General features: G+C 57.5%; 357 protein-coding genes, 2 tRNA genes and 2 riboswitches (1 of these 361 only partly in view). Of the genes, 199 read left to right on the plus strand and 160 right to left on the minus strand.

The genetic code is table 11. The annotated features are described in order from the left end of the window. Nucleotides 1-25: the 5' portion of an SPOR domain-containing protein gene (locus ACR0IY_RS03895; RefSeq protein ID WP_480670524.1), read on the minus strand. The gene continues 1,040 nt to the left of window position 1, outside the view; only the first 25 of its 1,065 coding nucleotides appear in the window; the start codon lies at nucleotides 23-25; its stop codon lies beyond the left edge, outside the window. Between the two features lie 88 nt (nucleotides 26-113). Beyond that, the gene (gene argS, locus ACR0IY_RS03900) at nucleotides 114-1,859 is read right to left on the minus strand and encodes an arginine--tRNA ligase (protein WP_480670525.1); all 1,746 of its coding nucleotides are present in this window, start codon (nucleotides 1,857-1,859) and stop codon (nucleotides 114-116) included. A gap of 130 nt (nucleotides 1,860-1,989) precedes the next feature. Here argS and ACR0IY_RS03905 point away from each other — a divergent pair, with 130 nt between their 5' ends. Then, a complete protein-coding gene (locus ACR0IY_RS03905; protein WP_480670526.1) occupies nucleotides 1,990-2,541 on the plus strand; it encodes a putative pterin-binding protein in 552 nt (183 codons plus the stop codon). Here ACR0IY_RS03905 and ACR0IY_RS03910 read toward each other — a convergent pair whose 3' ends face one another. Next, nucleotides 2,542-3,684, minus strand: coding sequence for a deoxyguanosinetriphosphate triphosphohydrolase (locus ACR0IY_RS03910; protein WP_480670527.1), 1,143 nt, complete (start codon nucleotides 3,682-3,684; stop codon nucleotides 2,542-2,544). It lies immediately after the preceding gene. Nucleotides 3,685-3,760: 76 nt separating this feature from the next. Between ACR0IY_RS03910 and ACR0IY_RS03915 the strand changes: the two genes are divergently transcribed. Together ACR0IY_RS03915 and xth are read left to right on the plus strand one after the other, a co-directional pair. Further along, a complete protein-coding gene (locus ACR0IY_RS03915; protein ID WP_480670528.1) occupies nucleotides 3,761-4,084 on the plus strand; it encodes a HesB/IscA family protein in 324 nt (107 codons plus the stop codon). Between the two features lie 95 nt (nucleotides 4,085-4,179). Further along, nucleotides 4,180-4,959 carry an exodeoxyribonuclease III gene (gene xth / locus ACR0IY_RS03920; protein ID WP_480670529.1) on the plus strand — a complete coding sequence of 260 codons (780 nt, stop codon included), beginning with the start codon at nucleotides 4,180-4,182 and terminating at the stop codon, nucleotides 4,957-4,959. Nucleotides 4,960-4,963: 4 nt separating this feature from the next. Here the strand turns inward: xth and ACR0IY_RS03925 are convergent, their stop codons facing one another. Together ACR0IY_RS03925 and dksA are read right to left on the minus strand one after the other, a co-directional pair. Beyond that, nucleotides 4,964-6,115 (minus strand): FAD-dependent monooxygenase, encoded by a 1,152-nt coding sequence (locus tag ACR0IY_RS03925; RefSeq protein ID WP_480670530.1) that lies wholly within the window; start codon nucleotides 6,113-6,115, stop codon nucleotides 4,964-4,966. Nucleotides 6,116-6,186: 71 nt separating this feature from the next. Further along, nucleotides 6,187-6,609: an RNA polymerase-binding protein DksA gene (gene dksA / locus ACR0IY_RS03930; protein WP_480671133.1), complete on the minus strand. Its 423-nt coding sequence runs from the start codon at nucleotides 6,607-6,609 to the stop codon at nucleotides 6,187-6,189. Nucleotides 6,610-6,979: 370 nt separating this feature from the next. Here dksA and ACR0IY_RS03935 point away from each other — a divergent pair, with 370 nt between their 5' ends. The 5 genes from ACR0IY_RS03935 to ACR0IY_RS03955 all read left to right on the plus strand — a co-directional run bounded on the left by ACR0IY_RS03935 (nucleotide 6,980) and on the right by ACR0IY_RS03955 (nucleotide 11,115). Further along, a complete protein-coding gene (locus ACR0IY_RS03935; RefSeq protein ID WP_480670531.1) occupies nucleotides 6,980-7,825 on the plus strand; it encodes an AAA family ATPase in 846 nt (281 codons plus the stop codon). Nucleotides 7,826-7,942: 117 nt separating this feature from the next. Next, nucleotides 7,943-8,392: an N-acetyltransferase family protein gene (locus ACR0IY_RS03940; RefSeq protein WP_480670532.1), complete on the plus strand. Its 450-nt coding sequence runs from the start codon at nucleotides 7,943-7,945 to the stop codon at nucleotides 8,390-8,392. Beyond that, entirely contained in the window at nucleotides 8,389-9,753 is a 1,365-nt protein-coding gene (locus ACR0IY_RS03945; RefSeq protein WP_480670533.1) for a DUF2927 domain-containing protein, read from the plus strand. Before ACR0IY_RS03940 ends, ACR0IY_RS03945 begins: the two co-directional genes overlap by 4 nt. Nucleotides 9,754-9,756: 3 nt before the next feature. Next, a complete protein-coding gene (locus ACR0IY_RS03950) occupies nucleotides 9,757-9,927 on the plus strand; it encodes a hypothetical protein (protein WP_480670534.1) in 171 nt (56 codons plus the stop codon). A gap of 3 nt (nucleotides 9,928-9,930) precedes the next feature. After that, on the plus strand, nucleotides 9,931-11,115 hold the full coding sequence (locus ACR0IY_RS03955; protein ID WP_480670535.1) for a vWA domain-containing protein: 1,185 nt from the start codon (nucleotides 9,931-9,933) through the stop codon (nucleotides 11,113-11,115). A 21-nt stretch (nucleotides 11,116-11,136) separates the two neighbouring features. Here the strand turns inward: ACR0IY_RS03955 and ACR0IY_RS03960 are convergent, their stop codons facing one another. Further along, nucleotides 11,137-12,621, minus strand: coding sequence for an inorganic phosphate transporter (locus ACR0IY_RS03960; RefSeq protein ID WP_480670536.1), 1,485 nt, complete (start codon nucleotides 12,619-12,621; stop codon nucleotides 11,137-11,139). A 176-nt stretch (nucleotides 12,622-12,797) separates the two neighbouring features. Here ACR0IY_RS03960 and ACR0IY_RS03965 point away from each other — a divergent pair, with 176 nt between their 5' ends. Further along, nucleotides 12,798-13,487: a M48 family metallopeptidase gene (locus ACR0IY_RS03965; protein ID WP_480670537.1), complete on the plus strand. Its 690-nt coding sequence runs from the start codon at nucleotides 12,798-12,800 to the stop codon at nucleotides 13,485-13,487. 70 nt (nucleotides 13,488-13,557) lie between these two features. On the opposite strand, the gene ACR0IY_RS03970 is transcribed toward ACR0IY_RS03965, so the two are convergent. The 8 genes from ACR0IY_RS03970 to ACR0IY_RS04005 form a co-directional block, all read right to left on the minus strand. Continuing rightward, the gene (locus tag ACR0IY_RS03970) at nucleotides 13,558-14,100 is read right to left on the minus strand and encodes an RSP_2648 family PIN domain-containing protein (RefSeq protein ID WP_480670538.1); all 543 of its coding nucleotides are present in this window, start codon (nucleotides 14,098-14,100) and stop codon (nucleotides 13,558-13,560) included. Continuing rightward, nucleotides 14,097-15,299 (minus strand): RSP_2647 family RNA methyltransferase, encoded by a 1,203-nt coding sequence (locus tag ACR0IY_RS03975; RefSeq protein WP_480670539.1) that lies wholly within the window; start codon nucleotides 15,297-15,299, stop codon nucleotides 14,097-14,099. The genes ACR0IY_RS03970 and ACR0IY_RS03975 overlap by 4 nt, the downstream gene beginning before the upstream one ends. Nucleotides 15,300-15,337: 38 nt before the next feature. After that, on the minus strand, nucleotides 15,338-15,610 hold the full coding sequence (locus ACR0IY_RS03980; RefSeq protein ID WP_480670540.1) for a hypothetical protein: 273 nt from the start codon (nucleotides 15,608-15,610) through the stop codon (nucleotides 15,338-15,340). Continuing rightward, nucleotides 15,597-18,386, minus strand: a complete 2,790-nt coding sequence (locus ACR0IY_RS03985; RefSeq protein WP_480670541.1) for a [protein-PII] uridylyltransferase family protein — start codon at nucleotides 18,384-18,386, stop codon at nucleotides 15,597-15,599. Before ACR0IY_RS03985 ends, ACR0IY_RS03980 begins: the two co-directional genes overlap by 14 nt. After that, nucleotides 18,383-18,772 carry a DUF4440 domain-containing protein gene (locus ACR0IY_RS03990; protein WP_480670542.1) on the minus strand — a complete coding sequence of 130 codons (390 nt, stop codon included), beginning with the start codon at nucleotides 18,770-18,772 and terminating at the stop codon, nucleotides 18,383-18,385. The genes ACR0IY_RS03985 and ACR0IY_RS03990 overlap by 4 nt, the downstream gene beginning before the upstream one ends. A 418-nt stretch (nucleotides 18,773-19,190) precedes the next feature. Next, a complete protein-coding gene (locus tag ACR0IY_RS03995; RefSeq protein WP_480670543.1) occupies nucleotides 19,191-19,862 on the minus strand; it encodes an acyl-homoserine-lactone synthase in 672 nt (223 codons plus the stop codon). A gap of 60 nt (nucleotides 19,863-19,922) precedes the next feature. Next, nucleotides 19,923-20,663 carry a helix-turn-helix transcriptional regulator gene (locus ACR0IY_RS04000; protein WP_480670544.1) on the minus strand — a complete coding sequence of 247 codons (741 nt, stop codon included), beginning with the start codon at nucleotides 20,661-20,663 and terminating at the stop codon, nucleotides 19,923-19,925. 82 nt (nucleotides 20,664-20,745) lie between these two features. Further along, nucleotides 20,746-21,081 carry a helix-turn-helix domain-containing protein gene (locus ACR0IY_RS04005; RefSeq protein ID WP_480670545.1) on the minus strand — a complete coding sequence of 112 codons (336 nt, stop codon included), beginning with the start codon at nucleotides 21,079-21,081 and terminating at the stop codon, nucleotides 20,746-20,748. A 160-nt stretch (nucleotides 21,082-21,241) separates the two neighbouring features. On the opposite strand from ACR0IY_RS04005, the gene ACR0IY_RS04010 reads away from it, so the two are divergent. The 56 genes from ACR0IY_RS04010 (at nucleotide 21,242) to ACR0IY_RS04285 (ending at nucleotide 58,975) form a co-directional block, all read left to right on the plus strand. Continuing rightward, on the plus strand, nucleotides 21,242-21,556 hold the full coding sequence (locus tag ACR0IY_RS04010) for a hypothetical protein (protein ID WP_480670546.1): 315 nt from the start codon (nucleotides 21,242-21,244) through the stop codon (nucleotides 21,554-21,556). Between the two features lie 295 nt (nucleotides 21,557-21,851). Then, nucleotides 21,852-22,172 (plus strand): hypothetical protein, encoded by a 321-nt coding sequence (locus ACR0IY_RS04015; protein WP_480670547.1) that lies wholly within the window; start codon nucleotides 21,852-21,854, stop codon nucleotides 22,170-22,172. A 119-nt stretch (nucleotides 22,173-22,291) separates the two neighbouring features. Next, nucleotides 22,292-23,185, plus strand: a complete 894-nt coding sequence (locus tag ACR0IY_RS04020; RefSeq protein WP_480670548.1) for a ParB/RepB/Spo0J family partition protein — start codon at nucleotides 22,292-22,294, stop codon at nucleotides 23,183-23,185. Then, entirely contained in the window at nucleotides 23,182-25,344 is a 2,163-nt protein-coding gene (locus tag ACR0IY_RS04025) for a transposase domain-containing protein (RefSeq protein WP_480670549.1), read from the plus strand. The genes ACR0IY_RS04020 and ACR0IY_RS04025 overlap by 4 nt, the downstream gene beginning before the upstream one ends. 59 nt (nucleotides 25,345-25,403) lie before the next feature. Beyond that, entirely contained in the window at nucleotides 25,404-26,147 is a 744-nt protein-coding gene (locus tag ACR0IY_RS04030) for an AAA family ATPase (RefSeq protein ID WP_480670550.1), read from the plus strand. Further along, a complete protein-coding gene (locus ACR0IY_RS04035) occupies nucleotides 26,144-27,013 on the plus strand; it encodes a hypothetical protein (RefSeq protein WP_480670551.1) in 870 nt (289 codons plus the stop codon). The genes ACR0IY_RS04030 and ACR0IY_RS04035 overlap by 4 nt, the downstream gene beginning before the upstream one ends. Beyond that, nucleotides 27,010-27,378, plus strand: a complete 369-nt coding sequence (locus ACR0IY_RS04040) for a helix-turn-helix domain-containing protein (RefSeq protein ID WP_480670552.1) — start codon at nucleotides 27,010-27,012, stop codon at nucleotides 27,376-27,378. Before ACR0IY_RS04035 ends, ACR0IY_RS04040 begins: the two co-directional genes overlap by 4 nt. 166 nt (nucleotides 27,379-27,544) lie before the next feature. Next, nucleotides 27,545-28,198: a DUF3164 family protein gene (locus ACR0IY_RS04045; RefSeq protein ID WP_480670553.1), complete on the plus strand. Its 654-nt coding sequence runs from the start codon at nucleotides 27,545-27,547 to the stop codon at nucleotides 28,196-28,198. Between the two features lie 12 nt (nucleotides 28,199-28,210). Beyond that, on the plus strand, nucleotides 28,211-28,507 hold the full coding sequence (locus ACR0IY_RS04050) for a hypothetical protein (RefSeq protein ID WP_480670554.1): 297 nt from the start codon (nucleotides 28,211-28,213) through the stop codon (nucleotides 28,505-28,507). Beyond that, the gene (locus ACR0IY_RS04055; RefSeq protein ID WP_480670555.1) at nucleotides 28,504-28,947 is read left to right on the plus strand and encodes a gp16 family protein; all 444 of its coding nucleotides are present in this window, start codon (nucleotides 28,504-28,506) and stop codon (nucleotides 28,945-28,947) included. The genes ACR0IY_RS04050 and ACR0IY_RS04055 overlap by 4 nt, the downstream gene beginning before the upstream one ends. Beyond that, nucleotides 28,944-29,330 carry a helix-turn-helix domain-containing protein gene (locus ACR0IY_RS04060; RefSeq protein WP_480670556.1) on the plus strand — a complete coding sequence of 129 codons (387 nt, stop codon included), beginning with the start codon at nucleotides 28,944-28,946 and terminating at the stop codon, nucleotides 29,328-29,330. Before ACR0IY_RS04055 ends, ACR0IY_RS04060 begins: the two co-directional genes overlap by 4 nt. A gap of 87 nt (nucleotides 29,331-29,417) precedes the next feature. Continuing rightward, entirely contained in the window at nucleotides 29,418-29,852 is a 435-nt protein-coding gene (locus ACR0IY_RS04065) for an N-acetylmuramoyl-L-alanine amidase (RefSeq protein WP_480670557.1), read from the plus strand. After that, complete coding sequence (locus ACR0IY_RS04070) at nucleotides 29,849-30,379, plus strand: hypothetical protein (RefSeq protein ID WP_480670558.1); 531 nt, start codon at nucleotides 29,849-29,851, stop codon at nucleotides 30,377-30,379. The genes ACR0IY_RS04065 and ACR0IY_RS04070 overlap by 4 nt, the downstream gene beginning before the upstream one ends. Next, on the plus strand, nucleotides 30,376-30,723 hold the full coding sequence (locus ACR0IY_RS04075) for a DUF2730 family protein (RefSeq protein WP_480670559.1): 348 nt from the start codon (nucleotides 30,376-30,378) through the stop codon (nucleotides 30,721-30,723). Before ACR0IY_RS04070 ends, ACR0IY_RS04075 begins: the two co-directional genes overlap by 4 nt. Beyond that, entirely contained in the window at nucleotides 30,724-31,023 is a 300-nt protein-coding gene (locus ACR0IY_RS04080; RefSeq protein ID WP_480670560.1) for a VpaChn25_0724 family phage protein, read from the plus strand. It abuts the gene before it with no gap. 2 nt (nucleotides 31,024-31,025) lie between these two features. Beyond that, nucleotides 31,026-31,562: a phage protein Gp27 family protein gene (locus ACR0IY_RS04085; RefSeq protein WP_480670561.1), complete on the plus strand. Its 537-nt coding sequence runs from the start codon at nucleotides 31,026-31,028 to the stop codon at nucleotides 31,560-31,562. After that, nucleotides 31,562-31,750 (plus strand): hypothetical protein, encoded by a 189-nt coding sequence (locus ACR0IY_RS04090; protein ID WP_480670562.1) that lies wholly within the window; start codon nucleotides 31,562-31,564, stop codon nucleotides 31,748-31,750. The genes ACR0IY_RS04085 and ACR0IY_RS04090 overlap by 1 nt, the downstream gene beginning before the upstream one ends. Further along, nucleotides 31,747-33,180, plus strand: coding sequence for a terminase large subunit domain-containing protein (locus ACR0IY_RS04095; protein WP_480670563.1), 1,434 nt, complete (start codon nucleotides 31,747-31,749; stop codon nucleotides 33,178-33,180). The genes ACR0IY_RS04090 and ACR0IY_RS04095 overlap by 4 nt, the downstream gene beginning before the upstream one ends. Next, nucleotides 33,180-34,709 (plus strand): DUF935 domain-containing protein, encoded by a 1,530-nt coding sequence (locus tag ACR0IY_RS04100; RefSeq protein WP_480670564.1) that lies wholly within the window; start codon nucleotides 33,180-33,182, stop codon nucleotides 34,707-34,709. Before ACR0IY_RS04095 ends, ACR0IY_RS04100 begins: the two co-directional genes overlap by 1 nt. Further along, nucleotides 34,709-35,419, plus strand: coding sequence for a DNA cytosine methyltransferase (locus tag ACR0IY_RS04105; RefSeq protein ID WP_480670565.1), 711 nt, complete (start codon nucleotides 34,709-34,711; stop codon nucleotides 35,417-35,419). Before ACR0IY_RS04100 ends, ACR0IY_RS04105 begins: the two co-directional genes overlap by 1 nt. Further along, nucleotides 35,416-36,624 carry a phage head morphogenesis protein gene (locus ACR0IY_RS04110; RefSeq protein WP_480670566.1) on the plus strand — a complete coding sequence of 403 codons (1,209 nt, stop codon included), beginning with the start codon at nucleotides 35,416-35,418 and terminating at the stop codon, nucleotides 36,622-36,624. Before ACR0IY_RS04105 ends, ACR0IY_RS04110 begins: the two co-directional genes overlap by 4 nt. 117 nt (nucleotides 36,625-36,741) lie before the next feature. Further along, nucleotides 36,742-37,611 carry a hypothetical protein gene (locus ACR0IY_RS04115; protein ID WP_480670567.1) on the plus strand — a complete coding sequence of 290 codons (870 nt, stop codon included), beginning with the start codon at nucleotides 36,742-36,744 and terminating at the stop codon, nucleotides 37,609-37,611. Between the two features lie 219 nt (nucleotides 37,612-37,830). After that, entirely contained in the window at nucleotides 37,831-38,814 is a 984-nt protein-coding gene (locus ACR0IY_RS04120) for a phage protease (protein WP_480670568.1), read from the plus strand. Between the two features lie 6 nt (nucleotides 38,815-38,820). Beyond that, nucleotides 38,821-39,732, plus strand: a complete 912-nt coding sequence (locus tag ACR0IY_RS04125; RefSeq protein WP_480670569.1) for a Mu-like prophage major head subunit gpT family protein — start codon at nucleotides 38,821-38,823, stop codon at nucleotides 39,730-39,732. 7 nt (nucleotides 39,733-39,739) lie between these two features. Further along, nucleotides 39,740-39,814: transfer RNA gene (locus tag ACR0IY_RS04130), tRNA-Met, on the plus strand. 42 nt (nucleotides 39,815-39,856) lie between these two features. Then, complete coding sequence (locus tag ACR0IY_RS04135) at nucleotides 39,857-40,243, plus strand: hypothetical protein (protein WP_480670570.1); 387 nt, start codon at nucleotides 39,857-39,859, stop codon at nucleotides 40,241-40,243. 188 nt (nucleotides 40,244-40,431) lie between these two features. After that, nucleotides 40,432-40,875, plus strand: a complete 444-nt coding sequence (locus tag ACR0IY_RS04140) for a gp436 family protein (protein ID WP_480670571.1) — start codon at nucleotides 40,432-40,434, stop codon at nucleotides 40,873-40,875. Between the two features lie 3 nt (nucleotides 40,876-40,878). After that, nucleotides 40,879-41,325 carry a phage virion morphogenesis protein gene (locus ACR0IY_RS04145; protein ID WP_480670572.1) on the plus strand — a complete coding sequence of 149 codons (447 nt, stop codon included), beginning with the start codon at nucleotides 40,879-40,881 and terminating at the stop codon, nucleotides 41,323-41,325. Then, nucleotides 41,322-41,840, plus strand: a complete 519-nt coding sequence (locus ACR0IY_RS04150; protein ID WP_480670573.1) for a hypothetical protein — start codon at nucleotides 41,322-41,324, stop codon at nucleotides 41,838-41,840. The genes ACR0IY_RS04145 and ACR0IY_RS04150 overlap by 4 nt, the downstream gene beginning before the upstream one ends. A 3-nt stretch (nucleotides 41,841-41,843) precedes the next feature. Continuing rightward, nucleotides 41,844-42,350, plus strand: coding sequence for a phage baseplate assembly protein V (locus ACR0IY_RS04155; protein ID WP_480670574.1), 507 nt, complete (start codon nucleotides 41,844-41,846; stop codon nucleotides 42,348-42,350). Next, entirely contained in the window at nucleotides 42,347-42,592 is a 246-nt protein-coding gene (locus ACR0IY_RS04160; protein ID WP_480670575.1) for a hypothetical protein, read from the plus strand. Before ACR0IY_RS04155 ends, ACR0IY_RS04160 begins: the two co-directional genes overlap by 4 nt. A gap of 5 nt (nucleotides 42,593-42,597) precedes the next feature. Beyond that, nucleotides 42,598-42,930, plus strand: coding sequence for a GPW/gp25 family protein (locus tag ACR0IY_RS04165; protein ID WP_480670576.1), 333 nt, complete (start codon nucleotides 42,598-42,600; stop codon nucleotides 42,928-42,930). Then, nucleotides 42,927-43,835: a baseplate assembly protein gene (locus ACR0IY_RS04170; RefSeq protein WP_480670577.1), complete on the plus strand. Its 909-nt coding sequence runs from the start codon at nucleotides 42,927-42,929 to the stop codon at nucleotides 43,833-43,835. Before ACR0IY_RS04165 ends, ACR0IY_RS04170 begins: the two co-directional genes overlap by 4 nt. Further along, complete coding sequence (locus ACR0IY_RS04175; RefSeq protein ID WP_480670578.1) at nucleotides 43,828-44,397, plus strand: phage tail protein I; 570 nt, start codon at nucleotides 43,828-43,830, stop codon at nucleotides 44,395-44,397. Before ACR0IY_RS04170 ends, ACR0IY_RS04175 begins: the two co-directional genes overlap by 8 nt. After that, nucleotides 44,397-45,209, plus strand: coding sequence for a gp53-like domain-containing protein (locus ACR0IY_RS04180; RefSeq protein WP_480670579.1), 813 nt, complete (start codon nucleotides 44,397-44,399; stop codon nucleotides 45,207-45,209). Before ACR0IY_RS04175 ends, ACR0IY_RS04180 begins: the two co-directional genes overlap by 1 nt. A gap of 2 nt (nucleotides 45,210-45,211) precedes the next feature. Continuing rightward, nucleotides 45,212-45,856, plus strand: a complete 645-nt coding sequence (locus ACR0IY_RS04185; RefSeq protein ID WP_480670580.1) for a hypothetical protein — start codon at nucleotides 45,212-45,214, stop codon at nucleotides 45,854-45,856. A gap of 34 nt (nucleotides 45,857-45,890) precedes the next feature. Beyond that, entirely contained in the window at nucleotides 45,891-47,075 is a 1,185-nt protein-coding gene (locus tag ACR0IY_RS04190) for a phage tail sheath subtilisin-like domain-containing protein (protein ID WP_480670581.1), read from the plus strand. Nucleotides 47,076-47,225: 150 nt separating this feature from the next. Continuing rightward, nucleotides 47,226-47,723 carry a phage major tail tube protein gene (locus ACR0IY_RS04195; RefSeq protein ID WP_480670582.1) on the plus strand — a complete coding sequence of 166 codons (498 nt, stop codon included), beginning with the start codon at nucleotides 47,226-47,228 and terminating at the stop codon, nucleotides 47,721-47,723. A gap of 72 nt (nucleotides 47,724-47,795) precedes the next feature. Further along, the gene (locus ACR0IY_RS04200; RefSeq protein ID WP_480670583.1) at nucleotides 47,796-48,095 is read left to right on the plus strand and encodes a phage tail assembly protein; all 300 of its coding nucleotides are present in this window, start codon (nucleotides 47,796-47,798) and stop codon (nucleotides 48,093-48,095) included. A 26-nt stretch (nucleotides 48,096-48,121) separates the two neighbouring features. Continuing rightward, nucleotides 48,122-48,280: a GpE family phage tail protein gene (locus ACR0IY_RS04205; protein WP_480670584.1), complete on the plus strand. Its 159-nt coding sequence runs from the start codon at nucleotides 48,122-48,124 to the stop codon at nucleotides 48,278-48,280. Further along, the gene (locus ACR0IY_RS04210; protein WP_480670585.1) at nucleotides 48,267-50,585 is read left to right on the plus strand and encodes a phage tail tape measure protein; all 2,319 of its coding nucleotides are present in this window, start codon (nucleotides 48,267-48,269) and stop codon (nucleotides 50,583-50,585) included. The genes ACR0IY_RS04205 and ACR0IY_RS04210 overlap by 14 nt, the downstream gene beginning before the upstream one ends. After that, nucleotides 50,582-51,013, plus strand: coding sequence for a phage tail protein (locus tag ACR0IY_RS04215; protein ID WP_480670586.1), 432 nt, complete (start codon nucleotides 50,582-50,584; stop codon nucleotides 51,011-51,013). Before ACR0IY_RS04210 ends, ACR0IY_RS04215 begins: the two co-directional genes overlap by 4 nt. Beyond that, nucleotides 51,010-51,213: a tail protein X gene (locus ACR0IY_RS04220; protein ID WP_480670587.1), complete on the plus strand. Its 204-nt coding sequence runs from the start codon at nucleotides 51,010-51,012 to the stop codon at nucleotides 51,211-51,213. Before ACR0IY_RS04215 ends, ACR0IY_RS04220 begins: the two co-directional genes overlap by 4 nt. Before the next feature lie 3 nt (nucleotides 51,214-51,216). Then, entirely contained in the window at nucleotides 51,217-52,197 is a 981-nt protein-coding gene (locus ACR0IY_RS04225) for a phage late control D family protein (RefSeq protein WP_480670588.1), read from the plus strand. Further along, a complete protein-coding gene (locus ACR0IY_RS04230) occupies nucleotides 52,194-52,592 on the plus strand; it encodes a hypothetical protein (RefSeq protein ID WP_480670589.1) in 399 nt (132 codons plus the stop codon). Before ACR0IY_RS04225 ends, ACR0IY_RS04230 begins: the two co-directional genes overlap by 4 nt. 2 nt (nucleotides 52,593-52,594) lie before the next feature. Further along, nucleotides 52,595-52,822 carry a hypothetical protein gene (locus ACR0IY_RS04235; protein ID WP_480670590.1) on the plus strand — a complete coding sequence of 76 codons (228 nt, stop codon included), beginning with the start codon at nucleotides 52,595-52,597 and terminating at the stop codon, nucleotides 52,820-52,822. Continuing rightward, on the plus strand, nucleotides 52,823-53,104 hold the full coding sequence (locus ACR0IY_RS04240) for a hypothetical protein (protein ID WP_480670591.1): 282 nt from the start codon (nucleotides 52,823-52,825) through the stop codon (nucleotides 53,102-53,104). Nucleotides 53,105-53,107: 3 nt separating this feature from the next. Continuing rightward, nucleotides 53,108-53,296 carry a hypothetical protein gene (locus tag ACR0IY_RS04245; RefSeq protein WP_480670592.1) on the plus strand — a complete coding sequence of 63 codons (189 nt, stop codon included), beginning with the start codon at nucleotides 53,108-53,110 and terminating at the stop codon, nucleotides 53,294-53,296. Between the two features lie 137 nt (nucleotides 53,297-53,433). Next, nucleotides 53,434-54,252, plus strand: coding sequence for a DNA adenine methylase (locus ACR0IY_RS04250; protein WP_480671135.1), 819 nt, complete (start codon nucleotides 53,434-53,436; stop codon nucleotides 54,250-54,252). A gap of 21 nt (nucleotides 54,253-54,273) precedes the next feature. Then, complete coding sequence (locus ACR0IY_RS04255; protein WP_480670593.1) at nucleotides 54,274-54,609, plus strand: hypothetical protein; 336 nt, start codon at nucleotides 54,274-54,276, stop codon at nucleotides 54,607-54,609. Nucleotides 54,610-54,644: 35 nt separating this feature from the next. Continuing rightward, a complete protein-coding gene (locus tag ACR0IY_RS04260) occupies nucleotides 54,645-54,935 on the plus strand; it encodes a hypothetical protein (protein WP_480670594.1) in 291 nt (96 codons plus the stop codon). Between the two features lie 217 nt (nucleotides 54,936-55,152). Next, nucleotides 55,153-55,575 (plus strand): DUF2852 domain-containing protein, encoded by a 423-nt coding sequence (locus tag ACR0IY_RS04265; RefSeq protein WP_480670595.1) that lies wholly within the window; start codon nucleotides 55,153-55,155, stop codon nucleotides 55,573-55,575. A gap of 66 nt (nucleotides 55,576-55,641) precedes the next feature. Then, complete coding sequence (locus tag ACR0IY_RS04270) at nucleotides 55,642-56,073, plus strand: RDD family protein (protein WP_480670596.1); 432 nt, start codon at nucleotides 55,642-55,644, stop codon at nucleotides 56,071-56,073. 75 nt (nucleotides 56,074-56,148) lie between these two features. Further along, nucleotides 56,149-56,973, plus strand: a complete 825-nt coding sequence (locus tag ACR0IY_RS04275) for an arginyltransferase (RefSeq protein ID WP_480670597.1) — start codon at nucleotides 56,149-56,151, stop codon at nucleotides 56,971-56,973. Nucleotides 56,974-56,979: 6 nt separating this feature from the next. Next, nucleotides 56,980-57,372: a VOC family protein gene (locus ACR0IY_RS04280; protein ID WP_480670598.1), complete on the plus strand. Its 393-nt coding sequence runs from the start codon at nucleotides 56,980-56,982 to the stop codon at nucleotides 57,370-57,372. Nucleotides 57,373-57,616: 244 nt separating this feature from the next. Continuing rightward, nucleotides 57,617-58,975 carry a dicarboxylate/amino acid:cation symporter gene (locus tag ACR0IY_RS04285; protein ID WP_480670599.1) on the plus strand — a complete coding sequence of 453 codons (1,359 nt, stop codon included), beginning with the start codon at nucleotides 57,617-57,619 and terminating at the stop codon, nucleotides 58,973-58,975. Nucleotides 58,976-59,033: 58 nt separating this feature from the next. On the opposite strand, the gene ACR0IY_RS04290 is transcribed toward ACR0IY_RS04285, so the two are convergent. From ACR0IY_RS04290 to ACR0IY_RS04300, 3 genes are all read right to left on the minus strand, one after another. After that, a complete protein-coding gene (locus ACR0IY_RS04290; protein ID WP_480670600.1) occupies nucleotides 59,034-61,388 on the minus strand; it encodes a TRAP transporter large permease in 2,355 nt (784 codons plus the stop codon). 17 nt (nucleotides 61,389-61,405) lie between these two features. Further along, the gene (locus ACR0IY_RS04295) at nucleotides 61,406-62,341 is read right to left on the minus strand and encodes a TRAP transporter small permease subunit (RefSeq protein ID WP_480670601.1); all 936 of its coding nucleotides are present in this window, start codon (nucleotides 62,339-62,341) and stop codon (nucleotides 61,406-61,408) included. A gap of 121 nt (nucleotides 62,342-62,462) precedes the next feature. Then, nucleotides 62,463-63,548 carry a TRAP transporter substrate-binding protein gene (locus tag ACR0IY_RS04300; protein WP_480670602.1) on the minus strand — a complete coding sequence of 362 codons (1,086 nt, stop codon included), beginning with the start codon at nucleotides 63,546-63,548 and terminating at the stop codon, nucleotides 62,463-62,465. 246 nt (nucleotides 63,549-63,794) lie between these two features. Between ACR0IY_RS04300 and ACR0IY_RS04305 the strand changes: the two genes are divergently transcribed. Together ACR0IY_RS04305 and ACR0IY_RS04310 are read left to right on the plus strand one after the other, a co-directional pair. Continuing rightward, entirely contained in the window at nucleotides 63,795-65,228 is a 1,434-nt protein-coding gene (locus ACR0IY_RS04305; RefSeq protein ID WP_480670603.1) for a cache domain-containing protein, read from the plus strand. Next, nucleotides 65,225-65,872: a response regulator transcription factor gene (locus tag ACR0IY_RS04310; protein ID WP_480670604.1), complete on the plus strand. Its 648-nt coding sequence runs from the start codon at nucleotides 65,225-65,227 to the stop codon at nucleotides 65,870-65,872. The genes ACR0IY_RS04305 and ACR0IY_RS04310 overlap by 4 nt, the downstream gene beginning before the upstream one ends. Nucleotides 65,873-65,947: 75 nt before the next feature. Here ACR0IY_RS04310 and ACR0IY_RS04315 read toward each other — a convergent pair whose 3' ends face one another. Together ACR0IY_RS04315 and ACR0IY_RS04320 are read right to left on the minus strand one after the other, a co-directional pair. Further along, nucleotides 65,948-66,331, minus strand: coding sequence for a bleomycin resistance protein (locus ACR0IY_RS04315; RefSeq protein ID WP_480670605.1), 384 nt, complete (start codon nucleotides 66,329-66,331; stop codon nucleotides 65,948-65,950). A gap of 45 nt (nucleotides 66,332-66,376) precedes the next feature. Continuing rightward, entirely contained in the window at nucleotides 66,377-67,222 is an 846-nt protein-coding gene (locus ACR0IY_RS04320) for a HalD/BesD family halogenase (RefSeq protein ID WP_480670606.1), read from the minus strand. 425 nt (nucleotides 67,223-67,647) lie between these two features. On the opposite strand from ACR0IY_RS04320, the gene ACR0IY_RS04325 reads away from it, so the two are divergent. The 3 genes from ACR0IY_RS04325 (at nucleotide 67,648) to ACR0IY_RS04335 (ending at nucleotide 71,071) form a co-directional block, all read left to right on the plus strand. Then, nucleotides 67,648-69,399, plus strand: coding sequence for an acetolactate synthase 3 large subunit (locus ACR0IY_RS04325; protein WP_480670607.1), 1,752 nt, complete (start codon nucleotides 67,648-67,650; stop codon nucleotides 69,397-69,399). A 64-nt stretch (nucleotides 69,400-69,463) separates the two neighbouring features. After that, entirely contained in the window at nucleotides 69,464-70,024 is a 561-nt protein-coding gene (gene ilvN, locus ACR0IY_RS04330) for an acetolactate synthase small subunit (RefSeq protein WP_170325247.1), read from the plus strand. A gap of 294 nt (nucleotides 70,025-70,318) precedes the next feature. Further along, on the plus strand, nucleotides 70,319-71,071 hold the full coding sequence (locus ACR0IY_RS04335) for a helix-turn-helix domain-containing protein (protein ID WP_480670608.1): 753 nt from the start codon (nucleotides 70,319-70,321) through the stop codon (nucleotides 71,069-71,071). Here the strand turns inward: ACR0IY_RS04335 and ACR0IY_RS04340 are convergent. The 7 genes from ACR0IY_RS04340 to ACR0IY_RS04370 form a co-directional block, all read right to left on the minus strand. Beyond that, a complete protein-coding gene (locus ACR0IY_RS04340; protein ID WP_480670609.1) occupies nucleotides 71,068-71,865 on the minus strand; it encodes a DUF2189 domain-containing protein in 798 nt (265 codons plus the stop codon). The genes ACR0IY_RS04335 and ACR0IY_RS04340 overlap by 4 nt on opposite strands. A gap of 31 nt (nucleotides 71,866-71,896) precedes the next feature. After that, a complete protein-coding gene (locus ACR0IY_RS04345) occupies nucleotides 71,897-73,291 on the minus strand; it encodes an amidase (protein ID WP_480670610.1) in 1,395 nt (464 codons plus the stop codon). Nucleotides 73,292-73,387: 96 nt separating this feature from the next. Then, nucleotides 73,388-74,071, minus strand: coding sequence for a M50 family metallopeptidase (locus ACR0IY_RS04350; protein WP_480670611.1), 684 nt, complete (start codon nucleotides 74,069-74,071; stop codon nucleotides 73,388-73,390). 24 nt (nucleotides 74,072-74,095) lie between these two features. Beyond that, complete coding sequence (gene prfB, locus ACR0IY_RS04355) at nucleotides 74,096-75,223, minus strand: peptide chain release factor 2 (RefSeq protein ID WP_480670612.1); 1,128 nt, start codon at nucleotides 75,221-75,223, stop codon at nucleotides 74,096-74,098. A gap of 90 nt (nucleotides 75,224-75,313) precedes the next feature. Then, nucleotides 75,314-77,800 (minus strand): penicillin-binding protein 1A, encoded by a 2,487-nt coding sequence (locus ACR0IY_RS04360; protein WP_480670614.1) that lies wholly within the window; start codon nucleotides 77,798-77,800, stop codon nucleotides 75,314-75,316. 95 nt (nucleotides 77,801-77,895) lie between these two features. Beyond that, complete coding sequence (locus ACR0IY_RS04365; protein WP_480670616.1) at nucleotides 77,896-79,116, minus strand: N-acetylmuramoyl-L-alanine amidase; 1,221 nt, start codon at nucleotides 79,114-79,116, stop codon at nucleotides 77,896-77,898. Between the two features lie 66 nt (nucleotides 79,117-79,182). After that, on the minus strand, nucleotides 79,183-80,346 hold the full coding sequence (locus ACR0IY_RS04370; protein WP_480670618.1) for a pyridoxal phosphate-dependent aminotransferase: 1,164 nt from the start codon (nucleotides 80,344-80,346) through the stop codon (nucleotides 79,183-79,185). On the opposite strand from ACR0IY_RS04370, the gene ACR0IY_RS04375 reads away from it, so the two are divergent. The 5 genes from ACR0IY_RS04375 to ACR0IY_RS04395 all read left to right on the plus strand — a co-directional run bounded on the left by ACR0IY_RS04375 (nucleotide 80,345) and on the right by ACR0IY_RS04395 (nucleotide 84,317). Further along, complete coding sequence (locus ACR0IY_RS04375; RefSeq protein WP_480670620.1) at nucleotides 80,345-81,724, plus strand: M48 family metalloprotease; 1,380 nt, start codon at nucleotides 80,345-80,347, stop codon at nucleotides 81,722-81,724. The genes ACR0IY_RS04370 and ACR0IY_RS04375 overlap by 2 nt on opposite strands. Beyond that, nucleotides 81,724-82,482 carry a DsbA family protein gene (locus ACR0IY_RS04380; protein WP_480670622.1) on the plus strand — a complete coding sequence of 253 codons (759 nt, stop codon included), beginning with the start codon at nucleotides 81,724-81,726 and terminating at the stop codon, nucleotides 82,480-82,482. The genes ACR0IY_RS04375 and ACR0IY_RS04380 overlap by 1 nt, the downstream gene beginning before the upstream one ends. A gap of 162 nt (nucleotides 82,483-82,644) precedes the next feature. Further along, nucleotides 82,645-83,301 (plus strand): nitrile hydratase subunit alpha, encoded by a 657-nt coding sequence (gene nthA / locus ACR0IY_RS04385; protein WP_480670624.1) that lies wholly within the window; start codon nucleotides 82,645-82,647, stop codon nucleotides 83,299-83,301. After that, a complete protein-coding gene (gene nthB, locus ACR0IY_RS04390) occupies nucleotides 83,294-83,956 on the plus strand; it encodes a nitrile hydratase subunit beta (protein ID WP_480670626.1) in 663 nt (220 codons plus the stop codon). The genes nthA and nthB overlap by 8 nt, the downstream gene beginning before the upstream one ends. Then, entirely contained in the window at nucleotides 83,943-84,317 is a 375-nt protein-coding gene (locus tag ACR0IY_RS04395) for a hypothetical protein (protein WP_480670628.1), read from the plus strand. Before nthB ends, ACR0IY_RS04395 begins: the two co-directional genes overlap by 14 nt. An 87-nt stretch (nucleotides 84,318-84,404) precedes the next feature. On the opposite strand, the gene ispG is transcribed toward ACR0IY_RS04395, so the two are convergent. The 3 genes from ispG to hemA form a co-directional block, all read right to left on the minus strand. Then, a complete protein-coding gene (ispG, locus tag ACR0IY_RS04400; RefSeq protein WP_480670629.1) occupies nucleotides 84,405-85,526 on the minus strand; it encodes a flavodoxin-dependent (E)-4-hydroxy-3-methylbut-2-enyl-diphosphate synthase in 1,122 nt (373 codons plus the stop codon). A gap of 71 nt (nucleotides 85,527-85,597) precedes the next feature. After that, the gene (locus ACR0IY_RS04405) at nucleotides 85,598-86,809 is read right to left on the minus strand and encodes a helix-turn-helix domain-containing protein (protein ID WP_480670631.1); all 1,212 of its coding nucleotides are present in this window, start codon (nucleotides 86,807-86,809) and stop codon (nucleotides 85,598-85,600) included. A gap of 127 nt (nucleotides 86,810-86,936) precedes the next feature. Then, nucleotides 86,937-88,160, minus strand: a complete 1,224-nt coding sequence (hemA, locus tag ACR0IY_RS04410; RefSeq protein ID WP_480670633.1) for a 5-aminolevulinate synthase — start codon at nucleotides 88,158-88,160, stop codon at nucleotides 86,937-86,939. Between the two features lie 329 nt (nucleotides 88,161-88,489). Here hemA and ACR0IY_RS04415 point away from each other — a divergent pair, with 329 nt between their 5' ends. Further along, complete coding sequence (locus ACR0IY_RS04415) at nucleotides 88,490-89,875, plus strand: M20/M25/M40 family metallo-hydrolase (RefSeq protein ID WP_480670635.1); 1,386 nt, start codon at nucleotides 88,490-88,492, stop codon at nucleotides 89,873-89,875. A 144-nt stretch (nucleotides 89,876-90,019) separates the two neighbouring features. On the opposite strand, the gene lpdA is transcribed toward ACR0IY_RS04415, so the two are convergent. Then, the gene (lpdA, locus tag ACR0IY_RS04420; RefSeq protein WP_480670636.1) at nucleotides 90,020-91,414 is read right to left on the minus strand and encodes a dihydrolipoyl dehydrogenase; all 1,395 of its coding nucleotides are present in this window, start codon (nucleotides 91,412-91,414) and stop codon (nucleotides 90,020-90,022) included. 215 nt (nucleotides 91,415-91,629) lie between these two features. Between lpdA and ACR0IY_RS04425 the strand changes: the two genes are divergently transcribed. Then, entirely contained in the window at nucleotides 91,630-92,064 is a 435-nt protein-coding gene (locus ACR0IY_RS04425) for a hypothetical protein (protein WP_480670638.1), read from the plus strand. Here ACR0IY_RS04425 and ACR0IY_RS04430 read toward each other — a convergent pair. The 4 genes from ACR0IY_RS04430 to ACR0IY_RS04445 all read right to left on the minus strand — a co-directional run bounded on the left by ACR0IY_RS04430 (nucleotide 92,061) and on the right by ACR0IY_RS04445 (nucleotide 98,602). Then, complete coding sequence (locus ACR0IY_RS04430) at nucleotides 92,061-92,639, minus strand: DUF924 family protein (RefSeq protein ID WP_480670640.1); 579 nt, start codon at nucleotides 92,637-92,639, stop codon at nucleotides 92,061-92,063. The two genes, ACR0IY_RS04425 and ACR0IY_RS04430, sit on opposite strands and share 4 nt — an antisense overlap. Before the next feature lie 110 nt (nucleotides 92,640-92,749). Continuing rightward, nucleotides 92,750-94,021, minus strand: a complete 1,272-nt coding sequence (locus ACR0IY_RS04435) for an MFS transporter (protein ID WP_480670642.1) — start codon at nucleotides 94,019-94,021, stop codon at nucleotides 92,750-92,752. A 112-nt stretch (nucleotides 94,022-94,133) separates the two neighbouring features. After that, nucleotides 94,134-95,180 carry a tRNA preQ1(34) S-adenosylmethionine ribosyltransferase-isomerase QueA gene (gene queA, locus ACR0IY_RS04440; protein WP_480671137.1) on the minus strand — a complete coding sequence of 349 codons (1,047 nt, stop codon included), beginning with the start codon at nucleotides 95,178-95,180 and terminating at the stop codon, nucleotides 94,134-94,136. Between the two features lie 44 nt (nucleotides 95,181-95,224). Further along, nucleotides 95,225-98,602 (minus strand): YhdP family protein, encoded by a 3,378-nt coding sequence (locus ACR0IY_RS04445; RefSeq protein WP_480670644.1) that lies wholly within the window; start codon nucleotides 98,600-98,602, stop codon nucleotides 95,225-95,227. A 68-nt stretch (nucleotides 98,603-98,670) separates the two neighbouring features. Here ACR0IY_RS04445 and ACR0IY_RS04450 point away from each other — a divergent pair, with 68 nt between their 5' ends. From ACR0IY_RS04450 to aqpZ, 6 genes are all read left to right on the plus strand, one after another. Beyond that, nucleotides 98,671-99,132 carry a peroxiredoxin gene (locus ACR0IY_RS04450; protein ID WP_480670646.1) on the plus strand — a complete coding sequence of 154 codons (462 nt, stop codon included), beginning with the start codon at nucleotides 98,671-98,673 and terminating at the stop codon, nucleotides 99,130-99,132. 85 nt (nucleotides 99,133-99,217) lie between these two features. Further along, on the plus strand, nucleotides 99,218-100,033 hold the full coding sequence (locus ACR0IY_RS04455) for a ferritin-like domain-containing protein (protein WP_480671139.1): 816 nt from the start codon (nucleotides 99,218-99,220) through the stop codon (nucleotides 100,031-100,033). A 180-nt stretch (nucleotides 100,034-100,213) separates the two neighbouring features. Next, nucleotides 100,214-101,539, plus strand: coding sequence for a DUF5930 domain-containing protein (locus ACR0IY_RS04460; protein ID WP_480670648.1), 1,326 nt, complete (start codon nucleotides 100,214-100,216; stop codon nucleotides 101,537-101,539). Then, entirely contained in the window at nucleotides 101,529-102,029 is a 501-nt protein-coding gene (locus ACR0IY_RS04465) for a bactofilin family protein (protein WP_480670650.1), read from the plus strand. The genes ACR0IY_RS04460 and ACR0IY_RS04465 overlap by 11 nt, the downstream gene beginning before the upstream one ends. Nucleotides 102,030-102,127: 98 nt before the next feature. Next, nucleotides 102,128-102,937, plus strand: coding sequence for a M90 family metallopeptidase (locus ACR0IY_RS04470; RefSeq protein ID WP_480670652.1), 810 nt, complete (start codon nucleotides 102,128-102,130; stop codon nucleotides 102,935-102,937). Nucleotides 102,938-103,028: 91 nt separating this feature from the next. After that, a complete protein-coding gene (aqpZ, locus tag ACR0IY_RS04475) occupies nucleotides 103,029-103,715 on the plus strand; it encodes an aquaporin Z (RefSeq protein ID WP_480670654.1) in 687 nt (228 codons plus the stop codon). 53 nt (nucleotides 103,716-103,768) lie between these two features. Here aqpZ and ACR0IY_RS04480 read toward each other — a convergent pair whose 3' ends face one another. Then, on the minus strand, nucleotides 103,769-104,317 hold the full coding sequence (locus ACR0IY_RS04480; protein WP_480670656.1) for a peptidylprolyl isomerase: 549 nt from the start codon (nucleotides 104,315-104,317) through the stop codon (nucleotides 103,769-103,771). After that, nucleotides 104,310-104,816, minus strand: a complete 507-nt coding sequence (locus tag ACR0IY_RS04485) for a peptidylprolyl isomerase (protein WP_480670657.1) — start codon at nucleotides 104,814-104,816, stop codon at nucleotides 104,310-104,312. Before ACR0IY_RS04485 ends, ACR0IY_RS04480 begins: the two co-directional genes overlap by 8 nt. Nucleotides 104,817-104,951: 135 nt before the next feature. Between ACR0IY_RS04485 and ACR0IY_RS04490 the strand changes: the two genes are divergently transcribed. The 6 genes from ACR0IY_RS04490 (at nucleotide 104,952) to ACR0IY_RS04515 (ending at nucleotide 110,840) form a co-directional block, all read left to right on the plus strand. Further along, the gene (locus ACR0IY_RS04490; protein ID WP_480671141.1) at nucleotides 104,952-106,142 is read left to right on the plus strand and encodes a phosphoglycerate kinase; all 1,191 of its coding nucleotides are present in this window, start codon (nucleotides 104,952-104,954) and stop codon (nucleotides 106,140-106,142) included. A gap of 70 nt (nucleotides 106,143-106,212) precedes the next feature. After that, nucleotides 106,213-106,557 carry a lysozyme inhibitor LprI family protein gene (locus ACR0IY_RS04495; RefSeq protein ID WP_480670659.1) on the plus strand — a complete coding sequence of 115 codons (345 nt, stop codon included), beginning with the start codon at nucleotides 106,213-106,215 and terminating at the stop codon, nucleotides 106,555-106,557. A gap of 134 nt (nucleotides 106,558-106,691) precedes the next feature. Continuing rightward, nucleotides 106,692-106,991 (plus strand): FtsB family cell division protein, encoded by a 300-nt coding sequence (locus ACR0IY_RS04500; RefSeq protein WP_480670661.1) that lies wholly within the window; start codon nucleotides 106,692-106,694, stop codon nucleotides 106,989-106,991. Between the two features lie 147 nt (nucleotides 106,992-107,138). After that, nucleotides 107,139-108,128 (plus strand): pyruvate dehydrogenase (acetyl-transferring) E1 component subunit alpha, encoded by a 990-nt coding sequence (pdhA, locus tag ACR0IY_RS04505; RefSeq protein WP_480670663.1) that lies wholly within the window; start codon nucleotides 107,139-107,141, stop codon nucleotides 108,126-108,128. A 15-nt stretch (nucleotides 108,129-108,143) separates the two neighbouring features. After that, entirely contained in the window at nucleotides 108,144-109,514 is a 1,371-nt protein-coding gene (locus ACR0IY_RS04510) for a pyruvate dehydrogenase complex E1 component subunit beta (protein WP_480670665.1), read from the plus strand. 12 nt (nucleotides 109,515-109,526) lie between these two features. Next, nucleotides 109,527-110,840, plus strand: coding sequence for a pyruvate dehydrogenase complex dihydrolipoamide acetyltransferase (locus ACR0IY_RS04515; RefSeq protein ID WP_480670667.1), 1,314 nt, complete (start codon nucleotides 109,527-109,529; stop codon nucleotides 110,838-110,840). 74 nt (nucleotides 110,841-110,914) lie between these two features. Here the strand turns inward: ACR0IY_RS04515 and cysE are convergent, their stop codons facing one another. Next, nucleotides 110,915-111,724 (minus strand): serine O-acetyltransferase, encoded by an 810-nt coding sequence (gene cysE / locus ACR0IY_RS04520; RefSeq protein WP_480670669.1) that lies wholly within the window; start codon nucleotides 111,722-111,724, stop codon nucleotides 110,915-110,917. Between the two features lie 63 nt (nucleotides 111,725-111,787). On the opposite strand from cysE, the gene ACR0IY_RS04525 reads away from it, so the two are divergent. Next, nucleotides 111,788-112,147, plus strand: a complete 360-nt coding sequence (locus tag ACR0IY_RS04525; protein ID WP_480670671.1) for a TraR/DksA family transcriptional regulator — start codon at nucleotides 111,788-111,790, stop codon at nucleotides 112,145-112,147. Here ACR0IY_RS04525 and ACR0IY_RS04530 read toward each other — a convergent pair. From ACR0IY_RS04530 to ACR0IY_RS04615, 18 genes are all read right to left on the minus strand, one after another. Next, the gene (locus ACR0IY_RS04530) at nucleotides 112,128-112,424 is read right to left on the minus strand and encodes a DUF7742 family protein (RefSeq protein ID WP_480670673.1); all 297 of its coding nucleotides are present in this window, start codon (nucleotides 112,422-112,424) and stop codon (nucleotides 112,128-112,130) included. The genes ACR0IY_RS04525 and ACR0IY_RS04530 overlap by 20 nt on opposite strands. Then, nucleotides 112,425-116,393 (minus strand): baseplate multidomain protein megatron, encoded by a 3,969-nt coding sequence (locus ACR0IY_RS04535; RefSeq protein WP_480670675.1) that lies wholly within the window; start codon nucleotides 116,391-116,393, stop codon nucleotides 112,425-112,427. Beyond that, nucleotides 116,394-116,840 carry a C40 family peptidase gene (locus ACR0IY_RS04540; protein ID WP_480670676.1) on the minus strand — a complete coding sequence of 149 codons (447 nt, stop codon included), beginning with the start codon at nucleotides 116,838-116,840 and terminating at the stop codon, nucleotides 116,394-116,396. Then, nucleotides 116,837-117,724, minus strand: coding sequence for a DUF2163 domain-containing protein (locus tag ACR0IY_RS04545; RefSeq protein ID WP_480670678.1), 888 nt, complete (start codon nucleotides 117,722-117,724; stop codon nucleotides 116,837-116,839). Before ACR0IY_RS04545 ends, ACR0IY_RS04540 begins: the two co-directional genes overlap by 4 nt. After that, nucleotides 117,724-118,356, minus strand: coding sequence for a phage distal tail protein, Rcc01695 family (locus ACR0IY_RS04550; protein WP_480670680.1), 633 nt, complete (start codon nucleotides 118,354-118,356; stop codon nucleotides 117,724-117,726). The genes ACR0IY_RS04545 and ACR0IY_RS04550 overlap by 1 nt, the downstream gene beginning before the upstream one ends. A 15-nt stretch (nucleotides 118,357-118,371) precedes the next feature. Further along, nucleotides 118,372-119,034, minus strand: coding sequence for a phage tail tape measure protein (locus ACR0IY_RS04555; protein WP_480670682.1), 663 nt, complete (start codon nucleotides 119,032-119,034; stop codon nucleotides 118,372-118,374). Further along, nucleotides 119,021-119,230, minus strand: coding sequence for a rcc01693 family protein (locus tag ACR0IY_RS04560; protein ID WP_480670684.1), 210 nt, complete (start codon nucleotides 119,228-119,230; stop codon nucleotides 119,021-119,023). The genes ACR0IY_RS04555 and ACR0IY_RS04560 overlap by 14 nt, the downstream gene beginning before the upstream one ends. Then, entirely contained in the window at nucleotides 119,227-119,547 is a 321-nt protein-coding gene (locus tag ACR0IY_RS04565) for a gene transfer agent family protein (protein WP_480670686.1), read from the minus strand. Before ACR0IY_RS04565 ends, ACR0IY_RS04560 begins: the two co-directional genes overlap by 4 nt. Nucleotides 119,548-119,551: 4 nt before the next feature. After that, on the minus strand, nucleotides 119,552-119,965 hold the full coding sequence (locus ACR0IY_RS04570; protein ID WP_480670688.1) for a phage major tail protein, TP901-1 family: 414 nt from the start codon (nucleotides 119,963-119,965) through the stop codon (nucleotides 119,552-119,554). A 20-nt stretch (nucleotides 119,966-119,985) separates the two neighbouring features. Then, entirely contained in the window at nucleotides 119,986-120,399 is a 414-nt protein-coding gene (locus tag ACR0IY_RS04575; RefSeq protein WP_480670690.1) for a DUF3168 domain-containing protein, read from the minus strand. Next, nucleotides 120,396-120,734, minus strand: coding sequence for a phage head closure protein (locus tag ACR0IY_RS04580; protein ID WP_480670692.1), 339 nt, complete (start codon nucleotides 120,732-120,734; stop codon nucleotides 120,396-120,398). Before ACR0IY_RS04580 ends, ACR0IY_RS04575 begins: the two co-directional genes overlap by 4 nt. Beyond that, a complete protein-coding gene (locus tag ACR0IY_RS04585) occupies nucleotides 120,731-121,330 on the minus strand; it encodes a head-tail connector protein (RefSeq protein WP_480670694.1) in 600 nt (199 codons plus the stop codon). The genes ACR0IY_RS04580 and ACR0IY_RS04585 overlap by 4 nt, the downstream gene beginning before the upstream one ends. A gap of 171 nt (nucleotides 121,331-121,501) precedes the next feature. Further along, on the minus strand, nucleotides 121,502-122,680 hold the full coding sequence (locus ACR0IY_RS04590) for a phage major capsid protein (protein ID WP_480670695.1): 1,179 nt from the start codon (nucleotides 122,678-122,680) through the stop codon (nucleotides 121,502-121,504). A 34-nt stretch (nucleotides 122,681-122,714) separates the two neighbouring features. Next, nucleotides 122,715-123,260 carry an HK97 family phage prohead protease gene (locus ACR0IY_RS04595; RefSeq protein WP_480670697.1) on the minus strand — a complete coding sequence of 182 codons (546 nt, stop codon included), beginning with the start codon at nucleotides 123,258-123,260 and terminating at the stop codon, nucleotides 122,715-122,717. A 26-nt stretch (nucleotides 123,261-123,286) separates the two neighbouring features. Next, nucleotides 123,287-123,505 carry a GTA head formation protein, RCAP_rcc01685 family gene (locus ACR0IY_RS04600; RefSeq protein WP_170489631.1) on the minus strand — a complete coding sequence of 73 codons (219 nt, stop codon included), beginning with the start codon at nucleotides 123,503-123,505 and terminating at the stop codon, nucleotides 123,287-123,289. After that, nucleotides 123,498-124,658 carry a phage portal protein gene (locus tag ACR0IY_RS04605; protein WP_480670699.1) on the minus strand — a complete coding sequence of 387 codons (1,161 nt, stop codon included), beginning with the start codon at nucleotides 124,656-124,658 and terminating at the stop codon, nucleotides 123,498-123,500. Before ACR0IY_RS04605 ends, ACR0IY_RS04600 begins: the two co-directional genes overlap by 8 nt. A 154-nt stretch (nucleotides 124,659-124,812) precedes the next feature. Then, nucleotides 124,813-125,346, minus strand: coding sequence for a luciferase domain-containing protein (locus ACR0IY_RS04610; protein WP_480670701.1), 534 nt, complete (start codon nucleotides 125,344-125,346; stop codon nucleotides 124,813-124,815). Between the two features lie 125 nt (nucleotides 125,347-125,471). Then, on the minus strand, nucleotides 125,472-126,842 hold the full coding sequence (locus tag ACR0IY_RS04615) for a DNA-packaging protein (protein WP_480671143.1): 1,371 nt from the start codon (nucleotides 126,840-126,842) through the stop codon (nucleotides 125,472-125,474). Nucleotides 126,843-127,542: 700 nt separating this feature from the next. On the opposite strand from ACR0IY_RS04615, the gene ACR0IY_RS04620 reads away from it, so the two are divergent. Then, nucleotides 127,543-128,805: a DEAD/DEAH box helicase gene (locus tag ACR0IY_RS04620; protein WP_480670703.1), complete on the plus strand. Its 1,263-nt coding sequence runs from the start codon at nucleotides 127,543-127,545 to the stop codon at nucleotides 128,803-128,805. A 41-nt stretch (nucleotides 128,806-128,846) separates the two neighbouring features. Here ACR0IY_RS04620 and mltG read toward each other — a convergent pair whose 3' ends face one another. The 7 genes from mltG to fabD form a co-directional block, all read right to left on the minus strand. Then, the gene (gene mltG / locus ACR0IY_RS04625) at nucleotides 128,847-130,007 is read right to left on the minus strand and encodes an endolytic transglycosylase MltG (protein WP_480670705.1); all 1,161 of its coding nucleotides are present in this window, start codon (nucleotides 130,005-130,007) and stop codon (nucleotides 128,847-128,849) included. Then, complete coding sequence (fabF, locus tag ACR0IY_RS04630) at nucleotides 130,008-131,273, minus strand: beta-ketoacyl-ACP synthase II (protein ID WP_480670707.1); 1,266 nt, start codon at nucleotides 131,271-131,273, stop codon at nucleotides 130,008-130,010. 203 nt (nucleotides 131,274-131,476) lie between these two features. Continuing rightward, nucleotides 131,477-132,220 (minus strand): 1-(5-phosphoribosyl)-5-[(5-phosphoribosylamino)methylideneamino]imidazole-4-carboxamide isomerase, encoded by a 744-nt coding sequence (locus ACR0IY_RS04635; RefSeq protein WP_480670709.1) that lies wholly within the window; start codon nucleotides 132,218-132,220, stop codon nucleotides 131,477-131,479. A gap of 119 nt (nucleotides 132,221-132,339) precedes the next feature. Next, the gene (locus ACR0IY_RS04640; protein ID WP_480670711.1) at nucleotides 132,340-132,879 is read right to left on the minus strand and encodes a GNAT family N-acetyltransferase; all 540 of its coding nucleotides are present in this window, start codon (nucleotides 132,877-132,879) and stop codon (nucleotides 132,340-132,342) included. Between the two features lie 139 nt (nucleotides 132,880-133,018). Next, the gene (locus ACR0IY_RS04645; protein WP_008756330.1) at nucleotides 133,019-133,252 is read right to left on the minus strand and encodes an acyl carrier protein; all 234 of its coding nucleotides are present in this window, start codon (nucleotides 133,250-133,252) and stop codon (nucleotides 133,019-133,021) included. 209 nt (nucleotides 133,253-133,461) lie between these two features. Beyond that, the gene (fabG, locus tag ACR0IY_RS04650; protein WP_480670713.1) at nucleotides 133,462-134,199 is read right to left on the minus strand and encodes a 3-oxoacyl-[acyl-carrier-protein] reductase; all 738 of its coding nucleotides are present in this window, start codon (nucleotides 134,197-134,199) and stop codon (nucleotides 133,462-133,464) included. Between the two features lie 42 nt (nucleotides 134,200-134,241). Beyond that, complete coding sequence (gene fabD, locus ACR0IY_RS04655) at nucleotides 134,242-135,180, minus strand: ACP S-malonyltransferase (protein ID WP_480670715.1); 939 nt, start codon at nucleotides 135,178-135,180, stop codon at nucleotides 134,242-134,244. Between the two features lie 169 nt (nucleotides 135,181-135,349). Here fabD and ACR0IY_RS04660 point away from each other — a divergent pair, with 169 nt between their 5' ends. Further along, complete coding sequence (locus ACR0IY_RS04660; protein WP_480670716.1) at nucleotides 135,350-136,576, plus strand: cytochrome b/b6 domain-containing protein; 1,227 nt, start codon at nucleotides 135,350-135,352, stop codon at nucleotides 136,574-136,576. A gap of 57 nt (nucleotides 136,577-136,633) precedes the next feature. Here ACR0IY_RS04660 and ACR0IY_RS04665 read toward each other — a convergent pair whose 3' ends face one another. After that, on the minus strand, nucleotides 136,634-137,206 hold the full coding sequence (locus ACR0IY_RS04665; protein ID WP_480670718.1) for a YceI family protein: 573 nt from the start codon (nucleotides 137,204-137,206) through the stop codon (nucleotides 136,634-136,636). Nucleotides 137,207-137,332: 126 nt separating this feature from the next. Then, a complete protein-coding gene (locus tag ACR0IY_RS04670; protein ID WP_480670720.1) occupies nucleotides 137,333-137,851 on the minus strand; it encodes a hypothetical protein in 519 nt (172 codons plus the stop codon). Between the two features lie 284 nt (nucleotides 137,852-138,135). Here ACR0IY_RS04670 and rpsF point away from each other — a divergent pair, with 284 nt between their 5' ends. The 6 genes from rpsF to ACR0IY_RS04700 all read left to right on the plus strand — a co-directional run bounded on the left by rpsF (nucleotide 138,136) and on the right by ACR0IY_RS04700 (nucleotide 141,903). Then, a complete protein-coding gene (gene rpsF / locus ACR0IY_RS04675; protein WP_170349078.1) occupies nucleotides 138,136-138,489 on the plus strand; it encodes a 30S ribosomal protein S6 in 354 nt (117 codons plus the stop codon). A gap of 27 nt (nucleotides 138,490-138,516) precedes the next feature. Further along, entirely contained in the window at nucleotides 138,517-138,744 is a 228-nt protein-coding gene (rpsR, locus tag ACR0IY_RS04680) for a 30S ribosomal protein S18 (protein ID WP_005608650.1), read from the plus strand. 12 nt (nucleotides 138,745-138,756) lie between these two features. Beyond that, entirely contained in the window at nucleotides 138,757-139,377 is a 621-nt protein-coding gene (rplI, locus tag ACR0IY_RS04685; RefSeq protein WP_480670721.1) for a 50S ribosomal protein L9, read from the plus strand. 151 nt (nucleotides 139,378-139,528) lie between these two features. Continuing rightward, nucleotides 139,529-140,008 carry a transglycosylase SLT domain-containing protein gene (locus tag ACR0IY_RS04690; RefSeq protein ID WP_480670723.1) on the plus strand — a complete coding sequence of 160 codons (480 nt, stop codon included), beginning with the start codon at nucleotides 139,529-139,531 and terminating at the stop codon, nucleotides 140,006-140,008. Between the two features lie 230 nt (nucleotides 140,009-140,238). Beyond that, nucleotides 140,239-140,940, plus strand: a complete 702-nt coding sequence (locus ACR0IY_RS04695) for a LuxR family transcriptional regulator (protein ID WP_480670725.1) — start codon at nucleotides 140,239-140,241, stop codon at nucleotides 140,938-140,940. Nucleotides 140,941-141,048: 108 nt separating this feature from the next. Then, nucleotides 141,049-141,903, plus strand: coding sequence for an acyl-homoserine-lactone synthase (locus ACR0IY_RS04700; protein WP_480670727.1), 855 nt, complete (start codon nucleotides 141,049-141,051; stop codon nucleotides 141,901-141,903). A gap of 99 nt (nucleotides 141,904-142,002) precedes the next feature. Here ACR0IY_RS04700 and tig read toward each other — a convergent pair whose 3' ends face one another. The 3 genes from tig to ACR0IY_RS04715 all read right to left on the minus strand — a co-directional run bounded on the left by tig (nucleotide 142,003) and on the right by ACR0IY_RS04715 (nucleotide 146,548). After that, entirely contained in the window at nucleotides 142,003-143,334 is a 1,332-nt protein-coding gene (gene tig, locus ACR0IY_RS04705; protein WP_480670729.1) for a trigger factor, read from the minus strand. Between the two features lie 184 nt (nucleotides 143,335-143,518). Next, on the minus strand, nucleotides 143,519-144,643 hold the full coding sequence (locus tag ACR0IY_RS04710) for a porin (RefSeq protein ID WP_480670731.1): 1,125 nt from the start codon (nucleotides 144,641-144,643) through the stop codon (nucleotides 143,519-143,521). Nucleotides 144,644-144,946: 303 nt separating this feature from the next. Then, a complete protein-coding gene (locus ACR0IY_RS04715; RefSeq protein ID WP_480670733.1) occupies nucleotides 144,947-146,548 on the minus strand; it encodes an NAD(P)H-hydrate dehydratase in 1,602 nt (533 codons plus the stop codon). Nucleotides 146,549-146,717: 169 nt separating this feature from the next. Between ACR0IY_RS04715 and ACR0IY_RS04720 the strand changes: the two genes are divergently transcribed. The 5 genes from ACR0IY_RS04720 to ACR0IY_RS04740 all read left to right on the plus strand — a co-directional run bounded on the left by ACR0IY_RS04720 (nucleotide 146,718) and on the right by ACR0IY_RS04740 (nucleotide 151,208). Continuing rightward, on the plus strand, nucleotides 146,718-147,056 hold the full coding sequence (locus ACR0IY_RS04720; protein WP_170325301.1) for a P-II family nitrogen regulator: 339 nt from the start codon (nucleotides 146,718-146,720) through the stop codon (nucleotides 147,054-147,056). A gap of 35 nt (nucleotides 147,057-147,091) precedes the next feature. Next, the gene (gene glnA, locus ACR0IY_RS04725) at nucleotides 147,092-148,498 is read left to right on the plus strand and encodes a type I glutamate--ammonia ligase (protein ID WP_480670735.1); all 1,407 of its coding nucleotides are present in this window, start codon (nucleotides 147,092-147,094) and stop codon (nucleotides 148,496-148,498) included. Between the two features lie 100 nt (nucleotides 148,499-148,598). Continuing rightward, nucleotides 148,599-149,243 carry an MSMEG_1061 family FMN-dependent PPOX-type flavoprotein gene (locus tag ACR0IY_RS04730; RefSeq protein ID WP_480670736.1) on the plus strand — a complete coding sequence of 215 codons (645 nt, stop codon included), beginning with the start codon at nucleotides 148,599-148,601 and terminating at the stop codon, nucleotides 149,241-149,243. Between the two features lie 65 nt (nucleotides 149,244-149,308). Then, nucleotides 149,309-150,097 carry a lytic murein transglycosylase gene (locus ACR0IY_RS04735; protein WP_480670738.1) on the plus strand — a complete coding sequence of 263 codons (789 nt, stop codon included), beginning with the start codon at nucleotides 149,309-149,311 and terminating at the stop codon, nucleotides 150,095-150,097. Nucleotides 150,098-150,296: 199 nt separating this feature from the next. Then, nucleotides 150,297-151,208, plus strand: a complete 912-nt coding sequence (locus ACR0IY_RS04740) for a hypothetical protein (protein WP_480670740.1) — start codon at nucleotides 150,297-150,299, stop codon at nucleotides 151,206-151,208. Nucleotides 151,209-151,244: 36 nt separating this feature from the next. Here ACR0IY_RS04740 and ACR0IY_RS04745 read toward each other — a convergent pair whose 3' ends face one another. Beyond that, the gene (locus ACR0IY_RS04745) at nucleotides 151,245-151,988 is read right to left on the minus strand and encodes a heme-dependent oxidative N-demethylase family protein (RefSeq protein WP_480670742.1); all 744 of its coding nucleotides are present in this window, start codon (nucleotides 151,986-151,988) and stop codon (nucleotides 151,245-151,247) included. 121 nt (nucleotides 151,989-152,109) lie between these two features. Between ACR0IY_RS04745 and dddP the strand changes: the two genes are divergently transcribed. Next, complete coding sequence (gene dddP, locus ACR0IY_RS04750) at nucleotides 152,110-153,453, plus strand: dimethylsulfonioproprionate lyase DddP (protein WP_480670744.1); 1,344 nt, start codon at nucleotides 152,110-152,112, stop codon at nucleotides 153,451-153,453. Between the two features lie 4 nt (nucleotides 153,454-153,457). On the opposite strand, the gene ACR0IY_RS04755 is transcribed toward dddP, so the two are convergent. Then, entirely contained in the window at nucleotides 153,458-153,652 is a 195-nt protein-coding gene (locus ACR0IY_RS04755) for a hypothetical protein (protein WP_480670745.1), read from the minus strand. Nucleotides 153,653-153,895: 243 nt separating this feature from the next. Between ACR0IY_RS04755 and ACR0IY_RS04760 the strand changes: the two genes are divergently transcribed. Then, nucleotides 153,896-155,113 (plus strand): bifunctional alpha/beta hydrolase/OsmC family protein, encoded by a 1,218-nt coding sequence (locus ACR0IY_RS04760; RefSeq protein WP_480670747.1) that lies wholly within the window; start codon nucleotides 153,896-153,898, stop codon nucleotides 155,111-155,113. Between the two features lie 67 nt (nucleotides 155,114-155,180). Then, the gene (locus ACR0IY_RS04765) at nucleotides 155,181-156,002 is read left to right on the plus strand and encodes a glycosyl transferase (protein WP_480670749.1); all 822 of its coding nucleotides are present in this window, start codon (nucleotides 155,181-155,183) and stop codon (nucleotides 156,000-156,002) included. A gap of 396 nt (nucleotides 156,003-156,398) precedes the next feature. Here ACR0IY_RS04765 and ACR0IY_RS04770 read toward each other — a convergent pair whose 3' ends face one another. Next, entirely contained in the window at nucleotides 156,399-156,959 is a 561-nt protein-coding gene (locus tag ACR0IY_RS04770) for a hypothetical protein (protein ID WP_480670751.1), read from the minus strand. 240 nt (nucleotides 156,960-157,199) lie between these two features. On the opposite strand from ACR0IY_RS04770, the gene purB reads away from it, so the two are divergent. From purB to ACR0IY_RS04795, 5 genes are all read left to right on the plus strand, one after another. After that, entirely contained in the window at nucleotides 157,200-158,504 is a 1,305-nt protein-coding gene (purB, locus tag ACR0IY_RS04775; protein ID WP_480670753.1) for an adenylosuccinate lyase, read from the plus strand. A 122-nt stretch (nucleotides 158,505-158,626) separates the two neighbouring features. After that, entirely contained in the window at nucleotides 158,627-158,779 is a 153-nt protein-coding gene (locus ACR0IY_RS04780) for a chitin-binding domain-containing protein (RefSeq protein WP_480670755.1), read from the plus strand. A gap of 102 nt (nucleotides 158,780-158,881) precedes the next feature. After that, on the plus strand, nucleotides 158,882-159,424 hold the full coding sequence (locus ACR0IY_RS04785) for a tetratricopeptide repeat protein (RefSeq protein ID WP_480670757.1): 543 nt from the start codon (nucleotides 158,882-158,884) through the stop codon (nucleotides 159,422-159,424). Between the two features lie 68 nt (nucleotides 159,425-159,492). Next, nucleotides 159,493-160,572, plus strand: coding sequence for a flagellar motor switch protein FliG (locus ACR0IY_RS04790; protein WP_480670759.1), 1,080 nt, complete (start codon nucleotides 159,493-159,495; stop codon nucleotides 160,570-160,572). Nucleotides 160,573-160,681: 109 nt separating this feature from the next. Further along, nucleotides 160,682-161,605 carry a lysophospholipid acyltransferase family protein gene (locus tag ACR0IY_RS04795; protein ID WP_480670761.1) on the plus strand — a complete coding sequence of 308 codons (924 nt, stop codon included), beginning with the start codon at nucleotides 160,682-160,684 and terminating at the stop codon, nucleotides 161,603-161,605. On the opposite strand, the gene ACR0IY_RS04800 is transcribed toward ACR0IY_RS04795, so the two are convergent. Continuing rightward, entirely contained in the window at nucleotides 161,606-162,307 is a 702-nt protein-coding gene (locus ACR0IY_RS04800; RefSeq protein WP_480670763.1) for a DUF1223 domain-containing protein, read from the minus strand. Nucleotides 162,308-162,551: 244 nt separating this feature from the next. Here ACR0IY_RS04800 and acnA point away from each other — a divergent pair, with 244 nt between their 5' ends. Beyond that, the gene (gene acnA, locus ACR0IY_RS04805) at nucleotides 162,552-165,242 is read left to right on the plus strand and encodes an aconitate hydratase AcnA (RefSeq protein ID WP_480670765.1); all 2,691 of its coding nucleotides are present in this window, start codon (nucleotides 162,552-162,554) and stop codon (nucleotides 165,240-165,242) included. Between the two features lie 124 nt (nucleotides 165,243-165,366). Next, on the plus strand, nucleotides 165,367-165,702 hold the full coding sequence (locus ACR0IY_RS04810; protein ID WP_480670768.1) for a TM2 domain-containing protein: 336 nt from the start codon (nucleotides 165,367-165,369) through the stop codon (nucleotides 165,700-165,702). Between the two features lie 18 nt (nucleotides 165,703-165,720). Here the strand turns inward: ACR0IY_RS04810 and ACR0IY_RS04815 are convergent, their stop codons facing one another. The 10 genes from ACR0IY_RS04815 to yajC all read right to left on the minus strand — a co-directional run bounded on the left by ACR0IY_RS04815 (nucleotide 165,721) and on the right by yajC (nucleotide 172,634). Continuing rightward, nucleotides 165,721-166,260, minus strand: coding sequence for a DsbE family thiol:disulfide interchange protein (locus ACR0IY_RS04815; protein WP_480670770.1), 540 nt, complete (start codon nucleotides 166,258-166,260; stop codon nucleotides 165,721-165,723). Continuing rightward, nucleotides 166,253-166,411 carry a heme exporter protein CcmD gene (ccmD, locus tag ACR0IY_RS04820; RefSeq protein ID WP_480670772.1) on the minus strand — a complete coding sequence of 53 codons (159 nt, stop codon included), beginning with the start codon at nucleotides 166,409-166,411 and terminating at the stop codon, nucleotides 166,253-166,255. Before ccmD ends, ACR0IY_RS04815 begins: the two co-directional genes overlap by 8 nt. Continuing rightward, complete coding sequence (locus ACR0IY_RS04825) at nucleotides 166,408-167,181, minus strand: heme ABC transporter permease (protein ID WP_480670774.1); 774 nt, start codon at nucleotides 167,179-167,181, stop codon at nucleotides 166,408-166,410. Before ACR0IY_RS04825 ends, ccmD begins: the two co-directional genes overlap by 4 nt. A 61-nt stretch (nucleotides 167,182-167,242) precedes the next feature. After that, nucleotides 167,243-167,899, minus strand: coding sequence for a heme exporter protein CcmB (ccmB, locus tag ACR0IY_RS04830; RefSeq protein WP_480670776.1), 657 nt, complete (start codon nucleotides 167,897-167,899; stop codon nucleotides 167,243-167,245). Beyond that, complete coding sequence (gene ccmA / locus ACR0IY_RS04835) at nucleotides 167,896-168,510, minus strand: heme ABC exporter ATP-binding protein CcmA (protein ID WP_480670778.1); 615 nt, start codon at nucleotides 168,508-168,510, stop codon at nucleotides 167,896-167,898. Before ccmA ends, ccmB begins: the two co-directional genes overlap by 4 nt. Nucleotides 168,511-168,576: 66 nt before the next feature. Next, nucleotides 168,577-168,930: an Mth938-like domain-containing protein gene (locus ACR0IY_RS04840; protein WP_480670780.1), complete on the minus strand. Its 354-nt coding sequence runs from the start codon at nucleotides 168,928-168,930 to the stop codon at nucleotides 168,577-168,579. A gap of 9 nt (nucleotides 168,931-168,939) precedes the next feature. Further along, nucleotides 168,940-169,698 carry a TSUP family transporter gene (locus ACR0IY_RS04845; protein WP_480670782.1) on the minus strand — a complete coding sequence of 253 codons (759 nt, stop codon included), beginning with the start codon at nucleotides 169,696-169,698 and terminating at the stop codon, nucleotides 168,940-168,942. Then, nucleotides 169,679-170,647, minus strand: a complete 969-nt coding sequence (gene secF / locus ACR0IY_RS04850; protein ID WP_480670784.1) for a protein translocase subunit SecF — start codon at nucleotides 170,645-170,647, stop codon at nucleotides 169,679-169,681. Before secF ends, ACR0IY_RS04845 begins: the two co-directional genes overlap by 20 nt. A 1-nt stretch (nucleotide 170,648) precedes the next feature. Next, the gene (gene secD / locus ACR0IY_RS04855; RefSeq protein ID WP_480670786.1) at nucleotides 170,649-172,313 is read right to left on the minus strand and encodes a protein translocase subunit SecD; all 1,665 of its coding nucleotides are present in this window, start codon (nucleotides 172,311-172,313) and stop codon (nucleotides 170,649-170,651) included. 33 nt (nucleotides 172,314-172,346) lie between these two features. Further along, a complete protein-coding gene (yajC, locus tag ACR0IY_RS04860) occupies nucleotides 172,347-172,634 on the minus strand; it encodes a preprotein translocase subunit YajC (RefSeq protein WP_480670788.1) in 288 nt (95 codons plus the stop codon). 201 nt (nucleotides 172,635-172,835) lie between these two features. On the opposite strand from yajC, the gene ACR0IY_RS04865 reads away from it, so the two are divergent. Together ACR0IY_RS04865 and serS are read left to right on the plus strand one after the other, a co-directional pair. Continuing rightward, on the plus strand, nucleotides 172,836-174,497 hold the full coding sequence (locus tag ACR0IY_RS04865; protein WP_480670790.1) for a mechanosensitive ion channel family protein: 1,662 nt from the start codon (nucleotides 172,836-172,838) through the stop codon (nucleotides 174,495-174,497). 85 nt (nucleotides 174,498-174,582) lie between these two features. After that, nucleotides 174,583-175,875: a serine--tRNA ligase gene (gene serS, locus ACR0IY_RS04870; protein ID WP_480670792.1), complete on the plus strand. Its 1,293-nt coding sequence runs from the start codon at nucleotides 174,583-174,585 to the stop codon at nucleotides 175,873-175,875. Between the two features lie 55 nt (nucleotides 175,876-175,930). Here serS and ACR0IY_RS04875 read toward each other — a convergent pair whose 3' ends face one another. From ACR0IY_RS04875 to ACR0IY_RS04895, 5 genes are all read right to left on the minus strand, one after another. Further along, nucleotides 175,931-176,518 (minus strand): helix-hairpin-helix domain-containing protein, encoded by a 588-nt coding sequence (locus tag ACR0IY_RS04875; RefSeq protein WP_480670794.1) that lies wholly within the window; start codon nucleotides 176,516-176,518, stop codon nucleotides 175,931-175,933. Between the two features lie 92 nt (nucleotides 176,519-176,610). Then, the gene (locus ACR0IY_RS04880; protein WP_480670796.1) at nucleotides 176,611-177,597 is read right to left on the minus strand and encodes a fatty acid desaturase; all 987 of its coding nucleotides are present in this window, start codon (nucleotides 177,595-177,597) and stop codon (nucleotides 176,611-176,613) included. Nucleotides 177,598-177,761: 164 nt separating this feature from the next. Beyond that, a complete protein-coding gene (der, locus tag ACR0IY_RS04885; RefSeq protein ID WP_480670797.1) occupies nucleotides 177,762-179,225 on the minus strand; it encodes a ribosome biogenesis GTPase Der in 1,464 nt (487 codons plus the stop codon). Between the two features lie 48 nt (nucleotides 179,226-179,273). Continuing rightward, nucleotides 179,274-180,596 (minus strand): PQQ-like beta-propeller repeat protein, encoded by a 1,323-nt coding sequence (locus tag ACR0IY_RS04890; protein ID WP_480670799.1) that lies wholly within the window; start codon nucleotides 180,594-180,596, stop codon nucleotides 179,274-179,276. A gap of 39 nt (nucleotides 180,597-180,635) precedes the next feature. Beyond that, the gene (locus ACR0IY_RS04895; protein WP_480670801.1) at nucleotides 180,636-181,307 is read right to left on the minus strand and encodes a hypothetical protein; all 672 of its coding nucleotides are present in this window, start codon (nucleotides 181,305-181,307) and stop codon (nucleotides 180,636-180,638) included. A 224-nt stretch (nucleotides 181,308-181,531) separates the two neighbouring features. On the opposite strand from ACR0IY_RS04895, the gene ACR0IY_RS04900 reads away from it, so the two are divergent. Then, the gene (locus ACR0IY_RS04900; protein WP_480670803.1) at nucleotides 181,532-182,764 is read left to right on the plus strand and encodes an efflux RND transporter periplasmic adaptor subunit; all 1,233 of its coding nucleotides are present in this window, start codon (nucleotides 181,532-181,534) and stop codon (nucleotides 182,762-182,764) included. Then, nucleotides 182,761-186,543: an efflux RND transporter permease subunit gene (locus ACR0IY_RS04905; RefSeq protein WP_480670805.1), complete on the plus strand. Its 3,783-nt coding sequence runs from the start codon at nucleotides 182,761-182,763 to the stop codon at nucleotides 186,541-186,543. Before ACR0IY_RS04900 ends, ACR0IY_RS04905 begins: the two co-directional genes overlap by 4 nt. 47 nt (nucleotides 186,544-186,590) lie before the next feature. Here ACR0IY_RS04905 and ACR0IY_RS04910 read toward each other — a convergent pair whose 3' ends face one another. The 4 genes from ACR0IY_RS04910 to ACR0IY_RS04925 all read right to left on the minus strand — a co-directional run bounded on the left by ACR0IY_RS04910 (nucleotide 186,591) and on the right by ACR0IY_RS04925 (nucleotide 190,788). Then, the gene (locus ACR0IY_RS04910; protein ID WP_480670807.1) at nucleotides 186,591-186,914 is read right to left on the minus strand and encodes a hypothetical protein; all 324 of its coding nucleotides are present in this window, start codon (nucleotides 186,912-186,914) and stop codon (nucleotides 186,591-186,593) included. Between the two features lie 152 nt (nucleotides 186,915-187,066). Further along, a complete protein-coding gene (locus ACR0IY_RS04915; protein ID WP_480670809.1) occupies nucleotides 187,067-187,477 on the minus strand; it encodes a DUF2147 domain-containing protein in 411 nt (136 codons plus the stop codon). A gap of 124 nt (nucleotides 187,478-187,601) precedes the next feature. After that, entirely contained in the window at nucleotides 187,602-189,407 is a 1,806-nt protein-coding gene (locus tag ACR0IY_RS04920) for an ABCB family ABC transporter ATP-binding protein/permease (RefSeq protein WP_480670811.1), read from the minus strand. A gap of 79 nt (nucleotides 189,408-189,486) precedes the next feature. Beyond that, nucleotides 189,487-190,788 (minus strand): LysM peptidoglycan-binding domain-containing protein, encoded by a 1,302-nt coding sequence (locus ACR0IY_RS04925; RefSeq protein WP_480670813.1) that lies wholly within the window; start codon nucleotides 190,786-190,788, stop codon nucleotides 189,487-189,489. Nucleotides 190,789-190,914: 126 nt separating this feature from the next. Between ACR0IY_RS04925 and ACR0IY_RS04930 the strand changes: the two genes are divergently transcribed. Further along, nucleotides 190,915-191,466, plus strand: a complete 552-nt coding sequence (locus ACR0IY_RS04930) for an LOG family protein (protein ID WP_480670815.1) — start codon at nucleotides 190,915-190,917, stop codon at nucleotides 191,464-191,466. A 46-nt stretch (nucleotides 191,467-191,512) separates the two neighbouring features. Here ACR0IY_RS04930 and ACR0IY_RS04935 read toward each other — a convergent pair whose 3' ends face one another. The 3 genes from ACR0IY_RS04935 to ACR0IY_RS04945 all read right to left on the minus strand — a co-directional run bounded on the left by ACR0IY_RS04935 (nucleotide 191,513) and on the right by ACR0IY_RS04945 (nucleotide 193,651). Then, entirely contained in the window at nucleotides 191,513-191,962 is a 450-nt protein-coding gene (locus ACR0IY_RS04935) for a baeRF12 domain-containing protein (protein WP_480670816.1), read from the minus strand. 207 nt (nucleotides 191,963-192,169) lie between these two features. Continuing rightward, complete coding sequence (locus ACR0IY_RS04940; RefSeq protein ID WP_480670818.1) at nucleotides 192,170-193,048, minus strand: metallophosphoesterase; 879 nt, start codon at nucleotides 193,046-193,048, stop codon at nucleotides 192,170-192,172. A 3-nt stretch (nucleotides 193,049-193,051) separates the two neighbouring features. Continuing rightward, nucleotides 193,052-193,651 carry a superoxide dismutase gene (locus ACR0IY_RS04945; protein WP_480670820.1) on the minus strand — a complete coding sequence of 200 codons (600 nt, stop codon included), beginning with the start codon at nucleotides 193,649-193,651 and terminating at the stop codon, nucleotides 193,052-193,054. Between the two features lie 101 nt (nucleotides 193,652-193,752). On the opposite strand from ACR0IY_RS04945, the gene ACR0IY_RS04950 reads away from it, so the two are divergent. Next, nucleotides 193,753-194,514, plus strand: coding sequence for an FkbM family methyltransferase (locus ACR0IY_RS04950; RefSeq protein ID WP_480670822.1), 762 nt, complete (start codon nucleotides 193,753-193,755; stop codon nucleotides 194,512-194,514). 36 nt (nucleotides 194,515-194,550) lie between these two features. Here ACR0IY_RS04950 and ACR0IY_RS04955 read toward each other — a convergent pair whose 3' ends face one another. The 6 genes from ACR0IY_RS04955 to ACR0IY_RS04980 all read right to left on the minus strand — a co-directional run bounded on the left by ACR0IY_RS04955 (nucleotide 194,551) and on the right by ACR0IY_RS04980 (nucleotide 201,026). Continuing rightward, nucleotides 194,551-195,042 (minus strand): hypothetical protein, encoded by a 492-nt coding sequence (locus tag ACR0IY_RS04955; protein ID WP_480670824.1) that lies wholly within the window; start codon nucleotides 195,040-195,042, stop codon nucleotides 194,551-194,553. Continuing rightward, nucleotides 195,012-195,494: a hypothetical protein gene (locus ACR0IY_RS04960; RefSeq protein ID WP_480670826.1), complete on the minus strand. Its 483-nt coding sequence runs from the start codon at nucleotides 195,492-195,494 to the stop codon at nucleotides 195,012-195,014. Before ACR0IY_RS04960 ends, ACR0IY_RS04955 begins: the two co-directional genes overlap by 31 nt. Before the next feature lie 239 nt (nucleotides 195,495-195,733). Next, nucleotides 195,734-196,300, minus strand: a complete 567-nt coding sequence (locus tag ACR0IY_RS04965) for a sarcosine oxidase subunit gamma (RefSeq protein WP_480670828.1) — start codon at nucleotides 196,298-196,300, stop codon at nucleotides 195,734-195,736. Next, nucleotides 196,293-199,307, minus strand: a complete 3,015-nt coding sequence (locus ACR0IY_RS04970; protein ID WP_480670830.1) for a sarcosine oxidase subunit alpha family protein — start codon at nucleotides 199,305-199,307, stop codon at nucleotides 196,293-196,295. The genes ACR0IY_RS04965 and ACR0IY_RS04970 overlap by 8 nt, the downstream gene beginning before the upstream one ends. A 64-nt stretch (nucleotides 199,308-199,371) precedes the next feature. After that, nucleotides 199,372-199,704, minus strand: a complete 333-nt coding sequence (locus ACR0IY_RS04975; protein WP_480670832.1) for a sarcosine oxidase subunit delta — start codon at nucleotides 199,702-199,704, stop codon at nucleotides 199,372-199,374. Nucleotides 199,705-199,781: 77 nt separating this feature from the next. After that, on the minus strand, nucleotides 199,782-201,026 hold the full coding sequence (locus ACR0IY_RS04980) for a sarcosine oxidase subunit beta family protein (RefSeq protein ID WP_480670834.1): 1,245 nt from the start codon (nucleotides 201,024-201,026) through the stop codon (nucleotides 199,782-199,784). 195 nt (nucleotides 201,027-201,221) lie between these two features. On the opposite strand from ACR0IY_RS04980, the gene ccmI reads away from it, so the two are divergent. The 3 genes from ccmI to ACR0IY_RS04995 are packed head-to-tail and all read left to right on the plus strand — an operon-like array spanning nucleotide 201,222 to nucleotide 203,158. Further along, a complete protein-coding gene (gene ccmI, locus ACR0IY_RS04985) occupies nucleotides 201,222-202,445 on the plus strand; it encodes a c-type cytochrome biogenesis protein CcmI (RefSeq protein WP_480670836.1) in 1,224 nt (407 codons plus the stop codon). Beyond that, complete coding sequence (ruvX, locus tag ACR0IY_RS04990; protein WP_480670838.1) at nucleotides 202,442-202,906, plus strand: Holliday junction resolvase RuvX; 465 nt, start codon at nucleotides 202,442-202,444, stop codon at nucleotides 202,904-202,906. Before ccmI ends, ruvX begins: the two co-directional genes overlap by 4 nt. Nucleotides 202,907-202,924: 18 nt before the next feature. Continuing rightward, entirely contained in the window at nucleotides 202,925-203,158 is a 234-nt protein-coding gene (locus ACR0IY_RS04995) for a DUF1289 domain-containing protein (protein WP_480670840.1), read from the plus strand. Nucleotides 203,159-203,405: 247 nt separating this feature from the next. Here ACR0IY_RS04995 and ACR0IY_RS05000 read toward each other — a convergent pair whose 3' ends face one another. The 5 genes from ACR0IY_RS05000 to ACR0IY_RS05020 all read right to left on the minus strand — a co-directional run bounded on the left by ACR0IY_RS05000 (nucleotide 203,406) and on the right by ACR0IY_RS05020 (nucleotide 207,520). After that, nucleotides 203,406-204,134 carry a SpoIIAA family protein gene (locus tag ACR0IY_RS05000; RefSeq protein WP_480670842.1) on the minus strand — a complete coding sequence of 243 codons (729 nt, stop codon included), beginning with the start codon at nucleotides 204,132-204,134 and terminating at the stop codon, nucleotides 203,406-203,408. Between the two features lie 34 nt (nucleotides 204,135-204,168). Next, nucleotides 204,169-204,951, minus strand: coding sequence for a hypothetical protein (locus tag ACR0IY_RS05005; RefSeq protein WP_480670844.1), 783 nt, complete (start codon nucleotides 204,949-204,951; stop codon nucleotides 204,169-204,171). Then, nucleotides 204,948-205,772: a sulfite exporter TauE/SafE family protein gene (locus ACR0IY_RS05010; RefSeq protein WP_480670846.1), complete on the minus strand. Its 825-nt coding sequence runs from the start codon at nucleotides 205,770-205,772 to the stop codon at nucleotides 204,948-204,950. The genes ACR0IY_RS05005 and ACR0IY_RS05010 overlap by 4 nt, the downstream gene beginning before the upstream one ends. 30 nt (nucleotides 205,773-205,802) lie before the next feature. Continuing rightward, nucleotides 205,803-206,798 (minus strand): tRNA dihydrouridine(20/20a) synthase DusA, encoded by a 996-nt coding sequence (gene dusA / locus ACR0IY_RS05015; protein ID WP_480670847.1) that lies wholly within the window; start codon nucleotides 206,796-206,798, stop codon nucleotides 205,803-205,805. Between the two features lie 107 nt (nucleotides 206,799-206,905). Then, nucleotides 206,906-207,520 carry a TetR/AcrR family transcriptional regulator gene (locus tag ACR0IY_RS05020; protein WP_480670849.1) on the minus strand — a complete coding sequence of 205 codons (615 nt, stop codon included), beginning with the start codon at nucleotides 207,518-207,520 and terminating at the stop codon, nucleotides 206,906-206,908. A gap of 134 nt (nucleotides 207,521-207,654) precedes the next feature. Here ACR0IY_RS05020 and ACR0IY_RS05025 point away from each other — a divergent pair, with 134 nt between their 5' ends. The 7 genes from ACR0IY_RS05025 to ACR0IY_RS05055 all read left to right on the plus strand — a co-directional run bounded on the left by ACR0IY_RS05025 (nucleotide 207,655) and on the right by ACR0IY_RS05055 (nucleotide 216,555). Next, nucleotides 207,655-208,119, plus strand: coding sequence for a (2Fe-2S)-binding protein (locus tag ACR0IY_RS05025; RefSeq protein WP_480670851.1), 465 nt, complete (start codon nucleotides 207,655-207,657; stop codon nucleotides 208,117-208,119). A 3-nt stretch (nucleotides 208,120-208,122) separates the two neighbouring features. After that, nucleotides 208,123-210,309 (plus strand): xanthine dehydrogenase family protein molybdopterin-binding subunit, encoded by a 2,187-nt coding sequence (locus ACR0IY_RS05030; protein WP_480670853.1) that lies wholly within the window; start codon nucleotides 208,123-208,125, stop codon nucleotides 210,307-210,309. A gap of 138 nt (nucleotides 210,310-210,447) precedes the next feature. Continuing rightward, entirely contained in the window at nucleotides 210,448-211,767 is a 1,320-nt protein-coding gene (locus ACR0IY_RS05035) for a glutamine synthetase family protein (RefSeq protein WP_480671145.1), read from the plus strand. Nucleotides 211,768-211,828: 61 nt separating this feature from the next. Beyond that, on the plus strand, nucleotides 211,829-212,509 hold the full coding sequence (locus ACR0IY_RS05040) for a type 1 glutamine amidotransferase (protein ID WP_480670855.1): 681 nt from the start codon (nucleotides 211,829-211,831) through the stop codon (nucleotides 212,507-212,509). After that, nucleotides 212,509-213,867, plus strand: a complete 1,359-nt coding sequence (locus tag ACR0IY_RS05045) for a glutamine synthetase family protein (protein WP_480670857.1) — start codon at nucleotides 212,509-212,511, stop codon at nucleotides 213,865-213,867. The genes ACR0IY_RS05040 and ACR0IY_RS05045 overlap by 1 nt, the downstream gene beginning before the upstream one ends. Nucleotides 213,868-213,922: 55 nt before the next feature. Continuing rightward, nucleotides 213,923-215,227, plus strand: coding sequence for an NAD(P)/FAD-dependent oxidoreductase (locus tag ACR0IY_RS05050; RefSeq protein WP_480670859.1), 1,305 nt, complete (start codon nucleotides 213,923-213,925; stop codon nucleotides 215,225-215,227). A 113-nt stretch (nucleotides 215,228-215,340) separates the two neighbouring features. Then, the gene (locus ACR0IY_RS05055) at nucleotides 215,341-216,555 is read left to right on the plus strand and encodes a DegT/DnrJ/EryC1/StrS family aminotransferase (protein ID WP_480670861.1); all 1,215 of its coding nucleotides are present in this window, start codon (nucleotides 215,341-215,343) and stop codon (nucleotides 216,553-216,555) included. Here the strand turns inward: ACR0IY_RS05055 and ACR0IY_RS05060 are convergent, their stop codons facing one another. From ACR0IY_RS05060 to ACR0IY_RS05075, 4 genes are all read right to left on the minus strand, one after another. Further along, nucleotides 216,556-217,320 (minus strand): trypsin-like serine peptidase, encoded by a 765-nt coding sequence (locus tag ACR0IY_RS05060; RefSeq protein WP_480670863.1) that lies wholly within the window; start codon nucleotides 217,318-217,320, stop codon nucleotides 216,556-216,558. Between the two features lie 11 nt (nucleotides 217,321-217,331). Next, the gene (phaR, locus tag ACR0IY_RS05065; RefSeq protein WP_480670865.1) at nucleotides 217,332-217,886 is read right to left on the minus strand and encodes a polyhydroxyalkanoate synthesis repressor PhaR; all 555 of its coding nucleotides are present in this window, start codon (nucleotides 217,884-217,886) and stop codon (nucleotides 217,332-217,334) included. A gap of 135 nt (nucleotides 217,887-218,021) precedes the next feature. After that, the gene (locus tag ACR0IY_RS05070; RefSeq protein ID WP_480670867.1) at nucleotides 218,022-218,465 is read right to left on the minus strand and encodes a phasin family protein; all 444 of its coding nucleotides are present in this window, start codon (nucleotides 218,463-218,465) and stop codon (nucleotides 218,022-218,024) included. A 130-nt stretch (nucleotides 218,466-218,595) separates the two neighbouring features. Beyond that, entirely contained in the window at nucleotides 218,596-220,398 is a 1,803-nt protein-coding gene (locus ACR0IY_RS05075) for a PHA/PHB synthase family protein (protein WP_480670868.1), read from the minus strand. Between the two features lie 113 nt (nucleotides 220,399-220,511). Between ACR0IY_RS05075 and phaZ the strand changes: the two genes are divergently transcribed. Then, entirely contained in the window at nucleotides 220,512-221,783 is a 1,272-nt protein-coding gene (gene phaZ / locus ACR0IY_RS05080; RefSeq protein WP_480670870.1) for a polyhydroxyalkanoate depolymerase, read from the plus strand. Nucleotides 221,784-221,788: 5 nt separating this feature from the next. Further along, complete coding sequence (locus tag ACR0IY_RS05085; protein WP_480670871.1) at nucleotides 221,789-222,373, plus strand: DUF6151 family protein; 585 nt, start codon at nucleotides 221,789-221,791, stop codon at nucleotides 222,371-222,373. Here ACR0IY_RS05085 and ACR0IY_RS05090 read toward each other — a convergent pair. The 4 genes from ACR0IY_RS05090 to ACR0IY_RS05105 form a co-directional block, all read right to left on the minus strand. Then, nucleotides 222,364-223,080 carry an alpha/beta fold hydrolase gene (locus tag ACR0IY_RS05090; RefSeq protein ID WP_480670873.1) on the minus strand — a complete coding sequence of 239 codons (717 nt, stop codon included), beginning with the start codon at nucleotides 223,078-223,080 and terminating at the stop codon, nucleotides 222,364-222,366. The two genes, ACR0IY_RS05085 and ACR0IY_RS05090, sit on opposite strands and share 10 nt — an antisense overlap. Nucleotides 223,081-223,163: 83 nt before the next feature. Then, complete coding sequence (locus ACR0IY_RS05095) at nucleotides 223,164-223,778, minus strand: hypothetical protein (RefSeq protein ID WP_480671147.1); 615 nt, start codon at nucleotides 223,776-223,778, stop codon at nucleotides 223,164-223,166. A 20-nt stretch (nucleotides 223,779-223,798) separates the two neighbouring features. Further along, nucleotides 223,799-224,791 (minus strand): alpha/beta hydrolase, encoded by a 993-nt coding sequence (locus tag ACR0IY_RS05100; RefSeq protein ID WP_480670875.1) that lies wholly within the window; start codon nucleotides 224,789-224,791, stop codon nucleotides 223,799-223,801. Next, a complete protein-coding gene (locus tag ACR0IY_RS05105; protein ID WP_480671149.1) occupies nucleotides 224,791-225,540 on the minus strand; it encodes an alpha/beta hydrolase in 750 nt (249 codons plus the stop codon). Before ACR0IY_RS05105 ends, ACR0IY_RS05100 begins: the two co-directional genes overlap by 1 nt. A gap of 194 nt (nucleotides 225,541-225,734) precedes the next feature. Here ACR0IY_RS05105 and thrS point away from each other — a divergent pair, with 194 nt between their 5' ends. The 5 genes from thrS to ACR0IY_RS05130 all read left to right on the plus strand — a co-directional run bounded on the left by thrS (nucleotide 225,735) and on the right by ACR0IY_RS05130 (nucleotide 230,414). Continuing rightward, a complete protein-coding gene (gene thrS, locus ACR0IY_RS05110) occupies nucleotides 225,735-227,693 on the plus strand; it encodes a threonine--tRNA ligase (protein WP_480670876.1) in 1,959 nt (652 codons plus the stop codon). Between the two features lie 222 nt (nucleotides 227,694-227,915). After that, nucleotides 227,916-228,203 carry a BufA1 family periplasmic bufferin-type metallophore gene (locus tag ACR0IY_RS05115; protein ID WP_480670878.1) on the plus strand — a complete coding sequence of 96 codons (288 nt, stop codon included), beginning with the start codon at nucleotides 227,916-227,918 and terminating at the stop codon, nucleotides 228,201-228,203. Between the two features lie 71 nt (nucleotides 228,204-228,274). Further along, nucleotides 228,275-229,132, plus strand: a complete 858-nt coding sequence (bufB, locus tag ACR0IY_RS05120; protein WP_480670880.1) for an MNIO family bufferin maturase — start codon at nucleotides 228,275-228,277, stop codon at nucleotides 229,130-229,132. Beyond that, nucleotides 229,129-229,890 carry an HvfC/BufC family peptide modification chaperone gene (locus tag ACR0IY_RS05125; RefSeq protein ID WP_480670882.1) on the plus strand — a complete coding sequence of 254 codons (762 nt, stop codon included), beginning with the start codon at nucleotides 229,129-229,131 and terminating at the stop codon, nucleotides 229,888-229,890. Before bufB ends, ACR0IY_RS05125 begins: the two co-directional genes overlap by 4 nt. After that, complete coding sequence (locus tag ACR0IY_RS05130; protein ID WP_480670883.1) at nucleotides 229,887-230,414, plus strand: DoxX family protein; 528 nt, start codon at nucleotides 229,887-229,889, stop codon at nucleotides 230,412-230,414. The genes ACR0IY_RS05125 and ACR0IY_RS05130 overlap by 4 nt, the downstream gene beginning before the upstream one ends. 1 nt (nucleotide 230,415) lies before the next feature. On the opposite strand, the gene ACR0IY_RS05135 is transcribed toward ACR0IY_RS05130, so the two are convergent. The 3 genes from ACR0IY_RS05135 to ACR0IY_RS05145 are packed head-to-tail and all read right to left on the minus strand — an operon-like array spanning nucleotide 230,416 to nucleotide 231,308. Further along, entirely contained in the window at nucleotides 230,416-230,784 is a 369-nt protein-coding gene (locus ACR0IY_RS05135; RefSeq protein ID WP_480670885.1) for a hypothetical protein, read from the minus strand. Nucleotides 230,785-230,825: 41 nt separating this feature from the next. Beyond that, entirely contained in the window at nucleotides 230,826-231,143 is a 318-nt protein-coding gene (locus ACR0IY_RS05140; RefSeq protein ID WP_480670887.1) for an ArsC/Spx/MgsR family protein, read from the minus strand. Between the two features lie 24 nt (nucleotides 231,144-231,167). Beyond that, nucleotides 231,168-231,308: a hypothetical protein gene (locus ACR0IY_RS05145; protein ID WP_480670889.1), complete on the minus strand. Its 141-nt coding sequence runs from the start codon at nucleotides 231,306-231,308 to the stop codon at nucleotides 231,168-231,170. Nucleotides 231,309-231,359: 51 nt separating this feature from the next. Here ACR0IY_RS05145 and ACR0IY_RS05150 point away from each other — a divergent pair, with 51 nt between their 5' ends. Then, nucleotides 231,360-231,566 (plus strand): cold-shock protein, encoded by a 207-nt coding sequence (locus ACR0IY_RS05150; RefSeq protein ID WP_138839651.1) that lies wholly within the window; start codon nucleotides 231,360-231,362, stop codon nucleotides 231,564-231,566. Between the two features lie 241 nt (nucleotides 231,567-231,807). On the opposite strand, the gene thyX is transcribed toward ACR0IY_RS05150, so the two are convergent. Next, complete coding sequence (gene thyX / locus ACR0IY_RS05155; RefSeq protein ID WP_480670891.1) at nucleotides 231,808-232,719, minus strand: FAD-dependent thymidylate synthase; 912 nt, start codon at nucleotides 232,717-232,719, stop codon at nucleotides 231,808-231,810. Nucleotides 232,720-232,894: 175 nt separating this feature from the next. Between thyX and ACR0IY_RS05160 the strand changes: the two genes are divergently transcribed. Genes ACR0IY_RS05160 through ACR0IY_RS05170 form a run of 3 tightly spaced genes read left to right on the plus strand, consistent with a single transcriptional unit; the run spans nucleotide 232,895 to nucleotide 234,797 of the window. Then, the gene (locus ACR0IY_RS05160) at nucleotides 232,895-233,323 is read left to right on the plus strand and encodes a VOC family protein (protein ID WP_480670893.1); all 429 of its coding nucleotides are present in this window, start codon (nucleotides 232,895-232,897) and stop codon (nucleotides 233,321-233,323) included. Then, the gene (locus ACR0IY_RS05165; protein ID WP_480670895.1) at nucleotides 233,320-234,024 is read left to right on the plus strand and encodes a DUF1194 domain-containing protein; all 705 of its coding nucleotides are present in this window, start codon (nucleotides 233,320-233,322) and stop codon (nucleotides 234,022-234,024) included. The genes ACR0IY_RS05160 and ACR0IY_RS05165 overlap by 4 nt, the downstream gene beginning before the upstream one ends. Next, nucleotides 234,021-234,797 (plus strand): DUF1194 domain-containing protein, encoded by a 777-nt coding sequence (locus tag ACR0IY_RS05170; protein ID WP_480670897.1) that lies wholly within the window; start codon nucleotides 234,021-234,023, stop codon nucleotides 234,795-234,797. The genes ACR0IY_RS05165 and ACR0IY_RS05170 overlap by 4 nt, the downstream gene beginning before the upstream one ends. On the opposite strand, the gene ACR0IY_RS05175 is transcribed toward ACR0IY_RS05170, so the two are convergent. The 3 genes from ACR0IY_RS05175 to ACR0IY_RS05185 all read right to left on the minus strand — a co-directional run bounded on the left by ACR0IY_RS05175 (nucleotide 234,744) and on the right by ACR0IY_RS05185 (nucleotide 235,965). Continuing rightward, complete coding sequence (locus ACR0IY_RS05175; RefSeq protein WP_480670899.1) at nucleotides 234,744-235,241, minus strand: MarR family winged helix-turn-helix transcriptional regulator; 498 nt, start codon at nucleotides 235,239-235,241, stop codon at nucleotides 234,744-234,746. The two genes, ACR0IY_RS05170 and ACR0IY_RS05175, sit on opposite strands and share 54 nt — an antisense overlap. Nucleotides 235,242-235,318: 77 nt before the next feature. Then, the gene (locus ACR0IY_RS05180) at nucleotides 235,319-235,576 is read right to left on the minus strand and encodes a succinate dehydrogenase assembly factor 2 (RefSeq protein WP_480670901.1); all 258 of its coding nucleotides are present in this window, start codon (nucleotides 235,574-235,576) and stop codon (nucleotides 235,319-235,321) included. Continuing rightward, the gene (locus ACR0IY_RS05185) at nucleotides 235,573-235,965 is read right to left on the minus strand and encodes a helix-turn-helix domain-containing protein (RefSeq protein ID WP_480670903.1); all 393 of its coding nucleotides are present in this window, start codon (nucleotides 235,963-235,965) and stop codon (nucleotides 235,573-235,575) included. Before ACR0IY_RS05185 ends, ACR0IY_RS05180 begins: the two co-directional genes overlap by 4 nt. A 91-nt stretch (nucleotides 235,966-236,056) precedes the next feature. On the opposite strand from ACR0IY_RS05185, the gene ACR0IY_RS05190 reads away from it, so the two are divergent. Next, nucleotides 236,057-237,259, plus strand: coding sequence for a pyridoxal phosphate-dependent aminotransferase (locus tag ACR0IY_RS05190; RefSeq protein ID WP_480670904.1), 1,203 nt, complete (start codon nucleotides 236,057-236,059; stop codon nucleotides 237,257-237,259). A gap of 11 nt (nucleotides 237,260-237,270) precedes the next feature. Next, complete coding sequence (locus ACR0IY_RS05195; protein WP_480670906.1) at nucleotides 237,271-237,672, plus strand: hypothetical protein; 402 nt, start codon at nucleotides 237,271-237,273, stop codon at nucleotides 237,670-237,672. 8 nt (nucleotides 237,673-237,680) lie between these two features. Here ACR0IY_RS05195 and ACR0IY_RS05200 read toward each other — a convergent pair whose 3' ends face one another. Next, nucleotides 237,681-239,033 (minus strand): MATE family efflux transporter, encoded by a 1,353-nt coding sequence (locus ACR0IY_RS05200; RefSeq protein WP_480670908.1) that lies wholly within the window; start codon nucleotides 239,031-239,033, stop codon nucleotides 237,681-237,683. A gap of 117 nt (nucleotides 239,034-239,150) precedes the next feature. Next, entirely contained in the window at nucleotides 239,151-240,074 is a 924-nt protein-coding gene (ppk2, locus tag ACR0IY_RS05205; RefSeq protein ID WP_480670910.1) for a polyphosphate kinase 2, read from the minus strand. A gap of 136 nt (nucleotides 240,075-240,210) precedes the next feature. Here ppk2 and ACR0IY_RS05210 point away from each other — a divergent pair, with 136 nt between their 5' ends. Then, complete coding sequence (locus ACR0IY_RS05210; RefSeq protein WP_480670912.1) at nucleotides 240,211-241,086, plus strand: alpha/beta fold hydrolase; 876 nt, start codon at nucleotides 240,211-240,213, stop codon at nucleotides 241,084-241,086. 3 nt (nucleotides 241,087-241,089) lie between these two features. Here ACR0IY_RS05210 and ACR0IY_RS05215 read toward each other — a convergent pair whose 3' ends face one another. Beyond that, nucleotides 241,090-241,698 carry a carboxymuconolactone decarboxylase family protein gene (locus ACR0IY_RS05215; RefSeq protein WP_480670914.1) on the minus strand — a complete coding sequence of 203 codons (609 nt, stop codon included), beginning with the start codon at nucleotides 241,696-241,698 and terminating at the stop codon, nucleotides 241,090-241,092. 129 nt (nucleotides 241,699-241,827) lie between these two features. Here ACR0IY_RS05215 and ACR0IY_RS05220 point away from each other — a divergent pair, with 129 nt between their 5' ends. Together ACR0IY_RS05220 and parE are read left to right on the plus strand one after the other, a co-directional pair. Then, nucleotides 241,828-242,667, plus strand: a complete 840-nt coding sequence (locus tag ACR0IY_RS05220; protein WP_480670916.1) for a class I SAM-dependent methyltransferase — start codon at nucleotides 241,828-241,830, stop codon at nucleotides 242,665-242,667. 140 nt (nucleotides 242,668-242,807) lie between these two features. After that, nucleotides 242,808-244,766, plus strand: a complete 1,959-nt coding sequence (gene parE / locus ACR0IY_RS05225) for a DNA topoisomerase IV subunit B (RefSeq protein WP_480670917.1) — start codon at nucleotides 242,808-242,810, stop codon at nucleotides 244,764-244,766. A gap of 121 nt (nucleotides 244,767-244,887) precedes the next feature. Here parE and ACR0IY_RS05230 read toward each other — a convergent pair whose 3' ends face one another. Next, nucleotides 244,888-245,856, minus strand: a complete 969-nt coding sequence (locus tag ACR0IY_RS05230) for a formylglycine-generating enzyme family protein (protein WP_480670919.1) — start codon at nucleotides 245,854-245,856, stop codon at nucleotides 244,888-244,890. Between the two features lie 318 nt (nucleotides 245,857-246,174). Here ACR0IY_RS05230 and ACR0IY_RS05235 point away from each other — a divergent pair, with 318 nt between their 5' ends. Next, nucleotides 246,175-246,456: a DUF1496 domain-containing protein gene (locus ACR0IY_RS05235; RefSeq protein WP_480670921.1), complete on the plus strand. Its 282-nt coding sequence runs from the start codon at nucleotides 246,175-246,177 to the stop codon at nucleotides 246,454-246,456. A gap of 16 nt (nucleotides 246,457-246,472) precedes the next feature. On the opposite strand, the gene ACR0IY_RS05240 is transcribed toward ACR0IY_RS05235, so the two are convergent. From ACR0IY_RS05240 to ACR0IY_RS05285, 10 genes are all read right to left on the minus strand, one after another. Continuing rightward, nucleotides 246,473-247,243 carry an alpha/beta hydrolase gene (locus tag ACR0IY_RS05240; RefSeq protein WP_480670923.1) on the minus strand — a complete coding sequence of 257 codons (771 nt, stop codon included), beginning with the start codon at nucleotides 247,241-247,243 and terminating at the stop codon, nucleotides 246,473-246,475. A 70-nt stretch (nucleotides 247,244-247,313) separates the two neighbouring features. Then, nucleotides 247,314-248,153 carry an EamA family transporter gene (locus ACR0IY_RS05245; RefSeq protein ID WP_480670925.1) on the minus strand — a complete coding sequence of 280 codons (840 nt, stop codon included), beginning with the start codon at nucleotides 248,151-248,153 and terminating at the stop codon, nucleotides 247,314-247,316. Nucleotides 248,154-248,223: 70 nt separating this feature from the next. After that, nucleotides 248,224-249,369: an iron-containing alcohol dehydrogenase gene (locus ACR0IY_RS05250; protein ID WP_480670927.1), complete on the minus strand. Its 1,146-nt coding sequence runs from the start codon at nucleotides 249,367-249,369 to the stop codon at nucleotides 248,224-248,226. A 65-nt stretch (nucleotides 249,370-249,434) separates the two neighbouring features. After that, nucleotides 249,435-250,817 (minus strand): aldehyde dehydrogenase family protein, encoded by a 1,383-nt coding sequence (locus tag ACR0IY_RS05255; protein ID WP_480670929.1) that lies wholly within the window; start codon nucleotides 250,815-250,817, stop codon nucleotides 249,435-249,437. Nucleotides 250,818-250,946: 129 nt separating this feature from the next. Beyond that, on the minus strand, nucleotides 250,947-252,308 hold the full coding sequence (locus tag ACR0IY_RS05260; protein WP_480670931.1) for a glutamine synthetase family protein: 1,362 nt from the start codon (nucleotides 252,306-252,308) through the stop codon (nucleotides 250,947-250,949). Between the two features lie 57 nt (nucleotides 252,309-252,365). Then, nucleotides 252,366-254,051 (minus strand): Na/Pi cotransporter family protein, encoded by a 1,686-nt coding sequence (locus ACR0IY_RS05265; protein WP_480670933.1) that lies wholly within the window; start codon nucleotides 254,049-254,051, stop codon nucleotides 252,366-252,368. A 148-nt stretch (nucleotides 254,052-254,199) separates the two neighbouring features. Continuing rightward, nucleotides 254,200-255,234 carry a TRAP transporter substrate-binding protein gene (locus ACR0IY_RS05270; RefSeq protein ID WP_480670935.1) on the minus strand — a complete coding sequence of 345 codons (1,035 nt, stop codon included), beginning with the start codon at nucleotides 255,232-255,234 and terminating at the stop codon, nucleotides 254,200-254,202. A gap of 51 nt (nucleotides 255,235-255,285) precedes the next feature. After that, nucleotides 255,286-256,605: a TRAP transporter large permease gene (locus ACR0IY_RS05275; protein ID WP_480670937.1), complete on the minus strand. Its 1,320-nt coding sequence runs from the start codon at nucleotides 256,603-256,605 to the stop codon at nucleotides 255,286-255,288. Next, nucleotides 256,602-257,174 (minus strand): TRAP transporter small permease subunit, encoded by a 573-nt coding sequence (locus ACR0IY_RS05280; RefSeq protein ID WP_480671151.1) that lies wholly within the window; start codon nucleotides 257,172-257,174, stop codon nucleotides 256,602-256,604. The genes ACR0IY_RS05275 and ACR0IY_RS05280 overlap by 4 nt, the downstream gene beginning before the upstream one ends. 8 nt (nucleotides 257,175-257,182) lie before the next feature. Continuing rightward, nucleotides 257,183-257,938 carry an N-formylglutamate amidohydrolase gene (locus tag ACR0IY_RS05285; protein ID WP_480670938.1) on the minus strand — a complete coding sequence of 252 codons (756 nt, stop codon included), beginning with the start codon at nucleotides 257,936-257,938 and terminating at the stop codon, nucleotides 257,183-257,185. Between the two features lie 156 nt (nucleotides 257,939-258,094). On the opposite strand from ACR0IY_RS05285, the gene ACR0IY_RS05290 reads away from it, so the two are divergent. After that, nucleotides 258,095-258,964, plus strand: a complete 870-nt coding sequence (locus ACR0IY_RS05290) for a MurR/RpiR family transcriptional regulator (protein ID WP_480670940.1) — start codon at nucleotides 258,095-258,097, stop codon at nucleotides 258,962-258,964. 831 nt (nucleotides 258,965-259,795) lie between these two features. On the opposite strand, the gene ACR0IY_RS05295 is transcribed toward ACR0IY_RS05290, so the two are convergent. Next, nucleotides 259,796-260,470, minus strand: coding sequence for a TIGR04283 family arsenosugar biosynthesis glycosyltransferase (locus tag ACR0IY_RS05295; protein ID WP_480670942.1), 675 nt, complete (start codon nucleotides 260,468-260,470; stop codon nucleotides 259,796-259,798). Between the two features lie 73 nt (nucleotides 260,471-260,543). On the opposite strand from ACR0IY_RS05295, the gene ygfZ reads away from it, so the two are divergent. Both ygfZ and ACR0IY_RS05305 read left to right on the plus strand, forming a co-directional pair. Then, nucleotides 260,544-261,281: a CAF17-like 4Fe-4S cluster assembly/insertion protein YgfZ gene (gene ygfZ, locus ACR0IY_RS05300; RefSeq protein ID WP_480670944.1), complete on the plus strand. Its 738-nt coding sequence runs from the start codon at nucleotides 260,544-260,546 to the stop codon at nucleotides 261,279-261,281. Between the two features lie 104 nt (nucleotides 261,282-261,385). Further along, nucleotides 261,386-262,330, plus strand: a complete 945-nt coding sequence (locus tag ACR0IY_RS05305; protein ID WP_480670946.1) for an ABC transporter transmembrane domain-containing protein — start codon at nucleotides 261,386-261,388, stop codon at nucleotides 262,328-262,330. 57 nt (nucleotides 262,331-262,387) lie between these two features. On the opposite strand, the gene efp is transcribed toward ACR0IY_RS05305, so the two are convergent. Continuing rightward, nucleotides 262,388-262,951: an elongation factor P gene (efp, locus tag ACR0IY_RS05310; protein ID WP_170349189.1), complete on the minus strand. Its 564-nt coding sequence runs from the start codon at nucleotides 262,949-262,951 to the stop codon at nucleotides 262,388-262,390. A 218-nt stretch (nucleotides 262,952-263,169) separates the two neighbouring features. On the opposite strand from efp, the gene ACR0IY_RS05315 reads away from it, so the two are divergent. Further along, the gene (locus ACR0IY_RS05315; RefSeq protein ID WP_008757056.1) at nucleotides 263,170-263,490 is read left to right on the plus strand and encodes a DUF6280 family protein; all 321 of its coding nucleotides are present in this window, start codon (nucleotides 263,170-263,172) and stop codon (nucleotides 263,488-263,490) included. Between the two features lie 66 nt (nucleotides 263,491-263,556). Here ACR0IY_RS05315 and ACR0IY_RS05320 read toward each other — a convergent pair whose 3' ends face one another. Then, the gene (locus tag ACR0IY_RS05320; RefSeq protein ID WP_480670948.1) at nucleotides 263,557-264,126 is read right to left on the minus strand and encodes a cobalamin biosynthesis protein CobQ; all 570 of its coding nucleotides are present in this window, start codon (nucleotides 264,124-264,126) and stop codon (nucleotides 263,557-263,559) included. A 61-nt stretch (nucleotides 264,127-264,187) separates the two neighbouring features. Between ACR0IY_RS05320 and ACR0IY_RS05325 the strand changes: the two genes are divergently transcribed. Beyond that, nucleotides 264,188-265,645, plus strand: a complete 1,458-nt coding sequence (locus ACR0IY_RS05325) for a cobyric acid synthase (protein ID WP_480670950.1) — start codon at nucleotides 264,188-264,190, stop codon at nucleotides 265,643-265,645. Between the two features lie 3 nt (nucleotides 265,646-265,648). Here the strand turns inward: ACR0IY_RS05325 and ACR0IY_RS05330 are convergent, their stop codons facing one another. From ACR0IY_RS05330 to ACR0IY_RS05340, 3 genes are all read right to left on the minus strand, one after another. After that, nucleotides 265,649-266,392, minus strand: a complete 744-nt coding sequence (locus ACR0IY_RS05330; protein WP_480670952.1) for a hypothetical protein — start codon at nucleotides 266,390-266,392, stop codon at nucleotides 265,649-265,651. 74 nt (nucleotides 266,393-266,466) lie between these two features. Next, entirely contained in the window at nucleotides 266,467-267,897 is a 1,431-nt protein-coding gene (locus tag ACR0IY_RS05335) for a TolC family outer membrane protein (protein WP_480670953.1), read from the minus strand. 96 nt (nucleotides 267,898-267,993) lie between these two features. Continuing rightward, nucleotides 267,994-268,647, minus strand: coding sequence for a protein-L-isoaspartate O-methyltransferase family protein (locus ACR0IY_RS05340; protein WP_480670955.1), 654 nt, complete (start codon nucleotides 268,645-268,647; stop codon nucleotides 267,994-267,996). 228 nt (nucleotides 268,648-268,875) lie between these two features. On the opposite strand from ACR0IY_RS05340, the gene ACR0IY_RS05345 reads away from it, so the two are divergent. Continuing rightward, nucleotides 268,876-268,949, plus strand: a tRNA-Cys gene (locus ACR0IY_RS05345). Nucleotides 268,950-268,992: 43 nt separating this feature from the next. Here ACR0IY_RS05345 and ACR0IY_RS05350 read toward each other — a convergent pair. Next, nucleotides 268,993-269,949: an NAD(P)-dependent oxidoreductase gene (locus tag ACR0IY_RS05350; protein ID WP_480670957.1), complete on the minus strand. Its 957-nt coding sequence runs from the start codon at nucleotides 269,947-269,949 to the stop codon at nucleotides 268,993-268,995. Between the two features lie 102 nt (nucleotides 269,950-270,051). On the opposite strand from ACR0IY_RS05350, the gene ACR0IY_RS05355 reads away from it, so the two are divergent. The 8 genes from ACR0IY_RS05355 to cobJ all read left to right on the plus strand — a co-directional run bounded on the left by ACR0IY_RS05355 (nucleotide 270,052) and on the right by cobJ (nucleotide 279,268). Continuing rightward, nucleotides 270,052-270,936 (plus strand): LysR substrate-binding domain-containing protein, encoded by an 885-nt coding sequence (locus ACR0IY_RS05355; protein WP_480670959.1) that lies wholly within the window; start codon nucleotides 270,052-270,054, stop codon nucleotides 270,934-270,936. A gap of 70 nt (nucleotides 270,937-271,006) precedes the next feature. Next, nucleotides 271,007-271,217: riboswitch (cobalamin riboswitch) on the plus strand. A 94-nt stretch (nucleotides 271,218-271,311) separates the two neighbouring features. After that, nucleotides 271,312-271,692 (plus strand): DUF1636 family protein, encoded by a 381-nt coding sequence (locus tag ACR0IY_RS05360; RefSeq protein ID WP_480670961.1) that lies wholly within the window; start codon nucleotides 271,312-271,314, stop codon nucleotides 271,690-271,692. Beyond that, entirely contained in the window at nucleotides 271,689-272,744 is a 1,056-nt protein-coding gene (gene cobW, locus ACR0IY_RS05365; RefSeq protein ID WP_480670963.1) for a cobalamin biosynthesis protein CobW, read from the plus strand. Before ACR0IY_RS05360 ends, cobW begins: the two co-directional genes overlap by 4 nt. Nucleotides 272,745-272,747: 3 nt before the next feature. After that, nucleotides 272,748-276,041, plus strand: coding sequence for a cobaltochelatase subunit CobN (gene cobN / locus ACR0IY_RS05370; protein ID WP_480670965.1), 3,294 nt, complete (start codon nucleotides 272,748-272,750; stop codon nucleotides 276,039-276,041). Beyond that, nucleotides 276,038-277,165 (plus strand): precorrin-3B synthase, encoded by a 1,128-nt coding sequence (cobG, locus tag ACR0IY_RS05375; RefSeq protein WP_480670967.1) that lies wholly within the window; start codon nucleotides 276,038-276,040, stop codon nucleotides 277,163-277,165. Before cobN ends, cobG begins: the two co-directional genes overlap by 4 nt. Next, the gene (locus ACR0IY_RS05380; protein WP_480670969.1) at nucleotides 277,165-277,794 is read left to right on the plus strand and encodes a precorrin-8X methylmutase; all 630 of its coding nucleotides are present in this window, start codon (nucleotides 277,165-277,167) and stop codon (nucleotides 277,792-277,794) included. The genes cobG and ACR0IY_RS05380 overlap by 1 nt, the downstream gene beginning before the upstream one ends. After that, nucleotides 277,791-278,519 (plus strand): precorrin-2 C(20)-methyltransferase, encoded by a 729-nt coding sequence (locus ACR0IY_RS05385; RefSeq protein ID WP_480670971.1) that lies wholly within the window; start codon nucleotides 277,791-277,793, stop codon nucleotides 278,517-278,519. The genes ACR0IY_RS05380 and ACR0IY_RS05385 overlap by 4 nt, the downstream gene beginning before the upstream one ends. Continuing rightward, nucleotides 278,516-279,268 carry a precorrin-3B C(17)-methyltransferase gene (cobJ, locus tag ACR0IY_RS05390; protein WP_480670973.1) on the plus strand — a complete coding sequence of 251 codons (753 nt, stop codon included), beginning with the start codon at nucleotides 278,516-278,518 and terminating at the stop codon, nucleotides 279,266-279,268. Before ACR0IY_RS05385 ends, cobJ begins: the two co-directional genes overlap by 4 nt. On the opposite strand, the gene ACR0IY_RS05395 is transcribed toward cobJ, so the two are convergent. Continuing rightward, on the minus strand, nucleotides 279,241-279,990 hold the full coding sequence (locus ACR0IY_RS05395; protein WP_480670975.1) for a cobalt-precorrin-6A reductase: 750 nt from the start codon (nucleotides 279,988-279,990) through the stop codon (nucleotides 279,241-279,243). The two genes, cobJ and ACR0IY_RS05395, sit on opposite strands and share 28 nt — an antisense overlap. Between ACR0IY_RS05395 and cbiE the strand changes: the two genes are divergently transcribed. The 9 genes from cbiE to ACR0IY_RS05440 all read left to right on the plus strand — a co-directional run bounded on the left by cbiE (nucleotide 279,989) and on the right by ACR0IY_RS05440 (nucleotide 286,832). Further along, nucleotides 279,989-281,188, plus strand: coding sequence for a precorrin-6y C5,15-methyltransferase (decarboxylating) subunit CbiE (gene cbiE, locus ACR0IY_RS05400; RefSeq protein ID WP_480670977.1), 1,200 nt, complete (start codon nucleotides 279,989-279,991; stop codon nucleotides 281,186-281,188). The genes ACR0IY_RS05395 and cbiE overlap by 2 nt on opposite strands. Next, on the plus strand, nucleotides 281,185-281,553 hold the full coding sequence (locus tag ACR0IY_RS05405) for a cobalamin biosynthesis protein (RefSeq protein WP_480671153.1): 369 nt from the start codon (nucleotides 281,185-281,187) through the stop codon (nucleotides 281,551-281,553). Before cbiE ends, ACR0IY_RS05405 begins: the two co-directional genes overlap by 4 nt. Then, the gene (gene cobM / locus ACR0IY_RS05410) at nucleotides 281,550-282,344 is read left to right on the plus strand and encodes a precorrin-4 C(11)-methyltransferase (protein ID WP_480670978.1); all 795 of its coding nucleotides are present in this window, start codon (nucleotides 281,550-281,552) and stop codon (nucleotides 282,342-282,344) included. Before ACR0IY_RS05405 ends, cobM begins: the two co-directional genes overlap by 4 nt. Further along, a complete protein-coding gene (locus ACR0IY_RS05415) occupies nucleotides 282,337-283,653 on the plus strand; it encodes a cobyrinic acid a,c-diamide synthase CobB (protein ID WP_480670980.1) in 1,317 nt (438 codons plus the stop codon). Before cobM ends, ACR0IY_RS05415 begins: the two co-directional genes overlap by 8 nt. Further along, a complete protein-coding gene (cobA, locus tag ACR0IY_RS05420) occupies nucleotides 283,650-284,378 on the plus strand; it encodes a uroporphyrinogen-III C-methyltransferase (RefSeq protein WP_480670982.1) in 729 nt (242 codons plus the stop codon). Before ACR0IY_RS05415 ends, cobA begins: the two co-directional genes overlap by 4 nt. Next, nucleotides 284,371-285,114, plus strand: a complete 744-nt coding sequence (gene cobF / locus ACR0IY_RS05425) for a precorrin-6A synthase (deacetylating) (RefSeq protein ID WP_480670984.1) — start codon at nucleotides 284,371-284,373, stop codon at nucleotides 285,112-285,114. Before cobA ends, cobF begins: the two co-directional genes overlap by 8 nt. Nucleotides 285,115-285,157: 43 nt before the next feature. Further along, nucleotides 285,158-285,364, plus strand: a riboswitch (cobalamin riboswitch). A 36-nt stretch (nucleotides 285,365-285,400) separates the two neighbouring features. Beyond that, the gene (locus ACR0IY_RS05430; protein ID WP_480670986.1) at nucleotides 285,401-285,571 is read left to right on the plus strand and encodes a CbtB domain-containing protein; all 171 of its coding nucleotides are present in this window, start codon (nucleotides 285,401-285,403) and stop codon (nucleotides 285,569-285,571) included. Nucleotides 285,572-285,575: 4 nt separating this feature from the next. Beyond that, nucleotides 285,576-286,274: a CbtA family protein gene (locus tag ACR0IY_RS05435; RefSeq protein ID WP_480670988.1), complete on the plus strand. Its 699-nt coding sequence runs from the start codon at nucleotides 285,576-285,578 to the stop codon at nucleotides 286,272-286,274. Between the two features lie 63 nt (nucleotides 286,275-286,337). Continuing rightward, nucleotides 286,338-286,832: a hypothetical protein gene (locus ACR0IY_RS05440; protein WP_480670990.1), complete on the plus strand. Its 495-nt coding sequence runs from the start codon at nucleotides 286,338-286,340 to the stop codon at nucleotides 286,830-286,832. Here the strand turns inward: ACR0IY_RS05440 and ACR0IY_RS05445 are convergent. Further along, entirely contained in the window at nucleotides 286,829-287,173 is a 345-nt protein-coding gene (locus ACR0IY_RS05445) for a DUF1636 family protein (RefSeq protein ID WP_480670991.1), read from the minus strand. The genes ACR0IY_RS05440 and ACR0IY_RS05445 overlap by 4 nt on opposite strands. Nucleotides 287,174-287,313: 140 nt before the next feature. Here ACR0IY_RS05445 and ACR0IY_RS05450 point away from each other — a divergent pair, with 140 nt between their 5' ends. The 7 genes from ACR0IY_RS05450 to mdoH all read left to right on the plus strand — a co-directional run bounded on the left by ACR0IY_RS05450 (nucleotide 287,314) and on the right by mdoH (nucleotide 296,806). After that, nucleotides 287,314-287,772 carry a DUF302 domain-containing protein gene (locus ACR0IY_RS05450; protein ID WP_480670993.1) on the plus strand — a complete coding sequence of 153 codons (459 nt, stop codon included), beginning with the start codon at nucleotides 287,314-287,316 and terminating at the stop codon, nucleotides 287,770-287,772. A gap of 79 nt (nucleotides 287,773-287,851) precedes the next feature. Next, nucleotides 287,852-289,471: a thiamine pyrophosphate-binding protein gene (locus ACR0IY_RS05455; protein WP_480670995.1), complete on the plus strand. Its 1,620-nt coding sequence runs from the start codon at nucleotides 287,852-287,854 to the stop codon at nucleotides 289,469-289,471. Beyond that, nucleotides 289,458-290,642, plus strand: coding sequence for a CaiB/BaiF CoA transferase family protein (locus tag ACR0IY_RS05460; RefSeq protein WP_480670997.1), 1,185 nt, complete (start codon nucleotides 289,458-289,460; stop codon nucleotides 290,640-290,642). The genes ACR0IY_RS05455 and ACR0IY_RS05460 overlap by 14 nt, the downstream gene beginning before the upstream one ends. A 181-nt stretch (nucleotides 290,643-290,823) precedes the next feature. Further along, nucleotides 290,824-292,194 (plus strand): tetratricopeptide repeat protein, encoded by a 1,371-nt coding sequence (locus ACR0IY_RS05465; RefSeq protein WP_480670999.1) that lies wholly within the window; start codon nucleotides 290,824-290,826, stop codon nucleotides 292,192-292,194. Nucleotides 292,195-292,227: 33 nt separating this feature from the next. After that, entirely contained in the window at nucleotides 292,228-293,445 is a 1,218-nt protein-coding gene (locus ACR0IY_RS05470) for an OpgC family protein (RefSeq protein ID WP_480671001.1), read from the plus strand. Further along, nucleotides 293,442-294,941, plus strand: coding sequence for an OpgD/OpgG family glucan biosynthesis protein (locus tag ACR0IY_RS05475; RefSeq protein ID WP_480671003.1), 1,500 nt, complete (start codon nucleotides 293,442-293,444; stop codon nucleotides 294,939-294,941). The genes ACR0IY_RS05470 and ACR0IY_RS05475 overlap by 4 nt, the downstream gene beginning before the upstream one ends. After that, a complete protein-coding gene (gene mdoH, locus ACR0IY_RS05480) occupies nucleotides 294,938-296,806 on the plus strand; it encodes a glucans biosynthesis glucosyltransferase MdoH (RefSeq protein WP_480671005.1) in 1,869 nt (622 codons plus the stop codon). The genes ACR0IY_RS05475 and mdoH overlap by 4 nt, the downstream gene beginning before the upstream one ends. Here the strand turns inward: mdoH and ACR0IY_RS05485 are convergent, their stop codons facing one another. After that, on the minus strand, nucleotides 296,807-297,622 hold the full coding sequence (locus ACR0IY_RS05485) for a CE1 family esterase (protein WP_480671007.1): 816 nt from the start codon (nucleotides 297,620-297,622) through the stop codon (nucleotides 296,807-296,809). Beyond that, nucleotides 297,619-298,092: a rhodanese-like domain-containing protein gene (locus ACR0IY_RS05490; RefSeq protein WP_480671008.1), complete on the minus strand. Its 474-nt coding sequence runs from the start codon at nucleotides 298,090-298,092 to the stop codon at nucleotides 297,619-297,621. The genes ACR0IY_RS05485 and ACR0IY_RS05490 overlap by 4 nt, the downstream gene beginning before the upstream one ends. A gap of 224 nt (nucleotides 298,093-298,316) precedes the next feature. Here ACR0IY_RS05490 and ACR0IY_RS05495 point away from each other — a divergent pair, with 224 nt between their 5' ends. The 7 genes from ACR0IY_RS05495 to selD are packed head-to-tail and all read left to right on the plus strand — an operon-like array spanning nucleotide 298,317 to nucleotide 306,410. Beyond that, nucleotides 298,317-301,187, plus strand: coding sequence for a monovalent cation/H+ antiporter subunit A (locus ACR0IY_RS05495; protein WP_480671010.1), 2,871 nt, complete (start codon nucleotides 298,317-298,319; stop codon nucleotides 301,185-301,187). Next, on the plus strand, nucleotides 301,187-301,546 hold the full coding sequence (locus ACR0IY_RS05500) for a Na+/H+ antiporter subunit C (RefSeq protein WP_480671012.1): 360 nt from the start codon (nucleotides 301,187-301,189) through the stop codon (nucleotides 301,544-301,546). Before ACR0IY_RS05495 ends, ACR0IY_RS05500 begins: the two co-directional genes overlap by 1 nt. Then, the gene (locus ACR0IY_RS05505; RefSeq protein WP_480671014.1) at nucleotides 301,543-303,087 is read left to right on the plus strand and encodes a monovalent cation/H+ antiporter subunit D; all 1,545 of its coding nucleotides are present in this window, start codon (nucleotides 301,543-301,545) and stop codon (nucleotides 303,085-303,087) included. Before ACR0IY_RS05500 ends, ACR0IY_RS05505 begins: the two co-directional genes overlap by 4 nt. Beyond that, nucleotides 303,088-303,585 carry a Na+/H+ antiporter subunit E gene (locus tag ACR0IY_RS05510; protein ID WP_480671016.1) on the plus strand — a complete coding sequence of 166 codons (498 nt, stop codon included), beginning with the start codon at nucleotides 303,088-303,090 and terminating at the stop codon, nucleotides 303,583-303,585. Next, complete coding sequence (locus ACR0IY_RS05515) at nucleotides 303,582-303,851, plus strand: K+/H+ antiporter subunit F (protein ID WP_480671018.1); 270 nt, start codon at nucleotides 303,582-303,584, stop codon at nucleotides 303,849-303,851. The genes ACR0IY_RS05510 and ACR0IY_RS05515 overlap by 4 nt, the downstream gene beginning before the upstream one ends. Nucleotides 303,852-303,858: 7 nt before the next feature. Next, a complete protein-coding gene (locus ACR0IY_RS05520; protein ID WP_480671019.1) occupies nucleotides 303,859-304,245 on the plus strand; it encodes a Na+/H+ antiporter subunit G in 387 nt (128 codons plus the stop codon). Nucleotides 304,246-304,250: 5 nt separating this feature from the next. Continuing rightward, nucleotides 304,251-306,410, plus strand: a complete 2,160-nt coding sequence (selD, locus tag ACR0IY_RS05525) for a selenide, water dikinase SelD (RefSeq protein ID WP_480671021.1) — start codon at nucleotides 304,251-304,253, stop codon at nucleotides 306,408-306,410. Here the strand turns inward: selD and mnmH are convergent. Beyond that, nucleotides 306,401-307,453: a tRNA 2-selenouridine(34) synthase MnmH gene (gene mnmH, locus ACR0IY_RS05530; RefSeq protein ID WP_480671023.1), complete on the minus strand. Its 1,053-nt coding sequence runs from the start codon at nucleotides 307,451-307,453 to the stop codon at nucleotides 306,401-306,403. The two genes, selD and mnmH, sit on opposite strands and share 10 nt — an antisense overlap. Nucleotides 307,454-307,497: 44 nt before the next feature. Next, nucleotides 307,498-308,163, minus strand: coding sequence for an SOS response-associated peptidase (locus ACR0IY_RS05535; protein WP_480671025.1), 666 nt, complete (start codon nucleotides 308,161-308,163; stop codon nucleotides 307,498-307,500). A gap of 55 nt (nucleotides 308,164-308,218) precedes the next feature. Between ACR0IY_RS05535 and ACR0IY_RS05540 the strand changes: the two genes are divergently transcribed. Beyond that, a complete protein-coding gene (locus ACR0IY_RS05540; protein ID WP_480671027.1) occupies nucleotides 308,219-309,871 on the plus strand; it encodes a tetratricopeptide repeat-containing sulfotransferase family protein in 1,653 nt (550 codons plus the stop codon). A gap of 63 nt (nucleotides 309,872-309,934) precedes the next feature. On the opposite strand, the gene ACR0IY_RS05545 is transcribed toward ACR0IY_RS05540, so the two are convergent. Further along, nucleotides 309,935-311,512, minus strand: a complete 1,578-nt coding sequence (locus tag ACR0IY_RS05545; RefSeq protein WP_480671029.1) for a bifunctional metallophosphatase/5'-nucleotidase — start codon at nucleotides 311,510-311,512, stop codon at nucleotides 309,935-309,937. A gap of 108 nt (nucleotides 311,513-311,620) precedes the next feature. On the opposite strand from ACR0IY_RS05545, the gene ACR0IY_RS05550 reads away from it, so the two are divergent. From ACR0IY_RS05550 to arsC, 4 genes are read left to right on the plus strand one after another with little or no spacing between them, the layout of a single operon-like run. Next, entirely contained in the window at nucleotides 311,621-311,959 is a 339-nt protein-coding gene (locus ACR0IY_RS05550; RefSeq protein WP_480671031.1) for a DUF952 domain-containing protein, read from the plus strand. Next, nucleotides 311,956-312,387: a DUF1330 domain-containing protein gene (locus ACR0IY_RS05555; RefSeq protein WP_480671033.1), complete on the plus strand. Its 432-nt coding sequence runs from the start codon at nucleotides 311,956-311,958 to the stop codon at nucleotides 312,385-312,387. The genes ACR0IY_RS05550 and ACR0IY_RS05555 overlap by 4 nt, the downstream gene beginning before the upstream one ends. Continuing rightward, the gene (locus ACR0IY_RS05560) at nucleotides 312,384-313,442 is read left to right on the plus strand and encodes a quinone-dependent dihydroorotate dehydrogenase (protein ID WP_480671035.1); all 1,059 of its coding nucleotides are present in this window, start codon (nucleotides 312,384-312,386) and stop codon (nucleotides 313,440-313,442) included. Before ACR0IY_RS05555 ends, ACR0IY_RS05560 begins: the two co-directional genes overlap by 4 nt. Next, a complete protein-coding gene (gene arsC / locus ACR0IY_RS05565) occupies nucleotides 313,439-313,780 on the plus strand; it encodes an arsenate reductase (glutaredoxin) (protein WP_480671037.1) in 342 nt (113 codons plus the stop codon). Before ACR0IY_RS05560 ends, arsC begins: the two co-directional genes overlap by 4 nt. On the opposite strand, the gene ACR0IY_RS05570 is transcribed toward arsC, so the two are convergent. From ACR0IY_RS05570 to ACR0IY_RS05580, 3 genes are read right to left on the minus strand one after another with little or no spacing between them, the layout of a single operon-like run. Then, complete coding sequence (locus ACR0IY_RS05570; RefSeq protein ID WP_480671039.1) at nucleotides 313,777-315,093, minus strand: MATE family efflux transporter; 1,317 nt, start codon at nucleotides 315,091-315,093, stop codon at nucleotides 313,777-313,779. The genes arsC and ACR0IY_RS05570 overlap by 4 nt on opposite strands. A gap of 6 nt (nucleotides 315,094-315,099) precedes the next feature. Then, on the minus strand, nucleotides 315,100-315,618 hold the full coding sequence (locus tag ACR0IY_RS05575) for a PaaI family thioesterase (RefSeq protein ID WP_480671041.1): 519 nt from the start codon (nucleotides 315,616-315,618) through the stop codon (nucleotides 315,100-315,102). Continuing rightward, nucleotides 315,618-316,037 (minus strand): PaaI family thioesterase, encoded by a 420-nt coding sequence (locus ACR0IY_RS05580; protein ID WP_480671043.1) that lies wholly within the window; start codon nucleotides 316,035-316,037, stop codon nucleotides 315,618-315,620. Before ACR0IY_RS05580 ends, ACR0IY_RS05575 begins: the two co-directional genes overlap by 1 nt. Nucleotides 316,038-316,150: 113 nt before the next feature. Here ACR0IY_RS05580 and ACR0IY_RS05585 point away from each other — a divergent pair, with 113 nt between their 5' ends. From ACR0IY_RS05585 to ACR0IY_RS05615, 7 genes are all read left to right on the plus strand, one after another. Continuing rightward, nucleotides 316,151-316,519: a MerR family transcriptional regulator gene (locus tag ACR0IY_RS05585; protein ID WP_480671045.1), complete on the plus strand. Its 369-nt coding sequence runs from the start codon at nucleotides 316,151-316,153 to the stop codon at nucleotides 316,517-316,519. A gap of 283 nt (nucleotides 316,520-316,802) precedes the next feature. After that, on the plus strand, nucleotides 316,803-317,204 hold the full coding sequence (locus ACR0IY_RS05590; RefSeq protein ID WP_480671047.1) for a MerR family transcriptional regulator: 402 nt from the start codon (nucleotides 316,803-316,805) through the stop codon (nucleotides 317,202-317,204). Nucleotides 317,205-317,250: 46 nt separating this feature from the next. Continuing rightward, entirely contained in the window at nucleotides 317,251-319,032 is a 1,782-nt protein-coding gene (locus ACR0IY_RS05595) for an acyl-CoA dehydrogenase C-terminal domain-containing protein (protein ID WP_480671049.1), read from the plus strand. A 54-nt stretch (nucleotides 319,033-319,086) separates the two neighbouring features. After that, entirely contained in the window at nucleotides 319,087-319,299 is a 213-nt protein-coding gene (locus ACR0IY_RS05600) for a hypothetical protein (RefSeq protein WP_005981899.1), read from the plus strand. Between the two features lie 145 nt (nucleotides 319,300-319,444). Beyond that, a complete protein-coding gene (locus tag ACR0IY_RS05605; protein WP_480671051.1) occupies nucleotides 319,445-320,083 on the plus strand; it encodes a glutathione S-transferase family protein in 639 nt (212 codons plus the stop codon). A 10-nt stretch (nucleotides 320,084-320,093) separates the two neighbouring features. Continuing rightward, nucleotides 320,094-321,305: an acetyl-CoA C-acetyltransferase gene (locus tag ACR0IY_RS05610; protein WP_480671053.1), complete on the plus strand. Its 1,212-nt coding sequence runs from the start codon at nucleotides 320,094-320,096 to the stop codon at nucleotides 321,303-321,305. A 23-nt stretch (nucleotides 321,306-321,328) separates the two neighbouring features. Next, nucleotides 321,329-323,530, plus strand: a complete 2,202-nt coding sequence (locus ACR0IY_RS05615) for a 3-hydroxyacyl-CoA dehydrogenase NAD-binding domain-containing protein (protein ID WP_480671054.1) — start codon at nucleotides 321,329-321,331, stop codon at nucleotides 323,528-323,530. Between the two features lie 70 nt (nucleotides 323,531-323,600). Here the strand turns inward: ACR0IY_RS05615 and ACR0IY_RS05620 are convergent, their stop codons facing one another. The 3 genes from ACR0IY_RS05620 to ACR0IY_RS05630 form a co-directional block, all read right to left on the minus strand. Further along, entirely contained in the window at nucleotides 323,601-324,281 is a 681-nt protein-coding gene (locus ACR0IY_RS05620; protein ID WP_480671155.1) for a Hint domain-containing protein, read from the minus strand. A gap of 247 nt (nucleotides 324,282-324,528) precedes the next feature. Continuing rightward, a complete protein-coding gene (locus ACR0IY_RS05625; RefSeq protein ID WP_480671056.1) occupies nucleotides 324,529-325,191 on the minus strand; it encodes a sulfotransferase family 2 domain-containing protein in 663 nt (220 codons plus the stop codon). After that, nucleotides 325,188-326,111, minus strand: coding sequence for a DMT family transporter (locus ACR0IY_RS05630; protein ID WP_480671058.1), 924 nt, complete (start codon nucleotides 326,109-326,111; stop codon nucleotides 325,188-325,190). Before ACR0IY_RS05630 ends, ACR0IY_RS05625 begins: the two co-directional genes overlap by 4 nt. Before the next feature lie 150 nt (nucleotides 326,112-326,261). Here ACR0IY_RS05630 and ACR0IY_RS05635 point away from each other — a divergent pair, with 150 nt between their 5' ends. Next, nucleotides 326,262-327,278 (plus strand): hypothetical protein, encoded by a 1,017-nt coding sequence (locus tag ACR0IY_RS05635; protein WP_480671061.1) that lies wholly within the window; start codon nucleotides 326,262-326,264, stop codon nucleotides 327,276-327,278. Nucleotide 327,279: 1 nt separating this feature from the next. Here the strand turns inward: ACR0IY_RS05635 and upp are convergent, their stop codons facing one another. From upp to ACR0IY_RS05665, 6 genes are all read right to left on the minus strand, one after another. Beyond that, a complete protein-coding gene (gene upp / locus ACR0IY_RS05640; RefSeq protein WP_480671063.1) occupies nucleotides 327,280-327,912 on the minus strand; it encodes a uracil phosphoribosyltransferase in 633 nt (210 codons plus the stop codon). Then, nucleotides 327,909-328,895, minus strand: a complete 987-nt coding sequence (locus tag ACR0IY_RS05645; RefSeq protein ID WP_480671065.1) for an adenosine deaminase — start codon at nucleotides 328,893-328,895, stop codon at nucleotides 327,909-327,911. The genes upp and ACR0IY_RS05645 overlap by 4 nt, the downstream gene beginning before the upstream one ends. Further along, nucleotides 328,892-330,103, minus strand: coding sequence for a phosphopentomutase (locus ACR0IY_RS05650; RefSeq protein ID WP_480671067.1), 1,212 nt, complete (start codon nucleotides 330,101-330,103; stop codon nucleotides 328,892-328,894). The genes ACR0IY_RS05645 and ACR0IY_RS05650 overlap by 4 nt, the downstream gene beginning before the upstream one ends. Then, complete coding sequence (locus ACR0IY_RS05655; RefSeq protein WP_480671069.1) at nucleotides 330,100-331,407, minus strand: thymidine phosphorylase; 1,308 nt, start codon at nucleotides 331,405-331,407, stop codon at nucleotides 330,100-330,102. Before ACR0IY_RS05655 ends, ACR0IY_RS05650 begins: the two co-directional genes overlap by 4 nt. 4 nt (nucleotides 331,408-331,411) lie before the next feature. Continuing rightward, a complete protein-coding gene (locus tag ACR0IY_RS05660; protein WP_480671071.1) occupies nucleotides 331,412-331,804 on the minus strand; it encodes a cytidine deaminase in 393 nt (130 codons plus the stop codon). A gap of 103 nt (nucleotides 331,805-331,907) precedes the next feature. Further along, nucleotides 331,908-333,005 carry a cupin domain-containing protein gene (locus ACR0IY_RS05665; protein WP_480671073.1) on the minus strand — a complete coding sequence of 366 codons (1,098 nt, stop codon included), beginning with the start codon at nucleotides 333,003-333,005 and terminating at the stop codon, nucleotides 331,908-331,910. A 234-nt stretch (nucleotides 333,006-333,239) separates the two neighbouring features. Between ACR0IY_RS05665 and ACR0IY_RS05670 the strand changes: the two genes are divergently transcribed. The 3 genes from ACR0IY_RS05670 to ACR0IY_RS05680 all read left to right on the plus strand — a co-directional run bounded on the left by ACR0IY_RS05670 (nucleotide 333,240) and on the right by ACR0IY_RS05680 (nucleotide 339,199). Continuing rightward, on the plus strand, nucleotides 333,240-335,513 hold the full coding sequence (locus ACR0IY_RS05670; protein ID WP_480671075.1) for an NADP-dependent malic enzyme: 2,274 nt from the start codon (nucleotides 333,240-333,242) through the stop codon (nucleotides 335,511-335,513). Nucleotides 335,514-335,781: 268 nt separating this feature from the next. Beyond that, nucleotides 335,782-337,671, plus strand: coding sequence for a propionate-CoA ligase PrpE (gene prpE / locus ACR0IY_RS05675; protein WP_480671076.1), 1,890 nt, complete (start codon nucleotides 335,782-335,784; stop codon nucleotides 337,669-337,671). 94 nt (nucleotides 337,672-337,765) lie between these two features. Next, a complete protein-coding gene (locus ACR0IY_RS05680; RefSeq protein WP_480671078.1) occupies nucleotides 337,766-339,199 on the plus strand; it encodes an amidase family protein in 1,434 nt (477 codons plus the stop codon). A 255-nt stretch (nucleotides 339,200-339,454) separates the two neighbouring features. On the opposite strand, the gene ACR0IY_RS05685 is transcribed toward ACR0IY_RS05680, so the two are convergent. After that, entirely contained in the window at nucleotides 339,455-340,261 is an 807-nt protein-coding gene (locus tag ACR0IY_RS05685; protein ID WP_480671080.1) for an NAD kinase, read from the minus strand. Between the last annotated feature and the right edge of the window lie 236 nt (nucleotides 340,262-340,497).

A 340,497-nucleotide genomic window follows, 5' to 3' on the forward strand; every position in this document is an offset into this window, starting at 1 on the left:
GCCCCGAGTAATCGTAATTTGCCATGTCCGCCTCACCGCCCGATTCACGCCAGAAAATAAGGCGCGCGGGTCATTTCTTGCCTACCTCGTACCGGCGCGTCGGGCAGTATTTGTTACCGCATCTCCTGCGCAGGGGTGACGCCAAGAATACCCAAGCCCGCTGAAATCACAACAGAAACAGCCCGGGCCAGTGCGATTTTTGACTGGCTTGTGGCAACATCGCCATCCTGAATAAAGCGCAACTGCGTTTCGTCGTTGCCCTTGTTCCACAGCGCGTGGAAATCACCGGCGAGCTCATAGAGGTAAAAGGCAACCCGGTGTGGCTCGTTGGTACGCGCTGCGATTTCCACCAGTCGCGGCCATTCAGACAGCTTCTTGGCAACGGTTAGTTCCGAGGCATGGTCAATCATGCCCAGATCGGCACCGGAAAGGGTTGCATCGTCTGCAGCAATCCCGGCCTCAGCCGCGCGGCGCAGCACGCTCATGACGCGGGCATGGGCGTATTGCACGTAAAACACGGGGTTCTCGCGGCTTTGCTCCAGCACCTTGTCAAAGTCGAAATCCAGCGGTGCGTCGTTCTTGCGGGTCAGCATCACGAAACGGGTCACATCCGGACCCACCTGATCGACCACATCGCGCAGGGTGACAAAGTTCCCTGCCCGCTTGGACATCTTGAACGGCTCGCCATTCTTCCACAGTTTCACCAGCTGAGTCAGCTTGATATCCAGAGGCACCTTGCCATCGGACAGCGCAGATACCGCTGCCTTCATCCGTTTGACATAGCCGCCGTGGTCCGCACCAAATACGTCGATCAGCGCGTCAAAGCCACGGGTGACTTTGTCGTAATGATAGGCGATATCAGGGGCGAAATAGGTCCAGCTGCCATCCGATTTCTTGACGGGTCGATCCACATCATCACCATGCTCGGTCGACTTGAACAAAGTCTGCTCGCGCGGCTCCCAATCCTCGGGCTTCTTGCCCTTGGGCGGCTCCAACACGCCTTCGTAGACCAGGCCCTTGTCGGTCAGCGACTGCAACGCCGCCTCGATCCGGCCGGTGCCATAGAGCGACTTTTCAGAGAAGAACACGTCCATCTCAACGCCCAGCGCCTTCAGGTCTGCGCGGATCAGGTCCATCATCGCGTCGGTGGCGAAGTTGCGCAGATCCTCAAGCCATTCGCTTTCCGGCTTGTCGATCAGGCTGTCGCCGTATTTCTCTTTCAGCGCCTCACCGATCGGGATCAGGTAGTCGCCGGGATACAGCCCTTCGGCTATCTCAGGGCTCAGCCCGTTGGCCTCGCGATACCGTTCGTACGCCGAACGCGCCAGCACATCCACCTGCGCGCCGCCGTCGTTGATATAGTATTCGCGCGTCACGTCATGGCCGGAATAGGCCAGCAAACTTGCCAGCGCGTCGCCGAACACGGCGCCCCGCGTATGGCCGACATGCAGCGGGCCGGTCGGGTTGGCCGAGACGTATTCCACGTTGACCTTCTGCCCCTGCCCCATAGTCGAACGGCCATAGTCAGTGCCCTTCTCAAGAACCGCTGCCAGCACACCCTGCCAGACGGACGGCGCAAGACGCAGGTTCAGGAACCCCGGCCCGGCCACTTCGGCACTGGTGATGCGGTCATCCGCCGCCAGTTTCCCGGCCAGCACATCGGCAATGTCGCGCGGCTTCATCTTGGCAAATTTCGCCAGCACCATTGCGGCGTTGGTCGCCATGTCACCATGGGCCGCATCGCGCGGAGGCTCAACCGCCACGTTGTCAAAGCTCAGCCCTTCGGGCAGCGCGCCTTCGGACTGCATCTGCGCCAGCGCGTCCAATACCAGATCGCGAATCTCGGAAAACAGGTTCATTTCGAATGTCCTTTTGCTTGCCGGGCGGTTTACCACGCAAAGCGGCAAGGTCAATGCAAGCGATCAGTTTAGGCTTGGAATGACCATAAACCGGGCTAATGTCGGTGAAAATCCAACCGGAGGACCTTCCATGCGCCTTGCCCTGCCCCTCACCTTTGCTTTGACATTCTCGTTGCCGGTTTGGGCCGACATGCCCGCCCCACAGGACCATGTCCTGCTGACGTTGGGCGGAGCGGTTGCCGAAACGAACCTGCCCGCCAGGGGTGAGAATGACGGCGGACTTTTGGGATATCTGGAGGTCCAGCACGATGGTGCCGCCGGTTTTGATGCGTCAATGCTAGACGGGTTGGAGCAGGTCGAAATCTCAATTCCCTATGGGCCGGAAGGCAATCAGCGCATGGTCGCGTTTTCCGGCCCGCGGCTGTCGGACGTGATGGTCATGGCAGGAGCTGAAGGAAAAACAGCGAAACCTATGGCAATGGATGGCTATCAGGCTGAAATCCTCTGGGACAGCATCTCGGCCTATCAACCGATTGTAGCGACCCATGCAGATGGTACCCCTATGGGTATTGGAGGGTACGGCCCAACCATGATTGTCTTCCCGCCTACGGACAACGCCGAATTGGCACAAAAGCAGGCCGGGCAGCAGGTTTGGGCTCTGGCCTATATCGGGATTGAATAATCAGGCGACCGTAAGTCTGGCATGATCCTGCAAAGCGAACCGATCGGTCATCCCCGCGATATAATCCGACACAATCCGCGCCAGTGCCGTTTCATCAGGCGCAGCATCGATATCGTCGTGCCAGCGCGCGGGCATCTGCTTTGGGTCGTTCAGGTAAATCGGGAATAGGTCCTGAACGACCTGGCTGACTTCAGCCCGAACTTTCATAACGCTGGGCGCACGATACATCCGAGTAAACAGGAACGCCCGAATTTCCTTCAGCTGCGCCCAAAGATCCGCCGAGAACTGGATCACCGGGTACCCCAGATGCCGGACATCTTCGACAGACTTAGCCCCTGAACTGGCAAGCAACGCCCGAGATGTGTCGATCACATCCGAAACCATGACACCAAAAACCCGCCGCAACGCTTCGTGCCTGCGTCGGTACGAAGCCAGACCGGGATATTTTCGATCCACTTCGGCATAGCACGCGCCCACGATAGGCAGTTGCTGAATCTCCTCATCCGTAAACAGGTTCGCGCGCAGACCATCCAATAGGTCATGGTTGTTATAAGCAATGTCATCAGACAGTGCTGCCACCTGCGCCTCGGCACTGGCATGAGTGTGTAGCTCAAGATCAAAGCCCTCGTTACACTCAGCTAGCGCCCAAGGCAGTTCTTCGGTTACCGGCCCGTTGTGCTTGGCAATCCCTTCTAGGCATTCCCAAGTCAGGTTGCAGCCGTCGAACTCTGCATAGTGACGCTCCAGTTTAGTCACGATCCGAATGGCCTGAGCGTTGTGATCAAACCCGCCATAGGGTTCCATAAGCGCGTGCAGCGCATCTTCACCGGTATGGCCGAACGGTGTGTGCCCCAAGTCATGCGCAAGGGCGACTGCCTCAGTCAGTTCCGGATTCAGCCCCAATGCACCAGCAATTGTCCGGGCAACCTGCGCCACTTCGATGGAATGAGTCAGGCGCGTGCGATAACTGTCACCCTCGTGTTCAACGAACACTTGGGTCTTGTGTTTTAGGCGCCGAAACGCACTGGCGTGAATGATCCGGTCCCGATCGCGCTGAAAGCATGACCGAAAACTGCTTTCCTCCTCTGGCACAAGCCGCCCTTTTGCGCAGCTTGGATCCGAGGCAAAACCCGCTCTGTTCAAAGGTCTTGTCCTTGTCGCCTGTCCTCAGATTTCATATATTGTACTGCGGTTAGGAAATAAACCTTTGGAGTTCGGCATGAATCTGCCCCCAACAGTCACAGAACGCGCCTTTAAACGTCTCGCCGAAATCGGTGCAGCGGATCAGGGTCAGGCCCTGCGCGTCGCGGTAGAGGGCGGTGGATGTTCCGGATTTCAATACGAAATCGCGCTGGACGAGCCAAAAGAGGACGACCTTATCCTAAAAGGCCAAGGCCAAATGGTCATCGTCGACTCGGTTTCGCTGCCATTCCTGGAAAACGCCGTGATCGATTTTACACAGGAACTGATCGGTGCGCGGTTTGTGATCGAGAACCCAAACGCCACTTCTTCATGCGGCTGCGGAACTTCGTTCTCAATGTAGCACTACGTGGGGGATTTGCCTCGCAACCGCCTTCGCTCTCTTGCCGCTGGATTGTATCTGAGCGATAGGTAGCCTTAGGCTTCGGAGGATTGCGCATGAAAATCGCCACGTTCAACATCAATGGCATCAAAGCGCGAGCCGAGGCTCTACCCCGCTGGCTGGATGACGCACAACCTGACGTCGTCCTGCTGCAAGAGATCAAATCGATTGACGAAAATTTCCCGCGCGAACTGTTCGAAGAACGCGGGTATAACGTCGAAACCCACGGGCAAAAAAGTTTCAACGGCGTGGCGATCCTGTCGAAATTTCCGCTAGAGGACGTGTCCCGAGGGCTGCCAGGCGACAGCGATGACGAACAGGCACGTTGGATCGAGGCTACTGTTATCGGGGAAAAGGCCTTGCGTATCTGTGGTTTGTACCTGCCCAATGGCAACCCGGTTCCCGGTCCGAAATACAACTACAAGTTGGCCTGGATGGAACGGCTTTACGACCGCGCACGCGAGCTAATGGCCGGCGAAGAACCTGCTTTAATGGCGGGTGACTACAACACCATTCCCCAGGCCGAGGATGCTGCCCGCCCCGAAGCATGGCGCGAAGATGCCTTGTTCCGCCCCGAAAGCCGCGCTGCGTTCCGTAAAATCCTGAACCTCGGCTTCACAGAGGCCTTTCGGGCACGCACCCAAAGCCCAGGCCATTATTCCTTTTGGGACTATCAGGCCGGCGCATGGAACAAGAATGACGGTATTCGCATCGACCATTTTCTATTGACGCCGCAAGCTGCGGATCTGATGCGGGATTGCCAGATTGACGCAGCCGTGAGAGGGCACGAAAAACCTTCGGATCATGTACCAGTCTGGGTTGATCTCGATGTGTAGAACATTACGCGGTCGCGTCGTATTCGTAAATCCACTCGTATCTTTTTGCCAACCGTGAACCTGCAGCCATGAGCGCCATCTGAGCCGCCAGTCGCATCGGGCCGCTCAAGTGGAAATTGCGTGCGTTAGCTCCGGCTGCAGCTACCACCCGCGCCGCTCTGGAGCGGCGGCGGGATTCATAATCGGCCAGAGCTTGTTTCACCCCAGACTGATCCTGAAATGATCGGATCAGAACCCACGCATCCTCAAGCGCAAGGCAAGCGCCTTGCGCCATGAACGGTAGTGTGGGATGCGCCGCATCGCCCAGCAATGCCAAGCGTCCGTTTTGCCAGCTTTGGGCCACTGGGCGCAGAAATAATGCCCAGAGATGCGCCTCAGTCACTTTGGCCAGAATATCGCCCACGGGCCCGCCGAAATCGGCGAAACGTGTACGTAGATCGTCCGGGTCGCCCTGCAACCTCCAGCCTTCTTCTTGCCAGTCCGAACGCTCTTCGATCGCCACCACATTCATCAGTTCTTGGTCGCGCAACGGATAGGTGACTACGTGGCGCCCCGGCCCCATGGTTAGCGAAGCGCACGGCGTCTCGTCCCGCTTCGACCAGGGAACGACGGCGCGCCACGCAATCTGGCGGGTAAACTGTGGAGTCTCTGTTCCGTTCAGGATCGGTCGGATCGCGCTGCGCCCGCCATCCGCGGCAATTGCACATTCCATTCGCAGGCGTTCGCCGCTGTCCAGCACCACTTCGGCTTCACCCGGATGTTTGATGACCTGAACCACCCGCGCGCCCAGCCGAAATTCAACGCCTGCTTTCAGCGCAGCCTGATAAAGCAGATCCAGCAAATCCGCGCGGTGATAATAATAGGTCGGGCCGGCCGAGGGACCGGGTAAGCGGCTGATGATGCGGCCTTTGTGGAAATCGCGCAGGATGGTGCCGTGTGATCTCTGCCCGGCTTGCGGCACTTCACCGACCACGTTCAGTGCCCGCAGAACCGCCATCCCGTTGGCGCTGATCTGCAAACCCGCGCCAACCTCGGTCAGGGCAGGTGCCTGTTCAAGAACCGTGACCTGCGCGCCACGGCTTTGCAGCGCCAGTGCGGCAGCTAGCCCCCCTATTCCGCCACCGACAACGAAAAATTTTAGACCCTCGATATTCATAGCACCGGCTTAACGCAAAAACGCCGGAGCAACATGCCCCGGCGTTGGTGTTTTCCCGAATTCCCCAGCGATCAATCGTCGCGGTGAACCTTCTCGCGGCGCTCGTGACGCTCCTGCGCTTCCAGTGTCATGGTAGCGATCGGGCGTGCGTCCAGCCGTTTCAGCGAGATCGGATCACCCGTCCTCTCGCAATAGCCGTACTCGCCCTCGTCGATCCGGCGCAGGGCCGAGTCGATCTTGGCCACCAGCTTGCGCTGACGGTCGCGGGTCCGCAGTTCCAGCGCGCGGTCAGTTTCCTCACTTGCGCGGTCGGCTACGTCCGGAATGTTTCGGGTGTTGTCCTGCAGCCCCTCGATCGTATCGCGGCTGCCCGCCAATAGTTCGTTCTTCCAATCCAGCAGCTTGCGACGGAAATACTCAAGCTGTTGATCATTCATGAAAGGCTCATCTTCGGCCGGACGGTAATCCTCCGGCAGAAAAACTTCCTGCTTCATTTTTGCTCCCTCGGTATGGCCAGAAACGTCGGTCGCGGTTGTTTCACCTGACATTTGGCACCCCCTTCTGCGGAGCGTTTATCTGACGCGCACTGGAATGTCACTACACAAACGTCGCGTTTGCACGTCGCGGCCCCGACTTGTCTAAATATGAGACATACAACAACAAAACCTTGTTTTTCTGTGGAAATTATCAGACGTTTTTTGGGCGACCCACAACCGGGGCGGCATCAATTATCGCCCGAATCACGTGAAAGAGACTGGAGTCGCTGAAAAATTCACGCTGAGCGACGCCGCGGCCTGCTTGTCAAAATCATCGCCTCTCTGTAACCGGAACACCACAATTTGCGCGCAACCACATGAGGGGCCCATGACCGCACGTTTCCAAGGCACTGCAGAATACGTTGCCACCGACGACCTGACCATTGCGGTGAACGCGGCCGTAACACTGGAACGCCCCCTTTTGGTGAAAGGTGAACCGGGTACCGGAAAGACCGAACTGGCCAAACAGGTGGCCGGTGCGCTGGGTCTGAAGATGATAGAGTGGAACGTCAAGTCTACCACCCGCGCGCAACAGGGCCTATACGAATATGATGCGGTCAGCCGTCTGCGTGACAGCCAATTGGGCGATGAGCGCGTCCACGACGTTTCGAACTATATCCGCAAGGGAAAGTTGTGGCAGGCGTTCGACGCCGACGAAAAGGTCGTTCTGTTGATCGACGAGATCGACAAAGCGGATATCGAGTTTCCCAACGACCTGCTTCAGGAACTCGATAAGATGGAGTTTCATGTCTACGAGACTGGCGAGACCATCCGCGCTAGGCACCGCCCCATCGTCATCATCACATCGAACAATGAAAAGGAGCTGCCCGACGCCTTCCTTCGCCGTTGCTTCTTTCACTATATCCGCTTCCCTGATGAAGCGACCATGCGCAGGATCGTCGAAGTCCACCACCCTGGCATCAAGGATGCCCTGCTGACCACTGCCCTGACCCAGTTTTACGAAATCCGCGATACACAGGGGCTGAAGAAAAAACCTTCGACCTCGGAGGTGCTGGACTGGCTAAAGCTGCTGCTGGCCGAGGATCTGACCGCCGAAGACCTGAAACGCGATGGTGCCAACGCCCTGCCCAAGCTGCATGGTGCATTGTTGAAAAATGAGCAAGACGTGCATTTGTTTGAACGTCTGGCCTTCATGGCACGCAGCAAAAGGTGAGATTGTTAAACATCCGGTGATCCCCGCTTGCCTTAGGCATAACCGGATGTCAGCATTCAACGGTGGTCGCTTGGTTTTTCCGAGCGACGTTGGATTTTGGAAGACGGGGCACTTAGATTGGCTGACACTTTTACAATTCGCGCACTGCGGCCGGATGATCGCGCTGAATGGGCCGACATGTGGCAGGACTATCTGGCCTTTTATGAAACGTCGGTCCCGGACGAGACCTATGACAGCACCTTTGCCCGTCTTCTGGGTGATGATCCGCACGACTTTTCCTGCTTTGTCGCAGAGAGTGACGGCACACTGCTTGGTCTGACCCACTACCTGTTTCACCGCCACGCTTGGAAAGTCGAATCCGTGTGCTACCTTCAAGACCTTTACGCCCGCCCCAAATCTCGTGGCACCGGCGTTGGACGGGCTTTGATCCAGGCGGTATATGACGAGGCCGACCGCCAAGGCGCGCCATCGGTCTATTGGCTGACGCAAGAATTCAATCACACGGCCCGCAAACTGTACGACCGTATCGGCAAAGAGACGCCTTTCATTCGGTACCAACGTCCATGATACGATGGGCCATGATCCTTGCTGGTCTGGCACTGGCAGGCTGCGCGTCGGTTGAACCGCCCGAGGTTCCTACTCGGGTCAAGGTGATTGAAGAAACCCTGCCGCCGCCCAAAGCGTTCACTCGGGCCTATCCGACGCCTCCGATACGGTCGAATGCGAATATCGCGGCGGATTTCATCTCGTTGCACTTCGCGCTGGAAGGCGGGGCAAAACTGCCGGTGTTTACACGGTTTGAAACCCCGGTCACCGTCCGACTGACCGGCACGCCCACACAATCAATGGAACGCGACCTCTCGCGCTTGTTAAGTCGGCTGCGAAGCGAAGCCCGTATCGACATCCGTCAAATCCAGGACGGTCAGGCAAACATAACGATCGAGGCCGTCAGTCAGGAACAAATCCACGCCATTTTGCCACAAGCCGCGTGTTTCGTGGTTCCGAATTCCTCAAGCCTTGAAGAATACCGACGTGACCGGCGCAAGCAGAAAAGCAGCTGGACCCGGCTGCGCAACCGCGAGCGTCTGGGCATTTTCATCCCCTATGATGCCAGCCCACAGGAAACGCGCGACTGCCTGCATGAAGAAATCGCACAAGCTCTTGGGCCGCTGAACGATCTGTATCACCTGCCGGACTCGGTGTTCAACGATGACAATATCCACACCGTTCTTACCGGATTCGACATGTTGATCCTGCGCACGGCCTATTCGCCCGAACTGCGCAGCGGCATGACCCGCGAACAGGTCGAGGCGGCACTGCCCCGTGTTCTCAGCCGCCTGAACCCGCGCGGAGACTCGGTACCCGCGGAACCGGATTCCGAGACGCCACGCGACTGGATCAACGCGATTCAGAAGTCCCTGCGACCACAATGGGGCGTTCAAAGGCGCCTGCGGTCGGCTGAAAAGGCTGCGCGCATCGGACAGGAGCAGGGCTGGACCGATCAACGCCGCGCTTATCCCTATTACGTGATGGGGCGCATGGGACAGTTCGACAACCCCCAGGAAGCGCTGCGCAATTACCAGCTTGCGATGCAATTTCTGCGTGCCACACCGGGTACCGAGGTCCATCAGGCCTACGTGACGACCCAAACAGCCGCTTACGCTTTGGCTCAGGGCAAGGGCCCCCAAATTCTGCCCGAGTTGGACAAGGCAATCGACGTGATGACCCGGGCTGAAAACGCCTCGCAACTGGCGACTTTGCTGTTGCTGAAATCCGAAGCCCTCAGCCAAGCGGGCAAGTTTGATCAGGCACGTTCCGTCAGACTGGACAGTCTGGGGTGGGCGCGATACGGCTTCGGCTCGGAAACGGTGGTCCGGTCGCTGATGCAGGAAGTTGCAGAAGGCCCGTCCAACAACAGAGGTGGGTAAGGCATGGTCGTAGTACTGGGAATGGCAATACTGGGGGCAATCCTTGGGGCGTTGACCGCCCGCAAGCGCAATGGCAGCGGTGCGGATATAGCCCAGTATGCCGCCGGTTACGGCATCGCCTTCGCACTGGTCGGGCTTATCCTGTCGCTGATCCTTGTGCGCTTTGTGGCTTAACCCATGTTTCTGCCCTTTTTCGAAAACCTCCGTAAAGCAGGCATTCCCGTTTCTCTGCGTGAGTATCTGACCTTTCTTGAGGGGATGAAAAAAGGGCTGGCCACCTATGATGTCGAGGCGTTTTACTACCTGGCCCGCGTGTCGATGGTGAAGGACGAGCGCAACATCGACAAGTTCGACCGCGCCTTTGCCGCCAGTTTCGAAGGGCTGGATGAGATCAAGTTCGAACAGGTGCTTGAGGCAGTCGATATTCCCGGCGACTGGCTGGCCAAAATGGCCGAAAAACACCTATCCGAAGAGGAAAAGGCCGAGATCGAGGCCCTTGGAGGCTTTGATAAGCTGATGGAAAAGCTGCGCGAGCGGCTTGAGGAACAGAAAGGCCGTCATCAGGGCGGCAACAAGTGGATCGGCACCGCAGGGACGTCTCCGTTCGGAGCCTATGGCTATAACCCCGAAGGTGTCCGCATCGGCCAGAAAGAAAGCCGCCATCAGCGGGCGGTCAAAGTCTGGGATAAACGCGAATTCAGGAACCTGGACGACACGGTTGAACTGGGCACCCGCAACATCAAAGTGGCCTTGAAACGCCTGCGCCGATGGGCACGCGAGGGCGCGGCAGACGAGCTGGATCTGGACGGAACCATCCGTGCCACTGCCGAGCACGGCTATCTGGACGTCAAAACCCGCCCCGAGCGTCACAACGCGGTCAAAGTGCTGCTGTTTCTGGACGTCGGCGGTTCAATGGACCCGCATATCAAGGTGGTCGAGGAACTGTTTTCGGCGGCGCGGACCGAGTTCAAGCATCTGGAATACTACTATTTCCACAATTGTCTGTACGAAGGTGTATGGCGCGACAACCGCCGCCGCTGGGACCAGCAGACCCCTACCCACGAGGTGCTGCGCACATATGGGTCGGATTACAAATGCATCTTCGTTGGCGATGCCTCAATGAGCCCATACGAGATCGCCTATCCCGGCGGCGCGAACGAACACTGGAATCAGGAAGCCGGGCAAATCTGGCTGCAACGCGCACGCGAACAGTGGGCATCTAATTTGTGGATCAATCCGGTGCCCGAGAAATATTGGGAATACACCCACTCTATCGGCATGATCCGCGAGATATTCGAGGATCGGATGGTGCCGATGACACTGGCCGGACTGGAACAGGGAATGCGGGAACTGACGCGGTAAAGCCAGTTCCCGGCGTTCGTATCACCCGGCTATCATCTGAATACCAAGAAACAGACCTGCTGCCAGCAGCGCCGCCGCAGGAACCGTAATCACCCACGCTGCAATGATAGTCAGGAAATGCGACCGGCGGACCAGCTTACGGCGACGGCGCTCCTCGGGGGCGACACGCGGACGCTCCGGAACGGCCATGCTGGCGCGTCTCAGTCGCCGCTCTGCATCCCATTCGCGGAAAAAACCCACTCCGAAAACGGCACCGACGGCGATATGGGTCGAGCTGACCGGCAGGCCGAGCCAGCTGGCGACGATTACCGTGATTGCCGCAGACAGCGCCACGCAATAGGCCCGCATGGGGTTAAGCTTGGTGATCTGGCTGCCAACCATTCGGATCAGTTTCGGACCGAACAGAAACAGGCCAAACGAGATGCCAAACGCCCCAATGATCATGACCCAGTAAGGGATACTGACAGCATGGGTGAAATCACCCGAGGCCGAGGCTTGAACGATTGCCGCCAGCGGCCCCACCGCGTTGGCCACATCGTTTGCCCCATGCGCAAAGCTCAGCAATGCAGCAGAAACGATCAGTGGAATCCCAAAGAGGGTTTTGAGGGATTTATTGCGGTTCTCCAGCCCTTCGGATTGGCGCCGGATTACCGGGATCATGGCCGCCCAGACCAGTCCGCCGCATGCCGCACCAATCAACAATGCGGTTCCGATGTCGATCTTGATGACCTTCTTGAGGCCTTTGAGCGCCAGATAGGACGCAAAGGCACCTGCCATGATCCCGACCAGCATCGGCACCCATTTACGTGCGGCGGCGATCTTGTCGTCCTGGTAGATGATTCGAGCCTTGATGAACCAGAGGAATCCGGCAGCGACGACCCCGCCGAGAACCGGAGAAATCACCCAGCTGGCGGCAATCTTGCTCATGGTGCCCCAGCTCACCGCTCCGAATCCGGCAGCGGCGATACCTGCGCCCATGACGCCGCCCACAACCGAATGCGTGGTTGAAACAGGCGCACCTATCCATGTCGCGAGGTTGACCCAAAGCGCAGAAGACAAAAGCGCTGCCATCATCGCCCAGATGAAGACATTCGCGGTGCCCATGCTTTCGGGCGCGATGATACCCTTTGCGATGGTCGATACCACATCACCACCGGCGATCAGCGCACCGGCGCTTTCAAATATCGCTGCGATCGCAATGGCACCACCCATGGTCAGCGCATTGGCCCCGACCGCCGGCCCCATGTTGTTGGCCACATCGTTGGCGCCAATGTTCAACGCCATATAGGCCCCGAACATGGCCGCGATCACGACAATGAGCATATTGCTGTCCTGTCCGAACAGGAAAGCCGCCACGAGACCCGCGATGACGATGAAGGCAAAGGCGATGCCGGATCCTACAACCGGGCGTCCGACCTGAGCGGTCGCCACTTCGAGGCGTGAAAAGCGTCGTAGATCTCGGTCGAGTGTTTCCAGGTGGCGGGCTTCGTAGTCTTTATCGGCCATGGGTTCCTCATTTATAGCGCCCCGTGGGTTAAGTTGGATCGACCTATTAATCAACAGTTCAGTCGCGGAAAGGCTGACTTACCGGGCGGCCCGAGGAGGTTCTCTTGTGGCAATTGCTGAACGGGTGCCCACGCTCTTTGCTTGCGCAATGCCTGCATTCGACCCATATCTAACCTATGCTCCGATTTACCCCGATCCTGCTGGCGATCGCTTATGCCATTGTGATGTACCGGATTTCCGTCTGGCGCACGCATCGCGAACTGGATGCCAAATCAACCGAGCTGGCCGATCCTGCCCTCAAACGAATGACCGATAGGTTGGCGGCCGCTTTGGAAATCGACCGGGTGCCCGTTTATATCTACGAGATCGATCCGGTGAACGGGTTGGCTGCCCCGGACGGACGGATTTTCATAACTCGGGGATTTTATCGTAAGTTTCGCAACGGCGAGGTTTCGGCCGAGGAGATGGCAAGTGTCATTGCCCATGAGCTGGGTCACGTAGCGCTTGGACATGCGCGGCGTCGTATGATCGATTTTTCCGGGCAAAACGCGTTGCGGGCGGCGTTGATGATGTTGCTGAACCGGTTCATTCCCTTCATTGGCGCATGGATTGCCAATATGTTGACGCATCTCTTGGCGTCGCGCCTGTCGCGTGGGGATGAGTATGAGGCAGATGAATACGCCGCCGCGCTTCTGACTAAGGCAGGAATTGGCATCGGGCCGCAGAAATCGCTGTTTCACAAACTCGAGGACCTGACGCAGCAGCGGGCGGGAGTGACTCCGGCGTGGTTAATGAGCCACCCGAAAACTGATGAGCGGATCGCGGCACTAGAAGCGCTGGAACAACGCTGGGGTGCGGGTGGATAAATTTGGGAAGTGAGGTGCCAGCCCCTCGCGCCTCTCGAAGTATTTTTAGCGCGATGTAGAAGAATTCGATCTAGGTGGTAAGCGCCTTACCCAGCCGTGGGAGACGGGCTTTTTTCATCAGAGCGCGTAAGCTCCATTGATCCCCGGACAGGCGGTTGGCCACGGCAAGGGTGCGATTGGCCGTGTCGGCCATGCCGTCAGGATCAGAGAGCCAGAAACCGTGCAGAAGTGAGTCTGGGTCTCGGCGCTGAAGCCCCTCTTCGGCCAAAATGTTTCGCGGAAAGTCTTTGGCATTGACCGTTACGATTACGTCTGCCGAGGCGGCTATCGCAGTTGCCAATACGTGTATGTCGGCACTGTCAGGCAGCCAAAGACGTTGCTCGAGCCCCGATATTGCCGGACGTTCCGCGCCAGGCCATTGAGCTTGTGTCAGAGCGATTTCAGCGCGCGCCTGAGCCTCGCCCTGCGGGCCCAACTTGCGCGCGGCGCGGGCCCATTCTTCGAGAATACGGGGGGACCAAATTGGGGTAAAATGGCCCAGCCTGGCGGCCCCCAGCAGCATTTCTCGCATCACCGTGGGATAGATGACACAGGTATCCAGAACCGCTTTCACAGCCGATAGAACACGGCTTTGAGGTAGCCGCTTTCAGCCAGTTGCGGCAATTGCGGATGGTCTGGCCCGGCGAAACCGGTGTGGATCAGCTGTGCCTGCCGCCCTGCCCGGCCAATCCCGCGCGAGGACGCGTCGCGGAACCGGCCCAGATCAGCGGCGTGCGAACAAGAGCAAAGGCCCAGATAACCACCGGGCTTAACTAGCGGTGCGGCCAGTCGCGCCACTCGTTCGTAGGCGCGCAAGCCTGCGTCCAGCGCCTGTTTCGATGGGGCAAACGCGGGCGGATCGCAGATGACCACATCAAATTGCGCACCTTCCGCTCCCAGTTGTGTCAGCACATCGAATGCGTCACCTTGCCGGGTTTGAAAGCGGTCGGCAAAACCAGACGCCCCGGCCCCCTGTGCAGCCAGTTCGAGCGCCGGGGTCGAGCCATCTACGGACAGTGCCTGTGCGGCCCCTCCGGCCAGCATCGCCAGACCAAATCCTCCGACATGGCTGAACACGTCCAGCACTTGCGCACCCGGCTGCACCAACTGTGCGGCAAAGGCGTGGTTGGGACGTTGGTCGTAGAAAAGGCCAGTTTTCTGACCTCCGGTCAGGTCGGCCATATAAGTCGCACCGTTCATTGGAACCGGCAACGGCGCGTCAGGTGCCGTGCCGCGAAGTGTCTGGTTCACGTCGTCCAACCCCTCGAGCCCGCGGGTACGGCCCGAGGCGTTTTTCAAAACCGTTGTAACACCGGTGACGGCGATCAGCGCGTCGGTCAGGGTCTCCAGATGCGCTTCGGCCCAGGCGGCGTTAGGCTGGATTACACAGGTATCACCGAAACGGTCGATGATGACACCGGGAAACCCATCGGCTTCGGCGTGGATCAACCGATAATAGGGCGCATTAAACAGACGTTCACGCATCTCTAACGCTCGGCGCAGCCGAGTTTCGAACCACTCCGCGTTCAGGTCCGCTTCGAGGTTGCGATCCAGTACGCGGCACATGATCTTTGAGTCAGGGTTCACCGCGACCAGCGCGACAGGTGCCCTCTTTTCGTCCTCGAGCACCGCCAATGCACCCGCCGGTATCTTGCGGGTGCGCCGGTCGGTGACGATGTCATTGGCGTAGACCCACGGGAAGCCGTGGCGCAGACCGCGCGCGTTGGCTTTGGGCTTTAGACGGATACGGGGGCGATCAACAGCTTGGGTCATGAGGCCCTCATAGTGAGGAACACGACGGGGGAAAAGCCCTAACGGGAGCGAGACCGCCAGCCACCGCGCCGTTTCGGAGACTGGGCAGATTTCAGCCCTTCAGCCAGCACCTGCGTCATTGGGTGATCTGCATCCTGCTCAACGTAGGAGGCATGCAATGAGGCCAGGGCCTGATTTTGATCTCGGTCGTCGGGCAGGCTGAGCGCCCAGTCAAGGAAGATACTGCGGCACTCGGGCAAAGTGATGCCCTCAATGCGGTAAGCCTCGCGGATCAGGCCCTTATGATCGTTTGGATCGTCACTGCGTGGCATCTTCCCCCTCCCCAATCACGTGGCCGATAATTTCAGCCGCGCTGGAATATGCATCTTGTACTGCGGCTTGCAACTGCGCGACATGTTCGAACCCGGTTGCCCGGCACAGGAAGGCGGAGCCTCCCTCGCCAATCTTGTCGGCCTCGATGGTCTTTCCGGACAGCAGACGCGCCGCGCATTGCACGGACCAACATAGATCGTAGCTATCCTTGAGCGTTTGCGCCTGAGCGACATCCAGCAAGTCGGCAGCGACAGCGCCATCCAGACCCGCGTGGACATCGCGTTGCGAAATGCCAGATAACAGCGCCCCCGTTTCAGCCATCAACTCGATGTCCATTAACCGTCCGGGGCCATTTTTAGCGTCCCATATCCCCGCCGGAGTTTTGGCGGCGGCCAGACGGGCACGCATTTCGGCAACGTCTCGCAGTACTTTCGTGCGGTCTTCGGGCTGAGCTAGGAAATCCGAGCGAAACGTTTCAATATCCTGTGCCAGTTCCGCGTTGCCCGCGACAATGCGGGCGCGTGTCAGGGCAAGGTGTTCCCAGACCCACGCCTCTTTTTGTTGATAGTTGGTGAAACTGGCCCAACTGGTGGCGACTGGTCCCTGATTGCCTGATGGGCGCAGGCGCATGTCGACCTCATAGAGCCGCCCCTGAGACATCGGGGCGGACAGCGCAGTGATCAACGCCTGTGTGAAACGGGCGTAATATGTACGCGTCGCCAAAGGGCGCGGACCGTCTGACATATCCTGATCAAGCGGATCGTAGATCACGATCATGTCCAGATCGGATTGCGAGTTGATCCGGCCCGCACCCAGCGACCCCATGCCCAATACCGCCGCACCGCGCCCAGGTGCCGGTCCGTGTTTGCTGGTGAAATGATCCGTCACACAGGGTAGAATCGCGGCAATTACAGACCCTGCCAGCTCAGCATATTGCTGCCCGGCTTGTGCGCCGTCGATCAATCCCCGAAGGTGATGAACGCCGATGCGGAAGTGCCATTCCTTGCACCAACGGCGGGCAAAATCGAGTTGCGTCTCATAATCTGCTTCGTGCGAAAGCGCCCGCTCCAACTCGGCCTGCAAGGCGGCCTGCCCCGGCCATTCGCTAAAGAAGCTGCCGCCGATCACGGCATCAAAAACCGAGGCATTCCGTGACAAATGCGCGGCCAGAGCGTGCGAAGTACCTACGATATCCACCAGCAAGTCGATCAGGTGCGGATTGGCCTCGAACAGAGAAAACAGCTGCACTCCGGCGGGAAGCCCGGACAGAAAGCCATCCAGCGCTTGAAGCGCCTCGTCGGGTTTTGCGGTTTTCGATAAACGGGACAACAGTTCAGGCTTTAACCGCTCGAATATCCGCGCACCCCGTTGTGAGCGCAGCGCCGGATATGTAGTCCACCGGGCCAGAACGCTCTGGTCGAAATGCGTTTCCCCAAAAGGCGTTGGCGTCGAAGATCCCGGAGCGAAAAACCCTTCGGTCAGCTCATGTACTTCAGTCAACCGACGGGTCAGGTCGGCCGTCAGTTCAGCGCTGTCGATACCCATCAGACAGGCCACACGTTCGATCCCATCGGGCGAATTCGGCACTTTATGGGTCTGGGCGTCGTGCACCATCTGAATGCGATGTTCGACTTCGCGGTGTGCACGGTAGTGATCGGTCAGCTTGTCGGCCACGTCCTGCGGAACCCAGTCCTTCTTCGCTAACGCCGCAAGTCCGGATACTGTGCCCCGCACTCGCAGATCGGCGTCCCGCCCCCCGGCAATCAATTGACGTGTCTGGGTGAAAAACTCAATCTCGCGAATTCCGCCCTGCCCCAGTTTCATGTCATGGCCAGGTATGGTCAGCGCGCCACCGGTGCCTTTGTTCTCACGAATGCGCAGCCGCATATCGTGGGCGTCCTGAATGGCCGCAAAATCCAGATGTCTACGCCAGACGAAAGGGCGCAACGCATCCAGAAAGCCTTGCCCCGCTGCCATATCCCCAGCGCAGGGTCGCGCTTTGATATAGGCAGCGCGCTCCCATGTTCGGCCAAGGCTTTCATAGTACCGCTCGGCTGCTTCGGTGGCCAAACAGACCGGTGTCACCGCCGGGTCGGGGCGCAAACGCAGATCGGTGCGGAATACATAGCCGTCAGCGGTCTTGTCGCTGAGCGTGGCGCAAAAGTTACGCGTCGCACGCACCATACCCTGCCGCGCTTCGAAGAAATCATCCAGGTCAAAACGAGTTTCGTCGAACAGAACGATCAGGTCGATATCCGAACTGTAGTTCAGCTCGTGTGCACCCATCTTGCCCATAGCCAGAATGATCATCCCGGCGGCCGTATCGACGTCATCTGACGTCATTCCCGGCAGCTTTCCGCGCCGGATTAAAGCGGCAATTTCAGCCTTGGCCGCCACATCCGCGGCCAACGCGCCAAAATCCGTTAAAACCGCTGTCACCTTTTCCAACGGCCATGCCCCGGCCAGATCGGCCAGCGCTGTCAACAACGCCAACCGTCGCTTGGCCTGTCGCAGCCCCGGCTTCAATTGATCCGGCGGCAAAGCCAGCGCCTCCGCCATCACATCGTCCAACGCCTGATCCGGGTGGTTCAATGCCTGCGGCACCCACTCTTTTTCCCTGTCGATCAGGCTTTTGAGGTACGGGCTTGACCCAGCAGCACCGGCAACCAACTCCCCCAGCTCGGGCGGTACGCCAGACACAGTCGAACGTGCTTCCTCGCCCAGCGACGGATCAAAAGCGCGCGGCACACGATGAACTGAGAGAGGCCCGGTCATTTGCCCTCCAGCGGCGTGTCCTGGCTGAAACTGTTGACCCAGACGTCGTGGCGGCGTTCCCATAACGATGAAATCAGCATTGCCTCCCACGTCTCGGCTTCGGGGCGCTGGTAATCCGCACGATAGGTAAGCAGAACGATATCCGGCGTTAAAATACGGAGTTTCGTTTCGCTTAGGTCGTACCGGGCCATCGTGGGGGCGTCAGCAAATTGCCCCACATGATCATCCCGGTTTGCAAATCCCGTGGGATACACCCCCAGAAAATCCGCGCTCAGCAACGCACGGTCGGCTGAGGCATTTCCCTCGACCAACGCAGCCCAGACCTGCTGTTCCAGCGCCAGAATGTCGTCAAGAGTCGGGGGGGGCGTTTTTTCTGTGTTCTGCATGGGTGTAGTTTGACACATCTATTTACAGTAACCCGGAACATGCCGAATTACCCCGGAAGAACACGGACAGGCGTTTAAAATAAAGGGTCATAAGTACCTCCAGCGATTCCAATGGGTTTCAACCTATTGCCTTTCAAACCCCGTTAAAACCGGCCTTTTACGGGCAATCATGAAATCTGCGACATCAATGTTTGCAAATGCCGTCAGCTTGGCAATGCGTCATGTAAAAAAGGTGTGTGTTGGCAAAGCGGGTTCAAATCCCACCAGGAAAACGCCTTCAAAGATCGATCTGAACCGGGAAAAATGCCGCCCAGTTATGGCTAGGATTCCCAGAAACGCAATTTTCGTTTTGTTTTCAATATTTTGACGAGCGCCCAGCTATTTGAGCGCCCGTCTATTCTGGGAAAGGATTTTGCGTCTAAGCTGCTGTGGCCATCAAGCGGTCTAAAAGCTCTGGTCGGTTTTGTTCATCAATCAGCATAGGCGCGCAAAGCGTTCGGTTGACAGATGGGTCGCAGCTCATCTGGAAAGGTCTGTACGATCGCCCATCCTCAACACCAGAAAATCGAGCGCCGCACGGTTTTGCATCATAGCCAATCGATCGCAACAAGCGGCCAAAGCTGGCGGGTGATAAAGAAATTAGAGACTGGCCACCATTCTTCCTGCTGATCCGGCAAAGCCCATAGACCACTGCCTTTAGTGCGGTTGCGCGTTCGTTGGCGCTCAATTCGCTCTCATCTAGCACCAACCGAGTGCATTCCCAAGTATCATGGGCTTCTGGATAATCAGACATCAGGTCGCCAGGAATAAAGCTCAGTTTGCTTTGATGGGCATCCTTGAGCATGTAGGTCCACCCCATCCAACTACTGGAACAGGGTAGCGCTCGCCCTCCGGCAACGGCTTTTCCTCCCATTGTCACAATCGAATAAGCGGCCTTTGGGTGATCGTATTGATCCATCTCGTAGGTGCCGTCGTGAGCCAGAGACCAGCCCAGTCCGTCTACAAACGCTCGCTTTCTGAGAGATAGATAGCTGGCGAAGCAATCGCCATGTTTGTGCAGGTTGGTGAATAAGAAAGTATGTAGTTCCATGTGAGCCTCCTAGATGGCCGCATGGAACTCCAACATTTAGTTTAAGTCATAGACAAAACGCTAAAACCAACCGTTTGTTATCGCAAATGATACTAGGGACGCAGACGAGAGGGTGCCGGTTTTTTCAAAACTCGTCCTTCTTCTCTTTCTGACAGTGGGAACGCTAATGTCCAGTTGTTCAGCGATTTCCTTGTCTCTTAACCCTGACGCCATCATTCGCACGACTTCAAGCTCGCCCGCACTTAAGACATTCGGGCATGTGTCCGGTGCGAATAGATGATGAATTGCACTAGCGGCAGCCTTCGCTTGGCGAACTTCCTGCGACCCCCACTTCTCGCCAGAACAGCTAACTATGGTGCTGACCCCTCCGAGTTTTAGGGAAAGCGTGTTACCTTCAACTAATCCAAACCTACGAGCTGCAGGAAATACTGGGTTGTCCGGGTAAAGCCTGTCCAACTCGGTCCAGGTGAAATGACCAACGTATTTTTGCCCATGAATGATTGTCGGATCATGAAGCAAGAAAGCCTGATCGACGTATGTGTCCTGCCAATCCTTCCGGTACGAGGAGTGGACATAGATTGGCTTGTTAGCATCAAACCCAACGCCAATGGAAAACCCCGCCGATGACAGTCGTGTGAGTACAGACAGAAAAGTAAATTCGGTATCACTTATCATATTGGCAATGCCCGTTATACGTGTATCGTACAGGACGCATATCGTACCCAGAAAAGTATCACAAGTGATAAAGTCTAAACAGAGCGCAAGTAAAGAACGGGCTTCTACTGAAACCCTTTTGGACATAGCAAAACACCTTGAACGCCTAGACCGAATAGGCCCAGACGTCATGGAAACGGAATTTGAGAAAGCAGTATCGACCCTAGAATCACTTCGGTCTGGCGCTGGCTAACAACTTACTAAGGAGCGAGGCGTCCTCTTCATTCAGATCCATCGCCTCGCTCAATTTGTCCGCAGCACGCTTGCTGGCATCTTCACTCATAAACAAATAGCTGGCTTCGATCCCCGCCACCTCACAGATCTTTATGATCTTGTCGACGGTCGGATTGATCCTGCCATTCAGCATCTTGCTGACATATTCCTCATTGAAGCCAGCTGCGCTTGATACCGCTTTATAATTGAGGTTTCGCGCATCCAAAGCCTCGCGCAGTCTAATGCGCCAGGGCTCCAATTCGCCTTGTTTATTATTGGCAGTCTTACTCATGCGGCAAACATCTCACGGAAATATATTTCGCGCAAATGGAAATGACAGCTTTTGCGAAATTTTGACTTCTACTGATTAGAAAAATATTTCTACTAAGTGTTGATTATAGGTTGCGTACTTAGACATATATTTCTATCCTCTGGAACTAACGGAGGTCAGCATGTCACGTAAACCAACCATCAAAGCCCCAATGAGTGGCCTCGAATTCCAAAAGTTCCTCAAGGAGGAGATCGAGCGACGCAACAGCGGTCTTGAAAGGCTCTACTTATCCGATCTCGGGAAACTGTGCGGTTGTTCTGGGCGCTATATCGGCCACTTGCTGGCTGATGATGATCCAAATCCAACAACCCGAATGATGCGGTGCATCCTCTTTACTTTGGGATACGCGATCGAAAAGCCGGAGGAGGATGTGATCCCCTTCCTGAAATCCAAAAGCGTCTACGACCCTGAAATACACGGCGTGGAGCGCAAGTAATCATGACCAAACATACCAAGATTACTCCCACCCAAGGTATCCACGGTGCGCCTATCCGAACACTGCCTACCTTGGGCAACTACCCTGACGGCGACGGGTTACCGCCGTCAGGGTCTTTTCCTGACACTGAATGCCGGCCACTCACGCCGCCAGCCTCCGGTCGCTCCGCAATTTCGGGTTGTGACCGGAGGCACCAACCTGGCCGAAAGATCTCTGACTGGCTCGGGGATATTGTCGGGGCGATTTGTGTTTTTGCTATCCCCTACCTTTTTCTTCTAATTGCGAGTGCCTTCCAATGAGCGCTGACGGCAAACTGATCGAATTTACAGCGTCTCCTTTGACGGATGCACAGAGGATGAAGGCCCTAATGGACGCAGTCGCTGCCCTGTCCACTTTGGAGGGTCAATCTTCGATCATCCGTTTGCAGCGCAAGACGGCAATGTCAGAGGGAAACTACGCTCTATCTGATGCTCTTGCCGAGCGTGAAACTGTGGCCGTCGAAGAAGAGGTGACGGCGATGTATGTCGTGGTCGCTCAGGTCAAAATCCTTTCTGGAACTGGCATTCTGGAACGGTGCTGCGATCACCTGAACGGGGAGGTCGCAGGACAAATCTGATGCACGAACAACAGGCCCTTCAGAACCCAACCTTTGTTCCCCTCAAATCGGCGCAAAAAGACGCTGAGGGAGGGCCTGTCGAACTCTCTAACCACTATCCAAATCTTTGGAGTAACCCAATGCGTGAAGCAAAACTGATCGAAACACGAAACATCCCGATCGCAGATATCGAAGTCTCAGACCGGCTTAGACCAGTCTCTGAATCTGCTGTTGAAAGCCTGAAACAGTCGATCGAGACTGTCGGGCTGCACAATGAAATTCATGTGCGGCGAGTCAAGAAAAGCGGAGCGCTGCGCCTTATTGCTGGCGGTCACCGAATTGCCGTCTTCGTTAGGCTCGGCCGAGACGAAATACCGGCCAAGGTCTGGGATTGCACAGATGAATGGGCTGAGCTTGCAGAGATAGACGATAACTTGGCCCACGCGGAGCTGAGTACCCTTGAACTCTGCGTCTTTCTGGCTCGGCGCAAGGACGTTTATGAACGGGCTTTCCCTCAAACCAAAGCAGCGGTTGGTGCGGAGCTGGCGAAGAAGCGCTGGCATGCGGAGGACAACGTGTCCGTCGCATCTTTTGTTGTGTCCACCGCTGAGAAGATGGGTGTCTCGACCCGTAATATAGGCCGTCTTGTCTCGGCCGGTCAGAAGCTGACAGCAAAGGAAGTGCGGGATCTCGAGAAAGCACCGAAACCCGTCACGCTCAAAGATCTTCAGGTGATCTCGAAGTGCGGCAACCCGACAGAACGTCAGGATATTGTACAGGCGCTGAGCGCGGGGGAAGCAAAATCCGCAAATGAAGTGTTGTCAAAGAAGAAACAGCCCGGCGCAGCCGTAGTCAGCCCCGTTGAAGCGGCCCAGAACAAGATTGCTGACGCGTGGGCGCGGGCTCCGAAAGAGGCGCGCAGGCGCTTTGTATCGACGCATCTGGCCGAGCTGCGCGAGTTGATTGACGACAATGACGCTGAAACTAGCGAAGTCGTTCAATTCCGGTCCCATGACAGGGAGGCACGCGCATGAGTGCTATTGAACCTCGCAAACTATGGTGGAGTGCCGATGAGTTGGCTGCATCGAACCTGCCCGAGCTTCCGGGCACAAAGCGCGGCATCAATGCTCTGGCTGAGCAACTGAGTTGGCGGAATGCGCCGGGTTGCACACGCAAGAAGCCGGGTCGCGGCGGTGGTTGGCTGTATCATTGGTCAGTGTTGCCACTGGCGGCACGCCAGGCACTGCTTAAGGACGCAATGCGGCCGGACGCCGAACCTGAAAAACAGCGCCTAGAACGCGGCGATGCGTGGGCTGCCTTTGACAGTTTGCCAGCTAAGACAAAGGAAACAGCGGCAAACCGGTTAAAAGCGATTCAACTTGTAGACACGCTTTACGGCACCGGTTTGAAACATGTTCAAGCGGTGGAAGCCGCTGCTAATGAACAAGGTGTTTCGGCCCGATCGATCTACAATTGGATTGAAATGATCGAAGGTGTCGCTGATGAGGATCGGCTTGCATACCTCGCACCACGCAACCGAATGGCCAAGCGTGAAAAGGTCAAGGCTACATGCTCCCCTGAGTTTTTGGAGCATTTAAAGGGGCTTTATCTGCGCCTCGAAAAGCCGACTTTCAAACAGTGCTACCGGGTCGCGGTCAAAATGGCTGAGAAGCGAGGCTGGGATATCCTCAAAGAGCGCACGGCCCTGCGGCGCATCGAGACCGAAGTACCACGAATTACCCAAGTCTTTGCCCGCGAAGGTGAGGCTGGCCTGATGCGGTGCTTTCCTGCCCAGATCCGTGATCGATCGACGATGACGGCCATGGAAGGAGTTAATGCGGACTGTCACAAGATCGACGTGTTTGTGCGCTGGCCCGATGGCACCATCAATCGGCCTCAGATCGTTGGCTTTCAGGATATCTACTCGGGGAAAGTCTTGTCCTGGCGCGTTGATCATGACCCGAACAAGGTCATGGTTATGGCTGCATTTGGTGAGATGGTCGAAGCTTACGGCATCCCCAAACACTGCCTATTCGACAACGGCCACGAGTTTGCAAACAAATGGATGACGGCCGGAAGCCCGACCCGTTTCCGATTTAAAGTCCGTGAGGATGATCCACTCGGCGTGCTGCCCCTCCTGGGGATCAAAGTGCATTGGGCGCAACCGGCGCACGGTCAGGCAAAGCCGATCGAGCGGGCGTTCCGCGACCTAGCCAGTGACGTGGCGAAAGACCCACGTTTCAGCGGCGCGTATGTCGGAAATCGCCCCGATGCCAAGCCGGAAAACTACGGTAGCCGAGCCATCCCGGCTGAGACATTTCTTGCGGTCCTGGCCGAGGGAATCAAGGAACACAACTCCCGCGATGGACGTATTTCACACACCACCGAAGGGCGCAGCTTCGATCAGACGTTTGCGGATAGCTACGAGACTGCTCCCATCTGCAAAGCAACCGAAGAACAGCGGCGCTTATGGCTTATGGGCCAGCACATTGGGATGCTGAACCGTCGCAACGGTCAACTGACAATCCACGGCAACCAGTACTATTCGGAATGGATGAGCGAAGCGGCTGGTCAGCAAGTGATTGCTCGATTTAACCCTGAAGATCTGCACGCGGGTGTCTATGTCTACGACGCCAAGGGTGGCTTTCTGGGGTTTGCCGAATGCCGCCAGAAAGTTGGGTTCTTCGACCTGTCTGGAGCCAAGGAAGAAGCCCGCCGCCGTCGCCGGATCAAGAAAGCTGAAAGGGAGCTTCTGAAAGCTCATCGCCCGGTTTCGATCGAAGAGATCGCCGCATCGATGGAGCCTGAAGCGCCTGAGCAACCCGAACTGGAAGCCAAAGTCGTTGCCCCAATGTTTGGCAAACGACTGGGTCCATCGCCTGCCCGCCCCGTTTACGACAGTGTTGATGATGCTGAACTGGACGCGGCGCAGAATGCTCTGATTTTGAGCATGCAGGGCCGTCAGGACGAAGAACCTGAGCCCGAAGAACCAGCGGAGTTTCAGGTGTCCGAGGATGCCGACGCCCGCTTTGTGCAAGCCCAGGACATTATTCGCCGGTCAGATGCCGGGGAACCTGTCGGACGCGCCGAGGCGCGTTGGGTGGCTAGTTATACGAGTACTGCGGAATACGAAACGCACCTTTTAATGCGCGAGCATTTTGACCTTGGCGGAGCCGGAAAGGGCCGAGCCTGAAATCGCCGCCGTCCGAACTCCACTCCGAGACGGCGGCCTGAGCAGAAACAGGAGACAAGATGTCAGATAACATGGCATTGGGCAACATCATCCAGCCGCTGCGCAACGTCGCTTCGCTGGTGAAGCTGATCAAAGAGGTGCAAACGCGCCAGTTTGGTTTGCCCGGCATCGGAGTGTTTTTCGGGTATCCGGGATACGGAAAGACTTATGCGGCGATCCATTGCACAGCCGCATTAGACGCGATCCACATTTCGGTTCAAAAACTTTGGACTAAGAAAACCCTACTGGATCAAATCCTGCGGGAGCTGGGCGTGTCGCCCAAAAAGACGCTGGCAGAAATGATGATGCAAGCGTGCGAACATCTGGCGATTGCCGGTCGGCCATTGCTGATTGACGAAGCGGATTATGCGGTCTCACGTGGGCTGATCGAGGTTATCCGTGACCTGCACGACGGCTCGGATGTGCCGGTGATCCTGATCGGTATGGAGGAGTTGCCGCAAAAGCTGCGGAATTGGGAGCTGATCGACAGCCGCATCATGGGGTATGTTCCAGCAGAGCCCGCCACCTTGAAAGACGCACAGTTTCTGGCTCGTATTTACGCGCCGGACGTTCAGATTGGCGATGACCTGCTTGCCCATATCATCGAGCGCAACACAGGTAACGTGCGGCGCACTGTGACCGATCTGGCGTATGTACAGCGCCGCAGCGCGACGATGGATCTTCAGGAAATCTCTCTTGATGACTGGGGTAACGCCCCCTTTCTGCGAAGTGACGCGCCCACACCCCGGAGGGGATTGCTGTGACGTTTCAAGACCCCGAACACAAGGTTATCTGGGACTTTCTGCACAGTCGTCAGCGCGTGACCTACAAAGAGATCGCGGCCGAATGCCCCGGTTCTGCCTGGAAGCGCGAAAACTATCTGCTGCGCTTGCGCAAAAGCGGTGTGTTGAAATTTTGCGGCCGCGAGGGATACGTCCAGTATTTTACCGTTTTTGATGTTGATAAAGTGAATGCCGAAGCGGCTAAATCCGCAACCATTGAAACAGACCAACAGTGGTCGGCCACCCGCCTGGACGCCAAACTGAAGGAGATGGCCGAAAAGGCGGAAGAAGCCCCCGAGGTTAGCTTTGAGCCTGCTGACAAGGATGAGGAGGCATTCTGGACTTTTGCCCGCAGTGTCGCCCGTTTCAACGCTGAGGATGTTTCAAAAGCCTGCGGTTTCTCGGAAAGCAAGCGCAATGGCATCCTGCGCAAAATGCTTCAATCGAAACACATCTGGGAATGGGGGCGGGAAAAAAGGGTTCTTTTTTATACGGCCCTTTCCCTGAAGGAACAGCACTCCCGCTCGAAGGATCTGCGCCGCACCAAAGTTGGCGACATCTGGACTGCGATCAGAATCCGTCGCGTGTTCTATCCAGAGGATATTCTGGCGTCCTTGGCGGCAAACGTGATTCCGATCAAGCTGCGGGACGTGGTTGATTACTGCAAAATGCTGGAGCAAGCCGGATACCTTAAGGAAATCCGCCAAACCAAATCCAAGCAAACGAACAAGCGATACCGCCTCGTCAAAAACACTGGTCCCCTTCCGCCAGTCAAAAAGCGTGTAGCCGTCGTCATAGATGGCAACGAAGACCGGATCGTTCACGCGGCAGGAGGTCGCCTCGGATGAGCGATCGGATGGACGCTGCACAGGCTGGATGGGGTGAGGTACCGGATTGGGTCGCCGCGCTGGTTCAGGCTTGTGACAACACCTCTCAGAACAAGGTAGCTGAACGGTTGGGTGTTTCCTCGTCAACCGTCAGTCAGACGATCCGCAACATCTACCCTGGGCGCACAGAAACCGTCGCAGACCGGGTGCGCGCAGTCTTTATGAATGACACGGTCAATTGCCCCGCGTTGGGAGAAATGGCCGCAGAGGCGTGCCTTAACTGGCGCGATCGGTCCAAATCCCTCGCATCGGCCAGCCCTATCCGCGTGAGGATGTTTAACGCCTGCAGACGTTGCCCTCGTAACAATCAGGAGGACGGCAAGTGACACAAGAACCTCTCCTCTCGTCTTTGGGAATTAGCGATTGGTGGGCCTTGGTTGTCCTAGGCGGAATTTATGCCTGGCTGTTCTGGACACTCTTTCCACCCTTTCGACCAGTCCTACAGCGGCTGGCAAGCTTTCACTTTCAACGCAGCAACCGGAGAAACTCCAAATGAGCGCACATTTTAAACCCCATCCGATTCCTGACGGGACAGTCCTGGTCGGCGGCAAAGAGTACATGCCGAACAGCAAAGGCGGGTTGGTTCCAGTGGAATTGGTGAAGCCGCAGGACAAACTGCAGGACGAAACCGTGCGCAAGATCATCGGATACGGCAAAGCCCTGTCCGATCAGGTCAGCCGGTTCAAGGCGCACACCTTTGGCGACATCAGCGACTTTGAAGCGATCTTGGCGCAGGAATATGAAACAACGATCGGCGGCAAGAAAGGCAACAAAACACTGATGACCCATGACGGGTTGTTCAAAGTTTCCGTCCAGGTCGCTGACAATATCGACTTTGGCCCCGAGCTTCAGATCGCAAAGGGACTGGTGGACGAGTGCCTGAACGAATGGGCTGCCGATTCTCGCCCCGAAATCCGCGCGATCGTGACGAAAGCCTTCAACACCGACAAGGAAGGCCAAATCAATCACTCGGAAATCTACATGCTGCTGCGGCTTGAGATCGAGGACGAGCGCTGGCAGCGCGCCATGAAAGCGACCCGAGATGCGATGCGTGTTGTCGGCTCAAAGACCTATGTTCGCTGCTATGAGCGCGCGGCACCTGATGCGCCTTGGCAGGCGATCACCATCGATCTGGCGAAGGCTTGAGAGGGCTGCGGAATGAGCCGGGAATTTTCATTTGACGAACGTGGAACCATGGCACGCGGTGCATCCCTTGTGATGCTCAACAACAGCCACGGCGACAACGATCAACCTGTATCTGGCGGGCATGGTGCGGTTCTCAAGCGCGGTGCACGGGTCGCGGCGCGGGATCTGGATCGCCAATTGCTGGGCGCTGGCGACGATACCGTGGCGGCGCTGGCCGAGTTGCACGGCAAGAGTGTTTTGGAGCTTCAGGGCCGTCAGCGGATCATTGACGAAGTCATTCAGCGCCAGTTTCTGGAGACTGGGTCATGAGCCGCGCACTACAACAGAAAATCCATGTCGGGTGCCGTGAACTTGGCCTCGATGCTGACGAACGTCGTGACCTCCAACTGGCAGTGACCGGCAAAGCGTCCATGCGGGACATGGATGAAAGTGACCTGAAGCTTGTCTTGAACCGGCTTAAAAATGACGGGTTTAAAGCCTCTTCAAAACATGGCTCCAAGGTCCAAAAGAAGGCACCTCGCGCGGATCTGCGCCTTGTCCACGTCCTCTGGCGCAAGCTAGGCGAGGCTGACAAACTGCGTGACCCGAGCCGGGCTGGACTGAACGCATTCGTGCGCACGCGGTTCGAAGGCACATGGAAATCGGTCCCGATAGACATCGACGCTTTGCGCGATGCCGGTCAGATCAGCCAGTTGATCAACGCGCTCAAAGACTGGTGCCGTCGTGAAGGTGTGACCCTGGACAAATGAACCTGCCCTTCAAGCCATATCTGCCGGGCGTACTTGCCCTGATCGCTGAGGAAATCAGTGAAGAGGTCGCCGTGCGCCTGGCAGAAGAACGTGGCGGTCGGGAAATCTATATCCCTCAGAGCGCTAAAGCCGGATCGGAGCTGGTGCGGATCTTCGGCGCAGACGATGCCGCCGAGCTGATCAAACTTCTGGGCCATGGCAAACTTGTCGTGCCCTGCGGCAACATTGGCGGTGAAGCCGGACGTCGCGCCCGCATCGTCGCCCTGCTTGGGCAAGGTCTATCACACTCGCAAATCGCCGCAGAGGTTGACGTACATGTCAGAACTGTGGAACGTACAGCGGCGAGCCTTCGTGATGACCGCGCTCCCAAACTCCCCTTTTAACTCCAAAATCTGACTAACCCCGACAGTTGTCCGGGCGCTAATGGTGCGGGCGTTTGCGTAGCTTCGTCGTGAACGACGGAGCAAGCAATGCGACCTATTTCCAAAATCATTATTCATTGCGCGGCGACAAAGCCGACGCAGCTTATCGGTGCCGCCGAAATCAAGTCCTGGCACACTGATCCAAAACCATACGGCAACGGCTGGTCGGATATCGGCTATCACGCAGTCATCCGCCGTTCTGGCGAAATCGAGTTCGGCCGACCAATTAGTCGAGCTGGCGCGCATGTAATTGGTCACAACACGGGCTCGATCGGGATCTGCCTTGTTGGCGGGCACGGTAGTTCGGCTAACGACAAGTTTCATGATCACTTCACAGAGGCCCAGCTCAAAGCGCTGATTGGATTTCTGCAAGGTGTGAAGCTGATGCTACCGAACGCAACAATCCACGGTCACAACGAGTTTGCGGCCAAAGCCTGTCCTGGCTTCCACGTCAAGAATTGGCTGCAGGAGGTCGGGCTGTGAAAACCAAAGTCAAACTAAAGGAAATCTTGGCCGCAGTCGCGCCCACCCTCGCCACCGCGCTGGGTGGGCCGCTGGCTGGTGTGGCAACCAAGGCCATCGCGGGCAAGCTGCTGGGTAAAGATGACGCCAGCTACGCAGAGGTCGAGGCCGCTGTTGCTTCGGCTTCTGGTGCTGATCTGGTGAAACTAAAGGCGCTTGAAATCGAGTTTAAACAGCACCTGAAAGACGCCGATATCCAGCTTGAACGCATCGCGGCCGATGACCGCAACAGCGCCCGGCAACGGCAGGTACAGATCAAGGACTGGACCCCAACCATTCTGGGGCTGGCAATCATCCTCGGGTTCTTCGGGGTGCTGGCTTATATCTTCCGCTTTGGCCTGCCTGACAACGGCGGCGAAGTGCTGCTGATCATGCTGGGTTCACTGGGTGCCATGACCACTCAGGTCGGCAATTACTTCTTCGGATCGTCCACTGGGTCCAAATCTAAGGACGCGATGATCGCGGAGCTGAAGGGTGCCGCGAAGTGACGATCGATTTTGACACCGGGCTAAAAGTTATCACCTTGCTCTTGTCCGTCGGGGCAATGATCTACAGCTTTTTGGCTAACCGGAAGAAAGACACCGACATCCGGTTCAAAGAAGGGTCCAAACGCATGGATGCGCTGGATCTAGAAATTGCGACATTGAAACACACGGTCGCCACCCTCCCCGGCAAAGACGACATTCATTCTCTGCAAGTCGAACTGGTACGCGTCACCGGAACGCTCGGTGAAATGCGGGCAATGATGGACGGTAATGCCAAGATAATGGCCCGACTGGAAAGCGTTGTCGGCCGTCACGAAGATCACCTTATTGATGGAGCCAAGAAATAGATGGGCGACTATGTAAGCACCCTCTCCAAACACCGCCGCCTCACGATCCTGAAGTTTCTGAAGGACAGCCCTGAATACACGTCCAACGCCTCGATCCTTGTTGAGGTCTGCAACGGATTCGGTGTGACTTCGACCCGCGATCAGGTTGCCGGTGACATCGCCTGGATGCGTGAGAACGGCATGGTGACCTATGAAGACCGCAGCGACTTCATCGTCGTCACCGCCACCGCGCGCGGCGTTGAGATCGCAGAGGGCAAGGCGCGGCATGACGGCGTTCAGCGCCCCCGGCCGGGGGCGTAAACATGCCGCCACGCCGCAAGATTGACCTATTACCCGCAGAGCTGCGCCGTTGGCTTCAGGAAGAGCTGAAGGAATGCGGATTTTCCGGCTACGAGGATCTGACCGAAAGGTTGAACTTCCGGCTTGAAGAGGAAGGGTTTGAACTGCGCATCGGCAAGACGGCCGTGCATGCCTATGGGCAGGAGTTTCAGGAATACGCCGTCATGCAGGAGCAGGCGCAGGACGAGATCCGCACGTTTCTGGAAGAAGCCAGCCTGAAAGACGAGGTCGATGTGACCTCGGCCCTGTTCCAGCAGCTCACCACGATCCAGTGGCGGCTGCAGATGATGATGGCCGATCCCGACAATCTGCCAGATCCGCGCGGCATAAAAGACCTGACCACAGCGCTGAACAACCTGATCCGGTCGACCAGCCTGCGGGACGGAATTCTGAAAGCCGAACAGGCCAAACAGAACGAGCGGTTAGAGCAAGCGGTCGAGGCTGGCGAAATCGACAAAGAAGCCGCCGAAAAGGCGCGCGTGATTATGGGGTTCGGCTAATGAACAACATGGCGATCGGCACGGTTGTCCTGGTCGGGGACTACAATTGGCGCAAAGGGCCGTTCTGGCCTTCCATTTGGGCGGTCCTATTCGGAAAGCGGCAGCGTTTTGAGCATCTGGGGATGCGCTGCACTGTGGCGTGGCGAAAGGACCAACCGTATCTGATCGGCATGCGGGAGATCGCATGACCGAACAAGTCATCAATTTCCTGCCGTACCAGAAGGCGTGGATCAACGACGATACGCGTTTCAAGATTGGTATGATGACCCGTCGTGGCGGCAAGACATTCGCCACGGGCGGCGAAGCAGTCAACGATTGCATCAAAGCCGAGATCGACCGGCGAAAGAGCAGATGGACGATCCTTAGCCGTTCAGAGGCGACAGCCAAAGAGGCGATCGATGAAGCTGTTCGTCCAATGACCCAAGCCTATTACGAAGTCTATTCGACACTCGCCAAACATGGTCGGCCGGAATTCACCGAAGAGGACTTCGTTGTCCCCGCCCATACCAAGCAACTGGTCCAAATGGGTCAGGTGTATGAGGTCCATGTCGAAGAGGCCACGTACAAGGCGCAGGAGGTTCGCTTTCCGGGTGGATCGCGGATCACGGCAATCTCGGCCTCACCTGACGCCGCGCGGGGTTTTGGCGGCAATCTGATCCTAGACGAGTTTGCCTTTCACAACGACAGCCGCAGGATCTGGGCATCGGCCTTTCCTGTTGCCGCGCGAGGCAATCACAAGATCCGCATCATTTCGACGCCGAACGGCAAAGGGAACAAGTTCTACGAGATCATGACCACAGCCGACAACGGCTGGTCAAAGCATCATGTGGACATTTACGAGGCCGTTGAACAGGGCCTTGAAGTCGATCCCGAAGAGCTGCGCAAGGCCCTGAACGACGAAGATGCCTGGTCGCAAGAATTCCTGCTGAAATGGATGGAAGCCGCCAGTGCGTGGCTGACTTATGAGCTGATCTCGTCCTGTGAGGATCTCCGCGCCGGTCATCCGGCCGCTTACACAGGCGGCCCCTGCTTTGTCGGTGTTGATATTGCTGCCCGGAACGACCTGTTCGTCATCTGGGTGCTTGAGCTGGTCGATGGCCAGTTGATCACGCGCGAGATCATCGAAGAGCGCCGGATCAAGTTTTCCCGTCAGGATGCTCTGCTTGCTGACGTGTTTCGCCGCTATCGCGTCGTGCGTTGCGCCATGGACCAGACAGGCATGGGCGAGAAGCCGGTCGAGGATGCAAAGGCAACTCACGGTGAAAGCCGCGTCGAAGGCGTCCTGTTCGGCGTAGCCTCAAAACTCGAACTGGCGATCGCGCTAAAGGAAAGCATGGAAGAGCGCGGTACGTTGATCCCGGAAGGCAACCCGTTGTTGCGCGCGGATCTGCATGCCGTCAAATCCGTGACTGGTGCAACGGGTGTTCGCCGCCTGGTCACTGAAGGCGACACGGACGGCCACGCCGACCGCTTCTGGGCAGCCGCACTGGCGGTGTCGGCCTCACAAACCGAATACCAGGCATTTGAATATCGCTCGGTGCCTCCGGGTGGCGGGGTTGACGCCGAAAGGATGATCAAGCTGACAGCCGGGTTTCGGGCCAAGGAAGGACTGTTTTAATGGCAAAGCTGCTGGATCAATTCGGGCGTACAGTCCGAACCCAAACCCTCGTCAAACGTGTGGCCGAACCGGGTATCACCGGCATCCGGCAAGCGTGGGCCCCAACGGTCGCCTCGGGCCTGACGCCTGTTCGCCTGGCTGGCATTCTGGCAAGCGCCGCCGAGGGCAACTTGCACGATTATCTTGTTCTGGCCGAAGAGATGGAAGAACGGGACATGCACTATCAATCGGTGCTGGGCATCCGCAAACGCGCGGTGTCCGGTGTAGCTCCGATCGTCAAGCCCGCCTCTGACAGCGCGCTAGACAAGAAGATCGCAAATGACGTGCAGGAGAACATTGCCGAGCATGACGGGTTTGCAGATCTGATCGAGGATCTGCTGGACGCACTCGGCAAAGGGTTCAGTCAGGTCGAGATTGACTGGCAGCGCGGCAAGCGGAGCTGGTCGGTTCGCGAGTTTATCCACCGTGATCCCCGGTTCTTCATGTTCGATCGAGAAACCGGCCGCGAAGTGCGCTTGGTCGATGAGGCTGACATGGTGGACGGTGTACCGTTGGCCCCGTTCAAGTGGATCGGACACAAGACCAAGCTGAAGTCTGGCCTGCCTGTACGGGGTGGGCTCGCCCGCCTGGTCGCATTCGGCTTTTGTTGCAAGGGATATACGATCAAAGACTGGATGGCCTTTGTGGAAACCTATGGCCTTCCCCTGCGCCTCGGTCGCTACGGTCCAAGTGCCACACCCGAAGACGTTCAAATCCTGTTTAATGCGGTTGCGAATATCGGCACCGATGCCGCCGCCGTTCTGCCGGAAAGCATGCGGATCGACTTCGAACAGATCGCGGCCGGTCCCGGCAATGACATTTTTGAGAACTTCGCGCGCTGGACAGACGAACAGATTTCAAAGGCGGTGCTAGGCCAAACAATGACATCGGACAACGGTTCGTCCGAGTCACAGGCCAACGTACACAACGAGGTGCGCCATGACATCGCCCAGGCGGATGCGCGATCGGTCACCGGCACCCTGAACCGCGACCTGGTCAAACCATACGTCGACCTCAACTATGGCATTCAAGCCAGGTATCCGAAGCTGGAGATCATTGTCGAAGAGGCCGAAGACCTCGACATGATCATGCAGAACGTGGATCGAATGGCGCAACGTGGCGTGAAGTTCAAACAGACCGAGATCCGGCAACGCCTCGGGTTTTCTGAACCGGACGCTGACGATGAGGTCATTGGCGGTACCGAAAAGAAAGCTGACGGCGGCACGGCCGAAGCCCGAAACCGCGCGACCGAGCCTGATCCTTACGAGGACGTTTCCGACATCGAGGACGGTTTGAATGCCGATTGGGAAGATGTGCTTGCCAATGCGCTCAACCCGGCGCTGGACCTTCTGCAGACCGCCACCAGCTATGAAGAGGCAATTCAGCTCGTCAAAGAAGCATTCCCCGGTATGGGCAGCGAAAAGCTGATTGAAGCGCTGGTTAAAGCGGCCGTTAAATCCCGAGCTGAAGGGGAAGGAGAACCGATCTGATGCTTCGGCTGATGGACCTGTTCAGCGGGATAGGTGGTATGAGCCTCGGGTTGGAAAAGACGGGCGGCTTCAAAACGGTCGCATTCTGCGAAAACGCCAAGCACCCGAGGCGGGTGTTGCAGAAGAACTGGCCGGGCGTTCCGGTCTTCGACGATGTGAGGACAATCGAGTATGACGGCCCAATCGACATCATTACTTCCGGCGACCCCTGCCAGCGGGAAAGCCGTGCCAATGCAAGGCGTGACGGGAGGAGTATGTGGCCCTGGACTCTGCGTTGCGTCCGGCGACACCGACCTATTTACGTGCTTCGAGAAAACGTTCTTGGAAATATCGACACGGGAACCCTTGAACAGGTTGAAAGTGACCTTGAAGCCGAGGGCTATGTCGTCCGGTCGTATGATATACCAGCTCGCTCCGTCGGTGCCGGTCACGATCGACCCCGGACGTGGACGCTGGCCTACTCCGACAGCTTCCGACGCGAAAAATGCCACGATGCCCCCAAGCCAGGCACACCGGAACAATGGAACTATCCCGTGCTTACTGGCCCGGATGGGCTTTGTTGGCTGGGTTCTGAACCCCCGGTTTTACGAAGAGCTGATGATGTACCCTATCGGGTGGACCGAATTAGAGAACTAGGGAACAGCCTACCTCACCGCATCCCCTACCTATTCGGTCTTTCGATACTCCGACACTTAGAGGCTACGAAATGAACGGTTTCACCGACAAACCCGGCTATGCCTTCACTCCCGGCCCACCGCCCGAGGTGTCCAGCTACTTCCGCAACAAATCATTGCGCCCCAGCTTCAGTTGGCAGGACGTAGAGCCCGAGGAACACGCCGTCGCCTTTACCGTTGCCAAGGCCATGAACATGGACGTCCTGGAAGCGATACAGGACGCAATGCAAAAGGCGATCGATGAGGGCATCCCATACGAACAGTTTGCCAAAGAGCTGAAGCCGCGCCTGCGCAAGCTGGGCTGGTGGGGCGTAAAAGAGCAAGTTGATCCGCTGACAAAAGAGGTGCGTCCGGTTCGATTGGGAAGTCCGCGCCGACTGAAAACGATCTATCGCGCCAATATCCGATCAGCTCGCGCGGCTGGGCAATGGGATCGCATCCAGCGTACCAAACGCGCCCTGCCCTATCTGCTCTACCTTTTGGGACCGAGTGAGCGCCACCGACCGCACCACCAAGCAAAGGCTGGTCTTGTTCTGCCAGTCGATGCTCCGTTCTGGCAGACCTGGTATCCGCCCAACGGCTGGAACTGCAAATGCCATGTGCGCCAGCTCACCAGACGCGAGGCCGAAGATTACGGGATCTCGGAACACCCGGAGATCCCGATGCGCGAAGTAGTGAACACGCGCACGGGCGAGATCAAACGTATCCCGTCAGGCATTGATCCCGGCTGGGAAGGCAACCCTGGTCAATTTCGGCAGCGCCAGATGGAACGGTTTCTGACCGAGAAGCTGGACGGCACAGATCCCGACATCGCCCGCGTGGCCGCCCGCGACATGGCATCCAGTTGGCGGCTGCGTCGCATCCACGAAGGCTCGGCAACCGGATCGGTGCCGGTCGCCATGCTGCCGCAAGAGTTGGCCGATGTGATTGGTGCACGAACACGAGTTGTTCAGTTTTCAGACTACACAGCAGCTAAGGGTCGCAGGAAGCATGGCGAGGCCACGGCCGACGAATATGTCCGGGTTGCCGATATGCTCGAGCGCGGCTCGGTTGCGCATGAGACATCCCCCAACGGGACGGAAAGCCTGATCATCGAGAGCGGTCACGAAAAGCGCTGGAGGCTGGTGCTGAAACGCACGATTGCCGGGGATGAGATTTTCCTAAGCACGTTCCACCGAAGTACACTTGCGAAGTGGCAAAAACTGCTTAGAAGTCGCAGCATTAAATTAGTTAGGGAATAATGCACGTGGAGGGGCGGAAATTCCCTCGCGGCTCAAGACCGGCTTCCCTAGGCTCACGTGCTAGAAAAATGTAAGACTGAAATGAATAAAAGACAAGAGAAGCGAACGATCCCAAGAATGATCGACGGAGATTTCCTTCAATGGATCAAAAAGCTCTCGTTTGTAGAACTGGCTTCCATAGCCTCTATCCTCGTATTGCTCTGGTTGGGTAGCGCTGGGGCGTATCTTTTGGGAGTGGTTCTATCTTTACCTTGGGAAATCACTCGTCTTTTCAACACCAACACGATTGTCCATATCACTGGAAATCTGACGTTCTTGATTGTTGTAATTTATGCTTTTTTTAAGTGCACTAACGTTCTTGTTCATGCTGCGGCCTACTTTTGGACAACTTTGTATTGCCACTTGCTGCTCGCTCGGAAATACCCTGGAGGTTACAAAGATCCCGTAGTCAAACGTTATGCACTCTATCGTCATAAACGGACTTCGCTACATCAGCCCGAAAAACGCCGTATGCAAATCACCCGGGTTCTATTGACATTGTGCTTTGCGTTCTTCGCGACTTATGGCTTCAGTTTCGGCACCGTCAAAGCATCTACTGGACCCGGAGCAATAATTAGTTTCATTACGGGTGGCTGCTGTGGCATCGCCTTTTATTCGGTGCTGCAAGAAGAAGCCCTAGTTAAACACGGTGAGTTCAAAGTGAAATGGACTAGTGTTAGTCGAGATCTACTCGTAGCACTGGTTCTTGTGTGGGTAACTTTGATCGGCAGTGTTCGAACAACCATACTGACAAGTACTGGCGGCTTAGTTTTTGGAGAAGAACCAAATCACTGTTTGCTTTCAGCTTTCTTCCCGGTGATGGGAGGAATCCTATACTTCGACTTGGATTCGAAGCAGTACATAGTTTTGAACCAGCAAGGCGATGGATTGTATCTAAACCAAAAGCCGGAACACGCTGCTCCAGCTTGTCTTTCGTCGGAAAACTGAACCTGCGGACCTAGGTATTACGCGAACTTCGATTTTAAATACCATTTAAACGGGTCAGGAGCGCCCTTGCGGGTTTCCTCGCCGCACGATAGCGTTCAGACAGTTTCGGCACTGTACGGGCCGCTGAGCGCCTGAAGCCAAATCCTCTGACAACCCAAAATACTGACCCCGACAGTTGTCAGGGCACCTATCCGTCAGCAGGCGGGGCAATTTGCCCTCATGAAGCTGACCAACTCCATCCAAACCATCGCCCTGGCACTTAACGCTGAAGGTGAAGCTGTTCCTGCCTGGATACAGCTCACTCCGTCCGGCCCAAACATCGAAGGCCGCGACGGGCGCAAGTGGTCCCTGTCGAACCCTGAAGCGGTAGTTGCCGCCTTCAGCACGAACGGCATGGACCTGCCAGTGGATTTCGAACACGCCACACAGGTCAAGGGAGCGCAAGGCGAAGCCGCGCCCGCCGTTGGCTGGATCAAGGCACTCGAAGTTCGCAATGGGGCGATCTGGGGACAGGTGGAATGGGGCGAGGAAGGTCAACGTGCGATCGCCTCGAAAGGATACCGCTATGTAAGCCCAGTCTTCACCTTCACGAAGACCGGCGCGGAGATCGTCAAGATGGTCTCGGCCGGTCTGACCAATCAACCCAACCTGCAACTTGCCGCCCTGAATTCGGAAGAAAACGGCGGCGCTGATGAGGAACCTGCAATGAACAAGGCTATCCGTGATGCCCTTGATCTGCCGGGAGCGGCATCCGACGTGGATGTGCTTCAGGCGATCAACACGCTTAAAGCCAACGAGCAGACGGCGCTGAACCGTGCCGAACGCCCCGACCCGACCAAGTTCGTGCCCGTAGCGGATTACGAACTGGCACTGAACCAGATCAAAGACTTCAAGGATTCCGAAGCCGAGCGCCACGAAGAGGCGATCAACACCGCCGTCGATGCCGCGATCGAGGCGGGCAAGATCGCCCCGGCCAGCCGCGACTACCACGTCGCAGCCTGCCAGGAAGAAGGCGGTCTGGATCGCTTTTCCAAGATGGTCGAGGCCAGCCCCGTCATCGCCGGTAAGTCCGAGCTGGATGGCAAAGACCCAACGGCCAAAAACAAAACCGCCCTGTCGGAAGAGGAAGTGGCAGCTTGCCGCGCCCTCGGCATGTCCCAAGAGGACTTCGCTGCCGCCAAGGCCGAAGAGGCGAAGGAGTAACCCGCCATGATCGTAACAGCAGCGTCGATTACCGCCCTTCAAGTGGGCTTTAAAAAGAACTTCCAGGACGCGTTCAACAAAACCCGTCCCGAGTCCGACTTCACTAAGGTAGCGACCGTTGTCGCATCGAGTTCGAAGTCGGAGACTTACGGCTGGCTTGGTAAGTTCCCGAAAATGCGGGAATGGGTTGGTGCTCGTGTCGTCAAGGATATGGAAGCCCACGGTTATACGATCACCAACAAAGATTTTGAAGCAACAGTTACCGTTGATCGCAATGACATCGAAGACGACAACCTTGGCATCTACTCGCCATTGTTTCAGGAGATGGGTCAAAGCGCGGGTCAGCAGCCTGATGATCTGACCTTCGGTCTGTTGGCGAGCGGTCGGACAGAAACCTGCTATGACGGGCAGTACTTCTTCGACACTGATCACCCGTCTTTTGACGCAGCCGGTGGTGACATCACGGTCTCCAACGTCGATTCGTCAGGCCAAGTCGGTGACCCCTACTGGTACCTTCTGGATACTTCGCGACCGCTGAAGCCCCTGTTCTATCAAGAACGCAAGAAGCCGGAGTTCATCGCCAAGACGAACCCGAACACTTCTGATGATGTCTTCACCAACAAGCGCTTCACATACGGCGTAGATTGCCGGTGCAACGTGGGATTTGGGTTCTGGCAGCTGGCTTATGCCTCGAATGCGGCCCTCAACAGCGACAACCTGGACGCGGCGATCGAGCAGATGCGCAGCCTTCTGGACAGCAACGGTCGGCCGCTTGGCATCAAACCGAACCTGCTGGTTGTTGGGCCGAAACTGCGGTCGGCCGCAAACAAGACCGTCAAGGTCATGTTGGGCGACGGCGGTGCTTCGAACCCGAACTACAACGCGGTCGATGTCCTCGACACGCCTTGGGTCGCCTAAGCCTTACTGCGGGGTAGAGCAGCGGTAGCTCGCCAGCCTCATAAGCTGGAGGTCGCGGGTTCAAATCCCGCCCCCGCAACCAGGCTTTCCGAACCAATACACGAACCGAAAAAGGAGAGGCCCCATGTCAGGCCGTATGTTCATCGTTGCAGCAACCGTCGCACAAGGATTCTGGCGCTGTGGTCGTCACTGGACCAAGGCAGGCGTTGTTGTCGATGCCGCAGAATTCACCGAGGAACAGTGGGAGCGCATTACCAATGAGGTAAAGCTACGCGTTAAACCCGCCACTGATGAAGACACCGATGCTGTCGATGCGCGCACCGATCGGATTGCCGAGGCGATCAAGTCGCTGACATCGGCTGACTTCCAACGCGACGGCAAACCCAAGGTTGACGCACTGAACGACCTTTTGGGGGACGAACTGGAAACCAAGATCACTGCGCAGGAGCGCAACACGGTCTGGGATCTGCTGGTTGATGAAGGGTTCAAAGCGCCCACAGCCGACGAATAACGCATACCCCACGCGCCCGCCGACAGGCGCGATCCTCTGAACGGTACTGCAGCGGCGGGGCGGTACCACCTCATTCAGATCCGATGCGAAACGAGCCGGACCCCCTCGGGCCTTCCACCGCATCGGCTAAAGCCCGATCGGCAGTTTGGCAGCTCTGCTGATCGGGCACCTTAAAGAGAGACCCGCCCATGGCCTACGCCACGCAAGACGACATCGTCACGCTCTACTCTCAGGACGCGCTCTATGTGGCCGACCGGGACGGCGACGGCGTGCCTGATGCTGACGCGATCACACGGGCTCTGGAGCTGGCTACAAGCGAAATCGATAGCCATGTGGGCGCGCGGTATCCCCTGCCCCTGCCCGAGGTACCGCCCCTGCTGATGCAATTCTGCGTGGATATCGCCGTCTACCGCTTGGCACTCGGCCGGGATGTGCTGACCGAAGAAATCCGCACCCGTTACACGGATGCTATCAGCAGCCTGAAGGGCATCGCAAAAGGCACCGCCTCGCTCAATCTGCCCGGCCCTATCGATCCTGATACCGGCGAGAACACCGCCGCGCCAAGACCGCGCCCGATCGTATCGGGTGGCCCCGAGCGCGAGTTCACCCGTGAAAAAATGCGGGGGCTTTGATCCATGGCGGGCGTAACAACAACCCTGACCACCACCGGGCTTGAAGAGTCGATCGGCAAAGTCGCCGCGCTGGGTGGCTTTCATCTGACGGAGCTGACCGACGACGCGGCTGCGATCCTCGAAAGTTCGACCCGTGGCCGTTTCGAGACGAAAGAAGCGCCTGACGGAACCCCATGGGTGCCCTGGTCGGATGAGTATGACGAGACCCGGAAACACGGCGTTCATTCGCTGCTGGTTGAAGAAGGCGATCTGAACGACAGCATCGCCAGCTTCTCAACCGGCACCGAGATCCACGTCGGCTCCAATTTGGTTTACGCGGCGCACCACCAGATCGGAGGCGAAGAGATCGGCAGCGGTGTCCCTGCCCGCCCTTACCTTGGCGTCTCGGACGAAGACGAACGGGATCTGCGTGACCTGGTCATCGGGCGTGTTGAGGATCTGTTTCAATGAGTGACACCCTGCTTTCCGATCTGCCAAAAACCGTTTGTGATGAGCTGAAGGTGATCCTGCCCGCCCTTGAGGTATGCCGACCGCATGCTGGCAAATTCTCACTGGCCGAGTTGCAGAAAAAGGGCCTGCCGTCTCCTAGTGTGCTGGTGTCAGTTCTGGGTGCGAAACAGGACGAGACATACGCAGGCAGTGCGCATTCGTTCATGCTTCAAATGGCCGCTTATGTCGTCACGAAGGACAAGCTGAATGCGCCGCGCGACATCGTGGCGGCAAATATCTGTCAAGCCATCCTCGCGCTGGTACCGGGCAAGTTCTGGGGGCAAGACGCGCTGGGAGAGGCGCGCAAGGTAAACCTGCATACGCTTGTGTCCGGTAAGACGCGGGATCATGGCGTATCGCTGTGGGCTGTCACATGGGACCAGCCAATCAGCTTCTACAAACCGGAAAAGTTGCCGCTCGGCCTCGAGCTGTACGTTGCACACGGCGACGGCAACCACGAACAGGTGGGGGGCTGATCGATGTCGTTTCAAGCTGCTGAAGCCGATCGCCGTATTGCCAACCTGATCCGCGTCGGCCGGGTTGTTTCCGTCGATGCCGGTAACGCAACCGCCGTGGTCAGTTTCGGGGATCTGAATTCGCCGGCACTTCCGGTCGGACAGCTCGGCGCTGGTGCAATCCAATTCTGGTGGATGCCCAGCGCTGGTGAACAGGTTCTGGTCGCATGCCAGGGCGGTGACATCGCGCAGGGTGTGATCGTCGCCTCGATCTACGCCAGCAACGCGCCCAGCTCTGACGGCGCGGTGCCCATGATCAACCTCGCGGGCGGCAAAATAATCATCGACGGAACCCTAGAGGTCACTGGCGATGTGAAGGTGACAGGCAAGGTCGAAGCAGGCGGAGCCATTTCGGCGGGTCAGGGCATCACCGCCCAAGGCGATGTGAAAGGCGGTTCTGTCAGTCTCAACAATCACACGCACCAGGGCGTTACAGCCGGGGGCGACAACTCAGGAGTGCCAAACCAATGACCGAGAAACTCGATTATGTCGTCAAGGCCGATGGCTGGGTCGCGGGCAAGTGGCGCAAAGCTGGTAGCCCGATCGAGATGACCGCCACGCAGGCAAAGTACGAAACGAACCTCGTGCTGGCCTCTGAGGCAGAAGCCGAAGTGCAACTGGTGGGTTCGCTCGATGATCCGTTGGTGAAGTCCACTGGGCTGGCCGAGAAAACCAAATCCGAAAAAACGAAACGGAACCGCACTCGCAAATGACCGGCATGAACAGACATACCGGCCGCACGCTCGACGGTACCGCGCATCTGGCCCAGTCGATTCACGACATCCTGACGACGCCGAAGGGCTCGATAGTGATGCTGCGCGACTATGGCTCGGACCTACCCGACATCATCGACCAGCCGCTGAACGGCGAAACTATGATCGATGCGTACCAGGCAACGGCCGAGGCGCTGGATCTGTGGGAACCGCGCATCGATCTGGCGCGGATTAACCTGGTCAACGCCGGACCCGGCTATGCCGAGTTTGAATTGACGGACGCCAACGGCAACGTGATCCCGATGCCGATCGATCTGAAAAGTGAGGGCGCAGCATGAGCGGCTTTAGTGCGATCGACTTGAGCAGGCTCCCTGCGCCGAACGTTGTCCAGACGGTCGAGTATGAAAGGTTGCTGGCCGAAATGAAGGCCAAGGCAATAGAGGAAATGCCCGAGCTGGCACCCTTTCTGGAACTGGAAAGCGAACCCGCGACAAAGTTACTGAGGGTCTGCGCCTATTTCCGCATGCTTGACCATCTGGAATTCAATGATCGCGCCGGGGGCTTGCTTTTGGCCCAGGCAACCGGAGCCGATCTGGATCAATTGGCCGCGTTCTGGGGCGTAGAAAGGTTGATCGTTCAGCAGGCCGACGACACGGTCCAGCCGCCGATCCCCGAGATCCGCGAGAGCGACGACGCGATGCGCCGCCGAGTACAGCTGTCCTTGGAAGGTCACACAACGGCAGGGCCACGCGGTTCTTATGTGTTCTGGGCGTTGACGGCGTCCGGCCTCGTAAAGGACGTTGCTGTCCTCAGCCCTGCTCCCGGCGACGTACAGGTTACTGTGTTGTCACTGGAAGGCGACGGCACGGCTTCAAATGACCTTTTAAACTCGGTCGAAACGGCTTTGAACGATGAAGATGTGCGGCCTCTGTGTGACATCGTTACCGTCCAGAGCGTCACGATCCTAACCTACGAAGTCGAAGCCGTTCTGACCCTATACGAAGGCCCTGGTGAAGCCGAGGTTTTGGCAGCCGCCGAGGCTTCACTGGAAACCTATATCGGTGAAATGCATCGCCTTGGTCACGACATCAAGCGGTCTGGCCTGTTCGCGGCCTTGCATCAGCCGGGCGTTCAAAATGTTGAACTGACCAAACCCGCCGCCGACATCGAAGTTGGTCCGACACAAGCCGCGTTCTGCGCATCCGACAGCCTGGTCGTCACGGTCGGAGGGCGCGATGTTTGATACAAGCTCGATCTTGCCGCCCAATCGGACCACCGCTGAAGGTGCGCTTGAGCAGGCAATCCGACTTGGAGATCCCGAGCTGGCCCCAGTGTCTACCTTATTGGACGCAGACACCTGCCCACCTGAGTTGCTGGCATATCTGGCGTGGGCAATGTCGGTTGATGAGTGGGATGTGAACTGGTCCGACGATTCCAAACGCAAAACGATCGCTACGTCTGTATCTATCCACCGCCGCAAAGGCACCATCGGCGCAGTTAAAGCGGCCTTGGCCGCTGCCGGATACGGCGAGGCGCAGGTTGTCGAACGTTATGGCTGGGAATTCCACAACGGCGTTCATTTGCGCGACGGCTCGATTACCAGAGAGCCCCTAGATCACTGGGCAGAATACCGTGTGATCCTGACGCGGCCGATCAGCATCGAGCAGGCCGATCAGGTGCGTTCAATCCTGAAGAATGTCGCCCCTGCCCGCTGTCATCTTAAGGCGCTGCAATTCACCCAAGCGCTGAACCTACACAACGACACCATCAAACGTGATGGCACTTACACAAGAGGAGTTGCCTGATGGCTGGCTTGCCCGAACAAATCCTTTGGGAACCATTTATTTATCAGTGGGAGAACTCGGACCCGGTTGTCGGTGGGGTTCCAAACCCCGCGACTGGCGAAGGAATGGACAACATTCCGACCCTTCAACTTGCCAACCGAACCCTGTGGTTGAAAGCGAAGCTGGACGCCATTTTGGACGGAGCAGACCCCGCTCTGGACACCCTGGTTGAACTGGCGGCCGCGCTGAATGATGACGCGAATTTCGCGGCAACAGTCACAGCAGACCTCGCCAATCGCGTTAAGCATGACAGCTACATCACTGATCTGGACGCGCTTATCGGGTCTCAGGTCGGGCACTATGATAGCAGTGCAGTTGGCGCACCGGATGACGGAGACGGGCGGGTTCTGCACATTGCACGCAACGGCGACGGCGAGGAATGGTCGCAAATCGCCATCTCTTACCGTGAAAAAATCTGGTTTCGAGATAAGGATTGGGTGGGAGATCCTGGGCCGTGGCGTGAATTCTGGCACAGTGGGAATTCCAGCTTTTCGCGTGCGTTACCCGGTTACGAAGTTTTGCCCAGCGGATTGATCCTGCAATATGGCGTCTTGTCGGTGGGCAATAACACAACGATTTCCTTCCCGATTGCATTTCCCAATGCAGCGCTGGTTGTCCTGGCATCGGATGTGAACGTCGATGCGACAGGCACCAACGCGCACATTGTTGGTGTTCGGGAACTGACGACAACCACTTTCAGACTCACGGTTCGAAATCATGATGGCACCAGCGGTGGGACAAACGGCGCGCACTATCTGGCATTGGGGTACTAACCATGAAATTTGCACACTATGACAGCGACGGCCTTGTCACCTTCTACGCGCCGGAACATCTGCCGCCCACCGGGATGCCCGAACCCTATATTGAAGTCAGCGACGAAGACTGGGCGCGTCATGTATCCGGTGGTGTGTTTTGGCGTGTCGATACAAGCGATCCCGCCGCAGGGCCGAAGCTGGTCGAAAGCACGCCACCTGCGTTGACGCTGGAAGAGCGCAAGGAAGCGGCGATTGCCGAAGCGCAAAGCATTGCCAGCGACATTCGTCGGAAAGTTGCCGAAAACGCGTCGGTCGAGCGCGCATTGTCGTGGGTCAACAAAGTGCCATACGCAGCGTTCTGGAAGCTGCATGAGGACGGCGGCGACCCTGCGGGGCCGTTTGCAGGAATTGCCGCCGAAGCCGAGGCCGGGTTCCAAATCGAGGCGGATGTGAAGAACACAACCGCTATCGCCCTGCGTGATCGCACCCTTGCCAAAAACGCCACGTTCTTCCGGGCCACGCAACTGGTCGAAGGCATGGAAGGGCTGGCCGAAACGGTCATCCCAGCAGCGGCTAACGACGACGAGTTTGAATCCGCAATCACCCACCTCCAGACCCTGCAAGCGCAGGCCATGGTTCAGTTGGACGCAATCACATCCGCCTGACGCGGATCGCAATCGCCCAGGAAAGGAGATCAAAATGCCTGAGCAGTTTCTTCACGGGGTCGAAGTCATCCAGATCGATGACGGTATTCGTCCCATTCGCACCGCCAAAAGTTCGGTGATCGGCATCGTCGGTACCGCGCCTGATGCAGACAATACCGCGTTCCCGCTGGACACCCCATTGCTGATCGAAGGGCCGCGCAAGGCCGCTGAGCTGGGCGACAACGGCACCCTGAAAGACGCCTATGAGGCGCTCTATGCGCAGGGTGCGACGGTCGCTGTCATGATCCGGGTTGCCGAAGGTGCAGACGCCGCCGCGACACTGGCCAACGTGGTTGGTGACGCAACCGCGCAATCTGGTGTCTGGGCCTTGGAAACGGCAGCGTCCAAACTGGACCTTGTCCCGCGGATCTTGTGCGCGCCCGGCTTTACATCCACCGCGGCTGCAGACCCGGCTAGTCCGGTTGTCACCAACCTAATCGCCGTGGCCGACAAGATCCGCGCAGTGGTCGTCTCGGACGGCCCCAACACCAACGAAACCGACGCCAAGACTGAGCGGCAGAAATGGGGTTCGGATCGTCTGTTCATCGTGGACCCGGCAGTGCAGGTCTTTGATACCGTCTCGGCCAGCTACGTGACCCGGCCGTCCTCGGCCTACGTCACTGGTCTGATCGCCAAGCGCGATATCGAGCGCGGGTTCTGGTGGTCACCGTCCAACCAGGTGATCAACGGAATCTCTGGCACATCGCGACCGGTCAGCTTCCACCTCAGCTCGACTGAAACCGAAGCCAACCGGATGAACGAAGCAGAGGTCGCCACCATCGTGCGCCGAAACGGCTTCCGCCTCTGGGGCAACCGTGGCGCAGAAATTGATCCGCAATGGGCATTCCTGTCCGTGCGCCGCACAGCCGATATCGTCTATGAAAGCATCGAGAACGCTCTGCTTTGGGCCATGGATCGCCCAATGTCGGCACAGTTGTTTCTGGACATCCGCGACAGCGTTCAGGCGTTTGGCCAGGGACTTGTCAATCAGGGTGCCCTGATTGGCTTCAATTGCTGGCTTGATCCCGAACTGAACACTGAAGCCACCCTGAAGGCCGGGAAACTCTATCTCGACTTCGATTTTGAGCCGCCCGCGCCGCTGGAACACCTGATCTTCCGTGCCCATCGCAACGGCGATTACTACGACGATCTGATCGAGCAAGCTGGTCAGGCGGCGTGAGGGAGGCCCAGGTTGAAAAAGCTTCTGAAACACATGGATTTCTACTTTGAGTACGCCGTTAAGGGTGCTGGGTTGGCGGCAGGTTTCGCCGTTGCTCAGCATCTCTTCGACACTCGGGTCGCTATCCTTTTCTTCTAAGAGGACAACATTATGCAGTACCCCCGCAAAATCCGAAACTTTGGTGCCTTCCTTGATGGCCGCAGCTACGCCGGTCTGATGACCGACGCAAAACTGCCGGAGCTGAACCTCGTGATTGCCAATCATCGCGGCGCAGGAATGGACGGCACAGCCGGGCAAGACATGGGCATGGAGGCCATGAACGCCGAGGCGACATTGGCAGAATGGCCGCCCGAGCTGATCAAAGTGTTTGGCACACGCCAGCGACTGGTCCTGCGCCCTACTTCGCGCAGCGAAACCGATTTCTCGGCCGACGCCTATGTCTGCACGATCGGCGGCTTGTGGTCGATGGTCAACTTCGCGGATCTGAAACCCGGATCGGACGTTCCGATGAAGCTGAAGCTCGAGGCCGATTATTTCCGCATGGTGCGTAACGGCGAGGAGCTGTTCGAGATCGATGTTGTCGCAGGCAAGCGCGTCGTCGGTGGCGTCGATCAGTTGGCTGAAATGCGCAAAGCCATGGGCAACTAAGCCCCTATTTCGGGGCGGGTTACACCGCCCGGAAACACCCTTTTGATACCTGTTTAAAACCGGAGCTGCACAATGACCGATAAGCCGAAAACACAGTCTGTGACCCTGTCAAACCCGATCGAGATTGACGGAGAGAAAGTTAGTGAAATCACCCTGCGCAAACCCAAGGCAGGTGAGCTGCGCGGGTTGAGCATGGTGGACATCCTGCGAATGGATGTCTCGACAATGTTCCGCCTGTTGCCCCGCATCACTCAGCCCCCACTTTCGGACGTTCAATTGTCCAGCGAAGTCGAAATGGATGATTTCACAGCGATGGCGGCAAAGACCCTGCTTTTTTTCGCCAATCCGACGCAGATGCACTTGCCGGACTAAAGCTGCCTTCTGAAGTGGAAGAGGCGATGGCTGACATCGCCTCAATCTTCCACTGGCCTCCTGACGTCATGGACCGAATGGAGATCGAAGAATTGGCCCTGTGGCGCGAAAAAGCGCGGGCGCGGGCCGAAGCCGACCAAAGCGTGATGAATCAATTGGCTGGGATGGGAAATGGCAATCGCTGATCTGAACATCGCAATGATCCTGAAGCTGATCGACCAGGTCAGCGCACCCGCGAAACCCGCGATCGATGCTTTGCGCAAAATCGGGGCGACATCTGAGCAGGTCGGCCGTCAGGGGATGGAATGGTCCAACCGCCAGTTGGAAGCCAACCGCGCCCGACGGCAGGCCATGCAGGGCGAGGTGCTGGAAGTCATCGCTCTGGGCGGCAGTCTGCTGGCCCTGACCGAACCTGCCATTCAAGCCGAACGTCGGCTGGCCGAGGTCTCTAAGGTTGTCGATTTTGAAGCCGAAAACGGCTTTCAGATTTTGCAACGGGATATCCGCGAACTGGTCACGTCCGACCTGATCGGCGCAACGGCCGAAGGCATTACGGATATCGTCGCTGCGGCCGGTCGGATGGGCGTGGTCGATGAGAACCTGCCAGACGCACGAAAACGCGCCGAATTGCTGAAGTTCGCGGCCGACGCCAGCAAGATGGCAATCGCCTTTGGGATCTCGGCCGACGAATCGGGCGAGACTTTGGCTAGGTGGCGCCAGAACCTCGGCTTGTCGCATGAGGAAGCGATGCTGTTGGGGGATGCGGTCAACCTGCTGGGCAACACCATGGCCACCAACGAGGCCGATATTCTTCAGGTGATCAACCGGCAAGGTGTGGTCGCCAAAACAGCAGGTCTAGCAACTGATGAAATCGCAGCGCTAAGCGCCGCCCTCCTCGCGGCCGGTGCTGCGCCTGAGATCGCTGCAACCGGGTTGAAGAACTTCACCAATGCCATGACGCGCGGCGAAAGCGTGACCAAACGCCAACAGGCTGTCTGGAATGAGCTGGGATTGGATGCAGTCGCCACCGCAAAGCTGATGCAGGAGGATGCCAGCGGGGCAATCCTGACCGTTCTGGAAGCCTTCCAGGACATCGAACCCTATCGCCGCAGTTCACTGATCGGAGATCTGTTTGGCGAGGAAGCAAAGGGCGCAATTACGCCGCTGGTCGAAAACACCGAAATGCTGCGCGAGGCACTATTGAAGACGGCCGACGCGTCTCAACTGGTCGGGTTGATGGAGGCGGAGTATCAGCGCCAGGCAGCGACCACCTTTGCCCAGCGACAGCAGTTTCTTGAATACCTGAAGGGCCTGTCTGTCGTGGTCGGTTCGGTTGTCCTGCCTCAGCTAAACGAATTGATGGCAACCACCGCGCCTTACATCACAATGTTCACAGAATGGGCGCAAGCGCACCCTGAGCTGATCGGCTTTTTGTTCAAACTGGCAGGCGGATTGTTGGTCCTGCGATTGGGTGCCTTGGCGGTGACCTTTGCCTTTACGGCCCTACTGACGCCGATCCTACACCTTATCCGGGCGGGCAGTTGGTTGCTGACGATGTTGCCCGCTGTGGGACGCTTTTTGGCATGGATCGCAGCCGGACCGATCAAATGGTTGATCGCAGGGATTGGCCTGGTCGGTAAGGCGCTTGTTCGACTGTTACTCTTGGCATTGAACAACCCAATCGGCTGGATCATCACGGCCGTCGCCGCCTTGGCTTATGTTGTCTACGACAACTGGGACAAGGTGGTCGCTCATGTGACTGACAAAGTCGAAGTTGTCCGCGCCGCCTTCGATAAAGGTCTTCTTAATGGTGTGCTGGCCGCTTTGGCAGAGTTCAACCCGTTTCACCTGATGCTCGACGGCATTCAAGGGCTCCTGGTTTATCTTGCCGAGTTGGTCGGCGTTCCCGAGGCGATTATCGCGCGGATGAACGAAATCGATCTTTGGGATACCGGCGTCCAGATCGTCAAAACGCTATGGGATGGGATGCTATCCCTGATCGACCAGATCGCCAGCTCGATCGGGGACCGGCTGGCCGCGATCAAGCCGCAATGGTTGACCGATCTGCAAGGATGGGTCAGCGGCGGAAACGAGACCGCGATCCCCGGCCGGGACGGCGGTGGGCCGGTGCGGGCAGGCATGCCCTACATGGTCGGGGAACGGGGTAAGGAAATGTTCATCCCGGATGTATCCGGTTCGATCCTACCGACCCGCGCTTTGAAAGCGGCCATAGCCGCGACGGCTTTGACGGGTTCACTACCGGGCGTCGCGTCTGGTGGTGATGTGTCATCCCTGATTGACAATCGCCCGGCTATCTCGGGCTTTGCTGGCGGGGGAACGACCATCCGCCAAGGCGACACTTTCCATATCTCTATCGCACCACCGCCCGGCACGGATGAGGCGCTGATCGCGCGTATGGTCGCGGATGAGATTAAGCGCCGCGATCGGCAACGCGGCGGGGATCTGCATGACGGGTGGAATTACCAATGAACTTCGGCGGGGTCATGATGGCGCTAGGGGCATTCCGTTTCGGGATGTCTAACGACGGATACCAGAATTTTGCCCGCAGCGCGGGGTATCGCTGGTCCGAAGTTAATCGGATCGGCCGTGAACCTGCCCAGCAATATGCGGGACTGGGTTCCCAACAGGTGACTATTTCAGGTGTCATTTATCCCCACTTTAAAGGGGGCCTGCGGCAGGTCGATCTGATGCGCGCTCAGGCCGGATTGGCTCAGCCTCTGATGATGGTCGATGGGCTTGGCTGGGTTTGGCGGCGTTGGGTGATCACTCATGTTGAAGAAAGCAAATCATACCTGATGGCAGACGGGGCCCCGCGCAAAATTGAGTTTTCGATGACGCTGAAATCTTACGGCCGGGATACTCAGGGAGTGACCGGATTGATCGGGAGGTTGCTATGACCACTTATCGCACGATCGACGGGGACATGGTCGATGAGATTTGCAAGGCGCACTACGGGCGCGAGGATTATGCTGTTGTGGTGTATACCGCAAACCCCGGCCTTGCCGCACTGGGGCCGGTTTTGCCTAAAGGACTGGTGATCACCCTGCCCGTGGTTCCGCAAGACCCTGTTCGAACCCCAATCAGGCTGTGGGGCTGAGCTGTGGAAATCGACTACCGCATTCTGGCCAACAACGTGGACGTCACCGAAACGTTCCGGGATCGCCTGGTCAGCATTACGATCCAAGACGAGGCCGGATCGAAATCAGACACCGCTACCCTTCGGGTCGATAACCGCGACTTTGTCGTCGCCCTACCCGAGACCGGCGCAGTCCTTGAGATCGCCATGGGCTTTAAGGGTCAGTTGGTCAGCATGGGACGTTTCGTAGTCGATGATGTTTCAGGTGACTTTCTTCCGGCGACCATAACGATCGACGCCAAGGCGGCCGATATGCTCGGGGATATCCGCGCCCGGAAAACCCGTGCCTGGCCGAATACCTCGATCGACAACATCGTCAGCAAAATCGCGTCTGAGCATGGATTGCGGGCCGTGGTAGCCGACAGCCTGAAGGGGCAAGCCTTCGAGTACCTGGCACAGACATCGGAAAGCGACCTGAACTTCCTGACCCGTCTTGCAGACGATCTAGACGCCGTTGCCAAACCCGCTGGTGGAGCGCTGATCTTTGTCAAACGGGGCGAAGCAAAGTCAGCCAACGGAGACCCCCTGCCCCTGTTCAATTTCCATCTGACCGACTTCCAATACGGCACCTTCCATATCGAGGGGCGCGGCCGCTATGGCAGCGTCGTGGCGGAATGGGCCGAATTGGGCAGCGCAACCGTCCACAAGGTTCAGGCTGGTGACAAACAGCCTCAGCACGCCCTGCGACACCGTTCCAGCACCGCCGAGGAAGCGCGCCGCGCAGCACAGTCCGCGCTTGATAAATCAGAGCGCGCATCCGGGTCAGTTAACATTGGGCTGGGTGGGTTCCGGGGCGATCTGATGGCCGAGGCAAAGGTCGATCTGCGCGGCGTGAATCCGGAGTTAGAGGGTGAATGGTTGATAACCCGCGTCACGCACCGGATGACGAACACCCTGACAACTGGTTTTGAAGCCGAACGAGACAACGAAAAGGCACAGTCATGAAGCGACCCAGTTTTGATGATCTGACAGACGAGCAAAAACAGAACTTCGGCAACGGCGTCGGTCCGTATTGGTTGCCTGACAGCGTCCGCAAACTGATCACCAACACCGCCAGTTGGTTCTTTAAGGACGCAAGCTGGCGGCATCATGACTTTGGCTACATCGTCGGCGGTGATCGCTGGGATCGCGCCCGCTGTGACTGGAAGTTCCTCGTGGCAATGGTCAAGGACGCGCTGACCCAACGCTGGCCCTGGGCGATTGCCACCATTCCGGCCGCACTGGTGATCTCGATCGTGTTCTACATCGCCGTGCGGATCGGCGGTCAGTTTGGTTCATTCGAGTACCGCGACGGGTACGCAGACCTCGCGCAGGTTCTGCTTGAGATGCAGGAGGACTGAACGTGGTCAAGGTTCGGGATCTTGAATGGGAAGGCCACGGCGACAGAATTGATGCGCCCGCATTGGGCCTGAAGGTGTTTTACCGGGTCGAAGGTAAGCCAGGAGATTGGGTTCTAATCAGCCCTGGCGAATCCAACTATGTCCGAACCCCGGGGTACAAGACACAAGCTGATGCCAAGAATGCAGCGCAAGTTGATTTCAATCGCCGCATCCGGACTGAGTTGCGATAGATGGCCGACCTACACCTCCCCCTGAAGGCTGAATACTTTGACCTAATCAAGGATGGAACAAAGCCATTCGAGTATCGCCTAACCACGCCTTACTGGCAAAAGCGTCTGGTCGGCCGAGACTATGACCGCATCATCCTGACGCGTGGCTACCCGCGCCGGAACGATCACGAAAAGCGGCTGATCCTGCCCTTCAAAGGTTTTGAAGTCACCACCATCACACACCCGCATTTTGGGTCGCATCCCGTAGAGGTATTTGCGATCGACGTGCGGCAGGAGGCTTGACCAATGCCGAACCCGATCCTGAAGCACTTCGATTACCGCAAAGAGCCGCCTCAGATTGGCGAGGTCATCAGACCGTTTGCCAAGCTCGCATGGGAAATGGACCAGACGCTTCCTGACGGCCCGGAAAAGTCGGCCGGGCTGCGCAAACTGCTGGAAGCCAAGGACTGCATGGTCCGCGCAAAATCCTCCTGAAGGGGAGGTCACAGAGCGCGCCAACGCTCTGCAACACGGGGCTGATCGCCAAACCAATCCCCGCCGACCCGCGTTAGCTTAAGGCCGCTCCCGACCCCTGATCAGGGTAGCGGCACAAAGGCATGATTCTACCTATGATGGAAAGACCCAAACTGACCCCTGCTGACCCTGTGTTGCCCGTTGCCCCTTGGCTGGGCGGCAAGCGCAATCTGGCAAAGACGATCACCGCGATCCTGGACAAGACATCCCACCGCACTTATGCCGAACCATTCGTTGGTATGGGGGGCATATTTTTGCGCCGATCGATGCGCCCACGCGCCGAGGTGATCAATGATTTTGGTCGTGATGTCAGCAACCTGTTCCGAATCCTACAGCGCCACTATCCTCAGTTTCTGGAAGTGCTGCGCTTTCAACTGACCACCCGCGCCGAATTCAACCGTCTGGTCGATACAAACCCAGACACCTTGACTGACCTCGAGCGCGCCGCCCGGTTTCTCTATCTGCAACGCACCGCATTTGGTGGCAAAGTGTCCGGCCGGAACTTCGGTGTCTCAAAAGATCGACCCGGCCGATTCAACCTGACCACTTTGGAACCCATGCTTGAAGATCTGCACACCCGGCTGGCAGGCGTGGTGATCGAGTGTCTGGATTACGCCGAATTCATCCGGCGATATGACGGCGCTGAAACTCTGTTCTATCTCGATCCGCCCTATTGGGGTTGCGAGAAGGATTACGGCAAGGACATGTTCGGCCGGGATGACTTCACACAGATGGCCGAGCAGCTCGGCGGCATCAAAGGTCGCTTCCTGATGTCGATCAATGACGTGCCCGAGATCCGCGAAATTTTCAGCGCTTTCAACCAAAGGCAGGTTGCGACGACTTACTCGGTCAGTAAGGTCACGGAAGGACGAGGCCAACGCGCAGAGTTGTTGATCTCGAATTTCAAACTCGACTGATTGAACGAAGGAACACCGTTTATGAAACTAGTAGCATCGGCCGCACTGGCCTTGTCCCTGATAACAATGCAAGCCGCCGCCCAGGACACGGCACCGGATGCTTGGGTCACTCAGGCCACGTGTGCCGATGTTATGCACCGCATCGACAACCCGATGGATAACAAAGGATTGTCATCCCCAATTTCCGGGGTTGCCTACTTGGGTGCAATTGTCGGTTATATCGAGGGCTACCGTGCCGGACTGGAAGTACCTATGACACCGGACGAATTTAAAGACGATGTGTTCAGTAGATGTGTAAATCTGCCCCATATACCGTTTAAAACCTCGGTCGAACTAGCTGCTTCAGACCCGGCTTAAACACTTGATCACCAAAAAAGGCAGTTACTGCAAACATGTCTGTCTGGCCTAACAGCATCCCTTACGACCTCGAATGTGAGATTTTGGCGCGCGATGCGAGGGACTGGGAGTCCGCCGTGCGCGCCTGGGCAAAGACCCATAAGCTGCGTCTGAAGGTCCAGTGGTTCGCCGCGCTTCAGGTAGAGATGAAGACCTTGGACAGCTTCCGATTTACGCCGGGACCGCAGGATAGATGGCTTTGTGTGAAGGAATGGATGGAAAAGCACGACGTCCCGGCCGTCCCCAACCTGCCCCGCCGCCCCGAGCTGCCGAGCCACGGAAACTAGGCGTTCAGATCAAAACTGAGTTGCTGCAAACAACCGTGTCAAAGTTTGAAAGAAACCGTGGCGCGCTACAACCTGCGCCTGATCCGAGCCGAGGTCAACCGCAGAACGCGCGCGCCCCGTTCAATGTAAATCTTTTTTACATGGACCCCTTGCAACCAGCCAAACTCCCCCCATCTTAACAATGTGAAAACGATTTACATCAACCCGGAGAACCAAAATGACCGCACTGTCCGACCCCGCCGTCCCTGAAAATCCGGGATGGCTTCACCGCATCGAATCCTGGCTGGACGACAAGGGCAAAGGCGCCTGGATCGCCGTAATGGTCCTTGGTTTCATCTTTTTCTGGCCCGTTGGCCTGGCCCTTCTGGCCTATATGATCTGGAGCAAACGTATGTTCAGCAAATCCTGCAGTCGCCGCAAAACCTGGCACAGCCACATGAGCGCCATGAAACCATCGGGCAACAGCGCTTTTGACGCCTACAAAGCAGATACCCTGGCTCGGCTGGAGCGCGAGCAACAGGACTTTGAATCCTTCCTGCGCCGCCTGCGCGACGCCAAGGACAAGGCCGAGTTCGACCAGTTCATGGACGAACGCGCTCGCGAAAACCGCGACGAACCGGAAAACGGCGATCGCGCCTGATCCAAGCTTGCCCTGTCCCGCCATTCGGGACAGGGTAAATCCAGACAATTACTCGGAATTCGCCAAATGACTCACCTGCCCGATCCAGACAGCCAGCCTGAGTTTTATCAGTCTGTGGCGACCAAACGCTTTGTCGCGTGGCTGTTCGACATCGCATTCATCTCACTGTTGTGTACTGTTGCAATCCTGCTGACCTTTGGCATGGGGTTCTTCATTCTGGCCCTAATTTATGCGGTCATAAGCTTTGTCTATCGCGTCGTCACCATTTCAAACGGGTCCGCTACCCTTGGAATGCGCTTTATGGGTATTGAACTACGCGACGCCTTTGGAGCGCGAATGGATTTTGGCAAAGCCGTGGCCCATACAGCCGGCTACTTTGTCAGCATGACCTTTTTTGTGGTCCAGATCATCTCGATCATCATGATGCTGACCAGCACCCGAGGACAGGGACTCACGGACGCGTTCCTTGGAACTGTGATGATCAACCGGCGGGCATAAAAAACTGCACGGTAAATCACTTGGCGGCTTAAGGAACCGTTGTTATCATCCTGTCTCAGGAAACACGGAACCTTCATGCGACACACGCTGCCAATCGCGCCGCAATTCTATGTGACAGCCCCTCAGCCCTGCCCTTACCTTGAGGGCAGGATGGAGCGTAAACTGTTCACTGCACTTCAGGGCGAAGGCGCCGATCAGTTGAACAACTCATTGTCGCAACAAGGATTTCGCCGCTCTCAAAACGTGCTGTACCGACCGTCCTGCACCGATTGTGCAGCCTGTCTTTCGGCACGCATCGATGTATCGGCCTTTCAACCCAGCAAAAGCCAGAGACGTGCGGTCAGGCGAAACAACTATCTGCAACGCAGGGCGAATTCTCCCTGGGCGACGGACGAGCAATACGAACTGTTCCGCAGGTATCTGGACACGCGTCACGCCGATGGCGGTATGGCCGATATGGACGTTTTCGAATTCGCAGCAATGATCGAGGAAACCCCGATCCGCAGCCGTGTCGTTGAATATGCCGACCCCGACACAGGCAATCTGATCGCTGTCAGCCTGACCGATGTTCTGGATGATGGGCTGAGCATGGTCTATTCCTTTTACGACCCCGAACAGCCCCAGAACTCACTGGGGACTTATATGATCCTCGATCATATAAACATCGCACGCGAAGCGGGACTTCCCTACATTTATCTGGGTTATTGGGTGCCGGGCAGCCCAAAGATGGGTTACAAAGCGCGGTTTTCGGGTCTCGAAGCGTATATCCAGGGCTGCTGGACACCTATTAAAAACCCGTCAGAAATGGATGATGCCAGCCATCACCCTCTGTCCACGGCGCCCATTGCGGAACAGGTTGCCAGCATCCAATTGCCCGACCGCCACCCCACCAAGAGCTGATATCCCATGCGTCAGAACCTCTATGCGGTTACCTTGGTGGTGCCCGATTACGATGCTGCCATCGCTTTTTACACGCAGGTGTTAAGTTTCACCCTCGCAAAGGACATAGATCTGGGTGGCGAGAAACGGTGGGTGCTGGTGACCCCTCCCGGAGCGGGTGGTGGATCGCTTTTGCTGGCACGGGCAGACGGACCAAACCAAATCGCCGCCGTCGGAAATCAGACCGGGGGCCGCGTCGGCTTCTTTCTGGAGACTGATGACTTTACCCGCGATCACACAGCGATGCTGAACGCGGGTGTCGTATTCGAAGAAGCACCGCGCCACGAACCGTATGGCACTGTGGCCGTCTTGCGGGACCCGTTCGGAAACCGGTGGGATTTAATCCAGTTTGCTGCGTGAAAATGCCATAGGCGTCCCGCCCTAGAAACACGCAACAGCAACCTATCCTGTCTGAAAATTAAATAAACTTAATCCATGTCGCTTAGCACGGGTGGTTGAAAGGTTACCCTACGTCACCACCTATCTTCGATCCTCGTGCAATTTCGCACATCGGTTTCTGTCCGGCTGACCGGGCGCATTGACTAGGTTCTTGAAACAGCAGGTCCACCGGCCTGCTGTTCTGTTTTTGGGAAGAGGACGGAAAATGACTTATGTGCTGCGCAAGTTGCTTTCAGCAAATCTGACGACGCAGATCCTGACCGCACTGGCCCTTGGGTCAATGCTGGGTTTGCTACTGAACTATTGGGAGTCACCACTGCTACAGGACAATGTGGTTAACGGTCTGTTCGCCATGGTCGGCCAGATGTTCCTGAACGGGCTTCAGATGCTGGTGGTGCCTCTGGTTGTGTTTTCATTGCTGTGCGGCGTCGTCGGGATCGGCGACATCAAGGTACTGGGACGCGTGGGAGGCCTAACCTTCGTGACCTATCTGGCAACCACAGCGCTGGCGGTGGCAACCGCCCTGCTGTTTGCCAATCTTATCAACCCCGGCGTCGGTTTCACTGCCATGCATCTGGCTGATCAGGATGTCTCGGTCGCGGCGCAACAGACCCCTTGGCAGATTCTGGCGAACATTGTCCCCAAGAACCCGGTGCAGGCACTGGCGAATGGAGAGATGTTGCAGATCATCTTTTACGTGATCGTTGTGGGTGTTGCCGTCCTGATGCTGGGCAGCCGAGCCAAATCCTTTGTTGAAGGCTGTACGTTCATGAACGATCTGGCGATGAAGATTGTGGAGATCGTGATGGCCTTTGCCCCAATCGGCGTGTTCTGCCTGATTGCCAGAACCTTTGCGCTGGAGGGGTTCGGTCTGTTCGCCCCCGTGGTCGGCTATCTAGCGACAATCAGCCTGACACTGGTCTTTCACCTCTGCGTAACCTTGATGGTACTGCTTTTTGCCTTCACCGGGCTAAGCCCGCGTGCGTTCCTTCGTAAAATGCGGTCGGCTCAGGTATTTGCATTCTCGACCTCAAGCTCGAACGCTACGATCCCGGCGAGTATGCAATGTGTGACACAACGCGTAGGCGTTGACCGGTCGGTCGCTTCGTTCGGTGTCCCGCTGGGCGCTACGATCAACATGGACGGAACTGCCATCATGCACGGAGTGGCAACGGTGTTTCTGGCCAATGCTTATGGCATTGATCTGGGTCTGGGTGGTTACATGACGATCATCTCGATCTCGGTGCTGGCTTCAATTGGCACCGCCGGGGTTCCGGGTGTTGGCATCGTCATGCTGGCAATGGTTCTGAACCAGTTGGGCATGCCGCTGGATGGGATCGCCATCATTCTAGCCGTTGATCGTATCCTCGACATGATGCGCACGGTGGTGAACGTGACGGGAGACGCCGTTGTCACCACAATCGTCGCGGATAAAGTTGGCAAACTGGACCGCGCGGTCTTTAACGACCCCAACGCCGGCATCCTGTCCACGCAGTCTTTAGAAATCGACCATGAGGCTGAGACCAGTTTTGCCCAGCTCACCCATCCCAAGGCGGATGCCTGAACCAAAAAATCACCGGAGGCCAAACAGGCCTCCGGTCTTGCATTGGGTTTATCTCGGATCAGTTCGGAATCAGATCGGGCACAATGGTCACGATCGACGGGAAGGACCACAGGATCGCAATCCCGACCACCTGAATGATCACGAACGGTATGATCCCGCGATAGATATGACCCGTCGTGACTTCTTTCGGCGCGACTCCTCTTAGATAGAACAGTGCAAAGCCGAAAGGTGGTGTCAGGAACGACGTCTGAAGGTTCACCGCCACCATGATCGTCACCCATTTTGGATCGAATGATCCGCCATAGATCACCGGGCCCACGATGGGTATCACGATGTAAATGATCTCGAGGAAATCCAGCACGAAGCCCAGAATGAACAGCACCAGCATCACGATCAGGAAGACCGTAAATTCGTTGTCAAAACTGCGCAGAAACTGCTGGATGTAGTGCTCGCCCCCGAATGAGATCACCACCAGGTTCAACAGCTGTGACCCGATAAGGATGGTAAACACCATCGAAGTCACCTTGGCCGTCTCACGAACCACTGGGGTCAGAACACCGCTGGAGAACAAAACCCAGCAGGCGTAAATCAGACCGAACAGCGCATAAAGGTAAGCCGCATAAGCCGTGATGAATGCAATCCAGCTTTCGACTGACACATCGCCCTGATTGATGCGCAGGTCAAAGTTGACCCCCATCAACAAGCAGATAAGCAAGGCAAACGTCGACATGATGATCACCTTGCCCGACCTCTCCTGATCGTGCAGCTTGCGATAGGCCGCCAGCATGATTGCCCCGCCCGCCCCCAGTGCAGCGGCAGGTGTTGGGTTTGTGATACCGCCAAGGATTGAGCCTAACACTGCGATGATCAGAACCAGCGGCGGAAAGACCACACGGATCAGATCGTTGGTTGCGCAGCGTTCAGCGGCAAATTTACATCCATAGATAGCCAACGCAAACGGCACCGCCATGATCAGGAATGTGGCTCCTGACGAAGTCGTTGGCGTTATCACCAACACGTCCGCCAACAGCATCAACAGCAAACCGATGGCACCGATAATCAGAGGCTGTGTGGGCTTCGACGGTGCGATACCGCGCCCCATCACCAAGGTCAGTCCCAACAGCACCACAATAATGGCGACACCGGTTCCGATCGGCGCGGCGGCAGCTATCTTGGCGTCCCGCGCGGCGGTCATTTCCTCTTCGGTCAGGCGCTGCGTTTCAGCAACCCCACCAGCCGCTTCAATCGCTTCGTGTTCGGCCACGGCCTGATCCCAGGCAGATTGGCCATGCAGTTCGATCATCGACGCCTTGCATTCTTCCGACACATTGGTGCGCAACGATACACCCTGACCGATATCCGAAAACGCCGAGACGGTGGTGTTCTGGCTGCCAATCACGCCCGCGCTGGTCAACAGGATTGCGCCCACGATCAAAGCGATTGGTGCACCCAACAACCAGGTCAGACCTTCACCGCGGGTGATCGGCTCGCCGCTTCCGCCAGACATAGCCACAGCCGGAGCTTTCTCGGGGTTCAGCAACGCATAGCCAAAGGCATACAGCGCATAAAGCAGGGCCAGCATGATGCCCGGCAGCAGCGCCGCCTGAAACAGGGTCCCGACCGACACCACCGCTGGTTCACCCAGATAGGTCAGCGCGTCGGTACACCCCGCCTCAACCGCGCGGGTTTCCTGAGCGGTCGAGTACAAATCTCCCGCTAGCGTGCCCAGAAGAACGATCACGATAGAAGGCGGAATGATCTGCCCCAGTGTGCCCGATGCCGCGATCACACCCGTCGCAAGTTCCGGCGAATAATTGTTCCGCAGCATGGTCGGCAAGGCCAGTAAGCCCATCGTAACGACGGTGGCACCTACAATCCCGGTCGAAGCGGCAAGGAATGCGCCCACAACTACAATCGACACAGCCAAGCCGCCCGGTAGTGGGCCAAAGACACGCGCCATCGTGGTCAGCAGATCATTGGCAATCTTTGAACGTTCCAGTGTGATCCCCATCAGGACGAACATCAGCACGGCCAACAGAGTTTCGATGGACTGCCCAGCCAGAACACGTTCGTTGATGCGGTTCACGATGAACGAGACGTTGCGGTCCAGTGCAGTTTCCCAGCCTGACGGGAAGACCGGCTCGCCTATGGTCGGTAAATCCGGGTATCGGAACACGGATATCGTTTCGGGTTTTACACCAGAATTCACCAGATCTCGATAGGCTTGCGTGCCCGAGTCTATCGCTTGATGTACCAGTAGCCCGGCACTGTCCAAGGCAGCGATGATCCCGAATGAGATGATCCCGGCCCCACCGATGGCAAAAGCCACCGGGAACCCGGAAAGGATGCCCCCGAAAAGGCAAAAGAATACGATAATGAGGCCTATTTCGACGCCATCAAGTCCGAATAGCATAGTCTGGGTCTCCGTCCTTAATGCACGCCTTCGTAGGCTTCTTCACCCTCACCAAGGCTGTCCTTGTCGAGGTATTTCCCGTCACTTTCGGGGCCTTCCACGTATTCCAGATACGACCGGTACAGGAATGCGATTGCCTGTAGGAAGACCAGCCCTGCAAAGGCAACCAGCATGATCTTGAACAGGAAATAAGCTGTAAACCCGTTGGGGCTGAACCCGATTGTTTCCACGTTCCAGCGCATTGCTTTCGACTTCAGCATCAGCCTTTCAAGGGTGTCACTGGCCGAAGGTTTCGGCACGATCAGGTGCCGCCACATAAAGTACCAGCCATACATCCAGACCAGCACCGCCAGCGGCATCATGAAGAATACCGAACCCAGAATGTCGATCACCTTTTTGGTGCCGAACCGTGCTGGGGCATAGAACAGATCAACCCGCACATGTCCGCCCTGCACAAAAGTGTACCCCACACAAAGAGACACCACTAATGCATTGTAAAACTTCAACATTTCCGCATACCAGCTGATGTCGTACTGCAGCGGAATGCCAAAGGCGATCACGATGTCAGGGCGGGTGAAAATCCGCTGCATGATCACGATGATGATTTGCTGTAGCACCATCAGCAGACCGGCCCAGGCAAAGAACCGGCCCAGAGTGTTGGTGAAGCCCTCAAGTCCGCGCACACACCCCCACATGAAGTTGTTGCGGACCATGCCAATGATTGTGATGACCAGAAAAACGGCAAAGACTGCAAAGAAGAACTCAACCGATCCGCCGTAGTAGACGAAGCGCATGACAGCTTCTTTGTCGGACCAGTCCAGCCAGAGGCTTGGATGGGTCACCGCGTAGCCGATGTTGTAGAAGGCTTGCACCAGATTTTGCAGAACCCAGACAATCCCGCCGCCAATAGCAGCAAGAGCGTCGGTCATTCCAACCGAGCTGCTGTCGTCCATGATGTCCCTCACTCAGCTGAGTATCTGTCGCCGCAATAGTAGCGCGGTTCTTCAGATTCAGCGAATACGCATTGAAAAGAGACCCCGCACTTGCGAGGCCTCTAAGGTTTCGGGCGTGTGTTTAGCCGCCCAGAACGCGCACGCGCTGCTGGACATAGTAACCGTCCGATTTGTTGATCCACGAAGCCGACGTAGCCAGCGAATCCTCGAACGAACCGCGGATTCGCGCGAACAGCTCATCATCCATATTCTCGTCCATGACTTCAGCAGACGCCTTGCCGAAGGCATCCCAGACGTCGTCAGAGAACTGCAGCGTCTTGACACCCTGCGACTGCAGGCGCGCCAGAGCGGCACCATTGTTGGCCAGCGTTTCCGCCAACTGATATTGGGTCGTGGCCATCGAAGCATAACGCATGATTGCCTGCTGTGCAGGCGTCAGTTCATTCCAGACGTCCAGGTTGACAGATGCGGCCAGACCCGATCCCGGCTCGTGGAAACCAGCGGTGTAGTAAACCTTGGCAACCTCCTGGAAACCGGCGCGTTCGTCAGCCATCGGGCCAACCCACTCCAGCCCATCCAGAGCGCCCGAAGACAGCGCCTGATACAGTTCGCCACCGGGGATGTTCTGAACCGATGCGCCCAGTTTGCCCAGCACTTTCCCGCCCAGTCCGGGCATACGGAATTTCAGACCGTTAAAGTCCGCGGCTGAGTTAATTTCATTGCGGAACCAGCCGCCCGATTGCGAACCCGAGTTACCGGCTAGAAGGCCCTTGAGGTTAAAGATCTGACCCAACTCATCATGCAGCTCTTCCCCGCCGCCGTGATAATACCAGTTGGTCAGTTCCTGCGCGGTGCCGCCAAAGGGCACGGCTGTGAAATAGGCATAGCCCGGGTGCTGACCGATAAAGTAATAGTCAGCCGAGTGATACATGTCTGCCTGACCCGATGAAACGGCATCGAACACTTCCAGCGCGCCCACCAGTTCGCCAGGTGCCTTCTTTTCGATGGTCAGCTGGCCATCGGACATTTCGCCCACCATCTGCTCCATATAGCTGGCGGCGTCATCCAGCACGGCAAAACCGCGCGGCCAGGATGTCACCATCGTCAGGGTTCGCTTGCCCTGAGCATATGCCGGTGCGGCCAGCGCAGTCGCGGCGGCGGCACCACTTCCCAGTGCCGTGGTTCTCAGAAATGAACGACGATCCATATTGTTAGTCCTCCCGATATCGTAGTCTGCCTTGACGGCAGTTGATCATTGTCGATGGCGCGATCATATCGATGGATCGGATGATGAAAATACCTACTACTACGTAGAAACGGGCATTCCTGGGGTCAAAATACTGGTTTTGCAGTTTAATTTTGACTGTTTGCCCCCAGCCACACATTGCGCGCCCTTGAATCCGCGGTGCGGTCCGGCTTTGCTTTTTGGGCATTTTTTGCCTATCGCAGACATATGGGGAGATTACGCGACACCTTTCGGCCGAACTATGCGCAAAAGCTGTCCTTGCTGGCGACGCTTCCGCTGATCGTGGCGGTGGCTGCGATTGCGATTCTTGTCGCGCACCAGTCTCGCAAATTGGCCGAGCGCGAAATTTCCCAGCTGGAAACACAATTGATCGAGGCCAAGAAAGCGGAACTGCGCAACTATCTCACGCAGGCGCGCAACGGATTCTATTTTGTCTACGGCTCGGCACAACCCGACGATCAGGAGTCCAAGGATCAGGTTGCGCAAATCCTTTCGGCGATGATCTACGGCGATGACGGCTTTTTCTTCGTTTATGACTATGACGGAAATAATCTGGTCAGCCCCCGCCAGACTGAGTTCATCAACAAAAACTGGAGTGGCCTGACCGACAGCGAAGGGACTCCGATCGTTGACGAACTGATCCGTATCGCCCGCCAAGGTGCGGGGTATCACACCTATTTATGGCCCAAACCTTCAACCGGGGAAGAGGCCCAGATGATCACCTATGTCACCAGTTTCCCAAGCTGGCGATGGGCGGTGGGAACTGGCGTATTCATTGACGATGTCGTCGCCTCTATTGCTGCCGCTCAGGCCGAGGTCGAGGCCCGGGTACGCCGAACCTTCATTTATATCGGCGGCATTACTTTGGCCGCAGTTCTGATCGTCTTTGCCTCGGGCATGTTCCTGAACCTGCGAGAGCGCCGATTGGCGGACGCCAAGCTGAAAGAGTTGACCCAACGCGTGTTCGACGCGCAGGAGGAAGAGCGCGGACGCGTGGCACGCGAACTGCATGACGGGATCAGCCAGATCCTCGTCGGTGTCCGTTATGCCCTCGACAACGCCCGACGACGACTGGCCCGTGGAGATGACGCCGGTGCAAGCACGCCACTGAACAAGGGGATCGACAATCTCGGCACCGCAATCACCGAGGTCCGCCGCATCAGCCGCGATCTGCGACCGGGCGCGCTGGATGATCTGGGCCTTGGTCCCGCGGTCAAGACACTGACCGACGATTTTCGGGAGCGCACAGGGATCGAAACCGAGTTCTCGACCGTCGTGTTCCGCAATCGTCTGGATCAAGATGCAAAGATCGCCCTTTACCGTATCGCACAAGAGGCCCTGACAAATATCGAGCGCCACGCGAACGCAACACATGTGACCGTAGACTTGCGCGGCCACAAGAAAGGCGCGACCATGCGTATTACGGATAACGGCCTCGGCCTGGCCCGTGAACCAGGTCATGTCAGCACAGGGATCGGTTTGCGCAACATGCAGGAACGTATCGAACAGCTTGACGGATCGCTGCGTATTCTGTCATCACGCGGACCGCGCGGCGGCACCGTGATCGAGGTTACGCTGCCGCTTAGCCACCTGCTGCCTCCGCAGGAAGACTCGCCACCGAACCGAAAGGCCGGCACATGAGCATACAGACGATCCGGGTCCTGATCGTGGATGACCACCCGATGGTGGCCGAAGGGATTCAGTCGATCCTAGAGAGCTATCCCGATATTGACGTCGTCGGAACACTCGGCACCGGGCAAGAGGCTGTTGATCGGGCTGCCGACTTGTCCCCGGATGTCATTCTGATGGATCTCAACATGCCGGGGTTGGGTGGTCTCAGTGCAACTGAGATCATCCTCGAACGACTACCCAACACCCGCATCCTGATCCTGTCGATGCATGACAGCCCGGAATATATCTCGACCGCCCTCAGCCACGGCGCCAAAGGTTATGTCCTCAAGGATGTGCCGACGGATGAGATCAAACAGGCCATCGACGTGGTGATGCGTGGTGAGCAGTATCTCTGCACCGGTGCCAGCGGGTCCCTGCAACCAAAAGAGAACAGCGCGCGCGAGGCGCTGACCGGACGGGAACAGACGATCCTGCTGGAACTCGCGCAGGGCAAATCGAACAAAGAGGTCGCACTTGTCCTGGAAATCTCGGTCCGAACTGTTGAGACGCACCGCAAGAACATCAAACGCAAGCTGGGTATTTCGTCCACAGCTGGTTTGACCCGCTATGCGCTAGAACATGGCGTATTACAGGGCACCAGCCCAGGCTTCTAAACCCACAGCGCAGAGCGCTGCCCGGCCCAACCATTGGAGATGCACCAAAGGTGCAGTGACAACGGGCGGGAGCACCTACCCTCTTGGGCGGATGTCCTCGCCAAAAAACACCAGCGTCCCATCCTCATCCAAAACATGAAACTCCCGTTGCAGATAAGGCTGGTCGAATGGCGGGCGCACACGACCTTCGGGCAGGTCCGCAAGGTTCGGGCGTAGGCGTTCAAACAGCGTGTCGATGCTGTCGACATCTATGTAAAACGACTGATTTTCCCCCAGCGGTCGACCGTCGTCGCGCGGTGGGCATTCCAATAACCGGATTGCCACTTTGCCCAAGGACAAAAACGCATAATTTTCCTGCTGGAACCCGCATGTGAACCCCAAACGGTCACAATAAAAATTTATCTGCTTCTGCAATGACGAGCACAAAACAAATGGAGTTAGCTGCAATATTTCAGGCACCAGACCCTCCGGTTTGCTAATGATCCTGCCTTAAACTAACACGACTCAATCCAACAGTTGGTCCTTTCTTAGCCCCTCGCGCTCATGATGATGGGGCAGAACGCGTCCGTATAGCTGCCGTGTGCGCTCAACACCTCCACACATGCCCTCGGCTTCTACAAAAGAAAATATGCCGACATACCGTTTCCGCACGCCTTTCACCGGGGCGACACGATGCAGGGAATAACGGCCCTTGAAAATCTGCAAGTCGCCGGGCTGCAACTCCAACTCGCGCACTCTTGCCTTATTGCCATCCAGAACCGAAGCCACCGTGTGAAAGTTCTCATCCTCCGGGCTGCGAAGGTTGGGCACATATTCAAACGTGCCCCCGGCCTCGCCATTTTGAATGGCTAGGGTGACGGTGTAGTTGTTGGTATCAAAGTGCCATGGAAACCCCCGCCCCTCTTCAACCACGTTGATGATCACATCGGCCAACGGATCATCGTAGCGAAAGAATCGGTCTTCCGGCTCGTCCAGTGCGTTTCGTATGAACGGCATGAAGCTCTCATACTCGTATATCCTGCGCAGAGGACCTGATTTGACAAAGTTATCTGCTGGCACAAAAGCATTCGACCGGTCGTAAAAGCGGCGTATTGGATGACCGATCCCGAACCGAGGATCATCCTTGGTGAAATAGGCGTTTGTCCTGTTGAATGACCGGTGCGCCTTGGGCGCGACCTCATCCGCCTCGCGCACCAACTGTTCCAAACCACTTTCGTGAACAAATCCGGGCAGAACTGCACAACCGTCCTGATTCAGTTCGCGCCGCAAATCGGCTATCAACTGGTCATACGCCCGCGACCCAGGTCGATCGATGGGATACCGACCCAAATCTATCAAGTCCTGTAACACATTCCGCCTCCCAAACCCGTTCAGCTGGGATCAGCGTGACTCAGTCACAGACGCCTCTCATGTCAATTTCGGACATCGCCTTGACGCATTCAGACAAGTCGAAAATTGCCCCCTACACCCGACCCACGCACCCATTTTCGCGGAAGTTCCCGGAGTGCGGCAGTCTGCGCAATAAAATGTCGCAAAATTCACCCCCTGAGATAGAAAATTGGTGCAATTGCCTGTTGACGCCCCTTTCGCCCGCCCATAATGTCCCCTCCAAGCAAAAAGGAGCCTCTGGCGATGAGAACGCTAGTCGTAATCGTAGGAACCACGCGCATGGGCCGGTAACGGTAAACCATAATCGAACCCATGCGCCTCCGAAAAATCTCGGGGGCTTTTTTTATGCAAAACGCAAGACACATGTCGCGAACGGAGCAAAGCAGATGACACGTGAGATGACCGGCGCAAAGATGGTGGTTCAGGCCCTCAAGGATCAGGGTGTGGACACAGTATTCGGATACCCTGGCGGCGCCGTGCTACCGATCTATGATGAAATCTTTCTGCAAAATGATATTCGCCATGTACTGGTGCGTCACGAACAGGGTGCGGTCCACGCGGCAGAAGGGTATGCCCGATCGACCGGCAAACCCGGCGTCGCACTGGTGACTTCAGGGCCCGGCGCGACCAATGCGGTGACCGGCCTGACCGATGCGTTGCTGGATTCAATCCCGATTGTGGTTCTGACCGGCCAGGTTCCGACCTTCATGATCGGATCCGACGCCTTTCAGGAGGCCGACACCGTTGGCATCACCCGCCCCTGCACCAAGCACAACTGGCTGGTAAAGGACACGGATTCGCTTGCCGATACTATCCACGAAGCCTTTCACGTTGCCATGTCGGGCCGCCCCGGACCGGTTCTGATCGACGTTCCTAAGGACGTTCAGTTTGCCTCAGGCGAATACAGTGCGCCGAATCCGTCGTCCTCGCATTACCAGCCGGTGATGAAAGGCGATCTGGAAGAAATCACCGAACTGGTTGCGGCAATAGAAACCGCCAAGAAACCGGTCTTCTACACAGGTGGTGGTGTCATCAATTCTGGCCCTGCGGCTAGCCAACTGCTGCGAGAACTGGTGGATGCAACCGGCTTCCCGATCACCTCGACCCTGATGGGGCTGGGTGCCTATCCGGCTTCGGGCAAGAACTGGTTGGGCATGCTGGGTATGCATGGCCTGTACGAGGCCAATCTGGCCATGCATGACTGTGACCTGATGATCAACGTCGGCGCACGATTCGATGACCGGATCACCGGGCGGATCGACGCGTTCTCGCCGAACTCGAAAAAGGCACATATCGACATTGATCCCTCGTCCATCAACAAGGTGATCCGTGTAGACATCCCGATTGTTGGCGACGTAGCACATGTGCTTGAGGATATCCTCAAGGTCTGGAAAGCACGCGGTCGTAAGACAGATGCTGCGTCAGTCAAGCAATGGCAAAGCCAGATCGACGATTGGCGCAAGGTGAACTGCCTTGCTTTCACCAACAGCGAGAAGACCATCAAACCGCAATACGCGTTGCAACGTCTTGAAGAGCTGACCAAAAACCACGACCGATACATTACCACTGAGGTTGGTCAACACCAGATGTGGGCCGCGCAGTACCTGGGTTTCGAAGACCCCAACCGCTGGATGACCTCCGGAGGACTGGGCACGATGGGCTACGGTTTCCCGGCGTCTGTCGGTGTACAGATGGCGCACCCGGACGCGCTGGTGATCAACGTCGCAGGTGAGGCGTCGTGGCTGATGAACATGCAAGAGATGGGCACCGCGGTGCAATACCGTCTGCCGGTGAAACAGTTCATCCTGAACAACGAACGTCTGGGCATGGTTCGCCAGTGGCAGGAACTGCTGCATGGTGAGCGGTACTCGCATTCCTGGTCCGAGGCCCTGCCCGATTTTGTCAAGCTCGCCGAAGCGTTCGGAGCCAAGGGCATCATGGTCAGTGACCCTGCTGACCTGGATGATGCGATCATGGAGATGATCAATTACGACGGCCCCGTGATCTTTGACTGTCTGGTTGAGAAACACGAAAACTGCTTCCCCATGATCCCATCAGGCAAGGCGCATAACGAGATGCTGCTGGGCGAAGCTGAAACGCAGGGTGTCATTCAGGCCGGCGGCGCGGTTCTGGTCTGACAAATATCGAATTTCGTCGGGCGCTCTAAGCGCCTGACATATATGGATGACGAAAGGGACATAAATGTCTGCCCTACATATCAAAAAAGGCTCCACCCGCCATTCGGCCTACAACCTACGCCCCACTTTCTCGGACGTGCAGGAGCGCCACACGATTGCGGTTCTGGTCGAGAACGAGCCGGGTGTTTTGGCCCGCGTGATCGGCCTGTTCTCGGGCCGTGGTTACAACATCGAAAGCCTGACTGTGGCCGAGGTCGACCATACCGGCCACCTCAGCCGCATCACCATCGTCACGACTGGTACGCCGCAGGTGATTGAGCAAATCAAGGCGCAGCTGGGCCGGATCGTGCCGGTACATGACGTGCATGACCTGACCGTAGAAGGTGACTCGGTCGAGCGCGAACTGGCTATTATCAAAGTAGTCGGAGCCGGTGACAAACGGGTCGAGGCCCTACGTCTGGCGGATATCTTCCGCGCCAATGTGGTGGACAGCACCCTGAACTCTTTCATCTTCGAAATCACAGGCGCGCCGGACAAGATCGATGCGTTTGCTGATCTGATGCGCCCCTTGGGCTTGGTCGAAGTGGCCCGCACCGGTGTGGCAGCCCTTCTGCGAGGCGAGTAAACATTATCCCCACCCAATTCGCCTAGCGATGCGGGTTGGGGCATCCGATTTGCCAACCCAGGTTGAAATGCCACGCGTGGTATTTCGACGGTCTTCGGCGTGATACCGCCGAAAAGATCACGCAAAATAACATAAAGCCTATTGCGTTTGTTGCTTTGAACGTTAGCCTCAAGGCAAGACGTGGCGTTGGGATGCGCCCGTTCGTGTCATCTGTACGATTTCCGCGTTGTATCGGCCAATAGGTCGCAAATATCGCGTTTTTCAAAACACAAGTCGCGAGAACCTGGGACACCAATGACCAAAGACCTCCGCAACCCGGACGAATTGCGCAGGATGTTCGGTGCCAATCTCAGGCACCTGTCACAGCAATACTCATCGATATCAGAGCTTTGCCGACAGCTTGGGATTAACCGGACGCAATTCAACAGATACCTTGGCGGTGAGAGCTTTCCCCGACCGGATGTTCTGGATCGGATTTGTCGTTTCTTCGAAGTCGACGCCCGTATCCTTCTGAGGCCGCTCAACGAAATTGACCGCTTGCCTACACATCCAGCAGCGTCGGCCCTGACAGATTTTCTGGGTTCCGGCCCGTCAACCTTGACGGAAAACCTGTTTCCGGCCGGGTTTTATTATGCCACCGAAACGGAAGTGAACGAGACCAAGCCTTCAAGGCACCGGTTGTTTCACGCGCGCCGATTGCCCCAATGCACTCTGGTCCGGGGATATGAACCTCGTCCCGGAATGCCCGGAGCTGCACCAATCGACCGAGAAGTTCAGGGAATCGCTGCCTGCGCCGGGCGGCAGATTTACATACTGATGTCCAGCCGGGCATCGCAAAACAGCCGGATATATCTGGTGACCCGCGGAGCCGAGGAGAATTCGGACCGTTGGCGTGGCGTTGCAATTTGCCTTTCGAAAACAACGGCCAGTGCAACGACAACCCGCCGGATTCTGCTGCGTCATCTTGGCGAAGATCCGGGGGCCGTTCTTGCCGCGGCGCGCACCGCGCGTAGGTCGGAACAGCCTGTACAAAAAGCCCCGGCCTAGGGATCTTTTTCCAACGCATTGTTGTGATCTGAGGCCTGTGTGATCAACCGGTACAAATGCCAGCTTGCGTGCCCAAGCAAAGGCAGCACGATCAACAGGCCCAGAAACCACGGGATCATGGCCATAAAGGTCAGGATCGCAATGAATACTCCCCATCCCAGCATCACCATCAGATTGTCTCGGACATAACTAAAGCTGGCAATCATGGCTGTCACAAAGTCCAACTCCCGATCCAAGAGCATCGGGATCGAAAGCACTGTAATCATGTATAAAACAGTTGCGAACACCGCCCCCACAGCGGTTCCAACGGCCAGCATCGTCAGCCCGTTTACTGTCAGATACACTTCTAAGGATGTCGACACATTAGTCATGGTCGAAAGCCCCATAAACAGGGCAAAAATCATGTGGCCCAGAAAAAACCAGAACAGAAACATCACGACGATAATCGCGCAGATCGATGGCAGTTGCCGCCGGCCCTGTTGTACGACTACTCCAAAAATGGCTTTAAAATCCAATGGTTCATTCTGTTCCAGCCGATGCGATACCTCATACATCCCGACCGCTGCGAATGGGCCAAGAAGCGGGAAGCCAATCGCTGCCAGCACCAGCCAGAAGGACGTGCCCGTTTGCACAGTGACCCACGCCATCGCCCACCCGGCCACCACATAAAAGCCAGCGAATAACAGACCAAAGACCGGAGCACGACGAAAGTCGGCCCATGCCTGCCGGAGGGCCTCACGCAGCATCCCTACGTCCACCGGCGCCATAGCCGGAACGCCAAATGGCTTTTCCATTACCTTTTCTCCTCCCTGTCCGGCCCTGAACTCAGGCCGGTCTTATTTGTGGCCACCCAGTGGCGGCATGATAAGCTGCGCCGATCGCCAGTATCCGATCGTCCGACCCTCGCGGACCAAAAAGCTGCATCCCCATCGGAAGCCCTTCACCTCCAAACCCGACCGGGACAGACAGGCAAGGCAGACCAATCAGACTAACCGGCACCATAACCTCCATCCAACGATGATAGGTATCCATCCCTTTTCCTGCGATTTCCGTTGGAAAAGGCGCTTCAATGTCAAATGGCCATACCTGTGCGGACGGCAGGACCAGCAAATCAAAGTCGTGAAACAACTCGGACGCGCGCCGAAACCATTCGGTCCGGATTTCGCTGGCCCTATGCACCTGCATCGCCGTCAAGGCCAGACCTCGGTCCAATTCCCATTGCACCGTGTCTTTCAGGGCCGCTCTATTCTGGGCCAAAGGCGCAAGACTTGCCGCGATACTCCATGATCGCAAGGTGGTCCAACTCTCCCAAAGCTGCTCGGCCTTGAATGGTGGTGCTACCAGCTCAACCTCGGCACCAAGTTGACTGAAAACGGGCAACGCAGCCCGGCAGAGTTCGCGAATACCGTCCTCGAAGGGAAAAGCACCGTCCCAATCTTCGAGCCACCCGATCCGAAGACCCGCCATGTCCGCAGCCCGTACGGGAGAAACATTCAGGCAAGACATCTGATGCGGCTGCCGGGGGTCAGGCCCCGAGATCACATCAAGCAACAAACCCAAATCCTCGGGGCTGCGTGCCATCGGGCCAAGCGTGGACAGCTGATGCAGGTACCCATCGCCACTAGGCTCAGGTGGTACTCGCCCCCAACTGGGACGAAATCCGTAAACATTGCACCAGGCCGCCGGGTTGCGCAGGCTGCCCATCGCGTCTGACCCATCCGCCAACGCCACCATTCCAGCCGCCAGCGCGACCGCTGCGCCCCCGGACGAGCCACCGCATGTCCGCGTCGAAACGTAGGGATTGAGCGTCGCACCATAAACCGGGTTGAACGTATGAGAGCCCAGCCCAAATTCAGGCACATTCGTCTTGCCGATCAGAATCGCACCTGCCGCGCGCATCCGGGCCGCGATCAGGTCATCCTCTTTCGGTATGTGATCCCGATAAATCGGAGATCCCTGCGATGATACAACCCCTGCTACATTCACCAGATCCTTTACCGCAATCGGCAATCCGTGCAACGGACCTCTGTTCGGACCTTGATCCAATGCGCGCGCTTCGGCCAGCAAGTCATCCGCATCGCGCAAAGCAACGATTGCATTCAGATGTTCATTGGTTTCTGCGATCCGGTCCAGCGTTGCGCGCATCAACTCAACCGCCGACAGCCGCCCGACAGAGAGCGCATTCACCAACTCGATTGCAGTTGTCTGGCTCAGATTCATCCCGGCCCCATCCCGATTACAGGATTAGCCTAGCCGGGGGGCATCGTCATTTAAACCCACTGTTTGAATACATCTTTTCGCAATGACCACGTTGGATCATCGAGCATTCAACCCAAACCGCAAATTGCTGTCGTGACCAAGAAAGTACTTTAGACAGAAAAAGATCGACAAGATGCTCAGCGCAAGCCAAGCACCGCCCCAAAGCATCGCAGTGCCGCCGAATTCTTCGGCCAGCATATAAGCGTCCGAGCGCATGCCCGAACGCCGGATCGTGTCGTCAAATATATCATAGGGAACATAGATCATGCTGGTCAGCCCGATGACCCGCAGAAACAGATCGCACAATGGCCGACTGAGAAACCATGCCATCGCAAGCATCGTAGCGCCCACTCCGGCACTGAAAGCCATTGCAAAGGGTTCGCGGATGTAAAGCAGCGTCACCAAAAGCATGAGACCGCCGAAACCGCCAAGCACCGCCCTGTCCCAATGTGTGTGCAGCGCAATGATCAAAAGCCCAATTCCAAGCACCAGGGATCCCAGATAACCCGCAGACAGGCTCAGAAACCGGTTACCACCGCGACCGGTGACCAAACCGCCCTGCTCGGGTGAGATGGTGAAGTTCTCGACCGATCCGCCCGTCAGAACTATGGCCAACGCATGTGAAAGCTCATGCAGGAACACGACCAAAATCTTCAACGGCAGCACCACTGGCGTACTCCAGAGTGCGAAAACTAACGCGACGATTGCGATCAGTTGCCAATGGCCTTTGATCAGGGACATCCTAGGCATCGCGCAGGTTTTCTGTCAGCCTTCACCTTGCGCTTCGGACCGGCTTTTGCCTGCCACGTTCAGCGCCAGAGTCGCCGCCATGAACCCGTCCAAATCGCCATCAAGAACACCCTTGGTGTCCGAGGTCTCATGGTTGGTCCGCAGGTCCTTGACCATTTGGTACGGCTGCAAAACATAAGACCGGATCTGGTTGCCCCAGCCCGCATCGCCCTTGGCCTCGTGCGCCGCATTGATATCAGCGTTACGGCGGTCCAGTTCTTGCTGGTACAGGCGCGATTTCAGGGCCTTCATCGCGATATCACGGTTTTGGTGCTGCGATTTCACGGACGAGGTCACAACGATCCCTGTCGGGATATGCGTAATCCGAACTGCCGAGTCTGTGGTGTTCACGTGCTGACCACCCGCCCCCGATGACCGGTAGGTATCGATACGGATATCAGAAGGGTTCACTTCGATCTCGATATTGTCATCGACCACCGGATAAACCCAGACCGAGCTGAACGAAGTGTGCCGTTTCGCCGCCGAGTCATAGGGCGAAATCCGCACCAGCCGATGCACACCGCTTTCCGATTTCAGCCAGCCATAGGCGTTGTGGCCGGAAATCTTGTAGGCGGCAGATTTGATCCCCGCCTCTTCGCCTGCAGTCTCTGACTGCAGTTCGACCGTATAGCCTTTTTTCTCGGCCCAGCGGACATACATTCGTGCCAGCATCGAGGCCCAGTCGCAGCTTTCGGTGCCGCCCGCGCCTGAATTGATTTCGAGGAACGTGTCATTGCCATCGGCCTCACCATCCAGCAGCGCCTCAAGCTCTTTCTTGGCGGCTTTGGCTTTCAGGCTTTTAATGGCGTTTTCAGCGTCGGTGACAACCTCGTCGTCCTCTTCCATCTCACCCAGTTCGATCAGTTCGATATTGTCGCTCAGATCAGTTTTGATGGATTCATAGGTTTCGATGGCATCAACCAGCATCTGACGCTCGCGCATCAGTTTCTGCGCGCTCTCGGGGTTATCCCACAGGTTGGGATCCTCGACGCGCGCATTAAATTCTTCAAGGCGATGGGGCGCGGTTTCATAGTCCATACGCTGCGCCAGCAGCTCCAGCGACTTTTCGATTTCCGCCACGGTGTTCTGGGTTTCGGCGCGCATGGTTAAGTCCCAACTTTCTCAATCAGGCTTGCGTGATAGCAAGAGGTTCGGGGCACCACAAGACAGCGGACCCCCGAAACATATCAGTTGTCAGTAAAGGCCGCCGCCCTGTAGATCACCCTGGCTGGCGTTGGGGCCAACCGTGATGGTGTTCCCGGTTGAGGTGGTGACCTGACGGCCCGAGCTTGCTTCTTCGAACAGAGGCAGATCCGAGCCCATGGCAAAGCCACCATCGTAGACGCGGTCGATGAACCCATCGACGCCATCGCGGAAATATTCAGCGACGACAAAGTCACCGGTCGCATCAGCAGGCAGGCGCGCGCCGCTGAAACGGTCGATCTTGATGAAATGACCGCCCGGAGGCACTTCAAACGGGCCGCCGCCGTATTTCTCGACGGCTTTTTCCATAAAACTCTGGAAGACAGGACCACACAATGTGCCCCCATATGCCCCCCGCCCCATTGGGCGCGGACGGTCGTAACCGATATAGCACCCGGCCACGATATTCGAGGTAAAGCCGATGAACCACGCATCCTTGGATTCGTTGGTTGTCCCGGTTTTACCAGCCGTCGGTACCGGCAAGTTGACAACGCGTGATGCGGTACCGCGATCCACAACGCCCTTCATCATCGAGGTCAGCTGATAGGCTGTAATCGCATCCATCACCTGAGAGCGGTTGGTTTCGATGGTGGGCGACTCGTCCCGTTCCAGCCAGGTGGAGTTACAATCCAGACACTGGCGGTCGTCGTGGCGATAGATCGTTTTGCCGAACCGGTCCTGAATGCGGTCAACCAGAGTGGGCTCGACCCGCTCACCGCCATTGGCGAACATCGCGTAGGCCGCAACCATTTTATACAGCGTCGTTTCCTCGGACCCCAGAGAGTTGGCAAGGAATGCGCCCATCCGGTCATAAACACCGAACCGCTCGGCATAGCCCGCCACGACGGGCATAGTGACTTCTTGCGCCAGTCGAATGGTCATCAGGTTCCGCGACTGTTCGATCCCGGTACGCAGCGGCGTCGGGCCATAGAATTTGTTCGTCGAGTTTTTAGGGCGCCACAAGCCTTGTGGCGTGTTCACCTCGATCGGCGCATCCACAACAATGGTGGCGGGGCTATAACCACTGTCCAAAGCTGCAGCATAGACAAAGGGCTTAAAGCTCGACCCTGGCTGGCGCTGCGCCTGCGTGGCGCGGTTGAACACCGAATCCTGATACGAGAACCCGCCCTGCATTGCCAGAACCCGGCCCGAGTTCACATCCATAGCAACAAAGCCACCCTGCACTTCGGGGACTTGACGGGCGGACCATTGCCCCCCTTCCCCGGCCATCACCAGAATGACGTCACCGCGTTTGAAGTTGGCTGCGAAATCCCCCTGCATCCATTGGATATCCGAGCGTGGGATGATGCCATCGCTTGGCCCATCCTCAATACCCACGGTCAAGGATTGATCCGCCACGTTCAGCACAACGGCCGGATACCATTGCGTCGGCAGCACCACGTCGCGTGGGATTTCCATAATGGCCAGCGCCTCACGCCACTGGGATTCATCGGACAGTTTTTCTTCGGGGATTACCTCACCCGTGCCGCGCCACTTGCCGCGCGAACGGTCATATTTTTGCAAGGCCGTGCGCAGGGCCTTGGCAGCTTCGACCTGCATCTCTTCATCCACCGACGCACGGACGGTAAAGCCGCCGGTAAAGAATTCCCCCTCGCCGAAATCCTCGCTCAGCTGACGGCGGATTTCGTCGGTGAAATAATCGCGCGGGGGCAGCGCCGTACGGAAGCTTTCGAAATCACCATTCTGAACCGAGCGCAGAGGCATTTCGACTTCGGACTCATAGGTCGCCTGATCGATATAGCCATTCTGCTGCATTTCGCGCAGTACATAGTTACGGCGGGCCAGCAGCCGGTCTTTTTGCTGAACAGGGTGATATTTCGACGGGGCTTTGGGCATCGCGGCCAACATTGCCGCCTCATGCGGCGCCAGTTCCTGCAGGGTCTTGTTGAAATAGGTCTGCGCGGCGGCGGTCACACCATAGGAATTCTGGCCAAGGAAGATCTCGTTCATGTAAAGTTCGAGGATCTGTTCTTTGTCCAGCGTGTCCTCAAGCCGTGTGGCGAGGATGATCTCCTTGATCTTACGTTCAGCCCGACGGTCGCCCGACAACAGGAAGTTCTTCATAACCTGCTGCGTGATCGTTGATGCACCGCGAACGTTTTCACCCTTGGATTTCACTGCCTCAACGCCCGCCGCGATGATGCCGCGTGGGTCATAACCCTGATGGGTGTAGAAATTTTTGTCTTCCGCCGAAATGAACGCCTGCTTTACCAGATCGGGAATTTCCTCGGACGGAGTAAACAGGCGGCGTTCCTGCGCGAATTCATCAATCAACTGCCCTTTGCCCGAGTAAATCCGGCTGATCGTCGGCGGCTTGTATTGCGCCAGCGATTCATGGCTGGGCAGGTCCCGCCCATACATCCAGAAGACCGCACCGATCACCAGTGCAGCCATAAAAATACCCAGGGTCACGAGGCTAAAGATCGCCCCGAAAACGGAAAGAATGAAACGGATCACGTTGCTGCCTTTTACTCGCTGTGCCGCCTATATAGTGATGCCTCGGCGCAGGGTCAAAACACGATAGCCAATAATAGCCGGTTTGCGCCGCAGGGTCACTGACCAATCATTGACCGTTTGATCGCATCTTCCTGACGCCATTGTTCAAGACCGCTCAGAATTCCGCGCGCCATTCCCGCGCGCCATTCGGGATTCTGTATGTTTTTTAGATCTCTGGGGCTAGAAAGGAATCCAAGTTCTACCAACACCGACGGGATGTCCGCCGCCTTTAATACAGAAAACGATGCTGTGCGGATCGGTCTGCTATTCATCGGCCCGCCCTGCTGCGTCATTCCATCCGCCAATGCCCGCGCTAGGGCATCGGTGCGGGGTTTTGTTTCTTGTCGGGCGATATCCAGCAGCACATCGGCCACCTGATCATCAGCACCGCTGAGATCAACGCCCGCGATCAGATCACCCCGATCATGCCGTTCGGCCAGTTTGTGGCTGGCTACGTCCGAGGCATCGTCGGACAATGTGTAAACCGCTGCGCCATGTGCGCGACCTTCGGACAGCGAATCCGCGTGCAGCGAAATAAAGACATCCGCACCGGCCCGATGCGCCAAAGCGATACGCCGTTCGAGACTGACGAAATGATCGTCCACTCTTGTCAGCACCACCTGGTAACCGCCTGCCCGCAATAAGGTTTCGCGCAGCTCTCGGGCGAAAGTCAGCATCAGGGTTTTCTCGTCTGCACCCTCAACCTCGGCCCCTGGATCAATCCCGCCATGCCCGGGGTCCAGCATCACTAGCAGAGGCCGCGTTCCATCCCGGTTGGGCCTGGCCGGGGTTATTGCGGGCTCGGGCAAGTCCCACCCCGGCTGGCGCGGCGCACCCGCGCTGGCGGTAAAGCTGTCGAAATCGGTGCCGCGCAGATTTAGAACCAGCCCGGCCTCACCCTTGACCTGATCTACCTTTAGTTCAGACGTATCCACAGCCAGCGGCGCTCCAAGCTCCAGCACCATACGGGACCACCCCGGCACATAAGACCCAAATTGCACACTGCTGATCCGGTTGCTTTGCAAGAAGGTATCGCCATCGAGCCCGGTCCAATCGACCTCCTGAAAATCCAGAACCATGCGGTATGGATCGCGCAGAGTGAAAACCCGGTACGGCACCCCCTGACTGAGGCCCAGTTCAACACGCACCCCAGCGCGACCGTTATCGGTGATGCGGCTTTTATCCGGCAATACGCGTGCGAGTGCGCTGAAATCGTGTGCGATTGCAGCGCCGGTCAGCGCCCAGATCAGGGCGAAAGCGTAGAAGATCCTGCTCATGGCCTCAAGTTTTCCCGAGATCGTTTGACCGCCAGCCTACCTGACCAGCGCAGTTTTGTGAACGGGCTACGCCGGTGCCGCAATAGCACCGCGTTCCGCCATGAAACGGCGCAGCCGAAGCAGCCCTTCCTCGATATCCGCCGTTGAGCGCGCATAAGAAAACCGCAGCGTTCTGTGCCCCCGCTGAGGATCAAAATCCAGCCCTGGCGTAACGGCCACCCCGGCTTTGTCCAGAATTTCGGCGGCAAAGGCCCGGCTATCCTCAGTAAGCGCGGACACATCCGCATAGACATAGAATGCCCCGTCTGGCGGTGCGATACTGGTGAAGCCTGCCTTGGGAAGTCCCTCAAGCATCAATGTTCGGTTGCGGCGATAGATGTCCAGATTGGCCTGCAACTCTTCCTCACAGTCCATCGCGGCCAGCGCTGCAACCTGACTGGCATGCGGAGCGCAGATGAACATGTTCTGGGCAATCCGCTCGATCACACGCACCTGATCTTCCGGCACCACCATCCAGCCAACGCGCCACCCCGTCATCGAGAAGTACTTAGAGAACGAATTGATCACATAACACTCATCCGTCAGCTCCAGCGCGGTGACGGCTTTGGCCTCGTATTCCAGCCCGTGATAAATCTCGTCACTAATGAACGACGCCCCCTGCCCGTGGGCTGCGTCGATCAACGCGCCCATAGATTCATGGTTCAGCATGGTGCCCGTGGGATTGGCCGGAGATGCAACCATCAGACCTTGCAGGTCCAGCCCGGCAAAATCTTCAGGCACCGGCTGCAGGCGGTTTTCCGGCGCGGTCGGCAGATCGACGGGCACCAGACCCAGCGCCTTGAGAATCTGACGGTAGGACGGATAGCCCGGCGCGCCGATGCCCACGCGATCCCCGCTGTCGAACAACGCTGTGAATGCCAGCAAGAACCCGCCCGATGAACCGGGCGTAATCACTACCCGATCCGGGTTCAGGTCGACATCATACCATTCACCATAAAGCCGGGCGATCCTCTGCCGCAAAGCTGGCAACCCCAAGGCCACCGTGTACCCCAGCGGCGCTTGCTCCATCGTCGCAGCCAGCGCATGAACAGCACCCTTGGGCGCGCCGGTTCCAGGTTGACCGACCTCCATATGGATGATGTGGCGCCCTGCCTCCTCGGCTTTGCGCGCAGCCTCCATCACGTCCATCACGATAAAGGGATCGACCCCGGATCGGGTTGAGTTTCTCATGCCCATCTCCCATGTTGCAGCCATGGCTTTTGAACGCTTATTCAGGGTGTCGTCAATCCCGGCCCTGTTACTGGTGGCAGTGACATGGTTCGCGAGTGCTGTATCATCCGCCGCGCAAAGCCTAATCCGCGACCCTGATATCGAATATGGATTGCGCGAACTTGCTTTTCCGATCTTGCGCGCAGCCGGGCTAAATACCAACCGGGTCCAAATATTGGTGGTTAATGACGGCACCTTCAACGCCTTTGTTATCGACCACAACGCGATCTACCTGAACTATGGGCTGATTTTGTCCGTCGATTCCCCAGATATGCTTCAGGCCGTCATTGCCCACGAGGCCGCCCATATCGCCAATGGTCATTTGGCCCGCCGGTCTGAAAACCTACGATCAGCGAACCGAAATGCTGGCTTTGGCACCGCGCTGGCCCTTATCGCGGCGCTCGCCGGTGGTGGAGAAGCTGCTGCCGGCATAGCGGCAGGCACCCAAAGCGTGGCGCTGCGCAGTTTTCTGGGACATACACGCGCCGAAGAATCTTCGGCTGACCGCAGCGCTGCCAGCTATCTCAGGTGGGCCGGAATTTCCCCCAACGGGATGGTCGCGTTGCATCGAAAATTCGCAGGTCAGGAGTTGCTGAACACCGTTAATCAAGACCCTTATATGCGGTCGCACCCTACCAGCCGCGAACGTTTGCGCGCGGCTGAGGCATTTCTGGACGAATTCGGCGACAAGGCGCAACCAGCCCCGGATGCAGATTACTGGTTCGCGCGGGTCAAAGGCAAATTGTCGGCTTTTCTGCGATCTCCAACCTGGACTATGCGCAGGGCCAAGGAAGAAAACGCGCAGGACATCCGGCTGATGCGCGAGGCTGCTGCATATCACCAGAACAGAGACCTAGCCAATGCCCGCGCAGCGATCGACGGCGCCCTATCCTTTCGCCCTGACGACCCGTTCTACTATGAACTAAAAGGGCAAATTCTACTTGAAAACAGAAGAATACAGGAAGCCGTTGTAGCTTACGAGCAGGCGGTGGATATGGCCCCGAACAACGCGTTGATCCAGGCGGGCTATGGTCGCGCCTTACTGGCACAGGGTCAGATAAAGCCCGCCCTGCAAGCACTGGAACAAGCGCGGGCCAGAGATTATCGCAACGTCCGCCTTATGCAGGATCTTGGGGTCGCATATGCCAAGGTCGGAAACAACGGAATGGCATCGGTCGTAACCGCCGAGCGTTACGCGCTGCGGGGCAATCTGGCCGATGCGGGTATTCATGCAAAACGGGCTCTTCGGCGTTTGCCCGAAGGGTCACCGGGTTGGCAAAGGGCGCAGGATGTGCTGATTGCCTCGGAACGCGCCAAGAAAGCAAAAAGGAAACGATAATGATCCTCAGACACGCAGCTCCCGCCCTTCTGGGGCTTTCCATGATTGCCAGCTCAGCGCAAGCGCTGGACCTGAACGCGCTCAGCGACGCTGAGAAAGAAGAATTTGGTGCGCAGGTCCGTGAATATCTGCTGGAAAACCCCGAAGTGATCATTGAGGCGATCAATATCCTTGAACAGCGCAACGCCGCAGCCGAGGCGCTGGCGGACAAGGAGCTGGTCGCGGACAATGCCGATGAGCTGTTCAACGACGGTTACAGTTGGGTTGGGGGAAATCCGGACGGTGACATCACTTTGGTTGAATTCATGGACTATCGCTGCGGCTACTGCCGCCGCGCGGTTCCCGAGGTCGCCAGCCTGCTGGCCGAGGATGGCAATATCCGCCTGGTGATCAAAGAGCTTCCGATTCTGGGCGAGGCATCCGTGTTGTCGTCACGCTTTGCCGTTGCCACCAAACACGTTGCCGGTGACGACGCGTATAAGCAGGTGCACGACGCGTTGCTTGAATTCAGCGGCGAGCCGACCGAAGTAACCCTGCGCCGTATCTCGGACGGTTTGGGTCTGGACAGCGATGCGATCATCGCAGCGATGGACAGCGATCAGGTGACCGATGACATCAACAGAACACGCGCACTTGCGCAACGGATGAAGATCTCGGGCACTCCGTCGTTTGTTCTTGGTACTGAGTTGCTGCGCGGCTATTTGCCAGCCGACCAGATGTTGCAAATCGCCAATGGCGTGAGGGCGGAACAGGGCTAGGCTTAATGCACCGCCAGGACAATGATCGTGGGGCGGATTGCGCAAAAGGCGCCTGCCCACGATGCATATCGTGCTGGATTTTGCACCACAGAGCCTTGACTATCGGTTTCAACTACAGGGAATCTTTAACACCTCGTCAGAAACGCTGTGCAGGGATCTACAATGGCAAGTTTTGACAGCAAGAAAGCCGCAAAAATCCATCGCGAGCTGCACAGTCACTTACCGTCTGATCCCGCCTTAAGGGTAAAGGCCTTGGAAAGCTTGATGGTAGAAAAGGGGCTGATCACCTCTGAAACGATCAATTCCTGGGTTGAAGTGTATTCAGAGGAAATCGGCCCCAAACGCGGTGCGCAGGTCGTCGCACGGGCGTGGCTTGACCCTGGATTCAAGGAACGGCTGCTGGCCGACGCGGCGACAGCGATTGAAGAATTCGGGTTTGAAGGCGAGGCAACCGGGCACCTGAAAGCCGTAGAGAATACGGATGATATTCATAACCTTGTCGTTTGCACTTTATGTTCATGCTATCCGTTTTCTCTTCTGGGGATTGCGCCCAACTGGTACAAAACCGCGGCCTATCGGTCCCGAGCTGTTCGTGACCCACGTGGGGTTCTGACTGAATTCGGGGTGTCTTTGGGGCCGGATGTCAAAATACATGTCTGGGACAGCACAGCTGAGCTGCGATACCTAGTGCTGCCACAGCGTCCTATGGGCTCCGAAGGGATGAGCGAACAGGAATTGGCCAAACTCGTCACTCGCAACGCGATGATTGGCACGGACAGAAACCTGCGCATCAACCAGGCAGGGCACGTGAATGGATAGCGTTCACGATCTTGGCGGCAAACACGGGTTTGGCCCCATTGATGTGGATGAGCCCGTCGAACCCTTTCACTCTGACTGGGAAGCGCGCGCGTGGGCTTTGTCCAAAAGTTATGGTGGGGGCGCGCCGGATATAACTATCGATTGGTGGCGGCACGTACGGGAAACAACTGTTCCCCTTGATTATCTGACCCGTCCCTATCTGGACAGCTGGCTTGAGACCGACATGGTCACGTTGGTTGATTCAAATGTCTGCACGGTCAAGGAATTGGCGACCGGGGTATCCGCCACTCCGGCAATTGGTGAGGCCCCGCGCCTCAGCGTCGCGGACGCGCTTGCGGAAAATCGGGCAAATGCCACCAGATTTGACCGCCCGGTTAACGTCGCGCCTCGGTTTGCAGTGGGTGACGAAATTACCACGCAACAGAATGCATCTCCGGGCCACACCCGGCTGCCTGCTTATGTTAGGGGTCGCCCCGGAACCATCCACGCGCACCATGGGGCGCATCTATTTCCGGATGCGGTAGCAAAGGGAATTGACGAGGCTGAACACCTTTACACGGTTGCATTTGCAGCATCCGACCTTTGGCCCGAAGCAAGAGGCAGTGACGATGTGATCTTTGTCGATCTGTGGGAAAGCTACCTTGACCCAAGATGAACTTCACCGACCGCAGCCGCTAAAGGATTTGGATGGTGTGCCTGCCTTTGAGCACGAATGGCAAGCACAGGTTCTGGCAATTGTGGATACTCTGATCGTCAACAGTTCGATTGATCCGGCCAGTTGGTCCGAGAGTTTTGGCAAAGGGCTACGAAAGGCCCATGCGGAAGGACAACCGGACGACTTGGGAACGTACTACGCCGTCGCGCTTGAGACTTTGGAAATGCTGGTCACAACGCAGTGCAATTGTTCGGGCGAAGAACTGTCAAACAGACGGCAAGCTTGGAAGCAGGCCTATTTGAATACTCCACATGGCCAGCCCGTCCAACTACAACAACAAGGTAGCAAAGCACCCGATTGAACTGCTGACATGTTGGTCACGGGCGCGGAAGAAGTGGCTCTACCGACCCCCACGCCATTCATTGCCTGAAGGAGCAGCCCGTGGCGCTTACTCAGCCGCCTCTGCTGCGGCATCCAGTTCGGCCGCTTTTTTTTCGACCTCCTCGACGATGTGGTCAATCATTTGATCGTTCGACATCTTGTGGCTGGCCTTGCCCGCCAGATAAACCATGCCGGACCCTGCCCCGCCACCAGTAAAGCCAACATCAGTCATCAGCGCTTCACCCGGGCCGTTCACGACGCAACCGATGATAGACAGGCTCATCGGGGTCTTGATGTGCTCCAGCCTATGCTCCAGTGCCTCGACAGTCTTTATGACGTCAAACCCTTGCCGTGCACAGGACGGGCATGAGATGATGTTCACACCGCGATGGCGCAGGCCCAGAGATTTGAGTATCTCATACCCAACCTTGACCTCTTCAACCGGGTCGGCGGACAGGCTGACGCGGATCGTGTCGCCGATGCCCATCCACAACAGGTTACCAAGACCTATGGCGGATTTGATCGTGCCCGAAACCAGCCCTCCGGCCTCGGTGATACCCAGGTGGATAGGCGCGTCAGTAGCCTCGGCAATGCCCTGATAGGCGGCGGCCGACAGGAAGACGTCACTGGCCTTTACGCTGATCTTGAAATTGTGGAAATCGTTATCCTCAAGGATACGGATGTGTTCCAACCCGCTTTCGACCATAGCGTCGGGGCATGGCTCGCCATATTTTTCAAGTAGATGCTTTTCAAGACTGCCCGCGTTTACGCCAATACGGATCGAGCAATTGTGGTCGCGCGCGGCCTTGATGACCTCTTTCACCCGCTTTTCATCGCCGATATTGCCCGGGTTGATCCGCAAGCATGCGGCGCCAGCCTCGGCGGCTTCGATGCCTCGGCGATAGTGAAAATGGATATCTGCCACGATGGGCACAGGGCTTTCGCGCACAATCTCTTTCAAAGCCTTTGCGGATGCTTCATCCGGCACCGACACCCGAACGATGTCCGCTCCAGCTTCGGCTGCGGCTTGAACCTGCGCAACTGTGGCCGCCACATCGGTCGTCAGCGTATTCGTCATCGTCTGAACTGCAATCGGGGCATCGCCCCCGATGGCAACGTCACCAACCATGATCTGACGGGATTTTCGGCGATAGATATTGCGCCAGGGGCGTACATGATTGAGCGACATGAGGACGGGTCCAAGACAACCTGAGTTGGGTCTTTAGATAGTCCGCATAACAGGGTACCGCAATGGCTAGATCACTCGGCGGGTTCTTCAGCCACCTGTGCCTGAAGTTCGGCCACCAACTGTTTGAGAGCGCTATTCTGTTCCGCTTCCAGATCAGCGACAATGTAGTCTTCCGCCACCGCATCCTTGGACAGCACAACACCCTTGGCGACAGTTCCTGGTGCGCCCACCGGACCGTAATGTTCGCCATTCATCGAGAAAAACACCGAACCCGCAGCACCTGCGCGCAGCAGTGGCGGTTCTTCGGTCAGCGGCACCTCGAACACACTGCCTTGCTCGACAGTACCAAGGGTGCCTTCGAATATCACGCTGCCATCAGCTGAGGTGACGCGCATCCAGGCAGGATTAACCGCAACGATCTTGAGCGTTGTATCGATCTGTTCGACCACCTGCGGCAAGGCCGGGCGTTCAACCGTGTGAACTTCGGCAATTTCCACCTGCGGCAGTTCCTGCGGCTGGAAGGCGCCAACCGTACGCGGATCCAGCGTTGAAATCGGCGCGTCGCGGGCTACCAGAACCGGAACATCCAGAGCCTGCGGGCGGTACAAACGATCCAGCGCCTCAGCGCTGGGTGCGTCGACAGCAGCAACGTCAGTGTCAGGAGTGCTGCGAGCAGCGTCCAGCGGGTCAAGATCGGACAGAACCACCGGGGCCTGTTCGACCGGGCTGACCTGCACTTGTTGGATCTTGTTCAGCACCGACCAGCCGCCATAACCAATTCCGCAGATGACCGCGACCAGCACCAACGACGATCCAATCGCCCGAGGCTCAATCTGGCTGACAAAGGAATCCCGCCCAGGAACATAGGGTGTGTTGGGCGACATAAATGGGTCGTGTCCGATCGGTCCACGCGCAGGCAAGGCACCCGACGGCTTGCGCACGACCGAAGCCTCAGCCGACATACCATGGGCAACTTCGAACCCGCTTTCCTTGCAGAAAGCCGCAAAAGTTTCATCCGGGTTCATGCCAAGATATCTGGCGTAAGAACGCACATACCCGGCAATAAAGCCGGGTGTGTCGAAGGCGTCAGGATCGGCGTCTTCGATGGCAGCGATATAGTTAGCTTTGATCCGCAGTTCCCGCTGAACATCCAGAAGAGACTTGCCCATTGTCGCGCGCTCACCGCGCATCATGTCGCCAAGCCGAACCTCATAATCGTCATACCCCTTGGGTCTGACGTCGGTGTCACCTTCGGATTTGCGCTGAGATCTGCGCCCAATCATCCCTGCTGCCCCATTCTGCCTGTGCGTGTTTCACGCTAACGGCGAATCGCCCAATTATGATTCGTCCGCCACTTTTGTTAGCCTAAGCTTAACACGCAGCAAGCAAGTTGCACACTTTAGCGTGAGGTTATCCTGCAAGTTCGGCGCGATTTAGCGCACAATGTGACCAAAGTTCGTCCATTGCCTGCACCAGACGGTTCATTTCGTCGGGCCCATGCACTGGCGACGGAGTAAAGCGCAGACGCTCGGTTCCGCGCGGAACGGTCGGGAAATTGATCGGCTGCACATAGATACCGTGGTCGTCCAGCAGACGGTCGCTGAGGACTTTGGTGTGCACCGGGTTGCCGACGATCACAGGAACGATGTGGCTTCCGTGGTCAATCAACGGCAGACCCAACCCTTTGAGGCGCAGTTTCAAAATCTTCGCCTGCGTCTGATGCTGTTCGCGCAGTTCGGGGGCGGTTTTGAGATAGGCAACCGAAGCCGCCGCACCGGCTGCGATTGCAGGCGGCAGGGACGTAGTGAAGATAAAACCCGGAGCATAGGACCGTACAGCATCACACATCTTGGCACTGGCCGCGATATATCCACCCATCACGCCATATGCTTTGGCGAGCGTGCCGTTGATAATATCGATACGATGCGCCAAGCGGTCACGCTCGGTCACGCCACCACCGCGCGGGCCGTACATGCCAACAGCATGAACCTCGTCGATATAAGTCAGAGCCCCAAATTCGTCGGCGAGATCACAAATCTCCTGGATGGGACCGAAATCGCCGTCCATCGAGTATACCGATTCAAACGCGATGAGCTTGGGTGCTTTCGGATCGTCTGCCTCCAGCAGCTCGCGCAGATGCTCAACGTCATTGTGCCGGAAGATACGCTTGGCACCGCCATTGCGACGCACACCTTCGATCATCGAGGCGTGGTTCAGCTCGTCCGAATAGATGATCAGCCCGGGGAACAGTTTTGGCAGGGTGCTCAGCGTCGCGTCGTTGGCGATATAGGCACTGGTGAACAGCAGCGCAGCCTCTTTGCCGTGCAAGTCCGCTAGTTCGGCCTCCAGCCTTTTGTGGTAGACCGTGGTGCCCGAGATATTGCGTGTACCGCCCGACCCTGCTCCGGCTGCATTAACGGCCTCGTGCATTGCGTTCAGAACAACTGGGTTCTGGCCCATGCCCAAATAGTCGTTGCCGCACCAAACAGTGATATTCTGCTCCGACCCGTCGGGGCGTGTCCACACCGCATGCGGGAAATGGCCATTGCGGCGTTCGATATCAATGAAGGTCCGGTAGCGTCCTTCATCATGTAGCCTGGCAATCGCTGAATCGAGCTGAGCAGTATAGTCCACCGATGTCTCCTTACGTGCCCGACCGTACTGTACTTGGCCGAGCGTCTTTTTCGACGCCCGCATCGAACGAATCCGAATAGCGCCAATGCGTTCCCTTGTGCCCATCACGTATAAACGACATTGGGATCACATATTTGATTTGCATCAAATATCCCCTTGCACCGATCCAGACAAGCAAAGTTACGGCTATCAGACGCGAGGAAACGACGCAGGGGTGGCCTAGCTTACCAGCGGGTTTCCCAAATTATACCATATTCCCCGCAATGCGCACTAGACTGCGCCGATGGCGCTGATAGGGTTCGGCCAAATCTCAATAGCAGGAGAACCCTATGTCGCTTGACGCTGTTCTGGACCGCATCGACGCTGATCTGCAAACCTCGATCGACCGCCTGATGGAACTGCTGCGCATTCCCTCAATCTCGACTGACCCGGCCTTCAATACAAAGGTCAGCGAAGCCGCAGACTGGCTTGTATCCGACCTTCAAAGCATTGGCATCGCTGCGGAAAAACGCGAAACCACTGGCCACCCGATGGTCGTTGGTCATTTCGGCGAAGACAGCGACGCGCCACATGTCCTGTTCTATGGTCATTACGACGTACAACCGGTCGATCCGCTTGAGCTGTGGAACCGTGACCCGTTCGACCCCGCCATCGAAGACACAGACAACGGCCCGGTTATCCGGGGCCGCGGATCGTCAGATGACAAAGGCCAGCTAATGACCTTTGTCGAGGCCTGTCGGGCGTGGAAAGCCGTACACGGCACCCTGCCCTGCCGCATCACCTTTTTCTTCGAAGGCGAAGAGGAATCAGGCTCCCCTTCACTGGTCCCGTTCTTGCGTGAAAACGCGGCCGAACTAAAAGCCGACCTGGCACTGGTCTGCGATACCTCGATGGTTTCCCGCGGCGTGCCGTCCATTGCGTCTCAACTGCGTGGAATGCTCAAGGACGAGTTCACAATTACCGGACCCCGTATCGACCTGCATTCAGGCCATTACGGCGGCCCCGGTCTGAACCCACTGCGGGAACTGTCCAAGATCGTCGCCTCATTCTACGACGACGAAACTGGGCGCGTGGCAGTCGAGGGGTTTTATGACGGCGTCCACGAAGTACCCGCCGAGCAACTGCGCCAGTGGGAAGGCTGCGGCTTCGACGAGGCCGAATACCTGAACTCGGTCGGTTTCTCGCAACCGCATGGTGAAAAAGGATACTCGGCGCTGGAACAGCAATGGGCACGCCCAACGCTTGAGGTAAACGGGCTGTGGGGCGGCTACAACGGTGCGGGTTCAAAAACGGTGATCCCGTCGCAGGCGCATTGCAAGATCACTTGCCGTCTGGTCGGCGACATGGACCCAGACGCCCTGCGCACCAAGATCCGCAAACATGTCGAAGAGCGTCTTTCACAAGATGCAACAGTCGAATGGGACCACGACCTTGAAGGCGCTCCTGCTTCCGTCATGAACCTCGACCGTCCCGAATTCGAAGCCGCCCGCGGCGCGCTGTCCGACGAATGGGGGCGCGAAGCTGTGTTCACCGGTATGGGCGGCTCTATCCCCGTCGTAGGGTATTTTAACACCGAACTTGGGTTGGACTCGATGCTGGTCGGCTTTGCAAATGACGACGACGCGATCCATTCTCCAAACGAGAAATACGACGTGAAAAGCTTTCACAAAGGCACCCGTTCCTGGGCCCGTATTTTAGATGCGTTGAGTAAGTAAGGGAACTTTTTGGGGCGAGGCTCTGCCTCGCACACCAGGATGCTTAAAGCCAGATGAAGAAAGGATCTCAATCTTCATCTGGCAAAATTTCCCGGGGAGTCGCCCGAAGGGCGGCAGGGGCAGAGCCCCCTGACCGCAAGATTATTACATGTGAATCACGCGCCCATAGGCGTCCAGAACGCTTTCATGCATCATTTCTGACAGCGTCGGGTGTGGGAAGACGGTGTTCATTAGGTCTTCTTCAGTGGTCTCCAGCTGACGCCCGACGATATACCCCTGGATCAACTCAGTCACTTCGGCACCGATCATATGAGCGCCCAGCAATTCACCTGTCTTGGCGTCAAATACCGTTTTGATCAGGCCCTTGGGCTCACCCAGTGCGATGGCTTTTCCATTGCCGATAAAGGGAAAGCGTCCGACCTTGATGTCATAGCCCAGCTCCTTGGCTTTGGCTTCGGTGTATCCGACCGACGCCACCTGAGGTTGACAATAGGTACAGCCAGCGATGCTTTCTGGCTTCACCGGATGGGCATGTTTACCCGCGATGAGTTCGGCCACCATAACGCCTTCATGGCTGGCCTTATGTGCCAACCACGGCGCACCTGCGATGTCACCGATAGCATAAAGGCCATCAACACCGGTACGACAGAATTCATCGGTTACAACATGGGTGCGATCAATTTTAACACCCAAGGCTTCAAGCCCCAGATTCTCGACATTACCGACGATACCAACTGCCGAGATTACGGTGTCAAAATCATGTTTCTCCACCTTGCCGTTGCTTTCGATATGAGCGGTGACCTTGCCCTTGGCACGATCCAGTTGCTTGACCATCGCCTTTTCTTTGATGGTCATTCCCTGTTTGGTAAATGCCTTCTTTGCAAGCCCACTGATCTCCGCATCTTCAACCGGCAACACACGATCCATAACTTCGACGACGGTCGTATCCGCACCCAAAGTATTGTAAAAGCTAGCGAATTCGATCCCAATGGCTCCCGATCCGATGACCAATAGTTTTTTTGGCATCCGTGGAGGCTGCAACGCATGCTTATACGTCCAAACGAGATCTCCGTCAGCTTCCAGGCCCGGCAATTCGCGTGCCCGCGCGCCTGTTGCCAGAACGATGTTCTTAGCGGTCAGGTCCTCGGAACCTTTTTCCGTTTTGACCAAAACTTTACCTTTGGCCGGGAGTGTTGCTTCTCCCATGAAAACGGTAACCTTGTTTTTCTTGAGCAGGTGCCCAATGCCACCGGAAAGCTGCGCTGCCACACCACGCGAGCGCTTAACTACTGCATCCAGATCATAACCCACCTTGTCGGCTTTCAGGCCAAAATCCTTGGCGCGCTCCATCAGGTGGAACACTTCGGACGAGCGCAACAGCGCCTTGGTCGGAATACATCCCCAGTTCAGGCAGATACCGCCCAGGTGTTCACGTTCGACTACAGCCGTTTTCAGGCCAAGTTGGGCTGCACGAATAGCAGCTACATACCCGCCCGGACCGGCGCCGATTACGATCAGATCAAAAGATTGTGCAGCCATGTTTCCCTCTCGGCCCAGGTCGATTGAAAATTAGTTTACCATTAAACTAAATCTCAAGATGCATCAACACGCTGCTCCCGCGACAAATGCGACGCGGGGTCAACTAACGTTGGTTATGCGGTTTTCAGCCTATACCGGGCATTCTTCTAAGGCTAGAACATTGGTGACAAGACCACCTGCTCTTTCCTAATCACAAATTATTCGAGAGGCTTACCATGGCCAGAACACTAAAGGATTTGCTGCTTGCTCTGCTCAATGCCACCCTCATTCTGGTGGCGTTGTGCCTGTTTCTGGGTTGGAAACTGGCCTCTACCGTAGAGGGCGTTACTTCAGCCTTTTCAGAAAAAGTTCAGATTGTCGCCCCGTTAAGAGATGAAATTCGCGGCGTCCGGGGCGAACTGGCAGCCCTGCGCAGTGAGCTCACCAATATCCAGGCCGACAACGGTGTCACTAGCGCGTTCAATAATCAGCGTATTTCCGAGACGCTAACCAGGTTGAAAAATCTGGAAGAGAAGATGCAGACCTCGCAAGCCCGCATCACTGAGATCACCGACTCACCGGATGAACTAATCAATTCGGCCATTGAAAGCACGGCCGACACAATCGCCGACCGCATCATCGCTATTCGAGGATGCGAACCGCTGTCTTAAGTAGCGGCTTGCAATTCCCGCACGGTGCTGCCGTAACCACCCATGTTCACATAAGCCACCTCGTGCTCGGTCATCGGGCGCGATAAGGCTTCGTTGCGATAAGGGAAGCGGCCGAATTTGCGGATCACTTCGCGATGAGCCCGCGCATGCAACAGATTGCTTGGATCGCTGTCTGTCATGTTCTGGCACATTAGGCGCACACAGCGCTCCTGATCGCACAGGTTTTCCGAGTGCATCATCGGCAAATAAAAGAACTGCCGTGCGGGCTCGTCAATCTTCAGATCCCAGCCCTTGTCCACCGCACACTTCGCAGCCGATAGGGCAGCGCGATCCGTCGCGAATGCCCTGGCATCACCTCTGAACATGTTGCGTGGGAATTGATCCATCAGGATAATATAAGCCAGTACGCCACTTGGATAGGTCAACCAAAGAGAAAACCTGCCTTCATTCGCGGCTTCCCAGGTGGTCAAAAACCTTTCGCGAATGTCTGCGTCCAATGCGTCGTCCTGTAGATACCAACCTTCGGGACCGACTTCATCTAACCAATAACTCAATACTTCTTCAGGACCTACCATTGCCCTAAACTCCGTCGTGTTGCCCTCCCCAGGGACGTAAGATCATTTAAAGCTGTTTTACAGATTTGTTACAGTAAAAAATTGCAACACTTGCGACATATTCTTGTGTCCTAACCAACATCTTGCGTTTCAGCCTCGGCTTCAGCGGCTTCAATGGCCACTTCCTGCGCCACTTCCAGGGCCACAGGTGATGCCGTCGGATAGACCGGAGACATCGTGCCAGTTTCGTCAACCGGAATCGCGGCACGCTGGGTCATGCGGAACAGCGCGTATGCCGCCATCGTGACCAACAGCGCCGCGATGAACAGGAAAAAGCCCGGAGGTCCAAAGACGGCATCCCCCATCAGCCAACCGGTGATCAGCGGCCCCGCAATGGCCCCCATACCATTGATGAACAACAATCCACCGGACGCGGCCGCCATGTCTTCATGTTCAAGAAAGTCGTTCGCGTGGGCAATCAACAACGAATAGAGGGGGTTAGACATGCCACCAATCACAAAAGCCGCACTCAGCAGGATTGGAAATGTCACCCCCAACACCATGCCCACAATCGCCGCGCAGCCTCCCACCCCCGCAACGAGCATGATCAGAAAACGGCGATCCATGCGATCAGACATCCAGCCCAACGGATACTGCAGCACCAAAGCGCCGATATAGAAAGCGGCGATAAAAGTCGAAATCTCGGCCAGAGAAAGCCCGGCCCGCGCTCCATAAACTGAGGCCATGCCAAACTGTGCCGAGAACACCCCGCCCAAAAGGAACATGCCGACGCAGCCCAGCGGGGAATACCCGAAAAGTTCACGCAGGGTCATCGGTTTGGTTGTGTCAAATGCTGGTGTGGGTGAAATCGACAGCAAAATCGGGGCAAATGAGACCGAAACCAGGATCGACGCGATCACGAAAGTGTCAAATCCCGCCGGGTCGCCCAACAAGACCAACCCCTGTGCGCTAATAATGCCTGTCATCTGGAAGATCATATATAGCGACAGCGCCTGACCACGGTTCTCGTTGCTGGCCGCGTTGTTGAGCCAACTTTCCGCAGTAACGTACACACCGGAAAAGCAAAATCCGATCAGGACGCGGCCCAAAATCCATATGACCGGATCGGTCATCAACGGGTACAGGATCATAACGGCGGAAATGAATGAGGCCAGTGCCGCAAACACTCGAACATGACCAACCCGACGGATCATCTCGGGCGCCAGACGAGATCCACCGAGGAATCCCATGAAATACGCCGACATAACAAGCGACATTTGCAGGGTCGAGAATCCTTCGATCTCGCCTCGAACACCCAAGATCGTACCCTGAAGGCCGTTGCCGACCATCAACAGCCCCATACCAAGAAGAAGCGCCCATGCGCTGGACAGGACCTGAATCATTGGGGCCTCCGTAATGTGCCGACCGGAAATTTGGATTCGTTTTGATATGAAAAACTGCTCTGGTCCCGCTTGTCTACGACATTGCGAAGCAACGATCCCGACAACGCGCCCTTTAGGGGATCAAAAGCGACGCGTCACCGTAAGAAAAGAAACGATATTTCTGATCAATCGCATGCGTGTAGACGTCCCGCATCCTGTCCAGCCCCATCAGCGCCGAGACAAGCATCAGCAACGTGGATTTGGGCAGGTGAAAGTTGGTCATCAACGCGTCAGTGACGTGGAATTGGAAACCGGGGTAAATGAAGATATCCGTTTCGCCTTCCCACGGCTCGATGCAACCGGACCGCGCCGCGCTTTCGATCAGCCTCAGCGCAGTGGTCCCGACAGGAATAACGCGCCCGCCTGATGCCTTGGTGGCCTGAATTTCAGCGGCGGCGGTTGCGCTGACCCTGCCCCATTCAGCGTGCATCTTATGAGTGGTTACGTCTTCGACTTTGACCGGTAGGAATGTACCCGCGCCCACGTGCAGTGTGACATGGCTGAATGTCACGCCACGAACCTCAAGCGCTTGCATCAGAGCATCGTCGAAATGCAAAGACGCCGTCGGTGCGGCAACCGCCCCCGAATTGCGCGCCCAAATGGTCTGATAGTCGGTCTTGTCCTGTTCGTCCGCTGGACGTTTTGCGGCGATGTAAGGCGGCAGCGGCATTGCGCCCGCCTGTTCCAGTGCCTGGTCGAAATCCTCGCCCGTCAGATTAAACCGCAGATACGCCTGGCCATCTGCGACCTTCTCCAGTTGGGCAGTAAGATCTTCAGAAAACCGGATGTCTTCACCCAGTTTCACCTTCTTCAACGGCTTGATCAGTGCGGCCCAAGTGCCGTCCGCTTGCGGATCCAGCAAAGTCGCTTCGATCGCGGCGGACACCGGACCCTGGACGCTGTCGCGATAACGGCGGCCACTCAGCCGTGCTGGGATGACGCGCGTGTCGTTCAACACCAGCCGGTCGCCGGGTTGCAGCCAGCCGGGCAGATCAAAGACCTGCGCATCGGATATCGCATCACCGTTCGCAACCAGCATTCGCGCGGATGACCGCGGGCTGGCTGGTCGTGTGGCAATCAGGTCTTCGGGCAGGTGGAAATCAAAATCGCTGAGTTTCATGCGCGCGCCATACATCGCCTCATCAGATTCGGCCACAACTCCATTCAACGATCTGAATTGGGTGCTCCAAAGGTATGTTTCGGCTTATCCGGTTTTACGGGCTGTGCATTTGGGCCATCAGAAACGGTAGGAGCTGGTGTTCGCAGCAAATTTCGCAGGAACAAAGGGGCCAGACCGGACAATGGATTCACCGAGACTTTTGGCTGCCGCAGAGGGCCGGTCAAGGTGTAATTAAAGCCGATAACCCCTTCACCTTTCTTTGTAAAAATACTCCCGATCGCGTTCACCAGATAGATCGGAGAAATCGCGCCACGCAAGTTCAAGGTTCCCGCAACAGTATCGATCATGCCGTCAAAGGACAGGCCCATCGACGGTCCAACCGCGCTGCCGCTGAGAACCTTGATCTCTGTTGGCGTTATGCGCATCCGACTGTTAATTGTCGAAAAAAAGATACCCTGCCCCGCCAGTTCGTCCAGCAAACCAACCAGACTGATGGCATTCAACAGCGCGGCCATTGCCGGGGCGTCGGTAATCCGCGTGTTGGTGATTTTGAGGATCACGTCATAAGTTCCCGGGCCCGCGACCGGTTCCAACTGCAGGTCCATTGCCCCACCCTTTGCCTGGGTGATGACGCCAGCCGAGCGTAAGGCCGCACCAGCATTCGCCGAGGTCAGCGTGACCGCACTGCGACCGCCACGAGGCGAAACTTGCCCGCGCACCTGGGCGCCGCCGTTCACATTGGCCGTAAAGCTGCCATTCACACCGCCGGTGGTTTGGAACACGCCCTTGAACCCCGTCAGGGCAACTGTCTCGGTGACCTGCAAGCGATCCAAAGCCACGTCCAATTTTGGCCCCGCGCCTGAACCTCCACCGCTACTATTGCCAAAGGTCGCACTCCCAAGGTTCATGACCCCGCCCAGTACACGAATATCTGGCACCGCGCTGCCCCGGCTGACCAGTTCGGCGGGAACCGCCAGCCAGTTGCCCAGATCGAACGAACTGAACCGCACGCGTTCGAAATTTCCGTCAACAAATGAAATCGACGCCTTGGTGCGCAATCCGGCCGCATCCAGCGTAAGCTCGTCCACGCTTAGATTTTCCCCCAACGTTGCCGCAAGCGTTAACGTCCCAGGCGTAGTCGGTCCCTTACGCCAACCCAACTCGGGGACGGACAAGGTAACGCCCGTCAGATCAGAAGACGCCGCCAATTTCGGCGGCTCCCCCGCACCAATACCCAGTTTGATATCGGCTGTGCCCTGACCGGTCAGCATCCCCTTCGGAAGCCCGGCCTTCAGTTCTGTCATGAGCCTCGGCGACAATTCAATCTGGCCCGCCAGTTCACTGCGCTGGGGTTCGGTGCCGCCGATCGGCTGACGCCACGTAGCCTGAATAGGGACCTCCCCGAACAGCCCCTGACCCGTGACCTGAACCCCGGTTTGATTGCCTTCCAACGCAAGCCGGGCTGCGCTGACCGAGAACCCGGGAACCAGCCGGTCGCTTTGAACGTCCCCTATGTCACCAAGAAAGTGGAATTCCGTTTCCTCGAATTTCAGGTTCTTTTTCATAGGCAATGACAGCGTGCCCGACACGCTCACTTCACCCTCTGCCAGATCAACAGGCAGGTTTGCCTTGGTCAGCAACTTTAACGGTGGGCGATCTAGCAATGACATTGCTGCCGTTACGCTGCCTTTGGCCATGATCCGTGTGATCGCCGGAGAAAGTTCTTTGATCGTGGTGTCCGGTATGATGAACGAAGTGCCGGACGCATCGATCGCGCCGCCCTCATCGGCAATGACAACCCCGGATTCAGCCCGAACTGTGAACCTGTTGTTGATCAGGCTGGCTTGCCCGACACCGTTCTGAACAGGTGGTAGTGTCTTGGCGAACCGGACTTTGGCGTTTTCGAAACCAAAATCCAGGTAGATGTTGGGCTTTCCGCCGGGGCGTAGCCGCAAGGCGAAATCGACGTCTGACAAATGACCTTCATACAGGTTCTCCGACACCCAAAGGCGTGGTTTCGGGGCCAACAATTCTGGCCAGTAGTTCAGCAGTTGATCCGCCTCCATACTATCCAGATGCGCATCAACTTCAGCCGCCCATCCTTCCTTTTCGCCGATCAGCTTGCCCGAAGCGCGTAACCGGTGATCTGCATCTTCAATCGTCACCTGCCCGAGGTTCACCTCAAACGGCGCCAACGTCATCTGCATGTCCACATCGGCACGCGCCAGGTCCAAAGGCTCGGGGAACAGGCTTGCTGGATTTATATGAATGCTGCTGAGACGAAGCTGCGCCGTCAGGCTTTCTAAAGCGCCGCTTTCTATACCCAGCAAATAGGCCTTGCCCTCGGCGTGAAATGCACCCCACGCGGACTCGACAGTTATTTCGTTGAAATCCAACTCATGATGGCCCGGGTCATAGGTGAAATAGGTTCGGGCGGCCTCGAACGGAATGGGCCGTGTTTCCGGTCGTGGTTGCACCGCACCCGCTCCAAGGTTCAATGTCGCAAAAAGCGGGCCCAATGCTGCTTGGCCGTCGATGCTTCCGCGCAGAGCCCCGGAGATCGGCGCATCCAGAACCTGCAACCATGACAAGGCCAGGCTCTGACTGGCGATATCCGCAGCCGGAAGGTCGGTGATCGAGACACCGAAACTTGCCTGCGGTGTGCCTAGAATGCTGGTATAGTTTGCTTCGATTGAACTGGCATATTCGCGACCAGTCAAAACCGAAAACCCCGTAGCCAGTCGCATTTCTTCGCCACTGCGAGTGATTGTGATGTGCCCTCCATCGAACACCCACGCCCGACCCAATCGCAAATCCTGGTAATCCAATGTGAGGGCTTCAAGCTCGACCGACCTGAGCCCCGAAAGCAAGGGCGACAGGAACACCTCGTCCGATGCTTCAATCAACTGCGCCAGATCTGGCGCTTGCTGCACCGGGGCACTTCCTGACCCGACGGTCAGAGACAAAGCGCCATCCACCCCGCGGGTCAGGCTGATCTGCGCGTCCCGCAGTAAAATGCGGCGTGGACGTATCTGCCCGCGCAGCAATCCACGCATGGACAACCGAGTCTGCAATTCCGCGACCTGCGCAATCTGTTGCCCGGCAGCATCACTGATTGTCACGTCGGTCAGCCGTAACCTGGGACGCCATTCGTTGTTCACGATAAAGCTGGCATCTCCAAAGTGGAATTTCAGCCCGCCAAGGCTGTGTTCCAGCCGCTGCTCGACCTGTTTGCGCACCCACTCTGGTGCATGCACTTGCTGACCGAACAGAAAGAACCAACCAGCGAAAACCATCAGACCCAGCGCCAGAACCGTCCAGAGCGAGAAACGCGCAGCAATACGACGACGCGAACGACGACGCGGAGTTTTCTCCGGCTCAGTCGCACTTTTGTCTTCGTGCTGCACCAATTTACTATCCACGCCTTCCAACCGGCTCGCGCCGCCCTATGATGTCCGGCAGCCCTTAAAAAACTTTAGCGGAGTTTCCAATGCCCGACGTTACAGACATTGCCCCTGATTTTACCTTGCCCCGCGACGGAGGCGGCGAAGTATCCTTGTCGTCCCTGCGTGGCGGCACAGTGGTTTTGTTCTTCTATCCCCGCGATGATACGCCGGGCTGCACCAAGGAATCCATCGGTTTCTCGGAACAACTTCAAGACTTTGCCGATGCGGGTGCTCACGTTTTCGGCATTTCGCGAGACAGCGTTGCCAAGCACGACAAGTTCATCGCCAAACACAATCTGACGACGCCCCTGTTGTCGGATGAAGGCTCTTCGGTCTGCGAGGATTATGGTGTTTGGGTCGAAAAGAACATGTATGGGCGCAAGTCGATGGGGATCGAACGCTCGACCTTTGTCATCGACGCCGACGGAAAGATTGCGCGGGTCTGGCGCAAGGTCAAAGTCCCCGGCCACGTGGAAGAAGTGTTAGAGGCGGTTCGCGCTTTGTAACCCCTCTCGACCACGGGCGCCATCCGGTCTAAGACCCGCGCAACTCAATAAACGGAGAATGCCGGTGTCCAAGACGCTGACCCAGATGGCGACCGAAGTTCTGACAACGGCGGATGGGCGGGACAAGACCGCCCTGTCCAAACGCCACGCGGCGGCATGGTTTGCATCGCGCAACGGGGATGCGCCTGCGATTGAGATCGGAACAGCGACACCTCCGCTGCAACCTGCCCGACCCGACCGGCCCGAATTGCTGTCTCCGCGAGAGGTTCCGAAACGCAAACCCGGAACCGAGGCAGGACGCATCGCACTGTTGCACGCTGTCGCGCATATCGAACTGAATGCGGTGGATCTGCACTGGGACATCATCGCACGCTTTGGTCACGTACCAATGCCAATTGGCTTCTATGACGATTGGGTCAAATGCGCCGAAGAGGAATCACGCCATTTCGAGATGGTCTGCGATTGTCTGGAAAGCATGGGCAGCCACTATGGCGCCCTGCCCGCGCATGCAGGCATGTGGCGCGCCGCCGAAGACACGACTGAAGACCTGATGGGACGGTTGGCCGTGGTTCCCATGGTGCTTGAAGCGCGCGGGCTGGATGTCACGCCAGGCATGATTGATATCTTCCGCAAAGCCAAAGCCGAACAGGCCATCGCCGCGCTCGAAGTCATCTACGCCGAAGAAGTGGGCCATGTCGCCTACGGTTCGAAATGGTTCCATTTCCTGTGCGGGCGTGAGAATGCCGATCCCAAGGATGTGTTTCACCAACTGGTCCGGCGCTATTTTCACGGCACCCTGAAACCGCCATTCAACGAGGAAAAACGGGCAGAAGCCGGATTGCCCCCCGATTTCTACTGGCCCCTGACCGAAGATCTGCCCCCACCCGGTCGCGCGCAATAAGCACGCTCAAGTTGACGTTATCGGCAATTTCCCGCCGACAATGGGCGGGAAAAACATGGTTTCGTAGGGGAACCGGTTAACAAACTTGCCCAAAGCACAAGCGCCCTCTATGCACTTCGCCCAAGGGACGGCTATCACTCACGACCGGTCCCGAATCTTGGGGATGAGAGGTGAAGACGCGTGCGAACACGTCTGGCAATAAAACTACACTCACTGCTCGAACGGTATTTCCCGGAACGCCGGGTTTTTCTGAAATCTGATAACGACACGCGGTTTATCCGACTCAGTTCGGAAACGCAGGTCGTGGCCGTGGCCGGGGTTTCTGTGATCGTCGGCTGGACCGCCGTTGCAACGGCGATTCTGCTGATGGATAGCATCGGATCGGGCAATTTCCGCGAACAGGCGAAACGGGATCAGGCGACCTATCAGGAGCGTCTGAACATCCTGTCGGCGGAACGCGATACCCGCGCGGCCGAGGCGCTGGCTGCACAGGATCGGTTCAACGCAGCGCTGGAACAGATTTCGGCGATGCAGTCCGAACTGCTGGCGTCGGAAAACCGCCGCCGCGAGTTGGAGACCGGGATCGAGGTCATTCAAACCACCCTGCGCGCGACCATGAAGCAGCGCGAAGAGGCCCGCACCGCGCTTGCCGGTATGCAGGTCGAGGCGGGCGAAGGCGATATGTATGCAGCCGCGCTTGCCGACCCCGAACAGATGAACTTCATGACCGAGGCGCTGGTACGCACCGCGCAGGAGCGTGACCAAATCGCCTCGGATGCGCAGGACGCGCTGGAACAGCGTGACGAACTTGAACTGGAAATCCGTTTGATGCAGGAACGCAGCGACGAGATTTTCCGCCAGCTGGAAGAGGCTATGGTGATCTCGGTCGAGCCTCTGGACAAAATGTTCCGCGAGGCCGGTATGCCAACCGACCGCATCATCGAAGAGGTCCGCCGCGGCTACAGCGGCATGGGCGGCCCTCTTACCCCCATTTCCTTCAGCACGCGCGGTGAGGACCTGACCCCCGACGAAATCCGCGCCAATAACCTGCTGCAGCAGATGGACCAGCTGAACCTTTACCGCATCGCCGCCGAAAAAGCCCCCTTTGCCAGTCCGGTGCGAGATGTCGTGCGATTCACCAGCGGGTTTGGCACACGCCGCGATCCCAAAACCGGTGGTCGGCGCATGCATAACGGCGCAGATTTTGCGGGTGCACATGGCACCGATATTTTCGCCACCGCCGACGGCGTGGTGACGCATGCAGGCTGGCAGTCCGGTTTTGGGCGGCTGGTAAAGATCCGCCACGCCTTCGGAATTGAGACACTTTATGCCCATAACACCAAGATCCGGGTGAAGGTTGGCCAAAGGGTCTCGCGCGGGGATCATATAGCTGATATGGGTAGCACCGGACGGTCTACCGGCACGCATCTTCACTATGAGGTGCGCGCAAATGGAAAACCTGTAAACCCAATGACTTACATCAAGGCTGCGAGAAATGTTTTCTAAGAGCAAAATCAACGAGCCCGGATCCAAAGAGACCGAAGCGGCAAAACCTGCTGCTCCGGCAACTCCGGCTGCCCCTGCACCGTCGGAAACCAAGGCCAGCACGGCGCCCAAGCCCAAGCCTCCGGCATCTGTTCTTTCTTCGGACCTGCACATCACCGGCAACCTTAAGACGTCCGGCGACATTCAGGTTGAAGGCACAGTTGAAGGCGACATCCGCGCCCACCTGCTGACCATCGGCGAAACTGCGACCATCAAAGGTGAAGTCACCGCTGACGACGTTGTAATCAACGGCCGCATCGTCGGTCGCGTGCGTGGCCTGAAAGTACGCCTGACCTCGACTGCGCGCGTCGAAGGCGACATCATCCACAAGACTATCGCCATCGAAAGCGGCGCGCATTTTGAAGGTTCTGTGCAGCGTCAGGACGACCCACTGAACCCAGGTCGCAGCGCCAAGTCAGGCGCCAACCCGGCGGCTGAGGTCAAGCAGTAACGCAGGACCGAATATACGAATGATCGAGCGCCGCGGGACATCCTGCGGCGTTTTTCTTTTGCCCTTGCCGTTGTGCCCAAGCGGTATAAGGTTCTGACATGTTGATCTTTTTTGCTATTCTGCTGCTGATCGCAGGCCTTTTTGCGTATCGCCATTGGTCTAGATCCCAGGTCCGTCAGGAACTGCTTTCCACGCCGCTGACCGACCATCAGCGCAGCGTGATCGAACGGCAGGTGCCGCTGATCCGCCGCCTGCCCTCTGACCTGCGCGCCAATCTGGACGGCAAGGTGAACCTGTTTCTGGATCAGGTTCAGTTTCAGGGCTGCGACGGACTGGAAGTCACCGAAGAGATGAAACTGGCCATCGCGGCGCAGGCTTGTCTGCTGATCGTCAACAGTGACCTCTGGTATGACCACCTGACAACGATCCTGATTTATCCAACCGCGTTCAAATCGCGGCAACGCAGGCAGGACGGCTATGTCGTCAGCGAAAAAGAAATCATTCGCACCGGTGAAAGTTGGGATCGCGGGCCGGTCATTCTGTCCTGGTCCCACAGCCAACAGGGCGCCGCGAATGACCACGACGGGCAAAACGTTGTTCTGCATGAATTCGCGCATCAGATCGACGATCTCTCGGGCGGCACCAACGGCGTTCCGATCCTGAGTGACGGACAGAGCTTTGCCGAATGGGAACGCGTCTTTCTGACTGCCTATGACGCTCATGTACGCGCTGTCGAGCACCACCAGCACACCGTCATTGATCCTTATGGAGCTGTGGGTCACGAGGAGTTCTTTGCCGTCTCGGTCGAGGTCTTTTTTGAACAGCCAAAGCAACTGAAAGCAGCCGTTCCAGAGGTCTACGATCAACTATCCAAACTGTTCCGGCTTGACCCGGTAAGTTGGAATTAGAACGCTGTCGGTTCGGCATGTCTTCACACCAGTTTCACAAAAATCGATTTTTGAATTACACTGAAACCCATTGTTTTCAGGAGGGCTTTTCATGTCATCAAAACTCATGGCCGAATTCTTCGGCACGTTCTGGCTGGTGCTGGGCGGTTGCGGCAGCGCTGTTCTTGCCGCTGGTGTTGCCGATGTGGGTATCGGCTGGCTGGGTGTATCCTTTGCCTTCGGCTTGACGGTTCTGACCATGGCATACGCGGTCGGTCATATCTCAGGTGGGCATTTCAACCCGGCGGTCAGTCTCGGCCTGATGATCGGCGGTAGATTCCCGGGCAAGGATCTTGTTCCCTATTGGATCGCGCAGGTAATCGGCGCGATTGCAGCCGCTGCCGTCCTATACCTGATCGTCAGTGGGGCACCGGGTTTCGAAGGTGTTGGAAGCTTTGCCTCGAACGGGTACGGAGACGCCTCACCCGAGGGCTATTCGATGATGTCTGCATTGGTGATCGAGATCGTCCTGACCGCCTTCTTCATCCTGATCATTCTGGGTGCCACATCCGAACGCGCGCCTGCCGGGTTCGCTCCGATTGCAATTGGCCTGGGTTTGACGCTGATTCACCTGATTTCGATCCCGGTAACCAACACCTCGGTCAACCCAGCCCGTTCGACCGGCGTGGCGCTGTTTGCCGATGGCCCTGCCCTTGCGCAGCTGTGGTTGTTCTGGGTGGCACCTCTGATTGGCGGCGCAATTGGCGCGCTGATCTACAAGGCCTTGGGCGACGATTAAGCCCCTGAGTGTTGGAAAGCCCCGACGGCATCTGAACGCCGGGGCTTTTCCTGTTATTCCGTGACGGTGACTTTTTTCATTACGTCCGGCTGGCCGATCACAGCGCCGTTGGGACCGTCGCCGCGCTTGATCGCATCAACTACGTCCATACCGTCTGTCACCTGCCCAACAACCGTGTACTGACCATTCAGGAACGGACCGGGATCAAACATGATGAAGAACTGCGAATTCGCGCTGTCGGGGTCCTGCGCCCGCGCCATTCCAACGATACCACGGTCAAAATTGGTGTCCGAGAACTCAGCCGGCAGATCAGGACGATCTGAACCACCCGTTCCGGCGCGACGCATATCACCACCGATACGGCCATGCTCAACATCACCGGTTTGTGCCATGAACCCGTCGATCACACGGTGGAACACCACGCCATCGTATTTGCCTTCAGCGGCCAACGCGCTGATCTGCTCGACATGTTTGGGGGCGAGATCTTCGAACAGGTCGACGGTGACTGTGCCGTTCGCACCCTCACCTTCGATCTCGATCTGAAGACCCGTGGCCAGCGCAGGGCTGGCCAACAGGGCAAAAGCAGCGGCCAGCTTATACATCGGCCGCCACCTTGACGCTGATCATGCGATCGGGGCTCGCAGGCGGCTCGCCACGCACGATGGCGTCCACATGCTCCATGCCGTCGATGACGCGACCGTAAACCGTGTATTGGCCATTCAAGAAGTGGTTGTCCTTGAAGTTGATGAAGAACTGCGAGTTAGCCGAATTCGGGTTCTGCGAGCGCGCCGCGCCCAGCGTGCCACGGTCGTGCGGCAGCTTTGAAAACTCGGCCGGAACATTCGGCAGCGAGGACCCACCGGTGCCCGCCATACGCAGGTTGAATCCGTCTTCCATATCCCCGTGCTGCACGTCGCCGGTCTGCGCCATGAAGCCGTCGATCACACGGTGGAAGGCCACGTTGTCATACTCACCACCACGCGCCAGCTCTTTCATCCGTTCACTGTGCTGCGGTGCCACGTCGGGCAGCAATTCGATGACGACATTACCGCCCTTCAGTTCGATGATGATTGTGTTTTCGGGATCCTTGATCTCGGCCATCTGGCCCTCCTGTCGTTAGGTCTTGCGCAAATACCTATGACGCGGGGACATGAATGCCAAGTGACGCATTGACCTGAAGGCAAAATGCAGGAAAAGAACCGCCTAAACCTGTTTCACATTTCCGAGGATTGCACGATGGGCTGGAAAACACTGGACGACATGGACCTGAACGGAAAGCGCGTACTGGTGCGCGTCGATATCAATGTGCCGGTCGTGGACGGGGTTGTGACAGACGCGACCCGCATTCAGCGTATCGTTCCAACCGTGCGAGACATTCTTGCAGCCGGGGGCAAACCCATTCTGCTGGCCCATTTCGGACGACCGGGTGGCGAGCGGCGTGAGAACCTGTCGCTAAAACAGCTGATCCCCACTCTCGAGGACGCGTTCGGGGCCAAAGTCCTGTTCGCCGCCGATTGCGTGGGCACCGAAGCCGAACTGGCCGCCGAGGCGCTACAGCCCGGTCAGGTGCTGCTGCTGGAAAACACCCGCTTTCACGCCGCGGAAACCAAAAACGACGCTGATCTGGCCGCAGGCATGGCCAAGCTGGGCGAGGTTTACTGCAACGATGCCTTCTCGGCCGCGCACCGAGCCCACAGCTCGACCGAAGCCATAGCGCGCCTGCTGCCCGCATGCGCCGGTCGCCTGATGCAAGCCGAGCTTGAGGCGCTTGAGGCCGCTTTGGGCGCGCCCAAGCGTCCTGTGACAGCCGTTGTCGGCGGCGCGAAGGTTTCAACCAAACTCGAGCTGTTGGGCAACCTGATCGACAAGGTGGATTACCTCGTGATCGGTGGCGGCATGGCTAACACATTCCTTGTTGCCAAGGGCCTGAACGTTGGCAAATCTCTGGCCGAACGCATCATGAAAGATACCGCGGCCGAAATTCTCGCCAAGGCTGAAACCTCGGGCTGCAAGATCGTATTGCCGTGCGACATTGTTGTGGCTGAAAAGTTTGAATCACACGCACCGTCACAAGTTCTGCCCGCCGACCAATGCCCCGAGGACGGCATGATCCTGGATGCCGGCCCGGATAGCGTGGCCGCGATCACCGATATTATTGCCAAAAGCCAGACCCTGATCTGGAACGGCCCATTGGGCGCCTTCGAAATCGAACCCTTTGACGCGGCTACCAATGCAGCTGCCCTGAAAGCGGCAGCCTTGACCCGTTCAGGCAAGCTGGTTTCCGTTGCAGGCGGAGGCGATACGGTCGCGGCACTGAACGCATCGGGCGCGGCAAAGGACTTTTCCTACATCTCGACCGCAGGCGGGGCTTTCCTGGAATGGATGGAAGGCAAAACGCTGCCCGGCGTAGCTGCGCTGGAACAATAATCTGGGGTCTTCTGTTTAGGCTGATTTTTGGCTTTCGTGGTAAAATCTCAATTTGAACAGGAGATTTGCCATGAAACCCATTGCGATCATTGCCGTTGTCCTGATCCCTTCCATTTCTGTCGCGCAGTCCGAGTGCAGTGGCCAAACGCAGCTTGAAATCAATTTCTGCGCTAAGGAAAAATGGACGATAGCGGACACTGAACTGAACCGGCTCTGGAAAGAGATCAAGCCGGTAGCGGATGCGCGCGGTGAGGGGCAAGCGTTACTGAACGAACAGCGCGCCTGGCTGAAAGGGCGCGATACCACCTGTGAATTGGAACTGACTTCGGGTGGTAGCGCCGATACCATGTTCTACTGGTTCTGCATGGAAGAGCAGACACTGAACCGCAACAAGGCGCTGGTGGCATGGCGCTGATAACGCTTAGATCAACTAACAAAATACAAAAATGGCGAATCAGGGGATTCACAACCCGAATCACCTATGACATAGTGTTTTCAGATGCCCGCAAAGGGCACGTTATTGAGGCAGTTCATACGGCGGTAAACAGAGTGTCCCGTTCCCATCGGCCCGGTTTGGGCGCAGTCGTTTTCTTCATGGTGGCTTTTATGCTGGGTGTCTATTTCACCTTTGCCGCCGTGCAGGGCGACTATGGCCTGTTTCGGCGGGTCGAAATTGCAGCGGAACGGGACGCCCTGTCGCGCGATCTCTCGAAACTCGAGGCTGAGATCGCGGAAATGGAGAACCTCACACGCAGACTTTCTGACACGTATCTTGATCTCGACCTTCTGGATCAGCAGGCACGCTCGGTTCTGGGCATGATCCGGTCGGATGAAATCGTGATCCGCTAACTCTATTCAACGCTTACTTCAGAACATCTCCAGCCGGATTTCGCGCGACTGGACGCTGCGTCATATTTCCCCTCGCCAGAAAGCAGGAAATGCTTTATGAAATAGTTTAACGCTAAACTATCTGTCCGAAAGGGGGAGATCGCCACAATGGCTGCGCGAAAAACCACAAAGAAACCAAATGTTTCTGCGGAAGAGCTTCAAACGTACTACCGCGAAATGCTTTTGATCCGTCGATTCGAAGAAAAGGCGGGTCAGCTTTATGGCATGGGTTTGATCGGCGGGTTCTGCCACCTTTATATCGGCCAGGAAGCCGTTGTTGTGGGCCTTGAGGCCGCAGCCCAAGAAGGTGACAAACGCATCACCTCGTATCGCGATCACGGCCATATGCTGGCTTGCGGTATGGACCCGGGCGGCGTGATGGCTGAACTGACCGGGCGTGAGGGCGGCCTGTCCAAGGGCAAGGGCGGTTCGATGCACATGTTCTCGAAGGAAAAACACTTTTATGGCGGCCACGGTATCGTTGGCGCGCAGGTTCCGCTTGGCGCAGGGCTTGCATTTGCGGACAAGTACAAAGGCAACGGCGGTGTGACCTTCACCTATTTCGGTGACGGTGCGGCAAACCAGGGTCAGGTTTACGAAACCTTCAACATGGCCGCCATTTGGGAACTGCCAGTCGTTTTTGTCATCGAAAACAACCAATATGCGATGGGTACCGCACAGGCCCGCTCGACTTCGACGAAGGACATCTATCACCGCGGCGAAGCGTTTGGCATTCCTGGCGAGATCGTCAACGGCATGGACGTGCTGGCTGTTAAGGAAGCTGGTGAAAAGGCGGTGGCCCACTGCCGCGCGGGCAAAGGCCCCTATATTCTGGAAGTCAAAACCTACCGCTATCGCGGCCATTCGATGTCTGATCCGGCCAAATACCGCACCCGCGAAGAGGTTCAGAAGGTGCGCGAACAAAGCGACCCGATCGAACATGTACGCGAGCTGCTGTTGTCCGGCAAACACGCGACCGAGGATGATCTGAAGGCGATCGACAAGGAAATCAAAGAGATCGTCAATCAAGCCGCTGAATTCTCGAAAGATAGCCCCGAGCCTTCCGTCGAAGAGCTCTGGACCGACATTTACGCCTGAGGGGACGATTAAGACATGGCAACCGAAATTCTCATGCCCGCCCTTTCACCCACGATGGAGGAAGGCACACTGGCCAAGTGGCTGGTCAAAGAAGGCGACACCGTATCGTCCGGCGACATCATGGCCGAAATCGAAACCGACAAGGCCACGATGGAGTTTGAAGCGGTCGATGAAGGCATCGTTGGCAAAATCCTGATCGCCGAGGGCTCCGAAGGGGTAAAAGTCAACACCCCCATCGCGATCCTGGTTGAAGAAGGCGAAGACGCCTCCTCCCTGCCCGCGGCTGCACCAGCTGCTGCAGCGGTGACCGAGGCCGCCCCTGCGGCGGTTGAGGCCCCCGCTCCTGCGGCTGCCCCCGCAGCTCCGGTCGTGGACTTGTCGCCCGACTGGCCCGCAGATGCAGAAATGAAATCCGAAACCGTCCGCGAAGCCCTGCGCGACGCGATGGCCGAAGAGATGCGTGGCGACGAAGACGTCTACCTGATGGGCGAAGAAGTCGCCGAATATCAGGGCGCCTACAAAATCTCGCAAGGTCTGCTGGACGAATTCGGCTCAAAACGCGTGATCGACACCCCAATCACCGAGCACGGTTTTGCCGGTATCGCGGTTGGTTCGGCCTTTGGCGGTCTGAAACCGATTGTCGAGTTCATGACTTTCAATTTTGCCATGCAGGCAATTGACCAGATCATCAACTCCGCCGCCAAGACGCTGTACATGTCCGGCGGTCAGATGGGCTGTCCCATCGTGTTCCGTGGCCCCAACGGCGCCGCCGCGCGCGTTGCGGCTCAGCACTCTCAGGATTACGCCGCATGGTATATGCAAGTGCCCGGCCTGAAAGTTGTAATGCCCTATTCGGCCGCCGACGCCAAAGGCCTGCTCAAATCTGCCATACGCGACCCGAACCCTGTCGTATTCCTGGAAAACGAAATCCTCTACGGCCGTTCCTTCGACGTGCCACAAGTAGATGATCTGACCATACCGCTGGGCAAAGCCCGCGTCTGGCGTGAAGGTACTGATGTAACTATCGTCAGCTTTGGCATCGGCATGCAGTTCGCTTTGGAAGCCGCCGACAAACTGGCTGAGGAAGGCATCAGCGCCGAAGTGATTGATTTGCGTACCATCCGTCCAATGGACACCGGTGCGATCATCAATTCAGTGATGAAAACAAACCGTCTGGTGACCGTCGAAGAAGGCTGGCCGCAAGGCTCTGTCGGCAGCTATATCTCGTCCGTGGTGATGCAGGAAGCGTTCGACTACCTCGACGCCCCGGTCATTAACTGTACCGGCAAGGACGTTCCGATGCCCTACGCCGCCAACCTCGAAAAACTGGCGCTGGTGACCACCGAAGAGGTGATCGCTGCCGTCAAGCAAGTGACCTACCGGTAAGGAGCGACACAGATGCCTACAGAAATTCTGATGCCCGCCCTGTCGCCGACCATGGAGGAAGGAACTCTTGCCAAATGGTTGGTAAAGGAAGGTGACACAGTATCGTCCGGTGACCTGCTGGCCGAGATCGAAACCGATAAGGCCACGATGGAGTTCGAGGCCGTGGACGAAGGCACCATTGGCAAGATCCTGATCCCCGAGGGCACCGAAGGGGTCAAGGTCAACACCGCCATCGCAGTCCTGCTAGAAGATGGCGAAAGCGCCGACGATATCGCAGCCACACCAGCCACACCAGCCGCAGCCCCCGCGGCTGCCCCTGCAGTCGCCGCGGGCAACGAGGCCGCCGCGCCAGCGGCGTCTGAGGCGTCCGCCCCTGCCCCAGCTGCTCCGGTCAAGGCCGATGGCGGTCGTATCTTCGCCTCGCCTCTGGCCCGCCGCATCGCCGCGCAGAAAGGTCTGGATCTGGCGCAGATCACCGGCTCCGGCCCGCATGGCCGTATCGTCAAAGCCGATGTCGAAAGCGCCTCGGCGGCTCCGGCAACGGCCGCTCCGGTCGCAGCAGCGCCCGCAGCACCCGCAGCGGCAGCGCCCTCCGGTCCATCGGCAGATGCTGTCGCCCGGATGTACGAAGGTCGCGAGTATGAAGAAATCAAGCTGGATGGCATGCGCAAGACCATCGCCGCCCGCTTGTCCGAGGCCAAGCAGACCATCCCGCATTTCTATCTGCGCCGGGATATCAAGCTGGACGCGTTGCTTAAGTTCCGCAGCCAGTTGAACAAGCAACTGGAAGGCCGTGGCGTAAAGCTCAGTGTCAACGACTTCATTATCAAGGCCGTTGCCAACGCACTACAGCAAGTTCCTGAATGCAATGCGGTTTGGGCGGGCGACCGCGTGCTGCAACTGAAACCTTCGGACGTGGCGGTCGCAGTTGCTATTGAAGGCGGGTTGTTCACGCCGGTTCTGCAAGATGCTGACACCAAATCACTGTCAACTCTGTCGACCGAGATGAAAGATCTTGCAGGCCGCGCCCGCGAGCGCAAGCTGGCACCCCATGAATATCAAGGCGGAACTTTCGCGGTCTCAAACCTGGGCATGTTCGGTATCGACAATTTCGACGCCATCGTGAACCCGCCGCATGCTGGTATCCTCGCAGTCGGCACCGGCCTCAAGAAACCTGTCGTCGGTGACGATGGAGAGTTGACGGTTGCCACAGTCATGTCCGTCACTATGTCAGTCGATCACCGCGTCATCGACGGCGCACTTGGTGCGCAGCTGCTGCAAGCCATCGTTGATAATCTGGAAAACCCGATGGTCATGCTGGCCTGATCCTTCAGAGATAAGTCAAAAAAAAGACCGCCACACTCAGGTGAGACGGTCTTTTTTAATTTAATCATATATACTTACTGGTCTTTACCCAGCATGTGATCCATCGAGATGGATGGCTGGTCGCACCCAGCCTCACCCACGATTTTGGCCGGAATACCCGCAACGGTTTTACATTCAGGAACGGCCTGCAATACGACGGAACCCGCGGCGATACGGCTGCAGGACCCAACAATGATGTTGCCCAGAACCTTGGCCCCGGCCCCAATCAGAACTCCGTCTCCAATCGTTGGATGACGCTGTTCCTCTTCCTTGCCGGTTCCACCCAGAGTGACCGAATGCAGCATCGAGACATTGTCGCCGACCACTGCCGTTTCACCGATCACAATCGAATGCGCATGGTCGATCATGATACCTTTGCCGATCTTCGCGGCCGGGTGAATGTCGATCCCGAAAATCTCGGATGAGCGCATCTGGAAGAAGTACGCCAGATCATGCCGACCCTTGTTCCACAGCCAATGCGCCACGCGATATGCCTGCATGGCCTGATAGCCTTTGAAATATAGGATCGGCTGTAACAGGCGGTGGCAGGCCGGGTCGCGTTCGTAGACCGCCATCAAATCCGCACGCGCCGCTTCGATAAGCGAGGCGTCGTTGGCGTAGGCTTCGTCCACGATCTCGCGAAGCACCATCATAGACATTTCGTTCGAACACAGCTTGGCCGATACCCTGTACGACAAGGCCCGCTCGAGGCTGCGGTGGTGCAGAATACAGGCATGTACCAACCCACCCATCAATGGCTCGTTCTCGACCGCCGCCTGGGCTTCGGTCGTGATACGGGTCCAAACCGGGTCTACCGGAGTTACCTGACTGCGCTTTTCCAACATGGCTTTCGATCCTTTGCTGCGCCTAGGATGCCATTTAGTTGTAAAATTACCAAACGCAAACCCGTGATCGGCAAGGTAACAAAAATGAATAAATCCAAGTTGGCAGAGTTTGAAGCAAAAATACATGCACGTCTGGCCGAACTTGCGGATCATTCAGCTTCGGAAAAAGGGGCGCGAGCCGTTGTTGAACTGGATCAACAAGCCATTGGCCGCCTCAGCAGAATGGACGCATTGCAGAATCAAGCGATGGCCAAGGCACAACAAGCCAACAGGGATTTAGAGGTTCGACGACTTCAGGCGGCGCTGGCACGTCTTGATGAGGGTGAATTTGGCTATTGTGAGGATTGCGGCGACGAAATTCCAAATGGCCGGTTAAGCCTTGATCTCGCCGCCACCAAATGTGTTAGCTGCGCAACCGGCTGATCTGGAATCGGACCAGATTGCGCAATACCATCTCGAAACACTGACAGTATTGAAGATCGTCAAAGCTTGGCTCATCCGCAAGCCGCCTGTTGCGTGCAACCGCCATTAGGGAACCGTTGCCGAACAATGGATGAAGCTGCCCGGTCTGGCCGACAAATTTGTTGGCCAGTTCTGCTTCCATAATCATGCGAATACAAAGGCGACTACGATCTGCTGGTGGAACCGTAAGCAGCACGCGTGCTGCAGCGCTGACATCTCCGTGCAAAAGTGGGCGCATTTATGCTTGTTCGACAGTCAGTTTGGCGGGCAATCCTGGCCCATAGCTGGCCGAGACCTGCGCCACCGTAACGTCATACGGGCCGCTGACCCCATCCGCAGCTTTCGCCGAGCTCTGGTAGAGCCAGTTTGGATCGGGAACGACCTGCTCGCGAACCACGGCGCCATTGGCGCGCACTTGAACGAGGTAGGCTTCGCTCTCTTCCGCCAAAGGCACATCCAATCCTGACCAGTCGTCCCCGTCTAACCGGGTGCGGCGGGTCCACGAAAACTGATCGCCCGAAGCCGTGGGGGAAACCTTCAAGTGCACAGGTGCATAGGGCCGCAAACCGTTTCCATCGAACGCCTCAACGAGATGAGAAAATGACGGATCATCGTACCCCCGCGTCGCCGGACCAATGCGAAAATGTTTGGTCACGCGACGCTCTGACCGCAACAGACTGGTTTGGTAAACTCTTTGATCCAAAAGGACAAACATGGATCCGTCGGGCCAGACATCGGGCATTATCGTGTCCGTCCCAAGTTGGCCGCGCAATCTGCCAGACAATGTGAAACGGCCGTCTTCTTGCAAGGTGGCATCGGCGAATTGAAAGATTTCCCAGTTGCCGGGCGAACCGTCCCCGATTGCAGCCAGATTGGCACCATTCAACAGCGCATCCCGTGGGCGCGATTCCAACAAGCCGTCGATAAGCTCGACATGCAAAGGCGTGCCTTCGTCCCAAACACCAACACTCGCCCGCATGAGGGGTGACTTGGTGAACCCGATGACAGCCTGACCTGAAATCACGTCTTGCAGTTTATAGCCTTCGTCGCTGGCGGCGGAATACACGGCAACACTTCCGGGCCAAGGGTTCGCTGACGTCGCCAGGTAAGGCGCATGCGGTTGCTCGGACCCGTTGATCAGTGGCAAGTCCATGAACACTGGCAAAACGGGCACCGGCGCGACAAAAGGTTTTGCCGTCACGACATCGTCCGGCAGATCAGACGGAGCGTATATGCCGGGTTCAATTCGCACCGCTTCAGCCAACTGCAGATCGGATTGTTCCAAACGGTCGATGCGATAACGTGTGCTCTGCCCGTCTTTGGTCAGGCTAACCACGTCGCCCGCGCCCAAGTGCAGCATCGACGGAGGCAACGCGAACCGGGTCGTCTCACGCGATACCCTGGCTTCGCTCAACCAGCGTTCGGCAGTTTGACGGCCCTCGACGCGCGTCATCGACAGTGGCATTTCGTTATCCGACACCGAATGGGTGCGTGTGTCCGGCAATACGGCTTCCTCGGATACGATGTCGTGATCCGAATCCGATTGCACGAACCGCAAACGCACACGGCCCGTTAATTCAGCCTCACCCTCTCTGCGATACTCAATTCGACCTTCGATATCGGAACTGTCGGCCAGAAGATCGGTATCCAGCGCCAGCGGCCTACGTCCATCCCTCATCTGGAATAACAGAATGCCGTCCCTCTCGATCGCATCGAAGCCATAGCGCAGCATCAATGGCTGCAAGGCGGCACGGGCTGTGGTTACGTCGCCAACCACATATCCACGGACAACGCCATAAAGTCGCGACACATCGATATTCGTCACCCCGGCATCATGGCAGATTTCAGTAACCACCGAAGCGAGTGTCCGCGACCCCGATCGCCCATTCAACCAATGTCCCCGCGCATAGTTTGCACCATCGCTCCACTGGCTTCGCAGGTTGGGAAACGTCGGAAAAGGGCGTGCATCCCAAGCCCAGACATACGTATTCGCCATATCCACCATCCGGCCGCCATACTCATGCGAAACAGGGTTAATCTTGGGGTCTGACCAATAGCCCAGAATAGCCTTGAGGTATTGCACCTGAACAAAGTCGTCACGCAGCCCATTGGAATATCGCGGTAGGCTGGATTCGGAAGACTTTGGATCAAGGAATTTGTTGGGCTGGTTGGTTCCCTTGTCGATGGCTGCGCAACCGACTTCGGTAAACCAGATCGGTTTCGAACCGGGCACCCAGTCTGTCCGGTTTGCTTGCCGAACGCCGCCGATACGTTCGTGATGCGGTTGCGACCACCAATTACGCAGGTCCTTGTAGCGCCAGATCCACGCCTCGTCGTGTTCGCTATCCTCAATCGGAGTCCTTATCTGGGCTTCAGCCTCTTCGGGAGACGCGTAGTACCAATCATACCCTTCACCGCCTTCGATGTTGCCGCGCAGGTAATCAAGTTCATAGATCGCATCGGCCCCTGCTTTCAGGTCCAGATGATCCTCGCCGTCTCGCCAGTCCGAAAGAGGCATGTAATTGTCGATGCCGACGAAATCGATGTTGTCGTCAGCCCAAAGTGGATCAAGGTGGAAATACCGATCCCCTGATCCATCGTTGGGCTGATAGCCGAAGTATTCGCTCCAATCCGCCGCATAGCCGATCTTGGTCTCGGGTCCCAAAATCGAGCGGACCTCTGCAGCCAAATCGCGAAGCTGTTCCACAGCTGGAAAGCCTGCCGCGCCACGGATTTGGGTCAGGCCTCGCATCTCGGACGAAATACAGAACGAGTCCACGCCACCTGCGGCTTTGCACAACGCTGCATAGTGCAGGATGAATCTTCGCAAGCCCCATTCTTCTGGGCCGTTATAGGTGACAACACCATCCCCGACGACAAAATCGGTGGCACGGGCATTTCCAAAGAATACCGCCACCTGCACATCCGCCGCTATCGTCTGATCCGGTGAACCTTGTCGGCCCGGCGCAGCGCTCTGGGTGATCCGACCACGCCAAGGCAAATGCGGCTGCTCTGCGGCGTCAGACCACGGGTCAGGCAATCCGTTGCCGGGCATCTGATCCATTAGGATAAACGGATAGAACATCACCCGCTTGCCATTAAATTTTAAATGGCGGATCGCCTGCACCACCGACTGATCCGCCGGCGTAGCGCCATAAACGGGGCGGTCATTATCGTGTTGTACAACTTTGGCCGCATTGCGATCTACCCCAGCCACCTGCCAGGGCATGTTCTCACCCTCAATTTCTTTGTGCAGAACCTTCGGTTGGATCTGGCATTGCGCGCATCGCAGGTCATCCCCGAACCAGGACACGATCAATGAGGTCGCGTCGCAGGATGGCAGTTCCTTTTGCAATGACCGGACGGATGCCACCAGATCCGGTAGACCAGAGACGGAATTGACATTTGCTGCCCAACTCTGGCCCGGGCCTTTTGTGTAATTGATCTGCTCGTTGGCAAGCGCGTACTCGCCAGTACCCGGCATAAGTGCAACGCCACGAACTGTTCTGGACAAGGCTTCTGGCGTATCCGGCATAACGGGTTGTTCCTGACGCACCACTTCGAATGAGAATTGCGGCACCCGGTTTCCGAATGCGGCCAGTTGCAGGTCCTCGATCACAACGTAGGCCGTACCCCGATAAGCTGGGACATTTCCCACGCCTTCAATGGATTCGATCAACGGATCCGGCAGTTGATGATGGCCGCCGCGATAGACGCGAATATTCAGGCCTGCGCGCTCCAGTTCCTCTCCATCCGCCCAAATACGCGGAACATCCGAAATCTGGCCGGCCCCCACTGCGATCGCCAAAGAAATCGAGTAGCTGTAGCTGTGCGTTGTCGTCGTGACCTCGGGCGCCTTGGGTGAGCCCTTTCCTCCTCCGCCGCCTTGTGTCGTAGTACTGGTGCTTTTGGTTTCCAAAAAATCCGAGGCCCAAATGACCTGACCGCCCACTCGCATCCGACCAAACACTCTGGCAACCGGGGCCCCTTCACCGGTTTCGGTCAGGCGAAACCGGTCCAAGCGGCCAGTCTCGACCACTTCGCTTCCCCCGCCCATGATAGATTGACTCATCAGCCGTTGGTCGATGACCCGGCCCAGCGTTGCGCCAATCGCTCGTCCGATGACCGCCGTCGAAAGCCCCAGGACAGTGCCGCCAATTGCACCACCAACTGCGGCCCCTGCTGCAGAAAGAACAATTGTAGCCATTCACTTTTCCTCCAGCGGAAATTCAAAACAGGCGACCACCCGGCGGCGCCAGGGATCGCTGAGAGTGTTTTCGACAACTCCATGGCCGGAATAGGCATGAATGAATCGGGGCACAGTCTTCACGTTGCTGACGATACCTATATGCTTGGCGACACGTCCTTCCCGCATGCGGAACAACAGAATATCACCCACATCAGCGTCGGCCGGGCTCTTTTCGGTCAGGTGGCGACACGCGGCAGCCCACAAACGTTCCTCACCCTGAGGCTCGGACCAATCCATGCTATACGTCGGAACCGCTTCGGGTTCGCACCCAATTAGTGCGCGCCAAACTCCGCGCAATAATCCCAGACAATCCGTACCGGCGCCCTTTGCAGAAGCCTGATGGACATACGGGGTCCCCAACCAGCTACGCGCCTCATCAACAATATCTTTTCGGCAGGTGATCATCGTATACTGCCTCCGTTGTTTGGATTGCCCTGCTTTGGCACGGCCATCATCCAATCCTCCCCCGGCAGGTCAGGAAATCCCTGATAATTCATCATGTTATTGAACTTCAGGCGGCACATCCCCATGCTTTTATCGCACCCAGCCGTCAATCTGACACGGTCACCGATGGCCAGGCCTCCACCGATCCCGGACCAAAGCTTGATATTGCGCCCCCCCGCAATTCGCTCATCCTGCTTTACCGATGCCCACAAGCCCGACGCCTTGCCGGAGACGACCTCCAGACGACCACGCGCAAACCAACCCGGAACCGGAGCTTTTGCGCCCTTCAATTGCAAAGCGCTGCCTGCGGTCACGCGCGTAATTTTCGCCTCGGCCCAATATCCCGGAGCGTCCGTGTTGAATGCACAGGCACTGTCTCCCAAAACGGCCGTGCAGGGCTTTTGATAAATCCTGCCCAGCGGCCGGTTGAGCAAATCGGTCAACCCTCTAAGTTCGGCATGGAAGGCTCCACCTGCGCGGCGCAACTCACCGATTGAGCCGCGAAATTGCAGCTTGCGCTGATCGGGCACGGCCCAGTTTACAAGCCACGCACGCACCTGAGCGCCATCAAAACGACCAGCTTCAATATCCTCTTCCGTCACCGCCGCATCCGAGAACGCGCCCATCGCCTCGGAATTGTCGATCGACAGACCTGTGGCTTGCTCAATCGCCGTTGCGGTCAGTCCAGTGCTGGCTTTGAAAGTCAGTCCGTCAAAGCTCAACTCCATGTCGTGATCGGTAAAGCCATATTCCCGACCATCAGAGCGTCGGATTGCCCAGCACCGGCAGGTTGTGGTTAGCCCGCTCTGCAAGTGAGCGTGCAGCCCTTGTTTGTCTCCGCTCATCAGACACGCACCTCGACCACCGGAACATTGGGGACATCACCCGCCTGAAAGCTGGCGACGCTGGTTTGGATTTTGTCGGTGTCGAACCGGACCGGAACGTCAAACTCGAACCCGGCTGTAATTTCCACGTCCTCGGGAGGAGGAGCCGCAAATGTGATCAGCCCGCCAAAAAGGTCGACTTCAAAGTCAACGCCTTCGTGCATTTCGTCCTGTTCGATGCCAATTCTAACCGTCCCAAGCACGGGCTTCACGATTGGGCGAACATAGCTGAACCCGCCAGAGCTGTAGGTTTTGACCAATTGAAACGCCGTCTGAACACCGTCGCCGCGTGCAATAACCTGGTCCCCCTGATCAACGTCCACTGTTGCCGGGCCAGATTTGTAGTCCGACCAATCCTTCCAGCGGAAGCCGAACATCTGACCCTGACGCGCCTCGAAGAACGAAATCAGTGTTTCGATGTCATCCAGAGACCGCATCCCCAACCCTGCGTCGTAGCGCCGCCGAGAATGTGCCCAAGGGGTGTTGCGCTCTTCGAACCCATTGGCCAGCGTCACGATATCTGTGCGCCGTTCCGGGCCACCGACCGAGCCAAAACTCAGGTTCGCGGGAAACCTCACTTCGTGGAAATTCATGGCCTGCTCCCTGTTTTATCTATTGCGATTACCGCGTCCCAGCGCGCGGCTCATCTGAGCGGCAATCTGACCTTGACTGCGCCGGAAACCCTGTACGTCTGGAGTGGTGATGTTCATCACGACGTTTACGGCGCGCGCGCCACCGGATGTGCGCACACCCAGCTTTCCATCAGGACCGCGCGCTAATGGCATGATTGCCTCAGGACCGGCCTCGCCCATCAATCCCGTACCTCCGCGCATGGGAAATGTGGTAGGACCACTGATTACGCCGCCATTGGCAAAAGGCATCACCCGACCCTGGGAAAAGCTGCCACCGTCCGCAAATGGAAGAATGCCTTGCACAAGACCGCCCACGGTATTGGCCAGCATTCCACCGAAATGATCCGTCACCGGTTTAATCGCTGCTGCATACGCCGTCTGGATCATCGAGTTTTTCAGCACATCCAGCGCGTCGGACAGGTTCATCCCATCCAGCACCACACCGTCGAAGGCTTTTCGCAACCCGCCCGACATTCCACGTTCCAACGTGGCGACGTCCTTGCCGGTTTCTTCGAAAGCTGCGCTGATCCGCTTCATCTGGCCGTCAAAAGCTGCCGCCATCGACGCCGCATCCCCCAGCGAGTCGCCCAGCGCCTCTCCCCGCTCTTGCAGGTCATCCAAGCCGTCACGATCCGTCATCACGCTCTCCTTGTGTCTTGTCCGGATAGGCTGCCAACAGGGCATCCAGCCCCGCCCGGTTCATCGCCGGAAGTCCCGTGCCCTGCCCCAGCATCAGCCGCAGTTCGGCCGGGGTCAGACGCCAGAACTGTTCTGGCGTCAGGCGCAGTCCGACCAATCCCGCCCGCATCAGCGTGGGCCAGTCGAACCCGCTCATGTCTGTTCTGGAACCATGAAGGCCCGCGCCAGCAATTCAGCCGCAGCACGCGCACCCGCCATCGGACCGCCATCGATATCTGTACGCAGCAGGTCAGCGCGGGACACATCGGCCCCACCACCCCGCAACCCCGCTACGATCAGCGCTAATACGTCGCCGCTGGAATAGGCACCACCTTCGAACCGCTGCACCAACTCCACCAAAGATCCGGTGCCCAGTTCCTGTTCCAATTCCGCCAAAGCACCCAGCGTCAACTTGAGCACCCGCCGCTTCCCATCGATGGTCAATGCCACCTCGCCCGTCCACGGATTCGTCATTGGATTACAGCGCCGTAAAGGCCAGTGCGCCGGCGCTGGCCAGGCTCATCTCATATGTCGCCTCGCCATTGTGCGAACCTGCATATTCGATCCCCGTCACCTGAAACGGCCCTTCGACAATACCGAAATCGGGAATAACCACTTGAAAACTCGGCGTCTCGCCGTCGAAAAAAAGTTGCCGAGCGCGTTCGTCCGTACCCGCGTCCCTGAACACGCCCGAACCCGAGATCGCAGCTGATTTGACACCAGCGCCCGACAGCAGCTCGCGCCATCCCCCCTGACTTTCTAAAGTCGTCACATCCACACTTTCTGCGTTTAAACTAACCCGCGTGGCACGCAGCCCCGCAATGGTCTCGAACAGGCCCGAGTCGTTCATATCCACTTTGACCAACAGGTCTTTTCCGTTCTGGGCAGCCATATGCTCTCTCCGTTGATTGCTTAGTCGTCTTCCACGCGGGCGCGGAATCTCAGGTCGATCTGGCGGATCGCGCCTCCAGTTCCCGTTCGACGAGCCGAAGCGCGTTCGAACCAAAGCCCAACCATCCGCCCGCGGTCGAGGTTCAGCGCTGAACCTTCCAGCGCATCACACACCGCACCGGCCAGAGCTTTAGCGGCACCAAAACCAGCGACCTCGGATACCACTGAAATTGTGAGGCGATGCGTGGTTCCGCTACCGGACTGATCCGAGGCATCCCGAACATCCTCGGGGCCCAGCGTTACATAGGTCTGAGGCACAGAACCGGCTGGGACCGCATCATAGATCGCTCCCCCTGAAAGTGTGCCAACTTGCGCGTCGCTGGAAAGCAGTTGATACACCGCCGCCTGCAAAGCGGCTGAAACGCCATAACTCATGCCGCCACCTCCTCATCCGCGAAACAAGTCAGGTACTGACCGCGTGGATCACGCTCGGCGACCGCACGAATGACAAAGCGCCGGGAGCCGTCTAAGAAACGCTGATCGGGAGAAGGCCTCATTGAAGACCCTTCGGGTGCTCCGCGTACGACAATGCGATAGCTTACGCGAGACACCGGCACCCCAGCCACCTGACGTTCAGCACCGCTGCGTGCGGTGACCTCGGCCCAAACTGTACCCAGCGGTTGCCAGGTTTCGGTGAAACCTCCCGCGCCATCAGCGGCGCGAACCGAAGTCTCAAGCATCAATTTTCGGTTCAACTGGGGGCACTTCATAGCGCAACCCCAGCACCAAAGCGCACCACACGATATCGCTGTATAAGGCTGGTCACGCCAAATGGCATGCAACCTGCTCCCAAAGCGGTTTCATCCCGATACTCGTAGTAATGCGCTGCCAGCAGCAAAACCGCCTGCCCCAGATCGGCGGGCAAGCCGCCCCAGTCCATCGACAAGCCTGCGGAGAACAAGATCTTCACCCCACCTCCCGTCGCAACTGCAGGCAACCTCGAACCCGTCGGGAGCAGCCTTGGGCGCTGGCTATCATGCTCCACCCTATAGACGTCTGCCGGGATCGCTGTTTCGGTACCTGCGGCGTCAGTCAAAATGACCGCATCCACTGTTGTTACCGGAGCTACAGGCAGCAATTCGCTCGTCGTGTCGCGCCATCCGTTCAGGCTCCAGGAAAATGCGCGCTCGATCAGCACTTTACCAGTGCGCGCTTCAATCGCGGCAATCGCCGCCCGCAGAAAACCTTTGAGCACTTCATCCTGCACGCTGCCCTCGGCAAAGCCGGTTCCCAGCCGCAGATGCGCCTTGAACTGATCCACCGGCAGCACCGCATCCGCGATGGCGGTTTCTTCGATCAACATCATCCATTCACTCCGCAATCTCGGACCCCTCCGGGGCCGTATTCCTTGGAAATTGACGGGCACGCACCGCCCCACGTTGCTCGGACGGAGGGGAGCAGCTAGACAACGCAGGGGATCTCACCCCGGCCCGTACCCGCCGCCCGAGGGGCCGAGGCCCCTCGTATTCAGCCCGCCTTAAGCGGTACCGAATTTCACCAGCTTGATCGCTGCAAAGTCGCTCACATCACCACCCACGCGCTTGGTTGCATAGAACAGGACATGCGGCTTAGCGCTGAACGGGTCGCGCAGGACGCGCAAATCGGGGCGCTCGGCAATGGTATAACCAGCCTGGAAATCACCAAAGGCGATCGAGAAGCTGTCGGAACCTGCATCCGGCATGTCCTCGGCGATTAGCACCGGATAGCCCATCAGACGTGCGGGCTCGCCCGCGGCCAGACCGTCCGACCACAAGAAGCGGCCGTCGCTGTCCTTCAGCTTGCGGATCACGCCAGCGGTTTTCGAGTTCATGACGAAAGTGCCATTGACCCGATATTGTGCACCTAGCGCATAAACAACATCGACAATCGCATCCGCATCGACGCCACCATCGATACCCGTCGGTACATAGCCTATATTGCCCCAGGCCCAGACGTCATTGTCGACCTTGGCGTGATCCAGAATACCTTTGGGCTTATCCATCCCATCGCCCGAGATGAACGCCGCAGCCTCGGCACGGGCGAACTTGTCGGCAATACGGCCAGCCAGCCAGCCTTCGACGTCGAAAGCGCTGTCATCTAGCAGGCGCTGCGAGGCCTTGGGCAGCGCGCTCAGTTCGTGAAGCGCAATCGAGATACGGTCAATCGACGGGGTCGCCGTTTCGGTCGCAGCAGAAGTTTCATCGGCCCAGCCCGCGCCCACATCGGTGTGGTCGATCAACACGTCGAAAGAGTTCGCTTCGACATTGACAACCGAAGCTATCGATCGGATCGACGCCGTGGACTTCAGTACGGATTTGATGATCTCGGCAGTTTGCGGATCGACCAGATAGCCACCGTCGCTGTTAACCGCGCTGGATAGCGATTTCGACTCCATTTCCAACCCGCGCAGGCCGTCATCTTCACCCGAACGCACATAGGCGTCAAAGGCCTTCTGGTGCGGGGCACCGTCTTCGATGGATGCCGCAAGATGCGGGCGCGCCGCTATGGTTGATTTACGATCCAGCATGGTCAGTCGCTCTTCTGTCTGTTGCAGTTTGGTTTTCATTTCAGCCTTCAGGCCCTTAAATTCATTCACGAAGCCAGCCATCGCCTGCTTCACCTCCTGAACCAGGGGCGCACCCTCTCCGGTCAAGGCCGGGGTCTCGGTCTTGCTCATCAGCACTTCCTTTTTGGGTGAGGTTTGAGGCGCGCTAGGTCCGCGCCAGCTCCTGCCGGGCATCGTTGAACGCCTCGGCAATACTGCGCAGGGTGTCTTCGGTATCCAGGGTCGTCCCCTTTGCCGTCACCCGCGCACTGGGCAGCATTGGGAAGGTCACAAGCGACACCTCCCACAGCTCCAGTTCAGTCAGGACCCGCTGGCCCTTGTCATTTTTAATAGCCCGCTTAGTACGATAACCAATAGACAGACCATCCATCGCGCCCGCCCGGATCAGTTCCGCTGCCTCGCGGCCCTTCTGCGTGGCCTCCAAGAGACGCCCTTTGACCCACAATCCCTTGTCGTCTTCGCAGACCTCATCCCAGACGCCGATGGGCTGCGCCGGGTCGTGCTGCCACAGCATCTTGACCCGCCGACCTGCATTTTCCAGCCCATCAAGCGAGGTTCGATAAGCCCCGCGCTGTACCACGTCACGACCTTGATCAACTTGCCCAAACAGGCTGGCATAGCCTTCGATTACCGCGTCCTCAGTCACGGAAAGCTTGTCGCCAAACCGCGCAAACTTATGTTCCAAATCCATGAACTTCTCCATGCAACCCACTGAATTCATGGCGTTACCACCAAGATAGATTGAAACGCCTGCGCTAGGATCACCGCCACCACGCCATAGACCGTCAGCCACAATCGCTTCTCCAGCCTCTCCATCATTTCTTCGATCTGATCCAACCGCCTGCACAAATGCGCATGCTGGATCTCGGCCACCCGCTCATGCGCGGCCAAGCGCAGGCCCGGCGCGCATTCAAACGGAGGATACCCGTCAGACATCGGCACGCTCCGGCAGCCCCAGTAGCGCGCGCTTTTCGGCATCCGTCAGGAAATCGGCCCGGTTGACCCGCGCCCATTGCGCGTCGCGTTCAGCAGACAGTGCAGGCACCTGATCCAGATCGGGCTTCAGCACCAATTCCTCGCCGGTGAAGCCCGTCAGCCATTCCGACACCGCCGCCGCCACCCGCGTCACCAGGGGCAGAACGGTCAGGCGATAGAACGCCCGATTGGCCTCCTGATAGTTCGAATAGGTCGCGTCACCCTGGATTCCCAGCAGCATCGGCGGGACCCCAAAGGCCAGCGCGATCTCGCGGGCAGCGGCTTCCTTGGTCTTTTGAAACTCCATGTCCGAAGGCGAGAACCCCATCGGTTTCCAATCCAGCCCCCCTTCCAGAACCATCGGTCGCCCCGCATTGCGCGCTCCGCGATAGTTCTGCTCGATCTCGTCTGAAAGCCGACGGAACTGATCCTCGGCCATCACTCCATGGCCATCGCCATTCCACACCAGCGCCCCCGAAGGCCGCGCCGCATTATCCAACAGCGATTTCGACCACCGAGACGCGCTGTTATGCACATCAATGGCCATCGCCGCCGCCTGCATCGGCGAGAACCCATAGTGATCATCCTGAGGATGGAACGACTTGATATGGCAGATGTTTTCCGCCGCAAACCGGTGCTTCTTACCGCCCACAGCGTAATCATACGCCTTGGGCCAGCCATCGGCCCCCGGCACCACGCTCATGCGATCCGAGCGCAGAACATGTAGCTCAACCGGCAACCCCTCGTCGGCCTGAACTGCCTCGACATAAGCATTGCCAGACAGCAACAGTTGCCCAAACAGAGCCTCCATCAACTCCGCCCGCCCCTGCGCCGCATTCGGACGGCGCATGAGGGACAGGATCGGATGCGCGTCATACCGCTGCGCCTGATCCTGCAGCACCAAAGGCAACGCCGCCGCCGCCTCGGCAATCAGTTTGACCGAGCGAAACCCCACTGGGTTCCCCGAGAACCCCGTCCGCGTCAGCGACACCGTATCCCGAGGGCTCCACGCCACGCGCCCGCCCGTCTGCCACGCCACAACAGGTCCCGCTGCGCTCGCCTTTGCCTCGGGTGCCTCGCCAGCCGATCCACGACGCAAGAAATCGAATACCATCTGTGCTCCTTTCTGCCGCCGCTCTGCCCGGCTTGTTGAAAGGAGTTATGAGGGAAAAAAGTTTAAGGCTTGGGAATGGGGCGTACGGGGGTTGGGCAACACTGAGGTGACCGGAAACAATCCAATTCACCACAAGGTGGTATATATCCCGAAATCACCTTCCGACCACATAGTTGTACGAGTCCAGAACCAACATGAAAACCACATCAAGCTCGTCCTGCGAGGAAGGAGTGAAAATCATCACAAAGCCTTCCCATCCCGGCCGTTTTTGCGACCAAGGGTGAGCAACGGCCCAGCCTGCATCTATCGCGAGCTGCGCTGTTTTGGGATCCAAAGATGCATGGAGTGAGCCGTCAGGATGCACATGAGCAAACTCCCGACCTCCAACAATCACTTCCGGATGCTTCAGTGGAAGGTTGTCTGACAACCAGAACCCCTTGGCTCCGGGCAGCGAGACAACAGTCTCACGAATTTCCACGTCAGGAATTTCGTCGACGCGTCTTAGGAGGTCTTCGGTTAGCTCGGGAATCGCCTCAACCCCAATCTGGACATGAGGAACGCCATCTGTCGTTTTCGGAATTGGCGACAGCCGATCTGGCAATGCAGCGATTTGCGCTGCAACCGGACTGCCTACGACAACAATCACGGCCGCAATAATGTTGCCTAGAAATATTCTCCGGATGTTCATGGCTTTGCCTCCGTAAGGCAATAGTCTCATCAGGTGCAGTGTAAAGCAACACTCCCTCAGGAGCAGCACACGGTCAGATTTCTTATCATAATCAATTGATAATTTGGCCTCTTGCCCAGGTTCAACTACAAACTCCGCACCCTCGGCCGCCGATACGCCCCCGCAGGCCCCACAACCAACTCATGCAGCGCCCAGACCAGCGCGTCGACCCGGTCGGGCGAGCCCTGCCCCTCGAACCCGCACGCGGTCATCTGGCACATCTGCTCCTCCAGCGCGTCCAGCCCGGCCACATGGCGCACCCGCCCCTGCTCGTACAATGCCGCCACAGGCTCAGCCCGCGCGACCTTGCCGCGTGAGGCCCGCACCGCCCGATATGGGACCAGAGGGTCCACCTGCCGCACCACCTCTTCCACCAGTTGCCCGCCCTGATTGACCTCGGCCACCAGCCGTTCGGCCCCGAATTCATCCATCGCGTCAATCGCCGCCTGCGCCCAACCCGCCGGACCCGCGCCCTGCACCGTCCGGTCAGCCAGCACATAGGCGCGCCACTCCTCTGCTGGCCCCTGTAGCTGCGCGCCCACAACCACAATCCCGCAGGCATCCGCATCCGCCCCCGCCGTAACCGCCGGGTCCAGCGCCACCACGATCCGATCCAACACGGGCACCTGCGCACAGCGCGCCGCCTCCAGCATCGAACCGGTCCACAGAGCGCCCTCAGCATCCGAAAGCAGCACCCCGTCCAACTCCTGTCGCCCCAGCCGCGTGCCTGCATAGCGTGCGCGCACCTCTTCCAGAAAAGAGTCCGCCAGATTGGCCCGGTTCGCCTCGGTCGGTGCATGGGTCTGCACAGTGGAGGGTGACGAAAGCAACTCCTTTAAAACCTTAACATTGCGCGGCGTGGTCGTCACACAGACCCGAGGCCGATCCCCCAACCGCAGCGCAAATTGCAGCATATCCCAGGTCTCGCCCGCCTTTTTCCACTTGGCCAACTCATCCACCCAGGCCGCATCGAACTGCGGCCCGCGCAGCCCCTCGGGATCATGCGCCGAAAACGCCTGCGCCTCGGCCCCGTTGGGCCAGATCAGTTTTCGTTCCGAAGCCTTCCACGCGGGGCGACGATCCGGCGGTGAACACTGGAGTATCCCACTATCGCCAAAGATCATCACATCCCGCACCTGATCGAATGTCTCACCCACCAACGCCACACGGCCGGCCTCGCCGCGATCCAACGGTTTCGCCCCTTCAACCATCGACCGCACCCATTCGGCCCCGGCCCGCGTTTTGCCGGCCCCACGCCCGCCCATGATGACCCAGGACCGCCAATCGCCCTCGGGCGGTAACTGATGCGGCAGCGCCCAGAACTCAAACAGGAAAGGGAGGGCACACAGCCCCCCCTCCCCGATCTCACTCAGAAACCTGTTCCGAACCGCAACATCGGCGGAGGCGAGCCAGCCTGCACCCGATTTCAAATCGAGCGCGCTCAAGGTCGAGCGCATACCCCCCTTGGGCGATTCCGGCTTGTCTGTGATGTTGTTCGACAAAGCTTGTCTCCACTTTTTGACAACTTCGGATCAGCCCCTCTAACTGACCAAGTTGCTTGGTTGAACCAGCAAGATCTGCATCCTCCCCGGCTCCGATCTGCCTGCGCAGTTCTTCTGCTGCTTTGCGCAAATCGCGAATGGATGCCTCCAGCGACTGCAGTAAGTCTGCCGTCTGAGAAATCCGCTCCTCCGGGGTAATCAAAGTCATGTTTGCGTATTGACCTCATGCGTGAGTTTTTCCGCACGAGAGAAACGAAAAACGGCCGCCGGGTCACCCCGGGGCCGTTGCCCACTTCTTCTAGCATGACATTATCAATACGGCATAAAGTACGCAAAGTCAATGCGTTACGCAACACAGACGCAACGCAAGGCGGGCGGTGTGGTAATCATTGCGACTCCCTAAGCTTGACATTTACCCCGATACCCATCATGTGCCCACAACAACAAAGCGCTGCCGCGTGAGCATAAGGGCATCAACGGTCCCTACAGCGCCCTACCCCACCAGTTCCCATTCACGCAGGGTTCTTGACGCGAAGACCGGATGACGCAGGACCCGCCTGCCCATCCTGAGGTCTCGCCGTAACCCCGCCGGTCGCTGAAGCGGCCCATTATGAACTGCCCCTGCGCTGATGCAAGGGCACTAAAGGATAGTTATTTGTTCGATTTTGATATGCTGGGCCTCGCCCCAGCCCTGAATGACGCTCTGAAACGCGCCAATTTCACCCAGCCCACTCCGATTCAGAACAAAGCGATCCCGCTTGCGCTGCAAGGACATGATGTCCTCGGCTTAGCGCAGACCGGAACCGGCAAGACGCTGGCCTTCGGTCTGCCGCTGATCGACCACCTTCTGGCGCAACCGGGTAAACCGGCCCCCAAAACGGTCAAGGCCCTGATCCTAGCGCCTACCCGCGAGTTGGTGAACCAGATCGCCGAGAGCCTACGTAACCTGACCCAAAAGACAAAGCTGCGCGTTGCTACGGTCGTTGGCGGTCAATCGATCGGGAAGCAGATCTCGTTCCTGTCACGCGGCACCGACATTCTGGTGGCCACACCAGGGCGCCTGATCGACCTAATGGAACGCGGAGCGGTCGATCTCAGCTCTGTTCGTCATCTGGTACTGGACGAAGCGGATCAGATGCTGGATATGGGCTTTATTCACGCCCTTCGCAAAATCGCACCACAACTTGGAACACCACGCCAGACCATGCTGTTTTCTGCTACCATGCCAAAACAGATGGAGGAGCTCAGCCAAGCCTATCTGAACAACCCTCAGAGGGTGCAGGTGTCGCCTCCGGGCAAAGCGGCAGACAAGATCACGCAATCCGTCCATTTCCTCGCCAAGCCTGAAAAGCCTAAGAAACTGCGTGAAATCCTCTCGGCCGATATGGATGCTCTGACATTGGTCTTCGCCCGCACGAAACACGGCGCAGAAAAGCTGATGAAGGGCCTTGTGGCTGACGGTTATAACGCGGCTTCAATCCACGGGAATAAAAGCCAGGGTCAGCGAGACCGTGCCATCAAGGCCTTTCGCGCTGGCGAAATCAACGTTCTGGTCGCCACCGACGTGGCCGCGCGAGGCATTGATATCCCCGGAGTGGCCTATGTGATCAACTATGACTTGCCCGAGGTTCCCGATAACTATGTTCACCGTATCGGTCGAACCGCCCGTGCGGGACGAGAAGGTGAAGGTATCGCGTTCTGCGCACCGGACGAATTGGATCAGCTCCGGCAGATTCAGAAGTTGATGAAAATCGAAATTCCGGTGGCAAGCGGAACCATGCCCGAAGTCGCGGAACCCAAGAAACCGCGGAATCGCGGCGGTTTCCGTGGGCGTGGGCCAAAGCCTCAGGCGGCGAACGCAGCCTCAAAACCTGGAACGTCCAAGCGTCGTCGGCCTCGCAGGCGTCCCGCTGCATAAGAAAAAAAGAAGGGCCGCGTTTTGTAACGCGGCCCTTTTTCTTAGTTGCCAGAGCTTTGTCGTTCGGCCTCAATCTCGCGCCACTTGGCGACGTTGCGATTATGCTCCTGAAGCGTCTCTGCAAAGGCATGCCCGCCCGTTCCATCCGCGACAAAGAAAACATAGTTTGTTTCTTCCGGCGCCACGGCAGCCTCAAGGCTTGCCAATCCGGGATTAGCAATTGGCGTCGGCGGCAACCCATCAATCACATAGGTATTCCAAGGCGTTGCCCTGCGCAGCTCACTCCTACGCAACCCACGTCCCAGCACGCCCTGACCCTTGGTGACACCATAGATCACGGTCGGGTCTGTCTGCAGCTTCATCCCCTGCTCAAGACGATTTACGAAAACGCTGGCAACCTGACCACGTTCATGCGGGACACCCGTTTCCTTTTCGATGATCGACGCAAGGATCAGCATTTCTTCCGGGCTACTGATGGGAAGATCGTCCTGACGGTTTTCCCAAACTGCATTGATGCGCAATTGCTGCTTATTCTGCATGTCCTGCAAGATCGCAGTTCGGTCGTCACCCTCGGTCAACTCGTAGCTGTCTGGCGCCAGCATACCCTCGGCCGGAATTTCTGCCACTTCGCCCGTCAGCGCATCAATCCCCTTCAGTGCTTCGGCCACCTGCCACGAGGTCACACCCTCGGCAACCGATACACGATACCGTGTGTCAGCATCCTGACGCTTTTCAGTATACTCGGCCGGGGTCTCATCTTCACCCGCTTCGAAGCTGGCAATTTCAACAAAATCCAATGTGGCCGGATCCAATTCCCGCACGCGAGTCTGAACACGAGTTACACCAATGCGATACTCAATCTCGGACCCGCACGTGCTGGCACCGCTGCTGGTGATCTCATCGATGATCTGCTTCATCGACGCGCCTTCGCGGACTAGAAAACTGCCTGCCTTCAACTGCTGCGACTTTTCGGTGTAGTCCGCACCAAGCCTGAAGATCAGAGCGCTGCTAATGGCTCCGTCATCTTCCAACTGCTGGCTGACCCGCGTCATGTTCGAACCGCTTTTCACCTGCAGGCACACAGCGTTTTCCAATGGGCCTTCGGACTTGTACTGCGACTGCCCCCAAAGGATCAGGCCGCCGATCAGAAACAGGCCAACCACCAGGATGGTCAGCGCGTTCGATGCAATGGCCCGCCACATTTAACTGACCTTCCCGAAGATCACGCTGGCATTGGTGCCGCCGAATCCGAACGAGTTCGAAAGCGCCACGTTGATCTCACGCTCGCGCTTTGCGTTCGGAGCCAGATCAATCGGCGTTTCAACCGCCGGATTGTCCAGATTGATCGTTGGCGGAGCAACCTGATCCCGAATTGCAAGGATCGAGAAGATCGCCTCGATTGCACCGGCTGCCCCCAACAGGTGCCCCGTGGCCGATTTGGTCGAGGTCATGGTCGCGTTGCCCGCATGGTCGCCCAGCAGGCGTTCCACAGCGCCTAGTTCAATCGTATCCGCCATGGTCGAAGTGCCATGCGCGTTGATATAGTCCAGATCCGTCGGCTCCAGCCCGGCACTGCGCAGCGCAGCTTTCATCGACCGTTCAGCGCCATCTCCATCCTCGGACGGCGCAGTGATGTGGTACGCATCGCCTGACATACCGTAACCCAGAACTTCCGCATAAATCTTCGCGCCACGCGCCTTAGCATGTTCATATTCTTCAAGAACCACGATGCCTGCGCCTTCACCCATGACGAAACCATCACGGTCCACATCATAAGGGCGACTCGCTTTCTTCGGATCGTCTGCATATTTGGTCGACAACGCCTTGCATGCGTTAAAGCCTGCAATACCGATCTCGCAAATACAGCCTTCACCTCCGCCAGCAATCATGACGTCAGCGTCACCAGCGCGGATGATGCGGCTGGCGTCGCCTATAGCATGGGCACCGGTCGAACAGGCCGTCACCACCGAGTGGTTCGGTCCCTTGAAACCGTGGCGGATGGACACTTGGCCGGACGCCAGGTTGATCAGAGCACCTGGAATAAAGAACGGCGATACACGGCGCGGGCCTTTGTCGCGGATCAGATTAGCGGTGTTGGCAATCGAGCCCAGACCACCGATACCCGAACCAATCAGAACACCTGTCCGCAGACGGTCTTCCTCATCTTCCGGCAACCAGTTCGCGTCCTTGCAGGCCATTTCCGCCGCCGCGATGGAATACAGGATGAAATCCTCAATCTTGCGCTGTTCTTTTGGCGGCATCCAATCGTCGGGATTGAACGTCCCATTGGTTCCGTCACCACGTGGCACTTCGCAGGCGTAGGTCGTAGTGACCCCGCTTGCTTCGGCATCGAAATGAGTGATTGGGCCCGCACCGGATTCTCCGTCCAGCAGCCGTGACCAGGTTTCCTCGACCCCACTGGCCAAAGGAGTGACCAATCCAAGACCGGTTACAACGACTCTGCGCATGAAATGCCTCTTGCCTGCTTCCTGTTTGAGAAACGCTAATACCCCGGCCCGGGGTCCGGGGGCAAGAGCAACGACCCATTCCCTTCCAGCATCATCTTGCCTAAACCGAAAGAAATACTGTGTGCCGCTGCTCGGAAGAGATTGAAACGGAAAACCGCCTTCTGCCAACGGGGGCAAAAGGCGGTTTTCACATTGCTAACTAATTATTGGAACTGCGCCACTGGTTCATGCGCGGCTTTCGCCACTTCCAGAGCTTCCTCCAGGCTCAGCGACTTGCGGAACAGTGCCCGTCCGACAATCGCGCCGGAAATGTTGGGGATATACGCCAACCGAGATATATCGTCCGCAGTACGCACCACACCGCTGGCAATGATCGGGGTGCGGGACTTTTCCGACAAGCCCGAAATCAAACCCAGCTGCGCTTCGACATCTTCCATATCGCTGTCGATATCCGTCACCAAAATTCCGGCAAAAGGAGTGTCTGCAAAGGCGTCAATGAATGCCTCCGGCGTAAACGCGCTCTGGCTGCGCCACCCTTCGGTCATGACAAAGCCCTGCCAGACATCCACCGCCAAAACGATCTGATCCGGATAGAACTTGGCAAGTTCCTTAACAAGGTGCGGGTCTCTTGCCGCAAGTGTGCCGACGACAATCCGCCCTGCCCCTTTGTCGATCCAATGTTCGATTTGTTCGCGGCTGCGCATACCACCGGCCAACTGAACTGGCATCTCGGCCGAGCGGATGATCTCTTCCACCAGTTCGGCATTGGTATCGCGGCCCTCAATCGCATCGAAATCCGTCAACTGCATCCACTCAGCCCCAGCGGCCGACCAGCTGCGCGCTGTTTCAACCGGGTCCACATGCCAGATCATGGCATTGTCCAAACGGCCTTTGTCCAATGTCACACACCGGCCGTTTTGCAGTTCCATAGTGGGGTAAATCCTCATGAGCCCGTTCCTCCGCTCAATCGCAATGCAAATCCACTATATCATACACGCCGGACTGACCCTGGATATTACCAGTTTCGGCAAACTGAGAACATTTTGCGGCATCGCCGAAAAAGGAATTACGCCCGCCGCGGAGGTCCGTTCCTACGCAACAACACGACCGGAGTGTCGTTGTAGTCGCATTCGCGCATAGCGACGTAACCCAACTTTTCGGCCAGTTTCTGTGACGTCGAATTTGCCAAATTCACCATTGCAACCAAGGGGCCTGGCATAATTCGGTCAAACCAATCATGCGCCGCCTGAGCAGCTTCCAGACCCAACCCCTGACCCTGAGCCTCGGGCACCAGTATCCATCCAGCTTCGGGGAAACTGTCGAAATCCTCACCGATCGCACGATTGCCATAGAAAAATCCCGCCTGGCCGATCATCTGTCGATTCGATTGCTGTACTACGGCCCATTGACCAAAGCCGGCCATCTGCCAATGCCCGGCGTTTCGCAAAAAGGAATCCCACGCTTCTCCTCGCGACCTCGGTTTCCCGCCAATGTGTCGAACGATACATGGGTTACGCCAGATTTCGGCGAACCGGTTGAAATCCTCGGGCCGCATGGCGCACAGCGTCAAGCGTGCCGTGTTTATCATCGGGGTGGATCTTATCATGCCCTAACCCGCTCGGAATTTTGCCTCTGGTAAATAGTTGCGAGTGATTTTCGCACCTGGCAAGCCTGAATCCCAAGCAGACATGAAAAAACGGCGCCTCCGTTGCCCGGAAGCGCCGCTTTTACTGATTTCGAAGCGATTAGGAGGCTTCGGAGATGAATTTGACGGCGTCGCCAAAGGTCTGGATGGTTTCGGCTGCGTCATCAGGGATTTCGATGCCGAACTCTTCTTCGAAAGCCATAACCAGCTCAACAGTGTCCAGGCTGTCTGCGCCCAGATCGTCGATGAAGGAAGCGTTTTCTGCTACTTTGTCTTCTTCAACACCCAGGTGCTCAACAACGATCTTTTTAACGCGATCTGCGACGTCGCTCATGACTATTCCTCATTCCATTTCAGGGCGTAGTGCCCGGTTCTGCCCTTGCCCGCTCAGGCTGGCTTTGATTTGCCCGGTCCGGGCGGTTTGGGTCCCGGTTGACCGGGAAAGTAGAAGGTCGACCACCCGGTCGACCCCTGCATTCATGTGCCGCCTATAGCACAGACGACACCCAAGGCAAACGCTTTCGCACCCGCCTTGATCCGCGCTCACAACATGGCCATACCGCCGTTAACATGCAAGGTGCTTCCGGTAACATAACCTGCCTCGGGGCTGGAAAGGTACAGAACTGCCGCCGCGATCTCGGTTGGCTCACCCATGCGACCGGCCGGAACCTGTTGCAGCAAACCAGCCTTCTGATCGTCGGTCAGCTTTTCAGTCATCGCCGTGGTGATAAAGCCTGGGGCGACCGCGTTTACAGTGATCCCGCGCGAGGCAACTTCGTGCGCTAACGCCTTGGAAAAGCCCACCATTCCCGCCTTGGATGCAGCATAGTTTGCCTGCCCCGGATTACCAATCGCACCTACGACAGACGAGATATTCACGATCCGGCCCCAACGAGCCTTCATCATGCCGCGAATAACGCCTTTGCACAATTTCATGGTTGCGGTCATGTTGACGTCGATCACGCTTTGCCATTCGTCATCGGACATGCGCATGAACAAGTTGTCACGGGTGATCCCAGCATTGTTGACCAGAATATCGACCGAACCCATCGCTTCGGCCGCTTGTTTCGGCAGCGCCGCTACCGCCTCGGAATCGCTCAGGTTGCAGGGAAGGACATGGGCACGTTCGCCCAGTTCGTCCGCCAGTGCCTGCAGCGGCTCGACCCGTGTGCCGGACAGCCCAACCGTTGCACCCGCGCCGTGCAGAGCACGCGCGATGCCGCCCCCGATACCCCCGGACGCACCCGTGACCAGCGCGTTCTTACCTGTCAAATCAAACATTCGGTTTCCCTCTTGGTGCGTCAGCTAAGACGTGTTTTGAGCTTACGATTCGGCCTGAACGGCCTTTTTAACATCTTCAGGAGTGCCCACAGCCTTGCCCGCAATTGCTCGGTCGATCTTACGGATCATGCCCGACAGCGCCTTGCCCGCACCGATTTCCCAAGTCTCGGTGACACCTTGTGCAGCCATGTACTGTACGCTCTCGCGCCAACGAACCGCACCGGTAACCTGCTCGACAAGCAATTGCCGGATCATGTCGGGGTCTGTAACGGCCTCTGCACGCACATTGGCCACCAGTGGCACGGCGGGCGCATTAATTTCAACGTTGGCCAGCGCGTCAGCCATCACATCAGCGGCAGGCTGCATCAATGCACAATGGAACGGAGCGCTAACCGGCAGCATCACCGCACGTTTGGCACCTTTCTCTTTGGCGATTTCTGCCGCGCGTTCAACGGCGGCCTTGGTCCCGGATACAACGACCTGCGTTGGGTCATTGTCGTTCGCAGCCTGACACACCGCACCCTGCGCAGCCTCATCTGCGACGGCACGAACGGCCTCAAGATCCAAGCCCAGAATAGCGGCCATTGCACCCTCACCGACGGGAACCGCACTTTGCATCGCCTGCCCACGGGTCCGCAGCAGGCGCGCGGTGTCGGCTATCGACAATGTGCCAGCCGCAGCCAGCGCCGAATACTCACCCAGTGAATGTCCGGCAACAAACGCGGCGTCTGTTACGGATACCCCTTCAGCCTCCAGCGCGCGCAAGGCCGCCATTGAGGTCGCCATCAGCGCCGGCTGCGCATTCTGCGTGAGAGTCAGTTCTTCAATCTCGCCGCCCCAGATCAAGCCGCTCAGTTTTTCGCCCAGCGCTTCGTCCACCTCATCAAAGACGGCCTGAGCAGCGGGGTATGCCTCGGCCAGAGCTTTGCCCATTCCGATTGTTTGGGCACCCTGCCCAGGGAAAACGAACGCGCGTGTCATTACAACCTCATGGATGACGTTAGGTTGCGGCGGGGTGTAAACCGACACGGGGCGCGGCACAAGTAGGGCCTGTAGTCTGCACTGTGGCACTCTTACTGTGCACAGCACGCTATTGTGTCCTGCCCCCATGCCTTTAGGTTGATCAAAACATCCCTTCCCGGAGCGTCCGATGTCGAAGACCAATACTTTTTCAAGCTACGGCAGTGTAACGAAAACGTTTCACTGGCTGACGGCTCTTTTGATTTTCACCGCCCTGCCGCTGGGTTGGATTGCCAATGATCTGGCCCACGCAATCTATGATCCCGCCATCGCGACAACCGAAGATGACATCGCGCGTGCGGCGCGTTTGTTCTCGCTGCATAAAACAGTCGGCGTCACAGTGTTCTTTGTTGCATTGGCTCGCATTCTGTGGGCTTGGACGCAAACCAAACCTGGGCTGTTGAACGCCGACAACAAACCCGAGGCTTTTGCGGCCGAAACGGTTCACTGGCTGCTCTATGGCTCGCTTGTATTTGTACCTCTCTCAGGTTGGGTGCACCACGCAGCGGCCGAGGGCTTTGCCCCGATCCTCTGGCCCTTTGGCCAAAACCTGCCTTTTGTACCGAAATCAGCGTATCTGGCCGAGATCACTGCCGGGCTGCACTGGCTGTTCGTCTGGACACTGGCAGGTTCGTTAACTCTTCATATCGCTGGCGCACTCAAGCACCATGTCTTGGACAGGGACCGCACACTTCGCCGAATGCTGCCCGGTGCATCGGACGCGCCTGAGCCGCCAGAACAGCACCACTCTGCTCTTCCTGCCATCTCCGCCCTAGTTGTCTGGGCCGCAGTGCTGATCGGAGGGTGGTCCATCGGGGTGTTCTCGCATCATTCACCGGCCGCCACCGACACGGCGGAGTTGACCGAAGTGCAATCGGACTGGCAGGTGCAAGACGGCACCCTAGCCATAACCATCACCCAATTGGGCAGTCCTGTCTCAGGGCAATTCGCTGACTGGACCGCCGCAATCGCGTTCGAAGATCCCGCCGAACCCGGACTTGCCGGAACGGTGGAGGTGACGATTGCCATTGCTTCACTGAGCTTGGGAACGGTCACGGATCAGGCCATGGGCGCAGATTTCTTTGATGGAACCCAATTCCCAACCGCTCAGTTCAAGGCTGACCTGTTCAAGACGGACACCGGTTACGAGGCTCGTGGTCCTCTGACGATCCGCGACAAGACCGTTGATGTCGTGCTGCCATTTGATCTTGAGATACAGGACGATATTGCCACGATGTCCGGAGGGTTGGAATTGAACAGGCTGGATTTTGACGTTGGCAAATCCATGCCCGCTGAAGATTCCCTGGCCTTTGCGGTGACTGTATCAGTTAATCTAACAGCCAAGCGCGCTGAATAAAAAAATCCGCCGGGGTCAAACACCCCGGCGGTATCATTTCAAACAGTCGAAACTGAGTTACTCGGCTTTTTGCGCCTCGATCGAGATTCGAACCTGGACCTCATCGCTGACGAAAGGTGCGAACTGACCTAGGTCGAATTCGCTGCGGACCAGCGTGGTGGTCGCGTCGAAACCCGCCCAGGGCTTGTTCGCCATCGGGTGATCCGCAACCTGGTTCAGCTTGGCATCTAGTACAACAGATTTGGTCACGCCATTCATGGTCAGATCGCCTGTGATGTTGGCAGTGTTTTCGCCAGTGACTTCGATAGCGGTCGAGGTGAAAGTAATCAGGTCTCCTTCGGTTACACCAAAGAAATCCTCGGTCATGAAGTGATCTTCGCGCGGTTTCCATCCGGTGAACATCTCAACAACCGGCATAGATACCGAGACGCTCGACGCAGCAGGGTTTTCCTGATCAAACATGATCTCGCCTTCAAAGCCCGAAAACATGCCTGTTGTGGTCGAAAAGCCCAGGTGGTTGTAGTCAAAAACGACCTGGCTGTGGCTTGGGTCCAAAACGTATTTCTCGGCGCTGGCAAATGCCGAGGTCGCCGTTACGACCAGTGCAGCAGCAAGGAGTGTGGATTTCATGACAATCTCCAAAATGTTGTGGATGCAAACCAATTGGGTTGCTCAAACAAGAAAATGTGCCGCCCTAGGGCGGCACACAAGTCTCATTCTCTCACAATTTCTGTTCTTTTTTGAACAGAATAAAAATCAGGCAAAGATTGTTACACTTCCGCTCAGTTGCCCCTTCAGCGCTCGGCTGACATCCGCCGATTGCAGCGGCAGCTTCATCAGAAGGCTGCCATCGACATCAAACAATTCAACCTGATCATCGGCAAAGCGGGCACCGCCGAGGGTTTCATAGCTGCGGCGCAAAACAGTTTGCGGGCGTCCGTTTTCATTCTTTTGCAGAACCCGGACCTCACGTCGGATCGGATCAAAATAGGCGTCCGGACGAGCATCAAGGATCTGAATCGTCAGCAGGCTGACGCCTACCAGCAAGAACATCAGCGATGCGGCCAGCTTGATCGGCCACACTTCGGTGGCCATCGCCGACCCCGGCACCAGCCACATAGAAAAGGCCATGACAATCAGAAAAGCGCCCACGACACGGGCCAGAACCATTCTGACTTTCCAGTTTGGTGCGAAGGTGATCAATACTGGTACAGATTTCTCATAGTTCGCGGTATTTGCGGACTCTTCGAAGGTATTCGTGTTAATCGCAGTCATTTTTTTCGCCCTGTTCTCAGGTTGCCGTCTTGGGTTCCGGCTGTTCGGATAGTCCCCGGTATGCAAAACAACTTTGAGCCGAAAAGCGTCAGGAATTAGGCAACGCAAAGGAAATAGCACGACTTCACAAAGGCATGTGCGGCAGGTCTTGTCCTTGGCGCTCAAACGTGTATATGGGGCCATCCTTCGCAAATTAGATGAATCGCGCAGCCTCTCGTGGCAGGGTCGCGAAGGACGAAACGGCCCCGCCTATGAAATGCGCCTTGATAGAAACAGGAGTGCACATGCCACTGTATGAGCATGTAATGATCGCGCGTCAGGACCTGTCCAACGCGCAGGCAGAGAGCCTCGTCGAACATTTCGGCACCGTTCTGGCTGACAACGGCGGCAACGTCGTCGAAAGCGAGTACTGGGGTGTCAAGACGATGGCCTACAAGATCAACAAAAACCGCAAAGGCCACTATTCCTTCCTGAAGACCGACGCCCCAGCTGGCGCCGTTCAGGAAATGGAGCGCCTGATGCGCCTGCATGACGACGTTATGCGCGTTCTGACCATCAAGGTTGACGAGCACGCCGAGGGCCCTTCGGTCCAGATGCAGAAGCGCGACGAGCGCGAAGGCCGCCGCGAGCGCCGTTGATCAACGCCTGACGAAAGGACATAAACCATGGCCGCAAAACCATTTTTCCGCCGCCGCAAGGTCTGCCCGTTCTCGGGTGAGAACGCACCGAAAATCGACTATAAAGACACTCGTCTGCTGCAGCGCTACATCTCTGAGCGTGGCAAGATCGTACCTTCGCGCATCACCGCCGTTTCGGCGAAGAAGCAGCGTGAACTGGCCCGTGCTATCAAGCGCGCCCGCTTCCTCGCTCTGCTGCCCTACGCCGTGAAGTAAGGAGAGACTGACATGCAAGTTATCCTTCTGGAACGCGTTGCGAAACTGGGTCAGATGGGCGACGTCGTTGACGTCAAGCCCGGCTACGCCCGCAACTTCCTGCTGCCCCAAGGCAAAGCGCTGAGCGCGTCCGAGGCCAACATCGCCTCGTTCGAAGCCCAGAAAGCCCAGCTTGAGGCCCGCAACCTGGAAACCAAGAAAGAAGCTGAAGCCCTGGCTGAAAAGCTGGACGGTCAGCAGTTCATCGTGATTCGCTCGGCATCGGATGCTGGCGCGCTGTACGGCTCGGTCACCCCGCGTGACGCCGCAGACGCCGCCACCGAGGCAGGGTTCACCGTCGACAAGAAGCAGATCGTTCTGATCGCTCCGATCAAAGAACTGGGCCTGCACACTGTCGCTGTGAAACTGCACCCCGAGGTCGAAGTCGAGATCAAAATGAACGTTGCCCGTTCGGAAGAAGAAGCCGAACTGCAGGCGTCGGGCAAATCGATCCAAGAACTGGCTGCTGAAGAAGAAGCCGCTGCCGAATTCGAAATCGCCGAGCTGTTCGACGATATCGGTTCTGCCGCATCTGAAGATGAAGAACTGGTAGCCGAAGAAGCTCCAGTTGAAGAAGACGAAGCCAAAGCCTGATTTGGCTAAGCTGTACGTTGAAGGCCGCACAATTTGTGCGGCCTTTTTTCATGCGCATCTCAAACGGGCAAAATTCAGCCAGAATTCAGACCTATGGTTGCAGCCGGCACGCCATTTCCTATCATCGCGGCCTGAAAGTCGGAGTTTAGTTATGACATCATTCCTGCGCCGCAGCGTCCTGACCATGCTGCTGATAGCCCCCTTTGCTGCCTGCGGCGGGCCAGATACAGCGTCACAGGCCGCTTTCGATCCCCCACTCTATCCCAACGAAACGCCGGAACTGCGTGCATCAATCAACCATTGGGCGGATCACTATGATTTACCACGCGAGTTGGTCCACAAGCTGGCTATCCGCGAAAGCACGCACCGCCCCTGGGCTGTAAACCGCCCCTACTATGGCTTGCTGCAAATCCTGCCCGCTACCGCCCGCTCCATGGGGTATACAGGCAATGCCAAAGGGTTGCTGGACGCAGACACAAACCTTGAATTCGCCGGCAAATATTTGCGTGGCGCATGGCTGTTGTCAGATGGCGATCAAAAGCGCGCAATCTTCCTATATGCCAAAGGCTACTACCCCGAGGCCAAAGCCCGCGGAATGTTGGTCGAAACAGGGCTGGTTGCAGCTCAATAATACTACGTTCAGCCGAGACACATCAAAACTCATTGTGCGCAAATAGTGGCAATTATGCAGTGTTACTCATTACGTGCTCGAAAATGCGCAGACAATTAGTAGGTCACCTTGTCATATTACCCAAAATGTGATGTGCTTTTTGACGTTAGGTCAGATGGGGTCGAATTGATCCCTTCACGGGGATGAATATGCAGTCGACCTGGTAGCAGAGGACTGTTGGTATAAGCAGTATGGAAATTGTCGATCTGAGTACCCTTCCAGATTCAGAAACTCGGTACACCGAGTTTCTGCGGCAGGTTTGCGAAAAGCACGACATGGATCATGCAGCATACGCGGGCATGAACCCAGCAGCGGGCAAAGTCTCGGGCTATGTGACTTACGGCGATGACTGGAAGGAACATTATCAGAAACAGGGTCTGATCATGATTGACCCAACCCTGCACATGAGCCGACGCAGCATCGCCCCCGTCGATTGGAGCCGCCTTGAAAGAAGCCCTGAATTTCAAAGGGTTTTTCGCGATGCGCATGACTTTGGACTCCCGGATCAGGGCATTACTATTCCCGTCCGAGGCCCCTATGGTGACATTGGCCTGCTGAGCGCGACCAGAGATTGCAGCAAGGATGAGTGGAAGAAACTGGTCCCCAATGTCATCTCTGACCTGCAATCCATGGCCGTGCACATTCATGACTCGGTTGTAACGTCTGAGGCCACTTCAAGCGCGCTTTACCACCCCACCCTGTCAACGCGCGAGGCTGAGATATTGCAGTGGGTCGCAGCCGGAAAGTCTCAGCAGGATATCGGCGACATTCTGTCTATTTCACACCGTACGGTCGAAGTGCATCTGCGGTCGAGTCGCGAAAAACTTAGCGCGTTGACCACGCCTCAGGCCGTCGGACGTGCAATTGCGATCGGGTTAATTACGCCTGGTTGAACAAAAAATTGCCCAAAACCCCGTCAAAATACGGGAAACCCCCAATAGAAAATCTTCCCCACACCGGTAACCTTTGAAGTACCGAATAACCACTCGAAGGGGGAAGAAATGATCATCGTGGTAGATGGGCTGAACAGGCATCTGTTCAGCGAAGTTCTTGACGAAATGTTCGAGTTGCGCGCGCGTGTCTTCGGAGGGCGCCTCGGATGGGACGTTAACATCGAAGATGGCAAGGAAATCGACGATTTCGATCATCTGGACCCGGCCTACGTGATTGGACTCGACGACGGGGGGAATGTCGTCGCAGCCGTGCGTGCCCTTCAGACCACCGGCCCGCACATGTTGGCGGATGTTTTTCATGCGATCTTGGACGGCGAAGCACCTATCCGAAGTGCAACAATGTGGGAATCGACCCGCTTCTGCGTCGATACGCAACGCCTGTCGCGCGGGAAGGAGAAGAACTCAGTCTCTTACGCCACCTGCGAACTTATGATCGGCTCGCTTGAATATGCACGCAGTGCGGGCATTCAAGATATCATAACGGTGATTGATCCTGTCATGGATCGGGTCCTGAAACGGTCGAACTGCGCCCCATATGACTATGTCGGAAAGACAGTGCCGATGGGCAAAGTCCCCGCGTTGGCCGCTCTGCTAGACTGCACAGAAGAGCGTATTTCAGGGCTTCGTGAGTTTGCGAATATCCACGAGGACGTCTTTATCGACGAAGACGCTGCGCTGGAGATGTTCGAAGCGAAAAAGGCAGCCAATCTGAACCCGGCCAACCGGGATCACAAACCGCTTTCGGATCTTGAGAAATACTTCGTTGAGCAGATGCATTCTGCGCGCAACGAAGAGGAAAGGCAGGCTGTCCTGAAGCTGATCGAAGCACTTTCCGATACCTTCACGCCAGAGCAGAAGATCGCTCTACTAAGAACCCCCCGTGCTTTTGCTCATGAGGCCTGACCCCCTCACCTCATAAGTTAAAAGCCACCCACACGGAGCCGTCTACTTAAAGACGGCTCCGTTTTTTGGTGTGCCCATGCGAGGATGGGCGGAAGAGGATTATTCCTCTTCCAGCGCCTCAACGGCTTTTTCCAGATCGTCTTTGCTGACTTCTTTGTCTGCAACCTGCGCCAGCTCGACAATGTAGTCGATGACCTTGTCTTCGAAGATCGGCGCACGCAGCTGCTGCTGCATCTGAGCGTTCTGTTGCACAAACTCAAAGAACTGACGTTCTTGACCCGGGTACTGACGCGCCTGGTTCATGATCGCTTGTGTCATCTCAGAGTCGGTCACTTCGACCTCGGCCTTCTGACCCAGCTCAGCCAGCAGCAGGCCCAGACGCACGCGGCGTTCGGCCAGCTTGTTGTGTTCGTCGGTGGGCTCGATCTCTGCGTGGTCGTGGCCTTCCACTTCCGGGTTTTCTTCGTGCCACAGCTGGTGTGCGATCTGCTTGGCTTCTGCTTCAACCAGCGACGGCGGCAGATCGAACGAGACTTTCTCGTCAAGTACGTCCAGCAGCGCGCGCTTCATAACCGCGCGCGATGCACCGGCGTATTCCGCTTCCAGACGCTCAGCGATTTGACCTTTCAGCGCGGCCAGATCTTCGGCACCGAATTTGGTGGCCAGCTCATCGTTGACCTCGGCAGCGACGGGCTCTTTCACCTCTTTCACAGTACAGGTGAAAACAGCGTCTTTACCGGCCAGATGCTCGGCACCGTACTCTTCGGGGAAGGTAACGTTGACGTCTTTGACTTCTTCAGCTTTTACGCCAACCAGCTGCTCTTCAAAGCCGGGGATAAAGCTGTTGGAGCCCAGAACCAGCGGGTAATCTTCCGCCGAACCGCCTTCGAACTCTTCGCCATCAACCTTGCCAACAAAGTCGAATACGATCTGATCGCCGTCCTTGGCTTTCGAACCTTTGCGGCGGGCTTTAAAGTCCTGCGCGGTTTCGGCCAAGTTGTTCAGCGCTTCTTCGACGGCGGCATCGTCCGCTTTGACAACCAGCTTTTCCAGCTCAACCGATTTCAGGTCGACTTCGGGGATTACCGGCAGAGCTTCGTACGACATCGCAACTTCGACATCGTCGCCTTCTTTCCAGTCCTCATTGGTCATCTTGACCTCGGGCTGCAAAGCTGGGCGCTCACCGCTGTCTTCAAAATGCTTGTTCATCGCACCGTCGATGGACTCTTGCATAGCTTCGCCCAGCAGGCGCTGACCAAACTGCTTTTTCAGCAGCGCCATCGGCACTTTGCCTTTGCGGAAACCCTTCATCTCGATTTCAGGCTGCGCTTCGACCAGTTTCTCGTTCACTTTGTCGTCTAGCTCAGCCGCGGAAACGATGATGTTGTAGCCGCGTTTCAGACCTTCGTTCAGCGTCTCGGTAACCTGCATTATGGTAGTCCCCATAGGATTCGGGGCGCGCAAAACGGCGCGCCGGGCAAATTTGACGCCTTCTATTTGCCCTGCCGTCCGCGTGCAAGGGGCAAAGCCCGGATCAGCCTTGTTTTGCCGTCGATTTGAACAAAAAAAACGCCCCGGAAAGGTCCGGGGCGTGTTTGGTTCTTAAGGAATTCAATCAGAACCGCCAGCGGGCACCCAACACCCAGGCTTCGTTATTGTCAAAAGAGGTGCCATCGTCGAAATCGTGGTTGCGATATTTCAGATAGACATCCGTGTTGATGGCTTCGACCTTTTGCACAACCGCAATGCCCCAGGCGTCCGTACTCGATCCGTCTGTGTTGAAATCTGCGCCGTTGTAATAGTCGATCCCGACCCCGGTCTTACCCCAGGAAATCCAGTCACCCTCGTACGAAATCTTACCGTACCAGTAATTCGGATCGCTCGCGCCGGATTGTTCATCGTCACGCGTACCGGCGGCAACCGTGAAACCCAACCCGCTGGGCAATAGGACCGAAGCCGACCCGATCGTGTCGTTGCGATCACCTGAATTGTCGTCGCGGTCCCGCACCGCGTAAGCCGCACTTGCCGCAAATTCGATACCACCGGCAAAGGTGTTCGAGTAGAACACGCCAACATCGTAATAGGTGTCATCGTCGCTGCTGGACAGAATGTTCTCACCATAAGAAAAACCGGCCGAGAACCCATTGAAATCAGGCGTATCGTAACGAATTCGCCCACGACGCGCACCATCAAAGTTGCTGCTGCTGTCACCAACGGTAATCCCACTCAGAAAGCCGTTTGTTTCGCGGTAGAAAAAGCCCGAGTTCTCATCGTTGGTAAACGAATAAAGAGCGTTCCCAACAAACGAGAGATCAGTTTCCGCAGCCCCATCAGACACCATGCTGCCCTGACCAGCCGAAAACTTGCCGTAGCTGCCCTTTAGTGCAAAGTCGACATGGCGAATGTCTTCCCGTGTCCACCCACTGAAATCGGTACCCAGCTGATTCCATTCCGTCGAATTGGGCAGACCCAATGCGGTTTCGAAACGGAACGTAAACTCATTGGCTCCGTACGGTTGCATCAAACGCAGGCCCACACGGCTGTTGGACAAATCGTTGTCCAGAACCCGTGTATCCGTTTCCTGCCCGTCATCCACCGAGATCAACGCAGGGCTCAACTGTCCATATAGCAGGACATAACCACCGCTGTTGTTTTCGTATTTCAACTCTGCTGCAGCTGGAATTGCCGTCGTCACAACCAGCGCTGCGGCAACTGACGGGATTCTCATCTTCACTGTCATTTTTCTCACCATTAGTAATTCGGCATTGGAAACTGTTAACCAATCGACCTAGAGCGACAGTTCCAACACCCATTGAACCGATCAATTCAGTCTTCGAGTTTTTGCCTTACGGCTCAAATCGGCAAAAACTAAATCACATTTATTTCAACACATTGAGCACAATGCCCCAGAAGACACCAGAGGCATCTGGGCCAAGTCTGACACTCTGACTCACGCCTTACAAAACATACATTTGAATTACTGCATTTTTTGCAGCCATTTCCCGCCTACCGCAGCAGAAAGCGGCTGTTTTCCGCCTAAGCTTCAGCACTCCAGGCTCTGAAGGACTTTGGGCAACTGTTCAGGCAAATCTTCCGCAATAAGGCCCGGCCCAAAACTGCGCGCGCATTCCACATGCAACCAGGCCGCTGTTTCCGCCGCTTGCATCGTGTCAAACCCGCGCGCCAGCAACCCCGTGATAAACCCCGCCAGTACGTCGCCCGCACCAGCCGTCGCCAGCCACGGAGCCGCGCGTTCATAAAACGCCGCGTTGATCGAGCACCGCCCGTCCGGCGCAGCGATCACCGTATCCGGCCCCTTGAAAAGAACTACGCACCCTGCCCGCTTCGCCGCCTCACGCGTTGCGTCAACCTTGGAGTAGGCCGGACCTTTGGTGGGAACTGCGTTCAGTTGTTCGGCAATGTCCGGGAATAGTCGTGCAAATTCGCCACCATGCGGAGTCAGAACGCATTTCTCGTGCAGCATCCCGAATAACTCTGCGGGATCATCTGCATAGGCAGTCAGGGCATCCGCATCCAGAACCGTCGACCGCCCTGTGGCCAAAACAGTCGACATCAAGTCACGCACGTGCCCTGTTCCCATGCCGGGACCAACGCACAAAGCATTCAATCGTTCATCCGACAAAATTTCCGACAAACCTTCCGCGCCCTCAACCCGACGCAACATGACTGCCGTCACCTGCGCCGCAACCTCCATCTGTGCTGCCGGAGGCACCCCAAGCGTCACCAGCCCCGCCCCGATCCGCAAAGCCCCCCGCGCGGCCAGTCGTGCGGCCCCGGTTTTACCAGCACCGCCAGACAGGATAAATGCGTGACCGTGAGTGTATTTGTGGCCTTGCTCGAATTTGATGAGTTCACGTGGATCAGCGGATATATAACCGTCGGCATTCAGATTGACCTCAGCCAACCGCACCAAATCAAAGCCACTCCCAAGGGAAACATCCCTTTCAAGACCAATCGATTTGACGACAACCTTTTTACAGGCCTGAACACCTTCTGAAAGAAACTGACCAACTTTATTTGCATGAAATGTAACCACCAGTTCGGCATGATAGCTGCACCCAATCGACTTTCCGCTATCGGAACATGTTCCGGACGGAACATCGACGGCCACGCGTTTGACATTCTCATGCGAAACTAGGTTTTGAAGAACTAAATCGAACCCTGAAATATTGTCCTGCAATGGCTTGGACAGCCCTGTACCGAACACGGCATCGATGAAGACGACCGGCACAGCGGATGCTACAAAAACATCCATTAGATCGAGACGCTCATTAGTTGACAGGTCTAAAGGCGGATGCACTTCTCCTCTTTCCAGCCACCTCTCGTAATTCACACGCGCATCTGGCGGCAGCTTCTCTGGATCCCCATACAGAAAAACCTCCACCTCCCAACCCTGTTCTTTCAACAGCCGCGCGACAACGAAACCATCACCCCCATTGTTCCCCGGTCCGCACAGAACCACAGCCCGACCAGGCGATTTTGCCAGTTCCGGCCACTCTTCAATAATCGCCTCGACAACGCCCCGCCCGGCCCGCTCCATGAGCTCCAGCCCGGTTACTTCACCAGACTCAATCACGGCCTGTTCGATGGCTCGCATTTGTGCAGCAGTCAGTAATTCCGTCATACAAAACCCCCTGGCGATTCAATTCCGATTACTTTTTGTGCAACTCGATCAAAATTTCATCCAGCGCCTATTTTCTCCGCACCGCCGCACGGCCTTTTCCGCAATCACATTGCCGCCCGATCTTAGACGTGGTCAGTGCCATCCTGACAAGCGTTAAAGGGAGCCCGGGATGAAGAAGATCGAAGCGATCATCAAGCCGTTCAAACTGGACGAAGTGAAAGAGGCGCTACAGGACGTGGGTGTCCAGGGCCTGAGCGTGATCGAGGTAAAGGGTTTTGGCCGTCAGAAAGGTCACACCGAACTCTATCGCGGCGCGGAATACGTGGTCGACTTTCTGCCCAAGGTGAAGGTCGAGGTTGTGCTGGACGACGATCAGGTCGATGCCGCAATCGAAGCTATCGTATCCGCTGCAAAAACAGACAAAATCGGCGACGGCAAGATTTTTGTCTCACCCGTTGAACAAGCCATTCGCATCCGTACCGGCGAGACCGGCTCGGAAGCACTGTAACAAGACCAAATCTTCAATTCAGAGGAATCAAGAGAATGAGCAAGGACGCAGTTCTTCAGCTGATCAAGGACGAAGACGCCGAATACGTCGACGTTCGTTTCACCGACCCCCGCGGTAAACTGCAGCACGTGACCCTGATGGCAGATCAGGTCGACGAGGACTTCTTGGAAGAAGGGTTCATGTTTGACGGATCGTCCATCGCGGGCTGGAAGTCGATCGAAGCATCCGACATGAAGCTGATGGTCGATACCGAAAGCGCATATGTCGATCCGTTCTATGCAGAAAAAACCATCTGCGTGCACTGCTCGGTTGTCGAACCCGACACCGGCGAAGCCTATGAGCGTGACCCGCGCGGCACCGCCCAGAAGGCCGAAGCATACCTGAAGGCATCGGGTATCGGTGACGTTGCCTATATGGGGCCCGAAGCCGAATTCTTCCTTTTCGATGACGTACGTTTCTCGAACACTATCAACAAAGTATCGTACGAAGTTGATGCAACTGACGCGTCGTGGAACACCGACACCGAGTACGAGATGGGCAACATGGGCCACCGTCCTGGCGTCAAGGGCGGTTACTTCCCAGTCAACCCGATCGACGAAGCGCAAGACCTGCGGTCCGAGATGCTGTCGACCATGAAACGTCTGGGAATGAAGGTCGACAAACACCACCACGAGGTTGCTTCGTGCCAGCACGAGCTGGGCCTGATCTTCGACAGCCTGACCAAGCAGGCCGACGAGCTGCAAAAGTACAAATATGTCATCCACAACGTAGCGCACGCCTATGGCAAATCGGCGACCTTCATGCCGAAGCCGATCGCAGGTGACAACGGCACCGGCATGCACGTGAACATGTCGATCTGGAAAGACGGCAAGCCTCTGTTCGCTGGCGACAAATACGCCGACCTGTCGGACGAGGCCCTTTGGTTCATCGGCGGTGTTCTTAAGCACGCCAAAACCCTGAACGCCTTCACTAACCCGTCGACCAACAGCTACAAGCGTCTGATCCCGGGCTTCGAGGCCCCTGTTCTGCGCGCTTATTCTGCTCGTAACCGCTCGGGCTGTGTCCGTATTCCTTGGACCGAAAGCCCGAAAGCCAAGCGCGTCGAGGCCCGATTCCCCGATCCGGCCGCAAACCCCTACTTGGCGTTTGCCGCTCTGCTGATGGCCGGCTTGGACGGCATCAAGAACAAGATCGATCCGGGCGAAGCCATGGACAAGAACCTGTACGATTTGCCTGCCGAAGAACTGGCCGACATCCCGACAGTTTGCGGCTCGCTGCGTGAGGCTTTGGAATCTCTGGCGGCCGATCACGACTTCCTGCTGCAGGGCGACGTGTTCACCAAAGACCAGATCGACGGCTACATCGCACTGAAGATGGAAGAGGTCGAAACCTACGAGCACACCCCGCACCCGGTTGAATACGGCATGTACTACAGCTGCTGATCCGGTTCTGGGTTCAAATCTGCAGGGGCGTCCAATTGGGCGCCCTTGTTTCGTTTGACGCGATCTTCCACACTTGTCCTACCCGGTTAGGAGAGATCGCATGACGTCTGACACCCCTTTCTCGCGATACAAGGATTTCGTGACCTCGGAAGAGGAGCTTGAGCAAATAACCGGTGCGCCTCTGCCCCAGATAATCGCAAAAGAAATACCCGCACTGGATCAGATGTGCCGCGACTTTATCGCCGCATCCCCATTCTGCCTGATTGCATCTGCCAATCCCGGCGGACACCTGGATATCTCACCGCGAGGCGACCCGGCGGGGTTTGTTGACGTGCTGTCCGACACCTTGATCGCTATACCGGATCGGCCGGGCAATAAACGGGTCGATACGTTTCACAACGTCCTTCAGGACCCCCGCGTCAGCCTGATTTTCTTTGTCCCCGGCAAGATGGAAACGCTGCGCCTGCGCGGCACCGCGCGGATTTGCAAAGACCCTGACCTGCTTAAAGATATGGCCGTGAATGACCATGCGCCCAAACTGGCTTTGCTTATCCATGTCGATACGGTGTTTGCGCATTGCCCCAAATGCGTCATCCGCGCGAACCTTTGGCAGCCCGATCAATGGCCGGACTCATCAGATCTGCCGAATATGAACGCGATGATGGTCAAACATGCGAAGATCAATTCTACGCCAGAGGAATGGTTCGAAAGCCTGAAAGAAACTGGGGAACTGGATCTGTATTAACTCCTTTTCGGAATTCAAAAGGCAGCGTAGGCTTGCACAGATTTTTTTTGTTTTGGAATTCTCTCATGCTTCGCTTGGCCCTCATACTCTCACTATCCCTGCCAACGCTGGCTGTCGCCGCGCCCTGCGGCAATACCAGTCAGGGATTCGAAGCCTGGAAGCAGGATTTCGCCAAACAGGCCAAGCGTGCCGGCGTCAAAAAGAAGGGGCTTCAGGCGTTGGCCCAGTCGCAATACGCAACCCGCACGATTGCGGCGGACCGTAATCAGAAGAGCTTCAAGTACTCGCTGGATAAATTCATGCGTGTACGCGGAGCTGACACGATTGTTGCACAGGGCCGCAAGCGTAAAGCACGCAATCCACAATTCTATGCCGCGTTGGAGCGTCAGTATGGCGTTCCAAGCGGTGTTCTGATCGCAATTCACGGAATGGAAACCGGATTTGGGAATTTTATGGGCGACAGTCAGGTTGTTTCAGCAATAACAACTCTGGCCTATGATTGTCGCCGATCCGAGTTCTTCATACCCCACGCGATCGGCGCTCTGAAACTCGTCGATCAAGGCAGCATTACGACCGCCACCAGAGGGGCGAAACATGGCGAACTTGGGCACACACAGTTCCTGCCAGGAAACGCTTTGACCTATGGGGTCGATGCCACTGGTGACGGCAGGGTCGACTTCTACAATATGACGGATGCGCTGGCCTCAACTGCCAATTTTCTACGCCAGAAAGGCTGGAAGCCGGGGCGTGGCTATCAACCTGGGCAACCTAACTTCAAAGTGATCCAGCAATGGAACGCTGCATCGGTCTACCAGCAATCAATCGCAATTATGGCGGCCCGAATCGACGGCTGACAATCGCCGCAATCTTGCACCGCTTGCCCCTAATCCGGACACATTTTCGCCACAGACGTTAAAAAGCCCTTAAAATGCCTAGGTTTCCATAGAGTAATCAATCCTTTCGATTTTTCACTTTTTTCCATTTTCGCCAAATTCTGCCCCATATCCGCTGTTAACTTGGTTCCCAAGACAGGATGCGACAAAGGAATGCGCGGTGACTCCGAAGCACAGCTATCACGGTGGTCTGCAATTCAACGGCGAGATCGACGGCGCGATCGAACGCTTCAGCACCATTGTTGCAACGACTCTACGAGATTATGGTCATCTGGTCGAACGTCAGAACGCCCTGAGTTCCACCGAAGCCAGCATTGTCTCCAGTCAGTATCTGGTTCGCCTAACCCTCGACACTCAGGTGATCGGAACCGAAGATCGGTTCGAACGCTTGGACCGCGCTGCGGGTCTTAAGACCGCTCAAAGACCGATTGCCACCCTGCCACAGAACCGGCTGACGATCACAATCTCTCCGGTGTCCGCACTGTTAGACGACGCCGAGATTTCAGAACTGATGCTGGTGGTCATCCTGTATCGCATGGTCGACATCTGCGCCACCCAGCGAGTCGAATGGTTGTCGCCGAACACTGTGCTGACCATCGAACAGTTCATGAGCGCATTCGACACTCTTACCCCCTCCAAACCACGAAACAGGAAACAAATATTCGAGGCAGTGACAGGTCCGTTCGCGGGTCTAGACATTTCTGAAGAAGAACTGGATGAGCCACAAAAAGAGGCGCAGAAACCTGTAGCCCGGCCAATCCAGCTGTCGGATGAGCAGTTGCTCAGCATCGCCTTCCGGACAGAACCTACCGAGCAGTCAACAGATGGAGACGAAGGCACGCGCTCCCTCGACCACGAAAAGCCCAGTGATATCCTGCGACTGACCAGTTGGGGATTGACCGGGGCCGTGGCTAGCGTGTCGGTTCCCATCGCGGCCTCCATGGCCGCAGTGAACCTGATCAGGGGCGAAGATTTTCGCTTCAATACTCAGGTACTCGCCTACACCGTCGCAATCTCGGCTCTCAGCACAAGCGGAGCTTTCGCCGGTGTCGCCAACGCGTTGGGCATTTAGCACTGAACCTTAAGACCCTCCTTGGAGGCCCCGCCATCAGGCGGGGTTTTCCATTTCGTGCAGGTGTTCAGCTGCAAGCACGTAGGTATGGATTGAAAAGACTACGGCCTGCGTTTCTGGTAGACGCAATAAGGTTTGCCGCTCACTGCGTAGGTAACGCGCCGTTTTCGGCCCTTTGATTTCCCTACGATTGTCGGTGCTGCGCGGCTGGTGCAACTCGGCGTCATCATACCACAGCGTATTGAACCGCCACAGCGGCCGATCCGGTTGAATTCCATCAAACAACCGCTGCACGCGACGCGCGATATCCGCATCATAGTTGGCGACGGGGATGTGAATATCGATCAGCGGACGCATGAATTTTTCGGACAGTTGCCAACTGGCCGGGAAACACAGAATGGCACCGGTCAAAACGTGCTCGTCCCCGTGCTTTTGCAGGACACAGAAGTCCTCTTGAACCAGCTTGCACAAAGTATCCATGGGGCGATCCCGATCGACCTGAACCTCACGTCCGTCCGGGCGGGTCACATGATCTGTGCATCCCGGATTTGCGTGAAGCAGAACCATGTCTAATAGCTCTTGCACCGCGGGCTCTGCGCTGGGGTCTAACACCAGAACATCCGGGCGATGCTCGGCCAGTAGCGACTCGCGCCGCGCCATCTGAGCAGCATACGCGTCGTCAACGTGCAACCAGTTTTCCATGCTGGTTGGCTGGATACCCGGCAGAGGGCGCGGTTTCAGCGGATCATAGGGAATCGAGGTTTGCAAAATCGGTGTCATAACATCGGCCTAACACTTGGCCGTATTCATGTCGGTCAAAAAGCGACTGGTAGGCGGTCGCAATCATTCAAGACGCCACAGAAATGATTCTCCACGCTTGAATCAGGCAGGGAGGCCCACCATGAACCAGCATTACCGCGACAGCCGCAAAATTGACCCAAACAAGGGCACATCACTGGGCGACGGCACACCCAATGACAATGACCGGATCGAGATTGGACCGACCCAACTGGCCTTTGCCGAATGGGAACAAGCCGGACTGGTCTTGCCCGACCTTGCCCAGATGCGGGAATATCGGTGGAAACGCCTGACCAAAGCAGTCGTAGATCGCGGTTATGGCGGGTTGTTGATGTTTGACCCGCTGAACATTCGCTATGCCACCGACAGCACCAATATGCAGCTGTGGAACACACACAACCCGTTTCGGGCGGTCCTCCTGTGCGCCGATGGATATATGGTGATCTGGGACTATAAGAACTCTCCGTTCCTGTCGAAATTCAACCCTCTGGTACGGGAACAGCGCTCGGGCGCGGACCTGTTTTATTTCGACCGTGGCGACAAGGTAGAGGTTCAGGCCGACGTGTTCTCGAACGAGGTGCGCAAACTGATCGAAGATCACGGCGGCGGGAACAAACGCTTGGCGGTGGACAAGATCATGCTTCACGGCCTGCGTGCTCTGGAAGCGCAGGGATTCGAGATCATGGAGGGTGAAGAAGTCACCGAAAAATCCCGTGCCGTGAAAGGGCCCGACGAAATCCTGGCCATGCGTTGCGCTCACCATGCTTGCGAAACCGCCGTGGCCGAGATGGAGAAGTTTGCTCGTGCCAATGTGGGTGACGGAAAGACATCGGAAGATGATATCTGGGCCGTTCTGCACGCTGAAAACATCCGGCGTGGGGGTGAGTGGATCGAAACCCGCCTGCTGGCTTCAGGTCAGCGCACAAATCCGTGGTTTCAGGAATGCGGCCCTCGGATCACTCAAAAGAACGAGATCATCGCCTTTGATACCGATCTGATCGGGTCCTACGGCATCTGCATCGACATCTCGCGTACATGGTGGATTGGGGACGAAAAACCCCGCCCCGACATGATCTATGCGATGCAGCACGCGCATGAGCACATCATGACCAATATGGAAATGCTCAAACCCGGCGTTATGATCCCCGAATTGACAGCCAATGCACATAAGTTGGACGGCAAGTTTCAGGCGCAGAAATACGGCTGCCTGATGCACGGAGTCGGCCTGTGTGATGAATGGCCCCTTGTCGCTTACCCGGACAAGGCAGTGGCGGGCTCCTATGACTATCCATTGGAACCCGGCATGGTTTTGTGCGTCGAAGCCGCGGTCGGCGAGGTTGGCGGTGATTTCTCGATCAAACTCGAAGATCAGGTTCTGATCACCGAGGACGGGTATGAGAACCTCACCACCTACCCATTCGATCCCCAACTGATGGGATTGGCGTGACCGATTAGTTCGTCCAATTCGAACGCCGAACGTTACCGTGCCAGTCTTCTGACACGATATGGCCTGCCTCGACGTTGGTCGGGGCAGCCTGCGGCCAATGCTGTCCGAGAGTGAAACCGATAACCCCGGTCACAGCGATAACAATCAAAATATCCGGGCGAAGAACGACGCCACGCGGGGCGGATGCGGTATATGACATTTGAGCCTCCATGATTGGGCGATTGAGATAGCTGCAATATGAGGGCTTTGACGATATTCCGGAAACGAATATTTGAATGCCATGCGATCACGAAACGTGATGCATTTCAAACCACGGACGCTGACGTGTCTGACCCGATCAACTATCCTGCTCTCACCTTCCCGTGACGCGTCTTACAATGGGGTTGAGCCACCCGACGGTTGCACACAGTATTAGGTTCATCCCGAAATGTAAGGAACTGTCATGCCCACCGAACGCATTACATTTGCCGGTCACGACGGCAACAAGTTGGCTGCGCGTCTGGATTTGCCGGATGGGCCGGTGCTCGCGACGGCTCTGTTCGCGCATTGCTTTACCTGCTCTAAGGACATTCCCGCCGCACGTCGCATCTCTGCAAGGCTGGCGGCGATGGGTATAGCTGTTTTACGCTTTGATTTCACGGGGCTGGGTCATTCGGGGGGCGAATTCGCCAATACAACCTTCACCTCAAACGTCGAAGACTTGATTGCCGCTTCGCATTATCTGGCGGGTCGCAACATGGCGCCAGCGATGCTGATCGGTCATTCGCTGGGCGGCGCAGCCGTTTTGCGTGCGCGTGCCGGAATTCCAAGCGTCAAGGCCGTGGTCACGCTGGGCGCACCCGCCGATCCCGGGCATGTCGCCCACCATTTCGAAGATGCGCTGCCACAAATCCAACAGGACGGTTCCGCCGAGGTCATCTTGGGTGGTCGCCCCTTCCGGATCAGCAAAGCCTTTGTCGACGACATCTCGGAATCAGCTTTGACCCCTGCGATTGCAGACTTGAAGGCCGCACTTCTTATTCTGCATGCGCCACGGGATGAGACCGTCAGTATCGACAATGCCAGCGCGATTTTTCTCGCCGCCAAGCACCCCAAGAGCTTTATCACACTGGATGATGCTGACCATCTGATCACACGGGCATCAGACGCTGAATACGCCGCAGAAGTGATCGCAGCTTGGGTCAAGCGCTATGTCGCCCTGTGCCCGCCTGCCCCGCCGCCCGGCGCACCTGAAGGCGTCGTTCGCGTAACCGAGGTTGATCCGGCCGGGTTCCTGCAAGACATTCAGTCTGGCCCCCGCCACCACGCCGTGGCAGACGAACCCGCATCCTATGGCGGTACCGACCGGGGCATGTCACCTTACGGTTTTGTGTCCTCGGGATTGGGTGCCTGTACGTCAATGACAATCCGCATGTATGCACGGCGCAAACGGTGGCCGTTGACGGGTATAACGGTTGATGTTTGCCACAATAAGGTTCACGCACAGGACGCTGGTCTAGTTGGTGATGGCAAGATTGACCAGTTCCGTCGAAAAATCCGCCTGGAAGGCCCCCTAGATCAGGAACAGCGCACGCGTTTTTTGGAGATCGCGGACAAGTGTCCGGTCCACCGTACGTTGGAAGGCTCAGCCCATATCACCACCGAACTGATTTCGAACTGAGCCCCGCCGACGGACAGCGAGGATTTCAATCTTGATGCGTTTGTAAGCGACTGTTAGCCATGCGGGCATGGAAAAGCAGATTGTTTGTATCAATTGGGGCACCGCTTACGGCGCCCCATACATAAACCGGCTCTACAAGATGGTGCGCGCGAACACGACGCCGCCATTTCGGTTTGTCGCCTTTACCGATACCACCGAAGGTGTCGATCCAGGCGTCGAGTGTTTCGATCTGCCTGAAATGCCCGGATTCATGCCGGAACGGACCATCGGGAAGTGGCCCAAGTCCCGCTTGTGGGCGCCCGAATTAGGCGATTTGAAAGGCCCGTTCCTGTTTCTGGACCTTGACGTGGCCATCACGTCTTCGCTGGATCCATTCTTTGAGTTTGGCGAGGAAGATGACGTCGTCTTGGCCCGCAACATTGCCAAGCCTCTGCACAAACTGGGGCAGACGTCGATTTACCGGATGCCGGTCGGCGCTTTGGCGCCGCTGCAGGACATTTTCGCAGCAGACCCACAAGGCGTCGCCGACAAGTATAGGTTCGAACAGCACTTCGTCACCAAGAACGCCCCGAACGGTATTAAATTCTGGCCCACGGGATGGGTGCGCCATTTTCGGATCGAGTGCATTCCGACCTTCCCGCTGAACTACTTCATCGAACCCCAAGAACCCAAAAAAGCGCGTGTGGTCATTTTCGCAGGCGGCCTAAACCCGACCGACGCGATACTTGGTCAGTATAACGACGCAAACCCGCACCTGCCCCCTTGGCAGCACATCAAGCGTGCCTTGAAGTCCAAGAAAAAGATCAAATCGCTGAGACAGTTCATCTGGCCCGCAACCTGGGTCAAAAGGGTGTGGGAACAGGCCGGTCAGGATCAGAAACCGACCTAAATTCACCGCACACTCCTGTCGGGGTCAAACCGTCATAAAGCCTGACTCCGGATCCATTCACCGCCGCGGTCTGGCCGGGCGGTGGATTGGTGGACGGGCCGTAGGTGGACGCGCTACAGGTGGGCGCGGCCGTGCAGGAGGTTTGGCAATCGGTGGTTTTGGCCTTGCAGGCGGCTTACCTTCCGGCGGCTTCGGCCTTGGTGGCCGGTCCACGTCAATGTCCACATCGACATCATGGTAATAATCATTCCAAAGCATCGAGTCATAAAAAGGGTCATACCCATATCCCACCCCGACCGTGACTCCATCGCATGCAGACAAAGTCAGGCTGGCTGCTCCAAGACTCAATGCAAGAAACGCACGTTTGATAAATCTGGGTGTCATTTGTGCGCCTCCTTACTGCAAGGACCGGAACGATGCGAACACGGCGTTCAGATCGTCGACATATGCCGGATCAGCCCCATCGCGCAGGATAGCGACAACAACCGCCACGCGTCCTCTCGGCAAGTCGATCACGGTGGCCGTAAAGTTTATGCCCCGCCCGTCCCGGTTGCCGGCACCCCGGATCACCCGTGCGGGCAGTCCGCCAACGCGGGTGTCTGATGTACTGGATATCTTCGGGTCCTTGACCAGAAACTTGTCGATATCCTCAAGATACTGCAGCCCGCCTTCGATCGAAGCGACGCCCGTAGGCGATACAAACCCCATCCAGACATTGTCGTCAGTCACAGGCCGCACTCCCATGACGCGGGCAACAGCACGAGGATCGCCCAACTCGGTATCCTCAATCTCTCGCGGGCCGCCTGTGCGCACAGCCCAAAAGTCTGGTACGGCGAAACTGAATAAGGCACGACCTTCGTCGGTATAGGTAACCGGAGTATCCGCTGATGCCGGTGCCGCGGCGCCGAACCAAAGGGCGGCGCAGGCACAAAGGCATGATCCAGATAAAATACGCATATCTCAATAACCTGATGATTTCACTGACATCAGATTGACCTTTACCGACCCGTTTTGTCCAGCACTGGGTTTGTCTGTCAGTTCATCGCACAAACGCCCACAGCATCATGCTGGCCGGTATCAGAGGGCTAAAAGCAGGGCAAACCGTCTCATGCCTGCACTCGCGGCTTGTTCCCCAAGGGTTGCACGTTTAAACCCCGCGCCAACGCCTCATCCAAATTACAAAAGGTCCTGTCGCCAATGATCCCCCGTTATTCCCGCCCTGAAATGGTTGCTATCTGGTCGCCCGAGACCAAGTTCCGCATCTGGTACGAGATCGAGGCGCATGCCTGTGACGCCATGGCCGATCTGGGCGTGATCCCGCGTGAAAACGCCGACGCCGTATGGAAGGCCAAGGACGTGGAATTTGACGTCGCCCGCATCGACGAGATTGAGGCCGTCACCAAGCACGATGTCATCGCTTTCCTCACCCATTTGGCCGAACATGTCGGCAGCGAAGAGGCGCGTTTCGTGCATCAGGGCATGACCAGCTCGGACGTGCTGGACACCTGCTTAAACGTGCAGTTGACCCGCGCCGCCGACATGCTGATTGCCGACCTCGAAGGTCTGCTGGCTGCGCTGAAGCGCCGCGCCATCGAACATAAGGACACCGTCCGCATCGGCCGCAGCCACGGTATTCACGCCGAGCCCACCACCATGGGCCTGACCTTCGCGCGCTTCTACGCCGAGATGGACCGCAACCTGTCGCGGATGCGCGATGCCCGTGCCGAGATCGCCACCGGAGCAATTAGTGGTGCGGTCGGCACCTTCGCCAATATCGACCCCCGTGTCGAAGAACATGTCTGCGAGAAATTGGGCCTTGTCCCTGAACCAATCAGCACGCAGGTAATCCCCCGCGATCGCCACGCCGCCTTCTTTGCCACACTGGGCGTCATCGCCAGCAGCATTGAAAACATCGCTATCGAGATACGTCACATGCAGCGCACCGAGGTGCTGGAGGGGGCTGAGTTCTTCTCGATGGGTCAGAAAGGCTCCTCGGCAATGCCGCACAAGAAGAACCCTGTCCTGACAGAAAACCTGACCGGTCTGGCACGCATGGTGCGCGCGGCCGCGATCCCGGCGATGGAGAACGTGGCGCTGTGGCACGAGCGCGATATCTCGCATTCCTCGGTTGAACGCATGATCGGGCCGGATGCCACCATCACGCTGGATTTTGCGCTGGCTCGGCTGACAGGTGTAATCGACAAGATGTTGATCTTCCCTGAGAATATGATGGAGAACATGAACAAGTTCCCCGGTCTGGTCATGAGCCAGCGGGTTCTGCTGGCACTGACCCAAGCCGGTGTCAGCCGCGAGGATGCTTATGCCATGGTGCAGCGCAACGCGTTGAAAGTGTGGGAACACCGCACTGACTTCAAAGAAGAATTGCTGGCAGACGCCGATGTCACTGCGGCACTGAGCCCTGAAGAGATCGAAGAGAAATTCGACCTTGGCTATCACACCAAACATGTCGATACGATCTTTGCGCGCGTGTTCGGCGAATAAGTAAAGACTAATCAACTGGTTCCAGGGGCCCGGTTCGCATGTCGCGACCCGGGCCCTGTTCTTTTGCCAGACGGGACAAAATCGGCTATGCTGTCGTTGTATTTCCGAACAGGAGAAACCGCATGATCCGTACACTCATTTGCGCATTGGCCCTAAGCTTTACCGCCTCCGCCGCTCTGGCATGCAACGGCCATTCTAAGCAAACCCAGTCCTGCGCGGACGGGACATACTGGGATACCGAAACCCAGACCTGCGCAAAAATCGTCAACAGCTGAGAAAACTTTTCCTACTTGTGAATAAAAGCGAGGGCGCGATTGTTAGCTTTTCATCAGATCGCGCTAGCTTGATGAGAGCAGCCTAAAGAACGGAGTAGGAAAATGCGCCTCGTATTAGTTTCAGCTATTGCCTTTCAGGCCTTTGTCTTCGCACCTGCATTGCACGCCGCAGGCGGCGACGCGGGTGCCCCACCCAAACCAACGAATACAACCAAAAAATGCCTGTTCGGCCGCGTTTACGACAAAGACGCCGGGCGCTGCGTGAAGCCCAACAAGACCAACTTTACCGAAGACGAGCTGTACGACGCCGTGCGCGAGCTGGCCTATGACGGGCAATTCGCACACGCGCAGGACGTTCTGCGCATCATGGATCAAAACGACGACCGCGTTCTGACCTACTGGGGATTTACCTACCGCAAAATGGGCGAGCTGGAGCTGGCCAACACCTTCTACAACAACGCAATCAAGACCAACCCCGACAACATTTTGGCCCGCAGTTACATGGGTCAGGGCTTTGTTGCCGAAGGCAAAACCGATCTGGCCATTGAACAATGGCGCGAAATCAAGGCGCGCGGTGGCGAAGGCACCTGGGCCGAGGCGTCGCTGCGCGAAGCAATCCGGACCGGGCTGACCTATAGCTACTAGGCTTCAGCCTTTCTTTACCCGACTCTTCCTACACTGCCTGTGGACTTAAACTTTGAAACCGCAGGCAGATGCAGGAAACAAGCACATTGATACAGGGGGCAACGGCATTGCCAGGGATTAGCGACGACGCACCTCGTGTCGTTCCACAGTCCCTCAGCAATCGGCAGAAGGCCGCGGTGGTTGTGCGGCTGTTGTTGAACGAAGGCGCGGATATTCCGCTGGAAGAGCTTCCCGACGCGTTGCAGGAAAAGCTGACCCATCAACTGGGTGAAATGGGTCTGGTGGATCGCGTAACACTGGATACTGTGGCTGGCGAGTTTGCAGATGCGCTCGACAGCGTCGGCCTGTCCTTCCCACACGGATTGGCAAGCGCGCTAGACGCTGTTGATGGCAAGATAGCCCCGTCGACGGCCGCCCGCCTTCGCAAAGTGGCGGGTGTGCGCCAGATCGGTGACCCGTGGGACCGCCTGCGCGAAACCCCCACTGAAGATTTAGCCGTGATGGCACAGGCGGAAAGCACTGAAATCGCCGCCGTGATGATGTCCAAACTGGACACGGCCAAAGCTGCGCAACTGTTGGGACAGCTGCCTGGTCCCGTCGCGCGCCGGATTACCTTTTCGATCTCAAAAACAGCCAACGTCACGCCCGAGGCCGTCGAGCGCATTGGCTGGTCGCTTGCCGCGCAGTTGGATCAAAAACCGTCGCAAGCCTTCGCCGACGACCCCGGCGCGCGCGTTGGGGCAATCCTGAACCAATCGTCTGCATCCACCCGCGATGGGCTGCTGACTGCACTGGACGAAGAGGATTCGGATTTTGCCAGCGTTGTGCGCCGGTCGATCTTTACCTTCGCACACATTCCCACCCGGATTCTGCCGCGCGACGTACCTTCGATTTTGCGCGGTGTGGACCAAGGTGATCTGGTCACCGCCATGGCTGGCGCTGCATCTGAAGGTGACCGAACCACCGCAGATTTTTTGTTGTCGAATATGTCCGGCCGGATGGCCGATAACCTTCGCGAAGAGATAGATGAGCGTGGCCAAGTCAAGCAGTCCGAAGCAGAAGAAGCTATGACGCTTATCGTCGGCGCCATTCGGGCGTTTGTCGATGACGGTGTAATAAATCTCATTGAAGAGGATACCGACGATTGACCGCGCCGCGTCGTATCCTTTGCTGTACAATTGATCGGGGCGCTTGTGGTCTGCGAAAGCGCCTTGTATGTCTGACCCGGCAAATTGCAACAGCCGGTGATACCAGATTATGCCCGTCGAAAAGTCGAAACTAAGCCGTTGGGCGCTTCGGAAATACTATATCACCGGATTGTTCCTGAAAGGTGTGATCGGCGCCATGCGCCTGTTGCCTTACGAACGGCGTATCGCAACAATGGGGGCTATTGTGCGCAATCTTGCCCCTTTGGTCGGGTTCACCAAACGGGTGCGGTATAACCTGAACCTCACCTGCCCTGACATGCCCGAAGCCGAGGTAAAACGCATCTGCCGCGAGGTGCCCGACAATGCGGGTCGCGCCATCATGGAGCACTTCTCGCCCGAAGGCTTCACTGAACGTCAGAGCAACGCAAAAGTGTCTGGTCCCGGTGTAGCAGCCTTTGACGCCGCTGTGGCCGAGGGGAGGCCGGTGATGATGATCACGGCCCATTTCGGTCACTATCTTGCAGCGCGTATCGCCCTTCAGGCCCGCTGCGGCCAACCCATCGGCTGTCTGTATCGCCGAATGGCCAACCCGTACTTCAACGACATGTATGTCGAGGCATTCTATAAGACCGGCTCGCCCATGTTCGAACAGGGCCGCCGTGGAATGGTCGAAATGGTCCGCTCACTCAAAAACGGCGGCATTATCGCCATCGTTTCGGACCTGCACGTCTATGGCGGTGAAAAGCTTAAATTCTTTGGCAGACAGGCCATCACATCCGTTGTGAACGCCGAACTGGCAATAAAACACAAGGCCGAGTTAATCCCATGCTACGCCGTGCGTCAGCCCAACGGCATTGATTTTGAAATCGTTCTGCACGAGCCGGTACCGCATACCGATGCCAAAACCATGACGCAGTTTACCAACGATGATCTGGAGGCGATGGTCAGGCAGCATATGGGTCAGTGGTTCTGGATTCACCGGCGCTGGAAGGCCTTGAACGGAATGATTCTGCAGCCAGAAGACCAGAGCTGATCATTCGACCTTTGCGGCCGCGACGATCGGGCCGTGCCCAGCTCTTTGTATCAGGACAACCGCTGGCAAGTCCGTGGTTAACTCGGCAGAGAACTGTTGCGGCGCGATCCCGTCCCATTGCCCTGCTATTAGCCAGGTTTCCACGACATTCGCATAGTCCAGTTCATGCCCGGCCAGTTCCCCCCGGCGGATCGAGGCATGGCGCAATGGTGAATACTGTACCAGCCGGACGTCATAGGATTCGCCAACCGGTAGCTCGACCGGAGTGGCATACACGGTCACATTATTGCCGGAACGCCGGGCCGTAACCGATGCCTCGGGAGCGGCTTTCAAATGTGCTTCGATCAGCCGGTCCAACTCGCCATGTTTCGCTCCGACTACATCGTGTTGACCATTCACCACCATCTGCGGAGTATAGATCATCGTCCGCCCACCTTGACGCGCATATTCACGTTGGCGATTGGTGTGGCCGGGATCGGCATACTCATCCTTCCACCCGATATAGTCCCAGTAATCGACGTGCAGAGCCAAGCCGATAACGTCGTCCCTTTTTGCCAGGTCATGCATAATCCGATCCGCTGGCGGACAGGATGAACACCCCTGAGACGTAAACAACTCGATCACCACAGGATCGCCTTCTGCCGCGACCGGGGCGGCAACAAGCAGAGAAAGTGCGGTGGCGATGGCGGCGGATCTGAACATGTCTGACCTCGGGCTGACAACTTTTTTGTCTGATTTCGATAAGGGACTTAAATGGTTTACCCCCTTAGCGCTTCACCCTCCAATCAAGGTTTCTTGAAATTTTGCTACAGGGAAGGCCAAAAATGTGTGCAACGGTATACAAAATTGCAGAACAACCATCTTGAGCCTTGAACCATCTGGAAACGTGTTACAGATATCAGTCAGCGAGTCCCATACTTCACGTCATTTGAGAGGGAGGCCAAAGATGCCCATCAAAGTCGGACAGGATACAGCCAAAACACGCCGCAACCTGAGCGTGAATGGCAAATCAGTTTCCTATTATTCGATACCCGCCGCACAAGAGGCCGGTCTGGGCGATTTTTCGCGCCTGCCCGCTGCATTGAAAGTTGTTCTGGAGAACATGCTGCGGTTCGAGGATGACGGGTTTTCCGTTTCGGTCGAGGATATCAAGGCGTTTGCCGAATGGGCAAATAACGACGGCAAGAACCCGCGTGAGATTGCCTATCGCCCTGCCCGCGTGCTCATGCAGGATTTCACCGGCGTTCCGGCGGTGGTCGATCTGGCCGCAATGCGCGACGGTATCAAGGGACTGGGCGGTGACGCACAGAAGATCAACCCACTGAACCCGGTTGATCTGGTCATCGACCACTCGGTCATGATTGACGAATTCGGCAACCCGCGCGCCTTTCAGATGAATGTGGATCGTGAATACGAACGGAACATGGAACGCTATCAGTTCCTGAAATGGGGTCAAAACGCGTTCAACAACTTCCGTGTTGTCCCCCCCGGCACTGGCATCTGCCACCAAGTCAATCTGGAATATCTGGCCCAAACCGTCTGGACCGACACCGACCAGAACGGAGATGAGGTCGCGTATCCTGACACGCTGGTCGGCACCGACAGCCACACCACCATGGTCAACGGCATGGCCGTTCTGGGCTGGGGCGTCGGCGGGATCGAGGCCGAGGCCGCGATGCTGGGTCAGCCGATCTCGATGCTGATCCCCGAGGTGGTTGGCTTTGAGCTGACCGGCCAACTGGTCGAAGGCACCACCGGCACCGATTTGGTTCTGAAAGTGGTCGAGATGTTGCGCGCCAAGGGTGTGGTCGGCAAGTTCGTCGAATTCTACGGCGAAGGTTTGGATCGTCTGCCTCTGGCCGACCGCGCCACAATCGCCAATATGGCGCCTGAATACGGCGCGACCTGTGGGTTCTTCCCCATCGACGGTGAGACCCTGCGTTATATGCGCAATACCGGCCGAGATGAGGATCGTCTTGCGCTGGTCGAAGCCTACGCCAAGGAAAACGGCTTCTGGCGGGATGAGAACTATGCACCAATCTACACCGACACCCTGTCGCTGGACATGGGCACCATCGTTCCTGCGATCTCGGGGCCGAAACGTCCGCAGGATTTCGTCGCCCTGACTGACGCAAAAACCGCCTTTACCAAAGAAATGGCTGAGACCTTCAAACGCCCCATGGGCAAAGAGGTTACCGTCAAAGGTGAAGATTACACGATGGAATCGGGCAAGGTCGTGATCGCCTCGATCACCTCCTGCACCAACACGTCGAACCCATACGTGATGATCGGCGCGGGTCTGGTTGCCAAAAAGGCGCACGAGCTCGGCCTGAACCGTCAGCCCTGGGTCAAGACTTCGCTGGCACCCGGATCTCAGGTCGTCTCGGAATACCTCGAGGCTGCTGGCCTGCAACAGCATCTGGACGCTATCGGATTCAATCTTGTCGGTTATGGCTGCACCACCTGCATCGGTAACTCGGGCCCAATCCAAAAGGAATTGTCCGAGGCGATCGCCGAAGGCGATCTGGTCGCCACCTCTGTCCTGTCAGGCAACCGAAACTTTGAAGGGCGGATCAGCCCGGATGTCCGTGCCAACTATCTGGCGTCACCACCGCTGGTGGTTGTGTATGCCTTGGCGGGAACAATGGATATTGATCTGACCTCGGAACCGATCGGTCAGGATAAGGACGGTAATGACGTCTTCATGAAAGACATCTGGCCCACTCAATGTGAAATTGCCGAGTTGGTCCAACAAACCGTTACGCGCGAGGCTTTCCAGTCGAAATACGCCGATGTTTTCAAGGGCGACGAGAAATGGCAGGCGGTCGAAACCACCGATGCCGAGACCTATGACTGGCCGCCCGCCTCGACCTATATCCAGAACCCGCCCTATTTTCAGGGTATGGGCCCGCAGCCAGGCACAATCTCGAATATCGAGGGCGCCAAAGTGTTAGCGGTGTTGGGCGATATGGTCACCACTGATCACATCTCGCCAGCGGGATCGTTCGCGACAACCACGCCTGCAGGTAAGTACCTGATTGAACGTCAGGTACAGCCGCGCGAGTTCAACTCGTACGGGTCGCGACGGGGCAACCACGAGGTCATGATGCGCGGCACCTTTGCCAATATCCGCATCAAGAACGAGATGCTGGACGGTGTAGAAGGCGGTTACACCAAGGGGCCGGATGGTCAGCAGACCTCAATCTACGATGCGTCGATGGCCTATCAGGCCGAGGGTGTGCCGTTAGTCGTCTTTGGTGGTGAGCAATATGGCGCGGGCTCGTCTCGCGACTGGGCGGCCAAGGGCACAGCGCTGTTAGGGGTCAAGGCCGTGATTGCCGAAAGCTTTGAGCGCATCCACCGCTCGAATCTGGTTGGCATGGGGGTCATTCCGTTCGAGTTCACCGGCGGTGACAATCGTAAAACACTTGGCCTTACAGGAGATGAGACAGTCTCGATTCACGGCTTGGACACGATTGAGCCGCTGCAAGAAGTCCCCTGCACCATCACCTTTGGCGACGGATCCAAAAAGACCATTACGCTGAAATGCCGGATCGATACCGCGCCCGAGATCGAGTACATCGAAAACGGCGGGGTGTTACAGTACGTTCTGCGCAACTTGGCAAAGTCTGACTGAGGCAAATCAGCCACTCGCCAGCCGACTCTGGGCAAACCCTGTCAATAGCAGGGTTTGCTACTTTACGTTGTTTTTGTTCTGAGCAATACTTTTTAGATAAAAACAATTATTTAGGGTACGTGAAATGACACTTTCTACTGAACAGCAGATGCTGGTTGAACAACGCCTCAGCAATGAAAAGAAATCGACCGCAGTTGCTTATCTGCTTTGGCTTTTCCTTGGCGGCTTTGGTGCGCATCGTTTCTATCTGGGGCGCACAGGCACAGCCGTTGCGATGTTGATCATGTTCATTGTCGGCTGGGCCACAGCTGCGTTTGTGGTGGGCTTGGCGCTGCTTATTCCACTGGGCATCTGGATGCTGGTTGATGCATTCCTGATCCCGGGAATGATCAACGAAGACGCCAACAGCAAGCGTTCGGCTATCGCCAACGAGATTTCCGTAATGTCGGGCGGAAACTAATCAACACGGGCGGCTGGGTCAGCTCCCTGCCGCTTTTTCCAACGCCGGGCGGATCGTACTTTCGATCACGCGTTGGGTGATCGGACCTGCAAAACGTAGGATAATGGTGCCCTCACCGTCGATCACATAGGTCTCCGGCACTCCGTACACGCCCCAGTCCAACCCCATGCGCCCCTGCTCATCCCGACCGATACCACGATAGGGGTCACCCAGTTCGGTCAGAAAGGCATCCGCGTTGGCAAGCTTGTCTTTGTAGTTGATCCCGTAAACCGGGATACCTTCCTCGGACAGGGCTTCCAGATTGGGGTGTTCGGCACGGCAAGGCGCGCACCAACTTGCCCAATAGTTCACCAGCTTGACCTCTCCGTCGCGCAATGTCTCGTCGCTGAACATCGTCTTGCCGGGGAATTCGGTCAGGACAACTGGCGGTGCAGGCTGCCCCTCGCGGGCAGACGGCAGCGCGTTGGGATCGTCGCGGAACATCCCTATCCCTGCCAACACGGCAAACGCACCGAAGATCAGGGGCGGCGCAATCATCAGGGGCGAGATCTTAGCCATTGCGCGTCATCCTTTGTTCGATCTTTTCCATCTCGGCCCGAACCTTGCGACCGCGCGCGATGCTGAACACGACCAACAGCGCCAACAGCACGATTGAGGCCGCGTAGGACCATAGGACCGTATCAGCGTATTTTCCAAGATCAGGGATCATTCGCTAACCCTTTCCCGCGCCAATAGCGCCTTGATCCGCCGCGCCCGGATTTCTGTTCCGGTGCGGTACAGAACCAGCGCGATGAACAGCAGCACAAACCCGATGATGCACAGCAGCAGTGGGTAGAAATAAATGTTGCTGACTTTTTCTTCGGTATCCGTTCCTGTCACCGCAGCCGCGCGCATCACCGACGCGCCCTGATGCAGCCCCTGGTTCCAGAAATTCACCGCGTACCGGCTGAGGAGTGCGAATACTGATCCCACCAAACACAGGACCGAAGTCAGATCGGCCGCAGTGTCGGGGTCTTCAATCGCTTCCCATAGCGCAACATACCCCAGATAGAACAGGAACAGGATCAGGAACGAGGTCAGGCGCGGGTCCCACTCCCACCAGGTGCCCCACATCGGCTGGCCCCAGATCGCGCCGGTGATCAGCGCAATCAGCGTCATTACAATACCAACCGGAGCAGCGGCGCGGGCTGCCAACGCGCTGACGTGGTGCCTCCGCACCAGCCAGACCAGCGAGGTCGCCAGCATCATCAGCCAGCAATTGATCGCCATCAGCGCGGCCGGAACATGCAGGTAGATGATCTTGACGGTCGAGCCCTGCTTGTAATCATCCGGTGTGAAGAAAAAACCCCAAACCAGCCCGACCACAATACAGGCGAGCGACGACACCCAGAAAAACGGCATCACCCGTTCACTGGTGGCAAGGAACTTGCGCGGATTGGCGTATTCCCAGAGGGCGTTGGCTTTGGCTGCGATAGACATGGGCCTTATCTAGTCCGAGTCGGGTGTGTTCTCAATTGACATCAGTCAAAGTTTGACCGCGTCACCGAAGGTTGATGCGCAACACGGCAGCGCTGGCGAAAGGTAACAGGGCAATGGTGGCGGCGGTGATGCCTGCCAGCATCAGCAGCGGGGTCTGTGTCTCCATCCCGGTGGCGCCACGGCGCGCGACTTCTGCCCCGAAAATCAAGGTTGGCACATATAGCGGCAGAACCAGCAACGATAGCAATAGCCCCCCGCGCTTGAGGCCAACAGTCAGGGCCGCGCCAAACGTGCCGATAACGCTCATCGCCGGAGTGCCGATCAGCAGCGAGACGACCAGCCACGAGAACCCCGGCACAGGCAGGTTCAGCAGGACACCCAGAAAGGGTGCGGCCAGTACCAGCGGCAATCCTGTCGTCAGCCAGTGCGCCAGCGCTTTGATCGACACAACTGCCTCCAGCGGCAGTGGCGCCGTGGCGAGCAGGTCCAGAGATCCGTCCTCCCAGTCCAGCGCCAGCAAGCGGTCCAGTGACAGCAGGCAGGCCAAAAGCGCGCCCAGCCACAGCACACCAGGCGCGATGGTCGACAGCAGCGAGGATTGCGGGCCAACCGAAAACGGCACCAGAACTGTCACGATCAGGAAAAACGCCAAACCAAGGCCAAATCCGCCGCCTGCACGGAAGGCCAGTTTAAGGTCGCGCAGCAAAAGGGCGATCACAGGAAACCTCCGTCGAAGTCGTCGATGGGTTTGGGTTTGGCCTTATTTGGGCCGACATCCAGAACCTCTCCGTCCAGTCCGAGGTCGATATGGGTGGCAATCAGGGCCGAGCCGCCCTGCCCCAGATGCGCGCGTACCGCATCGGCAAACATCTGCACCGCGTTTCGGTCCAGCGACACAGTCGGCTCGTCCAGCATCCAGATCGGCCGCCCAGTCACCAGCATCCGCGCCAGACCCAGCCGACGTTTCTGCCCCGCCGACAAGTTACCTGCATGACGATCGGATAGTTCGTTCAGCGCAAATGCGTCCAATGCGGGCTGAATACCGTTTGTGCCAAAGACTGACGCCCAGAAGGTCAGGTTTTCGACTACGGTCAGCGTCGGCTTCAACCCGTCGGAGTGCGAGGCATACGCGATCTGGTCCTCTGCCCCTTCAATCTGGCCGGCCAGAGGAGGCTGCAACCCGGCCAGTGTCCGCAGCAGAGTCGTCTTGCCGATTCCATTGGGCCCACGCAAAATCAGCGCTTTGCCGGGGTGCAAAGCAAAGCTCAGCCCCTCAAGAACGGGAACGCCGCCTCGGGCGATGGCCAGATCGGTCACGGTTAATGTCATGGGACCCGCTTATCTCATTGCTGTCAGACGCAAAAGGTGAGATTTGCCGCAGGCCCTGCGGCTGAGTCAGACCGGCAATAAGGCCAGCGCAACACGCCGCCCTTCGGACAGCAGCACGTTATAGGTACGGCACGCCGACGGAGAGTTCATGATCTCCACCCCGATCCCAGCCCCTTCCAACGTGGATCGCAGCTTGGACGGGATATGCGCCAGCTCAGGGCCTGTTCCGATGAACAGTACGTCGATGTGATCCGATAGGGCCAGCAGCGGTGCGGCATCCTCGTACCCGCCCCACCCGGTCGTTCCAGAGGGGCTGGTCAACACGGCCCCCTCGTAAACCTGCCCTCCGATGCGGAAAAACCCCGGGCCATAGCCGTCAATAGGAACTGCGTTGTTGTAGGTGATCTCATTCAGGCGCATGCCCATGTTCTAGCCCCAAAGCGGCAGGCCCGACAAGGCCGCAAGCGCAATCGCCAGATAAGCCGCCGCGCGATAGAGTTTCTCGCGCTCAGGGCGGAACAACCATCCGCCCAGCCAGTTGCCCAAAAGGTTGGGCACGGCCAGCAAAAGGCCCAATGCGGCGGTGGGCAAAGTAATCCGCTCCATCCCCATCAGAAATCCAAGGATCAGGAAATCAAAACCAAAAAGGAACAATAGGATCGTGGCACGGATGACCTCGACCGGGACCGCGCGGGACATGTAGAACAGGATGACTGCCGGACCCGGCAAGCCCGCCACGCCGCCCAGAAACCCAGCCGCTGCGCCGATTCCAGCAACCATGCCGCGCCCGACATGCCCGTGATAACGTACTCCAAGTATTAGCACCGCCAGCATCCCAAAGGCCAACAGGCTGACCGCATAGCGGAAGACCTCAGGCTCAACCTGCGTCAGCGTCCACAGTCCAACTGGTAACAGCAGCGCGCACCCCACCAATAACCGCAGCAGGTCTTTGCGATGCACCGCACGCCACGCGCTGCGGAGGTTCGGCAGTGGGCCAAAGAGATCCATGATGGTCAGGCCGATGATGGCTCCGAACGGACCAAGAAAGGGAGTGGCGATGGGAATGAAAATCAGTGCAGTGCCGAAACCGGAAAACCCGCGCACGATGCCACCTAGGAATGCGGCAAAAAGAATAACGGCCAGCCCTGTTGGGGACTGGCCGAAAATCTCAGGCGTCGATGTTTGCAAACTGGTTGCCTGCAGTGTTCGACGGCTTGGACCAATCCCGCTTCACGCCCAGCCACAACAAAATGGTCGAGGCCACAAAGACCGATGAATAGGTCCCCACGATCACACCCCAGATCATCGCAAAGACAAAGCCGCGGATCACGTCCCCGCCCAGAACATAAAGCGAGATCAGCGCCAGCAGCGTGGTAACCGAGGTCATCACCGTCCGACTGAGCGTCTCGTTGATCGAGATATTCAGAACCTCTTTCAGGTCTTTCTTCTTGTACTTCCGCAGGTTTTCACGCACCCGGTCGAACACAACCACTGTGTCGTTCAGCGAATACCCCACGATGGTCAGAAGTGCCGCGATGATGGCCAGATCAAACCGGATCTGAAGTTCCGAGAAGATGCCGATGGTCAGGATCACATCATGCACCAGCGCAGCCACAGCACCCAGCGCGAACTGCCATTCGAAGCGCAGCCAGATGTAGACCAGAACTGCTCCGATCGCCAAAACCACAGCGATCACGGCGGTCTGGATCAATTCGCCCGAAACCTTGGGGCCGACGGATTCGACCGACACGAATTCAATATCCGGTGCTGCGACCTTCAGCGCTTCTTCCACAGCTGTGACAATCGAGGCCGACACCGACTCGGCGTCTTCTTGCGCCTGAATGCGGATCATTGCGACGTTTTGGTCCTCACCAAAGGTCGGATCGAAAATTTCAGTGATCGTCACATCACCTAATTCCAGCGGAGCGATGGCGTCACGGTAGGCCCCAACGTCAATCTCTTGCGCGCTTTCAGTTCGGATCGTCGTGCCACCACGGAAGTCGATGCCGAAATTCAGTCCTTGCAGCATGAAGGATGTGAACGCCACAACCATCATCAGCGCCGATATACCCAGCCAGACTTTCCAGCGGCTGAAGAAATCGAACGAGGTGTTTTGCGGTACGAGTTTCAGTCTCATGTCAAACCTCGATCATTTTTGGACGGCGGCGTTCGAACCACATCACGATCATCAGGCGGGTCACGAAGATCGCCGTGAAGACCGAGGTCAGAATACCCAAGCCCAGCGTGATTGCGAAACCTCGTACCGGTCCGCTGCCCATGGCAAACAGGATGACGGCGGTGATGAACGTGGTTACGTTTGCATCCAGAATGGCTGACAGTGCCTTTTCATAGCCCAACTCGATTGCTCGCGCAGGGCCTCTGGCTGACTTGAGTTCTTCGCGTATACGCTCGAAAATCAGCACATTGGCATCCACCGCCATACCGACCGTCAGAACGATCCCCGCAATACCCGGCAGAGTCAGCGTGGCCCCGATCAGCGAAAGCAGGCCAAAGATCAGCCCCACGTTGATGATCAAAGCGATATTGGCGAAAATGCCAAACAGACCGTAGCTGAGTGCCATGAAGGTTAGAACCGCAACAAAGGCCACGATGGTCGCAACCTTTCCCGCGTCGATGCTGTCCTGCCCCAGTTCCGGTCCGATGGTGCGTTCTTCGAGGAACTCCATCCCCGCAGGCAAGGCACCGGCACGCAGCAGAACGGCCAGATTGGTGCTTTCCTCAACTGTGAAATTACCGGTGATAATGCCCGATCCGCCCGGAATATGGCTTTGGATCACGGGGGCCGAGATCACCTCGTCATCTAGCACAATGGCGAAGGGCGCACCGATATTTTCCAGGGTATAGTCGCCGAACTTGCGCGCGCCAGAGGTGTTGAACCGGAAGCTCACCGCCGGGCGGCCGTTCTGGTCGAACGAAGGTTGCGCGTCGACCAGTTCCTCACCGGTGACAACGGGGGCGGCTGCAATCGTGTAATAAACACCATCCTGATCCAGCGCTGGAACGAGTTTTTCACCTGGGCGAACCGACGCGTCAGGGTTTGTCGTCTGCCCGCCAGTGACGGAATTGAAGGTCAGCTGTGCCGTTGTCCCGATGATGTCTTTCAATTCACCTGCGCTGCCGATTCCCGGCACTTGGATCAAGATACGATCCGCGCCTTGGCGTTGGATGGTGGGCTCACGGGTGCCGACCTCGTCGATCCGGCGGCGAATGATCTCCAGCGCCTGTCGCACCGTGCGGTCGTCGGATGCAAGTTTCTCTGCCTCGGACAGTTGCACAACAACCGTGTCACCTTCGGCACGAGCCTCGATATCTGTTGCGCCAACCCCGGTCAGGGTCTGCACCTGACGGGCCAGGCCGCGCACAACCTCCAGCGCGCGGGGCATGCCTTCGGGCTGGCTGATACGAACGCGAATCTCATCGGGGGCTGACTCTTGTTTGCGGATCGTGCCAACAGTTGCGCGTTCATCCCGAAGTGCGTCGCGGACTTCGGGCCACATCGCCTCCATCCGGGATTCGTAAACATCTTCGACTTTCACTTCGGCCAACAGATGCGCACCGCCCCGTAGGTCGAGGCCCAGATTCACCAGCGAAGACGGCAGCCAATTGGGCCACTGCGCCGCTTCGGCCTGCATTTCAGGTGTATCAATGCCAAGCTCAATCGCCGCTTTGGCATCGTTGGATTGTTCAACGCGCGTATAAAACGCATTCGGCAGGGCCATGAGCAGGCCGATCACACAGACCGACCAGATCAGAACCCGCTTCCAGGTATTAATGTGCAGCATTACCCTGCCTTTTCAAGGGATTGTAAGGCGAAGTTAGTTCGCAGGTTCGGTCTTGTTCAGAACCTGCGCAATGGTCGATTTGACCACACGCACTTTCACGCCTTCGGCAATCTCGACCTCGATCTCGTTATCGCCTTCCTTGACCTTGGATACTTTGCCAATCAGACCACCTTGGGTGACGACCTGATCGCCCCGGCGCACCGCCTCGACCATGGCTTGATGTTGCTTCATCTTCTTCTGCTGCGGACGGATCAGCAGAAAATACATGATCGCAAAGATCAGGATCAGCGGGAGAAACTGGGCGATTGCGCCACCTTCCATGGGATATTCCTTTGTGTTGATGTTGCGGCACCGTTCCGCAAATTTGGCGGGAACCTATGCCCTGAGATGCGCGTTTGCAAGCGATGGCGGCGCTGTAACCCACCTGAACCCCTTCGCGTTGTCGCAAGATCAGGAAAAGCGTTGCAGATATGTCCTAGGAAGACGCCTTATCTTGGCTATAGTCGTTCATCAGGAGGAATGATGTCGATCCTATACAAACCTTTCCAATCGTTGATGCTTTTGCTGTCGGTTGTAGTATTGACGGCGTGCCTAACCACGCCCGCCGGGGCGCAGGATGCGCCTGTCGATATTGCTGAGACCGAGACAGATGAAACGGGCAGCTTCAAGGCACCGGTCATCGTGGATGGCGAAATGCTGTTCTTCCTGCGCGGGTCCAGTGCCCTGCCTGCACCAGAGCGGGCTGAAAGGGTACAAAACAGCATAATAGAAGTCGCCGAGTCATCCGAAGACCCAAGCGTTGACATCACCTTTGAAGAGACCGAGCTGGGCATACGCATCCGGGCCGACGATGTGATAGTGTCGATCGTCACCGTTGCCGATGCCGAATTGGATCAGATGGAGCTGGACGTTCTCAGCTTGCTGCACGGGGATGCCATCAAAGAGGCCATTCTTTCTTATCGCGCCAACCGAACCGAACAAGCCCGTGTCTCAGGTGCCATCGAAGCCGCAGGTTGGACATTGGGGTTTGCCGCCTTTGTCGTATTGATATTGTGGCTTCATCGCAGGATCAGGCGGCGCACGCTTAAATTGGTGAAACGCCACCTGAAGGATGTGGAAACCGCCACAGCAAAAAGCGTTCAGGCCGAAGCGATAGCCGCGCTTGTGCGATATGGACTGAATTTTGCCCTTCTGATCATTTTCTTTCTGGGCTTTTACTACTACCTCTCGTTCGTCCTGCTCGCCTTTGCCGAGACGCGGTATTTAGCGCAACTGTTGCTAACCTATCTGACCGAGCCGGTCCTGCTGATTTTCAAAGGTATCCTCAGCTATATTCCAAACATGATCATGCTGGGTCTGATCACGTGGGTCACGATGTACGTCATCAAGGGCATGCGCGTGTTCTTTGACGCGGTCGAGGCAGGCTCGTTCGATATGGGCGATTTCGAGAAACACTGGGTCAGCCCAACTTTCAACATTGCCCGGGTGGTCGTCATCCTGATCGCTTTGGTCTTTGCAGTGCCCTATATTCCCGGGTCAGATTCAGCGGCGTTTCAGGGGCTGACCATCCTGGTCGGGGCCATGCTGTCACTCGGGGCCAATTCGGTTGTATCCAACATGCTGGCAGGGTTGTTCGTAATCTACCGGCGCTCGACTTCGATCGGAGATCGCATCCAGATCGGCGATCATATCGGGGATGTGGTACAGATTAAGCTGATGGAAACGCATCTGAAGTCCATCAAGAACGAGTTGATCTCGATCCCCAATGCCCAGTTGATGAACTCGGATGTGGTTAATTTTTCAAAGAAAACAGACGGAAGCGGGCTGTTGCTGCACACAACAGTTGGGATCGGCTACGAAGAACCACCCGAAAAGGTCGAGGCGATGCTGATCGAAGCAGCCAACCGCACCAAGGGGATTAAGGCCAAGCCTGAACCCTTTGTTCTGTGGACCGCATTGGCGGATTACGCGATCAACTACCAAATCAACGGCTATACCACCCGTGGCAGCATCATCCCCAAAATCCGGTCCGACCTGCATCGCAACATCGTAGCCGTATTTAACGAGAACAACGTACAGATCATGACGCCGTCTTACATGGCCGATCCGCCCGAACCAAAGATCCCGGCTGGGGATTGGGACGGCCATTTGGCGCATGAATCAGCGGAAGACGCGGACAAGTAGACGCTTTTTCCATCGCGGCGCTACACCCTGCCATTCAGATGGTGCATAAGCGGCTTTAGTGATTCACGCATTAAGGATCTGAACCATGCACGACATCCGCGCCATTCGCGAAAACCCAGCCGCCTTCGACGCCGCCCTTGCGCGCCGTGGGGACGCGCCGGTGTCGTCAGATTTGCTGAGGCTGGACGAAACCCGCCGCGCCAAGATTCTGGCCGCCGAAACCGCTCAGGCCGAGCAGAACAAGGCCAGCAAAGAGGTCGGTGCCGCCAAGGCGCGTGGGGATGAGGACGAATTCCAGCGTTTGCGTACGTTGATGGCCGACAAAAAGGCCGAGATTGCCCGGATGCAGAACGAGGCCAAGGATCTGGATGCATTGCTATCGGATCAGTTGATCCGCATCGCCAACTTGCCGGCCGAAGACGTGCCCGAGGGCGCCGATGAGAACGACAATGTCGAGATCAATCGCTGGGGTACTCCGCGTACGCTGGATTTTACACCCAAGGAGCATTTTGAAATCCAAGCCGTTCAGAACGGCATGGATTTCGAAACAGCGGCCAAACTGTCCGGCTCGCGCTTTGTGCTGCTGTCCGGTGGCGTTGCCCGTATCCACCGGGCTTTGGCGCAGTTCATGTTGGACACGCATATCAACGAGAACGGGCTAACTGAAGTGAACGGCCCAGTTCTGGTTCTGTCTGAGATGATGCAGGGCACCGGCCAGTTGCCGAAATTCGGTGAAGACAGCTATCAGACCCGCGAAGGCTGGTGGCTGATCCCAACGTCCGAGGTTTCGCTGACCAATATCGTCAACGACTCCCTGATTGAAGAAAGCTACCTGCCCCGCCGTTATACCGCGCATTCGCTGTGCTTCCGGTCTGAGGCCGGATCGGCCGGCAAGGACACGCGCGGCATGCTGCGCCAACACCAGTTCGAAAAGGTCGAAATGGTTTCTGTCACGCATCCCGATAAATCGGATGAAGAACAGAAGCGCATGCTGAGCTGCGCCGAGGGCATTCTGGAAGCTCTGGGTATTCCCTATCGCACCGTGATCCTGTGCACCGGTGATATGGGGTTCGGCGCGCGCCGGACGTACGACATTGAAGCCTGGCTGCCGGGTCAGGACACCTATCGCGAAATCAGCTCGGTTTCGACCTGTGGTGATTTCCAGGCCCGCCGTATGAACGCGCGGTTCCGTCCGGAAAGCGGAGGGAAACCGGAATACGTCCATACCCTGAACGGGTCAGGTCTGGCTGTGGGGCGCTGCCTGATCGCAGTGTTGGAAAACGGACAGAACGCGGACGGAACCGTAACGTTGCCCGAGGTTCTAGCCCCTTACCTGGGTGGTAAGCTGACGTTGCAGCTGGATGGGTCATTGGCATAAAAAACCGACGTGACTGAGGCCCCGGCATCCCAAATGACCATAAGGCGAAGAAGGGTTACTTCTTCGCCTTCTTCTTTTTGTCACTCTTTTTGACGTCTTTCTTTTTGCCGCCTTTTTTCTTATCGGCTTTTTTCTTGTCGTCCTTTTTGGACTTTTTGTCCTTTTTGCCCTTGGCCTTCACTTTGTCTTTGGCTTTGGAAAAAGCAGCTTCCATCTCCTGAAGTTTTTTGGCTGCTTTTTCAGCTTTTGCCTTGGCTTTGGCTTTCTTACGAGCCTTGGCCTCGGCCGCTTCTTCAGCAGCTTTTTCTTGTTCGGCTTTGCGTGCCGCCTGTTCGGCTCGTTTTTCCGCAGCTGCGGCCGCCTTCGTTTTTTTGGCCACAGGACGTTTTACGGTTTTTCGGGCTGGTGCCGGTTTCGCGGCTGCGGCTTTCCTGACCGTTTTTGCCCTGGCGGCAGGCTTGGAAGCCACGGCTTCCTTTGCCGCTGAAATCAGCAATGACGCGCGGGCTGGACCAATTCGGGGGACTGTGACCAAGTCCGCAGGGTCTGCCTTGGCGATAGCCTCTGCGGTCTTGAACCCTTTGGTGGTCAACGCCTGCGCCAGCGTCTCACCTACCCCTTTAACATCAGTCACTTTGGTCATAATACGTCCTTTCCTTCTCTCCCTGACAATTTGCATATGCGCCGAAAATAAACGCCTGCAAGACGCGGTATCGATAAAACCGTCCTTTGGACTTAACCGGAGTGGGCCAGAGTGCCCGTTGCGCCATTTTTGGGAAACGGCACGAGGCGCTTGGCGTCCTCATCCCAAAGTTTCAGATTCAGTGCCGCGACGGCCTCGGGGAATTTGATCCGACGCGGTGTGAATTCAGGCGGCAAGTTGTAATGGCATGCACGCAACCGGTACGACGGAATGCGCGCGTTAAAGTGATGAATGTCATGCAGCGTAATACAGGCCACCGCATTGTCGAACCACCACCCGAAGTCCAGGGCGGACGAGCCCTGAAGCGCAGCCAGTTGCGGATCCAAATCTGGGCGACGGTCCCAGTAAGTGTCCTCGAAATTATGCTGCAGGTAAACGAGGAACACTCCCAACATCCCGCCCAGCAGGGAAAAAACCAGCCAGACCAGAATGCCCGTGACTCCGGCAATCATGTATAGAAGGCCCAGAAACACAATGATCGAGAGATTGTGCAACACAACCCCCATCACACCGAACCGGACTGTGTTCTTTGGCCAGCGGTATCGAATAAAATAAGTGAACAAGGCCCCTACGGGCACCAGAATCAACGGATTCCGGTAAAGACGGTAAAACAAACGCGTTTTCCAATTTGCCGCATTCCATTCGCGCAGGGTCATGGTGTGAATTTCACCGGTTTCGCGATGTTCCAGATTGCCGATCCCTGCATGGTGCAGATTGTGGTTCTGCTTCATCACCTCGAAGGGCGCGAAGGTAAACGGCGACAACCCATGCCCGGCCCATTCGTTCTGCTCTCTGTTTTCAAATAGAGAGTGATGGCCGCAATCGTGCTGAAGCACATAGAGACGCACAGCAGAGAACGCGAAAACAATCCCGGAGGGGATCATGACATACCAGCGGTCGACATAAGTGATCGCCAGCGCCAGTGACGCAAAGTAGACAGCAAATGTTCCAAAATAGCTGAGCGCAGCCAGCCGGTTATCCTGCACCGCATATTGCCGTGTGTATTCCCGCAAATTCATTCAGCCTGTCCCCACGTTTGGCGCAGATAATACCAATGCGAAACTAAATGCGTTCTACTCGTATTCAAGCAGCGCACGCAAAAACAAATGCACGCCGCTGAATGCTAACGCGCAGTCAGGGGCGTGTCACGCCCCCGTACTGAAAATGCAGCGAATTGGCGCAGTTACGCCCTGCCCTTGAGATGTTTTGCTAGTGCGCCTGCGTTTTTCTTACGCCGGCCTTTGTACGGGTTCTTATCACCCTGCCCACGCAATGTCAGACGGATTGGCGTACCTGGCATGTCAAAATCTTCGCGCAAGCCATTGACGAGGTACCTGGTATAGCTGGCAGGCATCTTGTCCGGGTGCGAGCACATGACCACAAAACCTGGCGGGCGGGTCTTGGCCTGAGTCATATAGCGTAGTTTGATCCGGCGACCCTGTGGGGCTGGCGGCGGGTGCTGTTCCAGCATTGCGGTAAGCCAGCGGTTCAATGCGGCCGTAGGCACACGGCGGTTCCAGACATCATGGGCGCGCAGAATGGCCGCGCGCAGACGCTCCAGACCCCGGCCCGTCTTTGCCGAAACCGTAATCAACGGCGCTCCGCGCAATTGCGGCAGCAACCGTTCGAACGATTCCTTCAAATCGCGCAGCTTTTCCTGCTTGTTCTCTTCCACATCCCATTTGTTGATGGCAACGACGACGGCGCGACCTTCGCGCTCGGCCAGATCCGCGATGCGAAGATCCTGTTGCTCAAAGGGGATGGCCGCATCCAGCAGAACCACCACGACTTCGGCGAATTTCACAGCACGCAACCCGTCCGAAACCGAAAGCTTCTCGAGCTTTTCCTGCACTTTGGCCTTTTTGCGCATACCAGCCGTGTCAAAGATGCGCATAGGTGTGCTGTCCCCGTCCGGGTCTGCCCAGTCGATCCGCAGACTGATCGCGTCACGGGTGATCCCGGCTTCGGGACCAGTCAACAATCGGTCTTCGCCGATGATCTTGTTGATCAGAGTGGACTTGCCCGCATTCGGACGCCCCACTACAGCCACCTGCAATGGCTTTGCGGCCGTAATCAATGGGGTTTCGCCTTCACCATCCTCATCCAGCTCGATGTCCGTCGCCGGGGCGTCGTCTACAGCCTGTTCCTCGGCGGCATCGGCCAGTGGCATAAGCTGAGCGTAAAGGTCGGTCATCCCCTCGCCATGTTCGCCAGACAATCGAACCGGCTCACCCAGACCCAGATTGTAGGCTTCAAGCACCCCTGCGTCGGCCGCGCTACCTTCGGCCTTGTTGGCGGCAAGGATCACGTGTTTGGAACGCTTACGCAGGATTTCAGCGAACATCTCATCGGTGGGGGTCAATCCCACACGTGCGTCGATCATGAACAGGCAAACGTCGGCCATATCCACCGCGCGCTCAGTCAATCGACGCATGCGGCCCTGAAGGCTGTCATCGGTTGCATCCTCCAGACCCGCCGTGTCGATCACGGTAAAGCGCAGATCCCCCAGACGCCCTTCGCCCTCACGCAGGTCACGCGTCACGCCGGGCTGGTCGTCGACCAAGGCCAGACGTTTACCCACAAGGCGATTGAACAGAGTGGACTTGCCCACATTCGGGCGCCCCACGATGGCGAGGGTCAGCGACATGATACTCAACTTTCAAGACTCAGACGCGCCCTTTAGCGCATCTTGTCGTCAACGGAAAGCGTGTAGATCACCTTTGGCCGACACGACATACAAGGTCTGTCCGGCAACGACCGGAGCTGTTGTGGCTCCGCCGGGCACTTCAACCTGATGAACCAACGCGCCGTTGACGGGGTTGAAGAACCGCAGGTAACCGTCATTCGAGGCGATCACGATCCGACCACCGGCAAGGATCGGGCCATAATGCGCAAAGATCGGCCCCCGGCGGTTCGGTTTGTCTTTTACAAAGCCCGGCAGGTCCTGCGCCCAGACGATGGATCCATCCGCAGTGTTCAGCCGCACCAGCTGGCTACGGTCGCTAATCAGGAAGATACTGTTGCCCGCTGGCCAGACCGTATCAACAGCACCCTCGTCAGCGGTCCAGATACGTTCACCCGAACCGGCGTCGAATGCCACCGTGCGGCCCGAATGGTTACCGATGTAAATTCTGTCACCCACAACCATAGGCCCGCCGGTCACATCAACGATCTGCGCCGCCGCACGCCCTCGGCGCCCGCCAGCAACCGACGCGTTCCACCGCCGAATACCACCCCGACGGAAGGTCGCCGCAATATCGCCGGAACCAAACGCAAAGACCGCCAAATCCGACGCGATCACCGGTGCCGGAGCGCCCAGAACATTACCCACGCTCGGCGTGCCTGGAATCTGCCAGGCGATGCGGCCATCCCTAGCGTCAACGGCCCAACCCGTTTCGTCCCCAGCAACTAGGTACAGCAAACCGTCTTTTACCAGCGGCGCACCACTGCCGGTCGCATTCAAACGTTTCTGCCATTTGATGCCGCCCGTTTTCCCATCCAGGGCGGTCAGACGTCCAAATCCCGAAGATACGTAGAGAACGCCATCCGCATAGGCCATCCCGCCGCCTGTTGCGTCCGAGTCTCCATCGCTTGCCGGAATTAGGTTTGTGCTCCAGGCGACTTGCCCTTGTGGCGTCACTGCCGAAACCGTGGCCCCGGAATCCAGCGTATAAATCAGACCTCCGGCAACAACCGGTTCGGCGGTAATACGTTGTTTACGGGAATCCCCGCTGCCAATGGATGTTGACCAGATACGTTGCGGCGTTGTGCGCAACGACGCGTTGGCTGTTCGGAATGCCGGGGTACCCGCACTTTGCGACCAGCTGGCGTTTGCTTTTTGTGCCGGCAGGCTGATTGGCTTCGAACCCTGCGTTTCCAAGGTTTCCGTATCGGCCGCAGGACGGATATCTTCACGCGCGCCGGGCAGGATGACTTCGGGCTCTTCACAGGCGGCCAGCACAGTCAAAGATATTGCCGCGACCGACAATCCAATGCGGGGAAAAAGACTTGTCACCATGATACTCCGAACTCGCCTGTCAATGTTTCCGCCGCCGGATCAGCCCTGCTGGGCTACCAATGGTTCCGGTTCGCCACCCAGGGCCACAATCAATTGTGCTGCACGCTGCTGAAGGTCAACGCCGATCTCGGCGTCTTGGCGTATCGCCTGCAACCGCTCGATTGCCGCGTCTACATTTCCCTCGGACACATCGATCAGCGCCAGTTGCTCCTCGGCCAGCAATCGCAACGGGGCACCCGGCGCTGCCAGGGCTTCAAACTGCTGGCGACGATCCGCGGCCGGAAGGGACTCGGTCTGCAAGAGCAACGCCTTGAAGGTTGCTATGGCGCGATAGATTTCCGGCAGTTCACCTTGAACAGCGATGGCGTTGAGGCTATCGACAGCCTCCTGCCGCGATCCGGCCTCGATCTGCGAGGATGACAGCAGCATGTTCAAAACAGCGTCGCCACCAGGCGTAGCCGCATCGACACTGGCAAGATCAGCCGCACGTTCTGCCGAGTCATTCTGCGCCAGCGCGCCCAGAATCGCGTCACCCAGATTCTCGGCCTGACTGGTCGCCCGCGCCTTGCGGAATTCGTTGAATGCGGCGCCGCCAACAATCAGAACCACGGCCAGTACACCAATCCACCCCCAACGGCGCAGAAGCAGGAACAGGCGATCGCGGCGGACCTCTTCGGTCACCTCATCAATAAAACTGTCGGTGTCGCTCATCCCTGCTCCCCGGGCTGTATCCTGTTGTATGGCGCCATGTCATACCCCGGCGCCATTGTTAAGCCAAGGGTCCGATTTTGCACATTTTCGCAGGGCTACGCCACACTTGCGGAAAAAAGCAAACCAAACTATTCAGTTCAGTGTGGAAAAGGTGCCTGTCCGACCCCATTTTGAGACATGCACGCCGAAGGACAATCGGCGAAGAATTCTAGGAGAAGTTCTGTATGCGTTTGATTTCATTCGTAAATGCGTTTCTTGTGGTCGCCGCACTTTACTTTTTGGTCTTTGAACGAGACTCATTATTTGCATTCGCCGGGCGGGGTGACACCGAGGCGGAAGCGGCCTCTGCAGCGGATTCGGATAGCAATACGCAGCTCGCGCAGGACGCAATTCGCGTGGTTGCCGTAAGGTCAACTGCACAGGAAATTGACAGCGCCGTGTCGCTTCGCGGTCAAACCAAAGCCAATCGTCAGGTCGAGGTTCTGGCCGAGACCACTTCGACAGTGATTTCCGAACCCAAACGCAAAGGCGCTTTTGTCGAAAAGGGCGATCTGCTGTGCGAACTGGACCCTGGCACCCGCCCTGCCAGCCTGGCCGAGGCCATGGCCGCCAAGCTGGAGGCTGAAAGCCGTGTGCCCGAGGCAGAAGCTCGTCTGGATGAGGCCCACGCCCTTGTTGCAGAGGCTGAAATCAATCTGACCGCAGCGCGTAAACTGTCGGAAACCGGATTTGGCTCGGAAACCCGCAGAATCTCGAGCGAGGCCGCGATGCGGTCCGCCGAGGCAGGCGTGAAAACCGCCGAAGCCGGGCTGGAAGCCACTCGCGCCGGTATCGAGGCTGCAACCGCAGAGGTAAAAGCCGCCCAGCGCGAGATCGACCGCCAGACCATCGAAGCGCCGTTCAAGGGGCTGTTGGAAAGCGATACTGCGGAACTGGGCAGCTTGATGCAGCCCGGCTCTTTGTGTGCAACGGTCATCCAGCTTGATCCGATCAAGTTGGTCGGCTTCGTTCCAGAGACCGACGTTAACAAGATTATTGTAGGCTCAGAAGCATCTGCACAACTAGTGACCGGGCTGCAGGTTTCTGGTCGCGTGACGTTCCTCAGCCGATCGGCAGACGAGACCACTCGCACCTTCGAGGTCGAGATCACAGTCCCGAACCCGGATCTGGCAATCCGCGACGGTCAAACCGCCGACATTCGTATCTCTGCCGAAGGTGCCAAAGCGCATCTGCTGCCGCAATCTGCGTTGACCCTGAACAACGAAGGTCAGGTCGGCGTCCGTACTGTTGGTGCCGAGAATATTGTCGGTTTCATGCCGATCCATCTGCTGCGTGACACCGCAGAAGGTGTTTGGGTGGACGGTTTGCCCGAAACGGCCGATATCATCGTCGTTGGGCAGGAATTTGTGACGCAGGGCGTCACTGTCGAGCCCACTTATCGGGAAGTTGAACAATGACCGGCGTCGTCGCTTGGGCCGCTGAACGGGCCCGCATGGTTCTGGCCTTCATCGCGATCTCACTGATTGTCGGCGGGTTCGCTTATGTTGGCCTGCCCAAAGAAGGTGAACCGGATATCGAGGTGCCGGTTCTGTTCGTTTCGGTCCAGTTCCCCGGTATTTCCGCCGAGGATTCGGAAAATCTGCTTGTCAAACCGATGGAAACCGAACTGGCAGATCTGGACGGCCTCAAAGAAATGACCGGTACAGCCGCCGAAGGCTATGCCGGTATCCTGATGGAGTTTGATTTCGGCTGGGACAAGACATCGATCATGGCGGATGTCCGTGACGCGATGAACAGCGCCCAAGCTGAATTCCCGGAAGGGGCCGAACAGTATTCTCTGAACGAAGTAAACCTTTCCGAGTTCCCCATTGTCATCGTCAACCTTACCGGTGCGGTGCCTGAACGGACGATGGCCCGTATTGCCAAGGACTTGCAGGATGAGCTTGAGGCATTGGATTCGGTGCTTGAGGCCGGGATCGCTGGCAATCGTGACGAGATGCTTGAGGTGATTATCGACCCCTTGCGCCTTGAGGCTTACAACGTCTCGGCGGACGAGTTGATCAGTGTGGTGCAGAACAACAACCAACTGATTGCTGCGGGTGAGATTGATACCGCGCAAGGTTCTTTCTCGGTCAAGATCCCTTCGTCGTTCAAAACTGCCGAGGACGTTTATAGCCTACCCGTCAAGGTCAACGGCGATCGCGTCGTAACCATGGGCGAGCTGGCCCAGATCAACTACACCTTCGAGGATCGCGAAGGCACCGCCCGTTTTGACACAGAATCAACGGTCGCGTTGCAGGTGGTCAAGCGCAAGGGTTTCAACCTGATCGACACGGTGGCAGACGTCAAAACGACGCTGGCCGCAGCGCAGGAAAAATGGCCCGCCGAATTGCGTGCCGCTGTGGATGTAGGCACCTCGAACGATCAGAGCCGCATCGTCGACTCGATGGTGCGACAGCTTGAGGGGTCGGTTCTGACCGCCATCGCGCTGGTGATGATTGTGGTTCTGGCATCGCTGGGGACCCGCGCCGCGCTGCTGGTAGGTTTTGCAATCCCGACCTCGTTCCTGCTGAGTTTTGCCTTTCTGGCCGTCATGGGCGTCAGCATCTCGAACATGGTGATGTTCGGGCTGATCCTGGCCGTGGGGATGCTGGTCGACGGAGCGATTGTTGTGGTGGAATACGCCGACAAGCGCATCAGAGAAGGCATCGGGCCGATGCACGCCTATGTCGAGGCGGCACAGCGGATGTTCTGGCCCATCGTGTCCTCGACTGCGACGACGCTGTGTGCCTTCCTACCGATGCTGTTCTGGCCCGGCGTGCCCGGCGAGTTCATGAAGATGCTGCCGATCACGCTGATCTTTGTGCTGTCTTCGTCGCTGATCGTGGCACTGATCTACCTGCCTGTAGTCGGCGGTGTGTCCGGGCGCATGAGCCGGACGTTTGACCGTACCTCGAACTGGCTGCGTGGTGTTGCTCCGTGGTGGGTACGCGCGATTCTGGTGCCGCCGTCGCTGTATATGATCTTCCTCGGGGCGATGCAGATGCTGAATCCCTCGTACCTGCTGCCCGGAGGTGTGCTCGCGGGTGCCCTGCTGTTTATCTTTGGCGGTTTCGCCGGGTCGGTGACGCTAAGCGCGGCCAAGATCGAGCGCCACAAGGAAGAACGCGTTCACACTGCGAGTGAACACAGCCTGTTTGGCCGTGTCGTCAAGTTCCTGGTCGGCAACCCGATCATGCCAGTCGTTTCCATTCTTGTCGTCGCCGGCGCTGTTGTGTCGGTCATGGGCGCCTACATGAGCAACAACCGCGGTGTCGAGTTCTTTGTCGAAACCGAGCCCGAACAGGCCACCGCATATGTCCGTGCACGAGGCAACCTGTCGCTAGAGGAAAAAGACGCAATGGTTTTGGCCGCCGAAGCGGTGATCGGTGCCCACCCTGCAGTGACCAACATGTTCGCTTTCGCCGGTGAAGGCGGCCTTGATCAGAACGACGGTGGCGCGCAGGCTCCGGCCGATACCATAGGCCGTGTGCAGTTTGAAATCACTCCTTGGGAAGACCGGCCGAAAGTTACCGAACCTGCTTTCTTCGGGCTGTTCGATCGGGAAATCATCGACCCGGAGTATGACGGAAACACCGTTCTGGATCAGTTGAATGCTGAACTTGCGCTCCTGCCCGGCTTTATCGTTGAGATCCTGCCGCTTGAACAGGGGCCAGCCTCGGGCAAGCCCGTTCACCTGCGCATCAAGGGTGACAGTTGGGAGGAGTTGGACGCGGCAACGCAAACCGCACGCGCCGTGTTTGACGAAACCCCCGGCCTGATCAAGATCGAAGATACCATGCCTCTGCCCGGCATCGATTGGCAAATCGATGTGGACGTTGCAAAGGCGGGCCGTTTCGGCGCCGATGTGGCCACGGTCGGCGCGATGGTGCAGCTGGTGACACGCGGCATCCTGCTAGGTGAGATGCGCCCCGAAAGTACCGACGAAGAGGTCGAAATCCGCGTTCGCCTACCCGAACATGACAGGGTGCTGTCGACCCTGGATTCGCTCAAGGTTCGTACGCCCGATGGATTGGTGCCTCTTTCTAACTTCGTGACCCGTAAACCGGTTGCCAAACTGGCCGAGATCAACCGGATCGACCAGCAGCGGTACTATGACGTCAAAGCAGACGTCGAACTGGGCTTGTCCAAAGTGGTTGTCGATGGCCCGGACGGGGCTGAACAACGCCTGGCCATTGTGCGTGCTGTTGAAGCGGGCGCTGACCCAACTGGAACCAGCATCACGTCGCCGGACGGGGCAGTATATGAACTTGTCCAGTTGACCGATGGTAACTCCGTCGATGACCTGCGAGCCGAGATCGAAGACGGGAATGCGCGGTTCACCCTGATCAACCCGAACGAACGGATTGCAGTACTGACGGAATGGCTGAACACGAACCCGTTTTCGAGCGCCATCAGCTGGGAGTGGACGGGCGATCAGGAGGATCAGGAGGAATCGGGTGCCTTCCTGATGAACGCCTTCATGGGTGCGTTGGGGCTGATGTTCGTGATTCTGCTGGCGCAGTTCAACTCGTTCTACAACTCGGTGTTGGTGCTACTGGCGGTGATCCTGTCCACCACCGGCGTTCTGATCGGGATGATGATCATGCAACAGCCCTTCTCGATCATCATGACCGGAACGGGCATCGTGGCGCTGGCAGGGATCGTGGTGAACAACAACATCGTTCTGATCGACACCTATCAGGAGTACAGCCGCTATATGCCCCGGATCGAGGCCATCGTGCGCACAGCCGAGGCACGTATCCGCCCGGTTCTGCTGACCACGCTGACGACGATGGCCGGTCTGACCCCGATGATGTTCGGCCTGTCTCTGGATTTCATCAACGGTGGTTATTCGATCGACAGCCCCACGGCGCTGTGGTGGAAACAGTTGGCCACAGCCGTGGTGTTCGGTTTGGGTATCGCGACGGTCCTGACACTGATCGTAACCCCGTCGCTTCTGGCGCTGCGAGTTTGGGTGTCGACCTATGCGGTGTGGCTGGGCAAGGTTCTGGCCCGCGCCACGGCTGGCCGATCCAGCCAGGTCGCGCAGGACATGGCCATCGGCAAGGCTGCGCGTCAGGCACAGGCGACCGAGGTTCTATGGGAAGACGATGCGCCCCCCACAGACCCTACAGACAAGGCTTCGCCGTCTTCCGACCGTCCACCTGGGGCCCCGCTTAAAGCTGCGGAATAAAATGATGGCGAACCCTTGGGTTCGCCATTTTACTTTGGGAAAGCTGATCACTCTGCGAATACGAATTCACCCAGCTCGCACAGGTCCAGATCGTAATCCTCGACCGAGGAACCGTCATCAAAAACACCGCGAATGTCATAGACGCAGGTTTCCAGCCCGTCTGCGATCAGCACCCCAACTTCGTATTCCGGAGCCAGATACCCGCCGCTCAACAGGTTTTCTTCCCACTCATCCGATGACGCGGAAGAGACGTTAAATTCGACCAAATCCGAACTGGTTTCGTTGACCAGCAGGAACTCCAGATCTTCGGCCGAAGCGGCAGAGGCGAAAAGCAACGCCACAAGAATTGGCGCAGCAAAGAACTTCTTCATTAGGTTTTTCCCTGATTTAACTTCCAACACATATAGTTGGTATTCAGGGTCTTAACGGTCTGGCGCGCCTCATCAAACACCTGCTAACAATGATCAGGCATGTAGCTTGAAAGATAGACCCTCAACCAACAACCCAACGATCTGTCGGCACCTCACTTGGACAGTCGAGTCCACGTCTGGTGCCCACACACGACATGCTCACATCCGCGCACGGTCAGGGTGTTTCCAGACAAGGTCATCTGCGGGTCTACATCGACGTCAATCAATGGAACCCAGAAATCACCACCGCCATATTTGCCATCGCCTTTGCTGGCGACATCCCAAAACAACTTTTTTCCGATATTGGGAGTTGTCACCTCTTTGCCGGAACTGTCATAGGCAGACAGGATCTTGCCGCAGAATTTCCCACCACACTCGGAGATCTGAATATGCGAGGTCAGGTTCTTGCGATCCGGCTGGGTTTTCCAGACGCCCTCAATCGGGTCTGCCCCAGCCTGCGCAGCAATCGAAAAACTGGCTGTGAATGCAGCAACCGCAAGCGCGCGTAGTTTCATGAGCTTCATCTTCGGACACTCCATCCCTGAAACATTGAAATAGTAGTTCGAAATTTCTTTATCCCTGATCCAAAACTTGACGAAATCGCACGAGATCACAATCGCTCAATAAATGGTCAAAGGCGCGTCCGGTTCAGGCGGCGTTGTCTTCGGATTGCTGACGGCTCCAAAGTCGCGCATAGCGACCTTCATGCTGCAACAGGGCATCATGCGTACCTTGTTCTATGATCTCGCCAGCCTCAAGGACGACGATCCGATCTGCTTCGGCAATGGTGCTGAGGCGGTGCGCAATCGTGATCACCGTACGCCCTTCGCCTGCTCGGGCCAGCGCCTCTTTGATGTCTTTTTCGGTATCCGTATCCAATGCCGAGGTCGCCTCGTCCAGCAGTAGGATCGGTGGGTTCTTCAGCAACGTTCGCGCGATGCCCACCCGCTGCTTCTCGCCACCGGACAGTTTCAATCCGCGTTCACCCACCTTGGTGTCGTAGCCTTCGGGCAAAGTGACGATGAAATCGTGGATTTGTGCGGCCTTGGCGGCGGCTTCTACATCGTCTTGCGTGGCCCCGTCGCGGCCATAAGCGATGTTGTAGCGGATCGTGTCATTGAACAGAACGGTGTCCTGCGGCACCACGCCAATGGCAGCGTGCAGGCTGTTCAAGGTCACATCGCGCACATCTTGCCCGTCGATCTTAAGCGCCCCGCCGGTCACGTCATAAAACCGAAACAACAGTCGCCCAATTGTAGATTTACCCGACCCTGTGGCCCCGACGATGGCCACTGTCTGCCCAGCTGGTACGGTCAAGGAAACACCCTTTAGGATTTCCCGGTCCGCGTCATAGCCAAACCGGACGTTGTCCAGGGTCACTTCGCCACCATTGACCACCAGATCCGGCGCGCCGGGTTTATCTGAAACCTCGGTCGGTTGCTCCAACAGATCGAACATCTGCCCCATATCCACCAGAGACTGACGGATTTCCCGGTATACCGTACCCAGAAAGTTCAGTGGCACGGTAATTTGAATCATGTAGGCGTTGACCATGACGAAGTCGCCCACCGTCAACGTGCCCTGTTGTACACCAATGGCAGCCAGAACCATCACGCCGATCAAGCCGCAAGTGATCAGGAAAGACTGGCCAAAATTCAGGAAGGCCAGCGAATACGCCGTCTTGAGAGCAGCCCCGGCATAGGCCTTCATCGACACATCGTACCGTTCAGCCTCGCGCTGTTCAGCGTTGAAATATTTGACGGTTTCAAAGTTGAGCAGGCTGTCGATGGCACGCTGGTTGGCTTCGGTATCCTGGTCATTCATCTCGCGCCGCAACTTCACGCGCCATTCGGTCACGGCAAACGTGAACCAGATATAAAGTGCGATGGTCACGGCCACGACAACCAGATACCAAACATCGAACAGCCACATCAGGATAATCGCAACCAGCAAAAGCTCGAGGATCAGAGGCCCGATGGAGAACAGCAAAAAGCGCAACAGGAATTCCACGCCCTTCACCCCGCGTTCGATGATCCGGCTGAGCCCGCCGGTCCGGCGCGTCACGTGATAGCGCATCGATAGCTGGTGAATGTGTTGAAACGTCTCCAGCGCCAGCGCACGCAAAGCCCGCTGCCCCACCGGAGCAAAAGCCGCATCGCGCAGTTGCTGAAACCCAACGGTCATCATCCGCGCAACGCCATATGCAACGGTCAGACCAACAGCGCCCAACGCCAAGGGCGGCACGCCCTCGCCCGCCAAGCTGTCGACCGCACCCTTGTACAGGATCGGAGTGTAGACCGCGATGAGCTTGGCCAGCACCAGCATGCCCATGGCCAGAACCACGCGCCGCTTTACCCAGGGCTGATCCTCGGGCCACATATATGGCGCAACTTTGCGGATGGTACGCCAGCCAGAGCGGCGTTCGTCTGTCTGAGGCATGTCGTCAGAATGCATAGGAGCTGTCCGTCTCATCACGTACCTGATCTTCGGTCAGAGATAGTAACCGGCCCCGTAAAGGGCCAGTCGCAGGGGTTTATTCGGGGATCGTAAATATCTGGCCGGGATAGATCAGATCGGGATCGCGGATCGAGTCTCGATTGGCTTCGAACAGCTTCACATAAAGAACGCCGTCCCCGAACCGATCACGCGAAATAGCCCACAGCGTGTCACCTTCCTGAACGGTGACCGACCGGATCGCAGGCGTATCCGCCTCTGGCTCTGGCTGATCCCCAGTTTCGGCGGCACGCAGCACCTCTGGCGCCTCGCGTTTGAACGGGGTTTCAAGGCGGCTGACCACGGTGCCATCCGTACCAACCTCGTCCACGCGCAGGGTATAGATGCCCGGGTCGACACCTTCCAGCTCACTGCGCCATTTCCCGTCATCCTCCGGGGTCAGATCATCGACAAGCCGATTGTCCAGATACAGACGCACCACTGATCCATCCGGCACCCGCCCTGTCAGTTCGACCTCACCGGCGTCAGAATAACCAATCGTATCCAGGGCAACCTGTTCCGGTGTCTGCGGCTGCTCGGTGGGGCTCTGAATCAGTTCAACGCCCTCTTCACCTGAGCGCAGAACGGCAACCGGTTGGTCCTGCGCATCCTCAGTCGTCTCCTGAAGCGCGGCTTGCTCCGTCTGATCTTCTTGCTCGTCTGTTTTTGCTGTCGGAGCGTCCGCATTTTCAGTGGTCGTCTGGTCCTGATCGTTGCCCACCTGGCCAGGTTCATTGGCCTCTGTCGCATCGGATTCGACGTTAGCCGTCTCAGTCGCTTCCTCGGACGGCACCGGGGTCTCCTCGGGCTCAGGCGCAGGCAGGGCTGCAATCACGTAGTCATCCGACCTCAGCGGCTGATCACCATCTGTTTCCAGCGTCAGGCCACGTGCGTTTTCGGAAAAGGGGATCGACACGAATTCGGCGAACTGCCCGCTCGGATCTACCGTAAAGCTGTGGACCTGTTTGCCATCAAGAAGAACGTTTACTTCGGTGCCCGGCTCTGCGTTGCCGGACAGAACCGCATTGCCATCCGGTTCGACAAAGATTTGATCCAGAGTTGGGGGTGTCGCCTGTGGCTCAGCTTCGGCAGTGACCTCTTCTTCAGCTGGCGCCTCGATTTCGGGTGCGACCGTCTCATCGGGTGTGTCTTCAACGGGCTCCGCCGCTGCGCTGTCTTCCGTGGTCTGTACTGCGATCTCGGCCTGTGGCTCCGGCTCTTCAGGCGCCGACCCGAATATCCCGGACAGGTATAGCCCACCCGCTCCGGCCACAACCACGATACCGGCAATCACCCCCCAGAGGAAAGTACCGGAGCTTCCGCTTCCCGACTCGGCGTTCATTCTTTTCCTTTCACTCCGCAGGGCAAGTGCTTTGTCCGAAACACATTCTGCCTGACGGTTGAGCCAATCTATCAATACCGCTATCAGGGGTCAAAACCCCAGGCACAACCCCAGAGAGGCCCTCGGATGTCCCAGAAATCTGTCTGTGTGTATTGCGGGTCACGCAATGGCGCCAATTCCACCTATTCCGAAGCCGCAAAAACATTCGGGACCCTGCTGGCACAGGAAGGCTGGCGTCTGGTTTATGGTGCCGGCGATGTGGGGCTGATGGGCGAGGTTGCGCGCGCTGCGCAAGCTGCCGGAGGTGATACGTTCGGCGTAATTCCTGTTCATCTGCTGCAACGAGAAGTCGGTAAAACCGATCTGACTCGTTTTGTGATCACCGAGACGATGCACGAGCGCAAGAAAGTCATGATCATGAATGCGGATGCGGTCGTGGTCCTGCCGGGCGGACCGGGCTCGCTGGACGAGTTGTTCGAAGCCCTGACATGGCGACAGCTTGGCCTGCACGACAAGCCCATATTGGTGATGAATGTGGGCGGTTATTGGAATGCACTAAAAGACCTTGTGCATCAGGTCATCGGCCAAGGATTTGCAGATGCGTCTCTGGCTGAATTCATCACGTGGGTCGAAGACCCAGAGATCGCGATGTCGACACTGCGTGAGTACCTGAGCTAATCGCCAAGACCGGGCGGCCACTGGCCGCCCGCAAGGGTTTCGCGGTTCAGACCGCAGGCTTCAACCGATTATTCAGGACCTTTTCAACCTTATGCAGTGGATGGTTGGTCAGTGTCTTATCGACCTCTGCGATCACCTTGGCCAAAACCTCGCTGTGAAGTCGGCGGCGCAGCAACCCCAAAACATGCGGGCTGGCGACCAGCACCAGACGATTGAACGCGCCCTTTAGACCCTTACGGTTCAATAGGTTGGCCACATCCTGAACAAACAGAGATTTCGCATGGGTTTTCCAGTTTGGTTCTTCCAAAGCAGATTTCTGGTTCGGTCCGCTGTCGAAACGCCGCCCTGCCCGATCGGTCGGGCGGTTTTGCGTCTCTTGTTCTTCGACCGAAACAACGACCAGATTGGGGTCTTCGGCATCGGTGATATTCTCAACGAACAATGCCTTTTCCCCATCGGCAATGACAACCCAGGTTCCCTGTTCAAGTGCGACCATCGTGCTCTCCTTTAGTGGCTTCTGTGCCATCCTCATTCATCAGGCACAGGTATACCCTGACGCGACCGCATGAATTTGGCGCGTTGCCTGAATGTGTTACTGTTGATGTGCGGTTCTCTCCCTCCGCTTCACCTAAGGTAAGCACTGCGGGGCGGCAGACAATCCTGTCTCAGGATGAAACTTTCTTAATAGGCAGGTTTCCACCTGTCAGGCGGACATCTCAACCACGGTGATCTCGGGCGTCACACCAAAGCGCACTGGCAGGATCGAACAACCGATACCACCGGACACAACCAGATCACGGTTTCCTTCGCGGACATGTCCGTATGCATACCGGTTGCCAAATTTCGAAGGCACCACGGGCGACCAGCCGAACAGGCGCACCTGCCCGCCATGGGTGTGCCCAGACAAGGTAAGCGCTACACTGTCAGGTATTTTGGGGAAGATATCAGGCTCATGCGCCATCATCACCACAGGGGCGTCATCAGTGATTTGCGCCATCGTTCCAGGCAGGTCGTCCAACCCCACAAGACCACCTTTGCGTCTGAAGGCAAGCTGATCCTCAAGACCGGCAAGCCAGATGCCCGGTTCATCAAGGCGCACCGCCTCATTGGACAGAACCTTGATACCGTTCTCTTCAAATGCTTCGGAATATTTGTTTGGCCCGCGACCGCGCCGCTGGGCCTCTGCGTCATCCCACCAGTCATGATTGCCCAGAACTGCGAACACACCGTTCCTGGCCTCAAGCTCGGCAAGGACCGGCGCCAGTTCAAAGGGGTCGACTTGCTCGGTGACGACTTTGTGGTGCCCGGCATAGTCGCCCAGCAACAGGACCAGATCTGGTGCCAAAGCATTGGTGCGCCGTACCACCTGCCGGATTCGATCCAGACTTACATACGGTTCACCCACATGCAGATCGGACAGCACAGCGATCCGCAAGGGTTGGGCGGTCCAATCGTCTCGTCGCACACGCCACTTGCGCACGCGCAAACGCACCGACGGTTCGACAAAGAAACCGTAAGCGGCAACAAACAGGCCTGCCAGCGTGGTCGCTAGCAGGCCGTTTATGAACCGTCGGCGGGTCAAGTATTACATCCGCGATGCAACGTTTTCCCAGTTCACCAGATTGTCGAGGAAGTTCGACAGGTAAGCCGGGCGCTTGTTGCGGAAGTCGATGTAGTAGGAATGCTCCCAAACGTCACAGCCCAGCAGCGCGGTCTGGTTGAAACACAGCGGGTTCACGCCGTTCTCGGTCTTGGTTACGGCCAGCGAACCGTCTGCGTTCTTGACCAGCCACGCCCAGCCCGAGCCGAACTGACCAGCGCCTGCTGCGCTGAACTGCGATTTAAACTCGTCAACCGAGCCAAAGCTTTCGGTCAGAGCTTTCTCAAGCTCACCGGGCATGGCGTTGTCGCCAGGGCCCATCATCTCCCAGAACTGGTTGTGGTTCCACAGTTGGCTGATGTTGTTGAAGATGCCGTTTTGTGCGACGGCGTTTGCGTCGTAGGTGCCAACGATTATCTCTTCCAGCGACTTGCCATCCCACTCGGTGCCTGCAATCAGCTTGTTGCCGTTGTCGACATAGGCCTTGTGGTGCAGGTCGTGGTGATATTCCAATGTTTCCGCGGACATACCCTTGGCTGCCAGCGCGTCATGTGCATAAGGAAGATCAGGAAGTTGAAAAGCCATCTCGGCCCCCTGTTGAAATGAATGTTGCGGTTTCCAAAGGTTACATGCTTTGGCAAGCGCCGCAGGTCAAGGGCCGAGATAACAAAACCCGGAGGCCCGCGATGCTGACACAGGCGCGCAAGATGTTTTACCGCGCCCGCGGATACTATGCGGGCACCCTGAACGGTGAGCCGTTTCGTCTGGACCCCTATCATTCGAAATTCTGGCGCAAGGCGTCGGCCGGAGCATGGGAGCCCGAGACTTTCGCGATTCTGGACAAGTATCTGACACCGAACAGTGACTATCTAGACATCGGCGCCTGGATCGGACCCACGGTTCTATACGGGGCCCGCAAGGCGCGGCATGTCTGGTGTTTCGAACCCGACCCAACGGCGTTTCGGCATCTGGCGTGGAATCTGGATCTAAACGACATCCGCAACGTCTCAGCCTTTAGCGTGGCGCTGTCGGATCAATTCGGAGTTGCTCGAATGGCTTCAGTTCGGGGAGAGCCCGGCGACTCCACCAGTTCGCTGTTACACGATGGCGCGCATGGCAACGCAGCTCTGACGATTGCATGGGATCAGTTCGAGGCTGTGAATGATCTGTCAAAAGTTTCGTTGGTGAAGATGGATATTGAAGGGGCCGAATATATGGTTTTGCCCACTCTTATCCCATTTCTGAAGAAACATCGCCCTGCCCTTTACCTGTCCACGCACGCGCCTCTTCTTAACGAAACCGAGCGCAAGGACAGAATGTCCGAAATTGCAGAGCTTTTATCCTTTTACCGGACTTGCAAGAAAAGCGACGGATCCGATACGGGGCTGAGTTATCTGACCAAAAAGGCCGCACTGGCGGGGTTTCAGACTTTTTTGCTAACTGATTGAATGCCCAAAGCCATGGGCATTCAATCAGTCAATGCTTTAAAACAGGTTGGGCGACGATACCGGCTTACACGAACCGAAGCCGCTGGGACGATTGGTGACATTGGCTTGCGGAAAACTTGCCGTCATTTTGAAGCCATTTGTCTTGGGATCAACGGTCGCCGTATAGGCCACACGAAACTGGCGCGTGCTGCTGGACGACAAAGTCAAACGCCAGGACATACGATATTCGCCCTTACGAGTTACCTTTAACTTTGCATCGGCGGGCGTTTCATCCTCAATTTGTGCCAGTTCATTCGCAGACCGGATCGCCCCGTCAAACGCACGGGCCCGTTTGTTTTCAGCATCAACGCTCAGCAGCACTCTGGGTGGGATCCAGCCTCGGTCTTCCATGCTGTGAAGTTCGCAGTCATAGCTTTGCACTTCGGCTTGAACGGCAGTCGCAAAAAGCCCGACCGCCATGGCGATAGAAATAAGTTTCAACAGAATTTTTCCCTGATTTAAGATTTTGGTGCTGCGATGAGTTTGCACCGGCCTTTTGCAAAACCGTCTCTAGGAAGGTACGTGCCGAAAGTGGCTGATTTAGCAATCGCCTTCATCGTCTTTCGGTCGAGCTGCAACGAGAATTCCAGATCACGCAAATCAATGGCGTCATACCTGGATTCGTTCGATGCATACGTGCGACCGCTTGCTGAATACCTGTAATCCTGACCAACCCACGCGATAGAAAGGAGTATTGGTGTGTCACGCCTGATCCGGCCCGATCCGACATTGGTATCGATCTTGGGTATTTCGACTTCATGCAACAAAGCAGAACGGCCAAATTCATCCACTGAAAACACCACTCGTTCTGGTGTTGGTCGATTGGCAAGACCGCGTCCGAACTCACATTCAAAGCTTTCCTTGTATGTTTCAGAAATAGCTACTCCTGGTGCAGCGAACATCGCTGCGAGACAAATCGCTAGTGTCCTTGAAAGCCTCATTAGACTAATTGTGCTCCTACTATTTTTGTCCAAGCTTCACCGAGCTCAGATCATTGTTTTTCCCGCGTTGCGAGAAGTTCCGTAGTTTTACGCCTACCATTAGGTGTGTAGATTCACCACTTCGGTCTGAACACAAGAGAAGCGACAAAACAGCACGTAAGTTTTTGAGTTTCTAAAACATGTGCAAAAAAGCCGCCCGCATAAGCGGACGGCCTGTTAGTTCGACGCTAGGGCCAAAGTCAGTAAACCCCAACCTCGCTGCCCGGTTGCGCCGCAACCTTGAGGAGTTTGAACGCGTAGTCAGCGGCCGACCGGAAGCAGACAACGCGAAATGTCTCGGTGTCGTCCATCCAGAACGCGCCCGCCACCTGAGCCAGACGTGAGCGGCGGATTTGACCGGGTTGGAAGGCCTCGACCGAAAACTCGACCGGGGCCACTTTGCCCATAACTTCGCGTGCGCTGGCGCCCGAAATGCGAAATACCGCACGAGCGTCCGACACATTGACTGCCAAGGCATGCGTGCCGCTGAGCGCGTTGTTCATCGCGGCCAGTTTGGCTTCGACCTCGGCATAGGGCACAAGCACCAGCAGTTCGTCGGTCGACATCCAGCAGACGCCGGTATCGCCGTTGACCAGTGCTTCGCGCTGACCGGGCACTTTTTGCCCGGTGGCGTCCTTGACGGCCTTGGCCAGCACCTTGTCGGAGAGATCGCCGCGCAGGGTGATCATACCCTGCAGGCCGCATTCCTCGACCTTGGCGATGCCGTCATAGCTGGCCTGGTTCAGTGCGCTGATGGGTTCAGACATTTTGCTTCTCCCCGTCCTTGTCGAAGAAGATCGGGTCTACGATCTTTGCCTTGTAGGATTTGCCATCGGTGCCCGGAAACTCGACAATCTCACCCATGCGATCCGGGCCGTGCTTGATCAGGCCCATGGCGATGCCCTTGCCCAGATTGGCCGAGTAATAGGTCGAAGTCACACGCCCGATCATGTTGCGCTGACCATTGGCGTTGACGCCCTCGCCCACTGCATAAGCGCCGTCCGGCAGAACAGAACCATCCACAGTCTCGAGACCGACCAGTTTCCAACGTTCGGGATCAGCCATATGGCTACGGGAATGGGCGCGTTTACCGAGGTAGTCTTCTTTCTTTTTCGAAAGCGCCCAGTGCAGCCCCAGATCCTGCGGGATCACGGTGCCGTCGGTTTCGTCCCCAATCATGATAAAGCCTTTCTCGGCCCGCAGAATGTGCAGACATTCGGTGCCGTAGGGCATCACTCCGAACTCTTTGCCTGCCTCCATCAGAGCATCCCAGAACGCCTGCCCCTGAGACGCGGGAACCGCGATCTCATACGACAGCTCACCCGAGAATGAGATGCGGTAAGCGCGGCAATCAAAGGCACCGATTTTACCATCTCGCCACTCCATGAACGGCAGCGCTTCCTTGCTGACGTCCATACCGCCCAGCTTCTCCAACACCTTGCGAGCATTGGGCCCGACCACGGCGACCTGAGCGTATTGCTCGGTCACGTTGGCAACGTAGACTTTCCAGTCCCACCATTCGGTTTGCAGCCACTCTTCCATATGGCCATGGATACGCTCGGCTCCGCCGGTGGTTGTGTGGCACAGCCAGGTATCCTCGTCGATCCGGGCAACAACGCCGTCGTCGATCAGGAAGCCGTTTTCCGAACACATCAGGCCATAGCGGCATTTACCGACCTTCAGCGTGGACATCATGTTGGTATACATCATGTCGAGGAATTTGCCGGCATCCGGGCCTTTTACGATCAGCTTACCCAAGGTTGAGGCGTCCAGCAGACCAAGGTTTTCACGAGTGTTTTTAACTTCGCGATTGACCGCTTCATGCACGGATTCACCAGGGCGAACATAGGCATAGGTCCGACGCCAATGTCCGACCGGCTCCCAATCGGCGCCGTTTTTGTCGTGCCAGTTATGCATCGGTGTCTGACGGATCGGCTGGAACACCTCTCCACGCGCTTCGCCACCGATCGACGCCAGAGAAATCGGCGTATAGGGCGGGCGGAAAGTGGTTGTGCCGACCTTCGGAATTTCCGATTCCAGCGCATCAGCAAGGATCGCCAAGCCATTGATATTACTTAGTTTACCCTGATCGGTTGCCATGCCCAGCGTGGTGTAACGCTTGGTGTGCTCTACGCTCTCGTATCCTTCGCGCGCCGCCAGCTGAACGTCCGAGACTTTAACGTCGTTCTGGAAGTCGAGCCAGGATTTCATACGCAGCTGAACTTCGGCATTGGCGGGCATCAGCCAAACGGCTTCCATCGCCGCCTCTGCTGTGGTCTCGCCGGAAGGGGCCTTGGTGTTCTTGGGCTTGAATCCTGCCGCTTTGGCTGCGGCCTTCCCCGCGGCATGAGCATCAGTCAGAACGTCAGCCAAGGCCAGCGGACCATTGGACGAGCCCGCAGCAACGACAAAACCTTCACCATCGGCCCCTAGCGGAGGACGCTGCGGATCAGGGCGGAAATGGGCATTGGCCTCATCCCAGATCAGCTTACCGCCACAGTGCGACCACATGTGAACGACCGGAGACCAGCCACCCGACATGGCAACCGCGTCGCATTCAACTTCTTCGCGAGCGCCCCCGATGCCTTCCTGATTGCAGATCGCAACCTTCTTGACACGCTTACCGCCTTTGACTTTGGCAATCGCCTTGCCGGGGTCGACGCGGATACCAAGCTGACGGGCCTCTTCGGCCAGCGGCCCTGCGGCTGACCTGGCGTCAACTATGCGCAAGATATCCACACCCGCCTGTTTAAGGATGATCGCAGTGCGATATGCATCGTCATTATTGGTCGCAACGATTACCTTTTCACCCGGAGTCACCCCCCAGTTCACAACGTAATCGCGCATCGCCGAGGCCAGCATCACTCCCGGCACATCGTTGCCCGCAAAGGACAGCGGGCGTTCGATGGCACCAGTGGCGGTTACGACCTGTTTGGCACGTATACGCCACAGGCGATGACGTGGGCCTTGCGTACCGGGTTTATGGTCGGTCAGACGCTCATATCCCAGCACATAGCCATGGTCGTAGACACCCGCCCCCATGCAGCGCAATCGCAGGGTTACGTTGTCCATTGTTTCGAGTTCGGAAACTAATTGCTCCACGAACTTATCCACAGGCTCACCGTTGATGGTTCCACCATCGACCGGCGCGCGTCCGCCCCAATGGGCGGTCTGCTCCATCAGCAAGACCTTGGCGCCGGATTGTGCAGCCGCTTTGGCCGCCTGCAAACCAGCCACACCACCGCCAATCACCAGTACGTCGGTGAAGGCATAGAAGTGTTCATAGGTGTCCGCATCCCGCGAGTCTTTGTCGGGCGCTTTGCCCAGACCGGCCGACTGGCGGATGAACGGCTCGTAGACGTGTTTCCAGAACGGTTTGGGATGAATGAACGTCTTGTAGTAGAACCCGGCGGGCAGGAACCGCGCCAGCGCTGTATTTACCGCGCCGATGTCGAATTCCAGGTTCGGCCAGTGGTTCTGCGAAATCGCAGTCAGGCCGTTGAACAGCTCGGTTGTGGTGGCGCGCTGGTTCGGCTCGAACCGGTTGCCCTGCCCCAAACCAACCAGCGCATTGGGTTCCTCTGCACCGCTGGCGACAACGCCACGCGGACGGTGATACTTGAACGACCGGCCCATCATCATCTGATCATTGGCCAGCAGGGCCGAGGCAAGCGTGTCGCCCTCGTACCCCTGCATCGAATTGCCGTTAAAGGTAAATGTGACCTGTTTCGACCGGTCAATCAGACGGCCTTGTTTTGCGAGACGGGTGCTCATGGTGCGGACCTTTCGCAGGTAGAGGTGTCAGTGCCTCCGGCGGGAGTATTCTTGAAAAGACGGATCATACGGAGAACTCTCTCCACGCCCATCCCGGGCGCTTGGCAGTGATGGCGTCTTTGATTTCCTGTGGCGGCTCGGTGGTCTGAGCGGAATACGTTCCGAAAACCTCAAGCGTTTGCGTGCAGCGCGCAGCGTGGAACCACTTGCCGCAGCCATTGGCATGGCGCCAGCGTTCAAAATGAACACCTTTGGGGTTTTCACGCATGAACAGGTAATCGTGGAACTCATCATCCGACGATCCGGGACCGAAACGCTTCAGGTGCGCTTCGCCACCGGCGGCTAGTTCGGTTTCCTCGGCGTCAACGCCGCAATATGGGCAATTCAGGATCAGCATATGTTCATCCTTTTTGGCGGTCGGTCAGCGCAGGGGCCGACCAGTATTCTGTTAGCAAGCAAACTTGGGCAGCGCCCTTAGTGTGCTACCCCGGCGGCGACGCTTTCGTCGATGAACCGGCCCTCTTTGAAACGATCCAGCGAGAACGCCTCGGTCAGCGGCGAATGGCCAGTTGCCATCAGCTGTGCCATACCCCAACCGGACCCCGGGATCGCCTTGAAGCCACCCGTGCCCCAGCCACCGTTGATGAAACAGCCTTGCAGCGGTGTTTTCGACAAGATCGGCGAGCGGTCACCGGTCATGTCAACGATTCCGCCCCATTGGCGCAGCATCTTCAGGCGCGAAATCATCGGGAAGGTTTCAACAAGCGCACGGACGGTTTCTTCGATGTGATGGAACGATCCGCGCTGGGTGTAGTTGTTGAACCCGTCGGTTCCGCCACCAATCACCATCTCACCTTTGTCGGACTGAGACATGTAGCCGTGTACGGTGTTGGCCATAACGACCACGTCCATACAGGGCTTGATCGGTTCGGATACCAGCGCCTGCAGCGCGATGGCTTCAAGCGGCAAGCGGAAGCCCGCCATCTCGGCCAGTTGTCCCGAGTGACCCGCTACGACAATACCCAGCTTGTCACAGTCAATCGCGCCTTTGGTGGTATCTACACCGACAACGCGGCCATTGTCCGAGCGGACCCCGGTGACCTCACATTGCTGTATGATATCCATGCCCATCGCGGAACAGGCGCGGGCATAGCCCCAGGCCACGGCATCGTGACGCGCGGTACCGCCACGTTCCTGCCACAACGCCCCGAGAACCGGGTAGCGCGGACCGTCGATATTGATGATCGGCACCAGTTGCTTGACACGCTCGGGTCCGATCCATTCGGTCTTGACGCCCTGCAGCGCGTTGGCATGGGCCGTGCGCTGATAACCGCGGATCTCGTGCTGGGTCTGCGCCAGCATCATCACGCCGCGCGGGCTGAACATGACATTGTAGTTGAGGTCCTGGCTAAGGTCCTCGTACAGGCTGCGGGCTTTTTCGTAGATCGCTGCTGAAGGATCCTGCAGGTAGTTCGACCGGATGATGGTCGTGTTCCGGCCAGTGTTGCCGCCGCCCAGCCAACCTTTTTCGATAACCGCGACATTCTGGATGCCGTAGTTTTTGCCAAGGTAATAGGCGGTCGCCAGACCGTGCCCCCCTGCTCCGACGATGATGACGTCGTACCGCTTTTTCGGTTCGGGCGAGCGCCAGGCGCGCTCCCATCCGGTGTGATAGCGCAGGGCCTCCCGCGCGACAGCAAAGGCTGAGTAATGTTTCATGAGCGAATCCATCCGGTTCGGTGATTGCCGCAGGTATGCCGCGTACAAACAGTTTACCCCTGCCGGACAACGCCACAATATCGAACTATTGCGACATACCCCCCTTTATTGCGACATGACGTCCTCGCGCGGCCATTTGCCTCTTTTGTCACCCCGCCGAGAGGTCTAAGTCAGGGCAGCCATATCGGAGAAACCATGTCGTTCTGGGCCCTCACCATCCTAACCGCGCTGCTGATTGCGGCATTTCTGGGTTTTTCGTTGCTACGCGGGCGAAAGCTGCGCGAGCCTGCTGCGGCGTATGATCTGCGTGTTTATCGGGAACAATTGGCAGGCGTCGATCGCGATCTGGCCCGTGGCGTAATTGGTGAGGCCGATGCCGAACGGGTACGAACCGAAATCTCTCGCCGGATTTTGGCTGCTGACGCGCAGATTCAGGCGCAGACCGATCAATCCGGACCGCCTCGCTGGGTCAGCGCAGCCGCAATGGTTGTAATCGCTCTTGGGCTAGTGGGCGGAGGTGCCTGGATGTATCGCCAGATGGGGGCTGCCGGACTGCCTGACCAGCCTTTGTCGCAACGACTGGAGATGGCTGAAGAATTGCGGGCCAAGCGGCCAAGCCAGACCGAAGCCGAAGCTGCGGCGCCCCCCGTTGAACTGCCGCAGCTGGACGAGAGTTATGCCAATCTTCTCAAGCAATTGCGTGAAACAGTTGCGACCCGCCCGGACGACCTGCAAGGACATACCCTGCTGGCGCAGCACGAGGCAAACGCGGGCAACTTCCCTGCCGCTTATGCCGCTCAGCAGCGGGTAATAGAGCTTTCGGGCGAAACCGCCCCGGCTGATGCTTATTCGCATCTGGCCGAGATGATGATCCTGTCGGTTGGCGGCTATGTCTCACCCGAAGCAGAAGAAGCCCTGCGTCAGGCGTTGCAACGGGATCCCCGCCATGGACCCGCACAATATTATTTGGGTCAGATGATGGTTCAGATCGGGCGGCCAGACGTCGGATACCGCATCTGGGTCGATGCCCTGCGCAATGCCCCGGCAGGCGCACCCTGGGCTGACGCTATCCATGCACAACTGGATGAACTGGCCTTCCGTGCGGGCGTGTTCAACGCACCCGACATTCCCGCCGCCGCCCCTAGCCCCAGCCAGGATGACGTTGCCGCAGCTGCGGACCTGACCCCGGAAGAACGGCAAGAGATGATCCTTGGCATGATCAATCAACTGTCGGATCGACTGGCCACCGAAGGCGGCACGCCCGAGGAATGGGCCCGTCTAATCGCGGCCCTTGGCGTTGTTGGCGACAGCGACAGAGCCACCGGAATCTACGAGGAATCTCAAACGGTTTTCGCAGGCAATTCCGAGGCTCTTGAACTGCTGAAGGCCGCAGCCGGTCAAGCCGGGATCACACAATGATCCACGACGCGTTTGAAGACTTCGCGGCCTCGCTGCCCCCGATGACTGCACTGATGGGGTTGGACTTAGGTGAAAAAACCATCGGCGTTGCCGTGTCCGACCGAATGCGGGGCGTGGCCAGCCCGCTGGAAACCGTAAGGCGCAAAAAGTTCACTCTGGATTCCGCGCGTTTGCTTGAAATCATCTCGGACCGCGAGATCGGCGGTATCATCCTTGGCTTGCCGAAAAACATGGACGGCAGCGAGGGCCCTCGCTGCCAGTCGACCCGCGCTTTTGCCCGCAATCTGTCACGGCTGACCGAGGTTTCCATCGGTTTCTGGGACGAACGACTCAGCACGGTTGCGGCTGAAAAGGCACTGCTTGAGGCGGATACGACACGAAAACGTCGCGGACAGGTTATCGATCACGTTGCTGCTGGCTATATTCTGCAAGGGGCGCTGGATAGGTTGCGCTTTCTTTAGACTAAACGGGGTAAGCCGATGACGAACATGGTTTGGAAAAGGAACGAGGTCGAAAGCCCGTGCGTCCAGATCTGTGTCGTGCACCCGACTGAACGGATTTGCACAGGCTGCTACCGCACGTTGGACGAGATTTCCGGCTGGTCAAAAATGGACAGCACAGAACGCGCCGACATCATGAGCGATCTGCCCTCTCGCAAGCCGCGTCTGGCCAAACGTCGCGGTGGCCGTGCCGCGCGCGTCAATAAATCCTAAGCCAGATTTTACCTTTTGAAGGGGCTGAGCCTGCGCCGCTGCAGGCTGGTTTGAACTTCGAGGGGGTCAAGTTCGAACACGTGTGGTGAGTGAGTGGCAACCCACAGCGGCGCGCTTCAGTATTGATGCTCTTCCGCAGTGGTTAGACGGAAGATCTAATCAATTGTTACCTTTCTTGACCGATCAATCAAGAAAAACAAACTTTACGATTACATAACTTTACGTAAACGTAATTCTGCGTACTGACTTACCCCGCAGCAAGCCAGGACTTAGCGTTTTCGAAATCCTCGGGCGGAAAGAACTGAGTCCGCGTTCCCAAAATATGACTGGCTGCCCTCTGCGCCACTTTCTGCCAGGTTTTGTCGCCCACGATTGCCGCACGATCCAACATGCCAACGTGTTTGCGCACCAGCTGGAAATGCGAAGCCAGGGCGGACAATCCTTGCCACCCATCAAACTCGCGCAAGTCGATCAACAAGCGGAATCCGTCTTTGCCCTCCAGAAGAGTGTCCAAATCCACTTCGGCCCTGGCGTATTCTTCGGGGTCCAATTTTCCCAACAGGCTGACCTGAACACAAGCGCCGCCCAGATCGATCACATGAATGGCGCCCAGCGACTCGCGCATCCAACGGCGTGCACTTTCCAGCTCGGAAAGATCAAAAACCTGAACGGGGCAAGGCAGGATCGGTGCGGCCAAGCGAATACCGGTCTGCACCCAGCCCTGATCCGCAGCAACGGCAATGCGGTCAAATCCGCGCCAATGGCTGAGCCCGAGCTTGGTATCCGCCCATGCAGCCCCCAGGTCGTACCCCTTGAATTCGGGTTGAACGACGGCGAGCAGGCGCACGGTGTCATGTTCGGCTAGTGCTGCCTCAATCGCGGGGACCAGAGTTTCGCTATAATCGCTGCTGGTCACTTCACCTGACAGCTCCACTTCGATCAGCGCACCGTCGGAATTTGTGTGAACGGTTATCATCGAAAATCCTCCAAATCCGAATAATGACAGGAGGTTAGGCGGATTCGATCCATTCGGCTACTCCCCCTGCGCATTCGGGGCGGAAATAAGCGATCATACGACCATCAGGTCCGGCCGAAGCGTTTTCGCCCCACGGGGCCACACCATGAAGGCAGTGGCGATGCAAAACATACGCCTCGCCCGGTTTGGCGGGAAGTTCGATGCGTGGGCACGTGTCGAATACCTCACGGCGAGCGGCCTGATAGATATCTGTAACGTCCACTGTGTGCAGGCGGTCACGGGGTTGCCCGGCCAGTGCGCGTTCAAAGGCTGCGCGAAGGATTTTGTGACTGCCTTCCCACAGGACCATGGGTGCTGCGTCAGCACTGGCTTCGGTCAGGGGAACGCCCAGAATCCACGCATGAGGCTCATCCACATGACGTCGGCGATCCAGGCCCGACGAGCGCAGCCCATCAACATGAGCGGCATCACGCTTTGATCGATACCGAGCGGCACCTTCATTTTCACCCAGCCGCGGACGCGGATAGCCTGGGTATATAACCGAGACCTGGGCCCTGTGCAGCGGCAGCTCTCCATACTGTTCGGCGAGGAAGGCCATCGCCTGACCTGACAGCGCGTCCGAGCGCCCCACCCTGCCCCATGGGTCATTGTCCAAGGCATCGACGCCGATGAACCACGTCCCTTCGCAATCCAGCCATTGTGCATGGGCCGGATCGGTGACAGACGCGCGCGCAGCAGGCAGAGCATGGTCGACCCACGCCGCAAGCACTGGATCATAGGGAAATTTGACCCAGCCTTTTTCGTAAAATTCACTCACAGCCCAAGCGCCTTGCGCAGCATGTTCAGCGCTACCAGCGTCAAAAACACGGCAAAGACACGCTTCAGTGGCTTGGGGTCCATAGCATGGGCCAGCTTCACCCCCCAGGGCGCGGTGATCATCGTCATGGCTACGACAATGGCAAATGCGACCAAGTTGACAGCCCCGATTGTCAGCGGCGGACGGTGTTCCGGTGCGATATCGAGAAACAGAAATCCCAGTACCGAAGGCACCGCGATGATCACCCCAAACCCAGCGGCGGTTGCGACCGCTCGGTGGATCGGGGTGTTGAACAGGCTCATCAACGGCACACCGAAACTGCCTCCGCCGATCCCCATCAGCACCGATAGAAACCCGACCGAGGGCGACAGCACCGCGCGCTTGACGCCTTTGGGCATGGCATCGCCAAGCCGCCACTCGGATTTGCCCAGACCAAGATACGCGCCAATGACCATCCCCAAAACGCCGAACAACGCCTGCAATGCCTCGGTCCGTAAGGCGGAGGCAACCAGCACCCCGGCAATCGCACCAACTGCAATCCCCGGCCCCCAGCCGCGCAGGATAGCCCAATCCACCGCGCCTTTCTTGTTATGCGCAAGGACCGAGCGGGTCGAGGTCACGATGATTGTCGCAAGAGAGGTCGCCAGACATAGCTGCATCAACTGCGGTCCGCCATAGCCAAGCGTTTGGAAAGTATGAAAAAATGCGGGGACCAGAACGATGCCACCGCCGACCCCCAGCAATCCGGCCAGCACGCCGGCCAGCGCCCCGATCACAAGCAAAAGGCCCAGCATCTGGGCCAGCAACATCGTCTCGGGCATCTTTCCCCCATACCGGCCAGTGGCCTTACTTTATACCTCTACCACAGGCGCCACACGCTCCAGCGCCTGCAGCATCACCTCGGGGCCTGCGCCCTCATGCACGGCCCCTTCGGACAAGGCCCGCCGCCAAGCGCGCGCGCCAGGACGTCCCGCAAACAAGCCCAGCATGTGCCGAGTGATCTGGTGCAACCGGCCACCTTTGGCAAGGTGGCGTTCGACATAGGGCACCATTTTCTGAACGACTTCAATCGGGTCGGCCACCCGACCGGTTCCAAATATCAAGGCATCGGCCTCAGCCAGAATATCCGTTGGTTGATGATAGGCTGCACGCCCGATCATGACGCCGTCCAGCCCTGCCTCAAGATGCGCACGGGCCTGATCCAGAGACGTAATCCCTCCGTTTATCGAGACATGCAAATCAGGAAACGCGGCTTTCATCTGATGGACAAGATCATAATCCAAAGGTGGAATATCACGGTTTTCCTTGGGACTAAGACCCTGCAGCCATGCCTTTCGCGCATGAATTGTCACGCGCTCGCAGCCTGCGGCGCGGATTTTTTCCAGAAACTCAGGCAGAACTTCTTGGGGGTTTTGCTCATCCACACCGATACGACATTTGACGGTGACGTCTACATCCACTTCGGATCGCATAGCCGCAACACATTCGGCCACCCGGCCCGGGTCTTTCATCAGAACCGCCCCAAATGTGCCAGATTGCACCCTATCCGACGGGCAGCCACAATTCAGATTGATCTCATCATACCCGGCTTCTACCCCGAACCGGGCCGCCTGCGCCAATTCTTGAGGGTCGGACCCGCCCAACTGCAACGCAAGCAGGTGCTCCTGCGGATTATACTCCAGCAAGTGCAGTGCTCCGCCCCTCACCAAAGCCGGAGCTGTGACCATTTCAGTATAGAGCAAGGCCTGCCCGCTCAGCAGCCGGTGCAGGTAACGACAGTGCTTGTCTGTCCAATCCATCATCGGGGCCACGCTTAATCGCGCCGCTGTATGTGCCTTGCCGGTCAAAGCGATGTCTCCGTCAACCTTGAAACATGTGTTGTGCCGGGAACGCAGGCCACCTGACGAATCGGCCCCGATGACCTAGCACAATCATCGGCAGCCTTCCTACCAGCCTATTCCCGGCTGTCAGGGCCGTATCGGTGCATCATCATTTCGACGCTTCTCTCGATGGTATCAGTCATTTCGGCCTCGCTCAGAACCGAGCCCGTGAAGACCATCGGCCAGAAGGCCCGGGATTTGATAAGACCAATGAACTCCTGCCCAGCGCGTTCGGGGTCGTCGATTTGCAATTGCCCATCTTCAGAAGCAGCGGACAACATGTCGATGAAAATCGGAGTCTTATCCAGTTTACCCTGCGCCGCAGCCGCAAGCTCGGGGTTTCGCAGGGTCTCGCTGATGATCATCCTCGCCATGGCCATCACGTCGGGCGACATCAAAATCCGCCCCTCAGCCCAGGCTAGTTCGGTCAATTGCTGGCGAATATCGCGGCCTTCTTCATAGCGGATCTCGAACACATCGGCAAAGCGGTTGGACAACTCGACAACGATAGAACGAAACAGGTTTTCCTTGCTTTCAAAATACTTGTACAGGGTCCGTTTGGACACTTCGGCCCGCGCCGAGATGCGATCCATGCTCGCCGCAGCAAAGCCCTTTTCCTGGAACTCGGCCACGGCTGCTTCAATTATCTGTGCGTGCTTGGTCGCATTCGGCGCGCTGCATTCAATCATGTCAGAGCTATAGACCTGTTGGCAGGGTTGGGTCAAACCCGCGTGTAAACTCGAGAGTTTACAAATCGGAGAATCCGTGCGATGTAAACCCGTCAGTTTACCGACTCAGGTACCCAGCCAACAGGAGAGCCCCAATGGCTTTGACTTTGAAACTGAACGGCGAAACCCACACGGTTGACGCCGAACCCGGCACCCCTCTGCTGTGGGTGATCCGGGATGAGCTTAAGCTAACCGGAACTAAATTCGGCTGCGGAGTTGCATCCTGCGGCGCGTGCACCGTGCACCTGAATGGTGAGCCCGTGCGTTCGTGCCAGACTTACATAGAAGATGTTGAAGACGCCGAGATTACCACGATCGAGGCTGTAGGAGATGATAATATAGGCGCCGCCGTGCAGCAGGCATGGGTCGAACTGGACGTGGTTCAGTGCGGCTATTGCCAATCGGGTCAAGTGATGTCGGCGGTTGGGCTATTGTCTGAAAACCCCAAGCCCTCCGCCGAAGAGATTGACGAATACATGCACGGCAACGCCTGCCGTTGCGCCACCTATCAACGCATCCGCGCCGGTATTCAGCGCGCATCCGAAATTCTGGAGGCCTGATCCATGACAATCAACACCTCTCGCCGTGGATTTCTGAAAGGTGCCGCCGCTGCCGGTGCTGTTCTGTTGGTTGGCGCGCGCGCAGATGGTGCGCTGGCTGCTGCACCGTCTGAGACCGCCCAGTTCAACCCGTTCGTCAAGATTGACGCCGACGGCACCGTCACGGCCATCGTCAAGCATTTTGAAAAGGGTCAAGGGCCCGCGACCGGCCTGCCCACGCTGATCGCCGAGGAAATCGGCCTGCGTATGGATCAGATCGAGTATGAGTTCGCACCGTCCAACCCGCAGGTCTACAACAACCTTCTGTTCGGCCCGTTCCAAGGCACCGGTGGATCTACCGCGATGGCGAACTCGTGGCTGCAATACCGTCAGGCGGGCGCTGCTGCCCGTGAGATGCTGATTGACGCCGCTGCTCAAAACTGGGGCGTGGAAGCATCAGGCATCACTATCGAGGAGGGCATCGTAAAGGCCGGGAACAAATCCGCACCGATTGCCGAATTCGTGGCGGCGGCCTCGCAGTTGAATGCCCCCTCTGATCCGCGTCTGAAAGACCCGTCCGAGTTTCGCCTGATTGGCAATGACACCGTAAGGCGCAAGGATTCAGCCATCAAGGGCAACGGTCAGGCAAAATATGCCATGGACGTTCACCTGCCCAACCAGATGGTTGCCTTGATTAAACGACCGGAATCACGTGGGAGTGTCGTCACCGCCTTCGATGACAGTGGATCAAAAGAAGTCAAAGGCTATATCAGCGCCGCCATTCTACCGAACAAGGCAGGCGTGGCTATCTATGCCGAGAACACATGGGCAGCGATCCAAGCCCGCAACGCGCTTGAAGTTGACTGGGACATGACCGGCGCCGAAACCCGTGACTCAGATCAGGTAAAGGCCGAGATCATGGCCGCTCTGGACGCTGAACCCGCTTACAATGTGAACAAGGCCGACGCTGCAGCGGTGTCTGCGGCGATAGACGGCGCGGACAAGGTCATCGAAAAGACCTTCTACTTTCCGCTGCTGGCGCACGCCCCGATGGAGCCGTTGAACTGCACCATCGAGCAAACATCAGACGGCACAATCGTCCTGCACGATGGCAGCCAGATGCCGACAGGCCCGCATATGGCCTATCAGCAGATATTCAATCTTCCGCCCGAGAAAATCCAGATCAACACGATGCTGGCCGGAGGGTCGTTCGGACGTCGCGCGACGCCAGACGCCGACTATCAGGTCGAGGCCGCGCTGGCCTTCGCGATCACTGACCGCACGCGCCCAGTCAAACTTGTTTGGACACGTGAAGATGACATCCGCAGCGGTTACTACCGACCCGCCTTTGGCCACAAAGTGCGCGTTGGCCTGAATGCAGATGGCGTTATCGTCGGTTGGCAGCATCAGGTCGCAGGGCAGTCGATCCTCAAGGGCACGCCGTTTGAGGCAATGTTGGTTCACGATGGTGTCGATCACAGCTCGATCGAAGGCATTGCCGACAGCCCTTATGCCATCCCCGGTATGGCGGTGGGACTGACGGACACCTCCAAGGCAACATCCGTTCTGTGGTGGAGATCCGTGGGTCACACGCACACGGCCTATGTCATGGAGACAATGATGGACATGGCAGCGAAATCGGCTGGACGAGATCCCGTCGAATTCCGCCTCGCCCATCTTGCGGATGAAAGCGATCCGGACCAGAAGCGAAAAGCAGCAGTGCTGAAACTGGCTGCAGAAAAAGCGGGCTGGGGCAATGCAGCTGCGGGACGCGCGCTGGGTGTAGCGGTCCATAAATCCTTTGGCTCGTACGCGGCTCAGGTGGTCGAAGTGTCCGGTGACCCGGAAAACGGGGTCAAAATCGAAAGGGTCACCTGCGCCGTGGATTGCGGTATTGCCGTGAACCCCGATGTTGTGCGCGCCCAGATGGAAGGTGGTATCGGCTATGGCATCGGGCACGTGATGCGGGATCAGATCACGCTGACTGACGGTGCGGTCGATCAGTACAACTTCCCTGATTACGAACCGCTTCGGATCGGAGATATCGCCGTAATTGACGTACATATCGTCCCTTCGGCTGAAGCACCTACCGGCGTCGGCGAGCCTGGCACGCCCCCGTCTGCCCCTGCGCTGGCGAATGCGATCAACGCCATGTCAGGAGTCCTTGTGGCCGAGCTGCCAATGGCCGAAAACGGCATCCGTTTCCTCTGATACGCTCTCTCCGCGCCACTTTCACTGTGGCGCGGAGTTTTTGCCTGTGGATTCCACATTTGCAAAATTTGATCAAATTTCGTGACAAGTCGCTCAGTCTCAATTACATCTCGGATAACCTGAATGATGGAGACTCCGATGGACCTGAGCGCCCTACACAGTTTTCGCGTAGCAGCCTGTGATCTAAATGGCCAGATGCGCGGCAAGCGTGTGCCGCCCTCATATTCCGACAAATTGAAAAAGGGGACGGTGCGGATGCCGTTCTCAACATTGAACGTGGATTTGTGGGGCGCTGATATTGAAGACAGCCCTCTGGTGTTCGAATCCGGGGACGTGGATGGCATGCTTTTGCCGACAAATCGTGGTCCGGTTCCGGTGCCTTGGCTGTCTGGCGATACGGCGCTGGTTCCGATGTGTCTGCATGACGACGACGGAACCCCGTTTGCCGGCGACCCCCGACATGCGTTGTCGGCTGTGCTGGAACGCTATGCACAGCGTGGCTGGTCTGTGGTTGCCGCGACCGAGCTAGAATTCACCTTGCTCGATGCATCTGGCTCGCAACCGCAGGCCCCTGTCAACCCGACCACAGGGAGGCGACTTGCAAATGAAGCAGTCCTGTCCATGGCCGAACTGGACGCTTTCGACGCTTTTTTCACGGACTTGTACGACGGCTGTTCGGCGATGGGCATTCCCGCGCAAACTGCCATCTCCGAAGCCGGTATTGGCCAATTCGAGATTAACCTGAATCATCAGGATGCCCTGCGGTGCGCCGATGACACGTGGCTTTTCAAGGCGTTGACGCGTGGTCTTGCTCGCAAACATGGGTTTACAGCGACATTCATGTCCAAGCCCTATGCCGACGACGCGGGTAACGGAATGCATGTGCATTTTTCGGTTGTGGATCAGCATGGCCAGAACGTATTCGACGATGGTGGGCCTGAAGGCAACCACCTGCTGCGCTGGGCCGTCGCAGGATGTTTGGCGGCGATGCCCGGCTGCACGCTGATCTTTGCACCTCATGGAAATTCCTATACCCGCCTGGTTCCCGGTGCTCATGCACCGACGGGCGCGAGCTGGGCGTATGAAAACCGCACCGCTGCCCTGCGCATCCCCGGCGGTGCACCCGCCGCACGTCGGATCGAACACCGCGTTGCAGGTGGTGACATCAACCCCTATCTGATGCTGGCCGCCGTGCTTGGTGCCGCGCTGAACGGGATCGAAGACCAGCAAGACCCGCCGGCCCCGATCAACGGTAACGCTTATGAGATCGAAGGCCTGCCGCAACTTGCCGAGGACTGGCCGTCGGCCATCGCGGCTTTTGAAACTGATCCGCTTGTTGCGCGCATCTTTCCGGCCGAGCTGATCCGCAATCTTGCGATGACAAAGCAGCAGGAAATTCGGCGGTTTTCTGAGCACCCGCCCGAGACTCACTGGCTTAGCTATCTCGAAGCGGTGTGACCCCCCCTTGCCCACTTAGCTTTGGTGGGTTAATGTAAATTTGATCAAATTTTGGTGACCTATGAAAATCGGTATCCTTGTGACCGGCCACCCTCCTGCCGAGTTGAATGAGCAATTCGGTGAATACGACGCGATGTTTCGCGCACTTCTGGACGGCAATGGCTTTGAATACGAAACCTATGCCGTGGTGGATAACCAGTTCCCCGAAGATGAATATCAGGCTGACGGCTGGATTATTACCGGCTCTCGCCACGGTGCCTACGAAGATCATGCGTGGATTCCCCCGCTTGAAAACCTGATCAGGGCGATACAGAAAAGCGGCCGCCCACTGATCGGCGTGTGCTTTGGACATCAGATCATCGCGCAAGCACTTGGCGGCAAGGTCGAAAAATTCAACGGCGGCTGGGCCGTTGGGCGGACCGAATACGACTTTGGCGGACAGACCGTAACCCTGAACGCCTGGCATCAGGATCAGGTCGTCGAACTGCCCAAAAGCGCACGTGTAACCGGTACAAACGAATTCTGTCGCAATGCGATGGTGTCCTATGGCGACAGCATATGGACTGTACAGGCGCACCCGGAATATGGCGACGCTTTCATCAGAAACCTGATGGAGACACGCGGCAAGGGTGTTGTGCCTGACGCGATCATGGCAGCAGCCGCAAACCGTCTGCCCAGCCCGGACAGTGGCCCGCACATTGGGCGATTTATGGCTGAATTTCTAAAAAAGGAGAGAGCGTGATGGCCGACTGGAAAGATCAACTGCCTCAGGCAGCGAAAACATATGTTGACGGTCGGCGGCTGGACGAGGTCGAGTGCATCATCTCGGATCTGCCCGGCATTGCGCGCGGCAAGGCTGTGCCTGCAACGAAATTCGCACGACAATCCTATTTCCACCTGCCCGACAGCATCTTTTACCAGACCATCACCGGCGACTGGGGAGAAGCCGCAGGCGACGATGGTTTCATCGAACGGGACATGATCCTGAAGCCCGATTTCTCGACCGCATCGGCCGCGCCGTGGACTGGCGACTGGACCCTTCAGGTTATCCATGACGCATATGACCGAAACGAAGAGCCCATCCCCTACAGCCCCCGTAACGTGCTGAAGCGCGTCGTACAGCTGTATCGCGACAAAGGCTGGGAGCCGATCGTCGCCCCCGAGATGGAATTCTACCTGGTCGCCCGCAATGTCGACCCATTGCAGGAAATCAAACCGATGATGGGCCGTTCTGGCCGTCCGGCTGCTGCGCGTCAGGCCTATTCCATGACCGCCGTGGATGAGTTCGGCCCAGTGATCGACGACATCTATGATTTCGCCGAACATCAGGGTTTTGAGATCGACGGCATCACGCAGGAAGGCGGCGCGGGCCAGCTAGAGATCAACCTTCTCCATGGTGACCCGGTGAAACTGGCTGATGAGGTGTTTTATTTCAAACGCCTGATCCGCGAGGCAGCTCTGCGTCACAACTGCTTTGCCACCTTCATGGCGAAACCCATCGCGGACGAGCCCGGCTCGGCCATGCATATCCATCATTCGGTCATCGATACCGCAACGGGCAAGAACATCTTCTCGGATTCTGACGGGGGCGAGACGGACGCGTTCTATGGCTTTATCGCCGGGTTGCAGAACCATCTGCCCGCCGGTTTGGCCGTTATGGCACCTTATGTGAATTCGTATCGTCGATACGTGAAAGACCATGCCGCGCCAATCAACCTGGAATGGGCGCGCGACAACCGGACCACCGGCATTCGCATTCCCCTGTCGGGTCCTGCGGCGCGTCGGGTCGAAAACCGCATCGCGGGGATGGACTGCAACCCCTATCTGGGTATCGCGGTGTCGCTGGCGTGTGGTTATCTGGGCATGATCAATAAGGAACGCCCGCGCGAAGAGTTTCACGGCGATGCTTACGAAGGCGAAGGCGACATTCCGGAAGTCATGGGCAGCGCATTGGATATGTTCGACGAGGCTACTGCCCTGCACGAAGTTCTTGGCCCCGAATTTGCACGCGTTTACAGCATCGTCAAACGTGCCGAATACGAGGAGTTCCTGCAGGTCATCTCTCCGTGGGAGCGTGAGCATCTGCTTATGAACGTCTAGGCCCTGAAGTGGTCTGAATATCCAAGTCTAAAGCATAAAGAAGATGAGGCTGGCGATGAACCTGCTGTATTCCAACGACCGCAAGGCAGAGTATCCGCAAAGCTGGTACGCGGCTACAGCCAACCCGACAGAGCCTTTCCCGGCCCTGTCCGGCGAAGTCAAAGCCGATGTCTGCATCGTCGGCGGCGGCTATACCGGCCTGTCGGCGGCCTTGCATCTGGCCGAGGCCGGGTTCGATGTTGTTCTTCTCGAGGCGCATCGCGTGGGCTTTGGAGCCTCGGGCCGCAATGGGGGGCAATTGGGCAGCGCGCAGCGGATGGATCAGGAAGACCTGGAACGCCTGGTCGGCGACGACGACGCCGCCAAGCTTTGGACCCTGGCAGAGGACGCCAAGGACCTTGTCAAATCGCTGATCGCCAAACATCAGATCGACTGCGATCTGAAACCCGGTATCGCGGGCCTTTGCCTGTCTTCCTCTGAGCAGAAGGAATTGCACGAGCACGCGGCGCATCTGTCTAATCGGTATGGCTATGATCAGATCGAATTACTGGACGAAGACGCGGGTCGTGCGTTGTGCCCCTCGCCGACTTACCGCGGCGGCTATCTGGACATGGGTGCCGCGCACCTGCACCCGTTGAATTTTGCGCTGGGGTTGGCTCAGGCTGCGGCCAAAGCTGGTGTACGGATTTTTGAAGGCACCGAAGTCACCGGCATCTCGGAGACCCGGCCTGCCGCTGTGCAGACCACACAGGGCAAGGTTGAAGCAGAACATGTCATTCTGGCCTGCAATGGCTATCTCGGCGACCTGAACCGCAAGGTGGCGGCCCGGGTCATGCCGATAAACAACTTCATCGCGGCAACCGAACCCCTTGGGGATGACGCCGCGAAGGTCCTTACCCAGGATGTCGCAGTTGCGGATACCAAATTCGTTGTGAATTATTTTCGCCTCAGCGCCGATGGTCGCCTGCTGTTTGGCGGCGGCGAAAGCTATGGCTATCGTTTCCCCACCGACATTGCCGCCAAGGTGCGCAAACCGATGGCCGAGATATTCCCGCATCTGAGGGATGTGAAGATCGACTATGCTTGGGGTGGCACGCTGGCCATCACTATGCGCCGTATGCCCTATCTGGCGCGGGTTGCGCCCAATATCCTTTCGGCCTCGGGTTATTCCGGTCACGGGGTCGGTACGGCAACCCACGCGGGGCAACTGATGGCAATGGCGATACAAGGACAAGCCGAAGGGTTCGACACCATGGCCCGCGTTCCCGCCCTACCCTTCCCGGGCGGCGCTGCTCTGAGGAGCCCGTTGCTGGTGCTTGCGATGACGTGGTTCTCGCTGAGGGATCGCCTCGGGATCTGAACCCCTTAAATTACGACAGATTGGTGAAATTTCGCCGCAGCGGCGAATGGGGGCTTGGATTGCCCCTGCTTTAGATTTACATTCCCCAAAGATAGAATTTGGGAAAATCAAATATGACGCTTCCACCTAACGTTCACGACGCCGAACCCATCCCCGCAGCCGCGCGAGAGGCCATCGATGCCCTCATGCAGTCTGGCGACCTGTTCCGCTATACCGCACCGCAAAATGCACCGGTCGCTTTGCTCGAGGCCGAGTTTGCCGCCTTGCTGGGTTCAAAGTACGCTCTTGCAGTTTCGTCCTGCTCTGCTGCGCTGTTCCTGTCGCTGAAGGCGTTGGACCTGCCGCGGGATGCGCGGGTACTGATCCCAGGCTTTACCTTTGCCGCGGTTCCTTCTTCGGTCGTGCATGCCGACTGCATTCCGGTCCTGTGCGAAGTGGGCGAGAACTACCGCATCGACATGGCCGATTTTGAGGCCAAGCTGGATAACGTTCAGGCAGTGATCATCAGCCACATGCGCGGCCATACTTCTGATATGGACGCAATCATGGCCTTGTGCGACGCGCGCGGTATTCCGGTCATTGAGGATGCCGCCCATTCGCTTGGCACCATCTGGCACGGGCGCAACATCGGCACCATCGGCAAGGTCGGTTGTTTCTCATTCCAGTCCTACAAGATGATCAATGCGGGCGAAGGCGGCATTCTGATCACCGACGACGCCAATCTGGTAGCCCGCGCCGTCATCATGTCTGGCGCCTATGAACATAACTGGAAAAAGCACAAAGGTCCGCACGGCGACAACTCGCCGGAGCTGGAACAAGCCTTTGCCCGCTGGCAGAACCAGTTGCCACTGTATAACCTGCGGATGAGCAACCTGAGTGCCGCGGTAATCCGGCCGCAAATTCCGGAACTGGCACGGCGCGTACGAGACGGGTTGGCTAATCATGACCATGTGGCTGAACGGCTGAATACATCGCCCTTTATCGACGTACCTGCCCCGCTGTCGCCCGAACGCCGCGCGCCGGATTCGATCCAGTTCAATCTTGTGAACCTGACCGATGACGATATTCGCGCCTTTGCCGCAGCGGCCGAAGCGCGTGGGGTCAAAGTGCAGGTGTTTGGGCTGAGCGAAGACAACGCCCGCGCATTTTGGAACTGGCAGTTCCTGCCCGAAAAGGTTGAACTGCCCAAAACCCGCGCGATGCTGATGAAAGCCTGCGACGTGCGACTGCCTGTTCGGCTGACGCGTGAAGAGCTGGACGTGATCGCGGATATCCTGCTGGCGTCGGTTGGCGAAGTGACCGGTCCGGTGCCGGTCTACGGCACCTGATTAATCCTGCGTACCGAGGTCAAAGACCTCGGTGGACAGAAACAGCGCTGTAATCCCGTCGGGGGTTGCAGCCACACGTGATAAAACTCCGGCAACCTTTAAACCCGTTGGCGTTTCGACCAGTAACGGCGCGCCCGAATCCCCCATCATCACTGGGCAGATCGCTAATAGAACCCCGTCGGCATGGCGTCGAGGTGCGCAAACTTTAGTCCGGCTCAGAACATGGGGGCGAAGGCCCGGATATCCGGCCACGAATGACGCGACAGTTTCCTCATCTGCAAGCGGCAGGAACCCAACTTCGTGACCTATCGGATCAGCCAGTTCCAGCACTGCCCAGTCAAGATCGGCTTGGTTTGCGAACGCACGGCCAATGTCTTGACCCGATGCCAATCGATAGGCTGAAACCTCAGAAACGGCGACAGCGGCACCGCGCTGATACCCGGCCGCGAAACGAATGCTGGAAGGGGGAATCCACCGCTGCCGTGGTGTGTTGTACAAACAATGCGCGGCGGTCAGAACCTGCACGTCCGAAACAAGAACGCCCGTGCAATGCGACTTCTGATCCCGACTGGCGAAATTGATCCGCCCTATGGCGCGCCACGGCGGCATAGCCGCATCCAGAATCTCTCGCGCGAGAATGTCATCGCATCCGGCTTCCGCCTTTGCTCCGATCGAGCAGACCGACGACCAGTTTTCAGAAAACTGCCCCTGCGCAAAGACAGGCTGTGTCCAAAGTAGAGCGAAACTCAGGACCAGCCAGCGCATGATCGTTTCCGTCAGTTCAACTTGGAGAGTTTTTTCTGCAACTCAGCCAGTTGCTTTTTGATGTCGTCCAGATCTTCGTTGGTTTCGGGTTCGGCACCCTCTTCCTTGTCGGGACCTGACCAGTTGCCAGACAACCCACCGGTCATGGCCTTCAGGAACGCCTGCTGCTGCGCCTGCATGGCTTCGAACCCAGGTATCTGCGACATGGGGTTCATGGCGTTCATATTTTCCACCATTTTGCTTTGGCTCTCGCGCAACATCTCGAACGAGCTTTGCAAGAATTGCGGCATCATCCCACCGCCCGGGATCATATAGCTGCGCACCAGATCGTTCAGCACGTTGACCGGCAGAACGTTTTCACCACGGCTTTCGTGTTCGGCAATGATCTGCAGCAGATATTGACGGGTCAGATCGTCCCCGGTTTTCAGATCGATGATCTGCACTTCGCGCCCGTCACGGATAAAGGTCGCAATATCCTCGAGCGTGACATAGTCGCTCGTCTCGGTGTTATACAGCCGGCGGCTGGCATAGCGCTTGATCAACAGCGGTTTTTCTTGTTCCGACACCGCTTATCCTCCCCGTGAATGATGCGTTGCAGCAGAGATTATGCGACCGCAGAACAAAAAGAAAGGGCAGGCCATCAGACCTGCCCAGCGCGAGTGCACCAGATTGGGAGGAACGGGTGCGTGTCGCGATATTCTTTACTTGGCAGCAGCTTTCTTAGCAGCAGCAGTCACGTCGTTGGTTGCTTTTTGAACGGCAGCAGTTGCGTCTTCTGCTGCTTCTTTGCCGGCAGCCATCAGCAGTTCGACGGTTTCAGTCTGAACTTTTTTCGCGATTTCAGCGAAAGCAGCCATATTTTCAGCAGCAACTTCGGCCGACGCGCTTGCGAAATCGGTTGCCGCTTTGGCGTAATCAGCAGGCTCTGCCTTTGCTTTCGAGATCTCGGTCAGTTTGGCCAGAGTGTCTTTGGTCCACTTGTTCGAGATTTCAGCCGATTTCTCAGCTGCTTCCAGAGCAACGCCCGACAGCTTTTCGTTCAGCGAAGCGGTCGATTTGAAGGCACCTTCCAGAGCGGTGGTGTCAACGGGGAATGCACCCATCATTTCTTTCAGGGTCGCGGTAAAGTCTTGAGTCTTTGCCATTGTCCTAATCCTTTTTGCCGAACCGGGCCCACCCCGGCTTTCATCAGCTTGAGGACAATATGATTTCTGCGTCGCAGCATTTCAAGTTTTTTTTGCTGCAACGCAGAATAATTTAAGTTTCATTATGAAATCAATGATTTGGATCGGCGACCACATAGGTTCCAGGGGCCGGTGCCAGGCTGGGATGCTCCGAATCGCCGATATCACGGGCTGGAACCTGCTTGCCTGACCGCTTCTTCAGCCAGGCCTCCCACATGGGCCACCACGAACCTTCGTGGAAGTCGGCCTTCTTCATCCATGTCGCAGAGTCCGTACTCAGATCAGGATTGGTATAGTGACCATACTTCTTCTTGCTGGGCGGATTGACAATCCCGGCGATATGCCCGGATTCCGAGACCACAAAAGTCTTGGACTTAGAGCCCATTTTCTGCACCCCGCGATAGCAATCCTTCCAGGCTGCAATGTGGTCAGTCTCGCACGTGATCGCCATTAGGGGCACGTCTACATCACCGACATGCAATTTATGACCAAACAGTTCAAAACCGTCCGTCGCGAATTCATTGCGCTGACAAAGACCGCGTAGATATTCAACGGCCATCTTGGCGGGCAGGTTTGCGCCATCGCCGTTCCAGTACAGAAGATCAAAGGCCGGAGGCACCTCGCCCAGCATATAGCTGCGAATGGCAGGCCCATAGATCAGGTCGCGAGACCGCAGGAAGGACATAGTTCGCGCCATGATCCAAGACCGCAAAACGCCCTCTTTGTTGACCTCTGCTTCGATTCCGTCAATGAAATCGTTTTGCAGGAAGGGTGTGAACTCACCCTGATCGGAAAAGTCGGTCAGCGCCGTGAACAATGTGGCTGACTTAATCGACTTATCGCCGCGTTGCTTTAGCAATGACAGGGTCAGGCTCAGCGTTGTTCCCGCGATACAATACCCGATCGCATTTACCTGTTTGACCTTGCAAATTTTCTTGGCTTCTTCGATCGCAGTCAGGAAACCGTCCTGAATATAGTCCTCCATCCCGGTTTCTGCATAGCTTTCGTCCGGGTTGACCCAGCTGACGACAAACAGGGTATAGCCTTGCTCGGTGATCCATTTGATCAAGCTGTTCTGAGCCTTGAGATCCAGGATATAGAACTTGTTGATCCAGGGTGGGAACAGAACGATGGGTGTCTCACAAACCGTTTCAGTCGCTGGCTTGTACTGGATCAGTTCCATCATTCGATTGCGATAAACGACGTCGCCCGGCGAGGTCGCCAGATTTCCACCGACCTGAAACGCGCTTTCATCGGCCAGCTTGACCACCAGTTCGCCGTCATTCGCCTCGAGGTCCGAGACAAGGTTTTCTAGCCCCTGGATGAGCGACTGACCTTCGGTTTCCACCGCCTTTTGCAGGGCGTCGGGGTTTGTCGCCAGAAAGTTCGTGGGCGCCATCATATCTATGATCTGTTGCGAAAAATACCGCAGGCGCCGCTTGTCCGTTTCTTCCAGATCGTCGACCGAAGCGACGGCCTGCGCAATGGCATCTGCATTGGTCTGGTACTGCTGGTGAATCAGACGGAAATAAGGGTTGGTTTCCCACAAAGGGTTTGAAAATCGTTTGTCGACAGGGCGGGATTGTTCGTCGGAAACCTCGCCGGATGCCAACGCTTTTTGGGCTTGGGCAAAGTTCATAACAGACTTGCCCCAAAACTCGATTTGTTGCTCCAGAAGCTTGGCCGGATTTTGCCAGGCTTCGGACCAATATGCCGTTGCTGCTTTTGCAAAAAGTTCCTGATTCGGACCGTCCAACGCGGGCGTATGCGGCTTTTTTACCGCCATAACTTCGACCAGTCGTTTCGACAACTGCTCGACCTTGTCCATATTTTCCTTAAGTCGTTCAAGGTGTTCTTCGGTCAATTCAGGCATTTGGTCTTCACTTGTTGTCATTTTAACAATTCCGCCCTAACTTCGCTGCTACGCAGAATAACGTCGTGAGTGTCGGGGGGCAAAGCGGCGAATAGTCCGAACTTACTGGCTGACACTCAGGAGGCCCCTTTATCATGCGTTACATGATGACTTATGACTTGATGGAGACGATACGCAACACAAACCAATGGATGGGTGCTACCGCCAGCGCAATTGCATCCTACCCGATGTTTTCGATGGTGCCTAACCCTGCGTTCAGCATGATGGCCGCGTGGGGTGAAGTGACGGAACGTACATTCCAGCGCATGATCGTCAAGCCCGATTGGGGCATTCGCACTTTTACCTGCGAAGACGGCAAGGACCATCTGGTCGATATTACAACGATCGTCGAGCGCCCTTTTGGCGACCTTGTCCATTTCCGCGTAAATGGCCGCGAAGAACAGCCGCGCAAAGTTCTGTTGGTGGCACCGATGTCGGGGCATTATGCAACGCTTTTGCGATCGACCGTGAAAAGTCTGCTGGTCAACTGCGAAGTCTACGTTACCGACTGGCATAATGCGCGCGATATCCCCGTGTCCGAAGGCAAGTTCGATGTCGAGGATTATACCCTCTATCTTGTCGATTTTATGAAAGAGCTGGGCCCGGATATCCATGTCGTTGCCGTTTGCCAGCCTGTACCGCTGACACTGGCCGCAACCGCCTATCTGGCCGAAGTCGAGCCCAGCGCGCAGCCCAGCACCCTGACTCTGATCGGCGGCCCCGTCGATCCCGATGCCACCCCGACCGACGTGACCGATTTTGGCCGTCGCGTCACAATGGGCCAACTGGAAGAGACCATGATCCAACGGGTCGGTTTCAAGTACAAGGGCGTTGGCCGCATGGTTTACCCTGGCCTGCTGCAACTCGCGTCTTTTATGTCGATGAACGCGGACCGGCATTCGCGGGCGTTCTCGGATCAGATTCAGCGCACCATGCGCGGTGAGGCATCGGATCACGATGCACACAACCGTTTCTACGACGAATATCTGGCGGTCATGGATATGACTGCAGAGTTCTACCTGTCGACAGTCGAACGGGTCTTTAAGAACCGCGAGATTGCGCGGAACGACTTTGTCGTCGCTGGCCACAAAGTGGATATCGGAAAGATCACCGATGTGGCGGTCAAAACGGTCGAAGGGGCGAACGACGATATCTCGGCCCCGGGCCAATGCATTGCAGCGCTTGATCTGTGCACAGGACTGCCGGAATCGAAAAAGGCCAGCCATGTTGAACCCGGCGCGGGTCACTATGGCATTTTTGCCGGGCGGAGTTGGCGCAATAATATCCGGCCACTGGTGATCGACTTCATGAACGCCAACACCCGCAACCCGAAACAGCGCGCAGCCAATAGCAACAGGGTCGCCTGACGAACATGCGCAGGAGATCGGCACAGGAAATAGCCTTCTCCTGCACGTGCGGAACGTTGCACGGGTATATTACTACGAACGGAGTTCGATCTGGCACGCATGTCGGGTGTTTTTGCCATGATTGCCGCGCGGCCCAACTGTATTTCGGGCAACCCGACCCGGCCCCCGGCCCTGTCGATGTTCTGCAGATGAGCCCGGAAGAAATAATAATCGAAAGCGGTCGCGAACACTTGGCGCTGATGCAGCTTAGCCCCAAAGGAATGCTGCGTTGGTATACGCGTTGCTGCAACGCCCCCCTCGCGACGACCTCACGCACAGCGAAAATTCCTTTTGCTGGGTTCGACGTTAAGCGCCTTTCTGATCCCGTTGCGCTTGGGCCAGTCACCACCCTAGGCTTTGTTCCGCAACCGGGTGGCAAGCAAACCCACAAAAAGCTGCGCTATGCTGCGGTTGGACTGCTGTCGCGCCTCTGCCGTTCGTGGTTGTCGGGCAGCTGGAAAAACACGCCTTTTTTCGATATCGACACTGGCGCGCCTGTGGCCACGCCAACGGTCCTCAGCAAAGCTGAACGCGCAAAGTTTTATACATAGGCCGCCCGGGCAGGCGCACTCAGCCACTGCCCCAGCGCATCATTCACTAGCTGGGGAGTTTCAAGGGGCGGCAGATGACCGGCGTCCTCGAAAACCCTCAGTTCGGCACCGGGGATCAGCTCTGCCATAAAGGCGTGTTTTCTTTGGGGGGTTAGGGTGTCATGCGCCCCGCACAGAACTAGGGTCGGCACTTGAATGTGTCGCAACGCGCCCTGTTGATCCGGTCGCCGTTGCAGCACACGAATCTGACGCTCGAACACCTCCGGCCCCAAATCCAGCGCCATTGATACGAGGCTGTCCAGGATCGGGATACGCTGAGGCCCCGGCGCCAGAGAATCCGACCCGATAATCCTGCGCATGACATCCGCAAGACGTCCGATTTTTGCACCAATCAGCAACTCTTCGCGGGCCGCTGCAAGCTGAGGCGTATCCGCCTGCGCATCGGTTGCCACAAGACACAATCGCGTCACTCGATCTGGCGCCCGCCGGATCAGTTCAAGCGCAACCATGCCCCCCATTCCAAGTCCCCCCAGCGCGAACCGATGCGGAAGCTGATCCAATAGTGCTGATGCGATTTCTTCGATACGTTCCCCAAATGAGATCGGCGCAACGGTAACCGCCCTTTGGCGCGACAGATAGCTGATCTGATGTTCGAAAAGCCGTGCGTCGCACATAAATTCAGGCAGTAAAACCAGTGGCTCGATCACACGGGACCTCGCAGTATTCGACCTTTGGGGCTTAGCATCACCATCGAAGATGAGAGGTTTTTGAGGATCGGGCAAGTTAAACTTCAAGGATAGTTGATGCCTCGGAAAGTAGGGAAATCCGCGTACCGCTTGCGGCGCGTGTTCAGGTTTTCGTCCGGCTCGGCCCCTGCCTTTAGCAGACTCCCCCGTGGCGCAATGTAGCTGTCAATCCGGCGTTGAGGATTGGGCCGCCAGACAAGGTTGAAAGCGCATAGCTTGGGAAAGAACCAGATCTCGGAATAGTCCAGATGGTCGTGCATCCACCACGCCAAATCCCGCCAATCGCGACCTTCTGCGTATCGGTCAGCAAACCAGGGAATGACTATCGACGCCCCGGCAATGCGATCATCGCCCCGCCCCCGATCCCAGATATGGCATTCCAACGGGTGATTATTCCGCGCGCAGTTCAGGCGGTTTTCGTTCCCAAACCGATTGAGCGAAGGCGAGCGATACCCGGATCGGACCGCAACACGGCCAAAGGTTTCCTCCAAAGGATCCAACAGCGTCTGGCAAAATGCGCGCCCGGTTTCTATAGCAAGGTCGGGATTGTCAGGAAGGTTCTGTTTTTCATGAAAATTCCCGATCTCGGAATAAAGAAAGTCCCGCATGAAAAAATGCCGGGACAAGCGTACACGGCCAAGCGTCTCAAGGCTCCACATGCTGCCCGGCTTACGCATTGTTATTCCACCCCAATTCCTTTGAGCCAGTCCAGAATACCCGTGACAGTGACCTCCGTCTGACCCGGTGACATAAGACGCCCCGCCACCACGTGCGAGCTGGGATCGTCGCCCGGCCCCATCGTCACCAGCTGCACCGTGGCAGGTCCACCCCAGGCTTCGGCCACCTGATGCGTCACATCCGGCCGCACCACTTGATCGTCGTCCGAGAACCAGAACAACGCTGGCACCTGCGCGCCAGAAAAATCCAGCGCATAGACGGCTTCAACCAGCACTGTCATCGGCACTACGGCTTCCCACGGATACACTGATGACCAGTATTTGTTCTTTTCCGGATCAGCGCTTGAGACATCGCGATCCTGCCCCATCACAGCAGGCAGCCACGTACGCGCCCAGGGCAAGCCAGGCAACCAGGCACCCGGAGTGTTCACTCCAAAGTTCGGAGAAACAAATACAATTCCCACGACATCGCGGCTTAGCTCTTCATCCAGCGCGGCAGCCGCTGCCAAGGTTCCGCCGGTTGAAGTTGAGATAACAACGACCTTGTCTCCGACAGCCCGCGCTGCGGCCAACCCTTCGGCCATGTCGTGCATCCAACCCGTAGCCGTTCCTTCGGCCATCGCGCTTCCATCCCGGCCGTGCCCTTGCAGCCGCGTATAAACCAGATTGGCACCCAGAGCGTCAGCCACCATATCAGGCACCGGCCGGATTTCTTCGGACGAAGCCGAGAACCCGTGTACATAGAGCACCGAAACCGGTGTGCGCTGTTCCTTGAAACCATCCTGCCAGACCACGCGCTTTTCAACGCCCGGCACAATGTCATCAAAGGCGGATTCGGTGCTTTCAAAATAGACTTGGACCCCTTCGCCAAACTTGCGCGGATCAAAGCGCGGGTGCAGGTCAACTTCTTCGCGTGGCCCGAACAAATAAAGCAGCCCGCCAACAACAACCAGCGTCAACAGCAGCCGTCCGAGAACCCACCCGACGCGCTGCATCAGTTGTTCCCCATCACGTCGAGAACGGCCTGTTCGATCATGCCCAAACACGGCCCGTCCGAGAAGCGATGGTCCGCATCCTTGACCAGCAACAGACGCATGTCTGGTCCCGCCGCGTGCTCAAGCAATCGCACTGCGGTTTCAGTAGACACTGCGGTATCGGCCGTACCCTGCAGGAACCGCACCGGGAACGGCAGATCCAGCGGGTCCCGCAGAACCAACCGTTGCCGCCCGTCCTCAATCATCCGCTTGGTGATGATGTAGGGCTCCATGTAGTCCGAAGGCAGTTCCACATGACCGACACTGTCCAGCGCAGCCTTCTGCACATCACTGAACGATGCCCAATAGCCATCTTCGGTGAAATCCGGCGCGGCGGCGATCGTGACCATGCCCGCAATCCGCTCGGGCATTGCTTTGGCCAGCAATAGCGCCTGCCATCCGCCCATAGAGGACCCCACAATGATCAGAGGCCCCTCGGTCAGCGCTGCGACAGCTTCAACCGTATCCTCATGCCAGTCCCCGATGCAGCCATCGGTAAAGGCCTCAGAACTTTCACCATGACCGGAATAGTCGAACCGCAAAAACGCCTGTCCTCGTGCCTTTGCCCAGGCTTCAAGGTGCACCGCCTTGGTGCCCTCCATATCCGACTTAAGACCACCCAAGAAAACTACCGTTGGGCCGGTGCCCTCGGTTTTGTGATAGGCCAGCCGTCGCCCTTGAGCCGTGTCCAGAAAATCCGTTGCTGCCATGAAAACCTCTTTCTCTTTGGGTGACATCATGCACGACAGCCCGGTGGTCGCAATTGCCGAATTCCACCATCCCGCAGCGTCAGTGCGTCAGCCTTCTGGTCTTGACAGGTAATACTGCACCTGCCACATGAGCCAGACACAAATAACCCGCAACCGGGCGTTCAGTGGGCGCCAAACCGACGAGGAGAGCCAATATGGCCCTGGACTCACAGTCAGTCTCCCTTACTTTTCCCGATGGCAATGCACGATCTTACGACGCAGGCGTTACGCCCGCGCAGGTGGCTGCCGAAATCTCGACCTCGCTGGCGAAAAAAGCCATCTCGGCCACGGTGAACGGCCAGCACTGGGATCTGCAATGGCCTATCGAAACCGATGCCAACATCGCCATCCACACCATGAAAGACGAAGTTCAGGCCAATGAACTGATCCGCCACGATTTGGCGCATATCATGGCGCGTGCGGTGCAGGAAATCTGGCCCGACACCAAGGTTACCATCGGCCCCGTTATCGAAAATGGCTGGTATTATGACTTCGACCGCGCTGAGCCATTCACGCCCGAAGACCTCGGCCTGATCGAGAAAAAGATGAAGGAAATCATTAACAAGCGCGATCCCGTGACCACCGAGGTCTGGGACCGTCAGCGCGCGATTGATTTCTACACCGCCAATGACGAGCCTTATAAGGTTGAGCTGATCGAAGCCATTCCGGGCGACGAGCCGCTGCGCATGTACTGGCACGGTAACTGGCAGGATTTGTGCCGCGGACCGCACTTGCAGCACACCGGTCAGGTTCCGGGTGACGCGTTCAAGTTGATGTCGATCGCAGGCGCATACTGGCGCGGCGACAGCAACCGCGCGATGCTTCAGCGTATCTATGGCGTCGCCTTCACCGGCAAAGAAAAGCTGAAAGCTTACCTGCATATGCTGGAAGAAGCCGCCAAACGCGACCACCGCAAACTGGGCCGCGAGATGGACCTGTTCCACATGCAGGAAGAAGCGCCGGGCCAGATTTTCTGGCACCCGAACGGCTGGACTGTCTACACCCTGCTGCAAGACTATATGCGCCGTCAGCAACGCAAAGGCGGGTATGTTGAGGTCAACACACCGCAGGTCGTAGACCGCAAGCTCTGGGAAGCTTCGGGGCACTGGGACAAGTATCAAGAAAATATGTTCATCGTTGAAGTCGACGAGGAGCACGCACGGGAAAAAGCCGTAAATGCGCTGAAACCGATGAACTGTCCCTGCCACGTACAGATCTTCAATCAGGGCCTCAAATCCTACCGCGACCTGCCCTTGCGTATGGCTGAATTCGGATCGTGCAACCGCTATGAACCCTCAGGCGCGCTGCACGGCATCATGCGCGTGCGCGGTTTCACTCAGGATGATGGTCATATCTTCTGCGCCGAAGACCAGATTGAATCCGAGACCGCTGAATTCATCCGGTTCCTGTCCACGGTCTACAAGGATCTTGGCTTCGAGAAGTTCTCGGTCAAATTTTCGGACCGCCCAGAAAAGCGTTCGGGCTCGGACGAAGTTTGGGATAAAGCCGAAGCTGCCCTGCTCAGCGCCACCCGCGCTGCCGGTATCGAACCGGAGCTGAACCCCGGCGAAGGTGCTTTTTACGGACCCAAGCTGGAGTTCGTTCTGACCGACGCGATTGGACGGGACTGGCAATGCGGCACACATCAGGTGGACTTCGTTCTGCCCGAACGTCTGGACGCCACGTATATTGGCGCGGACGGCGGAAAGCACCGCCCGGTCATGCTACACCGTGCGACACTGGGTTCGTTCGAACGATTCATCGGCATCCTGATCGAAGAACACGCTGGCAAGCTGCCGTTCTGGCTGGCTCCGCGTCAGGTTGTTGTCGCCTCAATCACATCCGAGGCGGATGACTACGTGATGGAAGTGGTTGAAACGCTCAAGGCTGCCGGTGTCCGGGCCGAAGCTGACATTCGCAACGAAAAGATCAACTACAAGGTCCGTGAACATTCGGTTGGTAAGGTTCCGGTCATTCTGGCCGTTGGTCACCGCGAAGTCGAAGAACGCACCGTAAGTGTCCGTCGGCTGGGCGAAAAGCAGACGCAAGTTCAGCCGCTTGAAGCTGTAACAAATGAGCTGTCTCAGGCGGCCACTCCGCCGGACCTGCTGTAACAATTGGCGCCATATCGCCAAAAAACCGGCCCCCAAACAGGGGCCGGTTTGAAACATTTCCCCTTTTATTGATCAAAAACAGTTTGTTAAGCTTCAAGGGGGCATTACGCTCTTTGACGCGCTTGTGAGACACGGGCTCGTGAATTCAACTGAGGTCCCCAAGCCATTAACTTTGTCATTGTCACAAGCAGACATACGCAGTCATCAAAAGGGATTACCGAGATGTCGAACACCGCAAAAACCCTGGTCATCGCAAGCGCAGTTGCTGCTGCTGTTTCAGGCGCCGCCACAACCGCATCAGCACAAGCCAAAGAGAAATGCTATGGCGTTTCGCTTGCTGGCCAAAACGATTGTGCCGCAGGCCCCGGCACCACCTGCGCAGGCACCTCGACCGTAGACTACCAGGGCAACGCCTGGACACTGGTCGACGCAGGCACCTGTGCCGATATCGAACTGCCGGACAACCGCAAAGGTTCGCTGGAGCCGCTGGAACGCGACCTGCCTGCATAAGCCTGAACTTTCAGGAAATGAAGGGGCGGGCCATATCGCCCGCCTCTTTTTCGTGAATGGGGAGCAAGCGAATGTTGGATAAAACAAGCAGATCAGACAGACTGCCTGCAGCGCCGGGCGTTGGCTACAAGCCCCAGCACTTCGCGCAGATTCTCGACTATGCGAACCCTGTTTCATGGCTTGAAATTCATGCCGAAAACTACATGGGTGATGGTGGACGGCCTCTGGCTCAGTTGCGCCATCTGTCCGAACAGTTTCCAATCTCGGTCCACGGTGTCGGCCTGTCGATCGGCGGCGAAACCCCGCTGGACACCGAGCATCTGGCCCGCCTGAAACACCTGGTCGGCTGGTTGAACCCAGCTAGTTTCTCGGAGCATCTGGCCTGGTCCACACATGACAGCCATTTTCTAAATGACCTGCTTCCCCTACCCTATACGGACACGACACTTGCCCGCATCTGCGCGCATATCGATCAGGTGCAGAACGTAGTCGGACGGCAAATGCTGCTGGAAAATCCCTCCAGTTATCTGGCGTTCGAAGAAAGCACATGGTCCGAACCCGATTTCCTGCGGGAAATCGCACGACGTACCGGATGCGGACTGCTGTTGGATGTGAACAACGTCTTTGTGTCAGCCACCAATCTTGATTTCTCACCTCAGGGCTACATTGACGCCTATCCGCTGGACAAGGTGGGCGAGATTCATCTAGGCGGACATGATGAAGACGAAGATGACCATGGCCACCCACTCCTCATCGATAGCCACGGGCGCGAAGTGGTCGACCCGGTTTGGGCGCTTCTCGATTATGTTCTGGAAAAATCCGGGCAGAAACCCGTATTGATCGAATGGGACACAGATGTCCCAGACTGGCCCATTCTTCGGGCTGAAGCAGAACGCGCACAGGCGGCCTTGGACCGCGTTCCGGTATGAGCGTTTCGCAGACAACCTTTCACGCCGCGCTACTGGATCCTTCAGCTGCCATACCAGAAGGGTTATTGGACGCCGCAGCCCAACCCGCTGGCCGCCGGTTCAGCGTATATCGCAACAACGTAGCGGTGTCATTGACCGAGGCGATGCATCAAGCCTTTCCGGTGATCACCAAACTTCTTGGCCCCAAGAACATGGATGGTCTGTCAGGGATTTTCCTGCGCAAGCATCCCCACTCTTCGCCTCTGATGATGTTCTATGGTGAAGACTTCCCTGACTTTCTGTCCGGGATGGAGCAGCTATCGCATCTGGGTTACCTGTCTGACGTTGCCCGTCTAGAACTGGCCTTGCGCCGGTCCTACCACGCGGCGGACAGCACAGCCGCCCCGGCGGATGCGCTGGACGTGCCTCCAGAGGACGTTATGCGGGCCCGACTGAGGTTCGCGCAATCAATGCAGGTTCTGGAATCGGACTGGCCGGTCTTTTCCATCTGGCGCTTCAACACCGAAGACGGCGCACCCAAACCCGAGCCCGGCGCGCAAGACATTCTGATCACTCGGCCCGACTATGACCCGGCACCGCACCTGCTGCCCAAAGGTGGCGCACATTGGATTGCGAGCCTGATTGCCGGACAAACCATTGGTGGTGCGTTTGAAGAAACGGCAGCCAAATTCCCCGAATTCGACCTTGGGGCCACTCTGGCGCTGCTCTTACAGGGCGGTGCAATAACCTCTGTGACTATCGAAAGGCTGGCAACATGACTGCCCTGATCTCATTGCACAACAACACCCTGGGAAGGTTGGAAATGACCTCCGGCTGGTTGACACCAACCCTAGCCCGGCTGGTCTTCGCGGCAACATTGCTGGTGTATTATTGGAATTCCGCCATGACGAAACTCGGCAGTGGGTTCTTTGGATTTCTCCGTCCCTCTGACGGGGCATATGTGCAGATCTTTCCCAAAGCGATGGAAGCCGTCAGCTATGACAGTTCACAGTTGGGTTTCATGTACTGGCTCATCGCCACATTGGGCACTTGGGCTGAATTCCTGCTGCCTGCTTTGATCGTTGTTGGGTTGCTTTCACGTGTCGCAGCGCTGGGAATGGCCGTTTTTGTCTGGGTTCAGACAATCGTGGACGTCAACGGGCACGGGGCCGCACTTGGCACTTTCTTTACCAACGATCCCAACCTGCTGGACACCAGAACACTGTGGACATTCCTGTTTCTTGTCATCGTGATCAATGGCGCAGGCCCGCTGTCGCTGGACCGCATCCTGCGCATCAAGTGATCTAGAAATGCGCCTTGGGCTCGTCCGGTTTACCCGCGGCCAGCCCAAGGAGGCCCGCCACGGCCGCAAAGGCAACCGGGAACATGGTGAACACGTTAAAGCCAAAAGCGTAGTACATCCCAGCGGCTGAAATCAGCAACAATACTCCTCCAACCAATGCTCGTGCATGGGCCATCGCGCCTCCGGCGATAGCCAGCAATGGAGCAAGGATGGATGCCGTCTGAATGACCTGAGCGTTGTCCACTTGTTCTGCCAACCCTTCGATCTCACCATACCGGTCAATCAGTTCGATATAGCCATAGCCGAAAAAGCCCACGATCATTCCGATCAGCCCGGCAATGACACCCAGAATCATAGCTGCGTTGCGCATTCACAAACCTCTTTTCTGCGTCAATTCAGATAGTCACCCCATCACGCAACGCCAAGGTCTGACCGCGTCTCTGCTGTCCAGCCTAGATACAACGCTCCGTTATGCTCGATCAGAGGCCGCTTCATCAGGGTCGGGTGATCAGCCAGGAGCGTCAGAGGGGGGCGTTTGCGCTCTTCCTCGTTCAATCCACGCCAGGTTGTAGACCGTGTATTGAGCAAAGCCTCGCCGAAGGTTTCCAGAGCCGATGCCAACACGGAATCAGGGACTCCCTGCGAGCGAACATCTATAAATTCCGCATCTGGCAGCGATTTCAACGCCTTGCGGCAAGTATCACACGTTTTCAAGCCATAAAGGCGCATTTTTGGTTCGCTCCTGTCTGTGATTTAATTTTTGGCAATTTTGCCTGCTTGTTCCGGTAATTCTTGATTTTTTACTTCACCGTGCAATGTTGAAAAAGACGAAACACGCAATTCGGGCTGTATCGTGTGGGCGATGCAGTGATGATTTGCGGCGGCGTCAACCACTACCCCCACCAATTATGTGGGACAACGTGCAAGTAGAAGGAGACACGGGAAATGCCAACTGGCACCGTGAAGTGGTTTAATACCACGAAAGGCTATGGGTTTATTGCACCTGACGAAGGTGGCAAGGACGTTTTTGTTCATATCTCGGCCGTAGAACGATCCGGTTTGACCGGGCTCGCTGACAATCAGAAAGTCTCGTATGAGTTACAAGACGGACGTGACGGTCGCCAAATGGCATCTGATTTGAAGCCGCTGTAGAACACCAGCTTTTGCCGGTTCTTAAAACAGGTCAACGGCCAATTTCCGGCCGTTGACCAATAATCAAAGGTTTTCTGACCTTCTCTCGTGCTGAATCAATTCGGGCGCGACTAAGTGTGTTTTGTTCGCTCGGAACAGGACTAACGCCCCAAAGCGAAGTTCCATTGGCATTTGAAAATGGCCTGTTGCGGCTGCACCAGGCCAATCAAATCTTAAGCGAGAAAATCACCCGACAGATGCATTATCCTTCGCGGATTACGGCCTCAAACTCACGCCATTCACGCGTGGTCATGCCCGAGTTTTCCTGTGTCACCGTTTCGCCAGCCAGCATTCTGCGCAGGCTATCGACCATTTGGGCCGACAGATTGACCGCGCCCAGACGGTAATCCTCGAACGCTTTGTAAGCAAAAGGGACCCAGTCGGCGACGATGTTGCACATCGCCTCGGCGTACACGCGAATCTCGTACTGCGCATGCGGGTCGGCCCGCAGACGCAGGAAGTGGAACAAGTTGTGCAGGTCCACCTTCCAATACCACTGCGTATAGATATTCGCAGGCAGGTTCATCCGTGCCAGTTCGCGCGCCAGACCCTGCTGACCGTCCTGGTTGATCATCGCTTCATAGTTGTCATAACAACGCGCACTGTCGGCCTTGAGAATATCCAGAACGCGCGCCGCCTCTTCCCCCTGCAGGGCGTCACCCCGGCCTTGGTTGTTCACCTCAGACTGTGCGGCGACGTGGTCGGGTGCCGGAATGTAGAACTCGCGATCCAGAATCGAATAGCGCGCCGAATATTCGTTCACATTCGCCGTACGGTGGCGGATCCATTGCCGGGCCACGAATACCGGGAGTTTGACGTGCAGCTTGATCTCGCACATCTCAAACGGGGTCGAATGCCAATGGCGCATCAGATAGCGGATCAGCCCCTCATCATTCTGTACCGACTTGGTGCCTTTACCATAGGACACCCGCGCCGCCTGACAGATCGCCGCGTCGTCTCCCATATAATCGATCACACGGACAAAGCCGTGATCCAACACCTGATGAGCAGTATAGAGGTGGTCTTCCATTCCTGCGGCCACAACGCGGCGAGTAGGATGCGATTGCGCTCTTTGCGCTTCGATCTCGGCCAGTTGATCAGGGGACAGCGGCATGAAAGTTCCTTTCCAGCAATGAGTCGCTAACCACTATATCTCGCCAAATCCTGGACCGGAACCGCGACATGTGCACCCATCTTCGCATTTTCCAAAATGTGTCCGCGCTGCCTCTCGACACCTTTGCATCGCGCGCTAAGCTGCTGCGCATCATTTGAACAGAAAGGAAGCCACAATGGGGCTGACATATCTTCACACCATGGTCCGCGTAAAGGACCTGGAGAAGTCCATGGCGTTTTACAAGCTGCTGGGCCTGAAGGAGACTCGCCGTTACGACAGCGAGGCGGGGCGTTTCTCGCTGGTCTTCATGGCGCCTGAGGGGCAAGAAGACCGCCCGATCGAACTGACCTACAACTGGGATGGCGACGACTCCCTGCCCAGCGACAGCCGGCATTTCGGCCATCTCGCCTATGGTGTCGATAATATCTACGAAGTGTGTCAGCACCTGCAGGACAACGGTGTCGTGATTAATCGCCCGCCCCGCGACGGGCGCATGGCTTTTATTCGCTCACCTGACAATATCTCGGTTGAGTTACTGCAACATGGCGAAGCGCTGGAGCCCGCTGAACCCTGGGCCAGCATGGAAAGCACCGGCCACTGGTGATCCGCTGGCTTATAACATTGGGCCTGGCCGGTATGGCCAGCCCCCTTCGGGCCGAGACCTGTCGGCTTGCCCTGGCATTGGCTCTGGACATCTCGACTTCGGTGGACCCGACCGAGGATGCGTTGCAACGGCAGGGTCTGGCCGCGGCCCTTGTCGCTCCCGAAGTCACTGAAGCATTTTTTTCTTCCCCAATGCCGGTGGCCTTAGCCGTTTATGAATGGAGTGGTCAGACCAATCAGCGGATCATTTTGAACTGGACTATGATTAATACCCAGGCAGACCTTTTGCTGGCAGCGTCAACAGTGCAGCAATCTGTTCGGTCAGACAGCGGATCGGCGACGGCAATGGGTTATGCGCTGGCGTTTGGCGCAAGGTTGATGCAGCAGGCACCAACCTGCCTTTTCCAGACCATCGATCTGTCGGGTGATGGATCGAACAATGATGGCTTCGGCCCGGATTTGGCGTATCAGCATTTCCCTTTTGGAAACATAGTGGTCAATGGTTTGGTCATCAATGCCGCCGATTTCGAAGGTAATCTGTACCTAATCCCCTTTTTCGAAAACAATGTCCTTCGCGGACCCGGCGCATTCCTTGAAATTGCGGATGGGTTTGAGGATTTCGAACGGGCAATGCGCCGCAAACTAGAGCGTGAGTTGCAGGGGTTTGAAATCGGGTCACTCCCAAGGGCGGATTGGAAATGATGCGGGCTCTGGCAGCAATCATGTATCTGGCGGCTGGATCGGCTGCTTCGGAATGCAGACAGGCATTAGCCTTGGGGCTGGACGTGTCGGGTTCGGTAAATAGCAGCGAATATCGGTTGCAGCTGGATGGCCTCGCCGCTGCGTTGCTGGAACCGGAGGTGGTACAGGCGATCCTGTCGAATCCGATGGCGCCGGTAAAACTGGCGATCTTCGAATGGAGCGAGCCCGGACACCATCGCCTTTTGCTCAACTGGACAGACATTCGCTCAGTTGGCGATCTAGACCGAATTTCTACCCAGTTGCACAACACTCTGCGAAGCAACGCTCCGCAAGGCACCGCTGTGGGGTCCGCGATGTTGTTTGGGGCCGAGTTGCTGTCGCAACAATCCCAGTGTTGGAAACGCACGCTGGATCTTTCCGGCGACGGCAAACACAATCTGGGGCCCAATCCGCGCGACGTCAAAAAGACATTGTCCCCCACCGGAATAACCATCAATGGGCTGGTCATTGGCGCGGACGACACCAGCAATGGCGATAAACGCTATGTTCAGGTCGGAGAGCTTTCAGCCTATTACGGCGCCTGGGTTATTCTGGGTCCGAATGCCTTTGTTGAAGTTGCCCTGGGCTTTGACGCCTATCAGGACGCGATGACGAGAAAGCTGGTACGTGAACTGGAAGGACTGATCCTGTCGGATACCGGCAAGACCGACATGCCCCGGTCAGTAGATATAGCGGATCTGATCGGTCCAATAGCGCTCAACCCGGCGCAGTGAAGTGGTGATGTCGTCGATCCCCTCCAACCCAAGCACGCCTCGGGTTTGCAGGCCTTCCGCGTGACGCGAAAACAGGTCGGTTACGATGTCTCGGATTTCCCGCCCGCGTGGCGTCAGCCGGACCCGAACTGAACGCCTGTCAATCTCGCATCGCTGGTGATGCATATACCCCATCTCGACCAACTTCTTGAGGTTGTAGCTGACATTGCTGCCCTGATAGTAACCTCGGCTTTTCAATTCACCTGCCGTCACCTCATGATCTCCTATGTTGAATAGCAATAGGGCCTGAACGGCGTTGATCTCCAACACGCCTACACGCTCGAACTCATCCTTGATGACGTCCAGCAACAGACGGTGCAGCCGTTCAACCAGGGCAAGCGCCTCAAGATAGCTGGTCATGAACCCTTTGGTTCCCGGCACCGAGACCTGCATTTCAATACTCATCCGACCCTCCGATTCAGTCGCGCTGTTTCGAACACGATGAAGGGAATTTCCGAAAAATCGGTTAAGCCTGATTTTCTTTATTTTTGAAAGGTTTGTGCGATATCTGCAATCAAGTCAGCGAACACCTGCGGCGGTTGAACCTGCCCCGTGACCCATTGATACAGGTCCTGATCATTTTCGTGCAGCAGCGCATCATATTGATCCAGACCAGCTGTATCCATCGCCACCAGATTGCGCTGAGCATAGGCAGACAGGATCAAATCCATCTCCTTGATACCACGGCGCATCGACCGCATCTGCATGCGCTTGATCCTGACTTCGCGGGTTTCGCTCACTTTTTTTGCTCCAGCATCAGACGCAGTTTTTTCTCAAGCCGTGCAGCCCGCTCGGCGCTTGCACGCATCTCACCCCGGATCGCGCGCAGTTCAGCCACTGCATCCGTCAATTCAATATCACTTTCACCCTCTTCCAAGGGGGCGTCCATACCCTCACCCTCACCGGTCAACAACCACATGATCGAGACATTGATCATGCCCGCCATCATCGACAAACGGTTGGCGCGCGGCTCGGACAGGTCGTTTTCCCAACCTGCGATCGTCGCCTTTTTGACACCCAGGCGACGTGCCAGCTGGGCTTGGGTCATCCCAGCCGCTTCGCGTGCGCCGGCCAGCCTGTCTCCGAATGTCGCAGATTCGGGGCCGAACCAGTCGTTATCGTCACTCATCTAGGTCTCCAATTCCGTAGTTCATATCGCTTGATCGTCATTCGGGCGCACCCTATGACAGACAAGTTGAACATACAAACTGAGGCCGCCCATGAGTTTCCTGTCTGCGACACTGTCACGCGTAAAACCATCGCCTACAATCGCTATGACGGCCAAAGCGGCCGAATTGAAAGCTGCGGGACGCGATGTAATTGGCCTCAGCGCCGGTGAGCCCGATTTCGACACCCCGCAGAATATCAAGGACGCAGCCGTGGCGGCAATCGCTGCGGGCAAGACCAAGTATACCGCTCCTGACGGTATCCCCGAGCTGAAACAGGCGGCCTGTGCCAAGATGAAACGCGATCATGGGCTTGACTACACACCGGCGCAAATCTCGGTCGGAACCGGCGGCAAACAGACGCTGTACAACGCACTGATGGCGACGATGAACGAGGGCGATGAGGTTGTCATACCCGCCCCTTACTGGGTCAGCTACCCGGACATGGTTCTGCTGGCGGGGGGTATTCCGGTCGTTGTGGAAACAAGCCTTGAAAACAATTTCAAACTGACGGCCGAGCAGCTTGAGGCCGCTATCACGCCCCGGACGAAATGGTTCATCTTCAACTCGCCGTCGAACCCGACCGGCGCGGGCTACAGCCGGACCGAGCTGAAGGCGCTGACCGATGTGTTGATGCGCCATCCGCATGTATGGATCATGTCCGACGATATGTACGAACACCTGGCCTATGACGGGTTCGAGTTTTGTACACCGGCTGAGGTCGAGCCCGGCCTTTTTGACCGCACGCTGACCTGTAACGGCGTGTCCAAAGCCTATGCCATGACCGGCTGGCGCATCGGTTATGCCGCTGGCCCGGTTGAGGTCATCGCAGCGATGCGCAAGATCCAGTCTCAGTCTACCTCGAACCCCTGTTCGATCAGCCAGTGGGCGGCGGTTGAGGCGCTGAACGGCACGCAGGCGTTTCTGGCTCCGAACAACGAAATCTTCAAACGCCGCCGTGATCTGGTTGTGGGTATGCTGAACCAGATTGACGGCATCACCTGCCCGACGCCCGAAGGCGCGTTCTATGTTTATCCGTCCATCGCAGGGCTGATCGGCAAGACCACTCCTGCCGGCACAGTGATCGACTCGGACGAGGCATTCGCCACCGCGCTGCTGGAAGAGGCTGACGTGGCTGTTGTCTTTGGCGCGGCCTTTGGTCTGTCTCCAAACTTTCGGGTCAGCTATGCGACATCGGACGAAGCTCTGACCGAGGCCTGCACCCGTATCCAGCGTTTTTGCGCATCCCTGACCTGACCGGAGGCCCCATGACCTCAGAGTTGCCCGAATACTATTTCCGTGTTCGCGAAAACGGCGCGGCGGTTTTCCGGATCAATACCGAGAACCGCCAACGCCGGATCGAGATGGACCAGATTGCAGTCATCAACATCCGCAATGGCGAAGTAAAACCGCAGGGACAGCGCACGCTGACCGAGGCCGATCAGGCGGAAATCACCCGCTGGATCGACGCGCGCAAAACGCTGCTGGCGCAACGCGATATCGACGATATTCACCGCGCGGTCGATTATCTGAACCTGACCACGCAATGGGCGCAGTCCAAAGCGACGGACGAGCAGCTTGAGGACGTTACTGACCGGTTACTGCTGGCGATGCACGATCTGCGCACAGTTCTAGTGCGTAAAAAGGCGGATCGGCTCAGCGACGTCTGATCGGGCTCTTATTCAGCCGGGACTCCGACGATGCGAACTGACCGCAACCAAAACCGTGCCATCAACAGGATGGCTGCGCAGGCAAGGCCCAGTACAAGACCCAGCCAAATCCCGATCCCCTCCATGTCTCGAACGAATCCAAAGTAGTACGACGCTGGAATCCCCACGACCCAATAACTGAGGCCAGCCATTACCATCGGTATCTTGGCGTCTTGCAACCCACGCAGCAGGCCCAATGCAATCACCTGCGCCCCGTCCACCAATTGGAAAAGCGCCGCCATTGCTAGAAGCCCGGTGCCGATAGCCAGAATTTGCGGGCGCTGCGGATCGTCGAGCTCTACGAAAATAGAGATCAACGGCTCAGCACATGTCACAAACAGGATGACTGTCATTACGGACACGATCAGGGACATCCCTGTCACCGCAATGGCCCCTTTTTCGAGATGCGGCCTATCCTTTCGACCCAAGGCGTTCCCAGCGCGAATGGTTGCCGCGTTGGAAAGGCCCAAGTGAACCATGAACGTGGCCGAGGCCAAATTTAGCGCGATACCATGCGCTGCCAGTGGGACCTTGCCGATCCAACCCATCATGAAAGCCGACATTGCGAAAAGGGAAACTTCGGCGAGAAGTGTCAGGCCGATGGGGATACCCAGGCGCAGGACGCTGAACAGCATCTCCCAGTCTGGGCGCCAAAACCTTTGGAACAGGTTGTGTTCGGGTAATACGCGCACGGCATAAAACACTACGGCGATCAGTGACACGATCTGTGTAACAACCGAGGCAATGGCGGCCCCCATCACACCCAATTCCGGTGCGCCCCAGTTTCCGAAAATCAAAGCATAGTTGGTAAGCCCATTAACCACAGCCGCTGCAACGGTGATCCACAAAACGATCTGTGTTCTCTCCAACGCTGCCAAATAGGATTTCAGCACCATGACCACGAGAGCAGGGAACAGCCCCCACCCTGCGACACGCAAGTATTCCGAAGCGGTTTCAGCAACTTGAGGGTCCTGTTTGGTCGCTATCAAAATGGGGAACGACCACCACAGCAAAGGTATCACCAACATACCGTACAAAAGGGACAGCCACAGTCCCATGCGGGTCGAGCGACGAATGCTTGTTTCATCGCCCTCAGCGGCGGCGGTCGCCACCATCGGCATAACCGCCAAACCAAATCCGCCCCCGAACAGGAATAGTACGAAATAAAAACTACTGGCCAGGGTCACCGCAGCCAACGCCTCGACCCCGTACCAGCCCAGCATGATCGTATCGGTCAGACCAATGGCAAACTGCGCCAGATGCCCACCGATCAGGGGCAGACCCAGCACTGCAATCGCCCGGAAATGGGCGCGATATGTCATCACCTTGCTCATCGCATCAGCCTTATTCCCGGCCTAAGGCCGGGACAAGAGCAGATCGATAAAATTTCAAATTGAGACCGCTAGGACGAGACCCGAGACGAACCCCCGACCTTCAAGTTACCGCGCATCGGGGTGCAGAGAATTGCCCAGAATATGCTCGGACCGTTGGATCACATGGTGGGCCTGTCCAACGATCAAGGGATCAGGTTCCCCAACAATGCTGTGGTCTTTGTCCGGGTAATCCAAGGTGGACAGGAAATGCCGCATGCAGTTCAGGCGCGCGCGTTTTTTATCGTTCGACTTCACGATGGTCCAAGGTGCGTCGGCGGTATCGGTGTAGAAGAACATAGCCTCTTTAGCCTCGGTATAGTCGTCCCATTTCCCCAGACTGGCCTTGTCGATCGGCGACAGCTTCCATTGCTTCAGCGGGTCGGTTTCGCGGCTTTTGAACCGGCGCAACTGTTCAGGCCGCGTGACCGAGAACCAGTATTTATAAAGCTGGATACCAGAGCGCACCAGCATCCGCTCCAACTCGGGCGTCTGACGCATGAATTCAAGGTATTCGTTGGGCGAGCAGAAGCCCATGACCCGTTCGACACCCGCGCGGTTGTACCAAGACCGGTCGTAGAAAACCATTTCGCCAACGGTCGGCAACTCCTGAACATAGCGCTGATAGTACCACTGGCCTTTCTCTTCCCAGGTTGGTTTATTCAGCGCGACGACGCGGGCCTGACGCGGATTGAGATGTTCCATGAACCGCTTGATCGTCCCCCCTTTGCCAGCTGCATCCCGCCCTTCGAACAGCAATACGAACCGCTGGCCGGTTTCCTGTGCCCACAGCTGCACTTTCAGCAATTCGGCCTGCAACTGGGCTTTTTGCGCCTCATAATTGCGGCGGGCCATTTTGCGGTCATAAGGGTACCTGCCGCTCTCGAACGCGTGCCGGATCTTCTCGGGGCTGGGCTGAGAAGGATCGGGGCTTGGAGCCGGGGTGATGTCGATAGAGGGGTGTTCTTGCTGGATAGGCGCCGCAGCTTCCATTCAAATACTCCTTGTTTCACTGTCCGGAGAAACGGCTAGCAGAAGACCGGGATTTACGCTTTGATTGGTGTCAAACAGACACAACTTTAATCAACAAATTTGCCACCACCTAAAAATCCCTGTTGCGGGTCTGACTATGGATACAGAACTTATCGACCTGAACGGCCAGCCTTTCTTTTTGCGCAAATGGGGAAGCCCGGACCTACCGCCCTTGCTGATGTTGCACGGGTTTCCCGAATTTGGCGGTGCGTGGAGCGATCTGGCTCCAAGTTTGACTAGCCATTTTTACTGCATCGCACCCGATCAGCGTGGTTATGGGCAAAGCTGGGCGCCCCAGGGTGTTGAGAATTATGCGCTGTCAAAACTTGTGTCCGACATGGCGGCATTGGCCGAACGACTTGGTACACCAATCACTGTGCTTGGCCACGACTGGGGCGCGTCGGTCGCTTATGGGCTGGCCATGTTCCGGCCTGATCTGGTCAGAAGGTTGATTATTGCAAACGGCGTCCACCCGGTACCGTTTCAGCGCGCGATGGCGTCAGGTGGCGCTCAATCCGCTGCATCGCAATATATCAACGCCCTGCGTACGTCGGATGCCGCATCGCGATTTTCAGCGGATAATTTCGCCAGGCTTGAGCAGTTCTTTCGCCATGGCATGGGTGTCGACTGGCTGCCCGAACGACGCATGCAGGATTATCGCGACGAATGGGCCAGACCCGGACGGCTAGAGGCAATGCTGAACTGGTATCGTGCCTCACCGCTGGTCGTCGCCAAGCCCGGCACACCGCGCACTGATGTGCCCGAATTCCCGCTGGAACGGCTTATGGTCCGATGCCCCCACCTGTTGCTGTGGGGGCCAGACGACAAGGCGCTTTTGCCCGAAGCAACCACCGGGCTAGAGGAATTTGCACCTAACCTGACACGCATCGACATTCCCGGAACCGACCACTGGCTGCATCACCAGAAACCGGAAGTTATCGCGAGGGCCATACTGGACTGGATTGCCGAGTGATCCCTATCTATGTCCCCAATCACCAGGATCGTCCGAATTGTTCGGTGACAATCCAAGGACATCCCCATCCGTCGAGCATCCCAACCCAAGAACAGTTCTGTTCGCATAGGAAAAATAGGCGCAAACCTGATTGATCTCGAGGATTTCGCCGTCGTCCCATCCGGCGTCCCGAAGGGCTTGAACATCCGCCTTGACCATTTCTGCAGGCGCTTCGGTCAGCTTGCGCGCATAACAAATCGCAGCGATCTGAGCGTCGTCCAACGGAGCAGATTCAGGCGATCCGGCCTCGATGGCCGCGCGAATAGCATTGCCCCGCTCAGGCTCCCCTAACAGACGCTGAAGACCGCTAAAATGATGCTCGACGCAATAATTGCACTGGTTCAGGGAGCTGACCCAGACCCCAAGCACCTCAAGAAACCATTTCGGAATCGTATTGGCAGAATGATGCAGGACATTCTTGTAAAGCGCCATGTGCCCTTCCATCGAATGCGGCCGTAGGGAATGCGCCATCATAATGTTGTCTACATTAGCGTCTGGCCCAGTGACCCGCTCATACAGCTTTTTCAACTTGCCCGTTGCCTGATCAAACGGAACAGTTTTAATCCAACTCATTTCTCCCCCAATATTTTTTCTAATATTGCGTCGCCGCCCTGGTTTCGATCACTCACCGTCCATGAGACGAAACTGGATCACTTCAACATGTCAAGATAAGCTCGTAAAACACAAGGGAGACAGCACCCAATGGAAAAGGCGGAAAAAATTGTCGCGGACTGGTATGCCAGCCACCCGATTTCTGCCCCCCATATCCTGACAAAGCTGACCAACGGCCACGGTTCATTGGACGGGCTGACGCCAAAGGACCTCTATCCCTATGATCAGGATCATTATGATGGTCTGAACGCGAACGCGCGGTTAGCTGATAATACAGGAATGAAACCCGGCGATAGCGTCCTCGATGTGTGTGCCGGCCTCTGCGGCCCTGCGCGCTGGTTTGCGACAGAGCGCGGTGTTGATGTTACCGGTGCCGACATCAGCCCAAATCGCATCGACGGAGCGAAAGAGCTGAACACACTGGTCGGGTTGCAGGATCAGGTCCACCCGGTGCTGGCCAGTGCGATGGACCTGCCGTTCGATGATGACCAGTTCGACGCAGCGGTCAGTCAGGAATCCTTTCTGCATATCCCAGACAAATCGCAAGCTCTGCGCGAGGTGTTTCGCGTTCTTCGCCCCGGCAAACGCTTTGCCTTCACCGACTGGGTGATGCACACCCCTCTGCCCGATGACGAGTTTGAGCAATACCGCCAACGTTTCGCTTGCCAATCTTTGTTGAGCATACCTGAGTATGAAGCCCAGCTTAAGCAGACCGGTTTCAACATTGTATTTACCGATGACGTAACCGGGTCCTGGGGAGATATTCTAGCGCGGCGACTGAGCATGTATCAAACCCTAGATGCCGAGGCCGAACGCGCGGGAAACCCGTCCAAAGGCGGTGAGTTTCTGAAGATGTACGCGAAATTTGTCAGCGATGTGCAGCAAAGGCGGATTGGTGGGGCGCGCATAACCGCTGAAAAACCTGAGTAATCGCGCATCGGGGAATAGAACCCGGCAAATTATTTTTTAACATTCTGGACTGTCAACCGCCCACAACACCTCGCGCCCCTCTTCCCCCGCACCACATCACCTGCCATAATGGGTCAAACCCAAAAACAAGAGCAGCACTCATGCCCGACGACCTGTTGACGCCCAGCGCCACCACCACCTACGACGCCTCCTCGATTGAGGTGCTTGAAGGGCTGGAACCCGTACGCAAACGCCCGGGCATGTATATTGGCGGCACGGACGAACGCGCGCTACACCACATGGTCGCTGAAATCCTCGACAATTCCATGGACGAAGCGGTCGCGGGCCATGCCAACCGGATCGAGGTTGAACTGCACTCAGATTACGCCCTGACCGTGCGCGACAACGGACGCGGTATTCCGATTGATCCGCACCCTAAGTTCCCGGACAAGTCAGCGCTTGAGGTGATCCTGTGCACGCTGCACGCGGGTGGCAAATTCTCGGGCAAAGCCTATCAAACCTCGGGCGGTCTGCACGGTGTGGGTGCGTCGGTTGTGAACGCCCTGTCGGATTCGATGGTTGTTCAGGTGGCGCGGGACAAACAGCTGTTCGAACAGCGGTTTTCACGCGGTATCCCTCTGGGTCCGGTCGAAAAGGTCGGCGCAGCCCCCAACCGGCGCGGTACCATGGTGACATTCCACGCCGACGCCGAAATCTTCGGCCATCACAAGTTCAAACCCGCGCGACTGTTCAAATCGATCCGTTCCAAGGCCTACCTGTTCTCAGGCGTCGAAATCCGCTGGAAATCCGCCATCGACGATGGCGAAACCCCGACCGAAGCCAGCTTTCACTTCCCCGGCGGTCTGTCCGACTACCTGAAGGAAACGATGAACGGCTCGTCCACCTATGCCGAGCAGCCCTTTGCCGGCACCGTGGACTTCAACGAAAAGTTCGGCACCCCAGGCAAGGTGGAATGGGCGATCAACTGGACGCCCTCGCGCGATGGGTTCATCCAATCCTACTGTAACACTGTCCCCACCCCCGAGGGCGGCACTCATGTGGCCGGGTTCTGGGCGGCGATCCTCAAGGGGATCAAGGCGTACGGAGAGCTGATCAACAACAAGAAAGCCGCGCAGATCACTCGCGATGACCTGATCACCGGCGGCTGCGCTCTGGTGTCGTGTTTCATCCGCGAGCCGGAATTCGTCGGCCAGACCAAAGACCGCCTTGCCACCGTCGAGGCGCAGCGACTGGTCGAAAATTCGGTCCGCGACCATTTCGACAACTGGCTGGCCGCGGACACAAAATCCGCCGGGGCGATCCTGGACTTCCTCATTCTGAGGGCCGAAGAACGCCTGCGCCGACGGGCCGAGAAGGAAACACAACGCAAGTCCGCCACTAAGAAACTTCGTCTTCCCGGTAAGTTGGTGGACTGCTCTAGTTCAACACGCGACGGAACCGAATTATTCATCGTCGAGGGCGACTCGGCGGGTGGATCGGCCAAAATGGGCCGCGACCGCAAAACGCAAGCCCTCCTGCCCCTGCGCGGCAAAATCCTGAACGTGCTGGGCGCGGCCAGTTCCAAGCTGGGCACGAATGCCGAGATTAACGACCTGACGCAGGCGCTGGGCGTGGGGCTTGGCACCAAGTTCAACGTCGACGACCTGCGCTATGACAAGATCATCATCATGACCGACGCGGACGTGGACGGGGCGCATATCGCCTCGCTTCTGATGACGTTCTTCTTCACCCAGATGCGCCCGATGATTGATGCCGGCCACCTGTATCTGGCCTGCCCGCCCCTCTACCGCCTGACCCAGGGCGCCAAGCGCGTCTATTGTCTGGACGAGGCCGAGCGCGACGAGTGGCTTGAGAAAGGTCTGGGCGGCAAGGGCAAGATTGACGTGTCCCGCTTTAAGGGTCTGGGCGAGATGGACGCCAAGGACCTGAAAGAGACTACGATGGACCCGGCATCCCGCAAACTGATCCGCGTCACCATCGATGAGGACGAACCCGGCGAAACCGGCGATCTGGTCGAGCGCCTGATGGGGAAAAAACCCGAACTGCGGTTCCAGTACATTCAGGAGAACGCGCGGTTTGTTGAGGAGTTGGATGTTTGAGAATAGGATTCCTCGAAATTAGCGACAGAAATGTTGGTTAAGGATTTCCAAGAAACCACTAATTTAAATAAATTTTCTCCACTCCGAGTCTTCGGTACTGTTGGTCGGCACAATACCAAATTCACTCTTTGCTTAACTCTCTAACAACTCGAAAGCCTGACGATTTTGATCGCCAATCTACGCCCCCACCGCCGCGAACTGCGACTCGTGAAAAGTCCATAGCAAGTGGATAAGCCCCACCTTTTGTAACCCACCTATAACAATCGACGGATCTCGCCATTTCCAAATGCTGGCTGGACGTCGACCAACCTGGGTGCGTCTCTGTCCAGCAGGACATAGTTTTTTCTCCAACGTTCCCCGACATATGTCGTAGGCCCCACGCATTGGCGGCATCAAGCTCCTCTACCCGAACCGGATAGCCACGCCACACCAAGTCCGGTAGCTTTTCGCCAAGCATCTCTTCTGTTGGTTTGGCATGGAAATTTACCTGATCTGTCGTGACCTCTTCCCCTTGTGCAAATGGGGTCTGCGTTCCGGCACGGGCTGCGTATTCCCATTCGGCTTCTGTTGGTAAGCGGTAGGCATCTATCCCAAGCTTCTTGTTCAGCCAGTCCGTGTAGGCCAAAGCGTCCAGGTAAGACACATCATTCACCGGGTGGTTGCCCGTAAGCTGTATGCGTTCAAAACTATTGCCAATGTGGAAGTCTTCGGGGACATAACTGCCACATCCCCCGTCCTCTACACAGGCCATCCATTCATCGCGGGTGATTTCGTTGCGTCCCATGGCGACAGGCAGATCGACCTTTACCAGATGTACCGGTCCTTCATGATGAGCGATATAGGGATCTTCTGGGGTCGCTGGGCGACGGCCTTTTTTGTCCCAGTGAAAGTTCCTTTTGGATTCTCCCGGTGGTCCGCCCATTAAGAACTCACCCAAAGGCAACGCGATCATCTCGGGGCAGACGTCGCATTCCTGAAACAATCCCAGCGGTTCGATCTCTGTTCCGTCGTCTAGATGGTATTCAGCGGATGCTATAACAGCCCAAAACTGCAGGGCTCCTGCAACAGCAGTAAGTCTGAATTTGTTCAAAGGTCATTCCTAGAGTCAGTTGGCTCAAAACAGGTGTTGAGTCGTTGTCGAACAAACTGGAGGGCAACTCAAGGCTGGTAAAAAATATCTGGCAACGGACAAGGCTGCGGAGGCGGGTCGGGCGCGCGCTTGATGCTCTACATCAAGCATTGGTCGAGTAATACACCACACGCCCACAAGCCACCTTAAAACACCCCCCTTGCCTAACCCGTTGATCTCGTTCACACTTACCCTCAAACCGTCATTCAAGAACGACATTTGAGGTTCCGGGCGTCCACGACCCAATGAGACGAACAGATTTTCGAACGGGAGGACGACATGAAAACACTAACCCTCGGGCTGGCCTTTGCCCTGCTGGCCTCACACGCATCTGCGCAGCAGACGCTCAGCCTCGCATCGCCCATTCCAGACGGGGCCGAGACCAAGTTCTGTTATTACAACGGCATGGCCTATTCCGAGGACGCTTTTGTCCTGCTTGTGGGTGACAACACGGTCACAGATACAGTCCGCACGATTCAGGAACGCCTGCTGCGGTGTCACCGTGAGGGCGACGGCTCGCTGAAATGGAAACCACAGAGCACATTCTCAACCAACAACTGATCAGATGGTGGGCACCCTAGCCCACCTTCCCCTCCAGCCAGTCCGCGATCTGTCCGGCAGGTTTCTCCCAGCCGGGCTCCATGAACAGAAAATGCGCGTGGTTTTCTACGGGTAGAAAGGTCGCGCGATCCCCGTACAGGTCCACCAGCGCGCGGCAGGTGTTGGGGTTCACGGCGCGATCCTCGGTGCCCGAGACGACCAGCACCGGGCAATCAACCTTGTCGATTTCCACCTTCACCGCGTGGTGATCGTCGAACATCCAGAAGAACATCTCGAACATCACGCGCCCGCTTTCAGCACCCAATTTGTCGAACACCGCGTGCTGCTGCGCCTCGGGCATCTTGTTCAGCGCAAAGGGGGCCATCAGGTCGAACTCGACCCGCATGGGCTGTTTCCAGAACGCCCCGCCCTCCATCAGTGCGCGCGGGATGGCGCGTTCGTCGTCGGTTTCGGGCAAGCTACCCCACGGTGCGTTCGGGTTGATCAGGACGATGGCACAGGCCAACCCACGCGAGGCCACCTGCTGCGCCACAACCCCGGCAATGGCGTGCCCCAAAATGACGGGTTTACTATCCAATCCCTGCACGAATTCAGCAATATCATTGGTATAATCCATCACGCTGGTATTGGTCAGGCCTGGATCGGGTTCGGCGTTGGGGTCTGCATCGTGATAGCGCAGCGCCGGGGTGTGTACGGTCCAGCCCCGGTCACGGAAGAACCCGGCGTAATCCTGCATGCACCACGGCCCGGCAAAAGCTCCGTGGATCAGAACAATCTCTTTGGTCATGAAATACTCCCTCGCACCCCGCCACTATGAGAGATCAAAAAGGCATTCAGCAAGTTTGTCGTGCAGGCCGCTAAACCGCCAACCCGATCAGTGCGACACCAATGGCCATAAGTACTGCAGACCCCATCCGCCGCATCCAGTTGCCTTCGTGCAAGAAGATGAAACCGATCAGCGCGGCAAAGATCACCGAAGTTTCCCGCAGAGCAGACACCGCGCCCAGAGGGGCGAAGTTTTTGGCATAAAGCACAAGCCCATAGGCCGCCATCGACACCAGCCCACCCAAGAGACCAACCACCCACACTTTGGCAGGTAAATCCGGCAAGATATTGCGCCTGCGGATAGCGACGAACCCGGCGATAAACAAGTGCAGGAATGCCCCCCAAGCCCAGTAGCTGAGTGTATTCCCGGACAACCGCACGCCGATGCCGTCAAACACGGAATAGACTGAAATACATACCCCTGTGCCCAGCGCAAATAGCAGGGCTGACCGCCCCAATCCCGACCGCAGCGCCTTCCAATTGCTGAGCTGGATACCGACGGCAATCAGCGCGATGCCAACCCAGGCCTGTAAGGGCAGCACTTCTCCGACCAGCAGCATCGCCCACAGCGCCACCAGCGCCGGTACAATCCCCCGCGCGATGGGGTAAACAACGCTGAGGTCGCCATGCTGGTAGGCTTTGCCCAACATGAAATAGTACCCGAAATGCACGAAGGTCGAAATCAGGATGTAGGGGATGCTTTCGGCGCTTGGCATCGGCAGCGTCACAACCATGATCGCTCCGGGGATGGCCTGCCCCAACGCGACAAGCCCCATTGTCGTCGTCCGGTCCGCTGCCGACTTAACGATTGCGTTCCACACTGCATGCAACAGCGCAGCCGCCAGAGTCATAGCGACAACAAACGAGGTCACATCCGAACCTTTCGTGAAAAAGCCGGCCCGTCATTCGGGCCGGCAATCTACTGACACACAGTAACGCAGATCACAACGCGGTTTTAAACAACGTGGTCAGGTTGTCCTCGTTCAGTTCGATTGGGTTCCCACCACAAGACGGGTCGATGACCGCACCTTGCACCAGTTCTGGGATGGCGTCCTCGGTTACGCCAAGATCAGACAGTTTGCGTGGAATACCGAGGCTGTCGTTGAACTCCTGAACAAAGGCGCGGAAGCCGTCAAAGCCACCGTCAATGCCCAGGTAGTCCGCCGCCATCTGGAACCGATCGGAAATGGCCGGGGCGTTGAACTCGAGCACTGTGGGCATGCAGACGGCGTTGGTGGTGCCATGATGTGTGTTGAACACTGCGCCAACGGGGTGGCTCATGGCGTGGATCGCGCCCAGCCCCTTTTGGAACGATGTTGCCCCCATCGAAGCCGCGCTCATCATATGCGCGCGGGCCTCAATATCATTCCCGTCAGCATAGGCACGTGGCAGGTATTCCTTGACCAGGCGCATGCCCTCCAGCGCGATGCCCTGCGACATCGGGTGGTAGTGAGGGCTCGAATACGCCTCAACACAATGCGCGAAGGCATCCAACCCCGTACCGGCGGTGATGAACTTCGGCATGCCCACAGTCAGCTCGGGGTCGCAAATCACCACGGCCGGCAAAACCTTGGGGTGGAAGATGATCTTCTTGGCATGGGTTTCGGAATTGGTGATGACGCTGGCGCGGCCCACCTCAGACCCTGTGCCGGCGGTTGTCGGCACCGCGATGATCGGCGCGATGGCATCAGCGTCGGCGCGGGTCCACCAGTCGCCGATGTCTTCGTAATCCCAGACCGGGCGCGTCTGCCCGGCCATGAAGGCAACCATCTTGCCCAGATCCAGCCCCGAGCCACCCCCAAAGGCAATCACCCCGTCATGGCCACCGGCCTTATAGGCAGCAACACCGGCATCGAGGTTCTTTTCATTCGGGTTCGGGTCCACGTCGCTGAACAGACCGCGGCCCAGACCTGCAGCCTCCATGATGTCCAGCGTCGCTGTGGTGATCGGCAGATCGGCCAAGCCCTTATCCGTGACCAGCAGCGGTTTTTTCATTCCCGCAGCGGCGCAGGCCTCGGGCAATTCTTTGATACGGCCAGCGCCGAATTTGATCGCGGTCGGATAGGACCAGTTCCCAACAAGTGTCATGTCAGAGTTTCCTTTAAGATAGTGGCCTGCCTCATCCAGAGGGGTACAAGGCAGGCAGGTCGACCTCAGCCCGTAACCTTTTTCAGATGGTAGGATTTTGGCCGCGTCAGGTTGTGATAGCCGATGACTGACAAGCCGCCGCCGCGCCCGGTATTCTTACACCCGGTCCAGCACAGACCCGGGTCCAGATAATCGGCACGGTTCATGAACACGGTGCCGGTTTCGATCTGATCCCCGACCCGCGCCGCCCGATCCACGTCGCTGGTCCACAGGCTGGCAGTCAGACCAAATTCGCTGTCATTCATCAACTGGATTGCCTCGTCATCCGAGGACACTTTCATAATGCCCACAACAGGCCCAAAACTTTCGTCTCGCATGACGCGCATGTCATGTGTAACGCCTGTCAGAATCTGAGGGGTCAGATACGCACCGCCATCGTCCTCGGGGAATGTGTCAATGTGGGCCACCGCGCCCTGAGCGACCGCCTCGGCAATCTGGGCGCGCACCTCATCGGCAAAGCGCACATTGGCCATCGGGCCCATGGTGGTCTCCGGATCCAGCGGGTTGCCCAGCTTATAGCCTTTCACTACCTCAACCGCCTTGGCGACAAAAGCATCGTAGAGGCTTTCATGCACGTAAATTCGCTCGATCCCGCAGCAGCACTGACCGGCGTTGAACATGGCCCCGTCGATCAGCGTATCGACCGCCGCGTCCAGATCGGCGTCGTCCATGACATAACCCGGGTCCTTGCCACCCAGCTCGGTTCCAACGCCGGTAAACGTGCCCGCCGCCGCGCGCTCCATCGCCTGGCCGCCACCGACCGAACCGGTAAAGTTCACAAAGTCGAACGCGTTGCCCGCGATCAGATCATTGGTCACGTCATGGCTCAGGAATACGTTCTGGAATACGTCCGCAGGCACGCCCGCCGCGTGGAAAGCCTGCGCCATGCGCTCACCCACAAGCAGGGTCTGCGTGGCGTGCTTCAGGATCACCGTGTTGCCCGCAATCAATGCCGGGGCCACCGTGTTGATCGCCGTCATATACGGATAGTTCCAAGGTGCCACGACAAACACCACCCCATGCGGGATACGCTTGATGTAGCGTTTGAAGGTTTCGTCCTCGCTCACCGCTATATCCGCCAGCGTCTCTTCGGCGATCTCTGCCATATGGCTGGCGCGCTCATTAAAGCCACCAAACTCACCGCCATAGCGCACCGGGCGCCCCATCATATGCGCAAGCTCTGGCACGATCTCGTCATTCATCGCACCCACAGCGGCCACGCCCGCCATCACCAGATTGATCCGCTCTTGCAACGGACGCGCCGCCCAACCCGCCTGCGCAGCTTTTGTCTTTCGCGCCACTTCAAACGCTGCCTCGCGCGACAGTGTTTCGCGTTCAGCATATACCGATCCATCAATCGGTGAGACACATTGCAACATCTGCCCCATATTCACTCCACTTCTGAAAGAAACAGGATCCCCTGCTTCATCTGACTAAAAATTTCTTCAGGAGCCGCCGTTGGTACGCCATTGGTTTGAGCGCCAATGGCGGCTGAGCTGGCCCCTTGTTTCCGCCCGCTAAGCCCGCTCGAACCCGCGGGCAATTTCCCAATCCGTCACCACGCGCTCAAACTCCTCGATTTCGACTTCCGCCGCGCGGGCGTAGTGATCGATAACGTCATCGCCCATGGCAGCCCGCAACATCGCCGACCCATGCAACGCATTTCGCGCGTCCTTCAACGTCCCCGGAATCATGCCTGTCTCACCCTGATAGACATCTCCCTTGGTAGGCGGTTGCAACTCCAGACCTTCCTCGATCCCCGCAATCCCGGCCGCCAGCATCCCCGCCATCGCCAGGTAAGGGTTCATGTCCGAGCCGGGGATACGGCATTCCACCCGAACCGCCTTGGTGCCATCGCCACACAGGCGGAACCCGGCGGTGCGGTTATCCACGGACCAGATGATCCGCGTTGGGGCAAAGGTGCCCTTCATGAACCGCTTGTAGCTGTTGATGTACGGGGCCATGAAATACGTGTAATCGGCTGCATATTTCAGCAGGCCCGCCATGTAGTTTTTCATCACCGCTGACATGCCCAGCTCATCCCCCGAGTCGTAAAACGCAGGTTGGCCATCGGCCCACAGCGACTGATGCACGTGGGATGAACTGCCCACCTTGTCGTGACGCCATTTCGGCAGGAAGGTCGCCGCGTGGCCATGCTGCCAGGCGATCTCTTTCACAGCGTTCTTGGCGATCGAATGATACTCGGCCGTTTCCATCGCCGCCGCGTATTTGATATTCAGCTCTTCCTGCCCGGTCTCAGCCTCACCTTTAGAGTTCTCGACCGGTATCCCCGCATCCCAAAGATGGTTGCGGATTGGGCGCATAACATGTTCTTCCTTGGTGGTCTGAAGGATGTGATAATCCTCGTTATAGCCCGAAATTGGCTCCAGATCGCGAAATCCCTCTTTGCGGATCTGGTCAAAGCTTTTCTCGAACAGGAAAAACTCCAGCTCAGTCGCGCACATTGCGTCATAGCCCATCGCCTCCAGACGCTTCACCTGCTTTTTCAGTATCGCACGAGGTGAATGCGGCACTTCTTTGTGGGTGTGGTGATCCAGCACATCGCACATCACCATCGCTGTACCTTCAAGCCACGGAACAGGGCGCAACGTGCTGAGGTCTGGCTTCATGACGTAATCGCCATAGCCCCTTTCCCAACTGGTCGAGGCATACCCATCCGGCGTTGCCATCTCCAGGTCGGTAGCCAGCAGATAGTTGCAGCAATGCGTCTCCTCCCACGCACCCGCAATGAAATGGCCAGCATGGAACCGCTTGCCCATCAATCGACCCTGCATATCCACCATGCAAACCAAAACGGTGTCTACTTCGCCCGCGTCGACCCTGGCCTTCAATTCAGCCAAACGTGTTTCAATGCCCATCCTGGTTTTCCCTCGTTCCATTCTGGGGCCTTGGCCCCATTCTCCCTTTGGCGGACCTCAATCCTCGGCCGCTTCCTTTTCCATTTCCATGACCAGACGCGTTTCCAGAACTTGCCCATTCCGATACAGGATCGGATAGGCAACCGCTGCTATATGGCCGTGCAAGTCCCGCATGGCGCGCAATGTCTCAAGATGCAGATCGCTGGACTGGAAGCTTTCGGTTTGCCCCCGCTCCAGTCGTTTCAAATGCGCCTTGCGGCTGTCGCGCGACAGTCGTTTGACTTCGGCCTTGTCCAGCACCAGCCGACGGGCACAGTCCATGTCGTCGACAAGCAGCACATGCCGCGCCAGTGAGAAGCTCTCAAGGATAGCCGCGTGCATATCCTTGAGTTCTTTCCAACCTTGGGCCGAAAATTCTGAGCGTTCCGTGTGTTTGATCTGCGCTGTGCGTGTCATACGGTTCGACACAACGTCACCCGCGGCTTCCAGACGGATGGCGTATTCCACCAGCCCGCGTGCCGCCTTGATCTGCGCCTTGCTCATGTTCTGGCGCGGCATACGCGCAACATAGCGGCGGATTTCGGTCAGTTGCGCATTCACGCGCTCATCCTGCTGCCACAGGGCAGAAATCGCGTCACTGTCGTCCTGTTCGTAAAGGTCCAGCACTGGGCGAAACATCCGTTCGACCTGAGTGACCATCTGCAACAGCTCATGCCGCACCGAGGACATCGCCACATTCGCCCCCGACGCACCCGGATCACCCAGAGGGCTCAGCGCGCCCGAAAACTGGTCCATCACATTGGTTTCGACCGAAGGTTCAGGCAACAGCGCGGCCATCGGGCCCTCAAGCCAGTTTACAAACCCTGTAGCCAGCAAAAAGACGGCCAGGTTGAACCCTATATGAGCAAAAATCAGCGACTGCCCCGGCCCGGCAATCATCAGCGTGTCCTGTGCGTCGGTCACGTTGACCACGAACAGCATGACAAACGCAGCACTGCCCCGCAGCAGTAAGTTGGCGACAGGAATGCGGCGGGCCGAGACGGTCAGGTCGCGTGTCAGCCAGATCGGGATGAAGGCCGAACCCAGATTGGCCCCAAGCACTAAAGACAACCCGGCCGCAAACGGGATGGCCCCGATCTGTACCAGCGTCACGCACATCAGAATTGTCGCAACCGAGCTATGCATGACAAAGGCCAGCACCGCACCGACAATGAAAGCACTGAAATAATCGGTTTCCAGATAGCCCGCGATCGCTGGAAGAAAGGCGCTTTCCCGGATCGGTTCAACCGCATCGCGCAGGAACTGGAGCGAAACCAGAATAAAGGCCACACCCAGAATGATCCGCCCCATCAGCCGCACATTGGCCCGGTCGGACTTGAGGTATAGCCAGCCCCCCAACGCCAGAAGCACCGGTTGCAGCCAGCCCAGATCGTAAGACAGCACCTGAATGATCAGGGCCGACCCCAGATCAGCCCCAAGCACACCGGCCAGCGCCAGACCAAAGCTGACCATCCCTGCCGCAGCAAATCCTGTGAGCAAAACCGCAACAGCAGCCGAGCTTTGCAAGATCGTGGCCAGAACCATACCGGCGCCACCTGCAACGAAAGTGTTGGAATGTTGAGTCAGGATCGACTGAAACAGCGCGCCAAAGCGTCGCTCGATCCCTGTGCGCACGAGACGCACGGCAAAAAGCAGCAACATCGTCGCTGCAAAGATTTCGATCAAAAAGCCTGCGATGGCCATGTTACAATACCTCAATCATCGGGGTTGCGTCGCGTCGCCCCCGGTATCTGATTTTTGCTTTCAAATAAGTAGTTAGCATACGAGGTGTTGTTTCCATCTGTTCAATCCCGACGCGCTATGTAGACCACACGTCGGGATCAGTGAGCTTTTAACCGTAACGATAAGGCCGACCAGCCTTGAGCATTTCGGCGTTATAGCGTTTGAAGATGTCTACTACTTTCGCCTTGATTTCGGATTCCGCGGCGATTTCATCCCAGAATTTCACCGCTGCCTGCTCAACTGTCGCCCATTCCTCGTCCGGGATAGTTGTCAGTTGCATCTTTGTGCCATTCACACGCAGGTTGGCCTCGCCACCCCAATACCACCATTGGCGATAGTAATGAGACTGATCGCAGCACACCTTGAACAGGGTTTGAAGGTCTTCGGGCAGTTCGTTCCAACGGTCCATGTTGGCAAAGAAGTGGCCTGCCCACGCCCCTGAAATGTTGTTTGTCAGGAAGTAGTTGGTCACATCTGCCCATCCAACAGTGTAGTCTTCTGTGATGCCGGACCATGCCACACCATCAAGTTCACCAGTCTGCACCGCAACTTCGATGTCTTCCCACGGCAATGTCACGGGGACCACGCCGAACTGGCTCAGGAACCGGCCCGCTGTTGGGAAGGTAAAGACACGTTTGCCCTTCATATCCTCCAGCGAATTGATCGGGTCCTTGGTCGCAAAGTGGCAAGGGTCCCAAGCGCCCGCACTGATATGCTTGACGCCAACCTTGGAATATTCCTCGTCCCAGATCTCGTTCAGGCCCCATTGGTTGAACAGTACCGGCACATCCAGCGAGTAGCGCGAGGCAAAGGGGAAATATCCCCCAAAAACAGTCAGCTCCGTCGGCGATGCCATCGAGTCATCATCCGACTGCACCGCGTCGATTGTGCCCTTCTGCATGGCGCGGAACAGTTCACCGGTCGGTACGATCTGATCGGAATAAAACAGCTCGATCTGCATCCGATCACCGGCGATCTTGTTGAACATCTCGATCGCGGGATCAATCACGTGTGCGGCCAGTGCAGGACCGGCATAGGTCTGCATCCGCCATGTGATAGTGTTTTGCGCCAGCGCCGGTGTAGCCAGCGGCGCGGCCGCAACGCCGACCCCCGCTGTTTTCAGAAACTTACGTCTTGTCGTCATGTTATTCTCCTCTCCGTTAAATTTAGCGCGCCCGTTCTCCAGGCATTCTTGTTAGTTTCCATATACATAACCGGGCAGCCAAAGGGCGATTTCCGGGAAAACCATTATGATTGTCAGCGCCAGAACCATCACGCACACGAACGGGCCAATCGAACGATAGATGTCCTTCAGGCTGATCTCGGGCGGGGCCATCGCGCGCATCAGGAACAGGTTGTAGCCGAATGGCGGCGTCATATAAGCGATCTGCGTGGTGATCGTGTACAGCACACCGTACCAGATCAAGTCAAAGTCCAGCGCACCGACCAAAGGTACATAAAGCGGCGCCACAATCACCAGCATCGCAGTATCGTCCAGAAACGTGCCCATGACGATAAAGCTCAGCTGCATCAGGATCAGAATCGTCCACCGTGACAGGCCCAGTTGATCGGTAAACAGATTCTCGATGGCTTTTACGGCACCCAACCCGTCGAACACCGCCCCAAATCCAAGTGCGGCAAGGATAATCCACATGAACATGCAAGAGATCGCCAGCGTCTGCTTGGTGCAATCTTCAAAAATCTTCCATGTCATCCGGCGCTTGACCACCGACACAATCAACGCGGTCAAGGCCCCGATGGCCGAGCTTTCCACCAGTGAAGTCCAACCGTTCACAAACGGCACCATCATCGCGGCAAAGATGACCAGTGGAAGCGCCCCTGCCCCCAGCAGCCGGATTTTCTCGGCCCTGGGCACCTCATGCGCATCTTCCATCGCTGGGCCAAGCTCGGGCTGAATGCGGCAGCGGATCCAGATGTACAGGATGAACAGACCCGCCATCAGCAGGCCCGGAAGAATACCGGCCAACCACAGCTGACCGACAGGCTGGCGCGCGATCATCGCATACAGAACCAGAACCACGGATGGCGGCACGAGTATCCCAAGGCTGGACCCAGCCTGAATAACTCCTGTCACCATGATCTTGTCGTATCCGCGTCGCAGCAACTCGGGCAAAGCAATGGTCGCGCCGATGGCCATACCCGCAACGCTCAACCCGTTCATGGCCGAGACCAAAACCATCAGACCAATCGTGCCGATGGCCAGCCCCCCATTCACCGGCCCCATCCAGACGTGGAACATCCGGTACAAGTCATCCGCCAGACGACTTTCGGACAACACATAGCCCATGAAGATGAACATCGGCAGCGTCAGCAGCGGGTACCATTTCATCAGCTTCATGGCGGCCGAAAAGGTGATATCCTGCCCGCCGGTCCCCCACAGGGCCAGCGCTGCGATGGTGGCAACCGCCCCAATCGCGCCAAAAACACGCTGCCCAGTGAACAGCATCAGCATCATCGACGCGAACATGAAAATGGCGATGTATTCCTGGCTCATGCCCGTGGCACCCCGATTTCTTGCCCGTTGATCCGGGCTATATCTTTGAAAAACTCTGAAATCGCCTGCAGCAGCATCAGGAAAAATCCGAACACCATAATGGCTTTGACTGGCCAGATATACGGGCGCCAAGCGGTGGACGAACGTTCCAGGCGTCCAATCTCTTCGCTGCCTGTGAGCAGGCCGATGAAATAGGACACAGGCTCATCACCCCAATATCCCAGGCTATAAGCCGTTGACCCCAACCCGCCATAGAAAAGAACTCCCAGATACAGGATCAGCAGGATCACGGTGAAAGCATCGAACCATGCTTTTTTGCGCGGGCTCCAGTTGTGATAGAACAGGTCCATTCGTACGTTAGAACCCAGCTGGATCGAATACGGACCGCCCACGATGTAATAGGTCACCATCGCGAACTGCGCCATTTCCAGCGTCCACAGGGACGGCAGGAAAAACGTTTTTGAGATCGAGGACCACAGCAGGATCCCCATCATCACGAACAGCCCCCACATCATGACCCGGCCGATCCGATAGTTTATCGCATCGACCACCCGCACATATGACGCCATTGCCCCGATCACGCCACGCCCCTTTCCTGCAACCCGGTCAGAGTTTCGCTGATCCACGGAACAAGGTGTTCGGCCATTGCCTTTTGTTTTTCCGGCGTGCGGATCAGATCATTGCGAACCTCGATCATCACGTTCATCAGGCCGTGCGGCCATGCCTGAGTGTCCAATGTATGGGCAACCCCGTCTGCTGCCGAATAAGGTTCGTTCAGCCGGGTCTCATAACGTGGACTTAGCGGCACTGCCCCCATCATCGCCTGTGCAAACCGGTCGTCGCGACCGTGCAGGATACCCAGCTCAACCGCCCGCTGCTTGCCGTGGTAAACCGGCGTGAAGCTGTGCATTGTTACCATCAGCTGCAAAGAACGACGGTTTTGTTCGATCTGATCAGCAACAGCACGGGTAAAGGGAACATAAATGCCTTCAACCCGCCCCTGCCTTTCATCAGACGTCATGTTGGCGTTGGCGGGGATCTCGTAATCCTCGCTTCGGGCCGGCATCGCACCTGCGGCTTCGGGTGGTCGATTGCAATCATAGACCAGCCGGGACACGCCGCCATGGACCAATGGCGCAGACATTCGGGCCGCCATATGCTGTGCAACACCCAGCGCACCGGGATCCCAAGCGATGTGGCTGTCCCTTGCTTCGGCTGTCAGCCCCATGTCGCCGAGAAATTCCGGAATTCTATTCGAGGCATGTTCGCACACCAGCAAAACCGAAGGTTCGCTGTCTGTCGTGCCTGTATGAACAACAGTTCCAAAGTCCAAAGTGCTACCTTGCGAATCCGTGAAAAGACGTTTGTGGGAAAAATTTCACATCAAGCATTCACTTGTCAATATTTTTCCTGTACAAATTTCAACACACCATTAAGTCCTGAAAATTTTTTCACGGATCACGTAAAACAATCCAAGGAGGACACATCGGTGCGGTTAACAGACAGGCTGATGGCTCATCGGGACAAGATGACTCCGTCCGAGAGACAGTTGCTAAGTGTCTTGCTGGATGACTACCCAATGGCAGGTCTTGGCAGCATCACCGAACTGGCCAGTACTGCCTCGGTCTCGACGACCACGGTGGCACGGATGCTGCAGAAAACCGGTTTTGACGGCTACCCGCAGTTTCAGGCCGCCCTGCGCGGCGAGGTTAAAGAGATGATCTCGGACCCGATCGCCAAGCGGGACGTCTGGCAGAACGACCTGCCCGAAGAGCACATCCTGAACCGGTATTCCCAACAAGCGCTTGCCAACCAGAAGCGCACGATTGATGAGGTCGATCCCAAAGAATTCGACAGTCTTTGCAACCTTCTCAGCGATCCCAACCGGCGTATCTTCATAACCGGCGGTCGCATCACTGGTACGCTGGCGCAATATCTCTACCTGCACCTGCAAATGATCCGCCCCGACATACGGCTGTTGCCGTTTGCTGCATCCTGGACACATGACCTGCTGGATGTCCGCAAGGATGACGTGTTGATCGCGCTGGATGTGCGGCGCTATGAAAACTCGACCATGTTGATCGGGCAGCTCTGTCAGGAGCGTGAGGCCGAGATCGTTCTGTTCACGGACCAATGGCGCTCGCCCATTCACCAGTTGGCCAAACACACCTTTGCTGCGCGAATTGCGGTGCCGTCTGCGTGGGACTCGATGGCTGCCATCGTGATGCTGCTGGAATGCGTAATCGCCGAAGTTCAGGAACGTCTATGGGATTCGGTCAAAGAGCGTACAGATGAGCTGGAACAAGCCTTTGACCGCACCAAGCTGTTTCGGAAATTCGGCCAAAGTACTGGCTCTTAACCCCGTATTTCTTACAACTGAACGTGAGGAGTGTTGCCAGCACCCCCGCGGGTGGTCACTTTGTAATCATGACATTTGTGACCGAAAACCAGCTGCCCTTGCTTATCCTGTTCTTTCTGGCCGGATCGGTTGGCACCGCGTTCCTGTTCCGCAAGCCTGCCGGGCATCGGGCGTGGAAACTGGCGGATCTGGTCTGGGTCGTTCTGGGCGGCATAGGTGCGCTGGTGGCAGTTCTGGCTGGACTTTACGCATCGGACAGCTCGCGTTTGGATCGGCAGATCGACGTTGCCTATGCCGCGACACTGGCATTTGATCGCGACGCGGCGCGCTTTCGGCTGCGGTTTTGTGATCCCGCTTATGATCCGGATACCGCCGTGTTGTGCGACAAGGTAGAGTTCCTGTCTGCTTCAACCGCCAGCAATGCTGACCTGCCTCTTTTCATCGAAGTGACCAACGAGGTCGCACCACTGCAAGGGTTGCGGTTTCTGTTGGGGCAACGCGCGAAAGAGGAACAGGACGACATGCGCGCCATGGCGGCCAAGGCGGACGCATTCAGCATTGATCAGTTTCTTGTATTCACCACGCTCGACGACGAAACTCAAACTGCCATCGACAATATGCGCCGCAAAGTTCCTGCAATCGCAGGGGACTATCTGATCCTTGCCCAAAGCTATGACGATCTGGTCGCGCAGGTTGGGAAATTGAAACATGAATGGGAATACTTGCAGGCCAACGCACATATTCTGGTGTTGCAGATCATTGCCCTTTGTCTGGTCAGTTTCGCCGCGCCGTTCCGTTTGGGGAAATCCCTGGCCGAGCTGCGCATGACACTCAGCGCCGATACGCCTGCGCCAACCGCTCGGGATCAGCACCCAGAAAATACCGGGTCAGAGTCCACAGGTTCCGCGCGCCCCGACGAACCCACCCTGCCCGAGCATAGCGATCAGCACTCGTAATAGCGCGTGCTTTCAACAAGATAACACCACGCAGGGTGCGTATCAGCGCAACGTCTTCCATCAAGGGCTGATCCGGGAAGCCACCGGCCTTTAGGTAGGTTCGACGCGGAACCAACAGCCCCTGATCCCCATAGGGCAACCCAAACGCTCGGCTGCGCAGATTGGCCCAGCCCGCAACCCACGCCGGACCGAACCCTGTCGCACCAAAAGCCAACCGAAAAGCGGCAGGGTTGCCCGAGGGCAGATGTTCGGCAACCTCTGTGCTCCACCCCTCCTGCAATACCGTGTCCGCGTGCAGAACCAACAGCCAATCCCCTTTGGCAACCGCGCATCCTCGCCGCAACTGTCCACCGCGTGACGGCGGGCCGGTTACGATCTCAGCCCCTGCCTCATCCGCGATTTCAAGCGTTTGATCCGTCGACCCCCCATCTGTAACGATCAACTCGCGAATCAACCCCGCGTGCAGCCCCTCGATCAGCGCCTGAAGGGTTGCGGGCAATGCTTCGCCCGCATTCAGGGTCGGGATGACGATGCTGATTGGTGCAGGCAAGGCGGATACCCTCTGGTCATGTCGGCGGGAACTCCTATATCACGGGTCCGAAGGAAAAGACGAGGACCACCCAATGCCCACTCGCCGCATCTTGCGCCTCAGCGGCGCAGACACTGACAGCTTTCTGCAAGGGCTGGTCACCAATGATATCGCGGGGATGGAAAACGGTCTGGTCTATGCCGCTCTGCTGACCCCTCAGGGCAAGTATCTGGCGGATTTCTTTCTGAAGCGCGGTGAAGAGTCGGTGCTGTTGGATGTTGCCGAAGATATCGCGGATGGGCTGGCCAAGCGACTGGGCATGTACAAGCTGCGAGCCGATGTCCGTATCGAGGACAGCGGCCTGAACCTGCAGCGCGGGACTGGCCCTGCCCCCGATGGTGCCCTGCCCGACCCCCGCCATCCGGATATGGGGTGGCGGGCTTACACAGCCGATGCCGAAGACGATGACGGCACGGATTGGAACGCGATCCGCGTGCTCCACTGCATTCCCGAAACCGGTATCGAGCTGACACCGGACAGCTACATCCTTGAATCCGGGTTCGAGGCTTTGAACGGCGTTGATTTCAAAAAGGGTTGCTATGTCGGGCAGGAAGTCACGGCGCGGATGAAACACAAGACCGAGCTCCGCAAAGGTCTACGAATTGTCCGGGTTGATGGCGTGGCACCTGTGGGTACAGATATCACATCCGATGGCAAACCTGCAGGAACCCTGTTCACTCAGTCCAATGGTCGGGGAATTGCCTATCTGAGACTGGATCGTGCAAAGGGCGACCTGCAGGCTGAAGGGGCCACCATTACCCTTGAAAACTAATATGTTGCCTATCCGGCACGGCCGAACCTGCGACCTTTACCATACAGTTTGAACAAGCCGTTTGGCGCTGTCACACTGGCCGTGGTTCATGAACGGATGCGCATATGTTTCAACTGTACCGGGCAATCTGGCGCGTCAGCGCCGGGCGTCAAATCATCCTTATCATTTTGTCCTTAGCCATTGCAGCCCTAGCTGCGGTGCCGCTTGAATTTCAACGCGACATCATTAATCACCTCACCTCGGACGATATCGCCTCCGAGAGGTTGATCTATCTGGGAACGGGCATGATGTCCGTGATCCTCCTCAGCCTCGCATTGAAATGGCTGCTGGGTTATCGCGCCGGGACGCTGGGCGAGGATATTATCCGGTTGATCCGCCGACGGCTTTTGCTGCGTGCGTCCGACGTGAAGCAAACCGGCGAGACAGTGCGCAAAGGCACCATGACCACCGCGATTTCCGCTGAGGCGGAAGAGTTGGGCAAATTCGCCGGTGGTGCCTTTTCTGATCCGGTCGTACAGATCGGAACGCTGATCAGCGTGATTGGCTATATCTCATCGACCCAACCCGGGCTGGGCATGATCGCCTTATCAATGATCGTGCCTCAGATCATCATCGTGCTGATTTCGCAGCGCAAAGTGAACATCTTTGTGGCCGAACGTGTCCGCATCCTGCGCAGTTCTACCGACAGGCTGACTATCGAGGACATAGACGCTGTGGCACGCGACGTCGAAGCGCAGTTCGACGATATCTACAACACTCGACGCCGGATGTTTCTATGGAAGCTATCCGCCAAATTTCTCCTGAGTGTGATAAACGGCGCGGGCACGGTCGGTGTGCTGATGCTGGGCGGCTATCTGGTTCTGAACGGCAAAACGGATGTCGGCACCGTTGTAGCCGCAACTAGCGGGCTTGGTCGCATTCAAGGCCCCACTGCGTTCCTGATCGCCTTTTACCGGCAAGTCAGCGCAAACCGCATAAAATACGAACTGATGTTGGAACTGTTCGGCCCCAATCCCGAAAAATACCGGAAAATGCAAGGGACCAGATAAAAAAGACCGCGCGGCCCAGGCCAACGCGGTCTTCAAACGGTTCCAAGCGGCGCAGGGTTAAGCGCGCTCGGAATATTCCATGGATTCTGTGTTCACCACGATCATTTCGTCCTGCCCGATGAACGGCGGAACCATGACCTTCACACCATTATCCAGGATCGCGGGCTTGAACGAGTTTGCGGCGGTCTGACCTTTGACCACCGGCTCGGTCTCAACGATCTTGCAGGTCACTTTCTGCGGCAGCGTGGCGTTCAGCGCCTCGCTTTCATAAAATTCGACAACGATGGTCATGCCGTCCTGCAGAAACGGGCGGCGCTCGCCCAGCAGCTCGGCAGGCAGTTCGATCTGCTCATAGGTCTCAGAGTCCATGAAGACAAGCATGCCGTCGGATTCGTACAGGAACTGCTGATCCTTCTGCTCGAGGCGCACGCGCTCGACCTTGTCGGCCGACCGGAAACGTTCGTTCAGCTTCGAGCCGTTGCGCAGGTTGCGCAACTCGACCTGCGCAAAAGCACCGCCTTTACCGGGCTTTACGTGATCCACCTTAACAGCCGCCCACAGCCCGTCGTTATGTTCAAGCACATTGCCGGGGCGAATTTCGTTCCCATTTATCTTGGGCATGACATAAATCCTTCACAAACGGTTGATGCATCAGTTGACGCCCCTATATCTGGCGGGACCACACCTGACAAGACAACGACACCTAGTGCTGCACTTGCAGCAAGCCATGCAAATGACGCAACGCAACTATGCATTTTAGCTGTATCCGAATCGCAGCTAATAGGTCATAAGGACCGTCACGCCGAAAATGCAAGAGCAAGAACAACAAGGAAGACGAGATGAGAGATTTCGTTGACGGCACTGCCTTTAATAACGAGCAAGGCAATCGTGCACGTAAACTCTTTGCAGCCGTTGTACTGGCTGCTTTGGATGACGCAATTGCTGATGACAAGAAATATGGCAATGGCCCTGAACAGATCGCCCGCTGGGCACGCTCGCGCGATGGCCGCGAGGTTCTGTCCTGCGCGGGTATCGACCCGAACGAGAGGGTCGTTGGCGGACTGATGGAGTTCGTTGGACGTGGCGTGCGCACCTCGGTCGCTTTGTCGCGTGAAGAAAGCGAGCGCCGCAACGCCGCTCAGCAAGCTGAAGCCGCCTAGTCTACGGCGACTTCCGGAGGAAAAAACGCGCTCCCGTCAGAACGGGGCGCGTTTTTCTTTTGGCCCTCAGAAGAACAAGAGCCACTGGCGGGCAACCCAGATTTCGGCCGCCAACAGAACTGCAAAAAACAGCTTGGCCGAGATGGTCAGCCCTCTGTTCCAAAGCACCACGTAAGAGCCCGTACAAACGACGATGGATATCGGGGCGATCCAAAGGGCGTGATGGGCGTTGTCCCAATAACTGACAGGGCTGTGAAACACCCAATCGCTCAGCGGCCAGAATTGCGGGCGCCCGTCGCCTGCGTGCAGCAGGAAATCCATCGACAGGTGCAAAAGTCCTGCCGACGCGGCGATGGTCAGAAACCGCCAACCACGCCATACCCCAAGGGCCAATGCCACCCCCCACAGGATGAACGAATTGTCGATGGCAAACACCGTTTGCCAGGCGGACGAAAAGTATAACTGCCCAAACACCACCTGCTCGGGAATGCCCAAAAGGAACAGAGACGTTCCAGCCATCACGTATAGCGACAGGTCTGGCAACAATGATCCCAACAGCGCCGCCCACAAAATCCGCCCCTTGGCTGGGCGCGCAAAGGCTGCGGCACCGATCAAAAGATGCGCGGGCGTGTTCATCCGGGGCTTTCCCTTTGGCTTCAAATCAGGTCATGTGCGCGTCAGGGTATAGGAGACGGCCATGGTACGCGCCATCATGATTCAGGGGACCGGCAGCAACGTTGGTAAATCGGTTCTGGTGGCCGGTCTAGCGCGGGCGTATACCCGGCGGGGTCTGAGGGTGGCACCGTTCAAGCCGCAAAACATGTCGAACAACGCGGCGGTGACCGAAAACGGTGGTGAGATTGGCCGCGCGCAAGCCCTGCAAGCGCGCGCTGCCATGCGCCCGACACACACAGACATGAACCCGATCTTGCTGAAACCTGAAACTGACACGGGAGCGCAGATTATCGTACAGGGCCAACGTGCGGGTACGATGAAGGCCGGGGATTACCGTAATGACAAGTCCAAATTACTTGGTGCTGCACTCGATAGCTTTGACCGGCTGTGCGGTGACGCTGATCTGGTTTTGATCGAAGGGGCTGGCAGCCCGGCGGAAACCAATCTGCGCAACGGTGATATCGCCAATATGGGCTTTGCTTGCGCTGCCGGGGTGCCTGTGGTTCTGGTCGGCGATATCCACCGTGGCGGCGTCATTGCTCAGATCGTGGGCACACAAGCCGTTCTGGAAGATGACGATCAGGCCATGATTCAGGGATTTGCCGTCAACCGGTTCAAGGGGGATGTGTCCCTGTTCGACGAAGGGCGGGATGATATCGCCGCGCGCACCGGCTGGCCCTGCCTTGGGGTGGTTCCGTGGTTCAATGACGCGTGGAAACTGCCAGCTGAGGACATGATGGACATCCGCTCTCATTCAGGCGGCGCGTGTAAAGTCGTTGTGCCTCAGTTAGAGAGGATGGCCAATTTCGACGATCTCGATCCGCTGTCGGCCGAACCCGGTGTCACGGTCGAGGTCATCCCCGCAGGACGCCCCCTGCCCGGAGACGCTGATCTAGTGTTGCTGCCGGGTAGTAAATCCACCATCGGCGATCTGGCTTATTTCCGGGCCCAAGGCTGGGATATAGACCTGTACGCCCATGTCCGCCGAGGTGGCCACGTACTGGGGCTGTGCGGGGGTTATCAGATGCTGGGCAAAACCATCGACGACCCAGATGGCGTTGACGGACATCCAGGCACGGTCGAGGGTCTGGGGCTGTTGGATGTGACCACCGTGATGGCTGGTAAAAAGCAGGTCACATTGCGCACCGCGCGCACTGTTCCGGGCAATGAACCCGTCACGGGGTACGAAATACACATGGGTCGGACCGAAGGTCCCGATTGCGCCCGCGCCTGGCTTGAGATTGAAAACCGACCGGAAGGCGCATCCGACCGCTCAGGCCGCATACGGGGAAGCTACCTGCACGGTATATTCTCATCCGACGCCTTCCGTGCCCGCTATCTGGAACAGCTGGGCGCGACATCAGGCATTTCCTACGAGGATGGGGTAGAGGAAACGTTGGACGCTTTGGCAGACCATCTGGAGACACATATGGATCTGGATCGCCTTTTGGCGACAGCGAAGCCCCCCAAACGGCCGTAGCGTTTAGACCAGCTTTTGCTCAGCCAGAGCGCGGGAAATTTCGCGTCTCACCATCTTACGTACATTGCGGGTGATACGCTGACCCAAAACGCCTTGCAGCTCTTCCCGAACGACCTGAGCAATCAAGGCACGCAACGCCTCTTCGTCCATGGTCAGCTCAACTTGCTGAGCCTGAGAATCGGATTCACCTGTCGCTTCGGTGATCGACGCGCGCTGCCCTCGGATAAAGGTCGCTTTCATGGCGGTTTCCTCCTCATCATCGTCGTCGTCATTTTTGACATCAACGATGTTGAACTCTTCTTCCGCCCCCCACACTAGCGTCGCATTGGATGTACCTGCATAGGCGTCATCGCTGTCGCCATCGGGTTCCCACTGATCTTCGGTTTTGGCGATTGCCGCTTCCAATGCTTCGATTTTTGCACTCAGGCTAACGGAAGGGGTATCTTCTGGTTTTGCTTTCGCTACCTGTTCGACGGCAGGTTCAGCATGATTGACGATATCGCAGGTCCGCAGAAGCATCGGCTTGACCGAATCTTCTGCCCTATAGGGCAGTTCAGGTGAATCGGGATGTTCATCAACAGCCACCGGTTCGCCGACACGCAGGGCGTCGGTCAATACCAGCCTTCCGGGTTTTCGCGCGATGGATGTGGACAGCAACCCCGGAATTTTCCGCTCTTCTTCGCTGACCAACCGCTTGATCGAGGACAACACATCCTCGATCCCCGCTTTTACGACTTTGTCCGTCATTGTTCTCTACCGCTCTAACCTTACAAGCGAGTGTAGCCAAACAATTCAGACCCCACAACAGGCAGTATTAGTCGTCAGTCGCGACGCAACGCCTTGAGGACGCGATCCAGATCCCGGCTTTGTCTGCTGACCTGTGCCGGAGCTTTCTTGACCAGGTTATAGTACAGGGTCGGATCATAGATCTGAACGGCCAGACCCAGACGCTCGGCCGTCAGCAGGCCTTGCGCCTGCAACAGCTGATATGCAGCACGCGAACGTTCCACCCGCGAACCGACTTCGGCCAGTTGCGCGTCAAGCAAGTCCTGCTGAGCGTTCAGAACGTCCAGCGTGGTCCGCGCACCCAAAGTCGCCTCTTCCCGAATGCCATCAAACGCAACCTGCGAGGCACGAACCCGCTCGGTCGAGGCCCGCAGACTGGCCGAAGCCGCCTGAAAACCGGCGTAAGCATCTGCAACACCCTGAGTGATATCTTTCTGCACGTTCAACAAGTTGGCACGCGACGCGTCCCGCGTTGCCATCGCACGGCGCACGTTTGCAGCCAAACGGCCACCGGCATAAATCGGCTGGTTCAAGCTCAGCGCAATGGCCGCGTCTTCAAGGCTGTCGTCATTGTCATAGCTTTCGCGGATACCCGCGTTGGCGTTCAGGCTGACATTCGGCCCAAGGTTGGCACGTTCCTGCTGAACGACCAGGTCTAAGGCCCGCACCTGATGCTGTGCCGACAGGATCGAGGGGTGATTGCGTTGCGCCAAGCTAACAGCTTCGGCTTCGGACCGCGGCAGGTTCGGCAGGCTGGGCTGACCAGCTGTTCGCCCGGGGGCCTTCCCGACCGCGTTGACATATTCGGCCTGCGCTTGTGTCAGAAATCCGCGAGCAACCGCCAAGTCAGCTTGCGAACTGGCAAGCTGCGCCTCGGACAGTGCGACGTCAGTGCGCGTAACTTCGCCGACATCAAACCGATCCTGTGACGCCCGGAGTTCTTCTGCCGACACGTCAACGTTGTTCAACCGGATCGAAACGGTCTCTTCCTGCAGCAAGACGTTCAGATAGGCGTTGGCCGCACGAAACAAAACGACCTGTTCAACATCAAGCAGCGTTTGCCGCGTGGACAGTACGGTTTCCTGTGCCGCTTGCTTGCCCAACACGGCAAAGCCGCCGTTGTAAATCAACTGGCTCAGCGTGAGGCCGGTGAAAAAGTTAGAGGGTTCACTCCGAGTGACGCCCGGATTGATCCCGCTAGTGGTCGAGGACCTGCTATAGGCCTGGCTGACTTCAACCGTCCAGTTGACGATCGGACGCAGTGCCGACAGTGCGATGGCAACGTCTTCATCCGCTGCGCGCAGCAACGCGCGGTTCTGCTCCAAAAGACCGCTGGTATTGTACGCTCCGATAAATGCGTCGGTCAGGTTATCAGCCCATACCGCCCGCCCTGGCATTGCACTCAGCGCCAAACCCGCTGTCAGCGCCAATGCCTTAACAATCCCCCGCCCTGTTGATGCACGCATAACGAAATCCTTCTCAAATCAAAATTACGCTGCCCTGAGCGTAGTTTGCGCGTATGTTTTCAACTAATCAAGGCAGCAGAATAATATGCAATCAAACTATAGCGAAAATGCACACTCGGCGGAAAATGCCTGCAAAACCGGCGCATTGGCGTTGAATGCATGACGCCACGTCACCCGATCACCTGATTTATGCCCGATCCGAACGGTTCCAAGCTCTCCGTCCACGAAAAGACAAGCAATGCGTCCATGATCCTTCAATTGCGCGGTCAGCGCTTCGGGCACCTGTTCAACCCCACCCTGAATCATGATGACGTCATAAGGCCCGTGCTCGGTCGCGCCTTGCTCTAGTGGCCCCACATGCACAATCGCGTTGTCGGCGTCTGCTTCCATCAGGATCGTCTGAGCTTCGGACGCCAGGGCCTCATCCTCTTCGACGGCAACAACCAACTGCGCCATACGCGCCGCGACGGCGGTCGAATACCCCAGGGTCGGAGCGATATCCAATACGACCTCGTCATTTGAGATATTCAGCACGTCCAGCATTTTGGCCAACGTCCGCGGCTCCAGAAGACAACGCCCGCCACCGAACTCGATCACACCTTCTGCATAGGCTGCTTCGCGCTGAGAGTCCGGCACGAAATTTTCCCGCTGCACGGTTAGCATTGCATCAATGATAGGAAATTTCGTCACATCAGAGGGCCGGACTTGCGTATCAACCATCGTACGGCGCCGGGTTGCGAAATCAGTCATTGGATCGCTCACTTTAATCCCAAGTATGCCGGGCTTGTGCCACATCCAGACGAAACCGGCAACGGCTCTGGCGATGAAAGTTGCGCCTGAATGCAAGAACTTCGGGCACCGCCGAGATACATCGAGATGCGCGGATCAGGATTTTTACAACCTACCCTCTGGACGCCTTATGCGAAAGGTGTTAAAACGCCTGCCACACCACAGCAAGTATTTGATTTTACTTGAAAAGGCGAGTTGGCGGAGTGGTGACGCAGCGGATTGCAAATCCGTGTACACCGGTTCGATTCCGGTACTCGCCTCCACTCCCCTTAACTGACAGTCGTTCTCAACTGCTCGAGTGTTGCGTCATTCAGCCCCACGTCCTTGGGGGATAACTTCGTAGCCCGGCTCTTCCGGCTCATCGTCCATCATCTCTGTCGGGAACCCGGGTGCCGTGATGTCCAAACCGGTCGCGTCTTCTAACCTTCTGATAATGTTTGGCGAAAGCTCTCGATCGCCGTAGCGGGCAATGCCGTCATCAAAGATATTGATCATCACCGGATTGATTTCCAAAGGCACTCCGGCTCGATCTGCGACCTCCTGAAACAGGCCAATATCCTTTTTGACAAGATCCATTGTGAACGAGATATCGCGAGACCCATTCAGGATGACCTGGCTTTCCGTTTCGTGCACAAAAGAGGTGCCCGACGAGATTTTGATCGCCTCATAAGTCGTGTTGAGGTCCATCCCTGCAGCTTTTGCCGTCACAAGGGCCTCGGCGCAGGTGATCAAGTTCGCTGTGGCCAGATAATTTGTCAGAACCTTCAGAACAGACGCCGATCCCAGATCACCCGTGTGCAAAACCCGCCGCCCCATGGTGGTCAGAAAGGGCAAGATCCTCTCAAAAGTATCCCGGTCACAGCCCGCAAAGATCGAAATATTACCAGTTGCCGCCCGGTGGCACCCGCCGGACACGGGGCAGTCGACGGCAGCGGCTCCACGTTCGATCACCATCGCGCCCAGGCGTTTGACTTCGGCCTCGTCGGTGGTCGACATCTCCATCCAGATTTTGCCCGGACCAACCTCGGGCAGCATTTCCTTCATCACTGCATCCGAAGCGGCAGGTGACGGAAGGCAGGTGATGACCGCATCGCAATCCCGCATCATCTGTGCCGGGTTTTCAGCGGCTTTCGCGCCTTTGGACACAAAATCAGCCACCAGTTCTGGGTTGAGATCATGGACCGTCAGGTCAATTCCGTTCCGCAAGAGCGAGCCCGACAGCTTGCCGCCCACATTTCCCAGACCGATAAATCCGACTTTCATGATTTCCTCCCGACGGATGCTTTTGGGTCGAGTATCTCTGTTGCCTGATAAAAACTAAAGTGAATAATAATGACATTTATGGTCTAAAATTTTTGGTGGTAAATGGACAGGCTTCCAAATCCTACATGGCTGCGCAGCTTTGAATGTGCGGCGCGGCATCTGAATTTCACGACGACAGCGCGCGAACTTGGCCTTACACAGACAGCGGTGTCGCTGCATATCCGGTCGCTCGAGGCAGAACTGGGGCAAAAGCTGTTCACCCGAAACGCGCGACGTCTGGAACTGACCGAACTGGGGCAATCCTATTCGCTGACAGTTCGGCGTGCTCTTGGCGATATCGCGCTATCTACAAACAGCCTGTTCGGCCCTGCCTCTCGCCAGACGTTGACAATCCGAGCGGCAATTTCAACCGCGACCTATTGGGTCGCAGCAGAACTGCCCGATTTTACTGCCCGCCACCCCGACATTCCGGTTCGGTTGGTCTCACACATCTGGAACGACAATATCGCGCCCAACGAAGTGGACGTGGAAATTCGGCTGGGATATGGCGATTGGCCGGGGGTGCGCTCTGAAAAGCTGACTGAAGAAAAGCTGGTTCCGATCTGCAGGGCAGCAGCCGACCAACCTGAACTGAATGCACTGCGCGCCGGCCCTCTGATCCATATTCTCGGGTACGAGGACAATTGGGAACGCTATTTTCAGGCCAATGCCGTTGCGCCCCCAGGCGCTCTGCACCAGCATTCAGTGGATACGTCGGTGGCTGCATTGCAACTTGTGATGGCGGGCGCGGGGTACGCGACGATATTGGAACGGTTTGCAGAAAACGCGATCCGGCAAGGCGCGCCGATAGCAATTGCGGGTCCGGCGATTCCCTTTGCGCAATCGCACTATCTGATCAGCCCTCAGAGTGGCGCTCATCCGACGGCGGCGGCAGGGTTGTTTTGCTCGTGGTTACGGGATCGGTTGGCTGCGAATGCCGCTGATTGACTTTGGCAAGTCGCTTTTCCGATTTGATAGGTTTCTACCTGCCAGTCATGCTTGACAAGCCCCCCGCCCGTGCCGCATGTCCGCTGAGTTGGTGTCCATCTACGGATGGATGAAAAGGGAATGCGTCAACGGTTTTCCGCCAAACGCAGCCGCCCCCGCGACCGTGACCGGAGAGGGTGCCCAAAGCCACTGGCCTGCCAGGCCGGGAAGGCGGGACACCTGCCAGGGCAGACGCTCTGACAACCGCAAGCCGGGAGACCTGCCAGCAGCCGAAGATGTAACCGGGCGGGGTGTTCCGGTGTCGGGTCCATGTCGCAACACGTGGCCCGCATGAAACCCCGTCCCCCGCGAAGAGGATTTGGGGGGATGAGAGACATGACCGAGACTGCACCAGTCGAGCTGCTGGTCTGCACAACGTGCCGCCGCGGGCTGCCTGTCGAGGATGACGCGCTACGGCCCGGCACATTGCTTCACAAAGCGCTTGAACAGGCGGATCTTCCCGAAGGCATCACCCTGAAGGCCGTGGAGTGTTTGTCGAATTGCGATGAGGGCTGTTCTATCGTGCTGCGTGGTGGGCCGGATCGCTGGACCTTTGTCTATGAACACCTCAACGAAACCGACCATGTTGAAACAATTGTCGAAGGTGCCTCCAAGTATCTGGCCACCGAAGATGGCCTGGTCAAATGGCGCGAACGCCCTGAACATTTCCGCAAGAACTGTGCGGCCCGCATTCCCCCGATTGGAGCCCTGAAATGAGCAACCTCGAAAAACTCCCCGTCACTGTGATCACCGGCTTTCTGGGCTCGGGCAAAACCACACTGGTCAAGCACCTGATGCAAAACCCGCAAGGCAAGCGTCTGGCCGTTGTGGTTAACGAGTTCGGCGATGTGGGTGTCGATGGTGACATCCTGAAGTCCTGCGCCATCCCGGATTGCCCAGCGGAAAACATCATGGAACTGGCCAATGGCTGCATCTGCTGCACCGTCGCCGATGATTTCATCCCGACAATCGAGGCGCTGATGGCGCTAGAACCGCGCCCCGATCACATCCTGATCGAAACCTCGGGTCTGGCTCTGCCGAAACCATTGCTGAAGGCGTTCGACTGGCCGGATATCCGCTCGAAAATCACCGTGGACGGTGTTATCGCTCTGGCCGATGCCGAGGCCGTTGCCGCCGGTCGGTATGCTCCGAATGTCGAGGCGGTGGACGCGCAGCGTTTGGCCGATGACTCGATCGACCACGAAACGCCTCTGTCCGAGGTGTTCGAGGATCAGATCTCGTGCGCTGACATCATCCTGTTGACCAAGCCCGATCTGGCTGGTCCGGAAGGCGTGGCCAAAGCCAAAGAGATTATCGCCGCCGAAGCCCCCCGCCCGCTGCCGGTGGTCGAGGTTGCCGAAGGTGCCGTTGACGTCCGTGTGGTTCTGGGTCTGGAGGCCGCCGCCGAGGATGATATGGAGGCGCGCCCCAGCCATCACGACGGCCACCACGACCACGAGCATGACGATTTCGAAAGCATCATCGTCGAATTGCCGGAACAAACTGACCCAGCCCAGCTAGTCGCCAATATTGAACGTCTGGCGAACGAGCTGAACATCCTGCGCGTCAAAGGTTATGCCGCTGTGCAGGGCAAACCCATGCGTCTGTTGGTGCAGGCTGTAGGTGCGCGTGTCCGTCACCAGTACGACCGCCCATGGGAACCGGGCGAAGAACGCCGCTCGCGTCTGGTGGTCATCGCCGAACATGACGACATCAAAGAGGCAGCAATCCGCGATATCCTCGTGGGTGTGACTGAGGCCGCCGAGTAAGCCATGCACGTCGTCTTCCGCGAAAGCCACGGGCTCGAGGAAACCGAGACCCCAACTGATCTGGGCCAGAGCCCGGCGGATTTGGTGGTGCTGTCCTTTTCGGACAGCGACCTCGGCGCTTTCGCGGCGGGTTGGCATCGCGGTGGCGGTGCCGAAGGGCGCATGCCGACGATGCGGCTAGCCAACCTGACAGCGCTGAAACATCCGCTGTCCGTCGACACCTATGTTGAACAGACCCTTGAAGGGGCGAAGGGCATACTGATCCGCCTGATCGGCGGAGTGCCTTATTGGTCCTACGGGTTGCAACAGGTTCTGGCGCTGGCGCAAGACAAGGGCATTGCTCTAGCTGTCCTGCCTGCCGATGGACGCGAGGACACACGGCTGGACGAGTTTTCCACTTTGCCCGTCTCAACCCTGCGGCGTCTGGCGCATCTCTGCGACACCGGCGGCGAAGTCGCGGCGCAGGCCGCGCTGGCGCAGATGGCGCTGGCGGCTGGGCTTTATGCCGGGCCGGTGATGGGGGCCAAGACAATCCCCGAATGCGGCGTATGGTGCCCGGATCGTGGGGTAATCCCGGTGGAATCAGCCTTCACCGGCGACGCCAAACGCATCCTCTTGACCTTTTACCGCGCCTATCTGACCTCAGCCGACACCGCCCCGGTCGCGGCGCTGATCCGCAGCCTGCGGGCGCGCGGATACGAAGCGGTCGGTTTGTTCGCGCCTTCGCTAAAAGCCCCCTCTGCCGCTGATTGGCTACGAGAACAGGTCGTGGCACTGACGCCATCTGCGATCGTCAACGCCACTTCGTTTTCGGGCAAGGGTGCAACGGGCACCTCACCGCTGGACGCCGCCAATGTGCCAGTATTTCAGGTCGCGCTGTCCACGGCACGCCGCAAGGCCTGGGCCGAGGCGGAACGGGGTTTGTCCCCCGCCGACCTTGCCATGCATGTGGTGCTGCCCGAGGTGGACGGACGGATTTCCGCAGGCATCGCCTCGTTCAAGGAACCAGGCAAGCGCGATCCGCATCTGGAATACTCCCGCTTTGCCCACCGGGCTGAACCTGAACGGATCGAGGCGATCATCGACCGGGTGACCGGCTGGCTGAACCTACACGACAAGCCCAAGGCGGATCAGGTGCCCGCACTGGTGCTGTCCACCTATCCCGGCAAAGATTGGCAGATGGCCCATGCGGTGGGTCTCGACGCGCTTGCATCGACCGAAGCAATCCTGTCCGATCTGCAAGACAAAGGCTATGACACTGCACCCGCCGAACCTCTTGCCGACACGATGCTGGACTCCCGGATATCGTGGTCGCTAGAGGATTATCTGGTCGCACTGGCAGATATTCCGATTCAGTTGCGCGCGGACCTGGAGACCGTTTGGGGACAACCTCAGAACGACCCGTCCTTCTTCGATGGCGCGTTCCATTTCACAGCCCTGCGCCGCGGTAAGGCACTGATCGCCCTGCAGCCCGAACGCGGAACATCCGAGTTGCGCGAGGACGATTATCACGACCTGTCGCGCACGCCGCGCCACAGCTATGTCGCGTTTTACCTGTGGTTGCGCAAAAGCCTTGGAGCCGACGCCCTGATCCATATTGGCGCGCATGGCACGCTGGAATGGCTGCCCGGCAAATCCGTCGCCCTGTCCGCTGATTGCTGGCCCGAGGCGCTGATCCGCGATCTGCCTGTGATCTACCCGTTCATCGTCAATGACCCCGGCGAGGCCGCACAGGCCAAGCGCCGGATCGGAGCGGTCACACTGGGCCACATCCCACCCCCGATGAAGCAAAGCAGCACGCCGGACCGGATGGTGCGGCTGGAATCGCTGCTGGACGAGTTCTCGAACGCGGACGGGCTTGACCCCAAGCGCCGGGATCGATTGCAAGAGGATATCCGGAATGAGGCACAGGCCATCGGGCTGGAAAGCGATCTGGGTCTGGATCAAGCCACCTGCACCGCCGAAGCGATCACACGCATCGACCGTTTTGTCTGCGACATCAAGGAAAGCCAGTTCGGCGACGGGCTGCATATCTTTGGCCGTGTGCCAGAAGTAACCGGCAACTTTGACCCGATACCCTCTGCCCATGCTGAACGCAGGGCTCTGATCGACGCCCTGGCGGGGAAAAGGATCGAGGCTGGGCCGTCAGGTTCGCCGTATCGTGGGCGCTCGGACGTGCTACCTACCGGGCGCAACCTCTATACAACCGACCCACGTTCGGTCCCGACCCGCGCTGCTTATACTCAGGGTGTGAAACTGGCCGAAGAACTGGTTCGACGACACCTGCAAGAGGAAGGCGACTACCCCAAAGGACTGATCGTCGATCTGTGGGGCTCAGCCACCATGCGCACGGCGGGCGAGGAATTCGCCATGGCATTGCACCTGCTGGGGGTCAAACCGCTCTGGGACAAGGGTTCGGAGCGGGTAGCGGGAATCGAAGTACTGCCGATCACCGATCTCAGCCGCCCGCGACTGGACGTGACCCTGCGGGTCTCGGGTCTGTTCCGGGATGTATTTCCAACGCTTTCGGCGCTGTTTGGTCAGGCGATCCGAGTCCTTTGCGCACGGGATGAGGCTCCGGACTGGAACCCCTACGCCGGTCAGGAGCCCGCCGCTCGGGTTTATGGCCCCGCCCCCGGCAGCTATGGGTTGAACATGACCCATCTGTCCGAGACCTATACGGATGACGCCCGCACGCAAGCGGGCCAAGCGTGGTTAGATGCCAGCTCGTTCGCTCTGGACGGTGAGCAGATCGCACAGGACGCTGAAGGGATCAGCCAGCGCGTCGCTGGAGCCGATAGCTTTGTCCACCTTCAGGACCTGACCGAAACCGATCTTTTGCTGGCCAATGATTACGCCACGCACGAGGCCGGATTTGCCGCCGCCAAAAAAATCACCGGCGGCAGCGCGCAGCTGTACCACATGGACAATACCAACCCGGACACCCCTCGCGCACGCACCCTGTCCGAAGAAATCAGCCGAGTCGTCCACGCCCGTGCCGCCAATCCCGGCTGGATCGGGGGGATGCAGCGTCACGGTTTCAGAGGCGCTGCCGAGATTGCAGCAACGCTGGATCACATGGCCTCGTTCGCGCATCTGTCCGGCACTGTCGCCCCACATCTTTTCGACCTTTACCACGATGCCACGCTGGGCGATCCGCAAGTCGATGCCTTCCTGCAAGAGACCAACCCGCAGGCGCATCGGGCCATGCAGGACCGATTCCGTGCTTTGCTTGAGGCCGGGCTGTGGAACACGCGAAGAAACTCGATCCGGGCCGATCTGGAGGGGTTGGGATGAGCGCCCCGGTTGTGCAAGGCTGGTGCCCCGGCGCACATCATCCGATGATGTCCGGTGACGGGCTGGTGGTGCGGGTGCGCCCCCGACTGGCACGGTTGGACGCTTGGCAAGCATTGGGCCTGTGCGAACTGGCGGATCGTTTCGGCAACGGCACCATCGACCTGACCAATCGCGCCAACCTGCAACTACGTGGGGTGAACGAGGACGATCATCAGTCGCTGCTGCAGGAACTGGCCGCGCTAGACCTGCTGGATGCCGAACCTGGTATCGAAGTGAGGCGCAATATTTTGGTTTCACCACTCTATCAGGCAGGCGATTTGACTGCGCGTCTGGCTCAGGAGTTGATTGATCGTCTGGCTGAATTACCCGCCCTGCCTGCCAAATTCGGGTTCGCCATCGACACCGGAGCCGAGCGTCTGCTTGCTGGGGATTCCGCCGATATTCGGCTTGAAACCGACCATGACGGCCTGATCTTGCGTGCCGATGGGGCCAAGACCGGGTGCCGCGTGACCGAGGCCGAGGCCATCGACCAACTGATCAAACTGGCGCATTGGTTTGCCGAGAGGCACACCCACGACGCCCGCCGCATGGCGCGCGTGATTGCGTCGATGGACTTACCGCAGTGCTGGCAAGGCTCGGCGCCGTGTCCGGTTGGTGTACCGCTTCAGCCCGGCACATGTGATCTGGGGACGCTCTACGGAGCAGCCTTTGGGCAATTGCCTGCACCTAAGCTTCACAAGCTGATTAGGGACTCTGGTGCCACTGCTCTGCGCGTCACCCCGTGGCGGGTGATCCTGCTGGAAGGCGGGGCGGCGCTCGATACGGATGATTTTGTCACCGATGGCACCGATCCGCTAATGACCACCGACGCCTGCCCCGGCGCCCCGTTCTGCCCGCAGGCGCATATTGCAACCCGTATCACAGCCCAGGCACTGGCCCCTCTCGTGCCGGGCAGTCTGCATGTATCGGGCTGCGCCAAGGGATGCGCCCGTATGGGTGCTGCCGACGTCACATTGGTTGGCAACAACGGACGATTTGATCTTGTCAAACAAGGCCGCGCGGGGGATGAGCCAAGCCTGCGCGGGCTGACACCCGAAACACTCATGACGATGGACTTCACCTGATGCCCTATGAATACGAAACCGACGGCGCGGCAATCTACAAACAAAGCTTTGCCACCATCCGGTCCGAGGCCGATCTGGCCCGGTTCGATGCCGACGAAGAACAGGTCGCTGTCCGCATGATCCACGCTGCAGGCATGGTTGGGCTGGAAGAGTTTGTGCATTTCTCGGACGGGTTTGTCCCCGCTGCCCGAACCGCGCTTGAGAACGGTGCACCTATCCTGTGCGACGCGCGCATGGTCAGCGAAGGAGTGACCCGGTTCCGTCTGCCCGCCGACAATGAGGTGATCTGCACCCTGCATGACGATCGTGTACGCCCTCTGGCCGCTGAGATGAGCAATACCCGCTCGGCCGCAGCGCTGGAACTTTGGCGTCCGCACCTGGAGGGCGCTGTGGTCGCTATTGGCAATGCCCCCACCGCCCTTTTCCACCTGCTGAACATGCTGGAAGACCCCAGCTGCCCGCGCCCCGCGGCCATCATCGGCTGCCCGGTGGGCTTCGTCGGCGCAGTCGAATCCAAGGACGCCCTGTGGGAGGCGCAGCCTGTGCCGTCCTGCATCGTCAAAGGCCGTCTGGGCGGGAGCGCCATCACTGTCGCCGCCATCAACGCCATCGCGAGCCGTGCCGAATGAGCGCGGGTAAGATATACGGCGTGGGCCTGGGCCCGGGCGATCCCGACCTGATGAGTGTCCGGGCTGACCGCTTGCTACGCAACGCGCGCCACGTCGCTTTCTTCCGTAAACCGGGCCGCAGCGGTCAGGCACGAAAAATCGTCAATGGCATGATCCCCGGTGACGCCGTCGAATTTCCGATGGAATACCCGGTCACCACTGAAATCCCCTTGACCGATCCGCGCTATAACGAGCTGCTGTCAGCGTTCTATAAGGACTGCGCCGCCCATCTGAAAGCGTTGTCAGATCAGGGCGAAGATGTCGTGGTCCTGTGTGAGGGTGACCCGTTCTTTTATGGATCATTCATGCATCTTTACAGCCGCTTGCGGGATGAAACTGACGTCGAAGTTGTCCCCGCCATTACCGGCATGTCCGGAGCCTGGACCGCCACCGGAAACCCGATCACCTGGGGCGATGATGTGCTGACCGTTCTGGTCGGAACCTTGCCCGAAGAAACGCTGGCCGAACGCATGGCGCAAACAGACGCGCTGGTAGTGATGAAGATCGGTCGCAATATCGACAAGGTAAAGCGCGCATTGAAGACCGCTGGATTGTATGACCGCGCGTGGATTGTTGAATTTGCCCAAATGCCCAACCAGACAGTGACGAAACTGTCCGAAGCGTGCGAAAAGGTCACCCCCTATTTCTCAATTATCATTGTGCATGGTCAGGGGCGGCGACCATGAGCGGTTGGGTCAAGATTGCGGGCCTTGGCCCCGGCAACGAAGATCTGGTGACGCCCGAAGTTTCTGCCGCTCTGGCCGAAGCCACCGATATCGTGGGTTATATTCCTTATGTCGCGCGTGTGGCAGAACGCCCCGGCCTGACCCTGCATGCCAGCGACAACCGGGTCGAAATCGATAGGTCCCAACACGCATTGCAGATGGCGGCTGAGGGTAAGCGCGTGGTCGTGGTCTCCTCAGGCGATCCCGGTGTGTTCGCGATGGCGGCAGCGGTGTTCGAGGCGTTGGAAAACGGCCCTGCCGAATGGCGGAACATTCCCATCGACGTGATGCCCGGGATCACTGCAATGCTGGCCGCGTCGGCCCGGGCTGGTGCGCCGCTGGGGCATGATTTCTGTGCTATCAACCTGAGCGACAACCTCAAACCCTGGTCGCTGATCGAAAAGCGCCTGCGTCTGGCAGCACAGGGTGACTTTGCGATGGCGTTCTATAATCCGCGCTCCAAGTCTCGTCCGGAAGGCTTTGTAAAGACACTGGAAATTCTGCGAGAGGAATGCGAACCTGAACGCCTGATCCTGTTCGCTCGCGCGGTCTCGCGCGCGGATGAGGCGATCCGTATTTCGACACTGGCCGAGGCGACGCCCGAGATGGCGGATATGCAGACTATTGTGATCGTGGGGTCATCCCTGACCCGCGTGATCCCACGCGACGGTGCCCCGATAGTTTACACCCCGAGGTTCACGCCGGAATGAGCCAGCCAGTCCAGAACCTGTGTCACGCTCGACAGTTCAACCCGCTTCGGCAGGGTCGGACGGTCGATCATGAGCACCGGCAAGCCCAGTGCTCGCGCGGCGTCCAGCTTGGCGCGGGCTCCGGTGCCGCCTGCGTTCTTGGACACGACCAGCTCCGTACCGTGTTGCTGCATAAGGGCAATGTCTTCGGCTTCGGCGAATGGCCCGCGCGACACGACAACATCGCAATTCGGCAGCGGCAAAGCGTCAGGTTCGTCTACCAACCGCAGCATGTAGTGGTGTTGAGGCTGGGCGGCAAAATCCTCAAGATGCATGCGTCCCACGGCCAGAAAGACACGCCGGGCCGGGCCGGACAAAGCCGCCACTGCGCCAGCGATATCGGGCACATGTTGCCATCGGTCGCCGTCCTGCACCTGCCACGCCGGTCGAGTCAGCGCGGCCAGCGGCACACCCACGTCTCGGCAGGCGGTAACAGCATTGCGGCTCATCTGCGCGGCAAAGGGATGGGTGGCGTCAATCACATGGGTAATTGCGTGATCACGCAGATATTGCAAAAGTCCATCCGCGCCGCCAAAGCCTCCGGTACGCACCGGCAAGGGTTGCGGCCGCGGTTTATCCACCCGTCCGGCGTAGGAATAGGTCGCCGGGATGCCCAGCTCGGCCACAGATTTGGCCAGTGCGTTGGCCTCGGTCGTGCCGCCAAGGATCAGGAGGTTGGACATGAATGAAGCTCCGTGGCTGACCGTTCTGGGCTTGGGCGAAGATGGACTGGATGGCCTGTCCCCCGCAAGCCGTCAAGTGCTGGAACTCGCCGATATCATCATGGGTCCACCACGCCACCTGTCGTTGGTCCCCGAGACCGGAGCCCAGCGCGTGGAATGGCCCGTCCCTTTCGTCGACGGCCTGCCCATTTTGACTGGGTTTCGGGGGCAACGGACCGTCGTTCTGGCCTCGGGCGATCCGTTCTGGTTCGGCGCGGGTTCGGTCATCGCGCGTAACTTCGATGTCGGGGAATGGTCTGCCGTGCCCGGTCAATCGACGTTTTCGCTGGCGGCTGCGCGACTGGGCTGGCCGCTGGAAGGTACTCAGACCTTCGGCCTGCATGCCGCGCCGCTGACCCGTCTGCGCCCGTATCTGTCGCCCGGCCTACGCGCCATTTTGCTGTTGCGCAACGGTGCGGCGGTGGCCGAGTTGGCCTCCTACCTGACTGAAACCGGCTTTGAGGACACACAGCTACACGTGATGGAGGCGCTCGGCGGCCCGCGTGAACGGTCACGCAGCGTGTCATTGACCGAGGCTCTGCTGGGCTCGTTCGACCACCCTGTCTGCGTCGGGCTTGAGGTCGCGGGGGCCGGTCGTGCCTTTCCCAAAGCTTCGGGCAAACCGGATGAGATTTTCGAGACCGACGGTCAGATTACCAAACGACCGATCCGCGCGCTGACCCTGTCGGCTCTGGCCCCGCAGCGGGGTGAGCATTTGTGGGATGTCGGCGGCGGCACTGGTTCGATCAGTATCGAGTGGCTGATGTGCGATCCGACCCTGACGGCCACAACGATCGAACCTCGCGCCGACCGCGCCGAGCGTATTCGCCGCAACGCCGATGCGCTGGGTCAGGACCGGCTGAACGTGATCCACGGCACCGCACCCGATGTGTTGTCTGGCCTGCCTTTGCCCGATGTCGTTTTCATCGGCGGCGGGTTGAGCGCCGACCTGTTGGCATGGCTGCGCGACGCCCTGCCTTCGGGTACGCGGCTGGTCGCGAATGCAGTGACGTTGGAAAGCGAGGCGTTGCTGGCCCAGTGGCACGGGAAACTGGGTGGAGACCTGCTGCGTATCGAGCTGGCGCACTCGGCCCCTCTAGGGCCGCGCCGGGGTTGGAAATCTGTCTACCCGGTAGTGCAATGGAGCGTGACCCTATGATCGTTGCTGGGCTGGGTTTTTCTTCTACGGCCACGTTGGAAAGCTTGCGCGCCGCCTTTGATCGGGGCAGCGCAGGGCACAACGTGGACGCACTGGCCACAGCGGCCGACAAGGAAGGCCACGCCGCGCTTGCTGAATTCGCTGCAGCCGCCCGCCTGCCCTTGTATTTCGTCGCGCCCGCCGACCTGGCCGGGCAGCGCACCCTCACCTGCTCAGCCCGCAGCCGCGCCACCTATGGCACCGGCAGCGTGGCCGAAGCATCTGCCCTTGCCGCTGCCGGACCCGGTGCGCGGTTGACCTCACCCAGACATATCTCGGACGACCGGCTTGCCACCTGCGCCGTCGCCATCGGAGGACAAACATGACCGTTCATTTCATCGGCGCCGGACCAGGCGCCGCCGACCTGCTGACCCTGCGCGGACGTGATATCATCGCCTCATGCCCCGTGTGCCTGTATGCGGGTTCGCTGGTGCCAGAAGAGATTCTGGGTCACTGCCCCGAAGGTGCAAAGGTTATCAACACTGCACCGATGGACTTGGATCAGATCATGGCCGAGATCGAGACCGCGCATCAGGCCGGTCAGGACGTGGCGCGGCTACATTCCGGTGACCTGTCGGTCTGGTCCGCAATGGGCGAGCAGATCCGTCGCCTGAAACAGATGGGTATCCCGGTCAGCGTGACCCCAGGCGTGCCCTCGTTTGCTGCAGCGGCGGCGGCATTGGGCGCCGAACTGACCCTGCCCGGACTGGCGCAATCGGTGGTCCTGACCCGGACACCGGGCCGCGCGTCTTCAATGCCCGAGGGCGAAACGCTGGAAAACTTTGCCCGTACAGGCGCGACACTGGCCGTCCACCTGTCGATCGGCAATCTCGACAAGGTAATCGCAGATTTGATACCGGCCTACGGTGCCGGCTGCCCGGTGGCCGTCGTGTACCGCGCCAGTTGGCCAGACGAGCGGATTATCCGCGCTACGCTGGACACTCTGAAAGAGGCGCTGGACCAGAGCATCTCGCGCACCGCCCTGATCATGGTGGGGCCAGCGCTGGCAGGCGAAGGTTTTGACGAAAGCTGTCTGTATTCAAAGGATTATGACCGCCGCTATCGCCCGCAAAGCGCTGACAGCCCGTGGTCGAGCTGGAGCCACGGTGATGACTAACCCCCCCGGCCTTTTGATTTCCGCCCCATCCTCGGGCACGGGAAAGACCACCGTGATGCTGGGCCTGCTGCGGGCTTTGGCCGAGGACGGATTGACCGTTCAACCGTTCAAAAGCGGGCCGGACTATATTGACCCGGCCTTTCACCGGGCGGCTGCGGGGCGGGCCTCGTTCAATCTGGACAGCTGGGCGATGAATGACGGCCTGCTGAACGCAATCTCGGCCCAGGCCGAAGGTGCGGAAATCGTGGTGGCCGAGGGCTCAATGGGGCTGTTCGACGGTGTCGCGAAGCCCGGAGAGCTAGGTCATGGGTCCAGCGCCGAAACAGCGCAGCGTATGGGCTGGCCTGTGGTGCTTGTTCTGGATGTTGGTGGTCAGGCGCAATCGGCGGCGGCCACGGCGCTGGGGTTTCGTATGTACAACCCCGACCTGCCCTTTGCCGGTGTGATCCTGAACCGCTGCGCCAGCCCCCGGCATGAGCGCCTGACGCGGTTGGGGATGGAGCGCGCGGGCCTGCCGGTACTTGGTGTCCTGCCGCGCCGTGGTGATCTGACCCTGCCCGAGCGGCATCTGGGGCTGATTCAGGCAGTGGAACATCCCGATCTGGAATGCGCCATCGCCGGATATGCCGCGTTTCTGCGTGAACATGTGGATCTCGAGGCGATCAAGCGGGCGGCTTCCTCGGGGCCCAATGGGCCATCGTCAGCCGCGCTGCCGCGCCCACCGGCACAACGGATCGCCTTGGCCCGAGATGCGGCTTTTTCCTTTACCTACCCGCATTTGCTGGAAGGTTGGCGCGCCGCCGGAGCCGAGGTAGTGCCGTTTTCCCCGCTCGCCAACGAGGCACCGGCAGAGGAAGCCGATCTGGTGTGGCTGCCCGGCGGGTACCCCGAGTTGCATGCGGGCACACTGGCCGCGGCAGACCAGTTTCTGACCGGACTGCGGCGGCATGCCGAGACAAAGCCCGTGCATGGCGAGTGTGGTGGCTACATGGCTTTGGGCGAAGGACTGGTCGACAAGGACGGCAACCGGCACAGGATGGCCGGATTGCTAGGTCTCGTGACATCCTATGAAAAGCGCAAGTTCAACCTAGGCTATCGTCGGGCTGAGTTGCTGGAACCGATGCCCGGGCTGGCCGCTGGAACGGCACTTCGGGGGCACGAGTTCCATTATTCCTCAATCGTCGAACAACCCGACGCACCTTTGGCACGAGTCTTTGACGCAGAAGGGGCCGAAGGGCCGCAGACCGGTTCGGTACGCGGCAACGTCACCGGAACATTCTTTCATTTGATCGCGGAGGCCTCGGTTTGAGCGGGTTTGTTTCATTCATCGGGTCCGGACCGGGTGATCCGGAGCTGCTGACGCTCAAGGCCGTGGACCGGATGCAGAAGGCTGATGCGGTGCTGTTCGATGACCTCAGCAGCGGACCCATTCTGAGCCACGCGCGTGAGGAGGCCGATTTGGTCGGCGTTGGAAAGCGGGCCGGACGTCCGTCGCCGAAACAGGATCACGTGAGCCGTCTGCTGGTGGATTACGCCAATACCGGTGCCCGCGTGGTACGGCTGAAGTCGGGCGATGGTGGGTTGTTCGGGCGACTTGAGGAAGAACTGGTGGCCTTGCGTGAAGCCGGTATTGAATACGAGATCATCCCCGGCATCCCCTCGGCAGTTGCAGCGGCGGCGGCGGCGGGCATCCCGCTGACCCGGCGCCTGACCGCGCGGCGGGTGCAATTCGTCACCGGCCATGATGTCAGCGGCAAGCTGCCCGAGGATTTGAACCTGCCTGCTCTGGCCGACCCGGACGCGACAACCGTAGTCTTCATGGGTAAGCGGACCTTCCCCCTGCTGGTCAATGCGCTGCACGATCACGGGCTACCATTGGAGACACCTGCGCTGATGGCCGAGTCGGTCTCGACCCCCGATCAGAATCTCTTCCGAGCGACAATTGGTGTGCTGTCGGACAAACTTGCGGCAGAAATCGGAACGGCTCCGGCGTTGATTTTGTATGGCCCGCTGGCAGAGTTCGACGATGTTTGACCTGACATTGATCGGTATCGGTACTGGTAACCCAGACCATGTGACATTTCAGGGCGCGAAGGCTATTCAATCTGCAGACCTGATTCTGGTCCCCCGGAAGGGTGAGAACAAGGCTGACCTTGCAGGTTTGCGCGAAGATATCATCGCACAGGTGACAGACACACAACCTCAGATCGCCTATTTTGACATCCCCAAGCGTCGTGCCGATGATGGATACCTGCGCGGCGTGGACGAATGGCACGACGCCATTGCCCTGCGCTGGCACGAGGCAATCTCGGCCCATCCGAACGCGCGCCATGTGGCTTTGCTGATCTGGGGTGACCCGTCGCTTTATGACAGTTCTCTGAGAATTGCGTCGCGGCTGAACCCACAGCCTAACACGCGGGTGATTCCCGGCATCACCGCTCTGCAAGCACTGACGGCGGCCCATGCGATCCCGATCAACGAGCTCGGCGCACCTTATGTTGTTACCACCGGACGACGCATTCGGGATGAAGGGTGGCCTGCAAACGCCTCGAAAGTCGCGGTAATGCTAGACGGAGAATGTTCATTCCAATCCCTCGATGTGGACGACTATGACATTTGGTGGGGCGCTTACGTGGGCATGAAAGAGGAAATCCTGATCAAAGGTCCTTTGGCGGATGTGGCGTCTGAGATTCTGTCCACCCGGGCCACAGCGCGCGCCGATCATGGCTGGATCATGGATGTCTATTTGCTGAAAAAGCGTGTGATCTGACATAAAACGTCGCAAATGACGATTGCGCCACCGCCGTCATAAAGGCTAAATGAAAGTGTCTGGTCCTGCCGGAGAAATCCGGATGCTAAGAGGGAATGTGGTGCGATTGCCCGCGTGATCAAGTCCACAGCCGCCCCCGCGACTGTAAGCGGTGAGCCCTGTTCAACCAGCCACTCCTGATCTTCAGGGGGAAGGCGAACAGAGGCACCGACCCGCAAGCCAGGAGACCTGCCAGGCGTAAATTGAAACACCGGCCGTCGGGTGCGGCGGCAAAGGAGAATTTAAGATGGCAACACAAACAAAAACAGCATCCGCCTCGCACGCTGGTATCCTTCCGGTCATGTTCGCGGTGGTTCTGGGTCTGGGCATCATCACCCTGACCGGTCACGTTCAGGCCGCGGCGCTGCACGACGCAGCCCATGACGTGCGGCACGCGACCGGCTTCCCCTGCCACTAAGACCATGTTCAGTCGTATATTGACCAGCGCGTTGTTCGCTGGTGCTGCAGCGGGGCTGATTGCCGCCTTGCTGCAGTTGGTCTTTGTGCAACCCGTTTTGCTGCACGCGGAACTGTACGAATCCGGTGAGCTGGTTCATTTCGGGGCCGAGGCGGTTTCGGCACATCCTGAACTGCCGGGCATGTTCTCGGAGCTGACCCGCGACGCGCTGAGTGTCATCTTCACCATGCTGACCTATACTGGCTATGCGCTGGTGATGGTTGCGCTGATGTCCGTCGCCGAAGGTCAGGGCCACACGATTGACGGTCGCACTGGCGTTCTGTGGGGGCTTGCAGGCTTCATCGCATTCCATCTGGCCCCCGGCTTCACGCTGGCACCTGAGGTGCCCGGTGTCGCCGCTGCTGACGTCTATGCCCGTCAGGTCTGGTGGTTTGCAACTGTGGCCGCCGCCCTTGTTGCGCTGTGGCTGATTGCCTTTGGTGGCAACCTGATCAGCTATGTGATCGCTGCAGCACTGCTGCTGGCACCCCATCTAATCGGAGCACCTGAGCCCGATGTCTTCACCGGCCCCGTTCCGACCGAGATTGGCGCTCTGTTCGCAGCCCGCGCCTTCGGTATCGGTCTGGTTGCCTGGGTTCTGGTAGGTGCCTTCGCCGGGTACTTCTGGCAAGGCGAAGGCAAACGCGCCGAAGCGACGGCCTGATCCAGGAACACACGCGCGCCGGGCCCTGCCCGGCGCGTTTCTTTTTGTCTACAAGGAAAGAAAATGGCACGCTCACTTGCCCTTTTTGCAATCGGCCTGGTTTTTGGCGGCGGGGCTGGTTTTGTTCTGGCCGCAGCCAATGGCGTCACCTTTAACGGCCACGACCATGGCGATCCGGCCCATCACGGCGGCTCGGCTGCCGAAGCCATGGCGCATGATCACTCTACTGCTGTAAACCTGCCCGCTGGCCCCAACGCGCCCGGTCTGGAGATCGCATTGAAGCAGGACCCGATGGCCGGTTGGAACCTGCATGTCATGCCGCAGAACTTCCGATTCGCACCGGAAAACGCGTCTGCAACCGACAAAGACGGCGAAGGCCACGCCCATGTCTATATCAACGGCGAGAAACTGGCGCGCCTTTATGGCAACTGGATCCATATCCCCGATCTGCCCAAAGGCGAGGTTGAGGTCTCGGTCTCGTTGAATGCCAACAGCCACAGCCCGCTGATGGTCGACAATGTGCCGGTCAGCGCCGCGGTGACGGTTCAGGTCGATTAGAGCGCCGGAATACGCGCACGCAAACACATCCGAAGCCGCCCGCAAGGTCGGGCGTCTTCGATCCAGCCTGATGGGCTGTCCAGATAAGCCTTGCAGGTTGCGGCGATATCATCGGCATCCTCTATGACGTTTATCCCTGAAAATACGTAAGACGCGCGACCCGCAGATTGCAGCGCCAACGCGGTCGGTTCGGTGCACCCGCTGAAACAGGCGTGCTCTTCGACTTCGACGCGATCCTCCAGCCCGGCGCGACTGAGCGCAACGCAGACGGCCTGCCTCTCGGCCTCCGGATCGCGCGTGCCAGCGCAAGTATTGCAGATCAGTAGACGTATCTGGTCCACGTGCGTCCTCGTTCGTGTCGTCCGCACGTTTCTGATGCTTTCTGCCTGTCGGCGCAATCCTGAATGCACACGTTATTGTGCGTGCGCCTTTCGTCGATTTCTGGCATTTTCCGAGCAGTCACGTCGAACGAGGCAACACGATGCGTATCCTATTGGGTTTTCTTTGCCTTCTGGCCCTGCCCGTTCGGGCCGAGGAACCTTTGGCGGGATGGGCGGTCTACCCCACAGCCAAAAGTTATGAAGACCTGGTTGCCGACACCAAGACTGCAGTGAAGGAAAACGGGTTGATCGTGGTCACTCAGGCCGGACCGACCAAGGCCGCTGCAGCGCGCGGAATCATCATCCCTGGCAATCTGGTGATCGGCGCTTTCAACAACGATTACGCCGTGCGCGTTCTGGAAACGTCGGTAAGCGCCATGATCGAAGCCCCGATCCGATTTTATGTCACTGAAAATGACGACGGCACCGCCACTCTGTCCTACAAAACGCCCAGCTTTGTCTTTGCGCCATACGTATACGAAGGCGGTGAGCCGCTGCGCGATATTGCCATAGAACTCGACACAAAGTTTCAGGCCGTGGCGGAATCCGCCGTCAAATAGTCACACTGGCGTGAACTTGCTTGCGTCCGAGGCTGTCCTCCGCAATCTGCTTCATAACACGAAACTCGGAGCAAGACTGATGCAGGACCTGTCCCCCCGTGCAGCTGACTTATTAGCCCAACGATTATTTGAAGCCGGATGCCGCCACGCTTTTGGCATGCCAGGTGGCGAGGTTCTGACCCTGGTGAACGCGCTCGAGCAGGCTGGCATCACCTTTCACCTAACCAAGCACGAAAACTCGGCCGGTTTCATGGCCGAAGCCGTCCACCATCGCGACGGTGCGCCTGCGATACTTGTCGCCACCCTTGGCCCCGGTGCGATGAACGGGATCAACGTGGTCGCCAACGCTTTGCAGGACCGGGTGCCCATGATTGTGCTGACGGGTTGCGTCGACGCGGATGAGGCGCTGACCTACACCCATCAAGTGATGGACCACACACAGATCTATCGCCCAATCACCAAGGGAACGTTTACACTGACGGCTCAGGGCGCTGACATTGTTGCAGACAAAGCGGTGTCGCTGGCCACGCAGCCGCGCCCCGGACCAGTGCATATCGACGTACCAATCTCGGTCGCCGATACGCGGGTATCAGGTGTCAAACGCCGCCGTCTTACTAAGGCCGCCGCCGTGGCCCCAGAAGGCAACTGCGTCGAGAAAGCCCGCCGCTGGGTGGCCGAGGCTGAACGCCCCATTGCGATTGTAGGGCTGGATGTTCTTTACGATGACTCGCGCAACATCGTGCAGGCGTTTCTGGAGCATTTCAGTATTCCCTTCGTCACCACCTACAAGGCCAAAGGTGTCATCCCTGAGGATCACCCCTTGTGCTTGGTCGGCGCGGGTCTTTCACCACTGGCCGATAAACATCTTGTGCCTCTGGTCGAACAGTCCGATCTGGTTCTTTGTCTGGGCTATGATCCCATCGAAATGCGCCCTGGCTGGCGCGAAATCTGGGACCCCGAGGAAAAGCGGGTCATCGATATCTCAGCTGTGGTCAATGACCACTATATGCATCAGGCCGGGTTGAATTTGGTGGCGCATACCGGGGCGACGCTGGAGGCAATCGCCAAGGGGAATCCGGCACGCGCGACATGGCCGAGTGGCGAGCCCGCGCAGGCCAAGGCCGCTTTAGCGCAAGCATTCCCAACGGATGACGAATGGGGGCCCGCGGCGGTTATCGCGGAAACGCGCGCGGTGCTGCCCGCTGAAACACTGGCTACAGCCGATAGTGGTGCACACCGCATCCTGCTGAGTCAGATGTGGAACTGCCACGAAGAACGCGGGCTGATCCAATCTTCAGCGCTCTGCACTATGGGCTGCGCGGTTCCGATGGCCATTGGCCTGAAACTGGTCGAGCCAAAGCGCCCAGTCATCAGCTTTTCAGGCGATGCCGGGTTCCTGATGGTCGCCGGGGAACTTTCGACTGCCGCCGAAATGGGCGGCAACCCGATCTTTCTGGTTTTTGTCGACGCCAGCCTTGCCCTGATCGAGCTGAAACAACGCCAGCGGCAGATGGGTAACAAAGGGGTAGATTTCGATCACCACGACTTTGCTGCCATGGGTAGGGCTTTTGGAGGCTATGGCCATACCGTCCGCAATCGAGGCGAACTGCGCGCGGCGCTCAATGACGCAGTGATGGCTGACAAGTTCACTGTTATAGCGGCCGAAATTGAACGCGGAGGGTATGATGGCCGGATCTGAAGGACCACTCAAGGGCGTTAAAGTATTGGACTTATCCCGTATTCTGGCGGGACCAACCTGTACACAGCTGCTTGGTGATCTGGGCGCCAGTGTCATCAAGGTCGAAAACCCCGCCACTGGGGGTGATGACACGCGCCAATGGGGCCCTCCTTATGTCGAGGATGCCGACGGCAACCGCTCGGACCTGAGTGCCTATTTCATGTCGGCCAACCGCAACAAGAAATCCGTCGCCATCGATATTGCGACGCCGGAAGGACAGGCCGAGATCAAACGGCTTGCCGCGCATGCCGACATCCTGATCGAAAACTTCAAACCCGGCGGGCTGGCGAAATACGGGCTGGATTACGCAAGCTTGTCGCAAGAGTTTCCAAGCCTCGTCTATTGCTCGATTTCGGGCTACGGCCAGACCGGCCCCAATTCATCCAAACCGGGCTATGACCTGATGGCGCAGGGGTTTGGAGGAATCATGTCTTTGACGGGTGACGCCGACGGCGCACCGATGAAAGTGGGTGTTGGTATCGCCGATGTCATGTGCGGCATGTATGCGACCGTTGGCATTCTGGCGGCGCTGCACCACCGGGATCAGACTGGTGAAGGTCAGCAAATCGACCTGGCGTTGGTCGATGCGCAGGTCGCGTGGCTGATCAATGAAGGCGTGAATTACCTGACCTCGGGCCAAGTGCCTCAGCGCCGCGGCAACGGACACCCCAACATCGTACCGTACGAGGTTTATAAAACCTCTGACGGCCACGTCATTTTGGCCGTCGGCAACGACAGCCAGTTCCGGCGCTTTTGCGAATTCATCGGGCATGATGAATTGGCCGACGATCCGCGATTTGCCACCAATCCAGCCCGTCTGGAACATCGCGACGCGTTAAACGCGGTACTGCGCCCTGCCCTGCGGAGCCATGACATGGCCACCGTTATCGCAGAACTAGAAACCCGCAAGGTGCCTGTTGGGCCGGTGCAGACCATGGATCAGGTTTTTGCCACCAAACAGGTCGCGGCCCGCGAGATGCAGATCGCCATGCAGGCCGCCCCGGGAGAGGTCCAGCTGATCGGAAATCCGCTGAAACTGTCGCGCACACCTGTCACGTATCGCAGTGCTCCGCCCGAATTCGGGGCTGACACACAGGCTGTTCTTGACGCCGAAAACCCATTCGAAGATTGAAACACTGTGCCTATTTCGGCGGCATGTTGCTGAAACATGCCGTTGAATCGGCGGTTTTTTTCAAGTTTTCCACACACGACCTTTCACCAATTCGAGAGCAAGGGCGATACTGATACGACGCCGATAGAGTCTCTGCTAAATCGATAATTGAAGAAACTCTCAATTGGATCGGACCGCCAGTATGAAACAAGACGTTTTTGGACAATTGAACACCCTCAGCCAGCCGGCTGGCGTCGAGGCGTGGAATGGTGTTCTGCTTGGGTTCATGGCGCACGCGGCCGTCACACCGCAACATCTGGGAACAGTGCTGGAGCTTGAACCAGACTTTGCCCTGGGTCACGCCGTCAAAGGTCTGTTCATGGTACTGCTAGGTCGGCGCGAGATGATGCCCGTCGCGGTCGAGGCACTGTCAGCGGCAAACGCTGCGATGGAGCGCCAACCAGTCTCGGCGCGGGAACGGATGTATGTCGAGGCGCTGGGGCTGTATCTGGCTGACCTCCCTTCGCAGGCGATTCAGAAATTCGAAGAGATTCTGCGTGCCCACCCGCAAGACACACTGGCGATGAAACTCAGCCATGCCACGCGGTTTGTGCTGGGCGACCCGGCCGGAATGCGCCGATCGGTTGAGCGGGTTCTGCCCGCTTATGAACCCGACCACCCCGGACGCGGCTATCTGCTGGGCTGCCATTCCTTCGCGCTGGAAGAAACAGGTGCCTACGAAAAGGCCGAGATTGCAGGGCGTCAGGCGCTGTGGATGGTCTCGGACGATGCCTGGGGCCTGCATGCCGTGGCACATGTACATGAGATGACGGGCAATGCGCAGTTGGGCCTGGATTGGCTGGCTGGACGTGAGGACGCCTGGGCGCATTGTAACAATTTTCGCTATCACGTCTGGTGGCACAAGGCGCTGATGCATCTGGATCTGGGTCAGGTCGATCAGGTGATGGAACTGTACGACCAGTACATCCGCCAGGACAAAACCGATGACTACCGGGATATCTCGAACGCGACCTCGCTGCTGTCACGGCTAGAGCTTGAAGGGATCGATGTCGGCAACCGCTGGGAAGAGCTGGCCGATCTCAGCGCCGCCCGGACCGAGGATGGCTGTCTGATCTTTGCCGATCTTCATTATCTTCTGGCGCTGACGGGCGACAACCGCTCGGATGCGACTGGCAAGATTTTGCAGCGCATCCAGAAAGACGCGCAACGTAATCAGGGGGACACCCCGATCCGCATGTCCGACCCGGGCGTTGCGGCTGCCAAGGGGCTTGAGGCCTTTGGCGACGGCCTTTACGGCGAGGCGTTCGACTTTTTGTCGAGTGCACGCAATGGAATGCAACTGGCAGGTGGCAGCCACGCCCAACGTGATGTATTCGAGCGCATCACAATTGATTCCGGCCTGCGCGCGGGCCAATTGGATGCTGTCGAGCGCATCCTTGACGACCGCCGCGCCAAACGAGCCGGGGGCGAGGACAATTACGCACTGGCGCGCCGCGCATTAATTGACGCGGCCCGCGATGACCGAGACGCACAAAGCGTCCCGGCTGAATAACAAACAATAAAGACCAAGAAGGACAGAAAACGTATGGCGACTTTATCGCCCGCTTCTGATTTTGCTCCGGTGACCGCTTCGGCGGCCGCCCCTGCCCGCACGCGCGACCCGCGCCTGGACTTCTATCGCGGGATTGCGATGTTTATCATCCTGATCGCACATATTCCCAACGATCCCTGGGCCAAGTGGATTCCCGCACGGTTCGGGTTCTCGGACGCGACCGAGATTTTTGTGTTTTGTTCCGGAATGGCGTCAGCGATTGCCTTTGGTGGGACATTCCTGCGAAAGGGCTGGTGGGTAGGCACGGCTCGCGTGGCCTTTCGCATCTGGCAGGTCTACTGGGCGCATATCGGGCTGTTTTTCTTTGTCGCCATGACCATGGCCGCGCTCAACCAAAGCGGACTGTTCGAAAAAAACTATATCTCATCCCTGAACCTTCAGCATTTCTTTAACGACCCAGCCCCGCAAATCGTCGGTTTGTTCACCCTGACTTATGTTCCGAATTACTTTGACATCCTGCCGATGTACCTGGTGGTTCTGGCATTGATGCCGTTTTTCATGGCTCTGTCGCGGATCGGGTTCTGGGCGGTAGCCGTGACATCAGTCGCAATCTGGCTAGTGGCCCAGTACGACTATCTGGATCTTCCGGCCGAGCCGTGGTCGGACCGTCAGTGGTTCTTCAACCCCTTCGGGTGGCAATTGCTGTTCTTCACCGGCTTTGCCTTCATGCGCGGCTGGATACCGGCTCCGCCAGTTTCCAAAACCTTGATATGGGTGGCGGCTTTGTTCCTGATTATCTCGATGCCCTTCGGATCTTGGAAAGTCTTCACCTGGATCAACACGGCGGCCCCTGATCTGGCCGGCGAAATCCGCAAGGTTTGGGCACTGACAGAAGGATTGCGCGGCAAGACGGACTTCGGCCTGTTCCGCTATCTGCACTTCTTGTCGCTTGCCTATCTTGGTTGGGTCGCAGCCGGTGAACACGGCCATCGCCTGATTGCAACCGGTCAGGGTGCGGCGGCCAAATTCTGGCAGTTCCTGCTGGCCGTGATCACCAAGGTTGGTCAGCAATCGCTTGCAGTGTTCGTATTTTCCATGGCAGCAGCGCGACTTATCGGCGTCGGGCTGGACCTGAGTGGGCGGGATGTTGCCAGTGTGTTTGTCGCAAACATGATTGGCTTTGCCATGATCATCGGCGTTGCTTATCTCGCGGCGTGGTTCAAGTCACACCCATGGAAGTCTAAAAAATGAATTTTACACGTCGCGCATTTCTGGCCTCGACTTCGGCGCTTTTCCTCGCGCCAGCCACGTTTGCCACCGGGGGTGAGTCTCCTTTTGACGGCAACGATGTCATTGCGATGGCCCGTGATCTGGCCAGCCGCCCCTATGCCGAACGCGAGATGGTTCCGCAGGAATGGCTGGACCTGACATACCAGCAGTATCGCGAGATCCGGTTCCGGTTGGACAAGGCGCTTTGGTTCGAAACCGATACGCCCTTCAACGTGGATTTCTTTACGCCCGGCCTGTACTTCCCGCGCACGGTCAAGGTTTCAACGGTCGAGGATGGCATCGCCACGCCGGTCGCCTTTGATCTGGAAATGTTCGATACGTCCGACGATGTGCCGGAATTGCCTATCGACGAAACGCTGGGGTTCTCGGGCTTTCGTCTGCGCACGGAAATGCACCGCATCGGCAAGACGGATGAGTTTTGTGTTTTCCAGGGGGCCAGCTATTTCCGCGCCATTGGTCTGCACGAGGTTTACGGCTTGTCCGCCCGTGGTCTGGCCCTGAAAACCGGTGACCCCGATGGAGAGGAATTCCCAGAATTCATCCGCTTCTGGCTGGAGCGTCCGAAACCCGGTCAGCAGGATATGGTTGTCTATGCGCTGATGGACAGCCCCAGCGTGGCCGGGGCCTATCGGTTTAACATCTCCGCCGGGGCCGACTGCGTGATGGACGTTCAGGCCACCTTGTTTCCGCGTGAGGAACTTAGCCATGTCGGTATCGCTCCCGGCACGTCGATGTTCCTGTACGATCAAACCAACCACAACCGGTTCGACGATTTCCGCCCCGCGGTTCATGACAGCGACGGCCTGCTGATCCGCAATGGCGCCGGAGAGGTGCTGTGGCGACCTCTGGCCAACCCGACCCGCCTGCAGATTTCATCATTTGTCGATATGAACCCGCGCGGGTTCGGCCTGATGCAGCGGAAACGCGAATTCTCCGACTACGCCGATCTCGAGGCCAATTACCACAAACGTCCCAGCCTATGGGTCGAACCCGGTGATGATTGGGGCAAGGGCTCGGTGACACTGGTCGAAATTCCAGCTGATCAGGAAATCTATGACAATATCGTCGCCTACTGGCGACCAATGGAACCTTATGCGGCAGGCAGTCAGGTCGATCTGTCTTATCGCCTGATCTGGGGTGAAGAGCCACAGCGTACGCCGATGCCGCGTGTGATCAATACGTCCATGGGGGATAATACATTTGGTGAAGGTCGACTGGCCGTTATCGATTTTGAACCCTCCGAGTTGTTCGACGACCTCGAGGCGATGACAATCTTCGTGAACTCGCCCCATGCCGAGACATCCGAGGGCGTGTTGCAGCGCAACCCGGAAACCGGCGGGCTGCGGTTAGCGTTTTCATTCCAGCCAGGCGACCGCAACCACGTGGAACTACGCGCGCAATTGCTAAAAGACAAACAGCCAGCCTCTGAGGTCTGGCTCTACCGTTGGACTTCATGAGCCGCGATTTACATATCATGCCTCCCGAGGCGCCCTTGGCCATGCCCGCGCAGGATTTCAGTGCGGAGTTCCGGGATGCACAGGTTCCCGAAGGCAAACGTGCCTCGGCCGGCTTCTGGCGCGCTTTGGCGTTTTCACCCGCGATGGCCGCGACTTTGGGCCTACTATGGGTAATGACCGACTGGTTCGGCGCCGAAGGGATCAACCTGATTGAAGGGATCTTGCTGGCGTTGATCTCATTCAATTTCTTCTGGATTTCCTTCACGGTTTGCACAGTTCTGCTAGGCATGGTGTCGCTGTCCCGACAGGAACAGCCCAAACGCGAGGGGCGTTCTCAGCCGCTGCGTGTTGCACTGTTGATGCCGGTCTACAACGAGGTGCCGTGGAACGTGCTGGGCAATGCCCGCACGATGCTGGAAGACCTGCGCACGCTTGGTGGGCAGCATGACTATGCCATGTTCATCCTGTCCGACACCCGCGACCCCGAGATCGCCGCGCAGGAACAGGCCAGTATCGAGGCACTGCGCACCACCCTTGCCCCGGGACTGGAGCTTTATTACCGCCGCCGCGAGCAGAACACGGACCGCAAGGTCGGCAACATCGCCGACTGGGTCAGCCGCTGGGGTGCCGATTGGGATGCAATGCTGGTGCTGGATGCCGACAGCCTTATGACCGGGCGTGCCATTTTGCGCCTGACGGATTCGCTAGCACGCGATTCCGGTGCGGGCCTGATTCAGAGTTATCCACAACTGATTGGTGCCCAATCGGTTTTCGCCCGGATGCAACAATTCGCCAATGGCGTCTATGGCATCGCCTTTGCCGAAGGTTTGGCGCGCTGGTGTGGGCAAGAGGGCAACTATTGGGGTCACAACGCGATCATCCGCACCCGGGCCTTTGCCTCGAGCGCGGGTTTGCCGAAACTGCGGGCGATGAACGGTCAGGAAAAGCTGATCATGAGTCACGATTTTGTCGAAGCCGGCCTTCTGCGTCGCGCCGGTTGGGGTGTGCGGTTCCTGCCGCGCATCCGGGGCTCATATGAGGAAACACCGCCCACCCTGATCGACCATGCCCTGCGGGATCGGCGCTGGTGTCAGGGCAACCTGCAACACCTGAAACTTCTGGGATCGGTCGGGTTCCGGGCGGTGTCACGGTTTCATATGTTCCACGGCGCGGTAGGCTATCTGATGTCGCCGCTGTGGTTCGCGCTGCTGGTGATGTGGGCGCTGATCGGTCAGGGCGAGGACGCCTCGGTTCTGCATTATTTCAGCCCCGACAATCCGCTGTTCCCGCAATGGCCCGAGATGTCGGAAACGCGTCACGTGCTGATCATTCTGGTGATGTATGCAATGCTGCTGGCCCCAAAAGTGCTGGGCGTTCTGGCCCTTCCGCTCAGCGGTGTGCGCTATGCTGATTTCGGCGGCGGCTCCAAGTTCCTGACCTCATTTCTGGCCGAGGTGGTCCTGTCGATCCTCTACGCCCCGATCCTGATGGTGCAACAGATGATCGCCGTGTTCCGCACCGCGTTGGGTATGCAAAAGGGTTGGTCCCCACAGGCGCGGGATGGCGGCAGCTACAGCGTGCGAACGCTGATCCTGTGTCACGGGCTGGAAACAGTCAGTGGCATCGCGCTGAGCGCCGGTATTCTGTCCGGCCTCGTCTCGATCTGGCTGGCACCGATTGCCATCAGCCTTGCGCTAGCAATCCCTCTGTCTGCCCTCAGCGGCGTTTCTGCCGGGGCGGCGCGGCGCATGGTCGGGATGAAAGAGGATTTTCACGAGCCAGCCATCACTCGGTCCGCGCGTCGTTACCGGACTGAATTGAAGAATGTGATCGAGGGCAAAGGCACCATGACCCCTGCCGAGTAATCAACCGCCTGGCAGGCCCTCGTACCAATCAACCATCATGTCGGCCCATCCGTTAGGAACGGTGTGCCCGCCCGGAAACAGCGCGAACTCCAGCATGCTGCCATCATCGCATCCCGTCCAATAGCGGCGCATAAATGGGCCGGTGGTTGAAAAACCGCTCGGCTTGGTATCGGCGCAGCCATTGGCGACCCGCCAGATTTCCAGGCCAGCAAAGATATCCCCCTGATGGAAGCGGCCTCCGCCCAGAATGCGCCCTTCCAGAGGTACGACGTTGTCGGTCCAGCCATGGGTGTGGAACATCCGCACCGGACCTTTGCAAGCCTCGGGATGTGGACGCCAGAACCCGCCCGACACCGGAACATAGGCCGAAAACGTATCAGGAGCGGCGCAGGCAAGATAATAGACCATGAACGCCCCGGCAGAAAAACCACCCAGAACAACCCGGTCCGTATCAATCCCGAACCGGTCCGATGCGTCCTGCACGGCTTCGGTCAGAAAGGCGGTTTCGTCCCGTCCTTCCCAACCGGGAAAGAAGTTCCAGCTTTGGCGGCCATGCCGTTCTGACCCTTCTGGGGCCATCACCGCGTAGCCGCGCGCCAGTAACGGCTCGACCATGCTGCGGTTTTTCAACGTGCCAACGGCCGAGCCGCCATACCCATGCAGGAAGACGACCAAAGGCGGGTTATCGCCCTCAGGCAATTCGATGTGATATCCGCCTGATGCGGTCTCGCACACGCCTTCCTGATCCGCGCAAGCTGCAAGTCCCGCCTGCCCGGCCAGCGCCAGCCCGGTTGCTAAAGTAAATGCCCGGATCATCCCGCTTCTCCTGTATCGTGTTGAACCGGCAAACCGGCACGTACCCATCCGGGCCCTGCAGCAGAGCCCAGCATGCCTTCGGGTACGTCGATAACATTTGTGAACCCAGCCTCGGTCAATCGGTTGCTCAACCGGGCTGATCGCACCCCTCGCGCACAAATCAGTGCGATTGGGGCGCTCTGGTCGCCGCCGACCAACTGCGCCAAGGCTTGTTCAAAGTCTTCGCGACGCATGTCCAGTGGGTGAGCCCCAGCGCCCACGCCAGTGGCTTGCCATTCCCGTGGGGTACGAATATCCACCAAAACTATATTTCCGACCGAAGCCTGGTTGTGCGCATCCACGACGCTCAGCTTATTGCCGGCATATGCCGGAGGGTTCAGATGAAATTCCCGAAGGGCGAAGCCTGCTGCCACAATTCCGACACCGCCCAAAAGAAACCATCGGCGCGTTCGGCTTGCCTTTTTCGCCACGTCGTACCCTCCTGTACTGGCCCGATGCTTTTATCACACCCTGGATCACGAATCTGCGTCGAAATTTAGCTGAAGGATCAAGTTCGCGTCAGGTTTCACACTCGAATTCGCATTTGTCTTTTCGGGCGCTGAAGGACGTGAAAACCTTGCAATCGCTGGACAGTTAGAAAATTATCCTTACAAAATCAGTACCACTTTTGACCGCTCAGATCGGAGTATCGCACTTGTCCCTATTCCTCATCGCGGCCCTTCCCTTCCTCGGAGCTGTTTTCCCAGCCCTTCTGATACGGGCAGGACGAAACGCAGCAGCATCGGCCGCGGGGCTGACGACATTTCTGGCGTTAATGGGGCTGTTGATTCACATCCCGTCGGTCATGCGTGGAGAGGTCGTAACTGCAAAGTTCGACTGGATTCCAGGGTTGGGGCTGAACGCGAATTTCATGCTGGACGGGCTTGGGTTTCTGTTCGCGCTTTTGATTCTTGGGATCGGACTGCTGATCATTCTTTACGCGAGATTCTACCTGTCACGCGAAGACCCAATGGGACAGTTCTATTCTTATCTGCTGCTGTTTCAGGGGGCGATGGTCGGAATTGTTCTGTCTGACAATATCCTTCTTTTGCTTATTTTCTGGGAACTTACATCGCTAAGCTCATTCCTTCTGATCGGCTATTGGAAACACCTGCCTGAAGGACGTCAGGGCGCACGCATGGCGCTGGCCGTGACCGGTGGTGGCGGGTTGGCGATGATTGCGGGGATGCTGATCCTTGGCAATATAGTCGGGTCCTACGACCTGAGCGTCATCCTACAAAACAAAGAGCTGATTCAGGCCTCGCCCTATTACATGCCCGCGCTGATCCTGATCCTGATGGGTTGTTTCACTAAATCCGCGCAGTTCCCGTTCCATTTCTGGTTGCCCCACGCAATGGCCGCGCCGACACCGGTTTCGGCCTACCTGCACTCGGCCACGATGGTGAAGGCCGGACTGTTTCTGATGGCGCGGATGTGGCCGGTGCTGGCTGGCACGGATGCGTGGTTCTATATAGTTGCGACCACAGGTCTGGTAACCATGCTGATCGGGGCCTGCATTGCCCTGTTCAAGGACGATTTGAAGGCATTGCTGGCATTTTCGACCGTGTCGCATCTGGGTCTGGTGACGATGCTGCTGGGCTTTGGCACCAAGATTGCAGTCGTCGCGGCCATATTCCACATCATTAACCACGCGACGTTCAAAGCCGCGCTATTCATGACCGCCGGGATCGTAGATCACGAGACCGGCACCCGGGACATCAAGCGTTTGGGTGGGTTGCGGCAGCTGATGCCGATCACCTTTACCATCGGCACCACTGCCGCCCTTTCGATGGCCGGCCTGCCGCCGTTGAACGGCTTCCTGTCCAAGGAAATGATGCTGGAGGAGACAGTTCACACCACGTGGCTGCATTCCCACTATCTGGTTCCCGGCCTGGCGTTGTTGGCAGCGCTGTTTTCGGCGGCTTATTCCTTCCGCTTTGTCGGCCACGTCTTTCTGGGACCACAGCGCAAGGACTATCCCGCGCATCCGCATGATCCGCCTGTCGGACTGTGGCTTGCCCCGGCCTTCCTTGTCGTACTGGTCGTGCTGATCGGCCTTTATTCGGCCGCCCTAGTCGGCCCTCTCGTCGCGGTCGTTTCAAGCGCCGTAATCGGTGGAGAGAAGCTTCCTTACTATTCGCTCAAACTTTGGCACGGTTTCACGCCTGCGCTCTATATGTCGGCTTTCGCAACGCTGGGCGGTCTGGTCCTGCTTGCCCTTCACCGCCGTGGCGAACAGTTCTGGAATGCCCTGCCCCGGCCCGAAGCCAAGGTTATTTTTGACGCCGTAATCGGAGCGTTTACCCTATTCAGCCGTTGGATTACCGACACGCTGCACAATGGGGTTATCAGCCGTTATGCGGTCCTTTTGATCGCCTTTACGCTTGGCCTTGGTTATTACGCTTATGCGACCGGTTCCATCGGGCCTGAAACGCGTGATCCACTGCCTGCGCCGATCATTCCGATCATCGGCTGGATTTGCCTCGTTGGCGCGACGCTTGCAATCATGTGGTGCCATCGCAACCGCCTGTTGTCCCTGGTCTTGATCGGCGTTGTCGGCCTGATAGTGTCGATGGCGTTCAACTACCTTTCGGCCCCGGATCTGGCGTTGACCCAGATCTCGGTCGAAGTGGTAACAATGATCCTGCTCCTGCTGTCGCTGAATTTCCTGCCCACGGATACGCCATGGGACAGCAGTGCAGGTCGACGCTGGCGGGACGCAGGTATTTCGGTCGTGGCCGGTATTGGCTCGGGCGCTTTGATCTATGCGCTGATGCTGCGGGACTTTGCCTTTCCTACCATCTCGGAATTCCATCTGGCGAATTCCTACAAAGGGGGTGGCGGCACCAATGTGGTCAACGTGATCCTGGTGGATTTCAGGGGCTTTGATACGTTCGGTGAGATCATCGTTCTGGGTATCGCCGCGCTAATCATCTTTGCCCTGACCGAGGCCGTTCTGAACTCGAACGTCCGCGCCTATTTGCTGAACCGAAAACCGCACTGGCCGCAATCGGGGGATTCACATCCGCTGATGATGGTCGTGGCAACCCGCGTGATGATGCCAATTGCGCTAATGGTCGGGGCCTACATCTTTTTCCGCGGCCACAACCAGCCGGGCGGTGGTTTCATCGCCGGCCTGATCGTCGCAATCGCCTTCCTGATGCAGTACATGGCCAGCGGATATACATGGGCGATCGAGCGGCAGCGGTTCTACTATCACGGCACCATCGGCTGGGGCGTGCTGATCGCAGCCGCCACCGGGATCGGGGCATGGTTCAATGAACGTCCGTTCCTGACCAGCGATTTCGGCTACCTTCACTGGCCACCTCTGGAAGAGTTCGAATGGGCCACCGCCATCCTGTTTGACACGGGCGTCTTCCTCGCCGTGCTGGGTGCGGTGATGCTGGCGCTGGACAGCCTGTCGCGGTTCGCCTGGCAGCCGGGTATGGCGCAGGAATTCCCGATGGATATCAACCCGCTGCGGGACGACCCGCCAGAAGAAGAACAAGAGAAGGAGCAGGCCTGATGGAAGCGCTCGTAGCCTCAGCCGTAGGCGTCATGACCGCAGCCGGGTTATTCCTGATCCTGCGCCGCCGGACGTTCCCCGTCATTCTGGGCCTGTCGCTGATCACCTATGCGGTGAACGTGTTCCTGTTCGCCACAGGGCGACTGGCACTGGACGCCCCCGCCGTTTTGAACAAATACGAAGAGGTCACTTATACCGACCCACTTCCGCAGGCGCTGGTGCTGACGGCCATCGTGATCTCGTTCGGGATGACGGCCGTGATCGTGATGATCTCGCTCAGTGCCTATCTTTCATCCAAGGATGACCATATCGACATGACCGCGCAAGACAGCGTGGACGGCGCAGGAGAAGACGCATGAACCATTGGATCGTTGCGCCGATCGTCCTGCCCGCGATCCTGGCCCCGTTCATCATCATGGTCCTACGATACCATCTGGACCTGCAACGTATCTTCTCCGTCGCCGGCGTTGTCGGACTGCTGGGTATAGCTCTGACCATCACGGCTCAGGCTTCGGGCGGGGATATACAGGTTTATGAACTGGGTGACTGGCCCGCGCCTTTTGGCATCGTACTTGTACTGGACAGATTGTCGGCCATGATGGTGCTGCTGACCGCCCTGCTGGCGTTGCCCATTGTTCTTTATGCCATCGCATCCGGGTGGGACGACCGGGGGAAACACTTCCACGCCCTGTTCCACTTCCAGCTGATGGGCGTCTGTGGCGCTTTCCTGACCGGTGACGCTTTCAACCTGTTCGTGTTCTTCGAGGTCCTGCTGATTGCCTCATATGGTCTGATGACCCACGGAGGTGGATCGGTGCGGCTGAAGGCCGGGGTGCAGTATGTGGCCTATAACCTGCTGGGCTCGACCCTGTTCCTGTTTGCTCTGGGCACGCTTTATGCGGTGACCGGAACGCTGAACATGGCGGATATGGCCGTGCGGGTGGCCGAGTTGCCTGCCGAAGATACCGCGCTGCTGCGCGTTGGTGCTGTGCTGTTGCTGCTGGTGTTCTGCATCAAGGCCGCCGTTCTGCCGTTGCATTTCTGGCTGCCTGCCAGCTATGCCAACGCTCCGCTGCCCGTCGCTGCCCTGTTTGCGATCATGACCAAAGTCGGTGCCTATTCGATTCTACGGATGTACACACTGGGCTTTGGCCCCGAGGTTGAGGCAACGCAGGGCCTTGTAGGCGCATGGCTGCAACCGGCGGCGCTGGTGACGCTGGCGGTTGGGGCAATCGGTATTTTGGGGGCTCAACACATCGCACGCATGGTGGCGTTTTGCGCCATTACCTCGATGGGCACTTTGCTGATCGCGATTTCGCTTTTCACCGAGACCGCCACTGCCGCTGCGCTGTATTACATCTATCACTCGACTTTGGCGACGGCACTGCTGTTCCTGGTGGCCGATTTGGTGATGGAGCGCAGGGGTGGTGCCATCGCACCCAAAGCCCCGATGCCGCAAAACGGGTTGATCTCGGCCCTGTTCTTTGTCGGCGCCATTGCAATGGCCGGTATGCCACCGCTGTCAGGTTTCATCGGCAAACTGTTGGTGCTGGACGCGGCCCGCGATGCGCCTGACGCGGATGCAATCTGGGCGGTGATCCTGATCGGGTCTTTCGTAACCATTGTTGGCCTGGCGCGGGCAGGCTCGCTGATTTTCTGGAAAAGCCACGATGCGCAGCACAACACGGAACACGACCCAGAAAACGACGAAGAGATCGTAGCGCTGCCTGCGCCCGAACCGCAACCGGGCCTGGCATTCACAGCCATCTTCGGAGCCGTTCTGGGCCTTGTCTTGCTGACCTTGTTCGCAGGCCCCGCGCTGAACTACGCTAGTCTGACGGCCGAGCAATTATTTACGCCCGAAAACTACATCTCGGCCGTACTGGGAGGAGAGGAATAAATGAGACTTCTGCATCGGATATTCCCTCACCCGCATCTGACGATCCTGCTGACGCTGGTGTGGATGCTTTTGGCGAACTCGCCTTCGTTGAACTCATTGGTTTTTGGACTGATCCTTGGGATAATTATTCCCTTCATCACCCAACCTTATTGGCCTGACCGCCCCAAGCTGCGCAATTGGCCGATGGTCGTGGAATATATGCTGGTGGTGCTGTGGGATATCGTCATAGCCAACATTACCGTCGCCCGGATCATCCTGTTCAAACGCGATGCCGACCGGCAACCCAACTGGATCTGCGTCCCGCTTGAGTTGCGCACACCTGAGGCAATCACCGTTCTGGCCGGAACGATCACTATGACGCCCGGCACGGTCAGCTGCGATCTGTCGGCGCAGGGGCATAATCTGCTGGTTCACTGCCTTGATGCACCAAACCCTGACGAAGTGCGCGATCAGATCAAACAGCGTTATGAACGTCGACTGAAGGAGATTTTCGAATGATCGACTTTGCGATTTTCTTTGCTTTTGCATGCTTTGGCGCCGCGATCATGATGTGCCTGTGGCGGATCATCACCGCCGACGGCGTTGGCACCCGCGTTCTGGCTCTGGATACGATGGTCATCAACACAATTGCCCTGATGATCCTGTACGGACTGGCCTTGGGGACTGAGATCTTTTTCGAAGCCGCCATGATCATCGCTATGCTGGGCTTTGTCTCAACCGTGGCCTATGCGCGCTTCATGCTGCGCGGCAACATTATTGAATGAGGGCATCATGGGTTTCATCTTCGAATTTCTGATCGCCTTCTTTCTGATCGTCTCGGGCATTTTCGGCTTTGTCGGCTCTTTCGGGATGATCAAACTGAAGGACCCGATGTCCCGCCTGCACGCGCCGACCAAGGCGACGACGCTGGGCGTGGGCGGCGTGTTGTTGGCCTCGATTTTCCATTCGGTATTGATCGAACATCACCTGTCCCTGCACGAATTGCTGATCACGCTGTTTCTTTTCCTGACCGCTCCGATCACGGCCCTGTTCATTGCCAAGTGGCACATTCACCGCCATGAATTGCCCGGCGATCTGCCGGATGCAGGCGAGGATGAGCTTTGGGCCACCCACGCCGTCGAACAGGTCGAAGACGTACCCGACCACAGCAAGTCCTGAGTTTCATGCACCAAGCACCGCTGCCCCTGACCCGCGATTTGGTTCTGATTGGCGGCGGGCATACGCACGCGCTTGTGCTGCGCAAATGGGGTATGAACCCACTGCCCGGCGCACGCGTGACCGTAATCAATCCCGGTCCTACTGCACCATATTCTGGTATGCTTCCGGGGTTTGTTTCTGGTCACTACCAACGGCACGAACTGGACATTGATCTGGTGCGACTGGCCCGTTTTGCCGACGCGCGTGTCATTCTCGGGCCGGTCGAAGGCATCGACCCACAGCGGCAGCAAATTCACGTTCCAGGTCGCCCACCCGTGCCGTTCGATGTGGCCTCGGTCAATGTGGGGATCACTTCGGACATGCCCACCCTGCCCGGTTTTGCCGATCATGCGATCCCGGCCAAACCGCTTGGTGCTTTTGCCTCGCAATGGGCAAGTTATCTTGAGGGCACCGGCCCGGCCTCGGTCGCTGTGATCGGCGGAGGCGTTGCGGGCGTGGAGCTGGTCATGGCTATGGCATTTGCCCTGCGCATCCAAGGCCGCGCGGCACAGGTGACACTGATTGACAACGCCTTGGCGCTGACGGCGACGAAAGACAAGGCGGCCGCGACTATCCGAGGGGCGATGGATGATCTGGGCATCGACGTGATCGAACAGGCGCCGATTTCTCGTATCGCTGAGGATCATGTTGAACTGGAAAACGGTCGTTCTATTCCCGCCTCATTTGTCACCGGCGCTGCGGGTGCGCGGCCGTATGAATGGATCTCGCAAACGGGGCTTGATCTGCAGGACGGTTACATCCGGGTAAATCGTTTTCTGCAATCCAGCGACCCGTCGATTTTCGCTGCCGGAGATTGCGCCCATCTGACCGAAAACCCCAGACCCAAGGCCGGAGTGTATGCGGTGCGCGAAGCCCCAGTTCTGTACAACAACCTGCGGGCCGCCCTGGGGGCCGGGCGCATGCGGCAGTATCAACCGCAGAGGGATTATCTGAAACTGATCTCGCTGGGTGGCAAATCCGCACTGGCCGAACGGTTCGGCACCTCGATCAGCGGTCCGTTGATGTGGAAATGGAAGAACCACATCGACCAGACATTCATGAACAGGTTTCGGGAATTGCCCCAGATGCCCGCCCCGGCCCTGCCCAAACAGCACGCCGCAGGAATGGAGGATGCGTTGGGTGATAAACCGATGTGCGGCGGATGCGGCGCAAAGGTCGGGCGCAGTGTCTTGCAGAGCGTGCTACGCGACCTGCCCACGTCGACCCGTTCCGACACTACGCCTCTGCCCGGAGATGATGCTGCCCTGCTGACGGTTGGAGGGGTGCGGCAGGTAATGACTTCGGACCACTTGCGCGGATTTACCGATGACCCGGTCTTGATGACACGCATCGCCGCCGTTCATGCGCTGGGGGACATATGGGCCATGGGAGCCAGTCCCCAGGCGGCAACGGCGACGATCATCCTGCCGCGCATGTCACCCACATTGCAGCACCGGACCATGGCCGAGATCATGACAACCGCCAAAACGGTCATCCAAGAGACCGGGGCCGAGATTATCGGCGGACACAGCTCGATGGGCGATGAGATGACCATCGGTTTTACTTTGACGGGCCTGTGCGAGAACGATCCAATCACCCTTTCGGGTGGACGACCGGGCGACCTGTTGATCCTGACCAAACCGTTGGGCAGTGGGGTGCTGATGGCTGCTGCAATGGCGGGTCTGGCCGATGGCGCTTGGGTTGCTGATGCCTTCCGGCAAATGATCCAACCGCAAGGAGACGCCTCGCGAATACTGGCAGGCGCACATGCGATGACCGACGTGACCGGCTTTGGACTCGCCGGGCACTTGCTGTGGATGTGCGAGGCCTCCGACTGTGGAGCGACAATTGATCTGGACGCGATCCCTTTGATGACAGGCGCGCTGGAGTTGAGTTCACAAGGGGTGCGTTCGACCATATTCGATGACAACCGATCATCCGCGCCCGATTTGCCGAAGGGCGGTAAAACCGATCTTCTGTTTGACCCGCAAACCGCCGGAGGACTGTTGGCTGCCGTAGCGCCAGAACAGGCGTATGGATTGTGCGAAGACTTGCGTAAAACGGGTTATCCGGCGGTGATAATCGGCCACCTGACAGACACACCGGGGATGCGTCTTCAAAGCTGATCCAGCATCCGCTCAATACTGGCCGCTGTGCTCTGCAAACTTGCAGCATCCAACGCTGGAGCCTTGATCCGGGCAATCACTTCGGCAGTCTTCGCGCGGCGGGACTTGGCATAAGCCGGGTCGTAGTGCTGCTCCATCAACGCCCGCGTCAGCGCATGTTTGTCCCCTGCATCAATCAACGCAAGCCAGCCATCGACCACTTCGTGCCCACGGTGAAATCGCAACGGAGACAAGCGATCGCGCAAACGATCAGCATCCGACAGGATGTCATCATACGCCGCAACCAGATAGGCGGTTCGCGCTTCGATCGGAGCATTGATCTGAATGCGTGGCGCCGCTCGCATGGCCGCCCAAAGGCTCGGTGGCAGGATCAATGTTCCGATCTTGGACGATTCCGCCTCGACGACAACGGGACGGGTTGCATCCAGTCTGCACAATGCTGCCGCCAGTGCCGATTCAAACGCCTTTTGGCTGGGTTGCCCGCCCGGCATTTCGCCCAACAGAGACCCTCGGTGATTGGCCAGTTCTTCAAGATCTAGAACCTGAACACCGCGCTCTTGCAGACAGGTCAGCAGATCGGTTTTGGCCGTACCGGTATAGCCATCCAGCACAACCATCCGGTGCGGCAGGGGATCGTCATACAGGAACCTGTTTACAAGCCGTCGGTAGGTTCGATATCCGCCGTCGACCACCTCGGCCCGCCATCCGATCTGTTGCAACATCCAGGTGAATGACCCCGACCTCTGGCCGCCGCGCCAACAATAGATCAGTGGTTTCCATCTGCCTTCGTGGTGCGACAGGCTGTATTCAATGTGATTGGCGGCGTTCCTGAACACCAATGCCGCGCCCAGCTTTCGCGCCAGAAATGGGCTTTGCTGCACATAAATAGTACCCACACGTGCGCGTTCTTCGTTGTCAAGAACCGGTAGGTTAATGGCCCCAGGCAAGTGATCTTCGGCAAACTCCGCCGGGCTGCGCACGTCGATCACCGTATCGAAGTCATGCACATAGAGGCTGGGTAAGTCCGTGAATTTCAGTGCCATGTCAGTGATCTACCCCGCGTGGACGGGAATTAAAAGACGCACGGTTAAGCCGGGATAGGTTGGATCAGGTCCGGTCCGCTGGCCCGGTTCGAGTTCACTGCGGGATCAACGCGGTAATAGTCCAGCACACTCTCATGACCAGGCTGCATCAATCGCGCGGCCCCCTTGCCCGTCTCACCAAGCCACAAGGGCCAGTCATCCGGTTCAACGATCAGCGGCATTCGGTGATGAATGGCACTCAGATGGCGATTTGCAGATGTCGTCACTATGGCACAGGTGCCTTGTCGACTATCATCCGCCCCCCACTCTTGCCAGACCCCGGCAAAAGCGATCGGGGCCCCGTCTCTGCGGCGAATATACCACGGCAATCGATCACCCTGTTCCGCCTTCGTCCACTCATAAAACCCGGTTGCCACGATCAGACAACGCCGTTCCCGGCAGGCGGCGCGAAAGGCGGGTTTGTCGGCCAAAGTCTCGGCCCGGGCGTTGATCAGCAAAGGTCCTGCGTTTTCGGTCTTATACCAATGGGGCAAAAACCCCCAACGTAGTGGGTCCAACCTGCGACCAGCTTCTCCGGCGCGTACGGCATGCACTTGATTTGTCGGGCACACATTGTAGTTCGGCACGTTGGGCAACGTATTTGCCGGTCGCGCAGAAAATAGCTGCGCCATCGCATCGCTGGGAAGGGTTATTGCAAACCGTCCGCACATGGGTAATGAACCATCAATAAAAGTTTTCCACATGCACAGGGTGTCACAGGGTCATATGCAAAATCAAACAGCGAAAACCCTCAAAGGCAAGGCGGTGGCTGCTCTGGAAGCGGGCAAGCTGAACCAGGCATTAAAAAACGCGCAATTGGGTGTCAAAAAGTTCCCAAAGGACTCAGACTTCCACGCGATCTCGGGCTTTGTCCTGACCGAGATGAAGCAGTACAGGAAATCAATTCCGCATTTCATCGAAGCATCCCGGATGAAACCCGATGACCCTCAGTTCGTGGAAAACCTTGCAAATGCCCTGATGCAAACCGGCCAGGTTCCCAAAGCACTGGAATACACCGAGAAAAAGCTGGAACAGTTCCCCAATAACCAAGAGCTGAACCGTGTTCTTGATGAGATCCACCTGAAGGGCAACAGCTGGCGCACGATCATAGAACATGCCAGCAAGAAGCTGCAAAGCGACCCAGATAACGTCATGCTTCTATCCAAACGGGCCAGAGCTTATGCCAAAATCGGGTTTGTTGATGATAACTCGCGCGATCTTACCCGCGCATATGAGCTGGACCCGGACAACACTGACATCGCGTTCCTGAAGGCGGTGAATTTGCATCAAAGTGGAAACAAGGCGGCGGCAAAGGACATTCTGCGGCGTATTCTTGACGACAACCCGGAGCATCCAAATGCGTTGCTGCAAACGGCGACGATGGCCAGGAAAGAAGAAGCGCCGGAAGTGATGGACGCGGTCGAGACTGCTATCGCAAACAGCGACAGTGAGCTGCAAGAGCTTGAGTTCGCCAAAGCGCATTTAATCTCAACCTCTGAGGGCCTGGGCAGCGCGTTGCCGCAATTTGCACGGGCCAATGCCATTCAACACGCGGGAAATCCGTATAATTTTGCCGATGAAGAAAAAAAGTTGGACAATATTACCAACATGTTCCCGGTCGGCACTGAAATTTCCAGTTCGGTTCCAAGCGACATACCCGCACCGATCTTTGTGTTGGGGCAACCCCGTTCCGGCACCACTCTGATGGAAATGATGCTCAGCTCTGTTCCCAACATCGCAGGCTGTGGGGAACTAACACTGGGTCCGGATCTGTCTCGTGATTTCGAGAATGGATCGTCGGAATTTGACTCGGGTAAAGCCGCTGAATTCGCAAAGGAATTCCGCAAGCTGATGCCCCCGATCCCCGACGGCTCGGTCGCCTTTGTCGACAAGATGCCGCACAATTTTCAGCGGGTAGGTTTTTTGCTCTCCGCGTTCCCAAATGCGAAGATCATCAACATGCTGCGTGACCCGCGCGACGTTGGACTTTCAAAATGGATCAGGCGTTTCCCGGCTGGGGGCATGCGCTATGCCTCAAACCTGAAAGCCATCGCACATACCGCAAACTTGTATCGGCAATACATGGCCCATTGGGACTCGGTTTTCGGAGACCGAATACTGACGGTTCCCTACGAGAAATTGGTGGCTGATCCGCAGACCTATAGCCAACAGGTGGCGGCATATTGTGATATTGAATGGCATGAATCCATGATGCGCCCCGAGGAAAACACCAAACAGGTGAGAACGGCGAGTATTGATCAGGTGCGCAACCAGATCTCTACCAAGTCTGTTGGCGGTTGGCAAAGCGTGTCCGAACATTTGCGTCCGATGCTGGACAATCTCGACCCGGCGCTCTGGCCGGAGTACAACTTAGACTAAGGTCGTCTGAATACATAAAGGCCGCATCACTGGATGCGGCCTTTTCCTTGTTCTGGCTGAAATTTACTTCTGTTTGATACGCCCATCCAAATACGGTTGGTACGGCGCATTTTCAGCCAGATACTCTGCCGTCACATCCGCAAGGTCGGGTCCAAAGTCATAGGCGTTTTTGTCGTCACCTTCGAACATACTGTACCCATCTCCACCATTGCGGACATAATTGTTAGTGACCACCAAATAAGTCGCCGCCGGATCAATCGGAACGAAACCGTCACCGTCAGCGACCATAACCTCTGTCACCCGACCCTCATTTGGTGCAACCGCAGGGTCCCACGTGAAGGTCATACCAGCCACCTGTGGAAAACGGCCTTTGACCTCTTCGACCTGGCTGACCCCGTTCTCGAGCGCGTCGATGACGCCCTGCCCGCTGATCTCGAAGGTCGACAGCGTGTTCTGGAAAGGCAGCACTGTCAGCACTTCGCCCATGGTCACTTCGCCCGGGTCTATCGAAGCCCGCAAACCGCCCGAGTTTGCTATGGCGATCTGAACGCCCTGATCCGCAACCCGAGCCAGCATTGCGTCAGCTACCAGATTACCCATCTCGCATTCCTGCACGCGACAGACCGACCGGTCTCCCTCAATGGAATCTGCTGCGTTTGCGACCACCTTGTTACGGATTTCATCCAGCGGCGCGGCCAGTTCCGCGATGCGATCCAAAGCGGCTTGATCTTCAGTTACTGAGTTATCCATGATCAACGGTTCGCCCACCGCCTCGACCACGTTGCCGTCATCGTCGAAGGTGACATTCAACTCACCCAGAAACTTACCGTACGCGTAGGCCTGCACGATCTGAACGCCGTTGACTACGGTCGGGTACGGCCCTGCGGCCTTGTCAGAAACATTAGACAGGTATGTGTTTGAATGACCGCCCACGATCACGTCTACGCCGCTTGTCTCTTGCGCAACGCGTTGGTCGACGCCATAGCCCGAATGGCTGAGAACAATAATCTTGTTCACGCCCTCGCCAGCCAGTTTATCGACTTCGGCCTGAACCGCCGGGGCCGGATCCGAGAATGTGATATTTGGCCCGGGTGAGGCCAAGTCATGCGTGTCCTCAGGCGTCAGGCCGATCAGGCCGATTTTTTCGCCTCCGACCTCGATCACCGTCGACTTTTTGATCCTGTCGGTCAGCAATTCTTCGTCGGCCACATCCGCATTCGACATCAGAACCGGAAAATCCACTGAGTCGATGAAACCGCGCAGAACCTCGGGGCCATCGTCGAATTCGTGGTTGCCCACGGTCATCGCGTCATAGCCCAGCTTGTTCATGAATTCCGCCGCGACCTTACCTTTGTAATAGGTGTAAAACAGAGACCCCTGAAACTGATCACCTCCATCAACCAGAATTGAGTTCTCCGCGCGTGCTCGGGCCTCTTCAACAGCAGTGACAAGGCGTGCCGATCCGCCAAAACATTTGCCTTCTGCATTGTCCTCGTCGCTGCACCCACTGTCGTATTTATTGATCGGTTCAATACGAGAGTGGAAATCGTTGGTGTGCAGAATTGTCAGTTTATAGTCAGCAGCCGCCATGCCAGCGGTCAGACCCAGAATGGCCGCTGACGTCAGAAAACGGGTGAACATTCTTGATACTCCCTATTGTTATTGGGGCGATGGTGCGCCTACTGGCCAGAAGAGTCAAAGGGGGAAATCCAGCTTGATTCTGCCCGCCTAGCGGGGCATCACGGCCCCATGCTGATTTACAAGATTTTCCGGGCCGACGAGTGGGCTATGTTGCAGGATCACGGTGCCTCGGACGGCGCACCGATAGATGTTGCGGACGGCTATGTTCATTTTTCGACCGCCGAACAGGCTGCCGAAACTGCGGCAAAACACTTTGCCGGAGTTGAAGGGCTTACTCTGCTGGCCTGCGACGCCGAAGCAATGGGGGTTGACCTGAAATGGGAGGTTTCCCGTGGTGGGGCCCTATTCCCTCATCTCTACCGCCAAATTCGAATGACGGATGTTGTGTGGTCACGTACCCTGCCCCTTGACGGACAGACGCACCAATTCCCCAAGGGAATGAAATGACAGCCTTCATCGACCCGGACCGCGCACAATTCGAGGGATTCAAAACTTTGGATCGGGATCACCCGATCGAAATGCTGAACCTGGTGAAATTCCGTGCCACAGCCAAATACCCCGAGGGACACGCATTGGCAGGTGCCGGTCTTACCGGAGCGCAAGCCTATCGCAATTATGGCTTGGATACTGCTCCGATCATCGCACGCCTGGGCGCGTCCATCCTGTGGCGCGGCGCATATCAAGCCACTCTGATCGGTCCTCAGGACGAAGCATGGGACGAAGTCTTTATCGCCCGCTATCCAACGGCGCATGCGTTTCTTGAGATGGTGACGGACCCCGATTACCAATCAGCGGTCGTCCACCGGCAAGCCGCGGTGGAAACTTCTCGGCTGATCCGCTGCGCACCCAACCAAACCGGAGAAGCATTCGGATGAAACTGACCGAAAAACTTGGCCTGGCCGTCCTGCACCGGATGGACCCGGAAGCCGCGCATGGAATATCGATCAAGGTATTGAAAGCGGGCCTCGCGCCAGCTCCGGGGCCAGTGACGTCGGCTAGGTTGAAGACACGTATCGCGGGTTTGGATCTGCCCAACCCGGTTGGTCTGGCCGCAGGTTTTGACAAGAACGGAGAGGTACTGACCCCCCTGTCACGCGCGGGCTTTGGGTTCATAGAAGTGGGTGCCGTGACCCCGCGCCCGCAACCCGGCAACCCCAAACCCCGGCTGTTTCGCCTGACCGAAGACAAGGCGGCCATCAATCGCTTTGGTTTCAACAACGAAGGGATGGAGGTCATGGCCCGCCGCCTGGCTGATCGCCCCAAGGACGCAGTGATAGGTTTGAACCTGGGCGCGAACAAGGACAGTGACGATCGGCCCGGCGATTTCGCCAAGGTCCTTGGACATTGCGCTGAATTTCTGGATTTTGCCACGGTCAATGTCTCGTCCCCCAACACCGAAAAGCTACGGGACTTGCAAGGCAAAGCAGCCCTTGGTGCGCTGCTGGGTGGTGTGATCAAAACCCGAGACGCCTTACCCAGCCCTGTACCGGTTTTCCTCAAGATCGCCCCCGATCTGACCGAAGCAGAATTGCAGGACATCGCAGAAGTGGCTGCCGAAACCGGCGTGGACGCGGTGATCGCCACAAACACCACCCTGTCGCGCGACGAACTGAGTAGTGCGCACCAAAGCGAGGCCGGCGGTCTGTCCGGCGCGCCCCTTTTTGAGAAATCGACGCGCGTTCTGGCCCGCCTCAGCCATCTGACCGAAGGGAAGATACCGCTGATCGGTGTCGGTGGAATCAGCACGGCCGAACACGCCTATGCCAAGGTCTGCGCTGGGGCCTCTGCCGTGCAGCTTTATACGGCGCTGGTTTACGGTGGGATATCTCTAGCGGCTGAGATCGCCCGAGGGTTGGACGAATTGTTGGCGCGCGACGGGTTTAGCAACGTCGCGCAAGCCGTTGGAAGTAAACGAGAGGACTGGCTGTGATTACATACTGGCACAACCCGCGATGCTCCAAATCCCGCGCCGGGCTGGCGCTGCTTGAGGAGAATGGCGCCCAGGTGGACATTCGGAAATACCTTGAGGATGCTCCTTCGACGGAAGAACTGCGCGTTGTGCTAGACCAGCTGGGTGTCGATGCCATCGACATTGTTCGCACCGGGGAAAAGCGGTTCAAGGAATTGGGGTTAACGAAATCCTCGCCCTCTGACGAACTGATCGCCGCTATGGCCGAAAACCCGATCCTGATTGAACGTCCTCTGGCCATGGCCGATGACAAAGCTGCAATCGGACGCCCACCTGAGAATTTGTTGTCTCTGCTTTAGGCCACCTGCGCCTCAAGTTTGGGGTAGCGCCACCCCAAGGTCACGCCACGCGCGATGTTCAGGATCATCAGCGCGGCCCAAAGGCCGTGATTGCCCAGTGTTGGCACCAGAATGAACAGCGCAAGGACATAGATGGCAACTGACTGGATCATCGCGTTGCGCATCGCGCGGGTCCAGGTCGCACCGATATAGATGCCGTCGAACATCCAACTGGCGACGCCAATCACGGGTGCCAGTGCGGCCCAGATCAGATAATCCCGCGCCGCTACGCGCACCTCATCCGACGTCGACATCAGGTCGATCAATGCTGGCCCGGCAACAAAGAAAACAACGCCCAAGGCGAAGGCTCCACCCACGCCCCATTGCGATGCCATGATCGACGCCCGTCGGACCTGAGGCCGATCCCGCGCACCGACGGCGCTGCCAACAAGCGCCTCGGCAGAAAAGGCAAACCCGTCCAGTGCAAAAGCGGTGATTTCCAGAAATTGTAGCAGCACCTGATTGGCGGCCAGGTTAACGTCTCCCAAATCAGAGCCCACGAACAGGAAGGTCGTGAATGAGCCGGTCAACAGGACAGAGCGGATCATGATATCTCCGTTCACCTGCATCATCCGACGCAACCGCGCGGGGTCGAAGATCCGAGGCCAATCACGCCATTGGTTTCCCCCGAACGCATCGCGACACAGCCACAGGCCCAATGCCAACCCGGTCCATTCGGCGATCAGTGTGGCGATGGCAACGCCTTCGACGCCCCAACCGAGGCCCAACACGAACCACAAATCCAATAGGATGTTCAGGCCGTTCATCCATATCTGTAGAACGAATACGCCGCGGGTTCGTTCTACTGCGATCAACCAACCAGTCACGGCATAAAGCGCAATCGTCGCCGGTGCGCCCCAAATGCGGATTTGCAAATAGTCGCGCGTCAGCGCCTCGACCTCGGGGCTGGCGGGCGACAAGGCAAATGCGCCCCAGAACACCCAGAATTGGGTCAGGACAAAGACCAATCCGGCTGTACCGCCCAGCAGCAACCCACGCATCAAGAGCGCCCCGGTTTCAGCCGTATCCCCTGCCCCACGCGCCTGGGCCGCAAGGCCGGTTGTCCCCATGCGCAGGAAACCAAAAATCCAGTAGATGCTGGCCAGAATGACCGCACCCATGCCTACAGCACCGATCGGCGCGGCCAGTCCCATTTGACCGACCACACCAGTATCCACCGCACCCAATATGGGAACAGTAGCATTGGAAAGCACGATCGGAACCGCGATCTTCAGCACTCGTTTATGTGTAAGGGATGCCGAAGCGTCTGACATTTTAGTCTACTCGGCGCTCGACTTGGGTTGCGGCATCAGGAAATGCCCGGTGGCCTGCGCAATCGGGCGGGCGCGATTGTCTTGCCAGGCTTCGACCCGAACCGAGGCATAGCGCCGCCCCGACCGGCTGACAAACGCGCGGGCGTAGGCGTCCCTCGGCAAGCCGGAGCGCAGGTAGTCCACCGTGAAATCGACAGTCTTGGGAAATCGCATGTCGTCTGACTTGAAAATTTGGTCCGCGTCTATCTCACCGCTTTCGATACGGGGAAAGAAATACTCCCAGCTCAGAGTAATAACTGCCGTAACCTCCAGAAACGCAGCTGTAACTCCGCCATGAAGCGCCGGCAGCAATGGGTTTCCGATAAGCTTGTCGTCAAAATTCAGCACCCCGGTCAACTCATCCCCACGCCGGTCGAAGGTGATATCAAGAAAGCGGATATAGGGGACGCCCTCGACTATTGCATTCAATGCCGCATCTCGGCGTTGCTTCACCACCTGCATGGGTTCAGGACGAGGACGCACCATTACAGACCCTCCACCGTGAATGATCCCGAAGCAGTCGCGACAGGATGTTCCTGATCTTCATCCATCGCGGTGGCCCGAACAAAGGCGACATTGCGTGTGATGTGGTAACAGGTGGCGTGGGCAGTGATATTCTGGCCTGGCGTAGCGGCCCTCATATAGTCGATCCTCAGGTCGATTGTGGCCGTCCCACCAGGGGCCGCCGGATGGCACATAACAGCCGCCCCGCAGCACGTGTCCAACGCTGTAAATACGGCTCCGCCATGGATAACCCCTGTCCGGGGGTCACCGACCAAGTCTGTATTATAGGGCATAGTGATGCTAGCACCGCCCTCACCGATAGTGGTCAGTTTCAGCCCCAACACCTTGGCATGCGGTATCGCCTCGATGAACTGGCGCGCAATTTTTATTTTGTCGACCATGTGGGTTAGCCCTTTTGATTTCGCCCTTTATGAGCCTGAGCCCTGTAAAAGAGCAAGCCCACCTGTTGCGCTTGACGTAACAGCGTCCTACGGTGCAGCCGAGGAGACCGCGAATGACCGACAACCGTTTGTCATTAAACGAGATGTGCGAAGAGTTCGACGTAACCAAACGCACACTACGTTACTATGAGTACATAGAGCTGCTGCAGCCGGAACGCGAAGGCCGCACCCGCTATTATGGTCCACGCGAATGCGCCCGAATGAAATTGATCATGCGCGGGCGCCTGTTCGGATTTTCGCTGGAAGAAATCAGACAATGGCTGCTGATCTACGAAGATCAGGGAAACCAAGCCCAGATGGCCGAATTCATTAAACTGGCCGACAGGCAAATGCCCGAGCTGCAAAAGCAACGTCAGCAACTGGACGAAGCGATGGACGAATTACAGCGGCTGCGAGATCAGACTGCAAAGTTGCTGCGCTAACCTGCGGCCACGGCCAGCATAGAAAACCACTACATTAAAAATCTCTGGTGTCGCGGGGCCTAACGGCCTTGCGCGTTAACTGGTGCTGGACAGTAAACCCCAAAAGTTCCGTTGCGTAACACTGCCAAAAGCCCGTCCCCCGCATCTTGACGTGAAGGGATGCTACGTCAACTTATGTTGTGACGCAGCGTTCACATTACGTGAACGTCAACTTTGTGTTGTAACGTGTGCATCGACTGCACAACTGACCCTTACAGACGCCAGTGACGAGAGTGCCGAGACCATGAACGAAGACCTGATGACCATCCGTGAAATGTGTGAGACATACGATGTCACGCCACGCACATTGCGGTTTTACGAGGCCAAGGAACTCTTGTTTCCTATCCGCGAGGGCCAAAAGCGGCTGTTCACCAAACGTGACCGTGCCCGCCTGAAGCTGATCCTGCGCGGTAAGCGCTTTGGTTTCAGCCTTGAGGAAATTCGTCAGCTTCTTGATCTTTACCATGTGGATGACCAGCAACTGACCCAGATGTCCCGCACGTACGAAATCGCATGCGAACGACTGGCTGACATGGAATCTCGTCGTGAGGAACTCACTCAGGCCATTGACGATCTGAAAGAACAGTTGCGCTGGGGTGAAAAAGTCATCGCCTCGATGAAGAACGAGAAAAAAGCCGACAACTGACGCTTGCGGCTCAAGCCCAGAACATCAGACTAAAAGGGAGCTTCAAATGCCCGTTTACAACGCGCCTACCAAGGACACACAGTTTATTTTGCACGATGTGCTGCGGATCTCGGAATCTGACATTCCGGGGTATGGCGAACTGGAGGCTGAGTTCACCGGTGCTGTTCTGGAAGAGGCCGGCAAAGTTGCCACCAACGTTCTGCACCCACTCAATGTTGTGGGTGACACTGAAGGCTGCCGTTTGGAGAATGGTGTGGTGTACCCGCCAACAGGTTTCAAGGACGCGTTCGATCAGGTGAAAGAGGGCGGCTGGACCGGTCTGGATATGCCTGAAGAGTATGGCGGCCAAAATATGCCTTACGTCATTGGAACTGCCGTAGGAGAGATGTTCTCGAGCGCCAACCAGGCGTTTACGATGTATCAGGGTCTGACGCATGGAGCGGCCTCGGCGATTCTGGTGCATGGCACGGAGGAGCAGAAGGCAAAGTATCTGCCCAACATGGTCAGCTGCGAATGGACCGGCACCATGAACCTGACCGAGCCGCATTGCGGCACCGATTTGGGTCTGATGCGGACAAAGGCGGAGCCGCAGAATGATGGCAGCTACAAGATCTCAGGGCAGAAGATCTTTATCTCGGCTGGCGATCACAACATGGCGGACAACATCATCCACCTGGTTCTGGCGAAGATCCCCGGCGGTCCCGAGGGCATCAAGGGCGTGTCGCTGTTCATCGTTCCCAAGTTCATCGTGAATGAGGACGGTTCGCTGGGCGAGCGCAATGGCGTGTCGGTCGGAAAGATCGAAGAGAAAATGGGCATCCACGGCAATTCGACCTGTGTGATGAATTACGATGGTGCGACCGGCTGGCTGCTGGGCGAAGAGCACAAAGGCATGCGCGCCATGTTCACGATGATGAACGAAGCGCGCCTGGGTGTGGGCATGCAGGGCCTTTCGCAGGCCGAAGCGGCGTATCAGAACGCGGTGGAGTATGCCAAGGACCGCCTGCAGGGGCGTGACGTAACCGGTGTGAAGAACCCCGATGGTCCGGCCGATCCCCTGATCGTGCACCCGGACATCCGCCGCAACCTGATGGACCAGAAAAGCTTCACCGAAGGTGCGCGCGCGTTCATCCTTTGGGGCGCAAAACTGATCGACCAGGCGCATCGCGCAGGTGACAAGGATGCGGACGGTCTGATCTCTCTGCTGACGCCGGTGATCAAGGGTTTCCTGACGGATCAGGGTTACGACATGACCGTTCAGGCGCAGCAGGTTTACGGCGGCCACGGCTATATCGAGGAATGGGGCATGTCGCAATACACCCGCGACGCCCGGATCGCGATGATCTACGAGGGTGCCAACGGTGTACAGGCGCTGGACCTGGTGGGCCGCAAGCTGGCGGCGGACGGCGGCAAGCATGTCATGGCGTTCTTCGAGATGGTCAAATCCTTCTGCAAGGAAAATGGTGGCAAAAATGAAGCATATGACAAGGCCTTCATCGAACCACTAAAAGCCGCGTCGAAAGACCTGCAAGCCGCTGGCATGTACTTTATGCAGGAAGGGATGAAGAACCCGAACAACGCGTTGTCGGGCTCGTATGACTTCATGCACATGTTCGGCCATGTCTGCCTGGGCCTTTTGTGGGCACAGATGGCCAAGGCGGCGCAGGAAGCGCTGGACGGGGGTGCCTCGGACACTGAGTTCTACGAGACCAAGATCACAACCGGCCGTTTCTACATGGCGCGCCGCCTGCCAGCGACCGCACTGCATCTGGCGCGCATACAGTCTGGCGCGGACACAGTAATGGCACTGGACGCAGAGAGCTTCTGATCTCAGTCTGGTTCCGGGCGTCGTTGCCCGGAACCAGTTCCCCAAGGAGACCCCATGCCGAAACGCTTTCGTCTGACCCGCCGCTTTCCCGTTGCCATGACCGAAGACGGGTATCGCAAGTTGAAGGGTTTCGCCCGCGAGGCCGGTTTGGATGAGGGAGAAGCACTGTCGTTCCTGTTTGAGAACTTCAACAGCGTGATCGACGAAGAGAACCTGACGCACCGGCTGCGCATCTTCAATTCCGAGCTTGAGGCACGCAAGAGATGAACACCGACCTGAAGACCGGACACCTCCGGCAAGGGTATTTGTGACAAGATGAAGCGGCGATGCACCCCGGCCACCGGTCGCACTTCATCTTTTCAAAAATACTCGGTTCCCACTGAACCACGAACGCCACGGGAGGGGTAATCGCATGACCATAGAACTGCACTGCTTCGGAGAAAGTGGAAACGCCTACAAGGCGGCACTTGCCCTGGAGATGTCGGGGCTGGACTGGACACCGGTTTTTGTCGATTTCTTCGGCGGCGCGACACGGACGCCCGAGTACCGGGCCGATGTCAACACGATGGGTGAGGTTCCGGTTCTGGTCGACGGCGATTTCCGCACCAGCCAGTCGGGCGCGATTCAGGCCTATGTCACCGAGAAGTCGGGCCGGTTCGGCGGCCGGAACCGGGCTGAGGATTATGAGATTCTGCGCTGGGTTCTGTGGGACAATCACAAGCTCAGCTCGACGGCCGGTCTGACCAGATTCCTGATCAACTTTTTGCCCGAGCAGCACCGCAACCCGGATGTGATCGCCTTCAATCAGGGGCGCCTGAAGGCGGCCTATGAGGTGTTGAACACCCATCTTGAGGGCCGCGACTGGATGGTTGGCGATGGTGTGACCAATGCCGATCTCAGCTGCTGCGGCTACCTGTATTACCCCGAGCCGTTTGGCTTTGACCGGGCCGACTGGCCCCATATCGACGCCTGGTTGACACGCCTCAGTGAACAGCCCGGCTGGAAACACCCCTATGACCTGATGCCCGGCAACCCGTCGGATCGAGCTTGAGGAGAGACCTATGACCGAAGCATATATCTACGACGCCCTGCGCACCCCGCGCGGCAAGGGCCGCAAGGATGGCAGCCTGCACGAGGTAACCTCGGTGCGCCTGTCTGCGCTAACCCTGAACGCGGTGAAAGAGCGTAACAATCTGGAAGGCCACGCCGTCGAGGACGTGATCTGGGGCAACGTCACGCAGGTGATGGAACAGGGCGGCTGCCTGGCGCGGACCGCGATTCTGGCCTCGGATCTGGACGAGCGCATACCAGGTCTGGCGATCAACCGCTTTTGCGCCAGTGGCATGGAGGCAGTGAACCTTGCGGCGAACCAGGTCAAGGCCGGTGCGGGAGATGGATATATCGCCGGTGGCGTCGAGATGATGAGCCGTGTGGCCATGGGCAGCGACGGTGCGGCGGTTGCGGCAGATCCTTCGGTGGCGATGGAATCCTATTTTGTGCCGCAGGGCATCTCGGCCGATATCATCGCAACCGAATACGGCTTTAGCCGCGATGACGCCGACGCGCTGGCAGTAGAGTCGCAGCGCCGCGCGGCCATTGCCTGGGAAGAGAACCGGTTTGAAAAGTCGGTGATCACCGTCAAAGATCAGAACGGCCTAACTATTCTGGACCGCGATGAATATATGCGCCCCGGCACCGACATGCAGAGCCTGGGCGGCCTGAACCCGGCCTTCCAGATGATGGGCGAACAGATGCCCGGTTTCGACAAGGTTGCGATGATCAAGTACCCGCATCTGGAAAAGATCAACCACATCCACCACGCGGGTAACAGCTCAGGGATAGTGGACGGTGCTGCGGCGCTTTTGATTGGGAATAAAGAGTTCGGCGAAAAGCACGGCCTGAAGCCGCGCGCGCGGATCAAGGCAACCGCCAAGATCGGCCTGGACCCGACCATCATGCTGACCGGCCCGGTGCCAGTGACCGAGAAGATTCTGGCCGACAACGGTATGCAGATCAGCGATCTGGACCTGTTCGAAGTAAACGAAGCCTTTGCCAGCGTCGTGCTGCGCTTTCAGCAGGCCTTTGATCTCGACCCTTCGCTGGTCAACGTTAATGGTGGCTCGATCGCGATGGGGCATCCGCTGGGTGCGACCGGCGCGATGATCATCGGCACGCTGCTGGACGAGTTGGAGCGTCAGGACAAGGAAACCGGCCTGGCCACGCTCTGCATTGCATCCGGCATGGGTGCGGCCACCATCATCGAACGCGTGTAACCGGCGGGATCAGGAGACTGGAAATGACTGAATTTACTCTGACCAAAGACGCCGACGGCGTTGGCATCATCACCTGGGACGTTCCGGGCAAGACCATGAACGTGATGTCCTTTGACGGGCTGGCACAGCTGAACGACTGTATCGATCAGGCGCTGGCTGACGACGAGATCAAGGGCATCGTGATCACCTCGGGCAAGGAAGGCTCCTTTGCCGGGGGCATGGACTTGAACCTGCTGGCGGTGATGAAGGAAGAGGCGGGCGACAACCCGGCCAAGGGTCTGTTCGAAGGCACCATGAAAATGCACGCCCTTCTGCGCAAGATCGAGCTGGCAGGCATGGACATCAAGACCAAGAAGGGTGGCAAGCCGATTGCCACCGCGCTGCCCGGCACCGCCGCGGGCATCGGCATGGAGCTGCCGCTATCCACGCACCGGATTTTTGCCGCGGAAAACCCCAAGGCGAAATACGGCCTGCCCGAGATCATGGTCGGCATCTTCCCCGGCGCCGGCGGCACCACCCGCATGGTGCGCAAGGTTGGTGCAGTGGCGGCGGCTCCGCTGCTGCTGGAAGGCAAGATGCTGGATGCCAAAAAGGCAAAGGGCGCCGGTTACGTCGACGAGATCGCCGCCGATCCGGTAGCCGCCGCCAAGGAGTGGGTGCTGAACGCCAAGGATGCCGACATCGTCAAACCGTGGGACGCCAAGGGCTACAAGATGCCCGGCGGCGCGCCCTATCACCCAGCAGGATTCATGAACTTCGTCGGTGCGTCGGCGATGGTCAACGCCAAGACCTTCGGGGCCTTCCCGGCCGCCAAGGCATTGCTGAGCGCGGTCTATGAAGGTGCGCTGGTCGATTTCGACACCGCCCTGAAGATCGAGGCGCGCTGGTTCACATCGGTGCTGATGAACCCGTCCTCGGGTGCGATGATCCGGTCGCTGTTCCTGAACAAGGAAGCGCTGGAAAAAGGCGCTGTGCGTCCTGCCGGTGTGCCGGATCAGTCGGTCAGGAAGGTCGGCGTTCTGGGCGCGGGCATGATGGGCGCGGGCATCGCGCTGGTCAGCGCCCAGGCCGGGATGGAGGTTGTTCTGATCGACCGAGATCAGGGAGCCGCCGACAAGGGCAAGGCCTATACCGAGACCTATCTGGACAAGGGCATGAAGCGCGGCAAGGTCACGGCTGAAAAGAAAGAAGCCATGCTTGGCCGCATCACCGCGACCCCCGATCTCGAGCACCTCAAAGGCTGCGACCTGATCATCGAGGCAGTGTTCGAGGATGTGGGCGTGAAAGCCGAGATGACCAAAAAGGTCGAGGCGATCATCCCCGAGGACTGCATCTTTGCCTCCAACACATCGACACTGCCGATCAGCGATCTGGCCAAGGCGTCCCAGCGGCCCGATCAGTTCATCGGCATCCACTTCTTCTCACCCGTCGAGAAGATGTTCCTGGTCGAGATCATCAAGGGCCGCGAAACCGGCGACCGCGCAGTGGCCAAGGCGCTGGACTACGTGCGCCAGATCAAAAAGACCCCGATCGTGGTCAACGATGCGCGCTTCTTCTACGCCAACCGTTGCATCATCCCTTATATCAATGAGGGCGCACGCATGATCACCGAGGGCATCAGCCCGGTGCTGATCGACAACGCTGCGCGGCAGCTGGGTTTTCCGGTCGGGCCGGTGCAGCTAACCGATGAGACCTCGATCGATCTGGGTGCCAAGATCGCACGCGCTACAAAGGCGGCGATGGGCGATGCCTACCCCGCCAGCGAGGCCGACGATCTGATCTTCTGGATGGAAGAACAGGGCCGTCTGGGCCGCAAGGCCAACGCGGGCTTTTTCGACTATGACGAAAAGGGCAAACGCATCGGCTACTGGAAAGGCTTGGCCGAAAAATACCCGTTGGCCGAAAACCAGCCCGACCTGATCGAAGTGCAGGAACGTCTGATGTTCGCACAGGTCCTTGAGGCTGTTCGCGCGCTGGAAGAAGGCGTGCTGGAAGACATTCGCGAAGGCGACGTTGGCGCAATCCTGGGCTGGGGCTTCGCGCCGTGGTCCGGTGGCCCGTTTAGCTGGCTCGACATCATCGGCGCACCCTATGCTGCCGAGCGCTGCGACCAGCTGACCGCAGCCTATGGCGAGCGCTTCACTTGCCCGTCTCTGCTGAGAGACATGGCTAAGAATGGCCAAACCTTCTACGGCCGCTTCAGCCCAAAAGCTAAAGCTGCATAATCACCAAAACGTTGAAGGCCGGCGCAATTTTTTGTGCCGGCCTTCATTGGATGTATCTATTTCTTTGAAATCAAATTGTCATGACAGGACGCCCAGGCCGACCCGGGCGGCGTGTGCCTCTGACCGGTCTCACCGGCACGATAGGGTGATCAAAAATGGGTGCAGGCACTGCGCCCAGTGAGTTCGCCAAAACGCCAATATCACCCCGTCGTTCAGCCAGGCAAATCAGGTTCGAGGCCGCTTCGGATTCGGCAACCACGTACGATTGCGCACCTGTCCGATTGCCCCCAAACCGGCCCGATGGACAAAATGCGCGAAAACCGCCTTCGATGTAGATCACCTCGTCATCATCAAAAAATAAGGTGCTGATATCAAAGAATGACGCTGGCGCGTCTGACTTGATACGGAACACCCCACTCAGCAACCTCGCGGGTACAATAGGTTGGTTTCTGGGGCCATCAAAGGCAGTGGGGCCCAGTTTGGCGCTGTCCAGCGCGACCCCTTGTTCCGGCATCAACCACACCGGGCGTCCATTAAAAGCGGTGTTTGACGGGACCCGGATCGGTAGGTTCTCTGTGTTGGAGACCCCCGGTGGGATCTTGATGCAATCCGTTGAAATGCGGCGCACGGGCTGGAACCCATTATCCAATGTGCGTATGCGGTCACCCGTCTGAATCTCTTCGACAAGTTTCCATCCGCCTTTCGTTGCTACTTTGGTCCCATGAACCAAACCGCCCCTACGGGCATTCACAGCGACTTGCGCGGTGCGCTTGCCCTTGTACCCCGGGCGCTCTGCGAATCCTAAAACACTCTCTACTTTCAACAAGAACCGAACCCACTAATTACACACAAAAACTGATGGCGAGGATTAACACAGGATTAAGATCGGTGACTTATTTTCGACATATTACGGCCCGATTTGCGCCGCCAAGACCTCAAAACCCAAGGCCTTACGGGACAACGCGCCTCCTGACTGCCTATTGGACACATATCCGAAACTATGAATTGTCCCCCGGATCGAAGGAATAACCGAATCTGCGAATGTCCTCGATACACGCCTCTGCAACTACCGACGCAGCGCGTTTGGAATAGTATCGGCGATAGTCGCCACCGCGCTCCGACCGGTTGAGATGCGGCAAGGTCACGCGGAACCCCAGATGATCGAACAACGGGGCCGCATCAGTGTCGAACTGTTCCAATCTGATGAAAAATCGGCACTGCTCTTCTCCGTCCGCGCGGGTCACATATCGACGCGCCGGGCTATTCTGGAAAGATAGCACTATATCCGGGTGCTGCACGAAACGCTCGAAGGCCAAGGATCGGGCTAAACTGACCGAAGGGTGGTCGAAACTCTGCTCACGCAGCCAGTGGTAATAGCTGACGATCCGATCCCAGGGATTGCGGACCATCGTGAAAACAGTCAGTGACCGCAATTCCTCGACCGAAAGAACCCCGTCTATATCTGCTAAGGAGGAGTGTTTCCACAAACGTCCCCTACCCGTCAGCGCCTTGACCCTTTTGCGGCGCCTAAGGGCTTTGGGTGTGTCGCCGATCAGGATGTCGTCCTTCATCGCCCGCTGCTCTAACGCCTGTGCCAGCGACGTCCCGCCAGTCTTGGGAATATGGACGAACACATAGCGACGCCCGCGTGAAATGATCACGCCGCCTGCCCCTCGGTTGTGCGCCCTGATCGCCAGCCCAGCAACGCCCCGGCGGCCGCAATCAACCCAATTCCGGCCACCTGCATCACTCCGATGGACTGACCGAACACGACCCAGGCAAAAAGCGGACCAAAAATCATCACCGAATATTCGAACACCGCCACATAGGAGGTCTCACCAATTTGGTAGGCTTTGATTAGCATGAAGACGGCAATTGTTGACCCCGCGGCTTGTACAACGATCCACGGCAGCGCGGGCTGCATCTGCCAGACCACCCCGCGTGTCACGAACCCGTCGGGCAGCGAGTGCGGCACGGTGGACAGAACAATCAGACCAATGGCCCCTGCCAACCCCAGTGTGACAATCATGGCTGCCAACAGCGCCACGGTGCTTTCCTGCGCGCAATGGCTGCGCGTGACAATCGCGCTGAGAGCGTAAAAGAATCCCCCGGCCACCGGCAGCAATGTTTGGACGTCGAACTCATACGGGTTCGGCTGAAGGACGCACAAAATCCCGGCGAACCCGATCAGAACCGCCAGAATGCGCCACGGTCCGATTTTCTGACCCATTGCCAAAGCCGAGATCAAAAGCACGAAGATCGGTGAAGTGAACAGCCCCGCCAGCGCCTGTGCAATCGGCATCAGGGCAAGCGAGGCAAAGTAAAACAGCATCGCCAGTGTTATCAGGACACTGCGCAACAGAACAGGCCCAAGCCGCCTCGGGCGCAGCCCTCCCAACCCCAGCAACGACAAACAAACAATCAACGGCAACATCATCAGAGCGCGGCTCAGGTGGAACTGCCAAAGACCTATCGTATCGGCCAGCAGAATGACCACGTTGTCGATCACCCCAATGATCGCCATCGCACACACCATCAGCACCGAGGCCAATATTGGTGAAGTTTGGGTATTCGCCTGCATGCTACGCCCCGGTTGCAATGTGGTATGCGGCGATATGATTTCCCGCGCATCGTGTTATCCAGCACATTTCACATTCCGGGTGCAACAGGTTTGCGCCTTTGGATTTTCGCGTGTTAAGCTACGGCAAAATAATCACGAGCAGCGTTCACCTTGAAGACGGCCCTTAAACAGTACCAGAGGATCGAAGCGACCGGTCTGTGGCGGCCCTCGCCCGAAGTTCAGCGGCGCGAGGTCGTAGTGTCGATTGGCGAAGCCACGCTGACGATCTCAGATTTCAATGAGCAGGCCTTGACCCACTGGTCTCTGGCAGCATTGGAACGCCAGAATCCGGGCACATTCCCGGCCATCTTCAACCCGGACGGCGACCCGGACGAAACGTTAGAACTGGCTGAATCAGAAACCACGATGATCGAAGCGATCAACCGGCTGCAACGCGCTATTGACCGGGCGCGCCCCCATCCCGGACGATTGCGCTGGTTGAGCGTCGCGGGTGTCGTCGCTGCCGTTGCTGCGTTGCTGCTCCTGTGGGCACCTGCGGCTTTGCAAAACCACGTTGTCTCGGTCGTGCCAGACATCAAACGTCAGGACATTGGCAATACGATTCTGCAACGAATCGAAAGAGTTTCCGGTCGGGCTTGCAACTCCGAAAGTACACAAGGCGCCTTGGATCAACTGGCTGCGCGTACCGGAGTTCGCAAGGTTGTCATTCTGCCAGCCGGGGTGCAAAGCAGCCTCAGTCTGCCGGGCGGAATCGTTCTATTGAACCGGGCGCTGGTCGAGGATCACGAAGACCCCTCGGTTGCCGCAGGTTACATCATTGCCGAACGCGCGCGTGCCGAAGCGCAGGACCCGCTGGATGACCTGCTGGACCGTACCGGTGTCACGACGGCCTTCCGCCTGCTGACGACCGGAGAGCTGACATCCGGGATAGTCGACAGCTATACCGAGCAGGTTTTGGCGGAACCGCGCACTTCCTTACCCGAAGACGATCTGCTGGCTGTGTTCGCCCAAACCGCTTTGCCATCGACACCATATGCCTACGCGACGGACATCACCGGCGAAACGGTTCTGGGCCTGATCGAGGCCGACCCGATGGCGGGCCGTCCTTTGCCTCAGGTTCTGCCGGATCGCGACTGGGTCCGGCTGCAAAACATCTGCGGTGAATAGATTACTTGGTGCCGAACATCCGGTCGCCCGCATCGCCCAGACCGGGCATAATATAGCCCTTGGAGTTCAGCTCACGATCCAGCGAAGCGGTTACGATTTTGACGTCCGGGTGTGCCTCTTTCATGCGTGCCACGCCCTCAGGCGCGGCCAGCAGACAGAGAAAACGGATATCGGTGGCGCCCGCTTCTTTCAGCAGGTCAATTGCAGCCGCCGAGCTGTTGCCCGTAGCCAGCATTGGGTCAACGGCAATGACCAGTCGATCTTTCAGCCCTTCGGGTGCCTTGAAATAATACTGGACCGGCTTTAGCGTCTCTTCGTCCCGGTACAACCCGACAAACCCGACCCGCGCCGATGGGATCAGTTCCAGCACCCCATCCAGCATGCCGTTGCCCGCCCGCAGGATTGAAACCAGCGCCAGCTTTTTGCCAGCAAGGATCGGGGCATCCATCTCCTCCATAGGGGTTTCGATATGTCGGGTGGTCAGCTTCAGCTCACGCGTGACCTCATAGGCCAACAGTAGGGTGATTTCACGCAACAGCTGACGGAATCCGGCAGTCGACGTGCCCTTGTCCCGCATGAGCGTCAGTTTGTGCTGGACCAGCGGGTGATCAACGACGGTCAGGTGTTCGCTCATGGTCTCTCCAGTCTTTTCTTGACCCGCGCGCGGGTGTCATCATCGCAAAAGGCGGCCGCAAGGGCCGTATTGTTCAGGGCTGCGAAATCCTCAGCCTCCCAGCCAAAGGCTTGGCTCAGCATCTCATATTCGCGCCGCATAGTGGTGTGGAAAAACGGCGGATCATCGGTGGAGACGGTGACATTGACACCTTGGTCACGCAAGTCCGCAATTGGATGTGCTGCAAAATCGGGAAACAGCCCCAGCACCACGTTCGAGCCAGGGCAGACCTCAAGCGTGATCTCTCGGTCAACAAGTTCCCGGATCAAGTCGTCGTCTTCGACGGCGCGGACACCGTGACCGACACGTTCCACACCCAGCTCCCGAACTGCATCACGAACACTTTCCGGGCCGCCAAATTCACCGGCATGCGTGGTCAGACGCAGACCTGCTTCGCGGGCGCAGTCAAAAGCCCACTTGAAATCGCCCTGAGTGCCAACGGATTCATTGCCTCCCATGCCGAACCCTGTAATCCAGTCACCCGCAGTTTCTGCCGCGCAGTGGGCGCTGCGTTTGGCCTGTTCCGGCCCGAAATGGCGGACGCAGGTAACAACGCCGCGTAGCGTGATGTCGAACTTACGCTCTGCCTCGTGGGCCGCGTCCTGAATGGCGTTCAGGTAATCCTGCCACGCGTGCAGATCACCGTCACCGCAAAAATCGGGGCTTAGGAACGTCTCGGAATAGACCACGCCATTGGCCGCGCTTTCTTCGAGGATCGCGAGCGTCAGGCGACGGAAATCCTCGGGTGATTTCAGCACCTCACAGGCGGCTTCGTACACGCTAAGGAAATGGGCGAAGTCGCGGAAGTCATAGCCACCGTCCGGCGTGAAAATTCCGCTTAGGTCAATGCGCTTTTCGTGGGCAAGCTGGCGGATAAAGGCGGGCGGGGCCGCGCCTTCGTGGTGCAGGTGCAGTTCGATCTTTGGCAGGTCGGCGACAGTCATAGAAAACTCTTCCCCGGCCCTTGTGCCGGTATGTTCAGATGGTGTGCGATGCTGGCAGCCACGTCGGCAAAACTGATCGCGCCGATCTGGCCCGCGCTGGGACCTGCGGTCAATACGGGCACCTGTTCGCGTGTATGGTCCGTACCGATCCAGCTGGGGTCATTGCCGTGATCGGCAGTTAGCAGCATTAGGTCGCCTGGACGAAGTTTTTTCAAAATCGTGCCGAGTTCACGGTCAAACCACTCTAACGCACGGGCATACCCGCTGATATCGCGGCGGTGGCCGTACAGACTGTCGAACTCGACGAAATTGGCGAAGGTCAGACTGCCCTCTTCGGCCTTATCGACCAGATCTGACAGGTGCCCCATCAGTTCGGCATCCGAACCTTTGCGCAGCGTGTCGATCCCCTGCATCGAAAAAATATCGCCAATCTTACCCACCGCATGAACCCGGCGGCCAGCGTCTTGCGCCCAATTGGTCAGAACGGGCGCGGGCGGCAGGATGGCGAAATCCTTGCGGTTTGTGGTCCGGGTAAATCCCTGTTCAGGCGAGCCCACAAAAGGCCGTGCGATAACGCGCCCCACTTTCATCTCGTGCAATCGCGGAGCCAGCTTTTTGCACATGTCCAGCAAGCGGTCGAGGCCAAAGCTTTCCTCATGCGCCGCGATCTGGAACACACTGTCGGCTGAGGTGTAGCAGATCGGCCAGCCGGTCTGCATATGCTCGACCCCAAGTTCGGCAATTATCGCCGTCCCCGAGGCGTGGCAATCTCCCAGAATTCCTTCCGTTCCGGCTGCGTCGGCAGCGGCGCGGCTCAGATCAGATGGGAAGGACGGCGTGGTATCAGGGAAATAATGCCAGTCCCACGGCACTGGCAGTCCGGCCAGTTCCCAATGGCCCGAAGGCGTATCCTTGCCCGGCGAATGCTCGCGCGCGCATCCCCAAAGGCCAGTAGGTGCGGTTTGCAATCCAGGCGTTTCCGCACCCGAAGCCAAACGCGTTGCGGCCCCCAGCCCCATCGCATCCAGATTGGGCAGGCGCAATGGACCCGAGCGCCCGTCTTCGGCCCGACCCTCGGCGCAGGCCTGCGCAATGTGTGCCAACGTGTTGGCGCCTGTATCTGGCGTCTCGCCGTTGAAGAACCGATCCGCATCCGGGGCACCGCCGATCCCCACTGAATCCATAACGACCAGAAACGCACGGGTCACGGCGTGATCCTTTCGTGGATAAGCACAGGCTCTGCGCGTGCGTCGGGGCTGATCGTGAACGCTTTTCGAACCGTATCTGCTGCCTGTTGCGCGGCATCTTCGCGGGCGGCGTGAACAACAGCCAACGGCGCGCCCGCATCAACCTTGTCGCCCAGCCGAACAATACCTGAAAGACCCACTGCCGGATCGATCTCATCGCCTTCCACCTGCCGCCCGCCGCCCAGTGCGACGACCGCAAGGCCCAGCGCCTCTCCATCTATTGCGGTGATAAAGCCGCCGGTCGAAGCTGGAATCTCAAGGATCACGCTGGCTTCGGGCAGGTATCGAGACCAGTCCTTTACAAACTGCAGAGGTCCACCGACCGCCGCCATCATCCGCCCAAACCGCTCGGCCGCGCGACCGTCGCGGATAACTTCGGCCACCTTGGCGCGACCTTCTTCGGCGTTAGCGAACATTCTGGCATCGGCCAATAGAACACCGCCCAACTCAGCCGAGATTTCGGCAAGCGGGGCGTCATGCGCTTGCGTCAGGACATTCATGACTTCGGCCACTTCCAACGCGTTACCCAATGCCGGTGCCAGCGGCTGATGCATGTCGGTAATCACCGCCGAGGTCCTGCATCCCGCCGCATTCGCGGTTTCGGTCAGTGCCTGTGCCAGCTTGCGCGCATCTTCCAGCGTCTTCATGAAAGCACCGCTGCCGACCTTAACATCTAGCACCAGAGCTTGCGGGCTTGCCGCCAGTTTCTTGGACAAGATCGACGCGGTGATCAGGTCTAGGCTTTCCACCGTCGCAGTCACATCGCGAATCGCATAAAGCCGCTTGTCCGCCGGCGCGATCTGTCCCGTCGCGCCAACAATGGCCGCGCCAGTTTCGCGCAGGATCTGGGTCAAGCGCTCTTGCCCGATCTGGGTACTGACGCCGGGAATGGCTTCGAGCTTGTCCAGCGTTCCCCCGGTATGCCCCAAGCCCCGGCCCGAGATCATCGGGACATAGGCCCCAAGTTCTGCCAGCGCAGGCGCCAACACGAGGCTGACGCAATCCCCGACCCCTCCGGTCGAGTGTTTATCGATCACTGGTCCGTCAAAATCCCATTTCAGGACGTCGCCGCTGTCGCGCATGGCGACCGTCAAATCGGCACGACCCTGCGCACCCAACCCACCCATACAGACTGCCATTGCAAATGCACCCGCCTGCGCGTCGCTAACGCCACCGTCGGCAAGGCCCTGTGCAAACCACTCCAGTTCTTCGCCGGTCGGCACCTGTTCGCGGCGCAGCTTTGCGATGATCGAGCGTGCGTCCATGGGCTCAGACATCCTCCATGTGCGACGCGTCGAACGCGCCTGGCAGGAGGTCCCCAATGGTAGTCACGAATTCTGCCCCATCGACCGTGGCCAACGTCACTGTGACGTCACGCCCGCCAAACTCGGCCAATTTCTGGCGGCACCCGCCACACGGCGGAACAGGTTGCGGAGACGAGGCGACCACATAGACTTCGGTCAATTGCTGCTCGCCCGCGGCAACCATGGCGGCGATTGCTCCGGCCTCGGCGCAAGTTCCTTCGGGATAAGCCACATTTTCAACGTTACACCCGGAATAGACCTGGCCCGAGGAGGACCGGATCGCTGCGCCCACCTTGAAATTGGAATAGGGAGCGTAAGCTTTTTCCCGAACAGACAAAGCCGCATCTTTCAAAGTCATAGCGATTCCCCATTTTTGATCATCTGGTCAGAAAGTAATATCCTAAAGGAAAGCGACCGGGGAATTGAAGCCCCGGGCGCGAATTTCATAGGCTAAATTTCTCTTAGTCCAACGTCGTGTTGAAAGTGCCCGGCAGCGTCACCTCGAGCAATTCGACGTCTTCGGACGGATCGGCAAGCCGCGTACGCATTCCCGGCGGGATGACAAAGGCGTCGCCCTGCTCAAGGCGATAGGGTTCACGCCCCTCGCCCTCCAGCGTTACCTCGCCATTCATGACAAAGGTAAAATGGATATCCGTGTCGTGCGCAGCCCAAACCGGGTCGCCCTGCCCTTTGCGTACGACTTGCACCCCGGCGACGCCCTTGGTGTTTTCGGCAATCGTCGTGTCGCGACAGATATAGCCCGGCAGACGGAACGACCGCCACTCGGCCCCTTCGGCCTGATTGAAGACAAAACGCTGACCCTGCCATTCCCGCTCGGGGCGGTAGTGCGGAGTTGGCAGCTCCATCTCGTGGTCAATCTCGGTGACATGTTCGGCGGGAACGCCGATCTCGATCACTTGCACATTGTCCGATGCCTCAAGCACACGGTGGCGGATTTCCGGGGGCTGAATAAAGCAATCGCCAGCGGTCAGACGCATCTTGTCGCCCTGATCTTCGTAGACCACATCGACCCAGCCGTGGATGCAGAAGATCAATTGAAACCCAACCTTGTGGAAATGCACCATGTCCGGGACCGGGCCGCCGTCCGGGATACGAATGTGGCTGGCAATGATCGAACCGCCCAACCGATCCGGCACGAGATCACGGTAATGCATCCCCGCCCGCCCTATGATCCAAGGGGCCTGATCCTTGAGCCTGCGCACAACAAAAGAGTGCACCGTATCTGGCATGATCAGCGGTGGGTTCAGATCATCGATTTCCACCCGCGTGCCATTAGGGGCCACAAGGCTGCGCTGACCCTGTGCGAAACCATCCGGGTTTTCTGTCAGAATGCGCAGTGTTCCGGGGGCTTCGGGCGCGTCCTTCTCGATCCGAACACGCAGACCATGCCCCGAGAAGACAGCAACACGCGGATCATCTGCCGGATAGATCATATCCATCCGCATTCCCAGAACTTTGGTGTAAAACGGGATATCGTCACGCAGCTCTTGTGTCGGCAGGCGGACTTCAGCGCATGTCCGCGTTTGCAAATTACTCATGTAGTATCTCACCAGTCTTGGGTTTTGAGCATCCGACCAGAACAGCGGTAAAATGCCAATCTAAAAGAGTATCAAAAGCTTGAATTCCAGAATTCAGTCGACGACCCCGGACAGGGTAGTCTGTAAAACTACCAACATAGACAGCGAAAAACTCTGGCTAGATGACGCCACGTAGCCAAGCCACAAAAAATAGTTTAACTCTCAATCAAATTCCAAGAGGGAGCTGAACCGACGATGTCAGATACACCGAGCCTGCGGCAGGCCGCACTTGATTATCACGAACATCCAAAGCCCGGAAAGCTAGAGATCAAGGCAACGAAGCCAATGGCAAATGGCCGGGATCTGGCACGCGCGTACTCCCCCGGCGTTGCCGAAGCCAGCCTTGAGATCAAAGCAGACGCGGCCTGTGCCGAGCGCTATACGGCGCGGGGCAACCTTGTGGCCGTTGTATCGAACGGAACTGCGGTTCTGGGACTTGGCAACATTGGTGCGCTGGCCTCAAAACCGGTGATGGAAGGCAAGGCAGTTCTATTCAAGAAATTCGCTGGCATCGACTGTTTTGATATCGAGGTCGACCAGCCCGACCCGGAAAAGCTGGCCGATATTGTCTGCGCGCTAGAACCCACGTTTGGCGCAATCAATCTGGAAGACATCAAGGCCCCCGATTGCTTTGTGGTCGAGAAGCTGTGCCGCGAGCGGATGAACATCCCGGTCTTTCACGACGATCAGCACGGCACCGCCATTGTGGTGGGGGCTGCTGCCAAGAACGCGCTGCACGTTGCCGGCAAGAAATTCGAAGATATCAAGATCGTTTCAACCGGCGGTGGGGCTGCAGGGATTGCTTGCTTGATGATGCTGGTCAAACTGGGCGTCAAACGCGAGAACATCTGGCTGTGTGACATTCACGGGCTCGTTTACGAGGGCCGCAAAGAGGATATGAACCCGCACAAAGACCAGTTCGCGCAGAAATCGGACCTGCGCACTCTGGATGACGTCATCGGCGAAGCGGATCTGTTCCTGGGTCTCAGTGGACCAAACGTCCTGAAGCCCGAGATGGTGCAGAAGATGGCCAAGCGCCCGATCATCTTTGCGCTGGCCAACCCGACGCCTGAAATCCTGCCGCAAGCTGCGCGTGAGGTTGCGCCAGATGCGATCATTGCCACCGGGCGCAGCGACTTTCCCAATCAGGTCAACAACGTTCTGTGTTTCCCGTTCATCTTCCGGGGGGCGCTGGATGTCGGCGCGACTGAGATCAACGACGAGATGCAGATCGCCTGTGTCGATGGCATCGCCGAAATGGCCCGCGCCACCACCAGCGCCGAGGCCGCAGCCGCCTATAAAGGCGAGCAGCTGACATTCGGGCCGGATTACCTGATCCCGAAACCCTTTGACCCGCGCCTTGTGGGTGTTGTGTCGTCAGCCGTCGCCAAGGCCGCGATGGACAGCGGTGTGGCCAAGCGGCCGATCGACGACATAGATGCCTATAAAGAGCGCCTGAATCAGACCGTTTTCAAATCCGCCCTGCTGATGCGCCCCGTGTTCGAAGCCGCCGCTGTTGCCTCGCGCCGGATCGTGTTTGCCGAGGGTGAAGACGAACGGGTGCTCCGTGCCGCACAGGCTATTCTGGAAGAAACCACCGAAACCCCTATTTTGATCGGTCGTCCCGATGTTATCGCTGCCCGCTGCGAACGGTTGGGTTTGTCCGTTCGACCAGGAGAAGATTTTCAGATCGTGAACCCGCAGGACGATCCGCGATATTACGATTATTGGAACTCGTATCACGAAATCATGCAGCGCCGTGGTGTGACCCCTGATCTGGCCAAGGCGATTATGCGGACGAACAACACGGCGATTGCCGCTATCATGGTGCAGCGCGGCGAGGCCGACAGCATGATCTGCGGTACATTCGGCGAATACCGCTGGCACCTGAATTATGTCGAGCAGGTTTTGGGGAGCTCTGATCTGCACCCGCACGGCGCCCTGTCCCTGATGATCCTCGAAGATGGGCCGTTGTTCATTGCCGACACCCATGTGCGGCAATTGCCGACACCCGAGGAACTGGCGGAAAGCACCATCGGGGCCGCCCGTCATGTGCGTCGGTTCGGGTTGGAACCCAAAATCGCCTACTGTTCACAATCGCAGTTTGGCAATCAGACCGAAGGTTCGGGGAAACGACTGCGGGCGGCGCTGGAGATTCTCGACTCTGAGCCGCGCGACTTTACGTATGAAGGTGAAATGAACCTCGATCTGGCACTAGACCCAGAGCTGCGGTCACGAATTTTCCCGAATTCCCGTCTGGATGGATCCGCGAATGTGCTGATCTTCGCCCACGCGGATGCGGCAAGCGGGGTCCGCAACATTTTGAAGATGAAGGCAGACGGGCTGGAAGTCGGGCCGATCCTGATGGGCATGGGCAACAAAGCGCATATCGTGACCCCATCCATCACGGCACGTGGCCTGCTAAACATGGCCGCAATTGCCGGGACACCGGTTGCACACTACGGCTGACCCCTAAAACCGGTCTGGTGCCTGCCTGGGCACCAGACTGTAACCCGGCACCACTGATTCTTTGCACTCATAGATTTGCAAGTTTGCAAAATATCCCCTGCGCCGCGTTCAACGCTTCAATTCAAAACGGGTTTGCAAAACTTTGCAGCCCAATCCAACACGAAATGCAAAGATTTTGCGATAAAGTGACGCTCCGTCATTTCGCTTTCTTGTATGCCGCCTGCTGCCCGCCTAACAAACTGTTGAGGGAGAAAAAGGAGAGGCCATCGTGGCATATCAGGACGTTTACCAAAGCTGGAAATCCGACCCGGAGGCTTTCTGGATGGAGGCCGCTAAGGGGATTGATTGGGTGCAACCGCCGACCAAGGCGCTATTTGATAACAACGCACCGCTTTATGAATGGTTTTGCGACGCAAAGGTAAATACCTGCTGGAACGCGGTGGACCGTCATGTCGAAAACGGTCGCGGTGAACAGACTGCGATTATCTATGACAGCCCGATCACCCACACCAAGCGCGAAATCTCGTACGTTGAACTGCGCAACCGCGTGGCCACTCTGGCCGGGGCGCTGCGCGCAAAAGGTGTTGAGAAAGGTGACCGGGTCATCATCTATATGCCGATGATCCCCGAAGCACTTGAGGCAATGCTGGCGTGCGCCCGCCTGGGCGCCGTGCATTCGGTTGTGTTCGGCGGCTTTGCCAGCAACGAATTGGCAGTTCGCATTGACGACGCCAAGCCCAAAGCGATCATCGCCGCCTCGTGCGGGATGGAGCCGGGCCGAGTTGTGCACTACAAACCTCTGCTGGACGGCGCCATCGACATGGCTAGCCACAAGCCCGAATTTTGCGTGATCTTCCAGCGGGAACAGGAAGTGGCGCAACTGATCGAAGGGCGCGATTTCAACTGGCACGGTTTCCAATACGGCGTCGAACCGGCGGAATGTGTACCAGTGGACGGCAATGACCCTGCCTATATCCTATATACTTCTGGTACCACAGGCGCGCCCAAGGGCGTTGTCCGCCCGACAGCCGGTCATCTGGTCGCGCTGAACTGGACCATGAAAAACATCTATGATGTCGACCCGGGTGATGTGTTTTGGGCGGCGTCCGACGTAGGCTGGGTCGTGGGGCATTCGTATATCTGCTATGCTCCGCTGATCCACGGCAACACCACTATTGTGTTCGAAGGCAAACCCGTCGGCACCCCTGATGCGGGTACTTTCTGGAGGGTGATTTCCGAACATAAGGTCAAGAGCTTTTTTACTGCCCCTACAGCGATCCGCGCAGTAAAACGAGAGGACCCTACCGGCGAGATGATCGCGAAATACGACCTGTCCAGCCTGCGCGCTCTGTTCCTGGCCGGAGAACGCGCCGACCCGGACACGATCGAATGGGCACAGGACGCGCTAAACGTTCCCGTGATCGACCACTGGTGGCAGACTGAAACCGGCTGGACCATCGCAGGCAACCCGCTGGGGATCGAGGAACTGCCGGTCAAGCTGGGCTCACCCGCCAAGCCGATGCCAGGCTACGATGTGCAGATTCTGGACGAAGGCGGCCATCCGATGAAACCCGGCGAGCTGGGCGCGATTGCGGTCAAACTGCCCCTGCCTCCAGGGACGCTTCCGACTCTGTGGAATGCTGAGGAGCGCTTCAAAAGCTCGTACCTGAATCAGTTCCCCGGATTTTATGAAACCGGCGATGCGGGGATGATTGATGAGGACGGATACCTCTACATCATGGCGCGCACCGATGATGTGATCAACGTGGCAGGTCACCGCTTGTCCACCGGTGGGATGGAAGAAGTGCTCGCCGCCCACCCCGACGTGGCGGAATGTGCGGTGATCGGTGTCACGGATCAGTTGAAAGGGCAAATGCCGGTTGGCTTTCTGTGCCTGAATGCGGGCTGCGAACGTGACCACGGCGAGGTCGTGCAGGACGTCGTCAAGCTGGTACGCGAAAAGATCGGCCCGGTTGCGGCATTTAAACAGGCCGTAGTGGTGGACCGCCTGCCCAAGACCCGGTCTGGTAAGATTTTGCGCGGGACGATGGTGTCGATTGCTGACAGCAAAGAGTACAAGATGCCCGCAACCATCGACGATCCTGCCATTTTGGACGAGATCACAGTGGCACTGAAATCCATCGGGTACGCACAGTAAGATTGCAGCGGGCGGCATCCGACCGCCCGCCCCTCGCCTTTCCCTTGCAACCGCGATCAGGACCCCTACTGTCTGACCAAGGCAGTGAGGTCCCATGACACATACCGACATCTGGCGCCTGAGCGCCGCAGAACTGACTGCACGCACGCGCAATGGAGACCTGAGCGTCGAAGAAGCGGTGCAGGATGCCATCAACCGGATGCATCAGGTCAACCCCGCGCTGAACGCGGTAGTCGAGGACCTGAGCACCGAGGCGCTGGAACGCGCGCGTGATCTCGACCTGTCTCGCGCTCAGGGGGCAACACCCGGACCGCTACACGGCGTCCCGGTCACCATCAAGATCAATGTCGATCAAAAGGGCCACGCAACGTCTAACGGCGTTGTCGCGTTGAAAGACGTGATCGCACCTAATGACGCCCCCATCGTCCGCAACCTGCAACGCGCCGGAGCGGTTGTGATCGGTCGCACCAATACGCCCGAATTTTCATTCCGCGCCGACACCGACAATCCACTACATGGCCGAACTCATAACCCATGGGGCCAGCATATCTCGCCCGGAGGGTCTTCGGGCGGTGCAGGCGCGGCTGTTATGTCTGGTATCGGCGCGCTAGCTCATGGCAACGATATCGGAGGCAGCCTGCGATTTCCGGCCGCGGCCACCGGCGCTGTCACGGTGAAACCGGGCCTAGGCCGCGTGCCAGCCTGGAATCCCAGCCAGCAGGCCGAGCGGGGAATTCTGGCGCAATCCATGTCGGTGCAGGGGCTGATCACACGCTCCGCCGCCGACCTTCACTTGTCGATGCCCAGCCTGATTGCTGCGGACCCACGCGATCCGTTCCATGTGCCCATGCCCTGGCGCGGGGCGACACCCGGTGGCCCAATCAAGGTGGCCTTTACCAAGGAAACTTTCGGCTATGCCCTGCACCCCGAGGTCGACAAAGCTCTGGACACAGCACGCGATGCCCTGATTGACGCAGGTTACGTGGTCGAGGAGGTTAGCCCGCCGGACGTTTTCGAATGCGGTCGGATGGGATACCGCACGCTGATGGGCGAAGTTCTGACGCTGATGAAAAGCGATATCGAGGCAGCAGGGTCAGAGACAATACGCGAAATCTTTGATGTCTATTTTCAGGAGTTCCCCCCCATCCTGGGCACCGATCTGGTGCGCATGTTGGCCAAAAGCACGCATTATGCGCGGGAATGGTCGCTGTTTCTTCAGGACTACCCCTTGGTCCTTTCGCCCTTCCTGCCGCAACCTTTCTTCAGGCCGGACCGCGACACCGAAGGGGCGGAAGGCGTGCATGAGGTTCTGGGGTGTGCAGTCTATTCCTACGCGATGAATTTTCTCGGCTTGCCCGCCGCAAGCGTTCCCGCGCGGCTGGCCGACCTGCCGCAAGGACCACAGCCAATAAACATCCAGATCGCCGCTCAACGCTGGCGCGAGGACATGGCCGTTGACGCCGCCGCCGCTATCGAAGCCCGCGTGGGTCAGATGTGCCTGCCGCTTTGGGATAAAATGGGCGTGTGACACGCCCACAAAAATAGACCCCGGGTTATTGTGCCCGGGGTCCGCTTGCTAAAATAAGCCCGGAAATTTGATAACGAACGTAGCACCACCTACCTTCGCCAGCGCGAAAACTGCGCAATTATTCGACAACGCCGTTTGGTGGCCACTCACTCCCACCTTAGCGTGTATTCCGGGCAAGATCAGATTAACAAAGGATGAATCAATCTCCTGTGAACTGGATCACACAAGCCCCAAAAAAGGTTTGCTTTTGATACATCAGGTGAATTGTTCCGAGATCAAACGCTCTTCCAACCCGTGTCCAGGGTCGAACAATATGCGATGTTGAATAGACGGTTCCGAGCGGATTTCGACCCAATCGATATCAGCGAAAGAAACCGAATCCGCGTCGGCCATGACCGGTCGCTTATCTGCATCCAGAACGTCGAAACGTACCTTCGCGATCTTGGGCAAAAGTGCACCGCGCCAGCGTCTGGGCCGAAATGCAGCAATCGCCGTCAGCGCCAAAACATCCGCTCCAATCGGCAGAATTGGTCCATGCGCGGAATAGTTATAGGCCGTCGAACCCGCAGGTGTGGACAGCAATGCGCCGTCACAGACCAACTCGGCCATCCGCACACGTCCATCCACGCTGATTTTCAACCGCGCTGCTTGCGGACCGGCCCGCAGTAGCGAAACTTCGTTGATCGCCAGCGCTTCGTGCATCTTACCTGCCTGATCCATGGCCTGCATTGCCAGAGGGTTGATCACCTCTTCCTGGGCCGACGCCAGACGCTCAAGAAGGTCCGCTTCGTGGAATTCGTTCATCAAAAATCCGATAGTGCCCCGGTTCATTCCGTAAACCGGCGTATCGAGGTGCTGCATGTTATGCAGCGTATGCAACATAAAGCCATCACCTCCCAAAGCGACCACCACATCCGCATCCCGGGGCGCTGCATTTCCATACAGTTTCACAAGATTGTCCCGCGCGGACTGCGCCACCTTGGCATCGCTGGCGAGAAAGGCGATTCTCTTTGTCATCTTTTCCGGTTTCCGGTGTTGCACATTTGGTTCCGAAACAACCATACCTTTCCCCAATAGGCCAGACTTGACGCCGTAGCAGGTCAAATCGTCGCTTTATTGCTTTTGCATCTATGCCGTTTCCGATAGGAAATCTGCAAGTTTCTTCCCAACCAATCGGAGCCCCCATGAACGCCAATCTTCGTGACACCGGTTTTTTCACCCAGTCCCTTTCGGACCGCGATCCTGAGCTTTTTGGCTCGATCACATCCGAGCTGGGGCGCCAGCGCGACGAGATCGAG

The sequence above is a fragment of the Ruegeria sp. BC1 genome, assembly GCF_056539305.1.

What these genes read in the sequence shown, in the direction of transcription:
- ACR0IY_RS05320 (WP_480670948.1), bottom strand. Translation starts at nt 264,126, where the DNA reads ATGAACACGCCCGCGCATCTTTTGATCGGTGCCGCAGCCTTTGCGCGC.
- ACR0IY_RS05560 (WP_480671035.1), top strand. Translation starts at nt 312,384, where the DNA reads ATGAAACTGACCGAAAAACTTGGCCTGGCCGTCCTGCACCGGATGGAC.
- ACR0IY_RS05135 (WP_480670885.1), bottom strand. Translation starts at nt 230,784, where the DNA reads ATGCGCAACGCAGCTATGATTCTGGGTGTCATTGCCGGGCTGATCGGA.
- acnA (WP_480670765.1), top strand. Translation starts at nt 162,552, where the DNA reads ATGCCCATCAAAGTCGGACAGGATACAGCCAAAACACGCCGCAACCTG.
- glnA (WP_480670735.1), top strand. Translation starts at nt 147,092, where the DNA reads ATGAGCAAGGACGCAGTTCTTCAGCTGATCAAGGACGAAGACGCCGAA.
- yajC (WP_480670788.1), bottom strand. Translation starts at nt 172,634, where the DNA reads ATGGAAGGTGGCGCAATCGCCCAGTTTCTCCCGCTGATCCTGATCTTT.
- ACR0IY_RS04025 (WP_480670549.1), top strand. Translation starts at nt 23,182, where the DNA reads ATGAGTGCTATTGAACCTCGCAAACTATGGTGGAGTGCCGATGAGTTG.
- ACR0IY_RS05435 (WP_480670988.1), top strand. Translation starts at nt 285,576, where the DNA reads ATGTTCAGTCGTATATTGACCAGCGCGTTGTTCGCTGGTGCTGCAGCG.
- ACR0IY_RS03915 (WP_480670528.1), top strand. Translation starts at nt 3,761, where the DNA reads ATGAATCTGCCCCCAACAGTCACAGAACGCGCCTTTAAACGTCTCGCC.
- ACR0IY_RS04960 (WP_480670826.1), bottom strand. Translation starts at nt 195,494, where the DNA reads ATGAGGCTTTCAAGGACACTAGCGATTTGTCTCGCAGCGATGTTCGCT.
- ACR0IY_RS05605 (WP_480671051.1), top strand. Translation starts at nt 319,445, where the DNA reads ATGACCATAGAACTGCACTGCTTCGGAGAAAGTGGAAACGCCTACAAG.
- ACR0IY_RS04780 (WP_480670755.1), top strand. Translation starts at nt 158,627, where the DNA reads ATGATCCGTACACTCATTTGCGCATTGGCCCTAAGCTTTACCGCCTCC.
- ACR0IY_RS04345 (WP_480670610.1), bottom strand. Translation starts at nt 73,291, where the DNA reads ATGAATCTGAGCCAGACAACTGCAATCGAGTTGGTGAATGCGCTCTCT.
- ACR0IY_RS04435 (WP_480670642.1), bottom strand. Translation starts at nt 94,021, where the DNA reads ATGATTCAGGTCCTGTCCAGCGCATGGGCGCTTCTTCTTGGTATGGGG.
- ACR0IY_RS04190 (WP_480670581.1), top strand. Translation starts at nt 45,891, where the DNA reads ATGCCTGAGCAGTTTCTTCACGGGGTCGAAGTCATCCAGATCGATGAC.
- ACR0IY_RS05595 (WP_480671049.1), top strand. Translation starts at nt 317,251, where the DNA reads ATGCCCGTTTACAACGCGCCTACCAAGGACACACAGTTTATTTTGCAC.
- ACR0IY_RS05570 (WP_480671039.1), bottom strand. Translation starts at nt 315,093, where the DNA reads ATGTCAGACGCTTCGGCATCCCTTACACATAAACGAGTGCTGAAGATC.
- ACR0IY_RS05100 (WP_480670875.1), bottom strand. Translation starts at nt 224,791, where the DNA reads ATGCAGCGCGTCGGGTGGGTTCTCGGACGGCTGCTGTTGACGCTGGTT.
- ACR0IY_RS05255 (WP_480670929.1), bottom strand. Translation starts at nt 250,817, where the DNA reads ATGGGGCAGATGTTGCAATGTGTCTCACCGATTGATGGATCGGTATAT.
- ACR0IY_RS04910 (WP_480670807.1), bottom strand. Translation starts at nt 186,914, where the DNA reads ATGAAGAAGTTCTTTGCTGCGCCAATTCTTGTGGCGTTGCTTTTCGCC.
- ACR0IY_RS05115 (WP_480670878.1), top strand. Translation starts at nt 227,916, where the DNA reads ATGTCGAACACCGCAAAAACCCTGGTCATCGCAAGCGCAGTTGCTGCT.
- ACR0IY_RS04165 (WP_480670576.1), top strand. Translation starts at nt 42,598, where the DNA reads ATGAACAGACATACCGGCCGCACGCTCGACGGTACCGCGCATCTGGCC.
- ACR0IY_RS05050 (WP_480670859.1), top strand. Translation starts at nt 213,923, where the DNA reads ATGAACCTGCTGTATTCCAACGACCGCAAGGCAGAGTATCCGCAAAGC.
- ACR0IY_RS04160 (WP_480670575.1), top strand. Translation starts at nt 42,347, where the DNA reads ATGACCGAGAAACTCGATTATGTCGTCAAGGCCGATGGCTGGGTCGCG.
- ACR0IY_RS03905 (WP_480670526.1), top strand. Translation starts at nt 1,990, where the DNA reads ATGCGCCTTGCCCTGCCCCTCACCTTTGCTTTGACATTCTCGTTGCCG.
- ACR0IY_RS04965 (WP_480670828.1), bottom strand. Translation starts at nt 196,300, where the DNA reads ATGTCTGAACCCATCAGCGCACTGAACCAGGCCAGCTATGACGGCATC.
- ACR0IY_RS04515 (WP_480670667.1), top strand. Translation starts at nt 109,527, where the DNA reads ATGCCTACAGAAATTCTGATGCCCGCCCTGTCGCCGACCATGGAGGAA.
- ccmA (WP_480670778.1), bottom strand. Translation starts at nt 168,510, where the DNA reads ATGACATTAACCGTGACCGATCTGGCCATCGCCCGAGGCGGCGTTCCC.
- selD (WP_480671021.1), top strand. Translation starts at nt 304,251, where the DNA reads ATGCACCAAGCACCGCTGCCCCTGACCCGCGATTTGGTTCTGATTGGC.
- cobW (WP_480670963.1), top strand. Translation starts at nt 271,689, where the DNA reads ATGAGCAACCTCGAAAAACTCCCCGTCACTGTGATCACCGGCTTTCTG.
- dddP (WP_480670744.1), top strand. Translation starts at nt 152,110, where the DNA reads ATGAACCAGCATTACCGCGACAGCCGCAAAATTGACCCAAACAAGGGC.
- ACR0IY_RS04135 (WP_480670570.1), top strand. Translation starts at nt 39,857, where the DNA reads ATGTCAGGCCGTATGTTCATCGTTGCAGCAACCGTCGCACAAGGATTC.
- ACR0IY_RS04810 (WP_480670768.1), top strand. Translation starts at nt 165,367, where the DNA reads ATGACACTTTCTACTGAACAGCAGATGCTGGTTGAACAACGCCTCAGC.
- ACR0IY_RS04555 (WP_480670682.1), bottom strand. Translation starts at nt 119,034, where the DNA reads ATGACGGATCGTGACGGCTTGGATGACCTGCAAGAGCGGGGAGAGGCG.
- cobJ (WP_480670973.1), top strand. Translation starts at nt 278,516, where the DNA reads ATGAGCGGTTGGGTCAAGATTGCGGGCCTTGGCCCCGGCAACGAAGAT.
- serS (WP_480670792.1), top strand. Translation starts at nt 174,583, where the DNA reads ATGCACGACATCCGCGCCATTCGCGAAAACCCAGCCGCCTTCGACGCC.
- ACR0IY_RS04825 (WP_480670774.1), bottom strand. Translation starts at nt 167,181, where the DNA reads ATGTCTATCGCAGCCAAAGCCAACGCCCTCTGGGAATACGCCAATCCG.
- ACR0IY_RS04795 (WP_480670761.1), top strand. Translation starts at nt 160,682, where the DNA reads ATGCCCGTCGAAAAGTCGAAACTAAGCCGTTGGGCGCTTCGGAAATAC.
- ACR0IY_RS04610 (WP_480670701.1), bottom strand. Translation starts at nt 125,346, where the DNA reads ATGAACATCCGGAGAATATTTCTAGGCAACATTATTGCGGCCGTGATT.
- ACR0IY_RS05250 (WP_480670927.1), bottom strand. Translation starts at nt 249,369, where the DNA reads ATGACACTTGTTGGGAACTGGTCCTATCCGACCGCGATCAAATTCGGC.
- fabG (WP_480670713.1), bottom strand. Translation starts at nt 134,199, where the DNA reads ATGTTTGATTTGACAGGTAAGAACGCGCTGGTCACGGGTGCGTCCGGG.
- secF (WP_480670784.1), bottom strand. Translation starts at nt 170,647, where the DNA reads ATGAGACTGAAACTCGTACCGCAAAACACCTCGTTCGATTTCTTCAGC.
- ACR0IY_RS05615 (WP_480671054.1), top strand. Translation starts at nt 321,329, where the DNA reads ATGACTGAATTTACTCTGACCAAAGACGCCGACGGCGTTGGCATCATC.
- ACR0IY_RS04545 (WP_480670678.1), bottom strand. Translation starts at nt 117,724, where the DNA reads ATGAGCGGAGACAAACAAGGGCTGCACGCTCACTTGCAGAGCGGGCTA.
- ACR0IY_RS05580 (WP_480671043.1), bottom strand. Translation starts at nt 316,037, where the DNA reads ATGGTCGACAAAATAAAAATTGCGCGCCAGTTCATCGAGGCGATACCG.
- ACR0IY_RS04405 (WP_480670631.1), bottom strand. Translation starts at nt 86,809, where the DNA reads ATGATTGGGCGCAGATCTCAGCGCAAATCCGAAGGTGACACCGACGTC.
- ACR0IY_RS05025 (WP_480670851.1), top strand. Translation starts at nt 207,655, where the DNA reads ATGGCTTTGACTTTGAAACTGAACGGCGAAACCCACACGGTTGACGCC.
- ACR0IY_RS04425 (WP_480670638.1), top strand. Translation starts at nt 91,630, where the DNA reads ATGGCCAGAACACTAAAGGATTTGCTGCTTGCTCTGCTCAATGCCACC.
- ACR0IY_RS03955 (WP_480670535.1), top strand. Translation starts at nt 9,931, where the DNA reads ATGTTTCTGCCCTTTTTCGAAAACCTCCGTAAAGCAGGCATTCCCGTT.
- ACR0IY_RS04155 (WP_480670574.1), top strand. Translation starts at nt 41,844, where the DNA reads ATGTCGTTTCAAGCTGCTGAAGCCGATCGCCGTATTGCCAACCTGATC.
- dksA (WP_480671133.1), bottom strand. Translation starts at nt 6,609, where the DNA reads ATGAAGCAGGAAGTTTTTCTGCCGGAGGATTACCGTCCGGCCGAAGAT.
- ACR0IY_RS03960 (WP_480670536.1), bottom strand. Translation starts at nt 12,621, where the DNA reads ATGGCCGATAAAGACTACGAAGCCCGCCACCTGGAAACACTCGACCGA.
- ACR0IY_RS05685 (WP_480671080.1), bottom strand. Translation starts at nt 340,261, where the DNA reads ATGGTTGTTTCGGAACCAAATGTGCAACACCGGAAACCGGAAAAGATG.
- ACR0IY_RS05095 (WP_480671147.1), bottom strand. Translation starts at nt 223,778, where the DNA reads ATGTGGAGCCTTGAGACGCTTGGCCGTGTACGCTTGTCCCGGCATTTT.
- ACR0IY_RS04745 (WP_480670742.1), bottom strand. Translation starts at nt 151,988, where the DNA reads ATGACACCGATTTTGCAAACCTCGATTCCCTATGATCCGCTGAAACCG.
- ACR0IY_RS05500 (WP_480671012.1), top strand. Translation starts at nt 301,187, where the DNA reads ATGGAAGCGCTCGTAGCCTCAGCCGTAGGCGTCATGACCGCAGCCGGG.
- ACR0IY_RS05540 (WP_480671027.1), top strand. Translation starts at nt 308,219, where the DNA reads ATGCAAAATCAAACAGCGAAAACCCTCAAAGGCAAGGCGGTGGCTGCT.
- ACR0IY_RS04280 (WP_480670598.1), top strand. Translation starts at nt 56,980, where the DNA reads ATGCGTCAGAACCTCTATGCGGTTACCTTGGTGGTGCCCGATTACGAT.
- ACR0IY_RS05170 (WP_480670897.1), top strand. Translation starts at nt 234,021, where the DNA reads ATGATGCGGGCTCTGGCAGCAATCATGTATCTGGCGGCTGGATCGGCT.
- ACR0IY_RS04715 (WP_480670733.1), bottom strand. Translation starts at nt 146,548, where the DNA reads ATGACGGAATTACTGACTGCTGCACAAATGCGAGCCATCGAACAGGCC.
- ACR0IY_RS04335 (WP_480670608.1), top strand. Translation starts at nt 70,319, where the DNA reads ATGACCAAAGACCTCCGCAACCCGGACGAATTGCGCAGGATGTTCGGT.
- nthB (WP_480670626.1), top strand. Translation starts at nt 83,294, where the DNA reads ATGGATAGCGTTCACGATCTTGGCGGCAAACACGGGTTTGGCCCCATT.
- ACR0IY_RS04180 (WP_480670579.1), top strand. Translation starts at nt 44,397, where the DNA reads ATGGCTGGCTTGCCCGAACAAATCCTTTGGGAACCATTTATTTATCAG.
- ACR0IY_RS04945 (WP_480670820.1), bottom strand. Translation starts at nt 193,651, where the DNA reads ATGGCTTTTCAACTTCCTGATCTTCCTTATGCACATGACGCGCTGGCA.
- ACR0IY_RS04040 (WP_480670552.1), top strand. Translation starts at nt 27,010, where the DNA reads ATGAGCGATCGGATGGACGCTGCACAGGCTGGATGGGGTGAGGTACCG.
- prfB (WP_480670612.1), bottom strand. Translation starts at nt 75,223, where the DNA reads ATGCGCGCCGAAACCCAGAACACCGTGGCGGAAATCGAAAAGTCGCTG.
- ACR0IY_RS05575 (WP_480671041.1), bottom strand. Translation starts at nt 315,618, where the DNA reads ATGGTGCGTCCTCGTCCTGAACCCATGCAGGTGGTGAAGCAACGCCGA.
- ACR0IY_RS04950 (WP_480670822.1), top strand. Translation starts at nt 193,753, where the DNA reads ATGCTGACACAGGCGCGCAAGATGTTTTACCGCGCCCGCGGATACTAT.
- ACR0IY_RS05185 (WP_480670903.1), bottom strand. Translation starts at nt 235,965, where the DNA reads ATGAGTGACGATAACGACTGGTTCGGCCCCGAATCTGCGACATTCGGA.
- ACR0IY_RS04580 (WP_480670692.1), bottom strand. Translation starts at nt 120,734, where the DNA reads ATGAAGTGCCCCCAGTTGAACCGAAAATTGATGCTTGAGACTTCGGTT.
- ACR0IY_RS03965 (WP_480670537.1), top strand. Translation starts at nt 12,798, where the DNA reads ATGCTCCGATTTACCCCGATCCTGCTGGCGATCGCTTATGCCATTGTG.
- ACR0IY_RS04615 (WP_480671143.1), bottom strand. Translation starts at nt 126,842, where the DNA reads ATGCGCTCGACCTTGAGCGCGCTCGATTTGAAATCGGGTGCAGGCTGG.
- ACR0IY_RS05190 (WP_480670904.1), top strand. Translation starts at nt 236,057, where the DNA reads ATGAGTTTCCTGTCTGCGACACTGTCACGCGTAAAACCATCGCCTACA.
- ACR0IY_RS05585 (WP_480671045.1), top strand. Translation starts at nt 316,151, where the DNA reads ATGACCGACAACCGTTTGTCATTAAACGAGATGTGCGAAGAGTTCGAC.
- ACR0IY_RS05630 (WP_480671058.1), bottom strand. Translation starts at nt 326,111, where the DNA reads ATGCAGGCGAATACCCAAACTTCACCAATATTGGCCTCGGTGCTGATG.
- ACR0IY_RS05355 (WP_480670959.1), top strand. Translation starts at nt 270,052, where the DNA reads ATGGACAGGCTTCCAAATCCTACATGGCTGCGCAGCTTTGAATGTGCG.
- ACR0IY_RS04875 (WP_480670794.1), bottom strand. Translation starts at nt 176,518, where the DNA reads ATGACCAAAGTGACTGATGTTAAAGGGGTAGGTGAGACGCTGGCGCAG.
- ACR0IY_RS04925 (WP_480670813.1), bottom strand. Translation starts at nt 190,788, where the DNA reads ATGAACGCCGAGTCGGGAAGCGGAAGCTCCGGTACTTTCCTCTGGGGG.
- ACR0IY_RS05335 (WP_480670953.1), bottom strand. Translation starts at nt 267,897, where the DNA reads ATGCGTGCATCAACAGGGCGGGGGATTGTTAAGGCATTGGCGCTGACA.
- mdoH (WP_480671005.1), top strand. Translation starts at nt 294,938, where the DNA reads ATGAGCCGCGATTTACATATCATGCCTCCCGAGGCGCCCTTGGCCATG.
- parE (WP_480670917.1), top strand. Translation starts at nt 242,808, where the DNA reads ATGCCCGACGACCTGTTGACGCCCAGCGCCACCACCACCTACGACGCC.
- ACR0IY_RS04370 (WP_480670618.1), bottom strand. Translation starts at nt 80,346, where the DNA reads ATGAGAAACTCAACCCGATCCGGGGTCGATCCCTTTATCGTGATGGAC.
- ACR0IY_RS05315 (WP_008757056.1), top strand. Translation starts at nt 263,170, where the DNA reads ATGAGAGATTTCGTTGACGGCACTGCCTTTAATAACGAGCAAGGCAAT.
- ACR0IY_RS04080 (WP_480670560.1), top strand. Translation starts at nt 30,724, where the DNA reads ATGGGCGACTATGTAAGCACCCTCTCCAAACACCGCCGCCTCACGATC.
- ACR0IY_RS04175 (WP_480670578.1), top strand. Translation starts at nt 43,828, where the DNA reads ATGTTTGATACAAGCTCGATCTTGCCGCCCAATCGGACCACCGCTGAA.
- ACR0IY_RS04125 (WP_480670569.1), top strand. Translation starts at nt 38,821, where the DNA reads ATGATCGTAACAGCAGCGTCGATTACCGCCCTTCAAGTGGGCTTTAAA.
- ACR0IY_RS04020 (WP_480670548.1), top strand. Translation starts at nt 22,292, where the DNA reads ATGCGTGAAGCAAAACTGATCGAAACACGAAACATCCCGATCGCAGAT.
- ACR0IY_RS04100 (WP_480670564.1), top strand. Translation starts at nt 33,180, where the DNA reads ATGGCAAAGCTGCTGGATCAATTCGGGCGTACAGTCCGAACCCAAACC.
- der (WP_480670797.1), bottom strand. Translation starts at nt 179,225, where the DNA reads ATGTCGCTGACCCTCGCCATCGTGGGGCGCCCGAATGTGGGCAAGTCC.
- phaZ (WP_480670870.1), top strand. Translation starts at nt 220,512, where the DNA reads ATGCGTTACATGATGACTTATGACTTGATGGAGACGATACGCAACACA.
- ACR0IY_RS03925 (WP_480670530.1), bottom strand. Translation starts at nt 6,115, where the DNA reads ATGAATATCGAGGGTCTAAAATTTTTCGTTGTCGGTGGCGGAATAGGG.
- ACR0IY_RS04565 (WP_480670686.1), bottom strand. Translation starts at nt 119,547, where the DNA reads ATGACGAATCCGTGGACGGGCGAGGTGGCATTGACCATCGATGGGAAG.
- ACR0IY_RS05455 (WP_480670995.1), top strand. Translation starts at nt 287,852, where the DNA reads ATGCAGGACCTGTCCCCCCGTGCAGCTGACTTATTAGCCCAACGATTA.
- ACR0IY_RS04430 (WP_480670640.1), bottom strand. Translation starts at nt 92,639, where the DNA reads ATGGTAGGTCCTGAAGAAGTATTGAGTTATTGGTTAGATGAAGTCGGT.
- ACR0IY_RS05215 (WP_480670914.1), bottom strand. Translation starts at nt 241,698, where the DNA reads ATGAGTTGGATTAAAACTGTTCCGTTTGATCAGGCAACGGGCAAGTTG.
- xth (WP_480670529.1), top strand. Translation starts at nt 4,180, where the DNA reads ATGAAAATCGCCACGTTCAACATCAATGGCATCAAAGCGCGAGCCGAG.
- ACR0IY_RS04575 (WP_480670690.1), bottom strand. Translation starts at nt 120,399, where the DNA reads ATGAGTTATGGCGTTTCAGCCGCTTTGCAGGCGGCGGTGTATCAACTG.
- thyX (WP_480670891.1), bottom strand. Translation starts at nt 232,719, where the DNA reads ATGCCGCTGTCCCCTGATCAACTGGCCGAGATCGAAGCGCAAAGAGCG.
- ACR0IY_RS05380 (WP_480670969.1), top strand. Translation starts at nt 277,165, where the DNA reads ATGCCCTATGAATACGAAACCGACGGCGCGGCAATCTACAAACAAAGC.
- ACR0IY_RS04260 (WP_480670594.1), top strand. Translation starts at nt 54,645, where the DNA reads ATGTCTGTCTGGCCTAACAGCATCCCTTACGACCTCGAATGTGAGATT.
- ACR0IY_RS05280 (WP_480671151.1), bottom strand. Translation starts at nt 257,174, where the DNA reads ATGGCGTCATATGTGCGGGTGGTCGATGCGATAAACTATCGGATCGGC.
- ACR0IY_RS04215 (WP_480670586.1), top strand. Translation starts at nt 50,582, where the DNA reads ATGAACTTCGGCGGGGTCATGATGGCGCTAGGGGCATTCCGTTTCGGG.
- secD (WP_480670786.1), bottom strand. Translation starts at nt 172,313, where the DNA reads ATGCTGCACATTAATACCTGGAAGCGGGTTCTGATCTGGTCGGTCTGT.
- ACR0IY_RS05510 (WP_480671016.1), top strand. Translation starts at nt 303,088, where the DNA reads ATGAGACTTCTGCATCGGATATTCCCTCACCCGCATCTGACGATCCTG.
- ACR0IY_RS05475 (WP_480671003.1), top strand. Translation starts at nt 293,442, where the DNA reads ATGAATTTTACACGTCGCGCATTTCTGGCCTCGACTTCGGCGCTTTTC.
- mltG (WP_480670705.1), bottom strand. Translation starts at nt 130,007, where the DNA reads ATGTGGCGGGCCATTGCATCGAACGCGCTGACCATCCTGGTGGTTGGC.
- purB (WP_480670753.1), top strand. Translation starts at nt 157,200, where the DNA reads ATGATCCCCCGTTATTCCCGCCCTGAAATGGTTGCTATCTGGTCGCCC.
- ACR0IY_RS04015 (WP_480670547.1), top strand. Translation starts at nt 21,852, where the DNA reads ATGAGCGCTGACGGCAAACTGATCGAATTTACAGCGTCTCCTTTGACG.
- ACR0IY_RS04065 (WP_480670557.1), top strand. Translation starts at nt 29,418, where the DNA reads ATGCGACCTATTTCCAAAATCATTATTCATTGCGCGGCGACAAAGCCG.
- ACR0IY_RS04295 (WP_480670601.1), bottom strand. Translation starts at nt 62,341, where the DNA reads ATGGACGACAGCAGCTCGGTTGGAATGACCGACGCTCTTGCTGCTATT.
- ACR0IY_RS05450 (WP_480670993.1), top strand. Translation starts at nt 287,314, where the DNA reads ATGCGTATCCTATTGGGTTTTCTTTGCCTTCTGGCCCTGCCCGTTCGG.
- ACR0IY_RS04935 (WP_480670816.1), bottom strand. Translation starts at nt 191,962, where the DNA reads ATGGTCGCACTTGAACAGGGAACCTGGGTTGTCATTGCCGATGGGGAA.
- ACR0IY_RS04285 (WP_480670599.1), top strand. Translation starts at nt 57,617, where the DNA reads ATGACTTATGTGCTGCGCAAGTTGCTTTCAGCAAATCTGACGACGCAG.
- ACR0IY_RS04380 (WP_480670622.1), top strand. Translation starts at nt 81,724, where the DNA reads ATGATCCTCAGACACGCAGCTCCCGCCCTTCTGGGGCTTTCCATGATT.
- ACR0IY_RS04270 (WP_480670596.1), top strand. Translation starts at nt 55,642, where the DNA reads ATGACTCACCTGCCCGATCCAGACAGCCAGCCTGAGTTTTATCAGTCT.
- ACR0IY_RS04005 (WP_480670545.1), bottom strand. Translation starts at nt 21,081, where the DNA reads ATGAGTAAGACTGCCAATAATAAACAAGGCGAATTGGAGCCCTGGCGC.
- ACR0IY_RS05545 (WP_480671029.1), bottom strand. Translation starts at nt 311,512, where the DNA reads ATGTTCACCCGTTTTCTGACGTCAGCGGCCATTCTGGGTCTGACCGCT.
- ACR0IY_RS05000 (WP_480670842.1), bottom strand. Translation starts at nt 204,134, where the DNA reads ATGATAACCGTTCACACAAATTCCGACGGTGCGCTGATCGAAGTGGAG.
- ACR0IY_RS04590 (WP_480670695.1), bottom strand. Translation starts at nt 122,680, where the DNA reads ATGAGCAAGACCGAGACCCCGGCCTTGACCGGAGAGGGTGCGCCCCTG.
- ccmD (WP_480670772.1), bottom strand. Translation starts at nt 166,411, where the DNA reads ATGATCCCTGATCTTGGAAAATACGCTGATACGGTCCTATGGTCCTAC.
- ACR0IY_RS04415 (WP_480670635.1), top strand. Translation starts at nt 88,490, where the DNA reads ATGTCGCTTGACGCTGTTCTGGACCGCATCGACGCTGATCTGCAAACC.
- ACR0IY_RS05125 (WP_480670882.1), top strand. Translation starts at nt 229,129, where the DNA reads ATGAGCGTTTCGCAGACAACCTTTCACGCCGCGCTACTGGATCCTTCA.
- ACR0IY_RS04735 (WP_480670738.1), top strand. Translation starts at nt 149,309, where the DNA reads ATGCTTCGCTTGGCCCTCATACTCTCACTATCCCTGCCAACGCTGGCT.
- ACR0IY_RS04195 (WP_480670582.1), top strand. Translation starts at nt 47,226, where the DNA reads ATGCAGTACCCCCGCAAAATCCGAAACTTTGGTGCCTTCCTTGATGGC.
- ACR0IY_RS04915 (WP_480670809.1), bottom strand. Translation starts at nt 187,477, where the DNA reads ATGAAGCTCATGAAACTACGCGCGCTTGCGGTTGCTGCATTCACAGCC.
- ACR0IY_RS04560 (WP_480670684.1), bottom strand. Translation starts at nt 119,230, where the DNA reads ATGAGCGGGTTCGACTGGCCCACGCTGATGCGGGCGGGATTGGTCGGA.
- ACR0IY_RS04090 (WP_480670562.1), top strand. Translation starts at nt 31,562, where the DNA reads ATGAACAACATGGCGATCGGCACGGTTGTCCTGGTCGGGGACTACAAT.
- ACR0IY_RS04530 (WP_480670673.1), bottom strand. Translation starts at nt 112,424, where the DNA reads ATGCGCCCACTTTTGCACGGAGATGTCAGCGCTGCAGCACGCGTGCTG.
- pdhA (WP_480670663.1), top strand. Translation starts at nt 107,139, where the DNA reads ATGGCTGCGCGAAAAACCACAAAGAAACCAAATGTTTCTGCGGAAGAG.
- ACR0IY_RS04240 (WP_480670591.1), top strand. Translation starts at nt 52,823, where the DNA reads ATGGCCGACCTACACCTCCCCCTGAAGGCTGAATACTTTGACCTAATC.
- ppk2 (WP_480670910.1), bottom strand. Translation starts at nt 240,074, where the DNA reads ATGGAAGCTGCGGCGCCTATCCAGCAAGAACACCCCTCTATCGACATC.
- ACR0IY_RS05235 (WP_480670921.1), top strand. Translation starts at nt 246,175, where the DNA reads ATGAAAACACTAACCCTCGGGCTGGCCTTTGCCCTGCTGGCCTCACAC.
- ACR0IY_RS05175 (WP_480670899.1), bottom strand. Translation starts at nt 235,241, where the DNA reads ATGAGTATTGAAATGCAGGTCTCGGTGCCGGGAACCAAAGGGTTCATG.
- ACR0IY_RS04880 (WP_480670796.1), bottom strand. Translation starts at nt 177,597, where the DNA reads ATGAATTTGCGGGAATACACACGGCAATATGCGGTGCAGGATAACCGG.
- ACR0IY_RS04535 (WP_480670675.1), bottom strand. Translation starts at nt 116,393, where the DNA reads ATGGCTACAATTGTTCTTTCTGCAGCAGGGGCCGCAGTTGGTGGTGCA.
- fabF (WP_480670707.1), bottom strand. Translation starts at nt 131,273, where the DNA reads ATGCGCAGAGTCGTTGTAACCGGTCTTGGATTGGTCACTCCTTTGGCC.
- cysE (WP_480670669.1), bottom strand. Translation starts at nt 111,724, where the DNA reads ATGTTGGAAAAGCGCAGTCAGGTAACTCCGGTAGACCCGGTTTGGACC.
- ACR0IY_RS04230 (WP_480670589.1), top strand. Translation starts at nt 52,194, where the DNA reads ATGAAGCGACCCAGTTTTGATGATCTGACAGACGAGCAAAAACAGAAC.
- ACR0IY_RS04640 (WP_480670711.1), bottom strand. Translation starts at nt 132,879, where the DNA reads ATGATAAGATCCACCCCGATGATAAACACGGCACGCTTGACGCTGTGC.
- tig (WP_480670729.1), bottom strand. Translation starts at nt 143,334, where the DNA reads ATGCAGGTTACCGAGACGCTGAACGAAGGTCTGAAACGCGGCTACAAC.
- ACR0IY_RS05270 (WP_480670935.1), bottom strand. Translation starts at nt 255,234, where the DNA reads ATGACGACAAGACGTAAGTTTCTGAAAACAGCGGGGGTCGGCGTTGCG.
- ACR0IY_RS04930 (WP_480670815.1), top strand. Translation starts at nt 190,915, where the DNA reads ATGTCCCAGAAATCTGTCTGTGTGTATTGCGGGTCACGCAATGGCGCC.
- ACR0IY_RS05210 (WP_480670912.1), top strand. Translation starts at nt 240,211, where the DNA reads ATGGATACAGAACTTATCGACCTGAACGGCCAGCCTTTCTTTTTGCGC.
- ACR0IY_RS04485 (WP_480670657.1), bottom strand. Translation starts at nt 104,816, where the DNA reads ATGGCCGAGATCAAGGATCCCGAAAACACAATCATCATCGAACTGAAG.
- ACR0IY_RS04570 (WP_480670688.1), bottom strand. Translation starts at nt 119,965, where the DNA reads ATGGCTGCCCAGAACGGAAAAGACCTGTTGGTCAAAGTGGATATGAAC.
- ACR0IY_RS04635 (WP_480670709.1), bottom strand. Translation starts at nt 132,220, where the DNA reads ATGAGGATTTACCCCACTATGGAACTGCAAAACGGCCGGTGTGTGACA.
- ACR0IY_RS04145 (WP_480670572.1), top strand. Translation starts at nt 40,879, where the DNA reads ATGGCGGGCGTAACAACAACCCTGACCACCACCGGGCTTGAAGAGTCG.
- ACR0IY_RS04085 (WP_480670561.1), top strand. Translation starts at nt 31,026, where the DNA reads ATGCCGCCACGCCGCAAGATTGACCTATTACCCGCAGAGCTGCGCCGT.
- ACR0IY_RS05070 (WP_480670867.1), bottom strand. Translation starts at nt 218,465, where the DNA reads ATGGCAAAGACTCAAGACTTTACCGCGACCCTGAAAGAAATGATGGGT.
- ACR0IY_RS05395 (WP_480670975.1), bottom strand. Translation starts at nt 279,990, where the DNA reads ATGTCCAACCTCCTGATCCTTGGCGGCACGACCGAGGCCAACGCACTG.
- ACR0IY_RS05535 (WP_480671025.1), bottom strand. Translation starts at nt 308,163, where the DNA reads ATGTGCGGACGGTTTGCAATAACCCTTCCCAGCGATGCGATGGCGCAG.
- ACR0IY_RS05680 (WP_480671078.1), top strand. Translation starts at nt 337,766, where the DNA reads ATGACACATACCGACATCTGGCGCCTGAGCGCCGCAGAACTGACTGCA.
- ACR0IY_RS05030 (WP_480670853.1), top strand. Translation starts at nt 208,123, where the DNA reads ATGACAATCAACACCTCTCGCCGTGGATTTCTGAAAGGTGCCGCCGCT.
- ruvX (WP_480670838.1), top strand. Translation starts at nt 202,442, where the DNA reads ATGATCCACGACGCGTTTGAAGACTTCGCGGCCTCGCTGCCCCCGATG.
- ACR0IY_RS05150 (WP_138839651.1), top strand. Translation starts at nt 231,360, where the DNA reads ATGCCAACTGGCACCGTGAAGTGGTTTAATACCACGAAAGGCTATGGG.
- ACR0IY_RS05550 (WP_480671031.1), top strand. Translation starts at nt 311,621, where the DNA reads ATGCTGATTTACAAGATTTTCCGGGCCGACGAGTGGGCTATGTTGCAG.
- ACR0IY_RS05610 (WP_480671053.1), top strand. Translation starts at nt 320,094, where the DNA reads ATGACCGAAGCATATATCTACGACGCCCTGCGCACCCCGCGCGGCAAG.
- ACR0IY_RS04265 (WP_480670595.1), top strand. Translation starts at nt 55,153, where the DNA reads ATGACCGCACTGTCCGACCCCGCCGTCCCTGAAAATCCGGGATGGCTT.
- ACR0IY_RS03990 (WP_480670542.1), bottom strand. Translation starts at nt 18,772, where the DNA reads ATGCAGAACACAGAAAAAACGCCCCCCCCGACTCTTGACGACATTCTG.
- ACR0IY_RS04305 (WP_480670603.1), top strand. Translation starts at nt 63,795, where the DNA reads ATGGGGAGATTACGCGACACCTTTCGGCCGAACTATGCGCAAAAGCTG.
- ACR0IY_RS05105 (WP_480671149.1), bottom strand. Translation starts at nt 225,540, where the DNA reads ATGGCAGCAACGGATTTTCTGGACACGGCTCAAGGGCGACGGCTGGCC.
- ACR0IY_RS05240 (WP_480670923.1), bottom strand. Translation starts at nt 247,243, where the DNA reads ATGACCAAAGAGATTGTTCTGATCCACGGAGCTTTTGCCGGGCCGTGG.
- ACR0IY_RS04550 (WP_480670680.1), bottom strand. Translation starts at nt 118,356, where the DNA reads ATGAATTTCCACGAAGTGAGGTTTCCCGCGAACCTGAGTTTTGGCTCG.
- ACR0IY_RS05590 (WP_480671047.1), top strand. Translation starts at nt 316,803, where the DNA reads ATGAACGAAGACCTGATGACCATCCGTGAAATGTGTGAGACATACGAT.
- thrS (WP_480670876.1), top strand. Translation starts at nt 225,735, where the DNA reads ATGGCCCTGGACTCACAGTCAGTCTCCCTTACTTTTCCCGATGGCAAT.
- cobF (WP_480670984.1), top strand. Translation starts at nt 284,371, where the DNA reads ATGTTTGACCTGACATTGATCGGTATCGGTACTGGTAACCCAGACCAT.
- ACR0IY_RS04470 (WP_480670652.1), top strand. Translation starts at nt 102,128, where the DNA reads ATGTTGATCTTTTTTGCTATTCTGCTGCTGATCGCAGGCCTTTTTGCG.
- ACR0IY_RS04900 (WP_480670803.1), top strand. Translation starts at nt 181,532, where the DNA reads ATGCGTTTGATTTCATTCGTAAATGCGTTTCTTGTGGTCGCCGCACTT.
- ACR0IY_RS04905 (WP_480670805.1), top strand. Translation starts at nt 182,761, where the DNA reads ATGACCGGCGTCGTCGCTTGGGCCGCTGAACGGGCCCGCATGGTTCTG.
- ACR0IY_RS05350 (WP_480670957.1), bottom strand. Translation starts at nt 269,949, where the DNA reads ATGAAAGTCGGATTTATCGGTCTGGGAAATGTGGGCGGCAAGCTGTCG.
- ACR0IY_RS05360 (WP_480670961.1), top strand. Translation starts at nt 271,312, where the DNA reads ATGACCGAGACTGCACCAGTCGAGCTGCTGGTCTGCACAACGTGCCGC.
- ACR0IY_RS05415 (WP_480670980.1), top strand. Translation starts at nt 282,337, where the DNA reads ATGACTAACCCCCCCGGCCTTTTGATTTCCGCCCCATCCTCGGGCACG.
- ACR0IY_RS05600 (WP_005981899.1), top strand. Translation starts at nt 319,087, where the DNA reads ATGCCGAAACGCTTTCGTCTGACCCGCCGCTTTCCCGTTGCCATGACC.
- ACR0IY_RS04665 (WP_480670718.1), bottom strand. Translation starts at nt 137,206, where the DNA reads ATGAAATCCACACTCCTTGCTGCTGCACTGGTCGTAACGGCGACCTCG.
- ACR0IY_RS04060 (WP_480670556.1), top strand. Translation starts at nt 28,944, where the DNA reads ATGAACCTGCCCTTCAAGCCATATCTGCCGGGCGTACTTGCCCTGATC.
- bufB (WP_480670880.1), top strand. Translation starts at nt 228,275, where the DNA reads ATGTTGGATAAAACAAGCAGATCAGACAGACTGCCTGCAGCGCCGGGC.
- ACR0IY_RS03985 (WP_480670541.1), bottom strand. Translation starts at nt 18,386, where the DNA reads ATGACCGGGCCTCTCTCAGTTCATCGTGTGCCGCGCGCTTTTGATCCG.
- ACR0IY_RS04245 (WP_480670592.1), top strand. Translation starts at nt 53,108, where the DNA reads ATGCCGAACCCGATCCTGAAGCACTTCGATTACCGCAAAGAGCCGCCT.
- ACR0IY_RS04695 (WP_480670725.1), top strand. Translation starts at nt 140,239, where the DNA reads ATGGAAATTGTCGATCTGAGTACCCTTCCAGATTCAGAAACTCGGTAC.
- ACR0IY_RS05465 (WP_480670999.1), top strand. Translation starts at nt 290,824, where the DNA reads ATGAAACAAGACGTTTTTGGACAATTGAACACCCTCAGCCAGCCGGCT.
- ACR0IY_RS04450 (WP_480670646.1), top strand. Translation starts at nt 98,671, where the DNA reads ATGCCCGACGTTACAGACATTGCCCCTGATTTTACCTTGCCCCGCGAC.
- ACR0IY_RS04095 (WP_480670563.1), top strand. Translation starts at nt 31,747, where the DNA reads ATGACCGAACAAGTCATCAATTTCCTGCCGTACCAGAAGGCGTGGATC.
- ACR0IY_RS04765 (WP_480670749.1), top strand. Translation starts at nt 155,181, where the DNA reads ATGGAAAAGCAGATTGTTTGTATCAATTGGGGCACCGCTTACGGCGCC.
- mnmH (WP_480671023.1), bottom strand. Translation starts at nt 307,453, where the DNA reads ATGGCACTGAAATTCACGGACTTACCCAGCCTCTATGTGCATGACTTC.
- ACR0IY_RS04455 (WP_480671139.1), top strand. Translation starts at nt 99,218, where the DNA reads ATGGCGACCGAAGTTCTGACAACGGCGGATGGGCGGGACAAGACCGCC.
- lpdA (WP_480670636.1), bottom strand. Translation starts at nt 91,414, where the DNA reads ATGGCTGCACAATCTTTTGATCTGATCGTAATCGGCGCCGGTCCGGGC.
- ACR0IY_RS04790 (WP_480670759.1), top strand. Translation starts at nt 159,493, where the DNA reads ATGCAGGAAACAAGCACATTGATACAGGGGGCAACGGCATTGCCAGGG.
- ACR0IY_RS05055 (WP_480670861.1), top strand. Translation starts at nt 215,341, where the DNA reads ATGACGCTTCCACCTAACGTTCACGACGCCGAACCCATCCCCGCAGCC.
- efp (WP_170349189.1), bottom strand. Translation starts at nt 262,951, where the DNA reads ATGCCCAAGATAAATGGGAACGAAATTCGCCCCGGCAATGTGCTTGAA.
- ACR0IY_RS04055 (WP_480670555.1), top strand. Translation starts at nt 28,504, where the DNA reads ATGAGCCGCGCACTACAACAGAAAATCCATGTCGGGTGCCGTGAACTT.
- ACR0IY_RS05130 (WP_480670883.1), top strand. Translation starts at nt 229,887, where the DNA reads ATGACTGCCCTGATCTCATTGCACAACAACACCCTGGGAAGGTTGGAA.
- ACR0IY_RS04255 (WP_480670593.1), top strand. Translation starts at nt 54,274, where the DNA reads ATGAAACTAGTAGCATCGGCCGCACTGGCCTTGTCCCTGATAACAATG.
- ACR0IY_RS04120 (WP_480670568.1), top strand. Translation starts at nt 37,831, where the DNA reads ATGAAGCTGACCAACTCCATCCAAACCATCGCCCTGGCACTTAACGCT.
- upp (WP_480671063.1), bottom strand. Translation starts at nt 327,912, where the DNA reads ATGAGCGAACACCTGACCGTCGTTGATCACCCGCTGGTCCAGCACAAA.
- ACR0IY_RS04185 (WP_480670580.1), top strand. Translation starts at nt 45,212, where the DNA reads ATGAAATTTGCACACTATGACAGCGACGGCCTTGTCACCTTCTACGCG.
- ACR0IY_RS04605 (WP_480670699.1), bottom strand. Translation starts at nt 124,658, where the DNA reads ATGGTATTCGATTTCTTGCGTCGTGGATCGGCTGGCGAGGCACCCGAG.
- ACR0IY_RS03950 (WP_480670534.1), top strand. Translation starts at nt 9,757, where the DNA reads ATGGTCGTAGTACTGGGAATGGCAATACTGGGGGCAATCCTTGGGGCG.
- ACR0IY_RS04290 (WP_480670600.1), bottom strand. Translation starts at nt 61,388, where the DNA reads ATGCTATTCGGACTTGATGGCGTCGAAATAGGCCTCATTATCGTATTC.
- ACR0IY_RS03935 (WP_480670531.1), top strand. Translation starts at nt 6,980, where the DNA reads ATGACCGCACGTTTCCAAGGCACTGCAGAATACGTTGCCACCGACGAC.
- fabD (WP_480670715.1), bottom strand. Translation starts at nt 135,180, where the DNA reads ATGACACGCGCGTTCGTTTTCCCTGGGCAGGGTGCCCAAACAATCGGA.
- ccmI (WP_480670836.1), top strand. Translation starts at nt 201,222, where the DNA reads ATGTCGTTCTGGGCCCTCACCATCCTAACCGCGCTGCTGATTGCGGCA.
- ACR0IY_RS05305 (WP_480670946.1), top strand. Translation starts at nt 261,386, where the DNA reads ATGTTTCAACTGTACCGGGCAATCTGGCGCGTCAGCGCCGGGCGTCAA.
- ACR0IY_RS04720 (WP_170325301.1), top strand. Translation starts at nt 146,718, where the DNA reads ATGAAGAAGATCGAAGCGATCATCAAGCCGTTCAAACTGGACGAAGTG.
- ACR0IY_RS04220 (WP_480670587.1), top strand. Translation starts at nt 51,010, where the DNA reads ATGACCACTTATCGCACGATCGACGGGGACATGGTCGATGAGATTTGC.
- ACR0IY_RS05385 (WP_480670971.1), top strand. Translation starts at nt 277,791, where the DNA reads ATGAGCGCGGGTAAGATATACGGCGTGGGCCTGGGCCCGGGCGATCCC.
- ACR0IY_RS05265 (WP_480670933.1), bottom strand. Translation starts at nt 254,051, where the DNA reads ATGGCCATCGCAGGCTTTTTGATCGAAATCTTTGCAGCGACGATGTTG.
- ilvN (WP_170325247.1), top strand. Translation starts at nt 69,464, where the DNA reads ATGTCTGCCCTACATATCAAAAAAGGCTCCACCCGCCATTCGGCCTAC.
- ACR0IY_RS05020 (WP_480670849.1), bottom strand. Translation starts at nt 207,520, where the DNA reads ATGATTGAATGCAGCGCGCCGAATGCGACCAAGCACGCACAGATAATT.
- ACR0IY_RS04340 (WP_480670609.1), bottom strand. Translation starts at nt 71,865, where the DNA reads ATGGAAAAGCCATTTGGCGTTCCGGCTATGGCGCCGGTGGACGTAGGG.
- ACR0IY_RS05260 (WP_480670931.1), bottom strand. Translation starts at nt 252,308, where the DNA reads ATGGGCATTGAAACACGTTTGGCTGAATTGAAGGCCAGGGTCGACGCG.
- ACR0IY_RS04275 (WP_480670597.1), top strand. Translation starts at nt 56,149, where the DNA reads ATGCGACACACGCTGCCAATCGCGCCGCAATTCTATGTGACAGCCCCT.
- cobG (WP_480670967.1), top strand. Translation starts at nt 276,038, where the DNA reads ATGAGCGCCCCGGTTGTGCAAGGCTGGTGCCCCGGCGCACATCATCCG.
- ACR0IY_RS03995 (WP_480670543.1), bottom strand. Translation starts at nt 19,862, where the DNA reads ATGGAACTACATACTTTCTTATTCACCAACCTGCACAAACATGGCGAT.
- ACR0IY_RS04815 (WP_480670770.1), bottom strand. Translation starts at nt 166,260, where the DNA reads ATGGCTAAGATCTCGCCCCTGATGATTGCGCCGCCCCTGATCTTCGGT.
- ACR0IY_RS05200 (WP_480670908.1), bottom strand. Translation starts at nt 239,033, where the DNA reads ATGACATATCGCGCCCATTTCCGGGCGATTGCAGTGCTGGGTCTGCCC.
- ACR0IY_RS04010 (WP_480670546.1), top strand. Translation starts at nt 21,242, where the DNA reads ATGTCACGTAAACCAACCATCAAAGCCCCAATGAGTGGCCTCGAATTC.
- ACR0IY_RS05325 (WP_480670950.1), top strand. Translation starts at nt 264,188, where the DNA reads ATGGTACGCGCCATCATGATTCAGGGGACCGGCAGCAACGTTGGTAAA.
- ACR0IY_RS04980 (WP_480670834.1), bottom strand. Translation starts at nt 201,026, where the DNA reads ATGAAACATTACTCAGCCTTTGCTGTCGCGCGGGAGGCCCTGCGCTAT.
- ACR0IY_RS04000 (WP_480670544.1), bottom strand. Translation starts at nt 20,663, where the DNA reads ATGTCCAAAAGGGTTTCAGTAGAAGCCCGTTCTTTACTTGCGCTCTGT.
- ACR0IY_RS05505 (WP_480671014.1), top strand. Translation starts at nt 301,543, where the DNA reads ATGAACCATTGGATCGTTGCGCCGATCGTCCTGCCCGCGATCCTGGCC.
- ACR0IY_RS04700 (WP_480670727.1), top strand. Translation starts at nt 141,049, where the DNA reads ATGATCATCGTGGTAGATGGGCTGAACAGGCATCTGTTCAGCGAAGTT.
- ACR0IY_RS04840 (WP_480670780.1), bottom strand. Translation starts at nt 168,930, where the DNA reads ATGCGCCTGAATGAGATCACCTACAACAACGCAGTTCCTATTGACGGC.
- ACR0IY_RS04480 (WP_480670656.1), bottom strand. Translation starts at nt 104,317, where the DNA reads ATGTATAAGCTGGCCGCTGCTTTTGCCCTGTTGGCCAGCCCTGCGCTG.
- ACR0IY_RS03945 (WP_480670533.1), top strand. Translation starts at nt 8,389, where the DNA reads ATGATACGATGGGCCATGATCCTTGCTGGTCTGGCACTGGCAGGCTGC.
- ACR0IY_RS04785 (WP_480670757.1), top strand. Translation starts at nt 158,882, where the DNA reads ATGCGCCTCGTATTAGTTTCAGCTATTGCCTTTCAGGCCTTTGTCTTC.
- ACR0IY_RS05060 (WP_480670863.1), bottom strand. Translation starts at nt 217,320, where the DNA reads ATGCGCTGGCTGGTCCTGAGTTTCGCTCTACTTTGGACACAGCCTGTC.
- queA (WP_480671137.1), bottom strand. Translation starts at nt 95,180, where the DNA reads ATGAAACTCAGCGATTTTGATTTCCACCTGCCCGAAGACCTGATTGCC.
- ACR0IY_RS04205 (WP_480670584.1), top strand. Translation starts at nt 48,122, where the DNA reads ATGGCTGACATCGCCTCAATCTTCCACTGGCCTCCTGACGTCATGGAC.
- ACR0IY_RS04895 (WP_480670801.1), bottom strand. Translation starts at nt 181,307, where the DNA reads ATGAGCGACACCGACAGTTTTATTGATGAGGTGACCGAAGAGGTCCGC.
- ACR0IY_RS04110 (WP_480670566.1), top strand. Translation starts at nt 35,416, where the DNA reads ATGAACGGTTTCACCGACAAACCCGGCTATGCCTTCACTCCCGGCCCA.
- ACR0IY_RS04890 (WP_480670799.1), bottom strand. Translation starts at nt 180,596, where the DNA reads ATGGTGACAAGTCTTTTTCCCCGCATTGGATTGTCGGTCGCGGCAATA.
- ACR0IY_RS04865 (WP_480670790.1), top strand. Translation starts at nt 172,836, where the DNA reads ATGTCGATCCTATACAAACCTTTCCAATCGTTGATGCTTTTGCTGTCG.
- ACR0IY_RS05515 (WP_480671018.1), top strand. Translation starts at nt 303,582, where the DNA reads ATGATCGACTTTGCGATTTTCTTTGCTTTTGCATGCTTTGGCGCCGCG.
- ACR0IY_RS05275 (WP_480670937.1), bottom strand. Translation starts at nt 256,605, where the DNA reads ATGAGCCAGGAATACATCGCCATTTTCATGTTCGCGTCGATGATGCTG.
- ACR0IY_RS05660 (WP_480671071.1), bottom strand. Translation starts at nt 331,804, where the DNA reads ATGACTTTGAAAGATGCGGCTTTGTCTGTTCGGGAAAAAGCTTACGCT.
- ACR0IY_RS04970 (WP_480670830.1), bottom strand. Translation starts at nt 199,307, where the DNA reads ATGAGCACCCGTCTCGCAAAACAAGGCCGTCTGATTGACCGGTCGAAA.
- cobM (WP_480670978.1), top strand. Translation starts at nt 281,550, where the DNA reads ATGACCGTTCATTTCATCGGCGCCGGACCAGGCGCCGCCGACCTGCTG.
- ACR0IY_RS04595 (WP_480670697.1), bottom strand. Translation starts at nt 123,260, where the DNA reads ATGGATTTGGAACATAAGTTTGCGCGGTTTGGCGACAAGCTTTCCGTG.
- ACR0IY_RS04250 (WP_480671135.1), top strand. Translation starts at nt 53,434, where the DNA reads ATGGAAAGACCCAAACTGACCCCTGCTGACCCTGTGTTGCCCGTTGCC.
- ACR0IY_RS05330 (WP_480670952.1), bottom strand. Translation starts at nt 266,392, where the DNA reads ATGACGGACAAAGTCGTAAAAGCGGGGATCGAGGATGTGTTGTCCTCG.
- ACR0IY_RS04210 (WP_480670585.1), top strand. Translation starts at nt 48,267, where the DNA reads ATGGCAATCGCTGATCTGAACATCGCAATGATCCTGAAGCTGATCGAC.
- ACR0IY_RS04540 (WP_480670676.1), bottom strand. Translation starts at nt 116,840, where the DNA reads ATGATCACCTGCCGAAAAGATATTGTTGATGAGGCGCGTAGCTGGTTG.
- ACR0IY_RS05405 (WP_480671153.1), top strand. Translation starts at nt 281,185, where the DNA reads ATGATCGTTGCTGGGCTGGGTTTTTCTTCTACGGCCACGTTGGAAAGC.
- ACR0IY_RS05555 (WP_480671033.1), top strand. Translation starts at nt 311,956, where the DNA reads ATGACAGCCTTCATCGACCCGGACCGCGCACAATTCGAGGGATTCAAA.
- ACR0IY_RS04490 (WP_480671141.1), top strand. Translation starts at nt 104,952, where the DNA reads ATGGGCTGGAAAACACTGGACGACATGGACCTGAACGGAAAGCGCGTA.
- ACR0IY_RS05670 (WP_480671075.1), top strand. Translation starts at nt 333,240, where the DNA reads ATGTCAGATACACCGAGCCTGCGGCAGGCCGCACTTGATTATCACGAA.
- ACR0IY_RS04365 (WP_480670616.1), bottom strand. Translation starts at nt 79,116, where the DNA reads ATGAGCAGGATCTTCTACGCTTTCGCCCTGATCTGGGCGCTGACCGGC.
- ACR0IY_RS04975 (WP_480670832.1), bottom strand. Translation starts at nt 199,704, where the DNA reads ATGCTGATCCTGAATTGCCCATATTGCGGCGTTGACGCCGAGGAAACC.
- ACR0IY_RS05665 (WP_480671073.1), bottom strand. Translation starts at nt 333,005, where the DNA reads ATGAGTAATTTGCAAACGCGGACATGCGCTGAAGTCCGCCTGCCGACA.
- ACR0IY_RS05440 (WP_480670990.1), top strand. Translation starts at nt 286,338, where the DNA reads ATGGCACGCTCACTTGCCCTTTTTGCAATCGGCCTGGTTTTTGGCGGC.
- ACR0IY_RS04770 (WP_480670751.1), bottom strand. Translation starts at nt 156,959, where the DNA reads ATGCGTATTTTATCTGGATCATGCCTTTGTGCCTGCGCCGCCCTTTGG.
- ACR0IY_RS04465 (WP_480670650.1), top strand. Translation starts at nt 101,529, where the DNA reads ATGTTTTCTAAGAGCAAAATCAACGAGCCCGGATCCAAAGAGACCGAA.
- ACR0IY_RS04045 (WP_480670553.1), top strand. Translation starts at nt 27,545, where the DNA reads ATGAGCGCACATTTTAAACCCCATCCGATTCCTGACGGGACAGTCCTG.
- rpsR (WP_005608650.1), top strand. Translation starts at nt 138,517, where the DNA reads ATGGCCGCAAAACCATTTTTCCGCCGCCGCAAGGTCTGCCCGTTCTCG.
- ACR0IY_RS04325 (WP_480670607.1), top strand. Translation starts at nt 67,648, where the DNA reads ATGACACGTGAGATGACCGGCGCAAAGATGGTGGTTCAGGCCCTCAAG.
- ACR0IY_RS05010 (WP_480670846.1), bottom strand. Translation starts at nt 205,772, where the DNA reads ATGCCCGAGACGATGTTGCTGGCCCAGATGCTGGGCCTTTTGCTTGTG.
- ACR0IY_RS05430 (WP_480670986.1), top strand. Translation starts at nt 285,401, where the DNA reads ATGGCAACACAAACAAAAACAGCATCCGCCTCGCACGCTGGTATCCTT.
- ACR0IY_RS05645 (WP_480671065.1), bottom strand. Translation starts at nt 328,895, where the DNA reads ATGACTGTCGCCGACCTGCCAAAGATCGAACTGCACCTGCACCACGAA.
- ACR0IY_RS04510 (WP_480670665.1), top strand. Translation starts at nt 108,144, where the DNA reads ATGGCAACCGAAATTCTCATGCCCGCCCTTTCACCCACGATGGAGGAA.
- ACR0IY_RS05160 (WP_480670893.1), top strand. Translation starts at nt 232,895, where the DNA reads ATGGGGCTGACATATCTTCACACCATGGTCCGCGTAAAGGACCTGGAG.
- ACR0IY_RS05460 (WP_480670997.1), top strand. Translation starts at nt 289,458, where the DNA reads ATGGCCGGATCTGAAGGACCACTCAAGGGCGTTAAAGTATTGGACTTA.
- ACR0IY_RS05140 (WP_480670887.1), bottom strand. Translation starts at nt 231,143, where the DNA reads ATGCGCCTTTATGGCTTGAAAACGTGTGATACTTGCCGCAAGGCGTTG.
- ACR0IY_RS05485 (WP_480671007.1), bottom strand. Translation starts at nt 297,622, where the DNA reads ATGATCCGGGCATTTACTTTAGCAACCGGGCTGGCGCTGGCCGGGCAG.
- ACR0IY_RS04995 (WP_480670840.1), top strand. Translation starts at nt 202,925, where the DNA reads ATGACGAACATGGTTTGGAAAAGGAACGAGGTCGAAAGCCCGTGCGTC.
- ACR0IY_RS04755 (WP_480670745.1), bottom strand. Translation starts at nt 153,652, where the DNA reads ATGTCATATACCGCATCCGCCCCGCGTGGCGTCGTTCTTCGCCCGGAT.
- ACR0IY_RS05195 (WP_480670906.1), top strand. Translation starts at nt 237,271, where the DNA reads ATGACCTCAGAGTTGCCCGAATACTATTTCCGTGTTCGCGAAAACGGC.
- ACR0IY_RS04105 (WP_480670565.1), top strand. Translation starts at nt 34,709, where the DNA reads ATGCTTCGGCTGATGGACCTGTTCAGCGGGATAGGTGGTATGAGCCTC.
- cobN (WP_480670965.1), top strand. Translation starts at nt 272,748, where the DNA reads ATGCACGTCGTCTTCCGCGAAAGCCACGGGCTCGAGGAAACCGAGACC.
- ACR0IY_RS05045 (WP_480670857.1), top strand. Translation starts at nt 212,509, where the DNA reads ATGGCCGACTGGAAAGATCAACTGCCTCAGGCAGCGAAAACATATGTT.
- ACR0IY_RS04690 (WP_480670723.1), top strand. Translation starts at nt 139,529, where the DNA reads ATGACATCATTCCTGCGCCGCAGCGTCCTGACCATGCTGCTGATAGCC.
- ACR0IY_RS04600 (WP_170489631.1), bottom strand. Translation starts at nt 123,505, where the DNA reads ATGTCTGACGGGTATCCTCCGTTTGAATGCGCGCCGGGCCTGCGCTTG.
- ACR0IY_RS04200 (WP_480670583.1), top strand. Translation starts at nt 47,796, where the DNA reads ATGACCGATAAGCCGAAAACACAGTCTGTGACCCTGTCAAACCCGATC.
- rpsF (WP_170349078.1), top strand. Translation starts at nt 138,136, where the DNA reads ATGCCACTGTATGAGCATGTAATGATCGCGCGTCAGGACCTGTCCAAC.
- aqpZ (WP_480670654.1), top strand. Translation starts at nt 103,029, where the DNA reads ATGTCATCAAAACTCATGGCCGAATTCTTCGGCACGTTCTGGCTGGTG.
- ACR0IY_RS03975 (WP_480670539.1), bottom strand. Translation starts at nt 15,299, where the DNA reads ATGACCCAAGCTGTTGATCGCCCCCGTATCCGTCTAAAGCCCAAAGCC.
- ACR0IY_RS03980 (WP_480670540.1), bottom strand. Translation starts at nt 15,610, where the DNA reads ATGCCACGCAGTGACGATCCAAACGATCATAAGGGCCTGATCCGCGAG.
- ACR0IY_RS04585 (WP_480670694.1), bottom strand. Translation starts at nt 121,330, where the DNA reads ATGATGTTGATCGAAGAAACCGCCATCGCGGATGCGGTGCTGCCGGTG.
- ACR0IY_RS04030 (WP_480670550.1), top strand. Translation starts at nt 25,404, where the DNA reads ATGTCAGATAACATGGCATTGGGCAACATCATCCAGCCGCTGCGCAAC.
- ACR0IY_RS04710 (WP_480670731.1), bottom strand. Translation starts at nt 144,643, where the DNA reads ATGACAGTGAAGATGAGAATCCCGTCAGTTGCCGCAGCGCTGGTTGTG.
- ACR0IY_RS04670 (WP_480670720.1), bottom strand. Translation starts at nt 137,851, where the DNA reads ATGACTGCGATTAACACGAATACCTTCGAAGAGTCCGCAAATACCGCG.
- argS (WP_480670525.1), bottom strand. Translation starts at nt 1,859, where the DNA reads ATGAACCTGTTTTCCGAGATTCGCGATCTGGTATTGGACGCGCTGGCG.
- ACR0IY_RS05470 (WP_480671001.1), top strand. Translation starts at nt 292,228, where the DNA reads ATGGCGACTTTATCGCCCGCTTCTGATTTTGCTCCGGTGACCGCTTCG.
- ACR0IY_RS04495 (WP_480670659.1), top strand. Translation starts at nt 106,213, where the DNA reads ATGAAACCCATTGCGATCATTGCCGTTGTCCTGATCCCTTCCATTTCT.
- ACR0IY_RS04150 (WP_480670573.1), top strand. Translation starts at nt 41,322, where the DNA reads ATGAGTGACACCCTGCTTTCCGATCTGCCAAAAACCGTTTGTGATGAG.
- ACR0IY_RS05520 (WP_480671019.1), top strand. Translation starts at nt 303,859, where the DNA reads ATGGGTTTCATCTTCGAATTTCTGATCGCCTTCTTTCTGATCGTCTCG.
- ACR0IY_RS05340 (WP_480670955.1), bottom strand. Translation starts at nt 268,647, where the DNA reads ATGACTGATTTCGCAACCCGGCGCCGTACGATGGTTGATACGCAAGTC.
- ygfZ (WP_480670944.1), top strand. Translation starts at nt 260,544, where the DNA reads ATGCCCACTCGCCGCATCTTGCGCCTCAGCGGCGCAGACACTGACAGC.
- ACR0IY_RS04800 (WP_480670763.1), bottom strand. Translation starts at nt 162,307, where the DNA reads ATGTTCAGATCCGCCGCCATCGCCACCGCACTTTCTCTGCTTGTTGCC.
- ACR0IY_RS04730 (WP_480670736.1), top strand. Translation starts at nt 148,599, where the DNA reads ATGACGTCTGACACCCCTTTCTCGCGATACAAGGATTTCGTGACCTCG.
- ACR0IY_RS04660 (WP_480670716.1), top strand. Translation starts at nt 135,350, where the DNA reads ATGTCGAAGACCAATACTTTTTCAAGCTACGGCAGTGTAACGAAAACG.
- ACR0IY_RS04115 (WP_480670567.1), top strand. Translation starts at nt 36,742, where the DNA reads ATGATCGACGGAGATTTCCTTCAATGGATCAAAAAGCTCTCGTTTGTA.
- ispG (WP_480670629.1), bottom strand. Translation starts at nt 85,526, where the DNA reads ATGTCGCTCAATCATGTACGCCCCTGGCGCAATATCTATCGCCGAAAA.
- ACR0IY_RS04170 (WP_480670577.1), top strand. Translation starts at nt 42,927, where the DNA reads ATGAGCGGCTTTAGTGCGATCGACTTGAGCAGGCTCCCTGCGCCGAAC.
- ACR0IY_RS05655 (WP_480671069.1), bottom strand. Translation starts at nt 331,407, where the DNA reads ATGGACGCACGCTCGATCATCGCAAAGCTGCGCCGCGAACAGGTGCCG.
- ACR0IY_RS05040 (WP_480670855.1), top strand. Translation starts at nt 211,829, where the DNA reads ATGAAAATCGGTATCCTTGTGACCGGCCACCCTCCTGCCGAGTTGAAT.
- ACR0IY_RS04375 (WP_480670620.1), top strand. Translation starts at nt 80,345, where the DNA reads ATGCCCATCTCCCATGTTGCAGCCATGGCTTTTGAACGCTTATTCAGG.
- ACR0IY_RS05085 (WP_480670871.1), top strand. Translation starts at nt 221,789, where the DNA reads ATGCGCAGGAGATCGGCACAGGAAATAGCCTTCTCCTGCACGTGCGGA.
- ACR0IY_RS04140 (WP_480670571.1), top strand. Translation starts at nt 40,432, where the DNA reads ATGGCCTACGCCACGCAAGACGACATCGTCACGCTCTACTCTCAGGAC.
- ACR0IY_RS04760 (WP_480670747.1), top strand. Translation starts at nt 153,896, where the DNA reads ATGCCCACCGAACGCATTACATTTGCCGGTCACGACGGCAACAAGTTG.
- rplI (WP_480670721.1), top strand. Translation starts at nt 138,757, where the DNA reads ATGCAAGTTATCCTTCTGGAACGCGTTGCGAAACTGGGTCAGATGGGC.
- ACR0IY_RS05220 (WP_480670916.1), top strand. Translation starts at nt 241,828, where the DNA reads ATGGAAAAGGCGGAAAAAATTGTCGCGGACTGGTATGCCAGCCACCCG.
- ACR0IY_RS04310 (WP_480670604.1), top strand. Translation starts at nt 65,225, where the DNA reads ATGAGCATACAGACGATCCGGGTCCTGATCGTGGATGACCACCCGATG.
- cbiE (WP_480670977.1), top strand. Translation starts at nt 279,989, where the DNA reads ATGAATGAAGCTCCGTGGCTGACCGTTCTGGGCTTGGGCGAAGATGGA.
- ACR0IY_RS04645 (WP_008756330.1), bottom strand. Translation starts at nt 133,252, where the DNA reads ATGAGCGACGTCGCAGATCGCGTTAAAAAGATCGTTGTTGAGCACCTG.
- ACR0IY_RS05035 (WP_480671145.1), top strand. Translation starts at nt 210,448, where the DNA reads ATGGACCTGAGCGCCCTACACAGTTTTCGCGTAGCAGCCTGTGATCTA.
- ACR0IY_RS04300 (WP_480670602.1), bottom strand. Translation starts at nt 63,548, where the DNA reads ATGGATCGTCGTTCATTTCTGAGAACCACGGCACTGGGAAGTGGTGCC.
- ACR0IY_RS05075 (WP_480670868.1), bottom strand. Translation starts at nt 220,398, where the DNA reads ATGACAACAAGTGAAGACCAAATGCCTGAATTGACCGAAGAACACCTT.
- ACR0IY_RS04920 (WP_480670811.1), bottom strand. Translation starts at nt 189,407, where the DNA reads ATGCATTCTGACGACATGCCTCAGACAGACGAACGCCGCTCTGGCTGG.
- ACR0IY_RS04050 (WP_480670554.1), top strand. Translation starts at nt 28,211, where the DNA reads ATGAGCCGGGAATTTTCATTTGACGAACGTGGAACCATGGCACGCGGT.
- nthA (WP_480670624.1), top strand. Translation starts at nt 82,645, where the DNA reads ATGGCAAGTTTTGACAGCAAGAAAGCCGCAAAAATCCATCGCGAGCTG.
- ACR0IY_RS04350 (WP_480670611.1), bottom strand. Translation starts at nt 74,071, where the DNA reads ATGTCCCTGATCAAAGGCCATTGGCAACTGATCGCAATCGTCGCGTTA.